The sequence below is a fragment of the Klebsiella grimontii genome, from assembly GCF_900200035.1.
Classification (GTDB): Bacteria; Pseudomonadota; Gammaproteobacteria; order Enterobacterales; family Enterobacteriaceae; genus Klebsiella; species Klebsiella grimontii.
On sequence record NZ_FZTC01000017.1, the window covers coordinates 1 to 417,285 of the forward strand.

Below are 417,285 nucleotides of genomic sequence, written 5' to 3' on the forward strand. Positions count from 1 at the left end.
GGATAGCGACAGCGATTCTGATTCGGATAGTGACTCGGATTCCGACAGTGACTCCGATTCCGACAGCGATTCCGATTCGGATAGTGACTCGGACTCCGACAGCGATTCCGATTCTGACAGCGATTCGGATTCAGACAGCGACTCCGATAGCGATATCGAGGCTGTACCGGATAGCAACAGCCCGGATGTGGTGACTCAGGACGGAAACCTGAATAACGTCAGCGGCACCAGCGGTCAACTGGTTGGCCTGACGCTACTCAGCACCGTCGATGTCTCGCTGCTGTCGGGCAATAATCTGCGCTTTAGCGTGGGTTCCGGAACCGTTGAGGATATGACGGTGTCGGTGAACGGCAACTCGCTGCTCACGGCGAGCGGATTGCTGACCACCATCGTCAACCTGCTGGGGGCTGGAAACACCCTGAGCGCCGATCTGTCGGTGGTGAATACGGTCACCGGCGAAGTCGTGGCGATTGCGGAAAACAGCGTCTCTATCTCGGCGAGCCTGCTTGGCGGGCTCACCTATAGCGGCACGGCGTCCTTTGCCAATCTGCCGGCGGGCGACTACACCATGATTATCTCTGCACCGGAAAGTAACGGCGCCCTGGTATCGCTGATCAACGCGCTGGCGGAGGCTCAGGTAGCAAGCTTCGTCAACGTGGACGTGACGGACTCCGTTGGCTATAGCGTCGGCGCCATTGAAGGAAACGTGCTGGACAACACCGCCAGCGGCGATATGCAGGACAGCGGCCAGGGCATCACGGTCACCAGCGCGGTATCGGACTCCGTTGACGGATCGACCGCAGTGACCGTGACCAGCGCTGGCGTCAACGTCACGGGGGCCTATGGCGTACTGACCATTCACTCTGACGGCAGCTATAGCTACCAGTTGACCAAAGGCGGAGCCGCTGTCGGTCAATCGGATGTCTTTAGCTACACCATTACCGATGCAGCGGGGAATACATCGACCACTTCTCTGACGATCAATATTGGAGGAAATATCGAACCGGCGCAGGCCAATCCGGATGCGCAGGAGACGGACCTGACCGCGACGTTCGATAATCTTAATGGCGAAAGCGGTACCGTCGGACAACTGGTCGGCGTCTCGTTACTCGGTAACGTCAATGTAGGTTTGCTTAACGGCAATAGTTTTGACTTTGACGTCGCCGCCGGCGCGAACGAAAAAGTGCTGCTCACTGTCTCGGGGAGCACTGGCCTGAGCCTGGGCGCGGCCTTGAGCACGTTGCTGAGCCTGCTGGGCGGGGCATCGTCCTTTACGGCGGATCTCTCAATCGTCGATAAGGCGACCGGCGAAGTGGTGCAGGTTCTGACCAACGCCGTCAATATTAATGTTGACGGACTCGGTCTCAGCCTGGGCTACAGCGGCGGCGGCTGGTCCTCAATGTTACCTTCAGGATCGTACACGGCGGTGGTCTCTTCACCGAATACCGGCGGCCTGTTGGGCGCGTTGCTGGACCTGAACCTGGGCACCTTTATCAACGTGTCGGTCACCGACTCTGAGGGCTATCACACCGACAGCCTGACGGGGAACGTCCTGCAAAGCGATGGCGACGGCGACGTGGCGGACTCCGGGGTAAATATTAAGGTGACCAGCGTCACCGCCACCTCGGTTATCGACGCCGATCCGGTGGCGGTCACCAGCAGCGGAACGACGATAGCCGGTGCCTGGGGATCGCTGACCATTCACAGCGACGGTAGCTATACCTATCAGCCTTATGGCGGAGTGAATAGCGTCGGCCAATCGGAGGTCTTTACCTACACCATAACCGACAGTCTGGGCCACACGGCGAGCACGACGCTGACGTTCGATATCGACAGCCCGGCTTCGCTGGCGGTGAATGACGTGGTTGCGCTGAACGTGGCAACGGCGCTGGCAACGGTGAATGTTCCGGCGATTGACACCACGGGGCTGAACACAAGCGGTAAGTCGAGCGGGAGCGGAGTATCAGCGAGTAAGTTGATTAACTTTAGCGTGGGGGCCGATCGCGAAATGGATACCCTCTCGGTGAATGTGAACTACACCGCGAGTGGCTCAGTGGTCAATACCGTCAGGATTGACAGCACGGTCAGCATTTATCACGTACTCAGCGATGGCAGTAAGGTCCTGGTATGGCAAGGGACGCCGACAGAAAGCTTGACCACGATTATCGGCGCCACAGCTAGCGCTACGGATACGCTAACGCTAACGGGTGTGGCATTGAGCGAAGGAAATTACGAGATGGTCCTGGCTTCTAAAGCTACTGCCACTCTGGATAATTTCGTCACCACACCACCGAACTATACGGTAGGCGCAACGATCGCCGGTACGACGATCGATACCGCAACGCATTATACGGTGGCAGGAACCAACGTCAGCGGGAATATCCAGAACGGAAACAACTCGGGCGGTACGGAAGATTTCCATGGCGTGCTGTATGCCTCATACACCGTCGCCGGACATACTTCCTCTGGCAGTGCCGAATCCTGGACCTTCCACAGCAACGGCAGTATCACCACCAGCGACGGTAGTAGCATAAGCACAACCAGCGTCACAATTTACGGTGACTATGGCAACCTGACGATGGCGAATAATGGTTCTTATACCTACAGTCTGAATGCAGGTCTGGATGTGTCGACAATCACCCATAAGGAGGTCTTTGCCTACACGGTGAACGACAGCAATGGCGGCTCTTCCGCGGCGACGCTGACCATCGATCTGCATCCGCAGATTACCGGCAGCGTGAACGGCGACGATATTCACAGCACCGCTTATGACGATACCTTCACCCTGGGTATCGGGGCCGACACGGTGGTTTACAACCTGCTGGCTGATGACAATAGCGGCGGCAACGGCGGCGATACCTGGAAGGATTTCTCGGTTGCGCAAGGGGATCATATCGATGTGTCGGCGCTGCTGGTTGACTGGGATGGTAACAGCAGCAGCCTGGGCAACTATGTGACCCTGAGCTACGTTGGCAATAACACGGTGGTATCCATCGACCGCGACGGCGGGGCCGGAGACCATCAATCAACAACCTTAATTACGCTGGAAGGGGTGCATATCAATTCGCTCAACGAGCTGATTGATACGAATAACTCCAACTAACAGGCGTTATAACGCTGATGGCGCAGGGACGCGCCGTCGAGGTTATTTAATAGGGGAGGAATGAATCGGTCAGTGAACCGGGAGATAGCCGACTATCATTTAATAAAAATAATGATGCGGAAATGATTATATCCGTTTTTTCAGTGCGTGTTTTCTGAAGGGTAAATTTGATGCGTCTATTTAAACAAAAAAGGAATGTCATAACCTGCGGCTATACAGCCCTCTTTATTTCTTTGAATCCGGCGTTTTTTGCTCATGCGGAAAATTCATATTTGATGCCGAATGATATTAGCAGCCAGCGCTTAACCGATAGCCAACAGGTGGCGGGGTATAACGAAGAGATTATTAATAGCCAAAGCCGAATATCCGGCCCGCTGGATATTAAAAAAGCGGTAAAAAATGCGGTGAACTGGCATCCATCTATAACCCAGGAGGTGAGTAAACTCCAGGAGATGGCGCAGAAAGTCGACGTAGCGAAAGCCAAATATTACCCGCAAGTTAGTGCGGGTATGAATAATGGTTATAGTAATACCTATTCTGATGCCGGATATACGCCATCGTTGGTCGTCTCGGTATCGCAAATGCTTTACGACTTCGGCAAAGTGTCCAGCTCGGTCAGAGCCGCCGACTCCGGCGTTGCCCAACAGCAGGCCACCGTCATGCTGAGCATCGATCAGGTCGCTCATGACACCGCGGCGGCGGTAGTCCAGGTTCAGGGCTATCAAAAGCTGGTGGACATCGCCAAAGCGCAGGTCGAGTCGCTCAAACAGATTGGCGATCTTATTCGCCAGCGCAACGATGCGGGGGCGTCGTCTTTATCGGACGTCGTGCAGACCGACACCCGCGTGGAAGGCGCGCAATCCACGCTCCTGCAATATCAGGCGGCCCTTGAGCGCTGGAAAGCCACGCTCGCGACCTACATTGGCATCGGCGGAATCGCCACGGTAACGGATGACGTCCCGCAGGGGATGGATGCCGCCTGCGCGGTAGCCAAAATCGATTACCGCTCAGTGCCTGCGGTATTAGCGGCGCTGGCCCAGGCCGGCCAGGCGCAGGCGCAGCTGGATAACGCCAACGCGCAAATGCTGCCGACGATTTCCCTTGAGCCGGAAGTTACCCACTACCTCAACGATAACTACGCCAACAGCGCGGTGCTCAATAAAACGCAATATTCCGCCTGGGTGAAAGTACAGATGCCTATCTATCAGGGCGGGGCGATGACCGCCTCCCGCGACGCCGCCCAGCAAAGCCTGGCGGCGGCGAATGCGGCGATCAAAACCGCCCAGTTGGACGCCAGCCAGAAGCTCAACGCCTCGCGCGATGAAGCGGTTAATCTGACTCAGTCGCTGGGTATTCAGAAGCGCCAGCAGGAGTTGGGCGAACAAACCCGGGCGCTGTATCAGGATCAGTACCTTCAGCTCGGTTCGCGGCCGCTGCTGGATCTGCTCAACGTCGATCAGGAAATTTACCAGGCCAGATTTAGCCAGGTCCTGACGGAATCGCAACTGCGCTCTCTGGAGCTGGACTGCCTGTTCAGCACCGGCAAGATGCGCACGGTGTTCGCGCTGGAAAAACAAAATATCCAGGGCGTGGAGATCCGCCCATGACCCCACAAGATGAACGCGCCGGGATACCGCATCTGATCGACTGGTCCAATGCGATAGCCTTTATTGCCAACCACTATCGACAAAGTTTTTCGCCCGGAACGCTGCATGCCGCCGCCGAGTGGGCGACGCAGAAAACCCTGCCGGAGGCGCTTCGGCACCTGGCGCGCCACGCCGGGCTAAACTGCCAGTTTTTATCCGCCGCCGATCAGAAAATGTCGGCCTGGCGGCTACCGCTGGTCATCCAGCTGCGCGACGGCCAAATCGCCGTGGTTGAAAGCGTTGACGTCAATAACGCCGTTGGGGTGCGGTTTGTGAAGGAGCTCGCGCTGCTCAGCTACTGCCCGCTGGAAACCCTGCTGCCGGAAATTGAAAAGACCATTGCTTTTCGCCCGGCGGCGCCGGAAAGGGATATTCGCACCGAGAGCTATCTGGCCCGCTTTCAGCCGGACTGGCTACGCAAAATTGTACTGAAAGATATTCGCCCCTATATGCACGTGATGCTGGCGTCTTTCGCCATCAACGTTCTCGCGCTGAGCGGAATTCTGTTTTCGATGCAGGTTTACGATCGGGTGATCCCGGCGCAGTCTTATCCCACGCTTTATGTTCTGTTCAGCGGCGTATTGCTGGCGGCGGTCTTTGCTTTTGTGCTGAAAATTATGCGCGGGCACGTCACGGATCTGCTCGGCAAACGCGGGGATATTCGCGTTTCTGACCGGGTCTTCGGCCACGCGCTGCGCCTGAAAAACAGCGCGGTGCCGCGCTCGACGGGGAGCTTTATTTCGCAAATCCGCGAGCTGGAGCAGGTGCGAGAAATGATGACCTCGACGATGATGACCATCGTGGCGGATTTACCGTTCTTTCTCCTGTTTCAGGTGGTGCTGTTTATTGTCTCGCCGTGGCTAAGCTGGATTGCGCCGGTGGCGACGGTCCTGATGATCCTCCCCGGCCTGCTATTGCAGCGCAAGCTGGCGGCGCTGGCCAATAAAAACCAGCACGAAAATACCTTACGTAACGCCATCCTGGTGGAAAGCATCCAGGGATTGCAGGACATCAAAATGATGCAGGCGGAAAGCCGTTTCTTGCATCAGTGGAATAGCTATATCGCGATTACCGCCGAGTCGGGGGTCAAAACGCGCAGGCTCACCCACGGCCTGGTCAGCTGGGGAATGTCGGTGCAAAACCTGCTGTACGCCACGGTGGTAGTGGTCGGCGCGCCGCTGGTGATTAATGGCGACATCACCACCGGGGCGATGGTGGCGGCATCGATGCTATCGACCCGCATGGTGGCGCCGATGACCGCGCTGTGCGGGGTACTTGCCCGCTGGCAGCAGGTGAAAACGGCGAAGGCCAGCCTCGATACGCTGATGGCGCTGCCGGTCGAAGGGGGGCAGGACGAACCCCGGGTTCACCGCGCCGTGCTGCACGGCAACTACGAGTTCCGCCAGGCGGAATTCCGCTACGGCCTTAACGACGCCGCCATCCCGCTGCGGATTAATCAACTGTCGATAAAAGCCGGGGAGAGAATCGCTGTTCTTGGACGAATCGGCGCCGGTAAATCGACCTTGCTGCAGGCGATGATGGGCAACATCGAGCTGGTCTCCGGCGAGCTGCGGCTGGATGATTTAAGCCTGCCGCAGATCGACCTCGCCGATATTCGCCGCAACGCCACCTTGCTGACCCAGGAGGCGCGGCTGTTCCACGGCACCCTGCGCGAGAACCTGATCCTCGGGCGTCCGGCGGCGACGGATGATGAAATCTTCTCGGTGCTTACCCTGTGCGGCGCGCTGGAGTTCGTGCGCAAACTGCCTCTTGGTCTTGAACACGTCGTTATGGAAGGCGGGTTGGGGCTGTCAGGCGGCCAGCGGCAGTCGCTGCTGCTGGCCAGAACGCTGCTGCGCGATCCGAACATTATCCTGCTCGATGAGCCGACCTCGTTTTTCGACGAGCGAACGGAAAAAGCTTTTGTGGAACAGCTGGCGCAGTGGGCCGGTGAAAGAACGATGATTATCGCCACGCACAAAGCGGCGGTGCTCAATATCGTTGACCGGATCCTGGTTATCCAGGACGGGCAGCTGGCGCTGGATAAACCCAAAGCGACGGTCTTTGAACAAGAGAAAGCCCGCGGTCAGGTGGTGAATATATGAGTAAATTTCCCTTACTGGCCGACAACGACCCGGTGGCGCTGCTTCCGGAGAGCGAACAAGACGAAGCGCAGATCGTAAAATCGCGGCGGCTGATTCTCCTGCTGGCCGTGATGCTGCTGGTGGGCGGCGTCTGGGCATGGTTCGCGGTGCTGGACGAAGTCTCAACGGGCACCGGGAAAGTGATCCCCAGCTCCCGGGAGCAGGTAATACAAACCCTCGACGGCGGTATTTTAACCGAGCTGAACGTTCGGGAAGGTAGCAAGGTACAAGCCGGACAGGTCGTGGCCCGCCTCGACCCCACCCGCAGCGAATCTAACGTCGGCGAAAGCCAGGCGAAATATCGCGCCTCGCTGGCGGCGAGCATTCGTTTAACTGCCGAGGTCAACAATCAGCCGCTGGCGTTTCCCGACTCCCTGAAAGCCTGGCCCGCGCTGCTGGCGGAAGAGACTCGCCTCTACCATAGCCGCAAGGAGCAGTTGAGCAAATCGACGCGCCAGCTGGACGAGTCGCTAAAACTGGTCAATAGCGAACTGGCCATCACCGAAAGGCTGGCGAAAACCGGGGCGGCGAGCAACGTTGAAGTGCTGCGTCTTCGCCAGCAGGTCGCGGATATCAGTTTTAAAAAGATCGATCTTAATACCCGCTATTTTGTTGACGCGCGTGAACAGCTGTCAAAAGCCAATGCCGACGTGGCCAGCCTGGCGGAAGTGATTAAAGGCCGCGCCGATTCGGTCACGCGCTTAACCGTTCGCTCGCCGGTGCAGGGGATCGTAAAAAATATCAAGGTCAACACCATTGGTGGGGTTATTGCGCCCAACGGTGAGCTGATGGAAATTGTTCCGGTAGATGGCCGGTTATTAATCGAAGCGCGGATTTCACCGCGCGATATCGCTTTTATTCATCCTGACCAGCAGGCGCTGGTGAAAATTACCGCCTATGATTATGCCATCTATGGCGCGCTTAACGGCGTGGTGGAAACCATATCGCCGGATACAACCCAGGACGAAGCTAAACCCGATATTTACTACTACCGGGTGTTTATTCGAACTGACTACGATTACCTGGAAAATAAAAGCGGCAAGCGCTTTTTAATCGGCCCGGGAATGATTGCCACCGTTGATATTAAGACCGGGGAAAAAACGGTCATGGATTATCTGGTCAAACCGTTTAATCGGGCAAAAGAAGCATTAAGAGAACGTTAATTCGATGGCTGACCTGTGCCGGGCTGATATATCGGCGCAGCGTCTTCCCCGGCTTGCGCTGCGCTGACCGGGCTACGTATTCACAGCCGTCTGCGGGCCGGTAGCCCGGACAAGGCGCGTTAAGCGCCGCCTCCGGGGAGTGTGCCGGGCAAAGACATAAGCGCAATTTCCAAAACGGGTTGAAATAATAATTTTTAAACATGCAACGCATTCTTGATTATACGGAGAGGGAAAGATGGCGCTAAGTGACTTACTGCAACAAGCCTGCTTTCAGGCGAAAAAATTAAAATCCACCGAATTGCCCTCTGACTATCCGGCATGGGTCATCTTCTTCAGCGTCAGCGATGGTAAGTCACGCGCGCATACTCATATCTCCAGCGGAACCAGCTTTGACCTCGCGTGGCTGGCGGGGGCCAGAGCGCTGCAGGAGTGGCGTAAAAAACAGGACAGCGAACCGCAGTGGCTGCGGATTGACATCGTGGACAGCGTGGAAAAGCTCAGCTGGCAATCCCTCAACGAAAAATTCATGGTCACCAAGCGTAACTATTTTCGCTTTGGCCTCGCGTTTGATCCGCAGTTTAGCTGCGCGATGCTTGAGCAAGAAATTACCGGTAACGCGCTGCTCTATGACGGGGATAACGGCGTCGTGGCGCCGAATAGCGTCAATCTGGAAAACTACGCCCAGCGGCGGTTTAAGCAGACGCTGAGCTGGCCGCAAGATCCGCAGCAGCCGCTCTGGCGCTTTAAAACTCAGGGCGTCTTCTGCGATCGTTTTGGGGCAAAAGTGATTGAACACACCGGACGGGGTTCCGGCTATCGCGTCATCGGGGAAGAGTGGCAGGACGAGTGCCTGGCCGAGGTGATTAAAAAAGGCACCGATTATCTGGCCCGCCAGGTAAAACAAGACGGCCTCTACCATTACGGCTGGTTTCCCTGTTTCGATCGCCCGGTCCGCTCCTATAACGCGCTGCGCCATGCCAGCTCGACCTATTCGCTGATCGAGGGCTGGGAGGCGACGCGTCAGCCGTCGGTTCGTCAGGCGATAGACCGGGCGATTGCGTACCTGGTTAACACGCTGATTGAAGTGCGGACGCTGGACGATGGCCGCGAGGCGGCGTTTCTTTGCGATGTGGGCGATGAGATCAAGCTCGGCGGCAACGCCGTCAGCATCCTGGCGCTGGTGAAATACACCGAAACGACCGGAGACCGGCAATATCTGCCGCTGATGGCGCAGCTGGCGACCGGTATCGCCTGTATGCAGGATCCGCTCAGCGGCCAGTTTGTTCATGTATTAAATAGCCGCGATCTGTCGCTGAAAGCCAAATTCCGCATCATTTATTACGATGGCGAAGCGGCTTTTGCCCTGATGCGCCTGTACGGCCTGACCAACGCGCCGCAGTGGCTGGAGATGGTGGAAAAAGCCTTCGCCTATTTCATTAAAAATAAACACTGGCAGCATCACGACCACTGGCTGAGCTACTGCGTGAATGAATTGACCCGCTTCCGTCCGCAAGAGAAGTACTTTCGCTTTGGCCTGAATAACGTGCGCGATCATCTTGATTTCGTGCTGCATCGCGTCACCACCTATCCCACGCTGCTGGAATTAATGATGGCGGCGTCTGAAATGGTGACCCGGCTGGACGCCTCGCCCGAGCATCGTCATCTGCTGGCGGATTTTGACCAGCAGAAGTTCTGGCAGGCGCTGGAGGCCCGCGCCCGCTATCTGCTGAACGGCTTTTTCTGGCCCGAGCTGGCGATGTTCTTTAAAAATCCCGCGCGGATCGTTAACAGCTTCTTTATCCGCCACCACAGCTACCGCGTGCGTATCGATGATGTTGAGCACTATCTTTCCGGCTTTATCGCCTACCAGAAATACCATTTAGCGGCAAAAAAGCCGCCGCTCCAACAGGACGACACGCAGCCGGCGAATAGCGCGACCCCCGTGTTTTTGCTGGAGACGCTGCGTGACGTCGGCAACGGTATTGAGGTGGCGGCCATGCGCCGGGCGAAACTGTTCACCGAACATCTGCGCACCGTACCCTGGCTGATTACCGCGACGTGGAATCCCGAACTCTCCACGGCGGTTAAGGCGCTGAAAGCCCGCGGCGCGCTGCCCGAAGAGGTGCCGGTTTATAACCTTTATGCCTGGCTAAGCGATTGTCTTGAGCTGAATGCGATCTCTGCGCTGGCGCCGCTGGTGGGCAATATTGAGCTCAGACATGCCGTGAATCCCACCGCGGATCTACCGGTGGGTAAACACAACTTCCTGCTGCGTCCGCAGGGGAGAATCATCGAAGACTATATTGATCGCGCCGGCAATATTCTGCTGCGCAAAAGCTTTGACGAAAAAAAGGGCAACGTGCAGCTAAGCCATCTTGAAATCGCTCTGCCGGGAAGGGACGTTAAACGCTTTGCTCAGGAAGAGGCGTTTTATGCGTGGATGCTGGAAACCCGGTTGGCGGAAAAAGGGCGCTGGCACTTTATCGTCGATAAAAATAAAATGTGGAAAAGCTTCGTTTGCTCACGGCCCGCCCAGCGTATGGCCTGCACGCTGAGCGCGATTATCCACTCCCATCATCAGTTGTCTAACGGGGCGCTGAAAAGCTCATACCGGCATATCCTGGAACAGCCGGAACTCGTAGACCAGCTGATTGTCCTGACCGATGAACAGTGGCAGGACCTGCAGCAGGAGGGATTTCCGGCCGCTCGGATGGCGGTGATCCCCAACCATCTCGATAACGGCGCTATACCGGCGAACCCGCAGAAGACGCCTTCGCAAACGGTCATTTACCTGGCGCGCTACTCGGAAGAGAAGCAGCACGCTTTACTGCTGAGCGCGTTTCGTCAGGTGGTGAAGGCGATCCCCGACGCGCAGCTGCACACTTACGGGGTAGGGCCGCTGCGGCGCAGCTTAAGCGCGCAGGTGGCGGAGTGGGGGCTGGAGCAGGCTATCCATATCAACGGCTTCACCTCCGACATCGCGCAGGCGCATAAAACGGCCTGCTGCACGGTGCTTTGTTCGACTCAGGAGGGGCAGTCCATTTCCGCCGTCGAGGCGATGGCATACGGTACGCCGCTGATTAGCTTTGCCATTAAATATGGCCCGCGCGACATCCTGCAGGACCGGCAGGCGGGGATTCTGGTGCCCTGCGGCGATGAGGGCGCGCTGGCGGCGGCGATGATCAAGGTTATCTCCGACAAGACGCTACAGCAAAGTATGCAGCAGGCTGCGCTGCGCAACGCGCAACGCTACTACGCCAGCGCGATCGCCGGACGATGGGCGGCATGGCGGCAGGCAAGCGAACGTCAGCTGGATACCGGGACGGAGCTGGAGAGCAGGCCGGAAAAAAAGCGTCATCAGGCGGCTAACGTTGGATAACCGTCAGCGCCTTTTCCCTTTGCCTGGCCCCCTGGCGCGGCGATGAGGGGAGTCATCGCGCTACTGCTGGCGTCCTGCTGCAGTTCGCCGCTGCTGGCGCGCGATGTCGTGCAGGTTTCGCGCTGCGTTCCCGGCTCCCTGCTTCATGAGCATCGTCTGGAAAAAACGCACGTGGTCGATGACTTTCATATTTACTACAGCCTGCAGGGCAAAGATGCCCTGCGATATCCGCAGGACAGTACCGGCGATGGCGTGCCGGACGTTATAAAAGATATTGGTCGTCAGCTACAGGCGGCGCAATATCTCTACACGTCGCGGCTGGGCCTGCGCTCGCCTCTGCGGCAGAAGATTTATGCCCAGGCCCGACAGATTAACCTCTATCTGCTGGCGCTTCCTAAAGGTCATGGCCTTGCCTTCGATCGCGTGGCGGCGGAAACGATGAGCGACGGAACGGCGCTGCCCTGCGGCTTAAAAATCGTGCTTAACGCCGGGCTGCAGCCCGCGCGCAACGTTACGCCAGCCCATGAATTATTCCATTTATACCAGTACGGTTACGCGGTTTTTAAACAGAGATGGTACCTGGAGGGAATGGCGCGTTGGATGGAAAATGCCTTCAGAGCCCCGGAGAAAAGAGTTTCGCCGCTGGCTGAGCCTTCCGGGTGTGAAAGTAATTTCTCGCGCGGCTATGGGGCGGCGAACTTCTGGGCCGGCTATGCGCAGCAGTATTTTGCGCCAACAAAACTGCCTGAAAAAGCGCTAACGTACCGTTACGCTGACGGGAGTCCGGTGTTTAAAACTCTGGTTTTGCCCGGCGGTGCGATGCTGGCGCCTTTTTTTCAGCAGCTTGCGCTTACCAGCGAGGGGATTTCCCGCGCAATGAAGCGGGCAAACGACCGCTGGAGTGAACAACAGCAGCGTGACGGACAATTCAATAGTCTGATTTGCCAGGCGCTGGCAAATGCCGCGCAGAGATAAAGGGCAATAAAAAACCCGCAACGCGGGTTTTTGAGATCAGTTACGCAATCTGGGTGCCTGCAGCTGCTGGCGAATGGTTCGCGCCAGTTCGTCCAGCGACGGTTGCTCCGGATGCTCATCGCTGGCTTCGCTGCTCAGCTGCGCTTCTGCAAGATAAGTGTGAATCGGCTGACCATCATCGTCCTCCATCACCACGTGGTACCAGGGCGCAAGACGCAGTTCGTCGTTAGCGGCGATTTCGTCCTCCTCCGGCTCCGTGAGCGAGTACTCTGGATCGACATCGACGATCACGCCCAGGTAGCCCAGAAGCGTGTGGCGAACTTGTTGGCCGATACCGAATTTGCTGGCTATCATAAGCACCTCCCGGGAGACATGATTACCTGCTATATGCGGGCCGATTCTCCATTTTTCAAGTTACATGATGCGGCAAGCAAACCCTTTCAGATACAGCCCCTCCGGGTAGGTTGCTATCACCGGATGATCGGCAGCCTGGCGGAACTGTTCTATAAATTGTACATCACGTCCGGCATCCAGGGCGGCATCGGCAACGATTTTCTGAAATAAATCGGTGGTCATCAGGCCGGAACAGGAGAAGGTCAGCAGGATGCCGCCGGGATTCAATAGCTGAATCGCCAGCATGTTGATGTCCTTATAGCCGCGGCAGGCGCCCATCAGCTGGCTTTTATTTTCCACAAACTTCGGCGGATCCATCACGATAACATCGAACTTTTCCCCGGCGTCACGATATTTACGCAGCAGCTTGAAGACGTCGTCGCGGATGAACTCCGCTTTTGACAGGTCCAGCTTGTTCAGCTCAACGTTCTGTCTGGCGACGTCCAGCGCCTCCTGGGAGGTATCAACGCTGACAACCTGGCGGCAGCCGCCCATTAGCGCGGAGATGGCAAAACCGCCGGTATAGGAGAAGCAGTTCAGCACGCGCTTATCGGCGACGTAGCGACGCGTCGCCAGACGGCTGTCGCGCTGGTCAAGGTAATAGCCGGTTTTATGGCCGCCCTGAATGTCTACCAGCAGCTGCATACCGTGCTCGGTAATCGGCAGCAGGGCAGGCGGCAGCTCGCCGACAACCGGACCCTGCGCCAGCTCCAGCCCCTCTTTTTTACGTACCGCGACGTCGCTACGATCGTAGATAGCGCAGTTCGGGAACAGCGTTTGCAGCGCGCTGACAATCGCCGCGCGCTGGTATTCGGCACCGGCGCTCAGCAGCTGCAGAACAAAAAAGTCGCCAAAACGGTCGATGGTCACGCCCGGCAGGCCGTCGGATTCACCGGCTATCAGGCGATAGCTATCAAGCCCGTCGCGGGCTGCCAGCCACTCGCGCCAGGTTTGCGCCTGCTGAAGACGACGCTCGAAAAAGGCGTTATCAATGGCTTCATCGCGATCGAAGCTCCAGACGCGGGCGCGGATCTGCGAAGACGGTGAATAGGCGCCGCGGGCCAGCCATTTTCCCTGCGAATCAACGATATCGATGGTCTCACCTGAACGGGCTTTACCTTCCATTCGGGCGACGGCGCCGGAGAAAATCCACGGATGGCGACGCAGCAGGGATTTCTCGCGTCCTTTGGTTAACACTAAGCGGGGGAAAATGGAGTCTGTCATGGGCTACCTTTAAGCAACGGGAATGTCGGCACCGAAAAAATGGCGCGTAGGTTAGCACAAGTGGCTGCGGCAAGCACCATTCCACCGGTATCGACAGGTGAGCGTTTCGGCACAAAACGCAGGCGCTTTGGCACAATAAAAATCACGCCGCGATCTTACAGTATTTCCTCACCTGACGGAGGAAAATACGATGAAAACAGGATTGAAAGTCGCTGCCGCGATAATGGTCATGATAAGTGGAACGGCGATTGCCGCGCCGTTTAGCGTCAGCAGCGCGGATATGCGCGAAGGAGACGCTCTGGCGCAGAGGCATTGGTTTGGCGGCTTTGGCTGCACCGGCGGCAATATCTCACCGCAGATCGCCTGGCAAAATGCCCCGGCGGGTACCCGCAGTTTCGCGGTGACCGCTTACGATCCTGATGCGCCAACCGGGAGCGGCTGGTGGCACTGGACGGTGGTGAATATTGCCCAACAGGCGACAAGCTTAGCCGCTGGCGCCGGAGACAAAAATAACGCTAAACTGCCCGCCGGGGCGGTACAGGGGCGCAATGACTTTGGCTATGCCGGCTTTGGCGGCGCGTGTCCGCCCGCCGGCGATAAACCGCATCGCTACCGCTTTACGGTATGGGCGCTGGATATCCCGACGCTGCCCATTGACGGCGAGTCCAGCGGGGCGTTAGTCGGATTTATGTTACATAGCCACGCCATCGCCAGCGCGCAGATAACGGCGATGGCCGGAAGATAAAATAAGGGCAGCCTGATGCGGAACATTAATTTTCACCATAACGCGTTAACGGCGGCGGAAATTACCACCCGACGATTATGCAAACTGCACCGCGTCACGCTGTTCGCGCCTGCGATCTGCCGGGTAAACCGCGGCAGCAAAGTGATTGTGCAGGGCGCCAGCGAGATGCTGGCAACGCCGCAGCAGCTGATCATTTTGCCCGCCGAGGTTGAGCTCGAGGTGATTAATCAGCCGGAAAACGGGCTGTTTTGCTCCGATCTGCTCTCATTAACCCCGGAGCTGCTGGCGGATTTTAAGAATCGCTATATGAGCGAACCACAGGCTGGCCGTCTGACGTCGCTTTGCGCGCCGCTGGGGGCGGAACTGTCGTTTATGTGGCAAAGCGTCCTGCAGGCGGTACGGGAGGGGCTCAGCGGCGAACTGCAGCATCATCAGGCGATGGGGCTGCTGCTGGCGCTGTATCAGGCCGGATACGCCGGGCCGCTGCTCAACGAACGGCGCGAGGATCTAACCGGCCAGGTCAGGCAAATTATTATGCTGTCGCCTGGCGATGCGTGGAGCGTAGCGAAAGTGGCTAAAATGCTATTTCTGGGAGAGTCGACGCTGCGCCGCCGTTTGCAGCAGGAGTCCCGCAGTTTCCGCCAGATCGTGGAAGAGGTCCGTATGGCCTACGCGCTGGGGCAATTACAGTCGACGTCGCGGCCCATTGGCGAAATTGCGCAAAACAGCGGCTACCAGTGCGGATCGCGCTTTACCGCCCGTTTTCGTCAGCACTACGGCGTACTGCCAAAGCATGTACGCTGAAAGAATTTGCTATCCTCTGTAGTGAGTCATTGTCCGGAAAGGAGAGAGAATATGGCAACGGTTTGCACGATGGCGTGGGTCTACGGTTCCGTTCAGGGCGTCGGGTTTCGCTATTCGACCCAGCGCGAGGCGCTGCAGCTTGGATTAACCGGATACGCGCGCAACCTCGACGACGGCGGCGTGGAAGTGCTGGCCTGTGGAGAGGCTGAACAGGTGGAGAAGCTCATCGCCTGGCTGAAAGCCGGCGGGCCGCGCAGCGCGCGAGTTGACAGGGTTCTGACCGAGCCCCATCAGCCCACCAGAGAGTGGCAGAAATTCGCCATTTTGTATTAGATGCACTTTACCGGCTTGGGCAGACCGGCGATTTTCGTCGCCTGCTTAGCCGGGCCTTTCGGAAACAGGCGGTAGAGATAGCGGCTGTTGCCTTTCTCTTCGCCGAACTTGTTCGCCATCGCCTTTACCAGCATACGAATCGCCGGTGAGGTGTTGAATTCCAGATAAAAGTCGCGCACAAAGCGCACCACTTCCCAGTGCTCAACGGAAAGGCTGATGCCCTCCTGCTCGGCGATAACGGCCGCCATCGCTTCGTTCCACTGGGTTGTGTCCTTCAGATAGCCTTCGCTATCGGTTTCTATTTCATTACCGTTAAAGATAAACATGATTCTTCACATACCGCTGAAAATGGCGGCAGTGTAGCAAAAAATAAGGCCCCGCATAAGCGGGGCCTCAGAACGACCGGGGGAGAGAATTAGTCTCTGCTGGCGAACCCAAGGATGCTCAGCAGGCTGACGAAGATGTTGTACAGCGAGACGTACAGGCTAACGGTCGCGCGGATGTAGTTGGTTTCACCGCCGCGGATGATATTGCTGGTCTCAAACAGAATCGCGCCTGAAGAGATCAGGATAAACACCGCACTGATAGCCAGATGCAGGGCCGGCAGCTGCAGGAAAATGTTGGCGACCATACCGATTAGCACGACCACCACGCCCGCCATCAGCATGCCGCCGAGGAAGGACATATCTTTACGGGTGGTCAGCACGTAGGCCGAGCAGCAGAAGAACACCAGCGCGGTACCGCCCAGCGCCAGGCCGATTAAGTCTCCCATGCCCGCAGACAGGTAGGCGTTAAGCATTGGCCCCAGGATGTAGCCCAGAAAACCGGTAAAGGCGAACGCGGAAATGATACCCGTTGGCTTATTCGCCGTTTTATAGGTCAGGAACATCAGGCCGTACATACCGACCAGCGTCAGAATCAGACCCGGAGAAGGCAGCATCAACACGGTGCTGGCCGTCGCCGTAATGGCCGAAAATGCCAGCGTCAGGCTAAGCAGGAAATAGGTGTTCCGCAGAACTTTGTGCGTGCTAAGCAGCGATGAACGGTCACGCGACGATGTAATGATACGATCCATGAGTCACTCTCTTATGACAGATGTAATTAATAACGAAGCATAAAAAAATCAAGGCCGAAGCCATAGTGCTTTTACCCATCTTTACTCAAGGCATGCGGGCTGAATGCAGCATTTTATTCCAGAAAAATGAAAATGCGCGGTATGTTTATTTGTTCGCCTTCTGAAGCCAGATCGAAATCTGATAACTCACTGAAAAATATTGCGTTAATGCCATTCTGCGACTAACTCTGGAGAGGGTACAAACGAAGCGTAACAAAGGCAAGGGATATGAAATCACAAAAATATAATCACATCACACGCGTACTACTGGCCGTCGGCCTTTTCTCCATGGCTATTCCGGCGCTGGCCGCTCAGGTGCCGCCGGGAACGGTGCTGGCGGAGAAGCAGGAGCTGGTCAGAAATAACGGCAGCGAGCCGTCGTCGTTGGATCCGCATAAAGTGGAAAGCGACGTTGAAAACAACATTATCAGCGATCTTTTCGAAGGGCTGGTCAGCGTTTCGCCAGCAGGAGAAATTCAGCCCAGGCTGGCGGAGAAGTGGGAGAATAAAGACAACACCGTCTGGACGTTCCATCTGCGCCCCGGAGTGACCTGGTCCGACGGTACGGCGATTACGGCGCAGGATATCGTCTGGAGCTGGCAGCGTCTGGTGTCGCCGCTTACGGCGTCCCCTTACGCGAGCTATCCCGGCAATATGCATATCGTCAACGGCGCGGAGATAGCGCAGGGTCAAAAAGCGCCCGAGACGCTGGGCGTCAAGGCGCTGGATGATACCACCCTTGAGGTGACCTTAACTCAGCCGAATGCGGCGTTTTTGGCGATGCTGGCGCACCCGTCTCTGGTTCCGCTCGATAAAGTGCTGATATCGCGCTACGGCGACAAGTGGACCAAACCGGAGCATATGGTGACCAGCGGGCCCTATAAGCTGTCGCAGTGGGTGGTGAATGAGCGCATTGTGGCCGAGCGCAATCCGCGCTACTGGGATAACGCGCATACGGTCATCAATAAGGTGACCTACCTGCCGATAAGTTCTGAAACCGCCGACGTCAACCGCTATAAGGCGGGGGAGATCGACATCGTCTATACGGTGCCGATTAATCAGTTTGCCCAGCTCAAAAAAACCATGGGCGATCAGCTGGATGTTTCGCCGCAGCTGGCCACCTACTATTACGAATTCAACACCACCCGGCCGCCGTTTAACGACCCCCGCGTGCGACGGGCGCTCAATATGGCCCTCGATAAAGACATTATCGCGGAGAAGGTGATGGGGCAGGGGCAGCGTCCGGCCTGGCTTATCAGCCAGCCTGACATCGGCGGGGTGAAGCTGCACAATCCCGAGTACGCCAGCTGGCCGCGCGATAAGCGTATCGCCGAAGCGAAAAAGCTGCTGAGCGAGGCCGGGTATAACGAGTCCCACCCGTTGGTCTTTAATTTGCTCTATAACACGTCGGAATCGCACCAGCGAATTGCCATCGCCGCCAGCTCGATGTGGAAAAAGAATCTTGGCGTGGAGGCGAAGCTGCAAAACCAGGAGTGGAAAACGATGCTCGACGCCATGCATACGCATAATTTTGACGCCGTGCGCTACGCGTGGATCGCTGACTATGACGATGCGGCGACGTTTCTCAACAACTTCCGCACCGGCGACAGTGAAAATACCAGCCAGTACAGCAACCCGGCCTATGATGAGGCGCTGCACAATGCGGCAAAAGCCGCTGATACGACGGCGCGGGGCAAGTTCTACCAGCAGGCGGAAGATCTGTTAGGGCAGGATGTCCCGGCCATTCCGGTCTATCACTATGTGCGCACCCATCTGGTCAAGCCATGGGTAGGCGGATTTACGCCGGATAAGCTGGGGTATTACTACAGCAAAGATATGTACATCAAAAAACATTAACCCGCAAAGGACAGTTTGCGCTGAAAATCTGCGCAAACTGCCTGAATTTCAGACGAATAATGCGTTTTTGTTTAATTTTAAGGCAGTTGAATAAATTGGTGCTTTACAGCCAGAACAGAGGTGTTTATAGTGCGCCTCATTGGAAGCGTGGCCGAGCGGTTGAAGGCACCGGTCTTGAAAACCGGCGACCCGAAAGGGTTCTAGAGTTCGAATCTCTACGCTTCCGCCAAATTCTAAATAAAATCAATAGCTTGAAGAATGGTTTTGATTTTATAGTGCATAAAGTAGTACAAAAAAGCCCGTTTATACGGGCTTTTTTTACATCTAAAGTCCGTCCTTTCTCACTAAAAATCCTTTCAGATACTCATCGTTCAGGTGAGGGCTAATGCATTTCGAAGTGGGCTCTGTAAAGACGTCAGTGAATAATCCTCCCGGCGTTGAGTCATTTAACACGCTCCGAGCAGATAAACAGGGGAGTATATAAATATACATCACTGCCAATAGAGTGTTACGTTACCCATAATATAGACAAATATTGAGAAAAGGATAGGTTCCATGCAAATAATTTACCCAAGTGATTACTTTAATCTGAATAGAGTTGATGAAAATTATGAGGATGAATTCAACTGTGCAAGTGATAACGGAGTAAAATGTGTTTTGCTATCATCACAGCATTTATTAGATAGCAAAATTAAACTTTCAGGGAACCTTGAGGCGCATGCGCCAGTTATTTGGCGAGGCTGGATGCTTAAACAGAAAGAATATAAAACATTATACAATACTGTTAAAAGCCATAGTGCGGAAATGTTAGTTTCTCCTGATGATTACGCTTCTTGCCACTATATTACGGGCTGGTACGGAACATGTAGTGATTATACACCTGAAACTATTTTACTTACTGAGAATGATGATTTCGAAAAAATTACATCCCGATTAAAATGGCCTTCATATTTTGTTAAAGACTATGTTAAATCACTTACGACATCGCGTGGTTCGATAGCGAAAAATGCCGAGGAAATACAGGGGATTTTAGCCCATATTAAACAATATCGCGGAGAAATTGAGGGTGGTGTCGTGCTTAGAAAGGTTGAGGACCTAAAACCCGAAACAGAACGTAGATATTTTTCATTCTATGGAAATGTCTACTCTGCTGATGATGTTATCCCTGCTATTGTTCATGAAATAGCGAAGCATATAAGCTCCCCTTTTTTCTCAATAGATATGGTTGAGACAGCTTCATCCAATCTTCGTTTGATCGAAATCGGCGATGGGCAAGTTTCAGATATTAAAGAATGGGACGTCCAAAAATTCGTTAAGATGATTGTAAAGGCCAGCGTGTCTGGATGAGTATGTTTTAATATCAGCCTGGTTTTAAGTCTTCAGGATATGAGGCTCAAGGTATGAATAAAGTTAACAATATATATGCTTGTTTTTTTAAATTGCTTGGTAAAAAAATTATCAAGTATGAAACGGCCGAGATTTATTTTGATGACTGGGAACCCTGGAATGATTTACCCATAAGAATCTACTTTGATGGTGGTGAGGTAATCTCTATTGCCTGGTCTAAATTTGATGAACTATGGTTAAGTAATGATCTAACACTTCCGTTTTCGATTGAGTATAATCAAGTTCGCTGGGTGACAAATAGTCCAAAAGAAATCAGTGGATGTCTAAATAATAGGATATCATCGGTAAAACTTGGTGTGGATTATTTGGTTATTGAAAATAATAAAATAGAAGTATTTACACATTTGTTGGTTTATACAACTAACGGAATTTTGGATGTGTTTAATAATCTGGATGAAAATGGTTATTCTTTGACCTCAGGTTTTGATGACAAAACAATGGATATTGTATAGAGTGCTTATGTCATAACTTGAATGTTGTTATTAAAGTTGCTGGATTTAATATGTTCATGCTTAAAAAGGAATGTTTGATTATACTGCGCAGTATTATGGTTTTTAATCCTTTAAAAGTATCAATGTAAGGCGTTATTATAAATAATGTACTATGACAAGGTCATGATCTTATATTTAAAGTAATTAATATCATTTCACTAGCAATGCCCCCGTTTCAAGTAAGAGGCATTGCTGTAAGTCGATACCTATGGTAAAGATACTTCGTTATTAGTGCCCATCAGTATGCTACTTTGTGATGATAAAAATTCCCCTTTATTTTCATCTCTTCCTTGTAATAATATTTTTGCATCATCTTTATTATAGTCACGAACGGCTTTAGCTGATAACTCACCGATAATAGTGTCAGATGCGCGTAGCCGATTGATAATAAGAACACACTTTGTGTCATTAAAGTCGGACATCATGTTTTGATCTCCTTCGCTATCGCCAGCAACTAATATTGGCCCGGTATTTTTGTAATGTTGTTGTATAAATTTTTTTATGGTTTCGGTTTTACCTTTACCTTGCGTCTGGGGATAGTATGGATCGAGGCTGTGAGTCAATCTACCTTCTTTATCATATAAGGGATGCATTGCATAGACATGAGACTCAGGAACAGAAAAACCATATTTTTCTGTAGTAACGATGCTTTTTATCACATCTAAAGCAGAAGCGGAAATGACATAAACATCAACTCCTGCCTGCTGTAGGTTTTTATATAATGTCTGCATTTCTGGGACCAGCCTAAATCCATTTTTCCATGTTACTGATACGATACCAGCTCGGCCAGCCATATCTGCTGGGCTTACCCATGTCACCTTTTCGATAGGCTGGTTATTTTGCCACTCAATAGTATCGTGCACTAAATCAGCTACTTCTTTTTTGGACATGCCAGAAAAAAGATACGTCACCCATGGATAAGATACCTCATGGTCGAATGACCCACCTATTGCATCATATAAATATCTCATTTTCACTATAAAATTCATATAATTAGAATCTTTCTTAATTTCATCAAGCGTTTTATTACCCGCAAATCCGCTGTAATTATTGTATAGCCATGTGTAGCTATCAATAATGTCTTGACCAATGAGGTTTATATTAACCGGTTGATGATTTTTATTATTATAATCCGAGTTAAAGTCTGAAGGCGGTATATCTTTATAAATTATCTCTTTCAATGTCTCAGGTTTCATCGAAAATTTAAGGTTTTCTAGTTGATATATAAGCGTTGCCTCTTCGATATCCAGAAAAGCTGTTGTGTTGTCAAAATCAAAAACAGCATATAAAGAATGCGCTGGCTTCTGCTTTGCTTCTTGAATGAGTCTGTCAATTTTTCTTGAGTTGAACTCGTCCCAATTGCCGATAACTATTTGCTTTTGTTGGGGAATTGCAGTTTCTAAATTTTGTGACACTTGATTTGTGTTACTGGCACTGGCCGTTGTTCCATATACTCCAAAAAATACGGATAGTAGTGCATATATTATTGTCATTTTCATGATTAATTCCTTTTTTAGGGTGCATTACCATCTGTAGCAAAAAGTAAAAGCCAGCTATATCAAAAATTGGCACCCTGATCATGAATGTGATGGTTATCATATTTTATGAATATATGAAAATGGTGAGGGAGTAAGCCAGAATTATCTACAGAGAAATGTTTAGTATGACAAGGTAGCAGGTCAAAAACAGTTCGAACTATCTCCGAATGTTATTTTAATGTCACTTATCTATCTACGGCTAGTCCTGATGGTTCTTTTGCTTTCTTCGGCATCGTGCAATCCTGTCATACAAACCCCGAGCTATTTAATCGCTCGGGGTTTTTTCTTATGTGCCGCTATTCAGTATGCCATTCGGTTGAGTAACCCGCTCTGGCCGTTTGAAGCTGACAGGTGCGGTTCCCTTCGCAAAGTCCCCCCTCATGCGCTGTTGAGGGGGCGCGGACTCAGAAGATATTGATGCTGTAGCCGACGATAAACTTCACGTCGTTACGATCGGTTTTATAGTTGCTGTCTGTCGCCCGGAAGAGCGCCGGGAGCAGGGTAAAGGAGAGGCCTTTCGCCATGCCGTCCGCCACCAGATAGCGAGCGGAAAGATCGAACGACACCATGCTCCCGTCGTACTTTCTCGCCGAACCGGTTTTACTGACATCGCTAACCACGTGCCAGCCGTAGGTTCCGGCACCGCCCAGGGTTAACTCCGGTAGATTCAGATCGGCAAAGTTATAACTCACGCCAAAACGAACCGCGCGGGCGCCGGAAACGTTAAAGTCTTCCAGCTGCGACAGCGTCGGCTGATAATCACGCTTATCGGAGTTCGCCCACGGGGTTAAGCGGAAGTTGTAATCTCCGGTGTTCGGGGCGTAGTTCTGGCTATAACCAAGGGACCACACGGTGTTGTCGTGGCTCAGGTTAAAACCAACCCCCACATAATATTCCGTTGCAGGATCTTTTATTTTCGACAGATCTTCAATGTAGCGCGCGCCCTGGTAGAAGAGCTTACTCTGCAGGGAGACATCCTTTGTCAACGTATCGTGACGCTCTACCTGTGCCTGCCAGTTGCGACGGTAGCCTTTACCTTCGCCATAGCCCACGTCAAGCACGGTACTGCCAAAGTTATAGACTGCGCCCACCGTGTGAATGTAATCGATGATTGCACCGGCTTTAATGGTTTTGCCGTTGTCATCGAGTCCGGCGGCGTTGTTCTGGTGCCAGGCCGTGGTCATCGGTTTAAAATCACGGCTCCAGTCGTTCTTGAAGCGGTCGGCCCAGGCGTAGGTCAGCCTCAGTTTGTCGAGGGTCAGGGCACTGTCAAACCCGCGAAAAGCGTGAGGGTTGAGGCCCCAACTGCTTTTTACGGTACCGGAGTTAATGGGGGTATAGCCCGCGGCCAGCTTGAAATTGGTGCCTGCATCGCCAAGGTTGAGCTTGAGTGCGGCAACCGACACGCTCATGTAGGACCTCTCGCACGGGCTGAACTTGCCCGGCTCGCCGCAATCGTAGTCGTAGTAAAGGATCTCCGACTGACCGACGGTATGCCCGAGTTTAATGTTGGCGTTGCCCCAGAAATCAAAGCCAATAACGTCCTGGTAATAGCCTGAAATATAGCTAATCGCCACGTTACCGGTCTGGTTCTGGATCCCGGCTGGACCCAGTCCGTATTTACCGGTCGTGGAGTCTTTTACAGCACGATGACGAATATATAGTGAGGTATTGAGATTTAATTTGCCTTCATCATAAAACGCTTTCTCAAACTGAGAAGGCGCTTCATAATCCGTTTCTTCTTCCGCAAAGGCATCTGCGGCAATAAAAAGAAACAGCGGTGTACACAGAGAAACTCTGAGTCTATGAGTTGTCATTATTATATACCTTATAAAACCATGTATTATAGGGCGAGGGATGTACTGTTTATTTAAAACTCGTGTTATTTATGAGCTCCGGGATTTGCGCACCGTATTTTTCGAGAAGATATTCATTATGTTTTGCGGAATTCGCAATGTTACCGCTCAAAAATACCGGCAGAGATTTATTTTCACTCCCCAGGTTCGCTATGATTTCCGCGAACAGGGTATGCATAATAAACAGTCCGGTCATTGAGGAAACCGGCGCGAACGGCGTTGCATGCTCTGTAAGGGAAAGCACCGCATCACCGATTGGCACCTGGTTATCAATGGCGACATCCACGCAGTCCCGCAGCTTAAGGCCAGCCTTGTGCTTCGACGGCTGGGTCTCGGCATACAGAAAGCTGGTCAGCGCCAGGGTAAATGCCCCGTGCTGTTTTGCCCAGAGTGCTGCATCGACCGGAGCGGGGTTAATCCCGGAAGTTGAGATAACAATCAGCGCATCTTTACTGGTGATCGAGAATCTCTCCAGATGCTCAGCAATATAGTCATTCTGTTTTTCATAATATGATGAAGCCGCCGCCCCCTGATGTAACATTAAAGGTTCGATAAATATTGGCCGAACCGGGGCGATACCTCCGGCACGATAAAATACATCTTCAGCGAAAATATGTGAGTGGCCGCAGCCGAAAATATAAATTACACCTCCCTGGTTAATGATTTTTGCCAGTTCCACGGCGGTGGAAGTGATTTTATGGCTTTGCTGTTGAGTAATGTCGTTAAGTTTTTTCTGGACGATATCTAAATAGCTCTGAATCATTGTCATAACCAGTATCCTGACCATTGTGGTTGGTAGACTCGGTATAACGCTTCCATATAGAAGTAATCTCCCCAGAGATTACATTCATCGATGCCTTTACCGAGGGCATAGGCGTAAACACCGTGTTTAAGTAAGCCTTCGCAGACATCATCCTCGCGGGCAGACGCGCCGCGCATTAATGCCAGCAGACATTGACGCGCCAGTGTCTGGTAACCGGCATCCGGAAAGTGCTTATGCGCTTCCAGCAGGCCGCAGACCGCAATCGCCAGCGCGGAGCTGTCTTTCGGGGCGTCGGGATCTGCAGCCAGCAGCAGATCCCAGGCGGGAACGCCGTCCTCCGGCAGGTAGCGGAAGAAATACTCGCAGGCCTGCTGCCACCGTTCGTAGTGGTCGGTTTCGCCGGTGGCCGACCAGTGAAGCGGGATGCCGAGAATGGCCCACGCCTGGCCGCGGGCCCAGCAGGAGTTATCGCTGTAGCCCTGAAAGGTTTTCCCGTGCGAAGGCGCACCGCTTGTCTGGTCAAAATAGAAGGTATGGAAAGTGGAGCCGTCTTCGCGAAAAATGTTGTTGATGACCGCCGCATAGTGGCGTTCAGCCACTTCCCGATAACGTGATTCACCGCTGATCTTTGCTGCCACGTGGAGCAGGGGAAGGTTAATCAATGAATCGATAATAAGCCGGTACTCCTGCGGGTCGTTAAGCATACCCCAGGCCTGGATAAAACCGGCGCTGTGGTGAAAACGGTTTACCAGCAGATCGGCCGCCGCCAGAATAAGCGGGGTTAGCGCTTCGCGCTCCGTCAGTTTCCAGTACGCGACTGCCGACAGGCTATAAAGGAAGCCGATATCGTGGTGATCGAGGACGTAGTGCGCCGCCAGGCGGGCTTTAAAACTCGCCACGTTGCGTTCAACGCCGTCCAGGTATGCGCGATCGCCGCTGAACTCCCAGGCCATTGCCTGCATCCCGGTCCAGAATCCGTTGGTCCAGTCGTTATTCTCTTTCAGAACGTAGCGATTATTGAGCGTGCAGGCTGAGGGGAATTTCTCGCCGTACAGACCCATGTTACGTGCGATCCGCCGCGCGCACGCCGTCAGCTCATCCCGACAGGCGTCGGGCGTGAGGGCAGGAAAGGGCAGCGGTGTGAGGCGATTCGACAGACTCTCTTTCATGATTTTTCCCTACAGCGTGAATACGCGCTCTTTGTACTGACTCATCAGCATGTCGTTGTATTCTTTACCGCCGGGCAGATTGATGCTGCGCATCACCGGCGGCGCGATACCTTGTTCCAGCAGCATCTCGATGCAGCGGATCACCACGTTATTGATGATGAAGGCCGCAGACAGCGAGGACACCGGACCGGTCATGATGTTGCCGTTATCCATACTTAGCGTGCAGTCACCGGACGGGCAGCCGTTATCGAGAATGACATCGGCATAGTCGCGGATGCTCTCGCTCGTTGGCGTCGACTCACCGGCGTAGCGGGTGATAACCACCAGCTTCAGCCCCCTCTCTTTGACCTTGCGTGCCAGCTCAACGTGCAGCGGTTTAGTGCCGGAGTTGGAGATAATCACAAAGCAGTCTGACTCGCGCAGATCGAGCAGCCCGGAGAAGATGTCGCCAATCCCTTTCAGCGAATCAAACCAGCCGGTTGGTCCATAGAACTGGTCAATGGCTTTGGTATTGACCAGGCCGCCTGCACGACCGGCCAGCTCAACCGCCGCGGCAAACGAGTGGCCGGAGCCAAAGCCGTGAATAATGCCGTTGGCTTTGACGCACTCGGCAAACAGCGCCGCCGCCTGCTCAACTTCAGCGCTCTGAGTAAGAAACACCTGATTCAGCGTTGCTAAAACATGCTGATAATACTGCTGCTGATGTGGTGACATCCCTTATCCCTTATCGGCTTTTAAAAACGTGGTGATACAGGCGTTCGGCTCTTCCGGCGTCATCTGCGCCGTCACCGCCACGCCTTTTTCCAGCAGCGCGTTGATGGCCGCGATCTCAGCATCGTTGACGCTGACCGAGCGTTTGATCTGGCGGCGATCGTCTTTGTTGGACATATTGCCGATATTGAGCTGGGGGAGGGCAATCCCGGCGTTCATCAGCTTCAGCGCCAGCTCCGGGGTCTTCAGCAGGATCAGTACGCGCTGACCGTCGTAGTTGCCGGCGAGGATATTGGCGCTGGCTTTCTCAAAAGAGAGAATAGAGGTGTTGCAGCCTTCCGGGGCTGCACTGCGCAGCAGCATTTTCTCTACATCGTTTGCAGCTACGGCGTCGTCAATCACCATAATACGGTTGGCGTTGAAGTGGCTTACCCAGCGGGTGGCCACCTGGCCGTGGATCAGCCGGTCATCGACACGAATATGCACAATACCTTTCATGATAAATTCCTTAAATCAATGTGTTACTTAACCGAGAATATTCAGGTTGTAGCCGATAATACCTAAAGCAATCAGGACAAAAATGACGCGAGTCGAGTTCATCTTTTTGAGCCCCAGCAGCCAGTAGGTGAACCCCACAACCAGCAGCGGAATAAGCCCGGGCATAATCTGGTCGGCAATGCTCTGCAGCTTGAGCGACACTTCGCCGTAGCTGAATTCGAAATTAAGATTCGCCTTCACCACCGAGGGGATAAGCGCCCCGATAACCGTCAGCCCGAGAATATTGGCTGCGCGGGTAATTTTGTTGAGGCTATTGGTCAAAGACCCCAGCAGGTTGACCCCTTCCTGATACCCCGTGCTGATGCTAAAGCGCATAAACAGCATGCGAACCAGGGCGAACAGTAGCCAGAGGACAAGCCCCACCGGGTTGCCCTGCAGCGCGAGGTACGAAGCGACAGAACCGATAATGGTGGTCGGAATAACAAAGAACAGCGTATCTCCGATGCCCGCCAGCGGTCCCATCAGACCGGTTTTGATTCCGGCAACCGCATCTTTGCCCGCAAGCCCGGTCTGCTCTTCCAGGGCGATGTTCACCCCGAGGATCCCCGGCGCCATGGTGTTGTTGGTGTTAAAGAACTGGCTGTGTACCTTCGCCGCATCCTTCAGCTCTTCGGGTTTTGCGTACTTTTTCTCAAGGAACGGATAGATGCTGTACAGATAGCCCAGACCCTGCATTTTTTCGTAGTTCCAGCCAGACTGACCGAACAGGAACCAGCGCCAGAACACGCGTTTTAGTACTTTATTCATCGCCCATTGCTCCATTTGCCGGGGATTCGGTAGTTTGCGTTACCTGTTTTTCTGAGTTGAAGACGTAAAGCGCAATTGCCAGGCCCAGCAGCGCGGCGCCCAGCACCGGCACTTTCAGATAGGCCGCCAGGAAAAAGCCCAGAATAAGAAACGAGATGTTCTTCTTAATCGGTAAATAGCGCAGCAGGATGGAGATACCCAGCGCAGGCAGTAGGCCACCGGCGACTTTAAGACCGTTCATGATGGACGCGGGGATCCAGGTCACGACGTCATTAACGAAGGTTGCCCCGAGGATCAGCGCCAACAGCACCGGCAGCATACGCGAGAGCGAAATAGGCACCTGGCCCAGCAGGTTCATCCTGGCCGCCGCCTTCACCTGACCCTCTTCAATCAGCCTGTCGGCCTTATGATGGATAAAGGTGTTGCTGAAGCGGGCGAGGATATCCAGCTGTACCATTAAGAGACCAATCGGCACCGCAATGGTTGCGCCAAACGCCGCGCCCTGGCCGCTGATAATCGCGAAAGTGGTACCCAGCACCGCACCGGTCATGTAATCCGGGATCGACGCGCCGCCGAAGTTGCCCACGCCCAGTACCAGCAGGTTCAGGGTGCCGCCGACGATAAGCCCGGTGGTCATATCGCCCATAATGAGACCGGCAAAGAAGCCCGCCATGCTCGGTTTCACTAACCCAAGCGTCGTGTTGTTGCCGTCGTATATCGCCAGCCCTGAATAAAGCGTCAGTAACGCTATCTGCCAGACCGCAATGTGCTCCATTTTTTACTCGTCTCCGTCATCTGTGTGGGCGGCAAGCGCTGCCTGCTGTAAATGGTAAATACCATCACGCGCCGTAGTTATTATTTCATTCAGCGAGGCTGGCGAGTGACTTTCATCAATTGCCATCGCCATTTCCAGAATTAAGTTTAAATTCATCCCAGAGAGCAGGGTGATATTATTCCATAGGTTGTTAGTGACAATAATCTCCATTGCGGAGTTATATGGCGAACCACTTTTTAAATCAGAGAGGATAATAATTTTGGATTCTGCTGCGCTAAGGATGGTGATTTTATCGAGAAGTTCCTGTTTAAATACTGCTATCCCTTTCTCACCATCCAGTTCAACTACATGAAGGTTTGGCTGCGCTCCGAGTATTAATTCTGTGGCCTGTCTGGCACCGCTGGCGAAACCCCCATGAGAGATTAATAATAATTGGTTCATCCTGCCCCCTTATCTGGCGTTCTTATTTCAATATAAAATGATTCTAACCGTTTCCAGGTCTCAATATATTCAATCACCTGACCTTGCTCGTCGTGGGTGTAGCGTTTCATCATGATAACGGGCTGGTGAGCCGTGAGCTCAAGGTGCTGCAGGACTTCTGGCGCAGCATCGGTCAGGGCACAGATGGTCTGCCGATAGGGCATGGTGTACATATCAAGACCATTGTTAACCTTAAAAGCCTCATAAATAGAGCTGAGTGCCGAATTCTTAATCGTCAATTGACTGGCGAAGTAGCGGGCCGGAATATGCGAAATCTGTAATGCATAAGGTTTGTTATTATCAAACTTTAAGCGCGCAATATGATAATATTTTTCATCATCATTTAACCCGAGTTTTTCTTTAATACACGGATCGTTTTCCAGTTCACAGGCGATAACTTTAACCGACTGCATGCCTTTTAAATCGTTATCTGATTCTGAGAAAACAATGTTCTCATTTCGTTTGGCTTTCGAAACAAAAGTGCCTTTACCCTGATAACGAATCAGGTAGCCTTCATTCACCATTTCGTGAATAGCGCGAATAACCGTGGCGGAACTGACGGAGTAACGCTCTTTTAATTCCGACTCACTGTAGAATTTTTCCCCGGGTTTAAAAGTACCGTTTCTTATTTCATCTAACAGTGCTGCCTTTATCACCTGGTATTTCGTTGACTGTGCCGTTGCTTTCATTGTTTCGCCAGTTTCTGTTTACATTTATTTTATTTCGTAGGCTTACGATACCCGTACCTGATTGTCCGATCAACCTCTCAACTCAACTTAACCGGTTAACCTGTTAAGTTATTTCCTGGACTGTGATGCATTTCGCAATTTCGCCCCGACGGAGGGGGCAGGGGCGAGGAATTTTTGCCGCACCGGCCGGGCGTGAACGCAAACTGATTGCCGCGCTATTGCGCTGGCGAGCTGAGAAAACGGAGCGCCCGCATTCAACAACCCCGGCCAGTACATCGCACGGGGTTTTCTTTTTATAGGGCGCCATCGTGGTGCTTGCGTGCCCTAACGCAGCTGCGCGCAGGCCCCGGCAATCCGCTGGCAGGCCTGCGCCAGCAGCCCATCTTCTACCGCGTAGGCAATACGTAAATATCCCGGCATTCCGAACGCGGAACCGTGTAACACGGCCACCTGAGTGTGTTCTAGCAGCCAGTTCGCCAGCCCGCTGTCGTCGCGGAGGGTTTCGCCGCCAGGGGTCACCCGCCCAATGAGCTGCTGGCAGTTGGCAAAGACATAGAATGCGCCCTGGGGGATGCCCGCGCTCAGGCCCTCGGTGGCGGCAATCATCCCCAGCACCTGCTGGCGACGTTTATCCAGCGTCTGCAGCCAGCCGTCGAAGAAATCCGCCGAATGGTTAAGGGCCGCGACCGCCGCCGCCTGCGAAATGCTGCTGGGATTGGAGGTGCTTTGTGATTGCAGGATCTGCATGGCGGCAATCAGCCACTGCGGCCCACCCGCATAGCCCAGACGCCAGCCGGTCATGGCGTGGCTTTTGGAGACCCCGTTCACCGTCAGGGTGCGCGAAACCAGCTGCGGCGCGGCCTGAGCAAAAGTGATAAACGGGACATTGTCGTAACGCAGCGGCTCGTAAATGTCGTCGGCCATCACCAGCACCTGCGGGTAATCCGCCAGGACCTCTGCCAGCGCGCGCAGTTCCCGTTCGCTGTATATCGCCCCGGTCGGGTTGCCCGGCGAGTTGAGAACCAACCAGCGCGTTGACGAGGTGAGGGCGGCGGCCAGTTGTTCCGGCGTCAGCTTCCAGCCGTGTTGTTCATCACAGGGCACAATCACCGGTTCACCGTCGGCCAGAGAGACCATATCCGGGTAGGAGACCCAGTAGGGGGCGGGAATAATCACCTGCTGCCCGGCGTCCAGGGTTGCCAGAAAGGCATTGAAAATGAGCTGCTTGGCGCCGCTCCCAGCGATGATCTCCTCCGCGCGGTAGTGCAGCTGGTTGTCGCGCGCGAACTTGGCGGCAATCGCCGACTTCAACGCTGCGGTGCCGGAAACGGCGGTATACTTAGTCTGGTGAAGCACGATAGCTTCAATGCCCGCATAGCTAATATGGGCCGGGGTAGCAAAATCCAGTTCCCCTTCGCCCAGGTTGATAACCTGCTTGCCTGCGGCTTCCAGCGCCCGTACCCGGTCAGAAATGGCCGCCGTCGGTGAAGGGCGTACGGAAAGCATACGACGGGCGATTTGACTGTTATTCATAAATCCTCTTTTGTATCTAATGAATCAATTAATACAATTGGGTACCCAACATCAGCAGGAAACTCGCCGTGTCACCGATCTTTATTCTCGATAACAGCTCCGTCCCCGCCCGCTACGGTATCACCGCCAGCCTGTGGGCTAATCGTCTTGGGTTGCCCCTCTGGAGCCTTCGCCCCGACTTCGCCGGGGACGTTCCCGATAGTCATCAGCACGTCATTCGCGCAGGGTACTGCGTGACCAGCGGTCTCTGGCGCAGCGATACGCTGCGTGAAGAGGTGCGCGATATCGCCAGCCTGCCGCCATCAGACGCCGTTATTGTGCTGTCGTCCTCGCAGGCGCCGCTCATCGCCGACCTGCCGGGCCAGCGGCTTTACAGCGATGACAGTAACCACCGCCTGACGCTCAGCGACGGGCAACACACGCTGTTAGCGCTCACCCCCGACCGCTATGGCCGCTGGGATGCCGGGAGACCGTCGTCCGCCAGGGCGTCCTTGCGCATCGCGCTGATTGGCCGCGAGGCGGACCACCGTCTGGTCTATCCCGCCACGCTCGGCTCACTGGGCGATGCCGCGGCGTCGCTGGGGCTGAACCTGGATGTCCATTTCTTCGCGCCAGTCAGTCTGTCCGCCGAGTTACACGAACTTCACCTCTTCCAGGGCGTGGTGCTGCCAGGCGGTTCCTCAATGGCGGCGGTCAATGGACAAATCCGCGTGGCGGAAGATACGCTTAACCGCGGGCAGCCAACGCTGGGGTTGTGCCTGGGAATGCAGAGCATGATGACTGCTGCCGTGCGCCGGAGTCCGGGTTTCGAATCGGCCATTCCCGCGGAAGTCGCTCCGCATGAGGCTCTGCACAGCTTTGTTCCCTTTGCCGATGGTCGTCATCGCTGCGGTGTATTCCCTTTTTCCTCGGGGCTGATCCCCGGCGATGTCCACGAAATGCACTACAACCATCGCTACTGCTTCAACACCGACTTATTGCCGGCGCTGTCCCCCGGCGGGGTCAGCGTGAGCGCGCAACGCGACGGTATCGTGGAGGCCGTTTCCCAGCCTGAGCTGCCGTTCTGGCACGGGGTTCAGGGGCATCCGGAACTGATGTCCCGCCCGGATGCGCCCCATCCGCTGTTCGTCGCGTTTCTAAAGGTGGCGCTTAACGCGCCAGCGTAACCCCGCTGCGCTGGTCGCTGGCGAGCGCCTGCATGACGCGGGTTAGCTCTGCCAGCGCCGCGTCGCCGATCGGTTTTAACGGTGCGCGTACGGTGCCGCCGTTAAAGCCGCGCAGCGCCATCGCCGCTTTCACCAGCTGCGGCTGCCCGTATTTGCGCGCCAGGGCTCGATACGCGTACCACAGCTGATGCAAATCGCGGGCAGTGGCGGCATCGCCCCGTTCCACGGCGCGGAACGTATTGACGATCAGCTCCGGCAGCGCGCCGCTGTTGGTCGTGCTGATGCCGTCAAACCCGGCCATCATCGGTCCGAGGAAAGCCAGATCGGAGGCGCAGAACAGGCGCAGACGCCCGCGCAGGCGGTTGGCAATCTGGTCGATGGCGGTGGGGTTGAGATCGCCCTGTTTGATGCCGACCACATTCGGGATCTCTGCCAGCCGTTCCAGCAGCGTCGGGGAGAGGGTAATGCCGATGCCCGGCGCGTTGTACACCAGAATGCCGGTTTTGGATAACGGTGCCATCTCATTGAAGTAGCTGATGATTTGTTCGTCAGTGATTTCGCTAACAAAGGGCGCGGTGACCATCGGCAGGCCGCCCAACTCGCTTGCCAGAACGGTCAGCTCGCGGGCGTCGCGCGTATCGGAACTGGCGCTGCACAGCATTACCGCCACGCGGTCATCCACGCAGGCCATCACTTCATGAAACAATTCGCGGCGCTCTTCGACGGTCATTACCGGGAACTCGCCGTAGGTGCCGCCAATCAGCAGGCCATCATAGCCCAGACCAATCACGCGTTCGATGTTTTCACGCAACGCCGGGTAGTCGATCGCGCCGCTGGCGTCGAACGGGGTGACGGTGATGTTGAAAATACCGCGCAGGCGTTCACGACACTCATTGATATCTTTCATCTTTCTTTCCTTACAGCAGTGTTAATGGGCGAGCCAGGGAACCCAGCTGGCGATATCCGGTTTCAGTCACCACCACGGTTTCGCTGACGCCGACGGTGAATTGACCGTAGATACGCAGGGCCGGTGGGATGTGGAAAGTCATTCCTGGCTGCAGCTCGGTGGTGACGCCGCTGTAAAGGCTAAGGATACCGCCTTCGCCCCAGTCCGGCGCAAAGGCGATGCCGATGGAGTAACCGGTGCGTTTTTTGAAATTTTCAGTGAAACCGGCGCGGTCGATCACCTTCTGGCAGGCCAGGTGCGGCGCTTCGCAGGTAGCGCCCGGACGAATGGCGTCGAGGGAGGCCTGCAGGGCTTCCTGACAAACTTTTTCCATTTCGATGGCGATAGCGGGCGGGCGGCCTAGCCAGGCGGAGCGCATCATCGCGGCGTGGTAGCGATCGTGGGCGGCAGACATCTCCAGAAAAACCGGGTCGTTATCCTGCATCACCCGACGTCGCCATGTGCCGTGCGGCACGCCGCTTCGCGGACCGGTTGAGACCAGCGGTTCCATACCGACATACTCGGAACCGGCGGCAATGGCGGCCCCCATCATCGCCGAGACCAGCGCGTTTTCGTCTGCGCCGCTGCGAATCGCCGCCATCCCGGCGCGCATACCCGCATCGACATAGCGGGCCGCGGCGGCGATTTTTTCCACCTCCGCGGCCGACTTCACCGCGCGCAGCGGTTCGATGACGCCAGCCGTATCGGCAATCGCGCCGAGCTTAGACTGCAGGGCTTCATACACGGCAATCGGCAGGAACCAGCCGCGTTTATCCAGTCCTATGCGCTTATTGAGCCAGCCGCGCTGTTGCAGCATAGCCACCAGAAAATCCACCGGGTTATCGCCATCCTGGTAAATAGCGGCATCTGAAATAAAGGTGTTGGCGATAAAGTTAAAGTATTCGAGCTGACGAATCACAAAGACCGGATCCCCTTCTACCGGCAGCAGCAGCGCCTGAAAGGTGTAATATCCCGGCGTTTGCTGACCGGTAAGCCAGAAAATGTTTTCTGGTCCGGTAACAATCATGACGTCCACGCCCGCGCTGCTTAAGCGTTCGCGGGTACGTCGAATGCGTTGCGCATATTCGTCAGCGCTAAAGGCGGACTCACTGCCCTGAATCACATTGTTAACATCTTGCATCGTTAAACTCCTGGAGTAAGTTGGCCTGCGCGGCATTGAACTGCACGCCCAGACCGGGAGAGTCGTTGACGGTGACCCGTCCATTGCGGTATTCCAGCCCGCTGACGGGATCATCCGTTAAGCCATCGGCGCCATACAGTTCGGCAAATGCCGGTTGCACCACCCGGCAAAGCTGGAGCGCGGCGGCGGTGGCGGCATGGCCTTCATTCATCTGACCAATCATGAACGGCACGTCGGCGCGCCGCAGACGGCGGGCGGCGGCAAGCGTCGGAGCGAGGCCGCCCAATTTCACCAGCTTGAGATGCCCCCACAGCGCGCCTTTGGCGGCGATCAGCCGGGTGATGGCTGCGTCGCTATTGAGACTTTCATCGAGCATGATCGGGATGCCGTAGCCGTACAGTTCGGCAAGCTGGCTGTCGTATACCGGGCTTAACGGCTGTTCGATATAGCTGAGATTCAGCGCTCGCAGAGAGGGGAACGCTGCGTGAGCCTGTGCCAGCGACCACTGGCCGTTCACGTCAATCGCCAGCGAAATCTGCTGGCCAAACCGCTGACGCAGCCTTTGCAGGCGGGCCAGGTCGGTGGCGAAATCCGCTACGCCCGTGCGTAACTTCAGCTCGGTGAAACCGCGATCGACATAGCGTTGCGCCTGCTCCAGCATCCGCGACTCGCTGCTCCAGAACAGGGTTTGATTGGTGCGCCAGGCGGGCAGGCCAGCTTGCGCCCCCAGCCAGGCGGCAACGCTTACCCCCTCCTGACGCGCCAGCAGATCGTGCAATGCCATATCCAGCACCATGCGTGACGGCGGCAGCAGCGTGGGGTCCTCATCATGCAGCGCGGCAAGTAGCGCCGCGGGCTGCCGGCGCCAGTCCCAACGGCTGAGGATTTGAAGCAGGTTGTTCAGCACCTGCTCTTCGCTATAGCCATGCAGGTAGCGAATATTGAGCCGCACTTCGCCAATCCCCGTCACGCCCTGGTCTTCCAGACGCAGCCAGAGGGTGTCGAGCGCCGTCACCGGGCCGGAGGCGGCGGTATGCAGCATCACACCGGCATAATGCAGTTCTCCGCGAAAGAGCTGCGCTTTCATAAACCGGGCTCCGGCGGCAGCATGGCGAGCGCAATATCGAGATAGATATATGCCGCGGCGATAAATTCATCGACGGGGACGAATTCATCGGGCTTGTGCGCCACGGCCAGCGAGCCGGGGCCAATGACCACGCCCTTTGCGCCCAGCGAACGGAAATGCACCAGGTCGCAGCCGCCCTGAAAACCAAACGGGCCGGGCTCGCTCTGTCCGTGACGGCGGCAGGCGGCAAGGCTTTGCTCGACAATGGCTTCGCTGCTGTCGGTTTGCGTCGCGCCACCGGTGGTGGGCTGCCAGGCGATAATTTCGGCTTCCACGCCCGCATGAGCGTGCGCGTGGTCGAGCAGCTGTTGCAGTTCGGCCTTGACGACCGCTTCGTCTTCACCCGGGACCATGCGGCGGTCAAGCAGCAGCTCACAGCTGTCGGGCACCACGTTGTCCGCATGGCCGCCGTGGATGCGGGTCACCGTCAGGCTGGCGTTACCGACCAGATCGTGGCAGCGGCAACGCACCTGCTGGTGGTGGGCCTCTTCAATCAGCCCTAAAAGGCGCGCGGACTGGTAAATCGCGTTAACCCCCAGCTCCGGCGTGCCGGAGTGCGCGGTGACGCCTTTTACCCGCACGCGAGGACGCAAGCTGCCTTTGTGAGCGGAGAAGGTCGCATTCGATGTCGGCTCGCCAATCACCGCGAAATCAATCGCCGGTGGGTTATCACGTACGTAGAATTTCGCCCCTTCGCTGGCGACCTCTTCATCGGCGGTGAACACGCCCATCAGCGTGCCGGACCAGCGCTGACGATTGGCGGCCAGCAAACGCAGGGCTTCAACCATCGCCACCAGTGGGCCTTTGGCATCGCAGGCGCCGCGCCCGTACAGGCGCCCGCCGCGCTCGGCGAGCGTGAAGGGATCGCTGGTCCAGCCGCTGCCCGCCGGAACAGTGTCGATATGGGTGTTAAAGGCGAAGCACGGCCCCGGTCCATTGTGCAGGACGGCGATAACGTTGGTCCGCCCCGGCGCGTATTCGCTAAAGGAGAGATCGAATCCGGCGGTCAGCAGCCAGCCTTCCAGACATTCGGCGGCTTCACGCTCATGGCCCGGCGGATTCTCCGTATTGATGGCAACCAGCGTCGCTAAGTCCTTTTTCATACGCGCGCTGTCAACCTGATAACTGAACATAGGAACTCCGTGATTAATGTAATATTTGCGTCAGGAAGCGCTGCGCGCGCTCGCTGACGTTGCCGGCGAAGAAATCGCTGGTGCTGGCGCGATCGATAATTTCGCCGTCTTCCATAAAAAGAATTTTGTTAGCGGCCCGGCGGGCGAAGCCCATTTCGTGGGTCACCACCATGCTGGTCATTCCTTCTGCGCTGAGCTCCGCCATCACTTCCAGCACCTCGCGGATCATCTCCGGGTCGAGGGCTGACGTGGGTTCGTCGTAGAGCATGAGCTCGGGCTTCATCGCCAGGGCTCGGGCAATCGCCACGCGCTGCTGCTGGCCGCCGGAGAGCTCGTCCGGAAAGTGGTCCGCGCGTTCGTTGATGCGCACCTTCGCCAACAGGTTGTCCGCCAGCGTACGGGCATCAGTGCGGTTCATCCCCAGCACCGTCATCGGGGCCAGCATGATGTTTTCCGCCGCCGTCAGGTGCGAGAACAGCTCGTAGTTCTGGAACACCATGCCAATACGCTGCCGCAGTTTGTGCACCGGCACTTCGCCCCGGCTGATGTGCTGGCTGGCGAAGAACACGTCGCCGCTGTCGGCAGGGGAGAGCATGTTGACGCAGCGCAGCAGGGTGGATTTCCCCGAGCCCGATGGCCCAATCAGGACCACGGTTTCCCCGCGCTGCACCTCAAGAGAGCAGTTCTTGAGCACGGTCTGGCGGCCAAAAGTCTTATCAATACCGATCATCTCCAGCAGCGGTTTCTCGCTCATGGTTCCTCCCGGGCGGGTTTTGGTAATTTAAACAGGCGGTTCAGCCGCTTCTGGCTTTTGCTGCGGCGCTGTTTGGGATCCAGCACGCTTTCCAGCCACGACTGGAAGACCATAAACAGGCTGGTGAGCAGCAGGTAATAGATGCCTGCGGCGCATAGCGCTTCGAAGTAGCGGAAGCTGGCGCTGGCGGTCTGGTTGGCGACCAGCAGTAGTTCCTGAACGGCGATAACCGAGACCAGCGCGCTCGATTTCAGCATGCTGATCATCTGGTTACCCATCGGCGGCAGAACGATGCGTGCGGCCTGAGGCAGCACGATTTTTCGCATGATCTGCCCGCTGGTCATACCGAGCGCCATGCCGGCGGTGCGCTGGCCGCTTTTTACGGCCTGCAGGCCAGAGCGCAGAATTTCCGCCATGTAGGCGCCTTCATTAAGCGAAAGCGCCAGCACTGCGCAGGTAAATGCGGAGAAGCGTAAGCCGAAGCCTGGCAGCACGTTGTAGACAAAGATTATCTGGAACAGCACCGGCGTCCCGCGAAACAGCCACAGGTAGAAAAAGGCCAGCCCTTTCCCGGCGCGAAACGGCGCTTCCTGCAACAGCGCCAACACCAGGCCCAGCACCACGCCACACAACAGTGAGCAGAGGGTAATCAGTAGCGTCATCCAGGCACCCTGAACAAACTCGGGTGAGAGGAAGTACTGCCACATAAGTTCGATCGACATAGCGTTCTCCGGTTAATGGCGAGACGGGTTAGAAAAGGGCAACGGAGTCAGGGAAGTTCCATTTCTTTATCAGTTGCTTGTAGGTGCCATTTTTGACGAGGCCCTGGAGACCTTTTTCCAGCAGAGCCTGGGTTTCGCTATCGCCTTTACGCACGGCAAACGCGATGTGGGTATCTGCTTCGAACTCATCGCCAACCGCTTCGAACATGCCCGCTTTTTCGGTTAGCAGGGCGACGGTTCCCGGCGTGGAGAGGAATTCGGCATCGGCGCGACCCTGGGAGACGGCAACGGCGGAGTCGGTAGCGGCGGGGAAGGTCATGACGTTAATGGCCGGTTTTTTGGCCTCCAGGCAGCGCTGGTTGTCTGCCCGGGCCTGGCTCTCTTCGATCCCGCCGAGCGTCACGGCGATATTTTTGCCGCAGAGGCTCAGGTCGCGTCCGGTGATTTTTGCCGGATTACCTTTGCTCACCACCACGCGGCTGCCGATCTTCAGGTAAGGCACGAAGTCGACCTGCGCGGCACGGGTCGGGTTGACGTACATGGCGGAGTTGATGATATCGAGACGTTTCCCCTGCAGCGCTGGGATAAGCCCTTTGAACTCCATCGGCATCGGCGCAGGCGTCAGCCGGATCTCTTTGCTTAGCGCGTTAATCAGGTCGATATCGAAGCCGGTGAGCTTGCCCTCTTTCACGAACTCAAAAGGCATAAACGTCGCCGCCGTGCCGTAGGTCAGCTTGCCCGGGGCGATGGTTTCCACCGCAGCATGGCCCACCAGCGGGAGTGCGGTCAGCGCGAACATCAAGGTACGCACGTGGCGAAACAATAAAGAATTGCTGGACATAGTCGTCTCCTGGTTAAGGTCTAAATTGAATTTAATGTGTCAATAAATACAATTATACGTGTGAAAAAAACGTCTCATTCTGGTGCGTATTGCACGTTAATCGTGCAGTCCTTGCTTTGTTTTGCTGCGTTTTGTTGTGCGTGATATTGTATATATCGACCACAACAATGCATTCCAGGGAAGCGTTCTCCATGCAGCCTGACTCCACTGCGAGCAGTCGCCGGATAGCCCGGCAAATACTCGACCTGATATCTGAAGCAAAATTCGATCCAGGTCATCATTTACGCGAGCAACATCTTGCCGATGCGCTGGGGGTTTCGCGTACGCCGGTGCGCGCCGGGTTAAAAGAGTTGACCCGAATGGGGGCGGTTGAAGCGCGTCCAAATCAGGGTTTTTTCCTGCTTAAACGCAGCAATGAGCTGGAGCTGCTGGAGATTGAGCAGTCCAAGAGCAATGACCAGAAGCTTTACGAACAGCTGGTCCATGACCGTATTGCGGGCGTGCTGCCGGAATCGTTTACCCAGACTGAAATCAGTCAGCGCTATGAGGTCGATCGCGGGGTGCTGACCCGTACGCTGGTGAAGCTATCGGAGGACGGCCTGATTGCGCGCAATGCGGGGCACGGCTGGCGCTTTCTGCAAACCCTCAACTCCGATGTCGCCCTGCGCAACAGCTACGGTTTTCGCCTGATGATTGAACCGACGGCGCTGCTGACACCCAACCTGCATGTGGACAGGCAGATGCTTAAACGCCTGCGCGCCCAGCATCTGCGCCTCATCACCCACCCGGACATTACGCAGGTTCCGGCAAAAGAGATTTTCGAAACCGACGCTTTATTTCATGAGTTGCTGGCGGAAGCCAGCGGCAATCTGTTTGTGGTACAGGCTATCCAGCAACAAAACCGGCTGCGCCGTCTGCTGGAATTTGGCAGCTATCACAATAAGCGCCGCGTAAAAGAGTGGTGCGAAGAGCACGTTGCTATCATCGATGCCCTGCGAGAGAACAAGCAGGAACAGGCGGCGGAATTGATGAGAAAACACCTGCAATACGCGTTTGACCAGGTCAATGTTAAAAACGGTCGCGCATAGCTGGCATCGCTCTTGCACATATTTCTTCTGAAAATACAATCAGGAGCATTTATGGATTTGCAGATACAACAACGAGTGGCGCTGGTGTGCGGTGCCGGAAGCGGCCTTGGGCAGGCTATTGCCCTTTCGCTGGCGCAGGAGGGCGTGAGGGTGGCGGTCACCGGCCGCAATGCTGATAAACTGGCGCAAACGGTGGAGCGTATCACCCGGACGGGCGGTACTGCCCTCGCCTGGCCGTTGGATCTGGCGGCCCCGGAACGGTTTGATTCGGTGATTGCCGATATTCGCCAGCAGTGGGGCGATATCGATATTCTGGTCAACAACTCCGGTGGCCCGCGGCCCGCATCGGCGCAGGGGACAGATGGCGCAGTCTGGCAACAGCAGTTTTCAGTGATGGTCGCCTCGTTGATTCAGCTCACCGATAAACTCCTGCCCGCCATGCGCAGCCGCGGCTGGGGACGCATTATTACCACCACGTCATCCGGCGTAATTACCCCCATTCCTGGCCTCGCCCTCTCGAATGCGCTGCGCATGAGCCTGCTCGGCTGGTCGAAAACCCTCGCCAGTGAAGTGGCCGGCGACGGCGTGACGGTGAATGTGATGGTGCCAGGGCGCATCGCCACCGACCGCGTGGGGCAGCTGGACGCACTCAGGGCGCAACGGGAAAACAGCAGTGCGGAAGCGGTCGCCGAAAAGAGTCGTCTGAGCATTCCGGCCGGGCGCTACGGTGAACCGCAGGAGTACGGCGCCGCCGCGGCGTTTCTGGCAAGCCAGCCTGCCAGCTACATTACCGGTGCGGTGATTCGGGTTGATGGCGGATTGATCGGCGCGATTTAGTCAGTGAGAATGCGTCATGTCGGTCGGCTTCGCAGCGGACCGGCATGACTGCCTAACAGCTGCTCCGAATGGTTTATTTTGCAGGCCACGAAGTCCATTTCTGCAAATTTAATCAGCAGGCTTTGGGATCGGGTCTGAAAGCGATAAATTTTCTGATTAAACTTTTATTCTTCCTGCGTTGTTAAAACGGAATGATTTACCATAAAAAATGCGCAAAGCGCGAGCAGTACGGCCCCAGCGGTAAGTATCCATCCGGCGTGGTGAAAGGCGGTTAAGCTCCCATTAGTCGGAGCGAATCTAATGTAGCTCGCGGTAATCAATGCCGTTCCCGCCATCGCGCCAATACGCTGGAGGATGTTAAGAATAGGCGCGGCATCAGCGACATGACGGCTGCCAGCCATCGCCATGCCCGCTGCCATAGCGGGTACCGTCGCCAGGGCTAAACCGAACCCTCTGACGGCGATTGCTCCACCCACAAGCGAATAGCGACTTTGCGCATCAATCATCCCCAGCGGCAGGGTGGCAAATGCCGCGAGTAAGCCGCCAACGATCAGCACCGCGCGTGGCCCCAGCTTATCAGAAAAGTAGCCTGCCACCGGAAATCCTATCGCCGAACCGATTAACTGAGGCGTAAGCAGCAAGCCCACTTCAGCCAGCGTTTTATGGCAAACGTCGCGAAAATATAAAGGAAGCAGGAACTGCCCGCCAAAATTCACCGCGCCGCCGATAGTCATCAATACGGCAGATAAAGTGAAGCCCCGATGTTTGAAAAGTCCGAGATGAAGTAAGGGGGATTCGATGCGCAAAGAGCGATAAATAAACAAGCAGGTGAACAGGGCGCCCACGCTCAGCATGATGACGTTCCAGCCATATTTGCCGTTATTCAGGCTGAGCGCTTTCATGCCTTCCATCAGCATCGGCAGGCTGCAAAAGACCAGCGCCAGTCCCAGCCAGTCCAGCGAGAGGGGCCTGTCATTTTTTATTGCCGGACGGGGAAGCAACTTCCACCCGGTAAGATATGCACACAGGCAGAAGGGCACGGTGATCCAAAATAACCCTCGCCATCCGCAGCTTTCAACCAGGAGTGCGCCAAGCGATGTCCCCAATAAGGGGGCAATGACGATGGCGACGCCAATCGTGCCAATGACTCGCCCCAGGCGTTCGCGTCCGACGACCAGGCCAAGAATAGTTTGCCCCGCCGGTACGAGTAATCCCCCTGCCAGACCTTGCAACATTCTTGCGGCAAGCAGCACCTCGAAACGTGGGGAAAGGGCGCAAACTGCCGAGAAGATCGCAAATAAAATCAGCCCATAGAGCCAAAGCTGCGTAGCGCCAAAGCGTCTGACGGCCGAGGCGCTCAGCGGAACGCCTGCTGCAAGGGCCATAAGATACGCTGTTGCTATCCATTGTATTGCCGAGTCCAGTACCCCCAGGCCGATGGCCATGGCGGGCAGCGCAGCGCTGAGCATCGTTGATGAAAGCATGGTGGAAAAAGCTCCCAGCGTGATAATAGCTGCCTGCATCCACAACACTGGCGGTATGGCATTTGTCGGTCGCGGATGGGTTGTTTCCTTGACCAGCTTGCCTTGATGGATATTCATAAAAAGCCCCCTAACAGACGATAAGTGAAGAAATCTATCATTGATCAATTTATCTATCATTGATAGAGTAATTTGCATTAAAGTTTCCGTCAGGCGCCGGGGTCAGACAAAATGTCTCTTCACAGGCCGCTGGCCCGGGTAAATGGATTAACAACAGGATCAATATCATGGCGAAAATTCAACGAGATCAGGTGATTGAGGCAGCATTAGCTCTCTTAGATGAAGTCGGTCTGGAAGCGTTGACGACCCGTAAACTGGCTCAAAAACTGGGCGTGGAATCCGCGACGTTGTACTGGCATTTCAAAAACAAGGCCAATTTGCTGGAAGAAATGGCTTCAGCTGTTTTAGCCAAACACCATGCGCTAGCTGTGCCCGAAGAAACTTCGGAATGGACAAGTTGGCTGGCGGATAACGCACGTAGTTTCCGCCGCGCTCTGCTCGCCCATCGGGACGGCGCTCTGTTACATGCAGGGACATCGCCGACCCGGGTGGGAGGAGAAACCTTTTATCCAAAACTGGTTTATCTTGTTCGAGCCGGTTTCACTGAGGCAGAAGCCGCAATGATATTACTCGCGATTAGCGAATACACTTTGGGGTGCGTATTAGAGGAACAGTCGCGAACGTACGGTAATGATAATAAAATGTTATCAAAAATACCGGCAGAAATTGCCCATATCGAATCGTTGGTCAATCCACATCCGGATACCGCTTTTGAGTATGGTCTGTCTTTGATAATTAAAGGATTATCAATGCCATCAGCTTAATATTGTGCTTATTACAACACGAATAGCATCAGAGGCTTTAGCAAAAATTACCACAGAACCACCTTGATAATACCGGGAGAATGCATAAGGAGGAGACCCCATGTTTATTTCTGAATCCGTGATCGCCGTTATCATTGATTGGATCGACGATAACTTACATAAACCACTGCGTATAGAACAGATAGCTCATTATTCAGGTTATTCAAAATGGTATCTGCAGCGTTTGTTCCTGCAATATAAAGGAGAGAGTCTGGGGCGCTACATTCGTCATAAAAAGCTGGATTCAGCTGCCCGCGATTTACGCGAAACCGATGAGAATATTTACAGTATTGGCTTGCGCTACGGCTATGACTCGCAGCAAACCTTCACTCGATTATTTACCCGGCATTTCCATTTACCCCCCGGTGAATATCGCAAGAAAAACAAAACAGCGTATTTGTCCTGAACGCGTCTCATCAATGAGCGTATGCCACCGGGGCGCTTGTGGTCTTCAAAAGCGCCGTAGTTGATTGATGAGAGTCGAGCCGAGATGACGCAGGCAAAAGCAGCCCTATAGCGGAAACGTCTTTCACCTATCCGGATAAGGCTGAATCGACTTCTTCTTTCCGTTAACACTATCAAGATATATTGCTGCCAACGTAGACCGTTAACGTTGCGCTTCCGATCCGAATTCGCCTTTTATATTCGATAACGATACGTCCTGCGCGGGTTGCCCGGTAGCTCGCCGTACCTTACCGCTCAGCGCGAAGGCTGAAATAATGGTAAACAGCAACGCGGTGCAGCCAAGGATCAGATAAGAGGTTTTGAAACCGTAAGTGACGTACATCATCCCTGCCGCGTAGGACATGCCGATGGCTGACAGCTGCTTAAAGAAGCAAAACCCCCACAGATAAATCGATGCGGAGAGATTAACGTTAAACTGGGTGGTGATGTATTTGAAAATGCCTACCAGCAGAAACGGAACTTCAAACATATGCAGGGTCTTCAGGATAATCACCTCCGTCACAGAGTCGGCAAGGGAAGAACCGATGATCCGCGCCGACATGATCATACCGGCAATCAGTAGCGCATTTTTGCCGCCAATGCGGTTAATGATCGGTGGGGCAAAAAACATAATAAAAGCGTTAAGAAATTCACCTAGCGTGGTGACATAGCCAAACGCCTGGGTACCGGTGTGTCGGTCGCGGAAAAAGGAGGTAAAGAAGTTAGCGAATTGCTGATCGAAGACGTCATACACGCACGCCACCCCGACGATATACATCACCAGACACCAGAATTTGCGCATTTTTAACAATCCCAATGCCGCTTTAAGCTTTATGGGTTTTTGATTCAGCGCCAGGCCATCCGCTACCGCCAGAGTCGCGTTTTCTTCCGGTTTAAACAGATACAGCAAACCGGCCAATACCAGCGAGAAACTCGACGCCAGCCAGAACGCGAACTGGTTATTAATAGTAAACATATAGCCGACAATGGAGGCGCAAATTGCCCAGCCAATACAGCCAAACAGGCGGGCGCGGCCATACTCAAACTGGCTGCGGCGGCTGACTTTCTCAATATAGGCCTCAATGGCTGGCGAGCCGCCGCTGCAGACCAGTCCAAGATAAATACCGCACAACAGAGCCCCCAGAAAAAAGTGGCTTTGCAGCAGCGGTGAGAACACGTAGATAAACAGAGGAGCCAGAAACAGCAGCAGGAAGATAATCATCCACAGCAGGTGTTTCTTCAGACCAAACTTGTCTGTAACAAAGCCAAAAACTGGCTGGAATACCAGGGCAAACAGCGCCATGCTGGCAAACACCAGTCCGGTTTGTCGCTGATCGAGCTGGTTGACATCATGCAACCATATCGGAAAAAACGGCAGTACCGCGCCCATGATAAAGAAATAGAAAAAGCAAAAGGCACCGAAAATCCAAAAATTCCTGTTTTTTAAGTAAAACATAGCTCACCTTCCTGTTGGTAACGGCGCGGAGAGCTCCGCGCCTTGTGAGTTATAAGGAGGTATCAGGTCAGTAGGCGATTAATGGTAGGCTGGAAGCCAGTTGCCATGCGCTTCAATCAGTTCATCGCACAGCTTGCGGATGTCATCGATCGACAGTTCGGCGGAAGTGTGCGGGTCGAGCAGCGCAGCATGGTAGATAGCTTCGCGCTTGCGCGTAACCGCCGCCTCGACGGTCAACAGCTGGGTATTGATGTTGGTACGGTTCAGCGCCGCCAGCTGCTCAGGCAAGTTGCCGACGTAGCATGGCGTAACGCCCTGTCCATCCACCAGACAAGGTACTTCGACGCAGGCCTCGGAAGGTAAGTTGGCGATCAAACCGGTGTTGAGCACATTACCGCCAATTTTATAGGGCCGATCGGTTTCCATCGCTTCGATGATATAAGACGCGTATTCATGGGTACGGCTGTGGGTCAGGCTGGTGTCATGGGTCAGCGCCACTTTCTGCTGCTGCCATTGTTCAATCTGCTCAATACACCGGCGCGGATATTCATCCAGCGGAATATTGAATCGCTCGATCAGCTCCGGGTAGTTGCGTTTGATCCAGTAAGGCATGTATTCGGCGTTGTGCTCTGACGATTCGGTAACGTAATAGCCGAAAATTTTCATGATTTCATGGCGCACCATATCATCATGCTTGCCCTGCAGGGCGCTGGCCCGGCGCTTAATTTCCGGGTACAGATCCTCGCCGTGGCGGCGAATGTCCAGCAGCCAGGCCATGTGATTAATACCCGCGATATGAAATTGCACGTCGTCGGTTGGCATATCCACGCTTTTCAACAGCGTTTCAGCGCAGACCTGAACGCTGTGGCAAAGTCCGACCGTTTTCACCTCCGTATGACGCAGCATAGCGCCGGTTATCGTGGCCATAGGATTGGTGTAGTTGAGTAACCAGGCATTCGGGCAGACGGCTTCGATATCCCGTGCGAAATCAAACATTACGGGTATGGTGCGCAGCGCGCGGAAGATACCGCCAATCCCCAGGGTATCGGCAATCGTCTGCCGGAGACCATATTTTCTCGCGATAGTGAAGTCGGTAATGGTGCAAGGGTCGTAGCCGCCGACCTGGATGGCGTTCACCACGTAATGGGCGTTTTTCAATGCCGCACGGCGGTTCTCAACGCCAAGGTAAGCGGCGATCTTCGCTCTGCCCGCATTGGTATTGCTGTTGATATTGTTCAACATGGCGAGAGATTCATTGAGACGCGCGCCGTCGATGTCGTACAGCGCAATCTCCACCTCTTTCAGCGTCGGGGTCGCCATAATGTCCCCGAGTACGTTTCTGGCGAAAATGGTGCTGCCCGCGCCCATAAATGTCACTTTAATCATGGTATTTCTCCGTTCCTGCTGTTTTGGTCAGGCAGAATGTACGCTGCGGCGTGACCCGGAAATATGGCTAAATGTGATATTGCTATGGCGAAAAATGATGTCGCAAAGAAAGTGTGAGCCAGCTCTGAATCTGACTGAACCGGGGGACTTTACTGGCGGTATCTCTGATAATGTGAGGGGAAAAAAGCGCGAGTTACTGATGCACAAGACTTTTACCCTCAATCATACCGACAATATCGAATTGAACTTGTACCAGTACGGCGAGGAGAGTTGTCATAAGGGGCACCGTTATGGCCCCGCTGTTCGCCAGCATTACCTATTTCATTATGTGATAAGTGGAACCGGCACCTTTTACAGTGAATCCGGCGCTTTTCCTGTCGTCGCGGGGGAGGGGTTTTTGATCCACCCCCATGATGTGACCACCTACTGCGCGGATAAAAAAGATCCGTGGCATTATATGTGGCTTGAGGTCGATGGGCTGATCGCCGCCAGAATTTTCGCGGAGTGCCATCTGAGCCGGCAATCACCGATTTACCGGCCCAACCTGAATAAAGACAACGTCAGCGCCCTCGGCTACCTGCGGCAAATTGTCGAACATGGCGATGAACACCGGCTGAAGGTGCAGGGGCTGTGCTATCTCTTCTTTTCGACCTTAATCAGCAATACGCATGATCAAAGGGCTCCTCTCCGTGATGACAAGACCAGGCACCTGCAAAAGGCGATCAAAAAAATTGAAAATCGCTACCACGAACCTCTGAGCGTTGAGAGCCTGGCCGCATACTGTAATATCAACCGCAGCTACCTTTGTCGGTTGTTCAAAAGCGCCTACGGTATAGGTCCCAAGGCGTATTTGCTCAATTTCCGGATGAGCATCGCCGTCAGCCTTCTCAAAAACAGCAATACGGCGATTAAAGTGGTGGGCATTTCCGTAGGCTATGAAAATCAGCTGCATTTTTCTAAGGCTTTTAAGAAAATGCACGGCGTGTCTCCGGCTAAATGGCGGCAAAAATACCTTTCTGAACAGCAGGCGGCGAGGTGATGTTTACCGCTTATTCAAATCTGTGGTGTGGTTGAAATAAAGTTGTATCGGGGGGAGCCGATGCTTTTGTTGGCAGAGGATTTTGTCTGATACAATTTTGCACGACCTTGCATCAAGCGAAATTGTGGCTGAATGATAAAATGGTCACTATTTGTCAATCAAAGACCATCACGTTAAGCTAACAGAATGACTAAGAATATGAACGTACCATCAGCACGTGGCCCACTCGATCACAGCGTCCGGGAGCAAATCGTCAACGCCGCATTTGAGCATTTCGGGCATTACGGCTACGAAAAAACCACCGTAGCGGAATTAGCTAAATCTATCGGTTTTTCAAAGGCCTACATCTATAAGTTTTTCGATTCCAAACAGGCTATCGGCGAAGTTATTTGCGCTAACCGCCTGGAGACGATCATGACGGCGGTACTTGCAGCGGTGGCGGATGCGCCATCAGCCAGCGAAAAATTACGCCGCCTCTTTCGCGCGCTCACCGAAGCGGGAAGCGAACTGTTTTTCCACGATCGTAAGCTCTACGACATTGCCGCCGTCGCCTCGCGGGATAAGTGGCCTTCAACGGAAAGGTATGCGGAACGCCTGTTAAAGCTGATTGAAAGCATCGTTGTCGAAGGCAGGCAGGCCGGCGAGTTTGAGAGGAAAACCCCTCTTGACGAGGCAACCTATGCGATATACATGGTGATGTGCCCCTTCATTAACCCTGTTCAGCTGCAGTTTAACCTCGAAACGGCGCCGACGGCGGCGGTCATTCTCTCCTCGTTGATTCTCAGAAGCCTGGCCCCCTGAATGATGACCGCTCTTTTTTTGGTCACGGGTCTGAGTATTCGGGAGCTGATTAAGGGTTTCCCATGCTCAGGCTTTTTGCCGTTTGTCGTCCGTACCGGGATTTGATGGCCCAGCTGAAGCATTTTTTACAGTCATGGCGATGCATATCTACTCAAGAAAAGCGTAAATCATCAGTAGCCAGAGTAGGGCGCCGACGATAATTATCATTTTCAGAAGGACATTGCTGGCCGGGAAAATATATACCGGCGGTAGGGCGGAACGCCTGGCATTAATGAGTAAATAAGGCGGCAATAATATACTCCATAGCACCAGTGAAATGCCGGCAAAGGCCAGAGCAGATAAAAATCCTTGCGGGGCGAAAATACAGGCCAGGGCGGGAGGGAAATAGGTCAGAAATATTGCCAGCGGACGCGATCCCCGGCGGCTGATTTTATTCAGTATATCCTCAAGATAATCACTCAAGCCGATTGAGGCCGACATCAGTGAGGCTAAAACGGCAATACACCCAAAGGAGACCAGCGTCATACGGGTCGCCGAGGTGGTCTGGTGGATATTAAGGGCGGTAATAAAGGCCCCGATGTTCCCGCCCTGGTCGCTGACATGCTGGATCGCCTGAGGCGTGAGTGCGCCCATGGTCAGCGTCAGCCAGAAGGCGTAGACGATCAGCGAAACCGCAAAGCCGTAATAGAGAGAGCGGGTAACCGCGCGATGATTATCCCGTCTGTACATTCTGCTCAGGGAGGGCACGCTGCCATGAAAGCCAAAAGCGATAATACAGACCGGCACGATCGGCAGGTAATACCCGAGCGGCGTGCTGGCGGAGATGTCGAACAATCTGAGCGGCTTTACGCCACCCGCGGCACCGGCGAACAGCAGAAAAAACAGGGTGAACTTGGCGGCGATAAGGCCTGAAAGGATATAGCCGGGTAATCTGCCGCCTGCCCACAGGATCGCCGAGGTCGTCAGCGACAGCAGAATTATCGGCAGCCAGCTGCGGTCCCTGGCAGCGGGCGGTAAGAGATCGCGTAATATTGACGCGGCGCCTGAGATGTACGCGTAGGTCAGTAGGTAGAGCACAAAGCAGAAGGCTATCCCGATGATAACGCTAGCGGCGGGGCCGAGCAGCGCGTTGGTGAAAGTATGAAAGCTGGCGCCGGGAGGAAATCGCATCGTGATGTCAACGAGGATTAGCCCCGTCATCAGCATCAATATGCCCGTCGCCGACAGGATCAGCAGGCCTTTTAAAAACCATACGTGGACGAACGCGATCGGCAACGCGAACATGCCGCCGCCGATAATGGTCGCCACCATGAGAGACGTTCCGCGCAGAGGGAACCCTGTTCCTTTCATATGAATGAGTGTCCGTAAGCGGCCTGACGAAGCAGGCCGGCAGCAGCTATTTATCTCGTGGCTTCAGCCAGTGACTCTCTGAAGTTTCGATAGAAGTCGTCGATTTGCCCGCTCTCGTGGAGAGCAGACAACGCGCAGCGCAAAATGGCGTGCCCTTCTTCAACGGTCGGATACATCGCCACGGTCGTCGCGAAGCCGCGATCGTGCAGCTTTTTGCACATCGTGATGGCGAGATCTTCGTTACCAATCAGGATCCCCCGAATCGGCATCGTGGTGCCCCGGTTAACGATTTCGGTCTTGCCGAAAACTTCGTCAAAATAGCGAATAACGTTCTGTAGCTTCTCCTGGCGGGCGGCGACGGTGCCGTCCAGGTGGAGGTCGGCGGCGGCTACGCAGGCGGCAATCCCTGGTAATGACGGCGGTCCGCCAAAGGCGTAGGTTGTGCCGTAGGTCTTAATAAAATTGATGGTCTCTGCGGCGTGACAGGCGATAAATCCGCCGTGCGAGCCAAATGCTTTAGACAGCGATCCGGCGATAATAATACGCTCGTCAAGCCGATGGCCTAGGCATGCCATCACATATCCCGAACCGTAGTCGCCGTAGATAGAGGTGCCATGCGCATCGTCTATATATGCGTAGCCGTCATACTGATGCGCCAGGCGGACAATCTGCGCGACCGGGGCGACTCCGCCCATGGAGCCTACGCTGTCTGATACCGAGATCGGCGTCAGTCCCTGGCTGGCGGCATAGCGAAAGGCCTCTTCGATCCGCGCCGTATCCTGGAAATCAATTCTGACGACGTCCCCGAACTGCTGTAAAAGACCACGGTTGATTTGCAGCGTCGCGTGGGCGGTCTTCTCCATAATAAAATAGGGTTTTTTACTGAACGTAAAATGCGGCAGCGTTCCGGACGCCAGCAGCGGTAATACCGCGATATGGCAGGGCGTCACCGCGTTAAACGTCAGGGTATGAGCTCCATGCATGATTTGGTTCAGTCGCGCTTCCAGCTGCGGGAACAGATCGACTTTTACCCGCGTTCTGGCGACGGAAACCTGCACGCCAAAACGCTCAATCGCGTCGATAACCGCTTTTTTCAGCGTCGGATGAGTCTCCAGCCCAAGATAGGAACATGAGACAAATTCCACCATTTTTCTGCCATCGTCGAGGGTAATGACCTTGCCATCCCTTTTGGCTACCACCAGTTCATTAATATGTTCAGAGAACACCCTGGTTTGATATTTTAGCGATCTATCTATTTTCCTTTTTTGCCAGTTTTCCATTGCGTTACCTTCATTGTCGTGACTACCAGAAGAGATAAAATTGCCAGCGTTAACGTGCTCGTGCCGAGGGTTCTGTCAAACCCCAGGCCGGTATCCGTGAGTTTTACAGCGAAATAGCTGATGGCGCCGGCGCAGACTGTTTGAATAAAACCGGTGACTGATGCCGCAATACCGGTTTTAGTACCTTTGATTTGCAGTGCGATAAAGTTGGCGGTCGGGTAATAGGCGCCAAGGCTGAAATTAAAAATCATCGATCCAGCGATGCATAATATGAGTGAGTGGCAACCGATAATAAATGGAGAGACCGCCAGCGCATTCATGATAAACAAAATCCAGGGATTATTTATGCGCTCAAATTTTGAGAACTGATTGCCAATAATAAAAAATAAAACGGAAGCGGAAAACAGCAGTGAGTAGTGCATTGTGCTCAGCCCAAGCTGCTGCATAAAAATGGCTGGCGACAGCGAGATATAGCAAAACAGCGAACTCAGGATCAGTGAAACCAGAAGTGTTCCCTGGATAAATGCCGGCGTGATAAACCCGGAAGAAGAGGGCGCCGCAGCGCTATCGCGATGCCCAAGGCGGCGCGGAGACAGCAGGAGGGTAACGACGCTAAACAGGGCCATAACGAGGAAGATATGGTTCCAGCTCAAATGGCCGAGGATCGCGGCGCCGGCCAGCGGTGCAATAAGCGGAACCACCGCGCTGGCGGAAGAAATATCGGAAAGGGCGCGCTTGAGCGTCAGAGGAGAAAAAGTCTCTTTGGCGATGGCTTTAGACAGAACCGGTCCTGCCCCGGCGCCCACGGCCTGTAATGCCCTACCGGCCAACAGCATTGATAAACTATCGGAAATAAAACAGAGGAGGCTCCCTGCCAGGAAAAGCAAAAAGCTGGCCGTCAGCACGCGTAATTTACCCAGTTTTTCGCCGATAAACCCTGATAATAATTGGCTACAGGCGTATATCACCAGAAAACCGCTAATGGTTAACTGAATAGATGAATAATCGCTGTGGAACGCTTTTTGTAACAGGGGCAGCGCCGGCACGATCATATCTGTTGCCAGCGCGGAAACCGATGCGGCGAGAATAAGGTATAAGTATATCCTGAGCATGTTAAACTCTTCGGTTAATATGGATTACAATGTGGCGTTATTATTAATTAATGCGCCGCTGTTTTTTTAGCGAGTGAACAAATCGCGATCCCGGTCAAAATTAGCAGCGTGCTCAGTAAGTGATAGAGGTGCGGCTGGGTGTGTAAAAACAGAATGCTTAATATGCCGCCAGACAGCGGAATAATATGGGTATAAATTTCCCCGCGAGTGGCGCCAATGGCCGCGATGCCTTTATTCCAGAATAAGTAGGCCAGCCACGAGGGGAAAATAACCAGGTACGCCAGTCCGGTCAGGAAAGAGATATCGTGGTACGAAGCGAATGAGGTAGCGGGGTGCCGCCACAGCCAGAAAATCACCACCGGAAGCAGAATAAGGGCGCCGAGAAGCGAACTGACGGCGACGAAAGCGTTGGCGGGGATACGACGATCTTTGTTACGTAACAGAGAGCAATATACCGCCCAGCTTAGTGCGGACCCCATTGCCCACAGATCTCCCTGGCTGAAGCCTTTTAGCCCCTCTGCGCTGGTCAGGTTGCCGTGCAGAAGCAGCAGCAGGACGCCTGCGGTGCTAAAGAGCACTCCCCACCAGTTACGCGCCGACACCCGGTCACGGAAAATCAGCCGATTAATAATAAGCACCATGCAGGGGGTCGCAGACATGTAAATCGCTGCGTTCAGCGCCGAAGTCGACTGCAGGCCAATATAGAGAGTTAAGGGAAAACTTACCTGCCCGCACAGCGTTAAGATCAGCAGCGTTGGCGCATTTTGGCGAAACAGCAGCCGACTGTCGCGGATTTGCCGCTGATAGAGCAATACCAACAGTATCGCGGTCAACGCCCATCTCGCTTCGGTCATCAGGATCGGGTCCGCGCCCTGAACGAGAATATGCCCTACGACATAATTCCCTCCCCAAAACAGGGCCGCCAGCGTGAGTAACAGGTAAGGCATGCTGATTCCTTGCATCGCTTCGAACTGTACTAAATGGTAACTTTATTTTTTTTAATATATCAATTAAATTTTATTGTTATTTTGGGTTTTTGCTATTTTTTATTTAAAAAACAAATAATTAAAACTTTGTTACGCATGTGCAAAAAATCTGATTGCAGCATATATATCTGTACGATAACGTATCTATACCATGCTTTATACAGGGATAAATCGATGCGTAAGACAGAAAATGGTTTCACCGGGAACGAACCGCATTCCGCAATGGCCAGGCTCTCTCTGGATGACATGATTGATCAGCTTCTCCACAGCAACGCGCTTTCACTAAAACTTACGGCTAATCCGCTACTGGCCGACAGAGTCTGGTACCTGACTGAAAACACCTGCATCAAGGCTTTTACCGCCAACGACCCGCAGGCTAAAAAGCGTGCCCACGGCGCGCTGTTTAAACTGTACCAGGCTTGGCTGGCGGAGCCGCTATCGGCGGCGGCAAAAAACCAGTTCCATCCCTTGCTCTGCGGGATCAGAAGCTACATCGAGACAGAATGGCTTCGGGTGGAAAAAAAACGGTTCGCTTTCCCGGCACCTGCGCTTAACGCCGGCAATATCGTTGAGGAACTTCGTGACCTCTGTCAGAAACACCCGGCCTCGCACCATCCTCTGTTTGATTTTCTCGCTTCTTCCGCTTCCGCTACGCAAATCGACTATTTCTTCAAAAGCGATAGCGCGCTGAATCTGCTGTTTTTCGATCTGGTGGCAATGGGGCTGGTCGGTTCTCTGCCGGAAACGCGCGCAGAGATTGCCCAGAATCTCTGGGATGAAATAGGCCAGGGCAGCCAGGAGATCACGCACGTTAATCTGTATAAGGATTTACTGAAGCGAAGGGATATTGCGTTGCCTGAAAATCATTTCGCCCATCTGTACGACTGGCAGGGACTCGCTGGCTACAATGCGTTTATGTTGGGCGGCGTTAACCGTCAGCATTACTACAAATCGCTTGGCGTCATGGCGATGACGGAACTGTTGGATCCGCCGCAGTACCAGAAGCTGGTGACAGGTTGCCGCCGTATTGGGCTATCGGATCGCGACGTCCATTATTACTCAGAGCATATCGAGGTTGATATCGGCCACGCGGATGGATGGCTGAATAACGTTATCGTGCCGATCGGCAATAAAAATCCGGCTGCGCTGGAAGAGGTCTACTCTGGCGCAGCGCTGCGTCTTCAGACTTGCTGCGATTATTACGATTGTCTGCTGGAGGCGTTACGCACGCTCGCTGACCGCGAATCAGAGAGTACCGCCCTCTGAATAAATAAGCGCTTTTGCCGCGCTCCAGGCCGTTATACCGGGAGGGATCTCCCGGCATTCCGATGACTCGGCCTGTTGGGCGGCAATCGCGCCATCAATCAGCATAAGCATCATCATCGCCACCCGTTCCGCAGGCTCTGGTTTTAATAGTCCGATGAGGATGTCGCGGAAAAACTTGTAGAGGCGCGATTTAAACTGTGAACATATCGTCCGGATAGCGGGAGACGAGGTCCCGTATTCAAACAGGGCGCGGGTGAACATGCAGCCGTGAAAATCCGCACAGGTGAACCAGTTATTGTAGTATTCAAAGACGGCAAACAGCTTTTCACGCCCCGTGGGTTTATCCGCGGTAATGTCCTGCAGCGCCTGCATAAAATCACACTCTTTCTGCTGTAAAATATCAAGAATGAGCGCCTCTTTATCCGGATAGTAGCGGTAGAACGTCATTTTGGAGATGCCCGCATTCTCCGAAATCCGGTCAATACTCGGCGACTGATACCCCTCTTTGTTAAACAGGGACATAGAATGGCGGATAATTTCCGCTTGTTTTGGCTTCATACTGTTTCCCGTTGAATGCAGTAATACAGGGGGGCTCTGGTAGATAGCAGTCATCATTTGATATGGCGGGCGGGTATCGCAACGATGCAGGCGCAATGTTATCCCGATAGCCAATATCCATGCCCCTGCGGTGGGCGGCATGAGTGAACGCGTTGACCCATCAAAAACGTTCGTCGATTCTTACATCCGGCCTCGAAAAAAGCAAAAATCCTCAGACCATCTCAGTTGAGCATGAAGCAGAAATGCGCAGGCGTCGCTATTTCATGCCCCTTATGCCCTTCACGTTGCGCTCGGGACGGATAAAGAGATACCGGGGAGAAGCTAGCATCCCCCCCGAACAGGGGGTGATGTTTTTGTGATGCAAGTCATAAAATAACGCTCGGTTATTGTGATGTTATTTGCAGTCAATGGATTTGCACTTGAATCGACCCGCGCTATCTCTGCGGGTTTTTTTTCGTCCAGCGATTGTCGGCGGGCGGCGACTCCTCCTGCTGTAAATAGTCCTGATACCAGCCGCTGATGCGTTGGGTCACGGGATTTTCGTTGAGGTCGAAGCGCCTGCCGTCGAGCCTGCTTACCGGGGTAATACCTGCCAGCGTTCCGGTGACAAAAGCTTCGTCCGCAGTGAATGCTTCGGCAAGGGTAAAGGATCTTTCCTGTACGCCGAGGCCCTGCTGGCGCGCCAGTGACAAGATCGTGCGGCGGGTAATACCGTTAAAGCAGTACAGGCCGTTTGAGGTCCACAGCTCGCCCTGGCGTATGATAAAAAAGTTGGTGGAATTGCAACTGGCGACAAAACCATGAGGGTCCAGCATCAGCGCTTCATCTGCGCCGGCATCCAGCGCCTGCAATAGCGCCTGAATCAAATTCAGGCGGCTGTGGGAATTAAGACGCAAATCGAAAACATCCGGCGCGCTGGTACGATAGGTCGAGGTGAACAGGGCAAGGCCGCGCCGTTTGGCTTGTTCATCAACAACCTTATATTCCGCCACGCAGACGATAGTGGCGCCGCCGAGGATAAAGCGCGGGTCCTGATTTGGCGTGCGCTTTTTGCCGCGGGTGATCATGAGCCGCAGATGGGCGCCGTCCGTCATACCGTTGATCTTCAGCGTGTTGTACATAATATCGGTTAGCTCCTCAGGACTATGGCCGATATTGAGCTGGATAGCGGCTGCCCCGGCAAACAGGCGATCGAGATGCGCCTGAAGGGCGATCAGCTTGCCGTTTACCAGCCGCAGCCCCTCCCAGACCCCGTCGCCGCAGACGTAGCCGGAATCGAAAACGGAAACCGTGGCGCGATCGCGATGAACGAATTCGCCGTTGACGTACACTTGCACATTGTCGTTGCGCGTATCCTGCAGGTACGCCTGACTGCTTTGACCGGAGAGAGCTAAACTCATCATGTTTCCTTGCGGTTAAAATGCCCGTTCAGCGAAACGGGAAAGGAAGGCCTGGGTGCGCGGTTGGCGCGGATGGCGCAGCACCTCTTCCGCGGTGCCCATTTCATGAATCACGCCGTTTTCGATAAAAATCACCCGATCGGCGAAATGCCAGGCAAAGCCCAGCTCATGAGTGACCAGCAGCAGCGTCCGTCCCTCATCTGCCAGTTCACGGATGGTATGCAGGACTTCCCCCACGAGTTCAGGGTCGAGGGACGAGGTGGGCTCATCGAACAATATTATCTCTGGCGTCATTGCCAGGGCGCGAGCAATCGCGACGCGCTGCTGTTGACCGCCGGACAGGCTGCCGGGCCAGGCCTGATGCTTATGGCCGAGCCCCACTTTTTCCAGCTGCGCGCGGGCAATGCGCATCGCCTCTTCGCGACGCATCTTTTTCACCGATATCAGGGCTTCGCTGACATTTTGCAGTACCGTCAGATGCGGGAAGAGATTAAATTGCTGAAACACCATCCCCACGCGCTGGCGAACATCGCTCAGCTGTTTTTCGCTATAGCGCCGCTGACCGCGGCTGTCGATTTTACCGAGGGTAACGCCGTCCAGTTCTACGGTGCCAGCGCTGGGTATTTCCATAAAGTTCAGACAGCGCAGCAGGGTGCTCTTACCCGAGCCGCTGCCGCCAATGATGGCGATTTTCTCACCGGCATAGATATCTAAATCGATGCCCTGTAACACGCTTTGCGCACCAAAGCGTTTGTACAGGGCGCGTATCCGCATGACGACTTTTTTCTCTGACATGGCCTTTCTCATCAAATTAAGGATGTGGACGGTAGCGGCGCTCCAGTCGTGCCGCCAGGTAACTTCCGGGCCAGATCAGCACAAAATAGAGCAGGGCGACGACGGTGAAAATCTCCACCGGGCGATACCAGGTACTGCTTAGCAGCCTGCCCTGATACATCAGTTCATTAACCGTGAGAATCGAGGCCAGGGAGGTCACCTTCGCCAGTTCAATCATGCGGTTTGTCAGGGCTGGCAGCATACGGCGAAATACCTGCGGCAGGATGATGCGCCGTAGCATCACGCCCGGCGGCATGCCTAAGGCTTTTGCCCCTTCCCACTGTCCGCGTTCGATGGACTGTAGCCCGGCGCGAAAAATTTCGGTGCTGTAGGCGGCGGTGTATAGGGTTAACGCCAGCGCGGCGGCGCCAAAAGTGGAAAACTGAATGCCCACCAGCACCGGAAAGGCATAGTAGAACCAGATGAGCTGGATAAGCACCGGCGTATTGCGGAACACCTCGACAAAGGCGCTGGTAAGGGGATAAAAAAAGCGCGGCCCGCGGGCACGGACGACGCCAACGGCAAGTCCGAGCAGCGTGCCGACAATTCCCGCCAGCAGCCATAGCTCCAGCGTAACGCCCAGTCCCTTCAGCAGTACCGGCAAGTTTTGCCAGACAAGGGAAAAGTCCCACTGATAATGCATGGTTGTTCTCTCGTTAACGTGTGTCGGAGACGGCAAGGCGTCGTTCAAGCAGCCGGCTGCCCTGGCTGATAATCAGCAGCAGGGTGAAGTACATCACCGCGATGAGCGAATACACTTCCAGGGGCCGGTAAGTCTGACTGTTGATTTGCATCGCCTGATACAGCAGCTCGCTGTATGCCAGAGACGAAGCAAGGGCGGTGGATTTGAGCAGTTCGAAAGAACGCTCAAGGAAAGGAGGAATCATGCTGCGCAGCGCCTGAGGGAAAATAACCCGTCGGAGCGCGGTGGCGCGCGACATGCCCAACGCCTTCGCCCCTTCCCATTGTCCGGCGCCGATCGACTGGATGCCGCCGCGGTAAACTTCGGCATAAAACGCGGCCGACTGGGCGGAGAGCGCCAGTACAGCGGCAGCGAACGGCGAGAGCGTCAGCGGGCTGACGATTGGCAGAGCGTAGTAGATCCAGAAGAAGTGGACAATCGCGGGAGTATTACGATAAAAGCCGATCAGTATCAGCGCCGGCATACGGAAGAGCGTTAGCGGCGAGGCCTTCATCAACGCCAGCGCAATGCCGGCCAGCATGCCGAATAAAATACTGGTGACGCCGATCTGAATGGTACCCCACAGCCCCTCCAGCAACAGCATGCGATATGGCCAGATGGCGGCAAAATCCCATTGATACGACATAGTTCTGGAACCCCTGAAAAACGCAAAACGATGGTGATGGTTTTAGAACGACATCATCTTAGCAGTAGCGAAATGTGATAATTAAATAATAAAAACCATTGCTATTATCTCTTTTGGTTATAAATATTTACGCGAGAAAGCAATGCCAAACTTTGATTCTTTAACCGCTACGCTGGCGCGTTTTGCCGGCGAACTCACTCCGGCTGCGATACCGGCGTCGGTGAAAGCCAGGATCGCTCTGCATTTTATCGATAGCCTGGGCTGCGGCATTGCCGGCGGCGAAGACAGCGTGCTGCGTAAAAGCGCGCGGGTTATTCGGAGCCAGTACGCGACGGGCAGAAGCGTGGCGCTTGACGGTGGAACTCCGCTCTCCGCCAGCGGCGCCGCGTTCCTTAACGCCGCTGCGATAAACGCGCTGGATTATGACGATGGTTTTGAAGTCGCCGGGCGGGGGATGGGGCATCCCGGCGCCACGCTGGTGGCCGGGGCGCTGGCCGCGGTGGGCCAGGGTGGGCCGGTCAGCGGCGGGGCGTTGCTGACCTCTCTGGTGGCGGCCTGGGAAATCAACAGCCGCGTGATTATCTCTCAGCAGCCGAGTCCTGAAAGGTTTCAACAAGTGTATGGCGTGTGCCAGCACGAATCGCTGGGGGCGGCGGTGGCGTATGGTTTACTGCGCGGCTGCGATGCCGCGGGGCTGGAAAATAGCCTGGGACTGGCCGCCTCGTTAACCCCTTTGCCCACGTTGCATAAGTACAACTGGCAGGCGCGTCCACTGGTTTCGTTTAAGGATTACAATGCGCCGGCGGCAGAGGCCGGCGTACGCGCGGTGGAGCTACACCTCGCGGGAATAGTGGGGCCGCGCGCGATACTCGATGGCGAACAGGGGTTCTGGCGGATGTCAGGCTCCGACCGCTTTCAGCCAGAACGGCTGACAGAGAATCTGGCGACGCACTGGCAGCTCAGGCACGCCAGTTTCAAAGACTATCCGGTATGCCGTTGGATGCATACGGCGCTGGCGTCGTTTGAGCATCTGCTGGAGCGTATTCCGTCGGCAGAGTCGATTGAGCGGATACGCGTCTATGGGAGTTTCACCCTGGCGCGTTTTTTCGCCGACGCGCGTCCCGTCAGCAATACCGATGCGCAGTTCAGTCTGCTGCTGGCGATAGCCTGCCTGGCTTTTAAAATCGCGCGTCATCAGTGGAGCAGCGATCGGACGCGCGGCGCGGCGCCACTCCTTGCCTTTGCTGACCGGGTTGAAATTATCGCCGATGAGACCTTTGAACAGCTGATGCTGCAGCATCGCCGTCCCGCCGCGCGCGTGGAAATTGTGCTAAAGGGAAGGACGATCGCCGGAGAGCGTATCGACTTCCCGCCGGGGTGCGCAGAAAATCCGCTGCCGGAACAGCGGATCGTTGATAAATGCGTGGCCAACCTGTCATCACGCCTCAGCGCTCCGCGGGCAGCGCGGCTGATTGACGCTCTGCTGGATATGGAACGCTGCGCGGACATTGGCGCGGCAATCGCGCCGCTTCTGCCCGCGCCAGGAGATTAATCGCTCATTTCCACTCTTCTTTAATCACCGAGGGCACTTTGCTGATATCCACACCGCGTAGCTTAAGGGCGTCTTCATAAAACTGTTTGCTCTGTCCCGACTGGTAAATTTTGGCAAACTCTTCATTCAGAAAGTTGCGGAAGCGGGGATCGCTCTCTTTGCGCAGCGCGCCGCCGGTGCTGATGGCAATAATCGGTTTTGGCAGAATCAGGTTGCCTTTGTGCACTTTTGCCTGCTGCAGCGCCAGCGCCGGGTGAACGTACGAGAGGGCGTCGACGCGTCCGGCGTAGAAGGCTGCGACGCCTTCATCCATATTGGTAAAGCGCACCAGCTGCACTTTGGGTAATTTTTTGGTCAGTATCAGGTCCGGGCTGCTGCCGAGCGTGACGCCAATCTTAATATCCGGGCGATTGAGATCTTCCCAGCTCTCGGCCTTCACGCCGTCGCGGATCAGGACCCCCTGCGCATACCAGAGGAAGGGCTGGTCGGAAAAGTCGGCGGCTTTGCGGCGTTCATCGGTGGGGTCCAGCACCAGCATGGTATCAATCTGTCCGGCCTGCAGCGCGGCGACCGCATTTCCCCAGGTGGTTTCCACCGGCACCAGTTTTACGCCTAAATCTTTTGCCAGTACTTTACCCACGTTATAGCCAATGCCGTTCCACTGACCGGTGGCTGGATCTTTAAAATACCACGGTTCCCCCTGCGCGACGCCGACGCGTAATTCGCCCGATTGCTTAATATGATCCCAGGTGGACTCTTCGGCATGGCTGAAAAAAGGCGCGGCGGCGATCGCCAGCGACAATAGCAATCTATGAATTTTTCTTGGCATATTTTTACCCTGATGAGAAAGTCATTTCTGAAAAACAACGTATTACGCGAACACGATAACGGAGTTTGTTATCAGTGCATTATTATTTTTTGGTTTAACTCATGCCTGAATGTTATTTACTGATACCTAAGCTGTTTACTTAAATCATGGCGTGTTGCACATATTATTCATAACTTAATGCGCTATTGTTATAAGGTGTTTTATTTCCGTCGCCGAATTTAAAAATTTCGACCTGGTGGGAGTCATAGTTTGCGGGGGCGTTAAAATGGGGCAAGCTCGTTAAACAAGGTGGGGAAGATGAATTTCGTTGATTCAAATAGTGAAATAAAGACGCATTGTGATTTGGTCAGGAATTTCATCAGCGGCAGCCAATACAATAACCATCGGTTTTAACCCGCGGGATCCGTTGCCTCGCGACACAACGAAAAAACCCCGACATGATGTCAGGGTTTTTGAACTGGCGTGAGTCCATCATCAGCAGCGAAGCTGAAATCTACCGCCAGTGAATAAAGCGCAGCTTAGATGGCGTAGACGTTACCCGCTGAAGGGCCTTTCTGGCCATCTTCAATGGTGAATTCGACTTTCTGGCCTTCGTTCAGGGTCTTAAAACCGCCGCTCTGGATAGCAGAAAAATGTACAAACACATCTTTGCTACCGTTGTCCGGGGTGATGAAACCAAAGCCTTTCGACTCATTAAACCATTTTACTAAACCAGTCATTTTATTAGACATTGATAATACCTCAACATATCTGAGCCTTACGGCGAAAAAAGGTTTCGCACAGAATCTAATTAATAACGATAAGGAGACTCAAAAGGAAGAATTATCAACGGATAACACTTGAGATGAGGACTGCTTTACTAAACCGCTTTATTATGTCTGTGTACTTAACCGACCAATCATTAGTCACATACTTCACCGCGGATAGCAAGACTTATTTCAATTGATATTGCCGGGACGGAGACTAATACGGAAAGAGGGGGGAGTGATTCGCCAGCGCCTTGTTGATGGTTTAATGATAATAAAATCCATTATTTCATTGGGTTAGCCAAGGTTTTGGCTATGGTGACGTGGATAAATCTGGAGGGATGTTCTTTTATTTTTCCGAACAGGCTCACGCGGCGGTGAAGCTATATCATGAGTCGCAGCGCAATAAATTTAAGGCCATTTCTCATTATTTTATCCCCAGCGGGGCATCTGGACGGCTAAAATTTCATTTGCTTATTAATGGTATTTATGCATTAATGAAATTATTAATCCGAAAAAACGCATGAGCTTAAAAATTTTACCGGCCCGTTCTCATTACCAGGCGCTATCGCTGATACCCCCTTTCTTTTGAGTCCATACGTTTAATCCGACACGTTTTCTGTCAATTACCTGATGTGCAACTGGAGTCAGTATGTCCTCAAGAATTAAAGGTCTGGTCAAGTGGTATAATGAGTCAAAGGGATTTGGTTTCATTTCACCTCTCGATGGCAGTAAAGATATCTCGGTCCATTGCTCGGCGCTTCGTGGTGATAATTTTAATACCCTGTTTGAAGGCCAGAAAGTTGAATATGCCATACTCCATAGAGATGACAAGGGCCCTGCTGCCACCCACGTCACCCTGTGCGATAAATAACGATTTATAGCGTTACGGCCGCGATAGCGAAAGCCGTGCTGGCGATATCGCGACGGCCTGCCCCTGGATTATTCCTGCCTTATTCCATGCCCTGTCCCTGAGCATAACGATCGTCGCGTCGCGTACGGTTTTTCTTATCCGGCGATGCGGCAGAAATGCGTTCAACGGATTCTGGAAGCGAGTACAATTCACCTGTTTTTAGTCTGTGTTTAAATCCGATGACAGGGGATGGTGATGGTCAGACGCTTTTTGGTGTGTTTCTTCATGCTGTGCGCATGCTCAGCCTATGCCGCTAACGGCGGTAATGGCGGCGACGGCGGGAATGGGGATAACTCGGATGGGGGCAATGGCTCTGATGGCAGCGCGACCGCGTCTGGGCGCGATGGTTGCCCCGGCGGAACGCAGCCTGACTCGTCCGGAAAATTTTATCTTCCGGATACAAAAGAGCCGTGCAATCCGGGCAGGCAGGATGCCATGAAAAGCGCGGGCCATTAGCCAGCCGCTGTTTAGCGACTGGCTAATGAATGACGACAAGACCGCCGAACGAGTGAGGCAAGTCAGTTTCTTGTAAAATAAGGATATCGGTATGAGTCAGATAGTACGAAAAAATTACCCTGAACTGGGCGAGGTCAAGGCTCCCTACGTTCATTCGGTTAAGCACGGAAACACGCTTTATATTTCTGGGCTCACCGCGTTCGGTACCCGAGCGCAGCACGACGGTATTGCCGCCCAGGCGGAGGAGATTTTTACCCAGATACGAACCGTTGCCCAGGCCGAAGGCATCGATTTTTCGTCTCTTATCAAAGTCACGATCTTTATCACTTCTTTTGATGAGCTCGACGAGCTGCGCAAAGTGCTTTACCGGAACTACGGCGATTGCTTACCCGCCAGCTCGCTCGTTGAAGTCAGCCGCCTGTTTTCTGCGGATCTCAAAATTGAAATTGAGGCGATATTCGGCCTGTGAGCCCGTGTTTATCGCCCGGGCCGCGGTCTGTGGCGTCGCGCAGACTCAATCAATTTATTTGAAGCATTCGGTTAAACAAACGATATTTATTCTCACCTGGTTATGCGTAGAGTAGAGGCATAACGCGGCAGACACGTTTCATTATGCGCCACCTGCCGACGACCTCCCCGCCAACCAGGATACCCACGTCATGAAAAAGATTGGCTTTTTGTCATTTGGTCACTGGACGCCGTCGCCGCAGTCCGGGACGCGCTCGGCCGCTGACGCGCTGCTGCAATCCATCGATCTGGCCGTTGCCGCCGAAGAACTGGGCGCGGATGGCGCCTATTTCAGGGTGCACCATTTCGCCCGCCAGCTCAGTTCGCCATTTCCTCTACTGGCTGCGGTCGGGGCGAAAACCAAACGTATTGAAATAGGCACCGGCGTTATTGATATGCGCTACGAAAATCCCCTTTATATGGCCGAGGATGCGGGCGCGGCAGATTTAATTTCCGGCGGCCGTTTACAGCTGGGTATCAGCCGCGGCTCGCCGGAGCAGGTGATCGACGGCTGGCGCTATTTTGGCTATGTTCCCGGAGAAGGCGAAAACGAGTCCGACATGGCGCGCCGCCATACCGAAGTGTTGCTGGACGCGCTGCGCGGAGAGGGGTTTGCGAAACCTAACCCGCAGCCCATGTTCCCCAATCCGCCGGGCCTGCTGCGGCTTGAGCCTTATTCTGCAGGGCTGCGCGAGCGAATCTGGTGGGGCGCCGGTTCGAATGCGACGGCAAGGTGGGCGGCAAAGCTGGGGATGAATCTGCAAAGTTCGACGCTGAAAGACGATGAAACCGGCGAACCGTTCCATATTCAGCAGGCGAAGCAGATCCGCGCCTATCGCGAGGCCTGGGCAGAAGCGGGCCATACGCGCACGCCTCGCGTTTCGGTCAGCCGCAGCATTTTCGCGCTGATGAACGATCGCGACCGGATGTATTTCGGTTCAGGCCGTGACGAGAGCGATTCGATAGGTTTCCTCGACGAGAAGACTCGCGCCATTTTTGGCCGCAGCTACGCCGCGGAGCCGGACAAGCTGGTCGAACAGCTGAAGCAGGACGAGGCGATTGCCGAAGCGGATACGCTGTTGCTGACGGTGCCGAACCAGCTGGGTGTGGAGTATAACGCCCACGTGATTGAGTCCATACTGAAGCACGTTGCGCCGGCAATGGGCTGGCGCGACGTCTAAACCTGGGCTGAGCGACGCCCCGCAGACGCGGGGCGAAAGGGGATTACGCTGCGACCTTCGGCTGTAGCTGATAGATCCAGGCGGTCACGCGCTGACCGTCTTCGGTGGTAACGTCCACGGCAACGCGATCGTAGCCCTCTTCAAACGCATCCAGCATCGGCCAGTGGGCGCTAAGATTCGCGGACAGGAACAGATAGCCGTCGACCCGAGGCCCGTTGTTGTCGAGCACGATCCCCGGAAAATCCGCCGCCGCTCCCCAGCCGCGTTCATAAAACAGCCCCTTCACATAGCCGGGCTGCCACTCACCGCCAATGTTGTCCATAATATGGGCATTCGAGTGGCCCGGACGCAGCGTGCCGTAGACAAATAAGCGTTCCATTATTCCTCATTCATTCAAGCGTTGAATGCCCGGACGGGCAGCGTAAGAGTAAAAATACGCAGTCAGTCCTGGGTTAGCAAGGCGCCCCGCGGGACGCCCGCTCTGCATCAGGGCTCAGGCCCGAACATCTCCACCAGCTGCTTCTTATCGGGCATGCCGATCACCTGCTGGAGCTCGTTCTGTTCATTCATGTAATAGATAGCCGGCGTCGCGCTGGCGCCCAAATCATCCATCAGCTTTTGGTTATGCTGAAGAAGATTAAAGGTTTCGCGCGGCGTCACGCCGTCAAAGCGCGGGAGTTTTTTGCCGCCGGAGAGTTCATACTCTTGCCAGGCGGCTACCGGATCTTTGGCATTCAGGATTGCCGTGGCGTATTGGCCGCTTTTCGGGTTGAGAAAGGCAACCAGCAGGGTATTCAGCTGGACCTTACCGGCTTTTACCCACGGCTGCGCCGCTGACCAGAACGACTTGCAGTAGGGGCAGAACGGATCGGCGAAGACAATCACTTTTCTGGCAGCGGAATCAGCGCCTTCCTTGAGCGGCCGGGCATCGTTCAGCTTCTTCCACATTTCGCGGCCTAACGGGGTATAGATCGCTTCTTTGAAGTACCCCTCGCTGAGGTTTTGCCCTTTATCATCGTAAAGATACCCGGAAATAACGTGCTTCCCGTCCGGCGTCAAAAACAGGGTAACGCCCATATCCTGATACTGACCGACCCAGCCTTTCACGCCGCCGGGGGAATCTATCTCCTTAATAATTTTGATCCCTTGCTGTTCACCAAAATTTTTAACTATCTGGGGGATAGCCCCCTCGGCAAGCGCCAGGCCCGGCATCATCCAGGCCGCCAGCAGTAAAAAGTATTTCATCATATCGCCTCGCAATGCAGGGGGATCGCTCCCCCTGACGTGGGTTACTGTTTTTTCAGCGCGTCGCCGATTGTGGCATCAAATTGCTCCCAGGGGATCCAGCCTGAGAGCATCTCATCGCCGATAAGCGTGGCTGGCGTTCCCTGAATGCCAAGCTTTTCGGCGACAGCAAAGCTGCGCTTAATCGTCTCCAGGCTTTGCGCATCCGGCTGAGCCACAATGACCCCCGCCTTCTTTTTCGCCTGCTCAATGCTGACACTGTCGTGATACCCCTTTTTCGCCATCAGGATAGGGTTAAATTTAACAAACTGTTCAGGGTGCGTGCGCCACAGGGTGAGCGCATCCCTGGCCGCGGTCATTGAGCTCTCGGAGCGCCAGGGCAGAAACTTAAAGATCACCGCAACGTCCGGGTATTTTTCCACAATTCTCTCCAGATAGGGGTCAAACTTTTTACAATACGGGCAGTTATGATCGGTAAAGACGACCAGCGTCAGCTTCGGATTTTGCGCGCCGATTCGCGGTGAGTTGGGGTCGTGAAAGATAAACTCGCCGTCCTGCGACAGTACCTGCTTTAGCGATTCCCGTCCGGCCTGGGCATTCTGCCGATCGAGTTTTTCGGCCGCGGCGATCAAAATTTCAGGATGGCCGATTAGCGTCTCCTGAACCAGTTCCTGCACGCGGGCCTCCTGCGCCGGCGTAAGCGGCGAAGACGCCGCAGCCGTCAAAGATGCCGGGAGGAGAGCGAGGGTGAGCAGCGTTTTTTTCATCGTTAATTTAACCTTTGGCACGATTGAGGGCCTTGAGGACGGTTTGTTTATCGAGCAGCGGCGGCAGCATTTCTCCCTGCGGCTGGCCCGGACCGTAGACCTGGTTGAAGGGAATGGCGTAGCGATTTCGGCTCTGCAGGAAACGGGCGATCGGCTCAGAAGGCTTGCTCCAGTCGCCGCGCAGCGCCACGACATCGGGCTGAGCCAGCGCGCGGATGATGGCGGGCTGATTTAACACCCGGAGTTCATTCACTTTGCACGTTACGCACCAGTCGGCGGAGATATCGATAAACACCCGTTTGCCTTCAGCCCGCGCGCTGCGGATGGCCTCCTCGCTAAGGGGCTGCCAGCGAATTTGCTGAGCGTTAGCCTGCGGCGACGAGACGGTGGAACCCTGCGCTAGCAGACCGCGAACCTGAAAGCCGCCATACGCCGCCAGGGCGATAACCACCAGCCAGAAGGCGGGAGCCGTTCGCTGATGGGCGACTAACAAGGCGATCAGGGCCGCCACGGTGAGAGTCAACGTCATCACGACGCTGGAGGTCTCGCCGAGGTGAACGCCGAGCAGCGTCGTCAGCCAGAAGCTGGAAGCCAGCATCATGACGCCAAGCGCCATTTTCAGGCTGTTCATCCAGCGGCCAGGGCGGGGGAGCAGGGCGGCGGTTTGCGGGAACAGGGCGACGAACAGCCACGGCGCAGCCATCCCCAGCCCGAGCACCATGACAATCAGCCACAGCTCTTGAAGTGGGGCGGCAAGCGCGAAAGCGACCGCCGTGCCCAGGAAGGGGGCCGAGCAGGGCGTTGCCAGCAGAGTGGCAAAAACGCCCTCGCAGAAACTCCCCGCTATCCCGGCGCCGCCGGCGGTCGCCATCCGGCTAACGGCTGCCGAGGGAAGCAGCATCTCGACTATCCCGAACAGATTCAGCGCGAAGAGAAAGGTGACGGCAACCATTACGCCGATAAACCAGGGATTCTGGAACTGGATCCCCCAGCCCAGCGAGGCGCCGGTGAGCTTGAGTATCATCACCATCAGCGCCAGCAGGGCAAACGAGGTCAGGATGCCCGCGCTGGTGGCCAGAAAGCGCAGCCGGACCCTGCCCCGATCGGCCCCGGCCTGCAGCACCGCGCTGAGCTTCATGCCCATCACCGGCAACACGCAGGGCATCAGGTTGAGGATGACGCCGCCGAGCAGCGCGAAAAGCACTATTTTCCCGAGACTAACCGTCGCCGTTGGCGCGAGATCGGCGCCAGTCGTAAGGTTTATCTGCTGCGCTTTTTCGCCATTTGTCAGCACCAACGACAGTGCTTTTCCCGCCAGCGTGGCGGGTATTTCTCCCCATTCATCGGTGACCGGCACCGTCACCTTGAGGCGGTCGCCCTCGGCGCGAATCTCCGGATCGCCGGCCACAATCCCCCCGTCCATAGGGTCAAAATAGACCCCGGGATTTTTCCATTCGCCGGTCGTGGTCGCGGTGATGACCAACTGGCTACCGACCAGATGCGCGGCGAGATCGTTCGTCACCCCGTTATCCGCCGGGACAGCGCGCATGGCCCGGGCAAAGGCGTTCCGGAACTCGCCGTCCGCGGGCTGATTGAAATCGAGATGCAGCCGGTAGTCGGTCAGCAGACAGACGTTGCTGCAGGTCGACAGCGTAAGCGTGCCTTCCAGCACGTCTCCGGGGGCGGCGGCGATCGTCATCGGGATCGCCACCCGGTCGTGGTAGCCCTGGGTCGTCAGGCCGGAAATCTTGAATCTTGACGGGGCAGGCCAGTACCACCGCGCCCGTTCGCCGTTGTTCCAGATTATTTGCGGGGCGACGCCGCCTTCACCCGGTGAGCGCCAGTAGGTTTTCCAGCCGGAAGCCAGCTCAATAGAGAGCAGTCCGTCGATCCGATCTTTGCCTTTTTCCGCCTGGAAGCGGATCCGGGCGTGGTCGTGTTGCGGGGATGTCAGCCATCCTGTGTCCGCCCCGTGGGCAACGCCCGCGCAGGTCAGTAACAGGAAGACGAAGCCCCTGAAGATATTCAGCATTTTTTTCTCCGTGAATTAAAAAACTAATCGTCTAAGAACGATTTTTTCACTCACGGAAAACGCAGTTTTTGAGATGTATTCGCAGCGTGGGCGGACGAACGGGATCGTCCCGCAAAACCACCGGACGGCCCGCGGCGAGCAGCTGAAGCAGGGTAAGGAATAAAAGAACGGCCGGCAATGCGCCATCGAAGAAAAGCGGCTGCGTGCAGAGCAAGGATTTGGCGCTCAGCTGGCAGGGCGAAGGCCCTTGCTCAGCCTCCTCTGAAGAGGGCTGCTGGGCCTGTGCGCTGAGAACGCTCTCCTGCGCCTGGGCGCTGGCGTCCGCCAAAAAATGGTGCAGATAGGCCGCCCGCTGAACAAGGCAGAATGCCATGACGAAGCAGGTCAGTATCAAAAACCATTTACCAGGGAGCCGACGGTTGCGCATAGGGTACCAGGACATTTCAGAACCCGAGGATCATAAACAATCCTTATCAATGTACAAGGGGCTGGCGTGTAAGGTTTTGTCTGCATCCTCAACCTTGACCCGTATCGGCCGGCGCTGAGAGGGACGATTCAGATATTTCGTACATTTATATTATTTACTCCGTCCAACCGACTGGCTAGTATTCGCGTCGCTAATTGGTATCGGCACGCCACTGCTGAACTTTACTGATTAGCGCCTGACCGCCATTAGCTCATCTGGAAGAGCGAACGACATACGTTGTAGGGAACGGGGTTCGAGGCCTCGATGGCGGCCCAATATCGACTTAGCGCGTTAACAGAGCGCTTCCCGCTTCCGCACAATTTTATTTCGCCCACCGCCTTCGCCTCCTTCCGGCTATTGCTGCATATACGTGACTATTTTCTGTGAAATAATTTCTATTCTTTAGCCCCTATGCGTCATGGAAAGTTATTACCCGGTTTTAGACTCCCTGTAGCGGCAAAGGAATATCGGCGTTCTGCCTGATTCGCGATTTAGCTAAGCCCAGGCGAAAAATTTTAATGAGAATTTACTTATTAGGATTAAGTCGCGTATTTTTCAGAAATTTCATCACTTTTTATATGGTATTCTCCGCTGTTCAAGGAGTGAACGAAGGAAAAATGAATGCTTTACCGCTATGCCGTTTTCTCCAGAAAACATAATACGTTTCATATTCTTCTGCTGTTTACCATTTTGATAATAAGTTTCATACATTTGAGCGTGCTGCTGGAAACCGATAACACATGGCTGCTGGGGCCGATGGTGATTTATCTGCCTATTTTTTTCCTTTGGCGAAAGGTCTCAGTGTTACGCAGCAGAATCGCTGATTAATGTGCTGGTGGAGTTCCCTACATGAGTGAAAATACAACATCTAAACCAACCTCTGAACCGAAAGTCCTGCAGCCGGTATTGCGCAAAGTCGACCTCAACCTGCTGACTATTTTTGATACCGTCATGCAGGAACAAAGCCTAACCAAAGCGGCGCAAACGCTGGGTATGTCTCAGCCTGCGGTCAGCAGCGCGGTCTCTCGCCTGAAGGTGCTGTTTAAAGATGAACTGTTTGTCCGTAACGGCCGCGGCATTAAACCGACAGAGCGCGCCTTTCAACTCTTTAGCTCGGTTCGACGCGCGCTGTCGCTGGTGCAAAATGAGCTGCCGGACACGCTTTTCGACCCGCTTGACTGCGAACGTCTCTACACCCTTTGCGTCTGTAGCCCGCTGGATAACTACCTGACGCCGCTTATTTTTAACAAAATCAGCGAGATTGCTCCCAGGGTCAGTCTGTCCTTTAAATCTTCGCTAAGTCAGCAGGTGACAAATCAGCTGCGCTATCAGGAGGTGGAATTTGTTCTCGACTACAACAAATTCAATCATCCGGAGTTTACCAGCATCCCGCTGTTCAACGACAAAATGGTACTGGTCGCCAGGTGCAACCATCCGCGTATCGCATCGCCGCTGAGTGAGGAGGATATTTATCGCGAGCAGCACGCTACCGTCGCGCTGGATCGCTACGCCTCCTTCAGCTCCCCCTGGTACAGTTCTGAAGAGCAGCAGGCGTGCGTCGCTTTTCATGGTAACGCGATGGTCAGCGTGTTGAGCGTTGTGTCGCAAACCAATATGGTGGCTATCGCGCCGGAGTGGCTGGCGCAAGAGTTTGAAGAGCAGTTTGGGCTGCAGCTGCTGCCGCTGCCTTTAGAAATGGACAGCCGCACCTGCTATCTCTCGTGGCATGAAACGGCGGGCCAGGAGAGAAGCCACCGCTGGATGGCGGAACTGTTGATAAAAATTTGTCAGCGCTAAATCCACCTCATAAATACCTGGTCAGACGCCAGGTATTTTATTATTAACGATCAACTCCTGTCCTGAAAATTAATTAAATACCCCATTTTATTCTTGTTCATCAGACAATGAAGACCGGAATAAATACGCTGTATTACTAAAATTAGCCCGCCAGAATTTCATTAAAATATCTCTTTGCAGAAAATCGCGCATTTCTCCGGCAGAGCCAATCGGCGGTTTCTATACTCTTATTATCCAGCCGGGCCGACGCCTGAACCAGGGGATGATGTTGATGCGCAGAAAAATGATCAAGCCTGCGGTGGCTGCCGCCGCGCTGTTGATGTCGTCGACGGCCCTACGGGCGGATGAAATCAACCTTTATTCGGTTAATACCGGCTCCTGGATATACCACCTGTCGAATAACCACGGGCAGTACACCGAAGGTTTTGACAACCAGTTTGCCTCCGTTGAACGCAAGTTCTCCGAAGATTCTCCGTACAGCCTGCTGGCCGGAACGATGAAAAACAGCTTTGACGATCGCTGCATCGCGCTCGGGGTACGCCGCGACTGGGCCTCGCTGGGCAACGGCTGGGTATTTAAGGGAATTTATGGCTACGTTGGCGAGTTTTTCTTCTCGGCCTTTGAGCACTGCGGCGACCATGGTTCTTACAAGGATTTTAAAGATGCGACCGGTATAGGCTTTTCTCCCTATATTTACCATGGATTTCAGTACAACTTTACCGATTATTTCGGCGTGGAAAGCGGAATTATTCTTCCCGCCGTCTTTGTGGTGAGCGTGCAGTGGAGTTTTCGCTAACGCAGTGGCCAAAGCCCGCCCGCAGTGGGATTTTGAAGGCAGTGTAAAATAAAATTAAGCTGTCTTAAGGTTATTTTAATGTTCATCGCGGCGGTTATTTTTTTATAGCATTTTCCCCGCCTGGTGCCGCCCGCGCGCAGTATATTTCTCTTTTTTCATTAGATGGTAATTGTTTGCATTATCATTCACATTCCTCTGTGATTTAATCCCTGCCGACCGGCTGCCAGTTACCCTTTGCCCACCTCTATTAAGGATTAGCGTATGCGTTTTCGTCTGGTGTCTTATTGCTCCGCTGCATTGATGGCTTCTTCCGCGTTTATTGCTCCGCAGGCGCTGGCGGCGGCCAGCAGCGACGGGATTGTGGTCTACAACGCGCAGCATGAAAACCTGGTTAAGTCATGGGTTGACGGTTTTACCAAAGAGACCGGCATTAAAGTGACGCTGCGTAACGGCGGCGATAGCGAGCTGGGGAATCAACTGGTGCAGGAGGGGACGGCGTCCCCGGCGGACGTCTTTCTGACGGAAAACTCCCCGGCGATGGTGCTGGTGGATAACGCGAAGCTGTTTGCGCCTCTGGCGGCCGAGACCCTTCAGCAGGTCGCCCCGCAGTACCGCCCTGAGCACGGCCGCTGGATAGGCATTGCCGCCCGCAGCACCGTATTCGTCTACAATCCGGCGAAAATCAGCGAAGCGCAGCTGCCGAAGTCGCTGATGGATCTGGCGCAACCGCAGTGGAAAGGGCGCTGGGCCGCTTCGCCATCCGGCGCGGATTTCCAGGCCATCGTCAGCGCGATGCTGGCGCTGAAAGGCGAGCAGGCCACCCTGGCATGGCTTAAAGCGATGAAAACCAATTTTGTGGCCTACAAGGGCAACAGCACGGTGATGAAAGCGGTGAATGCCGGTCAGATTGATGGCGGCGTTATCTATCATTACTACCGCTTTGTCGATCAGGCGAAAACCGGCGAGAACAGCAAAAATACCCGTCTCCACTACTTTAAAAACCAGGATCCTGGCGCTTTTGTCAGCATTTCCGGCGGCGGCGTTCTGGCCTCCAGCAAACATCAGGAACAGGCTCAGGCCTTTATCAAGTGGATCACCGGCAAGCAGGGGCAGGATGAGCTGCGCACCAATAACGCCTTTGAATACGCCGTTGGCGTCAACGCCGCGTCTAACCCGAAGCTGACGCCGCTGCAGGCGTTAGAGGCGCCGAAGGTTGAGCCGTCTTCGCTGAACAGCAAAAAAGTGGTCGATTTGATGACCCAGGCTGGCCTGCTGTAATCGTCCGTTAAAGTGAATACGCTATGTCTTCTCTGAGTTTCGCGCTCGGAAAAAAAGCCCAACGCCTGCCCGAGCGCAGGCGTCCTGCTTTTCCGATGATCGCGTTAGCCGTTCTGTTTTCTCTGCTGGCGCTCTTGCCGCCGGGTTTTGTTATTGCCGTGGGGGTCGATACCGGCTGGGAGACAATCCGGGCGCTGGTCTTTCGTCCGCGCGTCGCTGAGCTGTTGAGCAACACCCTGTGGCTTATCGCGCTGACGGTACCGCTGTGCATTGCGCTGGGCGTTGGCCTGGCCTGGCTGACGGAGCGCACGCTGCTGGCGGGGCGGCGGCTCTGGTCGGTGCTGGCGGTTGCGCCGCTGGCGATCCCGGCCTTTGTGCAAAGCTACGCCTGGGTCAGCGCGGTGCCGGCAATGCACGGCCTGTCTGCCGGGGTGTTTCTTTCGCTGCTGGCCTATTACCCGTTTATCTATATGCCGGTTGCCGCCGTTCTGCGGCGGCTGGACCCGACGCTGGAAGATGTTGCCGCCTCATTAGGTACGCCGCCGTGGCGGATCTTTTTCCGCGTGGTTTTGCCGCAGCTCAGGCTGGCGATATGCGGCGGCGCGCTGCTGGTGGCGCTGCATCTGCTGGCGGAGTTCGGCCTGTTCGCGATGGTCCGTTTCGATACCTTTACCACCGCCATCTATGACCAGTTCCAGTCAACCTTCAGCGGCCCGGCGGCGAACATGCTGGGCGGGGTGCTGGCGCTTTGCTGCCTGGCCATTTTGCTGCTGGAAGGGGCGTCGCGGGGGAAGGCGCGCTATGCCCGCATCGGTTCGGGCGCCGCGCGCGAACAGCAGCGGCAGCCGCTGGGCCGGCTGTCGGCGATCCCTCTTCAGCTCGCGCTGCTGACGCTGGTGATGCTGGCGTTGGGCGTTCCGCTGATGGTGCTTTGCCGTTGGCTCTGGCTGGGCGGCGTGGAAAACTGGATGAGCGCCGACCTGTGGCTCTCCCTGCGGCAAACGCTGCTGCTCGGCGCGGTGGGCGCGCTCCTCACCACCGCCTGCGCAATTCCCATCGCCTGGCTGGGCGTTCGCTATCCGCAGCGTCTTTTTCGTCTGCTGGAGGGGTGTAACTACATGACCAGCTCGCTGCCCGGCATCGTAACGGCGCTGGCGCTGGTGACGGTCACCATTCACTATGCGCGTCCCATCTATCAGACCGAGGTCACGCTGCTGCTCGCCTGGCTGCTGATGTTTATGCCCCGGGCGCTGGTCAACCTGCGGGCCGGGATCGCGCAGGCCCCCGTCGAGCTGGAAAACGTCGCCCGCAGTTTAGGCCGCAGCCCCGGCCGGGCGCTGTGGAGCGTCACCATGCGGCTGGCGGCGCCGGGCGCGGCGGCGGGGGCGGCGCTGGTGTTTCTCGGCATCACCAATGAATTGACCGCCACGCTGCTGCTCTCGCCACTCGGCACCCGCACGCTGTCGACCGGCTTCTGGGCGCTGACCAGCGAAATTGATTATGTCGCCGCCGCCCCTTACGCGATGCTGATGATTCTGCTTTCGCTGCCGCTGACCGGCATTCTCTATATTCAGTCGAAAAAAATCGCAGGCCTGTAAATGCTCGAACTCTCCTCAATCTCAAAATCTTTTGCCGGTACACGGGTGCTCGAAAACCTCAATCTGACGGTGGCCGCAGGCAGCCGTACGGCGATCGTTGGCCCCTCCGGCTCCGGTAAAACCACGCTGCTGCGGATCCTCGCGGGTTTCGAAACGCCGGATAGCGGGCGGATTGTCATGCAGGGGCGCACGCTGTTTGCGCAGGGGACATTTATTCCCGCCCACCTGCGCGGGGTGGGCTACGTGCCGCAGGAGGGCGCGCTGTTCCCCCATCTGAACGTCGCGGACAATATCGCCTGGGGGCTCGATGGCAGTCGCCAGGAGAAATCCCAGCAGGTAGCGGCGCTGATGGAGAGGGTCTCGCTGGACAGCCAGCTGGCGAACCACTGGCCGCACGAAATTTCCGGCGGTCAGCAGCAGCGCGTGGCCCTGGCGCGCGCGCTAGCGCAGCGGCCCGCGCTGATGCTGCTAGATGAGCCTTTTTCCGCCCTCGATACCGGACTGCGCGCGGCCACGCGTAAAGCCACCGCCGATTTGCTGGCGCAGGCCGGCGTCGCGTCGATTCTGGTCACCCACGATCAGAATGAAGCGCTCTCCTTTGCCAGCCAGGTCGCGGTGATGCGTCAGGGGCGTTTTGCCCAGGTTGGTACGCCGTATGAGGTCTACAGTCACCCGGTTGATGAAGAGACCGCGCTTTTTCTCGGCGATGCGCTGGTGCTGCCCGCCGAGCTGCGCGGCGGCCGCGCGCGCTGCGCGATAGGTGAACTCTTAACTGACAATCCGCAGGCCGTCGGACAGGGAAGGGTGATGCTGCGCCCCGAGCAGCTGGTTATTTCCCCCTGCCGGGCGGATGACCCGCAGCTTACCGTACGCGATGTGGACTTTAGCGGCCATCTCTCGACGTTAACCCTGACGATGCCCGGCCGGAGCGAGCCGCTGATCGTCAAAACCGTCAGCCAGCCGTTATGGCGGCCGGGGGCGGCGGTACGCATTGAGGTGGTGGGCGAGGCGCGGGTTTTCGCCCGCTAGCGGCGCCGGTCTATAAATCAATGCACAGATTCGCCGATCGGCTGCGCGAGCAGCACAGGGCGATCTGCTGCGCGCTGGCGGATTTCTCCGCCTCCGACTGTACGGTGTCGCGATGGTCGACAACCCCCTCGATAACCGGCGTCAGACAGGCGCCGCAAATCCCCATCTCGCAGGAGAGCGGGACGGCGACGCCGTTTTCCTGGAGCACCTGGGCGATAGTTTTATGCGGGGGCACCGGCCACCGCTCTCCCGAGGACGCCAGCGTCACGCTAAAGGTTTCTCCCTCCTCAGCGCCGGCTGGCGCGGCGATGGGCTGAAAGGCTTCGCTATGGATTAGCGTGTCCGCCCAGCCCCGTTCCATAGCGGCCCGACGCGCGGCGGCCATAAATCCCTCCGGCCCGCAGAGATAAATCGGATATCCGGTATGCGTATTGTTCAGCGCGGCGGCTAAATGTTGCCGGGCGCTGTCTCCTTCGCAAGAGCAGTGAATCACCACGCTTTCGGCGCTGAACCGCCGCTGCAGTTCGCGGACAAACGCCCCCTGCGCGCGGTTTTTCAGGTAATAGTGCAGGGTAAACGGCACGCCTTCCGCCTTAAGCCTGAGCGCCATCGCGTACAGCGGCGTAATGCCGATCCCAGCCGCCAGCAGCGTCACCCGCTCCGCTGTGCGTAAAGGAAACAGATTGCGCGGGGGAGAAATCAACAGCGTCTGGCCGGGGCGCAGCTGCTGATGGATATAGCGCGAGCCGCCGCGTGACGCTTTCTCCAGCGCCACGCAGATCAGGTAGCCGTCGTCAGGGCCGTCCGGGCCGGTCAGCGAATATTGGCGGATAATGCCGCACGGCAGATGCACATCAATATGCGCGCCGGGTTGCCAGGCGGGGAGCGGTCGGCCGTCCTGCGCCACCAGCCTGACGGCGAGGTTCTGGCTGCCCTGGCGCCAGATACCGTCAACGATAACCTCTATTACATCGCTCATAATGGCTCTCCGCTTAAACGAGGAAAAAGTCGCCGAAGCCCATTTTTTTCAGCCCGCGGCGATAGGCGATGGAGCTGCGATCGGCGGGGATATGCGCTTCGAGCGTTAAATCCAGCGGCAGTCTCTCCGGGCGCTGGGTCTCTACCATCAGGCGATCTTCCTCAAAGACGCGCAGGTTAAAGGCGTGAACATCCTCTACCGGCACGTGCAGATCGAAATTACGCGCGATGGGCGCGAACATGCGGGTGATCCGTGAGGAAACCGGCGAGGCGGCGTTCATAATCACCAGCCGGGCCTCGCCGGGAAAATGAATCGTCAGGGTGGCGGTAAACGGCAGATGCATCTCGAAATGGCGCAGCCACTGGAAGCCTTCCGGCGCGCGAAACTCGGAGCTGGCGGGATAGTTGCCGACTGAACTCCAGTAATCGGCGATAAAACCAAACGCCGTCTCCTGCGGGTTGTAGTTCGGCACCACCTGGTTATCCGGGTCGGCGAAGGTCTCGGTGTGGATCCAGGCGAAATGGGCGACGTCCAGAAAGCCCTCGACCTGGCGGCCCGCAAAGCCGTTGACCTCAAAGGCCGGGCAGTTGATTTGCTGAAAGCCGTCGTCGTGCCAGTGCGGCATCACCGGCAGCGGCATCGGATTCTCCGGGTCGAAGGCCAGGCAGGTCCAGATCAGGCCATAGCGTTCCTCAACCGCAAAGCTGGTGAGGTTGAGCTTCGCCGGTACCGGCTGGTCGGGGCTGGACGGGATACGGTTACAGCGGCCATCTTCGCCGAAGCGCAGGCCGTGGTACGGGCAGACGATCCCTTCTTCGTCGTGAAAACCGAGCGTCAGCGGCACGCCGCGGTGGGGACAGACGTCGCGAGCGACCACCACCTGGCCCTTGATACGATAGATAACCAGCTGTTCATCAAGCAGGGTGGCTTTTACCGGCGCGGGGCCGATATCGCAGGCGCGGGCGACCGGATGCCAGCATTTCGCCAGGCGCAGCCAGTCCTCGGGCTCAAAGGTGCAATGGGCGGGCGGGGTAGGTTGTGGTTTGTTCATGGCTTCTCTTCCTGCTCACAAAAACATTTGTTTAATTGTTGTGAGTTTATTGTTGCCATATTAGGGTGTTGACATCCATCAGCAAGAATTCACCCAGCCGTTGCAAAAAAGAGAACAGGTCGCCAATGAGCCCATTTTCACGTTTCGCTATCTATTTTGCCGAAGTGGCCCGCAGCGGCAGCCTGCGGCGGGCGGCGGAAAAGCTGCATATTTCCGCTTCGGCCATCAACCGGCAAATTTTGCAGGCGGAAGAGGCCTTTGGTACGCCGCTGTTTGAGCGCCTGCCGGAAGGGCTGCGTATGACTACCGCCGGGGAGCTGCTGTATGACAATCTGCTGCGCTGGCAAAAGGAGTTTCATCTGACGCGGCAAAAGTTTGATGAGCTGCAGGGGCTGAAGCGCGGCAGCGTCAGCCTTGGCATGGTGCAGGCGCTGGCGGAAGGGAGCTTTGCCGCCGCGCTGGCGGACATTATCGCCAGCTGGCAGTGGCTGGAGCTGAATCTGCAGGTGGCGGATAGCCATACCATCAGCCAGAAGGTGCGGCAGGCGGATCTCGATTTCGGCCTGATTCTGGATCCTGAAGGCCAGGCGGGGCTGAGCGTGCTGGCCTTTGCTGAGCTGGAGATGGGCGCGGTAATGCGCCCGGATCATCCTCAGGCGCAGGCCGTGATGCTGTCGCCAGGGGAGCTCAGCGAGGAGCGGCATATTGTTCCCGGCGCGCCGCTGATCGTCCATGATCGGGTCGCGATGCTTTATCGCCATTATGATTTTTCTCCGGCCAACAGTATTAGCTGTAACGATATCCGGCTGATCAAATCGCTGGTGCTGAAAGGCGGCGGCGTGACGATTCTCAGCCGTCTGGACGTGCTGGAAGAGGTGAAGCTCGGGCAGCTGGCGTTTGTCCCGCTACGCAACAAGCTGCTGCGTCCGCTCACCCTGGCCCTGTGCACCGCGCCGTCGCGCCAGCTCTCCCGCCCGGCGCAGATGGCGATCCAGAAGCTGACCGCCGTGATGGAGGAGATGCAGGCCGGGGCAGCGGGTTCACCCGCGTCTGCGATCCGGTAGCCGGAGAGGCGCATCTCGCCGCCTGCGTGAATGTCCCCGGCCTGAAATATTCTGCGGTTTGCTTCCCCGACGGCGCTGCGCTGACCGGGCTACAGGTTCACCCGCGTCTGCGGGTCGGTAGCCCGGCTAAGGCGTTTACGCCGCGAGCCGGGAAGGGCGCTGATGCCAATATTTTTACCCCAGCGGGCCGCCCTGAATGGTTTCGCACAGGCCGTTGATAATCCGCTCTCCGGTCTCGGTTTCCAGCTCCTGATACCAGGCTTGCGTCAGCGCCATATCTTTACCATGGGTCACGTCGCAACGTTTTCGCGCCTTCAGCACCAGGTCGCGGACCCGATCGCAGCGCTGCGCTTCGTACTGGCGCAACACCCCGGCGATATCGCGGCTCTCGCGGAACAGATCCCCCAGCACCACCGCATCCTCCAGCGCCGCGCAGCCGCCCTGGCCGATATCCGGCGTGGTGCTGTGCCCGGCATCGCCCAGCAGCGCCACCTTGCCGCGAACCAGCCGCTCAAACGGTTCAATATCATGGATTTCAATGCGGTTGGTGGTCTGGGGATCGAGGGCGGCGATCAGCTTCTGCACCTGCGGCGCCCAGCCGCTAAAGTAGCGGCTGAGATCCGCCCGTAGCGTGCTGCGATCCTCGGCCAGCCCCGCCGGCAGCGGAACATCAAAGAAAAAGTAAAACCGGCCATCGGAGACCGGCATCAGCGACACCCGTTTCCCCTCGCCGACGAAAGTGGTCCACTGGTTGCCCGGCGCAATCGCCTCATCAATCTCCACCAGACCGTTCCAGTTAACGTAACCCGCGTAGCGGCGCTCAGGGGTATAGCCGAGCACGTACGGGCGCAGCGCGGAATGGCTACCGTCGGCGGCAATCAGAAAATCTCCCTCCGCCATCGACCCGTCGGTAAACCAGACGCGAACGCCGTCGGCGTGTTCTTCGCAGCGGGTGACGCGTTTACCAAACTGCACGGCGTCGCGTCCCCAGAAGTCGAGCATCTCGCGCTGCAGTTCAGCGCGGGAAACCGGACAGGGGCGGCCGCCGGTACGCTCTACCAGCGGAGCGAGGCTGAACTGGGTCAGGTCCTCCCCGCGCAGATAATCCTTATAAGCGAGAAAATGCATCGGGCCGCCGTAGCTCTCGATAATATCGCCCATACCTAAATGCTTCATGCACTTCACGCCGTTAGGCCAGATGGAGATGGCCGCGCCCACCGGTTTGATTTCTTTCACCGCTTCAAAGACTTCGCAATGGATACCTGCATTTTTTAACCCCACCGCCGCGCTCAGGCCGCCGATGCCGCCGCCGATAACTAATGCTTTCATTTGCTTCTCCTTTACATACGTCGTGATTGGCTTGAGCAATTTGCGTACCACTTTGACGCAGGCGCGGATTTCGCCGATTCGGCCTCCCCGCCATCGTGCGGTTGCACAATCGTGGTGCGTGATGGGGGTTTTGTTGCCTTTTTATGAATCAATAATTTCTATATTAGGAATCGAGAATCTAAAGTTTCACCGCGGCGGCCCGCGCAGGCGCACAGGGGTTAACCAGGAAGATGATTTATCTCTTTGTAAAATTGAGGAAAAATTAAATGTTGCGCAAGTGTGAGCGAATTTGGCCTGTTTTGTGCACCCGTTCCCGCACGCTTATTCGCAACGGGATGAAACGACCATGTCAGATGAAAAAAACGGCGGCTTACTGTACGGCCTCGAGCAGCGGATCCCGCCGCTCCCGGCATTTTTTAGCGCTTTACAGCACGTACTCGCCGGGCTGGTGGGCATCATCACGCCGCCGCTGATTATCGGCGCGGCGCTGGGGCTGGGGGAGTGGCTGCCCTATTTAATCAGCATGTCCCTGCTGGCCTCCGGCATCGGTACCTTTTTGCAATCCAACCGCGTTTGGGGGATCGGCGCGGGCATGATCTGTATGCAGGGCACCAGCTTTGCGTTCCTCGGCGTCGCCATTGCCGGCGGTATGTGGGCAAAAGGGCAGGGCGGCACGCCGCAGGATATTATGGCCATGCTGTTTGGCGTCAACTTCGTCGCCGCGCTGGTGCCCTGTCTCGTCAGCCGCTTTATTGAACCGCTGAAGCGTATTTTTACCCCGGTGATTACCGGCAGCGTGATTGCGCTGATCGGCATTAGCCTGATTAAAGTCAGCGTCATTAACTGGTGCGGCGGCGAGCAGGCGAAAGCCTTTGCCAGCATGAGCAATATCGCCCTCGGCGCGGGCACGCTGGGGACCATCGTCCTGCTGAGCTGCGCGAAAAACCGCTGGCTGCGCCTCTCTTCGGTGGTGGTGGGGATTGCCGTCGGCTGCGCGGCGGCGGCGCTGAGCGGATCGTTCCAGCTTAAAGGCGTCGGCGATGTCTGGTTCCGCTTGCCGCAGCTGTTTCCGTTTGGTTTTCAGTTTAACAGCGCGATTTTTATGCCGATTGCGCTGGTGTCGCTGGTCTGCATTCTTGAGGCGGTGGGGGATCTGACGGCTAACTGCCTGATCTCTCGGCAGTCGATAGATGACGAGGCCTTCCGTTCCCGGCTAAAAGGCGGCATTCTTGCCGATGGCATAAGCTGCATGGTGGCGGCGATGCTGTGCGCGTTCCCCAATACCACCTTTGCGCAAAACAACGGCGTGATTCAGATGACCGGCGTCGCCAGCCGCTACGTTGGCCGCTACATTGGGGTGATTTTGATTCTGCTGGGCCTGTTTCCGCCGTTCGGCGAGATACTGCGCCAGATCCCGGCGCCGGTGCTGGGCGGCGCGACGATGGTGATGTTTGGCTGCGTCGTGGCGGCGGGGATCCGCATTATCACCCAGAAACCGCTGACCCGCCGCGATATGCTTATCGTTGGCCTGGCCTTTGGTTTTGGTCTCGGCATTGAAGCGGTCCCGGCGTTTCTGACCCACTTCCCGCCGATCGTGGGTAACCTGTTCGGCTCCGCGGCGACCAGCGGCGGGCTGGTGGCGATTGTCCTGAATCTGATTATCCCGGAAGAGAAACCGGCCGCGGCGGCGGCCACAAGGAGCACCGATGATCGCGCTGAATCACTTTAACCAGCTGAGCGGCGAAGAGGCCGTTTCCCTGCTGGCGCCCTGCGTTGCCGTTCCTGGTTGGGCAGCGGCGCTCGCCGCCGGCCGGCCCTGGCGCAGCCGCGCTGATTTGCTCAACGCCGCGCAGCGGCTGATGGCGGCGTGGGGCGAAGCGGAGCTGGCCGAGGCGCTAAGCGCCCATCCGCGTATTGGCGAAAAGCCCGCCGGGTCTCAGGCGCACGCGGCGCTCTCGCGTCAGGAGCAGGGAAGCGTTGATGAGCGCGATGCTGCGCTGGCGCAGGCGCTGAAAGCGGGCAACGCCCGCTACGAAGCGCGATTTGGCCGGGTTTTTTTGATTCGCGCGAAAGGGCGCAGCGGGGATGAAATCTTAGCGGCGCTGTCGCGTCGCCTGCAAAACAGCGAGCGCGCAGAAGTTCAGGACGCGTTGGCGCAGCTGCGCGAAATCACCTTATTAAGACTGGAAGGAGCAATTGGCGAATGAGTACCTTAAGCACCCATATTCTGGATATCTCTACCGGCCGACCGGCGCAGGGCGTGAAGGTTGTGCTGGAGCGCGAAGGCGCGCTGATTGCCCGCGGGGCCACCGATGAGAACGGCCGTATTGGCGAACTCGGCGCCGGGCCGCTGGCGCCGGGGCATTACCGGTTGAGCGCGGAAATCGGCGAGTGGTTTACCGCCAGCGGGCGCGAGACGCTCTACCTGAGCGCGCAGATTGATTTCGCCATCCGCGAAGCGGCTGGCGGGCACTATCATTTACCGTTTTTAATTGCCCCCGGCGGCTGGTCCACCTATCGCGGCAGCTAAATGTCCTCCGGAGGCGGCGCTGCGCGCCTCCGGGAAAGGGACTACTGCGCAGCCGCATCTCCCCATACGCGCTCGCCGTTTACCCACGTCTCGCTAATATTGCGTTCATCGCCCAGGGTCATCAGCACGAACAGCTGCTCATAGATATCTTTGCAGCGCCCGCTGCGTAAGCGCTGCAGCGGCGTGACCGCCGGGTCGATAACCACAAAATCGGCCTCTTTGCCGGGCTGGAAATTGCCAATCTTCTCATCAAGGCGCAGGGCGCGCGCGCCGCCGAGGGTCGCATGGTAGAAGGCTTCGCTGGCGCGCAGGCGATAGCTTTGCAGCTGGCTGACCTTATACGCCTCGCCGAGGGTGCGCAGCATACTGAACGTAGTGCCCGCGCCAACATCGCTACCGATGCCCATCCGCACCTTGTTCTGCCAGCAGACCGGTAAACGAAACAGCCCGCTGCCGAGGAACAGGTTCGACGTCGGGCAAAAGGCCAGCGCTGAACCGGTCTCGTGCAGGCACTGCCACTCGGCGTCCGCCAGGTGAATGCCGTGGGCAAACACGCTGCGCTCGCCGGTTAACCGATAATGATGGTAGACGTCGAGATAGTGCTCATGCTCCGGCCACAGGCTTTTTACCCACGCCACTTCGTTGAGGTTTTCGCTCAGGTGGGTATGCAGCCAGGTATCGGGAAACTCTTCCCGCAGCTGCCGCACCGCCGCCAGCAGCTCTGGCGTCGAGGTCGGCGCAAAGCGCGGCGTAATGGCGTAGCCGAGACGGCCGCGCTGGTGCCAGCGTTCAATCAGCTCGCGGGTTTGCCGGTAGCTCTGCTCCGCGCTTTCGCTCAGGTAGTCCGGCGCGTGGCGATCCATCATCACTTTCCCGGCGAGCAGGCGCATATTCAGGCGCAGCGCTTCGTTAAACAGGGCATCGACCGATTGCGGATGCAGCGTACAAAAAACCAGCGCGGTGGTGGTGCCGTGGCTTAGCAGCTGGTTGACAAAAAATTGCGCGATCTCGGCGGCGTAGTCGGCATCGGCAAACTGGCTCTCCACCGGAAAGGTATAGGTGGTGAGCCACTCCAGCAGCTGCTCGCCAAATGCGCCAATCATCTCGGTTTGCGGATAGTGGACGTGGGCATCGACAAACCCCGGCAGCAGCAGCTTACCGCGCAGGTCGCGATAGCCCTTCTGCGGGTGCAGGTACCGTTCGCCCTCCTGCCATGGCAGCAGCGTCTGAACGCGTCCGTCGCGAAGAAACAGCACGCCATCCTCCAGATAGCGCGCATGGCGGGCGATATCGTCAGCGCTATCGGCAACGGCGGCGATATCGAAAAATGCGCCGCGAACTGCGGCATGGTAGTCAAACATCATAGCTGCCCTGTGGGTTAGCGAAAGGATAGGTTGATTGAGCAAGATTAATGCCAGTTTGCGCAGGCGGAGAGCCGCCGCGACGTGACGCCGCGGCGGGGATGCGGGGTTACTCTTTCTGGGCGAGGGCGCTGAAACCGGCCGTCGCGCCGACGCGCTCGTCGCGGGCAATCCAGCGGTAGGCCGCGCCGCTCAGGAAGACGCCAATAAACCAGCTAAAGTTGGCCACTTCGTGCAGGGCCGGAATAAAGCTGATGACCAGGCCAATAGCGACGGAGGGTATCAGGGCGGCGATCGCTTTCGGGTTAAAGCCGTTGCGGTACCAGTACTGGCCTTTTGGCGTGTCGTCAAACAGGTCGTTGACGGAAACTTTACCGCGCTTAATGATGTAAAAATCCACAATCAGGATGCCGAACAGCGGGCCGATAAACGCCCCCAGCACATCAAGGGTGTAGTGGATAAGCTCCGGCGAGTTAAACAGGTTCCACGGCGTCAGCAGAATCGACCCCACGGCGGCAATCATCCCGCCGGTGCGGAAGCTGATTTTCTGCGGCGAGCAGTTAGAGAAATCGAACGCCGGGGAGACAAAGTTGGCCACGATATTAATCCCGATGGTGGCGGTGATCATGGTCAACAGGCCAATGGCGACCGCCAGGTCGTTGCCCACGCGGCTCACGGTCTCAATCGGGTCGGTGATCATGCGGCCAAACAGCGACTGCGTTCCGGAGACAATCACCACGGTCACGATGGAGAACAGCAGGAAGTTAAACGGCAGTCCCCAGCGGTTGCCGCGGCGGATTTCGCCCATGCTTTTGCCGTAGCGCGAGAAATCGCCAAAGTTGAGCAGCGGGCCGGAGAAGTAGGAGACCACTAGCGCGGTGGCGGTAATCATCTGCCAGGTTTGCTCCCCGGCGCTCAGAGACTTACTGGCGAGGGTAAAGGAGATCCCGTCAAAACCGGTCTTGTATACAATCCAGCCCGCCAGCGCCAGCATCACCACGTAGACCGCCGGGCCAGCGATATCAATAAAGCGCTTGATGGCGTTCATTCCGTGCCAGAACACCATCGCCTGCAGCAGCCACATGGTGGCGAAGCAGAGCCAGCCCAGATGCGACAGGCCAAGGAAGCTGGAGGCGGTGAGCGTTGATAGCGAGGGCCAGAACTTCAGCAGCACCAGCATCAGCGCGTTGGCGGCGAGATAGGTCTGAATGCCGTACCATGCGAAGGCGATAAGCCCGCGGATCACCGCCGGAATATTGGCCCCAAAGACGCCAAACGCCTGACGACAAATGACCGCGTAGGGCACCCCCGCCATCTGGCTGGGCTTCGCCACCAGGTTGGCGCACAGCTGAACGATGCAAATCCCCACCAGCAGGCACAGCAGCACCTGCCAGCTCGCCAGACCAAGGGTAAAGAAGCTCGCCGCCACCACGTAGCCCCCCATGCTGTGCACGTCCGACATCCAGAAAGAAAAGATGTTGTACCAGCTCCAGTTCTGGTCGCGCGTCGGCGCCAGATCCTCATTGCAAAGCCGCGGGCTGTATCCAGCGTGGGGATCAGCGGCCTTAACCTGATGTGTATTTTGTTGATTTGGCATGAAACCTGCTCCTGTAAATGAACACCCGTTTAAATGGATTGCGAGGCTGTTGCAGGATTTAGGCCAAAGTAGTTATTTTTGTATGCAATAATTAAATTTTATGTATACGATCCGATATCAAAAGGTAAAAACCGGAGTGGTGAATGAGCAACCAACATCGTCTGCAGGCCGCGCCAGAACTGCAGGATAAAGACGAATCCATCTATCAGGCGCTGATGACCGCGATCGTCGAGCATCAGCTGCCGCCGGGGAGCAAACTGCCGGAGGAGGCGCTGGCGGAGGTGTTCGGCGTAAGCCGCACCGGGATCAGAAAGGTGCTGCAACGACTCGCGACTGTGCAAATGGTCGCCCTGACGCCCAAACGTGGTGCACAGGTCGCCAGCCCGACGGTCGAAGAGGCGCAAGAGATCTTCCGCACCCGCGCGCTGCTGGAGGTCGCCAACCTGCCGGATGTGCTGGCCCGCTGTCAGCCGCCGCATCTGGCGGCGCTGGAGGCCATTATCCGTGAGGAGCAGCAGGCCCATGAACGCTATGACGGCCCGGCGGCGATCCGCTACTCCGCCGAGTTTCATATTCAGCTGCAGGCGATCTCCGGCAATCAGGTGCTCACCGAGATGGTGACCCGCCTGAGCCAGCGCTCTTCATTAGTTATCGCGGCGTGGGGATCGCCGTGGCGTCAGGGCTGCCGCTGCGACGATCACGAACGGCTTGTCCAGCTGCTGCGCGACAAGGCGCTGCAGCCGCTGAGCGATGCGTTAAGCCACCATTTTGAACATATTGTCGCCAGCCTTTGCTTTGAGCGTTCTGGCGTGACCCTGCCCGATTTTGCCCGGCTGTTTGCCGGTTATAAGGAGCCGTAATGGCCGCTGTTTGTATACAAGTGATCAACCCCAACACCAGCCTGGCAATGACGGAAACCATCGGCGCCGCCGCGCGGGCGGTCGCCGCGCCGGGAACCGAGATTCTGGCGGTCTGCCCCCGCGAAGGCGTCCCATCGATAGAGGGCCACTTTGATGAAGCCATCGCCGCCGTGGGCGTGCTGGAGCAGATCAAAGCCGGTCGCCAACAGGGGGTAGACGGGCACGTGATCGCCTGTTTTGGCGACCCCGGGCTGCTGGCGGCGCGCGAGCTGGCGCAGGGGCCGGTGGTGGGCATTGCCGAAGCGGCGATGCATATGGCGACGCTGGTGGCCACCCGTTTCTCCATCGTGACCACGCTGCCGCGCACCCTGATCATCGCCCGTCATCTGCTGCACCAGTATGGTTTTCATGACCACTGCGCAGCCCTGCACGCCATTGATTTACCGGTGCTGGCGCTGGAGGACGGCAGCGGTGTGGCGCAGGAGAAGGTGCGTGCGCGCTGTATTCAGGCGCTAAAAGAGGACGGCTGCGGGGCCATCGTACTGGGCTGCGGCGGGATGGCGACGCTGGCCCAGGAGCTGACCCGCGAGCTGCGCGTGCCGGTGATCGACGGCGTCAGCGCGGCGGTCAAAATGGTTGAGTCGCTGGTGGCGTTAGGCCTGTCGACCAGCAAGCACGGCGATTTAGCTTTTCCCGAAAACAAGGCGTTGAGCGGCAAATTTCAGGCATTAACCCCGTTTTGAATGAAAGAGGTGGCAGATGGCATTTTTGGCAGACGATTACCCGCGCGACCTGCGCGGCTACGGCGGACAGCCGCCGCATGCGCGGTGGCCGAACAACGCGCGCATCGCCGTGCAGTTTGTGCTGAACTACGAAGAGGGCTCGGAAAACCACGTGCTGCACGGCGATGCCGGTTCTGAACAGTTTCTGTCCGATATTATCGGCGCCGCCAGCTACCCTGACCGGCATATGTCGATGGACTCCTTGTATGAGTACGGCAGCCGCGCCGGTTTCTGGCGCATCCATAATGAGTTCAGCAAGCGGGGACTGCCGCTGACCGTGTTCGGCGTTGCCATGGCGCTGGCGCGGCATCCCGAGGTGGTCGAGGCGATTAAGACGGCGAACTATGACGTGGTCAGCCACGGCTGGCGCTGGATCCATTACCAGAATATGTCCATTGAGCAGGAGCGGGAGCATCTTCATAAAGCGGTGCAGGTGTTAACCGATCTGTTTGGCAAGCCGCCCACCGGCTGGTACACCGGGCGCGACAGCCCCAATACTCGCCAGCTGGTGGTGGAGCACGGCGGTTTTGATTACGACAGCGACTATTATGGCGACGACCTGCCGTTCTGGAGCGAGGTGGCCTGCGGCGACGGGACGCGTAGGCCGCACCTGATCGTGCCTTATACCCTCGATGCCAACGATATGCGCTTCGCCACCGCCCAGGGGTTTAATACCGCCGAGCAGTTTTACATCTATCTGAAAGACAGCTTTGATGTGCTGTATGAAGAGGGGGCCAGCGCGCCGAAGATGATGTCCATCGGTATGCACTGCCGCCTGCTGGGGCGTCCGGGCCGCTTTCGCGCGCTGCAGCGTTTCCTCGATTATGTGCAGCAGCACGACCGGGTCTGGGTCTGCACCCGTCAGCAGATCGCCGACCACTGGCGCGAGGTTCATCCGTTTGGTGGGTAAAGTCGTTCCCCGGGTCGCGCCGCAAGCGGCTTACCCGGGCTACTGGCCTGCAGGCGCGAGTTAACCCGTAGCCCGGTCAGGGAAGCGCCACCGGGGAAGCAAACCGCAGAGCATTTCAGATCTGGCACATTCCCGGAGGCGATGCTGCGCATCTGTCCGGGCTACCGGCCCGCAGACGGCGATGGACCCGTAGCCCGGGTAAGCGCAGCGCAACCCGGGGGATTCCCTTAACTCATTAAACTCACCTGGGCGGCGACGATGCGCCAGCCGAAGGGGAAGCGCACCCAGGTTTGCTGCTGTCGGCCAATGCGTTCGCTGCCTTCGCGGGTGAATTCGGTGCTGCACACCGCGTAATCCTCGCCGAAGGTGGTGATGGTGGTGTGCCGCAGCTCGCGCGCTAATCCGGCGGTGGGACGGGCGGCGCGAAAGGCGCGGATTTCGTCGATACCGTAGAGATTTTCCCCGGCCCCCAGCCGCACCGTGCGCTTATCGTGCCAGAACAGCTCATCCAGCACCGCGATATTATTGCTGACCAGCGCTTCCTCATAGCGGTAAAACGCCGCCGTCACCTCGGCGAGGATCCGCGGGCGATTAATATGCTCTTGCGTCATCATGCTGCTATCTCCACCGGGCGGGCGTCGGTCACGCCCGTCTCTTCCAGCGCCCGCGCGACCCGCAGACAGGCTTGTTCATTAAAAGGCGCGGCAATCAGCTGCAGGCCGATCGGCTGCCCGCTCGCCGTGCGCAGCGGCACGGTGACCACCGGCAGGCCAAGGAAGGAGATGGGCTGAGTCAGCATCCCCATACTGGCGCGGATCGGCAGCGGCTGGCCGTTGATCTCCATGTTCTGCGCGCCGATGAGCGTCGCGCTGCACGGCGTGGCCGGGGCGATAAGCACATCCGCATGGGCGAACAGGGCTTTAAACGCCTGCTGTGCGTGGCGGCGGAAGCGCTGGGCCTGAAGATACCAGGCCGACGGGATCATCGCGCCCGCCAGCAGGCGCTCGCGTGAGTTCGGCTCAAAACGTTCGGCCTGGCTACGCAGCGCGGGCAGGTACTGGTTGCCGCCCTCGGCGGCGCTGATAATAAACGCCGCCGAGCGGGCCAGCTCCGCCTCCGGGAAGATCAGCTCCTCATGCGCCGCCAGCGCCCCGGCGACGCGAGCGACGGCCGCGCGGGCGTCGTTATCGCACCATGTCGTAAAATAACCGCCGAGCGTGGCGCAGCGCAGGCCTTCGAGACCGCGCGACAGCAGATTCGCCGTGCGCTCGCTGGCCTTGTCGGCCTGAAAACCATCGCCCGGATCGCGGCCCTGCAGGGCATCGTAAACTGCGGAAAGGTCGCTGACGCAGCGGGCAAACGGACCGATATGGTCGAGGCTGGCGACGAAAGGATGGCTCCCGGAACGCGACAAGCGGCCAAAGGTCGGCTTGAGGCCGAAGATCCCGCACAGCGATGCCGGGACGCGAATGGAGCCGTTGGTGTCGCTCCCCAGCGAAAAATGCACCAGCCCGGCGGCCACCGCCGCCGCCGACCCGCCCGAGGAACCCCCGGCGATCCGCGAGAGATCGTGCGGGTTACGCGTCGCCCCGTAATGGCTGTTTTCGGTGGTAAACCCGTAGGCGTAGGCATCCATATTCAGCATCCCGGAGAGCAGCGCGCCCGCGCTGTGCAGCTGGCGCACCGCCCAGCTATCGGCAACGGCGGCGGGGCGATCGCCCAGCAGCTGCGCCCCGGCAAGGGTCGTGTGTCCGGCGACATCGAAAAGATTTTTCACCGCATAGGGAACGCCTGCCAGCGCGGGCAGAGGCTTTTTTTCCCGCCGCAGGGTATCGATATTTTCCGCCTCAGCGAGCATGCGTTTTTCGCTGACGTGGGTCCAGGCGTTGATCTGCGGGTTAACCCGCGCGATGTTCTCCAGGGTGTGGCGGGCGATCTCTTTGGCGCTGAGTTCGCCGCTGGCCAGCGCGCGCTGGATGTCGTGAATCGTCATTTCAGGCAGCTTCATGCTTTATAAACTCCAGCGATTTCGACGCGCTCGTCGAGGGGAAAGGCCAGCAGCGGCCCGGCCATGGCGGCAATGCGGCTAAACTGCACCCGGAGCTCTGCGCGCCGCGCATCGTCCAGCTCCAGCGCCAACAGCTGTTCCATTTGCGTGAGGTAAGCGTCCCATTCGTTGTGCGGTGTGTTCATCATCAGCTCCTAATATCCGGCGGCGGAGCCGTTGCTGCGCGGATCGCTGGCCCCCTCGAACAGACCGTTGGGGTGGCGAACGATCGCCCCGGCGTGGCCCATGGCTTCGCTGAAATCGGCTAGCACTTCAACGTCATGCCCTAGCTGACGCAGGCGGGCAACGCATTCGGCGCTGAAGCGGCCTTCCAGCTTGAGCGAGTCGGAGGTTTGCCCCCAGGTGCGTCCCAGCAGCCAGCGCGGCCGGGTGATGCTCTCCTGCAGCGGCGCGTTTTGCAGCACGTAGCGGGTGAAAATAGCGGCCTGGGTTTGCGGCTGACCGTCGCCGCCCATCGATCCGTACACCATCACCCGGCCATCGTTCAGCCTTGCTGCGGCGGGGTTGAGGGTGTGAAACGGCTGTTTGCCGGGCGCCAGCGCCAGCAGGTGGCTCGGGTCGAGGCTGAAAGAGGCCCCGCGGTTCTGCCAGACAATCCCGCTCTCCGGCAGCACCACGCCGCTGCCGAATTCGTGATAAAGGCTTTGAATAAAGGAGACCGCCAGTCCGCTTTTATCGATAACCCCCATCCATACGGTATCGCCAGGGCCTTTGCCCGCGCCCCACGGGGCAGCCTGCTGGTCGTCGATGTTATCCGCTAGCGGCTGTAGCGCCGCCGCCGCCAGCAGGCTCTGGATATCGACATCAAGGTGGCGCGGATCGGTGATATGCGCGTCGCGCAGGCCGAAAGCCAGCTTGGTCGCCTCAACGATGCGGTGGACGGTCATCGCATCGTCGGCGTCGGCCATCGCCAGCTGGTCGGTGATGCCGAGGATTGCCAGCGAAACCAGCCCCTGGGTCGGCGGCGCGAGGTTCCACAGTTCCCCGTGCTGATGCTCAAGCCTGAGCGGCAGCGGGCGGCGGGCGCGATGCTGCTGCAGATCGCTGAGGGTCACGGGCAGTCCATACTGTTCCATACCGCGGGCCAGATGCTCCGCCAGCGGCCCGCGATAGAAGCTGTCCAATCCTTCCTCGCTTAACCGGCGCAGAGTGTTCGCCAGCGCCGGCTGCAAAAAGCGGCTCCCGGCCTTCGGCGGCTGGCCGTCCACCAGAAAGGTTTCGGCGAAGCCGGGCTGGTCGCGCAGTTCGCTGAATTTCCCGGCGGTGGCGCTGGCCTGCGAGGCGGTAACCGGGATGCCGCTCGCGGCGTAGCCGATGGCATCTTCCAGCAGCCGCGACAGCGGCAGCGATCTTCCACTTAACTCGCGCGAAACCTTCAGCGCTTCGTCCCAGCCGCTGACGGTGCCCGCTACGGTGAGGGCCGCCTGCGGGCCCCGGTGGGGGATCTGCGCCAGGCCGGCGTAGGCCTGCGGCGTCGCCAGCGAGCCCGCCGCGCCGCTGGCGTCAATGGCGATGGGGTCGCCTTCGGGCGGCACGATAAGCCAGAAGCCATCGCCGCCGAGGCCGTTCATATGCGGGTAAACCACGGCGATGGTGGCGGCGGCGGCGGCCATCGCTTCTATCGCGCTTCCGCCTTCGCGCAGAACCGCCAGCGCGCTCTGGCTGGCCAGATGATGGGGCGCGACCGCCATCCCGTGGGCGGCAACATGACTTTGCATGGGGTGTCCTCAATTAACCGAATCGTCGCCAGAGGGTTGCAAAAGCTGTTCCATGTCTGAACGCAAAGTTTCAATCGCTGCTGGCGATGGGCGTTTTTTGCCGAACTGGCATGCATTATGAAAGGCGTTAGCGGTATAGTGCGGTGAAACGAAAGTTACAGAGGTCTTATGCAACAGCTTGATGAACGACTAAAAGAGCAGTACCCGTCTTTATCGCCGCAGGAACAGCGGGTGGCGGATTTTATTTTCGATCATTTTGATGACCTGATTAGCTACAACAGCGCAGAGCTGGCGCAGCTTAGCGGGGTATCGAAAGCCACGGTCAGCCGTCTGTTCAAGCGCCTGGGCTATGAGAAATATAAAGATATGCGCGATGAGCTGCGCACCCTGCGCCAGAGCGGAATGCCGCTGACCGATAATCGCGATGCGGTGCAGGGCAACACGCTGCTGGCGCGCCACTATAAACAGGAGATCGCCAACCTGACCCAGTGGGTTAACGCCCTTGATGTCCAGCAGTTCGCCGAGGCGATTCAGGCGCTGGTAAGCGCCCGGCGTATTGTGATTATCGGCATGCGCAATGCTTATCCGGCGGCGCTGCATCTGCGCCAGCAGCTTCTTCAGGCGCGCGGGCAGGTGCTGGTGCTGCCGCAGCCGGGACAAAGCTTAAGCGAGGAGCTGGTGGATTTAACCGCTGACGATCTGGTGGTGGTGATGGCGTTTCGCCGCCGCCCGCGCATTATTCGCCCGCTGCTGCAGCAGCTACAGAGCAGCGGTATTCCGGCGCTGCTGATGTGCGAGCCGCAGGCCCACGGCCTGTTTCCGCTGGCGCGCTGGCGGCTTTGCGCGCCGCTGGATAGCGTATCGGCCTACGATAGCTACGCGTCGGTCAATAGCCTGATCAATCTACTGTCGAACGCGTTTCTGCACGAAATTCTCGATAAAGGCCGCCCGCGTATTCACGATATTGCCACCCTCTATCAGCAGCTGGACGAGCTGGAACAACGATAATGGGGCGCCAGCGTGGTGCCTTGCATGATTTTGGTGCGACAAAATAATGGGGAAACGCGCGGTCGTTTCCTCTTAATTCCTCACTTTCCCTTGTTTTACCTTCGCTTAGCCAAACGGCGGACTCACCCGATGCGCGGCGATTTATCTGGCACATTAGTTGCAAAAGTGACTTTAAAGAATCTTTTGTTTCATGCTAACGTAACGGGTAAACACCATGAAGAAACTGTTGATCGCACTGGCCGGGGCCGCTTGTCTGTTAACCAACCTCTCGGCGGCGAAGGCTGACCAGCTCCAGGATATTGAAAAGCGCGGCACGATCCGCATTGCGGTGCCGCAGGATTTCCCGCCGTTTGGCTCGGTGGGGACCGACCTTCAGCCGCAGGGCTACGACATCGATATGGCGCGCTACCTCGCCAAACAGATGAAGCTCAAGCTGCAGCTGGTGCCGGTCACCAGCGCCAACCGCGTGCCTTATCTGCAAACCGATAAGGTGGACCTGGTGATTTCCAGCCTCGGTAAAAACGCCGAGCGCGAGAAGGTGATCGATTTCAGCCGCGCCTACGCGCCGTTCTTCCTCGGCGTATTTGGTCCGAAGGGCGCAGAGCTGAAAGACCCGGCGGCGCTGAGCGGTAAAAGCGTTGGCGTGACCCGCGGCGCGGTGGAGGATATGGTGCTGACCAGCGTGGCGCCGAAAGAGGCGCAGATTAAGCGCTACGAAGACAACAACACCACGCTGTCGGCGTATCTTTCCGGCCAGGTGCAGTACGTCGCTACCGGAAACCTGGTGGTGGCGGCCATCTCCCGGCAGAACGCTGACAAAGCCCCGGTGCCGAGCTTTATGCTGAAAGACTCGCCGTGCTTTATCGGCCTGAAGAAAAATGAACCGGCCCTGAAGGCGAAAGTGGATGCGCTGATTGAGCAGGGGGTGAAAGACGGCACCCTCAACGGGCTGTCTGAGAAGTGGTTGAAAGCGCCGCTGCCTGCCAGCCTCGGCGCCTAAGGTTCGGGCATGACGGAGCAACTTCATTTCTCTGAGCTCTGGCCGCACTGGCCGGAGCTGCTGGCGGGGCTGTGGGTGACTATTCAGCTGACCGTGCTGGCGACGATAGGCGGCCTGACGATTGGCATTTTCGGCGCCGCCGTTCGCAGCGGGCGTCCGACGTGGTTCAGCCGGATATGGGGCGGGTATGTCGAACTGATTCGCAACACGCCGTTTGTGGTACAGCTGTTTTTTATCGTCTTCGGCTTACCGAACCTGGGGCTGAAGATGACGGCGGGCGAGGCCGCGCTGCTGGCGATGGTGGTGAACCTCGGGGCCTACAGTACCGAGATCGTACGTGCCGGTATTCAGGTGACGCCGAAAGGGCAGTGGGAGGCGGGGCGCGTGCTCGGGCTGACCCGGACGCAGACCTTCATTCAGGTCATTCTGCCGCCCGCGCTACAGCGCATTTATCCGGCGCTGGTGAGCCAGTGCATCATCGTCATGCTCGGTTCGTCGGTGGTGTCGCAGGTCTCTTATGAAGAGCTGACCTTCGCCGCCAACCTGATTCAGTCGCGCACCTTCCTCAGCTTTGAGGTCTATCTGGTGACGACGGGGATTTATTTAGCGCTGTCGATAACGATGCGCCAGCTGCTGCTGGCGGCGGGACGTGAATGGCTGGGGGTACAGGCATGATGACCACCTTTACCGATTGGGACATTGTCCGCAATCTGCTGCTGGCCGGGCGCTGGACGGTGCTGCTGTCGCTGGTGGCGTTTCTCGGCGGCGCGCTGGTGACGCTGCCGCTCCTGCTGCTGCGCATGACCGGCGGGCGCCAGGTAAAACGCCTGATCCGCGGCTATATCGAACTGTTCCAGGGGACGCCGCTGCTGATGCAGCTGTTTCTCGCCTTTTTCGGCGTGGCGCTGTTCGGCATCGACGTTTCGGCGTGGACCGCGGCCTCGCTGGCGCTGACGCTGTACACCAGCGCCTTTTTGCTCGATATCTGGTTCGGCAGCATTCGCGCCCTGCCAAAAGGGCAGTGGGAAGCGTCGCGCTGTCTGGGGCTGAGCTTTGGCCAGACGCTGTATCGCGTCGTCGCGCCGCAGGCGCTGCGGATCGCCATCGCCCCGACGGTCGGCTTTGCCGTGCAGGTGATCAAGGGCACGGCGCTGGCGTCGATTATCGGCTTCGTCGAGCTGACCAAAGCGGGCACCATGCTGACCAACGTCACCTATCAGCCGTTTAAAGTCTTTGCGCTGGTGGCGCTGGGCTACTTCATTCTGTGTTATCCGCTGTCCCGCTACAGCCGTTATCTGGAGAACAAATTCAATGCCTCTCATCACCATTAATCAGATGCAGAAGTATTACGGCGATAACCACGTGCTCAAGGGCGTCGATCTGGATATCGATATGGGCGAAGTTATCTCGATTATCGGCCGCAGCGGGTCCGGCAAGAGCACGCTGCTGCGCTGTATCAACGGGCTGGAAGGCTATCAGGAAGGCAGCATTAAGCTCGGCGGGATGACCATTACCGACCGCGACTCGCAGGCGCGTGAGATCAGCCGCTCTATCGGCATGGTGTTCCAGAACTTTAACCTGTTCCCGCATATGACGGCGCTGGAAAACGTGATGCTGGCGCCGCGTCGGGTGCTGAAGAAGAGCGCCGCCGAGTGCCGTGAACTGGCCCAGCGGATGCTGGAAAAGGTCGGATTGGGCGACCGGCTCGATTACTACCCGTCGAGTCTCTCCGGCGGCCAGCAGCAGCGCGTGGCGATTGCCCGCGCGCTGGCGATGTCGCCAAAAGTTTTACTCTGTGACGAGATCACCTCGGCGCTGGATCCGGAGCTGGTGGGCGAAGTGCTCAAGGTGCTGGAGCAGCTGGCGGCGGAGGGCATGACGCTGATTCTCGTGACCCATGAAATGAATTTTGCCCGCGAAGTGGGCGACCGCGTCGTGTTTATGCATCAGGGACGCGTCTGGGAGCAGGGCGACAGCAAAACGCTGTTCGCCAACCCGCAGACCAGCGAACTGAAGCAGTTTATTTCATCCGTGCGCGGCCTCAATCAATAAGGACTTAAAGATGGATATCACCCAGTTTCCGCAACTCAACCCGCCGTCGCGCCTGCTGATGGGGCCCGGCCCGATTAACGCCGACCCGCGCGTGCTGCGCGCCATGTCGAGCCAGCTTATCGGCCAGTACGACCCGGCGATGACCCACTATATGAACGAAGTGATGGCGCTGTACCGCGGCGTATTTCGTACCGAAAACCGCTGGACGATGCTGGTGGACGGAACCTCAAGGGCCGGGATTGAGGCGATCCTGGTTTCGGCTATTCGGCCGGGCGACAAGGTGTTGGTACCGGTATTTGGCCGCTTCGGCCATCTGCTGTGCGAAATCGCCCGCCGCTGCCGGGCGGAAGTGCATACCATTGAAGTGCCGTGGGGCGAAGTGTTCACCCCGGACCAGGTGGAGGATGCCGTCAAACGTATTCGTCCGCGCCTGCTGCTGACGGTGCAGGGCGATACCTCGACCACCATGCTGCAGCCGCTGGCGGAGCTGGGGGAGATCTGCCGCCGCTACGACGCGCTGTTTTACACCGACGCCACCGCCTCGCTGGGCGGCAACCCGCTGGAAACCGACGCCTGGGGACTGGATGCGGTCTCGGCCGGGATGCAAAAATGCCTTGGCGGCCCGTCCGGCACCTCGCCGATTACCCTCAGCGCGCGCATGGAAGAGGCGATTCGCCGCCGCAAATGCGTGGAAGAGGGGATCCGCACCGATGCCCACCGCGACGGCGACGAGGAGATGATCTACTCCAACTACTTCGATCTCGGCATGGTGATGGACTACTGGGGGCCGGAGCGCCTTAACCACCATACCGAGGCCACTACCGCGCTGTTCGGCGCCCGCGAATGCGCCCGCCTGATCCTCCAGGAAGGCCTGGATTACGGCATTGCCCGGCATAAGCTGCACGGCGATGCGCTGGTTAAAGGCATCCAGGCGATGGGGCTGGAGACCTTCGGCGACCTGAAACACAAGATGAACAACGTGCTTGGCGTCGTCATCCCGCAGGGCATCAACGGCGACCAGGCGCGCAAGCTGATGCTGGAAGATTTCGGCATTGAAATCGGCACCTCGTTTGGCCCGCTGCACGGCAAGGTATGGCGGATCGGCACCATGGGCTATAACGCGCGGAAAGATTGCGTGATGACTACGCTCAGCGCCCTGGAGTCGGTGCTGAACTATCTCAAATTCCCGACCACCCAGGGCGCCGCGATGCAGGCCGCGTGGGACCACTATCGCAGCGAGCGCGCGCAATGAGTCAAACACAACGCCAGCAGGCGGATATGCAGCAGGCCGCGGCCCGGGTGATGGCCCGCGCCGACGAGCTGGCGGCGATCAGCGAAACGCCGGACGCCCTGACCCGGGTTTATCTCTCTCCTCAGCATCTTGCGGCCAACCAGCGGGCGGCGCTGTGGATGACCCAGGCCGGGATGACCGTCTGGCAGGACAGCGTCGGCAATATATGCGGGCGCTATGAGGGAGAGCAGGAGGGAGCGCCCGCCATCCTGCTGGGTTCGCACCTTGATACGGTGCGCAACGCCGGGCGCTATGACGGTATGCTCGGCGTCCTGACGGCGATCGAGGTGGTGGACAGCCTGCATCGACAGGGGCGTAGGCTGAAAAAGGCGATCGAGATTGTCGGCTTTTGCGATGAAGAAGGGACGCGTTTCGGTATTACGCTGCTCGGCAGCCGCGGGCTGACCGGCACCTGGCCCGAGAGCTGGCTGGCGCAGACCGATGCCGATGGCGTCAGCGTGGCGCAGGCGATGGTGCTGGCCGGGCTGGATCCGGCGCGCGTTCACCTGGCCGCCCGCAGCCAGGAGGAGATCGCCGCGTATCTGGAACTGCATATCGAGCAGGGGCCGTGCCTGGAGCAGGAAGGACTGGCCTTAGGCGTAGTGGAAGCGATTAACGGCGCGCGTCGTCTGAACTGCCGCTTTACCGGCGAGGCGGGACACGCCGGGACCGTGCCGATGAGCCATCGGAAAGATGCGCTGGCCGCCGCCGCCGAGTGGATGGTGCTGATAGAGACGCTGACCCGCGAACAGGGCGGAAACCTGGTCGCCACGGTGGGGACGCTGCGCTGCGCGCCCGGCGCGGTTAACGTCATTCCCGGCGAAGTCGCGCTGACCCTCGACATTCGCGGGCCGAAAGACCAGCCGCTGGATGCGCTGCTGGATACGCTGCTGACGGAGGCGCAGGCCATTGCCGCTCGTCGCCAGCTGCGGTTCAGCGCCGAAGAGTTTTACCGGATTGCCGCTACCGCCTGCGATAGCGGATTGCAGCAGGTATTGAGCGAGGCGGTGCAGGCGGTGCAGGGGCGTTCGCTAACGCTGCCGAGCGGCGCCGGGCATGACGCCATCGCCATTGCCGAACGCTGGCCGTCAGCGATGCTGTTTGTCCGCTGCAAAGGCGGCATCAGCCATCATCCCGCCGAGTCGGTCACCGCCGATGATGTGGCGCTGGCGATAGACGCCTATTCGCGCGCGGTGTCGGCGCTGGATGCCGGAAAGTAAGCGCCGGGCGGTCCGGCGCGGTACGGTCCCACACCGGTGGCGGTGGGGGACAGTTTTATTTTTTGCCGTTCGGTTTGAGCTGTTCGCCGGGTTTAAGGCGGAACAGCTCGTCATCGCGGGTGGAGTAGCGAACCGTCCCGTCAGCTATCCGATAAGCACCCTCCGTGAATCCCGCGCCGTTCAGGAACGGCGCCACCGCGTCCGGCGTATTGCGGAAGGCGGCTTCCAGGGCGAGAAGCGCATAGGGGGCGATACTATCGATACTGGCATATTCGGCCTCAGGGTTATCGACAAAAAAGCCGTTGATGCGCTGCTTGTTGATGATGTTAGCGCCGATACGATCCGCCAGCGTCAAATAGTCCTGCTGCCCGGTGGCCTGCCACAGGTCGATAAGCGCGAAAATCGCATACGGCTGATGATTCTCCGTTTGGTTATTCAGCCTGCGGTTCGCGCCGCCGGGTTCGCCAATATCGCCCAGTCCCTGGCCTTTGGCGATACCTCGCGCGACTTTCCAGATGGCACGATCCGGTTCAAGCGTCCAGGCGCGGGCATAGGAGAGAAGAAATTCATTTCCCGCCGGATAGGCTTTCAGCACCGTGCCTTTTTTCCCATAATAGCCATCGCGTTTTAACGCGTAGCCGGAGAGGTCCGTGCCGTTGGCCAGCAGAGGGCGGAAGGTATTGTTCTGCTCATCGTAAGCGTAGGTCGCGAAGGCCTTGAGGCCATCAAGGGTCCATTTTTTGAGATCGTCGCCGGCGGTGCCCAGCGATTTAGCCAGGGCAAGCTGCATCAGCGCATTTTCTGAGTAGAGGGTGCTGGTCCGGCCCTTCAGCAGCATATTGCCTTCCAGCGCATCGGGCCCCAGTTCGGGACCAAACTGACGCTGCGCGCGGTCGCCGTATTTCGAGTGCGTATCGCTATCATCGGTAGTGTCGGCGCGTTTTAGCGCTTGGGTAAACTGGTAGACGCCGAGCCCGGTCTTCTTATCGCGCGGCAGAACGTACTGTTCGGCCAGACGCTTCGCCCACGTCAGCGCGCCTGCGTCGCCATCGTATTTATAGAGCAGCGATGCGGAGTAGATAAGGTCGTTGCCGGCATTGAGAAAGCTCAGGCCTTTGGTGGCGAAAAACGGCGGCTGTTGGACAAAATCATTTTGCCAGAGCGCGCCCATCGCTTTGCCGTACTCCCCGTGACGGCTGGTTTCCAGCGTTTTCCAGTCGTAAACATGGGCATTCCAGAACGCTTTGATAAAGCGCGCGGTGGCCTTGTCATCGACGGCAAACATCATGTCGTAATAGGGGTACGCGTTCTTAAGTTCATGGACCATCTCCTTTTCGCTCGGGCCTTGAGGCTGCAGCGTTTTCAAATCAACAAAGCGATGGCCTCCCCACAGCAGCAGCCCGCTGGCGTCCTGATAGTGGTCAAAGTAGTAGCGAATATTCTCCGCGACCCGCTGCTTATATTTTGCTTCGCCGGTCAGGTTGCTTAACCCTACCAGCACCCGCATTAAATTTTGCTGGGCGGAGAAGTTCGACAGCACGGTAACTTTACCGTCCGGAAAAACCCATTCCATTTGCTTGCCGGTGCGAGGATCCACGCCGTTTGCCAGCAGAGGAGAGTGATGGCCGTACCGATCTCCCGCTTTATCCAGCACGACCTCGGCGAACTGCTTTACGCTGCTCAGACGCGCGTTCTCCTGGGCGCCAGCACTCAGGGAAAAGAGACTCAGAGCGCCCAATGCCAGGGTGATTTTTGCAATCTTCATTATTTTCCTCTTAATGAAAATAAGGGTTTAATGAAACCCTTATTTATTTTTATCTGGCTGACAGGAAGTTATCAGAAGGAGTATTTCACGCCAACGCGATAACGCGTCTGGCGTTCATCGGTGGCTTTACTGCCGGAAACATTCGCTATTGCCATATAAGGCGACCAGTTTTTATCAAATTTATAGGTCAGCTTAAAATCATGGGTCCAGTCGTAGCTTTCGTTATCCGCTAAAATAACCCCTGCGGAGTTGGCTTTTTTATAGTCCAGTTCATAATCCAGCTGATAATCTTTGAGGAATTTCCAGGAAATAACGCTGGTCAGGTTATAACCGTTCTCCGAGGTGTCTTTAGACGTGCCGATATTGCCTGAATTGCGCTTGTAGTAAGGGCGGTAACGCAGTGAGGCGCTGAGGTCATCTGTCAGGTTGGCTTTGCCGCGCAGATAAGGGCGGTAGCTATTTGAAGACGAGCTGGTATCCAGAGAGAAGCCAGGCTCAATCTGAAAGGTTTTATTTATTTTATGCACATAGCTCGCCACCACTTCGGTGCCGTTACTAACGGTTTCATCATAGGCTTTATTTTTATCCTGCGAACCTTTCCATTTCCCTTCCAGCGACAAGCCAAAACCATTAGCAAAACGGTGAGACATCAACAGTCTGTCTTTATGATTATTGCCGGCTTTGTCATTGGTTTCATGACGGTAATCAAAGGTCACCGCGTGGGCAGCAATACTGATAAAAGGAATCGTGACTAATAATAATGAGCGAAACATAGAGTGCCTCTACTTTTTATATTTTCCAAAGGTACAAGAAATTACCTGCCGTAAAGCAGGCAGAACGATACACATTAAATTATTAGAGGGTGGTGTGGTGCCGGGTGCCTCCCGGTGAATCAGGCGCTGACTTCCTGATTCGTCAATAAAAACGAAACGTAGATGAGGGTATTCCTCGATTCAGCTTGACCCCGCCGCTTAGGGGGATTCACCACACATTATTCTTTATTCCCTGTTGATGGCTAATTCGCACTGCTTGTAATTTTATTGAAAATAACTTTTACACAAAATGAAATGATGTTTTGAGATCGAGATCTGAATATTAAAAAGAGAGGGTAAATATTTTTTATGTTATTTATAAAGATAATCCTAATTCTATATTTTCCATATGTATCATAGTGTTATGTATTTGTTTCTGGTTTTTTGACGCCGTTTTATGCGTGAATTTAAGCTTTTCTTTGAATTGGCAGTAATCGTATTCCTATATTTTAAAGCGCTCAATTTGTTAAAACTTAAAAAATACTCCGTCGGTTTCAATGGTTAAACTGAAGCCCATGCTTCCGATTCCTTTAACCTAAACGAAAGCTAAACGGAAAAGATTGCGCTATTGATCTGCCAGACTGACGACATAACACTCTCAGAAAAGCATCCATATGGAAGGATAATAAAAGACAGTAACCTCGGGACTTCAAGATGACTATTCATGGAAAGGATCGTGTATTTATTTCTGGCGTAGAGACTCTATTGCAGGAGCTGAACGATGGCGCGGATGCAGGGTTAAGCAACTGCGTGTATGTCACCTGCGGGATGGATATCCAGGAGATATACGCTTTGTTCTTTCGCCATCCGCCGGAGCACTACGCCATCTTCATCACCTCTGAGCGCCATTTTGAGGCTATCAACCGGCTGTTTCCGGGCCTGCTAAAGCTCTGTTTGTCAGAGAGGTTGACGGTCGAAGAGCTGCGTCAGGCGTTAAAAGTGATGGGCCTGTTTTCGGCCCAGAACCAAAGCGTTGCTTATCTGCCCGATACGTTTAATTTTACCCACGCCGAGCAACAGATCATGAGGCTCAGTTTACGCGGCCATTCTCTGGATGATATTGCCCGTATCCGCGGGGTCAGTCCGTCCACGGTCAGCGTCCAGCGTACCCGGCTGATGAAGCGTATGGGGACCAACAGCCTGCAGGAGCTATGCTCGCTGTATGCGGCTATGCGTACCCAGCGACCACCGCTGTCCGGCTAAGCTTTATCACTAACAAATACGCGCGTCCGCGGATAAAAACGAAAGGTCGCATCTGCAGCTCGCCGCCGGCATCGGCTTTGAAAAAAAGCTGGTCAACGCTGCCTGAATAGACGCCAGGCGTGGAATCGGGCGAAATTTATTATATCATGCCGATCCTATGTACTAGTTTGGAGGTTCAAATAATGACGTTTTCCACCCTTGCCGATGTCAGAAGCCAGATCGATTCGATTGATAGCGAATTGGTTAGCCTGATTGCTCAGCGCGCTACGTGTGTTCAAGCCGCCGCCGCATTTAAAACAGACCACTCAGCCGTACGCGCGCCAGAACGCGTGCAGCAGGTTATTGATCGGGTTCGCGAAAAAGCGGCTGCGGCAGGGTTGCCCGAAGTGATTATTGAGAAAGTATATCGGTCCATGATAGATGCCTTTATTGAGTATGAGCTTGAGCAGCATAATCAGCTACAGCGGCAAAAAAGGTAACGGATTATCGCGACGCAGGCCGGATATACCCGGAGGTGGCGCACACCTGCCCGGGCTATCCGACCCCGTGCAATACCCAAAGCGTTGCTGTTACGGGATTCAGTACGCGGTAAGTTTTTTCCGGGTTGAATCAGACTGGCCGCAAAAAGAAAGTTGTGGGTGTTTTGCCATTTCCACTGGCTAGTCGTTGATGAGGGACTGGTTTTTGATTATCGGCAATGAGCATTATGTCGTTACCTTCGCATTCCAGCACCAGATAAATATGATCGTAACCGTGGTGCGCTACGGGACCGCAGGTGGAACCGACATCGCCGGGCTGTTGATCACCCACAGAAATGACTTTCCATTGTCGTTTATCACGAAGATAGTTACCCAAAGCTAATGCCTGCGTAATATCGGGAACGGCAATCCCTCCGGCCTGTAACAGGTTAGCCAGGTTCAGGGCGCAACCATCATGCGGCCACTGCTCATGGGCTAATTTGAAAAGCTCAATCGCAGCGATGGCCTGAACTTTTTCATAACGATCCGGCGTTGTGGCAATATTGACTACGTCGAGCATTTTTTCTTTGTCGCTCAGCGGCGTGATGCTATCGGCAAACATCACAGGAGGCGTATGTAGCGTAACAAATGTCTGGAATTCTTCCACGGCATCGCGTCGCACGTGAGAGATAACCATCGCGGGGTTTACGATGGTACCGCACCAGCTGGTGCTGAAACGCAACAGTCGGGCACAATACTCTATCGCCAGCGGGTGGTCTGTTTTCATTTTTGTAATGAATTTTTCAGCTGTATCAATGCCATGCTGTTTAGCAAAACTCAGGAGTTCCGCCTTTCCATTGCCGATGCTGTCAAATGACACCTGAAACGCCCCGGTTTCCTCGCTTTCCATGTGAGCCATTGAATGCGCGTTTTCGGAATCAACGCCGGCATCCCAGCGCCAGTCTGATTCAAACCCCGCCTGAACGCGAAGCACTTCACACATGACGGCTTTACGGTGTAAAAGGCTGGTGTAAGGCCCGAGAGCCCCTTTCATTACGGCATAGATATCATGAAGCTTATTTTCAGCAAAAACCTCATCAGGTAAAGCATTTAAAGTATCGACTAACTGTTCTAAAAACGCTATCGGTGGGCGACCATGCTGCGTGCTGACAGGATAGCGAGTCGCGATGAATATACGCTTGTTGATAGTATCCATAAAACTCTCCTTCATGACGGTGACGAATGTTGAGATAGTGTCTTAGGTCTATTTACTCGAGGTTAAGCCCTGAAAGAGAGAAGAGACTTTATTTACCAGGTAAGGCGCAAATAATGTCATTCCGGCTATCAGGAATTTAATGATTTCACTCAGGGCGTCAGGGTTGGATATTTTTCCATTGCGGCCAAAGTCAAGTAGCAATAACGAGCCGAAGCCAATATACATAAACAAAATAACCAGCATGCCGATTAGCGCAATGAGCCGGCTCGAACTGGCTTTCATTTCTTTGACCAGCCGCGGCCTGCCTGCATCGTCATAAAGAGGCTTCTTTGTCACGGTATCAGTGCCGTCCCTGGTGGCTTTAACCTCTTCGGTAGCGGATAATTCAACATCTTCAGAAAGCGCATCGGCTAAAGACCACGCTTTAGGAAGTGAATTGCGGATGACTAAAATAGAAAGCAAGGTACCAAAGATAACGATGAAAAACACAAGGTAAATTAAATATTTGTTGATATGTTCACCGCAGGACTGCTGAGCCTGACAGGAGGCTTCATTAGCGTGAGTGGCGGCGGAAATAAAAAATAAAACAATTACTGATGCGTGTGTTTTTAGTAAAAACATAAATGCGCTCCTCGCCAGGATAAAATTATTTTATTCCTGGCATGCGAAGATAAACTAATATACGCAGGTATTTCTATTTACAACAAGGGGTCATCTTATACCCACGGGGTTATACTGATACGCGTCCCCGCAGATAAGGTTCAGTATAGTGGTGGTCATGGCATCCACATTCATTCAAATGAATGAGTGGGTAAAATAAATTAGCTATGAATAGCCCTGATAATGAGCAGCAGCTCGGATTGATTACGGGTATGCGTTTTCCGGTACAGCGCACTAAGGTGGGTTCTGACGGTGGTGATGGAGACGCCGAGATGCAGGGCGCATTCATCCGGGGTCATCCCTCTGACCAGCAGTTCTGCTACCGCATTCTCGGCGGGTTTGACATTAAAGAGCTCCATGAATGCGCTGCCGGTGAGGAAAGGCTCGGGGATGATAATGCAAGCCGCACCGGGAATGCTGGGGGACGGGATGACCAGGATCGGCTTTGCTTGCCGCCCGGCGGTGTAGCATAATCCTGCTCGGGGGCGCGCCTCCGTCCGGGTGGCCTGTTCAATGGCATGCCGCAGTTTTTTGCTGTCTGTGTTCAGGCTTAGCGTGTCAGCGCCGACAGACCAGATCGCGCTATGGCTCGCGCGGTGGTAATTTTCGGCCCGGGTGTTGGCGTAAAGGATTTTACCGGCATGACCCACAAGCCAGACCGGGTAAATACCGTTGTCCATGACGGCACCCTGATATTTAATCGTGTCACGAAGGTGTTCAAATCTGGCATGAAGCTGGCTGGCGGTAATTAACGCGGGGATGAGGCGCCGGAACAGGTCAAATTGCGTGGGCTGTGGATAGGCCGCTTCATTAGCCGTCATCAGCGATAAATAAGTGGCATAACCGTTGACGGTACCTAGTTTGACGCTGGTAAGATAATTTAAATCATTAGGGTGATGAAATTCATTATAATAAATACTATTAGCAATAAATTTATCTCCTAAAAACTCCCTGTCTCTGTACATCTGCCCTACAGGCAACCCCGTCAATATTTTTTCGGCAGGATCGATTGCCAGAAAAACATCCCGGTAGGCCGTAAAGACTTTTTCATCAAAAAGTAATGAATCCGTCATAAGATGCGCATTACCTTTGTCATAATAAAGCAATGCCGCGTACTGATGTCCTGTCAGTAACGACAGTTTCTGCAGCGCGGGTTTCCAGAATTGAGAATCCAGCGTAGCCAACAGAATAGTCTCCAGAATTTCTATATATAATAGTTCCGGATCAATGGCCATAACGACACCTTATATTTATCGCTTAACCCGCAGGGCATGACTGATGAGGCTGGTGCTATTAGCATAGTCCTGGGAGATAAATGATGGCAATCCCCGCTCAGCCAGTTGGTAGGGAAATGCGCAAAGGGCGCTGAATTCCTTATTTTGCGGCGGACTTCCTGCGGTTTATGAAATTTCTCCCTGATCCTGGCGTGGTTTTGATGAATATTCTCCCACCGCCTGTTGATTTAAACCTGTACGTTTAGACTACCGCTTTTGCGCGAACCCGCTTCGATAACAATTTCATCTAATACGCAACGCGGGATAAGTGGAAATCCGCTCCCTGTCGCCCGCCCGCGCGCCTTTACAGTTCGCGCAAACGCTTTCCGCTGTTATGCTAACGCCCTGGCAAGCCGCGCTGTAAAGAGACCTGACCATGGCCGAACGCGAAAAAAACATCCATATTCAACCCTCGTCTTCTATTTCCCGAACCCATATCTTTCCGGCGCTGCTGGCGATCGCCGCCGTATCGGGTCTGTGCGCGTTCGTCTCGCCGCCGCTGGGACCGTGGCGCGTGATTTTGTCTAATCCCGGTATGTATATCGATCTTCTGGCGCTGCTTTTTCTGCTGTTTATGCTCTGGAGCTCAACCAAGGTGCGCATGAACCACGTGGCGGTCAACTGGGTACGCTACGGGCTGCTGCTATGGATTGCCGGAGGCACGTTCGATCTGATGGACGAAATCTTCCGCCAGCCGCGCTGGATGGGATACTACTGTGAAGATCTGCTGCGTCTGACCGGCATGCTGCTGAGCGCGGTCGGGGTCTACAAAATCATTGAGCGCATCAATCTCCTGTACGTCGACGCGCGTTCTCAATCGCTTAAGGATGAGCTGACCCAGTTGCCAAACCGCCGCTTCTTTATCGATACCGTCCGCGAAAAGGCGGGGAATACGCAGGCGCTGATGATTGTTGATATCGACTACTTTAAGAAAATTAATGACACCTACGGTCATCTGGTGGGGGACGAAGTGCTGTTTGCCCTCGGCAAACAGCTGGCGAAACTCACCAGCGATAAGGTACTGCCGTCGAGGATTGGCGGCGAAGAGTTTGCCATTATCGTTGATGGCCTGTCGGCGCAGGAAGTGGATGAACTGGCGCAGTCTATTCTGCAAAACGCCCGGGCAATCCTGATCAACCACGACAACCCGCTGTCGATTAGCATTGGCGTTGGCCTGCGGCATAAAGACGAGCCGCAGAATCAGTTTATTAAAAAGGTCGATGACGCGCTCTATAAGGCAAAAAATAACGGCCGCGGGCGAGTGGAATGGGCCGTGTGAACTATCCCTGCTGCGCGCTGCGGCAGTGGCGGCGATATTCGGACGGCGAGCGCTCGGTATAGCGTTTAAACACCCGGCAGAAATAGTTGCTGTCGACAAACCCGCAGTTGTGGGCGATCTCTTTGACCTTAAGGTCGTAGCCGCGGAGTAGTTTTTTCGCCTTTTCCAGGCGGACGCTGGTGAGAAACTCGTTAAAACCGACGGAGCCGGATTTCTGGAATATATGCGAAAGATAGTTGGGCGTAATGTGAAAGCGTTTCGCCACCGACTCGCGGGTCAGCGGCTGGCTGAGATGCTCTTCAAGATAATCCTGTACCGCCAGAAACAGATCGCGGCTGCGGCTGACGCGCATCTCCAGCCCGACCAGCTGCTCAAGGCAGTGGCTTAACAGCGCAGAGACGACCAGCCGGGCGGTCACCGGGTCCGGCTGCAGGCAGATTTCATTGAGCGACAGCAGCAGGTAGGAGCCCACGCGCGGCCCCAGGCGGGCGACGTTCTGCTTTTCCGTGCGCAGCTGCCTGCCGTCCCAGTGCTGAACGCAAAACCCCAGCTTCTGGCGGCCAAACAGAATGCTTAACGTCGATGCCGGCGCGGTCCATTCCGGCAGCGTCCATTTACCCGCCTGAACGTAGAGTACCTGCGAGGCGGAGAGCATCGTCTCCGACAGCGGCAGCCCGCTCTCCTTAAGCTCACCCTCGAGCACAATTTCCAGCCGTGGAAAGGGCACCTTAAACGCCAGCGCGGGCTCGGAGATATCCGGGTCGGGGAACCTGACGTGCAGATTATCTTTCTGATTTACTAAACGATTTAAAATATCCGCCAGATCGTCAATCATTCCGTACGCCTTAGAAGAGAGCAATTATCCTGTTGATTATAATCTATTTTATCTGCACAGGTTTGTTCTGTATCAGGCGACTTCGCGAATGATGGCCCTGCAGGAAGGGGGAAAAGCTGGATTTTGATGGCCATCACACTTTTTTCTGCCGCGTACGCTTGTCCAGTTTTTCGTAGTTTTGGCCTCATGTATTCCCGCCCGCCGCAGATTAGAGTTTGTTTTGTGTTATCGATAAGTTAAGGAATATAAATATGGAACAACAATCTGCGGTTTATCTGGATGCGCTGGGGGCGAACGTTGCGCTGAGCCCGACAATGAAACAGGAGCTGGATACCCTGGGCTACACCGTCGTGCATAACGTGGCGGACGCGGAGTGGCTGGCGGCGATGCGCGCGCTTATCGACGCCATCGTCGAGAGAGAGGGCGATAATCTGGCGATGGAGCACCACCAGGAAGCGACGGCAACCCGCATCGCCAACCTGATTAACAAAGGCGCGATTTGGGAAAAGGTCTGGTCCCACCCGCTGATTCTCTCCGCCTGTCGGCATGTTTTTCAGGGCGATTTTAAAGTCTCCAGCCTGAACGCGCGGGAAGCGTTGTTTAACGGCGGCCATCAGCCGCTGCATGCGGACTGGAAAAAGCCGCGTCCCGATTTTCCGAAAGTGCATCTGGTGAATACCATTTGGGCCATTGATGACCTGAGCGCGGAAAACGGCGCGCCGCGCATTATTCCCGGTACCCATCTTCGCCCGGAGCTGCCGGAAGAGGTGCTGGCCGATCCGGAGCTGGCGCATCCTGATGAGGTGGTGTTCGCCGCGCCGGCGGGCAGCGTGATGATTTATAACGCCCACGCCTGGCACGGCGGGACGCGCAACCGCGTCGGCAGCAGAAGGCGCGTGCTGCACGGTTTATATATCGACAGGGCGGATACCGCACAGCAGGATCAGCAGCGCTGGCTGACGCCGGAAACCGCCAGCCGCCTGACGCCCGCGCAGAAATGGCTGCTGGCCGTGGAGTAAGAATCGCGTGGAATTGTAGCCCCGGTAAGCGCAGCGTGACCGGGGAAAACCTGAAACTGCCGAAGTGTTATTTCCCCGGGCCGCGGCGCAAGCGCCTTGCCCGGGCTACAAAATCACAGGTGCGCTCACGGGATCTCAATATACACCACCGGTTTTTTCATAATGCATTTCACCGCCTCGACAATCTGCTGCGGCTGCAGCAGAAAGGTTTTAATGCTGGTCTTAATGGTGCGGATGCCGTGAAAACGTTGGGCATCGTCAATTTCAATATCCGTCACCAGCAGAACGACATCGACGTGGGCAATATCCTCAGCGGTGATTTTGTTCTCCACCCCCAACGCGCCCTGGGTTTCTATTTTGATATTCCATTTCTCCTGGTGGCCGACTTTTTCCAGCCGCTCGGCCGCCATATAGGTGTGAGCGACGCCGCTGACGCAGGCCGTGACGGCAACGATAGTGAAATCCATAGCATCCTCCAGGCGTTATCCGCCGACGGTCACGCTAAAACCGGCCCGTTCGGCCAGCGTCTTGAATGGTTGAATCTCAGATTCCGCGGGCGCTTTAATCATCGACATCGACCATGTTTTTCCCAGTAAGTGATATTTGGGTTCGCCGTACTGATGGAACGGCAGAAGATGAATTTCGGGCAGCTTAAAGGGGGCCAAAAACGCCAGAATCTGGCGGAAATTCTCTTCGTTAAGCGTGAACCCCGGAATCAGCGGCACCCGGGGGATCACGTGAATATGCGCGTCCACCAGACGGGCGAAGTTATCCAGCACCCGCGGCATATTCATCCGCAGCTGCTCGCGGGCCAGCGCTTCATCCATGATTTTCAGATCGAACAGCACTTCGTCGCACGCCTGCGCCAGCGGAAAAAAACGGCTGAAGGCGCTATCGCCCGCCGTTTCAATCGCCGTTCTCACTCCCCATTCGCGCAGGCGGCGCAGAAAACGCGCGGCAAACTCGGCCTGCATCAGCACCTCGCCGCCCGACAGGGTGACGCCGCCGCCGGAGGCGCGGAAGAAGACCTCATCCTTCAGCACCTCTTTAAGCAGATTATCCAGGGTGACGTCGCGGCCAATCTGCTCCCACGCGCCGGAGGGGCACTCGACCACGTCCTGCTGGCAGCGGGAACAGCGCAGGCACTTGCTCTCACGGCGTACGGTCTGAATTTTCGGCGAGATCGATTCCGGATTGGCGCACCACGGGCAGGTGTGCGGGCAGCCTTTAAAAAACACGACGGTGCGGATCCCCTGACCGTCATTCAAAGAGTAGCGCTGGATGTTAAAAATGCGCGCCTTATCGGCGCGCGTTTCCATCACCTCACAGCTGATGCGCGGTGCGGCGGATAATGTCATCCTGAATCTCCTGCGACAGCTCGACAAAAAAGGCACTATAGCCGGCGACGCGCACCACCAGACCGGCGAAGTCCTGCGGCCGCTGCTGGGCTTCGCGCAGGGTGTCGGCGTTGACCACGTTGAACTGAATATGCTGTAGCTTCAGCTTGGTGAAGGCCTGCAGAAAGTCGGCCAGCTTGTTGAGGCCGCTGTCGCCGGCAAGGGTCGCCGGGGTGAATTTGACGTTCAGCAGCGTACCGTTGGAGAGCAGAAAGTTATCCAGCTTGCTGACCGACTTGAGCACCGCGGTCGGCCCCTGCACGTCCTGGCCGAGCATCGGCGACAGCCCGCCGTCCGCCAGCTGCTCCCCGGCCAGGCGTCCGTCCGGCGTCGCGCCAACCACCGACCCCAGCGGCACGTGGGCGGAGACGGTATAGGAGCCCGGCGTGAAATGACCGCCGCGCGGGTTCTGATACCGCTCAACCTCTTTGCAGTAGAAGCGCAGCAGATCGGCGCTGATGTTGTCCACTTCGTCGATATCGTTGCCGTATTTCTCGAAGCGGTTGATCAGGCGCGCGCGGATCTTTTCCCCTTCCGGCGTCTGGAAGTTGGCTTTCAGCACCGCGATCAGCTCGGCGAAGCTCAGGCGTTTTTGCTCAAACACCATCCCTTTGAGCGCGTGCAGCGAGTCGCTGAGGTTGGCGATGCCGATACCCTGCACCCCAGAGAAGTTATAGCGCGCGCCGCCTTCGGTAATATCCTGGCCGTGCTGCACGCAGTCTTCAATAAAGGAAGAGAGCAGGGGAACCGGCGCCCAGTCGCGGTGGCCGATATCGCAAATATTGCTGCCTTCGACCATCAGCTTAATGTAATAGCGAATCTTGTCGCGGATTTGATTAATCAACCCATCCCAGGTGATATCAGGATTGCTTTCGTTTTCCAGTATCACGATTTCCATCACCTTCAGCAGGTTAAACATGGCGATATCGTGCAGGCCGTAGGTGCGCCCCGGGATCGACAGCTCAACGCAGCCGACCACCGAATAATCCCGCGCGTCTTCCAGCGAGACGCCGCGGTTGAGAAACGCCGGGATCACCACTTCATCATTAAAGATTTGCGGAATGCCGGTGCCGAGGCGAATGGTTTCGGCGGTTTTGCGCAGGAACGGACGGTCGATCAGCTCGTTGACCCGCACGCCGAGGTTCGGCTGCGGCAGGCGCACGTTCTGGTAGGCGTCGAGGGATAAAAACGACAGGATATTGACCGCGCTGCGTCCGGTCTCGGTCAGGCCGCCGAGCAGGGCGGTATAGCCGGTCGGGAAGCCCGCGAAGTAGCGCGCGCTGCTGGTGGAGCGCAGCAGGACGATATCGTTGCACTTCACCCACAGCGACTCCAGCAGCTCCTGAAGAAACTGCGGATCCTGGCCGCGATTCAACGACGCCTGATAGTACGGCAGCATGTACTGGTCAAAGCGCCCCAGCGAAATGGAGCTGGCGTTGGATTCATACTGCAAAATGATGTTCATATACCAGAAGAGCTGGCAGGCCTGCCAGAAGTCTTCCGGGCGGTGCAGCGCGTTATGGCGCGAAATTTCGCCGATGGTTTCCAGCTCTTTGCGCCGCTGCGGGTCAACGCAGCCGGCGGCCATCTCATCGGCCAGCGCCGCATAGCGCAGAATATGGCGCTGGGAGGCTTCCAGCAGGATCAGCACCGCCTGATAAAAACTGTTCTGCGGGTGCTGCTTATTCAACGCCTTAAGCTCCGCCACCAGCGCGGCGAGGCCGTTTTCCAGCAGGCGGGGGTAGTCGATAATGATATGCCCCTGGCCTTTATCGGTCTGGTTAACGCTAAAAATCTGCGTGCTGACGGCGGTCTTCACTTCATCGGTCATCTGGCTGTTGATGAAGTCCTTCATCGAGCGATTTTCCCAGTAGGGGAACAGCTCTTCGCGGTAGATGCGCTTATCTTCTTCGCTAATATTGAAGCGGTCCTGCGGGCGGGTCGGGAACTGGTCCAGCTCCTTAAGCAGCCAGTAGGGGTCCATCTCCGGCGACATAATCCCGGCGCGCGGCTTGATCGTGCGGTTACCGGCAATCAGTTCATCATCACGAATCGAAATCTGCACATGGTCGAGAACCCATGCGGTCGCTTTCGCCCGGCGGATCATCACCGGCTCGCCCTCCGTCTGCTTATGGCTGGCGGTGTAGAGCAGGGCCCGCTCGAGGGAGATTTCGCGCGGGTTGGCGAACAGACGGTCTTTTAAGCGTTGAGTGCGATTAGTCATGACAAACTCCATGTTATTTTGCGGGGCGCAGGTCGCGCCCCGTGCTTTCGGTCAGGCATTCTGTGAAAGGTGGCTGTCGATTTTGTTCATAATGGCTTCGGCGCGCTTCACGGCATCGCTGATATTGACGCGCACGATGGTTTTACCGGCAAAACGCTCTTCGAACTTAATGCCGATATCTTTAGTCAGGATCACCATATCGGCGCTGGCGACGTCTTCCGCCGTCAGTTCATTCTCAATACCGATGGAGCCCTGAGTCTCGACTTTGACCTGCCAGCCTTTGGCTTTAGCGGCGCTCTCCAGCGACTCGGCGGCCATATAGGTGTGGGCGACGCCAGACGGGCAAGCGGTAACGGCGATAATTTTGGTCATACAATATTCCTTCCACTGTTTCAGTTAATTTCGAAATCAAGATCCATCTCGTCATCGGCTTTGGCGTCTGACGTTTTCTTTTTCGCAAGGGCTTTGAGCAGGATGACGCAGGCGGCGCTGACGATGGCGCCCACCGCCAGACCGGCAATAAATCCGCCTTTACCTTCAACCACCGGCAGCACGATCAGCCCGCCCCAGCCGGCGTAGCACTGGGCACCGAGCAGCGCGGCGGTCACGCAACCGGCGGCTGCGCCGATCATGTTGGCCGGGATAACGCGCAGCGGGTCGGCGGCGGCGAAGGGAATCGCCCCTTCGGTGACGCCAACGCACCCCATCACCAGCGCGGCTTTACCGGTTTCTCGCTCTTCAGCGGAGAAGTATTTGCGCCCAATCAGCGTTGCCAGGCCCATGCCCAGCGGCGGCACGGCGATGCCGACGGCGGCGATAGCGACCACGCTGTAAACGCCCTGCGAGACGCAAATCAGCATGAAGGCGTAGGCGACTTTATTCACCGGACCGCCCATGTCGAAGGCCAGCATCAGACCCATAATGATGGCGAGAATCACGATGCTGCCTTCGCGCATGCCCTGCAGCCAGCCGGTCAGACTGGCGGTCAGCGCGCCAATCGGCTCGCCGAGACCCCACATCATGATCCCGGCGGTTATAAAGGTGCCGATAATCGGGATAACGAAGATGGGCATCACCGAGCGCAGCACTTTGTGCACCGGGATCTTCTTCAGGTAGTAGACCACCAGCCCGCCGATGATCCCGGCAATCAGCGCGCCGAAGAAGCCGGCGCCGAAGCTGTTGCCGACCCAGGCGCCGATGGCGCAGGGGGCCAGCGCCGCGCGGTCGGAGATGGAGTAGCCGATATAGGCTGCCAGAAACGGCACCATCAGCGTCAGCCCGGCCACGCCGATATCAAACAGTTTTTTCAGGTTAGGGTCGGTGGCGGCATCGGGCACCGCGCCCTTGCCGTACAACATGACGGAGACTGCCAGCAAGATCCCACCGGACACGACAAACGGGATCATATGTGACACCCCGGTCATGAGGTGCTGGCGTGTATTTTTTAATATTTGCACCAGTTCATTCATTGTTTTTCTCCTGAGCGCTGCGTGGCCCGTGACTGAGTTGATGTCTCAACCTTAGAAAAAGGGCGGCGCATAAAATAGTAGAGAAAAAGTGCATTTACTGGATATTTGTAAGACGAGAAGAAAATTGCGATCCACCTCAAATCTTAGTTCTGGCGGGTTTTTGACGCCGTTAATAGGGCGATTTGTGACCACGAGCATAAAAAAGAGTCTGGCATACAATTATCCAGTAATTACCACTTTTATCACGTAGTGGCGGGCGGCTTCTTTCTTTACCTTTTGGCTAATACGCATTATTCAGGAGGAAGGCGATGGCTCTGGTAATTGAATTCATATGTGATTTGCCCAACGGCGTACATGCGCGCCCGGCAAGCCTGGTCGAAACGCTGTGCAATACTTTTTCGTCTTCGGTCGAATGGTTAAATATCCGCACGGAAGGGCGCGGGAACGCGAAAAGCGCGCTGGCGATTATCGGCACCAATACCTTGAAGGGGGACCGCTGTGAGCTGATCGTCAGCGGAGAGGACGAAGAACAGGCGTTCGCCGCGCTATCGGCGTTTATCCGCGACGAATTTCCGCACTGCGATGCGCCGCTGCCGACGGCGGAGCAGATGGATGTTCAGCCGGTTCCTGAATCCCTCTCGCGCCTCAATCCCACGCTGTTTCACGCCTTACCGGTCTGCGCCGGCAGCGCGGGCGGCAGGCTCACCCATCTTAAGTCCCTCGATCTGCGCGATTTAGGCGCGCTACCGGCGGCGGGCGCCATCGAACAGGAGCAGGCGGCGCTGGATAAAGGGCTGACTCTGCTGGTGAAAAACATTGAGTTTCGCCTGCTGGATAACGACGGCACCGCCAGCGCGATCCTGGAAGCGCATCGCTCCCTGGCCACCGACGCCTCCCTGCGCCAGCACCTGCTGGACGGGCTGCTGAGCGGCCTGAGCTGCGCCGAAGCGGTGGTCGCTAGCGGTGAACATTTTTGCGCCCAGTTCAGCGCATCCGGCAACAGCTATTTGCAGGAGCGCGTGCTGGACGTCCGCGACGTCTGCTTCCAGCTGCTGCAGCATATCTACGGCGAAGCGCGCTTTCCGGCGCCGGGTAAGCTGACGGAAGAGGCCATCTGCCTCGCCGATGAACTCACTCCCAGCCAGTTCCTTGAGCTGGATAAAACCCTGCTTAAAGGCCTGCTGCTGCGCAGCGGCGGCACCACTTCACATACGGTGATCCTCGCGCGTTCGTTCAATATTCCCACTCTGGTAGGCGTCGATATGGAGGCGCTGCTGCCGTGGGTCGATCGGCGAGTGCAGATTGACGGTAACGCCGGGCTGGTGGTGGTCAATCCCGATCAAGCGGTGGCGCGCTACTATCAGCAGGAGGCCTGGGTGCAGGCGCAGATCCGTCGCCAGCAGCAGGCCTGGCTGGATAAAGAGGGGCGTACGGAAGACGGGATTCGTCTGGAAGTGGCGGCCAATATCGCCCATTCGGTAGAGGCGACGGCGGCCTTCAACAACGGCGCGCAGTCGGTAGGCCTGTTCCGCACCGAAATGCTCTATATGGACAGGCCCAGCGCGCCCTCGGAAAACGAGCTCTACAACATATTTTGCCAGGCGCTGGAGCCGGCCAACGGGCGCAGCATTATCATCCGCACTATGGATATCGGCGGCGACAAGCCGGTGGCCTACCTCAACATTCCGGCGGAGAACAACCCGTTTCTCGGCTACCGGGCGGTGCGTATTTACGCAGAGTATCAGGCGCTGTTCCGCACCCAGCTGCGGGCGATTTTGCGCGCCTCGGCGCACGGCGCGCTGAAAATCATGATCCCGATGATTTCCTCGATGGAGGAGATTCTGTGGGTGAAGGAGCAGTTGGCGGATGCCAAACAGTCGCTGCGCAGCGAACATATTCCGTTTGATGAGAAGATCCCGCTGGGCATTATGCTCGAAGTGCCGTCGGTGATGTTTATCATCGATCAGTGCTGCGAAGAGATTGATTTCTTTAGTATCGGCAGTAACGACCTGACCCAGTATCTGCTGGCGGTCGATCGCGATAATGCCAAGGTGACGCGCCACTACAACAGCCTTAACCCGGCCTTTTTGCGCGCGCTGGATTATGCGGTTCAGGCGGTGCATCGTCAGGGTAAATGGATCGGCCTGTGCGGCGAGCTGGGGGCCAAAGGCTCGGTGCTGCCGCTGCTGGTAGGGCTGGGGCTCGATGAGCTAAGCATGAGCGCGCCGTCGATCCCCGCGACCAAGGCGCGTCTGGCGCAGCTCGATAGCCGCGCCTGCCGTCAGTTGCTGAATCAGGCGATGCAGTGCCGTACTTCGCTGGAGGTCGAGCACCTGCTGGCCCAGTTCCGCATGACCCAGCAGGACGCGCCGCTGATTACCCCTCAGTGCATTACGCTGAACAGCGACTGGCGCAGTAAAGAGGAGGTGATTAAGGGCATGACCGACAATCTGCTGCTGGCCGGGCGCTGCCGCTATCCGCGTAAGCTGGAAGCCGATCTGTGGGCCCGCGAAGCGGTGTTCTCCACCGGGCTGGGCTTTAGCTTCGCCATTCCGCACAGTAAATCGGAGCATATCGAGCAGTCGACCATCAGCGTCGCCCGCCTGGCGCAGCCGGTAGCGTGGGGCGACGACGAGGCGCAGTTTGTGATTATGCTGACGCTGAACAAACATTCGGCGGGCGATCAGCATATGCGTATTTTCTCGCGGCTGGCGCGGCGCATTATGCATGCGGAGTTCCGGCAATCGCTGGTGACGGCGCAGAGCAGCGAGGCGATCGCGGCGCTGCTGCAGCGCGAGCTGGAGTTGTAATTCGAGCCGGAAAATCCCCCGGTGGCGCTGCGCTTACCGGGGCTACCGTCCGGCAATCGCCTGACAAATCGCTTCGCCCACCTGCTGGGTGGAGGCGGTGCCTTGCATATCCGGCGTCTTCGGTCCGCTGGCGATGGTTTGCTCAATCGCCGCCAGAATGCCGTCATGGGCGGCCTGATAGCGCGCGTCGCCGTTGCCGAGGAAGTCGAGCATCATCGCGCCGGCCCAGATGGTGGCAATCGGGTTGGCGATATTTTTGCCGTAGATATCCGGCGCGGAACCGTGCACCGCTTCAAACAGCGACGGGAAGGTGCGGTCCGGGTTGAGATTCGCCGACGGAGCAATGCCGATAGTGCCGGTACAGGCAGGACCGAGGTCGGAGAGAATATCGCCGAACAGGTTGGAGCCTACCACCACGTCAAAACGCTCCGGCTGCAGCACGAAGCGGGCGCACAGAATATCAATATGCTGTTTATCCCATTTCACCTCCGGGTATTCCTGCGCCATCGCTTCGACGCGCTGGTCCCAGAAGGGCATGCTGATGGCCAGACCGTTGGATTTGGTCGCCGACGTTAGCGTTCTGCGCGGGCGGCTTTGCGCTAATTCAAAAGCGTAGCGCAGAATGCGGTCAACGCCGCGGCGGGTAAATACCGACTCCTGAATCACCACTTCATGTTCGGTCCCCGGATTCACATGCCCGCCGAGGGCGGAGTATTCCCCTTCGGTATTCTCGCGCACCACGTAAAAATCGATATCGCCGGGCTGCTTACCCGCCAGCGGGCAGGGGACGCCGGGGAACAGGCGCACCGGACGCAGGTTGACGTACTGGTCAAATTCGCGGCGGAACTTCAGCAGCGAGCCCCACAGGGAGATGTGATCCGGCACGATATCCGGCCAGCCGACCGCGCCGAAGTAGATCGCATCGAACGTTTGCAGCTGTGCGCGCCAGTCGTCGGGCATCATGGCGCCGTGTTGCGCGTAATAGTCGCAGCTGGCCCACTCAAAGTGCTCGAAGCTTAACGCCAGCCCCCAGCGTTCGGCGGCGGCCTGCAGCACGCGGACGCCTTCCGGCAGCACTTCTTTACCGATGCCATCGCCGGGGATGGCGGCAATACGTAAGGTTTTATTCATCATTGTTCTCAGTTTCAGGTAAGGGAAATTGACTTCATCTCTATCCTATAATTGACTGATTCATAATTAATCCCGCCAACTGGTGAAACATAAAACACGAATCATGAATAATCTGCCGCTGCTGAACGATTTGCGCGTCTTTATGCTGGTTGCCCGCCGCGCCGGTTTTGCCGCCGCCGCTGAAGAGCTGGGGGTCTCTCCGGCTTTCGTCAGCAAGCGCGTGTCGCTGCTGGAGCAAACGCTCAACGTCCAGCTGCTGCACCGCACCACCCGACGCGTCGCTATCACCGAAGAGGGGGAGCGCATCTACGAATGGGGGCTGCGCATCCTGCAGGACGTCGATCAGATGATGGATGAGCTCTCCGATGCGCGGCAGGTGCCGCAGGGGACGCTGCGGATTATCAGCAGCTTTGGCTTTGGCCGGCGGGTAGTCGCGCCGGCGCTCTCCGAGCTGGCCCGTAGCTACCCGCAGCTGGAGATCCGTTTCGACGTCGCCGACCGGCTGGTGGATTTAGCCAATGAAGGCGTCGATCTGGATATTCGCGTCGGCGACGACATCGCTCCTAACCTGATTGCCCGCCAGCTTGCTACCAACCATCGAATTCTCTGTGCTTCGCCGGAATTTATCGCCCGTCACCCGGCGCCAAAGCAGCTTAGCGACCTTGCCGCCTTACCCTGCCTGGTGATCAAAGAGCGCGACCGGCCCTTTGGCGTCTGGCAGCTGCGCGATAAAGAGGGCGAGCACGCCATCAAGGTGACCGGGCCGCTGTCGTCAAACCACGGCGAAATCGTCCACCAGTGGTGCCTCGAGGGGCAGGGGATCGCGCTGCGCTCGTGGTGGGACGTCAGGGAAAATATCGCCAGCGGCAACCTGGTGCATCTGCTGCCGGAGTATTATCAGCCTGCCAATATCTGGGCGGTATACGTCTCGCGGCTGGCGACCTCGGCCAAAATTCGCACCACCGTGGAGTTTTTACGCCGCTACTTCCGCCAGCGCTTTCCGCAGCAGGACGACGAGGCAACATTGCCGACGGCAGGCGCCGTCGGCCGGGGGGATTAAACGCCGAGCCTGTCGCGCAGGCTGTAGTAGGCCGCGCCCATGGCGGTAAATGGAATGCGCAGGCTGCGCCCGCCGGGGAACGGATAGTGCGGTAGCTTCGCAAAGGCGTCGAAACGTTCGGCGTCGCCGCGCAGCAGCTCCGAAATCAGCCGTCCGGCGAGGTGGGTACAGGTGACGCCGTGGCCGCTGTAGCCTTGCATATAATAGATATTGTTATCGAGGCGGCCAAACTGCGGCATCCTTGAGAGGGTCAGCAGGAAGTTGCCGGTCCAGCGATAGTCGATTTTCACCCCCTGCAGCTGCGGGAAGGTTTTCAGCAGCTTCGGCATAATCAGCCGCTCAACGTCGTCCGGATCGCGCGCGCCGTACACCACGCCGCCGCCGTACAGCAGGCGGTTATCGGCGGTCAGACGGTAGTAATCCAGCAGGTAGTTACAATCCTCCACGCAGTAGTTTTTCGGGATCAGCGAGCGCGCCAGATCCTCAGCCAGTGGCGCGGTGGCGACCACCTGGGTGCCGCACGGCATGCTGCGTTTCGCCAGCTCCGGCTCGAGCTTATCGCCGAGATAGGCGTTACCGGCGACGATCACATAGCGGGCGGTAACCTGCCCGCGTTCGGTAGTCACCACCGCCGGGCTGCTGTGCTGAATGCGGGTGACCGGTGATTGTTCGTAAACCCGACCGCCGTTTAGCCGAATGGCGTCCGCCTCGCCAATCGCCAGGTTCAGCGGATGAATATGGCCGCCGCTGTGGTCCAGCAGGGCGCCGGCGTAGCGGTCGCTGTCCACTTCGCGGCGAATGGCGCTGGCATCCAGCAGCTCCAGCTGGGTATTGCCGTAGCGCTCCCAGTTCGCCTTCTGCTCTTCCAGCGTCTCCAGCTGTTTATGGTTCAGCGCGACAAATAGCCCGCCGGGGCGATAGTCGCACTGGATTTGATAGCGCTGGATGCGCTCGCGAATAATGTCGCCGCCTTCAAACATCATGCTGCCGAGCATTTTTGCCGCGTCCGGACCGTAGGTTTTTTCGATAACGTCGATATCGCGACTATAGGAGTTAACCAGCTGGCCGCCGTTACGCCCGCTGGCGCCGAAGCCGATGCGCGCGCCTTCCAGCAGCACCACATCGTAGCCCATTTCGGCCAGATGCAGCGCCGATGAGAGGCCGGTATAGCCGCCGCCGACGACGCAGACGTCGCAGCTGATTGATTCGTCCAGCGTCGGGAACGGCTCATAGCGGTTGGCGCTGGCGGCGTAATAGCTGGTGGTATGTTCGCTCATGATTAAGACTCCAGGGCAATCCAGATAGTTTTCAGTTCAGTGAATTTTTCCAGCGCGTGCAGTGACTTATCGCGTCCGTTGCCGCTCTGCTTGTAGCCGCCGAAGGGCACGGTCATATCGCCATCGTTGTAGTTGTTCACGAAGACGGAGCCGGCTTTCAGACGGCGGCTGACGCGGTGAGCGCGGGAGAGATCGCGGGTCCAGACCGCCGCGCCGAGGCCGTAGCGGCTATCGTTGGCCAGCGCCAGCGCCTGCTCCTCGTTTTTAAAGCGGGTCACCACCAGCACCGGGCCGAAGATCTCCTCCTGGCTGAGCGGGGAGGCGGGGTCGACGTCGACGAAGATGGTCGGGCCGACCGCCGCGGGCCACGGATTTTTGCGCCCGTCCAGCAGCAGCGTGCTGTGCGCTTCGCCGGCGCGAATAAAGCTGTGGACGCTATCGGCATGGGTGTTGTCGATCAGCATGCCCATAGTGGTATTCGGGTCGAGTGGATTGCCCGGCTGCCAGCCCTTTGCCAGCTCTTTCAGGAGATCGAGAAAGCGGTCGGCGATGCTCTCTTCCAGCAGCAGGCGGGTACCGGCGATACAGACCTGGCCCTGGTTGTAAAAAATACCGCCGGCGGTCGCGTTGACTGCTTTTTGTAGATCCGGGCAGTCGGCAAAGACGATATTGGCGCTTTTGCCGCCCGCCTCCAGCCAGACGCGTTTCATATTACTGTCGCCCGCGTCCTTCAGTAGTTGTTTAGCGGTGCGGGTGGAGCCGGTAAAGGTAATCACTTCGACGTCAGGATGCAGCGCTAGCGCCTGACCGGCTTCATGGCCGAAACCGCTCACCACGTTAAATACGCCGTCCGGCAGTCCGGCCTGTTTTGCTAAGCCCGCCAGACGTAGGGCGGTAAGCGGGGATTTTTCCGACGGCTTGAGCACCACGCTGTTGCCGGACGCCAGCGCCGGGCCAAGCTTCCAGCAGGCCAGCAGCAGCGGGAAATTCCACGGCACCACCGCCGCAATCACGCCAATCGGTTCGCGGACGATCATGGCCAGTTCGTTGCCGCCGGTGGGGGCGACTTCGCCGTAGACTTTATCGATAGCTTCGGCATACCAGCGGATCGCGCGGGCGGCGCCGGGGATATCGTCGCGCAGGCTGTGGCGAATCGGCTTGCCGGTGTCGAGGGTTTCCAGCAGCGCCAGCTCTTCGCGATGGGCGTCCATCAGGTCGGCGAATTTTGTCAGCACCGCTTTGCGCTGGGCAGGAGACGCCTGCGACCAGTCGCCGCGATCGAAAACGCCGCGGGCGGCCTGGACCGCGCGATCGACGTCGGCCTTTTTGCCGCGCGCGACCTCGGCAAGGGTCTGCTGCGCTGCCGGGTCGATGGTGGCAAACACGCTATTATCGGCGGCGGCGCTGTATTCGCCGTTAATAAATAAGCGTGTCTCAATCGTCAGTTCGCGTGCTTTTTGTTGCCAGTAAGCCAGGTTGTGAAAATCCATCATGACTCCTTAATAACGTAATCGGGAAAAGATAAAAATTGGCTATTTCTGACCCTCAGGGCGCAGGGCGTCCCCGGGGTTGATTACCGTGTAAATTGCCCGTTAACGGGCGTGAATTATCCGGGGCCAGCGGAATACCTTTTTCCGCATTGCGCAAGGTAAACTAGCGTTTTCTTCGCGCCGCCGGAATGAATCTCCGGCGGCGCAGGCCTGAAGAAAGCCTGAGAAAACCTCAGGCTAAAAAATCAGAATGTGGTGGGAGTATGGGCGCTAATGATTCGGCAGATACCCGCCGAGGTGTTGCTGAAGCTATGCGGTATGCCGGTGTTAATGGCATAGCTTTGCCCAGCCACCAGGTGATACGCCTGACCGTTAATGGTCAGCACGACTTCACCCTCCAGTATGGTGCCTATCTCCTCACCCTGATGCTTGATCCTCTCCCCGGTTGTGGTTCCAGGCTGGTACGTTTCAAAAATCATCGCCAGCGTGCGGTTCGGATTGCCATTATGAACCAGCTTCATCGACACCCCCTGACTGCCGATTTCAATCAGATCGTCCTGATTGATAACCACCTGGGGTTCAGCCGGTTTTTCTGGTTCAGAAAAGAATTCCGAGAGCGACAGCCCGTAGACTTTCAGCAGCTTTTGCAGCGTACTGATGGCAGGACTGACTTTGTCCTGTTCTATGGTGCTGATGGCACTATGTGTTAACCCAGACAGTTCGGCGGCACGACGCTGTGAAAGACCCAGCTGTTGGCGGATCTCTGACAGACGTTTCCCTGGCGCCAGTCCGTCATCGCTCATATTTGCATTTCCTTAACGGTAGTGGTCAGAGTCGCTGTTTTTCGGCGACATAGTTCTGACAGGCGGTGATAAAACCCTCAAACAACATTCGCGACAGGGCGTATTCGCTACTGTTCCATTCAGGATGCCACTGCACGCCGAGGGCGAAAGGATGGTCGTTAACGCTGACCGCTTCCGCCAGCCCGTCCGGAGAACGCGCCTCCACGCGCAGCCGTGGACCCGTGGTTTTCGCTCCCTGTCCGTGTAACGAGTTTACCCAAAACGTGTTGCAGCCCGGTATTAACTGAGAAAGTAATCCTCCTTCCTGAACCTGAACTTCATGCGAGGGCGCATATTGCTGCTCGACGGGAAGTTCGGGGTCCTCGCGGTGTTCAAGAAGCTCAGGCTGCTCGAACAGACGACGATACAGAGTCCCGCCGGTGGCGACAACCAGTTCCTGTAGTCCACGGCAGATGGCGAAAATGGGGATGCGCCTTTCGAGCGCGGCGTCGATCAGCGCCATGCTCAGAAGATCACGCCCGGGATCGGCGTCAGGCTCATCGCCGTTTTCACCATAGAGGTGCGGCTGTACGTTGCTCGGGCTGCCGGGCAGATAAATGCCATCCAGTTTTGGCAGTAGCGCGGAAAGCAGTTCCGGCTCCGCCAGCGCGTGCGGCAGGGCAATCGGCACGCCGCCGGCGTTAACAATCGCGTTCAGATACTTCTCTTGCAGAGTCTGGGTCTGGTGACCCTTAAGCCTGTTTCGACACATCACCACGCCAATAACTGGCTTGTACATTATATTTTCCATGATCGCCCTCACAAAGTGGACTAAATTATGACCGGATTAGCGGGTAAAACGGCCATTTCGTTCAATATTTTCTCAATCTAGCAGTGGATATAGCCCTTTGCAAACTTAATTTAACATTTGACAAACAATTTGTTTGCATACACATTCGAAGAGTGGACATTATATTTAACAGTGCCATTCAGGGTCCGAAACTAAAACAACGGCGGTGAATCATGGAAACCAATATCGTAGAAGTTGAGAATTTTGTTCAGCAGTCGGAAGAGAGACGGGTCAGCGCGTTCACCTGGGAAGTGAAGCGCTACCTCGAGCGTTACCCCAATACGCAATACGTAGATGTACTGTTAACCGACCTGAACGGCTGCTTCCGCGGTAAGCGGATCCCGGTGTCCGGCCTGAGCAAACTGGAGAAGGGCTGCTATTTCCCGGCTTCGGTGTTCGCGATGGACATTCTCGGCAACGTGGTGGAAGAGGCGGGACTCGGCCAGGAGATGGGCGAACCGGATCGCACCTGCGTACCGGTGCTGGGAACCTTAACGCCGTCAGCGGCGGACCCGGAATACATCGGTCAGGTTCTGCTGACCATGGTTGATGAAGATGGCGCTCCCTTTGACGTTGAGCCGCGGAACGTTCTGAACCGGCTCTGGCAGCAGCTGCGCCAGCGCGGGCTGTTCCCCGTGGTAGCGGTAGAGCTGGAGTTCTATTTACTTGACCGCAAGCGCGACGCGGAAGGCTACCTGCAGCCGCCGTGCGCGCCGGGAACCGGCGATCGCAATACCCAGAGTCAGGTTTACTCCGTCGACAACCTCAACCACTTTGCCGACGTGCTGAACGAAATCGATGAGATCGCCCAGCTCCAGCTGATCCCGGCGGACGGCGCGGTGGCGGAAGCCTCTCCCGGTCAGTTTGAAATCAACCTCCACCATACCGATAACGTGCTCGACGCCTGCGATGACGCGCTGGCGTTAAAACGTCTCGTGCGTTTGATGGCGGAGAAGCATAAGATGCACGCCACTTTTATGGCCAAACCCTATGAAGAGCACGCCGGTAGCGGGATGCATATCCATATCAGCATGCAGAACAACAAAGGCGAGAACGTGTTGGCGGACGCGGACGGCGAAGATTCCGCGATGTTAAAACGCGCGCTCGCCGGGATGATTGACCTGATGCCGGCGTCGATGGCGCTGCTGGCGCCGAACGTCAACTCGTATCGTCGTTTCCAGCCGGGAATGTACGTGCCGACCCAGGCGTCGTGGGGGCACAACAACCGGACGGTGGCGCTGCGCATTCCGTGCGGCGATCGGCACAACCACCGCGTCGAGTATCGCGTGGCCGGGGCGGACGCCAACCCGTACCTGGTGATGGCGGCGATTTTCGCCGGCATCCTCCACGGTCTGGATAATCCGCTGCCGCTACAGGAAGAGGTGGAAGGCAACGGCCTTGAGCAGGAGGGGCTGCCGTTCCCGATTCGCCAGAGCGATGCGCTGTGGGAGTTTATGCAAAACGATCACCTGCGCGAGCGGCTTGGCGAACGTTTCTGCCACGTTTATCACGCCTGTAAAAACGACGAATTACTGCAGTTTGAGCGGCTGATCACGGAAACCGAAATCGAGTGGATGTTGAAAAACGCCTGATTGCCGCCCCGCAGGGGGCAGCTTAGCGTTATCACGAGTAGCATCATACGGCCTGAGCGGAGCCTGGTCGGACGTTTTTGCTGGGAGCCCAGCCATTCCCGGATGCCGCGTTAAGGAGCGCAGGCGGCAACGGGGCTTCAGTTAACGACACAGTGTGTAACGAGGTAGGAAATGATGCAGATGTTTAAATATCCGCAGGGAGAAGGGGGCCGTCATGGCCGCATGGAGTGCGCCGCCACCGCTCGTCGGTTCTTTTTACCTTTTGATTTGCCATTAACCCCGTTGCGAAGCAGGTTGGTTTCCCGGTCTCTACGACCGCAAACCCGGATGTGCAGCGGGGGAAATGGCCATGGCTATTAACACCTCTCTCGATAACGCCTCTGAAGCGGGCAAACCGCGGCTGCGCAAGTCTCTCAAGCTGTGGCAGGTGGTGATGATGGGCCTCGCCTATCTGACCCCGATGACGGTTTTTGATACTTTCGGCATCGTTTCCGGCATCAGCAACGGCCACGTTCCGGCCTCCTATCTGCTGGCGCTGGCCGGCGTGCTGTTTACCGCCATTAGCTACGGTAAGCTGGTACGCCAGTTTCCGCAGGCGGGATCGGCGTATACCTATGCGCAGAAGTCGATCAGCCCGCACGTCGGGTTTATGGTGGGCTGGTCTTCGCTGCTGGATTATCTGTTCCTGCCGATGATCAACGTTCTGCTGGCCAAGATTTATCTTTCCGCGCTGTTTCCGGACGTGCCGCCCTGGGTATGGGTGGTGACGTTTGTGGCCATTCTGACCGCGGCGAACCTGAAAAGCGTCAATCTGGTGGCGAACTTCAATACCCTGTTCGTGCTGGTGCAGATCTCAATCATGGTGGTCTTTATCGTGCTGGTGGTGCAGGGGCTGCATAAAGGGGAGGGCGTCGGTACCGTCTGGTCGCTCCAGCCGTTTATTAGCCAGAACGCGCACCTGATCCCGATTATTACCGGGGCGACGATAGTCTGCTTTTCGTTCCTCGGCTTTGATGCGGTGACGACCCTCTCCGAAGAGACGCCGGACGCCGCGCGGGTGATCCCGAAAGCTATCTTCCTGACCGCGGTCTACGGCGGGGTGATTTTTATTGCCGCCTCGTTCTTTATGCAGCTCTTTTTCCCCGACATTAGCCGTTTTAAAGACCCGGATGCGGCGCTGCCGGAGATCGCCCTCTACGTCGGCGGCAAGCTGTTCCAGTCGATTTTCCTGTGCACCACCTTTGTGAATACCCTGGCGTCAGGCCTGGCCTCACACGCCAGCGTTTCGCGCCTGCTGTACGTCATGGGCCGCGATAACGTTTTCCCGGAGCGCATTTTCGGCTATGTCCATCCAAAATGGCGGACTCCGGCGCTGAACGTGATCATGGTGGGCATCGTCGCGCTGTCGGCGCTGTTCTTCGACCTGGTCACCGCCACGGCGTTGATTAACTTTGGCGCGCTGGTGGCGTTCACCTTCGTTAACCTGTCGGTGTTTAATCACTTCTGGCGGCGGAAGGGCTTTAACAAAACCTGGAAAGATCGCTTTCACTATCTGCTGCTGCCGATGGTCGGCGCGCTGACGGTGGGCGTTCTGTGGATTAACCTGGAGGCGACCTCGCTGACGCTCGGTCTGATATGGGCGGGCCTGGGTTTGCTGTATCTGACTTATCTGACCCGCCGCTTCCGTAAGCCGCCGCCGCAGTTTGACGGGGCTAAAGCGGAACAGGCCTGGGAATCGTAACGATTTTTTAGTTCAGACATAAAGGCAGGCCGGCGAGCCTGCCTTCTTTTTGTCATTCTCGTTTGAAATCAGGCGGTCGGGGAGAAATAGCAGGGGCAGAAGGTAAGAATAGTGAGGATGAATTATTTCTTTTTCTTATGAGTTGGCAGCTGTGCGGAGCGCCGATCCTTGACATAGGAGACCAGGCTGTAGATGGCTACTCCCAGCAAAACCACCGCGACGATAAAGAGCAGGATACCTGACATAGATTAACCTAATGTTATGTTTAACATGAAGAAAAAATACCGTGATATCGGGATAATAGCATCGGGATATTTCTTAAAGATGACCCGATGAATCAGACGAGAATAGACTGCCAGCAATGCACTGAAATTATTATTTACATGAATAAATGTGAAGAGTAAAGCGCGATGATGGTGAAAAAATGAACGAGTAACACTCGTTTAAGCGAATTTACAGACGAGAGCGCGACGGGCTGCTACCCTTGGCCCGCTAAATAAGGGGTGAGAGTCACAAATGTTTAATAAGCAAATCATCGCTGTTGTTGGGCCGCTGCTGGTTCTGACGTCGTTCAATAGCCTGGCCGATCCCGGGAACCCGTCAATTCGCGAACGTATTGTCGATCAGGTTTTAAAACCCTGCGAAGGTAAAAAAGCCGGCGATAAAGTGCTGATCGTCGACCATCGCGGCGGCAAGCATGAAGCTATCTGCACCCTCGCGGCGGTGCCGCTGCCGGAGTAACGCCATCCCTCTGATTTCACTCTTCCTGCGTCACGGCGGAAAGCGTATTTCTTTCCGCACTTTGCGAGCCATTGCCCGGAAAAATGTCATAAATTTGTCACAATTAAGGCGATGATAATCACTGACTGAGGGTTAAGGGATGAGAAAAAGTCTACTCGCCGCCGCCGTGGCCGGCGTTGTCTTACTGTCCGCTGGCGTCCAGGCGCAGGAACAGGCCGCACCGGAAGGGTATCAGCTTCAGCAGGTGCTGATCATGAGCCGCCATAACCTGCGCGCGCCGCTGGCGAACAACGGCAGCGTGCTGGAGCAATCCACGCCGAAGTCCTGGCCGGAGTGGGATGTTCCCGGCGGCCAGCTGACGACCAAGGGCGGGGTGCTGGAAGTCTATATGGGGCACTATATGCGTGAATGGCTGGCGCAGCAGGGGCTGGTGACCAGCGGCGAATGCCCGCCGGAGAACGCGGTCTACGCCTATGCCAATAGCCTGCAGCGCACCGTCGCGACCGCGCAGTTCTTTATTACCGGCGCGTTTCCCGGCTGCGGGGTGACGGTGCACCATCAGGAAAAAATGGGCACCATGGACCCAACGTTTAATCCGGTGATCGTCGACGATTCTGCCGCCTTCAGCGAAAAGGCGGTACAGGCGATGGAGAAAGAGCGGCAGGGGATGCAGCTGGGCGAAAGCTATAAGCTGCTGGAGGCGATAACCGACTACCGCAATTCTCCGTCCTGTAAAGAGAAGCAGCAGTGCTCGCTGAGCGAAGGGAAGGATACCTTTAGCGCCAAATATCAGCAGGAGCCGGGCGTTTCCGGGCCGCTTAAGGTCGGTAACTCGCTGGTTGACGCCTTTACGCTGCAGTATTACGAGGGGTTCCCGAAAGACCAGGTCGCCTGGGGCGAAATCAAAACCGATAAGCAGTGGCAGGTGCTGTCGAAGTTGAAAAACGGCTATCAGGATAGCCTGTTTACTTCCCCTGAAGTGGCGCGCAACGTGGCTAAGCCGCTGGTGAAATATATTGACAACGCGCTGGTGGGCGATGCGGCGAAGGCGGCGAAAGTGACGCTGCTGGTGGGACACGACTCCAACATCGCTTCGCTGCTGACGGCGCTGGATTTTAAACCCTATCAGCTGCATAACCAATATGAGCGCACGCCTATCGGCGGCAAGCTGGTGTTCCAGCGCTGGCATGATAACGGCGGCAATCGTGATTTGATGAAGATTGAGTACGTCTATCAAAGCACCGAGCAGTTGCGCAATGCCGATGCGTTAACCCTGCAGTCGCCGCCGCAGCGGGTGACGCTGGCGCTGAACGGCTGTCCGGTCGATGATAACGGCTTCTGCCCGATGGACACCTTCAAAAAAGTGATGGCCGAGGCGACAAAATAACAGAGCATAAAAAACCCGGAGCAATCCGGGTTTTCGGTTATGGCGGGCGCAGGCGCTCCGCTGATGTAGCCCGAGCAAGTCGCTCTGCGCCGCCCCCGGGAAGCTCATGCAAGAACTCCCGGAGGCGGTATTGCGTACCTGTCCGGGCTACACGTTTTTGCGTTCGATAGTTTGTTCGCCCCAGAACAGGGAGTCTTTATCCGTTTTGGCGAAGGCGAGGGGCAGGACTTCATCGCTGCCTTCCTCCCAGATTTTCTCCGCCAGCTTTTCATCGTAATGGGCTAATTCAAAAATCGCCTCGGCAATTTCAGGAGACGTATTGCGCAGACTTGCCCATTCACCAACGCGGTGGGCCTTTGCTTCTTGATTCGGCATGCTTTCCTCCTGCTGAAGATTAACCGTGTAGTTTTACTGCCAGGCCCGCAACGTGCTCTCCCTGATAGCGGGCAATCGCCAGCTCCTCTTCGCTCGGCTGACGCGAGCCGTCGCCGCCGGCAATGGTGGTGGCGCCGTAAGGCGTACCGCCGCGAACCTGCGAGACATCAAATAGCTCCTGGGCGCCGTAGCCGATCGGCACAATAATCATCCCGTGGTGGGCAAGGGTGGTCCAGGTTGAGGTAATGGTTTGTTCCTGGCCGCCGCCGGTGCCGGTCGAGCTAAACACGCTGGCCAGCTTGCCGTACAGCGCCCCGGATGCCCACAGACCGCCGGTCTGATCGAGGAAGGTGCGCATCTGTCCGGACATATTGCCGAAACGGGTAGGGGTACCAAAGATGATGGCGTCGTACTCCGCCAGCTCCTGCGGCGTGGCGACGGGCGCGTTTTGCGTTTTCCCGCCTGCTTTGGCAAAAACCTCTGCCTGCATGGTTTCCGGCACGCGCTTCACGACCACTTCAACGCCATCCACCTTGTTTGCCCCTTCGGCGACGGCATGCGCCATGGTCTCGATGTGTCCGTACATAGAATAATAAAGCACCAGAATCTTAGCCATTTGCATCACTCCTCGGTTGCGTTATGAGCCAGCCAGTCGACTGGCTATCTTTAAAGATAAGACCTGTGGCGAAGAGTGCAAATGCAACAATCATTTATTTGATTTATAACAAAATTGCAAAAAATGAGGGCTGTTGCAAAAAGATACATCTTTAGTGGCGCCATTTTAGGCTGTCATAAGAGCCGCTTAGCGCGCGTCCGGCGTAATAGCGGCAGTTCTTATACAAAATCTATTTCAGGATGTGACGATATCCATCCGGCACGGCTTTCCTTCGCTAACCTTAAAAGCACGTGATACGCAACCCGTATCGCGGAGGCTAAAGCCTCGTGTTTCACCTAATGCAGCATGATGTCTAACCTAAATGGAGGTCAGTAATGGCAAACCATCGTGGCGGCGCCGGCAACTTTGCCGAAGACCGTGAAAGAGCATCAGAAGCAGGTCGTAAAGGTGGCCAGCACAGCGGGGGGAACTTTAAAAACGATCCTCAACGCGCATCCGAAGCGGGTAAGAAAGGGGGTAAAAACAGTCATGGTAGCCGCGAAAGCTAGCGTCCCCTGATTGTTTGCTGATGGGGGTTAATCTCCCGGGCCCGACCCCATCGCCCTCGCCGCCGACGTTACGTCGGCGGTTTTTTTTGTCTCTTTGCCGCTGCCGCTGAGCGGGAGGAACTCCCGGCTCGCGGCGTAAACGCCTTAACCGGGCTACGGGTTTACCGTTGCCTGCGGACCGGTAGCCCGGACAAGGCGCGTAAAGCGCCGCCTCCGGGAAGCAACGCAGCTTCCGTAGCGGCGCACGCTTTCATACTGGGGTGACGTTAGTTTGCCCGGCTTCACGCGGATGGCGGTTAAGCAGAGCGTGCAGCAGAATTGCGCCGAAGGTGGCCGTACCGATCCCGCCGAGGGTGAAGCCGCCGAGAGAAAGCGCGAAATCGCCCGCCCCCAGCACCAGCGTCACCGCCACCATAATCAGATTCGCGTTCTGGCTCAAATCCACGCGGTTCTGCACCCAAATCCGCGCGCCCGCGACGGCAATCAGGCCGAACACCACAATCGATGCGCCGCCGATCACCGGTCCCGGAATGGTATGGATCAGCGCGCCGAATTTCGGTGAAAATCCAAGCAGCATCGCAATCAGCGCCGCCGCGACGAACACCAGCGTTGAGTACACTTTGGTGACCGCCATCACGCCGATATTCTCCGCGTAGGTGGTCACCCCGCTGCCGCCGACCGAGCCGGAGAGCATCGTGGCCAGCCCGTCGCCGACGAACGCCCGCCCCATGTACGGGTCCATATTGCGTCCGGTCATCCCGGCCACCGCCTTCAGGTGACCGAGATTTTCCGCCACCAGAATCACCGCCACGGGGGCGATCAGCATCATTGCCTGGCCGTTAAAGGTCGGGGCGGTTATCTGCGGCAAGCCAAACCACGCCGCCTGCGCAAGCAGGCTAAAATCCAGCGGTTTGCCCAGCCCGAGGCCGTTGGCCAGCAGCGCGTACAGCGCGCAGGCGATAATCAGCCCGACGAGGATCAGCAGGCGCTGCAGCATTCCGCGGGTAAACACCGCCACCAGACCGATGCACAGCACCGTCAGCACCGCCATCCAGCCGTCGAACGGCGTCGCTGATACGCTGCGCACCGCGATTGGCGCGAGGTTAAGGCCGATCGCCATGACCACCGCGCCGGTAACTACCGGCGGCATCAGCCGCTCGATCCAGCGGGTGCCGATTTTCATCACCACCAGGCCAATCAGGGTATAAACCAGCCCGCAGAGAATAATCCCGCCCAGCGCGACGCTGAGGTGCGGGTTAAGCCCCTGGCCGTTGAAGCCGGTGACGGCGATCACCACGCCGACGAAGGCGGCGCTGGAGCCCAGGTAGCTCGGCACGCGCCCGCCGGTAACCAAAAAGAACAGCAGGGTGCCGACGCCGGACATCAGGATCGACAGATTGGGATCCAGCCCCATCAGGATTGGCATCAGAACGGTCGCGCCAAACATCGCCACCGCGTGCTGAACGCCCATCACCACGGTTTGCCCGACCGACAGCCGTTCATCGGGGGCCACGACGTCGGAGGCGGCGGAGGGGGAGGTTAACTGCCAGCGAGGAAAATCGAAGAGAGCCATGATGAGATCCTGGGTTTAAGGTTAACAGGCTGGACGCATCAGCGTGTGGTAGCCGCGGTCGAACCACATCAGTCCGCGCGGTTCCGGATGGCGTACAATCGCCGCCACTTCGCAAAACAGAATATCGTGAGTCCCGACGCTGACGATCTGGCTGATACGGCAGTCGAAGCTGACCAGCGCCGCTTCCAGACGCGGGCAGCCGGTCGCGCCGGTTTGCCAGTCGGCGGCGGCGAAGCGCTCCGCCATCGGCGTTTTACCGCCGAAAACGTTCGAGAGTTCTTCCTGGCCGGCCGCCAGGGTGTTGACGCACAGCGCCTGGTGCTGGCTGAAGATCGGCCACACCGAGGCGGAGCGATTCAGGCAGACCAGCAGCGTGGGCGGCGCGTCGGTGACGCTGCAGACGGCGCTGGCGGTAAAGCCGGCGCGGCCTGCCGGACCATCGGTGGTGATAATGTTCACCGCCGCCCCGACGTGGGCCATGGCGTCGCGAAAGCTTTGTTTATCGGCAATAGACATACGGGCTCCTTATGCCAGCTGGCAGGCATCATCAAAAGGCAGACGCGGCAGGCGGCCGTACAGCTTGCCGGGATCGCCGTAGCCGATATTGATCAGCAGGTTGCTTTTCCAGCCGCCGTCGGCAAAAAACGCCGCATCGACCATTTCGCGGTCAAAGCCCGACATCGGGCCGGTGTCCAGGCCCAGCGCGCGGCAGGCGAAAATCAGGTATGCCGCCTGCAGTGAGCTATTGCGAAAAGCGGTCTCCTCCGCCATCTGCGGGCTGGAGGTAAACCAGCTGCGGGCGTCGCCGTGGGGGAACAGCTCCGGCAGCCGATCGTAAAATGCGCGGTCCCAGGCGACGATAGCGGTGGCCGGCGCCTGCATGGTTTTCTCGACATTGCCGCTCGACAGAGCCGGGCGCAGCTTCGTTTTGCCTTCCGCCGTGCGCACGAAGACGATGCGCGCCGGGGAGCAGTTGGCGGAGGTCGGCCCCATTTTCAGCAAGTCGTAGATTTCACGCAGCTGCTCGTCGCTGACCGGCTTATCCAGCCAGCCGTTGTGGGTTCGGGCCTCGGTAAACAGCGCGGCGCAGGCGGCCGGGCTAATGGCTTCGCTCATAGGTTCTCCTGGGGGACGGGCAGCATCGCGGCAAGCCCGTCGCATAAAATAGGGTTAAAGGCGGCGGTATCGGTGACGTTGCAGGCGTGGCCGCCCCAGGCCATTTCCGCCAGCTGGCTGCCGGGGATTGCCGCCTGCAGCACCCGGGAGCAGGAGGCCGGGACCAGCAGATCGTCAGCGGCGCTGATGATCAGCGTCGGACAGGTTATCGCTGCCGCCCGGCGTGAAAAGTCGGCCTGCTTGAGGGCGTTCAGCCTTTTCAATAGATTCTCTTTGCCCTGGAAATGACTGATGGCGAGCGCGTCTTCGGCCTCCAGCCGCGGCAGGCGCGAGGCCATCCACTCCGCCGGGTAGAGGAACAGCGGCTGCGCCTCCACCCATGCCTGCGCGCCGCCCGCGTGCAGCAGGCGTTCGCGCACCAGGAAGCAGCGGCGGGTATGCGGGGAGAGCGTCAGCCAGCCGTTTACCAGCACCAGGGCGCTTACCGCTGCGGGATAATCCAGCGCCAGCTGTAGGCCAATCAGCGCGCCCAGGGCGTGGCCGACCAGCGCAAAACGCTCAATCCCTGCCGCCTGCAGCGCCGCGTAAAGCTCCTGCGCCATGGCGGCCATGCTGTAGCCTGTCGGCAGCGGGCCGCCGTTTTCGCCGGTGCCGTTATGGTCATAGCTCACCAGCTGATAGTGCGGTTCGAGCGCCGCCCGCTGCGGTAGCCAGTAGCCGCCCGCGCCGCCGAGCCCGGCGCTCAGAACCACCGCCGGCGCGCCCGGATAAGGCGCCGGGGAGATGTTCAGCTTCATCATGCCGGTTTCCCGATATGGGCGACGGTGGCGATCTCCACCAGCGCATCGGGCTTCACCAGCCCGCACTGTATGCAGAAACGCGCCGGTTTGTCGCCGGGGAAGAACTCCGCGTAGACCTCATTAATCGCGGCGTAGTTTTTCCAGTCGGTGATAAAAATGCTGTTGAAGGTCACATCCTCCATACTGCCCCCCGCCGTCTCGATAACGCTCTTGATGGTTTCCAGCACGTGGCGGGTTTGCGCCTTTGGGTCGCCGATATACACCACGTTGTTTTGCTTATCGAACGGCAGGGTGCCGGAGACGTAAACCACGCCATCGGCCAGCGTACCGGGGACAAACGGCGCGATAGGCGTGGTGGTGCCTGGCGGAATAATCACCTGTTTAGGCATAACGTTTCTCCTCGGTAAAGGCGTGCGGCGCGGCGGGCTCAAGGGCGGTACAGAAGCTGGCGACATCGCTGACCCAGCCAAAGAAGGTTTCAATATTGAACAGCGCCGCCTGCTGGGCAAACGCCGGACCGGCCTGATGGGTGGCGTCCTCCAGTACGATGCCGAAATATTCGAGGAAGAAGCCGTCGCGCAGGGTTGATTCCACGCAGACGTTGGTGGCGATACCGGTAAACACCAGATGGCGGATGCCGCGGCTGCGCAGGATGCTGTCGAGCGCGGTGTTAAAGAAGCCGCTGTAACGCGGTTTTGGCAACACGATATCGCCGGGCAGCGGTTTCAGCTGATCGACCAGCTGGTAGTCCCAGCCGCCTTTCGCCAGCAGCTTGCCCTGCAGCTCCGGGTTCTTACGCATGGTTTTCAGCGCGTTGGATTTATGAAAATTCGGCGAGCCGGGGCCGCCTGCTTCTACGTACTGGTCGTCCCAGCCGTTCTGGAACCAGATAATCAGCATCCCGGCGGCGCGCGCGGCGGCCACGGCGAGGTTGATATTGTCGATAACCGGTCGGGTGGCGGAAACGTCAAATCCGGCGAGGTCGAGATAGCCGCCCTGGCTGGCGTAGGCGTTCTGCATATCGACGACGATCAGCGCGCTCTGCTGCGGCGCGAAGGTCAGGGATTCCGGGCGAGCGGGTAGGGTAATCATCAGGCAACCTCTTGAGTCATGGTGGCGATATGGTCGCGGCAGCGCATCAGCGGCTGAATACGCTGACCAAAGGCTTCGATTCCGATCAGGAAATCATCAAACGTCAGCAGCACGCCGTCGGTGCCGGGAACCGCCGCCACTTCGTCGAGCATGCGGGCGACGCTGGCGTAAGAGCCGACAAGGGTACCCATATTGATGTTGACAGCCGAGGTGGGGTCGGCCATCTGGCGCACGTTGGTATCGCTGCCGGAGCGGGTGTCTTTCTGGCTCTGTTCGGTAAGCCACGCCAGCGCCTCGTCATCGGCGCCGGCTTTGTAATGTTCCCATTTGGCGCGGGCCGCCTCGTCGGTCTCGTCGGCGATCACCATAAACAGGACGTAGGAGCCGACGTCGCGGCCGGTTTTTTCCGCCGCCTGCATCATGCGCGCGGCGGTGGGGGCGAAGGCGGCAGGGGTATTGACCCCTTTGCCGAAGCAGAAGTTGTAGTCCGCGTGCTGGGCGGAGAACGCCATACCGGCGTCGCTTTGCCCGGCGCAGATCACTTTCATCGGCTGCGACGGCTGCGGGCTGACGCGACAGTCGTTCATGGTGAAGTAGTCGCCTTTAAAGTCGCTGCGTCCGGTTCCCCACAGGTCGCGCAGCACCTGGACATATTCGGTGAGATAGTCGTAGCGGCTGGCGAAGTAGTCGTCGCCCGGCCACATGCCCATCTGCTCGTATTCCGGTTTTTGCCAACCGGTCACCAGATTGACGCCAAAGCGGCCGCCGGAAATGGAGTCGATGGTCGAGGCCATGCGGGCGACGATCGCCGGGGGCAGCGTCAGCGTAGCGGCGGTGGCGTAGATCTGAATGCGCGAAGTGACGGCCGCCAGTCCGGCCATCAGGGTGAAGGACTCCAGATTATGATCCCAGAATTCGGTCTTGCCGCCGAAGCCGCGCAGTTTAATCATCGACAGCGCGAAATCGAAGCCGTAGTGTTCGGCTTTTTGCACGATGGCCTTATTCAGCTCAAACGTTGGCATGTACTGGGGAGCATGGGTGGAAATCAGCCAGCCGTTATTACCAATCGGAACGAAGACACCAATTTTCATACCTACCTCTCTGCATGTCGTTGAACAAGAAGGCGCGCGGCGCTGCATCCTGCATCTCCCTCAATCACCTCGCCTGAAAGATAAAGCAAAGGCGATGCCAGTTTTACAAAGGTTAATGTTATTAGGGTGTTACTGGATGGTTGCCGAAAATAGCAGCAATAAATGTGGACTGAATGGTCAAAATCGGTGCACGAAAAAACCGCAGTCGTGCGCAATCAGGGTGCAGAGAGTCGTGTCGGCGCTGGGCTTTTGCTATGCTGATGGCGTGAAAAGAAGGAGATGATGAATGGCACAGGGCAGCGTGAAAAAGATCGGCAAACGTTCACTGGCGGTGAGCGCGAAAAAAGAGGCGATCCTGGCCGCCGCGCTGGACGCGTTCTCGCAGTTTGGTATCCACGGTACGCGGCTTGAGCAGGTCGCCGAGCTGGCCGGGGTATCAAAAACGAACCTGCTCTACTACTACCCGTCGAAAGAGGCGCTGTATATTGCCGTGCTGCAGCAGATTCTGGCTATCTGGCTGGCGCCGCTGAAGGCCTTTCGCGAAGATATCAGCCCGCTGGTGGCTATCGGCGAATATATTCGCCTCAAGCTGGAGGTGTCCCGCGATCACCCGCAGGCGTCAAGGCTGTTCTGCCTGGAGATGCTGCAGGGCGCACCGCTGCTGATGGGTGAACTGACCGGCGATCTGAAAGCGCTGGTGGATGAAAAGTCGGCGATTATTTCCGGCTGGGTCGAGAGCGGCAGGCTGGCGCCGGTTGACCCGCAGCATCTGATCTTTATGATCTGGGCGACCACACAGCATTACGCCGATTTCGCCACTCAGGTTGAGGCGGTAACCGGCGCGACGCTGCGCGATGAGGCGTTTTTTCAGCAAACCGTCGATAACGTCCAGCGGATGATTATTGAAGGGATCCGCGTGCGTTAATTGGCGGGCGGCAGCGGGCAGCTCTGATCGCCATCCTCGCACTGCAGCAGCGAGGCGAGGAACGACTCGCGCTCGACGGTTTTATCGGACATGCACTGGTTGATCAGCATCGGCTGTACGCTGCCGCCCTCAGCGCCGGAGGCGAGGAACTGACAGTCGGCGTCGCGCAGGGCAATCCACGACAGCTGCGCTTTTTTCAGCAATTCCTGCTGCTTGCCGGAGGCGCGCTTCAGCGCTTCCTGATACGTTTCATTTAATTTTTTGTCGTCAGCCTGGTACTGCTCGGCGGTGCACTGGTTCATTTCCGTTTGATTGCTGGCGTTGCTGCATTCGTCCGCCAGCGCATGGGTGCTTGCCAGCAGCGCGGCAAAAGCGAGTAAAGTGCGTTTCATTGGTCAACTCCCATAAAAAAAAGCTCCCGTCCGGGAGCCTTAATTAACCACAGCCTGCGCCTGGTGTCATTAGCTGACGTTGTGCCGTCCGTTTTCCCGGGGGCGGCGCAGAGCGCCTTGCCCGGGCTACGGGTACGCGCGGCCTGCGTTTGGGTAGCCCGGGTAAGGCGTTAGCCGCGACCCGGGGGGCGGTCTTAGCCAATCGTCATCAGGCTGGCGTTGCCGCCGGCCGCGGCGGTATTGACGCTGAGCGAACGTTCAATATAGAGGCGCTCCAGCAGCAGATTGCTCTCGCCGCGGGCGAAGCCCTGCACCGAAACGATCGCGCCATCGCGCGCCGCCACCTGTTCGCACAGCTCCCGCAGCTGATCGGAATCGCCGTGGTAGATAACCGCATCGAAAGGCTCGGTCGTCAGGGTTTCCGCTTTGGCGAAGTGGATCCGCTCGCTGACCTCGCGCGGCAGCTTTTTCGCCAGCTCGCGCTGCAGAGGGGCGTCCGGCCACAGCACTTCGCAGCCAACGGCGGTCACGCCCGCCAGCTGGGTGAGCGCGTCCTGCTCGTTATCGGCCACGCACAGCACCCGGTCGCGCGGCATAAAGGTCAGGGTGTTGCGCTCGCCGGTTGGCCCGGGCAGCAGACGCTGGGTTCCGGCCTGTGCCTGCTCGCAGAACTGCTGGCACAGGGCCTGCAGTTCCGGGCGATCCGCCGCCCACTGCTGTAAAGCGACCAGCGGTTTTTCCAGTAGCGTCTTCAGCTGCGCGTCCAGCGGGTACTCCGCGTCCTGACGGGCGAGGGTGATCCCGACGGCGTTCTGCGGGCGGCTGGAAAGCAGTCGGTACAGATACAACGGGCCGCCGGCTTTTGGACCGGTACCCGACAGGCCCTCGCCGCCGAACGGCTGCACGCCGACCACGGCGCCGACCATATTGCGGTTGACGTACAGGTTGCCGACGTTGGCGCTGCCGGTGACCTGAGCGATGGTTTCGTCAATACGGGTATGTACGCCGAGGGTCAGGCCGTAGCCGGAGGCGTTGATCTGTTCGACCAGCCCCTCCAGCTCGTTGCGGTTATAGCGCACCACGTGCAGCACCGGGCCGAAGACCTCTTTTTTCAGCTCGTCGAAGCTGTCGAGCTCAATGAGCGTTGGCGGAACGAAAGTACCGCTGGCCCACTCGCGGGAATCTTCGCCGTTTTCGCGCACCGCCTGGAAGACTTTGCGCCCTTTGGCGCGCAGCGTCTGGATGTGGCGCTCGATATTCTCTTTGGCTTCGGCGTCAATCACCGGCCCGATATCGGTGGTCAGACGCCCCGGGTTGCCCATCCGGCACTCGGCCATCGCGCCGCGCAACATGGTCAGCGTATGGTCGGCGATATCATCCTGCAGGCAGAGTACGCGCAGGGCGGAGCAACGCTGTCCGGCGCTGTCGAACGCCGAGGCGAGAACGTCGATCACCACCTGTTCGGTTAATGCTGAAGAGTCAACGATCATCGCGTTCATGCCGCCAGTTTCGGCGATCAGCGGCGTCGGGCGGCCCTGAGCGTCCAGGCGGCTGGCGATATTGCGCTGCAATAGGGTGGCGACTTCGGTTGAGCCGGTGAACATCACGCCGCGTACGCGCTCGTCGGAAGTCAGCGCGGCGCCGACGGTTTCCCCGCGGCCCGGCAGCAGTTGAATAACGCCCGGCGGCACGCCCGCTTCCAGCAGGATCGCCACGCCCTGAGCGGCGATCAGCGGCGTCTGCTCGGCCGGTTTTGCCAGCACGGTATTGCCTGCCGCCAGCGCGGCGGCAATTTGTCCGCTAAAGATCGCCAGCGGGAAGTTCCACGGGCTGATACAGACGACCGGGCCCAGCGGGCGATGGGTTTCGTTGTCAAAATCGTTGCGCACCTGGCCGGCATAATAGTGGAGGAAATCCACCGCTTCGCGCACTTCGGCAATCGCGTTGCTGAAGGTTTTCCCCGCTTCGCGTACCAGGATGCCCATCAGGGTCGGCATCTGGCCTTCCATCAGCACCGCGGCGCGTTCGAGGATCGCTGCGCGCTCCTGCGGCGGGGTGGCGAACCAGATTGGCGCGTTGTTAACCGCGCTGGTCAGCGCCTGCTGAACTTCGTCATCGCTGGCTTCGCGCACGTAGCCGACGATATCTTTTGGCTCCGCCGGGTTGATGACTGGCTGCATTTCGCCTTCGGCCACCGGGTGCTCCAGCATCGGCAGCGCCTGCCATTTGTGCAGCGCGCTGTTTAATAACGAGGAGGAGAGGGAGGCCAGACGATGCTCATTGGCCAGATCCAGGCCAGCTGAGTTACTGCGCCCCTTGCCGTAGAGATCGCGCGGCAGCGGGATTTTCGGGTGTGGCAGGCCCACCTGACCTTCCTGCTGGGCCAGTTTTTCCACCGCGGCGACCGGGTCGGCAACCAGCTCGTCCAGCGGCAGGGTGCTGTCGGCGATCCGGTTAACAAACGAGGTGTTGGCGCCATTCTCCAGCAGACGGCGCACCAGATACGCCAGCAGCGTTTCGTGGGTGCCAACCGGCGCGTAAATACGGCACGGGCGGTTCAGTTTGCCATCGGCGACCTTACCGGTGACCTGCTCGTACAGCGGCTCGCCCATGCCGTGCAGGCACTGGAATTCGTACTGTCCAGGGTAGTAGTTCTGCCCGGCCAGCTGATAAATCGCCGCCAGGGTGTGGGCGTTATGGGTCGCGAACTGCGGGTAGATCAGGTTCGGCACCGCCAGCAGCTTTTTCGCGCAGGCCAGATAGGAGACGTCGGTGTAGACCTTGCGGGTATAGACCGGATAGCCTTCGAGGCCATCCATCTGCGCGCGTTTGATTTCGCTGTCCCAGTAGGCGCCTTTTACCAGACGAATCATCAGGCGACGGCGGCTGCGGGTGGCGAGGTCGATCAGGTAGTCAATCACGAACGGGCAGCGTTTCTGGTAGGCCTGAATGACAAAGCCAATCCCGTTCCAGCCCGCCAGCTCCGGCTCAAAGCAGAGTTTTTCCAGCAGATCGAGAGAGATCTCCAGCCGATCGGCCTCTTCGGCGTCAATGTTGATGCCGATATCGTACTGGCGCGCCAGCAGGGTCAGCGACTTGAGGCGCGGGTAAAGCTCTTCCATCGCGCGGTCGTACTGGGCGCGGCTGTAGCGCGGGTGCAGCGCGGAGAGCTTAATCGAAATGCCCGGTCCTTCATAAATGCCCCGTCCGTTGGAGGCTTTGCCGATGGCGTGGATCGCCTGCTGGTAGGAGACCATATAGGCCTGGGCATCGTCGGCGGTCAGCGCCGCTTCGCCGAGCATATCGTAGGAGTAGCGGAAGCCTTTGTCTTCCAGCTTGCGGGCGTTGGCCAGCGCTTCGGCGATGGTTTCGCCGGTGACGAACTGCTCGCCCATCAGGCGCATCGCCATATCGACGCCTTTACGAATCAGCGGCTCGCCGCTCTTGCCGATAATGCGGTTCAGCGAACGCGACAGGCTGGTTTCGTTATGGGTCGAGACCAGCTTGCCGGTAAACAGCAGCCCCCAGGTGGCGGCGTTGACGAACAGCGACGGGCTGCGGCCGATATGCGACTGCCAGTTGCCGTTGCTGATTTTGTCGCGGATCAGGGCGTCGCGGGTGGCTTTGTCCGGAATGCGCAGCAGCGCTTCCGCCAGGCACATCAGCGCCACGCCCTCCTGTGAGGAGAGCGAGAACTCCTGCAGCAGGCTTTGCACCATTCCGGCGCGGCCGCTGGCGGTTTTCTGATTGCGCAGCTTTTCCGCCAGCTGATACGCGAGCTTGTGCGCCTGTTCGCCGAGAGTCTGCGGCAGGCGAGCCTGCTCCAGCAGCATCGGTACGGCGTCGGTTTCGGCCCAGCGCCAGGCGGCGGTGATCGACGCGCGGGAAACGGACTGCGGCAGGATCTGCTCGGCGAAATCGAGGAAGGGCTGATAAGGTTCGTCAGCCGGGTTACCGGCCTCATCGCTTTCGTTGGCCGCGCCGGACAGCAGCGCCGGCAGCTCCGGCAGCGTCTCGTCGTTTTCCAGCTTTTCCAGATAGTTGAAAATGGCCTGTTTAATCAGCCAGTGCGGCGTGCGGTCAATACGGCTCGCCGCGGATTTAATACGTTCACGCGTCGCGTCGTCAAGTTTTACACCCATGGTGGTGGTGCCCATGTCAGGAACTCCTGTAATAGAACGTCTTCGTGCCAAGATGAGGTTGCGTAGAAATATCTACCATGTTGCAACTTTGTGCAACCTTGTTAATTGAGAATTGTGTGGCAGGTAGTAAAACGCCGGGATTGTTAAAAATAATGACGAAAATAGCAGATATTTATCCCCTGTCTAATAAGGTATTTCTATGCGTCACTTAACACTTTTGCGTGGTGCAACCGCTAAAAACGTGAGAGAGTGCAACCTATAACAAAATGAAGTTTGGTCCCGGAAGCATTTCGTGTAAATGCTGTGTTAAATCGTTTGTGAAAAAACAAAGCTTCCGTCAGGATACGGTCGCCCAATACAACCAATAGGCCATTGCCCCGTTCCGGTAGTGGATAAAACGACAAATTTGGACGCTGTCGACAAAAATTCTGGAGATTTTTACATGGCTATTAGCACACCCATGTTGGTGACTTTTATTGTTTATATTTTTGGCATGGTACTCATCGGTTTTATTGCCTGGCGTTCGACGAAGAACTTTGATGATTATATTCTCGGCGGCCGCAGCCTTGGCCCATTCGTCACGGCGCTCTCCGCCGGGGCCTCCGATATGAGCGGCTGGCTGCTGATGGGGCTGCCAGGGGCGATATTTATTTCCGGTATTTCCGAAAGCTGGATTGCCATTGGCCTGACGTTAGGTGCATGGATTAACTGGAAGCTGGTGGCGGGGCGTTTGCGGGTGCATACCGAAGTCAATAATAACGCCCTGACGCTGCCGGATTATTTTACCGGCCGCTTTGAAGATCAAAGCCGCGTGCTGCGAATTATCTCGGCGCTGGTGATTTTGTTATTTTTCACCATCTATTGCGCTTCCGGGATTGTGGCCGGCGCACGTCTGTTTGAAAGCACCTTTGGCATGAGTTATGAAACCGCGCTGTGGGCCGGCGCGGCGGCAACCATTATTTATACCTTCGTCGGCGGCTTCCTCGCGGTGAGCTGGACCGATACCGTCCAGGCCAGCCTGATGATATTCGCCCTGATCCTGACGCCGGTGATGGTGGTCATTTCCGTCGGCGGTTTTGGCGATTCTCTGGAAGTGATTAAGCAAAAGAGCATTGAGAACGTCGATATGCTCAAGGGCCTGAACTTCGTGGCGATAATTTCGCTGATGGGCTGGGGGCTGGGTTATTTTGGTCAGCCGCATATTCTGGCGCGCTTTATGGCGGCGGACTCGCACCACAGCATCGTTCACGCTCGTCGTATCAGCATGACCTGGATGATCCTCTGCCTGGCGGGCGCCGTTGCCGTCGGTTTCTTTGGTATTGCCTACTTCAATAACAACCCGGGCGTTGCCGGGGCGGTCAACCAGAACGCCGAACGCGTGTTTATCGAGCTGGCGCAGATTCTGTTCAATCCGTGGATTGCCGGGATCCTGCTGTCGGCGATTCTGGCGGCGGTGATGTCGACCCTGAGCTGCCAGCTGCTGGTGTGCTCCAGCGCGATTACCGAAGATCTGTATAAAGCGTTTCTGCGTAAAAATGCCGGTCAGAAAGAGCTGGTATGGGTAGGACGCTTTATGGTGCTGGTTGTGGCGCTGGTGTCTATCGCCCTGGCAGCCAACCCGGAGAACCGCGTGCTGGGTCTGGTGAGCTACGCATGGGCAGGCTTTGGCGCGGCGTTTGGCCCGGTGGTGCTGTTCTCGGTGATGTGGTCACGAATGACCCGTAACGGCGCGCTGGCCGGGATGATCATCGGCGCGGTCACGGTCATCGTCTGGAAGCAGTTCGGCTGGCTGGGCCTGTATGAAATCATCCCTGGCTTTATCTTTGGTAGCCTGGGGATTGTGGTCTTCAGCCTGCTGGGTAAAGCGCCTTCCTCCGAGATGCAGCGACGCTTCGCCGAAGCGGACGCCCATTATCACTCCGCGCCGCCGGTACGCGCGACCGCCGAGTAAGCTCTGCAACCTCATCAAGCCCGCGCTCTGCGGGCTTTGTTATTTATGCCTCTTGCTAATCGTTTGAAAATACGCTGATATCTCAGCACAAATAACAATGAGGGTAGCGAAATGAGTTTCAGACAGGGTGCAGTGGCGCTGGTGCTGGCAGGATTATTGAGCGGCTGCGTAGCGCCTGCCGCGAAGACCACCCCGGCGGTCGATGCTAGCGCTTGCCCGGCGGATAACGCGATGGTACAAACCACGCTCTATTTCGGCTTAAGCCGTCCGGCCGGGAAGGATATCACCGCTCAGGAGTGGCAGCAGTTCGTTGACCGCGACGTGACGCCGCGCTTTCGCGATGGCCTGACGGTCTTTGACGCGCGCGGGCAGTGGCTGGGCAATGACGGTACCGTGGCGCGCGAGCAGAGCAAAGCGCTGATGCTGATTCACGGTAAAGATGCGAAGAGCGAAGAGGGGATTGAGGCGCTGCGCACTACCTATAAATCACGCTTTGCGCAGGAGTCGGTGATGCGCGTTGACCAGCCGGTGTGCGTACATTTTTAACTTGAATCCGATGACATTCCCGGGTTGCGGCTAACGCCTTACCCGGGATAACAGGCCAACGCGCTGTATTTACAGCACCAGCCCCGCGAAGCTGGCGGAGAGCAGGCTGACCAGCGTTGCGCCATACACCAGGCGCAGGCCGAAGCGGGAAACGATATTCCCCTGCTGCTCGTTCAGGCCTTTAATCGCCCCGGCGATAATGCCGATAGAGGCAAAGTTGGCGAAGGAAACCAGAAACACGGATAAAATTCCCAGCCCGCGCGGCGTCATGCTGGCGGCTATTTTTTGCAGCTCAATCATGGCGACAAACTCATTGGCCACCAGTTTCGTCGCCATAATACTCCCGGCGTTCAGCGCATCGCTAAGCGGAATGCCAATTAGCCACGCCAGCGGATAAAAGACGTAGCCGAGGATCTGCTGGAAGCTCAGGCCAAATATCGTGGCGAAGAGGGCATTAATCGCGCTAATTAAGGCGATAAAACCGATCAGCATCGCCAGAATAATCATCGCGACTTTAAAACCGGCCAGAATATATTCACCGAGCATTTCAAAGAAACTCTGGGACTCATGCAGCTTTTCAAGCTTGATCTCCTCCTCGCTGCCCGGACGCGTCGGGTTAATGATCGACAGCACAATAAAGGTGCTGAACATATTCAGGATCAGCGCGGCGACGACGTATTTCGCGTCGAGCATGCTCATATAAGCGCCGACGATGGAGAGCGAAACCGTCGACATCGCGGTGGCCGACATGGTGAACAGGCGGCGTGAAGAGAGGTCGCCGAGCACGCCTTTATAGGCAATAAAGTTCTCTGATTGTCCGAGGATCAGCGAACTGACCGCGTTGAAGGACTCCAGCTTGCCCATACCGTTAACCTTTGACAGCAGGGTGCCAATCAGGCGAATGAAAATCGGCAGAATACGCCAGTGCTGAAGAATACCGATGAGCGCGGAGATAAAGACGATGGGGCACAGCACGCCAAGGAAAATAAACGCCAGCCCTTTTTCACTCATGCCGCCAAATACAAAATTGGTGCCTTCGGCGGCAAAACCGAGCAGGGATTCAAAAAAGGAAGCAATATTTTTCACTAGCCACAGGCCGCTTTCGGCGTGGAGAAAAAAGAAAGCCAGGGCAACTTCAATAACAATTAGCTGGATAATATAGCGAATGCGGATTTTTTTACGGTCATAGCTGGCGAGCCAGGCAAGGGCGAGGATAACCACCAGCGCCAGCAGGAAGTGCAAGAATTGAGTCATGTCGTTTATTTCGCAGGTCAATAAGGCCGCCATTTAGCCACAGCTGCGCAGCCGGGTAAATATCCACCGCAAAAAATCCCCTCCTCCTGCCCCGTGGGGCCAGGGCTGCGAGATAATCGCGCAAGTCATTATTTGTTCGCGATTAATTTACAAATCGTCATCATTCACTCCACATTTCACTTGTGTTTCTGATTATTGTAATGATAATCACTATCAGAAATATTTACCTATCTTTGCATCAGTTGACTGCGGTTCACATTTAAGGGTGTTGGCATGTTTGTCCCATTTCTCATCATGTTACGTGAAGGCCTGGAAGCTGCGCTGATTGTCAGCCTGATTGCCAGCTATCTGAAACGCACCCAGCGCGGCAGCTGGATTGGCGTAATGTGGATTGGGGTGCTGCTTGCGGCGGCGCTGTGCCTGGGGCTGGGCATCTTCATCAACGAAACCACCGGTGAGTTTCCGCAGCGCGAGCAGGAGCTGTTTGAGGGCATCGTGGCAGTGGTGGCAGTGTGCATTCTGACGTGGATGGTGTTCTGGATGCGTAAAGTCTCGCGCAACGTCAAACAGCAGCTTGAGCAGGCGGTCGATAATGCCCTCCAGCGCGGGAACAATCACGGCTGGGCGCTGGTGATGATGGTCTTTTTCGCCGTCGCGCGTGAAGGCCTGGAATCGGTCTTTTTCCTGCTCGCCGCCTTCCAGCAGGATGTCGGGATCTGGCCGCCCATTGGGGCGATGCTCGGTCTGGCGACGGCCATCGTTTTAGGGTTCCTGATCTACTGGGGCGGTATCCGCATGAATCTCGGCGTCTTCTTCAAATGGACCAGCCTGTTTATTTTACTGGTGGCCGCAGGCCTCGCCGCAGGAGCTATCCGCGCCTTCCATGAGGCCGGATTGTGGAACCATTTTCAGGAGGTCGCCTTCGACCTGAGCAACGTCATTTCGACGCACACGCTATTCGGCACGCTGCTGGAGGGGATCTTTGGCTATCAGGAAACGCCGACCGTCAGCGAAGTGGCGGTCTACTTTATCTATTTGATCCCGGCGCTGGCGCTGTACGTCTCGCCGCCGGGAAAAAAAACCACCGCATCCCGGGCAGCGTAGTCGGGCATCGCGGATTGCAATAGTGACAACATACTTATCGAAAGGGATGGTCATGATGAATCATTTTCGTCGTAATGCGCTGCAGCTTACGCTCGCTGCGCTGTTCAGCTCGGCTTTTTACGCCCAGGCGGCCGATATTCCGCAGGTCAAAGTGACCGTCACCGACAAACAGTGCGAGCCGATGAACGTCACCGTGAAGGCGGGTAAAACCCAGTTCATCATTCAGAACCACAGCCAGAAAGCGCTGGAGTGGGAGATTCTGAAAGGGGTGATGGTGGTGGAAGAGCGGGAGAATATCGCTCCCGGCTTTACGCAAAAGCTGACGGCCAACCTGCAGCCGGGCGAATATGATATGACCTGCGGTCTGCTGACCAACCCGAAAGGCAAACTGACGGTGACCGGCGAGGCGACCAAAGATGCCGCCAAAGCCGATGCGCTGCTCAGCCTGGGTGAAGCCATTACCGCCTATAAAGCCTACGTTACCGCCGAGACCGCGGAGCTGGTTAGCGGTACCAAAGCCTTTACCGATGCGGTGAAAGCGGGCGATATCGAGAAGGCGAAAGCGCTGTACGCGCCGACGCGCCAGCACTACGAACGTATTGAACCGATCGCCGAGCTGTTCTCCGACCTCGATGGCAGCATTGACGCCCGCGAGGATGACTACGAGAAAAAAGCCGAAGATCCGAAATTCACCGGTTTCCACCGGCTGGAAAAAGCGCTGTTTGGCGATAACAGCGTCAAGGGAATGGATAACTATGCCGATCAATTGAACGCCGACGTTCTCGAGCTGCAAAAACGCATTAGCGAACTGGCGTTCCCGCCGTCAAAAGTAGTCGGCGGCGCTGCCGGGCTGATTGAAGAAGTGGCCGCCAGCAAAATCAGCGGCGAAGAAGATCGCTACAGCCATACCGACCTGTGGGATTTCCAGGCCAACATTGACGGCGCGCAGAAAATCGTCGACCTGCTGCGTCCGCAGCTGCAGAAAGAGAACAGCGCGCTGCTGGCGAAGGTGGACGCCAACTTCAAAAAAGTGGATACCATTCTCAGCAAATACCGCACCAAAGACGGCTTCGAGACCTATGACAAGCTGACGGATGCCGATCGCAACGCGCTGAAAGGCCCGATCACCACGCTGGCGGAAGATTTGGCCCAGCTGCGCGGGATCCTGGGTCTGGACTAAGTCGATGGCTGAGCAAAAATATGATGTTAATGAACCGTCCCGGCGGCGGTTGTTAAAAGGGATCGGCGCGCTTGGCGGCGCGCTGGCGATAACCGGCGGCTGTCCGGTGGCGCACGCGGCTAAAGACAACAGCTCTCCGGGCACGCTGTCGCCAAACGCGCGTATGGAAGCGCAGCCGTTTTATGGTCCACATCAGGCCGGCGTGCTGACGCCGCAGCAGGCGTCGATGATGCTTGTCGCTTTTGACGTGCTCGCCAGCGATAAAGCGGACCTTGAGCGCCTGTTTCGCCTGCTGACCGGGCGTATCGCCTTTCTGACCAAAGGCGGTCCCGCGGCGGAGACGCCGAACCCGCGCCTGCCACCGATGGACTCAGGCATTCTCGGACCGTGGATCGCGCCGGATAACCTGACGATCACCGTCTCGGTAGGGCATTCGCTGTTTGACGAGCGTTTCGGCCTGGCTAATCAGGCGCCGAAGACGCTGCAGAAGATGACGCGTTTTCCGAACGATTCGCTGGATGCAGCGCTGTGCCACGGCGATCTGCTGCTGCAAATTTGCGCCAACACCCAGGATACGGTGATTCACGCCCTGCGCGACGTGATTAAGCACACCCCGGATTTGCTTAGCGTGCGCTGGAAGCGGGAAGGGTTTATCTCCGACAGCGCCGCGCGCAGCAAGGGTAAAGAGACGCCGGTTAACCTGCTGGGCTTCAAAGACGGCACCGCGAATCCGGTCAGCACCGATAAGGCGCTAATGGATAAGGTGGTGTGGGTAACCGCCGACCAGGGAGAGCCCGCGTGGGCGACGGGTGGCAGCTATCAGGCGGCGCGGATTATTCAGTTCCACGTTGAGTTCTGGGATCGTACGCCGCTGAAAGAGCAGCAGACCATTTTTGGCCGCGATAAGCTGAGCGGCGCGCCGCTTGGAATGCAGCACGAGCACGACGTGCCGGATTACAGCAAAGACCCTGACGGCGATACCATTGCGCTCGATAGCCATATTCGTCTTGCCAACCCGCGTACCCCGGAAACGCAATCCAGCCTGATGATGCGCCGGGGCTACAGCTATTCGCTGGGGGTGACCAATTCCGGGCAACTGGATATGGGGCTGCTGTTTGTCTGCTACCAGCACGATCTGGAAAAAGGCTTTCTGACGGTGCAAAAGCGCCTGAACGGTGAAGCGCTGGAAGAGTACGTGAAGCCCATTGGCGGCGGCTATTTCTTTGTTCTGCCGGGGGTTATCGACGATCGGCATTATCTCGGGCAATCGCTGCTCGAAGCCTGACGTACCTGCCCGCGAGGGCAGGGCGTTTTCTGCTGTTTTTCCATTCATTTTTTGTATTTCCTGCCTTGTTTCATTTTTCTGTAATCTTATAGTCGGAAACTCTCCTCAGCTGTGATGAGAATTATTTGTTGTCTGTATGTGAAAAATAAGTTGCGCTTAGAATTATTTCTGATGTACTTATTACAGGCGCGGTAGTTCTCGGCAGTAGTCTCATTTCATTATGGAGATCGCGAATGCCCGATTGCTGTAACGGAAAACGTCAAACCCCAGACCGTACTCATCAGCACGGGAGCCCAACTTCCGGCCGCGATTTTCACACCGTAAAATCCTCCTCTTCTAGTAAAGAAAACCCGAACCCAGGCAAGGTTACCGGTGCGCGTAGCCGTGACCCTCTGCCAATTCGTCAGGCAAGCAATGGCTTACAAGGAAGCCAAACCTCAATCGTTAGTGCGCATAATCGCGTCGATCGTGACGCGTGTGATGTAAACCAACAACGCAAGGTGCTATCCATGGGAAGACAAAAAGCAGTGACCAGAGCTCGTCGTGAGGCCAAACGTGTGCTGAGACAGGATTCGCGAAGCCATAAGCAGCGCGAAGAAGAATCGGTCACATCGCTTGTGCAAATGAGTGGCGTAGAAGCCATTGGCATGGCGCGGGATAGCCGCGACGCCTCGCCAATCGAAGCGCGCAATGACGCTCAGGCGCATTATTTGAATGCCATCGACAATAAACAGCTGATCTTCGCGACGGGCGAGGCCGGGTGCGGTAAGACCTGGATTAGCGCGGCAAAAGCAGCTGAAGCGCTGATCCATAAGGATGTGGACAGAATTATTGTTACCCGTCCCGTTCTGCAGGCCGATGAAGATCTTGGCTTCTTACCGGGAGATATCGCCGAGAAGTTCGCTCCCTATTTCCGCCCGGTTTATGACGTGCTGGTGAGAAGACTAGGGGCTTCCTTTATGCAGTACTGCCTGCGCCCGGAAATCGGCAAGGTGGAAATCGCGCCGTTCGCCTATATGCGCGGACGTACATTTGAAAATGCGGTGGTGATTCTGGACGAGGCCCAGAACGTGACCGCTGCGCAAATGAAGATGTTTTTGACCCGCCTCGGGGAGAACGTGACGGTTATCGTCAACGGCGACATTACCCAGTGCGACCTGCCTTCTGGGGTCCGCTCGGGCCTGAGCGATGCGCTGGCGCGTTTTGAGGAAGATGAGATGGTCGGTATTGTGCGCTTTACGACCGACGATTGCGTGCGCTCAACGCTTTGCCAGCGCGCGCTGAAAGCCTACTACTGAGTCCTTTTGAGTCTGCAAAGCCCGGGTGACCGGGCTTTGTTTTTAGCGCACTACAGGAGAGCCTGCAGTGAGGGGCTGGCCATCGTTGCTTCAAAAGGAATGATATCGACTTTCGCTACGCCCGATTGCTGGAACGGATCCTGGCTCAGCCGGTTTTGCAGCGCATCCAGATCATCGCCTTTAGCCAGAATCACGCCGCCGGACCTGGGGATTTTACGCCCCGAAGCGAGAAATATTCCGTCAGCGTACCCTTGCTTCAGCCACTCCACGTGCGCAGCAAGCTGGGCGTCTACTTCCTCAAGCGGTTTAACGTAAGTCAGAACAACAACGGCAATGGTACTCATTTTCTTTCCTTAACATTTAAAGGTAACGCTGCAGAAGTTTATCATTAGCGTGGTCGGGGTTTCTGGTTTTTTTCATCACGCTATCCAGGCCGCTATAAACGAAAATAACGGTAGTTTACTGCTATATAAGGGAATCATTGTCGCTGACCTGTAGCTCAAAATGTCCAGGTGATTGCCGCCGTCACGGTACCTTCATTGCGCCGTGAGACGAGCGGGCTCTCAGCAGCGTGTTCCCCGAGCCAGCTATAGCCGGCGCTGAGTATGGAGCCCCAATGCTCGTTATATTGATGGCTCCAGGTCAGCGCGCTGTCGATGCCGTAAAATCCGCCGGCTGCGCGATAGGGTCGATAGCCGGAACGGATGCTCTGCCGGCGATCAACCCCGTAAAACGTATTGACGTACCGGCTGTCGCCAAACAGCGCGGCGGACTGTAAAGCAACGATATCCTGCGGGTTTTGAACCAGCAGGAGGGTGACGGAAGTTTGATAATGCGCGCCCTGGGCGTCGGTGAGCGGAAGCGTAGCCTTGCCTTCAACGGTGAGCCACGGCGTGACCGACCAGCCGACGGCGAAGGCGGTATTCATGGTGGCTTTAATATTACCCATCCCCTTCAGCGTATTAGCCCCATCGCGCCAGCTCGAGTTTTTTTCCGCTCGCCCGAGGTCGTAACCGAGCGTGTGCTCGAAGTAGAGGCCGCTGTCGCCTGACAGGTCGTAGCCTATGCCTTTTTGGCTATCAATAAAGAAAGCGCCTTTCCGCCCCTGTAGTACGGGAACCACCTGCCAAATCTGCTTGTCAGAACCGCTGTAACGAGGCGCATACTTTCCCCCCACCCCGATAGTCAGCCCATCGGAAGGCGCGGCGGCTTCATCGGCGCGCGCGCCGGGCGTTATCGCCATTAAAAACGGCACGACCATATACGGCGAAATTTTTCTGGCTATCATACTGTTCTCCATATGGAAACGGGCGCCGTCCGATCGGGGACGCCGCAGAATGCCGCTGCAGTATGGTTTTGCTAAATCAATAAACGGTCGGGATAGTGTTAAGAAACGGTCAAGGTGAACAGATGTTGTCCAGAAGAGTGCTGATAATTGAAGATGACGCCGACGCGGCCGGCGTGCTTGAGGCCTATTTACGCCGGGAAAACTATGACGTGGCGGTGACCATGGACGGACTCTCCGGGCTGGATATGGCGCAGCGCTGGAAGCCTGACCTGATCCTGCTGGATGTGATGCTGCCCGGGCTAAACGGAACCGAGGTGTTGGCCAGCCTGCGGCGGAAAAGCGATGTGCCGGTGATTATGGTGACCGCAATGGGAGACATGCCCGATCGTATTGGCGCGCTGCGCTACGGCGCCGACGATTATGTGGTCAAACCCTACCACCCTGGCGAAGTGGTGGCGCGCGTTCAGGCCGTGCTCCGGCGTTGTCGCAAAGACGACGCCCGGGAAGACATTCTGCGTTGGCAGGGGCTGGAGGTTGATGTCGCGGCCATTGTCGCGACCGTCAGTCACTCGGGGGAACCTGCGTCTATTCTCGACCTGACCCCGACCGAGTTTTCGCTTCTGGCCACGCTGATGCGCGCCCCCGTACGCCCCTTCTCGCGACAGTATCTGCTGGAGCGCTGCCTTCCCGAGAGCGAAGCGCTGGAGCGCGTGGTGGATACGCATATTTATAACCTGCGTAAAAAACTGGAGGCCGCGGGAGTATCCGGCGCGTTGGTCAACGTTCGCGGCGTGGGCTACCGGTTCAGACAACCATGATCAAGACCCGTCACTCTTCTCTCTGGCGCTGGATTTGCGGGCGCATTCTGGCGCTGGCTATCGGCAGCGTGATTGTTATCGCCACCTGTATGTGGCTGCGCTTCGCCGTGCAGAACTACTGGATCATGCATAAAATGCCGCCCGCCTTGCGCGAGGAATTTATCGCGCTCGGCCGCCATCCCGAGGCCAATCCGGCGCGTTTTCATCAGATTGTCGATAGCTGGTGGGGATTGAGCTATTCCACTCCCTCTATCGCCTCGGCGGACTGGGTGACCGTCGCGGTGCTGGTGCTGGTCATGATCCCCTTCATTGTTGTTATGGGGCTGCGCTACGCCCGTCCGCTCTCGCTGCAGTTCAGCCGTCTTCGTGATGCGGCGAAGGACGTGACCGGAGGGCAATTTGGCCGCCAGGCGGAGCTGATTGAGGACGCGCCGGCGGAAATGATCCGCTTTGCCGCCGACTTTAACAAAATGACCGGCCAGCTGGCCCGCTACGATAAAGAACTCCGCGCCTCGCATGTGGCGATGGCGCATGAGCTTCGCTCTCCGCTGACGGCGGCGATTGGCCGTCTGCAGGGCATGCTGGATGGCGTTTTTGATACCCAGCCGCAGCAACTGGAGATGGTGATGAAACAGCTCCAGCATCTGAATCGGCTGACGGATGAACTGCATCTCCTTTCCCTCGCGGATGCCGGCAATCTGGTCCTGGATGACCAGCCATTCGCTCTGGATGAGCTCCTGCAGGAGCGAGCCGCATGGTTAACGCCGCAGGCGGACGCTCAGCGCGTCACGATCGCCATTCAGCCTTCGCCGGCATGCCCCTTTCGCGGCGACGCCTTCCGCATGGGGCAGGTCTTTACCATCGTGATGGAAAATGCCGTTCGCTATGGGCGCAAGGGGGGCCATCTTTCTATTAAACTGCGCCGCGAAGAGGGGGCTTACCTCATCGATTTTGTTGATGACGGGCCCGGCGTGGCGCGGCATTTTTTACCGGAAATGTTCCAGCGTTTCACCCGCGAGGAGGCGTCCCGCGCCAGACACTCCGGCGGCAGCGGCCTGGGATTATCCATTGCGCGCGCTATCTGCGCGGCGCACGGGGGGCGTATTAGCGCGGCGCTACCGGCGAGCGGCGGTCTGCTGATTCGCGTTCATCTGCCGTACGACCCCGGCGCGGAAGAAAAGAGCGCATCTTGATAATCCCTTGACAGAACGTCGAGCCATTCTCGATTAATGTGTCATGTAATGGCGCCATTTCCCGAACGGAGTGGCGTTATGTTATATGAGTTAGTTCTTTCCCTTCGTCAGTGCGTGTACGCTTTGCTCGGCGCCGAGCGATCGCTACCCTGGTTTGCGCTGCTGCCGCCGATCGTACTGGCCCTGATGATCGTACCGCTGGTGGGCTGCGGCGATAAAAGCGGCGATAAGCCGGCGCCGGCCCGCCCGGTGCGCTACGTGGTCATCGGCTCCCCGGCAACGCTTCCCTCTCTGGAAAGAACCGGCGAGATCCATGCGCACGATGAGACGGCCCTGAGCTTTCGTACGGCGGGCAGGATGATGACGCGCGCGGTGGATATTGGCGATCGGGTCAATTATGGGCAGCTGCTGGCCACGCTTGACGATACCAGCGCACAAAACCAGCTGGATAGCGCGACGGCTGACGAAGAGAGCGCCAGAGCGACCGCCCGGGTGGCCGTGCTGAACGTTAGCCGGATGCAAAAGCTCATCGCGACAGGGGCAATCGCCCGCTCCCAGCTCGACAGCGCGCGGGCGGACTGGCTGGTCGCCAGCGCCCGGGTGAAGAGCAGCGAGGCCGCTTTGCGCAACGCCAGGGAAAGCCTTGGCTGGACTCGCCTGACCTCGCCGGGTGAGGGGATCATTACGGCGGTCAGCGCCTCTCCCGGTCAGGTCGTCAACGCCGGTGAGACGGTGGTGACGCTGGCGGCCGGGCAGGCGCGCGACGTGGTGTTTGATATCCCGGATCCCGCTAAGGTTGAGGCGCAAAGGGCGGAGGAATTTCAGGTTGCTTTGCTCAGCGATGCCGGGGTGAACGCTTTCGCCATTTTGCGTGATATTAGCCCGCAGGCCGATCCCCAGACCCGGACATGGCGCGTCAGGGCGACCCTCAAGAAACCGCCCGCCGCGATGGCGCTGGGTTCCAGCGTCACGGTAAGGCTGCCGTCATCCGGCTCGGCGGGTTACGCGGTACCGGCTTCGGCGCTGAGCCGTTGCGGAGAAAAACCGGCCGTCTTTGTGATTACCCCGCAGATGCAGGCGCAGCTGCGCGTTGTCGTTCCCGCCAGCTACACGGCTTCTTCCGTTATCATCGCCTCCGGACTTATGCCCGGCGACCGGGTTATTACCGCGGGCGTAAGTAAACTTCGGCCGGGGGAAAAAGTCGTCGCCGGAGAGAAGCAGCCGTGAAAAAAGCGCCGTCAAAAAATACCTTTAATCTCTCCGCCTGGGCGCTGGAAAACCCGCAAATGGTCAGCTTTTTTATGCTGCTGATGATGGTTATCGGTTCGCTCAGCTATACGCTGCTGCCGCGTAATGAAGATCCGGCGTTCACCATCAAAACGGCGGTAGTCTCTGCGCAGTGGCCGGGCGCATCGGTAACGGACACGACCCATCTGGTGACGGATGTCCTGGAAAAAAAATTGCAGGAAACGCCCTGGCTCGATTATATCGAAAGTGAAACCCGGGCCGGACAAACGGTTATCTATATTAATCTGCGTGATGACACGCCGGCGCAAAAAGTCCCGGCGATCTGGTATCAGATCCGCAAAAAAATGCAGGATATTGCGCCATCGCTGCCCGAAGGCGCGCAGGGGCCGAGCGTGAACGATGAGTTTGACGACACGTACGGCACGATTTATGCCTTTATTCCTGACGGATATACCCTCCGGGAGGTGCGCCAGCAGGTGGAGACGATCCGCCGTGAACTGATGTCCGTGCCGGATATCGGCAAAACGGTTCTGCTTGGCGAGCAGCAGGAGCAGATTGCGATCGCTTTTTCACCCGCCCGACTGGCCGGTATGGGGCTCAGCATTCAGCAGGTTACGGATGCTCTGCGGGCCCAGAATGCGGTAGTTCCGGCCGGCGTTCTGCGCACCGGGCAGGAGAAGATGACGATAAACGTCAGCGGGGCGCTCAGGAGCGAAGAGAGCTTACGCGCCGTCACCCTGCGCATTAACGATCGCTATCTTCCCCTGACCGACATTGCCACCATCGAGAGAAGAGCGGCTGAACCGCCTTCTGCGGCGTATCGCGTTAACGGGCGTCCTGCCATTGGTCTGGCGATTTCCATGGCGCCAACGGGAAATATGCTGCGCTTTGGCGCGACGTTGAACTACAGAATGAGCGCCATCGGTGCCGGGCTGCCGCACGGTATTGAGATGGTGAAAGTGGCTGACCAGTCGGCGGTGGTCAGCGGCGCGGTAAGCGGGTTTGTCCGGGTGCTGGTGGAAGCCGTGCTGATTGTGCTGGCGGTTTCTTTTGTCTCCCTGGGATTAAGGGCCGGGCTGGTGGTGGCCGCGGCGATCCCGCTGGTGCTGGCGATGACCTTTGCCGGAATGATGCTGGCAGGCATCGGCCTGCAGCGAATCTCTCTCGGGGCCCTGATTATTGCGCTTGGACTGCTGGTGGATGATGCCATGATCGCCGTGGAAACCATGGTATCCCGGCTGGAGGCCGGTGATACGCGACGGCGGGCGGCGACCTATGCTTTCAAAACCACGGCATTTCCGATGCTGACCGGTACGCTGGTTATGATTGCCGGGTTTATTCCCGTCGGTTTTGCCTCATCCAGCGCTGGCGAATACTGCTTTTCGCTGTTTGCCGTGGTGCTGATGGCGCTGCTGAGTTCATGGATCGTGGCGATTCTGTTCTCTCCTTTGACCGGAGCATGGCTGCTGCCGGAAAAGCTTAAACACCATGCCGCAGGCCCGGGCCGAATGGCGCGGGGATATGGACGACTTCTGCGAACGGCGCTGCGCCACCGGCTCGCCACCCTGGGAATTGCGCTGGCCGTGCTGGGGCTATCGGTGTATGGCACAACGTTTATGCAGGGGGAGTTTTTCCCCTCATCCGATCGTCCGGAGCTGCTGGTCAGCCTGACGCTGCTGGCCAATGCTTCGCAGTCTGCTACGGAGAAACAAACGGAAAGGCTGGAACGGGCGCTTGCCGGGAATCGCAATATTGACCATTACTCGACCTATGTGGGTTCGGGCGCTATCCGCTTTTACTTACCGATGGATGTTCTGCTGGATAATGAAAATACGGCGCAGCTGGTCGTGGTGGCGAAGGATCTGGCCGCCCGGGACCGCCTGCGGGAACAGTTAAATACGCTGCTGAGCGCGCAATTCAGCGATCTAACCTCGCGCGTTTCGCCGCTGGAGCTGGGGCCGCCGGTGGGCTGGCCGATCAAATACCGGGTCAGCGGGCCGGATTATCTCAAAGTCAGAGAGTATGCCGGGCGTCTGGCCGAGGCGATAGGGCGCTCGCCGTTAACCCGGGAGGTGAATCAGACCGCGGGCGAGCCGGAGAGAACCCTCGTTCTGCAGGTGAACCAGACCGCCGCGCGGGCGGCGGGGGTGTCGTCGCAGAGTCTGGCGCAGACGCTTAATACCGTCTGGTCCGGCACGACGGTGACGTCGATAAGGGATGACGATCGGCTGGTTGACGTGGTGCTGCGGGCGAATGACAGCGAGCGGTTGAATCTTGCCACCCTGTCATCGCTGACGGTGGAGGGACGCGATGGACAAAAAATTTCCCTTGGCGCGGTAGCCACGCCGGTCTGGGGAGTGGACGATCCGGTACTCTGGCGTCGGCAAAGGTTACCGTTTATCACCGTACAAACCGACCTCGCGCCGGGGATGCGGGCAGAAGGCGTATCGGACGGTTTGCGCCCGACGGTGGATAAACTGCGCGCGGGTCTACCCAGCGGTTACAGCATTGTTGAAGGCGGGGTGGTCGCGGAGTCCGAAAAAGGCAACAGCTCGGTATTTGATATTTTACCCGTCACCCTCGGGGTGATGCTGTTACTGCTGATGCTCCAGCTGCGGCGCTATTCTCGTATGCTGCTGGCTCTGTTCATGGCCCCGTTCGGCTTACCGGGGATCGTCATGGCCATGCTGCCGAGCGATACGCCAATGGGATTTGTGGCTCTGCTCGGCGCGATCGCGCTGGCGGGGATGATTATCCGCAATGCCGTGATACTGATCAGTGAGGTCGACAATAATCTCGCTCAGGGCATGGAAAGCGACGCCGCCATTATTGCCGCCGCGGAGCACCGGGCCAGGCCAATATTTCTGACCGCCTGCGCCGCGATCCTGGGCATGATCCCCATCTCTCACCAGGTCTTCTGGGGGCCAATGGCGTATGCCATCATTGGCGGGCTGATCGTCGCCACGCTCGTCACGTTAACCGTACTGCCGGCGTCTTTTAGCATGTTGCTGGGGATGGGGAGATACTGGAAAAGGCGTCACGCGGCTTGATAAAACAGGAGCGCCGGGGGTAACCCCGGTCGGGGCATCTCATCCCCCCGGGGGAGTGCAACAGGCGAAAAAAAAGCCCGTACTTGCGTACGAGCTCTTCTTCAAATATGGCGGTGAGGGGGGGATTGACTCGCTGCGCTCGCCCTCCGGGCAGATTCCTCGCAGGCTCGTCATCTGTCCAACTGGCTGGCGCCAGTTGTCGAACCCCGGTCGGGGCATCTCATCCCCCCGGGGGAGTGCAACAGGCGAAAAAAAGCCCGTACTTGCGTACGAGCTCTTCTTCAAATATGGCGGTGAGGGGGGGATTCGAACCCCCGATACGTTGCCGTATACACACTTTCCAGGCGTGCTCCTTCAGCCACTCGGACACCTCACCATATTGTTTTGCTGCTCACCTTGGGTGGGCAACGGGGCGCTACTATAGGGAGTTGCGCTAAAACGGTCAAGCAGTATTTATTCTTTTGCTATCGTTCGGTTAAGCAATGAACACTGCCCCGCCGTAGCGCGGCGGGGCAGGCATTTTAACGCTGTGAATCAAGCTGTTCGTTGTTCTTGACCACGTCCTGAGCTTTGGCATAGCTCTCGATCAGCAGCTGGTATGCCGGGAAGACCTTGGTATACACCTCAGCCCACTCCGCGGCATCCGGTCGATTCCAGGTGCGCTGCAGCTCGGAAGCGACCGCCGCGGTATCCATCGGTACGACGCCAGCCTGGACGACGCGGGCGAGGGTGATTTCCTGCGCCATCTTGCTATAGGTACCGGAAGCATCAATGACGGCAAAAACCTTATACCCATCGGCAACGGCGGCAATGGACGGGAACGCCATGCAGACGCTGGTAATCGTACCGGCGATAATCAGCGTTTTACGCCCGGTCGCTTTTACCGCGGCAACAAATTCCGGGTTATCCCACGCGTTAATCTCTCCTCTACGCGCAATATATTGCGCATGGGGCGCGTTCGCATGAATCTCAGGGATCAGCGGGCCGTTCGGTCCCTGCGGCACTGACGCCGTGGTGATTACCGGGATCCCGGCTAATGAAGCCATCTTCGCCAGCGCGGCGGCGCGCGCCCGCAGCTCCGGCATCGGCATATCACCCACGGTCTGGAACAGACCGCTCTGGTGGTCAATCAGCAGCATGGCGGCATCATTGACATCAATAACCGGACGAGAACCATTAAAGTTAGCTGGGGTAGACATATTCTTCACCTCATTCAATATCAGATTTGGCCGAAGCGGCCGCTATTAAAATCACGAACCGCTTCTGCGATTTGTGCTTTGGTATTCATCACAAACGGGCCGTAGCCCACGATCGGCTCCAGCAGCGGTTCACCGGCCATCAGCAGTACTTTTGCGTTGGTACCGGCCGCGAGGTGGAGCGCTTCTCCTTTCTGGCTGAGCACAACCAACTGACCCTCGCGGGCGTTGCCCTCGCCGTTCACCACAATCTCACCTTCCAGGACGACCAGCGCCGTACTCCAGCCAGCGGGCTGGTGCAGGGTGATCTCCTGACTCTGGTTGAGCTGCAGGTCCCAGACGTTCAGCGGAGAAAAGGTGTGCGCGGGGCCAACCGTATCCTCGTAGCGCCCGGCAATCACCCGCATGCGGCCGGCATTGTTCGGCAGGTCAACGTCAGGAATCACATCTGCCGTAATGCTCTGGTATCCCGGATGCGTCATTTTGTCTTTAGCCGGAAGGTTGACCCAGAGCTGGATCATCTTCAGCTCGCCGCCGGTACGGGTGAACTCCGCCGAGTGGAACTCTTCGTGCAGGATCCCGGCGCCCGCGGTCATCCACTGCACATCACCCGGCCCAATAACGCCGCCTCTACCGGTAGAGTCACGGTGTTCAACTTCGCCGGAGTAGACGACGGTAACGGTCTCAAATCCGCGATGCGGATGTTCGCCGACGCCGCGTTTCTCCGTTCCCGCCGGGAAGTGATGCGGGCCTGCATAGTCAAGCAGCAGGAAGGGGCTTAGCTGTTCGCCGTGCGTCTGATAAGAGAACATTGAGCGAACCGGGAAACCATCGCCGACCCAGTGCTGCGAAGGTGCGGTGTAGATACCAGTGATTTGTTTCATGGCAGTCTCCTGAATGTCTGTTTCTGATGTGAATAAGCATATATTCGCCACTAATAGTCCGCTAGATAGCAAAAACGACCTATACTGTTCTAAAAATGGAACGATGGAGGAAGGATGCAGGATCTCAATGATTTAGCCTGGTTTGTACAGGTGGTCGATCACGGTGGATTTGCTGCGGCGGGAAGGGCGCTCGATCAACCCAAATCAAAATTGAGCCGTCGAATCGCCCAGTTAGAAGAACGCCTCGGCGTACGTTTGATTCAACGTACAACCCGCCAGTTTGCGGTAACGGAAGTTGGGCTTACTTTTTATCAACACTGCAAGGCGATGCTGATCGAGGCGGAAGCGGCAGAACAGGCGGTGGAAACCCTGCGCTCCGAGCCGCGCGGCAGCGTGAAGCTGACCTGTCCGGTAACGTTATTGCATGCGCATGTCGGGCCGATGCTGGCACGGTTTATGGTGCGCTATCCGGGCGTCAATCTTCAGCTGGAAGCCACTAATCGTCGAGTGGATGTTGTTGGCGAGGGCGTCGACGTGGCGATTCGCGTGCGCCCAAGACCGATAGAAGACAGCGACCTGGTGATGCGTGTCCTGGCCGACCGCGGGCACCGTCTGGTCGCCAGCCCCGGGTTGGTTGAGCGGCAAGGGCAGCCCCGGGTTCCGTCAGAATTAAGCGATTGGCCGGGGTTGAGCCTGGGAGCAGGTAAACATCAGCATAAGTGGCAGTTGACCGGTCCCGAGGGTGCAAGGGCGGAGATCTACTTCACTCCCCGATTGGTGACCACGGATATGCTGGCGCTCCGTGAAGCGGCTATCGCCGGCGTTGGGGTGGTACAGCTTCCTTTATTAATGGTGCGCGATCAGTTGGCCGCCGGAGAGCTGGTGGTTGTCCTTGATGAGTGGCAACCGCGCCGGGAGGTGATCCATGCGGTGTTTGCCTCGCGCCGCGGGCTGCTGCCCTCGGTCAGGGCGCTGGTTGATTTCCTCAGCGAAGAGTATCAGCGGATGGAGGAGGATTAGCATTTGCCACAATCCCGGCGGCGCTGCGCTATCAAAGAAAGTCTGAAGCCGGGGGGATGGCGACGGTTCCCGGAGACGGCGCGATGCGCCTGTCCGGGCTACCCAAACGCAGGCCGCACGTACCCGTAGCCCGGGCAAGGCGCTCTGCGCCGCCCCCGGCAGCAGAGCGCAGGATGGCATCATTTCCCGGAGGCGGTGCTGCGCACCTGTCCGGGCTACCGGGGGGAGTGCAACAGGCGAAAAAAAAGCCCGTACTTGCGTACGAGCTCTTCTTTAAATATGGCGGTGAGGGGGGGATTCGAACCCCCGATACGTTGCCGTATACACACTTTCCAGGCGTGCTCCTTCAGCCACTCGGACACCTCACCATATTGTTTTTCCCGTTGCTGCCGGGAACGGGCGCTAATTTAGGGAAATACGTATCTCCCGTCAATCAACTTTTTAAAAAAATCGCCCGTTTAGCCAAACTTCAAGCAACTTGCTCTCTAAATGCGCGAGAATCGATTTTTTTGTCGCCATTCCCTTTTTCACACGCTCGCCTGACGAAATTTGCTATGCTGGCAAACCAATAGAAAACAACGAGTAAAACGCGACGCTAGCCTAACCTGCCGATAGCGTCAGCTGTCAGGAGCCCTTATGGATATCATCTTTTACCACCCGACGTTCGACACCCCTTTCTGGATTGCGGAGCTGGAAAAACAGCTCCCCGGCTCGCGAGTCCGCGAATGGAAATCCGGTGATAATCAACCCGCGGACTATGCGCTGGTCTGGCATCCGCCGGTTGAAATGCTGCAAGGCCGCGAACTTAAAGCCGTCTTTGCCCTTGGCGCCGGCGTTGATTCAATTCTAAGTAAACTGCGGGAAAACCCGGAAATGCTGCCGCTGTCTACGCTGCTGTTCCGTCTGGAAGACACCGGCATGGGTCTGCAGATGCAAGAGTATGCGGTGAGCCAGGTGCTGCACTGGTTCCGTCGTTTTGATGACTATCAGGCCTTAAAACAGGAGGCGCGGTGGCAGCCGCTGGAGGAGTATCAGCGCGAGGACTTCACCATCGGCATTATGGGGGCGGGAGTACTGGGCGCGAAAGTGGCAGAAAGCCTGCAAAGCTGGGGTTTTCCGCTACGCGTCTGGAGCCGTAGCCGCAAATCCTGGCCTCAGGTAACGAGCTTTGCGGGGAAAGCCGAGCTGGGGGATTTCCTGAACGGTACGCGAGTGCTGATTAATCTGCTACCCAACACGGCGGAAACCGTTGGCATTATTAATAGCGCGCGCCTGGCGCAGCTGCCGGATAATAGCTATGTACTGAATCTCGCTCGCGGGGTTCATGTGGTGGAAGACGATCTGCTGGTCGCGCTGGATAGCGGCAAGTTAAAAGGGGCGATGCTGGATGTGTTCAGCCGCGAACCGCTGCCGGAAGAGAGCCCGCTTTGGCGGCACCCGCGAGTGGCGATGACGCCGCATATTGCTGCCGTCACCCGGCCTCTGGAAGCCATCGCTTATATCGCTAAAACCATTGCTCAGTTAGAACGGGGCGAAACGGTCAGCGGGCAGGTCAATCGCCAGCTGGGATACTAAGCGATAGCCCCGCCTGAGCGGGGTTTTGCTGATCATGGGCGCAGATTCCTGCTATTCTTGCCACAAACAGAGAAGGAGATTGTGATGTATCCTGTTGACCTGCACATGCATACCGTCGCCAGTACCCACGCTTACAGCACCCTGCACGACTATATTGCGCAAGCAAAGCGCAAGGGGATCAAACTCTTTGCTATTACCGATCACGGGCCCGATATGGCCGATGCGCCGCATTACTGGCATTTTATTAATATGCGTATCTGGCCGCGGCTGGTGGATGGCGTTGGCATTCTGCGCGGTATCGAAGCCAATATCAAAAATACCCAGGGCGAAATCGACTGTACCGGCCCGATGCTCAACTCGCTGGACCTGATTATCGCCGGTTTTCACGAGCCGGTATTCCCTCCGCAGGACAAAGCGACGCATACAGAAGCGATGATCGCCACGATAGCGAGCGGCGCGGTGCATATCATTAGTCATCCGGGTAACCCTAAATTTCCCGTTGACATCCCGGCCATTGCCGCCGCCGCGGCGAAGCACCATGTGGCGTTGGAAATCAATAACTCCTCTTTTGTCTCGTCGCGTATCGGCAGCGAAGATAACTGCCGCGCCGTTGCGGCGGCCGTACGCGATGCCGGTGGCTGGGTGGCGCTGGGCTCGGATTCCCATACGGCATTTACGCTCGGTGAATTTAGCGAATGCCGAAAAATTCTTGATGCCGTCGGTTTTCCGGAAGAGCGAATTCTTAACGTAACGCCCCGGCGTCTGCTTAATTTTCTTGAATCGCGCGGCATGCCTGCGATTCCTGAGCTGGCTGAACTTTAATGTGAATAACTGGAATAAATGAATGAACGAGTTTTCAATCCTCTGCCGCGTGCTGGGCTCTCTCTATTATCGTCAGCCGCAGGACCCGCTGCTGGTTCCGCTCTTTACCCTTATCCGCGAAGGGAAGCTGGCGGCGAGCTGGCCGCTGGAGCAGGATGAACTGTTGGAGCGCCTGCAAAAAAGCTGTGATATGCAGTCGCTGGCCGCCGAATACAACGTGCTGTTTGTCGGTGAAGAGTGCCGCGTCGCGCCTTACCGTAGCGCATGGGTTGACGGCGCTACGGAAGCTGAAGTCCGTGGTTTCCTCACCGCACATGGCGTACCTACGGGGGAGGGGGCGGCGGATCATTTCGGCTCCTTGCTGCTGGCCGCTTCCTGGCTGGAAGATCACGCGGCGGAAGAGGAAAGCGAAGTTCTGGAAACCCTGTTCGCGGAATATATCCTGCCGTGGTGCGGTGAGTTCCTGGGCAAAGTTGAAGCGCATGCCACCACGCCGTTCTGGCGCACGATGGCCCCGCTGACTCGCGAAGCGGTCTCCGCTATGTGGGATGAACTGCAGGAAGAAAATGAACAATAATTTGTGATATAAATCACATTTTAAATGCAACGCAATATTTTTAATTTCATTTAGTGTGCTCTGTGTCGCATTTGACGGGCGCGTTTCTGTTATGATATGCGCCATGAACATACTCTTCGCAATCGCATTAACGACGGGCATTCTCTCCGGTATCTGGGGATGGGTGGCGGTCGCATTGGGTCTGCTGAGCTGGGCGGGGTTCCTCGGCTGTACGGCTTACTTTGCCTGTCCGCAAGGTGGGTTAAAAGGGCTGTTCATTTCAACCTGTACGGTCATGAGCGGCGTTGTGTGGGCGCTGGTGATTATTCACGGCAGCGCGCTGGCGCCGCAGCTGGAAATTGTCAGCTATATCATGACCGGCATCGTGGCGTTTTTGATGTGCATTCAGGCGCGTCAGCTGATGCTCTCTTTTGTGCCGGGAACTTTTATTGGCGCGTGTGCGACGTTTGCCGGCAGCGGCGACTGGCGTTTGGTTGTGCCTTCACTCGCGCTGGGTCTGGTATTTGGCTACGCTATGAAAAATAGCGGTCTGTGGCTGGCGACCCGGGCTGAGAAAAATAAACCTCTTGCTAACCAAAGCAGCTGATCGTTTTTTAATGTATCCCCGTTGACATCACAAAAGGGCCCTGCGGGCTCTTTTGCCGTTTTTGGCGCCAGGTTTACCCCGTCGTTAATCTCCACCTGTATTCTATTTTTCCTTATATATCAAATGTTTTAACTGCACCGAAAGTCAGTGAATCGATTTTGTTATCAGATTCTAACGGATGATGTATTTTGTTTTTAAATTGTTAATATAATTAACTTGAAGTAAAAAAATATAACCCGATGCACTCATGGATGGCTGGTGCTTTTCAGTCGCTATACCGATATGCAGAGGAGTTTTATAATGAAAAAAATCAAATATGCGCCACTTGCCGCTCTGTTTATTTTACCCTGTTTTGTTAGCCCCGTGCTCGCGGAAAAGACCGTGGCCGGCGTCATTCATTTTTACGGGCGGGTGGTGGAAGCGCCCTGTCAGCTTAGTACTATAAATAACCAGATTATTATGGATTGCCCGAGGGCGGAAGCGATTAAAATTTCTGCTCAACAGCTTGAGAAAGGGAATATACACAACGAAAATATCCGTTCTGCGCAATTAAGATATATTAACCCGCAACGGACCCTCGCTATTCTGGATGTTGAGTATCGGTAACCCTCTGCCCCCAGACTTTCGTCCCGGGGGCTATCGTGCCATATTATCCTCATGTATTCATTTGAAGACGTATGCCGACAGGAGGAGAAATGGCTGTTCAACCTGAGGTTGTTCTCGGCGATATTACAACGCTTGCGGTCGAGGTTATCGTCAATGCGGCAAACCCGTCGCTGCTTGGCGGTGGCGGCGTGGACGGCGCGATTCACCGCGCGGCAGGACCAGAACTGCTGGCTGCCTGTAAAGTGGTGCGGCAACAGCAGGGTGAGTGTCCGCCCGGTCATGCAGTGATTACGGCGGCAGGAAATTTGCCCGCCAGCGCGGTTATTCACGCCGTTGGACCCATCTGGCACGGCGGTGACAGACAAGAGGCTGAGTTGCTGGCTGACGCCTATAAAAATAGCCTGCTGCTGGCTTCGGCAAACAATTATCGTTCTATTGCATTTCCTGCTATCAGCACCGGCGTTTATGGCTACCCTAAAGAGGCCGCCGCGGAGATAGCCATACGGACGGTAAATGCCTTCCTCACGCGCTATAACCCGCTGGAACGCGTGTGTTTCGTTTGCTTTGATGCCGAAACCGCCGGCATCTATACGCGATTACTTGAGGCAAGTCGCGCGCAACTCGGCCATCAGAATAAGATATGATAGTTTCCTGAGAACGCTGGAAATTATCATAACGGGAGAGTTATCGGTGGCTGAAGGGAAGGTTCTACAAAAACAACGGCTTCGGCGGATGGAAATCGTTGCCGCGGCGCAGAAATGTTTTGCGGAAAAGGGCCTGCACGGCGCCTCCGTAGCGGATATTGCGCGTCAGGCTGGTCTTAGCGTAGGCCAGCTATATCGCATCTTCGCCAGCAAAGAAGAGATCGTTGAAGTCATCGTCAGTGAGATCGTGAATGCCAGAGTGGGCGAAATCGTTGCCGGGAATCATGATTTAGCCCGTATGGCGTCCGTATTAGCCGGCGCGATCCCCGTGACCGGCTCTACAAAAAGCGATAATTATCTGCTGATGGAAATTAACGCCGAGGCGTCCCGAAATCCGCGCCTGCGTGAAATTATGAACCAGGCCGATCGCCGCCTGAAAGAGGAGGGCGGGCGACTAACCCGGCACTATCACCCTGAGATGTCCGCAGAGAAAATTAGCCTCGCCTGCGAATTTATCGCTATATTAACCGAAGGATCGGCCTATCGTTGCGACTTTGCGACGACTCCGACGGTAGATAAAGCGGCGATGGAAAACCTGTACCGCGATGTTTTTCAGCTGCTGTTTACACAAAAATAGCGCTGCTATGTGCGTTCCACACAGCAGCTTGCTGTTTTAACTGGCGGATATTTGCGGCTTAGCCGTCTTTTGCTGGAATTTTCCGGAGAAAAGAAAGCGCAACAGCGGTATCCGCAGATGGATTTCATACAGCACCAGAGCAATCCCGACCACAAAAACCAGCCCGGTTATAAACCCAAGGGTATTCGATTTAATGACCGGTGCTATCCACGCTCCGTAGAGCAGGGTCAGCGGGTGGTGCACCAGGTAGATAAATAGCGATGCGTTGACGAAGTAGGTCACCCGCGCTGACTGGAAATTCAACAAACGGTGGCCAAGCGAAAAGACCACGTTGACCATCCATAGCCCCAACACCATGGTAATCACATACTCCGTCTCATACATCCAGCCGTCGCCAGAGCCGTACTGCTGATTCAACCGGTAGGCGATAAATCCGAGTAAAGCCGCCGCAAAGCACCATGGCGATGGGGTCGTAAACATCGTTTTCAGCCGCGCGTTAATAAACGTCTGGGCACCGAGGATAAAGAAAGGCAGATAGAACAGCGTCTGCATCACGATAAAGTTGAACAGGCCATTGCTCAGAATGGGTGGGTAGAGGATAAAAATGGTGCGGCGAATAACCGCATACAGCACGCCCAGCGCGAGAAAAATCATCGACAGCTGGCCTAATGTGACGGTGTCACCAAAGGTTGGCGCAGCGGCAGAACGCGGGCGCGTCAGCCATTTAAACATTACTACGCCCAGCGACGTCAGAACCACCAGCACTAATAAAAACCACAGATGGGAAATCAGCTCCCAGGCGAGGGTGTTGAATTTGTCATAGCCGGAAAGGGTGTGCCAGTTATCCGCCTTACCGTTGACGTACTGCAGCATAATAAACTGCGGTAGGGTCAGGAGGGGGATCGCGGTTAACATGGGAATACCGACACGCTCAACGCGGACTTTCCACCACTTCTTCAGCGGATAGCGCAGAAAAAGCATGTAGGAAAAATAGCCGGAAATCACAAAGAAGACCTGCATGCGAAAGGCATGGATGAAGTCGTTAAACAACGTCAGCCACCAGGAGGGCTCGGCGCTGTTCACATGCCAGCTATGGCTGGAGTAAATGAGCGAAATGTGAAAAGGGATACCCAATAGCATCAGCCAGGCGCGGATGCTATCGAAAAAATATTCACGCTGTACCGGAGTATTATTCATACAATATCACTACATTCTCAGACAATTCGTCTTATCACTCAACGTGATAACGTTTAAATTCTCTGCAACCCTACATGAACTCTGGTTAACTGTCTCCAGGATAAGCACGCAAAGTGCAATCGGGCCAGTGAACTGTGTATTCCCTGTGCCGCAATGCCGAACAATGCAGGGATTATGTTGTCGGAATGCCTGAGTTTCCATTAAAATAGATCGGATCGATTTAAGCACACAAAGGGGGAAGTGCTTACTTATATGAAACATAAACCACAGATGATGAAAATGCGTTGGTTAAGCGCAGCCGTAATGTTGTCCCTGTGTACTTCATCTGCATGGGCATTCAGCATTGATGACGTCGCAAAAGAGGCACAAACGTTAGCCGGCAAAGGCTTTGAAGCGCCTAAAAGTAACCTGCCCTCTGCCTTCCGCGACATGAAGTATGCGGACTATCAGCAAATTCAGTTTAATCACGACAAAGCTTATTGGAATAATCTGAAAAGCCCGTTCAAGCTCGAGTTTTATCACCAGGGGATGTATTTCGATACGCCGGTCACCATTAATGAAGTGACGGCAACCAGCGTACGTAAAATTAAATACAACCCGGACTATTTTAATTTTGGCAACGTGCAGCACGATAAAGACACGGTTAAAGACCTCGGCTTTGCGGGCTTCAAGGTCCTGTATCCGATCAATAGCAAAGATAAGAACGATGAGATTGTCAGCATGCTCGGAGCCAGCTACTTCCGCGTGCTCGGCCAGGGTCAGGTATACGGGCTTTCTGCCCGTGGGCTGGCGATTGATACCGCACTGCCGTCCGGAGAAGAGTTCCCGCGTTTTCGTGAATTCTGGATTGAGCGTCCTAAAGCTACCGATAAACGTCTGACGATTTATGCGCTGCTTGATTCCCCGCGCGCAACCGGCGCCTATCGTTTTGTGATCATGCCCGGCCGCGATACCGTGGTGGACGTGCAGTCTAAGGTCTATCTGCGTGACAAAGTCGGTAAGCTGGGCGTGGCTCCGTTGACCAGTATGTTCCTGTTTGGGCCGCATCAGCCGTCTCCGACCACCAACTATCGTCCAGCGCTGCACGATTCCAACGGGCTTTCGATCCTTGCCGGTAACGGCGAGTGGATCTGGCGTCCGCTGAATAACCCGAAACACCTCGCCGTCAGCAGCTACGCAATGGAAAACCCGCAGGGGTTTGGCCTGCTGCAGCGCGGCCGCCAGTTCTCGCGTTTTGAAGATCTCGACGACCGCTACGATCTGCGCCCAAGCGCGTGGATTACGCCGAAAGGGGATTGGGGTAAAGGGAAAATCGAACTGGTTGAAATCCCGACCAACGATGAAACCAACGATAACATCGTGACCTACTGGACGCCGGATCAGCTGCCGGAACCCGGCAAAGAGATGAACTTCAAATACACCATCACTTTCAGCCGTGACGAAGACAAGCTGCATGCGCCGGATAACGCCTACGTGATGCAGACCCGCCGCTCTACCGGCGATGTCAAACAATCGAACCTGATTCGCCAGCCTGATGGCACCATTGCCTTTATTGTTGATTTCACCGGCGCTGAGATGAAAAAGCTGCCCGCAGATACTCCGGTAACCGCGCAGGCAAGCATCGGTGATAACGCTGAAATCGTCGAAAATACCGTGCGCTACAACCCGGTAACTAAGGGCTGGCGTATGATCCTGCGCGTCAAAGTGAAAGATCCTAAGAAAACCACGGATATGCGCGCTGCGCTGGTCAACACCGACCAGACGCTGAGCGAAACCTGGAGCTATCAGCTGCCTGCCAATGAATAAGATAACGAAGTACATCGACGCATTGCCGCTGTCGGATGCAGAAAAAAGCGCGTTACCTGACGCAAGCCTGCAGGCCGTACATGAAGCACTGGACGCTGAACATCACGTTTTTAAACGCGAAGACGACGCCCCGCTGGGGTCGGTGAAATCGCGGCTGGAGCATAGCTGGCCTGATTCACTGGCCGGTAACCAACTGGTTAAGGATGACGAAGGGCGCACTCAGCTGAACGCCATGCCGAAAGCAAAACGCTCCTCTATGTTTCCTGACCCCTGGCGTACCAACCCTGTCGGTCGTTTCTGGGATCGGCTGCGCGGACGCGATGTGACTCCGCGCTATCTTTCTCGCCTGAGCAAAGAAGAGCAGGAGAGTGAGCAAAAATGGCGTACCGTCGGCTCTATCCGCCGCTATATTCTGCTGCTGCTGACGCTGGCGCAGACCGTTGTGGCGACCTGGTACATGAAAACCATTTTGCCCTACCAGGGCTGGGCGCTGATTAACCCTGCCGATATGGTGGGGCAGAATCTATGGGTATCCTTTATGCAACTGCTGCCGTATGTGCTGCAGTCGGGGATCCTGATTCTGTTCGCCGTACTTTTTTGCTGGGTTTCCGCGGGATTCTGGACCGCGCTGATGGGCTTCCTGCAGCTGCTGATCGGGCGCGACAAGTACAGTATTTCAGCCTCGACCGTCGGTGATGAGCCGTTGAATCCGGAGCATCGCACGGCGCTGATTATGCCGATCTGCAACGAAGACGTTGACCGCGTATTCGCGGGTCTGCGTGCGACCTGGGAATCGGTAAAGGCCAGCGGCAACGCCGAGCACTTTGATGTCTATATCCTGAGCGATAGCTACAACCCGGACATCTGCGTGGCGGAGCAAAAAGCGTGGATGGAGCTGATTGCCGAAGTTCAGGGCGAAGGGCAGATCTTCTATCGCCGGCGCCGCCGCCGCGTGAAGCGCAAAAGCGGCAACATTGATGACTTCTGCCGTCGTTGGGGTAGCCAGTATAGCTATATGGTGGTGCTGGATGCCGACTCCGTGATGAGCGGTGAGTGCCTGAGCGGCCTGGTGCGCCTGATGGAAGCGAACCCGAATGCCGGCATCATCCAGTCATCGCCGCGCGCATCGGGCATGGATACGCTTTATGCGCGCTGTCAGCAGTTTGCCACCCGCGTCTATGGTCCGCTGTTTACCGCCGGTCTGCATTTCTGGCAGCTGGGCGAGTCGCACTACTGGGGACACAACGCCATTATCCGGGTCAAACCGTTTATTGAGCACTGTGCTCTCGCGCCGCTGCCGGGTGAGGGTAACTTCGCAGGTTCCATCCTGTCGCATGACTTCGTGGAAGCGGCATTGATGCGCCGCGCCGGATGGGGGGTGTGGATTGCTTACGATCTCCCTGGTTCTTATGAAGAGCTGCCGCCGAACCTGCTTGACGAGCTGAAGCGCGATCGTCGCTGGTGTCAGGGGAACCTGATGAACTTCCGCCTGTTCCTGGTCAAAGGGATGCACCCAGTTCACCGCGCGGTATTCCTGACCGGCGTGATGTCATACCTGTCGGCGCCGCTGTGGTTCATGTTCCTGGCGCTCTCAACTGCCCTGCAGGTGGTGCATGCGTTGACCGAGCCGCAGTACTTTTTGCAGCCGCGTCAGCTGTTCCCGGTCTGGCCGCAGTGGCGCCCGGAGCTGGCTATCGCCCTGTTCGCTTCAACCATGGTGCTGCTGTTCCTGCCGAAGCTGCTGAGTATTATTCTGGTGTGGTGTAAAGGGCCAAAAGAGTACGGCGGCTTTATCCGTGTGACCCTTTCTCTGCTGCTGGAGGTGCTCTTTTCGGTGCTGCTGGCGCCGGTACGCATGCTGTTCCACACCGTATTTGTGGTCAGCGCGTTCCTCGGCTGGGAAGTGGTGTGGAACTCGCCGCAGCGTGATGACGACTCTACGCCGTGGGGCGAAGCGTTCATGCGTCACGGCTCGCAGATGCTGTTGGGGCTGGTTTGGGCGGTGGGCATGGCGTGGCTGGATCTGCGTTTCCTGTTCTGGCTGGCGCCGATCGTGGTCTCGCTGATTCTGTCTCCGTTCGTGTCGGCCATTTCCAGCCGCGCGACCATTGGCCTGCGCACCAAGCGCTGGAAGCTGTTCCTGATCCCGGAAGAGTATTCGCCGCCGCAGGTGCTTAAAGATACTGATGCTTACCTGACGCTCAACCGTCAGCGTTCTCTGGAAGACGGTTTTATGCATGCGGTATTTAATCCGTCGTTTAACGCGCTGGCAACGGCGATGGCTACCGCGCGTCACCGCCATGGGCATATTCTGGATATCGCACGCGAGCGCCACGTTGAACAGGCGCTGAACGAGACGCCGGATAAGCTCAACCGCGACCGTCGTCTGGTATTGCTGAGCGACCCGGTCACCATGTCACGGTTGCACTATCGCGTGTGGGCCGCGCCGGAGAAATACTCTTCGTGGGTAGGCGCCTATCAGCAGTTGACGCTGAATCCGCTGGCGTTAAAAACGAAGTAAGCCGTAGGTAAAGGAAAATACCGGCAATGGCGCCGGTATTTTTTTATCTGAGAATCGAGGTTGTTGATGAGAGTTTTACTGGTTATCGCAATGACGCTGCTTATCAGCGGCTGCGGTAGTATTATCAGTCGCACGGTGCCTGGGCAGGGGCATGGAAACCAGTACTATCCCGGCGTTCAGTGGGATGTCCGCGATTCCTCATGGCGCTATATCACCATTCTCGATCTACCCTTTTCACTGGTGTTTGATACGCTACTGCTGCCGCTTGACGCCAGTCATGGCCCTTATAACTAATTAGCGTTCATCCCATTCATCGGCTGCGGCCTGGCCCTCTTCGGTATCAAGAGAGGGTTCAAGCTGAAATTCGCCTTCATCCCATTCGTGCAGCGTATTTTCTTCCAGCCACTCCTGGCGAAGCTCAATCTCATCATAATCGCCATCAAAGACGCTTTGCGCTGCCTGACCGCTGAGGACAGGCAGGCATTCGCCCTGTTCATCCTCGTCGGCAAAAAATTCTGCCTGCCAGGCAATATCGCCGTCCTGGAGTACATACTTCTGAATATTTAATTGCTCGATGCTGGCGCTCTCTTCGTCGCTATCGGGATTATTAGCCAGAAACTCCTCGCGGGCGGCATCGATTGCTTCTTCAAGCGTGGCATAGAACATCGAATCCTTTGGCATGGCTAACCTCCTAAGATGAATAGAAATGAACACGATTCAATCTATAGAAGGCGGTTGGCGATGCGTCAAGGATGGGGCATTAATTTACCGAATGCGTGCCGGAACCCGCATTGTCGGTTGCTTGAGGGCGGCGAGAACGGCCAAGGGTCAAGGTCGAGTAGACCGCGTTGAACAGGACCACACCGGCGGTGACTAGAAAGACCGCCCGGAAGCCGTAATTGGCGGAAACCGACGCGCCGATAAGCGGTCCCGTAACGTTGCCGATATCGCGGAACGACTGGTTATAGCTGAAGATTCTGCCCGAGATTTGGCTGGTGGAGTTATACACCAACAGGGTTTGTACGGCGGGCAGCAGCGCGCCGTCGGCGGCGCCTAACAGGAAGCGCAGGATCCCCAGCTGCAGCGGCGTCTGGACGAACGACATCGGTATCAGAAGCAAGACGGAAATCACCAGCGCGACGATGAGGATTTTTTCCGGGCCGATGCGGTCGCCGAGTTTCCCGAGACGAGGCGCGCTAAGCAGAGCGGCAATACCAGGGACTGAAGCGATCATGCCGCTGATGAACGCAATATCACTCACGTTGCCTGCCAGATCGCGCACGTATAGCGTCAGAATTGGAGCAATCGAGCCGGTCGCAACCTGGATAATCAATGAAGTGACAAACAGGCTCAGCACCAGCTTCGGATTTTTAAGCGACGAGAAAACGTCTTTCGCGCTGAGCATCTCTTTTTTACTGACCGCGACAAAATTCTCGCGGATGAGAAAAAGGGTAAATAAGAAACAAATAAACAGGACGCTTGCGGTCATAAAGAAGACGGTACGCAATCCCCAGTGATCGGCCAGGAAGCCGCCGGCCAGCGGCCCCAGCAGCGCGCCGCTGACGGCCCCCGTAGACAGCGTCCCCAGCGCCCAGCCTCTCTTATGGCGGGGGATTTGCGTCGCTATCAGGGCATTGGCGTTGGGAATAAATCCGCCGAGTAGGCCTAACAGCGCGCGCAGGATCAGAAATTGCCAGATATTCTGCGCCAGGCCCATTAGCAGCATGACGATTGCCATACCAAGGGCCGAGCGCAATAGCATAATTTTACGCCCTTTACGATCGGCAAGGCCGCCCCAGAAGGGGGAGGCGACGGCTGAAAATAAAAAAGTGACGCTGAAAACCAGACCTGACCACATATTGAGGGCGCTATGGCCGGTTACGCCGAGTTGTTCGACGTAAAGCGGGAGAAACGGCATCACCAGGCTAAAGGCGGCGCCGGTTAAAAAACAGCCGAGCCAGGTGACGGTAAGATTGCGTTTCCAGTTAATGGGGGTATCAGCAGACGGCATAGGATTCCACTGGCCTGCAGCGCAGGTCAAATAATTGAAAATATGAGCACACTAATTATGCGCCTGAGAAATGATTGCCGCAATGCAGGGGAGCTTTTAAAGCTAAAGGAAGGGAATTGACCCCGCATCCGTATTCGAATGCGGGATCGCCGCGCGACTGAGCGCGGAGAGAGCGCTAGTAACGAGAAGGAATGCCTTCAGGACGCGTTTTAAAGCGGCGATGCATCCACATATACTGTTCCGGCGCCATTAATATGCACTTCTCGACCACTTTATTCATCCAGACGGCGGTCGTCTCCGCATCGTCCAGCGGCGGATCGCACTCCGGCGGCAGGATAATCAGCTCATAGCCTTTTCCGTCGGGTTTACGGCGGGGCACGAACGGCACAACGCAGGCTTTAGACATCTTTGCCAGCATCCAGGTGCCCGAAGTTGTCGCGGCCTGGTCAACGGCGAAAAACGGTACAAATACGCTGGCGGAGGGGCCATAGTCATGGTCCGGCGCGTACCAGATCACTTCGCCCTTTTTCAGCGCGCGGATCATGCCTTTGAGATCCTTACGATCGATCATGTCTTTGTTGGAGCGCAGGCGTCCCCAGGTCTGCAGCCAGTCGATAACCGGGTTATCGTTTGGGCGATAGACGCCAATGCCCGGTTCATTGATACCGAACATGCGCGCGCCCATCTCCAGCGTCAGGAAATGAATGCCAATCAGTAAAATACCGCGCTTTTGCGCCTGTACGTCCCGGATATGCTCGACGCCAATAGAGTCAGTCCAGCGTGCAATACGCTTTGTTGGCCAGAACCAGGCCATACCGGTTTCCAACAACCCCATGCCGACGGATTCAAAGTTTGCCACCACCATCCGGTGACGCTCTTGCTCGCTCTTATCAGGAAAACAGAGTTCCAGATTACGATAAGCTATTTTTGCCCGCCGCTTCATCAGCCGTCTTGCAAGGTGGCCAAGACCGGTTCCGAGCCGGTAAATCACCGGATAAGGAAGCTGTACAACTAACCAGAGCAGACCGATTCCGAACCAAAGCAACCAATAACGCGGGTGCAGCAACGCTGCGGAAAATTTAGGTAAATGGGTCATCTCATACCTGTTCAATTAAGCAACGTGTTCTATTATCGCATTTTTTTATGCTTCAGCCAAAATACCGGCTGTCGATGGCATTTAATGTTAATGCGAGCAAATTTGGGTGAGAAAAATGTAGCGTAAAATGTGGGGATGTAAATTAAGCCTGTTTGCTATATGATGCCCGCCGTTTATTTTACTCATTGACTATGCCGAGCAGGTACACCATGCCAGTGTTACATAACCGCATTTCAAATGAGACGTTAAAGGCGCAAATGTTGGCTGAGACCGAGCCGCGCACGACGATCTCGTTTTACAAATATTTCACTATTATCGACCCAAAAGCCACGCGCGATGCGCTGTGGATTGCGTTGACTAAGCTGAACGTCTTTGGCCGAATTTATCTGGCTCACGAAGGAATTAACGCGCAAATTAGCGTCCCGCAAAGCCGGGTCGATGCGCTACGCGAATTCTTATACGGTTTTGACCCCGCTCTGAATGGGTTGCGCCTGAATATCGCCCTGGATGATGACGGGAAATCCTTCTGGGTTCTGCGTCTCAAGGTGCGCGATCGTATCGTCGCGGATGGGATTGACGATCCGACGTTCGATGCGTCAGACGTGGGGGATTATCTGAAGGCCGCTGAAGTTAACGCGATGCTGGACGACCCGGACGCGGTCTTTATTGATATGCGCAACCATTACGAGTATGAGGTCGGCCATTTCGAGAACGCGCTGGAGATCCCGGCAGATACTTTTCGCGATCAGTTGCCGAAAGCCGTTGAGATGATGCAGGAACATAAAGATAAAAATATCGTCATGTACTGCACCGGCGGTATCCGCTGTGAAAAAGCCAGCGCCTGGATGAAGCATAATGGTTTCACTAAAGTCTCGCATATTGAGGGTGGGATTATCGAGTACGCGCGGCGCGCGCGCGAACAGGGACTGCCGGTTCGCTTTGTCGGAAAGAACTTTGTTTTCGATGAGCGTATGGGAGAGCGTATCTCTGATGATGTTATCGCCCATTGCCATCAGTGCGGCGCACCCTGTGACAGCCATACCAATTGCCTGAACGATGGTTGCCACCTGCTGTTTATTCAGTGCCCTTCCTGCGCGGAGAAATTCGCCGGCTGCTGTAGTGAAGCCTGCATGGAAGAGCATAAGCTGCCGGAAGAGGAGCAGAGAAAACTGCGCGCAGGACGCGAAAATGGCAATAAGATTTTCAATAAATCTCGCGGTCGTCTGAATACGAAGCTGGGGATCCCGGATCCTGAACCTTCAGAAAAACCATAACCAGATAAGATCGATGAACGCCAGCAGAAGCCACAGCGCCAGATAAATCATAAAATGTTCGCGGACGTTGTTGACCAGTAATTCGAACAGGCGACGCATAATCTCTCTCAATCAATAACGGCCTCAAGCGAGGCCGTTTTTTTAGCTCGGCTGTAAACCGTACGGCGGGCTATTATGGTTTAAACCGCGCCAGCGAAAAAGGCGACAGATCAAACTCAAACGGCTTTGCAAGCGCGAATCGTGTGGCCAGTTCGCCTAATACCGGAGCAAACTTAAAGCCGTGCCCACTCAGGCCGGTAATCAACAGCGTATCAGGGTGGCCGGGTAGCGTATCAATGATAAAGTCCTCGTCCGCGGTGTTGTCATAGGTGCAGGAAGCGCCATGCAGACAGCCGCCAATACCGGGCAACACGTTACGCAGGAAGCTGAAAGACTCGGCGCCGTCCGTTGCCACCGCACCGAACGGTTTGCGCTCCTCCGGGGTGGAAATGAGCTGCCCGCCGTTGTGCTTACCGATTTTCAATTCATTATCTTCTGCGGGAAAACCGTAAAACTGATCGCCATTCGGTAACTCGCCGGTAAACGCCGGGAAGTTATTTTTGCTGCTGTAGCGACCATCAGCCTGAAACCAGGCAAAAATCTTCCGTATCGGCTGGACCGGAAGTTCTGGCAACAGGCGTGTGACCCAGGTTCCGGCGCTGATCAGGAGTTTTTTACCGCTGTACTCGCCATCCAGGGTCTCGACGGTGACGCCGTCCGGCTGGTGGTGAATGGCTGACACCGGACAGTTGAACAGCTGGGCGGCGCCCGCTTCGCGCGCCAGACGGATCCAGGTTTCAACGGCCAGCTCGCTGCGCAGTATGCCGGATGCGGGTTCAAATATCGCCCGATAATCATCAGGTACACGAATTTCCGGCCAGCGAGTCATTACCGTCTGCGCGTCCATCTCTTCAATATTCAGCCGGAACTCGCGCGCGCTGCTGGCAACATTGCGCAGAAAGTCGGAATCGGCAGGCCCTAGGTTAATTACCCCGGTACGTTCAAAGACGGCTTCACCGCTGGCGGCGGCAAACTCATCCCACAGCTGTTGCGCGCGCAGTACCAGGGGAACATATCTTTCGCCTTCGCCGTAGGCGTGACGAATCAGGCGAGTGCTGCCGTGATGGCTGCCTTCCTGATGCGGCGGCTGATGAGCATCAATCATCAGCACGTTAAGCCCTGCCTGCCGCGCATAATAGCCTGCGGCAGCGCCGACCGAGCCGCTACCGATAATGATAAGATCGTATTGCATGGTGGGTTCCAGGTTATTGCTTTGTTAGCAGGGTAAATAACAACCTGCTGTTATACAAGCCCGAAAATAATTCAGGCACCCGGAGGTGCCTGTTAGGTGAATATTCAGACATTAGCGCTAAATATTAATGCCTTCGATACTCATTTGCCTGGTATTCGCCAGATTCAATCTTCGCAATACCTGCTTCCAGAATAGAAATAAACTGACGTGCGACGTCCGTCGTTAGCCATAGCGTCTGGCCAATTTCTGCGTCTTTACTGCTTTCTTGAGCGGGGTTTTGGTAGTGCAGGCGCAACATCAGCGCATCGTAACTATCAACGGTGCTGATGTCCCATCCGACGAGGGGATGGGTCTGGATGACTTCATTATTCTTTTCCATCATAACCCCTTATTCATATGTTAAAAGACAACAGTTCTCGAGGTTTAATGCATGTTTTTTGAAGCAAGTTAATTATATCAGTAGTCAAGAATAAACTCGAGAAATTAAATGAAATAGAGATACATACGCGCGCGTTTGCTGGTTTTTTAGGCAGGAGAGAGTGGGTTATTTGTTATTTATGAAGGTGCTAAGTAAAAGCAATAGGGGACAGTCTGAGTGTGAAAAAAATAAAAAAGCCGGGGCGACCCGGCAAAAAAAGCACAATGAGGGAGCAAATTTAATTGACTAGTCGCGGACAAACCAGTCGTCAGCGCTTTCCCAGGTTTCTTGCAGGATTTCGCTAATCCGGTCTTTGTCTTCTTTCAGGCCGCCGATAACCGACAGATTGTTATTAGCCGCGTATCGAACCGTTACCTGGCTTGATGTAGAGGGAAACTGCTGTTCAATACGACGAGAGAGTTCATTGTTCAGCGCATCTAAGGCGCCGTTGGGTAAGGCTGTTGATTTGGCGATAGAGACTTCAATACGCATAATTGCCCCCTGGATAATGTACTGTTTATTTATACAGTCTTTGGCGATCGTTTTCAACAGGGGGCGTGCGATTTATTTTTTCATCGTCCAGCGCACGGTTTCCCCGGCAAGGAACGGCACCAGCGCGTCGCCGGGCAGGGCGATACTCTCGACCACCTGGCTCTCTTCGCGCACCAGCTCAACGTAGCCCTCATTGACCGGCAGGCCATAGAAGCGCGGGCCGTTCAGCGAGCAGAAGGCTTCAAAGTGCTGTAGGGCATTCATCTCCTCAAACACCGTTGCGTAGCTGCCCAGCGCGGTCGGCGCGTTAAAACACCCTGCGCATCCGCAGCTGGCTTCCTTACGATGGCGGGCATGGGGAGCGGAATCCGTGCCGAGGAAAGCGCGCTCAAAACCGCTGGCCACCAGTTCGCGCAGCGCCTGCTGGTGAATATTGCGTTTCAGAATCGGCAGACAGTAAAGGTGGGGGCGCACGCCGCCAACCAGCATATGATTGCGGTTGAACATCAGGTGCTGCGGGGTGATGGTGGCCGCCAGCAGATCGTTACCGTCGCGCACGTATTCAGCGGCATCTTTAGTCGTGATGTGTTCGAAGACCACCTTCAGGCCAGGCAGGCGCTGGCGCAGCGGCTCCATGACCGTTTCGATAAATCGCGCTTCCCGGTCAAAAATATCGATATCAGGATGGGTGACTTCACCGTGAACCAGCAGGGGCATACCCAGCTTTTCCATGCGCGCAAGCACCGGCATGATGGCATCCGTGCTGGTGACGCCGTGGCTCGAGTTGGTTGTGGCATTGGCCGGGTAGAGTTTGGCGGCGGTGAATACGCCTTCGTTAAATCCGCGCTCCAGCTCCGCCGGGTCGAGCGTATCCGTCAGATAGCAGGTCATCAGCGGCGTAAAATCATGGCCCGCAGGGATTGCGTCAACGATACGCTGGCGATAGGCGAGGGCGGCGTCGACGGTGGTGACAGGGGGGACCAGGTTTGGCATCACGATCGCCCGGCCATAAAATTCACTGGTATAAGGCACGACGGTTTTTAACATATCATCATCGCGTAGATGGATATGCCAGTCGTCAGGGCGGCGGATTTTCAATACCTGGGATTGTGCAGTCATGGAAGGCTCCGGCTAATAGGTTCAGTCATCAGGGCTGTTTTTGCCGGGCACTAAGGATAAGCGTAAACGTTTTCCTTTGCATCAACTTCCGTAAAAAAACGGGCGCTTCAGCGCCCGAGATATTAGTTTGTGAACGGGATAATAATCTCTCCGGGCTTCACCTCAATACCTTTAGCATACTTTTTCGCCAGCGCTTCACCGGTGCTGGCATCTTCGCGCAGCACGTAGGCAGGCTGCTGATTGAAGTAGCTACGCAGGGATTGATTCAGATAAGGGATCAGCGTCTGTACCACAGACTGGAGTTTTTCCGGCTGAACTTTGGCATCGACGACCTCCATCTCCTGCAGGAAAATGGCTCCCTTTTCTTTATTAAACGCCGGCAGCGCTTTGAGCTTCAGATCGATGGTCGCTTTCTGGTTCCCGAAGAGTGAATTCAGATCTAAATTAGCCACGCCGCTTAACGTCACTTTGTTTGGTTCTTCACGGCCAATAGCGCTGGTAAGATTTTGCAGCTCAATATGGGCATCCGCTACGCCTGGCAGGCCAATATCCTTAGCGAAGTGATTACGTTTCTGCAGCGCCTGATTAATTTCCTGCTCGCTCACGGAATATTGCGTGAGCTGGTTACAGGCGCTGAGCAGGCCGCTAACAATAAGCACGGCCGCGATAAACATCTTTTTCATTGGATTCCTTAATGTCATGCCATGGGTTCATCCTGACACAAAGCAGCATGGCTCGCCAGCGCAGGAGGTGCTAGCGGAAAAGACTGAAAAAGAGGCGTATGGCAGCGAAGGGCCAACCCTTCCGCTGCCTTCAGGTTAAATAGCCATTGAGGAAAGCAGGTTGATCTGCGTCTGTTTGGCCATGTTGTCACGATAGGCGGCCACCCGGCTCGGCCAGTTCACTCCGGCAACCAGCGTCAGATTCCTCAGCAGAGGGAAGAGATGAATATCATCTTCAGAGAGCTCTCCGTTAACGGCGTTAGGCTGGACGATCGATTTATCCAGCGCCCGCAGATCGTCGCTGATGTTCTTAACCAGACCGGGGGAATGGGCGAGATGGTCGGCAAAGCTGCCGATAGCCGCCTCTTTCTTTTTTACGAAATAGGCGCGCGCCTCTGGCGTTGCGAATTCATCAAACGCGGATTTGGCAAAGCGAGGGATGAGCAAGCGGTTAGCGTAGCCGTTGACCTTCCTGAGCCAGGTTTCAATCGCCGGATTACGCTTGCCGGTAAGCAGCGGTTTGCCGTCCAGCTTATCGACGTAGTGCACGATATCCATGCTTTCCGGCATATAGCGGCTATCGTCTTTTTGCAGGATTGGCGCCATCTTCTGGCCGATCATTCGGGTTGGGGTTACTTCATCATCGTTCAGGAGCGCGATCAGTTCGACGGGGATATTTTTCAGGCCGAAAATCATGCGGGCTTTAAGGCAGAACGGGCAGTGATCGTAGATATATAACTTCACGTTTCTCCTCCATTGTTACTGAACATCCTCAATTCAGTATGGAGGAGAAACGAAGGACCGGCAAATCAGGTACGCGGCTCCAGCATTCCGGAGGCCGAACGTTTTGGACTGAACTGCCACCACAGTGCGATAAACGTCGCGAGGCCGATAACGCCCAGCATCAGCCATGGCAGCTCCGGCTGACCTGCGGCCTTACCGGCGTCGAACAGCCAGCCGCCGCCTGCGTAGCCGAAAGCGCCGCCGAAGGCTAATCCTAAACGGCTAAAGCCCATATAGCTGCCGCGCGCTCTGGCATCCGCCAGCGAAGCGCCCAGCGTCTCGCGTGCGGGTTCAGCGATAATTGAACCTATATAAAACACGCAGATCAGCGTAAACAGCTGCTGCAGATTGCTGCTCAGGCCAATCGGCATCATCGCGAAGGTCATGATCAGCAGGCCGGCCATCAGGCGATGCTCAAGGCGGAAGCGCTTTTCGCTCCAGCGGGCAATCGGGTACAGCAGCGTCAGCGAAATGGTCGCTTCAATGGCGTACATCCATTTTACCGCCGCCGGAGAACCCGCAATATCGTTAACCATGATCGGCAGCATTAGCATCACCTGCACCGCCAGCATGTAATATCCGGTTAGCGTCAATACGTAGGTGACAAAGCGTTTGTCGCGCAGCACGCGTCCCAGCCCTTCACGAACCGGCGTTTTGACCGTCGACAGCTTCCAGGCCGGGAGATACCAGGCGTTGAATGCCGCGCAGGCGATAAACAGGGCCGCCCCGGCGCTGCACACCAGACGAAAATCATATTGCAGCAGCCAGCTACCCAGCAGCGCGCCGATCACCGCCCCTGCGCTGTCCTGCATCATCAGGATAGAAAAGAAACGTCCGCGCTGGTGCGGGCGTACCAGCTTGACCACCAGCGCCGCCCGCGGCGGATCGAACAGCGTGCCGCCAAGACCTGAGAGAATGCAGGAGAGCCACAGCACCCATGGCTCATGGGCGACGGCCATCGCCGCGAAACCGGCCGCACGCATCAGCATACCGGTGACGATCATCGGTTTGGCGCCAAAACGGTCGGCAATGGCGCCGCCAAATATCCCTAAACCTTGCTGCACCAGCTGACGCAGTCCGAGCGCAATCCCGACCATCAGCGCAGCCCAGCCCATCTGGTCGACAAAGCGAATCGAGATAAGCGGGAATACGACGAAAAAGCCAAGTACGACCAACATGTTATCGACTAACAGGAAATATTTACCCAGGCTCCTTGCCTGCGATACGCGGGACATTTCCCCTCCCGGGAAAAATAAGGATAAGCGCTGATATTCTGCGGGGATAATGGCTATTTTCCCAGCTAACTTGCGACAATATTTTTTTATCAAAATGCAAGAACGATAGAGCCTATTCATCGAAAAGCAGAGGTGGTGCAGAAAATGGTATGTTGCTGTTTTCACTCAACCGCGCAGGACAGGTATAGTAAAGTCAGCAAGTATTGCGTCTGGGGAACAGGAGAGGGGAATGTTTGGCTATCGCAGTAACGTACCGAAGGTGCGTTTGACGACGGACCGGCTGGTGGTACGGCTGGTGCACGATCGTGACGCCTGGCGTCTGGCCGATTATTACGCGGAAAATAAAGGGTTCTTAAAACCCTGGGAGCCGGTGCGCGACGACAGCCACTGTTATCCTTCCGGCTGGCAGGCGCGTTTATCGATGATTTCTGAGTTCCATAAGCAGGGCTCGGCGTTCTATTTTGCCCTGCTTGACCCGGAGGAAAAAGAGATCATCGGCGTGGCGAATTTTTCGAACGTGGTGCGCGGTTCGTTTCATGCCTGCTATCTCGGCTACTCCATCGGTGAGAAATGGCAGGGGCAGGGGCTAATGTATGAAGCGCTGACCTCGGCGATTCGCTATATGCAGTGCACGCAGCATATCCATCGCATAATGGCAAACTATATGCCGCATAATCAGCGCAGCGGCGATTTGCTGGCGCGTCTGGGCTTTGAAAAAGAGGGTTACGCCAAAGATTACCTGCTTATTGATGGGCAGTGGCGCGATCACGTACTGACGGCGTTGACGACACCGGACTGGACTCCGGGTCGCTAAGGAGACATCATGAAATATCAGTTAACCGCGCATGAAGCGCGGGTCATTGGCTGCCTGCTGGAAAAGCAGGTCACCACGCCGGAGCAGTACCCTCTATCGGTTAACGCGGTGGTCACCGCCTGTAACCAGAAAACGAACCGTGAACCGGTGATGTCGCTCAGCGAAAGCGATGTCCAGGATCTGCTCGATACCTTAGTGAAGCGCCATTATTTGCGAACGGTCAGCGGTTTCGGCAATCGGGTGACCAAATATGAACAGCGCTTCTGCAACTCTGAATTTGGCGATCTGAAATTATCCCCGGCGGAAGTCGCTATTATTACCACCTTGCTGCTGCGCGGGGCGCAGACGCCCGGTGAACTGCGCGGTCGCGCGCAGCGGATGCATGAATTCAGCGATATGGCGGAGGTTGAAAGCGTCCTCGAAAACCTGGCGACGCGGGAAGATGGCCCCTATGTCGTGCGTCTGCCGCGGGAGCCTGGCAAGCGTGAAAGCCGCTATATGCATCTGTTCTGCGATGATATGGATTCACTGATAACCGTCGTTGAGGCCGTGTCGCCCGCTGGCGACGATCTGCAGATGCGCGTAGAGGCGCTGGAAGCGGAAGTCGCCGAGCTGAAAGCGCGCCTGGATTCACTGCTGGTTCACTTGGGAGATTAAGCATGTCGGCAAAACTACGTATAGGAGTGGTTGGCCTGGGCGGTATTGCGCAAAAGGCGTGGCTACCGGTGCTGGGGGCCGCCGATGGCTGGACGCTACAGGCGGCGTGGTCGCCGGGCAAAGAGAAAGCGCTGCGTATCTGCGAAACCTGGCGGATTCCCTATGCGGATTCTCTGGAGCAACTGGCGGCGCAGTGTGACGCCGTGTTCGTGCATACTTCCACGGCTTCACATTATGAAGTGGTTTGTCGGTTGCTCAATGCCGGCGTTCATGTCTGCGTTGATAAACCGCTGGCGGATAAGCTCAGCGATGCGGAGACGCTGGTTGAGCTGGCCGCCCGCCGTCATCTCACGCTCATGGTCGGGTTTAATCGCCGTTTTGCTCCGCTCTATCGCGAGTTGAAGACGCAGCTCGGAAACGCAGCCTCGCTGCGGATGGACAAACACCGCAGCGACAGCGTCGGCCACGATCTGCGCTTCACGCTGCTGGATGACTATCTGCACGTGGTGGATACGGCCTTATGGCTGGCGGGCGATAAGGCGCGTTTAAGCGGAGGAGCGCTGCACACCACGGCTCAAGGTGAGATGCTGTATGCCGAACATCATTTCACGTCCGGGATGATACAGATCACAACCAGTATGCACCGCCGCGCCGGAAGCCAGCGGGAGTGGGTTCAGGCGGTGACCGACGGCGGCTTATATGAAGTCCGCGATATGCGAGAGTGGCAGGAGGAGCGGGGACGCGGAGTGATACAGCGCCCAATTCCCGGCTGGCAGACCACCCTTGAGCAGCGAGGCTTCACCGGCTGCGCGCGGCATTTTATCGAATGCGTGCAAAATCAGACGGTTCCTGAAACGTCCGGGGAGCAGGCGCTGCTGGCTCAGCGGGTGGTGGATAAACTCTGGCGCGAAGCGATGAGCGAATAATCCGTTGTAACAACTGGCAGTAGTAATTCAGTATGAACCCGGTAGACTATCGCCACTTTCCCGCGCCCGCATTTGCGGGCGTTCTACTTCAGGGTTGTGGAATAACACGTTAATGAATCTATTAAAATCACTGGCGGCCGTCAGTTCGATGACCATGTTTTCGCGCGTGCTGGGCTTTGCGCGCGATGCGATTGTCGCACGTATTTTTGGCGCGGGGATGGCCACCGACGCCTTCTTCGTTGCTTTCAAACTCCCGAACCTTTTACGACGTATTTTTGCTGAGGGCGCATTTTCTCAGGCTTTTGTGCCGATTCTTGCTGAATATAAAAGCAAGCAGGGCGAGGACGCGACCCGCGTTTTCGTCGCTTATGTATCCGGATTGCTGACGCTGGTTCTGGCGCTGGTCACCGTTGCCGGTATGCTGGCGGCGCCGTGGGTGATTACCGTCACCGCGCCGGGGTTTGCCGATACGCCGGAAAAGTTCGCCCTGACCACTCAGCTCTTGCGCATCACTTTTCCCTATATTCTGCTGATCTCCCTGGCGTCGTTAGTTGGCGCTATCCTGAATACCTGGAACCGCTTTTCGGTTCCCGCTTTTGCCCCGACCTTCCTTAACGTCAGCATGATTGGCTTTGCGCTGTTTGCGGCCCCCTATTTTAATCCGCCGATGCTGGCAATGGCGTGGGCGGTAACGGTTGGTGGTATTTTGCAGCTTGCCTGGCAACTGCCGCATCTGAAAAAAATCGGCATGCTGGTGCTGCCGCGGGTCAACCTTAAAGATGCTGGCGCGGTGCGGGTGGTGAAACAGATGGGGCCGGCGATTCTCGGCGTCTCAGTCAGCCAGATATCACTGATCATTAACACTATCTTTGCCTCATTCCTCGTTTCCGGCTCCGTGTCGTGGATGTACTACGCCGATCGTCTGATGGAGTTTCCGTCCGGCGTGCTGGGCGTGGCGCTGGGGACCATTCTGCTGCCGTCGCTATCAAAAAGCTTCGCCAGCGGCAATCACGATGAATACTGCCGTTTGATGGACTGGGGATTGCGCCTGTGCTTCCTGCTTGCGCTACCGAGCGCGGTGGCGTTAGGGATCCTGGCCAAACCGCTGACGGTCGCGCTATTCCAGTACGGGAAATTTACCGCTTTTGATGCCGCGATGACCCAGCGTGCGCTGGTGGCGTATTCTGTCGGGCTGATGGGGCTTATTGTGGTGAAAGTGCTGGCACCCGGATTCTATTCGCGCCAGGACATTAAAACGCCGGTGAAAATTGCTATCGTCACGCTGATCATGACGCAGGTGATGAACCTCGCCTTTATTGGCCCACTGAAGCACGCTGGTCTGTCGTTGTCCATTGGTCTGGCGGCCTGCCTGAACGCCGCGCTGCTCTACTGGCAGCTGCGGAAACAGAAAATTTTTACGCCTCAGCCGGGCTGGTTCCTGTTCCTGCTGCGCCTGGTGATTGCGGTGATTATCATGTCAGCGGCGCTGTTGGGCGTGATGTACCTGATGCCGGAGTGGTCGCAGGGGACGATGCCGTTCCGCCTGCTGCGTTTAATGGTGGTCGTAGTCGCGGGTGTTGTCGCCTATTTCGCCACGCTGCTGCTGCTGGGATTTCGCGTGAAAGAGTTTGCTCGCCGTACGGCCTGAGCTGACTGAACGCAGTAAAAGCCGCTCTGCAGTTGCTGCAGAGCGGCTTTTTTTATCTGACGGTTCGCTGCGCGGATACGACCCTGGCGCTTTCCAGCAGGCGGATCCCGAGGGCAATCGCGCCGGTGATGACGGCCAGCGTCACCACACCGCTCCAGCCGGCCACAACATACAGTTTGCTTCCCAGCACTGAACCCAGCGACATGCCAATAAAGACGCCGGTGAACAGCAGCGCATTGAGACGACCGCGCGCCTGAGGTTCCAGGCCATACACCAGATTCTGGTGAGCCACGAGGCTGGATTGCAGTCCAAGATCAAAACCGACGGCCGAAATGGCAATCAGGATCAGTTGACCATGCGGCGGCAGTGCAGGCAGCAGAAACATCAGGGCAAACGAAACGGTAACCAGCGCGGCCCCCATTTGCGTGACTTTTTCCGCGCCGAACTTGTCGGCCAGGCCACCGGCCAGCGGCGCGGCGAGCGCCCCGGCGGCACCCGCTATACCAAAACCGCCGGCTACCGCGCTGCCCATCTGATAGTGCGCCAGCAACATGACCGCAAGCGTTGACCAGAAAGCGCTGAAGGCGATAGAGAGGAATCCCTGAGCGAATGCGGCGCGACGCAGGGCCGGATAGCGTTTCCACAGATGGGCCATCGATTTCATCAGCTGCGGATAGCTCAGGGTTGAGTGAATCTCAAAGCGCGGCAGGACGCGCCACATCACCAGCCCAATTAGCGCGATGCTGACCGCCGCCGCCTGATACATCACCCTCCAGCCGAATAGGGCGCCCACCAGTCCGCTGACGGTACGCGACAGCAGGATCCCCAGCAGCAGGCCGGTCATCACCGTCCCCACCATTTTCCCTTGCTTGCCCGCAGGAGCCAGAATCGCGGCTGCCGGTACGATATCCTGCGCCATGGTCGCGGCCATACCGATAAGCAGGCTGACAATCAGCAGGGAGGTCAGCTGACCGGTGAGGCTGCAAAGTAGCAGAAGGACGGCCAGCGCGGCGCTTTTCATCAGGATCAGTTTCCTGCGGTCGTGACGGTCGCCAAGCGGGAGAAGAAACAGTATGCCCAGCGCGTAGCCGGCCTGGGTCAGAGTCGGAACCAGACCCATGCCCTCAACGCTCAAATGCAGGTTAGCCCCCATCAGGGGTAACAGCGGTTGCGCGTAATAGATTGAGGCGACGCTGAAGCCCGCGCCCAGCGCAAGGATGAAAATAACCCACCCGGCGGCGCGGGTGGTGAGTGGAACTGGTGTCATGATGGATTCCTCTTAGAAGCGATGGCGCTATTTTTCCCCTAATCGCGCTGGCGCGGTAGATAGCCCGGTGGTAAAACGGTTATACGTTAAACGTATAGGCAAAATAAAAATGAAGAGGCAAGAGCGTATAGATCGTATCGAACTGATGCGTACCTTTATTCGTATTGTCGAGGCCGGTTCTCTCTCCGCCGCAGCGGCGCAGATGAATACAACCCAGGCGACGGTAAGCCGACGGCTTCAGTCACTGGAGGCGTTGCTTGGCGCAAAGCTGATTCTGCGTACCACCCACGCGATGAAGCTGACCGATGATGGTGAGCGCTGCTATCAGCACGCCCGCCAGGTCGTCGATGCCTGGCTGGCGCTCGAGGACGACCTGCGGATCACCGATGATCGGCCCGTGGGAATATTACGAGTGCGGGCGCCGCATGCGTTCGGTCAGCAGCAGCTGCTGGGGCCGCTGGTGGATTTTTTGCAGCGCTATCCCCAGCTGTCGGTGGAATGGATGCTGAACGATAAGACGGTTGATTTCCTGAGCGAGGGTATCGACTGCGCGATTCGCGTGGGAGCGGAGGTGGATCCGGCTACGGTATCGGTATTGCTGGCCGAGGTTCCACGCAGCGTAGTCGCGTCTCCGACGCTGCTGGCGAACTCGCCGCCGTTAAGCGCGCCGCAGGAGATGTCGATGCTGCCGTGGATAGCCATCAGCACGTTTTATCAGCACGAGGTGACGCTGCGGTCTCAGACGGATGAACAGATCGCCACCTTCGGTATCGCGCCGTGCCTGAGTACCGATAGCGTGCATGTCGCGCGTAATACCGCGCTGGCGGGGCTGGGCGCGGCGATCGTATCGAGCTGGGCGGTCGTGGAGGATATCGCCGCCGGGCGTTTGGTGGAGCTGTTCCCGCAGTGGCGAGCCTCGCCGCTGCCGGTCCACCTCGTCTATCCCTGGGCGCGCTACTATCCGACGCGGTTGCGTAAGTTTCTCGATCTGATGCGCGAGGTCATGCCTCAGGTAGCGGGGATGCAGCGGCCGGAAGGGGAATAAAAAAAGACCGGCCGCCAGGGCCGGTCTTGTAGAGGTTACTCTACGGACTGCGGACGGGTAGGTCCGGCAGTGGCTTTATGCGTGGCGCTATGGCCGCCAGCAGAGCCTTTACCGTCAAAATCAAAGTTCGGGCGAACCCAATCGCTTTGACGCGGCGCTTCGGGCACGTAGTCTGGTGCAGGCGCACGCGTCATCGGCGCCGTCGCGTGACGATTGGCGACCTTAACTACCGGCGCGGCTTCGACAGCTGGCTTAGCCTCAACCACCGGCTCCGCTACTGGCGCTGGCGCGGAAACGACAGGCGCTTCTTCAACAACCTCAGGCGCTTCTTCGGCTGCAGCAGGTTCGGCTACAACGGGTTCAGACACAGGGACCGTTGCTTCCGGCTCGACGGCGTCTTTCGCATCAACTTCGACGGCTTCTGCGACAACGTCTTCGACTACGGCTTCATCGGCTTTTGCAATCAGCTGCGGCTGTTCATCTACCGGGGTGGCGATAGCTTCCGGATGGGTAGTTTCAACGACCGGGACTTCCGGTTCGTTAATCACCGCCACAGGTTCGGAGATGGCTGCGCTATCTTCGGCTGCTGCCGGCGCAATGACTTCAGAAACAACCGGCTCGGCGGCAGCCGCTGGCGTAATGATCGGCTCAGCCGCAGCGACGGAGAACTCCTGAACCGGAGCGTCTTCCTGCTGCTGGTCCTGCGGACGAACCACCGGATAGCGGATCCACACTTTACCAGACGCCATTTCCGGCGATGCGCAGGCAACGGTCAGCGGCATCGGGGATTGCGTCGGGTAACGCTCATCACGGTAGCGACGACGGCGCTGGCCGCTTACGCGCAGGTGACGAGGCGAGCGACGCGAACGGCGCGGCATGCCGTTAGATTCGCGGGCTTCACCGTTGTCGTCATGTTCCGCAGCTGTCTCAACGACCGCCGGCAGATCGACTTTTGCCAGTTCAGTACGTGGAGCAACGGTTTCCGGCTGGACGACAGGCGCTTCGGTTACCTGCGCTGCGGCTACCGGCTCGACAACCTGCTCAGCGGCAGCCGATTCGAAACGAACCTTCTGCGGCAGCTGACGCGGTTTACGACGCGGCATAGTCTGGACGCGTTCTTCCTGCTCGCTATCCTGTACGATTGGCTCTTCACGGGTTTGCGTTTTGGCTTCCTGCGGAACCTGACGTTTATCATCGTTACGACGACGATTACGTTCGCGGCGCGGCTGCTGCTCGTCGCGAGCTTTGCCTTTTTCGCTATCTTCTACCGTGGTCTGGCGAATTTCGCGCGGCTCGGCGTTCTGCTGCTTCTCACGACGGTTACGGCGGTTTTCTTCGCGAGACTCCCGGCCTTCGCTATTCTCGGCACGACTATCACGACTATCGCGATTATCCCGGTTGTCACGACGGTCATTGCGATCGCGGCGGTTGTTAGAACGCGGTTTACGACGCTCCTGCTGACGTTCGGATTTCTCTTCCGCTTTTTTCTCAACCTGAACTTCTGCCGGTTTAGTCTCTTCCGCGCCGGAGAACATATTTTTCAGGGCGCTGAAGAAGCGGGCAATCAGACCAGGCTGGGCCGGCGCTGCGGCCTTCGGTGCGGATGCGGCAGGCGTAACGGTAGCTATTGCCCTCGTCGGCTCTTCCTGTGCCGGAGCCGGAGGGGCTTCAGGCATGACAAAAGCGGCCAGCGCCGGTTGTTCCGGAAGCTTACGCTCGGCCGGCTCTTCATCAGAAGGCATGGCCATCTCTTCTTCGTGCAGTTTCGGCAGCAGATAGCTCAGCGTGGAGGTTTCTTCGCCTTTACGCACGCGCAGAACGGAGTAGTGCGGCGTTTCCATCTGGTCGTTTGGCACGATAATGACGCGCACATCGGTCTGACGGGTTTCAATCGCGCTTACCGCAGCACGTTTTTCGTTCAGCAGGTAAGAGGCAATCGGCACCGGCACGATAGCGTGAACTTCTTTGGTGTTCTCTTTCAGCGCTTCTTCTTCAATCAAACGCAGAATGGAAAGCGACAGCGATTCGTTATCGCGCACGGTACCCGTTCCGCTACAGCGCGGGCAGACATGATGGCTGGACTCGCCGAGCGACGGGCTCAGGCGCTGGCGCGACATCTCCAGCAGTCCAAAGCGTGAAATATGGCTGATCTGGATCCGCGCTCGGTCCTGACGGACGGCTTCGCGCAGGCGGTTTTCCACCGCACGCTGATGGCGAACCGGGGTCATATCGATGAAGTCGATAACGATCAGGCCGCCAAGGTCGCGCAGACGCAGCTGACGAGCGATTTCATCTGCCGCTTCCAGGTTGGTGTTAAACGCCGTTTCTTCGATGTCGCCGCCGCGGGTGGCTCGTGCGGAGTTGATATCGATAGCGGTCAGCGCTTCGGTGCTGTCGATAACGATAGAACCGCCGGAAGGCAGACGCACTTCACGCTGGAAAGCGGATTCAATCTGCGATTCGATTTGATAGTGGCTGAACAGCGGGATTTCCCCGGTGTACAGCTTAATTTTGCTGCTAAAATCCGGACGACCCAGCGCCGCGATGTGCTGGCGAGCCAGCTCAAGCACTTTCGGGTTATCAATCAGAATTTCGCCGATATCCTGGCGCAGATAGTCGCGGAACGCGCGCACAATCACGTTGCTTTCCTGATGGATCAGGAACGGAGCAGGGCGATTTTCTGCGGCTTTCTGGATGGCTTCCCAATGCTTCAGGCGGAAGCTTAAGTCCCACTGCAGCGCTTCGGCGGACTTGCCGACGCCGGCGGTGCGAACGATAAGTCCCATGCCGTCCGGCAGCTCAAGGCTGGCCAGCGCTTCTTTAAGTTCGGTGCGATCGTCACCCTCGATGCGGCGTGAAATACCGCCAGCGCGTGGGTTATTCGGCATCAGCACCAGATAGCTGCCCGCCAGGCTAATAAAGGTCGTCAGCGCGGCGCCTTTATTGCCACGCTCTTCTTTATCAATCTGGACAATAACTTCCTGACCTTCACGCAGCACGTCCTTGATGTTCGGACGACCATGAGAATTGTAGTTGGCAGGGAAGTATTCGCGGGCGATTTCTTTAAGAGGGAGGAAACCATGACGCTCGGCACCATAATCAACAAACGCGGCTTCGAGGCTAGGTTCTATACGAGTGATTTTGCCTTTGTAGATGTTCGCTTTTTTCTGTTCGTGCCCGGGGCTTTCGATATCCAGGTCGTACAGGCGCTGCCCATCAACAAGGGCGACGCGCAACTCTTCCTGCTGAGTTGCGTTGATTAACATTCTTTTCATCGTAACTTACTCATTATTCTTACATTGACGACTAAGCTACGGGCAGAGTAACGCCTTACCGGGGGAAACCGATGGCCTCGTGTCTGTTTCACGTCGCCAACCTCACGGTTGTCGCGCGCTTAAGAGGCGCAGAGTGTCGGTCGCCTGTATTTCAAACGGAAACACAGCGCAATTATCAGGGGAACTGCCTGGGATGTATCACCAGAGAAGATTCCATTTATACCCATCGTTTTTCACGTAGCCGGCGTGGCGGCTTAACCTGCTCATCTTAATCATTTGATCCAGATGAGCGCCGGGATATCCCAGTGTGAACGCCTTCCTGCGCCGTGAAATCCATAGAGCCTGTACCGGTAAGGACTGCAACCCGCAGCCCGCTAACTGTCTGAAAGATCAATACGTCTTACGCCATTGCTGCGTTGATGATCGGTCAGACAAAATTGGTCATTCCGCTAATTTCTTGTTCTAACAAGTTTCAGTACGGAATACTGCATCATTATTCCATTGCTAAGCTTGTTATAGCAAGTTGACTTTCACCTTTTATCACCCGGTTACTCACAGTTTTTTCACCCGCGTATACAGATTGTTCTAATAACAAACAAAACGATGATGAAGCATACGGTGAAATCCGGATGATGATAAATATAAGCATATAAAAATGAGTGGCGCTAATGCGTCGGGCTATTTAAAATCGCGCACCATGAAAACTGAGATCCCAAGCGTAAAAATGGTTGCCATTGCTGATGATGAAGCCGGGCAACGTATCGACAACTTTTTGCGTACGCAGCTGAAGGGCGTACCGAAGAGCATGATTTATCGCATCTTGCGTAAAGGCGAGGTGCGGGTTAACAAAAAGCGCGTGAAGCCGGAATATAAGCTGGAAGCCGGCGACGAAGTGCGCATCCCGCCGGTCCGCGTATCTGAGAAAGAAGAAGAGGCGGTCTCTCCGCACCTGCAAAAAGTGGCCGCGCTGGCCGATGTGATTTTATATGAAGACGATCATATTCTGGTGCTTAACAAGCCTTCAGGCACTGCGGTCCACGGCGGCAGCGGGCTGAGCTTTGGCGTGATCGAAGGTTTGCGCGCGCTGCGCCCGGAAGCGCGTTTCCTGGAACTGGTGCATCGCCTTGACCGCGACACATCTGGCGTTCTGCTGGTCGCCAAAAAGCGCTCAGCGCTGCGTTCCCTGCATGAGCAGCTGCGCGACAAAGGCATGCAGAAGGATTACCTGGCGCTGGTACGCGGGCAGTGGCAATCGCATACTAAAGTGGTGCAGGCCCCGCTGCTGAAAAATATTCTGCAGAGCGGTGAGCGTATTGTGCGGGTTAACCAGGAGGGGAAACCTTCTGAGACGCGTTTTAAAGTCGAAGAGCGTTTTACCCATGCGACGCTGGTGCGCTGCAGCCCGGTAACCGGTCGTACGCATCAAATCCGCGTGCATACGCAATATGCCGGCCATCCCATCGCTTTCGACGACCGTTACGGCGACCGTGAATTTGATAAGCAGCTGGCAGGCACCGGCCTTAACCGACTGTTTCTCCATGCGGCGGCGCTGAAGTTTACCCATCCGGGGAGCGGCGAGATAATGCGCGTTGAAGCGCCTCTGGATAATCAGCTTAAGCGCTGCCTGCAGGTTTTGCGTAGCGCCAAATAACCGCCATCAGGCTCAGGGCTTGAGCCACCTGGCAAGCCAGGGGAAAACCTCATCCTGCTGTTCTTTATAAAAGACGTGGCCCAGTTCCGGCCACGTCTTCGTTTCCAGCTTATCCTGCGCGTTTTGCGACCCCCACACTGTATGCAATTTTGCGAAGGCATCGTTAACGGCTTCTGCCGGGAACAGCTTATCCTTGCCGCCGCTATAAATGAGCATCGGTTTTGGCGCGGCGATGCTGGCGATATCGGGAATGTCGAGACGGCCGGATAAGCCTGGATGAAGCATATAAAAGGCCGATTGCCCGCGCAGGACGTTGTTGCCCGGCTGCATCAGGCCGCGCCAGGTACCAAACCAGGAGATAACGGCAGTCGCGGCCACTTTGTCAGACAGGGCGGCCAGTTGCCAGGCGCGAAAGCCCCCCATTGAGAAACCCAATACCCCGATGCGTGTATTATCCACCGCTGTTAAAGTACTGACGAAATCAACGGTACGCAGATCTTCATAGGCGACTTCACCTGCCAGCGAACGTCCAAGGTTAAAGTAGTTACTGGCCAGGGCCTGCTGCTGCTCGTAGACCATAGGCCCTCGATCTCCCCAGCCTGGGCTATCGATGGCTATCACGACGTAACCACGCTGCGCCAGTTCATCGCCGATGAACCGGCCGCTGAAAAATTTATCCGCCCACGCCTGGGCGCTGGCTAGCCGCGCGGCGTCACTCCAGGGGCGGATCAGCTTCTCCTTACCAATGTCAAACTTTGAGCCATGATCGTGTAACAGGACAATAGCCGGGTGAGGGCCGGGTGATTTTGGCGTCAACATCAGCGCGGCAATCCTGTTATCGTCGGTTACGTTGAAGGCCAGCTTCTCGGCGATATAGGTTCCCCGGTCTTCTCTCATGAGCGTTTGCGGTGCGAAGGGGATTGTCGACGCCGGGGTCAGCAGAGACTGCCGAAGCAGCATACGAGCCTGCTGTCGCCATTGATTAAAATTATGAGAGTGGCCAGAGAGCCACGAGTCCGAGTAGGTCATCTGCGCTTTCAACTGCTGCCACGAGGCGGGTAGATTGCCCTCTACGATGCCCTGGCGTTGCCAGTCATTGGCGTTGGCGCTGGCGGCGGCCAGCAGGGCGAGGGACAAAACCGTAGCGCGGGTAGGCATAATAGCTCCATTTAAAAATAAAACATCGTTTCATTATTTAATTGGATTGTAGTGGCGCTGGAAAAATAAACTGTGACAGGCGATGCATTAATTAAGTTGGAGTAAAACAGGCTCCGCGCCGCCGGTCAGCGGCTAAAACGTTGCTTAAAGGCGGCTGACGGCCTCATAAAGAGACCACATGAAATCGCGTTCAGGTGAGCAGAGGGTTACACTCCTCCCGGCGCAGCATCTGGCAGAGGGCAATGAGCGGCAAACCGACCAGCGCGTTGGGATCGCGTCCCTCGAGGCGGTCGAACAGCGTGATGCCTAACCCTTCGCTTTTAAAGCTTCCGGCGCACTGCAGCGGGTTTTCCTTGCGGATATAGCTCTCAATTTCCTGGTCGCTTAAACGGCGGAAATGAACGTCGAAAGGTTCGCATTCGGTTTGCAGGTGACCGTTGGCGGAATTGTACAGCGCCAGGCCGGTATAGAACGTGACGATGGTGCCGCTGGCCTTTCTCAACTGGCGATGGGCGTTTTCTTCCGTGTGCGATTTGCCGGTAATTTCACCGTCCAGGACGCAAACCTGATCGGAGCCTATAATGAGGTGCTGAGGGTAGCGCGCGGCAAGGGCCTGCGCCTTCGCCTGCGCCAGACGCAGCACCAGCTGGCGGGCGGGTTCGCCGGGCAGCGGGGTCTCATCAACTTCCGGCGCCGCGCATTCAAAAGGCACCGACAGTTTTTCCAGCAGCATTCGCCGCCAGGGCGAGGTTGACGCGAGGATTAGTTCAGACATATTTTTTCATCCACATATAGCGCTTCGCAGAGCATCATTTTAAACTATGCGCCGCAATGTGTGCGAATAAATGGCAAAAGGCAACCTGAGGCTGCCTTTTTCTTTGACTCTATGACGTTACAAAGTTAATATGCGCGCCCTATGCAAAAGGTAAAATTACCCCTGACTCTCGATCCGGTTCGCACGGCTCAAAAACGCTTAGATTACCAAGGTATCTATACCCGTGATCAGGCTGTGCGTGTCGCTGATTCTGTTGTCAGCGTGGACAGCGATGTGGAATGCAGCATGTCGTTCGCTATCGATAACCAACGTCTTGCCGTGTTAAACGGCGATGCGACGGTGTCGGTAACCCTCGAATGTCAGCGTTGCGGGAAACCGTTCCCCCATCATGTCCACACAACGTATTGTTTCAGCCCCGTCAGAAATGACGAACAGGCCGAGGCACTGCCGGAAGCGTATGAGCCGATTGAGGTTAACGAATTCGGTGAAATCGATCTGCTGGCGCTGGTTGAAGATGAAATCATCCTCGCCTTGCCCGTAGTTCCGGTGCATGATTCTGAACACTGTGAAGTGTCCGACGCGGACATGGTCTTTGGTGAACTGCCTGAAGAGGCACAAAAACCAAATCCATTTGCCGTATTAGCCAGCTTAAAGCATAAGTAATTGAGGAGTAAGGTCCATGGCCGTACAACAGAATAAACCAACCCGTTCCAAACGTGGCATGCGTCGTTCCCATGACGCGCTGACCGCAGTCACCAGCCTGTCTGTAGACAAAGCTTCTGGTGAAAAACACCTGCGTCACCACATCACTGCCGACGGTTTCTACCGCGGTCGCAAGGTTATCGCTAAGTAATCACGCGAAAGCGTGATGAAGCTTAGTGAGGATTTCCCCGGGTAACTGGGGAATAACCGAACCGGGCAGCGACGATACCTTGACACGTCTAACCCTGGCGTTAGATGTCATGGGCGGGGATTTTGGCCCTTCCGTGACAGTGCCTGCAGCATTGCAGGCACTGAACTCTAATTCACAACTCACACTTCTTTTAGTCGGCGATCCCGACGCTATCGCGCCATTACTTGCCAAAGCTGATTTTGAACAACGTTCACGTCTGCAGGTTATCCCTGCGCAGTCGGTTATTGCCAGTGATGCTCGACCCGCGCAGGCCATTCGCGCCAGTCGCGGCAGCTCAATGCGCATCGCGCTGGAGTTAGTAAAAGAAGGGCGGGCGCAGGCCTGCGTCAGCGCGGGTAACACCGGCGCGCTGATGGGGTTGGCGAAGCTGCTGCTTAAGCCTATTGAGGGAATTGAGCGCCCCGCGCTGGTCACCATGCTACCGCATCAGTTGAAGGGCAAAACGGTGGTGCTGGATTTAGGCGCTAACGTCGATTGCGATAGCACGATGCTGGTGCAGTTTGCCGTTATGGGGGCGGTTCTTGCCGAAGAAGTTATCGGTATTAAGGATCCCCGGGTTGCGCTTCTGAATATCGGCGAAGAAGAGATGAAAGGTCTCAGCAGCATTCGTGACGCGGCGGCAGTTTTGAAAACCCTGCCAACCCTCAACTATATTGGGTATCTGGAAGCCAACGAATTGTTGACGGGCAAAACGGATGTTTTAGTTTGTGATGGATTCACGGGCAACGTCACATTAAAAACGATGGAAGGTGTTGTCAGAATGTTCCTTTCACTGTTGAAATCACAGGGAGAGGGGAAAAAAAGGTCGTGGTGGCTGCTTTTATTAAAGCGTTGGTTACAAAAAAGCCTGTCGAGGCGATTCAGTCACCTCAACCCCGACCAGTATAATGGTGCCTGTCTGTTAGGATTACGCGGTTCCGTGATTAAAAGTCATGGGGCTGCCAATCAGCGCGCTTTTTGCGTCGCGATAGAGCAGGCAGTGCAGGCTGTGCAGCGGCAGGTTCCTCAGCGAATTGCCGCTCGCCTGGAATCTTTATACCCTGCAGGTTTCGAATTGCCTGAAGGCGGCAGAAGCGGAAGTTCCAGGCCTCAAACCCGGATGACCGGAAACGACTGACGCCTCGCAGTTTGAGTTAACCCGGTATATTACCCAAGAGTGACTGAGCGTACATGTATACGAAGATTATTGGTACCGGCAGCTATCTGCCTGAGCACGTGCGTACGAACGCTGAACTGGAAAATATGGTTGATACGTCTGACGAGTGGATTGTTACTCGTACCGGTATCCGCGAGCGTCGTATTGCCGCACCGAATGAAACAGTTGCTACGATGGGCCTTGAAGCCGCTAAGAATGCGCTGGATATGGCGGGCGTCAAGCCGGAGCAAATTGGTCTGATTATTGTTGCGACTACCTCCGGTACCCATGCGTTTCCTAGCTCGGCTTGCCAGATTCAATCAATGCTGGGTATCAAAGGCTGCCCGGCGTTTGACGTTGCTGCGGCCTGCGCGGGTTTCACCTACGCGCTCAGCGTTGCCGATCAATACGTGAAAAACGGCGCGGTTGATTACGCTTTGGTGATTGGCGCTGACGTGCTGGCGCGCACCTGCGATCCTGCCGATCGCGGAACCATCATTATTTTTGGCGATGGCGCTGGCGCCGTTGTGCTGGGCGCTTCTGAAGAGCCGGGCATTATCTCTACGCATCTGCATGCGGATGGGAGCTACGGCGAACTGCTGACGCTGCCGAACGCCGATCGCGTCGAACCGGAAAACCCGATCTATCTGACGATGGCGGGTAATGAAGTCTTTAAGGTTGCGGTGACCGAACTGGCGCATATCGTGGACGAGACTTTAGCCGCGAATAATCTCGAGCGTTCGGCGCTGGACTGGCTGGTGCCGCATCAGGCCAACCTGCGCATTATCAGCGCCACGGCGAAGAAGCTGGGAATGTCGATGGATAATGTCGTCGTCACGCTCGACCGACACGGCAATACCTCGGCGGCTTCCGTTCCTTGTGCGCTGGATGAAGCCGTTCGCGATGGCCGCATTCAACGTGGTCAGCTTATTCTGCTGGAAGCCTTTGGTGGCGGGTTCACCTGGGGTTCCGCGCTGGTTCGTTTTTAGGATAAGGATTTAAACATGACGCAATTTGCTTTTGTGTTCCCGGGACAGGGCTCTCAGAGTGTCGGGATGCTGTCAGATATGGCGGCCGCTTACCCGGTAATTGAAGAGACGTTCCGTGAAGCCTCTGCGGCGTTGGGTTACGATCTGTGGGCGCTTGCGCAGCAAGGCCCGGCGGAAGAATTGAACAAAACCTGGCAGACTCAGCCGGCGCTGCTGACCGCTTCCGTTGCGCTGTATCGCGTCTGGCAGCAGCAAGGCGGTAAAACGCCTGTTCTGCTGGCGGGCCACAGCCTCGGCGAATATTCTGCGCTGGTATGCGCAGGCGTTATCGATTTTGCCGATGCCGTACGCCTGGTTGAGATGCGCGGCAAGTTTATGCAGGAAGCGGTACCGGAAGGTACCGGCGCGATGTCCGCGATCATCGGGCTTGACGACGCGGCGATTGCGAAAGCCTGCGAAGAGTCTGCCGAAGGGCAGGTCGTCTCTCCGGTGAACTTTAACTCGCCAGGGCAGGTTGTTATTGCCGGTAACAAAGAAGCCGTAGAGCGCGCTGGCGCAGCCTGTAAGGCTGCGGGCGCTAAACGTGCGCTGCCGCTGCCGGTCAGCGTACCGTCCCACTGCGCGCTGATGAAGCCTGCGGCGGAAAAACTGGCCGTTGAGCTGCAGAAAATCACCTTTAACGCGCCGACGATTCCGGTTGTGAATAACGTCGACGTGCAAAGTGAAACGGCGCCTGATGCTATTCGTGATGCCCTGATCCGTCAGCTGTATAGCCCAGTTCAGTGGACCAAAACCGTTGAGTTTATGGCTTCACAGGGCGTAGAGCATCTGTATGAAGTAGGCCCGGGTAAAGTCCTCACCGGCCTGACTAAACGTATTGTTGACACCCTGACTGCTTCCGCGCTTAACGAGCCGGCGGCGATGTCTGCGGCGCTTGAGCAATAAAAGAGGAAAACCATGAGTTTTGAAGGAAAAATCGCGCTGGTTACCGGTGCAAGTCGCGGGATTGGCCGCGCAATCGCTGAAACGCTCGTTGCCCGTGGCGCGAAAGTTATCGGGACTGCGACCAGCGAAAGCGGCGCGCAGGCGATCAGCGATTATTTAGGTGCTAACGGTAAAGGTCTGCTGCTGAATGTGACCGATCCTGCATCTATTGAATCTGTTCTGGGAAATATTCGCGCAGAATTTGGTGAAGTTGATATCCTGGTGAACAATGCCGGGATCACTCGTGATAACCTGTTAATGCGCATGAAAGATGATGAGTGGAACGATATTATCGAAACCAACCTGTCATCTGTTTTCCGTCTGTCAAAAGCGGTAATGCGCGCTATGATGAAAAAGCGTCATGGACGTATTATCACTATCGGTTCTGTGGTTGGTACCATGGGAAATGCGGGTCAGGCCAACTACGCTGCGGCGAAAGCGGGTCTGATTGGCTTCAGTAAATCACTGGCTCGCGAAGTTGCGTCCCGCGGTATTACTGTAAACGTTGTTGCTCCGGGCTTTATTGAAACGGACATGACGCGTGCGCTGACCGATGAGCAGCGTGCGGGTACGCTGGCGGCAGTTCCTGCGGGGCGCCTCGGCTCTCCAAATGAAATCGCCAGTGCGGTGGCATTTTTAGCCTCTGACGAAGCGAGTTACATCACCGGTGAAACTCTGCACGTCAACGGCGGAATGTATATGGTCTGACCGAGATTTGCGCAAAACGCTCAGGAACCGCGCAGTCTGTGCGGTTCACTGTAATGTTTTGTACAAAATGATTTGCGTTATGAGGGCAAACAGCCGCAAAATAGCGTAAAATCGTGGTAAGACCTGCCGGGATTTAGTTGCAAATTTTTCAACATTTTATACACTACGAAAACCATCGCGAAAGCGAGTTTTGATAGGAAATTTAAGAGTATGAGCACTATCGAAGAACGCGTTAAGAAAATTATCGGCGAACAGCTGGGCGTTAAGCAGGAAGAAGTTACCAACAATGCTTCCTTCGTTGAAGACCTGGGCGCTGATTCTCTTGACACCGTTGAGCTGGTAATGGCTCTGGAAGAAGAGTTTGATACTGAGATTCCGGACGAAGAAGCTGAGAAAATCACTACTGTTCAGGCTGCCATTGATTACATCAACGGCCACCAGGCGTAAGTGAACATCTCCAGGCGGTCATTCGACCGCCTGAGTTTTATCTACATTTTGTCCCACAAGAATCTATTTTCCCTCCCTGGAGGACAACCGTGTCTAAGCGTCGTGTAGTTGTGACCGGACTGGGCATGTTGTCTCCTGTCGGCAATACCGTAGAGTCTACCTGGAAAGCTCTCCTTGCCGGTCAGAGTGGCATCAGCCTGATCGACCATTTCGATACTAGCGCCTATGCAACGAAATTTGCTGGCTTAGTAAAGGATTTTAACTGTGATGACTTCATCTCGCGCAAAGAGCAGCGCAAGATGGATGCCTTCATTCAATATGGAATTGTCGCTGGCATTCAGGCCATGCAGGATTCTGGCCTTGAAGTGACGGAAGAGAATGCTACCCGCATCGGCGCCGCTATTGGTTCCGGTATTGGCGGGCTTGGCCTGATCGAAGAAAACCACAGTTCGCTGGTAAAAGGCGGACCGCGTAAGATCAGCCCATTCTTTGTTCCTTCCACAATCGTTAACATGGTGGCCGGGCATCTGACCATCATGTTTGGTCTGCGTGGACCAAGCATTTCCATCGCAACCGCATGTACTTCTGGCGTACACAACATTGGTCACGCCGCGCGCGTTATCGCCTATGGCGATGCTGACGCAATGGTCGCCGGTGGTGCGGAAAAAGCCAGTACCCCGCTGGGCGTAGGCGGCTTTGGTGCAGCGCGCGCGCTGTCCACTCGCAATGACAACCCGCAGGCGGCAAGCCGTCCGTGGGATAAAGAGCGTGATGGTTTCGTGCTGGGCGACGGCGCCGGCATGGTCGTGCTGGAAGAGTACGAGCACGCGAAGAAACGCGGTGCGAAAATCTATGCTGAAATCGTCGGTTTTGGTATGAGCAGCGATGCCTACCATATGACTTCACCGCCGGAAGATGGCGCTGGAGCAGCGCTGGCGATGGTGAACGCCATTCGCGACGCGGGTATTGACGCAAGCCAGATTGGCTACGTCAACGCCCACGGTACCTCTACGCCGGCGGGCGATAAAGCAGAAGCGCAGGCGGTGAAATCTGTCTTCGGCGACGCTGCCAGCCGCGTAATGGTGAGCTCGACTAAGTCAATGACCGGCCACCTGCTCGGTGCAGCGGGCGCAGTAGAGTCTATCTACTCCATCCTCGCGCTGCGCGATAGCGCCGTTCCGCCAACCATCAACCTGGATAACCCGGATGAAGGTTGCGATCTGGACTTCGTCCCGCACGAAGCGCGCCAGGTAAGCGGTCTGGAGTATACCCTGTGTAACTCCTTCGGCTTCGGCGGCACTAACGGCTCGTTAATCTTTAAAAAGGTGTGATGCGCGCCTGACGTAACATCTCGGTTGACGTCAATGCCCATCGAAAATTGGCCCGCTTGTCGGGCCTTTTTTATTCGGTTTTCTCCGCTTGTTCAATGTCTCTCCTCCTGCGAAACTAACCGGCCAGCGATAAGGAGTCTTTTATGTTTTTAATCAATGGCGCTGAAAGTGAAACGCTCGCGGTGAACGATCGCGGCGTGCAGTTCGGCGATGGCTGCTTTACCACTGCGCGCATCCTCAGAGGCCAGGTTCAGCTGCTGTCAGCCCATCTGGCCCGCCTGCAGACGACTTGTGAAAAGCTCTTTATCCCCTATGACGACTGGGCGCTATTAGCGCAGGAGATGGCGCGTCTGGCGCAGCCTCATCAGGATGGCGTGCTGAAGGTCATCATCACTCGCGGAGCGGGCGGCCGCGGCTATAGCGCCGCGGGCTGCGTCAATCCCACGAGAATTCTCAGCGTGTCGCCCAGGCCGGCCCACTATCTGCGCTGGCGCGAGGAGGGGATTTCCCTGTCGCTGAGCCCTGTCAGGCTGGGACGCAACCCTTCACTCGCCGGACTCAAGCACCTTAACCGGCTGGAGCAGGTGCTGATTCGTTCTCATCTTGAGCAGACGGACGCCGATGAGGCGCTGGTCCTTGACAGCGACGGGTGGCTTACGGAATGCTGTGCCGCGAACGTATTCTGGCGTAAAGGATCCGACGTCTTTACCCCGCGCCTCGATCAGGCGGGGGTCAACGGTATTATGCGCCAGTACATTCTCGCTAAGCTGGCACCATCGCCGTTTCGCGTTGTCGAAGCCACCATGCGTCCCGAGGCGTTACGCGAAGCCGATGAGGTCGTGGTCTGTAATGCCTTAATGCCGCTGGTGCCTGTTCGCCGCTGGAACGATAAATGTTGGTCCGCCCGCGAGCTTTACCATTTTTTAGCCCCTTTGTGTGAGCTGTCTGATTAGTCATGAAGAAAATGTTACGTTTCATCCTGCTGTTGGTGGTGGTGCTGGGCATTGCCGCGGGCATCGGTATGTGGAAAGTTCGCCAGCTTGCGGACAGCAAGTTGCTGATTAAAGAAGAGACTATCTTTACTCTTGCCACCGGAACGGGGCGCCTGGCGCTTGGGCAACAGCTGTATAGCGATAAAGTCATTAACCGACCGCGGGTTTTCCAGTGGCTGCTGCGCATCGAGCCTGAGCTCTCCCATTTTAAAGCCGGAACCTATCGCTTCACGCCTGATATGACGGTCCGCCAGATGCTGCAGCTGCTGGCCAGCGGAAAAGAGGCGCAGTTTCCGCTGCGCTTCGTTGAAGGGATGCGGGTGAGCGATTACCTGCGCCAGCTGCGCGATGCGCCTTACGTCAAGCATACGCTGGCGGATGATAGCTATGAAACCGTCGCGAAGGCCCTTGATCTCGAGCATCCTGACTGGGTCGAAGGCTGGTTCTGGCCGGATACCTGGATGTATACCGCCAATACCAGCGATGTGGCGATCCTTAAGCGGGCGCATCAGAAGATGGTTGCCGCGGTCGATAAAGTCTGGGAAGGGCGGATGGAGAATCTGCCGTATCACGATAAGAACCAGCTGCTGACAATGGCCTCGATTATCGAAAAAGAGACGGCGGTATCGGACGAGCGCGACCGCGTCGCATCGGTATTTATCAACCGTTTACGGATCGGTATGCGCCTGCAAACCGATCCGACCGTGATTTACGGGATGGGTGAGAGTTATAATGGCAAGTTGACGCGTAAAGACCTGGAAACCCCAACCGCTTACAATACCTACGTCATAAACGGCATGCCGCCGGGACCGATCGCCGCACCGGGCGAGGCCTCGCTAAACGCCGCCGCGCATCCGGCGAAAACGCCGTACCTTTATTTTGTCGCGGACGGGAAGGGCGGACATACGTTTAACACTAACCTGGCCAGCCATAACCGCTCGGTCCAGGACTATTTGAAAGTACTTAAGGAAAAAAATGCGCAGTAACTATATCGTCATCGAGGGCCTGGAAGGCGCAGGGAAAACCACCGCGCGTGATTGTGTGGTAGAGACGCTAAAACAGCTGGGCGTTAGCGATATGGTGTTTACCCGCGAACCGGGCGGCACCATTCTGGCCGAGAAGCTGCGCAGCCTGGTGCTGGATATTCAGTCCACCGGCGATGAAGTGATTAATGATAAAGCGGAAGTGCTGATGTTTTACGCGGCGCGCGTACAGCTGGTGGAGACGGTTATCAAACCCGCTCTGGCGCGCGGTCAGTGGGTCATCGGCGATCGTCACGATCTCTCAACCCAGGCTTATCAGGGCGGCGGTCGCGGAATTGATCAGACGATGCTGGCGACCCTGCGTGACGCGGTACTGGGAGACTTTCGTCCCCATCTGACGCTTTACCTTGACGTGACTCCGGAAGTCGGCCTGAAGCGCGCCCGCGCCCGCGGTGAACTTGACCGAATCGAGCAGGAGTCGCTGGATTTCTTTAATCGTACCCGCGCGCGCTACCTTGAACTGGCGGCGCAGGATCCCACTATACGCACCGTTGACGCTACCCAGCCGCTGGAGGCCGTGAAGCGCGACATTCGGGCGGTAGTGAATCAGTGGGTCGCGGAGCAAGGCGCATGAAATGGTATCCGTGGTTACGCCCGCCCTTTGAACAGCTGGTTGCCAGCTATCAGGCGGGGCGCGGCCACCATGCGCTAATGGTTCAGGCCCTGCCGGGCATGGGTAGCGATGCGCTGATTTATGCGCTTTGTCGCTTTCTGATGTGCCGCCAGCCGGAAGGGCATAAAAGCTGCGGTCATTGCCATAGCTGCCAGCTGATGCAGGCCGGCACCCATCCAGATTATTATGCGTTGACCCCGGAAAAGGGGAAGAGCTCGCTCGGCATCGATGCCGTGCGCGAAGTGAGCGAAAAGCTCTATGAACACGCCCGGCTGGGCGGCGCGAAGGTGGTGTGGATCGGCGATGCCGCCATGCTGACCGACGCGGCGGCAAACGCGCTGCTAAAAACGCTGGAGGAGCCGCCGGAGAATACCTGGTTCTTCCTGGCCTGTCAGGAACCCGCGCGCCTGCTGGCGACGCTGCGCAGCCGCTGTCGGTTATTTCACCTCGCTCCGCCTTCAGAACGCTACGCGCTGGCGTGGTTAGAGCGAGAAGTGACAATGTCACAAGACGCGCTGCTCGCGGCGCTGCGGCTGAGCGCCAACGCGCCAGCGGCGGCGCTGGATCTGCTTCAGGAAGCTCACTGGGCACCGCGGCAGCAGCTTTGCCAGATTCTCGGAAATATTTTAACCCACGGCGACTGGCTGACGCTGTTGCCGATGTTAAACCATGAACAGGCCGCGATTCGCCTGCACTGGCTGGCATCGCTGCTGGTCGACGCGCAAAAAAGGCAGCAGGGGATTACCCTTATCAGCAATCCTGATGTCTGGCCTCTGGTCAATCAGCTGGCCGCTGCGCTGCCGGCGGCGCGCCTGCAGGCGATCGCGCGCGACGTCAGCGCCTGCCGCGAGCAGCTGCTGAGCGTGGTCGGCATTAATCGCGAACTGCTGCTAACCGAGCGCCTTCTGCGCTGGGAACATTACCTGCAACCCGGGGCGGTCCTTCCCGTATCCCATCTCTGAGAGAGACATCATGTTTTTAGTCGACTCCCATTGCCATCTCGATGGCCTGGATTATCAAGCGCTGCATAAAGATGTGGACGATGTGCTGGCAAAGGCCGCCGCGCGCGATGTGAAATTTTGCCTGGCGGTTGCCACGACGCTGCCGGGATACCGCGGTATGCGCGAACTGGTGGGCCAGCGTCGCGACGTCGTTTTCTCCTGCGGCGTGCATCCGTTAAACCAGGATGAAGAGTATGACGTTGAAGAGCTGCGCCAGCTCGCCGCAGACGACGGCGTGGTCGCGATGGGCGAAACTGGGCTCGATTATTTCTACACGCCGGAAACGAAAGCGCGTCAGCAGGCGTCCTTTCGCGACCATATCCGTATAGGTCGGGAGCTGAATAAACCGGTTATCGTGCATACCCGCGATGCCCGCGCCGATACGCTGGAAATTTTACGCGAAGAAAAAGTGACGGATTGCGGTGGCGTACTACACTGTTTCACTGAGGATAGGGAGACCGCGGGTAAGCTGCTGGATATGGGGTTCTACATCTCGTTTTCCGGCATTGTGACGTTCCGAAATGCGGAGCAGCTTCGCGATGCTGCGCGCTATGTCCCTCTCGATCGCCTGCTGGTAGAGACCGATTCGCCGTATCTGGCGCCGGTACCGCATCGCGGTAAAGAGAACCAGCCGGCCATGGTCAGGGACGTCGCCGAGTATATGGCGGTGCTTAAGGGCGTATCGCTGGAGCAGCTGGCGCAACAGACCACGGAAAATTTCGCTACGCTTTTTCATATCGACCCCTCCCGGCTGCAACCTCTCTGATATTGCTTATTATTTTAAGGCTCGTAATTAATAGCCAAAGCGAGTAAAGTTCACCGCCACAAATGGGGCGGTGAAGGTTTTTTGGCAACATTCAGACACGAGTTATGTAAACCAATGTAAGTTTTTAATGGATGTCTGATTGAAACGTGATAGCCGTCAAACAATCATCCCGGTAATTATTTTACTCTGTGTAATAAATAAAGGGCGCTTAGATGTCCTGTCCACGGCGCGGTTCTCCCCCCGGGCCAATGCGTGAAAACGTAAAAAAGCACCAAATACTCAGGAGCACTCTCAATTATGTTTAAGAATGCATTTGCTAACCTGCAGAAGGTCGGTAAATCGCTGATGCTGCCGGTATCCGTACTGCCTATCGCAGGTATCCTGCTGGGCGTCGGTTCCGCAAACTTCAGCTGGCTGCCAGCCGTAGTTTCCCACGTCATGGCGGAAGCGGGCGGTTCGGTCTTCGCTAACATGCCGCTGATCTTTGCTATCGGTGTCGCACTTGGCTTCACCAACAACGACGGCGTATCCGCTCTGGCATCGGTCGTCGCTTACGGCATCATGGTAAAAACCATGTCCGTGGTTGCACCTCTGGTCCTGCATTTACCTGCTGAAGAGATTGCGGCTAAACACCTGGCGGATACCGGCGTACTCGGCGGTATTATCTCCGGTGCCATCGCAGCGTACATGTTCAACCGCTTCTACCGCATCAAGCTGCCTGAGTATCTGGGCTTCTTTGCGGGCAAGCGTTTTGTGCCAATCATCTCCGGCCTGGCAGCGATCTTCACTGGCGTGATCCTGTCCTTTATCTGGCCGCCGATCGGTACCGCAATCCAGACTTTCTCCCAGTGGGCTGCTTACCAGAACCCGGTTGTGGCGTTCGGTATCTATGGCTTCATTGAACGCTGCCTGGTGCCGTTTGGTCTGCACCACATCTGGAACGTTCCTTTCCAGATGCAGATTGGTGAATACACCAACGCAGCCGGTCAGGTCTTCCACGGCGATATTCCGCGCTACATGGCAGGCGACCCGACCGCGGGCAAACTGTCCGGCGGCTTCCTGTTCAAAATGTACGGTCTGCCGGCCGCTGCTATCGCTATCTGGCACTCTGCTAAACCAGAAAACCGCGCGAAAGTGGGCGGTATCATGATCTCCGCAGCGCTGACCTCGTTCCTGACCGGTATCACCGAGCCGATCGAGTTCTCCTTCATGTTCGTTGCGCCGATCCTGTACATTATCCATGCGATTCTGGCAGGCCTGGCCTTCCCGATCTGTATCCTGCTGGGTATGCGTGACGGTACTTCGTTCTCTCACGGTCTGATCGACTTTATCGTTCTGTCCGGCAACAGCAGCAAACTGTGGCTGTTCCCGATAGTCGGCATCTGCTATGCGATCGTTTACTACGTGGTGTTCCGCGTGCTGATCAAAGCGCTGGATCTGAAAACCCCGGGTCGTGAAGATGCAACCGAAGACAGCAAAGCTGGCGCCACCAGCGAAATGGCTCCGGCACTGATTGCCGCTTTCGGCGGTAAAGAGAACATTACTAACCTTGACGCATGTATCACCCGTCTGCGCGTCAGCGTGGCGGATGTGGCGAAAGTTGATCAGGCTGGCCTGAAAAAACTGGGTGCCGCAGGCGTGGTTGTTGCAGGTTCAGGCGTTCAGGCTATTTTCGGTACCAAATCCGATAACCTGAAAACTGAAATGGATGAATACATCCGCAGCAACTAAGTTGTGATATGGGGAGACTAAGGCAGCCAACTGGCTGCCTTTTTTAATGGGCATCCGGCATCAAAAAGGGAGCCCGGCGGCTCCCGTGACGTTGACTGCTTATCAGAATTGATAGCTGGCCGTTATGCTGAAGTTGCGCGGTTCGCCGTAGACAATTGAACCATCGATGTTGGTGTCGTAGGTTTTGTCGAACAGGTTATTGACGTTACCCTGCACAGCAAAATTTTTAGTGACCTGGTAGCGAGTGAACATATCCACCAGCGCATAGCTGCCCTGTTCCGCACGGAAGGTGCCGTACGGCGTAGCGGTATCTTTATATACCCGGTTCTGCCAGTTTACGCCGCCACCGATGGTCAGCTCAGGCATTACCGGCAGACGGTAGCGGGTAAACAGCTTGACGCTGGTACGCGGCAGGTTAGGGTTCACCGCATTGCCTTCATTGTCTTCAGCGACAAAACGCGTCGCCCCGAAGGTCATCTGCCAGTTATCGGTGAGCGCGCCGTTGATTTCAAACTCCACCCCTTTGCTCACGGTACCGTCGACGGTTTTATAGGCGGCTTCGCCGTTGCTGCCCGGGATTTGCCCGCCGGTCGCCTGGCCAAGATTATCCTGCTCAATGCGGAAGAGGGCGAGAGTCGTCGTTAAACGGCTGTCCATCCAGTCGGACTTCAGGCCCACTTCATAGTTGTTTCCGGTAATCGGGGTCAGGTATTTACCGGAACTATCGCGCTTGTTCTGCGGCTGGAACACGGAGGTATAGCTGGTGTAGGCCGACCAGTTGTCGTTGATGTCGTAAACCAGCCCGGCGTAGGGGGTGGTATGGTTTTTCTCCATGTTGTAGGTCAGCGTCTCGATACTCCAGTTGTTATAGCGGACGCCAACGATCAGATGCAGCGTGTCAAGCAGGGAAAAACGCGTCGCGGCATATACCGATTTCATTCGCGTGGTATCGTCCTGTGCCAGGCTCTGCGGGCCCCAACTGGTCTCCGGGAAACTACTGCTATTAAAGTTATTGAAGCTGCCAATCTCATCGGGGAACACGTTGGCCCAGGCGCTGAAATAGCGGTTATTTTGCTTGCTGTAGCTGGCGCCGATCATCAGGTTGTGCTGGCGACCAAACAGGTCGTAGCCGCCGTCGGCGAACAGGTCAACGGCGTCGACCTTACGCTTGCCGCTGTTCCAGCCGGTACCGCCGACGTAATCATAGCCCGGACCGTAGCTGCTATAAGGACCCACCAGCATTCCGGTCGCTTTATTGACGTACGCGTCCACGTACATCATTTTGCTGTCGAATTTGACCTCGGAATGGGTGGCATTCATCGTCGCCTGCCAGGTCTCGGCAAAGCGCTGTTTCAGCGTGACGAAGACTTTGTTGATCTCTTTATCGTTATAGGCCCAATCCGGGGCGGTGCTGCGGGCGCGGTCATAGCGGTTGCTGCTGCCATCGGTATTCCAGCGCGGCAGACCGCCCCATGTCGGGCTATTCACGTCGATACGCTGATACTCGTAGCCGGCGGATAAAGCGGTCGATGTACCGAGATCGGCATCAAGAATGCCGGAGAAGAACGTTTTTTCGCTGTTGTAGCGATCCAGCCACGAGTCATTGTTTTGATAACCCGCGATAATGCGCGCCCTTACGCTGCCATCGTCAGTCAGCGGGCTTTGCATATCCGCAACGTAGCGCTGCTTATCCCAGCTGCCATACTCCGCCGAGACCTCTCCCTTGAACTCCCGGCTGGTCGCGTGCTTGCGGATCATATTGATCGACGCAGCAGGATTGCCGGTACCGGTCAGCAGGCCGTTAGCGCCGCGCACGACCTCAACCCGTTCGAAGAGAGCCATATCGGAAAGCGCGTCGCCCAGATTCCAGCGGGATTCAAACCAGGTCGGAATGCCATCGACCATATAGTTGTCTATCTCAAAACCGCGGGAGTAGTAACTGGTGCGGTCGGAATCCGCCTGGCTGCCGCTGATCCCCATGGTATGCTCCATCACATCGCCCAGGGTTTGTAGCTGTTGATCCTGCATCCGCTGCCCGGTGATGATGCTGACCGACTGCGGAATATCGCGCTGGGCCATCTCCATTTTGGTCCCGGCTGAGGTGGTTCTGACGCTGTAGTCCTGTTCTTGTGTATCCGACGCGCTATCTGAGGAACCTTCTACAATGATAGTGTCTTCGGCGGCGCCGGCTGCCTGGCTAAGGTTTGGAAACAGCGCCAGCGCTATGCCTACAGCAAGCAGGGACGGCGCGGTTCGCCCATCCCGGGAATTGGTGGAGAGAGACATCATAAACCCTTGATCATTCAATAGTTGTTATTCGCTGCGGCGCTATGGCCCCGGTCGATTGTCAGCGCACTGCTTTTATTGTGAATACAAATGAGAAATATACGCATTAATATTTAATGTGTAAACAAGGGTAAAAATAGCGGTCCGCAGGCCGCTTTCGCGAGCGCGGCACCGCATGCCGCTGAGAAACGCTTAATCCGTCAGCAGCTAAGCGCTTAGTCGCGTAAGAAAAAACGCATTCAGGTTGAAAGAGGGGGAGTAACTCGCTCATACTCTTAGGGGAATCCTGTGCATCCGCGTTTACCTGCAGAGGCAGGCCAGAGCACGGTATAAAAATTATTAAGGAATCAGTCATGGCAGAAGAAACGATTTTCAGCAAAATCATTCGCCGGGAGATCCCGTCGGATGTGGTTTATCAGGATGAGCTCGTTACCGCTTTTCGCGACATCTCTCCGCAGGCGCCAACCCATATTCTAATCGTTCCCAATATCCTGATTCCCACCGTCAACGATGTGACCGCAGAGCATGAGCTTGCCCTGGGACGCATGATGACCGTTGCGGCGAAAATCGCCCGCGACGAGGGGCTTGCCGACGATGGCTATCGCCTGATCGTCAACTGCAATCGCCACGGGGGCCAGGAGGTCTACCATATCCATATGCACCTGCTGGGCGGTCGTCCATTAGGCCCGATGCTGGCTCATAAAGGTTAACATCCATGCGCGCAGCCCATTTCGGCGCACTTCTGGCCGTGACGTTACTGGCCGGGTGCGGTTCGCATCCGGAAATTCCGGTCAGCGATCGGCAAAGTCTGGTGATGGAATCAAACGTACTGGCGGCGGGAATTAGCGCTGAAGTACCGACGGTGACCGCATCCGAGATTCAAGCGACGGCGACCACCAGATTGTTTAATGAACGCCAGGTGCCGGTGACCGTGCATTATCGCTTTTTCTGGTATGACGCCAGGGGGCTGGAAATGCATCCGCTGGATCCGGCGCGCAGTATAACGGTTCCGGCGCACTCTTCCGTTACGCTGTATGGCAGCGCCAATATTCTGGGGGCGCACAAAGCCCGACTTTATCTTTATCTGTAAGAGGTAATCGTAATGATTAAACTATGTCGCTATGCATTAGTTACCGCACTGGCGATATTCCTTGCCGGATGCGTGGGGCAACGTCAGGAACCCGCTCCCGTTGAGGAAGCGCAGCCGAAGCCGCAGCAGCCGGTTCAGCCGCAGCCGACTGTGCCGACTATTCCCGCGATCCCTACGCAGCCGGGGCCGATTGAACACGGCGAGCAGCCAGCTCAGCCCGCGCCGCGCGTACGTCACTTTGACTGGAGTTCCGCGGTGCAGCCGATGATCGGGCAGATGCTGCAGGCCAGCGGCGTGAATGCGGGGAGTATTTTGCTGGTCGACAGCGTCAATAACCGCACCAACGGCACCCTGAATGCCGGTGAGGCCACCACGGCGCTGCGCAACGCGCTGGAAGGCAACGGAAAATTCACCCTGGTCTCTCAGCAGCAGCTGGGCGTAGCCAAACAGCAGCTCGGCCTGTCGCCGCAGGATAGCCTTGGCAGCCGCAGCAAAGCGATGGGCATTGCGCGTACCGTTGGCGCACAATATGTGCTCTATTCCAACGCGACCGGCAACGTCAATTCACCTGAGCTGAAAATGCAGCTGATGCTGGTACAGACCGGCGAAATTATCTGGTCAGGTAAAGGTGCAGTTCAGCAACAATAAGCTTACGCGCGACGAGGTTCTGTCGCGCTTTTTCCCGCGCTATAGGCCTGTCGCCGCGCTGTCCCAAAACGGGCTGAGTGGCGGCAGCTGCATTCTCAGCGATGGTCGGCAAAGGCGGGTGCTGCGCCAGCCGCACGATCCGCATGCGCCAGCCTGCGATTTTCGCCGTCAGTATCATGTCCTGTCACGCCTTCCCGATTCCTTAGCGCCCGCGCCGGTTTTTTATTCTCCCGCCTGGATGGTGGTGGAATACTGCACTGGCGACGTGGTCAACGCGTTACCGGAGTGTCCGGCGCTCGCAGGGTTACTGTATCATCTGCACCGGCAGCCGCGCTTTGGCTGGCGTATCGCGCTGCGGCCGCTGCTTGAGCTGTACTGGCAACAGTGCAGCCCCGCGCGGCGTACGCCAAGGTGGCTGCGCTGGCATAAACGCCTGCTGCGTCGCGGCGAGCCTCGGCCGCTGCGCCTCGCCCCGTTACATATGGATGTCCATGCGGGCAACATCGTTCACGGCGAGGCGGGGCTGCGGCTGATTGACTGGGAATATGCGGGCGATGGCGATATCGCGCTGGAGCTGGCGGCGGTGTGGATCGATCCCGCCGCGCATCGTCGGCTAGCCGCAGAATACGCGAGACAGGCGAGCATCGATGAGCATCAGCTCTGGCGGCAAATTCAGCGCTGGCGTCCGTGGGTGCGGCTGCTGATGGCGGGCTGGTACGAGCGGCGCTGGCAGCAAACCGGCGACCGGCAGTTTATTGCGCTGGCGGATGAGATATGGCGCCAGTTAGACAAAAAGTAAAAGGATAAGAGAGGTGGGTGTGGGTCCGGTAATGTTGGATGTCGAAGGTTTTGAACTGGATGCGGAAGAGCGTGAGATTCTGGCGCATCCTTTGGTTGGCGGGCTGATCTTGTTTACCCGCAACTATCACGATCCGGCGCAGCTGCGCGAGTTGGTTCGCCAGATCCGCGAGGCTTCGCGCAACCATCTGGTGGTGGCGGTAGACCAGGAAGGCGGGCGCGTGCAGCGTTTCCGTGAGGGTTTTACCCGTCTTCCCGCAGCGCAGTCCTTCGCTGCGCTGCTCGGCATGGAGGAGGGCGGTAAGCTGGCCGCAGAGGCCGGCTGGCTGATGGCCAGCGAAATGATCGCCATGGATATTGATATCAGCTTTGCGCCGGTGCTGGACGTTGGGCATATCAGCGCCGCTATTGGCGAGCGTTCTTATCACGACGATCCTGACAAAGCCCTGGCGATAGCTCGTCATTTTATTGACGGCATGCACGCTGCGGGCATGAAAACCACCGGTAAGCACTTTCCGGGACACGGAGCGGTGACGGCCGATTCCCATAAAGAGACGCCGCGCGATCCGCGCGCGGAAGCGGAAATTCGCGCCAGAGATATGTCCATCTTCCGTACGCTGATCGGCGAGCAGCGGCTGGACGCCATTATGCCCGCCCACGTTATCTACAGCGACGTCGACCCGCGCCCGGCCAGCGGCTCCGCGCATTGGCTAAAAACGGTCCTGCGCGGCGAGCTGGGCTTCGATGGGGTCATCTTCTCTGACGATCTCTCGATGGAAGGGGCGGCGATTATGGGCAGCTACGCCGAGCGCGGCCAGGCATCGCTGGATGCGGGTTGCGATATGATCCTCGTCTGCAATAATCGTAAGGGTGCGGTCAGCGTGCTGGATAACCTGTCGCCGATCAAAGCAGAGCGTGTTACGAAATTGTATCATAAAGGTTCCTTTAGCCGTCAGGCGTTAAGGGATTCCGCCCGCTGGAAGACGATCAGCGCGCAGCTTGAGCAGCTTCACGCGCGCTGGCAAGAGGCGAAATCCGCGTAATAAACCTGAAAGGCGTTGTTGTCTGGTGAGGATGCGATGATTATCTATTTACATGGTTTTGACTCAAACAGCCCCGGTAACCATGAGAAGGTGCTTCAGCTTCAGTTTATTGACCCCGATGTTCGGTTGATTAGCTACAGCACGCGGCATCCCAAACATGATATGCAGCACTTATTAAAAGAGGTCGATAAGATGCTGCAGCTGAGCGCCGACGATCGGCCGCTGATTTGCGGCGTGGGTCTCGGCGGTTTCTGGGCGGAGCGAATTGGCTTTCTTTGCGATATCCGCCAGGCCATTTTTAATCCAAACCTGTTTCCCAATGAAAACATGGAAGGGAGGATTGATCGGCCGGAAGAGTATGCGGATATCGCTACCAAGTGCGTTAACAATTTCCGCGAAAAAAACCGCGACCGTTGCCTGGTGGTGCTGTCACGCCAGGACGAAGCGCTGAATAGCCAGCGTTCGGCGGAGCTGCTGCACCATTACTATGAGATAATCTGGGATGAAGAGCAGACCCACAAATTTAAAAACATCTCCCCGCATCTGCAGCGAATAAAGGCCTTTAAAACCCTCGGCTGATCTCCTCCCGGCCCGCGATGTGCCAACATCGCGGGCTTTTTTTATCGATTTTGCGATTTCACGCTCAAAAAATATGCAGTAAAACTTGATGCATATCAATTTTGGTATGACCAATGCACCGTTCATGTTATTCTCGATCCCGCTGAATGGTTTCACTGCCGTAACCTGTTGTTAATTAAAGGTTATATGTATAACTTTTAATTAACAATTGGTTAATAATTTTAGGGGGTCGCGTGACTACACCATTGAAAAAAATAGTGATTGTGGGTGGTGGTGCCGGTGGGCTGGAGCTGGCTACCCAGTTGGGGAAAAAGCTGGGCCGTAATAAAAAGGCCAAAATTACGCTGGTCGATCGTAACCACAGCCACCTGTGGAAACCGCTGCTGCATGAAGTGGCGACCGGTTCACTTGATGAAGGTGTAGACGCGCTGAGCTACCTTGCTCACGCCCGTAACCACGACTTCCAGTTCCAGCTGGGGTCGGTGGTGGATATTAACCGCGAAACCAAAACGATCACCCTTGCCGAGCTGCATAACGAGAAGGGCGAGCTGCTGGTGCCCGAGCGTAAGCTGCCTTACGACACGCTGGTGATGGCGCTGGGAAGTACCTCGAACGACTTCAACACGCCAGGCGTGAAAGAGAACTGCATTTTCCTCGACAATCCGCATCAGGCGCGTCGTTTCCACCAGGAAATGCTGGACCTGTTCCTCAAGTATTCGGCGAATCTCGGGGCGAACGGCAAGGTGAATATCGCTATCGTTGGCGGTGGCGCGACCGGTGTCGAGCTGTCGGCCGAACTGCATAACGCGGTGAAGCAGCTGCACAGCTACGGCTATAAAGGGCTGACCAATGAAGCCCTGAACGTCACGTTGGTTGAAGCCGGTGAGCGCATTCTGCCCGCGCTGCCGCCGCGCATTTCCGGCGCCGCGCACAGCGAGCTGACCAAGCTTGGCGTTCGCGTACTGACCAAAACCATGGTCACCAGCGCCGATGCTAACGGCCTGCATACGAAAGAAGGCGAATTTATCCACGCTGACCTGATGGTCTGGGCGGCGGGGATTAAAGCGCCGGACTTTATGAAAGAGATTGGCGGTCTGGAAACCAACCGTATCAACCAGCTGGTGGTTGAGCCGACCCTGCAAACGACTCGCGACGCGGATATCTACGCTATCGGCGACTGCGCGTCCTGCGCCCGCCCGGAAGGCGGTTTTGTCCCGCCGCGCGCTCAGGCCGCGCACCAGATGGCGACCTGCGCTCTGTACAATATTGTGGCGCAGATGAAAGGTAAACCGCTGAAAGCTTATACCTATAAAGATCACGGCTCGCTGGTGTCGCTCTCTAACTATTCCACCGTTGGCAGCCTGATGGGCAACCTGATGCGCGGTTCAATGATGATCGAAGGGCGTATTGCGCGTTTCGTCTATATCTCTCTGTATCGCATGCACCAGATTGCGCTGCACGGTTACTTTAAAACCGGCCTGATGATGCTGGTTGGACGTATCAACCGCATTATTCGTCCGCGCCTGAAGCTGCATTAATGTCTATGGGCGGTAAAGCCAGAAGGTTTTGACCGCCCGTTTTCCTGTCGAATGATGAGAACAATTGACAGAATATCCTCCTGCCCTTCCCGGAAAACCCTCTCAGATTCCTCCGAATCCCATTGATTTGCCGTACGTTCACGCACTTTTCATCCGCTTTCTTATTTGCAAGCCTGATGGCTGGGTTGCAAAATTACAGGCAATAGCAACGAAGGAGGAAGTCCCGTGAATAAATCAATGTTGGCGGGTATAGGAATTGGCGTGGCTGCCGCGCTGGGCGTCGCAGCCGTTGCCGGTCTTAACGTGTTAGACCGCGGCCCGCAGTATGCCCAGGTAGTGTCCAGTACGCCGATAAAAGAGAGCGTCAAAACCCCGCGTCAGGAGTGTCGTAACGTCACCGTAACCCATCGTCGACCGGTGCAGGATGAAAACCGCATCGCCGGTTCCGTCTTAGGCGCGGTGGCCGGTGGGGTTATTGGTCATCAGTTCGGCGGCGGACGCGGCCGCGACGTTGCCACCGTCGTGGGCGCGCTGGGCGGCGGCTATGCCGGTAACCAGATTCAGGGCTCTATGCAGGAAGGGGATACCTACACCACGACGCAGCAGCGCTGTAAAACGGTGTACGACAAATCAGAGAAAATGCTCGGCTATGACGTCACTTACAAAATCGGCGATCAGCAGGGCAAAATCCGTATGGATCGCGACCCCGGTACGCAAATCCCGCTGGACAGCAATGGCCAGCTGATTCTGACTAACAAAGCCTAAAAAAGATGTTTATCTTTATTAGCCCCTCAGGCTCTCTGGCCGAGGGGCTTTTTTTATCAGAAGCTCAGAGCGTAGTTCAGGCCGAAGGTACGGCCGCGACCTTTGTACTCGTATAGAGAACTGCTGCCGTAGGTCGGGCTGTAAAGCAGCGGCGCGCGCTGGCCCCATACGGTGACGTAATCTTCATTGAGCAGGTTCTCGATGCTGAAGGTCAGCTTGCCGACAGGGAGCGCGTAGCTGCCGATAAAGTCGACGGTATTGTAGCCATCGAGCTTATTGCCGCTGGCATCGCTTATATCAAACACCTGCTGGCTCTGCACCCGCAGCGACCACGGTTCCGGCGCCCAGCCAACCCAGGCGGTGGCCTTTGACGGCGAGGCGAGAGTGACGTCCCACTTCTGCCAGCTGCCATCGCTCTTCACCTGTGATTTCAAAACGTTAAAGTTAGCCCCGGCGCTCCAGTCGCTGTTCGGGAAGTAGTAATCCACCGCGCCCTCTACGCCATAAATACGGCGCTTATCGGACTGCACATCGATGGTCATATCGGTACGGTTAACGACGATGGTTTTATCGGAGGTCGAGTAGTAAGCCGCCAGCTGGGTACGCAAATTATCGCCGGTGTAGCGCCAGCCCAGTTCGTAGGAGTTAACTTTAATCCCCTGCAGCGGCGAATCGCCAACGTTGACGCTTGAGAGAAGCGGAAGATGGCCGTTGACCGCCGCGCCGTATTTACCGATGCCGTAGTATTTGCCCGGATCCGGCAGCTCAACGCCCTGGGAGAAGTTAAACCAGGTCTGCTGACGGTCGGTGAGATGCGCCACAATCCCGGCATTAAACAGGAAGTTATCGTAATCGGTTTTTCCGCCCGGAATGGCATCCGCCGAGCTAACCTTGCCGCTGGCGACATCCTGCTGCTGGGCATAGCCGACAAAATCATCGACCCGGTTTTCCGTCCACTGATAACGCACGCCGCCGCTGATAGTGAAGATATCGTTCAGGTCATAGCTGGACTGCAGGAACGGCGCCAGGTTGGTGATGCTGTAGCCCGGGTAACGGCCGGTGGTGAAGATGGCCTGATTGTTCAGGCCGCCGGAAGACATCGACTGGCCCAAATCGAAGAACATCTGATTGGCGTTGAAGGTTTCATGGTCGGCGTCGATTCCCCAGGTCAGGTCCCAGCCGTCCAGCGGCTGGCTATTCAGGGTGATTTTCGCGCCGTACTGATCGGTATCCTGCTTTGAAGACGAGAAGCTGCTGACCTGGCCTTTGCTGAGCGTCGGGAAAGGATAAAAGGTCAGGGATTCATCGCGATAATAGACCTGACTGACCAGGTTCTGCCCGAGGAAATCGGCATCGGAGTACTGCAGGCTAATCAGGTGGCGTTCGGTGCCGGGGACGCGGTCGGAGTTCAGACCGTCGGTGGTAAAAGCTTTGCCGTCGCCGGTCACCGCCGACATATTTTTCCCCAGGTACAGGCCGTAATCGTCGCCCTGGCTTTTATAGTACTGCGTCACCAGCTGCAGCTGGCGGTTCTCGTCAATCTCAATGGTTCCCGTTCCCATCACATCCAGACGATCGGAATGCTGAAGCCCGGTTTGGGTATTATCCAGGAGCAGCGCATCGTGGTTACCGTCATACCAGCCGCCAAAACGCTGATAAGCGACCGATAAACGACCGGATGCGTGGTCTGTGCCGCCGCTTACCGCGGCCGCCACGCGTTCATCATGGTCGTTGCTGTTGGCAAAACCGGATTTACCCCCCAGCTCCAGATCGACCTGGCGCTCCTGTTGGCCCTTTTTGGTGACGATATTAATCAGGCCGCCGGTACTGCCGCCGCCGTACAGGGATGTTGCGCCGGAGATCACCTCGATGTGTTCAATGTTAAACGGATCGATAGAGTCTAACTGGCGGCTGTCGGTACGGGAGGAGTTAAGGCGAACGCCGTCGATCAGGACGACGATCGCGCGGCCGCGCATATTCATGCCGTAGTTGGTGCGTCCCTGGCTGCTGACGTCGATGCCGGGGATCAGCTGCGCCAGCACGTCTTTGAATTCTTTACCGCCCTGAACCTGCTGTTCAATTTCCTGGCCTTCAATAACCCAGGTGGTCTGGGCCATTTCTGCGACGGTACGGTGCGTTCGGTTAGCGCTGACGATCATGTTGTCATCAGCCGCCCAGGCGGGCAGGGCGGTTGCCAGCAGCAGTGGGTTTAGTACCCAGAGACGCTTGTTCATGCTCATTCCTTTTATGAGTTTATACCCGTCATTCTTCAAGTCGCAGGCGCGTTACTCGGCCCGCGGCCTCGCCCCTACGGGGCCAGCGCTAGCGCAGTTCAAGGCACACGTGCCTTGTCCTGCAACTCGAATTATTAAGGGCTTACGATATCGTTGTTTTAGTTTTCCGATACGGGCGTACCGGTTGTTACACGGTGAAATAAACAGAAATGTTTAAAGCTGAATTTTGCCCGTATTGATTATTGTTATCAATATCATTCTCGTGAAATGCACAAAATAAATCACTGAAAACATGACGTTATGTAGGGATTAAGGGGGAGGGAACCGGTGGGAGTCCACCGGTGAGCGAGGCCTTAGCGCTGAAGAACCTGGGGCCACAGGCGCAGCGTGGTCTCGGCGATTTGCATGATTTTAGTGAAATCGGCGCCTTCGCGCGCGCCGATCGACATGCCTTGTAATATGCAGTTAAGGAACTGGGCCAACTGACGCACATCGCCCTCTGCCGGGAGTTCGCCGCGCAGCTGACGCTGCTGCAGAAACTGCGTAAGGGTCTGTTCCTGCATCGCGTGCCGCGACTTAACGGTATTGGCGATGTCGGTTGACGCCGCCGCCAGCGCCGCGGAGGTATTGATCATAAAACAGCCTGCCGGCGTCTCTTTACTGGTGAAGCAGGTCGCGACGGCGGTGAAATAATCGCGTAACGCCCGATCGACGCTTTTTTCCTCGTCAAAAAGCAGCGCTTCGTGTTTGGCGGCAAAGCGGGAGATATAGCGATCCAGCACCGCGCGAAACAACCCCTCTTTATTCACAAATTCCGCGTAGAGCGTAGGCGCTTTGGCGCCCGTCGCTTCCACTAAATCGGCGAGTGAGGTGGCTTCATAGCCGTGCTGCCAGAAGAGTGTCATGGCCTTATCCAGCGCCGCTTCCCTGTCGAACACTTTAGGTCGGCCACGGCTTTTTTTCGTGCAACTTTGAACGTCAGTTGTCATGGTGCCGCTGTACCTATGTTGGTTTGTTGAAAGGCCATTATAAAAATAAACCTTACGTGCTGCCAGCGATGTCGGTCTAAAAATAAATAATTCATATATATATGAATTTTATGCTGTTTATAAATAGTTAAACGGTCGTTATAAAAATCGGTTGACGTGTGATGTGGATCACACTATCATTTCCCTATCGATCGTTAATTAAATGCGTTCGCCCCTACAATAACATTCATCTGCACAGGTATAACAATCATGAAAAACGTTAAAACGCTTGCCATCGCCGCGGTTCTTAGCTCACTCTCATTCGCCAGCTTTGCCGCTGTCGAAGTCCAGTCAACGCCGGCGGGTCAGCATAAAATCGGTACCGTTTCCGCCTCAGCCGGGACCAACCTCGGTTCGCTGGAAGATCAGCTGGCGCAAAAGGCGGAAGAGATGGGCGCAACCTCTTACCGTATTACGTCAGTCACAGGTCCTAACACCCTTCACGGGACTGCGGTTATTTACAAATAATTGTCACGCTACTCCTGTTATGCCACTGACCACGCGCGGATCTGACCCCCTTCAGCAGTCCGCGTGAAGTAAGAAAGCGTTGTCTCTGACGCGAAGCGGCGCCCACCCCTTATCTGGCGCCGCAACCCGCAAAAAAGCAGTACCCTGTTTGATTATTGCCATAAAAAAACCGCCCCAGTGAACTGTAGGCGGTTTTTTTTCGTCAACGATTCAGGAAACTATAGCGACTGCTCCGTGACGCGATGGTGGCGGGTGACATCAATTGGCATACCCGAACGCAGCGTCATTGCGCGTTCCATTACCTCGGTATCGGTCAGCTGCGCCTGTTTGAACGCTTGCATGATGTCATTGAGGACGATCGGTAGCGTCTGCGGATCGTCATCGATATGCTTCGACAGCGGCTGATGCACCTCCACCAGGCGGGCGCCGTTCGGCTCAACGGAAACCTTGATTGGCGTATTGATAATCGTCACCTTCGTTCCCGGGGTTATTTCGTTGTACAACGCTTTGATGTCGTCATCGCGCAGGCGAATACAGCCGGAGCTGACGCGCATGCCGATGCCGAAATCGGCATTAGTACCGTGCAGCAGGTACACGCCGCCGTACGCCGCCAGGCGAATGGCGTGGTGCCCCATCGGGTTATCCGGGCCGGCGGGCATCACGGCGGGCAGATCGATGCCCATGGCTTTATAGCGGGCGCGAATATTGGCCGTTGGCGTCCAGGTCGGGTTGGCGCGTTTGTCGGAGACGGTGGTGACCATTGTCGGCGTGATGGTATCACCGCCGAGCTGACCGATGCCGATAGGATACACGGTCACTTCACTTCTTCCTGGCGGATAGTAATAGAGGCGAAGTTCGGCGAGGTTAAGGACTAACCCTTCTCGCGGCGCGTCAGGCAGCAGAGTTTGCAGGGGAATCGTCAGCACGCTACCGGCTCGCGGAACATAAGGGTCCACGCCGGGGTTCGCCTGGAGCAGGGCCAGAAAACCGACGTTATACTTTTTAGCGATCGCTTCGAGCGAGCCGCCGTTATTCTCGACCACGTGGAACTGGTTTTGCCCGACCAGACGGCTGCCTGGCGGCGGCAGGGGCCAGGTATTGGCGCGAGCGGGCAGCGCCAGCGCGGTGGCGATAGCTATCATCCCCAGCCAGAGAGAAATTCGCGAAAAGCTTTTCATCACTCTAATTTCCATAATAAGTAAGTGGTTATTTTTATACGAAAAGTCCCTGAGATTATGGTGAAACGAGTGTCTGGAAGTTCAGAGGGATTGCAAAATGTTTGTAAATTTTGCCGCACAGGCGGGGAGGGGCGGGATACGGCGCGCGGACCGTATCCCGAATGCTATCAGGCGGTAGCGTTCTCTTCCAGCTGGCGCATAAACTGGCGCACCCACTCCATCCGCGTTTTACGCTCGGCGAGATCCTGCATAAACTTCAGACGCGTCGGGCCGTCCAGGCGATAGTGCTGGGGCTGCTTCTGCAACAGACTAATCAGCCACACCGGGTTAACGTTATTCTTCTCGTTAAACTCAATGGTGCCGCCTTTTTCGTTGCTCTCCAGCTTACGGATCCCCAGCTTCTGCGCCTGCTGGCGCAGTCGGGCGATGTCGAGCAGGTTTCTTGCCGGATCCGGCAGCAGGCCAAAGCGATCGATAAGCTCGACTTTGATCTCCTCCAGCTCATTCTCGTTCTTCGCGCTGGCAACGCGTTTGTAGAACGACAGGCGCGTATTGACGTCGGGGATGAAGTCGTCCGGCAGCAGCGACGGCATCCGTAGCTCAACTTCGGTCTGCTGGCTGGTGAGAGCCTCCAGCGAGGGCTCGCGTCCGGCTTTTAGCGCGTCAACGGCATTTTCCAGCAGCTCCATGTAGAGAGAGAAGCCGATGGTTTCCATGGAGCCGCTCTGATCTTCGCCCAGCAGTTCACCCGCGCCGCGAATTTCGAGGTCGTGGGTGGCCAGCGCGAATCCGGCGCCGAGATCTTCCAGCGACGCGATAGCCTCAAGGCGTTTTTGCGCATCGGTGGTCATCGCTTTTGGATGCGGCGTCAACAGCCATGCGTAGGCCTGATGATGCGAACGCCCGACGCGGCCGCGCAGCTGGTGCAGCTGAGCCAGCCCGAAGTGATCGGCGCGCTCGATAATAATGGTGTTCGCCGTCGGAATGTCGATCCCGGTCTCGATAATGGTGGTACATACCAGCACGTTAAAACGCTGGTGGTGGAAATCGTTCATCACCCGTTCGAGTTCGCGTTCGCGCATCTGCCCGTGGCCAATGGCGATACGCGCTTCCGGCACCAGCTCCGCGAGTCTTTCCGCCGCTTTTTGAATATTCTCGACGTCATTATAGAGATAGTAGACCTGGCCGCCGCGCAGCACCTCACGCAGGATCGCCTCGCGTACCACCAGCGCGTCATATTCGCGAACGAAGGTTTTGACCGCCAGACGCCGTGCGGGGGGCGTGGCGATGATCGAGAGGTCGCGCATACCGCTCATTGCCATATTCAGCGTTCGCGGAATCGGCGTCGCGGTCAGGGTCAGGATATCGACGTCGGCGCGCATTGCCTTAATGCGCTCTTTGTGGCGTACGCCAAAGCGGTGCTCTTCATCGACAATCAGCAGGCCGAGATCGCGCAGCTTAACGTCCGGCTGCAGCAGCTTATGGGTGCCGATAAGAATATCGATTTTCCCCTCCGCGACCTGCTCAAGGATCTGCGCCTGCTCTTTAGCGCTCCGAAAGCGCGAGAGCATCTCAATGCGCACCGGCCAGTTGGCGAAGCGATCGCGGAAGTTATCGAAGTGCTGCTGGGCGAGGAGGGTGGTAGGCACCAGCACCGCCACCTGCTTATGGTTTTCCACCGCCAGAAACGCGGCGCGCATCGCCACTTCCGTCTTGCCGAAGCCAACGTCGCCGCACACCAGGCGGTCCATCGCCAGCGGCTGGCACATATCGCTCAGTACGGCGTTGATGGCCTGCGCCTGATCGGGCGTGGTTTCGAACGGGAAGCCGTCGCAGAACAGCTGATACTGCTCTTTATCATGTTTAAATGCGTAGCCCGCTTTCGCCGCGCGCTGGGCGTAGATATCCAGCAGCTCGGCGGCCACGTCGCGCACCTTTTCGGCGGCTTTTTGCCGCGCTCGCGCCCACGCATCGCCGCCCAGCTTGTGCAGCGGCGCATTCTCTTCCGCGCCGCCGGCGTAGCGGCTAATCAGATGCAGCGACGATACCGGCACGTACAGTTTGGCGTCGTTCGCGTAGGTCAGCATCAGGTATTCGCCGTTAATCCCGCCCGCCTCAAGCGTGGTCATGCCGGCGTAGCGCCCAACCCCATGCTCAAGATGCACCACCGGTTGGCCGATATGCAGCTCCGCCAGGTTACGGATTAAGGTGTCCGGATTGATGGTGCGGCGTGAATCCTGACGACGGCGGGCGACGCGCTCCCCCAGCAGATCGCTTTCGCAAATCAGCGCCAGATTCCGCTGGCTATCGATAAAGCCATGCTCTGCCGCGCCAATCATCAGATAGCGGCCGTTAGCCGTCGCCTCTTCAAGACGCAGGATATGCTTTGGCGCGATTTTAATGCGCGCCAGCATTTCGCCGAGCGCCTCGCGACGCCCCTCGCTCTCGACCGAGAAAATCACCGGCCCGCTGAAGGACTCGAGGAAGCGACGCAGATTATCCAGCGGCGCTTTGTTCTGCGCCTGGATCGCCAGCTCGGGTAGTTTCTGGTAGCCGAGGTTGGTATTGGCGGCTTTTTCCGCCAGACGCTCGGTTTTGAGCTGCACGCGCGGCCATTTTTTCAGCTCGCTAAACAGTTCATCACTGCGTAGCCACAGCTGCTCCGGCGGCAAAAGCGGGCGCATCGGATCGACGCCGCGGTTTTCAAAGCGGGCGCGCGTTTCGTTCTGGAAACGTTCGGCGCTGGCTTCCAGATCGCCGGTGTTAACGATCAGCGTTTTCGCCGGGAAATAGCTGAACAGCGGCGGCAGCGGCTCGTTAAAGAACAGCGGCTGCCAGTATTCGATCCCCGCAGGCAGCGTGCCTTTACTGACCTGCTGATAAATATGCTCGGCGTCGCGTTTGACCTCAAAGCGGTCGCGCCACTGGCTGCGGAACAGCTCGATGGCGGCCTGATCCGTCGGGAATTCGTGCGCCGGAAGCAGGTTGATGCTGGCGACTTCCTCCAGCGTACGCTGGCTGTCGACGTCGAACAGACGCAGGCTATCTATCTCATCATCAAAAAAATCGAGACGATAGGGCTGCTCGCTGCCCATAGGGAACAGGTCAAGCAATGCGCCGCGGGTGGCGTACTCGCCGTGCTCCATCACCTGGTCGACGTGACGATAGCCGGCGCTATCCAGCTGGGCGCGCAGCGCATCCCGCGACAGCCGCTGGCCTTTTTTCATCACCAGCGCGTGGCCGTGGAGGAAATTATGCGGACAGACGCGCTGCATCAGGGTGCTGACCGGAATGATTAATACGCCGCGTTCCATCGTCGGGAGCTGGTATAAGGTAGCGAGACGCGAAGAGATAATGTCCTGGTGCGGGGAGAAGCTATCGTAGGGGAGCGTTTCCCAGTCCGCGAGGCCCGCCACCATGCTATCGGTAAACTGCCTGATTTCATCGTTCAGACGCAGGGCGTTTTGCATATCGGGGGCAATCAGTACCACCGGGCCGCCGTGGCGCTCGGCCATTTCCGCCACCAGAGTGGCGCAGGCCGCGCCGGTAAGTTCGCCAAGCTGGCGCTGATCGCCGGCTTTAACCGGCAGAGAGTATCGGTATTGTTCAGGCATAGACGGTATCATGATCTCTTGGGTATTCGCTCTGCCGATATGGAGGGCAACTCGCTGATATTCAATAGTGAGATTATCCGCGATTGACCCGGATTCGCCAACCCGTATCGCAAAGGTCATGTTTTGGCCAGAAATGTAACGAACTCCGATAAGCGTAAAGTTAAATAACGACTTGCTCATCTATCTTGTTGTTTATATTGAATTTTTGTTATTATTGCCAATAAAATCTACAGGTATCAGTCATTTACGCTGCTCATAATCGCTTATATACTCGGGCATCGGCTATCAGCAATCAGATGGATGACATGTATCAACCTGCCGCACTCTTTATCGGCCTTCGCTATATGCGTGGGCGCGCAGCCGACCGCTTCGGTCGTTTCGTCTCCTGGCTCTCGACCATTGGCATTACGCTTGGCGTCATGGCGCTGGTTACCGTTCTGTCGGTGATGAACGGCTTTGAGCGCGAGCTGCAAAATAACATCCTGGGGCTGATGCCGCAGGCCATCCTTAGCGCCAAGCAGGGGTCCATAAACCCGCAACAGCTGCCGGAAAGCGCGGCCAGATTACAGGGCGTCACCCGCGTGGCGCCGCTGACCACCGGCGATGTGGTGCTGCAAAGCGCCCGCAGCGTGGCGGTTGGCGTAATGCTCGGCATCGACCCGGCGCAAAAAGATCCCCTGACGCCTTACCTGGTTAACGTCAAGCAGAGCGATCTGCAGGCCGGAAAGTATAACGTCATCCTGGGCGAGCAGCTGGCAGGGCAGTTGGGCGTCAATCGCGGCGACCAGATCCGCGTGATGGTGCCCTCCGCCAGCCAGTTCACCCCGATGGGGCGGGTTCCCAGCCAGCGTCTGTTTAACGTGATCGGCACCTTTGCCGCCAACAGCGAAGTCGATGGCTATCAGATGTTGACCAACATCGACGACGCTTCGCGCCTGATGCGCTATCCGCAGGGGAATATTACCGGCTGGCGGCTGTGGCTGAATCAGCCTTTACAGGTGGATACCCTCAGCCAGCAGACGCTACCGGAAGGGACCAAATGGCAGGACTGGCGCGAACGTAAAGGCGAGCTGTTCCAGGCCGTGCGGATGGAAAAAAATATGATGGGCCTGCTGTTGAGCCTGATCGTCGCCGTCGCCGCTTTTAACATCATTACCTCGCTAGGCATGATGGTCATGGAAAAGCAGGGCGAGGTGGCGATCCTCCAGACTCTCGGCCTGACGCCGCGGCAGATCATGCTGGTCTTTATGGTCCAGGGCGCGAGCGCCGGGATCGTCGGCGCGCTGCTTGGCGCCGGACTGGGCGCGCTGCTTGCCAGCCAGCTGAATAATTTGATGCCGATTATCGGCGCGTTCCTCGACGGCGCCGCGCTGCCGGTAGCCATTGAGCCGCTACAGGTGATCGTGATTGCCCTGGTGGCAATGGCGCTGGCATTACTCTCTACGTTGTATCCTTCATGGCGCGCTGCCGCCACTCAACCCGCTGAGGCTTTACGTTATGAATAAGATCCTGCTGCAATGCGACAACCTGTGCAAACGCTATCAGGAAGGCAGCGTGCAAACCGACGTGTTGCATGATGTCAGCTTCAGCATTGAAGAGGGCGAGATGATGGCGATTGTCGGCACCTCCGGTTCCGGCAAAAGTACGCTGCTGCATCTGCTTGGCGGGCTGGATACGCCGACCTCCGGCGACGTTATCTTTTCCGGTCAGTCGATGAGCCGACTCTCAGCCGCCGCGCGCGCCGATCTGCGCAACCGCGAGCTGGGCTTTATTTATCAGTTTCACCACCTGCTGCCGGATTTCACCGCGCTGGAAAACGTGGCGATGCCGCTGTTAATCGGTAAACAGAAGGCGGCGGATATTGAGCGTCAGGCGAAAGCGATGCTGCGCGCCGTCGGGCTTGAACACCGCAGCGACCACCGCCCGTCGGAGCTCTCCGGCGGCGAGCGTCAGCGCGTAGCGATTGCCCGCGCGCTGGTCAATAAACCGCGGCTGGTGCTGGCGGATGAACCTACCGGTAACCTTGATGCCCGCAACGCCGACAGCATTTTTCAGCTGCTTGGCGAACTGAACGTGGCGCAGCGCACCGCCTTTCTGGTGGTGACCCACGACCTGCAGCTGGCAAAAAGGATGAGCCGCCAGCTGGAGATGCGCGACGGGCGCCTGACCGCCGAACTCTCCCTGATGGGGGCTGAGTAATGGCTTCTCCGTTATCATTATTGATTGCCCTGCGCTTTAGCCGCGGACGGCGGCGCGGAGGGATGGTTTCGCTGATTTCAGTTATCTCGACCATCGGCATTGCGCTAGGCGTGGCGGTGCTGATCGTTGGCCTGAGCGCCATGAACGGCTTCGAGCGCGAGCTCAACAACCGCATTCTGGCGGTGGTGCCGCACGGTGAAATTGAGCCGGTGAATCAGCCGTGGAACAACTGGAACGAAGCGCTGGCGAAGGTTGAAAAGGTCAAAGGCATCGTTGCCGCGGCGCCTTACATTAACTTCACCGGGCTGGTGGAGAGCGGCAGCAACATGCGCGCTATCCAGGTAAAGGGCGTCGATCCGCAGCAGGAGAGCCGCCTCAGTTCGCTACCCAACTTTGTGCAGAACAACGCGTGGGCCAGCTTTAAAGCCGGAGAGCAGCAGGTGATCCTCGGTAAAGGCGTCGCCGATGCGCTGCACGTTAAGCAGGGCGACTGGGTGTCAATCATGATCCCCAACTCGGATGCCGACCACCAGCTGCTGCAGCCAAAGCGCGTCAGGCTCCACGTTACCGGTATTTTGCAGCTCAGCGGCCAGCTCGATCATAGTTTTGCCATGATCCCCATGCAGGATGCGCAGCAGTACCTTGAAATGGGCAGCAGCGTGACCGGTATCGCCATTAAAGTCACCGATGTGTTCCACGCGAACACCCTGGTGCGCGATGCCGGCGAAGTGACCAACAGCTACGTATACATTAAGAGTTGGATAGGCACCTATGGCTATATGTACCGCGACATCCAGATGATCCGCGCCATTATGTACCTCGCGATGGTGCTGGTGATCGGCGTGGCCTGCTTTAACATCGTCTCGACCCTGGTGATGGCGGTGAAGGATAAAAGCGGCGATATTGCGGTGCTGCGCACGCTTGGCGCAAAAGACGGGCTGATCCGCGCGATTTTCGTATGGTATGGTTTACTTGCCGGTTCGGTAGGGAGCCTGATTGGGGTGGCGATTGGCGTTATCTGCGCCTTCAAGCTGACCGCAATCATTAACGGTATTGAGAACCTGATCGGGCATAAATTCCTCTCCGGCGACATCTATTTTATTGACTTCCTGCCGTCTGAACTGCACTGGCTGGACGTCGTTTACGTGCTGGTGACGGCACTGTTGCTGAGTTTGCTGGCCAGCTGGTATCCCGCCCGCCGCGCCAGCCGCATTGACCCGGCGAGGGTGCTGAGTGGCCAGTAATTTATCGTCATGGTCGGCTTTGCTGACCAGTAAAGAGGAATTGCTGAAATGTACTATGGATTTGATATTGGCGGCAGCAAGATAGCGCTGGGCATATTTGATAAAGCGCGGCGGCTGCAGTGGGAAAAACGCGTCGCCACGCCGAAAGAGAGCTACGAAGCATTTTTGCAGGCGGTAGAGGCGTTGGTGCAGGAAGCTGACCAGCGCTTCGGCTGCCAGGGCTCGGTGGGCATTGGTATTCCGGGAATGCCGGAAACTGAAGACGGCACGCTGTACGCCGCCAACGTTCCCGCCGCCAGCGGCAGACGGCTGCGGGCCGATCTGAGCGAGCGTCTGGGGCGCGACGTGCGCCTTGATAACGACGCCAACTGTTTTGCCCTCTCCGAAGCGTGGGACGATGAATTTACGCAATATCCGCTGGTGATGGGGCTGATCCTCGGCACCGGGGTTGGCGGCGGTCTGGTGCTTAACGGTAAATCGATTACCGGGCATCGCTATATTACCGGCGAATTCGGCCATATCCGCCTGCCGGTGGATGCGCTGGAAGTGGTAGGGCGTGATTTTCCTCTGACCCGCTGCGGCTGCGGTCAGCTGGGCTGTATTGAAAACTATCTTTCCGGGCGCGGTTTCGCCTGGTTATACCAACACTTTTATCAACAATCCTTAACCTCACCCGAGATCGTCGCGCTCTGGCAACAGGGAGACGCGAAGGCGCGCGAGCACGTTGAGCGCTATCTCGATCTGCTGGCGGTGTGTCTGGGCAATATTTTAACCATTGTCGACCCCGATCTGCTGGTGCTTGGCGGAGGATTGTCTAACTTTACTGCAATAACCGAAGGGCTGGCGCAGCGCCTGCCGCGACATCTGCTTCCCGTTGCCAGCGTGCCGCGTATTGAGCGCGCGCGTCATGGCGATGCCGGAGGTATGCGCGGTGCGGCCTTCCTTCATCTGACTCAATAACGACAGAGGTAGCTATGCAGTCGCGCCGCTTACACCGATTAAGCCGATTTCGCCGCAACAAGCGCCGGTTACGAGACCGTTTGCGCCAGCGGATTTTCTTCGGCGAAGATAAGGAGACACCTGAAACGATGGAAAAACCAAGAGTCGTGGTGCTAACCGGCGCGGGCATTTCGGCGGAGTCGGGAATTAAAACCTTCCGCGCCGCAGATGGTCTGTGGGAAGAGCATCGGGTGGAAGACGTGGCGACGCCGGAAGGTTTCGCCCGCGACCCGGCGCTGGTACAGGCGTTTTACAACGACCGCCGCCGCCAGCTGCAAAGCCCTGACATTGCGCCCAATGCGGCGCATCAGGCGCTGGCGCGGCTGGAAGAGGCGCTGGGCGACCATTTCCTGCTGGTGACCCAGAATATCGATAATCTACACGAACGCGCGGGTAACCGGCGGATAATACACATGCACGGCGAACTGCTGAAGGTGCGTTGCTCGTGGAGTGGGCAGGTGCTGGAGTGGACCGGCGATGTGACCACGGAGGATAAATGCCACTGCTGCCAGTTTCCCGCGCCGCTGCGCCCGCACGTGGTGTGGTTCGGCGAGATGCCGCTGGATATGGATGAAATCTACCTGGCGCTGGCCGAGTGCGATATCTTTATCGCCATCGGCACTTCCGGGCACGTTTATCCGGCGGCCGGCTTTGTCCACGAAGCGCGGCTGCAGGGCGCCCATACGGTTGAGCTAAACCTCGAACCAAGCCAGGTGGGCAGCGAATTTGCTGAAAAGCACTATGGCCTGGCAAGCGAAGAAGTACCGAGGTTTGTGGAAAAATTGCTGCATGAGGTCGCCAGGTCGACGCCACGTCTTTGATAAATCGCAATGGAAAACAGGAGCGGCTATGGATAGCCCGTTAGTGATATCTTTCATTATTTTTATTGCCGCAGTTGGGATTGGGCTGTGGAGTCAGTATTGCCTGCCCCGTCTTTCCGATAGCCGAAATATCCTGTTTATTATTTGTTTTTTTCTCGGTATCGGATCCGCCGCTTCATGTTTGTTTCATCTGCTCTATCTGCTGTTGGTCGGCCAGAGCGCACAGGGCGATATCGCCGCGTTCGGTACGCTTATTACGATAGCAGCGCTCTGGAAGCCGCTGAACTATGTCACCGACGCCGCAAATAAACGTAAGGGAAAGCGCAAAGAGTAGGCCTCTGGCGGGTCGTAAAAAAGCCGCCGCCGTAATTCACTCTCACCCAGGCTGGCGAAAGCCTGGTGACAGATTGAAAGACAGAACAACAGGATAACTAACCCTTGTAACACATCTTAGAGCCTATCCCATCAGGACTCTTTCACTGGCCATTTTGGACCTGGGCAGTGCTTGACACAATACGGAAGTACTTTGAACGCCCTTCAGGGCGGCCCGGAGGGCGAGCGTAGCGAGACAATCCTCACGTGCTGCGTGTACGTCCGGTTTCTGTGCGTTGTTCGTGCGCCAATAACGCCTACCGGGATAAGCGCATACTGCCGGGCCGAAGCCCGGCAGTATGGCGAAATTAACGACCCGCTTTCAGTTTCTGATAATACTCTTCATACAGGGTGCTGGCGCTGCCGACATCGTTCTGCCATTCGCCTTTCTGAATCGTTGCGGCGTCCGGGTAGAGCGATTTATCATTGGCGACTTCCGGGCTCAGCATCTTACGCGCGGCCAGGTTTGGCGTCGGGTAGCCGATGGTTTCCGCTACCTGTTTGGCGATTTCCGGGCGCAGCAGGAAGTTGATCAGCTTCAGCGCGCCGTCGACGTTTTTGGCGTTTGCCGGAATCGACAGGCTATCCATCCAGAAGATGCCGCCTTCTTTCGGCCACACCACTTCCAGCGGCGTACCGGCCTGACGCGCGACCCACGCGGAGCCGTTCCATACCATGCCGAGGTTTACTTCGCCTTCCATATACGGGTTCGCCGGGTTATCCGAGTTGAACGCCGCCACGTTCGGCATTAGCTTTTTCAGCTCGTTATAGGCCGCCTCGATCTCTTTGGGATCGGTGGTATTGCCGGAGTAACCCAGCTTACGCAGCGCTACCTGGAACACTTCGCGCGCGTCGTCGGTGAGCAGCAGGCTGCTCTTATACTCTGGCTTCCACAGATCCGCCCAGCTGGTGACGGTTTTGGGATCGATCTCGTCGCTGTTGATGCCAATGGCCGTCGCGCCCCAGATGTACGGAATCGAGTAGTCGTTGTTCGGGTCGAAGGGTTTGTTGAGCATTTCAGGATCGAGGTTGCCGAAGTTGCTCAGCTTGCTCTTATCGATCTTCTGCAGCATGCCCTCTTTGCGCATTTTGTCGACGAAGTAGGTGGACGGCACCACCAGGTCGTAGGCGCCGTCTTTATAGGTTTTGAGCTTGGCGTACATGGTTTCATTCGATTCGTAGGTCGAATAGATAACCTTGATGCCGGTCTCTTTGGTGAACTGCTCCAGCAGTCCCGGCGGGACATACTCGGTCCAGTTGTAGAAATAGAGCGTTTTGCTATCGTCCGCATGCGCGGCGCTCATCCCGACTGCCAGAGCGCCCGCAGCGAGCAGGTGGCGTGACCATTTTTTCATTTTAACGTCCCCTGAGTTTTATCACGTGCAATTAACTGGCTGGCAATAACCATCACCAGCGACAGAACCAACAGAATGGTCGCCAGCGCGTTAACCTCTGGCGATACCCCCACTTTAACCATCGAATAAATCTTCAGCGGCAGGATCTCATAACCCGGCCCGGTGACGAACGAAGAAACCACCACATCATCCATCGACAGGGTAAAGCTCAGCAGCCACCCCGCGGCCACGGCGGGCAGCGCCAGCGGCAAAATGATTTTTCGCAGAATGGTCAGTTCGCTGGCGCCGAGATCTTTTGCGGCTTCCAGCATGCGTACATCGAAGCCTTTCAGGCGCGAAAACACCGTGACCACCACGAAGGGGAGGCAGAAAGTGATATGCGAAAACAGCAGCGACCAGAATCCCAACTGAATGCCGATCAGCATAAACAGCACCAGCAGCGAAATCGCCATCACGATATCCGGCGACATCATCACCACGAACAGCATCCCGCTGACGAATGGCTTGCCGCGAAAGCGATAGCGGTAAAGCGCTACGGCGGTCAACGAGCCGATAAGGGTGGCGAAGGTGGCCGACAGCACCGCCATGGTCAGCGAGTGCTGCGCCGCCTGCAGCAGGCTGTCGTTATTCATCAGCAGGCTATACCAGTTGGTGGTGAAACCCTGCCAGTTGATGCCAAAGCGCGAACTGTTAAACGAATTCACGATCAGAATAATAATGGGGATGTAGAGATACGCGTAAATGGCGGTCATAAAGCCGCCGCGCAGCAGTCGACCAATCATTCCAGCTCCACCTTTTTATTCAGTAAGCGCGCCGCGCGCCAGTAAATCAGCAGCATCAGGCCCATCACCAGCGTCAGCGTGATGCTGGTCGCCGCGCCGAACGGCCAGTCGCGAATGTTGAGGAACTGGCTCTTTATCACGTTGCCGATCAGCAGGTTCTTCGCGCCGCCCATCAGGTCGGAAACGTAGAACAGCCCCATCGCCGGAAGCATCACCAGCAGGCAGCCGGCGATAATGCCCGGCATGGTCAGTGGAATGATGATGCGGATAAAGGTTTGCAGCTTACTGGCGCCAAGATCTCTCGCCGCTTCCAGCAGCGGGCGGTCGAGCTTCTCGATGCTGGAGTAGAGCGGCATCACCATAAACGGCAGCAGAATATAGACCAGGCCGATAATGACCGCCGAGGGGGTGTACATGATGCGCAGCGGCGTATCGATGACCCCCAGCCACAGCAAAAATTCGTTGAGGTAGCCCTTGGTGCTGAGGAAAATCTTCAGCCCGTAGATACGAATCAGCGAGTTGGTCCAGAACGGCACGATCAGCAGAAACAGCATCAGCGGGCGCACCTTTTCCGGCAGCCTTGCCAGGAACCAGGCGAAAGGGTAGCCGAGCGCCAGGCAGGCCAGCGTCGCCAGCAGCGCCATATTCAACGAATGCAACAGCACGTCGTAGTAGAGCGGGTCGAGCAGGCGCGCGTAGTTATCCAGCGTAAAGACCAGCTTAACGAAGTTGGTATCGTCGCGGGTCAGGAAGCTGGTAGCGATGATCATCAGGTTGGGCAAAAAGACGAACAGCACAAGCCAGCCCACGATGGTGGCGATCACCACATTCTGGAATTTACTTGTGTTCTTCATCGGCCAGCACAACCTCCCAGCTTTCTACCCAGTTAATGGCCATTTTCTGGTCGAGAGAGTGGTCAAAATCAGGATCGTCTTCATTAAAGAATTCGCTGACCATGACCATTTTGCCGTTTTCCAGTTCAACCACCGATTCCAGCGTCATGCCTTTATAGTTGCGTTCGCGGATATAGCCTATCAAGCCATCGGCATCGTTACTGTGGTGGATCTCATCCACGCGCAGATCTTCCGGACGCAGCAGAACGTTAAGCCGCTGGCCTTTTTCAACGGCGAAGCTGACGTAAATATTGCATTCGCGGCCTTCGACGCTGGCGCGCACCCGCTGCTCGTCGATCCGCTCGATGACTGTGGCATCGAAGATGTTGATTTCGCCGATAAAGCTGGCGACAAACAGGTTTTTTGGCTCTTCGTAGATCTCGCGCGGCGTGCCGTCCTGCTCAATTTTACCCTCGCGCATGACCACGATGCGGTCGGACATGGTCAGCGCCTCCTCCTGATCGTGGGTCACGAAGACGAAGGTGATGCCGAGCTTACGCTGAAGCGCCTTCAGCTCATTCTGCATCTGCTTGCGCAGTTTATAATCAAGTGCGGAGAGAGATTCATCAAGCAGCAGCAGGCGCGGTTTGTTGACTACCGCGCGGGCGATGGCGACGCGCTGCTGCTGGCCGCCGGAGAGCTGATGCGGTTTACGCTGGGCAAACGCGTCAAGCTGCACCATACGCAGGGCGTCGTGGACGCGGGGGGTAATTTCCGCGGCCGGGGTTTTCTGCATACGCAGGCCAAAGGCGACGTTTTCAAACACCGTCATGTGCGGAAACAGCGCATAGCTTTGAAAGACGGTGTTAACGTGGCGGTTTTCCGCCGGGATATGGGTGATATCGTGATCTTCGAGATGGATTCGGCCGCTATCGACGCTTTCCAGGCCGGCGATAAGACGAAGAACGGTTGTTTTACCGCAGCCGGAGGGGCCAAGCAGGGTGAGAAACTCACCGTTGTTGATGGTCAGATTGAGGTCGGATATTACCGTTTTACCATCAAAGCTTTTGCGAATTCCCGCCAGCTGAACCAGCGGAGAACGCGAACGCGGTTGTGTATTCAATTTTTGACTCTGTCCCATGTAGGCGCAGCGGAAAGCTTACCGATGCGGGGTTTGTGGTTAACCACCTTTGGTTTGACACATAAAATAATAAGGCCGAGCATTCTACGGCAAACGATTGTAATCGCCAATGATTGATGCGCCATGATGAGCTACCTTTACAACATTATCGTGCGAAATGGATTAAATTCTCATTTGCCGGGCTAAAAATGACCTGACGCAATATTTGTCTTTTCCGGCTTATCAATAATGTTGTCACAAAAGAAGAGGGTGGCTACATGGATAAATTGCTTGAGCGTTTTTTGCAGTACGTTTCTTTAGACACGCAGTCGAAGCCTGGCGTGCGTCAGGTACCGAGCACGGAAGGTCAGTGGAAGCTGTTACGTCTGCTTCAGGCGCAGCTGCAAGAAATGGGACTGGTGAACGTGACGCTGAGTGAGAAAGGGACGGTCATGGGCACCCTGCCGGCTAACGTTGAGGGTGATATTCCGGCCGTTGGTTTTATTTCCCATGTCGATACGTCGCCTGACTTCAGCGGTAAGAATGTTAATCCGCAGATCGTCGAAAACTACCGCGGCGGTGATATCGCTCTCGGTATTGGCGACGAGGTTCTCTCCCCGGTGATGTTCCCGGTACTGCACCAGCTGCTCGGGCAGACGCTGATTACCACCGATGGCAAAACGCTGCTCGGCGCGGATGACAAAGCGGGCATCGCGGAGATCATGACCGCGCTGGCGACGCTAAAAGCGAAGAATATTCCCCACGGCGATATCCGCGTCGCCTTTACGCCGGATGAAGAGGTGGGTAAAGGGGCGAAGCATTTTGATGTCGCGGCATTCGATGCGCGCTGGGCTTACACCGTCGACGGCGGCGGCGTGGGTGAACTGGAGTTCGAGAACTTTAACGCCGCCTCGGTGACGATTAAGATCGTGGGTAATAACGTTCATCCCGGCACGGCGAAAGGGGTGATGGTGAACGCCCTATCGCTGGCGGCGCGCATTCATGCCGAGGTGCCAGCGGACGAAGCGCCCGAGACCACCGAAGGCTACGAGGGTTTCTACCATCTGGCCAGCATCAAAGGCACCGTCGATCGGGCAGATATGCACTACATCATCCGCGATTTTGACCGGAAGCAGTTTGAGGCCCGCAAGCGCAAGATGATGGAGATCGCCAAAAAGGTCGGCAAGGGGCTTCATCCGGATTGCTATATCGAGCTGGTCATTGAGGACAGCTATTACAATATGCATGAGAAGGTGATGGCGCACCCGCACGTGGTCGATATCGCCCGCCAGGCGATGGTGGATTGCGATATTGAACCGCAGTTAAAGCCGATTCGCGGCGGTACCGACGGCGCGCAGCTCTCGTTTATGGGCCTGCCGTGCCCGAACCTGTTTACCGGCGGCTATAACTACCACGGGAAGCATGAGTTTGTGACGCTTGAAGGCATGGAGAAGGCGGTGCAGGTGATTGTACGCATTGCCGAGCTGACGGCGAAACGCGGCGCATAAAGGTTCTATAAGCTACGGCCCGGTGAGGTGGTGAAACTGACGGTGCGGTAGGCAAATGTAGAATGCCATCCCATAGGCCCGGTGAGGCGCCAGCCGCCACCGGGCAAACAGATGGCTCAGTCCTCAAAGAACCAGTAGCCGCTGTTGACTAGCGCGGCCAGCAGGGCGAGGAAGGAGGGATCTTCCAGCGCATCGCCGAGATGCTCTGCGTTTAGCGTCAGATGAGTCGCCAGGGCATCCAGCGCCGGGCGGTGCGGTGAGTTGATTTTCTCGCCGTTGACGAATACCTCGCCATCAATCCGCAGCACGCGCAGACCGCCGAGCCGCGACAGCTTATCCCCCTGCTGCAGCGCATCGTAAATTTCATCCGGCTGATACGGCGGCTCCGGCGGCGCGACATCCAGTTCGTGGCGGGACTGGGTGATAAACTCGCCAAACCACTGCTTAAAGTGCTCCGGCTGGTTAATCAGCCCCAGCATCATCTCGCGCAGACGATCCAGTTCAACCGGCAAAATGTCGGCAGGATGGTCGCGAGACGGTACGTCCGGATCGGCGTAGCGCTGGCTGCCCAGTTCGCGCTGCAAAACGTAATCGGCAAAGCCGCTGAACAGCTCACGGGCATTTGGCGCGCGATAGCCGACCGAATAGTTAAGCGAATTTTCCAGCGAGTAGCCTTCATGCGGGAATCCCGGCGGAATATACAGAATATCGCCCGGCTCCATCTCTTCATCAATAATGGCTTCAAACGGATCGACCTGCAGCAGGTCCGGATGCGGACAGTGCTGTTTCATCGGCACTTTTTCGCCCACGCGCCAGCGGCGGCGACCGGTCCCCTGAATGATGAACACATCGTACTGGTCGAGATGCGGACCGACGCCGCCGCCCGGGACGGAAAACGAGATCATCAGATCGTCGATGCGCCAGTCGGGCAGAGCGCGGAACGGATGCATCAGCGCCGCCGTTGGCTGGTGCCAGTTATTAACCGCCTGTACCAGCAGCGACCAGTTATTCTCGCTCAGGTGATCGTAGCTCTCGAAGGGGCCGTGGCTAACCTGCCATTTACCGTCCTGATGACTGACCAGGCGGCTATCGACTTCGCTCTCCATCGCCAGTCCGGCCAGCTCGTCCGGGCTTAACGGATCGACGAAATTAGCAAAGCCCCGTTTTAGCACTACAGGGCGTTTTTGCCAGTAGCGTTCGATAAAGTCGGGCCAGTTAAGCGTTAATTGATAATCCATATTTATATTCCACAGCAGGTGTCTGATAGGGATTATAACGGATGCGGCACCAGCATGATGCAGGCGCCGTTAAAAAACCGACTGTTTTAGCTCTCTTTATCTTCGAGGGTCTGACGGCCAAAAATCACTTCCATGCAGGCGCCGCCGAGAAGGCTGTCCTCGGCCAGGATACGGCCGTCGTACTGGGCAACGATATCGCGGGCAACCGAGAGGCCCACGCCCTGCCCGGGGCGCAGCGTATCGGCGCGCTGGCCGCGATCGAACACCGCGCTGCGCATCGTTGCCGGGATCCCCGGGCCATCATCTTCAACCAGAATATGCAGATGATTGTCGTTGGTCTGACGAACGGAGACTTCCACAAACTCCAGGCAATATTTGCAGGCGTTATCGAGAACGTTGCCCATGACTTCCATAAAATCGTTCTTTTCGCCGACAAAGCTAATTTCCGGCGAGATATCCAGGGTAATGTTCACGCCTTTGCGCTGATAGACTTTGTTCAGCGCCGAGGTCAGGCTGTCGAGCAGCGGAGCGATGGGGTGCAGTTCGCGGCTGAGCAGCGAACCGCCGCTGCGCATGCTGGCGCGATGCAGATAGTAGCCAATCTGCTGCGAGATGCGGCTAATCTGCTCCAGCATCACCGGTTCTGCTTCGTTGACGCTCAGCTTCTCGCCGCGCATGGAACGCAGCGTGCTCTGCATCACCGCGAGAGGGGTTTTCAGGCTGTGGGTGAGGTCGGTCAGCGTCGTGCGGTATTTATCATAGCGTTCGCGTTCGCTTTTCAGCAGGCGGTTGAGATTGCTGACCAGCCGCGTAAGCTCTCGGGTGGTGTTCGGGTTGAGCATCTCGCGGTGATGCTCCTCCAGTTCGCGCACCTCTTTGGCCAGCGATTCGATAGGGCGCAGGCTCCACCACGCCGCGACCCACAATAGCGGGATCACCAGCAGCAGGTTGGCTGCCAGGACGTAAATAAACCAGCTCCACACCATATAGGAGCGCTTCAGCTCCACCGGAATGGTGTCGACAACCACGATACTGAGCTGCGGCATGGTGCTGGTGGCCGGATAGATGTTGATCGCCACCGAGTGGGTCATCTCGGAGCCGTCGTCCTCTTCCCGGATGGCGTCCAGCTGTTGCTGAATCTCATGATTGTTGTGCTGCAGCATACTGCTGCTGTCTACGTCGGCCTCAATCTCATGAAAGCCGTTATTTTTGAGCCAGTCAGGTTGAATACGCTTGACGAGCCACGGAACATCGCGCTGCGCCCACAACAGCTGGCCGTGAGCGTCGTAAATCAGCGTTACCGTGGGGCTCTGCATATTGAGGTTATCGGGAATATCAACTTCGATGGTGTTGTTTTCCCACTTCGCCAGCATATAGAACAGGTTGCTCTCGCCGCGCAGCAGGCGGAAGGTGGTTTTATCGAAGCTAACGCTATATCCCACCAGCGCGACCATGCCATAGGAAAGCGATAGCACCAGCACCACGGCGGCCGTTGCCAGCAGAAAGCGGACGCGCAACGACAGCGGCAGAATATGCCGCAGTAGCCCTTTCATCCGCGCAGTTCGAACAGATAGCCCTGGCCGCGCACGGTGGTAATCACATCCTGCGGATACTCAGCCTGTATTTTTTTGCGCAGTCGTCCCATCAGCACATCGATAGTATGGCTTTCGCGCAGCTCGGCGTCGGGATAGAGCTGCAGCATCAGCGAATCTTTGCTGACCACTTTGCCCCGGTTGCGGATCAGGGTTTCCATAATGGTGTATTCAAATGCCGTCAGCTTGATGGGCTGGTCGTTGACCGACAGCTCGCGACGCGATAAATCCACCTGGAAAGGCGGTATGGAGATGACCTGTGACGCCAGGCCGCTGTTACGCCGCAGCAGCGCCTGCATGCGGGCCGCGACCTCTTCGATATGGAACGGCTTAGTGACGTAATCATCCGCGCCGGCGCTCAGCACCTCGACTTTATCCTGCCAGCCTTCGCGCGCGGTCAGCACCAGCACCGGCACCGACACGTCGTGGCTGCGCCAGCGACGAATCAGCGAAAGGCCGTCTTCATCCGGCAGGCCAAGGTCGACGATGGCGATGTCCGGAACATGTTCACCCAGATAGTAATCCGCTTCCTTTGCGTCTTCCGCCGCATCGACCTGATGTCCCAGCTCCTGCAGCTGAACTTTCAGGTGATGGCGCAGGAGAGCGTTATCCTCAACCACGAGTACGCGCATGCCCGTTCTCCATTTTATTTATGATTTGAATAGTTTAGCGCTTATTATACACCTTTAACATAAACAGCTGTTAAATAAAGAATTTTATTTGATTTTTTGTACCTCAGTCTCGTGAGGCGTCAGGACGAGTCCGTCTTCGGCCGCGGGCGACATCATGGGAACCGGGCGCAGCGTACGTTTATCGATCAGGACGGAATGGGGTTCGTCAGGGGCAAACAGATGCTGCTCTCCCCACTGGCGTAGCGCAACCACCACAGGGAACAAACGCTCCCCCTTTGCCGTCAGTACGTATTCCTGATAAGCCGTGCCGTCCGAGGCGGCTTGCGTCGTGAGGATACCTGAATTTACCAGTTTGTGCAGACGGTCAGAGAGAATATTACGCGCCATACCGAGGCTTCGCTGGAAATCGCTAAAGCGGCGCATACCATCGAAGGCGTCGCGCACAATCAACAAGGACCAGCGATCGCCGATAATATCCACGCTTCGGGCGACGGGGCAGGTTTCGTTTTTCATTTTTTCACGCGCAGGCATGGGCTCTCCAAACGGTCGGGTAAACTAGTTGCATTTTAAAACTCCCTGTTCTAGCCTACAACTGGTTTTATTTTGAAACTAGATTATTAAGGCTGGAATCATGAAAGCGTCAATGTTATCCCCATCGCTAATAGACCCGGAAACGGTTATGCCGCGTAGCCTGGTGTGGCTGTTTGCTCTCGCCAGCGGGTTGAGCGTGGCGAACGTTTATTACGCACAACCGCTGCTCGACGCGCTGGCGCGAGATTTCGCCATCAGCGACGCCGCGATTGGCGGGGTGATTGCGGCGACTCAGATTGGCTGCGCGATGGCGTTGCTCTTGCTGGTACCGCTGGGCGACAGAGTCAATCGCCGCCGCCTGATAGCGACGCAGGTTTTTCTGTTGATCGCTGCGCTGACGGCGGTGAGTCTGGCGTCGACCACCGTGATGCTGTTGGGCGGCATGCTTGCCGTTGGCCTGCTGGGTACCGCAATGACCCAGGGGTTGATCGCCTATGCCGCCAGCGCCGCTTCGCCCCATGAACAGGGACGCGTGGTGGGCGCCGCGCAGAGCGGAGTCTTTATCGGGCTGCTGCTGGCGCGGGTATTTTCAGGGGGCGTAAGCGATCTCTTCGGCTGGCGCGGGGTATACATCTTTGCCGCTTTACTGATGCTGGGCATTGCGCTGCCGCTGTGGCGTCGGCTGCCGGTGTTAGCGGTAGCGTCGACCCCCCTGAGCTACCCGCGCCTGTTGGCATCGATGCTGACTCTGCTGCGTCAGGAAAAAGTGCTTCAGGTGCGCGGCGTGCTGGCGTTACTGATGTTTGCCGCCTTCAATATCTTCTGGAGCGCGCTGGTTTTGCCCTTGAGCGCTCCGCCCTTCGGCTTTTCGCATACGGAGATCGGCGCCCTGGGCCTGGTGGGGGCTATCGGCGCCCTGGCGGCGGGGCGAGCCGGTAAATGGGCCGATCGCGGATACGGGCAGCGCACCAGCGCCGTGGCCCTGGTCATGTTGCTGGTGGCCTGGTGGCCATTATCGCTGATGGCATGGTCGCCAGCGGCGCTGTTGGCTGGCATTGTGCTGCTGGATCTCGGCGGTCAGGCGCTGCATGTCACTAATCAAAGCATGATTTTCCGTACCCGACCCGAAGCGCACAGCAGGCTGGTCGGTCTGTATATGCTGTTTTATGCGCTTGGCAGCGGTTTGGGGGCGGTTAGTACGACCGCGGTATATGCGCGCGCGGGATGGCAGGGCGTTTGCCTGCTGGGGGCATCGGTCAGTCTGCTGGCGCTGCTGTTCTGGTTGATGACTCGGGGCGTGATGACCAACCATAACGGTGGTGAAGGGTAGCGGAGAACGAGCGGCGATGTTAATTTTTTGTGTAATATAGCGGAATAGCGGATGTCGTTTTTAATGGCGCGCGGGAGCGTAAATCACATGCCACAACAGAAACGTGCGGATTGGGTCCGCCTGGCCCAGTCGCCCGCGCATATTGAGCGTATCGAAGCCTTTTTCGGCGGCCACGGTTATGAGCCTCACCGGCATGATACTTACGCCATTGGCCAGACGCTCTCCGGCGTGCAGCGCTTTCACTATCGCGGCGGCCTCCAGCACAGCCTCCCCGGTGGGACGATGGTTTTGCACCCCGATGAGGTCCATGACGGCGAGGCAGGGACCGAGGAGGGGTTTCGCTACCGGATGGTGTACATTGAGCCCGCGCTGATTCAAAAGATCCTTGGCGGTAGGCCGTTGCCCTTTATCCCCGGGGGAATATCCAGCGATCCGCGCTTGCTGCACGCCGCGCTGCCGTTGCTGAAAGACGTCAATGCCCACTTCGCGCCTCTGGAGGAGGAGGACGCGCTGTACGATCTGGCGCAGACCCTGGCCGCCGTCGGCGGCCAGCGCTTTCGACGCCGGGCCTTCGATTACCCCGCCGCGGAAAGGGCCCGGGAGTATATCCACGCCTGTTTTGCGCAGAACATCACCCTCGACACTCTGGCGAACGTCAGCGGCAGAGACCGCTGGAGCCTGAGCCGCGATTTCAGGGCGCTGTTTGGCGCCAGCCCCTGGCGTTATGTGATGATGAGGCGCCTCGAATTTTGCCGCCAGCGGATGCTGGCAGGGGATAATCTGGCGGATATCGCAGCCCACGCGGGCTTTGCCGATCAAAGCCATATGACGCGCCAGTTCATCAGCCGCTTTGGCCTCTCTCCCGGCCGCTGGCTGAAGTTTGTCCGCCCCTGACGCGCCGCGAGTTGCACAATCGTTCAATCTCTGCGGTGGGGAGTTATCTATGCTGACAGCCTTTATCACAAGGAGTCAGCTCATGTATCAATCGATTAATATTGCGCAGAAATTCACTCTCTTTACCGAGCAATGGCAGCCGAAGGTGGTGGCCGAAATGAATGATTATCAGTTCAAGGTGGTCAGGATCTTCGGCGACTTTATCTGGCATAGCCATCCGGAAACGGATGAAACCCTGATTGTGCTGGAGGGCGTGCTGCGTCTGGATTTTCGCGATAAGCATCTGTTGCTCCAGGCCGGCGAAATGATCGTGGTGCCTCGGGGCGTTGAGCATAAAACCTCGGCGGAAACCGAAACCAAACTTATGCTGATCGAACCGCGCGGCGTCCTGAATACCGGGCATGAGGGCGGAGATCGGACCGCGGTGAACGACGTCTGGATTTAACGATCGCGGGGGCAGGGAAACCCTCTTCCCAGAGCGGAAAGAGGGTGGAAAGGTTTACTTCAGTTCGTCAACCATGGTGGTCGCGCGGCCGATATAGTTGGCCGGCGTCATGGCCTTCAGGCGAACTTTTTCCGCTTCCGGCAGCGCCAGGCTGTCGATGAACTGCTGCATGCCTTCGGCGTCCACGCGCTTGCCGCGGGTCAGCTCTTTCAGCTTCTCGTAAGGCTTCTCGATGCCGTAGCGGCGCATAACGGTCTGGATCGGCTCGGCCAGTACTTCCCAGTTGTGGTCTAGTTCATCCAGCAGACGGTCCTGATTCAGCTCCAGCTTGCTCACGCCTTTCAGAGTGGATTGATACGCGATCAGCGCATAGCCGATGCCGACGCCGAGGTTACGCAGGACGGTGGAGTCGGTCAGGTCGCGCTGCCAGCGGGAAACCGGCAGTTTGCTCGCCAGATGCTGCATCACCGCGTTGGCCAGACCGAGGTTGCCTTCGGAGTTCTCGAAGTCGATCGGGTTCACTTTATGCGGCATGGTGGAAGAGCCGATTTCGCCGGCAATCGTCTTCTGCTTGAAATGGTTGAGCGCGATATAGCCCCAGACGTCACGATCGAAATCAATCAGGATAGTGTTAAAGCGCGCGACGCAGTCGAACAGTTCGGCGATATAGTCGTGCGGTTCAATCTGGGTGGTGTACGGGTTCCACTGGATACCCAGCGAGGTGACGAACTCTTCGCTGAACTGGTGCCAGTCGACTTCCGGGTAGGCGGCGATGTGGGCGTTATAGTTACCCACCGCGCCGTTGATTTTGCCAAGGATTTCAATCTGATTCAGCTGACGATACTGGCGCTCCATACGGTAAGCGACGTTCGCCATCTCTTTCCCCATGGTCGACGGCGTGGCCGGCTGGCCGTGAGTGCGGGAAAGCAGCGGGATATCGCGATATTGCACCGCCAGGTCTTTCACCGCGTCGATCAGCTTGCGCCAGTAGGGCAGGATCACTTCGTCGCGAGCGGTTTTCAGCATCAGCGCGTGGGACAGATTGTTGATGTCCTCGGAGGTGCAGGCAAAGTGGATAAACTCGGAGACCGCGTGCAGTTCAGCGACATCGGCGACTTTTTCCTTAAGGAAATACTCAACCGCTTTGACGTCGTGGTTGGTGGTGCGCTCGATGGTTTTGATGCGCTCTGCATCTTCCACGCTGAAATCAGCGACGATTTTATCAAGGTAACCGTTTGCGTCGGCAGCAAAAGCAGGAACTTCCTTGATCGCTGCGTGCGCGGCCAGTTTTTGCAACCAACGCACTTCTACCTGAACGCGGAATTTCAGCAAACCGAATTCGCTGAAGATACCGCGCAGCGCGCTGACTTTGTCGCCGTAGCGGCCGTCGACTGGGGAAACGGCGGTCAGTGAGGATAATTCCATAGATCACAACTCCGGGGTTAAATGAGCAAGAATTTGTTTTGCCTGGTTAACCAGACGATGACGAGAAAACATCAGCTGCAGGCGCCCGCCGCCGACCTGGTGCCAGAGCACCGCGGAGCGAATTCCGGCCAGCAGGGCAGAGCGAACCTTCGCCTGAACCTGAGGGCTTTGCAGCACGGCGGGAGAGCCGGTCACCTGAATCCGCGGGCCCAGCGGGCTAATGACATCAACATAGATGCCGGCCATCGCGCTGAGCAGCGTCTCGGATTGCAGATCGAAATGTTCAAGCTGACGGCGCAGGCCACCGATACGGTTGCCGAGGGTATCCATGGCTCCCTTGCTGGCGGCAAGCTTACGCTCCAGCACCATCAGGCTTAAAGTATAGCGGGTAAGTTCGGCGTTCAGCCCCTGGCGGCTGCTGGTATTCAGCACGCCAATAAGGGTCTCCAGCCCGAGGCGAAGATTGGCTTCGCTACCACCGAACACCGCCAGCGTTGAATCCGGATCGAGGTCGATGATGCTGTTCAGCGACACATGCAGAGCATCGCTATCGCAGTGCCCCTGGTGCGCCAGTTCCTGAACCAGACGCGCGGCCTGGCAAACGCCGGCCAGCGCCAGCGTAATGTCATAATAATTCTTCGCCACACATTCTCCTTATAAACCGCCAAATGCCCGAGCGGCGCATTCAGCGGCTGAAATGTCTGTCAAGCCGGCAGCGGCAAGCGCTGTTCGATAATCCCGCCGCCGAGGCAGACTTCGCCGCGGTAGAAGACCGCAGACTGGCCCGGCGTCACGGCGGCAACCGGCTCATCAAAGATGACTTCAATGCGGTCGTCATCCAGCGCTTTAACGCTGCAGGGGATATCGGTCTGACGGTAGCGGGTTTTCACCGTGCAGCGCAGCGTGCCCGTAACCGGCTCGCGGTCGACCCAGTGCAGCTGTTGGGCAATCAGCCCAACGGACATCAGACGCGGATGGTCGTGGCCCTGGGCGACAACCAGAATATTGTTTTCGACGTCTTTGTCGACCACGTACCACGGGTCTTCGCCGCCGTCTTTGATACCGCCGATGCCAAGGCCTTTACGCTGCCCAAGGGTGTGGTACATCAGGCCCTGATGCTCGCCAACTTCGTCGCCGTCAACGCTGATAATTTTTCCCGGCTGAGCGGGCAGGTAGCGGCCAAGGAACTCACGGAATTTGCGTTCGCCGATAAAACAGATACCGGTCGAGTCTTTTTTCTTCGCGGTAATGAGATCCAACTCTTCGGCGATTTTACGCACCTGCGGCTTTTCCAGCTCCCCCACCGGGAACAGGCTTTGCGCGATCTGTTCGTGGCTTAGGGTATAAAGGAAGTAGCTCTGGTCTTTGTTACCGTCGAGGCCGCGCAGCAGCTGGCTCTTGCCGTTAACGTCGGCGCGGCGCACGTAGTGTCCGGTAGCGATGTAGTCGGCGCCGAGGTCTTCTGCGGCAAATTCGAGGAAAGCTTTAAATTTAATTTCTTTGTTACACAGAATATCCGGGTTCGGCGTGCGTCCGGCTTTGTATTCTTCAAGGAACAGTTCGAATACGTTGTCCCAGTATTCTGCGGCAAAGTTAACGGTATGAAGTTCAATTCCCAGCTTATCGCAAACGGCCTGCGCGTCGGCAAGATCCGCCGCTGCGGTGCAGTATTCCTCGCCGTCGTCTTCTTCCCAGTTCTTCATGAACAGGCCTTCCACCTTATACCCTTGCTGGAGCAGCAGGTAGGCGGAAACTGAGGAATCAACCCCGCCGGACATGCCGACGATCACTTTTTTCTGGCTTTCTGACATTGGAATACTCATTACATTGAACTTCGAGGCGGCGTATTCTAGCACGCGTCCTCGGTTGAGGCACCCCCTGTAAACGGCCAGTTAAATTCACCGATGAGCGACAGCGGGTAGCGCGGATCCTGCTGATAGCTGCGAATGCTCTCAGCAACCAGTTGAGAACGCAGGTTTGTCGCGTTAAGAATTTCCTCAGCGCTAAGCCACAGGCAGCGATCGATATCACTATCATGGGGCTCGGTGGCGCACGTATCGTTAAGCTCGATAGTAAAGAGGAAGCGCAAAAATGGGGTGCGATCCGGGGCTATCCACTGATGCAGGCGAAGAAAGTGCTGCGGCGTGGCGCGAATGCCGGTCTCTTCCCAGAGCTCGCGCTCTGCGGCCTGAACCAGCGTTTCATCGGCTTCGAGGTGGCCCGCAGGCTGGTTCCACAGCGCTTTTCCGTTGATCGTCTCTTCAACAACGAGGAATTTGCCTTTCGCGTGAACCACGCAGGCGACGGTGACGTGCGGTTTAAACATTGATTTTCCTTAGGCTACTGTTAATCAATTTTGCGCCATTCGCCGTTGGCCAGGCCATCCAGCGTATAGCCGCCCATCGCGTAGCGAATCAGACGTAGCGTCGGAAAGCCGACGTGGGCGGTCATCCGCCGCACCTGGCGGTTGCGCCCTTCATAGAGGGTGATTTTAAGCCAGCTGGTAGGGATGGATTTGCGCTCGCGAATGGGCGGATTTCGCGGCCATAGCCACTCTGGCTCCGCCACCCGCTCGACTCCCGCAGGCAGGGTGGGGCCGTCATTCAGCGTGACGCCGTCGCGAAGGGCGGCCAGCGCGTCCGCCGTGGGTTCGCCTTCCACCTGGACATAATAAATCTTTCCGGTGCGCTTGCCCGGCTGGGTGAGGGCCGCCTGCAGCGCGCCGTCGTTAGTCAGCACCAGCAGGCCTTCGCTATCGCGGTCCAGCCGACCGGCAGCGTAGACGCCGGCAACCGGAATAAAATCTTTAAGCGTGCTGCGTCCGGCTTCATCGGTAAATTGCGGCAATACATCATATGGTTTATTGAACAAGATCACAGTTTTTGGCTGGCGTTCTTTGCGTTGTCTGGTGACTTGTTGCGTGCTGAATCGCTCAACGCGATGTTTTCTAAATGAAGTTTTTTGCATGGTATTTTCAGACTCAATCAATTGCCGCATTATAGCCTAATTACGAATGCCTTTCATGGACGCAAACATTCAGGTAGTATTGACATGCTCATTACAACTTATTAACAAAAAGGTTGCTCAAACCGATTCGCATTACAGGAAGGCGACACGGACGCGAAATCTCCGGTTAGCGGGATATTCCGATGACGGGAGTGGGCGAATAAAGCCAACGCCCGGCTAGCGTGAAGAGGGAAGAGCAGAACCAGAAGCGCTCGAAGGAGAGGTTAATGGAAAGCAAAGTAGTAGTTCCGGCGGAAGGTCAAAAAATCACCCTGCAAAACGGCAAGCTGAACGTCCCTAATAACCCGATTATCCCGTTCATCGAAGGCGATGGTATCGGTGTTGACGTCACTCCGGCGATGCTGAAAGTGGTTGATGCTGCCGTTGAGAAAGCCTATAAGGGCGAGCGTAAAATTTCCTGGATGGAAGTTTACACCGGTGAAAAATCGACCCAGGTTTATGGCCAGGATGTCTGGCTGCCTGCCGAAACTCTTGATCTGATTCGTGAATATCGTGTTGCTATCAAAGGCCCTCTGACTACGCCAGTCGGCGGCGGCATTCGTTCTCTGAACGTTGCCCTGCGTCAGGAACTGGACCTCTACGTTTGCCTGCGCCCGGTTCGTTATTATCAGGGTACTCCGAGCCCGGTTAAACATCCTGAACTGACCGATATGGTTATCTTCCGCGAAAACTCCGAAGACATCTACGCCGGTATCGAGTGGAAAGCCGATTCTGCCGAAGCGGATAAAGTGATCAAATTCCTGCGCGATGAAATGGGCGTGAAGAAAATTCGCTTCCCGGAACATTGCGGTATCGGCATCAAGCCGTGCTCTGAAGAAGGTACCAAACGCCTGGTTCGCGCCGCCATTGAATACGCCATCACCAACGATCGCGATTCACTGACTCTGGTGCACAAAGGCAACATCATGAAATTCACCGAAGGCGCGTTCAAAGACTGGGGCTACCAGCTGGCACGCGAAGAGTTCGGCGGTGAGCTGATTGACGGCGGCCCGTGGCTGAAGATCAAAAACCCGAACACCGGGAAAGAGATCGTCGTGAAAGACGTTATCGCCGACGCCTTCCTGCAGCAGATCCTGCTGCGTCCGGCGGAATACGATGTTATCGCCTGTATGAACCTGAACGGCGACTATATCTCTGACGCCCTGGCGGCGCAGGTTGGCGGTATCGGTATTGCCCCGGGTGCGAACATCGGCGACGAGTGCGCGCTGTTCGAAGCGACCCACGGTACTGCGCCGAAATATGCCGGCCAGGATAAAGTGAACCCAGGTTCTATTATTCTGTCCGCTGAGATGATGCTGCGCCACATGCAGTGGTTCGAAGCCGCAGACTTAATCGTTAAAGGCACTGAAGGCGCAATTGCTGCCAAGACCGTGACCTATGACTTTGAGCGTCTGATGGAAGGCGCTAAGCTGCTGAAATGTTCAGAGTTTGGCGACGCGATCATCGCGAACATGTAATCCCGTCTCTGGGTTAGACAAAAACGGGAGCCGATGGGCTCCCGTTTTTTTATTACACCTGAATGATAAGCCTGGCGCCGTTTTGCTCAATGCGTCGGTCAGTGAGAGTCCTGGGGAGTCGGCCCGGCCAGGTAAAACGATACGGCATCACCATCATCACACCTCCTCAGAGAGCAGCAGTCCGTAGCTGAAACTCCACTCATCGGCGGTATTGAACTGCATCATCACCATCACATCATCCGGACTAATATGCAGTTTCGTCTGCAGCCGCTGGCACAGGGTACGGCAGAAGTTCCTCTTCTGCTCCACTGAACGAGGCTTACCTGCCAGAAGATGGAACTGAATAAAACTGTCGCTGCGGCCAGCGCTTTTATAGCGGCGGTCGAACACATGCTGGTTCGCCGGCAGCCGTTCGAAAACCTGAAAGCGATCGTGGGGCGGGACGGCAAATTCTGTTTCAAGGCTCTGTTGCAGAATGTCGGAAATCTGCATGATTTGCGTATCGTTATAACTCTGATGGAGGCTAATGCGGGTAAAGGGCATCGGCGTTACTCCTCTTGCAGGCATTCGAGGGCGGAAACCGCCGCGGGCCAGCCGGCGTAGAATGCCAGATGGGTGAAAACCTCAACGATTTCTTCACGGGTCAGGCCATTTTGCTGGGCGAAGCGGATATGCCAGGGGAGCTGCTGAACGCGGCCCAGCGCCGTCAGCGCGCCGAGCGTCACCAGGCTGCGCTCGCGGGGAGAAAGCGGTTCACGCGTCCAGATATCATTAAAAAGTACATTCTGACTCAGCTCGGCTAGCTTCGGCGCGATGCGAGCCAGGGTTTCACGATCGAGGGGGTTGGCCATCGTTATCTCTCCGTATTGACAATAACGTCATTCTGGCGCGCTGTTTCAATCCTGAAAATTGAATTATATTAGACCGTTCATCCCGTTTATCAGGACAATCATGAATAAGCTCCCACTCACGTTCGATCTCGACGCGCTGCGCAGTTTTGTCACCGGTATTGAATGCGGTAGCTTTGCGCAGGCGGCAGGTCGCCTCTGCCGTTCAACCTCGGCGGTGAGCGCTCAGCTGAAAAAGCTGGAGCAGCAGTGCGGCACCGCTCTGGTGGAGAAGAGAGGCCGCCACCTGGCGCTGACGCAGAATGGCGAGATAATTATGGGCTATGCCCGGCGTCTGCTGGCGCTGAACGATGAAGCGCAGCGAGTCCTGCAGGGCGAACTTTTGCAGGGAGAAATACGCATTGGCATGCAGGAGGATTTTGGCGAGTCGCTTATGCCCGGCATTCTTGGCGAGTTCAAACGTCACCATCCAGGAATGCGAATTATTGCCCGTGTCGATCGCAATCGGGCGCTGCTCAACGCCCTCAATGACAATATGCTTGATATGGCGCTGCTGTGGCAGCCGGAGAGCGCGCAGCGTGAAGGCAAACCGATCGGCCAGAGCCGGCTGGAGTGGATAACCCATCCGCAGCTGGATATTGCCGCGCTGCTGGCGGAGGGCAAGCCGTTGCCGTTGGTGATGCTGGACAGCCCGTGCCTGATGCGTTCCCGCGCCATCGACTGTCTGGACCGGGCCAACATCGCCTGGCAGGTGGTGTTTATCAGCCATAGTCTGAGCGGCATCTGGGCGGCGGTGCAGGCCGGACTGGGCATTACCGTACGTACGCGCATCGGCATGCCCGGCAACCTGCGCGTGGCGGGAAGCCTGCTGCCATCGCCGGGGAATCTCGGTATTACGCTGACGCACGGCCAGGGGAACGACGGGGTTCACGGAGCGCGGGCGCTGTTGGGGCAACTGATGGAAGACGCGCTATTAAGCGTGATGTGAGCGTTATTCACCCGCGCGTCGGCTTTCATTAGCATGGGTGAATAGGGCATCTTCGCCTTCTGGAACGAGGCTCAATCCGCCTTTAACATCCCAAAACTCACAATTCTCGACCGCCCCAGCTCTTTGGCCCGGTAGAGCGCTGCATCGGCCGCGCGCAGCAGGCTGTCGCTTTGCGTATGCTGGGGGTAGCTGGCGATGCCGATGGAGACATCGATCTGGCCAATCTCAGCGAGGCCGTAGCGTAGGGTTAGCAGGTGCACGCTGTTATAGATATCGTTCGCGCAGACCATCGCGGTCTGTTCATCGGTTCCACCCAGCAGCACCAGGAACTCTTCGCCGCCATAGCGGAAGGCCATGCCGATATCGCGCACCGCGCGTTGAATAATCGCGGCGACGCTTTTGATCACCAGGTCGCCCGCCTCGTGACCGTAACTATCATTAATCGCCTTAAAGTGATCGATATCGATCATCAGGCAGCTCAGCGGCGTGCCGTTGCGAACCGCCAGATTCATTTGGGTATGCAGAGCGTCATCCAGGTGGTGGCGGTTACGCAGGCCGGTTAATGAATCAAACAGCGCCTTTTCCAGCAGCGCGTTGCGCAAACGCTGATTCGCCAGCGCCAGACCCAGCGCTTCAGCCATCAGTTCAAGATAGGCGCGGGAAGGGGCGGTCGCGGAAGTAACGTTGCTGAAGGAGAGCAGGCCAATCGCTTCTCCCTGCGCAATCAACGGCACGCATAGCGACTGATTAGCCTGCGATTCCGACAGGTGATAACAGGCGATATCCGGCTCACCGTTGACCGGCGGATGGCTCAGCCCGCGCCGCACGGCCCAGCAGTTATCCGGATGAAAGACGTCCGCTTCAAGCGGCGGAGAAAGCCACTGCGCCACGCAGCGCATCTGCCAGGGATCGGTATCAAGAATATACAGTCGCCCCGGGATCGCCGGGGCGATATTCGGCGCGAAAAGTTCGGCAACCTTGATCACGTCCTCGAAGGATTCGCAGCCCTGTAAACGCTGGGTCATCCGCGCCAGCAGCTCGCGGACCGCCCAATCGGCGTCGCGCTCTTGTTCCAGCCGCTGGCGCGCCAGCCCGTTCTCGCGAAAGATGCGAATGGCCTGGGCCATATCGCCAATTTCATCAATCTGGGTAAACTGCGGCGTTTCAACCGCGTAATCCTGCGAGGCCAGCCGCTGCACGACATCGCTCAGACGGACGACGGGATACAGCACCCGCCGCTTAAGAATAAAGCCCAGCACAAACAGGAACATCAGCGCCGTGAGCCCAACCATGACCTCAGAGAGCGTACGCCAGATCCGCGATTTCTCCGTCGCCTCGGCAATGGTTTTATTCACCCGGCCTTCGAGCATCAGGCGAAAGTGGTCAAGCTGCGTCTGGACCCGCTCGAGCTCCTGCTCATAGGCGGTGCCGTAAAGCAGGTTGACCGCCTCTTTTTCCTCGCCCCTGGCAACCTGCGCCAGCGCCGTCCGCTGCTCGTCCTGGAGTTCATCGGCCATCTGTAACCCCTCGCGCAGCAGCGCCAGCTCTTCAGCGGTTGCGCCATTGTCTTTCAGCTTTACTAGCCGGCGTTCAATGGCGGTGATGGCCTGAGTTTGCTGCCGGTACTCCTGCAGCACATCCTGATTTTTTTTGATGATGTAAAGTCGCGCGAGATCGGAAAGCTCCCAGGCGCCGCTTTCCACTTCTTCGCTTAGCTGGTCGAACACCTGGCGTTGTTCGACGGCGCGGCGTTCGGCATTATCCGCACTTGAAGCCATCAGCATTGCGATGCCTGAGGCGAGGGTCAGGGCGACGGTGATCCCGTAGGCCCAGTTGGTCATGGTGGCGATTCTCACCGAATATTCCTTGCGTGCAGATGAATTATTTTGTTTTTATCGTTGCGCACCGGCTTCACCAGAAAAAACCGGTGATTAAGGGGGCAGCGTGTGAGTAATAATAGCGTGCAGCGCTTCGGCATGCTGATGCAAAATGCGATACACATCTTTATCCAACGCGCCATTTATAACATCACTCTCTATCAGCTGTAACGCTTGCTGACGGCGCATTCCTGGGCGATAGGGGCGGTCTTCGGTCAGCGCGGTGAATATATCCGCGATGGCGATAATCCGATCCGGTAGTTGCAGGTAATCCTCATTGAGATGAAGCGGATAACCGCTGCCATCCAGTTTTTCATGATGGTTTGCGGCCCAGTTAATTATCTCGCCGAGTTCGCTGAAGGTGCTAAGAATTTCGCCGGTCATATAGCTATGCTCGCGAACCTGAAGCAACTCTTCGTCGTTCAGCTCACCCTGTTTCTCGAGGATTGCCAGCGGAATATACACTTTGCCGATATCGTGCAAATAACCGGCAATCTCAATCTTCCTGCACTCCAGATCCGGCAGACTCATATAAGCGGCGAGGGCGCGCGAAATTTGACCAACCTTCAGACTGTGGCTGGCGGTAAAGCTGCTGTAGGTATCGACAATTTTGGCAATAAGTAGACAGATATCTTTCAGACCGTCGATATCGATATACACATCGTTGATGGGGCCGATGATTTCCAGCATTCGCTGAATATGTCCGGGATTAAGATGCAGCCAAAAATGCTCTTTTTCTGCGAGCTGGCACAAGGTCTGACACAGCGGCGGGTCGATCGCCTGGTAAAGCGCGCGGAAGTTATCAATACTCATATCGGTTTGATAGGTGGTTGCGCTCTTATCACCAGGGAGCTGGCGTTCAAAAACGTCGGCAAAATAGACAATATGCTGTTCGAGGCTGCCTCTGTGGTTTGGGCTAAAATGGTGATCGCGGATAATCGGCAGGATGGGGGCCAGGGTGGCTAACCCGGCCAGCATTTCGGCTCCCCGGTGCTGATGTGGATCATTGAGGTTATCGATGGCGTTCAGCGACGAAAACGCCCTTTTATCGCCCAGCACGCCAATGTCGTGCAGCAGCGCGGCGCAAAAGATAGTTTGCTGCTGCCGGCGCGATAGGCCCGATGCCTGCGCAAGCTCCAGCGCAATCAGCGCCGTGCGTTGCATATGCAGGTGTAATTCGGGATTAATTACTTGTATGACGCGGGAGGTAAGCATCAATGCTGATTTTAAGGCGATACGCATCGTTTTCTCCATCGCATTACCCGCATCGTGTTGGTCTATTTCGTTGATAGCGATGCCGACACGACAAAATAGATTGAATAAGTTGATTCTGATTTCGCTTTTATGTCATGCCCGTTTTTAGCGCGTTCCTGCACCAAAGTAGCGCTCAGAACGAAGTAAAAATCCTTTTTTGTCTGATAGTTAATCACTTTTAACAGGTAAAATATATTAAATCCTGGCAAGCCGTTTGCATTCTCTCTGCGCGAATATATTTAATATCTATTTTGGGATGAGTCATGATGAATTTTAGAGCATTACTGGCAATTACGTTACTGACGATAAGCGCTTTTGCATTTAGTGATACGCGTCTGCCGCATATCGTTATCCTGGCGACCGGAGGAACGATTGCCGGTTCGGCAGCCAGCAATACCCAGACTACCGGGTACAAAGCCGGCGCGATTGGCGTCCAGACGCTGATTAATGCCGTGCCTGAGATGAGCAAAGTCGCCCGCGTTGACGGCGAACAGGTTGCCAATATCGGCAGCGAAAATATGACCAGCGACATTATTCTCAAGCTGTCAAAACGCGTCAATGAGCTGCTGGCCCGCGATGATGTCGACGGCGTGGTGATTACCCACGGCACCGATACTCTGGACGAGACGCCTTACTTCCTCAACCTGACGGTAAAAAGCAATAAACCGGTAGTCTTCACGGCGGCGATGCGTCCGGCCACGGCCATCAGCGCCGACGGCCCGATGAACCTGCTGGAAGCGGTGACCGTGGCGGCCGATCCGCAAGCGAAAGGCCGCGGCGTGATGGTGGTCCTCAATGATCGCATTGGCGCCGCGCGTTTCGTTACGAAGACCAATGCCACAACGCTGGATACCTTCAAGGCGCCGGAAGAGGGCTATCTGGGCGTTATCGTGAGCGGCAAACCGCAGTTCGAAACGCGCGTGGATAAAATTCATACCGTGCGCTCGGTTTTTGACGTCCGCCAGCTTAACGCGCTACCGAAGGTAGTCATTATTTATGGCTATCAGGATGACCCTGAATATATGTATGACGCGGCGATCGCGCACCATGTAGACGGCATTATCTATGCGGGCACCGGCGCGGGATCGGTCTCCGTACGCAGCGCGGCGGGGATCGAAAAAGCGGAAAAAGCCGGTATCGTGGTGGTTCGCGCCTCGCGCACCGGTAGCGGCGTCGTGCCGGTTGATGATGGCCAGCCGGGGCTGGTATCCGATTCGCTCAACCCGGCAAAAGCGCGCATCCTGCTGATGACGGCGCTGACGCAAACGAAAAATCCGCAGGTGATCCAGCAGTACTTCCACACCTACTGATTAACTTCGGGTAGGGCGCAGGGCGCCTTACCCGGGTTATTTCACCACGCACATCGGGCGCTGCGACACCGGCTCCGGGTGAATTTCCGCTTCCAGGTGAAAGATCTCCCGCAGCATCTCCGGCGTCAGCACCGTTTCCGCTGAACCTTGAGCCCGCACCTGCCCCCCTTCAAGCACCACCAGATGATCGCAGTAGCGGCTGGCCTGGTTGAGATCGTGCAGCACGGTAACCACGGTTTTTCCCATCCGCTGCAGCTCGCGCATCAGCGTCATCAGTTCCACCTGATGATTAATATCCAGCCAGGTCGTTGGCTCATCGAGCAGCACCAGCGGCGTATCCTGCGCCAGCAGCAGCGCCAGAAAAGCCCGCTGCCGCTGGCCGCCGGAAAGGGCGGTCAGCGGCTGTTCCGCCAGCGCAGCGATGCCGGTGCGCTGTAGCGCGCTGTCGACCAGCTGTCGATCGTGCTCTGTAAGCCGACCCCATAGCGGTAGCCACGGACTGCGGCCATAGCCGACCAGCTCGCGTACGCTGACGCCTTCCGGAACGTGATGCTGCTGCGGCAACAGCGCCAGTCGGCGCGCCAGCTGACGCACGGAGAGGCGCGTTAAGGCGACATCACCGAGCCAGATCTCGCCGGCGAGCGGCGTTAGCAGGCGGGAGAAACACTTCAGCAGCGTTGATTTACCGCAGCCGTTTGGCCCCAGCAGCGCGGTGATTTTGCCGCCGGGCAGCGTCAGGTCGAGATGATTGATAACGTGTTTGCCGCCATAGCCGGCGGTGAGCTTTTGGGTTCGCAGTTCCATTTAACGCATTCTCACAAGCAGCCAGATAAACCAGGGCGCGCCGATAATCGCCGTCAATACGCCTGCCGGCAGCTCAAGCGGCGGATGCAGCGTTCGCGCCAGCAGATCGGCGAGTAGCAGAACCAGCCCGCCCGTCAGCGCGGACAGGGGCAATAAATAGCGGTGGCGACCGCCGAACAGGCGACGCACAAGATGCGGCACCACGAGGCTGATAAAGGCGATGGGGCCGCAAACCGCCACGCCGATCGACGCGAGGGCGACCGCCAGCGTCAACGCGTAGCCGTTAAGCCGGCGCACGTTGACGCCGAGGGTTCCCGCGCGGTCGCGGCCTAACGCCAGTAGGTCAAGATCGCGGCTGAGGGCGAAGCTTAAGGGCAGCAAAATCGCCAGCAGGGGCAGGGCGATAACGACGAATGAACCGTCCCTGGCCCACAGGCTGCCGGTCAGCCACAGCAGCGCATTGTTGATCTCCTGCGGCCGGGAAAGTAAGAGGTAATCGGTCACGCTGGCCCAGCAGGCCGACAGCGCGATGCCGGTGAGTGCCAGGCGCATTGGACGGGAAAACCCGGCAAGCGCGATCGCGATCGTCATCGCTGCCATCCCGCCGATAAAGGCCAGCAGCGGCAACCACGGCAGGGGCAGGGACGGCAAAAACCACAATGCGGCCACCGAGGCCAGGCTCGCCCCGTGGTTAATTCCCAGAATGTCCGGCGAGGCCAGCGGATTATGCACCACACCCTGAACCAGCGCCCCGGAAACGGCCAGCGCGGCGCCAATAATCAGCGCCAGCACGACGCGCGGCAGGCGATATTGCATAAGGACATAGTGATACTCGCTGTCCGCATGCCATCCGCCGAGCAGCACTTGCCACGGCAGCGGGATCGCGCCCATCCGCAGCGAGAAGAGGGTTAACAGCGTCAGCGCGAGCAGTAAAAAAACGATGCGTCGTCTCATCCCCGCCTCCTGACCAGCCAGACAAAACAAGGCGCCCCGACCAGCGCCAGCACCGCGCCCGCCGGCAGTTCACCTGGCCAGGCCAGCGCTCTGGCGAGAATATCGGCCAGCAGCATAAGCAGGGCGCCCAACACCGCGCTCATGGGTAGAAGAAAACGATGATCGTGACCTGCGCAAAAGCGCGCCAGATGCGGAACCAGCAGGCCAATAAAGGCCACCGGCCCGGCGACGCTGACGCTGGCGCCGGTAAGCAGCAACACGGCCGCGTTGATAAGCAGGCGCAGGCGCGGCAAATTCACTCCCAGCGAATGGGCCGCGGTATCGCCGACGTTGAGCAGATTAAGCGCGTTGGCCAGCAGGAATACGCCGGGAGCAATGAGCGCGAAAAAAGGGAAAAGCTGCCAGAACTCGGCCCAGCGCACGTGAGAAACGCCGCCCGCAAGCCAGGTCAGAATGCCCCAGGCGCGATCTTCCGCCAGCAGCAGGGTCATTCTGCTCAGAGCCATGCATAGCGCCGAAAGAGCAATACCGGCGAGGATCAGCCGATGGCGATCCAGCTGCTGGCGCCAGCCGCCGCCGGCGGTCATCACCAGCAACCAGCTTAGTCCGCCGCCGCAGGCGGCTATCAACGCCAGCGAAAAGCCTGCCAGCGGCGCCGGACTGAAGGCGCTGGTCAGCGCTATCGCCAGCGCCGCGCCGCTATTAATGCCCAGCAGCGAAGGCGACGCCAGCGGGTTATGGGTGAGCGTTTGCAATAAGGCCCCGGACATTGCCAGCGAGGCGCCGAGCATTATCGCTACCAGGCTGCGGGGCAGGCGCAGGTTAAGCACCAGCGCCTCCGCAAGCGCAGGCGTATCTGGCGCCAGCAGGGCGTGAAGCGCGTTTAACGGCGAAATCGGGATCGGCGAATAGCAGAACAGGCTCAACCAGAACAGGCCGGTGAGCGCCAGCAGCGGCAATCCCCAGATAAAGCGCGCGCGATGGAAGAGTTTCATGGCGCGATATCGACGGCCTGGTGGTGGACGATTTTCACCATATCGCTGGCGATACGCTCGGCGGCAACGATCCCGCGCATCCGCGCCCAGCTGTCGCTATCGACGGCGGCGACCTGCTGTTTTTGCTCGGCCTGCAGAATTGGCCACAGCGCGTCCTGCTGCCATTTTGTGACGATGCTTTCAGCGCGGTAGTGGGCGACCAGCAGCCATTGCGGATTTAGCGCCAGCAGCTGTTCGAGATTTATCGCCGCCATCGGCGCGCCGCCGTTCGGCAGCGGAACCTTCAGGCCAAGGGCCGCCAGCACGCTGCCGGTATAGGTTTGCGATGAATGAAGATTAAACTGCTGTTCGCGCGAGGTGCCAAACAGCACGCTGGCGCCAGCCGGCAGCTGACGGGAAAACGCCGCCATTTTTTGCCGGTGCTGCGCCAGACGCCGCTGCATCTCCTCGTCCTGACCCACGACTTTGCCGATAATCGCCGCGGACTGCAGGTTCTCTTCCCAGGTTTCATTGCGCGATTTCAATAGCAGTACCGGGGCAATCTGCCGCAGGGCGGCGTAGATCCCGGCATGGCGGCTGCTATCGGCAACGATCAGGTCGGGATGCAGCGCGCTAATTGCTTCCAGCGAAGGCTGAGCGCGGGTGCCCACCGACTGCCAGGGCTTCAGGCGCGCGCGTACGTCCGACAGAATACGCGACGGATCGTTGTCATCGGCCACGCCAATCGGGCTGACGTTGACCGCCGCCAGCGCGTCGACGAAGGAGAGCTCAAGCACGACGATGCGCTGCGGCGTTTTATCAAGCGTAAAGCGACCGTGCTCATCCTGCACGGTGACGGCGAATACCGGGCCTGCCAGAAACAGCAGGCTGAAAATACACAGGCGAACAAGGCTAAACATAATCAACTCCCGTTTTCCGGACAGGGCGCTAATACCGCTGTCCGGCAATCCATTCTCATCAGAACTTCATCGACCCTTGCAGGTACAGCGTGCGCGGCTGGCCGGCGTAAAGCCCTTTGTTGTTATCGTCGTATGAGCGGGTGTAGTACTCATGATCGAAGATGTTTTTCACCCCCAGCGCGAGATTGAGATTGGCCATCTGCGGGCCAAAGTCGTAGGCCACCCGAGCGCCCCACAGCATATAGCCGGGAATACGGCCGGTGCTGCCATCGGCGCTTTCGGCAACGGTATTGGCGTTATCGGCAAACTGGCTGGACTGGAAGTCGCTGTTGAGGTTAAACGTCCAGCTGCCGGGCTTGTAATCGACGCCAAAGCTGCCTTTGTGTTTCGGCGAGAAGGGAACCTGATTGCCGTAGGTATCGCCCTTTTCGCGGATTTCAGCGTTGACGTACGCATAGCTGGCGTAGAGCGAGAGATTATCAAGGGCGGGTGAAAGCTCGCCGAGAGAGTAACGGGTTTGCGCTTCCAGGCCGCTATGACGCGTTTTACCCCGGGCGGTCACCGTGTCATTGGTCTGGTTGGAGTCGTACTGATTATTGAAGTTGATCAGGAACAGCCCCATTTCGGCGGTCAGCGCCCCGTCGTCGTAGCGGGTGCCGACTTCCCAGGTGCGCGCTTTTTCCGGTTCCACATTGCCGCTTTGCACAGCCTTGCCAATCTGGCTGTACTGTACGGTGCCGAATGAACCTTCTGTATTGGCATAAAGATTCCAGCTGTCGGTGAGGTGATAGAGAACGTTCAGCGCCGGGAGCGGGGCGTTATAGCTGACCCGTTCGCGGGTGCCCAGCAGAGCGTTGTCCTGATAAGACGCAATGTGCTCGAAGCGCATCCCTGGCGTAATCGTCCAGTTGCCGATATCCACACGATCGTCGATATACCAGGCGTGCGCTTCGGTGCCGGAGCGGGTATCGCGATCGTACGGGCTGGCGGAGCTGGGCAGCTCGCCGCTGGTGGTAGCGGTGTAGTAACGCATTTCGTGGGTCGATTCGTTGACGTAGCGATAGCCGACGCCGACTTCGTGGGCGGATGGGCCGATCATAAAGCTTTGGCTGTAGCGCGGTTCGATGCCGCGGACCCAGTATTCGCGCGGGGAGAGGGTAATGCGCTTGCCCTGTTCCAGGTAGCCGCTGCGCAGGGTGTGCGTATAGAACCCCTGAATATTAAACTTATGCTGCGCATCCGGCTGAAACTGGTAGCCGAGGCTGGCGAGCTGACGACGCCCCCAGAAGCGGTCGTAAGGTCGGGTCGACTGCCAGCGGTCGGCGTTATAGTCGGCGCGAGAGAGGCCGCCGGGCATATCGGCTTCGCCGTCGTAGTATTGCAGCAGGCTGTTAAAAGTATGCACTTCGTTGGGCGCGTATTTGCTTTTCAGCATCACATCATCAATCCGCGTCGCGCTGCGTTCGCGCCAGTCGCTGCCGCGGGTGCCAGAATAGAGCAGAGCGGAGCCGAAACCGTTTTCCGCCGTGCCGCCGATCGCGAAGTTATGCGTCTCTTTCGGGTTGTTTTGCGACGAGGTGGGGCTGAGCTGTCCTTCAACGCTGCCCTCAATGCCAAAATTCTCGGGGATTGCGCGGGTGACGAAGTTCACCACGCCGCCGACGCTCTGCGGCCCGTAGCGCACCGCGCCGCCGCCGCGCACGACATCGATGGCGTCCATATTGCCGAGCGAGACCGGCGCCAAAGAAAGCTGCGGCTGGCCGTAGGGGGCGAAGGGAACCGGAATACCGTCCATCAGCACCGTGGAACGGCTGGCAAGGCGCGGATTGAGGCCGCGAATACCAAAGTTCATCGCCAGATCGTGACTGCCGGTACCGGTATTTTCCGGCGCGTTAACGCCGGGGATCCGGTTCAGCACTTCGCGCATCGTGGCGGCGCCGGTTTTGCCGAAATCCCCCCGACGGATAACGTCGCGGGCGCCGGCGTGTTCAAAGACATCGTTTTCGCGCGCGTCGCCGAGCCAGTCCCCGACGACGGTGAGGGTGGATTCTGAACTAACGGGCGCGGGCTCCAGGGTCCAGACATTCTTGCCCAGCGGCTTTAGCCGTAATCCGCTGCCGTTCAGCAACGTATGCAGGCCCTCTTCGGTTTCAAAGCTGCCGTGCAGGCCCGGGCTATGCTTGCCGCGCGTCAGGCTGGCGTCGGCAGAGAGCGTGATACCGCTGCGGGCGGCGTACTGGTTTAGTACGGTATCTAAATCTCCGGCGGCAATATCAAACTGCGCGGCGGCAAATGCCGGCGCGGCAGCCAGCGCCGCGAACGGCAGCAGGCTTAAACGGATGGCCATCACCAGAGGCATCGGTTTGCGTAAAACGCGTACGGGCGTCATGTTTTCTCCACGATCGTTTTTGGTTGTATTCACCTAATAAGTCGAACGAGCAGGGGAAAAGGGACAAAGGAGAATGAGAATTTTTTCGTTTTTTTCTCAGGCCGCGGCGAGCGTGACCCAGTAGCGGGTGACAAACCGCAATTTAATCGGCAGCGTTTGCGCGATGACCTGCAGGATGGCGTCCGGATCGCGCAGCGGAAAGGTGCCGCTCAGGCGTAAATCAGCCACGGCGGGATCGCAGCGCAGCACTCCGGTGCGATAGCGGGCGAGGGTGGCGACTACCTCGCTCAGCGCGGTATCGCGAAAGGTCAGCACGCCTCGGGTCCAGCTATCCTCGCCGCCGTTGAGCTTCACCAGAGCGGCGAAACGATCGCGGGTAAACCACAGGCTTTCCCCGGCGTTAACGATTTGGGCGCCGCCGGACGGTAAAACGGCTTCTACGGCATGCTGCTGTACCGCCAGCCGGGTGCCGCCGGCAAACTGACGGACGGTGAATTCGGTGCCGAGCGCGGTGAGGGTGCCTTCGCGGGTTTGCACCCGGAATGGCCGCCGCCGGCTGTCTTGAGCGGTGGTGATGGCGATTTCGCCATAGCGTAAATGCACCATCCGCTGCCGGGCGTCAAAACGGACATCGGCGGCACTTTCGCTATTCAGGGTTAACAGCGTACCGTCGGCAAGCCGCTGCTGGCGCGGCATACCCTTCGCCGTTCGGTAGTCGGCGCGCAGCCCCTCCGCCAGCTCGGACTCCCAGAGCCGCCAGCCGCCGCCGGCGACCAGTAAAAGCAGCAGCCCTTTCAGCACGTGACGACGCGCCAGGCGGCTATCGTGAAGGGCGCGGCTGGCCAGCCCGCCCGGCAACTGCCCCATCTGCTGGCGCAGGTTTTCTACCTGCTGCCACGCCCACTGATTTTCGTTGTTTTGTTCATACCACTGCTGCCAGCGGGCCTCCTGCTGCGGGCTCACGCGCCCGTCGCTGAGGACCGCGTACCAGTGCGAAGCGGAACGCAGCGCCTGACGACGGGAGTCGCTTAGCATTGGTTTCACAGGCCATTCTCCAGACGAAACAGCAGGCAGTGCTCGGTGGCTTTCGCGATATATTTCTTAACCGAACTGACGGAAACCGCCAGGCGGCTGGCGATGTCGGCGTAGGTCAATCCTTCAAGCTGCGAGAGTAAAAAGGCCTCCCGGGCTTTGACGTTAAGCCCGTCCAGCATGGCGTCAATCTGCTGTAACAATTCAAGCTGGCTTTGTCGCTGTTCCGGGGAAGGGGAGAGTTCTTCCGGTAGCTGAGAGAGCATCTCGAGCCATGCGCGCTCCAGCGCATTTCGGCGGAACAGATCGATCATCACCCGATTGGCAATTGTGCAAAGAAAAGATTTTGGGTCGCGAATGGTCGACAGCGACCCGCCGGCCATAATTCGGACAAAGGTATCCTGCGCTACGTCGTCGGCGTCATAAACGGATTGCAGCTTATGGGTAAGCCATTTTTTCAGCCAGCCGTGATGGTCGCTATACAGCGAGGCAAGCGTCAGCGGAGAGGCGATGGCGGAAGAAGGGGACATAGCCAGGTTCAGAAAAGTTGATCAATACGGCATATATTAATATGAGAATGGTTATCATTTCAATTGAAGCGCGATCGTCACGGCGCGATACCGCACAATAGTAACGATAAGTTATTGTTAAATATTGAATAGATTTTTATGCCGATCGCGGAATTGGCTTCAAATCAGCTGAATGCACACAGGCGCTTAAAATTGTCTGCAACGGGCGGGGTGTTGAAGAGCGAGAAACGTCCGGGATTTGTAAGTATGATGCGCTTTTTTCCACGCCAGAAAAGGCACCTTAACTTTATTGCCTGCTGTTCTGTTAAAGTAACGGAGGTAAAAAGTCTGAAATAACCTGCGGCAATATCGATAATTGTCGATAAATATTAATTATTGTCAGGAAACTAAAATAAGCTGATTCTTATTTTAGGCTTTACTCCTGGATTCCTTTTAAATATTTCTCTTTTATGTCAGTGAGGCTTATAGAACATAAAGGAATAGCGTATCGGCAAACGTTGTTAAATGGATAACGGAGAGGAAAGCCTACCCCGATCTCGCCGGGTCCCAGGTGCCGCGCGGTACGGTTTCAGCGGCGCTTAGCGGGGCTGAAGCCGCCGCGTTCTGGTCTGCTGGCACGCCGCTTCATGTTGAATGATTAGCGTGTTAATCATTCTTGTGATGGATATTTGTTGACTATTCTTCATTTTTTATTTTACATTTTGTTACAAGTGTGCTGGTATTGTGTTTTTTGCTACTGGGCTCTTTTTTTACTTGCCGGAGTGAATTTACCAGGATTATTATTGTCTGAACTGCTACACGTACCGCCTAATGACAGATGAAGGGACTCGTTTTTTCCTTAAGCGTTACCTCGTGTTCTAATGTTTACAGGAAAAAACATGTCTTACGCTTTTAATAAAAAACTGCTTCATCCCCGTAATTGGGGGACCTGGTTTGGCCTGGGCGTGCTCTGGCTTATCGTCCAGCTCCCTTATCCCGTATTGCATCTTATCGGTACCAGCGCCGGTCGCGCATCCCGGCGCTTCCTTAAGCGTCGTGAGCATATCGCCAGACGTAATCTCGAACTTTGCTTCCCCACGATGTCGCCCGCGGCGCGCGAAAAGCTTATTGAGCAGAACTTCATGTCACTAGGGATGGGCCTGATCGAAACGGGCATGGCATGGTTCTGGAGCGATGAACGCGTCAAGAAATGGTTTGACGTCGAAGGCATGGTTAATCTCAACAATGCCCTGAGCGAACAAAAAGGCGTGATGGTTGTCGGCGTCCACTTTATGTCTCTTGAGCTGGGCGGCCGTACGATGGGGCTGTGTCGTCCGATGATGGCGACCTACCGTCCGCACAATAGCCCGTTAATGGAGTGGGTGCAGACGCGCGGTCGTTTGCGCTCGAACAAGGCGATGATCGACCGTCGTAATTTATCCGGTCTGGTGCATGCCCTAAAGTCGGGTGAAGCGGTGTGGTTTGCGCCGGATCAGGACTACGGTCCGAAGGGGAGCGTATTTGCCCCGTTCTTCTCGGTACAGCAGGCCGCAACGACCAACGGCACCTACGTGCTCTCTCGTTTATCGGGCGCGAAAATGCTCACCATCAGCATGGTGCGTAAAGCGGATCGCCGGGGTTATAGCCTGCACATCAGCGACGTAATGAGCGACTATCCTGGCGAAGATAAACAGGATGCGGCAAGCTATATTAATAAGGTTATTGAGAAAGAAATCCTGCGCGCGCCGGAGCAGTATCTATGGGTTCACCGCCGCTTTAAAACCCGTCCGCTGGGTGAAACTTCGCTCTATTAAGGCATCCGCACTCGCGGCGCTTTCAAAATGGTCCCGGTTGCGTTAACGTGCGCGGGATCATATTTTGTTGTAAGCGAAGGAGTGCGTTGTGTTCGCTGAGTTTGGTGTACTGAATTACCTGACCTACCTGGTTGGGGCTATCTTTATCATCCTGGTTCCCGGCCCGAATACCTTTTTTGTCCTCAAGACCGGCGTCGCCCACGGCGTCAGGAAAGGGTATCTGGCGGCCGCTGGCGTATTTATCGGTGATGCGGTGCTGATGTTCCTGGCTTTTGCCGGGGTTGCGACGCTTATCAAGACCACGCCGGTACTGTTCAATATCGTTCGATACCTGGGGGCGATTTATCTGCTGTGGATGGGCGGTAAGATGCTCTACGCGGTGTTAACCCAGCGTGACGGTCATTCGTCTGCTGATTCCGAGCCGGGGAGCGCGATTCTTAAACGTTCGCTGACCCTCAGCCTGACGAATCCAAAGGCCATTCTTTTTTATGTCTCATTCTTCGTGCAGTTTATTGACGTCAGCGCCAAAACGCCCGGGCTGGCGTTCTTTATCCTGGCGTTGACCCTGGAGATTATTAGCTTCATCTATATGAGCTTTCTGATCCTCTCCGGCTCGTTCGTTACGCGTTACGTGAAGACGAAAAAGAAACTGGCGAAAATCGGCAACAGTCTGATAGGCCTTGTATTTGTTGGTTTTGCCGCCCGTCTGGCGACGCTGCAGTCGTAATCGTTGCGGCCGGGACGTGCGACCGGCCCGATAGCGATTGGCTCTTTCTTGTAACAAAACTCCTTCAATTTTGATTGCATTGGTGTTACATATACAGCCGATTATCGTTCAGAAAAAAGGGAACCCGGATGATTCTGCAGAAACTCACCAGCAATAAAAATAGCAAGAAGTTCTTTTTGTCGATAGCGGCGATATTCGCCATCGCGCTTATCGTGGTTGGGCGTGCGACCTTCGGCGGCGTGGTGAGCGAATACAATATGCCTTACTCAGAGTGGACGACGTCAATGTTCTTCCTGCAGGGGGCGATGGTGACGGTTTATAGCATTGTGTTTACGCTGCTGTTCTCTATCCCGCTGGGTTTCCTCTTTTTAGGTTCCGACCGTCGGGACTGATCCCATGCAATAAGGCGAACCGAAGTTCGCCTTATGATGTTGTCCGCTTTATCGCCAGTCTCTGTCGTCATGATGATGATGGTGGCGATGGTGGTGATAGCCTGGGTCGACAATACATCCCGATAACAGCGTGCAAAGCGCGAGAATCAACGGCAACACGATCGGTTTTTTCATTTCTCACTTCTCCAGTTAAATCCGTCCGCAGAAACGGCCATGCGGTATCGGCTGATGATGTGAGTGTATTCTTTTAAGTTATTGAGTAGATGAGATAATTCTGCAATCTTTGCCGAAGAGCGGCGCGAATATTCCTGGATTTACCACCAACCCAATTGCGTCCCCGCCAGGGCGACGATGGCGACAATAAGCATAATAATGGTGCTTTTTTTCATTACGCTCCGCCTGGCGCCGCATAGCCGCCGACAAAAAACCAGCCCAGAAAAACAACGGCGACGATGAAAATAGCCACCGGAAATAGAATACCCAGCCTCATTATTGAGCCCCTGTAAGTGCAAGTCGTGGCGAATATCATACGGGATTTCACCGTAGATTAGTCAATATGAAAAAATCTTCCCTGACGACGAGACTGCTTATCCAGATACATCGCGTCGTCGGCGGCGCGTAGCGCCTGTTCTACGTCAATCTGCTGCGGGTCGGCCTCAATAACGCCAAAGCTGGCCCCCGGGTAGTTAATCCGGTGCTCGCCAAGGAAATAGATCCCCGTCAGCGCTTGACGTAACGCGGCGATATACTCCTGCTGGTCGGCTAATTCGGGGCCCGGTCCGACAATTAAAAATTCATCGCCGCCGAGACGGCCGACAATATCACCGCCGCGTACGTGAGCCGCCAGACGTTCGCCAACCTGAATCAGAAAGTTATCGCCGCACGGATGGCCGAATCGATCATTTATTGCTTTAAAATCGTCGAGATCGATAAAAATCAGCAGCATGCTGCGCCGCTGCTCGCGGGCCCGCGGAAACTGCGCGGCAAGATACTTAAACAGCGAGCGGCGATTCGGTAAACCGGTAAGCTCATCAGTGTATGAGTGCATTTCAAGCGCGACGTTGGCCGAGCGAAGCTGCTGCACTAGCGTCTCTTTTTCAACGTAGTGGGCGATGAGGTTCGCGAACAAATTCATGACCTGCTCACCCTCAAGGTTATAGGGTTGTCTTACCCGGCTGGTGGCGCACAGCGTGCCGAATAATGAGCCGTCGGTCAGGCGCACAGGAATGCTAAAAAAGGTGGCGATGCCCAAATCCTGCGCGGCGATACACGAACGCCAGCGTTCGGCGACATCGTTACTGAAAAGGCAACGCTCGTCGAGCGCACGTTTACATAGCGAGTCGTTCCATGGGACGGAGAACCCTTCTGGGATCTGCATTTCGCTGCTGTTATGCGCATACATAATCAGCTGTCGCTGCGCGTCGAAGTCAATACGCGTCAGGTAGGTGGATTCCATTCGGGTAACAAGCTCCAGCATCTCAAGCAGCTGTCGCACCAATGCTTCGAGGGAGTGTTCATTGGCTAGCGTTTGCGTCACGCGCGCGAGAATAAAATCGGACATGAGGAATACGGCTCCCGAACGCTAATCATAACTACCAGCAAGTTATGCTAAACAACAATCAGCGCAGAATTAACATAGATACATAAAATTTAACACATCTGTTAGGAGAATACCTGCATCCGCGGCGGGAAAAAAAGCCCCGTCGGGGGCGACGGGGAAAAACTCATTGATTATGGAATGATCTGTTCTCTGGTCAGTTCGAGAACAGGGGTACTCTACGACGCAAAAGTGCAGCTAAAATGGAGAAACCGTGGAGATTCGGGACCAAAGACCGTTTTCATCAATTAAGGAGCAGAAATGAAGGGGATGATACTGATGCTGCCACTGGCGCTTGCCGGATGCGCGCAGACTCAGCCGACACAGCAAGCACATCCGGTAGGGATGGCTAACCCGGCTTCGGTTTACTGTCAGCAGCTGGGCGGGAAACAGGTTCCCATTCAAAGCCCGCAGGGCGTGCGCACCGAGTGCAAGCTACCCGGTGGTGAAACGTTAGATGAATGGGAGCTCTGGCGCCGCGATCATCCGGCTAAGTCATAGCGCTTTCAGCCAGTCAGCCAGCACCTGGGCATGGTTATGCCGGGTGTTTTTCGCCGCGTAGAGCAGCGTCAGCGTCTGCCGGTGGGCCAGCGCGGCCAGGCGCTCGCCTTCATCACGATGGGCCTCAAGCTCCTGGCGATAGCGCTGGCTAAAGTGGGCAAAATCGAGCGTCTCGCCGTGAAAAGCCTTGCGTAAATCTGTCGATGGCGCCAGGGTTTTGCACCACTCAGCGTAATTGAGCGCCTCTTTTTTTATTCCTCGCGGCCACAGGCGGTCTACCAGTATACGGTAGCCGTCGCTCTCTTCCTGCGGGTCATAAACGCGTTTACATTGAATCATCGTCACTCTCCCTTTGTTTCATCCAGGCAAGCAGCTGCGGCAGTTGCTGTTCGGAAAATACCGTAATCCCGTTCTCGCGAAGCAGGGCGGCGGCAACGCCGGCTCCGGGTTTGCGCCGTCCGTTAAAGGTACCATCATAGATAAACTGACTGCCGCAGGTTGGGCTGCCGTCGGTGAGCAGCGCCGCGGTACAGCCTTCCTCCTGCGCGGCTTTTAGTGCCAGCCAGGCGGCCAGCTGATAGTGCGCGGTGACGTCCTGGCCGTCGCTTTCGACAATTTGAGCACGATTTCGCATAACGTCCGCTCCCTGTGCGTCCAGGATCTCCGCCGGTAGTCTGGGGATGGGCAACCCCGCAGCCAGCTCCGGGCAGTGGGTGACCAGCCGCCCCTCGCTCTGCCAGCGAGACAGCGCGTTAGCCAGTTGGGCTTTGTGACTGCCGTTATAGCGAACCTGAAAGCCCATCAGGCAGGCGCTAACCAGAATTTTGTCCTTCATCGTGCATCCATAGCCGTTTGTTTGCCCAATACCATAACGCCAGTTAGAGTAAATTACCCGCGTTCAAGGGCAGACAAAATAAGGATTGTGTTCTGCCGTGGAGATCGCTAACCTGAGGCTCCTTGTGTTGCCTGATAATCGCTATGACATAAGGATCCTGCTATGAACTCCCCCCTGCGTATTGCTCTGGTCGGTGATTACAACCCCGACGTCGTTGCCCATAAAGCGATTCCGCTGGCGATTGATGATGCCGCTGCCGTACTGGAACTGCCGCTGCGCTATGACTGGCTGTCCACCAGTGAGATAAAATCCGCTGATGACCTCGCCGATTACGATGCTATCTGGGTGGTTCCCGCCAGCCCCTATAAAAATGCCGAAGGCGCCTTTATCGCTATTCGCCACGCCCGGGAAAACGGTATTCCGTTCCTTGGCACCTGCGGCGGCTTCCAGCACGCGATTATTGAATACGCGCGCAACGTTATGGGCTGGCAGGATGCCGCGCATGCCGAAACCGATACCGAAGGGCGGATGGTGATTGCGCCGTTAAGCTGCTCGCTGGTGGAAAAGTCGGACAATATTGAACTGCGCGCCAATACGCTTATCTCCCGCGCCTATGGCCGCGACAGCATTGAAGAGGGGTATCACTGCAGCTACGGGATTGCCGACGATTTTGCCCGCGAACTGGAGCAGGGCGACCTGCGGGTCACGGGCTGGGATGATGACGGCGAGATTCGGGCGGTAGAACTGGTGACCCATCCGTTCTTTGTCGCCACGTTATTCCAGCACGAGCGCAACGCGCTGGAAGGCAGACCTGCGCCGCTGGTTCACGCGTTTTTACGCGCGGCAAGTCAGTGAGCGAACGCCCGGCGGCGGTCGCCGGGCATCGGTAGCGCTAGCCGTTAATCTCCCGATCGCGACCGGCCAGCGCGCCAAATACCGCCATCGCAATTGAGATCAACGCCACGGCGATCAGCGGGATATGCCAGTCGCCGTTGGCATCATGAATTTTCCCCATCACCGGCGGCCCGCAGGCGGCCAGCAGATAGCCCACCGTCTGCGCCATGCCGGACAGCGCGGCGGCCTGGTGCGCTGAGCTGGCCCGCAGACCGATAAAGGTCAAGCCGAGAATCATGGTCGCGCCGGACCCGAAGCCGAAGATAAGCGTCCATAGCACCGCCTGACCGGGTAAAAACCATAATCCGAGCGCGCTGACTGCGCACATCAGGGCGACCAGAACTGCGATACCGCGCTGATCTTTCAGCCGATGAAGTATTAACGGGATCGCCAGCCCCGGCGCGGCGGTTGCCAGCTGGAGCAACCCGTGCAGGGAGCCCGCCTGCGCTTCGCTGTAGCCAATGCTTTGCAGAATGGCGGGCAGCCAGCCGATAATGACGTAGTAGACCAGCGAGTTAATCCCGAGAAACAGCGTCACCTGCCAGGCCAGCGCCGATCGCCAGATCCCGCGGTTGTGGATGGCGCCGGAGCCGGTCAGCGGCGCGGCGGCTTGCCTGCGCGACTGCGGCAGCCAGACAAACAGCGCCAGCAGCGGAAATACCATCAGCATCAACAGCGCGCCGCGCCAGCCCAGCCCGGCGAAGGCCAAGGGAACGACCATTGCCGAACCCAGCGCCGCCGCGCCCCCCATGGTGAGAGAGTAAGCGCCGGTCATTTTGGCGACGTGCTGCGGGAAGTCACGCTTAATGAGTCCTGGTAGCAGAACGTTCCCCAGCGCGATGCCGCAGCCGATAATCGCGGTGCCGATAAACAGCAGCGTGACCACGGGCAGGGAGCGCAGAGCAATACCGAGGCAAATCAGGATCAGCGCCAGCAGCAGGCTTCGTTCAATGCCGAAGCGGCGGGCGACAGCCGCCGCCAGCGGCGAGATCAGGCCAAAGGCCAGCAGCGGCAGAGTGGTTAACAGACCGGTTTGCGCGGTGGTGAGGCCATATTCGCTGCGAATGGCATCAAGCAGCGGCGCGGCGCCGGTAAAAGCCACGCGTAAGGTGGTGGCGATAAGCAGAATACCGGCAATCAATACAAGATGACGGCGATCGGCAGAAGGTGAAGCAGAATTCATGGCTATCTCAAACTAGAATACGAGGCGGTTACAATAGCCTGTTTGTCCTCTGTTTAAATCAAGCTAAAATGACAGATTATCGCTAAAATCGGACATTTTTATGATCGGACTGGGCCTTGACGGCTACGACCCGGACAGCGGTCACGAAGCGGCGGCGGCTTTTCGTATTCAGGTTGTCGCGGACGAGCAGTACATTCCGCGCCATCAGCACCGCAAAGGGCAGCTTATTCTCGCGCTTCACGGGGCGCTGACCTGCGAAGTGGAGAACGCGATGTGGATGGTGCCGCCGCAGTACGCGGTGTGGGTGCCGGGACAGGTGCCGCACAGCAATCGGGCGACGCCGGAGGCGCAGGTCTGCTTTTTGTTTATTGAACCCGACGCGGCGGCGATGCCGGCTTTCTGCTGTACGTTAAAAATTTCACCGCTGGTGCGCGAGCTTATCCTCGTCATGGCCGAGCGCGGCAGGGCAGAACTCGCTAAACCGGCAATGAACCGCCTGGTGCAGGTGCTGTTCGATGAACTCCCGCAGCAGCCGCAGGAGCACCTGCAGCTGCCGGTCTCTGGGCATCCAAAAATTCGTCAGATGGTGGACACGATGGCCGTCGACCCGGCCCGCTGGCAAACGTTGGCGCAGTGGGCGGCGGAATTCGCCATGAGCGAACGCAATCTGGCGCGGCTGGTGGTGCGTGAGACGGGCTTAAGCTTTCGCCGCTGGCGACATCAGCTGCAGCTGATCCTCGCCCTGCAGATGCTGGTCCGCGGGCAGACGGTACAGCAGACGGCGCAGAGCCTGGGCTATGACTCTACCACCGCCTTTATTACCATGTTTAAAAAGGGCCTCGGGCAAACGCCGGGCCGCTATCTTGCCAGCCTGGCTACGACTTCCCAATAAACAGCGAAATGATCCCGGCGGCGATCAGCGGGCCAACCGGAACGCCGCGGAAGAGGGCGACGCCGAGGACGGTGCCGACCAGCAGTCCGGCCACCAGCTGCGGCTGCGAGCCCATCAGCGCCACGCCGCGTCCGCCAAGCCAGGAAACAAATACCCCCACGGCAATCGCCAGCAGCGACTTCCAGTTCACAAAGGAGTGCAGCAGCGTTGAGGGCGGCAGCGTACCGCTGGCAATGGGGGCCATCACGCCGATGGTGAGGATAATAATACCGATGGTCAGCCCCTGCTTTTCAATCCATGGAAAGAAAGCGTTGAGCGGGGTGACGCGGACGATAATTAAAACCAGGATTGAAATAGCAACGGTGGTGTTGTGGCTAATAAAGCCGAGCGCCGCCAGGCCCAGCAGTATTAACAGGGTGGTGTCGAGCATGTGCAGAGGTCCTTGCCAAAAAATAAAAAAAGAAAAACCCATTTACTCTACGCATAATCGCGTAAGTAAACAGGTTTTTTATCGCAGACTCGCGATTTGAGGCATCTGCACGATCGATTGCTACCCGCGGCCTTAGCGTAGCAGGGGGGCAATCAGGCCAGGCGATGAAACGCGGTCAGTTCCGGACGGGCAATGCGCAGATAGTCGGCGGTATCAAGGATGATGGACTTATCAAGCTGCCCGGCGTTGAAGGCGATTTCCGGGAAACGCGCAAACAGCAGCGGATCGGCGACCAGCCGCAGGTCCGGATGGAAAGTGAAGGGGGGAATGGCGCCAAACGCGCAGGCGGTCAGGGCGTCCACTTCCGCCGGGCTGGCCAGCGAGGCTTTACTGCCGCCGATGTATTCGGCCAGCCGGGCTAAATCCGCCTGAAGATCGGCGGCTAGGATAGCCAGAACGTGCTGATTAACGCCATGCCCTTTCACTTTACACACCAGCGCCTTGGCTCCCTGGCCCAGCGCGGTGCCGCGAATCTTCGACACGGCTTCACATTTCCCGACGGCCTCATGTTCAACGACCCGATAGCGGGCGTGGGAGCGGTTAAGCAGCGCTAGCAGCTGCTGATGAATACTGATTCTTACAGGCGCGTTCATGTCGATTTTTTCCTTCACAATAAAACCTCAAGATTCTTCTTCTCGCCCCGGGTAAGGATACTTTTTTTGCTTTTTATTTTCGTACAGCCGGGCATCGGCGATTTTCATTACATCGGCCAGGCTATCCCCCGGCGCCATGCTGCAGGCGCCCCATGAGAAATTAACGCGCCGGTTAATGTCAATTACCCTCAGGTGCTGGCGAATACGCTCGGGGATATTTTGCGCCTCTTGTTCCTCATAATCGATCAGGATCAGGAAGAACTCATCGCCGCCCAGACGGATGCCGTAATCGCTTTTACGGATGGCGGCGGAAATGGATTGCGCGAGCAGCACAATCGCGCGGTCGCCTTCGTCGTGCCCCCAGGTATCATTAAGGTATTTAAGCCGGTCGCAGTCCAGCGCCATAAACACGATATTCACCCCCTGCTCGGTAAGCTTTTGCATGCGGGATTCCAGCAGCGAGGAGAGAATTTTACGGTTGTAAAGACCGGTTAAAGAATCACTAATGTTCTCTTTGAAAACGTCGATATACAGACGAAAGTGCATGCGTACCAGATGCAGTAAAACGCCGGTAGATATCAGGTAAAACAGGAATAGCTTCCAGGAGCTAAGCAGAAAATAGGTCATATCCAGCGACAGCGCAATATGCAGGTTTTCCGCTACCTTTTGGCTATGGTGGGCATAGCTGAAAAAATGCGTGTTGCTGCGGTGTACGCGGATTTCAGATGTTGAGTCGGAGTCCGTTAACGTGATGTCGAGATAGCGCCAGACCAAAGGGCGGTCGGCGGTGTAAAGAAGTTTCTCAATATCATGGCGAGTGACATCCACCATCACGATGCCCTTCAGCCGATCCCGATGATAAACCGGGGTTAAAAATGACAAAATATTCTGCCCGGTTAACGCGTCAGCATAGATGCTGGAAATCAGCGTGCGGCCGCGGAGTAAACCGTTGAGGCTGTTCTGAGTGATACCCAGTTTGCTGTCGTGAAGAAAGTCCCAGTTGGCGACTGGATTGCTTTTTATCTCAATTGGTGAATAGAAATAGGCATACTTATTATCTAAATCAAGATAGTAGCGGAAACGTTTGTCTGATTTGAATGTTGCCGCATTCAGCGCTGAGTTCATATCGCTTTGGGCGATAGCGGCATCAAATGCCTGCAGCGCCGGGAGAGCGTTGATCCATGGCCCGCACGACGCCTGCGTGGTACTGAGCGTACCGTGAAGCCCGGGGAAGGTATGCCCGGCGATATTCAGGCCGAAGACTTTACCCTTGTTCTCGACGCTGGCGCAGGCCTGTTGGGCTTTTTCGGCAGTCGGATGCGTATCCAGCTTTCGCGCGACCTGGGAGATCACGAGCTGATTTTGATATTTATCGTACAGAAAGGCGGATTCGCCCTTTTCGATGATATATCGCATGTATTCTGACATATCCCGATGGCTGGCGACTAATTCATACACCAGAAACGAAGATGTCAGGACAACTACCCCCGCAGAAATGAAATAACGGAGTAATTTATTCTGTAATTTCATGATGATAATTTCGCCAGCACGATTAAGATGATTCTACCATGGGCGGCCCGGTGGCGCCACGACCGATGATAAGCATACTGGTCGTCTGTCCAGCATCATCATGCGTCATCACCGAACGGCAATGAAGATAAATAGCTGATTAAATATAAGGACGCTAAGTTATGTGGCTATCGTAAATATTCGACTAAATTCATTTTTCACTCATTTTGTTCTCAATAAAATATGCTGCAATAACCGCGCTGCGGCTATCCTGCCGCCGCTAAAAATGAAATAATGTTAATTATCAAGCGAACTTTTCTTATTTTCACCAGTCCTTAGCAGGGTAACAGGCGGTACTATTGATAGCGGTAATGAGGTTATGATGATGGAAAACGCAGCGGTGCAGGCATCCCCCCGAAAGTTTAAAAAAATAAGGGAGCTAAACAGGCGTCGTAATTATTTATTTAAGAAAATACGCAATGTCATTCGAGTCTATATCGCTAAAGCGTTCTGGGATAGTCGCGTGCGCCGCGAAGCTGATTTAACCTCTGTTAAAACGGTGTTGCTAATGCGTAATGAAGGGGCGATCGGCGACGTGGTAGTAGATTCAGCGCTGGTTAAATGCCTCCATAAGGCAGGTATGACCGTTGATTTTCTGTTAACGAAATCAAACAGTCAGGTCATGCGTGATAATCCACACATTCGCCATATTTATGAAGCTGAGAATGTCGACTCGGCGGCTTATCTGCGTAAGTTTACCCATAACGTTCCTCGCTCCGTTATTAATGAGCTTGCGAATAATAAGTACGATATTGTAATTGACCCGTCGCTGTTTGATATTCCGGTTCACCGCATGCTGCTTTTACGGCAGATAAAACCCAGGTCGGTACTGGGATTTAATAAATGGCCTTCCATCAATCACTATACCCGGTCTTTTGATTTTGACTGTGAAAACTGGCACGTCAGCAAGACATTTTCGATCATCGCTGATTATCTGCAGCTGGATAAGAAATATCTGCACTCTTATGACCTGCATATCCCGCAGGATGTTAATCATCAGGTTCGTGAATATCTGGCGGCGCTGAACGGGCGTAACGTGGTGATTAATATTTTTGCCGGGCATCAGGACCGTAGTATGTCGCAGACGCAGCTGGCTGCGCTTATCGCCAGGCTGTGTCAGGATTATCCCGACGTCAACATCATCCTGCTCGATCACCGCGATGAAATCCGCATTCCCCTGGCGGAAAAGGTCTGCGTGAATCCGTTTAAAACGCTGCATCACTGCATGGCGCTTATTGCCCAGGCCGATTTAGTTATCTCACCGGATACTTCGGTGGTCCATATGGCGGCGGCGTGGAAAAAACCGCTTATCGCGGTCTACAAAGATGTGCGGATGAATAATCGACTCTGGGCGCCGGGATACGACAAGGCGCGGCAGATCATCGTTAAGTGCGGCAAGGTGCACCAGCTGGAGAGCTTGCCCGACCTGATTATGTCGGAGATTGATCCCGGTACTTTGCAACAGGGGCGGGCCGGGTAAGGCGGGATAAAAAACAGCCAGCGTCTGTGCTGGCTGTCGGGAAAAGTTTAACCGTCCGCTTTTGAGGTCTGCTTGTGAAACAGTTCGCGAAATACCGGATAAATATCTTCCGGGTCGCGAATATGCTGCATAGCAAAGTTTTCGAAGGTCGACTGCAGGTGTTCATACTCCCGCCACAGCGTCTGGTGCGCCCGACGGGTTATCTCAATATAGCTATAGTAGCGCACCACGGGCAGGATCTTCTTCGCCAGCAGTTCATGACACAGCGGTGAGTCGTCCGCCCAGTTATCCCCATCCGAGGCCTGCGCGGCGTAGATATTCCACTGCGCCGGGTCGTAGCGCTCTTTGACCACTTCATCCATCAGCTTCAGGGCGCTGGAGACAATCGTGCCGCCGGTTTCCTGCGAATAAAAGAATTCGTGTTCGTCGACCTCTTTAGCCTGCGTATGGTGGCGGATATAAACGACATCGACGTTTTTATAGGTCCGGCTGAGGAACAGATACAGCAGGATGTAAAAGCGTTTTGCCATGTCCTTGGTCGCCTGGTCCATGGAGCCCGAGACGTCCATCAGGCAGAACATGACTGCCTGGCTTGACGGTTCTGGCCGTTTTTCGTAGTTCTTGTAACGTAGATCGAAAGTATCAATAAACGGGACGCGGTCGATTTTCGCCCGCAGTTCGGCTATCTCTTTGCGCAGCCGCTCCTCTTCCAGCAGCTGTGCCGGTTCGCTTTTGCTAATGGTATCAAGGTCTTCTTCCAGCGCGTGCAGTTCCCGGCGTTTACCGGCGGTCATCGCCGTGCGCCGCGCCAGCGAGTTTTGCAACGAGCGAACGACGCTGATATTGGCGGGAACGCCGTTAGCGGTATAGCCCGCGCGATGGGTTTTATACTCCGTCAGCTGGCGCTGCTGGTTTTTCTTCAAATTTGGCAGGGCGAGATCCTCGAACAATAGATCGAGATATTCGTCTTTCGAAATCTGAAAGACAAACTCGTCCTGGCCTTCGCCGTCGGCGCTGGCTTGCCCCTGACCGCTGCCTCCACCGCCACCGCCGCCCTGAGGGCGTTCGATACGGTCATTTTGTACAAAGTGATCGTTACCGGGGTGTACGCGATTGCGCAGGCCGCCGCGTCCCTGATGAAACATCGGTTCGTTAATATCGTCCGTTGGGATGGAGACGGACTCTCCGCTCTGAATATCGGTCACCGAGCGCTTGTTGATGGCCTCGGAGATCGACTGCTTTATCTGCGCTTTATAGCGGCGCAGAAAGCGCTGCCGGTTGACGGCGCTTTTATTTTTCCCGTTCAGGCGTCGGTCTATGAACCAGGTCATATGCCCTCCTGTACTGCATTTGCCAACTATGCCCCGGCCATTCAGGCGCGGAAAACAGCCCATCGCTGAATGTTATTGGGTCTTCGCAGTTATTATTAACCCGACAGCGGTGAGCTGCCGGGCCGGTCTATCAGGATGATTTACGTACCCGCAGATACCATTCGCACAGCAGACGAACCTGCTTACGGGTATAGCCTTTCTCCATCATGCGGTCGACAAAGTCATCGTGTTTTTTCTGCTCATCGGTTGACGTTTTGGTGTTGAAGGAAATCACCGGCAACAGCTCTTCGGTATTGGAGAACATTTTCTTCTCGATAACCGTGCGCAGTTTCTCGTAGCTGGTCCAGTTTGGATTACGCCCGCTGTTGTGCGCTCTGGCGCGCAGCACGAAGTTGACTATCTCGTTGCGGAAGTCTTTCGGGTTACTGATCCCGGCGGGCTTCTCGATTTTTTCCAGCTCAGCGTTCAGCGACTCGCGGTCAAACAGCTGGCCGGTATCCGGGTCGCGGTATTCCTGATCCTGAATCCAGAAGTCGGCGTAGGTGACATAACGGTCAAAAATGTTCTGCCCGTACTCAGAGTAGGATTCAAGGTAGGCGGTCTGGATCTCTTTGCCGATAAACTCGGCGTATTTCGGGATCAGATAGCCTTTGAGGAACTCAAGATAACGCTCTGACTGCTCCTGCGGGAACTGCTCGCGCTCGATCTGCTGCTCGAGGACGTAGAACAGATGCACCGGGTTGGCGGCGACTTCGGCATGGTCAAAGTTAAATACCCGCGACAGGATTTTGAACGCGAAGCGGGTAGACAGGCCGTTCATCCCTTCATCAACGCCGGCATAATCGCGATACTCCTGATAGGATTTCGCTTTCGGGTCGGTGTCTTTCAGGCTTTCGCCGTCATAGACGCGCATTTTTGAGTAAATGCTCGAGTTTTCCGGCTCTTTCAGCCGCGACAGAATCGAGAAGCGCGACAGCGTTTCCAGCGTGCCCGGCGCGCACGGCGCATGGGTCAGTTCGCTGTTATTAAGCAGTTTTTCATAGATGCGGATCTCTTCCGAGATACGCAGGCAATAAGGCACCTTGACGATATACACGCGGTCGAGGAAGGCCTCATTGTTTTTGTTATTCCGGAAGGTCACCCATTCCGATTCGTTGGAGTGGGCGAGGATGATCCCGTTGAACGGCAGGGCGGAGATCCCTTCGGTACCGTTATAGTTGCCTTCCTGCGTCGCGGTCAGCAGCGGGTGCAGCACCTTGATAGGCGCTTTAAACATCTCGACGAATTCCATCAGCCCCTGGTTGGCGCGGCACAGGGCGCCGGAGTAGCCGTAGGCATCCGGATCATTCTGCGCGTAGTGCTCCAGTTTACGAATATCCACTTTACCGACCAGCGCCGAGATGTCCTGGTTGTTCTCGTCGCCAGGCTCGGTTTTGGCGATGGCGATCTGCGCCAGAATTGATGGCCACACTTTCACCACGCGGAACTTAGTGATGTCGCCGCCGAATTCATGCAGACGCTTGGCCGCCCACGGCGACATAATCGTCCCCAGATAGCGGTTTGGAATGCCGTACTCTTTTTCGAGGATTTGCGCATCCTCCTGCGGGTTGAACAGACACAGCGGATGGTCGTTGACCGGGCTGCGCTCTCCGTTTGCGCTGAGCACATAGATAGGGACGCGCTGCATTAAGGACTTCAGGCGTTCGGCAAGCGATGATTTACCGCCGCCCACGGGCCCCAGCAGATACAGAATCTGTTTCTTCTCTTCCAGCCCTTGAGCGGCGTGCTTCAGGTAAGAAACAATTTGCTCAATGGCATCTTCCATCCCGTAAAACTCTTCAAAGGCCGGATAGCGTGCGACAACCCGGTTTGAAAAGAGACGGGATAGCCTGGGTTCGAGGGCCGTATCGACCATGACCGGCTCACCGATGGCCATCAGCAATCTTTCTGCTGCGTTAGCATAAGCACTGCGATCTTGCCGACAGATGGTAAGAAACTCCTGCAGTGTGAACTCTTCGTCCTTGGCAGCTTCATAGCGCTGGCGATAGTGATCGAATATATTCATGGCATGCCGTCCTTTCGTTTTTAGCACAGGTTGAGAGCCGTTCATATGAATAGTGGGAGCCCCCGGAAGAGGTAAGCTGCATAGCGCTCTCTGATACTCCAGCAACCCTTATGCCAGGTTGGCGAAGTATCGGGATAACGTGCCCCGCATTTACTTCTTCTAAATTTAAGCGTAGATGCATTTGGAAAACTTGCATGGCGTAGAAAATCAATTTCAATGACATATCAATAACTCATCCGGAAAACGGTCTCTTTTTTGCACCTCTTGTCCTGCGGCGTCATGGCGCTGTCATTCAGGTGTCAGCTTGTGGTCATCTGACGATGAGAAAATGATGAGTTCAGTGTAATGACTGGTAAAGAATTTGAGGCATGACGTATACAACGTTAAACTGCCTGCGCTGATTATTTGACAACAGGAATATGGATCGTGACTAAAATCAAACTTCTGGCACTTGGTGTGTTGATTGCGAGTTCAGCATCCGCCGTACACGCTGAAGGGAAGTTCACTTTAGGGGCGGGTGTGGGTGTGGTCGAACATCCCTACAAGCAATATGATGCTGATGTTTACCCGGTGCCCGTTATTAATTATGAGAGCGATAACTTCTGGTTTCGCGGCTTGGGTGGTGGTTACTACCTGTGGAATGATACCAACGATAAGCTCTCTGTGACCGCGTACTGGTCGCCGATGTACTTTAAGCCTGGCGACAGCGATAGCCAGCAGATGCGTCGCCTGGATAAGCGTAAGTCCACGGTGATGGCGGGGCTCTCCTACGAACATTATACGCAGTACGGCTTCCTGCGCACCGCGCTGTCAGGGGACACCCTGGATAACAGCAACGGTATCGTATGGGATCTGGCCTGGCTGTATCGCTATACCAACGGCAACCTGACGCTTACGCCGGGTATTGGCGTGGAGTGGAACAGCGACAACCAGAACGAGTACTACTATGGTGTTTCGAAACATGAGTCGAATCGCAGCGGCATGCGCAGCTACGATCCGGACAGCAGCTGGAACCCGTACCTCGAGCTGTCGGCAAACTATCGTTTCCTCGGCGACTGGAGCGTATACGGCGTGGCGCGCTATACCCGTCTGTCCGATGAAATCACCGATAGCCCGATGGTGGACAAATCCTGGAGCGGCCTGATTTCTACCGGGGTCACTTACTCCTTCTGATAGTGCTTTATTACAGGGCATTTTGTGCATCAAAACAGGGCGTCTCGCCCTGTTTTGCATTATGGTGGTGCAATCATTTGCAGGAGGTAGCGATGGTAGAAAGGACCATTCGTTTTGGCGAGCATCCGGCGGTTCCCGTTATCGGGCAGGGGACCTGGTATATGGGTGAAAACCCGGCGCTGCGCGCGCAGGAGGCGGCTGCACTGCGCGCGGGCATCGATCTTGGCCTGACGGTTATCGATACGGCGGAAATGTATGCTGACGGCGGCGCTGAAGAGGTCGTCGGCGAGGCGATTCGCGGGCAACGCGATCGGGTGGTGCTGGTGTCTAAAGTCTATCCATGGAATGCCGGTGGACGCAAAATAGCCCGCGCCTGCGAGGCCAGCCTGCGCCGCCTCAATACCGACTATCTGGATCTTTATCTGCTGCACTGGCGCGGAGATTATTCTCTACAGGAGACGGTTGCCGGCATGGAAGCGCTGGTTGCGCAGGGTAAAATTCGCCGCTGGGGCGTGTCGAATCTCGATGAGGATGATATGCAACAGCTCTGGCAGGTGGAGGGCGGCGAACGGTGCGCGACCAATCAGGTGCTCTATCATCTGGCTTCCCGCGGCATTGAGTATGACCTGCTGCCGTGGTGCCAGCAGCGGCGGCTGCCGGTAATGGCCTATTGTCCGCTGGCTCAGGCCGGTCGCCTGCGCAATGGACTTTTAAATCATACCGTTGTGAAAAATATTGCGCAGGAGCGGGGCGTGACCGCGGCGCAGATTCTGCTGGCGTGGGTGATTAGCCGCCGGGAGGTACTGGCGATCCCGAAAGCGTCGAGCATTGAGCATGTCGCGCAGAATGCCGCGGCGCTGGATATTGTGCTGAACGATGAGGAGCTTGCGCTTCTCGATAAAGCTTACCCGGCGCCGGCCAGAAAAACGCCGCTGGATATGGTGTAAAGCAAAGCCCAACTCTGCGATCGGCAAAATACGCGTACAATCAGTCGAGTAGGCCGGGCAAGGCGTAAGCCGCCGCCCGGCAGAACGATGTTAACCCGCGCGCCATCCTGCTTTGCGTTAGCGTTTCACCACGCGGAGGGTTTGCGCCAGGCGCGAAGGTTTCTCTTCGCTGGCCTTCTGGGTTTCGGTCACGCAGCAGGTTTCTACGCAGACGAAGGTTTTGTAGCCATCATCCGGCATGTCGCCCATGCTGACGGAAAGCGCCGGACCCGGGTTCCAGGCCACCACGTTGCTGTTGTGATGATGCGTAACGTCGATATTGCGGTTCAGCGCATCGTCGTGAATCACGCTGCAGGTTTCGGCATTCAGATACACGCGGTCGGTACGATCGGGAAAGGTCTCTGTGCCATTGCTCAAAACGCCTTCTTCCGCGTTTTTCACTTTATCAATATAACGCTCCCCCAGACCGCTGACCTTCACAGCCGCAATGTCGCCGACGTTGAAATAGGTGTGCAGGGCGGAAGTGGTTTCAAATTCGCCGTGCGCTTCCAGCTCAATTTCGCAGGTTTTGCCCAGCTTGAAACGCGCCAGCAGGGTGAACTCGTGCGGCCAGTACTGGCGGGTAGCCTCGCTGCTTTTCAGTTCAAAGGTCAGCACCGCGCCTTTGTCATCTTCATCGTGCCCTTTCAGAGCCCAGGGCAGATTGCGGGCGAAGCCGTGGGAGGGCAGACCCGGCTGCGCAGAAGGGCCGAACCACGGCCAGCAAATCGGCACGCCGCCGCGCAGGGCAACGCCGTTTTTAAACGGCGTATTGCCGCTGAGCCACAGGACTTCTTCTTCGCCCGCGGGCTTCCAGGAGAGCAGGTGAGCGCCCTGCAAAGCCACGGAGGCTTTCACCTGCGGATGGTCAACGACGATCAGCTCGAGGTCATCAAGCTGGCGGCGGGAAAGGACAGGGGTAAGTTGTTCGATAACCGGGAGGGCAAAAATTTTATTAATCATTACGCAATCCTTTATCTTCAGACAAAAAAAAGAGCGACCGAAGTCGCTCTTACAGATTACTGTCTCATCTCAACTTATTTGGAGATGTGAGCAATCAGGTCCAGAACCTTGTTGGAGTAACCAGTTTCGTTATCGTACCAGGAAACCAGTTTCACAAAGTTGTCGTTCAGAGCGATACCCGCTTTGGCGTCGAATACGGAAGTGCAGATTTCACCGTTGAAATCGGTGGATACAACGTCGTCTTCGGTGTAGCCCAGAACGCCTTTCATTGCGCCTTCAGAAGCAGCTTTGATTGCTTTCTTAATTTCTTCATAAGAAGCAGCTTTTTCCAGACGAACGGTCAGGTCAACAACGGATACGTTCGGAGTCGGAACGCGGAACGCCATACCGGTCAGTTTGCCATTCAGTTCTGGCAGGACTTTACCTACAGCTTTAGCAGCGCCGGTAGAAGACGGGATGATGTTCTGAGCTGCGCCGCGGCCGCCGCGCCAGTCTTTGTGAGACGGGCCATCAACGGTTTTCTGAGTTGCGGTGGTTGCGTGAACGGTAGTCATCAGACCTTCGATGATGCCGAAGTTGTCGTTGATAACTTTTGCCAGCGGAGCCAGGCAGTTGGTGGTGCAGGATGCGTTGGAAACGATGTCCTGGCCTTCGTATTTGTCAAAGTTAGCGCCTTTAACAAACATCGGGGTGTTGTCTTTGGACGGGCCAGTCAGTACGACTTTTTTCGCGCCAGCGGTGATGTGTTTACGAGCGGTTTCGTCGGTCAGGAAGATACCGGTTGCTTCAGCAACAACGTCAACACCCACTTCGTCCCACTTCAGGTTAGCCGGGTCACGCTCAGCGGTAACACGGATTTTTTTACCGTTAACGATCAGATGACCGTCTTTCACTTCAACGGTACCGTTGAAACGGCCGTGAGTGGAGTCATACTTCAGCATGTAAGCCATGTAGTCAGCGTCTAACAGGTCGTTGATTGCAACGATCTCGATGTCAGAACGTTCCTGAGCAGCACGGAAAACAATGCGACCGATACGGCCAAAACCGTTGATACCTACTTTGATAGTCATATATTCCACCAGCTATTTGTTAGTGAATAAAAGGTTGCCTGTAAAATTACAAAAACCTTACGCAGCGTCAAGCGGAATCGTGTCAATCATTGCGACAAATCAATCCAGAGCATGCCTTTGCGCGGTCGATTTATCCCACTTTCCCTTTGAGCCCAATTCCATATGGGGGCTGCGCCCGGAATTTTAAAGGTCATTGAAGATAAAAATGTGATATTCATCACAATTGTGTGGCTGCCTTTTGGCGTCGCCTAAGTTTAGAACAAAAGTGCACGCTTCATTGTTAATATTTTGTTAGAATTGACGTGAAAAGTTGTCCTTTCACAGCGAGAAGCAAGTCAATGTCGAATAAACCCTCTTCGGACGAGCTCAAAAAAAATTTGAGCGAGATGCAGTTTTACGTGACGCAGAATCACGGTACTGAGCCGCCGTTCACCGGGCGGTTGCTGCACAACAAACGCGATGGCGTCTACCACTGCCTGGTGTGCGATGCCGCGCTGTTTCACTCGCAAACCAAGTATGATTCCGGCTGCGGCTGGCCGAGCTTTTATGAGCCCGTCAGCGATGACGCAATTCGCTACCTTAATGATTACTCCCACGGTATGCAGCGCACGGAAATTCGCTGCGGAAACTGCGATGCTCACCTTGGGCACGTATTCCCGGATGGCCCTCAGCCCACCGGAGAACGTTTTTGCGTTAATTCGGCCTCGTTAAGCTTCACCAATGACGAAAACGGTGAGCAAATTAAGGGTTGAAAAAACGATTCAGCAAATTATTCCAAACGGGGATATCGGAAGATGGAAATCGATCGGATTATTGACGGTATGACGCCGGAAGTTTATCAGCGCCTGGCCACGGCGGTGGAATTGGGTAAATGGCCGGACGGCGTGGCGTTGACTGACGAACAGAAAGAGAACTGCCTGCAGCTGGTGATGCTTTGGCAGGCGCGCTACAACGTTGACGCGCAGCATATGACCATCGATACCAACGGGCAGATGGTGATGAAAAGTAAACAGCAGCTGAAAGTTGACTTCGGCATTACGCCGCAGCCTATCGCGACCTTTAAATCCTGAGCCTGAAAAGGCCTGCGTCAGCCCGGCCAGGTGTGCGCCGGGCTTTGATGCGTCACAGCGTTATTTCTTGTTCATCATCGCCTTAAGATCGGCGAAGGAGTTATATTTCGCTTCGCCGACGCTTTTCTGCGCATCTTCGCCGGCGACCACCGTCGAGCCGTACAGATCGGCTTCGGTGTATTTTGAGTGCTCATGATCGTGACAGTACAGGCACAGCATCTCCCAGTTGCTACCATCTTCCGGGTTATTGGAGTGGTCGTGATCGATATGGTGCACCGTCAGCTCACGCAGGTTTGAATAGACAAACTCACGCGAGCAGCGTCCGCAGACCCAGGGGAAGAGCTTCAGCGCTTTTTCGCGGTAACCGACTTCCAGACGGGCGTAGTTTTTCGGGATATAAGCCATAATACCCATGCCTTCTGTTGCAAATGAAAAGCTGCGCCTGAGCTGGCGCAGCGGAATGCAGTTATCATAACCTATTGTGCATGCGCTGACACCGCGCAGTTCAGCGTTTGATCCCTAATGACTCGGCCAGCTGTTTCGCCAACTGGTTCTGGTCATCCGCGCCGTACTCCCAGAACATCGCGCCTGCCAGACCCTTGCTCTTGATATAGTCAGCCTTGATGGCCACCGAGCGCGGGTTCTCATAGGAAAGCGCAAAGAGGGCTTGACCGTCGGCGGACTGCACCGATAGCCACGGCACCTTCGCTTCATCATCCCAATGCTGAGTAAAGCGCTTCTGCGGATCGTTGATTAACTTCGCCACGATATCGTTATATTTCACATAGGTGTCTTTGGTCAGATCGACGCCCAGCGATTCGAACAGCTCAATCTGTTGAGCCGCAAAGTAGGGACGGGTGGCCGGGTTTTTCTGCGCGTCCGGCTGGCTCCAGTCAATACCCGGTTCGACGGCGCGTTTTGGTATCCGGCCATAGAAACCAATCCCCAGGTTCATCTGGCTCGGCTTTAGACCGGCGGCAAGGTAGTTGTTCACCACAAAGTCCGCGCTGTACTTATCTGCTTCAGCGACCGTCGGCCAGCGGGTCGAATCATACAGGTTGGAATTGAAGTACTGGGTGCCGTAGGCCAGGTCATAGGTCATCAGGTTGATGTAGTCGAGCGATGGCGCTATCGCTTTGACGTCAACCCAGCTTTTTGGGCTCTCCGCGTTTGCGCCTACGGCGATGGTCACCAGTTTTTTGTTCCCTACCGCCGCGCGCAGCTCTTTCAGCAGGGCGGTAAAATTATCGCGATCGGCCGGTTGGCTGGCGACCAGCCCCCACGCGCCGTTGACCGGATACTCCCAGTCGAGGTCGATGCCATCGAGGCCATATTTTTCAATAATCGCCAGCGCCGACTGGATAAACACCGCCCGGGTCTCTTTCGTCGCCGCTGCGCCGGAGAATCCGCGCGCCCCCCAGCCGCCGACGGAAAGCAACACTTTCAGGCTTGGGTTCTGCTGGCGCAAGCTGGGGATTTTCTGCAAATCCGCCTGTACTTTCGGCGACAGCCAAATCTGATGCAGCTTGCTCGGGTCTTTCAGGGCCGCGTTGGTTTCGTCTTTCTCGTCGTTATAGACCAGACCAAACGAGTAGTTGAGATGGGTGATCTGGCGTACGTCCAGTTTATCAATATCGCCGCCGGGACCGGCAGTGACGTCGCCGCCGCCGTTAAAGTAGCCGACGGACATCAGCGTGTTAGCGGAAACAACGCTCGCGCAGAGCAGGGGTAAAGCTGCCAGCAAAGGCAAAATTTTCATAGCAAATCCTCTTTGACTTAAAAGTGACTCGAAAAGCAAACACGCCACGTAAATGGCGTGGCGAAAAAACAGCCCGTGCAGGCTAGCATCTTCCGTCGCGCAAAAATGCGAAGCGGTTCACGGCTGCATTAGCGAAGCGGTCGCGTGACCACGCCATGTCTTCACTTCAATCACCTCCCTCGACGAATGTTGCCGTATTTGTGATCTGAGTTGTGAAATACAGATCAATATCTGTGTTTTAAAGATTTGTTATTGACCTCAAAGATTTTGTGGTTAAGTATTGCCTCCACTGAAGCAAAACCATTAAACAAAGGAAGACGCAATGAAAGCACTGGCAAGATTTGGTAAGGCCTTTGGCGGCTATAAGATGATTGACGTACCGGAACCGGTGTGCGGTCCGGATGACGTGGTGATTGAAATCAAAGCCGCCGCCATCTGCGGCGCGGATATGAAACACTACAATGTCGACAGCGGTTCCGATCAATTTAACTCCATACGCGGCCATGAATTTGCCGGTGCCATTGTTCGGGTGGGTGACAAGGTCAAGGACTGGAAAGTCGGCCAGCGGGTAGTCTCGGATAATAGCGGGCACGTCTGCGGCGTTTGTCCGGCCTGCGAACAGGGCGATTTTCTGTGTTGTGCAGAAAAAGTGAATTTGGGTCTGGACAACAATACCTGGGGCGGCGGATTTTCAAAATACTGCCTGGTGCCGGGAGAGATCCTCAAAATCCATCGTCATGCGCTGTGGGAGATTCCGCCGGGCGTTGATTACGAAGACGCGGCGGTGCTGGATCCTATCTGTAATGCCTATAAGTCGCTCGCTCAACAATCCAAATTTCTTCCCGGTCAGGACGTCGTGGTTTTCGGTACCGGTCCACTTGGGCTCTTTTCCGTACAGATGGCGCGCATTATGGGGGCCGTGAATATCGTCATGGTCGGGCTGGAAGAGGATGTCGCGGTACGTTTCCCTATTGCCAAAGCGCTCGGCGCAACGGCGGTAGTCAACGCTTCTACTGAGGATGTGGTCGCCCGCTGCCAGGCGATTTGCGGCAAAGATAATCTGGGGCTGGTTATCGAATGTTCTGGCGCCAATATCGCCCTCAAACAATCCATCGAAATGCTGCGTCCCAACGGTGAAGTGGTGCGCGTGGGCATGGGATTCCAACCGCTGGACTTCTCCATCAACGATATCACCGCGTGGAACAAAAGCATCATCGGGCATATGGCCTATGACTCCACTTCCTGGCGTAACGCCATTCGCCTGCTTGCCAGCGGCGCGATCAAAGTCAAACCGATGATCACGCACCGCATTGGCCTGTCGCAATGGCGCGAAGGGTTTGACGCCATGGTCGATAAAACCGCGATCAAAGTCATCATGACTTACGACTTTGATGAATAACCCCTTTATGAAAGGAACGTTATCCGATGGAACAGATAGCAAAACCGCACTGCGGCGCCAGGCTGGATCGCCTGCCTGACTGCCGCTGGCACTCGGCAATGTTTGCCATGGTCGCTTTCGGGTTACTGGTCTGCTGGAGCAATGCCGTTGGCGGGTTAATTCTCGCGCAGTTGAAGGTGCTCGGCTGGACCGATAATTCGACCACCGCCACGTTCTCCGCCATTACCACGGCGGGTATGTTTCTTGGCGCGCTCGGCGGCGGCATCATCGGCGATAAAATTGGGCGTAAAAACGCCTTCATTCTGTATGAAGCGATTCATATCGTTGCCATGGTCGTCGGGGCATTTTCCCCGAACATGACCTTCCTTATCGCCAGTCGTTTTGTCATGGGGGTCGGATTAGGCGCGCTGCTGGTCACCTTATTCGCCGGTTTTACCGAATATATGCCCGGCAGAAATCGCGGCACCTGGTCCAGCCGGGTCTCGTTTATCGGCAACTGGTCCTATCCGCTCTGTTCGCTGATCGCGATGGTATTAACACCGTTAATTAGTGCGGAATGGAACTGGCGCGTTCAACTGCTGATCCCCGCCATGCTGTCGCTGATAGCCACCGTGATTGCCTGGCGCAGTTTCCCTGAATCGCCCCGCTGGCTGGAGTCTCGTGGACGCTATGAGGAAGCCGAAGAGGTGATGCGGGCCATTGAAGAGAGGGTCGTGCTGCAAACCGGTAAGCCATTGCCGCCAGTGGTAATAGAAGATGATGGTAAAGCGCCGCGCGCCGTGCCCTATTCAGCGTTATTAACGGGTGTATTACTGAAGCGGGTAATTTTAGGCTCCTTCGTGCTGATAGCCATGAATGTCGTCCAGTACACCTTAATTAACTGGCTGCCGACGATATTTATGACCCAGGGAATTAATCTGAAAGACTCGATTGTTTTAAATACCATGAGTATGTTCGGCGCGCCGTTCGGGATTTTTATCGCCATGCTGGTGATGGATAAAATTCCCAGAAAGACTATGGGCGTAGGCCTGTTAGTGTTAATTGCCGTACTGGGATATATCTATTCGCTGCAAACCAGCATGCTGCTGATTACTTTAATTGGCTTCTTCCTGATTACGTTTGTCTATATGTACGTGTGCTATGCCTCAGCGGTATATGTGCCGGAAATCTGGCCGACCGAAGCGAAGCTTCGCGGTTCAGGCCTGGCGAACGCGGTGGGGCGCATCAGCGGCATCGCCGCGCCTTATGCGGTGGCGGTACTGCTTAACGGTTACGGCGTGACTGGGGTATTTGTGCTGCTGGGGGCCGTCTCCATTATTGTTGCGGTCGCTATTGCCACAATCGGAATTGAAACTAAAGGCGTCTCTGTCGAAAGCCTCGGTATTGATGCCGTTACCAGCAAATAATATTGACGGGAAATAATATGAAGAATGTAAAAGCGATATTAAAAACGCCGGGCACGATGAAAATTATTGCCGCCGATATCCCGGTGCCGAAAGAGCATGAAGTGCTGATAAAAATTGAATACGTCGGTATTTGCGGCTCAGACGTCCACGGTTTTGAATCGGGCCCCTTTATTCCGCCGAAAGATCCCAATCAGGAAATTGGTCTGGGGCACGAATGCGCCGGTACGGTGGTGGCGGTGGGCAACCGCGTGAGCAAATTTAAACCCGGCGACCGGGTGAATATTGAGCCCGGCGTGCCGTGCGGCCACTGCCGCTACTGCCTGGAGGGAAAATACAATATCTGTCCTGACGTTGATTTCATGGCCACGCAGCCAAATTATCGCGGCGCGTTAACCCACTACCTGTGCCATCCGGAGAGCTTCACCTATAAGCTGCCCGACAATATGGACACGATGGAAGGCGCGCTGGTGGAGCCTGCGGCGGTCGGCATGCATGCCGCGATGCTGGCGGACGTCAAGCCGGGCAAGAAAATCGTCATTCTTGGCGCAGGCTGTATTGGTTTAATGACCCTGCAGGCATGCCTTTGCCTGGGGGCAACCAACATTGCTGTGGTGGATGTGCTGGAAAAACGCCTTGCCATGGCCGGGAAGCTTGGCGCCAACGTCGTTATCAACGGCGCGAAAGAGGACACCGTCGCGCGCTGCCAGCAGTTCTCCGGTGATATGGGGGCCGATATCGTATTCGAAACCGCCGGTTCGGCCGTCACCGTTAAGCAGGCTCCGTATCTGGTCATGCGCGGAGGGAAAATCATGATCGTCGGTACGGTTCCCGGGGATTCAGCGATCAATTTCCTCAAGATTAACCGTGAAGTGTCGATTCAGACCGTTTTCCGCTATGCCAACCGCTATCCGGTCACCATTGAAGCTATTTCCTCCGGGCGTTTCGATGTGAAGTCGATGGTGACGCATATTTACGATTTTGAGGATGTTCAGCGCGCGTTTGAAGAATCCGTTAATAACAAACGTGAAATCATTAAAGGCGTTATTAAAGTTAACCATTAATTTATTGCAAAGGGAGAAACAACCATGCTGGCAGATATTAAATATTGGGAAAATGATGCCCGGAATAAACATTATGCGATTGCCCACTTTAACGTGTGGAATGCGGAAATGTTAATGGGGGTGATTGATGCGGCGGAAGAGGCTAAGTCGCCGGTGATTATCTCTTTCGGTACCGGATTTGTGGGCAATACCTCGTTTGAAGATTTTTCGCATATGATGGTTTCGATGGCGAAAAAGGCATCGGTACCGGTGATTGCTCACTGGGATCATGGCCGCAGCATGGAGATTATCCATAACGCCTGGGTCCACGGCATGAATTCGCTGATGCGCGACGCCTCGGCCTTTGACTTCGAAGAGAATATTCGCCTGACCAAAGAGGCGGTGGATTTCTTCCATCCGCTGGGTATTCCGGTTGAGGCGGAGCTGGGGCACGTGGGGAACGAAACGGTCTACGAAGAAGCGCTGGCCGACTATCACTATACCGATCCGGATCAGGCGGCGGAATTCGTCGAACGTACCGGCTGTGATTCGCTGGCGGTGGCGATTGGCAACCAGCATGGTGTCTATACCTCAGAACCGAAACTGAATTTTGACGTGGTTAAGCGCGTGCGCGAGGCGGTGGCCGTTCCGCTGGTGCTGCACGGCGCGTCCGGCATTAGCGATGCGGATATCAAGAAGGCCATTTCATTAGGCATTGCGAAAATCAATATCCACACCGAACTGTGCCAGGCGGCGATGGCGGCGGTCCAGGAGAACCAGAATCAGCCGTTCCTGCACGTTGAGCGTGAAGTCCGCAATGCGGTAAAAGCCCGCGCGCTGGAGAAAATCAAACTGTTTGGCTCTGACGGGAAAGCGGAATGACACTATGGATAATATCGAGGTTATTTGTCTGGGGGCGGCCATCGTGGATATTCCCCTGCAGCCGGTGAGTAAAAATATCTTTGATGTCGACTCTTATCCATTAGAACGCATTGCGATGACCACTGGGGGGGATGCAATTAATGAGGCGACGATTATTTCTCGCCTTGGACATCGGACGGCATTAATCAGTCGGGTAGGGAATGACGCGGCGGGTCATTTTATTCTCGACCACTGTCGTCGAGAGAAGATTGATATTCTGAGCCTGAAGCAGGATGCCAATACAGATACCTCCATCAACGTAGGTTTAGTGACCGCTGATGGCGAACGTACTTTCGTCACTAATCGCAACGGCAGCCTGTGGCAGTTGAATATTAACGATGTCGATTTTAAGCGCTTCTCACAGGCAAGACTGCTGTCGCTGGCGAGTATTTTTAATAGTCCGCTGCTCGACGGCAAAGCGTTAGTGGAGATTTTCTCTCAGGCGCAAGCGTACGGGCTGATGATTTGCGCCGATATGATTAAGCCGCGGCTTAACGAAACCCTGGAGGATATTCGTGAGGCGCTGGGCTATGTCGATTATCTGTTTCCCAATTTTGCCGAGGCAAAACTGCTCACCGGGAAAGAGACGCTGGATGAAATTGCCGATAGTTTCCTGAACTGCGGCGTGAAAACGGTCGTCATTAAGACCGGCAAGAGGGGCTGTTTTATTAAGCGGGCCGATATGAAGATGGCGGTTCCGGCGGTTTCAGGGATTACCGCCATCGATACCATCGGCGCCGGGGATAATTTTGCCGCGGGATTTATCTCCGCGCTGCTTGAAGGCAAGCCGCTGCGCGAATGCGCGCTGTTTGCAAACGCCACGGCGGCGATATCGGTCCTCAGCGTGGGCGCCACGACGGGCGTAAAAAACAGAAAGCTGGTTGAACAACTTCTTGATGAATACGAAGGGTAATAGCGACAGATGAAAATGATTCCTTTAGGCAGTACGGATATTAGGCTTTCCCGCATGGGATTAGGAACATGGGCCATCGGCGGCGGCCCGGCATGGAGCGGTGATCTCGACCTGCGGATTTGCATCGACACCATTATTGAGGCGCATCGCTGCGGAATTAATCTGATTGATACCGCGCCGGGCTACAACTTCGGCAATAGCGAAGTGATTGTTGGTCAGGCGCTAAAGCAGCTGCCGCGCCGCGATATAGTGGTTGAGACCAAATGCGGCATCGTCTGGGAGCGGACGGGAAGCCTGTTTAATAAAGTGGGTGATCGCCAGCTGTATAAAAACCTGACGCCCGAGTCGATTCGCGAAGAGGTGGATGCCAGCCTGCAAAGGCTGGGTATCGACACCATTGATATCTATATGACCCACTGGCAGTCAGTCGAACCCTGCTTTACGCCAATTGCGGAGACCGTAGCGACGCTGAACGCGCTAAAGAAAGAGGGAAAGATCCGCGCTATCGGCGCAGCGAACGTCGATGCCGGACATATCAGGGAATATCTCAAACACGGCGAGCTGGATATCGTGCAGGCCAAATACAGCATCCTTGACCGGGCGCTGGAAGCCGAGCTGCTGCCGTTGTGCCAGCAGAACGGCATCGTGGTGCAGGTCTACTCGCCGCTCGAGCAGGGGCTGCTGTCCGGTACTATCACACGGGATTATGTTCCCGGCGGCGCGCGGGCCAACAAAGTCTGGTTCCAGCGGGAAAATATGCTGCGCGTGATTGATATGCTCGAGCAGTGGCAGCCGCTGTGCGAGAAATATCGCTGCGCTATCCCCGCCCTGGCGCTGGCGTGGATCCTAAAGCAAAGCGATTTAATCACCTTACTTAGCGGCGCTACGGCGCCCGAACAGGTGCGCGAGAATATCGACGCGCTGACCATCGCTCTGACGGATGATGATTCATTACTGATGAGACAAATGGCGCAAGCGCTGGAGACCCAATAAGCGCGGCGTGACTGACCTCTGTTTCTGTGTAAAAGAATATTGGAATCTGTGATTCGGACATGTTATTTTTAAAACAAACATGACCTGGCGGATACCAGGGGTTTATTATGACTTTGCAGGAAACAGAGGTGTTACCGTGGCGGCAAAAGACAGAATTCAGGCCATTAAGCAAATGGTGGCTAATGATAAGAAAGTAGCGGTTTCTAATTTAAGCGCAATTTTTCAGGTCACAGAGGAAACGATTCGCCGCGATCTGGAAAAGCTTGAAGATGAAGGTTTTTTGACTCGCACGTACGGCGGCGCAGTATTAAATACCAGCGCGTTGTCCGATAATGTTCATTTTTATAAACGCGCAAAGTCTCATTTTGAAGAGAAACAGGTCATTGCCCGTAACGCCTTGCCGTTTATTAAAAATAAGACCACTATGGCCGCTGATTCCAGCAGTACCGCGATGGAGTTATTAAAACTGCTGAAGGAAAGAAATGATCTCACGCTGCTGACCAATTCCGCGGAAGCCTTCCATGAACTGGCGCAGTCGGAAATAAACGTTGTTTCCACCGGCGGAGAGCTGAATAAAAATACGCTGTCGCTGCAGGGGCGGATCACCAAGGAAATTATCAGTCGTTATCATGTTGATATTATGGTGATGAGCTGCAAGGGTCTCGATATGCAAAGCGGGGCGCTGGACTCTAACGAAGCGGAAGCGGAAATCAAGAAAACCATGATCCGCCAGGCAACGGAAGTGGCGCTGCTGGTCGACCATTCAAAGTTCGATCGTAAAGCTTTCGTCCAGCTCGTGGATTTTAGTCATATTAATTACCTTATTACCAATAAGGCGCCGGGTGCACAGTGGATTGCATTCTGTAAAGAAAATAATATTCAACTCGTTTATTAACGTCACCGTTGGTCGTGTCGATATTGTTTTAGTTTGCACCTGGGCAATGCCATAAAAAATTAATGATGATGGATCGCGCGGCAAAATTAACTCTGCCGCGAACGCCATACTTAATAATTTTAGCTGAATTTGAGGCATCCAGATGGAACAATGTGACCCTATCGGCGCAAGATTAGATCGCTTACCCTTATCACGATTTCATTTTCGTATTTTCGGCATTATTAGTTTCAGCTTATTAATCACCGGTTTTCTCAGCTATTCCGGCAACATAGTATTGGCAAAATTAGTCAGTAACGGTTGGTCAAATAATTACCTGAATGCGGCATTCACCTCAGCGCTGATGTTTGGCTACTTCATCGGCTCGCTGACCGGCGGTTTTATGGGTGATTATCTTGGCCGTCGCAAAGCCTTTCGCGTGAATTTACTTATCGTTGGAATCTCTGCCTGTGCGGCGACGTTTGTACCCAACATGTACTGGCTTATCTTTTTCCGCTGTCTGATGGGCTGCGGAATGGGTGCACTGATCATGGTGGGCTATGCCTCATTTACCGAATTTATTCCGCCCGCGGTGCGCGGAAAATGGTCCGCCCGGCTGTCGTTTGTCGGCAACTGGTCGCCCATGCTGTCGGCCGCCATCGGCGTCGTGGTGATTGCCTTTTTAAGCTGGCGGATGATGTTTCTGCTCGGCGGCGCGGCAATGCTGCTGGCATGGTATCTGTCGGGGAAATATTTTATTGAGTCCCCCCGCTGGCTCGCAGGCAAGGGGCAACGAAACGCCGCTGAAAAACATCTCCTGCAGGTGGAGTTGCAAATCGAGAAAGAGAAAAGCATCACCTTACCGCCCTGGCAGGGGGCTGGCCCGGCGGAGCCGTGCGCGGAGAGCGGTTCGTTCTGGCTACTTTTTAAAGGCCAGATGCTGCGGCGGACGCTGGTGGCGATCACGGTCCTTATCGCCATGAACATTTCGCTCTATACCATCACGGTGTGGATCCCAACGATTTTCGTCAATTCGGGGATCGACGTGACGAAGTCTATCTTGATGACCGCCATTATTATGATTGGCGCGCCGGTGGGGATATTTATCGCCGCGCTGATTATCGATCGTTTTCCGCGCCGATTATTTGGCTCCTCACTGCTGATGATTATCGCACTGCTCGGCTACGTCTACTCTATTCAGACCGCGGAGTGGGCCATTCTAAGCTATGGTCTGGTGATGATCTTTTTCCTGTATATGTACGTCTGCTTTGCTTCCGCGGTGTATGTACCGGAGCTGTGGCCAACGCACCTCAGGCTACGCGGTTCGGGATTTGTTAACGCGATAGGAAGAATTGTCGCGGTATTTACCCCTTACGGCGTCGCGCTCCTGCTGACGCGCTACGGTTCGATTCGAGTTTTTATCGTCCTGGGCGTCATGCTGGTACTTTGCGCGCTGATTCTGTTTTGCTTTGGCATCGAAACGCGCAAAGTTTCGCTGGAAGAGATTTCAAGCCTTGGGTGATGCTTTTGCGGAGTCCCGGAGGCGATGCTGCGCGTCTGTCCAGGATACGAAACCGCGCGGACCTGTCGCCCGGGCAAGGCGTTTTATGCCGCCCAGGGAGGAAGACCGCACGGCGTCCTGTCGGCGGATTTTACACCTGGGTTTCTTCCCAGTCCGCCAACGTATACAGCGTTGCCCCCGCGGCGGCCATCTCCATAAACGCCAGATTGCTATCCTGCGGCTGAATATTCACCCCGCGGCAGCCGTCGGTAATCACGTTGACGGTATAGCCCAGATTGAGGGCGTCGAGCACGGTAAACTTGACGCAGTAGTCGGTGGCGAGCCCCAGCACCGTTAGCTCGTTAATGCCGCGCTCGCGCAGCCACGCATCGAGCCGCGTTTTCTGCCGGTGACCGTTATCGAAAAAGGCGCTGTAGCTGTCAATGGACGGATTTTCGCCTTTATGGAATACGGCGGCAATATCTTGCTGTTTGAGCAGCGGATGCAGCGCCGCGCCTTCGCTATTTTGCACGCAGTGATCCGGCCAGAACGTTTGCTTCAGGCCGTCAAGCTCGCCCTGGGTATAGGGCTCAACCTGATGCTGGCTGGCAAAGCTGCCGTGATTCGCCGGATGCCAGTCCTGGCTGGCAACCACCGTTTCGCCTCGTTGCAGGCTCCAGTCGATAAGCCGGTTGGCGACGTCCACCGTACTGTCGCCCTGCGGGACGGCAAGTGCGCCGCCGGCGCAAAAATCATTTTGTAAGTCGACCAGTAGCAGCGCGCGCTGGATCATGTGCTCCTCCTTACTCATCGGGTGTCAGTTCGCCGCGCAGATTCTCCTGCATGGCGTGACGGATAGCCGCCACGTCCAGATCCTGGCTCAGCAAATAGTGTAGCTTGGTCAGCGTGGCTTCGACGGTCATGTCAAAACCGCTAATCACGCCAGCCTGCGCCAGCGCGTTACCGGTGGCGTAGCCGCCCATATTGACCTTACCGGACATACACTGGGTCAAATTAACCACCACGATACCGCGCTGGTTGGCCTCGGTCAGGACCTGAATAAACTCGCCGTTCTGCGGCGCGTTGCCGACGCCATAGGATCGCAGGATCAGCGCTTTGACCGGCTGGCGCAGGAAGTTGCGCACCACGTCGGCGGAAATGCCGGGATAAATCGTCACCACGCCAATCGGCTGCGGCGTAATGGGATGAACCATCAGTTCGCCGCTACCGTGCGGAGCGGGAGGCGTGCCGAGCCGGCGAATATGGATACCGGCTTCCAGCAGCGGCGCCAGGTTGGGCGATGCGAAGGCGTTAAAGCCATCGGCATGGGCCTTCGTCGTGCGGTTACCGCGGTAGAGGCGGTTATTGAAGAACAGCGACACTTCGTTAATCGGGTAGTTGGCGGCGACGTACAGCGCGTTGAGCAGATTGATTTGGCCATCAGAGCGCAGTTCGGCGAGCGGAATTTGTGACCCTGTCACAATAACCGGTTTCCCCAGATTTTCCAGCATGAAGGAGAGCGCCGAGGCGGTAAACGCCATGGTATCCGTGCCGTGGAGGATCACGAAACCGTCGTACTGGTCATAATGGTCGCGAATATCGTCGGCGATATGCTGCCAGTCTTCCGGCGTCATATCGGAAGAGTCCATTAACGGGGCGTATTCATGAATGGTGAAGTCCGGCATCTCCGGGCGGTGAAACTCGGGCATCAACGCCAGCTGGCGCTGTAAATGGCCGGAAACGGGGATATAGCCGTGTTCAGAACGCTGCATACCAATGGTGCCGCCGGTATAGGCAACGTAAATAGATTTCTTCTGCATAGCATCGCTTAGGTTAAACGTAGACAGGCGCAGTATAGAGGGGCGGAAGAAAAAATAAAGTAAATGCCGCCCCACGGGATGGGGCGGCAGAGGATTAACGAATATTGGCGCAGGTTAAGCAGAACGCGTAGCGGTTCTGCGGATCGTTGAATGCCGCCAGCTTATCGCTCTCGGTTTTCACCGCATTGGCCGCCGCGGCGACCGGTGCGGGCAGATACGCCTGGACCGCTGCCGGCAGCGCCGCGCGAACGGAACCCGTCAGGCTATCGACGACCATCGAGAAGAAGGTCGGCTCTTCCTGATAGTAGTTGATATGCCACTGTTTCAGCTTCGCCAGCTCGGCGGCTTTTGCCACCGCGTCGTCAAAGTCGCCAAGGCTGTCGACCAGGCCGTTCGCTTTCGCATCTTCACCGGTCCAGACGTGGCCCTGAGCGATTTGGTCGACTTTCTCCGGCGTGCTCTTACGCGCGTTCGCCACCAGGGTGATAAAGCGCTTGTAGCCGTTTTCGATGCTGAGCTGCATCAGCTGCTGCACTTCCGGCGGTAGTGCTTTGGTGGTGGAGACATCGGCCAGCGGCGAGGTGGCCACGCCGTCGGTATGGACGCCAATCGAGCCGAGGGTATTTTCGACGGTATTGATCACCCCAAAGATACCGATAGAGCCGGTAAGGGTGCTGGGGTTCGCGACGATATAATTCGCCGGGGTGGAGATCCAGTAACCGCCGGAGGCCGCCATGCCGCCCATCGATACCACAACCGGTTTTCCGGCCGCTTTCGCTGCCGCCAGCTCTTCGCGAATCATTTCTGAGGCGCTGACGCTGCCGCCCGGGCTGTTTACCCGCAGCACGATCGCTTTCACTTTCGGATCGAGGCGCGCGTCGCGGATCTGCGCGGCGGTGGTGTCGCCGCCGACGTTACCCGGCGTTTCTTCGCCATCCATAATCGCGCCGTTAGCAAAGATAACCGCAATCGCGGAACCCTGGTCGGCAGGCGTTTTGACGCTGTAATCGTAATAGCTGATCGCGCTGTAGTTGTTATCCGCTTTACTCCAGCCAAACTGCTTAGTCAGCGCTTTCTCGACCTCGGTGGAGGTGCCCAGCTCGTCAACCAGCTTGTTATCCAGCGCGTATTTAGCCGTGTCGCCATCGACTTTACGCAGGCCGTCAATCACGCCCTGAGCGCCGGGGAACAGCTGCTGTGCGGTGATCTGGCGGTTGGCGGCAATGGTGTTGAGGTAGTTTTGCCACAGCTCGCCGATCCAGCGGCTATCCGCTTCGCGCGCCGCCGGGGACATATCGTCGCGGATAAACGGTTCTACCGCTGACTTATAGGTGCCGACGCGGAACACATGGGTCGATACCTTGAGCTTGTCGAGCAGCGATTTATAGTACAGGCCGTTGGTCGCGAAGCCATGCAGGTCTACTTCGCCCTGCGGCGAAAGCCAGATCTTATTGGCGAAGCTGGCGAGATAGTACTGACCCTGGCTGTAGCTGCTGCCGATGGCATATACCGGCTTGCCGCTATCGCGGAATTCGCGCAGCGCTTTACCGATATACTGCATCGATGGCTGATCGCCGCCGGCAAAGTTCTTCAGATCCAGCACGATACCGGTGATATTGCGGTCGTCTTTCGCCTGGCGAATGGTCTGCACAATATCGAACAGCGAGTTTTCCTGCAGGCGATCGGAGCTGGCGCCAAACAGCTGGCGGCCAATTACGCCAAGCTTGCTGCTGGCCGAGGGTTTATCGACCACCACGCCGGTGATATCCAGCAGCAGCGCGCCGCGGGTACTGTGCTCTGTCGTTGTGCTGCTGAACTGGGCCCAGATGCCGACGCAGGCCAGCACCAGCACCAGGAAAACCACGTTCAGTGCGAGCTGGCGAATGAAATTGAGCACGCGCCATGTCCATTTAAAAAATCCGGCGAGCAGTCGCCAAAGAGTTCGCATGTATTCTCCCTAACCATATTCAAAAATGGGCGAGCCGCAGGGGCCGCCGCGTCTGGCTATCCTAATGAGAGTGCCGTCGGTTGTCAGCAGGAATCACCCGTTGGGCTGTAACAAAATCCTTGCTCATGTTAATTTTGTGAAAAATCACATCACAGGAGTTATACAGATGGATGCTCTCGAACTACTGGTTAATCGCCGCAGCGCTTCACGTCTGACCGACCCGGCGCCGGCGGGCGAACAGCTGGAAAACATCCTGCGCGCCGGCCTGCGCGCGCCGGACCACGGGACGCTACAGCCGTGGCGCTTCTTCATTATCGCTGATGAAGGGCGCGAGCGCTTCAGCCAGCTGCTGGAAAAAGGCGCGGTGGCGGCAGGCGGAGATGAAAAAGCGATTGAAAAAGCCCGCAGCGCGCCGTTTCGCGCGCCGCTGATCATTGCGGTGGTGGCGCGCTGTGAAGAACATCCGAAAGTACCCAAATGGGAACAGGAGATGTCGGCAGGCTGCGCGGTGATGGCCATGCAGATGGCGGCCGTGGCGCAGGGGTATAACGGCATCTGGCGCAGCGGCGCGTTAACCGAAAGCCCGGTTGTACGCGAAGGGTTTGCCTGCCGCGAGCAGGATAAAATCGTGGGATTTCTCTATCTGGGGACCCCGCAGCTCAAAGCTTCAACAACGATCGCTTTGCCGGATACCGCGCCGTTCGTGACGCGCTTCTGAGTTCGTTCTTTATGCCGGACGGGCCCGGCTCATCGCCGCCTCGGGTTGTAGCCCGGCTAAGCGCAGCGCGAGCCGGCTGGAAGTAGTGCCAGCGTATCAGACTCGACGCCTTTCCCGGAGGCGGTGCTGGCGCGCCTGTCCGGGCTACCAAACCGCGGACGACGTTACTTCTGTCGTTTCGCGAATTCGTCTTTCGCTTTCTGCAGCTGCTGCTGGAAGGCCGGATTGGTATGCAGCGTGGCAACCACTGCCGAACCGACGATACGCGCCGCGTCGACGTCGCTCTGCCAGTGATAGCCGCAGATCACCCGGCTTTCGCCCAGCTCAAAGCCGCGCTTAAGGATTTCGTTTTGCCGCTGGGGATTAATCTCAGCCAGCACCAGCGCGGTGGCCCAGCCGATAGAGGTGTGGCCGGAGGGGTAGGAGCCGTTTTTCGATAGCGTATCCTGTTCCTTGGTGTTACAGGTGGCGACGCCATAAAACGCAAACGGGCGAATGCGCATGTATTTCTCCTTCGCCCCACGCGTCGCCAGGTCGCCGGCATCTTCAATCATGTTGGTGAGCAGCTTGTGCAGCTCCGGCGCATCTTTGGCGGTAATAGGCGAGCCGAAGGCACCGGAGAAGGCGTTGGCGACGCCGCCGCCGCTCAGGTTTGCGTCTTCCGCCGCCAGTTTGCCGCGCTCGGTGCCGCGCAGCAGGCGTCCTTTCTCATACATTGCCTGATCGTTTAAAAACGCGATACTGCCCACCTCCGGCGGCGGCGGTAGCAGCGCGAGGCTGTCGATAGCCTGCGCATTGGTCAGATAGTAGAGATCGGGCTTGGTGGTGACGTCGTTACCGGCGGGAACCAGGGCGAAAGCGTTGATGGAGAAGAAACTGGCCAGGCAAACGGCGAGAACACGCTTTTTCATTAAAATTTCCTTACGTTGTTATATGTCCAGAGAAAACAGAATTTATGCTTGTCATATTTCTGTCATTTTTTAGTAAAGGGTAAAATCACGTTGAAAAAGCGGGCCCGCATCGCAAAATCGGTTTTTTGTCTGCTTAATGAGCAACCATACGCGATTTCGGACTGTCGCACTTACCACTCCGCCGTTTGGGCGCTACCATAGCGGGATTGCAATGACAGGAGATGTCCATGAGCGAGCAAACCATTCGTTTAACGCAATACAGCCACGGAGCCGGTTGCGGGTGTAAAATTTCCCCTAAAGTGCTGGAAACTATCCTGCAAAGCGACCAGGCCAAATTTATCGACCCAAATCTGCTGGTGGGCAACGAAACCAGCGATGATGCCGCCGTCTACGATCTCGGCAACGGTACGTCGATCGTCAGCACCACCGACTTTTTTATGCCGATCGTCGACAATCCGTTCGACTTTGGGCGCATCGCGGCGACCAACGCCATCAGCGATATTTTCGCCATGGGCGGTAAGCCGATTATGGCGATCGCTATTCTCGGCTGGCCCATCAATACCCTGGCGCCGGAAATTGCCCGTCAGGTGGTTGAGGGCGGTCGTTTTGCCTGCCAGCAGGCGGGGATCGCGCTGGCCGGGGGCCACTCGATTGATGCGCCTGAACCCATCTTCGGTCTTGCGGTGACCGGCGTGGTTCCGACCGAGCGGGTGAAGAAAAACAGCACCGCGCAGGCCGGCTGCAAGCTGTATCTCACTAAACCGCTGGGTATTGGCGTGCTGACCACCGCGGAGAAAAAGTCGCTGCTGAAGCCAGAGCACCAGGGGCTGGCGACGGAAACCATGTGCCAGATGAACCTCGTTGGCTCGGCATTTGCCCATATCGACGGCGTGAAGGCGATGACTGATGTGACCGGCTTCGGGCTGCTGGGCCATCTCAGCGAAGTGTGCCGCGGCGCGGGCGTACAGGCGCAGCTTACCTATGCAGATATCCCGAAACTGCCCGGCGTGGAAGCCTACATCGCGGCGGGCGCGGTGCCGGGCGGTACCGGGCGTAATTTCGCCAGCTACGGTCATCTGATGGGCGATATGCCGCCAGAGTGGCGCGATCTGCTGTGCGATCCGCAAACTTCCGGCGGTCTGCTGCTGGCGGTAGCGCCGGAAGCCGAGGCTGAGGTGCAGGCAGCCGCCGCTGAGTTTGGTATCACGCTTAGCGCTATCGGCGAGCTGGTAACCGCCCGCGGCGGACGCCCCATGATTGAGATCCGTTGATTTCATGCGGCTGTTTATTGCAGAAAAACCGAGTCTCGGCCGCGCCATCGCCGAGGTTCTGCCAAAACCGCATCGCAAAGGCGACGGCTATATTGAGTGCGGTAACGGGCAGGTGGTCACCTGGTGCATCGGTCACCTGCTGGAGCAGGCCCAGCCCGATGTCTATGATGCGCGCTATGCGCGCTGGAACCTGCTCGACCTGCCGATCGTGCCGGAAAAGTGGCAGCTCCAGCCTAAGCCATCGGTGACCAAACAGCTTAACGTGATTAAGCGTCTGCTCGGCGATGCGCAGGAAGTCATTCATGCCGGTGACCCGGACAGAGAGGGTCAACTGCTGGTGGATGAGGTACTTGACTATCTGCAGCTGGCGCCGGAAAAGCGTCAGCAGGTGCAGCGCTGTCTGATCAACGATCTTAACCCGCAGGCGGTGGAGCGGGCGATTAACCGCCTACGCGCCAACAGCGAATTTGTACCCCTGTGCGTCTCGGCGCTGGCCCGCGCCCGCGCCGACTGGTTGTACGGGATCAATATGACCCGCGCGTATACCATCCTTGGCCGTAACGCCGGTTATCAAGGGGTGCTATCGGTCGGACGCGTGCAAACGCCGGTGCTGGGGCTGGTGGTACGCCGCGATGAAGAGATTGAAAACTTCGTCGCTAAAGATTTCTTCGACGTAAAGGCGCATATCGTTACCCCCAAGGATGAGCGTTTTGTCGCCACCTGGGTGCCCAGCGAGGCCTGTGAACCGTACCAGGATGAAGAGGGACGGCTGCTGCATCGCTCGCTTGCCGAGCACGTCGTCAAGCGCATTGAGGGCCAGCCGGCGACGGTCACCGCTTATAACGATAAGCGGGACTCTGAGCCAGCGCCGCTGCCGTTCTCCCTCTCGGCGCTGCAGATTGAAGCCGCGAAGCGCTTCGGCTTTAGCGCGCAGAACGTGCTGGATATCTGCCAGAAGCTGTATGAAACCCATAAACTGATTACCTATCCGCGTTCGGATAGCCGCTACCTGCCGGAAGAGCATTTTGCCGGGCGCCATGCGGTGCTGAACGCCATCAGCGTGCACGCTGCGGATCTGCTGCCGCAGCCGGTGGTGGATCCGGAGATCCGCAACCGCTGCTGGGACGATAAAAAGGTCGATGCCCACCACGCGATTATTCCGACCGCCCGCAGCTCGCAGGTGAAGCTCAGCGACAACGAAGAGAAGGTTTACGGCCTGATTGCCCGCCAGTATCTGATGCAGTTCTGCCCGGATGCGGTGTTCCGCAAATGTCAGATCGATCTCGACATCGCCAACGGCAAGTTCGTTGCCAAAGCGCGTTTTCTGGCGGAAGCGGGCTGGCGAACCCTGCTGGGCAATAAAGAGCGCGACGAAGAGAACGACGGCATGCCGCTGCCGGTGGTGGCAAAAGATGACGAGCTGCTGTGCGAAAAAGGCGAAGTGGTGGAGCGGCAGACCCAGCCGCCGCGTCACTTTACCGACGCCACGCTGCTGTCGGCGATGACCGGCATCGCCCGCTTTGTGCAGGATAAAGACCTGAAGAAGATCCTGCGCGCAACGGACGGCCTCGGTACGGAGGCGACCCGCGCCGGCATTATCGAACTGTTGTTCAAGCGCGGCTTCTTAACCAAGAAAGGGCGCTATATCCACTCAACCGACGCCGGGAAGGCGCTGTTCCATTCGCTGCCTGAAATGGCGACGCGCCCGGATATGACCGCCCACTGGGAGTCGATTCTGACGCAAATCAGCGAGAAGCAGTGCCGCTATCAGGACTTTATGCAGCCGCTGGTCGGTACCCTGTTCCAGCTTATCGACCAGGCCAGGAGCACGCCGGTACGCCGCTTCCGCGGAATTGTGGCGCCGGGCGACGGCAAGAAAAGCTTTAGTAAGGGGAAAGGCCGAGCCAAAGCGAAAGATAAAAAATCCGCCTCCGGCCCCGCGGCGGAAAGCCCGCAATAAAAAACCCCGGGAAACCGGGGTTTATCTCGATATCATCCGAACCTGCGCCGGGTTCGAAGAAATATCCGTCTTAAATCACGCCCTGCGCCAGCATCGCGTCGGCGACCTTCACGAAACCGGCGATGTTCGCGCCGCGTACGTAGTTGGTCTGCTTCGCTTCGCCGCCGTACTCAACGCAGGCGTGGTGGATATCCAGCATGATGTGGTGCAGACGAGCGTCCACTTTCTCCGCTTTCCAGCCCATGCGCGCGGCGTTCTGCGCCATTTCCAGGCCCGAGGTGGCTACGCCGCCGGCGTTCGCCGCTTTACCCGGCGCAAAAAGCACGCCCGCTTCGAGGAACAGATCGGTCGCTGCGATAGTGGTTGGCATATTGGCGCCTTCGGCGACGGCCTTCACGCCGTTGGCGATCAGCTGACGGGCAGCGTCGACGTCCAGCTCGTTTTGCGTGGCGCACGGCAGAGCGATATCCACCGGCACGGACCACGGCTGTTTGCCTTCAAGATAGGTCAGGCCGAACTCGCGCGCGTAATCCGCCACGCGGCCGTGGCTGCGCTCTTTAATGTCGATCAGGCGCGCCAGTTTTTCTTTGGTGAAGCCGGCTTCGTCAACCACGGTACCGTTTGAGTCGGAAGCCGTAATCACCCGCGCGCCGAGCTCCATAGCTTTTTCAATCGCGTACTGCGCCACGTTGCCCGATCCGGACACCGCGACGCGAGCCCCTTCAAAGCCTAAACCGTGGCGCTTAAGCATCGCTTCGGTGAAGTAAATCAGACCGTAACCGGTGGCTTCCGGACGAATCAGGCTGCCGCCGAAGGAGAGGCCTTTGCCGGTGAATACGCAGGCGCTGTTGTTGGAGAGCTTACGCATCATCCCGGCCATAAAGCCCACTTCACGCCCGCCTACGCCGATATCACCGGCCGGCACGTCGGTATCCGGGCCGAGGTGGCGATACAGTTCGGTCATCAGCGCCTGGCAGAAACGCATCACTTCGCCATCGCTTTTGCCTTTAGGATCGAAGTCGCTGCCGCCTTTACCGCCGCCCATTGGCAGGGTGGTCAGAGCGTTTTTGAAGGTTTGTTCAAAACCGAGGAATTTCAGAATCGACAGGTTTACGGAGGGGTGGAAACGCATACCGCCCTTATAAGGGCCGATGGCGGAGTTGAACTGCACGCGCCAGGCGCGGTTAACCTGAACCTGATTGCGGTCATCAACCCAAACGACGCGGAACTGGATAGCACGCTCCGGTTCAACCAGACGTTCCAGCAAATTCATCTGACGATAGCGCGGATTTTCCTCAAGAAATGGCCACAGGGTGGTCATCACCTCGCGGACCGCCTGAGCAAATTCAGTTTGATTTGGATCGCGCTGTTGAACGCGGGCGAGAAAACCTTCCAGAGTGCACGTCTGATCCATAGATATAAGTTCCCCTTATGGTTGTGGTTGCGTCTATTTATTATGATTCGGCCCTTGAAAAAGCCGATTTTCCGACTATACCATCGGAAATCGTTAGTTAAGCAAGGAAAAATTGTTCAGAAAGCAAAATTTATAATCAGGCGGTGCTCATAATCAAAAGCGATGACTGCCGCCAGACAAAATTAGCGGGAAGGGAGAGCGGCGCGCCGGGCGATAAAGGCTTCGAGCAGGGGAATATCGGCTGGCGCAAGGTTGAAGGTAAACGCCTCCTGGGGTGAACACCAGCGCAGCTGGCTGTGGTAGCGGGCGATGGGTTCGCCGTGAAAATGTGGAACCCACCAGGCGTGAAGATGAATCAGGCGGGCGGACACTTCGCGCAGGTGGCTGGCGATGTAGCATTCCGGCCGGGCGTCGATCGCCAGCTCCTCCTGCAGCTCACGCGCCAGCGCCTGGGCCTGGGTTTCGCCAGGTTCGACTTTTCCGCCGGCAAACTCCCACATTCCCGGCTGATCCGCGTGGGGCGGCCGCTGCGCCAGCAGAATGTGCCCATCGCGTTCGATAATGGCGGCAACAACATCAAGGGTTTTTGGCATGTGAATCATCGTTCTGTACGGGATAATGGCCTATTATCACCGTCCTTGTCCCCATCAAACAACCCTCAATCCGCTGGAGAGACTTTGTGCTTGACCGTCATTTGCATCCTCGTCTAAAACCTGTCCTCAACGCCGCCGCCGCCCTGCTGGATCGTCCGGCTATTTCCCCCGACGGCCTGACGCTATTTGGCTTTGCGATTGGCGTGCTGGCGCTGCCGTTTTTAGCCCTGGGCTGGTATCAGGCGGCCCTGGCGGCGATTGTGCTCAATCGCCTGCTGGACGGCTTAGACGGCGCGCTGGCCCGGCGACGCGGATTGACCGATGCGGGCGGTTTTCTCGATATTTCGCTCGATTTCCTGTTTTACGCCCTGGTGCCGTTTGGTTTTATTCTAGCCGATCCGGCCCACAACGCGCTGGCGGGCGGTTGGCTGCTGTTCGCTTTTATCGGCACCGGCAGCAGCTTTCTCGCCTTTGCCGCGCTGGCGGCAAAGCATCAGATCGATAACCCGGGCTACGCCCACAAATCGTTTTATTACCTTGGCGGGCTGACGGAAGGGACGGAAACTATCGCGCTGTTTGTGCTGAGCTGTCTGTTCCCGGCGTGGTTTGCGTGGCTGGCGTGGATGTTTGGCGCGCTGTGCTGGCTGACGACCTTTACACGGGTGTGGAGCGGATATCTGACACTGAAGCAGGTCAGAGATTGATGAGCCGGTTTTTCCCGGCTCGCGCTGCGCTTAGCCGGGCTACTGGGTCACAGCCGTCTGCGGAACGGTAGCCCGCGCGCCGCCTCCGGGAAACGCGCCGGGCCTGATGCTTCCACGTAGCGCATGTTGCCAATTAGCGAATTACTTGCTGCTCTCCGGGCCGCGTTCGCCACGAGAGACCGGGTTTTTCGGGTTGCTGCTCCACTCGTACCAGCCGCCGTCGTAGACCGAGACGTTGTTCCAGCCCATCGCCCGGGCGTACATAAAGGTTTCTGAAGCGCGCCAGCCGGTACCGCAGTAGAAAGCGACCTGCTGGCTCGGCAGAATATTCCATGATTTCCACATCGTGGCGATATCATCTGCGCTGCGCATGGTGCCGTCCGGATTATGGAAATCTTCCATATGGGTGGAGTCGCTTCCGGCATGGCCCCAGCGGGCGCCGGCAATTTCCCCCATCGGCTTGATATAGCTGTAGCCGCTGGTGGTGCCGATAAACTCCGGCCAGGAACGAATGCTCACCAGCGAGGCGTCCTGACGGTGCAGCAGGGCGCGAGCCTGCTCGGTATTGAGCATCAGCTGCGGCTGGCCCGGGATCGCCGCGCCGAACTCCGGCTCGGGTTTTTGCTTCGGCGGCGTTCCGCGCTCGACCGGCAGTCCGGCGTCGGACCAGGTTTTCCAGCCGCCGTCGAGCAGGCGCACATCCTTCACTCCGGCGTAAAGCATGATCTGCGCCACGCGGGCGGCGGCATACACGTCGCGACCGTACAAAATCACCGTGGTATCGTGGCGAATACCGTGTTTTGCCAGCATCGCTTTAAGCTGCGCGTCGGAGACTTTATTCCACAGCGGCTCGCTCTCCACCTCGTTGGTATCGATATACCCGGCGCCCGGAATATGGCTCAGCAGATACAGCTTCGGCGCGCCCCAGGCGGCTTCAAACACTTTCCATTTCCCGGCAGGGGCGGCGGCCACCGCTTTACCTTGCTGAAGATCGTGCAACCACTGCGGATACACCAGCTGCTCAAAATGCGGCAGCTTCTGCAGGCGCTCCGCCTGGCTCAGGGCATCGCCAAGCGAGCTGAGATGAGTGAAACCTGCGGCCTTAAGGCGCGCCGCGACTTTCGCGTTGTCGTCGGCGTCGCCGTACAGCGCAATCGGCGTTGAGGCCTGCAGATTGTGCAGCTTAGCCCAGGCGCCCAGCTGTTCGTCGGTCATCGCGCCAAGCCAGCCGGCGGCGAGGTTGAGCGCCTGCGGTTCATGGCCCTGAGGGCCGTTGGCGCCTTGCGGCCAACCGTTATAGAAAGCGCTAAGACGCGTATCAATGGCGACGCCGTTGTGCTGTTGCAGCGTGGAGAGCGTTAGCGTCGGCATGGCGTCAGCGGCGGAGGTGGAAGCGGCAGCAAGCCCCATCAGCAGGGCGAGTGCGGTCAGTTGAGAAACACGTTTCATCGAAATGCCCGGCAGTAGAAAATTGAGCGGCAATTCTCCGCGTTATTAGCGGATAATTCTTTGCGATAGCGCAGGCTTTCATTGCCAGAGCCTCATATGCAAGCAGCGCCCTCCGACGGGCGTATCCTGGTCATCATGCGTAACCAGCACCGCGGGGATCGCCTGCCGCGCCAGTTCGTTGAACACCCAGCGGCGAAAATCGGCGCGCAGCGCCACGTCGAGGCGATTAAACGGCTCATCCAGCAGCAGCGCCCGCGGCCGGGCCAGCAGGGCGCGCAGCAGGCTGACCCGCGCCTGCTGGCCGCCGGAAAGGGTTGCCGGATCGCGAGTATAGAATCCTGCCAGACCGGCACGCTCCAGCGCCTGTTCTACCCGGGGTTTACGCTGGGAACGCTGGACGTCAGCGGGCAGCGCCAGCAGCAGATTTTGCCCGACGCTGAAGTGGTCGAACAGCAGCGCGTCCTGCAACAGAATGCCGATGCGCCGCCGCTCGGTGGGTAAACTGTCGCAGCGCTGGTTATCCAGCCACAGCTCGCCGGCGGCGCAGAAGCTCTCTTCCAGCGCACCGACCATCCAGGAGAAGAGCGTTGATTTGCCGCTACCGGATGGCCCCATCAGGGTCAGGACCTCGCCGGGAGCAACGGAAAAATCGACGTTGCGCAGCAGCGGCTCTCCGTTGAGGCGCAGGGTGAGTTTTTTGACGATCAACATTAGCGTAATCCTTGTCGATAGTGGCCGATCAGCCAGGCCAGCAGCGCGGTGGCGGCAAAAAACAGCGCCGGTAACAGCAGCTGCCACAGCGCCTGCGCGGCGAGGGTGGAGGTATCGCCGCCGCTGCTCAGCGCCACCGCTTCGCTGGTCAGGGTCGCAACCCGTCCGCCTCCCAGCCATAACGTCGGCAGATATTGCGCGATGCTTACCGAAAAGCCCACCGCCAGCGCCGTCAGCAGCGGACGGGTCAGGGCAGGTAAGGTGACCAGCCAGAAGATGCGGCCTCGTTGCCAGCCGAGGGTGCGGGCGACCAGCTCCGCGCGCGGATCGCGAGCGCGCCACGCGGGACGCAGAATAAACAGCATCCACGGTACGACCCACAGCAGATGCCCCCATAAAACGGTGAGCCGCTCGCCGTCCAGCCACGTATACAGCGCCAGCTGATATTGGCCGTCCACCAGCGGCAGCGCCGGTAAAATCAGCGGCAGCCAGATCCATTCGCCGAAGCGGGAGGGGCCCAGCGCCAGCCATAGCAGACAGATGACCGCGCCGATCGCTGCTGAGCATAGCCCAAGCCACAGGCTGTTGCCGACGCTATCTTGGACCGGCTGGCTATTCTGCGCCGCCGCGGCAAGCAGCAGGGCGCAGGCCACCCCGCACAGCGGCAGAAGAAGGGCGAAGCTTTTCCCGGCGAGCGCCCGCGGCTGCGGACGACGGATCCCCTCAACCGGCGGGATCCGTCGTTGCCAGAGACGCCAGACTCCCCATGCCGCCAGCGCCATCATGGCGAGGGCCAGCAGCAGTATCAGACTGGCGAGGGCGCCTTTCGCCTGCTGGCGCTCATCGCCCTGGCTTAACCATTGCCAGGCCAGCACCGCCAGGGTCGGCGGGTTGCCGGGCCCGATCACCAGCGCGACGTCGACCGCCGAAAGGCTCCAGGCGGCAGTCGCCAGCAGCACTACCGACAGCGCCGGAAACAGGGTGGGTAACACCAACCACGTCAGGCACTGCCAGCGTCCGTAGCCGAGGCTTTTTAATACCGTTGCCTGTTCGGCCAGGCGTTTTTCACCCAGCAGACCGTAAACCACCCACAGCAGGAACGCGCTCTCTTTCATCGCCATAGTCAGGCCCAGGCCGATGCCGTAGCGGTCGATCGGCGGGGAAAAGAGTGGGAACAGGCGAGAGAGCCAGCCGCTTTCGGCAAACAGCAGCAGAGCGGCGGTAGCGAAGGCCACGTGGGGCACCGCCAGCAGCAGCGGAAGCCTGGCCGCCAGCCGTCGCCAGCCGCCCGACGGCCAGAGCGCGGCCACGACGGTGAGCGTGATGATCAGCGCGCCGCCCACCGACAGCAGGGTTGAGACGAGAGTCGCCGCCAGCGCCTGGCCAAACTGCGGGTCGGCAAATAGCGATTGCCAGAGGGAGAGGCGAAGAGCCGGAAGCGCCATCAGCGCCGCGGCCGGCAGCAGCGGCAGATAGATCAGCGCGACGGCGGCCCAGGTCAGCAGCCTTAGTGCGTGCCGTAGCGGCGCAGCCATTCCTGCTCCAGCGCGTCAACCCAGGCCGCGTGCGGTTCACCCAGCATCGGCGGTATATCCTGCGGCACAACGGCATTAAAGGCCTGCCGCTCCTTCTCCGTTAATTTCGCCGGATCCAGCACGCTGGGGTCGCCCCATACCGTCGGGTCGGCCTTGCGCAGCTGGGCCTGCGGCGAGAGCAGGAAATTAGCGACCACTTTCGCGCCTGCCGTCGCCCGGGCATTGGCCGGGATCGCCACAAAATGGACGTTGCCGAGCATCCCCTCGCTGAAGCCGAAGCCGTAGCTGTCTTTCGGCAGCTCGCCGCTGGCCGCTTTTTGCTGCGCGTGCAATGGATTAAAGGTGATGGAAAGCCTGAGGGTTCCACTCTTCAGCATGGCATCCATGCGGGCGGGCGAAGCCGGGAAGTCGCGGCCCTGTCGCCACAGCAGAGGGTGAAGCTGGTCAAGATAGCGCCACAGCGGCGCGGTCACGGCGGCGAAGGTGGCCTCCTCAGGCGGCTGGCGCAGGGCGTCGGGCTGCGGGGTCAGCGTCAGCAGCAGCTGTTCAAGAAACGCGGTACCGGTAAAATCCGGCGGACGCGGATAGGTGACGCTGCCGGGATGCGCGGCGGCGAAAGCCAGCAGCGCCTGCGGATTTTGCGGCGCGTCGGGCGTTTGTGAACGACGGGCGATAAAGGTGAGCTGCGCGCCGCCCCACGGAGACTCCGCGCCGTCGGTCGGAAGGGAGAAATCCTCGCGCACCGGCTTTTGCGTATCGACGAAGCGCCAGTTAGGCAGGGTTTCCGCCCAGCGGGTTTGCAGCAGCCTGGCGTTTTTCAGGGTGCGGAAGTTTTCGCCGTTCACCCACAGCAGGTCGATGGAACCACCTTGACTGCGTCCGGCGCGGGCTTCGCTCTGGATGCGCTTGACCGCATCGGCGGCATCGGCAATATGCACGATGCGCAGGTCGATAGCGTAGTCGCGCTTCACCTCGTCGCTGACCCAGTCGAGATAGCGGTTAACCGCCGGGTCGCCGCCCCAGGCGTTGAACCACACCGTCTGGTCGCGGGCTTCTTGTTGCGTGGATTGCCATCCCGCGCTGGCGGCCAGCGGGGAGAGCAGCAGTAAAGCGAAGACCAACATACTGCGCATAACCGCTCCTTATGGTTTTGAATCGGTTGGGATCCGGCACAATCCCTGGGCGGGGATCGCCATGGCTGAATTAAAGCGCGCCGACAGGTTTTGTAAACCGATCAGCGCCGTGAGTTCGGTGAGCGCGCGGGCGTCAAACTGACCTGCCAGCCTGTCGCGCAGCGCGTCGTCGACCACCGGCGGCGTCATGCTGGCCGCTTCGGCATACTCCAGCGCCAGCCGCTCGCGTTCGCTGAATAACGCGCTGTCCCGCCATTCGGCGACCGCCAGTAGCTTATCGCTGCCGCCGCTGCGTTCCGCCAGCTTCATATTGGTGATATCAATGCAAAACTCGCATAAGCACAGCTGCGCGACGCGGGCGCTGACCAGCGAGCGCAGCACCGGATCGAGGGGCGAACGCTTGCGTTCCAGATAGCCGACGAACATCGACACCAGGTAAAACACCAGCGGAATACGCCCCCACCAGCGGATAGGGCTGAGCACCTCGCCGTAGTGGCGGCGATGCAGCCAGGCCTGCGGGCGAAGAATCAGCGGAATGGACTTCAGAGGGGGTAAACTCATCGTGAACGCCTCTTTTGTTGTTCAAGATAGAGCGCTTTCGCGACCGCCACCACAATGGCCAGCGCAAACAGGATCGATAAACCGGTGACCAGCCAGAAGGTGCCGCCGGTCAGCAGGCTGCCGGTCCACGAATAGACTATCGTCGCCGGCAGCTGGCCGAGGCCGGTGGCCAGCATAAAGTGGCGAAAGCGCATTGACATCAGTCCGGCGGCGTAGCTCACCGGATCGAATGGCACGAAGGGCAGCAGGCGGCAGATTAATAGGGTGTGTTTGCCGTAGCGGGTAAAAAAGCCATCCATACTCTGCAATACGCTTTTGCCGGTGAGTTTTTCCACCGCGTCTCGGCCGAGCGCTCTGGCGATAAAAAAGCACAGCGCCGCCCCGGCCATGGCGCTTACCCACGACAGCGCGCCGCCCCAGAAAGCCCCGAACAGGGAGGCGTTGGCAAAGGTGATCAAAAAGGCGGGAAGCGGGGCGATAATCGCCTGCAGAATCATCAGCGCGAAGGAGACCAGCGCCGCCTGCGGGCCCCAGGAATCGATAAAACGCTCAACAGCCTGCTGATCGAGCGTAGCGAAGGCCGCGAGGCTGCGCTGCATAAACCCATGTACGCCGGGTATCAGCCACCATGCCAGCAAAAGCGCAAGCAGCGTAATGCCAATGGCTATCCGCGAGCGCGCGTGGCTATTTTTCATCGTTAGACAGTAACCGTGGCGTCGCGATCCGCCGATAGCGGGCATATCTTTTCGCCGCCTGAATCAGGGCAAATAAGGCCAGCCCCGCGAGCGTCAGCTTGAGCATAAACAGAGAGGTGATCCCGTCGCGAATAAGCTCACTGGCCAGCAGCGTGTAAATAAATATGCCGGGTAAGGTGGTGAGGGCGGAAATAAAGGTAAACGTCCAGAACGGAATCGCCGTCAGGCCATAGGCGTAATTCTGGATATTATAGGGAAACAGCGGGATGAGCCGGGTCAGAATTAAAAAATCGCTGCCGCTACGGGCGATACCGTGTTCAATAGTCTGAAATATCGCCGTCTGCCCGACGTATTTGATCAGCAGCTCGCGGCCCAGCCAGCGGGCGAACAGAAACGACAGGGAAGAGGCGAACGTCGCCGCCAGCAACGACAGCAAGGTCCCCGCGAGCGGACCAAAAATGACGCCGCCGGCAATCACCAAAATAGAGCCCGGTATTAAAAACAGGGTGGCGACAATAAACAGCAGAATATAGAGCGTATAGCCGAAGGTGCCGCTCTGGCGGATGGCCTCGCGCAGACGATCAAAATGGGTAACCAGCTCGGCAAAACCCGACTGCTGAATAATACAGGCGACAATGCTCAATACGACGACAACAAAAAGCAGCTTATACTCTGCTTTATGACGGCTTCTTTTGCATTGGGTTCTCCTGTATTGCGCGGCGGTCAAAAGTGCGCGCGACAGTATAATAGTTTGCCGCCGTTCACAATCTCTGACGGCGGCTTTTTTGATATGGCTCAGGCTCTGCGGGCCAGAGAGCCTGATGGCGGGGCGGTTTAGGCCTTAAAGCTCGCCCATACCGGCGCGTGGTCGGAGGGTTTTTCCATTCCACGAATTTCGTAGTCGATGCCGGTTTCGACGCAGCGCTGCGCCAGCGGGGTGCTTGCCAGCAGCAGGTCGATGCGCAGCCCGCGGTTATCGTCAAAGCCCTTAGAACGATAATCGAACCACGAGAAATGCTCGTTATCCTGCGGGTTCGCATGGCGGTAAGTATCCACCAGGCCCCAGCCCAGCAGGCGCTCCATCCATTCGCGCTCTTCCGGCAGGAATGAGCATTTGCCGGTACGCAGCCAGCGCTTGCGGTTCTCTTCGCCGATGCCGATATCAAGGTCGGTGGGGCTGATATTCATGTCGCCCATGATCAGCACCGGATTCTCTTTATTCAGTTCGGTCTCGAGGTAGTTTTGCAGGTTCTGGTAAAACGCCGCCTTCGCCGGGAATTTGGTTTCATGATCGCGGCTTTCGCCCTGCGGGAAATAGCCGTTAATCACCGTCAGGTTGCCAAACGGAGAAGGGATTTCCGCCATAATGATGCGGCGCTGGGCCTCTTCCCCATCGTTCGGGAAACCGCGACGCACGGCGATCGGCGTCTCTTTGGTCAGCAGCGCGACGCCGTAGTGGCCTTTCTGCCCGTGATAAAAGACGTTATAGCCCAGCTTCGCCACCTCTTCGAGGGGAAACATGTCGTCGTGGACTTTGGTTTCCTGTAGGCCGATGACGTCGGGCTGGTGTTTATCGATGATGGCGGCCAGCTGATGCGGGCGGGCACGCAGGCCGTTGATATTAAAAGAGACAAATTTCATAGTCGCTGCCACTGTGCAAGGTGAATAGTGCAGGGATGGTAGCAGAAATTCGCCGGGCTGGCTGCGGTAAGGCGGTTTATTCTGCCGATTGCAGCGGTTGGTAGCCTGTTTGCACAAACTGTGCACCATTATGCAACGCGCTGCGCCAAAAAAGGGCGCTTATTACCGATAAATTTCGTCAAGGATCACAATTACAGAATTATATCTTACCTCTGCATAACCTTTCTTTTTATTCGACTGCCAAAGCCGCTTTTAGCGTTTTTATTCACTTTCTATGCATTTTATGTGAATAGTGGGATTTCGTAACTTATTGATATTTCGTTATCGACCTCGATTTATGCATTTTTACCTCTGGCTGGCACGAACCGTGCAATCTACATTTACAGCGTAATAACCATATTCATTAACATTATTTAAACTTTTTATTTACCGGAAGAGGTCGATATGTCTCAGTCAATTACGCGTAGCAACTTTGATGAATGGATGATGCCTGTATACGCGCCAGCGGCTTTTATTCCGGTACGCGGCGAGGGTTCACGCCTGTGGGATCAGCAGGGAAAAGAGTATATCGACTTTGCGGGGGGCATAGCGGTGAACGCCCTCGGCCATGCGCACCCGCGGCTGGTTAAGGCGCTGACCGAACAGGCGGGGAAATTCTGGCATACCGGCAACGGCTACACCAACGAACCGGTACTGCGTCTGGCGAAGCAACTGATTGACGCCACTTTCGCTGACCGGGTCTTTTTCTGTAACTCGGGAGCGGAAGCCAACGAAGCGGCGCTAAAACTGGCGCGCAAATATGCCCACGATCGTTTCGGCAGTGAAAAAAGCGGCATCGTGGCGTTCAAGAATGCCTTCCACGGCCGCACGCTGTTTACCGTTTCCGCGGGCGGCCAACCGGCCTATTCGCAGGATTTTGCGCCGCTGCCGCCGCAGATTCAGCATGCTATCTATAACGATCTCGACTCGGCAAAAGCGCTGATCGACGACAATACCTGCGCGGTGATCGTGGAACCGATGCAGGGTGAAGGCGGCGTGGTGCCTGCGGATGCGGACTTCCTGCGCGGCCTGCGCGAACTGTGCGATGCGCACAACGCGCTGCTGATTTTCGACGAAGTCCAGACCGGCGTCGGCCGTACCGGCGAGCTGTACGCCTATATGCACTACGGCGTGACGCCAGACCTGCTTTCCACCGCCAAAGCGCTGGGCGGCGGTTTCCCGATCGGCGCGCTGCTGGCAAGCGAGCGCTGCGCCAGCGTGATGACCGTCGGCACTCACGGCACTACCTACGGCGGTAACCCGCTGGCCTGCGCAGTCGCAGGGGAAGTATTTTCCGTCGTCAATACCCACGAGGTTCTCAACGGCGTTAAGCAACGCCATCAGTGGTTCAGCGAACGACTCAACGCGATCAACGCCCGGTACGGCCTATTTAAAGAGATCCGCGGCCTGGGGCTGCTCATTGGCTGCGTGCTGAAGGATGAATATGCTGGCAAGGCTAAGGCTATCAGCAATCAGGCGGCGGAAGAGGGACTGATGATTTTGATTGCCGGCGCCAACGTGGTGCGCTTCGCTCCGGCGCTGATTATCAGCGAAGACGAGGTCAACAGCGGGCTGGATCGCTTCGAGCTGGCCTGCAAACGCTTTCTCGCGGGGGTCTCATCATGATGGTGATCCGTCCGGTAGAAAAAGGCGATCTGCCGGGGCTACTGACCCTAGCGGGCGAGACCGGCGGCGGCCTGACGTCGCTGCCGGCCGATGAAGCCACGCTGGCCGCGCGCATTGAACGTTCGCAGATGACCTGGCGCGGCGAGCTGCCGAAAAGCGAGCAGGGGTATGTGTTCGTGCTTGAAGACTGCGCCAGCGGCGCGGTGGCGGGAATTTGCGCCATTGAGGTGGCCGTGGGGCTTAACGACCCCTGGTACAACTATCGCGTCGGTACCCAGGTACACGCGTCGAAAGAGCTTAACGTCTACAACGCCCTGCCGACGCTGTTCCTGAGTAACGATCATACCGGCAGCAGCGAGCTATGCACGCTGTTCCTCGATCCGAAATGGCGTAAAGAGGGCAACGGCTATCTGCTGTCGAAGTCGCGCTTTCTGTTTATGGCCGCCTTTCGCGAACGTTTCAACGAAAAGGTGGTGGCGGAAATGCGCGGCGTCATTGACGAACACGGCTACTCGCCGTTCTGGGAGAGTCTCGGGAAACGCTTTTTCGCGATGGAGTTCTCCCGCGCCGACTATCTGTGCGGTACCGGGCAAAAAGCGTTTATCGCCGCCCTGATGCCGAAGCATCCGCTGTATATCGACTTTTTAAGCGACGAGGCGCGAGCGGTCATTGGCGAGGTCCATCCGCAAACCGCCCCGGCCCGCGCGGTGCTGGAGAAAGAGGGGTTCCGCTATCTCAACTACATCGATATTTTTGACGGCGGCCCGACGCTGGAGTGCGAAATTGACCGGGTGCGGGCTATTCGCAAAAGCCGGCTGGTCACCGTCGCCGAAGGCCAGCCCGTCCAGGGCGAGTGGCCGGCGTGCCTGGTTGCCAATGAGCAGTACCAGCAGTTTCGCGCCATGCTCGTTCACGCCGACCCGGAGAGCGACCGCCTGGTGCTAAGCGCGCGCGAGCTGGATGCCCTGAAATGCCACCCCGGCGACCAAATCCGCCTGGTGCGCCTGTGCCCCGAGGAGAAAAAATCATGAGTTTATGGATTAACGGCGACTGGCAAAGCGGTCGCGGACCGGCCCGTAGTAAACATAACCCGGTAAGCCAGACGCTGCTGTGGCAGGGCAACGATGCCGATGCCGATCAGGTTGCGCTGGCGGTCAGCGCGGCGCGCGCGGCGTTTCCCGCCTGGGCGCGTCAGCCGTTTGCCGCCCGGAAAGCGATCGCGGAAAAGTTTGCTTCTTTACTGGAAGCGAACAAAAGCGAATTAACCGCGGTTATCGCCCGGGAGACCGGCAAACCGCGCTGGGAAGCGGCAACGGAAATTACCGCGATGATCAATAAAATCGCCATTTCGGTGAACGCTTACCATAGCCGTACCGGAGAAGCGCAGACCGCGATGGCGGACGGTGAGGCGACGCTACGCCACCGGCCGCACGGCGTGCTGGCGGTATTTGGTCCCTACAATTTTCCCGGGCACCTGCCTAACGGTCATATCGTTCCGGCGCTGCTGGCGGGGAATACCGTGGTATTCAAACCCAGCGAGCTGACGCCGCAAAGCGGCGAGGCGGTAGTGAAGCTATGGGCCGAAGCCGGCCTGCCGCCGGGCGTGCTTAACCTGCTCCAGGGCGGGCGGGAAACCGGCGAGGCGCTGAGCGGCCAGGCGGATATCGACGGCCTGCTGTTTACCGGCAGCTCTGCCACCGGTTTTCAGCTACATCGTCAGCTTGCCGGGCAGCCGGAAAAAATTCTCGCCCTCGAGATGGGCGGCAACAACCCGCTGATCGTTGATGATCCTCAGGATATTGATGCCGCCGTGCATCTGACAATTCAGTCGGCCTTTATTACCGCCGGACAGCGCTGTACCTGCGCGCGCCGGCTGCTGGTAAAACGGGGCGAGGCGGGCGATGCCTTTCTTCAACGTCTTGTGACGGTGTCACAAACGCTGATTCCCGCGGCGTGGGACGCTGAGCCTCAGCCGTTCATCGGTGGGTTAATTTCAGCGCAGGCCGCGCAAAAGGTGCATCAGGCCTGGCTGGCCCACGTGGCCAGCGGCGGCAAAACGCTGCTGGAGCCGCGCCTGCTGCAGGCCGGAACCTCGCTGCTGACGCCGGGCATTATCGAGATGAGCGCGGTGGCGCAGGTGGCTGACGAAGAGGTCTTCGGCCCGCTGCTCTGCGTCTGGCGCTATGACCATTTCGATGAGGCGATTGCCCTCGCTAACGCGACCCGTTTCGGGCTGTCCTGCGGGCTGATCTCCGCCGAACGCGATAAGTTCGACCAGCTGCTGCTGGAGGCGCGGGCCGGTATCGTTAACTGGAATAAACCGTTGACCGGCGCCGCCAGCACCGCGCCGTTCGGCGGTACCGGCGCTTCCGGCAACCATCGCCCGGGGGCCTGGTACGCCGCGGACTATTGCGCCTGGCCGATGGCCAGCCTGGAATCGCCGGAGCTGTCGCTACCGGCTACCCTCAGCCCGGGGCTGAATTTTCGTCAGGAGACATCCCAATGAAAGCCTGGGAAGTGAACTTTGACGGGCTGCCGGGCCTGACCCACCACTATGCGGGATTATCCTTCGGCAACGAAGCCTCGACAAAACACCGCTATCGGGTGTCGAACCCGCAGCTGGCGGCAAAGCAGGGGCTGAAGAAAATGAAAGCCCTGGCGGATGCGGGCTATCCGCAGGCGCTGATCCCGCCGCAGGAGCGGCCAAACATTCCGCTGTTGCGCCAGATTGGTTTTGACGGCAGCGATGAGCAGGTACTGGAAAAGGCGGCGCGCCAGGCGCCGGAGCTCCTCTCGGCGGCCAGTTCAGCCTCATCAATGTGGGTGGCCAACGCCGCTACAGTCTCGCCATCGGCGGATTCGCTGGACGGCCGGGTGCATCTGACCGTCGCCAACCTGAACGATAAATTCCACCGCGCCAGCGAAGCGCCGACCACTGAAGCGCTGCTGAAGGCGATTTTCCCCGATGCGCAGCGGTTTGCCGTCCACGGCGCGCTGCCCCAGGTATCGCTGTTCGGCGACGAAGGGGCGGCAAACCATAACCGTCTCGGCGGCGACTACGGCGCCCCTGGCGTGCAGCTGTTTATTTACGGTCGCCAGCAGGGAGGCGAGGATAACCCGCAGCGCTACCCGGCGCGGCAGACGCTGGAGGCCAGCCAGGCGGTCGCCCGGCTAAATCAGGTCAATCCCCGGCAGGTGATTTTCGCCCGTCAAAACCCGGCGGTGATTGATAAAGGCGTGTTTCATAACGATGTCATTGCGGTAAGTAATCAGCAGGTGCTGTTTTGTCACGAGCAGGCGTTTGTTGACCAGCCGCAGCTCCTGCAGCAGCTGGCGCAGCAGGTTCCCGGATTTACGCCGCTCGTCGTACCGGCAAGCCAGGTTTCGGTAGAAGACGCGGTGGCGACCTATCTGTTCAACAGTCAGCTGTTGAGCAAACGGGAGGGCGGGATGCGGCTGATTCTGCCGCTGGAGGCGCAGGAGCATCCGGGCGTCTGGCGCTACCTGAACCGGCTGGTGGAAGGCGATAACCCGATCGATGAGCTGCAGGTTTACGATCTGCGCGAAAGCATGGCCAACGGCGGCGGACCGGCCTGCCTGCGTCTGCGGGTGGTGCTGACTGAGGACGAGCGACAGGCGGTGAATCCGGCGGGAATGATGAACGATGCGCTGTTCGCCACCCTGAATGACTGGGTGGGCCGCTACTACCGCGATCGCCTGACCCAGGCCGATCTCGCGGATCCGCAGCTGCTGCGCGAAGGCCGCGAAGCGCTCGACCGTTTAACGCAGATCTTGCGCCTGGGCTCAGTGTATCCGTTCCAGCAATAATAAGGAGGCGTCGTGGACGACTTTCTGGCACTCACTCTGGCGGGGCGTTTGCCCCACCATTTTCATGGCCAAACCGCGCAGTTCCGCTGGCACTGGATTGACTGCGGCATTCTGCAGCTCGTTCCCCATGAGCCCTGCGATCGGTCGCTGGTTTTGTCATCCGGGCTTCACGGCAATGAAACCGCGCCGGTCGAAATCACCGATCTCCTGCTGCGTCAGCTGTTTCGTGGGGAAACGCCGCTCCGCTGGCGGCTGCTGGTTATCTTCGGTAACCCTCAGGCGTTAAGGGCCAACAAGCGTTATCTGCATAGCGATATCAACCGGATGTTTGGCGAGCGCTGGCGGGCCTTTAGCGCCAGCGATGAAACCGTTCGCGCCCGGCAGATGGAGCATGCCCTGGCGCGGTTTTATGCCGCGACGGCTGGCGAGCGCTGGCACCTGGATTTACATACCGCCATACGCGGTTCGCTGCATACCCGCTTTGGTGTTCTTCCGGCGAGAGAAAAACCATGGGATGAAGGTTTTTTGCGTTGGCTGGGGGCGGCAGGGCTGGAAGCGCTGGTGTTTCATCAGCAGCCTGGCGGGACCTTTACCCATTTCAGCAGCGAACGTTTCGGCGCGCTCTCCTGCACGCTGGAGCTCGGCAAGGCGCTACCTTTTGGCGATAACGATCTGCGCCTGTTTGTGGCCACCCAACGCGCGCTGTTGCTGCTGCTGGCGGGGGAGTTGACGCTGGAGGATGAGCACACGCCGCTGCGCTACAGGGTGGTACAGCAAATCACCCGCAGCAGCGACAGGTTCCAGCTGCATATGTCGGCGCAGACGCTGAACTTTACGCCGTTTTCGTCCGGAACGTTGCTTGCCGAGGATGGCGACACCCGCTACGTGGTGGAAGGGGAGCAAGAGTACGTTTTGTTTCCCAATCCCAGCGTCGCTTTCGGCCAGCGCGCCGGGCTGATGCTGCAGCGCTTCCAGTGAATCCGTCGCCCGTCCGGGCGGCGGCGTTTATTTCGGCGTTTATTTTTCCGCTGCCATCTTATTTTTTCGTGCTCTGTTCTTTGATTGCAGATTATTCCTGGTTAAATGCTTTGTTTTTAATCTCTGCTGATTTATAATCTTCATAATTTCCCGCTAAAACAGTTGCTTATTTATTTTTCCTTGCATTTATCTTCTCATTTTCCTTATTTTCTCCATAATTGGCGAGAAATTGTTTTTTACACTTTCAATGTTTTACGCTTGCTCTGATTAATTGACGATAAACGTCGTAAAGTTAATCTCGTCAACACGGCAACGCGCCGTAAGAATAACGCAAAGTAAGGATTGAACGATGAAGAAGATTACAGCACTGTTTGTTGCCTCTACTCTGGCTCTGGGCGCGGCTAACCTGGCCCACGCGGCTGACGCTACGGCTACCCCAACCGATAACGCTCCGATGATGCATCATAAGCGCGGACCTGGCGGCCCACACGAAATGATGTTTAAAGGTCTGAACCTGACCGAGGCGCAGAAAACGCAAATCCGCGACATCATGAAGAGCCAGCGCGACAATATGAAACGTCCATCCCTGGATGAGCGCCGCGCGATGCATGAACTGGTAGCCAGCGATACCTTCGATAAGGCGAAAGCGGAAGCGCAGATTGATAAGATGGAGGCCCAGCATAAAGAGATGGCGCTGGCGCGTCTGGAAACCCAGAACAAGATTTACAACATCCTGACGCCGGAACAGAAAAAACAGTTCAATGCGAATTTTGAGAAGCATCTGACAGATCGTAAAGCGCCGGAAGGTAAAATGCCTGCACCAGCTGAATAACTCAGCGCGCTGACTTAAGACCGCCGGTCTTGCCCAATAACGCCAACAGGCTTTGGGCAGGGCCGGCGGTTTTTTCTTTGTCTGCTAAAAATCCATCGTGAAACCTGATTTACCCGGCAGGGGCGAATGTGCCAGTATGAATGCCTTAACGATCGCCACGGACTCAAGTGTCCTGGTGTAAAGCCTATTCTGCTCATGGATCTTGCATATGGAAATGTATATCGGCCTCGCCGTCCTCGTTGTCGTCCTCATCTGGGTCGTAATGACCTATAACCGCTTTATCTCCCTGCGACGTTTCAAAGACGAAGCCTGGAGCGGCATTGCCGTACAGCTTAAGCGTCGCCACGACCTGGCGCCGAATCTGCTGAGCCTGGTGAAACGCTACGCGCAGCATGAAAAAGAACTGCTGGAAGAGATTTCCCGCCAGCGTGGCGAACTGGTCGGCAGTACCCGACAGATCGCCGACAACGAGCGCCAGTACTCTGGCACGCTAGGGCGCGTTTTCGCGCTTGGCGAAGCGTACCCGGAACTTAAAGCCAGCGAAAACTACCTTGCCTTACAACAATCGCTCAATGAAATAGAAGAGCAGCTGCAGATGGCTCGCCGCTACTTCAACGGCACGGTGCGCGATTTCAATATTCTGGTCGAATCTTTCCCTAGCCTGCTGCTGGCGCGGTTATTTAATTTTAAAGCAGAAGCCTTCTTTGAACTGGACTCACCGGAAGAAGCTAAATCACCACGGATGGCGTGATTAAATGGCGAATTTACTTTTTCAGGGGGGGCGCACCCTCGTCCTGCTGCTGCTTTTGAACATCAGTGCGGCTTTTGCCGCCGACGACATGATCATCATCAAGGATGCCTCCCAGCTTCCCGCTGACGCTATTCCAGCGTATGAACATATCCTCTCTTTCGATGCCCGGGCGCGCTTTAACCCGGACGGTAGTATGGAGATGCGAGAAAATATCAAAGTACTTTCTCTGGGCAGGCAGATTCGGCGGGGGATTTTCCGTACGCTGCCGCTGACCTGGAACCGTCAGGACGGCAAGATCTTTCGCGTGTATTACGCGATCGAGTCGGTGTCGCGCGATGGCGTGCCTGAGCCTTTTAGCCTTGACGAAGCAGAAAAAAAACTGACGGTACGCATTGGCAGCGGCGAACGGGTCCTGAAACCCGGGATCTATAACTACGAAATTCGCTATCAAATCAGCAACCATTTCAGCCGCTTCCCCGAGTGGGATGAGCTTTACTGGAACGTGACGGGCAACGACTGGGCGTGGCCTATCAGCAAGGCCAGCTTTCATCTTGAACTCCCGGACGCCGTTGGAAATCTCAACGCTGACGCTAAGGACGCCAGACTGCGATCGCTTGATGTTTATACCGGTGTCGCAGGGGCGAAAGAACACAATGCGCAAGTTCTTCCTGACGGTAGCGTCCGCACCCTGCGGCCTCTGGCGCGGGGGGAGGGACTGACCGTGGTCTATACCTGGCCTCGGTCGATCCTTGCCGACGCTCCGGCGCCGGAGGCCGCTTTGCCGCTGGTGCATCTCCTTATCCCCACCTTAAAAACCGGAGTGGTCTGGCTACCCTTGCTGCTTATGGCCGCTTATTACCTGATGTGGTGGCGAAAAAACGTCACCAAAGCCGGGCTAAAAATGCCGCCGGTCGTTGCGCTTTATTCGCTGCCCCCCGGCATGTCTCCGGGATACCTGCGTTTTATCACCCGGCGTAAATATGATGATGTGGCTTTTAGTAGCGATTTATTAGCGCTGGTGGCTAAACGCGGAATGGCGGTCAGCGGGGACAGTCATCACACTCATAACCCGTGGCTTGCTGACTCCGGCGTAAAACAGCGGTTAACCCGTTTGCCCGTTGAGGGAAACAGGCGATTAAACAGTGATGACCTGAAGCTGTTAAGCACGCTTTTTAAAGATAAACAAAAGAATATCGATCTCAGCAAGGCCCATCAACGCCCCATGCAAAACGCGCGTGAACAGCTGGAGAAACGTTGTGTGGCGCAGCGGACTAAGGTGTTTCGCAAGTGGGGGCAGCCGCTGCGGCGCTGCATCTATATCGCACTGCTGGTGCCGGTGGTCTGCGGCATTTGGGTTAATACGCAGGCCGCGCTGCTGACGATACCGGCCGCGGTTTTTATGCTGATTGGCGGAGCGATGCTCACCTGTTTGCTGCGCTTTATATGCCGCCCGGGGGAAATGTGGCGTGCCTGGGGGCCGGTACCGCTCTTTTTATTGGCGTTCTTCGGCCCCTTCGCGACGCTGGGTGGCGGGATTTTTCTCTTTGGTATACTGCCCATCACCCAGCTTCCGTCAGGATACATTGGCGCGCTTATGGCTGCGTTCGCGCTGTGCGTTTTCGTTGCCTGGAAAACGCCTCGCTATACGCAGCACGGGCTTGATGAACTGGCTATCGCGAAAGGATTGATGCTCTATCTGGGCACCGCCGAAAAGCATCGTTATCAGATTATCTATCCGCCTGAGCAGATGATTTCCCATTTTGAAGCGCTGCTGCCGGTTGCCCTGGCGCTGGACGTAGGGAAAACATGGGCAAATACCTTTGCCCACTACCTGAGTAGTACAGGCGCCATGTCGCATGCGTTTGCCGCCGCCGACTGGGGAAGCGTCGAACACTTCAGCGAAGCCTGCCGAACCGCCTCTATGTCAACGCCGGATAGCGGTTCAGGGAGCGGTTCATCATCAGGTTCAGGTTATAGCGGATCCGGTTCCTCTGGAGGTGGTTCATCCGGAGGCGGCTCGGGCGGGGGCGGCGGGGGCGGCTGGTAATTGCCCCGATAGCGAATCGGGGCTTACATTCGCTTCACAGGGGATGGAGCTTATAGCGGCCGCTGAGCAGCGGCTTGCACAATATTTTATAACCGTCATGGTCAAATTTGGCCGACAGGCGCGTGAGCGATGATGCCTGTGACAGGGACGCTACCGCGCCGAGCCACAGCCAGTTTTGAATAATGTGGTATTGCGTCATATCATCGCTGCTCTCTTCCAGCGCGATCGCTCCGGCCCACGGCCAGCACACCAGCTGCATCTTTTGCATGTTCTCGCGCAGCCGCTGATGGTGCGTTTCAACGCTCTCTTTCCCGCAGCAGGCCCCCGCGCAGCGGCCCAGAGCGGAGCGAAAGCAGGCGCGCCCGCGGTTGAGCGGTTCAAGGCCCATTAATCCGTAACAAAGGCGATGCTCATCGGCGATTTTTTGCAGCGCCTGCAGCGCCGCGCGGCGATTTGCAAACAGGCCATAGAGATCGCTTTGCTGTGAGAAATCCAGCTCGCTGGCGTAAACCACCTGAGGACGGTCGTCAGCAAGGCGTAATGAGCACAGCTGCCTGTTTTGCCGCAGTCGTTTATTGAATAGCGGCTGCTGTTCTTTAATCAGCTGCGCTTCTAATAACAGCGCGCCGAGTTCGCCAGCCGTCCGCTGCCAGGTAATACGCCGCGCCTGGCGCAGCATGGCCGCTTCGTCGGGCGTGCGCAGATGCGACAGCACCCGGCTGCGGATGTTCACGCTTTTACCAATATACAGCGGCAGGGTGTCGCTTTCGCCGTGGAAGAGATAGACGCCCGGCTGTTTAGGCAGCGCCTCAAGCCACGGACGCAGATGTTCGGGATACGCATAAATTGCCGCCGCTTCAAATTCGAGACGCGGGGCGGATTGCCTTCTTGCCACTTTTGCTCCTGATGCTGTTTATTTATCCAGTATAGCAGCCGGAGGGAGAGGCGAAAAGGATAAAAAATCGCCCCGAGGCGTCGGGGCGAGGGGAGAGGGGGATTACTTTTTCCAGAAGTCGTCGAAGACGGTAATCGGCGGTCTGCGTTTATGTTCGGTTTTCAGATACCAGCCCTCAATCGTTTTCGCGATTTTCTCGTCCAGCGTTTTACCTTCCAGATAGTCATCGATATTTTCGTAGGTCACGCCCAGCGCCACTTCGTCGGGCAGTGAAGGGCGGTCGTCCTCCAGATCGGCGGTCGGCAGCTTTTTATACAGATGCTCCGGACAGCCTAAATGGGCCAGCAGCTGTTTGCCCTGGCGTTTGTTGAGGCGAAAGATGGGGTTAATATCGGTACCGCCGTCGCCGTATTTGGTGAAGAACCCGGTGATCGCTTCCGCCGCATGGTCGGTGCCTACCACTACGCCGTGGGTCATTCCGGCGATGCTGTACTGCGCCTTCATGCGTTCGCGGGCTTTTTCATTACCGCGAACAAAGTCGCTAAGTTCGATCCCGGCCTCGCGCAGCGCCTGCTCGCTGGCCAGCACGGCGCCCTTAATATTGACCGTTAATACGCGATCCGGCTGAATAAATGCGATAGCGTCCTGGCAGTCCTGTTCATCCGCCTGCACGCCGTACGGGAGGCGCACGGCAATAAACTGCAGGCTGCTGTCGCCGGTTTCGGCGCGCAGTTCGTTGATGGCCAACTGACACAATTTACCGGTGAGCGTAGAGTCCTGGCCGCCGCTGATGCCGAGGACCAGCGATTTAATAAAGGGGTATTTTTGCAGGTAGGACTTCAAAAAATCTACGCTGCGGCGTATCTCGGCTTCGACATCGATCTGGGGTTTTGCGCCCAGCGCCTGAATAATCTCTTGTTGTAGCGTCATTGCGCCCTCCGGGAAGTAAATCTGTTTGCCAATCAGCAGAGGTTTAACCTACCTCTTTGCCGGTAAAACGACAAGGATCACAATTTTGAGTGAAGCAAAAGCAGGCAACCGCAACAAGAGGGGATTTATTATTGGAAAGCTCTTAATTTCGTTTCATTTCCACCTTCGGCTTGAAAAATAACGATATTTATTCCAGGCTTATTAACACGCCAAAAAAAAGAGGACGGAACATGAACAAGCATTTTGCAGGATTTCTGGGCGCAGCAGCTGTATTGACCATGCTGGCAGGCTGTACGGCCTATGACCGTACCAAAGATCAGTTCACTCAGCCGGTGGTCAAAGACGTTAAAAAAGGCATGAGCCGCGCCCAGGTTGCGCAGATTGCCGGTAAGCCTTCATCAGAAGTTACCATGATCCACGCGCGCGGTACCTGCCAGACATACATCCTGGGTCAACGCGATGGTAAAATTGAAACCTACTTTGTCGCCCTGGACGATACTGGCCACGTGATAAATTCCGGTTATCAGACCTGCGCCGAGTACGATACCGACCCGCGCAACAGTAAGTAATACCCCAGCCGTAACGCTGATTTCTACGTAAGCCCGACCATTGGTCGGGCTTTTTTGTGAACTCTGATGCTTATTTAATTGCGCGAATTATTTGAGGGAAATGTGAAGGCAGTCAAAACGCGAGGTCAATGAGAGACAATTCTGTTCAAGGAGGAATTATCCTGGCGCTGAACGATGCCGTATACTCAATGCATAAACAATACTAATTCAAAGAAACATCTCTTACCGCCTCTCAGGCATCCATGATACCGGGAGGACCGGGTCACACAAATTGAGGAAGCGTTCATGGAAAAGAAACATATCTACCTGTTCTGTTCTGCTGGGATGTCGACATCACTGCTGGTATCGAAAATGCGCGCCCAGGCCGAGAAGTATGAAGTGCCGGTGATTATTGAAGCATTTCCGGAGACCCTGGCCGGTGAAAAAGGTCCTGATGCCGATGTCGTATTATTAGGCCCACAAATTTCCTATATGTTGCCGGATATTCAGCGTTTACTACCCAATAAACCCGTAGAAGTCATTGATTCTGTTTTGTACGGTAAGATCGATGGATTAGGTGTTCTGAAAGCGGCCGTTGCGGCCATTAAGAAAGCTGCTGCACAATAATTTTTATTTTAAAACTCGACATATTTCGGATAGCAGCGGTTAAAATTTCGTGAGGGTGTGTTTTAGCTGTTTGCTGTCCGAAATACCCAGAGTTTATTTTCCCGTCAAAGAGTAATTTCATCTATCATTGCCGCAATGATTATATTGCGGCCTTAAAGGGTATTTATTATGAGTAAAGTGATTGACTCGCTTGAAAAGGTACTCCTTCCTTTTGCCGTCAAAATAGGAAGGCAGCCCCACGTCAACGCAATTAAAAACGGCTTTATTAAGCTAATGCCATTGACGCTAGCCGGGGCAATGTTTGTTTTAATTAACAACGTATTTTTGAGTTTCGGCGACGGCTCCTTCTTTTATTCAATGGGTATCCGTCTGGATGCCTCCACCATAGAAACGCTTAACGGTTTTAAAGCTATTGGCGGTAACGTTTATAACGGTACGCTCGGCATTATGTCGCTAATGGCGCCTTTCTTCATCGGTTCCGCGTTAGCTGAAGAGCGTAAAGTGGACCCGATGGCCGCCGGTTTATTGGCCGTGGCGGCATTTATGACCGTCACGCCTTATAGCGTCGGTGAAGCCTACGCCGTTGGCGCTAACTGGTTAGGCGGCGCCAATATTATTTCCGGTATTGTGATCGGTCTGGTCGTTGCCGAGATGTTCACCTTTATCGTACATCGCAATTGGGTGATTACGCTGCCGTCCAGCGTGCCGGCTTCGGTTTCCCGTTCATTCTCGGCGGTTATCCCGGCATTCATTATCCTCTCGATAATGGGGATTATCTCCTGGGCGTTGACCCACTGGGGGACTAACTTCCACCAGATCATCATGGACACGATCTCCACGCCGCTGGCCTCAATGGGCGCCGTCGTAGGCTGGGCATACGTTATTTTCACCTCGCTGCTGTGGTTCTTCGGCGTACACGGGTCGCTGGCGCTGTCGGCGCTGGATAGCGGGATCATGACGCCGTGGGCGCTGGAAAACATCGCAACCTACCAGCAGTACGGTTCCGTCGAGGCCGCGCTGGCCGCGGGTAAGAGCTTCCATATGTGGGCCAAGCCGATGCTTGATTCCTACATCTTCCTTGGTGGTACCGGCGCGACTCTGGGCTTAATCATCGCCATCTTTATCGCTTCACGTCGTGAGGATCATCGTCAGGTGGCCAAACTGGCGCTGCCGTCAGGCATCTTCCAGATTAACGAACCCATCCTGTTCGGCCTGCCGATTATTATGAACCCGGTGATGTTTATCCCGTTCATTCTGATTCAGCCTCTGCTGGCGGCTATCACCATGACGGCTTACACCCTGGGCATCATCCCGCCGATTACCAATATCGCGCCGTGGACCATGCCGACCGGTTTAGGCGCCTTCTTTAACACCAACGGTAGCGTCGCGGCCCTGCTGCTGGCCCTGTTCAACCTTGCCGTATCCACCCTGGTCTACCTGCCGTTTGTGGTGATCTCTAACAAAGCGCAGGGCGTTATTGAGCAGGAAGAGAGCGAAGAAGATATCGCTAACGCACTGAAATTCTAATATTAAGCGGTACGGGAGGTTTCCCGTACCGTCCAGGAAATAAGGGAGTCATTATGTTTGATCTGGATAACATCGCAGCAGAAGAGAGCGCGGTAAACGACCTCGAAGAGGTGGTGATGGGGCTGATTATCAACTCCGGACAAGCGCGTAGCCTGGCTTATGCCGCGCTGAAGCAGGCAAAGCAGGGAGATTTCGCGGCGGCCAAAGCGATGATGGAACAGTCACGCATGGCGTTGAGCGAAGCGCACCTTGTGCAGACGCAGCTGATTGAGAGCGATGAGGGCGAGGGCAAAATGAAGGTGAGTTTGGTGCTGGTTCATGCGCAGGATCATCTGATGACCTCAATGCTGGCTCGTGAGCTGGTTGCCGAATTGATTGAGCTGCACGAGAAGGTACAATAGGTCATCGACACGATGAGGCAGCCAAAGATGATGACCACTGAAATCAGTACCGCCCGGGAGCAACAACTCTTTAACGGCAAGAACTTTCATGTGGTCATCTACAACAAAACGGAGAGCGTAAGCGGGCTTCACCAGCATGATTACTACGAATACACCATCGTTTTAACCGGGCGCTATTATCAGGTTATTAATGGCAAGCGGGTGCTGCTGGAGCGCGGGGATTTTGTCTTTATCCCAATGGGGTCGCATCACCAGAGTTTTTATGAATTTGGCGCGACGCGCATTCTTAACGTCGGTATCAGCAAAAGTTTCTTTGAGAAACACTATCTGCCGCTGCTGCCGTTTGGTCTCGTCGCCTCTCAGGTCTATGCCGTTAAAAGTACTTTTCTCAGTTATATTGAGTCGGTTATTGCATCACTGAATTTTCGCGAAACTGAATTTGACGAATTTATCGAACTGGTGTCTTTTTACACCCTGAATCGTTTGCGGCACTATCGTGAAGAGCCTACCGAAGATGTTATTCCGCAGTGGTTGAAAAATACCGTCGAGGGTATGCACGATAAGCTTAAATTTGGCGAGGGGGCGCTGGAAAATATGGTTGAGCTTTCCGGTAAAACGCAGGAGTACTTAACCCGCGCAACCCAGCGATATTATGGCAAAACGCCGATGCAGATGATTAACGATATTCGCATCAACTTCGCGAAGAAACAGTTAGAGATAACCAACTACTCGGTGACCGATATCGCCTATGAGTCGGGGTACAGTAGCCCAAGTCTGTTTATTAAAACATTCAAGAAGCTGACTTCCTTTACCCCCAGCAGCTATCGGAAACACCTCACCAGTATTAATTAACCGGGCGCGGAATAGTCCGCGCGGTCTAAATATTCAAATTAACTGTCCGTATTTACGCGGAGAGCGGGTGCCGCATATGCGCTATCCGCAAGGGAGAAAATAATGAGCCAGAAATTGAAAGTAGTGACAATCGGCGGCGGCAGCAGCTATACCCCGGAATTACTGGAAGGATTCCTGAAGCGTTATCATGAACTGCCAATTAGCGAACTGTGGCTGGTGGATGTCGCTGAAGGGCAGGAAAAGCTCGATATTATCCACGCGCTGTGCCAGCGCATGGTGGAAAAAGCCGGCGTTCCGATGAAAGTCTACAAGACCCTGGATCGCCGCGCGGCGCTGGAAGGCGCCGATTTCGTCACCACCCAGCTGCGCGTTGGCCAGCTTAAGGCGCGCGAGAAGGACGAGCGTATCCCGCTGAGCCACGGCTATTTAGGCCAGGAAACCAACGGCGCGGGCGGATTGTTTAAAGGTCTGCGCACCATTCCGGTCATTTTTGACATTGTGAAAGATGTTCAGGAAGTCTGTCCGAACGCCTGGGTGATTAACTTTACCAACCCGGCGGGCATGGTAACCGAAGCGGTTTATCGGCATACCGGCTTTAAGCGCTTTATCGGCGTGTGCAATATTCCTATCGGCATGAAGATGTTTATCACCGACGTGCTGAAGCTGGCTCCGAGCGATGAGCTCAATATCGATCTGTTTGGTCTCAACCATCTGGTGTTTGTTCGCGATGTGCTGGTCAACGGCGTTTCACGCTTTGACGAGCTGCTTGACGGCGTAGCGTCGGGTCGATTGAGCGCAAACTCGGTGAAAAATATCTTTGATTTGCCGTTTAGCGAAGGGCTGCTCCGGTCGCTGCGCCTGATCCCTTGCTCCTATCTGCTCTACTACTTTAAGCCAAAAGAGATGCTGGCGATTGAAATGGGCGAGTACTACAAAGGCGGCGCGCGCGCGCAGGTAGTGCAGAAAGTTGAGAAACAGCTTTTCGAGCTCTATAAGGATCCGGATCTGAACGTGAAACCGAAAGAGCTGGAGCAGCGCGGCGGGGCCTATTACTCCGACGCCGCCTGTGAAGTGATTAACGCCATTTACAATGATAAGCAGGCCGAGCATTACGTTAACGTGCCGCATCACGGCCACGTCGATAATATCCCGGCCGACTGGGCGGTAGAGATGACCTGTACGCTGGGTCGCGATGGCGCCAAACCGACGCCGCGCATTACGCACTTCGATGAGAAGGTGCTGGGTCTGATTTACACCATTAAAGGTTTTGAAGTCGCGGCAAGCGAAGCGGCTATCAGCGGTAAACTGGACGATGTGCTGCTGGCGCTTAATCTAAGCCCGCTGATCCACTCCGATCGCGATGCTGAAAAGCTGGCGCGGGAGATGATCCTCGCGCACGAGCAGTGGCTGCCAAACTTTGCGGCGACTATCGAAAAACTGAAACAGTAACGGGAGCGGCTCATGGAACGCGTGTTAATCGTCAATGCTGATGATTTTGGCCTCAGCAGGGGGCAAAACTACGGCATTATCGAAGCTTGCAAGAACGGTGTGGTCACCTCCACGACGGCGCTGGTCAACGGCGCGGCGATTAGCCACGCTGCCCAGCTTAGCCGCTGCGTCCCCGAACTGGCGGTGGGGATGCATTTTGTCCTGACGCTGGGCGAACCGCTATCGGCGATGCCGGGGCTAACCCGCGAAGGGCGTCTCGGTAAGTGGATTTGGCAGATGGCGGAAGAGGACAGCCTGCCGCTGGACGAAATCGCCCACGAACTGGAGCAGCAGTATCAGCGCTTTGTCGAGCTGTTTGGCCATGAACCGACGCATATCGACAGCCATCACCATGTGCATATGATCGCGCAGATCTACCCCATCGTCGCGGCGTTCGCCCGCGAGAAGGGCGTGGCGCTGCGGATCGACCGTCAGCTGGCGACGCTGTCAGGCCTGGCGCAGGATGCGGCGCGCAGCAGCGAAGGGTTCGCCAGCGAGTTTTACGGGGAAGGGGTTTCGGAAGCGCTGTTTCTGCAAACCCTGGATGCCTCTATCCGCCGCGGTGAGACGTCGCTGGAGGTAATGTGCCATCCGGCGTTCGTGGATAACACGATTATGGGCAGCGCCTATTGCTATCCGCGTCTGACCGAGCTGGATGTGCTGACGAGCGAGTCGCTAAAATCGGCGATTACCGAGCGCGGTTACCGGCTCGGAACCTATCGCGATGTATAAAGGCAAGTCAAAAGCCCGGCATTTCTGCCGGGCATCTTTTTTATGCCGGGATCGCGGCGATTTTGGCGCTTCTTGACCACACCCGATGCGCCGCCATCAGGGTAATCAGCTCATCCAGCGCCTGGCTATCAATGGCATCCGTCTCAACAACGCCTTCTTCACCCTGGCTGGCAATCTGCAGTGGCGCTTTACACTGCCGGGCATCGCCTGCCAGAAGAATCGGTTTCAGGTGTTTGTAGGCTTCCAGCAGGTAATAGTGGAAATCGCCGTTGTTGCTCAGGCTTTGCAGATCGCCGCCGGGAACGATAACCGCATCGACGGTTAACGAGGGCGACCCGGCAAAGGTTCCGGCCACCGGAAGCTCGCTACCGTCATCGGCCTTCACTTTACCCATTCGGGAATAGAGCAGTTTGGCATGTACTCCGTGCGCCTTCAGCGTCTTCAGCAGCGCCAGCAGCTCTTTCGCGACCGGCCGATCGTTAAGCAGTACCGCTACCACCCGGCCTTTAACGTCCCCGCTGGGAATGGCGTACAGGCTTAAGGTCGGATCTTTCTTCAGGCCGTTAACATCCGGCGGCGGGGTGATGCTGCGCTGCTCGTCGGTGAGCTCAATCCCCAGATTTTTGCCCACCGCCTGAGCCAGCTGCAGGTCGATATGCGCCAGCTGATCGACCACCCGCTCGCGGATCCACTCCCTGACGACCTTGCTCAGTTCGAAACTAAAGCCGTCGATAATATGCTGCTGCTCAATAGGCGTCTGGCTACGCCAGAACAGCAGGGGATGAGAGTAGTACTCGCCAAACGAGGGGCTGCGCTGGCGAATTTTTTCTCCGTCAACCCGCTCGGCATAGGATTCAAAGCCGCCGCGTTTGGCGGCCGGCGGCGTCTCCCGCGGCCAGTTATCGTTAATGGAGTTGGGCTCGTAGTTTGCCGGGTTGGTATCAATATCCATCCGGTGCATGCCGTCGCGCTGGAAGTTATGGTACGGGCAGGTGGGCTTATTGATCGGGATTTCATGGAAATTCGGCCCGCCGAGGCGGCTAATCTGCGTATCGGTATAGGAGAAGAGTCGGCCCTGAAGCAGCGGGTCGTTGCTGAAGTCTATCCCCGGAACGATATGCCCAGGATGGAACGCCGCCTGTTCGTTTTCGGCAAAAAAGTTATCCGGGTTGCGATTGAGGACCATCTTACCGACGCGCTGCACCGGGACCAGCGCTTCCGGAATCAGCTTGGTGGGATCCAGCAGATCGAAATCAAAAGCAAACTCGTCCTCTTCCGGGATCAGCTGTAAGCCCAGTTCGTACTCAGGATAATCGCCGGCTTCAATTGCTTCCCATAAATCACGGCGGTGGAAATCAGGATCGCGACCGGTCAGCTTTTGCGACTCGTCCCAAACCAGAGACGCTTTGCCTGCCACGGGCTTCCAGTGAAAACGTACGAAGGTGGCTTTGCCTTGCGCGTTAATCAGGCGGAAGGTGTGGATGCCGAAGCCCTCCATCGTGCGGTAGCTGCGGGGCAGTCCGCGGTCGGACATCGCCCACATCACGTTATGCAGCGTTTCCGGCTGTAGCGAGACATAATCCCAGAACGTGTCGTGCGCGCTTTGCCCCTGCGGGACGGCCCAGTGTGGCTCAGGTTTCACCGCATGAACAAAATCAGGGAATTTGAGCGCATCCTGGATAAAAAAGATCGGCGTATTGTTGCCGACCAGGTCGAAAATCCCTTCGTCGGTATAAAACTTGGTGGCAAAACCGCGGATGTCGCGGACCGTATCGGCGGAGCCTGCGCCGCCCTGAACGGTTGAAAAGCGGACGAAGACCGGCGTTTTTTTCTCGGGGCTGGAGAGGAAATCGGCTTTGGTGATGTCGCTTAAATCGCTGTACGCCTGGAAATAGCCGTGCGCAGCGGAGCCGCGGGCATGGACGATCCTTTCCGGAATGCGCTCGTGGTCGAAGTGGGTGATTTTTTCACGCAGGATAAAATCTTCCAGCAGCGTGGGGCCGCGTTTACCCGCGCGCAGCGAGTTTTGATCGTCAGCGATGCGAACGCCCTGGTTGGTGGTGAGGGCAAAATCCTCACCGCCTTTGCGATGTTTTTCGAGGGCATCAAGCTTTTCGCTGTGCGTATCCGGGGCTTTCATACTGCCCGGCGCGGTCGGCTCTTCGCCTGGAGCAGTGGGATGCGGCGTGGGCCGCCAGTTCTGGTCTTCGGGGGCCAGGGCATCCAGACCAGGTTTTGCTTCCCGGTCATCGTGAACCGGTGATTGATGGGGTTGTGGGTTAGGGTGTTTATCAGACATTGCGTGCTCCTGCTTTCATTACTGAAAATGGTCATTGCTAAACCAAAACCCTTCTAATTGTAGAACATCATTTCAAGAACATATTTTTATAAGAGTTTTGCTACTAAAGGGCCGCAAGCAGGGGGCGACGAAGGGGGGCGCTTTCGGCTATGATAAGGGTTTCCGTTTCCCGCTGTGTTTAGTGAATCTATTTGTGATGAAACCACTTCGCCAACAAAATCGTCAGGTCATTAGCTACGTGCCTCGAGTGGAGCCTGCGCCGCCGGAACACGCCGTCAAAATGGATGGTTTTCGCGACGTCTGGGCTCTGCGGGGTAAGTACGTTGCCTTTGTGCTGATCGATGAACACTTTCGCCGTTCCCCACCGTTTAACGTGCCGGAAGCGGCGCAGCGCTGGGCGACGCAAATGAGGCAGGAAGGCGAAATTGACGGCTGAGGCTGCAGGGGAAATAAAAAAACCGCTGATATTTCAGCGGTTTTTTGTTTTGATAACCTGAAGATGGCATCAGCTTAGCGGTGCGCCAGCTCGGCATCTTCTTCGCTATCGAGAATAGTTTTATCGGTTTGACGCAGCCACTGGCTGGTCAGGGTACCGGCGGTCATAGACCCGCTCACGTTCAGCGCGGTACGGCCCATATCGATGAGCGGCTCCACCGAGATCAGCAGCGCCACCAGCGTGACAGGCAAGCCCATCGCTGGCAGGACGATCAGGGCGGCAAAGGTCGCGCCGCCGCCTACGCCCGCGACGCCGGCGGAGCTGACGGTCACGATGCCTACCAGCGTTGCAATCCACAGCGGATCGAGCGGGTTGATACCGACGGTTGGCGCGACCATTACCGCCAGCATCGCCGGATAAAGACCCGCGCAGCCGTTCTGGCCGATGGTGGCGCCGAACGAGGCGGAGAAGCTGGCGATAGACTCCGGCACGCCCAGACGACGCGTTTGCGCTTCCACGTTCAGCGGAATCGACGCGGCGCTGGAGCGGCTGGTAAAGGCGAAGGTCAGCACCGGCCAGACTTTACGGAAGTACTTCAGCGGGCTCACGCCGTTCACCGCCAGCAGCAGACCGTGCACCACGAACATGATGCCCAGACCAATATAAGAGGCGATAACGAAGCTGCCGAGCTTGATGATGTCCTGCAGGTTAGAGCCCGCAACCACCTTGGTCATCAGCGCTAGTACGCCGTACGGCGTTAACTGCATCACCAGGCGTACCAGCTTCATCACCCAGCTCTGCAGCGTGTCGATGGCGGTGAGTACGCGCTGGCCTTTCGCTACGTCATCTTTCAGCAGCTTCAGCGCCGCGACGCCGAGGAACGCAGCGAAGATAACGACGCTGATAATCGATGTCGGGTTCGCGCCGGTCAGATCGGCAAACGGGTTTTTCGGCACAAAAGAGAGGATCAGCTGCGGGACGCTCAGGTCCGCGACTTTACCGGCGTAGTTGCTCTGAATGGCGTTGAGGCGGGCGGTTTCCGCGCTGCCCTGAACCAGACCTTCGGCGGTGAGGCCAAACATATTGGTCACCAGTACCCCGACCAGCGCCGCAATCAGCGTAGTGAACAGCAGGGTACCGATGCTGAGGAAGCTGATTTTACCCAGCTGCGAAGCATTGTGCAGACGGGCCACCGCGCTCAAAATCGAGGCGAAAACCAGCGGCATGACGATCATCTGTAGCAGCTGAACATAGCCGTTACCGACGATATTGAACCACTGGATAGAGTCCTTCAGCACCTGGCTGTCGGAACCATAGATAAGCTGTAGCGCCAGGCCGAAAACCACGCCGATAACCAGACCGACCAGCACTTTTTTAGCGAGGCTCCACTGTTTATGCCGGGTTTGGGCCAGCGCCAACAGTAAAACCGCGAACACGACAACGTTCGCTATTAATGGAAAGTTCATCCCCGTTCTCCTGATAACTTTTATAACCGGGTTGGTCAATAACCAACTCTTATGACGGCAAGGGTAGCAGAAGGCGTAATTCGTTACTTATATTCAAATGGAATTGATTATAACTAATTGATTAATTCGCTGGTTTATCGCCCAGACTGGTGGCTAATAAAGCGATTAAAGGTAGTTTGCAGCGAATTAATCATATCCGATGACCAGCGAACGGCGCTGTTTTCGGCAACGTTTTGCGGCATCCACACGGCATAGATGAACAGCGCCATGCACAGCGCGCGCTCCAGCTGGTTGCCCTTGCGCGGCGCGAGGAGGGGCAGACGAAAACGCCAGCGGCAGGGCCAGAGCAGCGGAACGCCCGCTGGGGTGAGCATGTCGGCGAGAATATGGCTGAGATAGCCCAGAACCAGACCCTGAACCGCATCTGCCGGAACTATCCAGCTTTCCGGCACCTTCAATGAGAAAATCGCGACCGCGCCAAAAACCACCAGCAGGCTATGGGTGAAGCCGCGATGGCCGAAGGCGCGCGCTATCGGTTTTGATATCCAGCTTAAGCGCTGGCCGAGAAATGACTTCGGGTGATCGATATCCGGCAGCAGACAGGTCAGGATGGCGGAAGGAACAATATGCCACCAGTCGCCCTGGGCCAGCACGGGCGTTAATTCCGCATTTTTCGCAAATACCGCGCAGGCGATAGAAAAGAGGAGGTGGCCTTCCGCCGTCATGATAAAAACCCTAAACTGTCAATTCATACAGTATAGGGTTTTTATACAGTGTGCGAAAGAGGTGACGGTGTAACTCTTTGTCACAAAATCATCAGCGCGCCAGCCAGCCGCCATCCACCGCCAGGGTATAGCCGCTGATGTAATCCGCCGCCCTGGAGGCGAGGAAGACGACCGGCCCCTGGAGATCATCCGCAACCCCCCAGCGCCCGGCCGGAATACGGTCGAGGATCGCTTTGCTACGCTCGGCGTCATCGCGCAGCTGTTGGGTATTATTGGTCGCCATATACCCCGGCGCAATCGCGTTAACGTTGATGCGATGCCCGGCCCATTCGTTGGCCATCAGGCGGGTAATGCCCAGTACGCCGCTTTTTGACGCGGTGTAGGATGGCACCCGAATACCGCCCTGAAACGAGAGCATTGAGGCAATGTTCACGATTTTCCCGCCGTCACCCTGCTGGATAAACTGCCGGGCGACCGCCTGCGAAAGGAAGAACACCGACTTCAGATTCAGATTCATCACGTCGTCCCAGTCCTTTTCGCTAAAGGAGAGCGCATCGGCGCGACGGATGGTTCCCGCATTGTTGACCAGAATATCGATCCGGCCCATGGCGGCCACGGCCTGAGTCACTATGTCTTCAATCTCATCCTGCCGGCTCAGATCGGCCTGGATAGCGGTAAAGCGGCGGCCCAGCGCCTGGACCTTTTCTGCGGTTTCATGGGGGATCCGGCGATTCACGCCGACGATATCGCACCCGGCCTGCGCAAGGCCTAACGTCATTCCCTGGCCCAGCCCGGTATCACAACCCGTCACGATGGCGACCTTGCCCGCAAGGTCAAAGGCGTTCAGTACCATATGCACCTCTGTATGCTGATTTCATGCGTCAAATAACGCCGTTGAGATAAGCATAGAGGGCGGAAGAGGAAAAAACAATTAAAAATGAAACGGTGTTTTATTTTTGTGATGATGGGATGATGCCGCTCTCCCATCATCACCGGCAGGATTAACCGAGCAGGTCGCCCGGCGTGAGGGACTCAAGCGTAGCAAGCTTCACGTCAGCCAGCACGAAGCGCGGGTCGCGGCTGTTTTCCGCTTCCGGTACCACGATAGACCGCATCCGCGCTGCTTTGCTGGCAATCATGCCGTTGACCGAGTCTTCCAGCGCCACGCAGTTCATTGGGCTGACGCCAAGACTGGCGGCGCAGTTCAGATACACCTGCGGATGCGGTTTGCTGAACGGCAGCATTTCGGCGGAAGCGAGGGCGTCAAACTGGTCGCGCAGTTCAAACATGGTGAGGACTTTTTCCAGCATCCGCAGCGGCGATGCCGACGCGAGGCCGATTTTTAGCCCCTGGGCTTTGCACAATGCCACCGCCTGGCGCGCGCCGGGGAGAAGCGGACGCGCTTCTTCCACCAGCTGGATGGCGCGATTGATGATCCGCGCGGTGACTTCCGCGCGATCCGGGCCTTTCCACGGCTGCTGGGCAAACCACAGGTCGACGACTAAATCGATGCGCAGCCCCAGAATATCCGGCATTTCATGGCGGCGGCTGATATCCACCCCCAGGCTTGCCATCACCTCCAGCTCTGCTTTATCCCACAGCGGCTCGGAATCAATCAGTAAACCATCCATATCAAAAATCGCGGCGTGAATCTGGCGCCTGGCTGACATAAGTCCCTCTCCTTGTAGCGTAAATAGATAACGAATCGGCACTCATGGTATATCATACCGCGCATTATTGGGCGAAATTCGCCGACGAAGGTAGACTTAGAGTGGATAGGCGTCTTAACAAGGGGAACCCATGACGTATCAACAAGCTGGACGCGTTGCAGTACTTAAACGTATTTTGGGGTGGGTGGTATTTATCCCGGCGGTTATCTCGACGCTGATTTCCGTGCTGAAGTTTATGTACGAGCACAGTGAGAAAAAACCGGGCATTGACGCGGTGATGATGGACTTCGCTCATGTGATGATTGAGATGATGCGTTTTAATACGCCGTTCCTCAATTTCTTCTGGTACAACTCGCCGCTGCCGGACTTTAAGCACGGTATGAACATTGGCTTCTGGATCATCTATATTCTGGTGTTTGTCGGCATGGCGCTGCAGGCGTCCGGGGCGCGGATGGGGCGCCAGGCGAAATTTCTGCGCGAAGGCGTGGAGGATCAGCTGATTCTGGAGCAGGCGAAAGGGGCCGAAGGGCTGACGCGTGAGCAAATCTCCGAACGCGTGGTGGTGCCGCGTCATACCATCCTGGTGCAGTATTTTCCGCTTTACGTTTTGCCGGTGGTCATTATTGTACTGGGCTACTTCTTCTTCTCTTTACTCGGTTTTCTGTAAACGATCGGCCCGGTTGTGCCGGGCCGGCTGCATTACAGGGCGGGCAGGGCGCGAGGCTTGCCCTGATTATCCACCGCGACGTAGATAAACAGCGCTTCGGTCGCTTTATAGCGCTGGCCGATAGGCTCAGACGATACTTTCTTGACCCACACTTCCATATTAATGGTTATCGACGTGTTGCCGCGTTTCACGCAGTTGGCGTAGCAGCATACGACATCGCCAACCGCCACCGGGCGTAAAAAGGTCATGCCGTCGACCCGGACGGTCACGACGCGGCCGTGGGCAATCTCTTTGGCCATAATGGCGCCGCCAATATCCATCTGCGACATCAGCCAGCCGCCGAAAATATCGCCGTTAGCGTTGGTGTCCGCCGGCATCGCCAGGGTGCGTAAAACCAATTCGCCCTTCGGCGCAAGATCTGTTGTTGTCATTCTATACTCTGTACTAGTCAAAGATGATCAGGCGCGATGCTACTATGAAAATGGCGTCGAGAGAATAGGGAATACGCCCGCGATAGCGGGCGTGAAGGGTCAGAAGGAGATCGTGACGCCAGCGTAGTAGGCGCGGCCCGGTTCGTTATAGGTCGAAGCGCCTTCGTTTTCACGATAAATTTGCTTATCAAACAGGTTGCTAATCCCGGCGTTCAGGCGCAGGTCTTTCATTAGCTGATAGTTGCCGCCGATACCCACCACGGAATAAGAACCGACTTCATTGGTGGCCAGCACCCCGTTTTCATTACGAATTTCCGCATATTCGCGCGGTTTCTGCCGACCGTACAGGGTCCAGTTGACGTTCGCCGAAAACTTACTGGTCACCTGCCAGTCAAGCAGGGTATTGATGGTGTATTTCGGAATTACGGACAGCGGGTTTCCGGTATCTTTGTTTTCCGATTTGATCATATAAGTGGCGTTGGTGCGCCAGCTGAGCGTATCGGCAATAACCGGAACCAGCAGCGTGCCTTCAAGGCCTTCGACGACCGCTTTCCCGCCATTCTCCCACTGCAGGATATTCGCTCCGCTGGCGGTATTACCCAGCACCTCGGTGCCGGAGACAATCTTGTTTTTGTAATCGTTGCGGAACCAGGTGACGCCAGCGTTGTAACCGTTGAGATTAAACTCAAGACCAATCTCTTTATTGATGCTGATTTCCGGGTCGAGATCCGGGTTACCCAAAAGATAGCAGTTGCCATCGGCAATACTTATCGGGCAGCCGTTTCCGCGCGTGGAAAGCAGGTAGCCTTCGCTCGACTGATACAGATTCGGCGCTTTAAACTCGCGGGCAATACCTGCTTTGACCTTAAACATATCCCCCAGATCCTGCGACAGGTTCAGACTCGGGCTCCAGTTGCTGCCGAAGTCGTTATGGTAGTCGAAGCGCAGACCCGGGATAATATTGGTGCCCGGCGTTGCCTCAATATTGTCTTCGAGATAAATACCGGTCAGCGTGGCGCTGTTCTTGGGGCTGCGTTGTGAAGGATCGCCGGACACCCCGGGGAGCGCATCCGTGGTGGTGGTGGCCTGCATGGACGCCGGATCGTTGAGCTCATCGCGATTCCACTCCATGCCCAGCGTCAGGGTCTGTTCAGCGAGCCAGTTGAAGGGGAGATTCACCTCGGCGGTTGAGCGCCACGACTCCAGGCGGCTGGTGTCATAAACATCGCTATTGATCATCCCTTCCACGCGACCGGTAGTACCCTCCTGCAGACGGGTATTGTTGGTTTTTTCGTAGTAGACGCCCGCCTTCGACTGGCCCCAGTCCCAGATCCCGTTATAGGTCAGCCCCCAGGTCTGTCGATACATCCGGTTTGTTTCCTGACCGTAGAGGGTATCCACCAGGCCATTGGGGCTCATATTACTGTTGCTATACTGGGTATCGCCGGCATAGATATTGCCCTGCCGGCTATAGGCGTAGCTAAAATCGATAATCTGCTGCGGCGTGACTTTCCACGACAGCAGGGCGTTAATATCTTTGTTGCGCACACCTTCGCGGCCCGCGGCATAAGATCCATTTTGCGCGCGGTTAATATCCCAGGCGTCGGGTTCGGTTTTGTTAATGTTGCCGTATAAACGCATGGTCAGGGCATCCCCGGCCAGCGGTCCGTTGAGGTTAAAATTAGCCCGGTTAGTGGAGCCTTCTTTGTTATTTTCCGGCTGATTGGTATAGAGCGAGAGCGAGCCGTGCCAGTCGTTGGTGGGGCGTTTGGTGATGATATTGACCACGCCGCCCGCGGCGCCTGAGCCGTAGCGCGCTGCGGCAGGGCCGCGCAGAACTTCAATGCGTTCCACCATTTCCGGCGGCACCCAGTTGCTGTCGCCGCGGGTATCGCGCTCGCCGCGCCAGCTATAGCGCACAGAATTGCGGGAAGTGACGGGCACGCCATCAATAAGGATCAGCGTGTTTTCCGGCCCCATACCGCGAATATCTATTTGACGATTGTTGCCGCGGCTGCCGCTGGCGCTGTTGCCGGTCAGGTTTACGCCGGGCATTTTACGAATAATTTCTGAGAGGTCGTTAACCGGCGGATCTTTGGCGATATCTTCCGCGGTGATGATCGAGACGCCCGGCTGCTGCTTCAGCGCCTCTTCGGCGGTTCCCCGTACCACCATGGTTTCGGTATCCTGCTCCACTTCTTCGGCAAAGCCAGCCGGACTGAACAAGCCTGCGATGGCCAGAGCGAGGGGAGTGGTTATGTGCTGTTTCTGCGGTCTCATGATAAATATCCCTATAAAAGCGGGTGAAATTGAGATCGAGAATATCAATGATAATAATTATCATTACAATAACACTGCGTTAATCTCCACAAAATCCTCACATTTGCCGCAACTTTCCGTGATCCGGCAGATATCATGAAGAAAACGGTTTTTTAATCCTGTTCAGAGAGCATAACAGTAGATCAAGGGGGAAGACGGCACGCAGAGCTGCGTGCCGGGAGAATGGCAGCTTAATGATTGTCGTCCTGCGGCATATGGCGATAGATATAAACGCCGCTCAGCAGGGTGAAGACCAGCGTCAGCGCGGTCAGGCCGAAGACCTTGAAGTTGACCCAGATATTCTGCGGCAGCCAGAAAGCGATGTAGATATTCGCCAGCCCGCAAAGAATAAAAAATACCGCCCAGGCCAGATTGAGCCGCGACCACACCTGCTGCGGCAGCGTCAGCTCTTTCCCCAGCATGCGCTGGATCAGCGGTTTTTTCATCACCCACTGGCTAAACAGCAGCGCGCTGGCGAACAGCACGTAGATAACCGTTACCTTCCATTTAATAAACTCGTCGTTATGGAAGAAGATAGTCAATCCGCCGAATACGGCGACCAGGACGAAGGTAATGAGCGCCATTTTTTCGACTTTGCGATAGCGTACCCAGCTGTAGATCAGCACGATGGCGGTGGCGATAATCAGCGCGGTTGTCGCGGCGTAAATATCATATAGCTTGTAGAATGCGAAGAAGACTACTAGCGGTAAAAAATCCAGAAACTGCTTCATACATCGATTCCGTCGTTCAGATCGGGGCAGAAATAGCCCGCCCCGGATTAAGTTAGTTGCGAATAAGCATATACAAGCGGAATAAATAGATCAGCAACAATGCAGAGATCAGATTACTGAGGGTATTTATTACCACCGCGCCAACGTTCGGCGTCAGGACCGCGAAGCTCGATGCAAACAGCAGCAGCAGCGTTTTCGCCAGCAGCCAGCCGATAATCGCCGGCGCCACCAGACGCACGTTGGCCCAGGCCAGACGCATACTGCCACGCATGGCGCTGAAAATGCCGATTTTATCCTGCACCAGCATAACCGGTGCGAAAGAGAGCACGATAGCCAGCAGGACGCCAGGCACCACCACCAGCATCATCCCCATCTGCACGATAAACGTCGTCAGCAGGATCAGCAGCAGCAGCTTTGGCAGCACCGGCGCGGAAGCGCCGATCGCGCGAAGGGCGCTGACCCGCTGACCGGCGGAGATCATTTGAATCATGAGCAGAACGCCGCCGGCAAGGATGGCGTTGCCTACAAGACCGGAGAAAGTGGAGGCCGCGGAGGCTCGCAGCAGGATTTGCTGCTGCTCAGGCGTCATGCTCTGAACCAGTTCAAACAGCCCGCCGCTACCCGCCAGGCTATCGCCCTGGCTTAATATCGACAGCTGTTCTTCACTGGGTGAAAAGGCATGGCCAAGTACTACCGTAATGAACGCGCATAGCAGCGCAATCAGTAGGATAGTAACGAACTGATTGCGGAAAAAGTTCCCGGTGTCACGGTAGACGGACTTTGCCGTGATAGACATGCATTCTCCTTGAGTATTGCAGGTGTTAACTAGCCGGCGATTGTACCGCAAATCGCGGCTGGGTAGCAGTCTCTGCTGCTGCGCGCTAAGTATATCTTTGTAAATAGAAGAGGAAATCAGCGAAGCGCTGTCTGGAGGACCATAATGGAAGAAACTTGATACCACACGCTTATCACTGATTGTATTGAGAAAGTGAAAATTAATCTGGATCAATAAATGTTAAATTTGCCGACTTAATGTGATCTATGTTGGATCAAACATACCTCTTTGTATGTATATTCTTGCGCTGAATAACCATAATGAGGAAGTGGGTATGAAAAAGTTAGCAGCGGCGGTTGTTATTCTGAGCAGTCTTTCCGGCAGCAGCGTCTGGGCGCATGAAGCCGGTGAATTTTTTATTCGCGCGGGTTCGGCCACGGTCAGGCCGACCGAAGGCGCGGGCGGTACGTTAGGCAGCCTGGGGGGCTTTAACGTCAGCAACAATACGCAACTGGGTCTGACATTCACCTATATGGCAACCGATAACATAGGCGTTGAACTGCTGGCCGCCACGCCGTTCCGGCATAAAGTCGGGACCGCGGCAACCGGCAATATTGCGACCGTTCACCATTTACCGCCGACGTTAATGGCGCAGTGGTACTTTGGCGATTCGAGCAGCAAACTGCGTCCTTACATTGGCGCGGGTATCAACTACACGACCTTCTTCGATGAGAGCGTGAACGATACGGGTAAAAAAACCGGTATCTCTGACCTGAGCCTGAAAGACTCCTGGGGAGCGGCAGGGCAGGTGGGGATGGACTATCTGATTAACCGCGACTGGCTGATTAACATGTCGGTGTGGTACATGGATATCGACACCACCGCCAACTATAAGCTGGCGGGCGCGCAGCAGCACGACAGTATTCGTCTGGATCCGTGGGTGTTTATGTTCTCCGCGGGATACCGGTTCTAAAGTCCCGGATAAAGCTGGTCGCAATGACCAGCTTTATTACGCTTTCTGACGCGTGGCGGATTTGCTTAAGCCTCCCCCGGAGCGGCTGCAGTAACGGCTACTCATTACCCCATTTATTCAGAAATACCGCGATATCATCAATGCGCTGGCGATCGATGCCCGCTTGTACGGCCATCTCTCCCTGCGCTTGCTCGCTGATTTCTTCGTTATTCATCAGGCGAGTAATCAACAGCTGGAAATAGCGCGCCAGAGGATCGCGTTCCGACTCGCTGACGGGCTCAGCGGACTCGGTCGAATACTCATCCGCAATGTCGTAATATTTCAGTGGTACTTCCTCGTGCATAAATCGCTCCCCGATTGACGTTGTGCCTGCATTTTCTGGCCTGAATAATATCACTCCTGCCTGGCTTTAGCTCAGGAACGACCAGAAAAACGCATGCCGAGCCCACACCATACGCAACGGGCGCGGAAACTCCCCGTCATCGGGGGTAATAGCGTAAAAAGCCAAAATTGACTGCCCTGAACCCGTCAGCACGCCATTAATACGCATAAAACTATTACCACGGTACCCGACATCCTCGATAATCCAGATACTCTAATCCGGGGCGGTTTTGTTTTTCCAGCAGGACGTTCACCAGCGAGGGGATGGTCTCGGCAATGGTGAGTGGGGCATTCTCGCCGCCGAGGGCCGTGCGGATCCAGCCCGGCGCCATGACCACCAGGGGATGCGATACGCAGGCAGGGCGGGCGGCAAAACTGCGCATAAACATATTCAGCGCGGCTTTACTCCCGCGATACAGCTCGCGCTGTCCGCCGGTATTATTGCTCAAACTGCCTTGTCCTGAAGACATAACGCCAATCAGCCCCTGCGGCAACACGACATCTTGCAGACTTTCTATTACCCGCATCGGCGCGAGCGCGTTGGTCAACATGACATGAATAAACTCTTCCGTCGCGATTTCGCCGATGGTTTGTGTCGGATCGCGGTTGGTGGTGCCCGCGTTGACGAACAGCATATCCAGTACGTTATCGCTAAGCGTTTCGCGCAGCGCCGCGATTCCGTCATTATCACAAATATCCAGCGCCTCAATACGAACCCGTCCAGGATACGCCCGGGCCAGATGATGCAGCGGCGTGGTTTGCGAGAGATCGCGCACGGTGCCGATGACCTGCCAGCCATGCAGCAGAAACTGTTCAGCCATGGCGTGCCCAAGCCCGCGTGAAGCGCCCGCGATCAATACTGTTTTAGTGGAAGCGGCCATTGGCATCACTCCGGCGTAAATAAATGATGGGATAAATATAGGCCGGTGCTGTAGCAGGCGGAAGGCGCAGCATTTGCAATAATAAAGTGCATCAGACGCCCTATCCCGGAGTGGAGAAAAGATGACCGATCCCGATTTTAATTTACTGACTGCGCTGGATGTACTGTTGAGCGAGAAGAGCGTTGCCGGGGCGGCAAAGCGGCTTGAGCTTAGCGCGTCGGCGATGAGCCGCACGCTGGCGCGCTTACGGCAGGTAACCGGCGACCCGCTACTGGTCAGGGCCGGGCGAAAAATGGTGCTGACTCCCCATGCGGAAAGTCTGCAGGCGCGGGCAAAAAACGTCGTCACTGAGATGCGCGCGGTGCTCAACGCTTCGCCTGCGCCGCTGAGTTTATCGACCCTTGAGAAGCGATTTACGTTACGTACCAATGAGGGATTTATAGACGTTTTTGGCCCGGCGCTGGTGAACGCTGTCGCACGAGAAGCGCCGGGCGTGACGCTCGAGTTTGTCGCGAAGCCGGAGAAAGATGCTCGATTTTTACGCGAGGGGCGGGTGGACCTGGAAATTGGCGTACTGGAAAATATGGGGCCTGAGATCCGCCTGCAGGCGCTGTTTCGCGATCGCTTTGTCGCCGCACTGGCAAAAAACCACCCGTTAGCCGCCTTTGCCGAACTGTCGCGAGAACAATTTGTTTCCGTAGGGCACGTCATAGCCTCCCGTCGCGGGGCGATCCGCGGGCCGGTTGATGAAGCGCTGGCGGCATATGGAATGAGCCGCAGAATTGCCGCGGTGGTGCCTGCGTTTTCCGCCGCGCTGGCCGTTGCCCGGGATGCTGAACTTATCGCCGTTGTCCCGGCCTCCTGCCTGCAGAGCGCGGCGGGAAAAGAGATGATCGGTTTTCCCCTCCCGGTGAGCACGCCGGAGATAACGGTGTCACAAATGTGGCATCCTCGCCAGGAGCATGAATTAGCGCATCGCTGGCTAAGGCAGCTGGTGCGCAGAGAGTGTCGGCAGCCATAAAAAAAGCCCGCACAAGTGCGGGCAAAAATACTGGAAGCAATGTGAGCAATGTCGTACCGAATACCTGAGTTGTTTACTCAACTACTCGGTAATGAGAAAGATAATATTTCTCATTTAAGATATCAACCCCAACTTTTGTGCGGAAGCGTTTTTTTTAATCGACGATAAAAACGGTGCGCTTCTGGCTGTTATCCTGCGGCCATGCCGCGGCGACCTCGCGAAGCGGCCGGGGAGTGGTGGCGATGGTAAACCCGCCAGTAACGGCAGCCTGCAGCATTTCCCCGGTAGCGGCCAGCAGCTGGGACACTGAAAGGCTGCCAATACCGCTGCCCATCAGCTGCAGCGGCGCGGAGCGCAGTACCGCGCCGCTGAGCGCGATATCGGCGGCGGAAAGGGAACCGACCTGAATAAAACGTACCGGCGTATTTCCCGGGCTGTGCTTTGCCAGCGCTGGCAGCAAAAGTTCGGCGCTACGTCCCCACAGATAATCGACGACGACATCAATCTGCTGCGCCGCCAGTTCGGCAAACTGCGCCCGCAGGCTCGCCTCATCCTGACTTAAGTTCACGATCGCATCGGCTTCGAGCGCGGCCAGTTTCTCCCCGTTTCGCCCGCAGGCTATCACTTTTCTGGCGCCCAGAAAGCGGGCGACTAGCAACGCCAGCTGACCGGCGCTGCCCGTGGCGCCGTTGATCAATACGGTTTCGCCCGCTTTCAACCCGCCGCGCTTGACCAGCGCCGCCCAGGCCGACATACCCGGATTAGCCATTGCGGCGGCAGTGATATCGTCCAGTTCATCCGGCAGCGGCAGACAGTGGTTTAGGGCGACGGGAGCCCACTGCGCCATACTGCCCCAGGGCGCGGCGGGGAAGGCGAAATAGACGCGCCGCCCGTCGGGTAGTACGCCGGCGCCATCAATACCCGGGACAAAAGGCAGACGACCATCGAAACTATAATGTTTGCCGGAGGCCCGGCCTTTCACCACATGACTGATGGCGGCGGCGCGAACCTTGACTAACGCCTCACTCTCACCGGCGCGCGGATCGCTAAAATCGGACCAAACCGGCCCCTGCTGCAGGTCAAAAACCACGGCTGCTTTCATTGTCTTCTCCCCCTCTGGGATAGTTATGTGTAAAATGCACATATCAGCTAACGGCACTATACTCGGTTAACTAATATATGCAAGATGCACCTAATAATTACGACATTAGCGACTTCCACGGCGCGCTGCTCGATATCATCAGCGTGATGAACCAACCGATGCGCGATGAGCAGATACTGCAGGCGGCCGAGGTCCAGCTCGATCGGACTCTCTTTCCGCTACTGGTGGCCGTCGGGCGCAGGGGACCCGTCGGGGTCGTTGAACTGGCGGACAGCCTTGGGCGCGACTACACCACCGTCAGCAGGCAGGTGAAGAAGCTGGAAGCCCAAGAGTTGGCGCGAAAGCAGCCCAATGCGAAAGACCGGCGGATTAGCGAAGTGACGCTCAGCGAAGCGGGCCAGGCGATGATTACACGCATTGCGCAAGCAAGAACGCGGCTGATGAATGAGGTGCTGGCAGGGTGGTCGCAAGATGATGTGCTGGCGCTGTTTCGTCTGACGCGCAAATATGCCGACAGCTTGCAGCAGAAATAGCCGCCCGGCGCGGGACCGGGCGGCGGACGCGCTTAGGCGACTTTGGTGGCGGCCTTCAGACTTTGCGCAAAGGCTTTCAGTTCGGCGAGCATAGCCTGCGGGTCGTTCACGTTACGCTCAATGATTTTGACGATGGCAGAGCCGGAAATCGCGCCGGCCGCGCCTGCGTCAATCGCCGCGGTCACCTGCTCCGGCGCCGAGATGCCAAAACCCTGCAGCGGCGGCGCGGCGTGGTACTCGGCCAGTTTTTCAATCAGATGATGCAGCGGCAGCGCGGCGCGGTTCTCCGCGCCGGTCACGCCCGCCCGCGACAGCAGGTAGGTATAACCGCGACCGTAAGAGGCGATCTGGCGCAGCAGATCGTCATCGGCATTCGGCGGACAGATGAAAATCGGCGCGATGTTATGGCGCAACGCGGCCTGGCGGAACGGCGCGGACTCTTCCACGGGGACATCGGCGACCAGCACTGAATCGACGCCCGCGCGTTCGCACGCGGCGTAGAATTCATCAATGCCCGGGCTGAAGACCAGGTTGGCGTACATCAGCAGGCCGATTGGGATGGTCGGATGCTTTTGACGAATCGCCGTCAGCATTTCAAAGCACTGGGCGGGCGTGACGCCTGCGGCAAAAGCGCGCAGGGTGGCGTCCTGAATCGTCGGGCCGTCAGCCAGCGGGTCGGAGAAGGGGATGCCCAGCTCCAGCGCGTCGGCGCCCGCTTCAATCAGGGTATCGATAATTTTCAGCGACTGTTCCGGATTCGGATCGCCGAGGGTGACGAAGGGAACAAACGCGCCTTCCCGGCGAGCTTTAAGTTGTGCAAACAGCGTCTCATAACGTTCCATCAGATTTCCCCTCGCGCTTTTAAAATATCGTGTACGGTGAAGATGTCTTTATCGCCGCGGCCGGAGAGGTTAACCACCAGCAGCTGCTCTTTTTCCGGGTTTTCACGCATCATTTTCAGCGCGTGCGCCAGGGCATGGGAGGACTCCAGCGCCGGGATAATCCCCTCATGGCGGGAGAGTTCTTTAAAGGCATCCAGCGCTTCGTCATCGGTAATCGACACATAATCGGCGCGGCCAATGCTGTTCAGATACGCATGCTGCGGCCCCACTGACGGGAAGTCCAGCCCGGCGGAGATGGAGTAGGACTCCTCAATCTGCCCCTCTTCCGTTTGCATCATCGGCGATTTCATACCGAAGTAGATACCCACCCGACCGTGCTTCAGCGGCGCGCCGTGCTCGCCGGACTCAATACCGTGACCCGCGGGCTCCACGCCAATCAGGCCAACGGTGGTTTCGTCGATAAAGTCGGCGAACATGCCGATGGCGTTCGATCCGCCGCCGACGCAGGCGATAACCGCATCCGGCAGACGACCTTCTTTCTCCAGAATCTGCGCTTTGGTCTCTTCGCCAATCATGCGCTGGAATTCACGCACGATGGTCGGGAACGGGTGCGGACCGGCAGCGGTGCCGAGCATATAATGGGCTGTTTCGTAGCTGCCGGACCAGTCGCGCAGGGCTTCATTGCAGGCGTCTTTCAGGGTAGAAGAACCGCTATGTACCGGGATCACTTCCGCACCCATCAGGCGCATGCGGAAAACGTTCGGCGACTGGCGTTCGATATCCTTAGCGCCCATATAGATACGGCACTTCAGGCCGAGCAGGGCGCTGGCGAGCGCAGAGGCCACGCCGTGCTGGCCGGCGCCGGTTTCGGCGATAATTTCCGTTTTGCCCATCCGTTTCGCCAGCAGCGCCTGGCCGAGCACCTGGTTGGTTTTATGCGCGCCGCCGTGCAGCAGGTCTTCACGCTTGAGATACAGCGTGGTACGGGTGCCTTCGGTAAGGTTACGGCATTTGGTCAGCGCCGTCGGGCGACCGGCGTAGTTTTTCAGCAGGTCGGTAAATTCAGCCTGGAATGCCGGGTCTTTCTGCGCGCTGACGAACGCTTCTTCCAGCTGGCGCAGGGCGGGCATCAGGATCTGCGGAACGTACATCCCGCCGAATTCGCCAAAGTAGGGGTTCAGTAAAGTACTCATTATTGCTCCTTAATATGCGCGCAGCGTTTGAAATACAGAGGACAGCTTGCTGGCATCTTTAATACCCGGCTGCGACTCTACGCCTGAATTAAAATCGAGTCCGGCACAGCCGCTTTTGGCGGCTTCCACACAGTTATCGGCGCCGAGGCCGCCTGCCAGCAGAACGTTACGCAGGTCCTGACCTTGCAGCAGCGACCAGTCGAAACGCTGGCCGGTGCCGCCTTGACCGTTGTCGAATACATATTTATCGACGTGATGCAGATTGCGCTGCGGTAGGGTTTCGCCGACGCTGAGGGCCTTCCAGATTTGCACCGTCGCCGGAAGTTCGGCGCGCAGGGTATCAATATAGGCCTGGTCTTCGCTGCCGTGCAGCTGCACCGCGGCTAAGCTCAGATTTTCCACGCGGGCGACCACTTCCGCCACCGGCGTATTGCGGAACACGCCGACGTAGCTCAGCGGCGCGCTATCGATGACGGCTTTCGCCTGAGCGTCATTCACCGCTCGCGGCGACGTCGGGACAAAAATCAGGCCGCCGTAGATCGCGCCGGATTCATACGCCACCTGGGCATCCTGGGGGCGGGTCAGGCCGCAGACCTTATTCTCGCCGAGCAGCACGCGCTTCACGGCGGCGTTCAGATCGGCGTGCTCCATCAGCGCCGAGCCAATCAGGAAACCGTTGGCGAAGTGGCTTAGTTCACGCACTTCTGCGTAGGTATGGATACCGGACTCGCTGATCACCGTGACCTCATGACCGAGCTTAGGCGCCAGGGTGCGGGTACGGTTGAGGTCAATCGACATATCGCGCAGATCGCGGTTGTTGATGCCGACCACTTTCGCCTTCAGCGCAATCGCGCGCTCCAGCTCCTCTTCATTGCTCACTTCGGTCAGCACGCCCATGTTCAGGCTATGCGCGACGGCGGAGAGCTGGCGATACTGTTCGTCATCCAGCACCGAAAGCATTAGCAGGCAGGCGTCGGCCTGGTAGTAGCGCGCCAGATAAATCTGGTAAGGATCGATGGTGAAGTCCTTACACAAAATCGGCTGCGGCGCGACCTTGCTGACGATCGGCAGAAAGTCGAAGCTGCCCTGGAAATATTTCTCATCGCACAGTACCGAGATCGCCGAGGCGTAGTGCTTGTAGACGCCGGCGATGGCCGCCGGGTCAAAATCATCGCGGATCAGCCCCTTTGATGGCGAGGCCTTTTTGCACTCGAGAATAAACGCGGTGCGGGTTCCGGCGAGGGCGTCGTAAAAATTGCGCTGCGTCGGTACCACTTCATTTTGAAAACTGGCTAACGGTTGTTGTTGTTTGCGGGCTTCTACCCAAATCGCTTTGTCGGCCACGATTTTTGCTAAAACGGTCTGCATTATTTACCCTCTTGCCGCTAATGCGGTCACTCTGTCATAGGCCGCTCCGCTGTGCAGCACATCGATGACCTGCTGCGCGTTGGCCTTCAGATCTTCGTATCCATGTAAACGCATCAGCATGGCGACGTTGGCGGCAACGGCGGCTTCGTGAGCGGCCTCGCCTTTACCTTGTAGTAAGCGCGTAAGAATGTCACGGTTTTCTTCCGGCGTGCCGCCTGCCAGCTGCTCCTGATGGTAAGGCGTCAGGCCAAAGTCGGCGGCGGTCAGCTGGTAGCTCTTGATTTCGCCATTGTTCAGCTCCGCGACCACCGTCGGCGCGTGCAGCGACACCTCGTCCATTCCGCCGCTATGCACCACCGCGGCGCGCTGGTAGCCCAGCACGCGCAGGGTTTCCGCAATCGGCAGCACCAGCTCCGGGCTATAAACGCCAATCAGCGCCAGAGGCGGGTGGGCCGGGTTGATCAGCGGCCCAAGCACGTTAAACAGGGTGCGAGTTTTCAACTGCTGACGGACCGGCATCGCGTGGCGGAAACCGGTGTGATACTTCGGGGCGAACAGGAAGCAAACGCCCAGTTCATCCAGCGCCTGGCGAGATTTATCGGCATTCATATCCAGATTGATACCGAACGCCGCCAGCAGGTCGGAAGATCCTGATTTACTCGATACGCTGCGGTTGCCGTGTTTCGCGACCTTCAGGCCGCAGGCGGCGGCCACAAACGCGCTGGCGGTCGAAATATTGATACTGTTGCTGCCGTCGCCGCCGGTACCGACGATATCGGCAAACAGATAATCAGGGCGCGGGAACGGCGCGGCGTTTTCCAGCAGCGCGGTGGCGGCGCCGGCGATTTCCTGCGGATGCTCACCGCGCACCTTCATGCTCACCAGCGCGGCGGCCAGCTGCTCGGGTTTCACTTCCCCGCGCACCACCGCTGAGAACAGCTGATGGCTCTCCTGCTGGCTCAGGGTTTCGGCCTGATACAGTTTTTCCAGAATTGGCTGGAGGGTGTTGGTCTGCTCCAGCTTCTGCAACGCCCAGGCCAGGGTTTGCTCTAGCAGGCGCGCGCCCTGGGTGGTCAGAATCGACTCCGGGTGGAACTGGAAGCCGCAGACGCGATCCGCATCGTGACGCACCGCCATGACCATGCCGTTGAAGTGGGCATTGATGGTCAGCCCCGCCGGAATGTTGCTACCCACCAGCGAGTGGTAGCGGGCCACCGGCAGCGGGTTGCTCAGACCGGCAAACATCGCCTGTCCGTCATGTTCAATACTCGAAGCCTTACCGTGGAGGATTTCGCCGGCCTGGCCGACGTAGCCGCCGTAGGCTTCGACAATCGCCTGGTGTCCGAGGCAGATACCGATAATCGGCAGTTTGCCGCGCATGCGGATCAGCAGCTCCGGCATGCAGCCCGCTTCGCTCGGCGTCCCCGGCCCTGGAGAGAGCATCAGTACCGGGTTTTTCATCGTGCCGATGCGCTCAATCAGCGCCTGCGCCGGGACGGAGTTGCGGTAAATCACCACGTTATGGCCGTTCGAACGCAGCTGGTCTGCCAGGTTATAGGTAAAAGAATCGATATTATCGAGCAGCAGAATGTCGGCCATTAGAAAATCTCCTTCGCGTGGTGGGCCTGGGCGATAGCGCGCAGCACCGCGCGAGCTTTATTACGGGTTTCATCCGCTTCTGACTGGGGAACGGAGTCGAGCACGATACCGGCGCCCGCCTGGACGGTGGCGACGCCATCCTGCACGTAGGCGGAACGGATAACGATGCAGGTATCGAGGTCGCCGTGGGCGGTAAAATAGCCCACCGCGCCGCCGTAGCTGCCGCGACGCTTGCCTTCAGCGGCGGCGATAAGCTGCATGGCGCGCACTTTCGGCGCCCCGCTGAGGGTGCCCATATTCATACAGGCGCGGTAGGCATGCAGCACGTCAAGATCGCGGCGCAGCTCGCCAACCACGCGGGAGACGAGGTGCATCACAAAGGAGTAGCGGTCGACTTTGGTCAGGTCGGCGACGTAGCGGCTGCCCGGCGTACAGATGCGCGCGAGGTCGTTACGCGCAAGGTCGACCAGCATCAGATGCTCGGAAAGCTCTTTATGGTCGGTGCGCATCTCCAGCTCAATGCGGCTGTCGAGATCGCGATCCAGCGAACCATCCGCGCGGCGGCCGCGCGGTCGGGTACCGGCGATCGGGTAGATTTCAATCTGGCGATTGGTGGCATCATACTTGAGAGAGCTCTCCGGCGACGCGCCGAACAGGGTGAAATCGTTGTCCTGCATAAAGAACATGTACGGGCTCGGGTTGCTCTTCTTCAGCACATCATAAGCGGCGAGCGGCGATGGGCAGGGCAGCGAGAAGCGGCGCGACGGCACGACCTGGAAAATCTCGCCCGCGCGAATGGCGCGCTGCATTTTACGCACCACGGCGCCATACTCTTCGTCGCTCTGGTCGCAGTCGCAGCGCATCTCGGCTACCGTGGTTACCGGCAGCGGCAGCGGCGGCTCGTTCAGCTGCTGGCGAAGCTGAGCGATGCGCTGCAGCAGACGCTGCTTTTCGCTTTCCAGCGGCGTAAACAGGCTCGCCTGGATACGGGTGTTTTTGGTCTGATGATCGATAACCAGCAGCGTTTCCGCCAGATAGAAGCAGTAATCCGGGCAGGCGGTGTCGCTTTCCAGCGATGGCAGGTCTTCAAAACCGGCGACCAGGTCATAGGCGAACAGGCCGCCGAAGAACATGGCTTCGCGCTCGTCCTGCGGAACGGTAACCAGTTCCTGCAGCAGGCGAAAAGCGTCGAATACCGAGAGTGAACACAGGCGGGCGTCTTCATCTAGCAGCGCGCTGACCGGGGGAAAGGTTAATACCCGGCTATTGGGCTGACGCTGATTATTGATGCCGGAGGGCAGGGCGCTATCCAACAGTTCCAGCAGCGCCGTACCGTTGGCGGACAATGCGTGAATAGTGACGGTGTCACCAAGTGCGGTAATGCGCAGGGCGCTATCCACCAGCAGCAGGCTCTTTAAATCATCCTTGCTGTCAATATCAGCGGATTCCAGCAGCAGGGTGGCTGGACGCGCGCCGCAGATCTGGTGGAACAATGCGGTGGGGTTTTCCCGATAGATGGCGTCGCTGGTGAGAAGCTCGAGTGCCGGTTTTGATGTTTGCATTATTGTTGTCGCCTGTTCGCTATAATAATTTGTCCAATAAAAAGCCCGCTCATTGGCGGGCCGGGTATCTGTATGCTGAGTGCAAAACGCGATCACGCCGCCCGATAACAGGAGGTGCGCCACCAGCCGTGCAGAGTGATAAATTGCGTTTTCATCGTTGATACCCCTTCATGTGAACTTGCGTACTAGTTAACTAGTCCGAGAGATTAATGTCAACCCCTGTTTGCAGATTTTCTCTCTCTGTCGGTATGATGATGCGCTTATTGATATCCTTAATCACTTAAGCTGCAGAATCACAGTCAATCTGCCTGTGACTTAAAGTATGACGGGTACAGGTTCATGTCCAGCAGGAGTCATCTTGAGCAACACCAATTACGCAGTGATTTACGACCTGCACAGCCATACCATTGCCTCTGACGGGCGACTGACTCCAGAAGAACTTGTCCATCGCGCGCACCAGATGCGCGTCGGCACCCTGGCGATTACCGATCACGATACCGTGGCGGCGATTCCCGCGGCTCAGGCTGAAATTGAACGCGCCGGTTTACCGCTGGCGCTGATTACCGGGGTGGAGATTTCCACGCTGTGGGAAAATCATGAAATTCACATTGTCGGACTGAATATCGATATCGGCCATCCGGCAATGATCGCGCTGCTCGATGAACAGAAAGCGCGTCGCCAGATGCGGGGCCAGCAGATTGCTGAACGGCTGGAAAAAGCGCGGATCCCGGGGGCCTGGGAAGGGGCGCTGAAGCTGGCGGACGGCGGTGCGGTGACGCGCGGCCATTTTGCCCGTTTTCTGGTGGAGGCCGGCTATGCCAACAATATGGCTGACGTCTTTAAGAAGTATCTGGCGCGCGGGAAAACCGGTTACGTTCCGCCTCAGTGGTGTACAATAAAACAAGCGATTGATGTCATTCATCATTCTGGCGGTAAGGCGGTCATTGCCCATCCCGGGCGCTATGACCTTTCCGCCAAGTGGTTAAAACGTCTGTTGGCCCACTTTAGCGAACAGGGCGGCGATGCGATGGAGGTGGCGCAGTGTCAACAGGCGCCGCACGAGCGCGCTCAGCTTGCCGCTTACGCCGTGCAGTATGGCCTGGATGCCTCGCAGGGGTCTGATTTTCATCAGCCCTGCCCATGGATCGAACTGGGCCGCAAACTTTGGCTGCCCGCGGGCGTTGAAGGGATCTGGCGCAGTTGGGAAGTGGCCGTAGAACAAAATTGAGAGGGAAGTATGAGCCAGTTTTTTTATATCCATCCGGAAAACCCCCAGGCGCGGTTAATTAACCAGGCGGTGGACATTGTGCGTAAAGGCGGAGTCATCGTCTATCCGACCGACTCCGGTTACGCCTTAGGCTGTAAAATTGAAGATAAAGGCGCGATGGAGCGGATTTGCCGGATCCGTAATTTGCCAAACGGCCACAACTTTACCCTGATGTGCCGCGATCTGTCCGAGCTGTCGACCTATTCATTCGTCGATAACGTGGCCTTTCGTCTGATTAAAAACAATACGCCGGGTAACTATACCTTTATCCTCAAGGGCACCAAAGAAGTCCCGCGCCGCCTGTTGCAGGAGAAGCGTAAGACTATCGGGATGCGCGTGCCGTCGAACCCGATTGCGCAAATGCTGCTGGAAACATTGGGTGAGCCGATGCTTTCCACTTCCTTGATGCTGCCGGGAAGCGACTTTACCGAATCCGATCCGGAAGAGATTAAGGATCGTCTGGAGAAGCAGGTGGACCTGATTATTCACGGCGGCTATCTGGGCCAGCAGCCGACCACGGTTATCGATCTTACCGAAGACGCGCCGATCGTAGTGCGTGAAGGCGTCGGGGACGTGACGCCGTTCCTGTAATTGTTTTTTATTCCAAGGAAGGAATCGTCGTGAAATGGACATTAATCTGTCGCTTTTTTCTTCTGCTGTGGCTGTTCAGCGTGCCGTTCAGCCCTGCGCATTCTGAGGTTTTATCCCCCTGGCAAGAAGCTATCGCTCTGTTTGACGTTCAGGCTACCATGCGCCAGGACGGCGTGCTGGACGTGCGAGAAAACCTTCACTTCCAGGTGCGCAACAGGCAGATCAAACACGGTTTCTTTCGCGATCTTCCGCGTATGTGGGTGCGGCCGGACGGCAACGCGGCCCTGCTGACGTACCATGTGATCGGCGTGACCCGCGATGGCAAACCCGAGCCCTGGCATCTGCTCTGGCACCGGGGGACGATGAGGATCGTAGTCGGCGATGAGCAAACTTTTCTGCCGGAAGGCGATTATCGCTACCAGGTGCACTATCAGGTCAGCAACGCGTTTATCCGCGATGACGAAGATGATGTGCTTATCTGGAATGTCACCGGCGCCAGCTGGTCGTTCGAAATATTCCAGGTTCGCTTCGCGCTGCAACTAGCGGATGCGCAAGGGGACCCGTTCAGGCAGATCGACTTTTTTACCGGCGATGATGGCGAAAGGTTAAAAAATGGCCACCTTCTGCCGGATGGGCGCATTGAGTCCCGCGAACCCTTCTACCAGCAGGATTTTACCGTACTCTATCGCTGGCCTCGTGCGCTGTTGCCTGATGCCGCAGAGCCGCAGGCGACTCATCTACTCCCGCATCTTTTTATCCCCACGTTATCGTCTTTAAGCGTGTGGATCCCCTGTGGATTAATGGCGGGTTATTTCTTGTTTTTATGGCTGCGCAGGCCGCGTTTTACTCCGGTTGACGTGCCGGTGCTGACGTCAATGTCTACGGAATTTTCTCCAGGCTATTTGCGTATGGCGGCGAAGCAAACGTACGACGATAAAGGTTTTTGCGCCGATGTGACCAACCTGATTGTGAAGGGGCGGGTGGCGCTGGAGAATGTGCCGGGCGATGAAATGCTATGCTCGTTGGTTCGGGTACGTTCTGGCGCAATTCACACAGGCGATATTCCGACCCAGGAAGAGCAGCTATTGATGGATCTGCTGTTTCATAAGAGCGATAAAGTGGAGCTCAAGGGGCGCTACAACAGAACGCTGCGCAAAGCGTTTAAGCGAATGGATAAATACTATCGTCAGCAGCATAAGGGCGCGGGCTATCGGCCTTTGAGCTTCCTGTTATGCGGTATTGTGGCGATGTTTGCGACTCAGATTCTCGCTAATGCGCAGAGTCTGGGCTGGACGGCCAGAACCTTAACTGCGGATTGGTTTGCGGGTCTTTTCTTCGTTATTCCGCTTCTCTTTAGCAGCGTGTTTTTACTGAGCGATAGCGATCCCGGCAAACCAATTCGCAAGCGTCTAATGGCGACGGTGTTGTGGCCGCTTATCGGCGGCGGCCTGATTTTTCTGTTTCTATGGGGGAAAATGGGTTTTTCGCTCTTTCAATGGTATATGCCCGCCGGATACTTCAGCGCCTGGTGCCTGTCCGGTTATATCACCGCGCTGGGCTTTTGCCTGCTCCCGCAGCTTACGCAATTGGGCCAGCAGCGCTTTGCCAGAGCTGAAGGGGTCATCCGTTATCTTGGACGGCTGGAGGCAGCAACGCACAGCGGCCCACGGCGCAAAGGCGAATCCCGTTACCTGGATATTTCATTGCTTAGCTGGGCGGTAGCCGCAGGGTTGGGTAAGGCGTGGGCCAATCGCCTGGCTCCATCCCTGGCGGCGGCGATTAAGGCGCCGGAGATAGCCCGATCCGGGGCGTTTTTGACCTTGCAGGCGCATCTGAATAGTGGATCCGCCAGCGCTTTTGGTCTCGGCGGCAGCGGCGGGGGATTTTCCGGCGGCGGAGCAGGAGGCGGCGGCGGAGGCGGATGGTAAGTTGTGCTATCCTCGTAATGCGAAGAAGCATTGATCTTAAAGTTCGTGTACCATGTTCGCCCACGCGAGAAGACGTGTCTCTACTGTGGTCGCTAAAATGGCGCAAAACATGATACGCCTTGATGCAAAATATATATACAGAACATGGTGTTAGAATATTATTTTGCTAACGCCCTGTTTTTCGAAGTATACCAGACGCCTGGGAAGGCGACACCTTAAGGAAGCTCAATGAGCGAGAAATTACAAAAAGTGCTGGCCCGCGCTGGCCACGGCTCCCGCCGTGAAATCGAAGCCAAAATCGAAGCTGGCCGCGTCAGCGTCGATGGCAAAATCGCCACCCTTGGCGATCGCGTTGAAATTGTCCCGGGTTTAAAAATTCGCATCGACGGCCACCTGATCTCTGTGAAAGAGTCTGCGGAACAGATTTGCCGCGTGCTGGCCTACTACAAGCCGGAAGGCGAACTCTGTACCCGCAACGACCCGGAAGGGCGTCCGACGGTGTTCGATCGTCTGCCAAAGCTGCGCGGCGCGCGCTGGATTGCCGTCGGTCGTCTGGACGTGAACACCTGCGGCCTGCTGCTGTTTACCACCGACGGTGAACTGGCGAACCGCCTGATGCACCCGAGCCGCGAAGTGGAACGTGAATACGCGGTGCGCGTGTTTGGCCAGATTGACGATGACAAGCTGCGCCAGCTTTCTCGCGGCGTACAGCTGGAAGACGGCCCGGCGGCGTTCAAAACCATCAAGTTTACCGGTGGTGAAGGGATTAACCAGTGGTACAACGTCACGCTGACCGAAGGGCGTAACCGCGAAGTCCGTCGCCTGTGGGAAGCCGTTGGCGTACAGGTCAGCCGCCTGATCCGCGTGCGCTACGGCGATATTCTGCTGCCGAAAGGCCTGCCGCGCGGCGGCTACACCGAGCTGGACCTGGCGCAAACCAACTACCTGCGTGAGCTGGTCGAGCTTACGCCGGAAACCACCTCTAAGGTCGCCGTCGAAAAAGATCGCCGTCGCATGAAGGCAAATCAGATTCGCCGCGCGGTTAAGCGCCACAGCCAGGTGAGTAATAATAATAACAACCGTCGTTCCAGCAGCCGTAATAACGGTAACGGTTAATTATTCCAGTTCCGGCGGTCGCCGCCGGAATTTTCTCTCTTGTGACTCCTTTCACACTTCTGCATAAAGACAAAAAACGGGAAATCCCCGGACAAATAACGCAAAGCGATGCGCCTGGCTACGCCATATACTGACGCCACTGATTACATTAACAGGTAGCCTAAAATGGAAACAGCAGGAAAACTATCGGCAAGCTATGTGGTTATCGGCGTTAAAGAAAAAATAGGCTATGGATTTGGCGATTTCGCCTCTAATTTATCCTTCGGCTTTGTTTCTCTATTCTTACTTTTTTTCTATACCAATATTTACGGGATTAGCGCCGTACAGGCGAGCCTGATCTTTGTTATTGCCCGCGTGGTTGATGCGGCCTTTAATATTGTGATTGGTTTTGCTATCGATAAAACCCACAGCCGTTACGGTAAACTTCGTCCATGGTTATTGTATGGTTCCATTCCGCTGGGCTTTCTGACGGTGCTCTGCTTTGTGCCTTTCGGCGGTGAGGCCAAATTCTACTTCGCACTGATTTCATATACTATTTATTGCCTGGCCTATACGGCGGTGAATACGCCTTACTCGGCGCTGACCAACCGTTTAACCCAGCATGAAGCCTCCCGTTCATCGCTGTCGGTATACCGGTTTGTACTGGCGATTGTTGGCTATCTGATTGTGTCCACCACCGCGGATAGGCTGATTTCCCCGTTTAGCGATAAACAGCTGGGCTATGTCTTCGCCGTCTCTTGCTTTGCGCTGCTGGCGACGTTTTTGTTCCTTGCCTGTTTCGGGATGACCAAAGAGCGCGTTGGCGAAGAAGAGGAACAGATTCCGGCGCCGACGCTGCGGGAAATGTTGAAGGCGGTGGCAGGTAACGCGCCGCTAATTAACCTCTCCATGTTCACCGTCTTTTTTTATATTGCCTATACCGTGTGGATGGCGATCGCTATTTACTTTATCAAATATATCATTGGTAGCGAAGGTTTTACCTCCACCTTCTTTATGATTCAGTCGGCGACTTATATTGTCGGTACCGTTATTTCGGAAAAAATTATTGCGTTGATAGGTAAAAAGAAAATGACGTTGGTGGCCCTGTTAATCGGCGTGGTGGGCGTACTGATGCAATATTTTATCGCCGGCGACAATATCTGGCTGATCATGACCGGCGTGTGTCTCTACAGTATTACGCTGGGGATGGGTTTCGTTTCAATGTGGTCAATGATTGCCGATACCGTGGAATATGCCGAGTGGCACCATGGGGTGCGTACCGAAGGCGCAATTTACGGCTTTTTTAATTTCATCACTAAAATAGCAATGGCCATCGGCGGCGGCTGCGCGGGATGGATGCTGGACTATTATCACTATGACGCGGGCAATATCACCGCCAGCGCGATTAACGGCATTAACGTACTGATGACGCTATTTCCCGGCGCGATGTTTGCCCTCAGCGCCCTGTTTGTCGCCTGCTATTCGCTGGATGAAAAAACCTATCGCGATATTGTGCAAAAGATCAGCCTGCGTAAACAGAACGCGCTTTAACCTCAGGGAGCCAGAGAGATGAGTAACGATTTTAACACCACCCTTGCCGCGATGAGCGCGGAAGAGAAAGTGGCGCTGTTGACCGGCAGCGGCCTTTGGCGCACCGCCTCGCTGCCGCAGCACGGTATCGAAGATATCATTATGACCGACGGCACTTATGGCGTGCGCTACAGCAGCGCGCAGATTGATGGCCGGGAAAAGTGGAGCATGGATGATTTTATCTCGGTCATCACCCAAACCGCAGACCAGGCCAGCGTGGAAGAGCCCGCCGCGAAAGGGGGCAGTGAAGCGCTGTTCAGCACTTCGCTACCGGCGACCTGCTTTCCAAACGGCTCCAGCCTGGCCTGCAGTTGGGATGTGGAACTGGTGCATCAGATGGGGCAAGCGCTGGGGCGAGAGTGTCAGCAAATGGGCGTCGGGATCCTGCTCGGGCCCGGCATTAATATTCGCCGCACGCCGCTGGCCGGGCGCGGCTATGAATATTACGCCGAAGACCCGGTGGTCAGCGGTGACATTGCCGCAGCGTTGATCAACGGTCTGCAGCAGGAGGGCGTCGGCGCCAGCCTGAAGCATTTTGCGGCCAATAACTCGGAATTTCGCCGCACGGAGATGGATTCGATCATTGAAGAGCGGGCGCTGCGGGAAATTTACCTGGCGGGTTTCCAGCGGGCGATTGCAAAATCCCGGCCGTGGACGGTGATGTCCTCCTACAATCGTCTTAACGGCGTACAAACTTCGCAGGATCCGTTTTTACTCACTCAGGTATTGCGCGATGAGTGGGGATATGACGGCCTGGTGATGTCCGACTGGTACGGCATTAAAGATCGTCCCGCTTCGTTGATGGCGGGCAACGACCTGGCGATGCCGGAAACCCGCCGCGATAAACAAACCCTGCTGGCGGCTATCGAAGCCGAAGAGGTGCCGATGGCGGTGGTGGATCGCGCCTGTCTACGCATGCTGGAACTGCTCGACAAGGTTCAGCGCCATCGCCGCCCGCAAACGCGAGCCGATTTTACGGCGCACCACGCGCTGGCGCAGCGGCTTGCCGGTGAATCTATCGTCCTGCTGAAAAATGAAGAGGCTCTGCTGCCGCTGCGTTCGGAGAAAACACCGCGCATCGCGGTGCTGGGTAAACCGGCGCAGGAGCCGGTGATTCAGGGATCCGGATGCGCGACCACGGTACCGTATCTTCTCGATCGCCCGCTGGATGAAATTTTCGACCTCGCCGGGGACGATTTTAGCGTTACCTGGGCCGTAGGCGCGCCGGACGATCTGCGCGATGATGAACAGGCGCTGGCGCAGGCCTGCAGCGTGGCACAAGAGGCTGACGTGGCGGTACTCTTCGTCAGTACCGCCGTAGGCGAAGATGGCGAAAACGGCGATCGTCAGGATCTGCATATTCTGCCGGTGCACGAGCGGTTGATTCGTGAAGTCGCCGCGGTCCAGCCAAATATCGTGGTGGTGCTGGCGAATAGCGATGCGGTGGTGATGCCGTGGCTTGGCGAATGCAAAGCGCTGCTGGAAACGTTTTTTGCCGGTCAGGGGATGGGGCGCGCGGTGGCGGAAATCCTCTTCGGCAAGCGTAACCCCTGCGGCAAGCTGACGGTAACGGTGCCTAATTCCCTGGAGGAAACCCCGGCCTGGCTACACTATCCGGGCGAAAACCTGCGCCACTACTACGGAGAAGGGCTTTTTGTCGGCTATCGCTATTATGACAAACGTCGCCTGATGCCTCAGTTTCCGTTTGGTTTTGGCTTAAGCTATACCCGGTTTGCCTACGATAATATCGCGCTGTCAGCCTCCCGATTAGGCGCAGACGAGACGCTTACGGTGTCGTTCGACCTGACCAACTGCGGGGAGTATGCGGGTAAAGAGATCGTCCAACTGTACGTCAGCGCGCCGAAGGGGGAGCTGATTCGCGAAGTACAGTCATTAAAAGCGTTCAGCAAAGTGGCGCTGGCCGCCGGAGAATCCCGGCGCGTAAGCCTGCAGCTGCCCATTGCCGAACTAGCCTGCTACCATCCGGGTCTTGGCGACTGGATGGTGACGCCGGGCATCTGGCAGATCCGCGTCGGCGCCTCATCCCGCGATCTGCCGTTAACGGCGGAAATGGAGGTAGATTGCCCGCAGCGGTACGTCCCGCTGCGCGATGATAACTCTCTGCAACAGCTGATCCAGCAGCCGGAGGCCTTTGCCCGCGTCGTGACGCTGATTGCCGATAAGAGTCAGATACCAGCGGAGCAGGTGCGTGAAAAATTGATTCGCCTGGCGCCGGATCTGTTCTGCGGGCTGCTGATTGCGCTGACCGAGTTCCTGGCGCTGGATATTGAGCGCGACGAGCTTAACGCGGTGCTGGCGGGCGCTCATCATTGCTAATGACAGGAGAGTGCGCATGTTCCCTTTTTCAGTGACTCATCCTCGTTCGGTCAGCCAGACCGGCCGACAGACGGTGAACAGCGGCTACGAGCTGATTGCCTTTGATGCGGAGAAGCTGAACGTGTTTGCCGCGGAGGTTCGCTACTGCGAGCCTCACTGGCATCCGGCTCCGGAGCTGATTACCGTGCTGGCGGGGCGATTTACGCTCTCTGTCGGCCAGCAGAGCCTGGAGCTTACGCAGGGGGATATGCTGTACATCAATGCCGAAGAGGTCCATTCGCTTAGCGCGGAGGAGGCGGGCAGCCAGCTGGTCACCGTCCAGTTTTCACCCGGCCTGTTTGATGAGCTTCATCCCTCGCCGCAGCTGGACTGGAATACCTGCGGACGATCTTACTCTACGGCAGACAGTGAGGTGCACCTCCGGCTGGCGAGGCTACTGGAACAGCTAATCGATAACCACGCGCCGTTTCAGCGCATCGCGGCGATTTATCTGCTGCTGGATGCGGTCGTCTGCGCCGGAAAGCCGACGCGGCGCGGCGAAAGCTCGCTGCGCGACGAGGCGATGATCAAAAAAGGCATTGATTTTATCAATCAACACTTTGATCAGCCGCTGACCCTGAGCGAGGTCGCCTGCCATAGCGGGATGAGCTACTCCTGGTTTTCGCGGTTGTTCAAAAAAGTGAGCCGCTATAATTTTAAAGAGTACCTGACGCTGGTGCGGCTAAACAAAGCCCGCACTCTGCTGCGCGATACGCGCACGCCAATCACTGAGATCAGCCACAGCTGCGGCTTTCAGGAGCACAAGTCTCTAATTGCCGCCTTTAATAAATACTGCGGCGTCACGCCAACCGAATACCGTAAGCGCTTCGTCTCGCGGCAAAATATTCCCGAAAGCGAGCTGGCGCTGGGGGAGGATTGCCTGTGCCTGCCGCTCAATCATGGGCTGCTCGAGCGGCTGGCGGCTAGTAGTCGATCCCTATCTGCGCCTTGATCCCGGCATCGAAGGCGTGCTTAACCGGACGCAGTTCGCTAACGGTATCGGCCAGTTCGGTAATTTCACGGTGGCAGCCGCGGCCGGTGATAATGACCGTCTGGTGCGCCGGGCGGTTGCGCAGCGCGGTAAGCACCTCTTCCAGAGGCAGGTAGTCGTAGGCCACCATATAGGTGAGCTCGTCCAGCAAAACGAGGTCGAGGCTTTCATCGGCCAGCATTCGGCGCCCGTGCTCCCAGACTGAAAGGCAGGCGGCGGTGTCGCTTTCGCGATCCTGCGTATTCCAGGTAAAACCGGTCCCCATCACCTGAAATTCGACGCCGTGCGGCTCGAGCAGGTTGCGCTCGCCGTTTGGCCAGGTGCCTTTTATAAACTGCACGACGCCGGCCTTTTTACCGTGCCCGACGGCGCGGGTAACGGTGCCAAAAGCGGCGGTGGTTTTGCCTTTACCGTTACCGGTAAACACGATCACGATGCCGCGTTCTTCCTGCGCGGCGGCGACGCGAGCGTCAACTTTCTCTTTTACCCGCTGCTGGCGTTCGCGGTGGCGTTCATCACTCATTGTGCGATTCCTGGTTTGCGGCCCGGCTGGGCGTCAAAAGTCATTCCCGTCTTACGGCGGCTGTCGTCGCCCATCAGCCACAGGTAAACCGGCATGATATCAGCGGGGGTTTTCAATTTTTGCGGATCTTCCGTTGGGAAGGCATTGGCGCGCATTTTGGTGCGCGTGCCGCCGGGGTTGATGCAGTTAACCCGCAGATGACGGCTCTGATACTCTTCGGCCAGCACCTGCATCATGCCTTCGGTGGCGAATTTAGATGCGGCATAAGCGCCCCAGTTGGCGCGCCCCTGACGGCCGACGCTGGAGGAGGTAAAGACCAGCGAACCCGATTCGGATTTAAGTAATAAAGGAAGCAGCGCCTGGGTGAGCATAAAGGTGCCGTTCACGTTTACCTGCATGACCTGCTGCCATACTTCCGGCTTTTGCCGATCCATTGGGCACACGTCGCCCAACAGACCCGCGTTGTGCAGCACCCCGTCGAGGCGCGGATAGTGGATGGCGATCTTCTGCGCCAGCTGTTGGCACTCCTGCGGCGTGCAGGTTAACAGGTCGAGAGTGAACCAGCGGGCGGGAATGCCGCCCGCTTGCTGAATCTCGTGCGCAACGCTGCGCAGCTTCTCTTCATTACGGCCGACCAGGATAACGCTGGCGCTATAGCGGGAATAGGTCAGGGCGGCTTCACGGCCTATGCCATCGCTGGCGCCGGTAACCAGGATGATGCGATCCTGTAACAGGTGACGTTGCGGTTGATAGTGCACGGCGACTCCTCGGGCGATCGGCAGGCGATCGCGCTTGCTATTCGGTATTTCACTTTTGCGCTTTATGCCTGAAAGCGCCCGCTATTGCAATCGGCGAAACGGAAACTCTTCGCGGAATTAATATCTTGCAACGATTTCATCGTCGCTGAAAAAAACAGGAAGGCGCCTCGCGCGCGACACAAAGCACAAAGACTTCTCGCCGACGGCTGATGTACACTGTGCGCCAACGTCAGCGGTTTACACAAGGTGAAAACGTGGAATTACTTGCTCAATATGGCCTGTTTTTGGCCAAAATCGCGACCATCGTTGTCGCAATTGCGGTTATCGTCGCCATTATTGTTAACCTGACTCAGCGCAAAAAACAGCGCGGCGAGCTGCGGGTAACCAATCTTAGCGAGCAATATAAGGAGATGAAGGAAGAGCTGGCGGCTTCGTTGCTCGATGGGCCGCAGCAGAAGCTGTGGCATAAAGCGCAAAAGAAAAAGCTCAAGCAGGAAGCAAAAGCGGCAAAGGCGCGGGCAAAGCTGGGAACTCCCGAGCAGGACGCTAAACCGCGCGCCTGGGTGCTGGATTTTAAAGGCAGTATGGATGCCCACGAAGTCAGCAGCCTGCGCGAAGAGATCACCGCCGTTCTGGCGGCGGCAAAAGCGCGCGACCAGGTGGTGATTCGCCTTGAAAGCCCCGGCGGCGTGGTCCACGGCTACGGCCTTGCCGCTTCACAGCTGCAGCGTCTGCGCGACAAACAAATCCCGTTAACGGTCGCGGTAGATAAAGTTGCGGCCAGCGGCGGCTATATGATGGCCTGCGTGGCGAACAGAATCGTCAGCGCGCCGTTCGCTATCCTTGGCTCTATTGGCGTTGTGGCGCAGATCCCCAACATCAATCGTTTTCTTAAGAACAAGGACATCGACATTGAGCTGCATACGGCCGGGCAGTACAAACGTACCCTGACGATGCTGGGCGAAAATACCGAAGAAGGGCGCCAGAAATTCCGCGAAGATCTCAACGATACCCATCGACTCTTCAAAGACTTTGTCCACCGGATGCGCCCTGAGCTGGATATCGAGCAGGTAGCGACGGGTGAACACTGGTATGGCGTTCAGGCGCTGGAAAAAGGCCTTGTTGACGCGGTGGAAACCAGCGATGAACTTCTGCTGGGCCTGATGGACAAGCATGAGGTTATCAGCGTGCGCTACCAGCAGCGTAAGAAAATGCTCGACCGGTTTACCGGCAGCGCGGCGGAAAGCGCCGATAAACTGCTGCTGCACTGGTGGCAGCGCGGGCAAAAGCCGCTGATGTAAAAAAACAACGCGAGGCACGGGCCTCGCGTTGTCGTATTGGCCCTGCGCGCGGCGGTTAATCCGCCAGGTGATACTTATCAGACAGCTCGTGCGCGAGATATTTAAACATATTGAATACCGCCGTACTCTTCGCCGTTGGCAGACCCTGCTCATCAAGATAAAACTCGCCGCTGAACACCAGCACGCCGTTACGCTGAACGACGTCGGTGGCCTCGATCCCGGCTAACGTATCTTCATGTTCGCGAATGAGTTTGTTGGCTTTTTCCAGAAGCGTCTGGCGATCGATGGGTTGGGTTGTACCTTGCATAAATGCCTCCTGTGATTCTTCGCGGCTAGTCTACGCCGCACGGCGACGAGGGGCAAATTTTCCATGGATCTTCTGGGGGTAATCGCAGGAGCTTAATAAACATCAGTTTAGTGGCGGGATTTGCTTTTGCATGCTAATAAAGTTGCGTAACGAATTTTATCAGGTACAGTGTGACGCTTTCAGCGATCTGGCAACAGATTTGCTTGACATTCGGCCAAAAATTATTCGTGCTATGTCGCCTGGCAAGAAAAAGCCAGCAAACTCAGCTATCTGGTTTTATGGACCTGAAACCGGTGCAAAGGGTTGATATCCATCGATAACGACGCAACATAGGTTGTGACGTGTCGCCAGTGGATGGTGAATCAATGTGCGATGTATTCCTGGATGAATCAAATTAGGTAAAGGTGAATATGGGTAAAGCTCTCGTTATCGTTGAGTCCCCGGCAAAAGCCAAAACGATCAATAAGTATCTGGGTAATGACTACGTGGTTAAGTCCAGCGTCGGTCATATCCGCGATTTGCCGACCAGTGGCTCAGCTTCCAAAAAGAGCGCCGACTCTACCTCCACCAAAGGGGCTAAAAAGCCTAAGAAGGATGAACGCGGCGCTCTGGTCAACCGTATGGGCGTGGACCCATGGCATGACTGGGATGCGCACTATGAAATACTCCCGGGTAAAGAAAAGGTTGTTTCCGAACTCAAACAGTTGGCGGAAAAAGCTGACCACATCTATCTCGCAACCGACCTTGACCGCGAAGGGGAGGCCATCGCATGGCACCTGCGGGAAGTTATCGGCGGTGATGAACAGCGCTATAGCCGCGTAGTGTTCAATGAGATCACCAAGAATGCTATCCGTCAGGCTTTCGAAAAGCCGGGCGAACTGAATATTGACCGTGTTAACGCTCAGCAGGCGCGCCGTTTTATGGACCGCGTGGTGGGTTACATGGTTTCTCCGCTGCTGTGGAAAAAAATTGCCCGTGGTCTGTCCGCAGGCCGCGTCCAGTCGGTTGCCGTACGTCTGGTGGTTGAACGCGAGCGTGAGATTAAGGCGTTTGTTCCGGAAGAGTACTGGGAAGTTGACGCCAGCACTACGACGCCAGGCGGCGATGCGTTACCGCTGCAGGTGACCCACAGCGGCGATAAGCCGTTCCGTCCGGTGAGCCGTGATGAAACCATGGCAGCGGTTGCGCTGCTTGAGAAAGCCAGCTACAGCGTGCTGGAGCGTGAAGACAAGCCGACCAGCAGCAAGCCGGGCGCGCCGTTTATCACCTCCACGCTCCAGCAGGCCGCCAGCACGCGTCTTGGCTTCGGCGTGAAGAAAACCATGATGATGGCGCAGCGCCTCTACGAAGCGGGGCATATTACCTATATGCGTACCGATTCCACGAACCTGAGCCAGGACGCGCTGAATATGGTGCGCGGCTATATTGGCGATAACTTCGGTAAGAAATATCTGCCGGAAAGCGCTAACCAGTACGCCAGCAAAGAAAACTCCCAGGAAGCGCACGAAGCGATTCGTCCTTCCGATGTCAACGTGCTGGCCGAAACGTTAAAAGATATGGAATCTGATGCGCAGAAACTGTATCAGCTGATCTGGCGCCAGTTTGTCGCCTGTCAGATGACGCCAGCGCAGTACGACTCCACCACCCTGACGGTGAAAGCCGGCGATTTCAAACTGAAAGCGCGCGGTCGTACGCTGCGCTTTGACGGCTGGACCAAAGTGATGCCAGCCCTGCGTAAAGGCGATGAAGATCGTACTTTACCGCTGGTCAACAAGGGCGAAAGCCTGAGCCTGGTCGAGCTGACGCCCGCGCAGCACTTTACCAAGCCGCCGGCGCGTTTTAGCGAAGCCTCGCTGGTTAAAGAGCTGGAAAAACGCGGCATCGGCCGCCCGTCCACCTATGCGTCGATCATTTCGACCATTCAGGATCGCGGCTATGTGCGGGTGGAAAACCGTCGTTTTTATGCGGAAAAAATGGGCGAGATCGTCACCGATCGTCTGGAAGAGAACTTCCGCGATCTGATGAACTACGATTTCACCGCGCAGATGGAAGACCGCCTCGACCAGGTGGCCAACCATCAGGCCGAATGGAAACAGGTTCTCGATAACTTCTTCGGAGACTTCACCTCGCAGCTGCAAACGGCGGAGAAAGATCCGGAAGAGGGCGGCATGCAGCCGAACCCAATGGTTCTGACCACCATCGACTGCCCAACCTGCGGGCGCAAGATGGGGATCCGCACCGCCAGCACCGGCGTCTTCCTCGGCTGTTCGGGCTATGCGCTGTCGCCAAAAGAGCGCTGCAAAACTACCATTAACCTGGTGCCGGAAAACGAAGTTCTCAACGTGCTTGAAGGCGAGGACGCTGAAACCAACGCGCTGCGCGCCAAACGCCGCTGTAAAAAATGCGGCACGGCGATGGACAGCTATCTCATCGATCCTAAGCGCAAGCTGCACGTCTGCGGTAATAACCCGACCTGCGATGGCTACGAGATTGAAGAGGGCGAGTTCCGCATTAAGGGCTATGATGGCCCGATCGTTGAGTGTGAGAAATGTGGCTCTGAAATGCACCTGAAGATGGGGCGTTTTGGTAAGTATATGGCCTGCACCAACGACGAGTGTAAAAACACCCGTAAGATCCTGCGTAACGGGGAAGTGGCGCCGCCGAAAGAAGATCCTGTGCCGCTGCCGGAGCTGCCGTGCGAGAAATCGGACGCCTACTTTGTTCTGCGCGATGGCGCGGCGGGCGTTTTCCTGGCCGCGAACACCTTCCCGAAATCGCGCGAAACCCGCGCGCCGCTCGTGGAAGAGCTGTACCGCTTCCGCGACCGCCTGGCCGAGAAGCTGCGCTATCTGGCCGATGCGCCGCAGCAGGATCCGGAAGGCAACAAAACGATGGTGCGTTTTAGTCGTAAAACTAAGCAGCAGTACGTTGCGTCAGAGAAAGAGGGTAAAGCCACCGGCTGGTCAGCTTTCTATATTGACGGCAAATGGACTGAAGCGAAGAAGTAACTGCTATCACCGGAAATAAGGGCCGCGTCGCGGCCCTTTTTTAACACTGCATGTTGCTGATATCCAAGATTTATTCTGTATCGTCTCTCGCCTTATAACCGACTTATTATTTTTTGTTAGTATCTATACACTGTAGATATAAATGATATAGTGGTTATAGCTAATCTCTTTTTTATTATCTTATCGTCTTATACATCATCGTCTTCAGGATACGTTGTGGCGCCGACACGGCGAGTCGCAGGCTTGGGGGGGCAATCCGCCCGCCGGCAAGTGACCTGAGCGTAAAATGTATTAAGCGGGTTTATTTTACGTGCTATCGGATATCAGCCATGAAACTACAGCAGCTCCGCTATATCGTTGAGGTTGTTAACCATAATCTGAACGTCTCCTCGACTGCCGAAGGTCTGTATACCTCACAGCCGGGCATCAGCAAGCAGGTTCGCATGCTGGAGGATGAGCTGGGCATTCAGATTTTCGCCCGCAGCGGCAAACATCTCACCCAGGTGACTCCCGCAGGCCAGGAGATCATACGCATCGCTCGCGAGGTCTTATCGAAGGTGGATGCGATCAAGTCGGTGGCGGGTGAGCATACCTGGCCAGACAAGGGCTCCCTGTACGTTGCGACTACCCACACTCAGGCCCGCTACGCGTTGCCGGGCGTGATTAAAGGCTTTATCGAACGCTACCCCCGCGTCTCCTTGCACATGCATCAGGGGTCGCCAACGCAAATCGCCGAGGCGGTGTCGAAAGGCAATGCCGACTTCGCTATCGCGACCGAAGCGCTCCATCTCTATGATGATTTGGTCATGCTGCCGTGCTATCACTGGAACCGCTCCGTGGTCGTCACGCCAGAGCACCCGCTGGCCTCGCGCGAGTCGGTATCGATTGAGGAGCTGGCGCAGTATCCGTTGGTGACTTACACCTTCGGCTTCACCGGTCGTTCCGAGCTGGATACCGCCTTTAATCGCGCCGGCTTAACGCCGCGCATCGTTTTCACCGCCACCGACGCCGATGTGATTAAAACCTACGTGCGTCTGGGCCTTGGGGTAGGGGTGATTGCCAGTATGGCGGTGGATCCGGTTTCCGACCCGGACCTGGTCAAGCTCGACGCCAACGGTATTTTCAGCCACAGCACCACGAAAATAGGTTTCCGGCGCAGCACCTTCTTGCGAAGCTATATGTATGATTTTATTCAACGATTTGCGCCGCATCTGACGCGGGATGTAGTCGATACCGCCGTCGCTTTGCGCTCAAATGAAGATATCGAAGCGATGTTCAAAGATATTAAATTACCGGAAAAATAACCGCAGAAAAAATAATGGCATCCTCTCGGGGATGCCAAAACCTATAATGACCTGAAAATGAATATCTAAACCTCGTCTGAATCACAATTTTCGTTAACTCCTCGTACCACATTTGCAAATATACCTGCCGCGATCAAATTAATGAGCAAAGATATCTTCCGGGAAGCGAATTCACTGGATTAATAGCCAATCCATAATTAAGATTTATCTGTGGTTAGAAATTCTTAGCGATTGGTGGTGAAAAAATGATTAGTGATATCGATTATATGAAGTTTGCGATGTCACAGGAACGTGACAAGACTGAGATAGATCCGGTTTTGAGAAGTAAGGCCTGGAGCGCCGTTATCCTTGGGCTTGCGATGTTCTGGAGCGTCATTGCTCTGGTTGTCTGCAACGTTTGGTTTCTAAGCTAGAGCACCTTCCAGTCAAAATGGTTGTGTCATTTTTATGACAAGTGAAATATTGAGTAATATTCCATCGGATAAAATAGCGGCAATAAGGAGGATATAATTTTTCCCTTTTTACACTCGCTCGATAAATTTACGCTATTGAACTAATCGCCAGAATAATGGCGATTAGTTCTTCTTTGTACTTGTGTACTAATACGCCACGGTCGCCGATACACACCTGTCTTCTTCAATCCTTCTCAATATATCCGCCCTCATTATTCAAATTTCCTGTCTTTATGCGTTAAGCCTATTTTAGCAATTTGGGTTGTTATCAAAATGTTACATCAAAGATGTGTTATCTTTAATAATGACCCTGAGGAGGATCAGGGGATGCTATCCCTAAGGTAAAGGAGGAGCTATGTCGTCAACCCTACGAGCAGCCAGCAAGGATACGCTACAGGTTAAAGATAAAACCTGGCATTACTACAGCTTACCGCTGGCCGCCAAACAACTGGGCGATCTCTCGCGCTTGCCCAAATCGCTCAAAGTGCTACTGGAAAACCTGCTGCGCTGGCAAGACGGTGATTCCGTGACCGCCGAAGATATTCATGCCCTGGCCGGATGGCTGAAGCATGCCCATGCTGACAGGGAGATCGCCTACCGTCCGGCGCGCGTTCTGATGCAGGACTTTACCGGGGTTCCCGCCGTGGTGGACCTGGCGGCGATGCGCGAAGCGGTCAAACGCCTGGGCGGCGATACCGCTAAAGTGAACCCGCTTTCGCCCGTCGACCTGGTGATTGACCACTCGGTCACCGTCGACCGCTTTGGCGACGATGATGCTTTTGAAGAGAACGTCCGACTGGAGATGGAGCGCAACCATGAGCGCTACGTCTTTTTGCGCTGGGGGCAGCAGGCATTTAGCCGCTTCAGCGTGGTACCGCCGGGTACCGGTATTTGCCACCAGGTAAACCTCGAATACCTTGGACGGGCGGTGTGGAGCGAACAGCAAAACGGCGAGTGGGTGGCTTTTCCCGACACCCTGGTCGGCACCGATTCCCATACCACGATGATTAACGGTTTAGGCGTCCTGGGCTGGGGCGTCGGCGGTATTGAAGCAGAAGCCGCGATGCTGGGGCAGCCGGTATCCATGCTAATACCGGACGTCGTCGGCTTTAAACTGAGCGGCAAGCTTCGTGAAGGCATTACCGCGACTGACCTGGTCCTGACGGTGACCCAGATGCTGCGCAAACACGGCGTCGTTGGTAAGTTTGTTGAATTCTACGGCGACGGCCTTGATTCGCTGCCGCTGGCGGACCGCGCGACGATCGCCAATATGTCGCCGGAGTATGGCGCGACCTGCGGCTTCTTTCCGATTGATGCGGTTACGCTTGACTATATGCGCCTTACCGGGCGCAGCGAAGAGCAGGTGGCGCTGGTGGAAGCCTATGCGAAAGCGCAGGGTATGTGGCGTCAGCCCGGAGATGAGCCGGTATTCACCAGCACCCTGGCGCTGGATATGGATACCGTCGAAGCGAGCCTGGCCGGACCGAAGCGCCCGCAGGACCGCGTAGCGCTCGGCGATGTTCCCCAGGCCTTTGCCGCCAGCACCGAGCTGGAAGTCAACCACGCGCAGAAAGATAAACGGCCAATCGACTATACGCTCAACGGACAGCAGTATTCGCTGCCTGACGGGGCGGTGGTGATTGCCGCTATCACCTCCTGTACTAACACGTCAAACCCCAGCGTCCTGATGGCCGCCGGCTTGCTGGCCAAAAAAGCCGTTGAGCGGGGTCTGAAACCGCAGCCGTGGGTGAAAGCGTCGCTGGCGCCCGGATCGAAGGTCGTTTCCGACTATCTGGCCCACGCAAAGCTGACGCCCTGGCTGGATGAGCTGGGCTTTAACCTGGTCGGTTATGGCTGTACCACCTGTATCGGTAACTCAGGCCCATTACCTGACCCGATTGAGCGTGCCATCAAGCAGGGCGATCTGACCGTCGGGGCGGTGCTCTCCGGGAACCGCAACTTTGAGGGACGCATTCATCCGCTGGTAAAAACCAACTGGCTGGCTTCGCCGCCGCTGGTGGTCGCCTACGCCCTGGCGGGGAATATGAATCTCGACCTGACCCGTGAGCCGTTAGGCACGGGGAAAGACGGCCAGCCGGTGTATCTGAAAGATATCTGGCCGAGCGGAATCGAAGTGGCGCAAGCGGTTGAGCAGGTATCAACGGAGATGTTCCGCAAAGAGTATGCCGAAGTGTTTGAAGGGACCGCCGAGTGGAAGGCGATAAAAGTGGATCGCTCTGATACCTACGACTGGCAGAATGATTCCACCTACATCCGCCTGTCGCCATTCTTTGATGAAATGGGCGTTGAGCCTAAACCGGTAGAGGATATTCACGGCGCGCGCATTCTCGCCATGTTGGGCGACTCGGTTACCACCGACCATATCTCCCCGGCGGGCAGCATTAAAGCCGATAGCCCTGCGGGCCGTTATCTGCAAAATCACGGCGTCGAACGTATTGATTTTAACTCCTACGGCTCCCGTCGCGGCAACCACGAAGTCATGATGCGCGGGACGTTTGCCAATATTCGTATTCGTAACGAAATGGTCCCCGGCGTGGAAGGGGGGATGACTCGTCATCTTCCGGATACTCAGCCGATCGCTATTTACGATGCCGCCATGCTCTACAAAGAAGAGGGGACGCCGCTGGCGGTGATCGCAGGCAAAGAGTACGGTTCCGGCTCCAGCCGCGACTGGGCGGCTAAAGGACCGCGTCTGCTCGGCGTCAGGGTGGTGATTGCCGAGTCCTTCGAGCGTATCCACCGCTCCAACCTGATTGGCATGGGGATCCTGCCGCTGGAGTTTCCGCAGGGGGTGACGCGCAAAACGCTGGGGCTAAACGGCGAGGAGCGGATAGATATCAGCAACCTGCAGGCTTTGCAGCCAGGTATGACGGTGCCGGTCACGCTGACCCGCGCGGATGGTCGGCAGGAAGTGATTGATTGCCGCTGCCGTATCGATACCGCGACGGAGCTGACCTACTATCAGAACGACGGTATTTTGCACTATGTGATCCGCAATATGCTGTAAAGTCGCGTCTGATATAAAAAGGGCCAGCACAGGCTGGCCCTTCATTTTCAACGGCATTACTGACTCAGCAGGTGCCCCATTTTGGCGGCCTTGGTGTCCAGATAGTGGGCATTTTTCGGGTTGCGCCCCACAATCAGCGGCACGCGCTCCACAATATTGATTCCCGCTTCAGTGAGGATCTCGACCTTCTTCGGGTTGTTGGTCAGCAGGCGTACCTGGTCGACGTTGAGCAGCTTAAACATATCTGCGCACAGCGTGAAATCGCGCTCATCGGCGGCAAAGCCCAGCTGATGGTTGGCTTCAACGGTGTCATAGCCTTGATCCTGTAAAGCGTAGGCGCGGATTTTGTTCAGCAGGCCGATATTGCGCCCTTCCTGACGGTGGTACAGCAGGATGCCGCGTCCCTCTTCGGCAATATGCGACAGCGCCGCTTCCAGTTGAAATCCGCAATCACAGCGCAGGCTAAAAAGGGCGTCGCCCGTTAAACACTCAGAGTGTACGCGAGCCAGAACCGGGGATTGCCCCGAAATATCGCCAAAGACCAGCGCGACGTGATCCTGCCCGGTTGCCAGTTCTTCAAAACCCACCATGAGAAAATCGCCCCATGGGGTTGGCAGTTTGGCTTCTGCCACACGTTTAAGCTGCATGTGATTCTCCAGATTCTATCAGCACCTGACTGTGCTTCTGTTTGCCGCTATTTTGCCACAATGGCGCGACGTTCTCCTAATTGCGTAGGGTTACCTGCGCGCAAAGCGCACAAACGAACTACTTTCCGTTATGATATTGAGGTCAATGAAAAGGAGACGAGATGCTGTTGATTGCCAGACGAACCGCCGTTGGCGCGGCCCTGTTATTAATCATGCCCGCTGTGATTTGGATTACCGGCTGGAAATGGCATCCGGGGCTGTCGGCAGGGGCGATGAAGCTGCTGTACTGGATAACTGAAACGGTGACGCAACCCTGGGGGATTATCACGCACGTTATCTTATGTGCCTGGTTTCTGTGGTGCCTGCGTTTTCGTCTGCGAGCGGCGATAGTGCTGTTTCTCATTTTGGCCGCAGCGATACTGGTTGGGCAGGGTATGAAGTCGTGGCTCAAAGACCGCGTACAGGAGCCTCGTCCCTTTGTTATCTGGCTGGAACAGACGCGGCAGGTGCCGGTCACGCAATTCTACGCGTTGAAACGCAAAGATCGCGCTAAACTGGTGCATGAACAGCTGGCGCAAGAGCAGCAGATTCCTAAATTTTTGCGTAAGCACTGGCAAAAAGAGACCGGCTTCGCTTTCCCTTCTGGCCATACGATGTTCGCCGCCAGCTGGGCGCTGCTCGGCGTGGGCTTACTGTGGCCGCGCCGTCGCTGGGTCACCATTGCGCTGCTGCTGACGTGGGCGACGGCGGTGATGGGAAGCCGCCTGGCGCTGGGCATGCACTGGCCGCAGGACCTGATCGTCGCGACGCTGATCTCCTGGCTGCTGGTGACCCTGGCGACCTGGCTTGCCCAGCGGTTCTGCGGGCCGCTATCGCCGCCGGGAGAAGAGGCGCAGGATATTAAAAAAAGGGCGGCAGCGCCGGAATAATGTTGATATTAGCCGTATCAGGCCGCATATCCTTTACGGGTGTCATGCATTTCCATTTCACCGCTGCGGCGAAAATGATACTTTATAGGGCTGAACGCGGGATTTTTTCGCGCAACCCACAGAACGGGAAGTCATGTGAAATATTTTCTTATTTTCTTACTGGTGTTAGCCATCTTCGTCATTTCGGTGACCCTGGGCGCGCAGAATGACCAGTTGGTCACGTTCAACTATCTCCTCGCGCAGGGTGAGTTCCGTATTTCGACGCTGCTGGCCGTGCTTTTTGCTGCCGGTTTTGCTATCGGCTGGCTGATATGCGGCCTTTTCTGGCTGCGCGTTCGCGTCTCTCTGGCGCGCGCCGAGCGTAAAATTAAACGTCTGGAGCACCAGATCGCGCCAGCCAGCGCAACGCCTGCCGAAGCCGGCGTTCCTGCGGTGAAGGAATAATCATTTATGCTGGAGTTGTTGTTTCTGCTTTTGCCCGTGGCCGCAGCCTATGGCTGGTATATGGGGCGCAGAAGTGCACAACAGTCCAAACAGGACGATGCGAGCCGTCTGTCGCGTGATTACGTAACAGGGGTTAACTTCCTGCTGAGCAATCAGCAGGATAAAGCCGTCGATCTGTTCCTCGATATGCTGAAAGAGGACACCGGCACCGTCGAAGCCCACCTTACGCTGGGCAATCTCTTCCGCTCGCGCGGTGAGGTTGACCGCGCTATTCGCATCCATCAGAGCTTAATGGAAAGCGCCTCGTTAACCTACGACCAGCGCCTGCTGGCCGTCCAGCAGCTGGGGCGAGATTATATGGCCGCCGGGCTCTATGACCGGGCTGAGGGGATGTTTAAACAGCTGGTAGACGAGACGGATTTTCGCCTGAGCGCGCTGCAGCAGCTGCTGCAAATTTATCAGGCGACCAGCGACTGGCAGTCGGCGATAGAAGTGGCCGAACGTCTGGTTAAGCTGGGCAAAGATAAGCATCGCGGTGAAATCGCCAATTTCTGGTGTGAACTGGCGCTGCAGCAAATGGCGGGTAACGATCTCGACAAAGCGATGGCGCTGCTGAGGAAGGGCGCCGCCGCGGACCGCAATAGCGCTCGCGTCTCGATCATGATGGGCCGGGTCTGGATGGAAAAGGGCGACTATGCGAAAGCCGTAGAGAGCCTTGAGCGGGTGATTGAGCAGGATAAAGAGCTGGTGGGTGAAACCCTGGAGATGCTGCAAACCTGCTACCAGCAGTTGGGTAAAATCGACGAGTGGGAAGCCTTTTTACGCCGCTGCGCAGAGGAAAATACCGGCGCGACAGCGGACTTGATGCTGGCGCAGATCCTTGAACAGCGGGAAGGTGCCGAGTCCGCGCAAAACTACGTGACTCGCCAGCTGGAGCGCCATCCGACGATGCGCGTGTTCCATAAGCTCATCGACTACCATATCAATGAAGCTGAAGAGGGGCGCGCGAAGGAGAGCCTGGGCGTTCTGCGCCATATGGTGGGCGAGCAGGTCCGCAGCAAACCGCGCTACCGCTGCCAGAAGTGTGGTTTTACCGCTCATACGCTGTACTGGCACTGTCCGTCCTGCCGGTCGTGGTCAACGATTAAGCCCATTCGCGGACTGGACGGGCAGTAAATTTAAAAAAAAACCGCACTTTAGTTACAACATACTTGGGGGTATTTGCGTCATCTCCTCCAGCTATGGCGCACACGTCGTCCGGCAGGAAGGGAAATGCAGCCTGTTATTTTCGGCTTATCGCAGGTAGAATGCTGCCCGTTTACCTTTTTTGCGCCGAACCGGCGCTCATCAACAATTAAGGTCCGGTCATGACGTCTACTGCTACATCTTCTTCCCGCGTTGTCACATCCTCTCCCATCGTCGTTGCTCTCGATTATGATAACCGTGATAAAGCGCTGGCGTTTGTCGACCGTATCGACCCGCGCGACTGCCGCCTGAAGGTGGGCAAAGAGATGTTTACCCTGCTGGGGCCGCAGTTTGTTCGCGACCTGCACCAGCGCGGTTTTGAGGTTTTCCTCGATCTGAAGTTCCACGATATCCCGAATACCACGGCGCGTGCGGTCGCCGCTGCGGCAGAGCTGGGCGTCTGGATGGTCAACGTTCATGCCTCCGGCGGCGCGCGTATGATGACCGCCGCGCGTGAAGCCCTGCAGCCATTCGGAAAAGAGGCGCCGCTGCTGATTGCGGTCACGGTATTAACCAGCATGGAAGCCAGCGATCTGCTGGATCTGGGCATTACGCTTTCTCCGGCTGACTACGCCGCGAAGCTGGCGGCGCTGACCCAGCGCTGCGGACTGGATGGCGTAGTCTGCTCGGCGCAGGAAGCGGTTCGCTTTAAGCAAGAGCTGGGCCAGGCGTTCAGGCTGGTGACGCCCGGCATTCGTCCACAAGGTAGCGATGCGGGTGACCAGCGGCGCATTATGACGCCGGAACAGGCGCAGGCGGCGGGGGTTGATTACATGGTGATTGGTCGTCCGGTAACGCAGTCTGCCGATCCTGCCGCCACCCTGCGCGGCATTAACGCATCGTTGAACACGGGGGCATGATGAACGATTCCAACAGCCGTCTGGTGTATTCAACGGACAGCGGCCGTATTGATGAACCCAAACCGGCGCAAGCGCGCCCGAAAGGGGACGGTATCGTACGTATTCAGCGGCAGACCAGCGGGCGTAAGGGTAAGGGCGTATGCCTGATTAGCGGTATTGATGAAAGTGACGACGCGCTGGCGAAGCTTGCTGCCGAGCTGAAAAAGAAATGCGGCTGCGGCGGAGCGGTTAAGGATGGCGTGATTGAGATTCAGGGCGATAAGCGTGACTTGCTCAAATCGCTTCTGGAAGCCAAAGGCATGAAAGTTAAGCTGGCAGGCGGTTAATTAATAATAAGGCCACGATAAATATCGTGGCCTTCATTTTTGTGCTGGTGTACTCGTCAGCTAATATAAACTTTCATATTATTGTTCGTGGTTAATATTATTTACCCACCTGGTGGCCGATAATACCGCCGACTGCCGCGCCGCCCAGGGTGCCCAGGGTGCTACCGTCAGTTAATACCGCGCCACCCAGCGCACCGGCGCCTGCGCCGATAGCGGTGTTGCGGTCGCGTTTAGACCAGTTAGAACAAGCGCTCAGAGACATTGCAACAGTGACGGCCAGAACTACCGCGGCCATTTTTTTGTTCATTGAAGTCATCATTTTTTTTCTCCTGAATAATCTATTCATGGATACAACTTCCCTTAAGCATAGCTTGTTACTCTTGCTCAGGGGTTATTCCATGAAGCTTTAGTTGCGCAGGTGTTACTCTAATCACGCAGGTGATAGTTACTCCCTGTTATATCGCTAACATTAATTCTACTTTCTATAAATTTTTCAGGCAGGTAAAAAGTCTGAATTCAGGTGTCAGAAAAGTCTCAGACGATAGCGATGCCGGGCAGCCCCGGCAAAGTGAGGGCAGGATCAGGGGTGGTTAACGATATCGACGGCTAAACCGCATTCGATTAGCTGGCTGCGCACGGCATCATTGAGATTATCGTCGGTGATAATACGGTTAAACCGTTCTATCGGCCCGAGCGGATAGGGATGAACCACGTTAAATTTAGAGCTATCGCTCAGCACAATCGCCTCACAGCCCTTTTCCAGCACCGCGTTAACCACGTCGGCGCGCATCATATCCCGTCCGGTAAATCCGGTTTCAGCCTGCCAGCCGTCAATGCCGATAAAGGCCTTGCTGAAGTGGACCTGCTGAATAAACTGGCGGGTCAGTGGGCCAACCATACTTTCGCTGCGCTTTTGATAAATCCCGCCCAGCAGGATCACTTCTCCGGGCGTCTCTTTCAGCAGATGCGCAATATAGCTGCTGACGGTGATGATGGTGATATCGCCGCGCTCGGCAAGCGTACGGGCGAGCAGGGCGTTGCAGCTCCCGTTCTCGATAAACACCGTTTCTCCGGACGAAACGCGCGTTGCGGCCCGCGCAGCCAGCTCTCGCTTAATGGCGAAGTTGGTCATCATGCGGGTTTCCACATCTTCGCTATCCAGCGGAACGGCGAAGCCGTGAGTACGGCGCAGATAGCTCTGCTTCTCGAGTGAATTCAAATCCTGGCGAATGGTGACTTCAGAGACACCGGTCATCTTCGCGAGATCGGCCACGCTCATACGGCCTTTGTCGATGACCATTTGCAAAATACTTTGTTGTCGGGCGTTCATAGCAACTTCGCAGTTAAGGGCTATTTGGGCGAGCGATCGGCCCTGGGTGGCCGATTGCGGCGATGGAGATTATCAAATTTCCCACGGGGCTTTAGGCTGACCGGGTTTATTTTCCTGTTCGTCGCTGGAAAGCGCCTGCAGCTCAGCTTTGAGGATTTCCAGATTATGGATCGCGGAGTGATAATCCCCGGCAACCAGAATATCCAGCACGGTATCGATTCGTTGGGCGAGCAGGCGGGCATTCAGATCTGACATGGCGTTATCCTGGTTACAAATATGAATAAAATCAATGATGCTAAAAACGGATGAAAAAGAGAAGCGAAAAAAACGCACAAACTAATCCATCTACGATGATTCGTAGGCAACGCGCAGAAAAACAGCTGGAAGGGATAAAAATGCGGCTCCGTTTAAGGGAGCCGCACAGGGCAGTTATCAGGCGGCAGGACGCGCAATCACGCTACGGGTTTCCATACGGACTTCGGCAATCGTCACATCGATCACATCCGTGACTTTGTAGACGACTTCGCCTTTAATCTGCACGGTGCCGTTTTCCTGGCTGCACACCAGCTCATCGCGCACGGCGTGAAGGAACGGCGCCGGGATAAAGGCAACCGCGCCGTTATCAACCAGGCGCACGCGCATGCCGCCGCGGCTGACATCGATAATCTCAGCCGCAAAGCGGGTAGTGGTACCGGCCTGCGGATTCAGATAGCGGGCGTACAGCCAGTCTCCGACATCGCGCTCCGCCATGCGGTTGAGGCGGCGGCGTTCAGCCATTTGTACCGCAACATCATCCTGCGGACGGGAGATCGCTTCCCCTTTAATAATCGCTTTCAGCAGACGATGGTTGATCATATCGCCGTACTTACGGATCGGGGAGGTCCAGGTCGCATAGGCCTCAAGACCGAGGCCGAAGTGCGGGCCCGGCTCGGTGCTAATTTCTGCAAACGACTGGAAGCGGCGAATACGGCTGTCGAGGAAACCGGACGGCTGCGCGTCCAGCTCGCGACGCAGCTTGCAGAAGCCTTCCAGCGTCAGCACTTCCACCGGGTCAACGTGCACGTCGTGCGTCTTCAGTAAGGCCGCGAGCTGTTCGGTGTTGGCCGGATCGAATCCGGTATGCACGTTATAAACGCCGAAACCGAGCTTATCGCGCAGCACGCGGGCGGCGCAGATGTTGGCGGCGATCATTGACTCTTCAACGATACGGTTAGCGATGCGGCGCGGTTCGGCAACGATATCCAGCACTTCGCCTTTTTCGCCCAACACAAAGCGATAATCCGGGCGGTCTTTGAACACCAGCGCGTGGTTTTTACGCCATTCGCTACGACGCAGGCAGACCTCCTGCAGCAGTTTAATTTGCCGGGCGATAGTCTCGCTGTCCGGCTGCCAGCTGCCGTTGTTTTCCAGCCAGTCGGAAACATCATCGTAGGCCAGCTTCGCTTTCGACTCGATGGTCGCCGCGAAGAACTGAATATCGTCTTCGATGGTTCCGTTATCAGCGAGGATCATGCGGCAGGCCAGCACCGGGCGAACCGCGTTGGGGCGCAGAGAGCAGAGGTCGTCCGAGAGCTCGCGCGGCAGCATCGGAATGTTGAAGCCAGGCAGATAGTTGGTAAAGGCGCGAATTTTCGCCGTGTTGTCCAGCTTGCTGCCTTCGGCAATCCAGGCGGTCGGATCGGCGATAGCGACGGTCAGGTGCAGTTTACCGTCAGCGTTCTGCTCGACGTACAGCGCATCGTCCATATCTTCGGTGCTGGCGCTATCGATGGTCACGAAAGCCAGTTCCGTTAAATCGCGGCGGTCCAGACCTTCATCAAGCATCTCGGTCGCCACGCCGTCCGGCGCTTCTTTTTCCAGATTGTGACGCGCCAGGGTGACCCACCATGGTACGAAATGATCGTCGCCGTAGGTAATGTACTGGGTGAGCTCAGCGTAGAAACCACGGTCGCCTTTCAGCGGATGACGGCGCATTTCGGCAACGGCCCAGTCACCCTCTTTAAAATCATGCTCTACGCCGCGCGCGGCGCGGCAGGGAATGGCATCTTTCAGCAGCGGATGGTCAGGAACGATAGAAAGACGATCGTCTTTTTTATGAACTTTGCCGACAAAACGCGTCAGGAACGGCTCAACCAGTTCTTCCGGTTCAGCGCTTTCGCGTTCTTTTTCAGTATTGACCACGGCGATAATACGATCGCCATGCATCACTTTTTTCATTTGCGGCGGCGGAATGAAATAGCTTTTCTGCGAGTCGACTTCGAGGAAGCCAAACCCTTTTTCCGTCCCCTTAACGACCCCTTCAACGCGCGGAGTCTGGGAATGCAGTTGCTGTTTAAGCTGCGCTAGCAGCGGGTTGTCCTGAAACATAATTTCGTATTTTCGTGGCTAAAAGAGCGGCTGACATTTTTACGCGAATATGCCTGCCGCAGCAAGCGCTGTTTCAGCAATTTACGTCTCCTGACCTACATTGCCGAGGGCGATTTTCAGCCGATTCATCCAACCGCACAGCCCGCACCAGGCGAGAAGATCGATAGCCGCGCTTCGGGAAAGCCCGTATTCAGTGAGGGGAGTTAGCTGGGCGGCGCTGAAGCGGTCGGGCGCGCGGGTCAAAAGCTGTACGGATTGTAAAAGCTGGCGCTCAATTGACGGGGTGTCTCCCCATGCCTGGACGCCGGATTCATTACCGCGCAAAGCGTCCGTGAGATCGGCCAAATCTGGACATCGCGAAGCCCAGGCGTTAAAGCAGCTGACGCTGCCATTAATCCGCGCGGCTATCAGCGCCACCTGCGCGGCGAACGGCTGTTGGCCGCTAAGATGGGTCAGAAGCTGTTCCTGTAGCGCCAGCGGAGGTTCCTGGGCCGCCAGCAGCGGAGCCAGTTCGAAAAGGCCCGGATGTTTTTGCCAGTTCGCTAAAAGAGACTGGCGATCATCGTCGGCATAGCGCAAGTCGGAATCGTCAAGCCCTGGCTGCCAATCACTCCCCCTCGTGTCGAAAAGCGCTTCTGGAGCATCTTCCTGCTGCGGCATGCCGGGGATCCAGCGCACCGGGTAGCCCAGCGCGGCATGGAATGCGGCGATAGCGCGAGCCTGGAAGCTGATAAAGCCAATGATCTGATTGATGAGGATAATATCGCGACTGGTCAGCCCAACTTCATCTAGCTGGCTGCGGGAGAGTGCGTTAATCAGCGAAGGAGAGCTCGCGAGCTGGCGTGCGTACTGGGTAATCTGCGCCAGGCGACGGTTGCTCTCGCGCGAGGAGTCCGGACCGGGAAGCGGCGCCAGCCGGGCGGCGTAGTGATTGCACAGGCGCTGTACGCCATAAACCTGGGCGACGGTCAGCGCCGTACTCAGCCGATCGTAGGCGCTAAACGTCTGCAGACGATTAACCGTCACTGACGTGGGGAAGAGGGCATCTGCCAGCCGCCGGGCGGGCGTAAGCCAGCGCGCATGCGCCTCGAGCAGCTCTTCGGGGAGCGTCAGATCGAGTAGAAAACGATCTTCGACGTGGGCGGCTTCTGGGACGAGCGGCAATACATCCACCGGGCAGATTGTTGACTGGGTCTCATGATACCAGTGGTTTTTGCCGTAAACGCGGCGTTGCTCCATGGGCGTTCCTTGTTCGGTATGTGGCAAACCGCCGTTTCGCGGTCATGCTATGCGGAACTATCCTGGCTTAACCCTGGAGCGGGAGAAAATATTGATACGTGCTAACAAATAGCGGATTGGAATAACAGCAGGAAAGCGCGGGGGAAAGAACCCTCCTCACGGATGCGAGGAGGGTGAAGAACTTATTTCAGTTCCAGCTCGTTCATCGCGGCGATGCTGAAGCCGCCGTCAACGTGAACGACTTCGCCGGAGATGCCGGCAGACAGGTCGGAGCACAGGAAGGCTGCGCTGTTGCCGACGTCTTCAGTGGTGACGGTGCGACGGATCGGGGTGACCGCTTCGCAGTGCGCCAGCATCTTACGGAAATCTTTAATACCGGATGCCGCCAGGGTACGGATCGGACCGGCGGAGATAGCGTTGACGCGAACGCCTTCCGGGCCCATGGCGTTCGCCATGTAGCGCACGTTAGCTTCAAGAGAGGCTTTCGCCAGGCCCATCACGTTGTAGTTCGGGATGGCGCGCTCTGCGCCCAGGTAGGAGAGCGTCAGCAGGGCGGAGCCCGGGTTCAGCATACCGCGGCAGGCTTTCGCCATCGCCACAAAGCTGTAGGCGCTGATATCGTGAGCGATTTTGAAACCTTCACGGGTCACCGCGTTAACGTAGTCGCCGTCCAGTTGGTCTGCCGGCGCAAAGCCGATGGAGTGAACGAAACCGTCGAACTTCGGCCATACTTTTGCCAGTTCGGTGAACAGAGACTCGATGCTCTCATCTTCCGCGACATCGCACGGCAGGACGATATTAGAGCCCAGCGCGGCGGCAAATTCTTCCACACGACCTTTCAGTTTGTCGTTCTGATAGGTGAACGCCAGTTCAGCCCCTTCACGGTGCATGGCTTGCGCGATGCCGTAGGCGATGGACAGTTTGCTGGCAAGGCCAGTCAACAGAATGCGCTTACCGGAAAGAAAACCCATAGCTTTTAATCCTTATCGTTATTGCGTATTTTTACTTTAACAATCATTAAGTTAGCGTTGTCATTTCAAAATAACTCAAATTTAGCCGGGAATTATATCCCACTGACGACCCCTTGTGTCACGATATTTTTCGGCCATTCGCCACGTCATATCGCGCTTTGGCTACCGTGTATACAAGAGTATACCATCTGAAATTGCGGCGACGCGGCGCTAGCGGCGAACGATTTCCGCCAGTAAAAGTCGGGCGTCCGCAGACTGCGGTAACAGCTCGCCTGGCGATTCGTCCTGCCACCAGATCCCGAAGCCGGCCTGATAAACCGCGTCAGCCAGCCGCCAGCTACCCTGGAGAATCCATGCGATGCCCTCCGCGGCGGGCCGCTGTCCTTCCGCGATGACGTTCACGCGCGCCGCGGCGCGCGTGCGCTGGGTCATAATATTGAAGTCCAGACCGCGTCCGCTGATGCCTTCGCTGGCAATAGGCCACTCGCCGGCAAACGCCCACGGTTGCCAGAGCTCAAGGCGCTGGGCGATATCATCGCCCCGTAGCCACAGCGGCTGTCCCTCAAGCAGGGTGATGACCCGGTCAACACCGGGAAAAGGGGAGAACGGACCGTCGTTTTCCAGCGTGGCGATACTGGCGCGCCAGAGAAACGGCGCGTCCGGCGAGGCAATGCTGACGATTTCGCGCGTTTCCCCGCGGCCATTTTTCCACGGCGTCACGGGCAGGGTAGAAAATTGAACCGGAAAAATCATCGAAGTTTACGCCTCAGATTATTTGCCGTCTTTACGCCAGGCATCGGCAGTGAGCGCCTCGCCGAAATGGCCGGCAATCAGGCGTTTCGTCAGGTCGTGCAGCGGAGAGGCCAGCACGTCCGCGGTACTGCCGCGTTCGACCACTTCCCCTTGATGCATCACCAGCACCTGATCGCTGATGTGCTTCATCATGCCCAGATGCTGAGTCACGTAAATATAGGAGATACCCTGTTTTTCCTGCAGCTCCAGCATCAGGTTAATCAGCTGCGAGCGCATTGACATATCCAGCGACGCCAGCGCTTCATCGCAGACGATGACCTTCGGGCGCAGGATCAGCGCGCGCGCCAGGCCTAGACGTTGTTTCTGTCCCGGCGCCAGCATATGCGGGTAGTAGCTGACGTGGTCCGGCAGCAGGCCGACCATGCGCAACGTTTCGATAATCTGCTTCTGCCGCGCTTCGGGTTCGAGGTCGGTATTCAGGCGCAGCGGAAAATCGAGGATTTGCGAAATACGCTGCCGGGGATTGAGCGAGGTCGACGGATCCTGAAAGATCATGCGAATCTTCTGGCTGCGAAAAGAGTAATCGCCAAACGCCAGCGGGCGATCGTCAATCAGCAGTTCGCCGGTGCTGGGTTCGACCATTCCGGCGAGCATTTTCGCCAGCGTTGACTTGCCGGAACCGTTCTCGCCGATAATCGCCAGGGTCTGGCGCTCGCGCAGGGTAAAGCTTAGTGGCTTGACCGCTTCCACCGTTTGCCGATGAAACCAGCCGGTGCGGTAGCGAAAGGTCTTACTCAGATTGCGCACTTCAAGCAATGTTTCGACCATTTCACTCTTTCTCCATGTTCAGCGGGAAATGACAGGCATAGAGGTGGTTACGTGCGCCTACCAGCCGGGGCGTTTCGATACATTCGCGCTGGGCATAAGGGCAACGCGGCCCGAGCCGGCAGCCGATGGGCAGCTGTTCGAGCAGTGGGATCGCCCCCGGCAGGGTATTGAGCCGACTCTTGTGCGGCATGGCGCTACCGAAATCGGGAATCGCCCGAATCAGCGCCTGGGTGTAGGGGTGATGAGGAATCGTCACCAGCTCTTCGCTCGGTGCGGTTTCCACCGTCTGCCCGCAGTACATCACGTTGATTTTGTCCGCCCATTTACTGAGCATCTGCATATCGTGACTGATCAGCAAAATGGTGGTGTTGTTGTTTTGGTTTAACCGCGTTAGCAGGCGGATAATTTGCGCCTGCGTTGTCGGCTCCATGGCGTTGGTCGGCTCGTCGGCGATCAGCAGCCGCGGCTGGTTAGCCAGCGCGATGGCGATCATGACCTTTTGGCACTCTCCGTCCGTCAGCTCATAGGGGAAGCTGCGCATCGCATCTTTATGGTCTTTAATCCCCACGCGGTGCAGAAGCTCGATGGCGCGCCGCTTGCGCCAGCCCAGGCGCTGCCACCAGCGTCCTTTAAAGGTCCAGCCGGGGATATTCTGCGTTAATTGCTGACCGATCCGTTCGGAAGGGTCGAGACAGGATTGCGGCTCCTGAAAAATCATTGAGACGTTGTGGCCCACCAGCTTACGCCGCTCGCGCACCGACAGACGCAGCAGATCGATATCATCGAAGCGCATGCGGTCGGCGGTCACCCGCCAGTTGTCCTTGGTGACGCCGCAAATCGCTTTAGCTATAAGGCTTTTACCCGAGCCGGACTCCCCGACGAGGCCGCGTATTTCCCCCTCGGCGAGAGTCAGGCTGACGCGATCGACGGCTTTTACCCAGCCTTCGCTGGTCTTGAACTCAATGGTTAAATTTCGGATATCGAGTAACGGCATTATTCCACCCCGGCGATGATGGCGCGGCGGATCCCGTCGCCCAGCAGATTAACCAGCAGGACGCTTATCATGATTGCCGCGCCCGGCAGCATCACCGTCCACGGCGCCACGTAAATCAGCTCCAGCGCGTCGCCGAGCATCGCTCCCCATTCGGGAGAAGGAAGCTGCGCGCCGAGGTCGAGGAAGCCCAGCGCGGCGATATCGAGGATCGCCATCGACAGCGCGCGGGTGATCTCAGTGACCAGGCCAGAGGTAATGTTCGGCAGCACCGCGAACCATAAAATATTTAGCGTCGAGGCTCCGTCAAGGCGGGCGGCGATAACGTACTCTTTTTCCAGTTCGTCATGCACCATGCTGTAAACCGAACGCACCATCCGCGGCAGAAGCGCCAGCCAGACGGCGAACATCGCGTGGCTGAGGTGCGGCCCGGCGAAGGCGACCACGATAATGGCCAGCAGCAGGGACGGGATCGACAGCAGCGTGTCAAGAATATGGTTCATCACCGCCGACCGCAGGCCGTGAGTGGACCCGGCAATCACGCCGAGCACCAGCCCCAGCAGGGCGGCGCCGAGCGTTACCACAAATGCGCCGCCGACCGTTGGCGCCGCGCCGCTCAGCAGGCGGCTCAGGACATCGCGACCGAGATCGTCAGTACCGAGAAAGAACGACACTTCGCCGTACCGCGACCATGACGGCGGCAGCAGCTGATAGCCGAGGAACTGCTGGTCGATGCCGTAAGGGGCGAACCAGCCGCCGAAAACGCACAGTAGCGCCAGCGCCGCGCAGCCGTACAGGCCGATCATCGCGGTCGTATCGCCGTAGAATTTTCGCCATACGGTGCGCAGCGCGCCAGGCGGGCGCTTCTCCAGATAGACGCTATCGTAGGGCATACCATTCCTTATGTTTCAGTGGGTTTGCCATCGCACCCAAAATATCGGATATCACGTTCACAATAATCACCAGCGCGCCGATGACCATCACGCCCGCCGAGATCGCGGCGTAGTCCTGTTGACGAATGGCGTTGATGAGCCAGCGGCCGAGCCCCGGCCAGCTAAAGACCATTTCGGTAATCATCGCCAGCGTTAGCATGGTGGAGAACTGCAGCCCCAGGCGTGGGATCACCGGCGGTAGGGCGTTGTGCAGGACGTGGCGGTGTAAAATTGTCCGCCGCGATACGCCGCGGGTGGCGGCGGCTTTGACATAGTTGGTGTCGTACACTTCGCTGGTGCTGATGCGCATCAGACGGATCACTTCCGTCGTCGGCGCCACCGCCAGGGTCAGTACCGGCAGCACCATGTGCCGCGCCGCGCTGACGATCATTTCATGACGCCACGGCGAATCAGAGAGCCATGCGTCGATCAGCGCAAAGCCGGTGACCGATTTCACTTCATAGAGCAGGTCGAAGCGCCCGGAAACCGGAAACCAGCCCAGGGTGAGGGAGAAGAACAGGGTCAGCAGCAGCGCCAGCCAGAAGACGGGAATCGAAAAGCCCAGCAGCGCCAGGGCGCTGATCAGGGTATCTGGCCACTTATTGCGCATGATCCCCGCCAGCATACCGACGGGGATCCCGATCACCAGCGCAAAACCGAAGGCGAGGATACAGAGCTCCATGGTAGCGGGAAAGACCTCTTTAAGCTGTTCGGAAATCAGCTGTCCGTTGATGCTGGAAACGCCGAAATCCCAGTGCAGCACCCCCTCAAACCAGAAGAGCCAGGCGTTCCACAGGGAGGCGCCCTGTAGCGGCGCGTGGGGCGTAAAGTAGCTCAGGCTAAAACCGACAAAGGTCAGCAAGAAGAGGGTAATCAGCAGCAGCAGCAGGCGACGCAGGGTAAAAATAATCATGGTTTTATCACCTCGTCTTCTTTTTCCCGCGAGACGCCTGCAAAAGAGGCGTTGCCAAACGGGCTCAGCACCAGGCCTTTCATATCGTAACGATAGGCCTGTAAACGCAGGGAGGAGGCCAGCGGCAGCACCGGTAGTTCATCGGCAAGAATGCGCTGCGCCTCTTTATAGGCTTCGATGCGCGAGGCCAACTGCTGCGAAGTGAGCGCCTTTTGCAGCACCTCGTCGAATTCGCGATGACACCAGTGAGCATAGTTGGTTTGCGAGGCAATCGCCGCGCAGCTCAAGAGCGGACGGAAAAAACTGTCCGGATCGTTACTGTCCGTTGCCCAGCCGGAAAGCGTCAGGTCGTGGTTCATATCCATTAATCTGGCCTCCTGAAAACGGCCTTCGACCGGCATAATAATCACCTTCACGCCAATTTGCGCCATATCCGCCTGGATAAGCTCGGCGGTTTTTAGCGGGCTGGGGTTCCAGGCCTGCGAGCTGGTGGGCACCCACAGCTTAAGCGTGAGCTTTTCCAGCCCCAGGGCTTTCAGCCGGGCGCGGGCTTCCGTGGGGTTATATTCGGTGATCCTGGCTTCGTTATCGTAGGCCCATGAAGCGCGAGGCAGCATGGACGCCGCGGTTTCCGCCGTGCCGTAGTAGATCGACTGCATAAGGCGCTGGTTGTTGATGGCCAGCGCCAGCGCGTGGCGTACCTCCGGGTTATCGAGCGGCGGCTTAGCGGTGTTAAACGCCAGCCAAGCGATATTCATTCCCGGACGCAGGGTCAGGCGCAGGCGCGGGTCATCGCGCAGAATAGAGAGCTGGCTTGCGGCGGGCCAGGCCAGCACGTCGCACTCGCCGGTCAGCAGTTTCGACAAGCGACCGGTGCCGCCGGAGCCGAGATCGACCACCACCTGCGGCATCAGCGGTTTACCGCGCCAGTAGGCCGGATGGCGCTGCAGGCGGATGTACTGACCGCTGCGGTACTCCGCCAGCTGGAACGGACCGGTGCCGACCGGTTGCCGATCGATCATTTCCTGACGATCGCTCTGCGCCAGCTTCGCGGCATACTCTGCCGACATCACCGAGGCGTAGTGGGTGGCCAGGTGCCAGAGGAACGAGGCGTCCGGGCGTTTGAGGCGAAACTCCACGCTATGACTATCCAGCTTCCGCACGCTTTCCACGCTGTCGGCAAACTGTAAGCTATCGAAATAGGGGAAGTTGCTGCCGTTAACGTTGTGCCACGGGTGGTCGCGATTAAAAATGCGGCCAAAGGTGAAAATCACGTCATCGGCATTAAAATTGCGGGTCGGTTTGAACCAGGCGGTGGTCTGGAAAGGCACGTTGTTGCGCAGATGGAAGCGGTAGGTTGCGCCGTTGTCCAGCACCTCCCAGCTTTCAGCCAGTTCGGGGACCAGACGATAGGTATAAGGATCGACATCAAGCAGGCGGTCGTAGAGCTGGGCGGCCAGGGTATCGACGATCAGGCCGCTGCTGACTTTTTGTGGGTTAAAGGTGTTGACCTGACCGCTGACGCAATACACAAAGCCGCTATCGCGAATGTCGGCGTGCGCAGGCAGCGCGGGCGCGGCAAAAGCTTGCCCGCACAGCATAGATACCGCTGCCAGGAGAGAAGACAATTTCAGGCGCATAGTTTCTTTTTGATTATAGAGCAAGGCTCTATCTTATTAATATTAAATAACATTTACCACCACCTTATTGCTTATGGAGATAATATAAGCGATGGTTGCGTCGGTTATTTGACCAACGGATTCAAGTTCATACCGCTTATTAACTTCGAGTATACCTCGTAAATCACCCGACGTTTGGCATCAGGCAAGCAAGGGGTTGAGCAACGCGTATTTTCGATTCATCTGCTGCACGGCTTGAGAATGCTATGGGTATTGAGCATGGCGCTTATTTGCGCCGCAGCCCCGATTTTCGCCACATGGTATCTTTTTATTTGCGGTTTCTCCAGCGAGCCGTATCCGCACGGCTCGCTGGATGTTGAGGCGCTACAGGGGAAGAAGTCGGTTATAGCGGGCGATATAATCTTTGGGATTTATTTCCAGCTTTCCACCATCGTGATGGATGGCGACATAGGTACGCAGGACCAGGCCGCTGTTCTGCGGCGTAATTGTCCAGCCCTGTTGACGATATGAATCTTCGGTTGAGCGGATAAGCAGGTCCGAAAAGATCATCATGACCGAAAGCGCCGGCGCGCGGTGGCTTTTCATGGTATGGACCAGGCTGACGTGCGCCGCATAGCGGCCAAGCGTAGAAGGATTAACCGGAATCATCTTTATTTTCAGTCCATTGAGTCATGATGCGCAGATGATAGTTCACATGAAGATATCTTGCTAGTTACAATTTTTTAACTACATGGGAACCGGCTCCCGCGTAGTCAAACGCCATTTTCCACGGCACAGGTCGCTTGCGGGAAGAAATCTCAATGTGACGCTGTCACTTTTAGTCCGTGAGCGGCGTGAATTCATAAAGCGCCAGCGCGTTGCTCTCCAGCGTGTCGACAAGCTGCCAGCGGTCGCTATCCGGCGTCTCTTCGCTGACGCGCAGCGCCGGGCGCGCCCGGTGCATCAGCCAGCGATAGTCCTCCTCGTCCGGCCCGCTTTGGCTGCGAAAGGCCTCGAATAGCGGGAAGAGCGCGCCATGGTGCTGATCGAACAGATGCTGTTTGATTCGCCAGCGCCCCTCAAGGCCGAGGAGCCGCACGCTCCAGGGCTGACTGAAGCGCTGGGTAAACGCCTCCTCGCTGGAGAGCCAGGGGTTGAACACCACCGTGTTGCGCAGCAGCAGCTGATAATGGCCGTGATGGCGCAACAGCAGCAAGTTCTTGTCGTTGATCAACACCTCGCCCCGCAGTCTGCGCCATAGCCACAATACCCAGTAGACCGGTCGCGGCAGACCGTGGAGATAGTGCAGCGCCAGACTGGAGGTATCCAGCTTGCCGTTAGCCCGGGCTTCTCCCTGCAATCCGGAATTCAGCCAGAACCCTGCCAGCCAAACCCGATCCGCCAGTCCCAGCAAATTATCCATCAGCAGCGCGCCGCGAAAGAAACGGCCGTTGGTATCGCGGGTATCGCCGGTGAGGGTATTCCACGAGAGCAGCCAAAGCGGCAGCAGGAGATGCCGCTGACGTAGGGCGCTATGGAGCTTGCGTAATTTGTGTACCGGATAGTTTTCGCTGGCGGCCAGCTTCTGGCTGTCAATCTGCGCCAGATCCAGCAGTTCGTTGGCATCGGCCTGGCAGGCAAGAAAATCCGCCTCGGCCAGCAGCGGTGAGCGCAGAAGGGGATCGTCCTCTACCTGTTGGGGAAAACGGTGCCAGATCCCCAGCGCCGACTGCGGCGATAGCCTCTGCAGGATCGCTTTTTGTTGCCGCCAGGCGTGCTGGCGCGCCTCGTCGCTGGCCTGGGGGGACCAGTGCCAGGCAAAGCGCCAGCTGGCCAGGGTTGTCGGTGGAAAATGGTTGGCGGAGAGCCGCAGAAAGCGTTGCAGCAGATCGCCGCGGGTGGTGAGCCCGGTATGCAGTATGACCGCCCAGCCCATTGTCGCCAGCCAGCTAAATATGCGCTGCAGATTATACCAGCAGGCGTAGCCGGCCATTTGCGGATCGTCCCAGCCGGTGCTGAACAGACGGCTGCTGAGAAACGGATCGTGAATATCGATGGCGAATATCGGCAGCGCGCCGTGCAGCTGTTCCAGCTCGCGGCGGACATCCTCGCGCAGCAGATCGTCCAGTTCACGAACGGTCACGACCATGCGGGTGTGACGCAGCGGCGTGGCACGCGCCGGCAGTTCACGCACATCAAGATGGCGGGTTTGCTGGGGATTGAGCCGCAGCGGCGGGCTATCCAGGCCGTTGGTTTGCGGCGCATTGAGCCGGGCGTACAGCCGATCGATTGACACCGGCTGCCATCGCTCGGTCTGCTGTAGGTGCGGGCGGGGAGATTCGACCGGCTTCTGCGGGTGCTGCTGGCGGAACTGGCGCGGCGTCAGGCCGTGCTCGCGTTTAAACAGGTCGCTCATCACCCGGCTGCTGGCGAAGCCATGCTGCTGGGCGATCTGCTGCACCGACCTGCGCGTGGCCGTCAGCTGCTCGGCGGCCTTGCGCAGGCGCAGCCCGGTAATGTACTGCATAAAGCTGACGCCTACCTCTTTGCGGAACAGACGCGACAGCCAGGCCTCGGAAACAAACTCCGCGGCGGCAATCTCCTGCAGCGACAGGCGCCGTTGATAGTTGGCGTCGATTCGCGCCACCACTCGGTTAATTCGCTGACTCCAGCGTTCGGCGCCGCGAGGCGCCTGGGCGGTCAGAGGACGGCTGAAGCGTGACGCCAGCAGAAGGGCGATTTCGCTAAGCCAGCGGTTGGCCTCCAGCCGATAGTGGGCCTGCGGATTGACCAGGCCGAGGACCAGCAGCTGGCGCATCAGATAACGTAGCGTGTCCTCGGCATCGCGCGTTTCGCTGCTGATCTGGTAGTCGGCCGCAAAAAAATCGCCATCAAGGCGCGTTAGCCACCCGGCGCTGAGCGACAGCGTCATCACTACATTCGCCGTCTTGCTGCTCAGGCGCCAGCGGTGGCTGCGGTTGACTATCGCCAGCTCATCCTGCTGAAGGTATCGACCCGTCTCTTCATTGTGGAGCTCGGCGCTGCCCTCCAGCAGCCATATCAACGTCAGCGCATCGGTTTCCTCTTCGCGACACTGACGGATATCACGAACCGCTACCTGAAAGTCGCCTGAATGATGGTCCACCGTCGCCTCCTGGAGACAAAAAACAGCACGTCATTTTTTGTCATAACCGTTTTGTATGAAAAACACTCATTAATAATCCGTCACTATAAAACAAAAAAGCGCATTTTAAAGCCGTCAGGGATGCATAAACTCGAAAGTGTCGTGCAAACACAACACAGGAATAATAAAAATGACACACCCGATTATTGAGGCATTACAGGTTAACGAGGCGCAGTTTGTCGCGCTTCGCCGCCGTTTCCATCAACAGCCGGAAATCGGTTTTGAAGAGCATAAAACCAGCGAAGAGGTTGCCCGCCTGCTCGGCGAATGGGGCTATCAGGTTCACCGTGGTCTGGCGGGCACCGGCGTGGTCGCTACCTTAAGCGCGGGCGACGGCAAAAAACGCCTGGGGCTAAGGGCGGATATGGACGCGCTGCCGATGCAGGAGATGAGCGGCAAGGCGTGGGCCAGCCGGGTCGATGGACGTTTTCACGGCTGCGGCCACGACGGCCATACCACCACGCTATTGTACGCCGCGGAATATCTGGCGCGCACCCGACAGTTTAACGGCACGCTACAGCTTATTTTTCAGCCCGCCGAAGAGCTGCTCTACGGCGGTCGGGTCATGCTCGAAGACGGCCTGTTTGACCAGTTTCCCTGCGATGCCATTTTTGGCCTGCATAATATGCCGGGGCAGCCGTTAGGTAGAGTTGGCCTGCGCGATGGAGCGATGATGGCCTCCTCGGACACTCTCCATATTGAAGTCAAAGGGGTGGGCGGCCACGGCGCGGTGCCGGAGCATACCGTCGACGCCACGCTGGTGGCCTGTCATATCACTCTGGCGCTGCAATCGATTGTTTCCCGCAACATCACGCCGTTTGAACCGGCGGTGGTGACCGTGGGCAGCATTCAGGCCGGGCACGCGCCGAACATTATCAACGACAAGGTGTTAATGAAGCTCACGGTTCGCACCTTGAACGAACAGGTTCGCGAGACCGTCCTGCAGCGCATCCACGATATCGCCGTCGCTCAGGCCGAGAGCTTTAACGCCAGCGCCGCCTTAACCCACGTAAACGGTAGCCCGGTTTTAAGGAACGATCCGGTAGCCAATGAGATGGTACGGACGGTGGCGACCGCGCTGTTTGGCGAGGCGCAGGTCGGCGAGGTGAAACCGTTTATGGGCAGCGAAGACTTTGCTTTTATGCTTGAGCGCAATCCGAACGGCTGCTATTTCACCCTCGGGGCCGGGGACGAAGCGGATCGCTGCATGGTGCATAACCCCGGATACGACTTCAACGATGCGCTGTTGCTGAAAGGCGCCGCGCTGTGGTGCGCCCTGACGGAACACTACTTGCGTTAATGTCCGCAACGAAGAGGACCCTGCTATGAGTTCTGTATCGCTAAGCGAAGCGCAGTTCGTCGGCACCGATCGTCTGCTGGCGGGTATTGTATTGAGCGTTCTGACCTTCTGGCTGTTTGCCCAGTCGGTGATTAACGTGGTTCCGGCGATGAAAAGCAGCCTCGATATTTCGCTGGAAACCCTGACCCTGGCGGTGAGCCTGAGCGCCTTATTCAGCGGCTGCTTCGTGGTCGCCAGCGGCGGTCTGGCGGATAAATTCGGCCGCATGCGTATGACCTCGTTCGGCCTGATCCTCAGCATTGTCGGCAGCGCGATGCTGGTGCTGTCGCAGGGGCCCGCGCTGTTCCTGGCCGGGCGCGTTTTACAGGGGCTGTCGGCCGCCTGCATCATGCCGGCGACGCTGGCGTTAATTAAAACCTGGTACGAGGGCAAAGCGCGCCAGCGGGCGGTCAGCTTCTGGGTCATCGGCTCCTGGGGCGGCAGCGGGCTGTGCTCGTTTGTCGGCGGGGCGATTGCTACCGGACTGGGCTGGCGCTGGATCTTTGTTTTCTCCATCGCGGTAGCGCTGGCGGCGCTGTTGCTGCTGCGTGGTACGCCGGAAAGCCGTAGCGCCAGCGCGCAGCAGCATAAGCTGGACATCAGCGGCCTGATTAGCCTGATCCTTGCGCTGGTGCTGTTAAATCTGTTTATCAGCAAAGGCCACGGCTGGGGCTGGACCAGCGCAACCTCGCTGGCGATGCTGGCCGGCGCGCTGGCCTCGGGGCTGTTTTTTATCCGCAACGGCCAGCGTAAGGGCGACGCGGCGCTGATTGATTTCGCGCTGTTTCGCAACCGGGCCTACAGCGCGGCGGTGCTGTCAAACTTTATGCTCAACGGCGCCATCGGTACCATGATGATTGCCAGTATCTGGCTCCAGCAGGGGCATCATCTGAGCCCGCTGGAGAGCGGCATGATGACGCTTGGCTACCTGGTCACCGTGCTGGCGATGATCCGCGTCGGCGAGAAGCTATTGCAACGCTACGGCGCGCGTCTGCCGATGATGATCGGCCCGGTCTTTACCGCCGTTGGCATTCTGCTTATCTCCTGTACCTTTCTCGATAAATCGACCTATATCGTCACGGTCTTTTTCAGCAACGTGCTGTTTGGCTTTGGGCTGGGCTGCTACGCCACCCCGTCAACGGATACCGCGGTGGTCAACGCTCCTGAGAATAAGGTCGGCGTGGCCTCGGGCATCTATAAGATGGGGAGTTCGCTCGGCGGGGCGATGGGGATAGCGGTGACAGCGTCACTTTTTGCGCTGTTCTTACCGTTGGGGATGGCCAGCGCGGCGCAGTACGCGCTGTGGTTTAACGCCGCGCTCTGTCTTGGGTCAATGGCGCTGAGCGCGCTGCTGCTTCCGCGTACAGGTCAAAGCTGATGCTTTTTCAGCAGCGCCCGCAGCTGGTGGTAGGTGAGGCCCAGTAGTTCGGCCGCCTGCTTTTGATTGTACTTCGCCTGTTCGAGGCTTCTCTCGAGCAGGCTTTTTTCTTGCTCCTGCTGGAAAGCGCGTAAATCGAGCGGCAGCGTGGGGCCAGGCGTCTTCTCCACTTCGACGGGCGTCGCCGTGTGCTGCTGGCGGAAGGGGTTAATAATAATATTATCCAGCTCGCGTTCGCTGCTGCCGTGGCGGTAGACCGAACGTTCAACCACGTTTTTTAATTCACGGATATTTCCCGGCCAGCGGTAGTTTTGCAGCGTCTCGGCGGCGCGTTCGCTAAAGCCGGGAAACAGTGGTAATCCGAGCTCGCGGCACATCTGGATGGCAAACTGGGTGGCGAGCAGCATGATATCGCTCTGGCGCTCGCGCAGCGGCGGCAGCTGCACCACATCAAAGGCCAGACGGTCGAGAAGGTCGGCGCGAAAAAGCCCGTCTTCCACCATTTGCGGCAGGTCGGCGTTGGTCGCGCACACCAGGCGGACGTTAACCTGCAGCGGCTGGCTGCCGCCGACGCGCTCGAGTTCGCCATACTCAATCACGCGCAACAGCTTTTCCTGTACCAGCATCGGTGCGGTGGCCAGCTCATCGAGAAACAGGGTACCGCCGTCGGCGCGCTCGAAGCGCCCCGGGTGACGTTTACTGGCCCCCGTAAAGGCGCCGGCCTCATGCCCGAACAGCTCCGAATCGAGCAGGTTTTCATTGAGCGCCGCGCAGTTGAGCGAGATAAATGGCCCCTGCCAGCGGGAAGAGAGGAAGTGCAGACGGCTGGCGATCAGCTCCTTGCCGGTTCCGCGCTCGCCAATCACCAGCACCGGTTTATCGAGCGGCGCCAGTCTTGAGACCTGCTCAAGCACCTCAAGAAAGCTATTGGCCTCGCCGAGCAGGTTGTCCTTGTAATCCGCCATGATGAATTTCGCCATTTAGTAGTGTGATTCACCAGGTCACTTTAGCAATGCGCTGGCCAGATAACAACCACTTCCATTAAAATCAATAAGATAAAAACTTGGCACGGCAATTGTATTAGTCATGGCACAGGCCGGTGCCTGACACCAGAACTATGAGGATTGAAATTATGGGTATTTTTTCTCGTTTTGCCGACATCGTGAACGCCAACATCAACTCCCTGCTGGAGAAAGCAGAAGATCCGCAGAAGCTGGTTCGACTGATGATTCAGGAGATGGAAGACACGCTGGTTGAAGTGCGTTCGACCTCCGCGCGAGCGTTGGCTGAAAAGAAACAGCTGAGCCGTCGTATTGAACAGGCCGTTGCCCAGCAGGCGGAATGGCAGGAAAAAGCCGAACTGGCGCTGCGCAAAGAGAAAGAGGATCTGGCCCGTGCGGCGCTGATTGAAAAGCAAAAGCTGACCGACCTGATCGCTAGCCTGGAAAACGAAGCGCAGCTAGTTGATGAAACGCTGGCGCGGATGAAAAAAGAGATTGGCGAGCTGGAAAACAAACTCAGCGAAACCCGCGCCCGCCAGCAGGCGCTGATGCTGCGTCATCAGGCCGCAAGCTCCTCCCGCGACGTTCGTCGTCAGCTGGACAGCGGCAAGATTGACGAGGCGATGGCGCGTTTTGAATCATTTGAACGTCGTATCGACCATATGGAAGCAGAAGCGGAAAGCCACCGCTTCGGCAAAGATAAGTCGTTGGATCAGCAGTTCGCCGATCTGAAAGCGGACGATGAAATCAGCGAGCAGCTGGCGGCGTTAAAAGCCAAAATGAATCAAAATAATCAGTAATCGTATTCGGGCGGCACCAAGACGTGCCGCCGCCATCTGCAAGGAGTTCATATGAGCATGCTTTTTCTCGCCATCCCATTGACGTTGTTTGTGCTGTTTGTGTTGCCGGTCTGGCTCTGGCTGCACTACAACAACCGTACCGCCAGCGGCAGCCTATCGCAGAATGAACAGCAGCGCCTGCTGCAGCTGACCGATGACGCGAAGCGCATGCGCGAGCGTATTCAGGCGCTGGAGGCGATTCTTGACGCTGAGCACCCGAACTGGAGAGAGAAATAATGGGCGGACTGGATCTGAGTAAAAAACTGTGGCGCATTCCGCAGCAGGGCATGGTGAAAGGGGTTTGCGCCGGTATCGCGCAGTATCTGGACGTGCCGGTAAAGCTGGTGCGCCTGATTACCGTACTGGCAATGATTTTTGGCCTGTTCCTGTTTGTGGTGGTGGCCTACATCATTCTCTCGTTTGCGCTGGATCCGATGCCGGAAAGCGAGCTGTATGGTGAAAAAACGCCGAGCAGCGGAGAGCTGTTGGCCGCCGCGGATAAAGAACTGGCAGCGGGGGAGCGTCGTCTGCGCGAAATGGAGCGCTACGTCACCTCTGATACCTTTTCGCTGCGCAGTCGTTTCCGCCAGCTATAACTGAAAGTTGAGGTTAATGATGAACATGAAATGGCAGCAGGCCGGACAAAAAGTCAAACCGGGTCTGAAAATCGCAGGCAAACTAGTGCTGCTCACCGCGCTGCGCTACGGCCCGGCGGGCGTCGCTGGCTGGGCGGTAAAATCCGTCGCGCGTCGGCCGCTGAAAATGCTGCTGATGCTTGTTCTGGAACCCATGCTCAGCCGGGCGGCGCAGCGGTTTTCTAAACGTCGCGGATGGCGTATGTTATGAGTGCCTAAACACTCACACTATCAGGATGATAAAATGCGAAAACTCCTTCTGGGTTTAGCGCTGGCGATGGCCTTACCCGCCTTCGCGGCAGAGCACTGGATCGATGTCCGCGTCCCGCAGCAGTATCAAAAAGAGCACGTCGTCGGGGCGGTGAATATCCCACTGGCGGATTTAAAAACGCGGATTGCGGCGGAAGTACCGGATAAAAACGATACCATTCACGTTTATTGCAACGTTGGCCGGCAATCGGGCCAGGCTCAGCAGCTGCTGAGCGAAATGGGCTACACGCAGGTGGTTAACGCCGGCGGCCTCAGTGAGATAGCCAGGCCGAAAAGCGCCAGCAAATAATCGTTGGCCCCGTCGCAGCGGGGCTAATGCAATCTATTGATAATTATCTCTTTAGCCCTCATGTCTATTTCCCTCGTTCTTCAGGCTCAACAGGATGGCGATGAAGCGACTCAAAACAGAATTTAACGCGCTGATCAATCGTGGGGTTGATCGGCATCTTCGTCTGGCTGTCACCGGCCTTAGCCGCAGCGGCAAGACCGCCTTTATCACCGCGCTGGTCAATCAACTGCTGAATATTCACGCCGGCGCGCGGCTACCGCTGCTTAGCGCGGCCAGAGAAGAGCGCCTGCTGGGCGTCAAGCGCGTACCGCAGCGGGATTTTGGTATTCCGCGCTTCACCTATGATGAAGGGCTGGCCCAGCTCTACGGTCAGCCGCCGGTCTGGCCGACGCCCACCCGCGGCGTCAGCGAAATCCGCCTTGCTCTGCGCTATCGCTCTAACGATTCGCTGCTGCGCCATTTTAAAGAGACCTCAACTCTGTATCTGGAGATTGTCGATTATCCCGGCGAGTGGCTGCTGGATCTGCCGATGCTGGCCCAGGACTATCTGACCTGGTCACGGCAGATGACCGGACTACTGCAGGGGCAGAGGGCGGAGTGGTCGGCGCGCTGGCGACAGCTATGCGAAGGTCTGGATCCGCTGGCGCCCGCCGATGAAACCCGTCTGGCGGAGATCGCCGCGGCGTGGACCGATTATCTGCACACCTGTAAGCGCGAAGGGATGCACTTTATTCAGCCAGGGCGCTTTGTGCTGCCCGGTGAAATGGCCGGCGCCCCGGCGCTGCAGTTCTTTCCCTGGCCGGATGTGGATGCCGCCGGTGAGGCTAAGCTGGCGCAGGCGGACAAACAGACCAATGCCGGAATGCTGCGCGAGCGTTTTAAATACTACTGCGAGAAAGTGGTAAAAGGCTTCTATAAAGATCATTTCCTGCGCTTCGATCGGCAAATCGTGCTGGTGGACTGCCTGCAGCCGTTGAACAGCGGGCCGCAGGCGTTTAATGATATGCGCCTGGCGCTGACGCAGCTGATGCAAAGTTTTCACTATGGCCAGCGCACGCTGTTTCGTCGCCTGTTCTCACCGGTTATTGATAAGCTGCTGTTCGCCGCGACTAAAGCCGATCACGTGACCGTCGATCAGCACAGCAATATGGTGTCGCTGCTGCAGCAACTGATACAGGACGCCTGGCAGAACGCGGCGTTTGAAGGCATCAGTATGGATTGCCTGGGGCTGGCGTCGATTCAGGCGACGCAGAGCGGGCTTATTGAGGTGAACGGCGAAAAGATCCCTGCGCTGCGAGGCCACAGGCTGAGCGACGGCCAGCCGCTGACCGTCTACCCCGGCGAGGTGCCCGCCCGTCTGCCGGGCCAGGCCTTCTGGGAACAGCAGGGCTTTCAGTTTGAAAACTTCCGCCCTCAGGTGATGGACGTTGATAAACCGCTGCCGCATATTCGGCTCGACGCGGCGCTGGAATTTTTGATCGGAGATAAATTGCGATGACCGAACCCTTAAAACCGCGTATCGATTTCGACGGCCCGCTGGAGGAGGAAAAGGCGCAAACTCTCAAGTCCGCGCGCGCGTTTGACGGCGCCGACGCGGCGAAATTCGCTCCCGCGCGGCTTGACGTTCTGCAAGAAGAAGAGGGGGCGGCGGAAGCGGTAGTGGAGTCAGCGCTGCGGCCTAAGCGCAGCCTGTGGCGAAAAATGGTTAGCGCCGGGCTGGCTATCTTTGGCGTCAGCGTGGTGGCGCAGGGCGTGCAGTGGACGATGACCGCCTGGCAAACGCAGGACTGGATCGCCCTCGGCGGCTGCGCTGCCGGCGCCTTGATCGTCGGCGCGGGCGTCGGTTCGGTGGCCACCGAGTGGCGCCGGCTGTGGCGGCTACGCCAGCGTGCCCACGAGCGCGATGAGGCGCGGGATCTGATGCACAGCCATGCGGTCGGCAAAGGGCGCGCCTTTTGCGAGAAGCTGGCCCTGCAGGCGGGGCTCGATCAATCCCACCCGGCCCTGCAGCGCTGGTATGCGGCAATCCACGAAACGCAGAACGATCGTGAAGTGGTGAGCCTGTACGCGCAGATCGTACAGCCAGTACTGGATGCGCAGGCGCGGCGTGAAATCAGCCGTTCGGCGGCGGAGTCGACGCTGATGATCGCCGTCAGTCCGCTGGCGCTGGTGGATATGGCGTTTATCGCCTGGCGCAATTTACGGCTGATCAACCGCATCGCCACCCTCTACGGTATTGAGCTGGGCTACTACAGCCGCCTGCGCCTGTTCCGTCTGGTGCTGCTGAATATCGCTTTTGCCGGCGCCAGCGAGCTGGTGCGGGAAGTCGGGATGGACTGGATGTCGCAGGATCTGGCGGCCAGGCTATCGGCGCGCGCGGCGCAGGGGATTGGCGCCGGGCTGCTGACCGCGCGGCTGGGTATTAAGGCGATGGAACTCTGCCGCCCGCTGCCGTGGATCGCCGACGATAAACCGCGGCTGGGGGATTTTCGTCGCGAGCTGATCGGTCAGCTAAAAGATACCCTGCAGAAGAGCAAAAACGCGCCGGAGAAATAGCGTTTTTGGGCATTCCCGGCTCGCGCTACGCTTAGCCGGGCTATGGCCGGTTGCCCTGATAAGTTGGTAGCCCGGCTAAGGCGTTCGCGCCGCAAGCCGGGAATTCTCCCTGTAGCGCATAACTTTACGGCAGAAAGGCCATTTTTCCGCCATACTGTCAATAATTGTTGACAGCTGGCTTCACGCCAGCACATAACTGTCCTATTATTCATCCGTCATTGGCCTCTTTAGGGTGAAAACTCCTATGCGTCTTGAAGTCTTTTGTGAAGACCGTCTTGGTCTGACTCGTGAATTACTTGATTTACTGGTGCTGCGCGGTATCGACCTGCGGGGTATCGACATTGACCCTATTGGCCGAATTTATCTCAATTTCGCCGAGCTGGAGTTCGCTAGCTTCAGCAGCCTGATGGCGGAAATTCGTCGTATCGCCGGCGTCACCGACGTGCGCACCGTGGCGTGGATGCCGTCAGAGCGGGAGCACCTGGCGCTCAGCGCGCTGCTGGTGGCGATGCCGGAACCGGTGCTGTCTCTGGATACCAAAGGAAAAGTCGAACTGGCTAACCCGGCCAGCTGCCAGCTGTTTGGCCAGAGTCAGGATAAGCTGCGCAGCCATCCGGTCGCGCAGCTGATTACCGATTTTAACGTCCAGCGCTGGCTGGAAAACGATCCTCAGGAGTCGCATGCGGAACACGTGGTGGTCAACGGGCAGAACTTTCTGCTGGAGATCACCCCGGTCTACCTGGAAGGCGAGCACGGCGAGAAGGTGCTAACCGGCGCGGTAGCGATGCTGCGTTCGACGGTCCGCATGGGGCGCCAGCTGCAAACCATGACCATTCAGGATACCAGCGCCTTTAGCCAGATCCTCGCCGTTGGTCCGAAAATGCGCCATGTCGTCGAGCAGGCCCGCAAGCTGGCCATGCTCAGCGCGCCGCTGCTAATCGTCGGGGATACCGGCACAGGGAAAGATTTGCTGGCCCACGCCTGCCACCTGGCGAGTCCGCGCGCAGGGAAACCTTATCTGGCGCTGAACTGCGGCTCCATCCCGGAAGACGCGGTGGAAAGCGAGCTGTTCGGCGACGCCATCCAGGGGAAAAAGGGCTTCTTCGAGCAAGCTAACGGCGGCTCGGTTTTGCTGGATGAAATTGGCGAAATGTCGCCGCGCATGCAGACCAAACTGCTGCGCTTCCTCAACGACGGCACCTTCCGCCGCGTCGGTGAAGATCATGAGGTCCACGTTGATGTGCGGGTGATCTGCGCGACCCAGAAAAACCTGGTGGAGCTGGTGCAAAAGGGGCTGTTCCGCGAAGACCTCTATTATCGCCTGAACGTGCTGACGCTGTATCTGCCGCCGCTGCGCGACTGCCCGCAGGACATCATGCCGCTGACCGAACTGTTCGTGGCGCGCTTTGCCGATGAGCAGGGCATTCCGCGGCCGAAACTCTCAGCCGATTTAAATAGCGTGCTGACGCGTTACAGCTGGCCGGGCAACGTGCGTCAGTTGAAAAACGCGATCTATCGCGCGCTGACTCAGCTGGACGGGTTTGAGCTGCGTCCTCAGGATATCCTGCTGCCGGATCATGACGTCTCGTCGCTGGCGGTTGGCGAAGAAGCGATGGAGGGGTCTCTGGATGATATTACCCGCCGTTTCGAACGCTCGGTGCTCACCCAGCTTTATCGCAGCTTCCCCAGCACGCGTAAACTGGCTAAGCGTCTTGGCGTCTCGCACACCGCGATCGCCAATAAGCTGCGCGAATATGGCCTGAGCCAGAAAAAAGGCGACGAGTAATGCTCACCAACCGTCTGCCCGGGCAGGCGGTTGGTATTTCCAGAAAAGGGCGGGGTCCAGGTGTAGAATGATTCTGTATATACTTCGTCTTTACCCTCTTTTTGGCAGGAATACGCATGCGGATCTGGCGTAGTGATTTTTTTCAATGGATGAAACTGCTGGTACTCTCCAGCGCGCTCTCTTTTGTATTGTTCTGGTTTCACCTTCCCGCCGCGCTGCTGCTGGGGCCGATGATTGCCGGAATCATCCTCAGCCTGCGCGGCGCGGAAATTCGCGTACCCCGTCCCTTTTTTATTGCCGCCCAGGCGATTATCGGCTGCATGATCGCCCGCAGCCTGACGCCATCCATTTTCGGCGTTCTGCTGGCGAACTGGGCGCTGGTGCTGTTGATTCTCTTTTCTACACTCGCTATCAGCGCGCTGGCGGGATGGCTGCTGGTGCGCTACAGCGACCTGCCCGGCGCCACCGGGGCGTGGGGGAGCTCGCCGGGCGGCGCCTCGGCGATGGTGATTATGGCCCAGGAGTACGGCGCCGATGTCCGGCTGGTGGCGCTGATGCAGTATCTGCGGGTGCTGTTTGTTGCGGGGGCGGCGGCGCTCGTCGTTCGCGTCGCGCTCGGCGGTGAAGCGCAGGAGATGACTCAGCAGGTCGCCTGGTTTCCTCCGGTGAGCTGGCAGTTACCGCTCACGCTGCTGCTGACGGCGGTAGCGGGGTGGTTGGGGCTACGGCTGCGCTTTCCATCCGGCGCGATGCTCTTTCCAATGCTGATCGGGGCGCTGGCGCAGGGGGAAGGTTGGCTGCAGCTTGAACTTCCCGAGTGGCTGCTGGCGCTGGCTTATGCCGCCGTTGGCTGGAGCGTTGGTCTAAAGTTTAATAAACAGATTTTCCTGCTGGCGCTCAAAACCCTGCCGCAGATCCTCGCATCGATTATTGGCCTGATCCTGCTGTGCGCGCTGATGGCTTTTGGGCTGACGCAGGTTTTGCCGCTGGACTTTATGACCGCCTACCTGGCGACCAGTCCGGGCGGGCTGGACACGGTGGCGATTATCGCCGCCGGTACGCGGGCGGATATGTCGTTTATTATGGCGATGCAGACGCTGCGCCTGTTCACCATCTTACTGACCGGGCCGGCGATTGCGCGCTTTATCTCCCGCTATGCGGCGCGGGAATAAAAAAGCCCCCGGTTAACGAGGGCTTACGTGGCCTGGCGGCGTTATTACGCTTTCAGCGCGGCCAGGGCGGCGTCGTAGTCCGGCTCTTCGGTGATTTCATTCACCAGTTGGCTGTAAACAACCTGGTCGTTTTCATCAATCACGACCACAGCGCGCGCCGCCAGGCCGGCCAGCGGGCCCGCGGAGATAGCGACGCCGTAGTCGGCCAGGAACTGCGCGCCGCGCAGGGTAGACAGAGTGACAACGTTGTTCAGGCCTTCCGCGCCGCAGAAGCGAGACTGCGCGAACGGCAGGTCAGCGGAAATGCACAGCACCACGGTGTTGTTCAGTTCAGACGCCAGCTGGTTAAATTTACGTACCGATGCCGCGCAAACGCCGGTATCGATGCTTGGGAAAATGTTCAGCACTTTACGGGAGCCTGCGAACTGGCTCAGCGCGACGTCAGAGAGATCTTTGGCCACCAGCGTAAACGGCTGCGCTTTAGCGCCTGCCTGCGGAATGGTGCCTTGAACAGAAACGGGGTTGCCCTGGAAATGCACGGTTTGTGACATGGTTATCTTCCTGTTTACATATAGTTAACGTCGCGGCTAGTGTATGACATCCGTCATCGGCACGGCAAATCCTTTTAATACTTACCTGCGAGGTTCAGGGAATGCGAAATGTGCGAGTCTATGAAGAAGCCTGGCCGCTACATACCCCGTTTGTGATCGCCCGCGGCAGCCGCAGCGAGGCAAAAGTCGTGGTGGTGGAAATTGAAGAGAATGGCGTCAAGGGCACAGGTGAGTGCACGCCCTATCCTCGTTACGGGGAGAGTATTGCTTCGGTGATGGCGCAGATTATGGCGATTGGCGAACAGATTGAGCGCGGCGTCTCCCGTGAGGAGATCCAGCGCCTGCTGCCGCCAGGAGCCGCGCGTAATGCCGTGGACTGCGCGCTCTGGGACTGGCAGGCGCGCAGCGAGGGTAAGAGCATCGCGCAGATTTTAGGCGTGGCCCTGCCGGTGCGGATGGTCACGGCGCAGACGGTGGTTATCGGCACGCCGGAGCAGATGGCGGCCAGCGCGGCGGCGCTGTGGGAGAAAGGGGCCACGTTGCTGAAAGTGAAGCTCGACGACCATCTGATCAGCGAGCGGTTGATTGCCATTCGCGAGGCGGTTCCGCAGGCCACGCTCATCGTGGATGCTAACGAAGCCTGGCGCGGCGATGGCCTGGCCGAGCGCTGCCAACTGCTGGCGGATATCGGCGTGGCGATGCTGGAACAGCCGCTCCCGGCTGGGGCCGATGAGGCGCTGGAGAATTTTATCCACCCGCTGCCCATTTGCGCCGATGAGAGTTGCCATACTCGCGACAGCCTGGCGGCGCTGCGCGGCCGCTATGAGATGGTCAATATCAAGCTTGATAAGACTGGCGGCCTGACCGAAGCGCTGCTGTTGGCGCAGGAGGCGGAGCGCCTGGGATTTGCGCGGATGCTGGGCTGCATGCTGTGTACCTCAAGAGCCATCAGCGCGGCGCTGCCGCTGGCGCCGCTTGCCCGCTTCGCCGACCTCGATGGCCCGACCTGGCTGGCGGTGGACGTCGAGCCGGCGCTGCATTTCAGCACCGGGGTGCTTCATCTTTGAGAGCGCCAGTGCAGCAGGTCCGTCATGGCCGCCAGGTATTTATCCGTCGCTTCGTCGGCGGATATCGGCGGGAATTCGGCGGTAATGCAGGGCAGGCCGATATCCGCGCACCAGCTGCCAAAGGAGCCGGGCGTTTCATAGCCGACGCTGCCCACCAGCGGCAGGCTAAACGCATCGGCTAGCCACTGGCCCAGTTCGCTGTGGCCGGGATCTTCAATACAGGCCAGCGGATCGTGAAACGAGACCACCCACGCGGGGTGGATCTGGTGGATCAGCTGGCACAGCGCCTGGGTTTCCGGTTCTGAACCGGGTTTTTCGCCGGTGAGCAGGACCACATCGCGCTGTTCCGCCGCGCTGTTCCAGCGATAAACCGTTTCGCCTTCTTTCCAGTTCGCCGCCGGAAAATTCCGGTTCAAGTCGATGCCGCGCGCATTGGCGCGCAGCCCCAACTGGCAGCCGTCCGGGTTGACCGCCAGCACCACGTGATGGCGGCGCAGCTCGGGTTTGAGCGTACGTAGCGCGCAGGAAAGCGTGACTATGGATGAACCTTCATCGCCGTGGGTTCCGGCAAGAATCAGGCCGCTGCGGCTATCGGCCAGCGGCGCCGGGAACCACAGCAGCGGCGCGCCAAGGTGAGACTGGCCGTAGCGTTGTGTTCCTGGCGGAAAATCACCGCGCTGGGGGCGAGGACGAGAAACGGGCATAGGGCATCCTGTTATCCGATTATTTTTCAGCAGTGTTGTGTAAAACCGTCCCGGAATCAAATAGTTTCCAGCGATGGTGAAATCAGCATAGACGTCAACTTTCTTTCACAAGCCGTTTGCAATTTCAGGTGATGAAACAAATAATTATCGCACTGCCAGCTCTGGTTTTTTATTTTAAAGGGGATCTTATGAAGTATCCTGTCACATTGACATGCGGCGCGCTGTGGTTAGCCAGCGTCTCTTCTCTTGCCTGGGCAGCCGATGTCCCGCCGGGCACCGTTTTAGCCGAAAACCAGGTGCTGGTGCGGCACATTAAAGACGAGCCCGCCTCCTTAGATCCCGCGAAAGCCGTCGGTCTGCCTGAAATTCAGGTTATCCGCGATCTTTTTGAAGGTTTAGTCAATCAGGACGAGAAAGGCAACCTGATCCCGGGCGTGGCGACTCGCTGGCAGAGCAATGATAATCGCGTCTGGACATTTACCCTGCGCGATAACGCCCGCTGGTCCGACGGCACGCCGGTAACGGCAGAGGATTTTGTTTATAGCTGGCGGCGGCTGGTTGATCCTAAAACCACGTCCCCGTTTGCCTGGTTTGCTGCGCTGGCCGGAATCGCCAATGCGCAAAATATTATTGATGGTAAAGCCGCGCCGGACACCCTCGGCGTCACCGCCGTGGACGCGCGTACCTTGCGCGTGCAGCTGGATAAACCGCTGCCGTGGTTCAGTAATCTGACGGCCAGCTTTGCTTTCTATCCGGTGCAGAAGGCTAACGTGGAGAGCGGCGACAACTGGACGCGTCCGGGAAGCCTGGTTGGCAACGGCGCGTATGTCTTAAAAGATCGCGTAGTGAATGAAAAGCTGGTGGTGGTCCCCAATACGCACTACTGGGATAACGGCAAAACGGTGATCCAGCAGGTCACATTTACGCCCATTAACCAGGAGTCAGCGGCCACCAAACGTTATCTGGCCGGCGATATCGATATCACCGAGTCGTTCCCGAAAAATCTGTATCAGAAGCTGCTGAAGGATATTCCGGGGCAGGTTTATACTCCGCCGCAGCTGGGAACTTATTATTACGCCTTTAACACTCAGAAAGGGCCAACCGCCGATGAGCGCGTCCGCCTGGCGCTCAGCATGACTATCGATCGTCGTCTGATGGCGGAGAAAATTCTGGGTACCGGCGAGAAACCGGCCTGGCGCTTTACTCCGGACGTGACCGCAGGCTTTACTCCGCAGCCGACGCAAATCGAAAGCATGAGCCAGGCCGAACTGAATGCCCAGGCGAAAGCGCTGCTGCAGGCGGCGGGCTACGGTCCAAACCGTCCGCTGAAGCTGACGCTGCTGTACAATACCTCGGAGAACCACCAGAAGATCGCGATCGCGGTGGCGTCAATGTGGAAGAAAAATCTGGGCGTCGACGTGAAGCTACAAAACCAGGAGTGGAAAACCTATATCGATAGCCGCAATACCGGCAATTTCGATGTGATCCGCGCCTCGTGGGTGGGGGATTACAACGAGCCGTCGACGTTTCTGTCGCTGCTGACCTCAACCCATAGCGGCAATATCTCCCGTTTCAACGATCCGGCCTACGACAAAATTCTGACCCAGGCGGCGCTGGAAACGTCGGAAAAAGCGCGCAATGACGATTACAACGCGGCGGAAAAAATCATTATGGCGAAAGCGCCCATCGCGCCGATATATCAGTACACCAACGGGCGTCTGATTAAACCGTGGCTGAAAGGGTATCCGATAGCCAATCCGGAGGACGTGGCCTATAGCCGCACAATGTATATCGTGAAGCACTGATGGGTCCTGGTATTTAGCCCGGAGCTGGCGCGATTTTAGCGCCAGCGCCTCCTTCAGACGGTCTTCATGGAGGCTGTTATCCGGTTGTTTTTCTACCGCAGCAATTCGGCAAATTTCGCCAACCATTGCGGATGGGCGGGCCAGGCGGGGGCGGTAACCAGATTGCCGTCAATATGCGCCTGATCGATACCAATGTCGGCAAAATGTCCGCCGCTGAGCCGCACTTCCGGTGCACAGGCCGGATAGGCGCTGCAGGTGCGGCCTTTTAATATGCCTGCCGCGGCCAATAGCTGAGGGCCATGGCAAACGGCGGCAATCGGTTTACGCGCCGCGTCAAACGCTTGCACCAGTTTAAGTACTTCCGCATTCAGGCGCAGATATTCTGGCGCCCGCCCGCCGGGGATCAACAGCGCGTCATAATCCGCCTCTTTCACGCTTGTAAAATCGGCGTTGAGAACAAAGCGATGGCCGGGTTTCTCGCTGTAGGTCTGGGCGCCGTCAAAGTCATGGATGGCGGTCATAATGTAGTCGCCTTTGGTTTTGTCAGGACAGACAGCAGCAACCTGATGTCCAATCATTTGTAGTGCCTGGAACGGCACCATGGTCTCGTAATCTTCGGCGTAATCGCCCACCAGCATCAGAATCTTTTTGCCCATCATATTCACTCCTGTATGAATTAAAGTGTCTAAGATATAGCCTGGCGGGAGAGGGAATGCGAACCGCAACTCGGCTCAGGACAACAAAACAATGAATCCGCAGCTGCAATCCTTTGCGACCTGGCTGGCGGGAAGCGGGCGCTGGCAACCCCTACGACTTGGGCGTTTAGTCGGTAAACTCGCGTTGCCCGGCGCCAGCAATTAGGCGCTGGGAAGAGATTAATGGGCAAAGATCATTATTGTCTATTAACGATCTGAGCCAGCTTTACCAGGCCGAAGCGCACCTGACGGCGCTGGATGATGTGCTGCAGCGCCTGGAACTCAAACATGTCAGCCAGCTCGATGCCTTGTATACCCTGATGCACAACGCGGCGGTGCGGCTGGAAGACAGCGAAAATAAAGAGGAGACCGCGTCGCAAACGAGCGCCGCTACGCCGCGTTGAAACAAAAAACGGCGGAATAACCCTGGGATCGCATCCACCGTGATATTCTTTTCCACAGATAATCGACGAAAAGGTATCCGGGATATCCATTCTGCGGCCAGAACCCCCCCGCAATACCCGGAACCGGCGCGGCCTGTCGCGCCAGTTCCTCATTTCACATCCCTGGTCAGGGCTATCTAATAACCACGTAACTCACTGGCTTCCCAGCTGTAAGCGTCACTGGCGATTAACGTATCGCCCAGCTCCTGGTAATCGAAATGATAAAACTCAGCGCTGGCGTCATAACCGGAGTAGTCGACTGCCGCAAGGCCAACAAACGCCCCGGTAAAGAACCCGCCGTAGCTTTGCAGAACATAATCATCCGAAAGGATCGCGGCATCTAACCTGACGGGGATTTCAGTGAATTCAACCCCATCGAAGCTATATTCATAGCTATACGTTTCTTTCCTGACCTTCGTGCGGAACCAGACTTCTTCAACATGGTCCGGGACCTTGATAGCGTCATCTTTTAAATATGATGTATATTTCCCGCGGTTATTCTCACCTAATTCAATGACCTTGCCGTTAATTTCATTCCAGGTAATGAACACAAAGCTCCAGTGACGATCGTTATAGTAGTTTGTTAATCCTGCCATTTGCTGGTAGTTAAATGGATTAAATTTGACTTTAACTTTCGCGTCAAAATAGAAGGCCTGCCAGCGGCGGGCAATCAGCGACAGGTCGTGGGTATTCGCTAAAGAGCCCTGGCCAATTAACGTTAGCTTGCCATCGCCTGTGGTCCCCATTTTTTCTGTGAACGGCACCCGCAGGGTATTCCAGTTGCGATCGAGCGTCGCCGTTGTAAAGTCGTCGTGCTGGCTATGGTTTTCCGGGCTTTCGGTATAAATGGCATCTTTTGGACCCTCAACAAACGTTTTCCCGCCATGGCCTCCTTCAATACGCGGCCAGCCATCTTCATCCCAATACACCTTTTGAATAGCCGTTTCTCTGCCCAGCGTTGACCAACCGCGAGGATCGTAGACCGACTCACCCGGGCGATTCCACGGACGCGCGCAGAGCGAGGCGTAGTACCACTCCCCACCTGGGGTAGAAACTAAGGCACCGTGTCCTTGCTTTTGGATATAGCTGTCTGGCGTATCGACGTTGGTTAAGAAGACCTCACCAGGCTCGGTTTCAAAGCTGTTGGCGTCTAAGGTTTTAGAACGCGCAACCACTTCCTGGTGCGTAAATACGGTGCCGCCCTGGGCGGCAAAAAGATAATAATAGCCGTTCAGTTTATACAGATGCGGGCCCTCAACGAGCGCAACGGCAGTGCCGCGGTAAATAGTACGCGCGGTTTCTGGTCTTAATTTTAGGGTCCTGGTATCCAGTTCGGTTAAGGTGATGCCGTCAAAGGGATGGCGATACTCACGATGATCCCAGGTTTGCTGCACGATATATTTACGCCCATCATCGTCATGGAAAAGTGAAGCATCAAAACCTACGCCGTTGAGCTTGATGGGATCCGTCCATGGGCCGCGAATATCGGTTGCGGTGGTCAGATAGTTGGTCATGTCTTTAAAGGCGCCTTCGGTGACTTTGACGTCGGTATACACCAACCAAAATTGACCATCCGCATAAGAGAGCGCCGGTGCCCAAATCCCGCCTGATGAAGGATTGCCTTTCATATTCAGCAGGGTGGTTGTTGACAATGGCGAAGGGAGAAGATTCCAGTGCTCCAGGTCTTTTGACTCATGTAAACGAACGCCCGGGAACCACTCGAACGTCGAGTTGGCGATATAGTAGGTATCCTTCACGCGGATAATACTGGGGTCGGCATTAAACCCACGTAAAATAGGGTTTTGAATAAGAGACATATCATTACACCTTTTTAAAATGAAAAGTGACTTAATGGCTGGATTTATAATTTTTAGCTACACGCGTATCTCATCAAGCTGACGGTTGATATCGTTAACGTTTTTGTCAGAGATGGGATAAACCTGAATGATGATCATCGATATAATGGCTAACGCGATAGGGATCCACACCGCGGTCATAATGATCCCGTCGATAGCGCTGGTGCTTTGCTGGGCGCCGGTTTCATTGAATCCATAGACGGCCAGCAGCCACAGCGGGATAGCGCCGCCGATAGTAAAACCAATCTTGAAAAACAGCCCCATAATCGCGTTAATGATCGCCGCATTCCGTTTGCCAGATTTTAATTCGCCGTACGCGATGACTTCGGGAACCAGCGCCCACATAAAGCCGGTCGCCGAGGTTAAGCCCCACTGTTTAATGAAGGTCGCGATGTAAGCAAGCCAAAGCGCATCGTGCATACCCTCCCGTGACCAGACGTAAGTCAGTAATTCACCGACAATAAACATGGCCAGAAAAATGTGGAAGAATCCTTTTTTACCAAAAATTTTCTTGAGTTTGGGCCAGAAAATAGGGAAGGCAATGCCCGGAATCGAGGCGACAAGGCCGACGGCCCCCATCCACTCTGAATGACCCACAACGTACTGATTGAAAAAGCCGTTAACCGTGTTCATGAAAAACATGAAGGTAAACGCCAGCATGAAAAACAGCCCGAGAATAACCAGCGGACGATTATGTTTAAGTTCAAGGAACAGATCGGTCGTTTTGACGTTGGCAGTCTGTTCTGCCGTCGCAACAACGCGTTCTTTGGTGAATTTATAGCAGATGAAAAGCGCCGCAGCGCCGATTAGCATATAAACGGAGTAAACGCCGAACCAGGCGTAGTTCGCTGATGGATCGGTATAGTTTCCCAGATTGAGCTCAATGCCAAAAAAACCGGTGTCCTTAAGGCTACGATCTTTTGGCGAGGCCATTTGTACAAACATCGGGAACAGGGTATAGACAAGAAGGTTCGCGCTATTGGCCAGCATCATGCGGGTACTGGTGAGTTTATCAATCGATTCCGGATCCCGGGTCAAGGACGCGTTAAGAGAACCATAAGGAATATTCACCACCGAATAAACTAAATCCAGAGCCAAATAGACGATAAAAGCAAAAGGGACTGAACCTCGGACGCCAGGAATGGGAGCAAAAAGTAACGCGGAAAGGATCACCAGCGGCACGCCGGCTCTTATCAGCCAGGGACGGTATTTACCTGCTTTTGACGTTCTTTTGTCAACATACGTGCCGACCATCGGATCCCAAAAGACATTGATGATTCGGACAAAAAGAAATATAAACCCAGCCGTTGCCGTGCTGATGGTATTTACCGTCAGCATGTGAAGAGCCAGAAAGCCGCCTATTGTGCCAAAAACCAGGTTTTGAGCGAAGTCGCCCATTCCATAACCAATACGTTCCCCGCGCGTTAATTTATGATATTCGTCATGGCGGCTTTGCATTATGTTTTTACTCATTCTGAGCAGACTCCGGTGTGTTGTGTGGATGTGTAACAATTTCTGACATAAATGATCTCGAAGAATCCATTACGTTTTTAAATTAATTTATTATGTTTTTTTACTTCTGTGATCATCGAAGCAAATACCCATCAAGACTATCTTGTCTCTCTTGTTGACTAACGATTTAGCAGCTATATCCCGATAGATTCAGGGCGCGAAAAAATCATTTTTTATTTTATTGTTTCTCTCTTCATCACCCGAAAAAATGTACTTTACATGGTTCTCCAGACGTTGAGTAAATGACGCTAATATTTGCGAGATGGCTCACATTTGAGCATTTTCTTAATCGCTGAGTGAAATAACGTAATTGAGCAACCGGCCGGGAGAATAGAGGATGTGTCACAGTTGTTAAATTTTGGCTTCATAAATTATGGGGTTCATCATGCAATCTTATGCTGAGCGGGGCGCAGCCAGCGGTTTTACTCATCCACTCGACGGTGCCGGGGTGGCGGCCAACGCCGCGCCGTTCCTGTTTTTCACGGCAATAGCGCAGGTCGCTGGCGCCATCAATGCTATCCGCCGCCTGGAGGCAAAAGGTGGTGCCGTGAGTACGGAGGGCGTCGCCAGTTGCTGAAACAACGACGCTAATTATGGCGCATGCCCGACGCAATCAATACCACCGCTGCTGGCCCGTAAATTATCCAAAATGATAATTTATCCGGGGGCGGCTCATTATTAAACAACGCGCGAGGAGGTCGGATAACCCTAATAGCGTAAAGCCTCTGTAGATGTATAAAATTAAAATAATGTTCTTATGATAGCGAGATATTCTGTCTACCCAGAATGGGATTGTTATTATCTGAATAAAATTAACCTATATTGAGATAATTTTGACAATGATAAAAAAACTTCCATTACCCGTGGCGGTTATCGCCGCCTTTTTCCCGTTTACCTCTGCAATAGCCCAAGAGTTCACGCAGGAACAGATCGACGCCATTGTGGCGAAGGCCGTCGATAAAGCCCTCGCCGAGCGCCAGGCGAAAATCGACGCTGCCGCCGATAAAAAAGTGGATGTCATTACCAACCCGCAGACCACCGCCGCC

Annotated in this window: 395 protein-coding genes, 3 tRNA genes, 3 pseudogenes and 1 other annotated feature; of the genes and pseudogenes, 197 read left to right on the forward strand and 204 right to left on the reverse strand. The window is 56.6% G+C overall.

Annotated elements, in window-relative coordinates; all coding sequences use genetic code 11:
• The 6 genes from KOSB73_RS12490 to KOSB73_RS12515 all read left to right on the forward strand — a co-directional run.
• Nucleotides 1–3,103: BapA/Bap/LapF family large adhesin (locus KOSB73_RS12490; RefSeq protein WP_133116570.1), on the forward strand; the 3,103-nt coding region annotated here is incomplete at its 5' end.
• A gap of 170 nt (nt 3,104–3,273) precedes the next feature.
• Nucleotides 3,274–4,710 (forward strand): TolC family outer membrane protein, encoded by a 1,437-nt coding sequence (locus KOSB73_RS12495; RefSeq protein ID WP_004871550.1) that lies wholly within the window; start codon nt 3,274–3,276, stop codon nt 4,708–4,710.
• Complete coding sequence (locus KOSB73_RS12500; protein WP_098140555.1) at nt 4,707–6,854, forward strand: type I secretion system permease/ATPase; 2,148 nt, start codon at nt 4,707–4,709, stop codon at nt 6,852–6,854. Before KOSB73_RS12495 ends, KOSB73_RS12500 begins: the two co-directional genes overlap by 4 nt.
• Nucleotides 6,851–8,056 (forward strand): beta-barrel domain-containing protein, encoded by a 1,206-nt coding sequence (locus KOSB73_RS12505; protein WP_004131043.1) that lies wholly within the window; start codon nt 6,851–6,853, stop codon nt 8,054–8,056. Before KOSB73_RS12500 ends, KOSB73_RS12505 begins: the two co-directional genes overlap by 4 nt.
• Nucleotides 8,057–8,291: 235 nt before the next feature.
• A complete protein-coding gene (locus KOSB73_RS12510; protein WP_098140556.1) occupies nt 8,292–11,435 on the forward strand; it encodes a glycosyltransferase in 3,144 nt (1,047 codons plus the stop codon).
• 42 nt (nt 11,436–11,477) lie between these two features.
• Nucleotides 11,478–12,410: a hypothetical protein gene (locus KOSB73_RS12515; RefSeq protein WP_004871543.1), complete on the forward strand. Its 933-nt coding sequence runs from the start codon at nt 11,478–11,480 to the stop codon at nt 12,408–12,410.
• Nucleotides 12,411–12,446: 36 nt separating this feature from the next.
• On the opposite strand, the gene hspQ is transcribed toward KOSB73_RS12515, so the two are convergent.
• Both hspQ and rlmI read right to left on the reverse strand, forming a co-directional pair.
• Nucleotides 12,447–12,764, reverse strand: coding sequence for a heat shock protein HspQ (hspQ, locus tag KOSB73_RS12520; protein ID WP_004871541.1), 318 nt, complete (start codon nt 12,762–12,764; stop codon nt 12,447–12,449).
• Between the two features lie 60 nt (nt 12,765–12,824).
• The gene (rlmI, locus tag KOSB73_RS12525) at nt 12,825–14,027 is read right to left on the reverse strand and encodes a 23S rRNA (cytosine(1962)-C(5))-methyltransferase RlmI (protein ID WP_004871539.1); all 1,203 of its coding nucleotides are present in this window, start codon (nt 14,025–14,027) and stop codon (nt 12,825–12,827) included.
• Nucleotides 14,028–14,217: 190 nt separating this feature from the next.
• Between rlmI and KOSB73_RS12530 the strand changes: the two genes are divergently transcribed.
• From KOSB73_RS12530 to yccX, 3 genes are read left to right on the forward strand one after another with little or no spacing between them, the layout of a single operon-like run.
• Nucleotides 14,218–14,772: a YbhB/YbcL family Raf kinase inhibitor-like protein gene (locus KOSB73_RS12530; protein WP_004871536.1), complete on the forward strand. Its 555-nt coding sequence runs from the start codon at nt 14,218–14,220 to the stop codon at nt 14,770–14,772.
• 15 nt (nt 14,773–14,787) lie between these two features.
• Nucleotides 14,788–15,576 (forward strand): helix-turn-helix transcriptional regulator, encoded by a 789-nt coding sequence (locus KOSB73_RS12535; RefSeq protein ID WP_004871534.1) that lies wholly within the window; start codon nt 14,788–14,790, stop codon nt 15,574–15,576.
• A gap of 51 nt (nt 15,577–15,627) precedes the next feature.
• Nucleotides 15,628–15,909, forward strand: a complete 282-nt coding sequence (yccX, locus tag KOSB73_RS12540; RefSeq protein ID WP_004131057.1) for an acylphosphatase — start codon at nt 15,628–15,630, stop codon at nt 15,907–15,909.
• Here yccX and tusE read toward each other — a convergent pair.
• Complete coding sequence (tusE, locus tag KOSB73_RS12545; protein WP_049131195.1) at nt 15,906–16,235, reverse strand: sulfurtransferase TusE; 330 nt, start codon at nt 16,233–16,235, stop codon at nt 15,906–15,908. The two genes, yccX and tusE, sit on opposite strands and share 4 nt — an antisense overlap.
• A gap of 89 nt (nt 16,236–16,324) precedes the next feature.
• Nucleotides 16,325–16,984: an FtsH protease modulator YccA gene (yccA, locus tag KOSB73_RS12550; RefSeq protein ID WP_004100829.1), complete on the reverse strand. Its 660-nt coding sequence runs from the start codon at nt 16,982–16,984 to the stop codon at nt 16,325–16,327.
• Nucleotides 16,985–17,251: 267 nt separating this feature from the next.
• On the opposite strand from yccA, the gene KOSB73_RS12555 reads away from it, so the two are divergent.
• The 4 genes from KOSB73_RS12555 to KOSB73_RS12570 all read left to right on the forward strand — a co-directional run bounded on the left by KOSB73_RS12555 (nt 17,252) and on the right by KOSB73_RS12570 (nt 20,739).
• Nucleotides 17,252–18,880, forward strand: coding sequence for an ABC transporter substrate-binding protein (locus tag KOSB73_RS12555; protein ID WP_064342420.1), 1,629 nt, complete (start codon nt 17,252–17,254; stop codon nt 18,878–18,880).
• A 141-nt stretch (nt 18,881–19,021) separates the two neighbouring features.
• Nucleotides 19,022–19,109, forward strand: a tRNA-Ser gene (locus tag KOSB73_RS12560).
• A 326-nt stretch (nt 19,110–19,435) separates the two neighbouring features.
• Nucleotides 19,436–20,227 carry an ATP-grasp domain-containing protein gene (locus tag KOSB73_RS12565; protein WP_024359668.1) on the forward strand — a complete coding sequence of 264 codons (792 nt, stop codon included), beginning with the start codon at nt 19,436–19,438 and terminating at the stop codon, nt 20,225–20,227.
• Between the two features lie 53 nt (nt 20,228–20,280).
• Entirely contained in the window at nt 20,281–20,739 is a 459-nt protein-coding gene (locus tag KOSB73_RS12570; RefSeq protein ID WP_098140557.1) for a hypothetical protein, read from the forward strand.
• 245 nt (nt 20,740–20,984) lie between these two features.
• Here KOSB73_RS12570 and KOSB73_RS12575 read toward each other — a convergent pair whose 3' ends face one another.
• The 11 genes from KOSB73_RS12575 to KOSB73_RS12625 all read right to left on the reverse strand — a co-directional run bounded on the left by KOSB73_RS12575 (nt 20,985) and on the right by KOSB73_RS12625 (nt 31,597).
• Entirely contained in the window at nt 20,985–22,277 is a 1,293-nt protein-coding gene (locus KOSB73_RS12575; protein WP_049086020.1) for an HAD family hydrolase, read from the reverse strand.
• Between the two features lie 443 nt (nt 22,278–22,720).
• On the reverse strand, nt 22,721–24,133 hold the full coding sequence (locus KOSB73_RS12580) for an OprD family outer membrane porin (RefSeq protein WP_024359665.1): 1,413 nt from the start codon (nt 24,131–24,133) through the stop codon (nt 22,721–22,723).
• Between the two features lie 49 nt (nt 24,134–24,182).
• Complete coding sequence (locus KOSB73_RS12585; RefSeq protein WP_224233260.1) at nt 24,183–24,959, reverse strand: SIS domain-containing protein; 777 nt, start codon at nt 24,957–24,959, stop codon at nt 24,183–24,185.
• Nucleotides 24,938–26,104, reverse strand: a complete 1,167-nt coding sequence (locus KOSB73_RS12590; protein WP_024359663.1) for a glycoside hydrolase family 88 protein — start codon at nt 26,102–26,104, stop codon at nt 24,938–24,940. The genes KOSB73_RS12585 and KOSB73_RS12590 overlap by 22 nt, the downstream gene beginning before the upstream one ends.
• 9 nt (nt 26,105–26,113) lie before the next feature.
• The gene (locus KOSB73_RS12595) at nt 26,114–26,818 is read right to left on the reverse strand and encodes a sugar isomerase domain-containing protein (protein WP_024359662.1); all 705 of its coding nucleotides are present in this window, start codon (nt 26,816–26,818) and stop codon (nt 26,114–26,116) included.
• Nucleotides 26,819–26,821: 3 nt separating this feature from the next.
• Nucleotides 26,822–27,313, reverse strand: coding sequence for a PTS sugar transporter subunit IIB (locus KOSB73_RS12600; protein WP_014837995.1), 492 nt, complete (start codon nt 27,311–27,313; stop codon nt 26,822–26,824).
• Between the two features lie 27 nt (nt 27,314–27,340).
• Nucleotides 27,341–28,120: a PTS system mannose/fructose/sorbose family transporter subunit IID gene (locus tag KOSB73_RS12605; RefSeq protein WP_024359661.1), complete on the reverse strand. Its 780-nt coding sequence runs from the start codon at nt 28,118–28,120 to the stop codon at nt 27,341–27,343.
• Nucleotides 28,113–28,895 carry a PTS mannose/fructose/sorbose/N-acetylgalactosamine transporter subunit IIC gene (locus KOSB73_RS12610; protein ID WP_014228687.1) on the reverse strand — a complete coding sequence of 261 codons (783 nt, stop codon included), beginning with the start codon at nt 28,893–28,895 and terminating at the stop codon, nt 28,113–28,115. The genes KOSB73_RS12605 and KOSB73_RS12610 overlap by 8 nt, the downstream gene beginning before the upstream one ends.
• 3 nt (nt 28,896–28,898) lie before the next feature.
• The gene (locus KOSB73_RS12615; protein WP_024359660.1) at nt 28,899–29,336 is read right to left on the reverse strand and encodes a PTS sugar transporter subunit IIA; all 438 of its coding nucleotides are present in this window, start codon (nt 29,334–29,336) and stop codon (nt 28,899–28,901) included.
• Nucleotides 29,333–30,064 carry a GntR family transcriptional regulator gene (locus KOSB73_RS12620; protein WP_024359659.1) on the reverse strand — a complete coding sequence of 244 codons (732 nt, stop codon included), beginning with the start codon at nt 30,062–30,064 and terminating at the stop codon, nt 29,333–29,335. The genes KOSB73_RS12615 and KOSB73_RS12620 overlap by 4 nt, the downstream gene beginning before the upstream one ends.
• Nucleotides 30,065–30,388: 324 nt before the next feature.
• The gene (locus KOSB73_RS12625) at nt 30,389–31,597 is read right to left on the reverse strand and encodes a pyridoxal phosphate-dependent aminotransferase (protein WP_064342422.1); all 1,209 of its coding nucleotides are present in this window, start codon (nt 31,595–31,597) and stop codon (nt 30,389–30,391) included.
• Nucleotides 31,598–31,665: 68 nt separating this feature from the next.
• On the opposite strand from KOSB73_RS12625, the gene KOSB73_RS12630 reads away from it, so the two are divergent.
• On the forward strand, nt 31,666–32,763 hold the full coding sequence (locus KOSB73_RS12630) for a glutamine amidotransferase-related protein (RefSeq protein ID WP_049086023.1): 1,098 nt from the start codon (nt 31,666–31,668) through the stop codon (nt 32,761–32,763).
• Here KOSB73_RS12630 and KOSB73_RS12635 read toward each other — a convergent pair.
• Genes KOSB73_RS12635 through KOSB73_RS12665 form a run of 7 tightly spaced genes read right to left on the reverse strand, consistent with a single transcriptional unit; the run spans nt 32,747 to nt 39,426 of the window.
• Nucleotides 32,747–33,670: a dihydrodipicolinate synthase family protein gene (locus KOSB73_RS12635; protein WP_098140558.1), complete on the reverse strand. Its 924-nt coding sequence runs from the start codon at nt 33,668–33,670 to the stop codon at nt 32,747–32,749. The two genes, KOSB73_RS12630 and KOSB73_RS12635, sit on opposite strands and share 17 nt — an antisense overlap.
• Before the next feature lie 10 nt (nt 33,671–33,680).
• Nucleotides 33,681–34,850, reverse strand: coding sequence for a M24 family metallopeptidase (locus KOSB73_RS12640; protein ID WP_004871527.1), 1,170 nt, complete (start codon nt 34,848–34,850; stop codon nt 33,681–33,683).
• Nucleotides 34,837–35,937 (reverse strand): mandelate racemase/muconate lactonizing enzyme family protein, encoded by a 1,101-nt coding sequence (locus KOSB73_RS12645; RefSeq protein ID WP_098140559.1) that lies wholly within the window; start codon nt 35,935–35,937, stop codon nt 34,837–34,839. Before KOSB73_RS12645 ends, KOSB73_RS12640 begins: the two co-directional genes overlap by 14 nt.
• Nucleotides 35,934–37,109 carry a M20 family metallopeptidase gene (locus KOSB73_RS12650; RefSeq protein WP_049090222.1) on the reverse strand — a complete coding sequence of 392 codons (1,176 nt, stop codon included), beginning with the start codon at nt 37,107–37,109 and terminating at the stop codon, nt 35,934–35,936. Before KOSB73_RS12650 ends, KOSB73_RS12645 begins: the two co-directional genes overlap by 4 nt.
• Nucleotides 37,110–37,122: 13 nt before the next feature.
• Complete coding sequence (locus tag KOSB73_RS12655) at nt 37,123–37,863, reverse strand: amino acid ABC transporter ATP-binding protein (protein ID WP_004871519.1); 741 nt, start codon at nt 37,861–37,863, stop codon at nt 37,123–37,125.
• Nucleotides 37,860–38,585, reverse strand: coding sequence for an amino acid ABC transporter permease (locus tag KOSB73_RS12660; protein ID WP_004871517.1), 726 nt, complete (start codon nt 38,583–38,585; stop codon nt 37,860–37,862). Before KOSB73_RS12660 ends, KOSB73_RS12655 begins: the two co-directional genes overlap by 4 nt.
• Before the next feature lie 28 nt (nt 38,586–38,613).
• A complete protein-coding gene (locus KOSB73_RS12665) occupies nt 38,614–39,426 on the reverse strand; it encodes an ABC transporter substrate-binding protein (RefSeq protein WP_004871515.1) in 813 nt (270 codons plus the stop codon).
• A 191-nt stretch (nt 39,427–39,617) separates the two neighbouring features.
• Between KOSB73_RS12665 and KOSB73_RS12670 the strand changes: the two genes are divergently transcribed.
• Both KOSB73_RS12670 and KOSB73_RS12675 read left to right on the forward strand, forming a co-directional pair.
• Nucleotides 39,618–40,514 carry a GntR family transcriptional regulator gene (locus KOSB73_RS12670; protein WP_049086026.1) on the forward strand — a complete coding sequence of 299 codons (897 nt, stop codon included), beginning with the start codon at nt 39,618–39,620 and terminating at the stop codon, nt 40,512–40,514.
• 51 nt (nt 40,515–40,565) lie between these two features.
• Nucleotides 40,566–41,351 (forward strand): SDR family oxidoreductase, encoded by a 786-nt coding sequence (locus KOSB73_RS12675; protein WP_049131188.1) that lies wholly within the window; start codon nt 40,566–40,568, stop codon nt 41,349–41,351.
• Between the two features lie 164 nt (nt 41,352–41,515).
• Here the strand turns inward: KOSB73_RS12675 and KOSB73_RS12680 are convergent, their stop codons facing one another.
• Nucleotides 41,516–42,952, reverse strand: coding sequence for a DHA2 family efflux MFS transporter permease subunit (locus tag KOSB73_RS12680; RefSeq protein WP_098140614.1), 1,437 nt, complete (start codon nt 42,950–42,952; stop codon nt 41,516–41,518).
• 167 nt (nt 42,953–43,119) lie between these two features.
• On the opposite strand from KOSB73_RS12680, the gene KOSB73_RS12685 reads away from it, so the two are divergent.
• Both KOSB73_RS12685 and KOSB73_RS12690 read left to right on the forward strand, forming a co-directional pair.
• A complete protein-coding gene (locus KOSB73_RS12685) occupies nt 43,120–43,716 on the forward strand; it encodes a TetR/AcrR family transcriptional regulator C-terminal domain-containing protein (protein ID WP_004871507.1) in 597 nt (198 codons plus the stop codon).
• A gap of 100 nt (nt 43,717–43,816) precedes the next feature.
• A complete protein-coding gene (locus KOSB73_RS12690; RefSeq protein WP_004871504.1) occupies nt 43,817–44,161 on the forward strand; it encodes a RamA family antibiotic efflux transcriptional regulator in 345 nt (114 codons plus the stop codon).
• A 201-nt stretch (nt 44,162–44,362) separates the two neighbouring features.
• Here KOSB73_RS12690 and KOSB73_RS12695 read toward each other — a convergent pair whose 3' ends face one another.
• Together KOSB73_RS12695 and melA are read right to left on the reverse strand one after the other, a co-directional pair.
• Nucleotides 44,363–45,655, reverse strand: coding sequence for an MFS transporter (locus KOSB73_RS12695; protein WP_049085428.1), 1,293 nt, complete (start codon nt 45,653–45,655; stop codon nt 44,363–44,365).
• Between the two features lie 78 nt (nt 45,656–45,733).
• Nucleotides 45,734–47,041 (reverse strand): alpha-glucosidase/alpha-galactosidase, encoded by a 1,308-nt coding sequence (gene melA / locus KOSB73_RS12700; RefSeq protein WP_082237355.1) that lies wholly within the window; start codon nt 47,039–47,041, stop codon nt 45,734–45,736.
• Nucleotides 47,042–47,240: 199 nt separating this feature from the next.
• On the opposite strand from melA, the gene KOSB73_RS12705 reads away from it, so the two are divergent.
• Nucleotides 47,241–48,080: an AraC family transcriptional regulator gene (locus KOSB73_RS12705; protein ID WP_049085439.1), complete on the forward strand. Its 840-nt coding sequence runs from the start codon at nt 47,241–47,243 to the stop codon at nt 48,078–48,080.
• A 186-nt stretch (nt 48,081–48,266) separates the two neighbouring features.
• Nucleotides 48,267–48,881 carry a TetR/AcrR family transcriptional regulator gene (locus KOSB73_RS12710; protein WP_004871494.1) on the forward strand — a complete coding sequence of 205 codons (615 nt, stop codon included), beginning with the start codon at nt 48,267–48,269 and terminating at the stop codon, nt 48,879–48,881.
• 147 nt (nt 48,882–49,028) lie between these two features.
• On the opposite strand, the gene KOSB73_RS12715 is transcribed toward KOSB73_RS12710, so the two are convergent.
• The 4 genes from KOSB73_RS12715 to KOSB73_RS12730 are packed head-to-tail and all read right to left on the reverse strand — an operon-like array spanning nt 49,029 to nt 53,570.
• Nucleotides 49,029–50,231: an aromatic amino acid transport family protein gene (locus tag KOSB73_RS12715; protein ID WP_074168733.1), complete on the reverse strand. Its 1,203-nt coding sequence runs from the start codon at nt 50,229–50,231 to the stop codon at nt 49,029–49,031.
• A 50-nt stretch (nt 50,232–50,281) separates the two neighbouring features.
• On the reverse strand, nt 50,282–51,511 hold the full coding sequence (locus KOSB73_RS12720) for an 8-amino-7-oxononanoate synthase family protein (RefSeq protein WP_004871491.1): 1,230 nt from the start codon (nt 51,509–51,511) through the stop codon (nt 50,282–50,284).
• Nucleotides 51,484–52,623, reverse strand: a complete 1,140-nt coding sequence (locus KOSB73_RS12725; protein WP_049085432.1) for an MFS transporter — start codon at nt 52,621–52,623, stop codon at nt 51,484–51,486. The genes KOSB73_RS12720 and KOSB73_RS12725 overlap by 28 nt, the downstream gene beginning before the upstream one ends.
• Nucleotides 52,624–52,670: 47 nt before the next feature.
• On the reverse strand, nt 52,671–53,570 hold the full coding sequence (locus tag KOSB73_RS12730) for a DMT family transporter (protein WP_004871486.1): 900 nt from the start codon (nt 53,568–53,570) through the stop codon (nt 52,671–52,673).
• 213 nt (nt 53,571–53,783) lie between these two features.
• Here KOSB73_RS12730 and KOSB73_RS12735 point away from each other — a divergent pair, with 213 nt between their 5' ends.
• Entirely contained in the window at nt 53,784–54,875 is a 1,092-nt protein-coding gene (locus KOSB73_RS12735; protein ID WP_004871485.1) for an iron-containing redox enzyme family protein, read from the forward strand.
• Here the strand turns inward: KOSB73_RS12735 and KOSB73_RS12740 are convergent.
• The 5 genes from KOSB73_RS12740 to KOSB73_RS12760 form a co-directional block, all read right to left on the reverse strand.
• Nucleotides 54,855–55,433 carry a TetR/AcrR family transcriptional regulator gene (locus tag KOSB73_RS12740; RefSeq protein ID WP_049085433.1) on the reverse strand — a complete coding sequence of 193 codons (579 nt, stop codon included), beginning with the start codon at nt 55,431–55,433 and terminating at the stop codon, nt 54,855–54,857. The genes KOSB73_RS12735 and KOSB73_RS12740 overlap by 21 nt on opposite strands.
• Nucleotides 55,434–55,867: 434 nt before the next feature.
• The gene (locus tag KOSB73_RS12745; RefSeq protein WP_004871480.1) at nt 55,868–56,833 is read right to left on the reverse strand and encodes an aminotransferase class IV; all 966 of its coding nucleotides are present in this window, start codon (nt 56,831–56,833) and stop codon (nt 55,868–55,870) included.
• Nucleotides 56,834–56,848: 15 nt separating this feature from the next.
• Nucleotides 56,849–57,628 carry an amino acid ABC transporter ATP-binding protein gene (locus KOSB73_RS12750; protein WP_024359631.1) on the reverse strand — a complete coding sequence of 260 codons (780 nt, stop codon included), beginning with the start codon at nt 57,626–57,628 and terminating at the stop codon, nt 56,849–56,851.
• 16 nt (nt 57,629–57,644) lie between these two features.
• Complete coding sequence (locus tag KOSB73_RS12755) at nt 57,645–58,310, reverse strand: amino acid ABC transporter permease (protein ID WP_004871476.1); 666 nt, start codon at nt 58,308–58,310, stop codon at nt 57,645–57,647.
• A gap of 13 nt (nt 58,311–58,323) precedes the next feature.
• Nucleotides 58,324–58,995, reverse strand: coding sequence for an amino acid ABC transporter permease (locus KOSB73_RS12760; protein WP_024359630.1), 672 nt, complete (start codon nt 58,993–58,995; stop codon nt 58,324–58,326).
• 142 nt (nt 58,996–59,137) lie between these two features.
• Here KOSB73_RS12760 and KOSB73_RS12765 point away from each other — a divergent pair, with 142 nt between their 5' ends.
• The gene (locus KOSB73_RS12765; protein ID WP_098140560.1) at nt 59,138–60,547 is read left to right on the forward strand and encodes an MmgE/PrpD family protein; all 1,410 of its coding nucleotides are present in this window, start codon (nt 59,138–59,140) and stop codon (nt 60,545–60,547) included.
• A gap of 4 nt (nt 60,548–60,551) precedes the next feature.
• Here KOSB73_RS12765 and KOSB73_RS12770 read toward each other — a convergent pair whose 3' ends face one another.
• The gene (locus KOSB73_RS12770; RefSeq protein WP_098140561.1) at nt 60,552–61,376 is read right to left on the reverse strand and encodes a transporter substrate-binding domain-containing protein; all 825 of its coding nucleotides are present in this window, start codon (nt 61,374–61,376) and stop codon (nt 60,552–60,554) included.
• A 518-nt stretch (nt 61,377–61,894) separates the two neighbouring features.
• Nucleotides 61,895–62,107 carry a transcription antiterminator/RNA stability regulator CspE gene (cspE, locus tag KOSB73_RS12775; RefSeq protein WP_004131139.1) on the reverse strand — a complete coding sequence of 71 codons (213 nt, stop codon included), beginning with the start codon at nt 62,105–62,107 and terminating at the stop codon, nt 61,895–61,897.
• 667 nt (nt 62,108–62,774) lie between these two features.
• On the opposite strand from cspE, the gene KOSB73_RS12785 reads away from it, so the two are divergent.
• The 3 genes from KOSB73_RS12785 (at nt 62,775) to KOSB73_RS12800 (ending at nt 65,179) form a co-directional block, all read left to right on the forward strand.
• Complete coding sequence (locus tag KOSB73_RS12785; RefSeq protein ID WP_004871463.1) at nt 62,775–62,996, forward strand: cold shock domain-containing protein; 222 nt, start codon at nt 62,775–62,777, stop codon at nt 62,994–62,996.
• Nucleotides 62,997–63,582: 586 nt separating this feature from the next.
• Nucleotides 63,583–63,960, forward strand: a complete 378-nt coding sequence (locus KOSB73_RS12795) for a RidA family protein (RefSeq protein ID WP_024359614.1) — start codon at nt 63,583–63,585, stop codon at nt 63,958–63,960.
• A 190-nt stretch (nt 63,961–64,150) separates the two neighbouring features.
• Nucleotides 64,151–65,179, forward strand: coding sequence for an LLM class flavin-dependent oxidoreductase (locus KOSB73_RS12800; protein WP_024359613.1), 1,029 nt, complete (start codon nt 64,151–64,153; stop codon nt 65,177–65,179).
• Nucleotides 65,180–65,222: 43 nt separating this feature from the next.
• On the opposite strand, the gene KOSB73_RS12805 is transcribed toward KOSB73_RS12800, so the two are convergent.
• The 5 genes from KOSB73_RS12805 to KOSB73_RS12825 all read right to left on the reverse strand — a co-directional run bounded on the left by KOSB73_RS12805 (nt 65,223) and on the right by KOSB73_RS12825 (nt 69,650).
• Nucleotides 65,223–65,558, reverse strand: a complete 336-nt coding sequence (locus tag KOSB73_RS12805) for a gamma-glutamylcyclotransferase family protein (protein WP_049130210.1) — start codon at nt 65,556–65,558, stop codon at nt 65,223–65,225.
• Nucleotides 65,559–65,665: 107 nt separating this feature from the next.
• Complete coding sequence (gene dsbG / locus KOSB73_RS12810) at nt 65,666–66,424, reverse strand: thiol:disulfide interchange protein DsbG (protein ID WP_024359612.1); 759 nt, start codon at nt 66,422–66,424, stop codon at nt 65,666–65,668.
• A 44-nt stretch (nt 66,425–66,468) separates the two neighbouring features.
• Nucleotides 66,469–67,191: a DsbA family protein gene (locus KOSB73_RS12815; protein WP_098140562.1), complete on the reverse strand. Its 723-nt coding sequence runs from the start codon at nt 67,189–67,191 to the stop codon at nt 66,469–66,471.
• A 7-nt stretch (nt 67,192–67,198) separates the two neighbouring features.
• Nucleotides 67,199–69,223 carry a protein-disulfide reductase DsbD family protein gene (locus KOSB73_RS12820; protein ID WP_098140563.1) on the reverse strand — a complete coding sequence of 675 codons (2,025 nt, stop codon included), beginning with the start codon at nt 69,221–69,223 and terminating at the stop codon, nt 67,199–67,201.
• Between the two features lie 46 nt (nt 69,224–69,269).
• Nucleotides 69,270–69,650 carry a hypothetical protein gene (locus tag KOSB73_RS12825; protein ID WP_004871458.1) on the reverse strand — a complete coding sequence of 127 codons (381 nt, stop codon included), beginning with the start codon at nt 69,648–69,650 and terminating at the stop codon, nt 69,270–69,272.
• An 888-nt stretch (nt 69,651–70,538) separates the two neighbouring features.
• Between KOSB73_RS12825 and leuO the strand changes: the two genes are divergently transcribed.
• The 5 genes from leuO (at nt 70,539) to KOSB73_RS12860 (ending at nt 76,187) form a co-directional block, all read left to right on the forward strand.
• A complete protein-coding gene (gene leuO, locus KOSB73_RS12840) occupies nt 70,539–71,486 on the forward strand; it encodes a transcriptional regulator LeuO (RefSeq protein ID WP_004871457.1) in 948 nt (315 codons plus the stop codon).
• Between the two features lie 283 nt (nt 71,487–71,769).
• Complete coding sequence (locus KOSB73_RS12845; protein WP_098066853.1) at nt 71,770–72,282, forward strand: hypothetical protein; 513 nt, start codon at nt 71,770–71,772, stop codon at nt 72,280–72,282.
• A gap of 261 nt (nt 72,283–72,543) precedes the next feature.
• Nucleotides 72,544–73,560, forward strand: a complete 1,017-nt coding sequence (locus KOSB73_RS12850) for an iron ABC transporter substrate-binding protein (protein WP_004871451.1) — start codon at nt 72,544–72,546, stop codon at nt 73,558–73,560.
• A 23-nt stretch (nt 73,561–73,583) separates the two neighbouring features.
• On the forward strand, nt 73,584–75,158 hold the full coding sequence (locus KOSB73_RS12855; protein ID WP_024359607.1) for an ABC transporter permease: 1,575 nt from the start codon (nt 73,584–73,586) through the stop codon (nt 75,156–75,158).
• Nucleotides 75,159–76,187, forward strand: coding sequence for an ABC transporter ATP-binding protein (locus KOSB73_RS12860; RefSeq protein ID WP_049099658.1), 1,029 nt, complete (start codon nt 75,159–75,161; stop codon nt 76,185–76,187).
• 10 nt (nt 76,188–76,197) lie between these two features.
• On the opposite strand, the gene KOSB73_RS12865 is transcribed toward KOSB73_RS12860, so the two are convergent.
• Nucleotides 76,198–77,166, reverse strand: a complete 969-nt coding sequence (locus KOSB73_RS12865; protein ID WP_004871448.1) for a PDR/VanB family oxidoreductase — start codon at nt 77,164–77,166, stop codon at nt 76,198–76,200.
• A gap of 13 nt (nt 77,167–77,179) precedes the next feature.
• Complete coding sequence (gene hpxD, locus KOSB73_RS12870) at nt 77,180–78,217, reverse strand: molybdenum cofactor-independent xanthine hydroxylase subunit HpxD (protein WP_004871446.1); 1,038 nt, start codon at nt 78,215–78,217, stop codon at nt 77,180–77,182.
• 125 nt (nt 78,218–78,342) lie between these two features.
• Between hpxD and hpxR the strand changes: the two genes are divergently transcribed.
• The gene (hpxR, locus tag KOSB73_RS12875) at nt 78,343–79,281 is read left to right on the forward strand and encodes a LysR family hpxDE operon transcriptional regulator HpxR (RefSeq protein ID WP_024359603.1); all 939 of its coding nucleotides are present in this window, start codon (nt 78,343–78,345) and stop codon (nt 79,279–79,281) included.
• A gap of 174 nt (nt 79,282–79,455) precedes the next feature.
• Here hpxR and hpxO read toward each other — a convergent pair whose 3' ends face one another.
• Entirely contained in the window at nt 79,456–80,610 is a 1,155-nt protein-coding gene (hpxO, locus tag KOSB73_RS12880) for an FAD-dependent urate hydroxylase HpxO (protein ID WP_004871444.1), read from the reverse strand.
• Between the two features lie 346 nt (nt 80,611–80,956).
• Between hpxO and KOSB73_RS12885 the strand changes: the two genes are divergently transcribed.
• The 3 genes from KOSB73_RS12885 to uraH are packed head-to-tail and all read left to right on the forward strand — an operon-like array spanning nt 80,957 to nt 83,140.
• Complete coding sequence (locus tag KOSB73_RS12885; RefSeq protein ID WP_004871443.1) at nt 80,957–82,339, forward strand: nucleobase:cation symporter-2 family protein; 1,383 nt, start codon at nt 80,957–80,959, stop codon at nt 82,337–82,339.
• On the forward strand, nt 82,317–82,817 hold the full coding sequence (uraD, locus tag KOSB73_RS12890; RefSeq protein ID WP_024359601.1) for a 2-oxo-4-hydroxy-4-carboxy-5-ureidoimidazoline decarboxylase: 501 nt from the start codon (nt 82,317–82,319) through the stop codon (nt 82,815–82,817). Before KOSB73_RS12885 ends, uraD begins: the two co-directional genes overlap by 23 nt.
• Complete coding sequence (gene uraH, locus KOSB73_RS12895; protein ID WP_004871437.1) at nt 82,814–83,140, forward strand: hydroxyisourate hydrolase; 327 nt, start codon at nt 82,814–82,816, stop codon at nt 83,138–83,140. Before uraD ends, uraH begins: the two co-directional genes overlap by 4 nt.
• Before the next feature lie 41 nt (nt 83,141–83,181).
• On the opposite strand, the gene guaD is transcribed toward uraH, so the two are convergent.
• Both guaD and KOSB73_RS12905 read right to left on the reverse strand, forming a co-directional pair.
• Complete coding sequence (guaD, locus tag KOSB73_RS12900) at nt 83,182–84,501, reverse strand: guanine deaminase (protein WP_098140565.1); 1,320 nt, start codon at nt 84,499–84,501, stop codon at nt 83,182–83,184.
• Nucleotides 84,502–84,610: 109 nt separating this feature from the next.
• Entirely contained in the window at nt 84,611–86,098 is a 1,488-nt protein-coding gene (locus KOSB73_RS12905; protein ID WP_004871435.1) for an NCS1 family nucleobase:cation symporter-1, read from the reverse strand.
• 143 nt (nt 86,099–86,241) lie between these two features.
• On the opposite strand from KOSB73_RS12905, the gene KOSB73_RS12910 reads away from it, so the two are divergent.
• From KOSB73_RS12910 to puuE, 3 genes and pseudogenes are all read left to right on the forward strand, one after another.
• Nucleotides 86,242–86,958 (forward strand): GntR family transcriptional regulator, encoded by a 717-nt coding sequence (locus tag KOSB73_RS12910; protein ID WP_024359599.1) that lies wholly within the window; start codon nt 86,242–86,244, stop codon nt 86,956–86,958.
• A pseudogene (gene hpxA, locus KOSB73_RS12915) lies at nt 86,958–87,677 on the forward strand (allantoin racemase); the annotation flags it as partial. The gene KOSB73_RS12910 and the pseudogene hpxA, both read left to right, overlap by 1 nt.
• Nucleotides 87,678–87,717: 40 nt before the next feature.
• A complete protein-coding gene (gene puuE / locus KOSB73_RS12920) occupies nt 87,718–88,650 on the forward strand; it encodes an allantoinase PuuE (protein ID WP_024359598.1) in 933 nt (310 codons plus the stop codon).
• A 227-nt stretch (nt 88,651–88,877) separates the two neighbouring features.
• Here the strand turns inward: puuE and hpxZ are convergent, their stop codons facing one another.
• The 4 genes from hpxZ to hpxW are packed head-to-tail and all read right to left on the reverse strand — an operon-like array spanning nt 88,878 to nt 92,436.
• Complete coding sequence (gene hpxZ / locus KOSB73_RS12925; protein WP_098140566.1) at nt 88,878–89,264, reverse strand: oxalurate catabolism protein HpxZ; 387 nt, start codon at nt 89,262–89,264, stop codon at nt 88,878–88,880.
• Nucleotides 89,261–90,658 carry an AtzE family amidohydrolase gene (locus KOSB73_RS12930; protein WP_098140567.1) on the reverse strand — a complete coding sequence of 466 codons (1,398 nt, stop codon included), beginning with the start codon at nt 90,656–90,658 and terminating at the stop codon, nt 89,261–89,263. The genes hpxZ and KOSB73_RS12930 overlap by 4 nt, the downstream gene beginning before the upstream one ends.
• The gene (gene hpxX / locus KOSB73_RS12935; RefSeq protein ID WP_004871419.1) at nt 90,655–90,843 is read right to left on the reverse strand and encodes an oxalurate catabolism protein HpxX; all 189 of its coding nucleotides are present in this window, start codon (nt 90,841–90,843) and stop codon (nt 90,655–90,657) included. The genes KOSB73_RS12930 and hpxX overlap by 4 nt, the downstream gene beginning before the upstream one ends.
• A 9-nt stretch (nt 90,844–90,852) precedes the next feature.
• Nucleotides 90,853–92,436: an oxamate amidohydrolase gene (hpxW, locus tag KOSB73_RS12940; protein ID WP_098140568.1), complete on the reverse strand. Its 1,584-nt coding sequence runs from the start codon at nt 92,434–92,436 to the stop codon at nt 90,853–90,855.
• 168 nt (nt 92,437–92,604) lie between these two features.
• Here hpxW and hpxU point away from each other — a divergent pair, with 168 nt between their 5' ends.
• The 7 genes from hpxU to hpxK all read left to right on the forward strand — a co-directional run bounded on the left by hpxU (nt 92,605) and on the right by hpxK (nt 99,007).
• Complete coding sequence (gene hpxU, locus KOSB73_RS12945) at nt 92,605–93,444, forward strand: MurR/RpiR family transcriptional regulator HpxU (protein WP_004871416.1); 840 nt, start codon at nt 92,605–92,607, stop codon at nt 93,442–93,444.
• 214 nt (nt 93,445–93,658) lie between these two features.
• Entirely contained in the window at nt 93,659–94,444 is a 786-nt protein-coding gene (locus tag KOSB73_RS12950; protein WP_004871415.1) for a transporter substrate-binding domain-containing protein, read from the forward strand.
• Between the two features lie 9 nt (nt 94,445–94,453).
• The gene (locus tag KOSB73_RS12955; protein WP_098140569.1) at nt 94,454–95,119 is read left to right on the forward strand and encodes an amino acid ABC transporter permease; all 666 of its coding nucleotides are present in this window, start codon (nt 94,454–94,456) and stop codon (nt 95,117–95,119) included.
• Nucleotides 95,119–95,775 carry an amino acid ABC transporter permease gene (locus KOSB73_RS12960; protein ID WP_004871411.1) on the forward strand — a complete coding sequence of 219 codons (657 nt, stop codon included), beginning with the start codon at nt 95,119–95,121 and terminating at the stop codon, nt 95,773–95,775. Before KOSB73_RS12955 ends, KOSB73_RS12960 begins: the two co-directional genes overlap by 1 nt.
• On the forward strand, nt 95,756–96,496 hold the full coding sequence (locus tag KOSB73_RS12965) for an amino acid ABC transporter ATP-binding protein (protein WP_004131222.1): 741 nt from the start codon (nt 95,756–95,758) through the stop codon (nt 96,494–96,496). Before KOSB73_RS12960 ends, KOSB73_RS12965 begins: the two co-directional genes overlap by 20 nt.
• Nucleotides 96,497–96,506: 10 nt before the next feature.
• Nucleotides 96,507–97,748, forward strand: coding sequence for a pyridoxal-phosphate-dependent aminotransferase family protein (locus KOSB73_RS12970; RefSeq protein ID WP_064342443.1), 1,242 nt, complete (start codon nt 96,507–96,509; stop codon nt 97,746–97,748).
• A complete protein-coding gene (gene hpxK / locus KOSB73_RS12975; protein WP_049130922.1) occupies nt 97,745–99,007 on the forward strand; it encodes an allantoate amidohydrolase in 1,263 nt (420 codons plus the stop codon). Before KOSB73_RS12970 ends, hpxK begins: the two co-directional genes overlap by 4 nt.
• A gap of 55 nt (nt 99,008–99,062) precedes the next feature.
• Here the strand turns inward: hpxK and KOSB73_RS12980 are convergent, their stop codons facing one another.
• Nucleotides 99,063–100,772, reverse strand: a complete 1,710-nt coding sequence (locus KOSB73_RS12980) for a pectate lyase (protein ID WP_064371672.1) — start codon at nt 100,770–100,772, stop codon at nt 99,063–99,065.
• Nucleotides 100,773–100,843: 71 nt separating this feature from the next.
• On the reverse strand, nt 100,844–101,545 hold the full coding sequence (locus KOSB73_RS12985; RefSeq protein WP_004871401.1) for an oligogalacturonate-specific porin KdgM family protein: 702 nt from the start codon (nt 101,543–101,545) through the stop codon (nt 100,844–100,846).
• 693 nt (nt 101,546–102,238) lie between these two features.
• On the opposite strand from KOSB73_RS12985, the gene KOSB73_RS12990 reads away from it, so the two are divergent.
• Both KOSB73_RS12990 and KOSB73_RS12995 read left to right on the forward strand, forming a co-directional pair.
• Nucleotides 102,239–102,787, forward strand: coding sequence for a helix-turn-helix transcriptional regulator (locus KOSB73_RS12990; RefSeq protein ID WP_024359593.1), 549 nt, complete (start codon nt 102,239–102,241; stop codon nt 102,785–102,787).
• A gap of 182 nt (nt 102,788–102,969) precedes the next feature.
• On the forward strand, nt 102,970–103,266 hold the full coding sequence (locus KOSB73_RS12995) for a chorismate mutase (protein WP_049084995.1): 297 nt from the start codon (nt 102,970–102,972) through the stop codon (nt 103,264–103,266).
• Nucleotides 103,267–103,396: 130 nt separating this feature from the next.
• Here KOSB73_RS12995 and KOSB73_RS13000 read toward each other — a convergent pair whose 3' ends face one another.
• The 3 genes from KOSB73_RS13000 to KOSB73_RS13010 all read right to left on the reverse strand — a co-directional run bounded on the left by KOSB73_RS13000 (nt 103,397) and on the right by KOSB73_RS13010 (nt 106,356).
• The gene (locus tag KOSB73_RS13000) at nt 103,397–104,461 is read right to left on the reverse strand and encodes a hypothetical protein (protein WP_004871377.1); all 1,065 of its coding nucleotides are present in this window, start codon (nt 104,459–104,461) and stop codon (nt 103,397–103,399) included.
• Nucleotides 104,462–104,509: 48 nt separating this feature from the next.
• Nucleotides 104,510–105,082 (reverse strand): hypothetical protein, encoded by a 573-nt coding sequence (locus tag KOSB73_RS13005; protein WP_082237325.1) that lies wholly within the window; start codon nt 105,080–105,082, stop codon nt 104,510–104,512.
• A 200-nt stretch (nt 105,083–105,282) separates the two neighbouring features.
• Nucleotides 105,283–106,356 (reverse strand): helix-turn-helix transcriptional regulator, encoded by a 1,074-nt coding sequence (locus tag KOSB73_RS13010; RefSeq protein WP_004871369.1) that lies wholly within the window; start codon nt 106,354–106,356, stop codon nt 105,283–105,285.
• Between the two features lie 415 nt (nt 106,357–106,771).
• On the opposite strand from KOSB73_RS13010, the gene KOSB73_RS13015 reads away from it, so the two are divergent.
• A complete protein-coding gene (locus tag KOSB73_RS13015; RefSeq protein WP_004871366.1) occupies nt 106,772–107,674 on the forward strand; it encodes a GGDEF domain-containing protein in 903 nt (300 codons plus the stop codon).
• A 1-nt stretch (nt 107,675) separates the two neighbouring features.
• On the opposite strand, the gene KOSB73_RS13020 is transcribed toward KOSB73_RS13015, so the two are convergent.
• Entirely contained in the window at nt 107,676–108,509 is an 834-nt protein-coding gene (locus KOSB73_RS13020; protein ID WP_004871363.1) for a helix-turn-helix transcriptional regulator, read from the reverse strand.
• A 251-nt stretch (nt 108,510–108,760) separates the two neighbouring features.
• Between KOSB73_RS13020 and KOSB73_RS13025 the strand changes: the two genes are divergently transcribed.
• Entirely contained in the window at nt 108,761–109,528 is a 768-nt protein-coding gene (locus tag KOSB73_RS13025; RefSeq protein ID WP_098140570.1) for a phytanoyl-CoA dioxygenase family protein, read from the forward strand.
• A gap of 125 nt (nt 109,529–109,653) precedes the next feature.
• Here KOSB73_RS13025 and KOSB73_RS13030 read toward each other — a convergent pair whose 3' ends face one another.
• The 5 genes from KOSB73_RS13030 to KOSB73_RS13050 are packed head-to-tail and all read right to left on the reverse strand — an operon-like array spanning nt 109,654 to nt 114,618.
• Nucleotides 109,654–109,995 (reverse strand): PTS fructose-like transporter subunit IIB, encoded by a 342-nt coding sequence (locus KOSB73_RS13030; protein ID WP_004871359.1) that lies wholly within the window; start codon nt 109,993–109,995, stop codon nt 109,654–109,656.
• A 15-nt stretch (nt 109,996–110,010) separates the two neighbouring features.
• A complete protein-coding gene (locus tag KOSB73_RS13035; RefSeq protein ID WP_024359590.1) occupies nt 110,011–110,886 on the reverse strand; it encodes a [formate-C-acetyltransferase]-activating enzyme in 876 nt (291 codons plus the stop codon).
• Nucleotides 110,852–113,149, reverse strand: a complete 2,298-nt coding sequence (locus KOSB73_RS13040; RefSeq protein WP_098140571.1) for a formate C-acetyltransferase — start codon at nt 113,147–113,149, stop codon at nt 110,852–110,854. Before KOSB73_RS13040 ends, KOSB73_RS13035 begins: the two co-directional genes overlap by 35 nt.
• Before the next feature lie 51 nt (nt 113,150–113,200).
• The gene (locus KOSB73_RS13045; RefSeq protein ID WP_004100938.1) at nt 113,201–113,521 is read right to left on the reverse strand and encodes a PTS fructose-like transporter subunit IIB; all 321 of its coding nucleotides are present in this window, start codon (nt 113,519–113,521) and stop codon (nt 113,201–113,203) included.
• A gap of 20 nt (nt 113,522–113,541) precedes the next feature.
• Nucleotides 113,542–114,618, reverse strand: a complete 1,077-nt coding sequence (locus tag KOSB73_RS13050; RefSeq protein ID WP_004131253.1) for a PTS fructose transporter subunit EIIC — start codon at nt 114,616–114,618, stop codon at nt 113,542–113,544.
• 308 nt (nt 114,619–114,926) lie between these two features.
• Here KOSB73_RS13050 and ptsP point away from each other — a divergent pair, with 308 nt between their 5' ends.
• Nucleotides 114,927–117,428 carry a phosphoenolpyruvate--protein phosphotransferase gene (ptsP, locus tag KOSB73_RS13055; protein ID WP_098140572.1) on the forward strand — a complete coding sequence of 834 codons (2,502 nt, stop codon included), beginning with the start codon at nt 114,927–114,929 and terminating at the stop codon, nt 117,426–117,428.
• 42 nt (nt 117,429–117,470) lie between these two features.
• On the opposite strand, the gene KOSB73_RS13060 is transcribed toward ptsP, so the two are convergent.
• The gene (locus tag KOSB73_RS13060; protein ID WP_049085168.1) at nt 117,471–118,559 is read right to left on the reverse strand and encodes a tartrate dehydrogenase; all 1,089 of its coding nucleotides are present in this window, start codon (nt 118,557–118,559) and stop codon (nt 117,471–117,473) included.
• A gap of 82 nt (nt 118,560–118,641) precedes the next feature.
• On the opposite strand from KOSB73_RS13060, the gene KOSB73_RS13065 reads away from it, so the two are divergent.
• A complete protein-coding gene (locus tag KOSB73_RS13065; protein WP_162685308.1) occupies nt 118,642–119,619 on the forward strand; it encodes a LysR substrate-binding domain-containing protein in 978 nt (325 codons plus the stop codon).
• On the opposite strand, the gene KOSB73_RS13070 is transcribed toward KOSB73_RS13065, so the two are convergent.
• From KOSB73_RS13070 to puuD, 4 genes are all read right to left on the reverse strand, one after another.
• Nucleotides 119,616–120,896: an NAD(P)/FAD-dependent oxidoreductase gene (locus tag KOSB73_RS13070; protein WP_024359585.1), complete on the reverse strand. Its 1,281-nt coding sequence runs from the start codon at nt 120,894–120,896 to the stop codon at nt 119,616–119,618. The two genes, KOSB73_RS13065 and KOSB73_RS13070, sit on opposite strands and share 4 nt — an antisense overlap.
• A 2-nt stretch (nt 120,897–120,898) precedes the next feature.
• Nucleotides 120,899–122,386 carry an aldehyde dehydrogenase PuuC gene (puuC, locus tag KOSB73_RS13075; protein WP_064411167.1) on the reverse strand — a complete coding sequence of 496 codons (1,488 nt, stop codon included), beginning with the start codon at nt 122,384–122,386 and terminating at the stop codon, nt 120,899–120,901.
• A 245-nt stretch (nt 122,387–122,631) separates the two neighbouring features.
• Nucleotides 122,632–123,189, reverse strand: a complete 558-nt coding sequence (puuR, locus tag KOSB73_RS13080) for an HTH-type transcriptional regulator PuuR (protein WP_004849766.1) — start codon at nt 123,187–123,189, stop codon at nt 122,632–122,634.
• 25 nt (nt 123,190–123,214) lie between these two features.
• Complete coding sequence (gene puuD, locus KOSB73_RS13085) at nt 123,215–123,967, reverse strand: gamma-glutamyl-gamma-aminobutyrate hydrolase (RefSeq protein WP_162685309.1); 753 nt, start codon at nt 123,965–123,967, stop codon at nt 123,215–123,217.
• Between the two features lie 224 nt (nt 123,968–124,191).
• Between puuD and puuA the strand changes: the two genes are divergently transcribed.
• The 3 genes from puuA to KOSB73_RS13100 all read left to right on the forward strand — a co-directional run bounded on the left by puuA (nt 124,192) and on the right by KOSB73_RS13100 (nt 127,351).
• Nucleotides 124,192–125,610: a glutamate-putrescine ligase gene (puuA, locus tag KOSB73_RS13090; RefSeq protein ID WP_004131267.1), complete on the forward strand. Its 1,419-nt coding sequence runs from the start codon at nt 124,192–124,194 to the stop codon at nt 125,608–125,610.
• Nucleotides 125,611–125,832: 222 nt separating this feature from the next.
• Nucleotides 125,833–125,970: a hypothetical protein gene (locus KOSB73_RS31495; protein ID WP_420799049.1), complete on the forward strand. Its 138-nt coding sequence runs from the start codon at nt 125,833–125,835 to the stop codon at nt 125,968–125,970.
• Nucleotides 125,960–127,351 carry an APC family permease gene (locus KOSB73_RS13100; protein ID WP_004131269.1) on the forward strand — a complete coding sequence of 464 codons (1,392 nt, stop codon included), beginning with the start codon at nt 125,960–125,962 and terminating at the stop codon, nt 127,349–127,351. The genes KOSB73_RS31495 and KOSB73_RS13100 overlap by 11 nt, the downstream gene beginning before the upstream one ends.
• A 122-nt stretch (nt 127,352–127,473) precedes the next feature.
• Here KOSB73_RS13100 and KOSB73_RS13105 read toward each other — a convergent pair whose 3' ends face one another.
• Nucleotides 127,474–127,596: a small membrane protein gene (locus KOSB73_RS13105; RefSeq protein WP_004131271.1), complete on the reverse strand. Its 123-nt coding sequence runs from the start codon at nt 127,594–127,596 to the stop codon at nt 127,474–127,476.
• A 271-nt stretch (nt 127,597–127,867) separates the two neighbouring features.
• On the opposite strand from KOSB73_RS13105, the gene KOSB73_RS13110 reads away from it, so the two are divergent.
• Entirely contained in the window at nt 127,868–128,092 is a 225-nt protein-coding gene (locus KOSB73_RS13110) for a hypothetical protein (RefSeq protein ID WP_004871321.1), read from the forward strand.
• Between the two features lie 139 nt (nt 128,093–128,231).
• Complete coding sequence (agp, locus tag KOSB73_RS13115) at nt 128,232–129,479, forward strand: bifunctional glucose-1-phosphatase/inositol phosphatase (RefSeq protein ID WP_004131275.1); 1,248 nt, start codon at nt 128,232–128,234, stop codon at nt 129,477–129,479.
• Nucleotides 129,480–129,626: 147 nt separating this feature from the next.
• On the opposite strand, the gene KOSB73_RS13120 is transcribed toward agp, so the two are convergent.
• Nucleotides 129,627–129,854, reverse strand: coding sequence for a YccJ family protein (locus KOSB73_RS13120; RefSeq protein WP_004131277.1), 228 nt, complete (start codon nt 129,852–129,854; stop codon nt 129,627–129,629).
• A gap of 19 nt (nt 129,855–129,873) precedes the next feature.
• The gene (wrbA, locus tag KOSB73_RS13125; RefSeq protein WP_004131278.1) at nt 129,874–130,470 is read right to left on the reverse strand and encodes an NAD(P)H:quinone oxidoreductase; all 597 of its coding nucleotides are present in this window, start codon (nt 130,468–130,470) and stop codon (nt 129,874–129,876) included.
• A gap of 374 nt (nt 130,471–130,844) precedes the next feature.
• Between wrbA and KOSB73_RS13130 the strand changes: the two genes are divergently transcribed.
• The gene (locus tag KOSB73_RS13130; protein ID WP_004131287.1) at nt 130,845–131,018 is read left to right on the forward strand and encodes a con-10 family general stress protein; all 174 of its coding nucleotides are present in this window, start codon (nt 130,845–130,847) and stop codon (nt 131,016–131,018) included.
• Nucleotides 131,019–131,268: 250 nt separating this feature from the next.
• Here the strand turns inward: KOSB73_RS13130 and rutG are convergent, their stop codons facing one another.
• The 7 genes from rutG to rutA are packed head-to-tail and all read right to left on the reverse strand — an operon-like array spanning nt 131,269 to nt 136,690.
• Nucleotides 131,269–132,591 (reverse strand): pyrimidine utilization transport protein G, encoded by a 1,323-nt coding sequence (gene rutG / locus KOSB73_RS13135; RefSeq protein WP_024359583.1) that lies wholly within the window; start codon nt 132,589–132,591, stop codon nt 131,269–131,271.
• 21 nt (nt 132,592–132,612) lie between these two features.
• The gene (gene rutF / locus KOSB73_RS13140) at nt 132,613–133,107 is read right to left on the reverse strand and encodes an NADH-dependent FMN reductase RutF (protein WP_024359582.1); all 495 of its coding nucleotides are present in this window, start codon (nt 133,105–133,107) and stop codon (nt 132,613–132,615) included.
• Nucleotides 133,108–133,116: 9 nt separating this feature from the next.
• A complete protein-coding gene (locus KOSB73_RS13145) occupies nt 133,117–133,707 on the reverse strand; it encodes a malonic semialdehyde reductase (RefSeq protein WP_024359581.1) in 591 nt (196 codons plus the stop codon).
• A complete protein-coding gene (rutD, locus tag KOSB73_RS13150) occupies nt 133,704–134,507 on the reverse strand; it encodes a pyrimidine utilization protein D (protein ID WP_024359580.1) in 804 nt (267 codons plus the stop codon). Before rutD ends, KOSB73_RS13145 begins: the two co-directional genes overlap by 4 nt.
• A complete protein-coding gene (gene rutC / locus KOSB73_RS13155; protein WP_004871301.1) occupies nt 134,504–134,896 on the reverse strand; it encodes a pyrimidine utilization protein C in 393 nt (130 codons plus the stop codon). The genes rutD and rutC overlap by 4 nt, the downstream gene beginning before the upstream one ends.
• Nucleotides 134,889–135,599 (reverse strand): pyrimidine utilization protein B, encoded by a 711-nt coding sequence (gene rutB, locus KOSB73_RS13160; RefSeq protein ID WP_082237308.1) that lies wholly within the window; start codon nt 135,597–135,599, stop codon nt 134,889–134,891. Before rutB ends, rutC begins: the two co-directional genes overlap by 8 nt.
• Nucleotides 135,599–136,690 carry a pyrimidine utilization protein A gene (rutA, locus tag KOSB73_RS13165; protein ID WP_004131300.1) on the reverse strand — a complete coding sequence of 364 codons (1,092 nt, stop codon included), beginning with the start codon at nt 136,688–136,690 and terminating at the stop codon, nt 135,599–135,601. The genes rutB and rutA overlap by 1 nt, the downstream gene beginning before the upstream one ends.
• Nucleotides 136,691–136,976: 286 nt before the next feature.
• Between rutA and rutR the strand changes: the two genes are divergently transcribed.
• Nucleotides 136,977–137,615, forward strand: a complete 639-nt coding sequence (rutR, locus tag KOSB73_RS13170; protein ID WP_004871292.1) for an HTH-type transcriptional regulator RutR — start codon at nt 136,977–136,979, stop codon at nt 137,613–137,615.
• Here the strand turns inward: rutR and KOSB73_RS13175 are convergent.
• Nucleotides 137,612–138,007: a lysozyme inhibitor LprI family protein gene (locus KOSB73_RS13175; RefSeq protein ID WP_004849815.1), complete on the reverse strand. Its 396-nt coding sequence runs from the start codon at nt 138,005–138,007 to the stop codon at nt 137,612–137,614. The two genes, rutR and KOSB73_RS13175, sit on opposite strands and share 4 nt — an antisense overlap.
• Nucleotides 138,008–138,201: 194 nt before the next feature.
• Complete coding sequence (gene putA / locus KOSB73_RS13180) at nt 138,202–142,164, reverse strand: trifunctional transcriptional regulator/proline dehydrogenase/L-glutamate gamma-semialdehyde dehydrogenase (protein WP_098140573.1); 3,963 nt, start codon at nt 142,162–142,164, stop codon at nt 138,202–138,204.
• A 427-nt stretch (nt 142,165–142,591) separates the two neighbouring features.
• On the opposite strand from putA, the gene putP reads away from it, so the two are divergent.
• Nucleotides 142,592–144,100, forward strand: coding sequence for a sodium/proline symporter PutP (gene putP / locus KOSB73_RS13185; protein ID WP_004871280.1), 1,509 nt, complete (start codon nt 142,592–142,594; stop codon nt 144,098–144,100).
• Nucleotides 144,101–144,211: 111 nt separating this feature from the next.
• Nucleotides 144,212–144,646 (forward strand): DUF3574 domain-containing protein, encoded by a 435-nt coding sequence (locus KOSB73_RS13190; RefSeq protein ID WP_024359576.1) that lies wholly within the window; start codon nt 144,212–144,214, stop codon nt 144,644–144,646.
• A gap of 69 nt (nt 144,647–144,715) precedes the next feature.
• Here KOSB73_RS13190 and KOSB73_RS13195 read toward each other — a convergent pair whose 3' ends face one another.
• Nucleotides 144,716–145,900: a NupC/NupG family nucleoside CNT transporter gene (locus KOSB73_RS13195; RefSeq protein ID WP_024359575.1), complete on the reverse strand. Its 1,185-nt coding sequence runs from the start codon at nt 145,898–145,900 to the stop codon at nt 144,716–144,718.
• 273 nt (nt 145,901–146,173) lie between these two features.
• Here KOSB73_RS13195 and efeU point away from each other — a divergent pair, with 273 nt between their 5' ends.
• The 4 genes from efeU to phoH all read left to right on the forward strand — a co-directional run bounded on the left by efeU (nt 146,174) and on the right by phoH (nt 150,767).
• A complete protein-coding gene (efeU, locus tag KOSB73_RS13200) occupies nt 146,174–147,004 on the forward strand; it encodes an iron uptake transporter permease EfeU (protein ID WP_004131307.1) in 831 nt (276 codons plus the stop codon).
• 52 nt (nt 147,005–147,056) lie between these two features.
• The gene (efeO, locus tag KOSB73_RS13205; protein ID WP_024359574.1) at nt 147,057–148,184 is read left to right on the forward strand and encodes an iron uptake system protein EfeO; all 1,128 of its coding nucleotides are present in this window, start codon (nt 147,057–147,059) and stop codon (nt 148,182–148,184) included.
• Nucleotides 148,185–148,188: 4 nt separating this feature from the next.
• Complete coding sequence (efeB, locus tag KOSB73_RS13210; protein ID WP_024359573.1) at nt 148,189–149,469, forward strand: iron uptake transporter deferrochelatase/peroxidase subunit; 1,281 nt, start codon at nt 148,189–148,191, stop codon at nt 149,467–149,469.
• Nucleotides 149,470–149,978: 509 nt separating this feature from the next.
• A complete protein-coding gene (gene phoH / locus KOSB73_RS13215; protein WP_004871266.1) occupies nt 149,979–150,767 on the forward strand; it encodes a phosphate starvation-inducible protein PhoH in 789 nt (262 codons plus the stop codon).
• A 50-nt stretch (nt 150,768–150,817) separates the two neighbouring features.
• On the opposite strand, the gene KOSB73_RS13220 is transcribed toward phoH, so the two are convergent.
• Nucleotides 150,818–151,111 carry a YciI family protein gene (locus KOSB73_RS13220; protein WP_004871263.1) on the reverse strand — a complete coding sequence of 98 codons (294 nt, stop codon included), beginning with the start codon at nt 151,109–151,111 and terminating at the stop codon, nt 150,818–150,820.
• A 155-nt stretch (nt 151,112–151,266) separates the two neighbouring features.
• A complete protein-coding gene (locus KOSB73_RS13225; protein ID WP_024359571.1) occupies nt 151,267–152,055 on the reverse strand; it encodes a MipA/OmpV family protein in 789 nt (262 codons plus the stop codon).
• 122 nt (nt 152,056–152,177) lie between these two features.
• Between KOSB73_RS13225 and KOSB73_RS13230 the strand changes: the two genes are divergently transcribed.
• The 4 genes from KOSB73_RS13230 to KOSB73_RS13245 all read left to right on the forward strand — a co-directional run bounded on the left by KOSB73_RS13230 (nt 152,178) and on the right by KOSB73_RS13245 (nt 158,364).
• Nucleotides 152,178–152,873, forward strand: coding sequence for a response regulator (locus tag KOSB73_RS13230; protein WP_049130613.1), 696 nt, complete (start codon nt 152,178–152,180; stop codon nt 152,871–152,873).
• On the forward strand, nt 152,870–154,066 hold the full coding sequence (locus tag KOSB73_RS13235; RefSeq protein ID WP_098140574.1) for a sensor histidine kinase: 1,197 nt from the start codon (nt 152,870–152,872) through the stop codon (nt 154,064–154,066). Before KOSB73_RS13230 ends, KOSB73_RS13235 begins: the two co-directional genes overlap by 4 nt.
• 78 nt (nt 154,067–154,144) lie before the next feature.
• Nucleotides 154,145–155,293 carry an efflux RND transporter periplasmic adaptor subunit gene (locus KOSB73_RS13240; RefSeq protein ID WP_098140575.1) on the forward strand — a complete coding sequence of 383 codons (1,149 nt, stop codon included), beginning with the start codon at nt 154,145–154,147 and terminating at the stop codon, nt 155,291–155,293.
• Entirely contained in the window at nt 155,290–158,364 is a 3,075-nt protein-coding gene (locus KOSB73_RS13245; protein ID WP_098140576.1) for an efflux RND transporter permease subunit, read from the forward strand. The genes KOSB73_RS13240 and KOSB73_RS13245 overlap by 4 nt, the downstream gene beginning before the upstream one ends.
• 288 nt (nt 158,365–158,652) lie before the next feature.
• On the opposite strand, the gene KOSB73_RS13250 is transcribed toward KOSB73_RS13245, so the two are convergent.
• From KOSB73_RS13250 to KOSB73_RS13260, 3 genes are all read right to left on the reverse strand, one after another.
• Nucleotides 158,653–158,740: transfer RNA gene (locus KOSB73_RS13250), tRNA-Ser, on the reverse strand.
• Nucleotides 158,741–158,885: 145 nt separating this feature from the next.
• Nucleotides 158,886–159,563: an isochorismatase family protein gene (locus KOSB73_RS13255; RefSeq protein WP_049131785.1), complete on the reverse strand. Its 678-nt coding sequence runs from the start codon at nt 159,561–159,563 to the stop codon at nt 158,886–158,888.
• A 20-nt stretch (nt 159,564–159,583) separates the two neighbouring features.
• Entirely contained in the window at nt 159,584–160,444 is an 861-nt protein-coding gene (locus tag KOSB73_RS13260; protein ID WP_082237298.1) for a pirin family protein, read from the reverse strand.
• Nucleotides 160,445–160,558: 114 nt separating this feature from the next.
• Here KOSB73_RS13260 and KOSB73_RS13265 point away from each other — a divergent pair, with 114 nt between their 5' ends.
• Nucleotides 160,559–161,464 (forward strand): LysR family transcriptional regulator, encoded by a 906-nt coding sequence (locus KOSB73_RS13265; protein WP_024359565.1) that lies wholly within the window; start codon nt 160,559–160,561, stop codon nt 161,462–161,464.
• Nucleotides 161,465–161,744: 280 nt separating this feature from the next.
• Here KOSB73_RS13265 and KOSB73_RS13270 read toward each other — a convergent pair.
• A tRNA-Ser gene (locus tag KOSB73_RS13270) sits at nt 161,745–161,832 on the reverse strand.
• Between the two features lie 268 nt (nt 161,833–162,100).
• Between KOSB73_RS13270 and ghrA the strand changes: the two genes are divergently transcribed.
• The 7 genes from ghrA to KOSB73_RS13305 all read left to right on the forward strand — a co-directional run bounded on the left by ghrA (nt 162,101) and on the right by KOSB73_RS13305 (nt 166,911).
• Nucleotides 162,101–163,039 (forward strand): glyoxylate/hydroxypyruvate reductase GhrA, encoded by a 939-nt coding sequence (gene ghrA, locus KOSB73_RS13275; RefSeq protein WP_098140577.1) that lies wholly within the window; start codon nt 162,101–162,103, stop codon nt 163,037–163,039.
• Between the two features lie 84 nt (nt 163,040–163,123).
• On the forward strand, nt 163,124–163,861 hold the full coding sequence (locus KOSB73_RS13280; protein WP_049085353.1) for a phosphatase: 738 nt from the start codon (nt 163,124–163,126) through the stop codon (nt 163,859–163,861).
• Between the two features lie 22 nt (nt 163,862–163,883).
• Complete coding sequence (locus KOSB73_RS13285; protein WP_004871244.1) at nt 163,884–164,438, forward strand: TorD/DmsD family molecular chaperone; 555 nt, start codon at nt 163,884–163,886, stop codon at nt 164,436–164,438.
• Nucleotides 164,439–164,541: 103 nt separating this feature from the next.
• Nucleotides 164,542–165,024 (forward strand): DUF1097 domain-containing protein, encoded by a 483-nt coding sequence (locus tag KOSB73_RS13290; protein WP_004871242.1) that lies wholly within the window; start codon nt 164,542–164,544, stop codon nt 165,022–165,024.
• Nucleotides 165,025–165,324: 300 nt separating this feature from the next.
• Nucleotides 165,325–165,630 carry a type 1 fimbrial protein gene (locus tag KOSB73_RS13295; RefSeq protein ID WP_004871239.1) on the forward strand — a complete coding sequence of 102 codons (306 nt, stop codon included), beginning with the start codon at nt 165,325–165,327 and terminating at the stop codon, nt 165,628–165,630.
• 89 nt (nt 165,631–165,719) lie between these two features.
• On the forward strand, nt 165,720–166,274 hold the full coding sequence (gene ymdB / locus KOSB73_RS13300) for an O-acetyl-ADP-ribose deacetylase (protein ID WP_098140578.1): 555 nt from the start codon (nt 165,720–165,722) through the stop codon (nt 166,272–166,274).
• Between the two features lie 46 nt (nt 166,275–166,320).
• Nucleotides 166,321–166,911, forward strand: coding sequence for a TetR/AcrR family transcriptional regulator (locus KOSB73_RS13305; RefSeq protein WP_024359559.1), 591 nt, complete (start codon nt 166,321–166,323; stop codon nt 166,909–166,911).
• A gap of 36 nt (nt 166,912–166,947) precedes the next feature.
• On the opposite strand, the gene mdoC is transcribed toward KOSB73_RS13305, so the two are convergent.
• Nucleotides 166,948–168,108: a glucans biosynthesis protein MdoC gene (mdoC, locus tag KOSB73_RS13310; protein WP_004137241.1), complete on the reverse strand. Its 1,161-nt coding sequence runs from the start codon at nt 168,106–168,108 to the stop codon at nt 166,948–166,950.
• A 252-nt stretch (nt 168,109–168,360) separates the two neighbouring features.
• Between mdoC and mdoG the strand changes: the two genes are divergently transcribed.
• The 3 genes from mdoG (at nt 168,361) to KOSB73_RS13325 (ending at nt 172,729) form a co-directional block, all read left to right on the forward strand.
• Nucleotides 168,361–169,914 carry a glucans biosynthesis protein MdoG gene (gene mdoG / locus KOSB73_RS13315; protein ID WP_024359558.1) on the forward strand — a complete coding sequence of 518 codons (1,554 nt, stop codon included), beginning with the start codon at nt 168,361–168,363 and terminating at the stop codon, nt 169,912–169,914.
• Nucleotides 169,907–172,435: a glucans biosynthesis glucosyltransferase MdoH gene (gene mdoH, locus KOSB73_RS13320; RefSeq protein WP_024359557.1), complete on the forward strand. Its 2,529-nt coding sequence runs from the start codon at nt 169,907–169,909 to the stop codon at nt 172,433–172,435. The genes mdoG and mdoH overlap by 8 nt, the downstream gene beginning before the upstream one ends.
• A 66-nt stretch (nt 172,436–172,501) precedes the next feature.
• A complete protein-coding gene (locus KOSB73_RS13325) occupies nt 172,502–172,729 on the forward strand; it encodes a YceK/YidQ family lipoprotein (RefSeq protein ID WP_004131344.1) in 228 nt (75 codons plus the stop codon).
• On the opposite strand, the gene KOSB73_RS13330 is transcribed toward KOSB73_RS13325, so the two are convergent.
• The 3 genes from KOSB73_RS13330 to KOSB73_RS13345 all read right to left on the reverse strand — a co-directional run bounded on the left by KOSB73_RS13330 (nt 172,730) and on the right by KOSB73_RS13345 (nt 175,542).
• Nucleotides 172,730–173,116, reverse strand: a complete 387-nt coding sequence (locus KOSB73_RS13330) for a MysB family protein (RefSeq protein WP_004137236.1) — start codon at nt 173,114–173,116, stop codon at nt 172,730–172,732.
• Nucleotides 173,117–173,195: 79 nt separating this feature from the next.
• The gene (gene mdtG, locus KOSB73_RS13335) at nt 173,196–174,446 is read right to left on the reverse strand and encodes a multidrug efflux MFS transporter MdtG (protein WP_098140579.1); all 1,251 of its coding nucleotides are present in this window, start codon (nt 174,444–174,446) and stop codon (nt 173,196–173,198) included.
• A 175-nt stretch (nt 174,447–174,621) separates the two neighbouring features.
• Entirely contained in the window at nt 174,622–175,542 is a 921-nt protein-coding gene (locus KOSB73_RS13345) for a Kdo(2)-lipid IV(A) acyltransferase (protein ID WP_004137234.1), read from the reverse strand.
• 209 nt (nt 175,543–175,751) lie between these two features.
• On the opposite strand from KOSB73_RS13345, the gene trhO reads away from it, so the two are divergent.
• A complete protein-coding gene (gene trhO, locus KOSB73_RS13350) occupies nt 175,752–176,816 on the forward strand; it encodes an oxygen-dependent tRNA uridine(34) hydroxylase TrhO (RefSeq protein ID WP_004137233.1) in 1,065 nt (354 codons plus the stop codon).
• On the opposite strand, the gene KOSB73_RS13355 is transcribed toward trhO, so the two are convergent.
• The 8 genes from KOSB73_RS13355 to mdtH all read right to left on the reverse strand — a co-directional run bounded on the left by KOSB73_RS13355 (nt 176,802) and on the right by mdtH (nt 182,876).
• Nucleotides 176,802–176,915, reverse strand: a complete 114-nt coding sequence (locus tag KOSB73_RS13355) for a YceO family protein (RefSeq protein WP_004101037.1) — start codon at nt 176,913–176,915, stop codon at nt 176,802–176,804. The genes trhO and KOSB73_RS13355 overlap by 15 nt on opposite strands.
• 73 nt (nt 176,916–176,988) lie before the next feature.
• Nucleotides 176,989–178,107 (reverse strand): N-methyl-L-tryptophan oxidase, encoded by a 1,119-nt coding sequence (gene solA / locus KOSB73_RS13360; protein ID WP_004137232.1) that lies wholly within the window; start codon nt 178,105–178,107, stop codon nt 176,989–176,991.
• A gap of 124 nt (nt 178,108–178,231) precedes the next feature.
• Nucleotides 178,232–178,486 (reverse strand): biofilm formation regulator BssS, encoded by a 255-nt coding sequence (bssS, locus tag KOSB73_RS13365; RefSeq protein WP_004137231.1) that lies wholly within the window; start codon nt 178,484–178,486, stop codon nt 178,232–178,234.
• 285 nt (nt 178,487–178,771) lie between these two features.
• Nucleotides 178,772–179,017 (reverse strand): DNA damage-inducible protein I, encoded by a 246-nt coding sequence (gene dinI, locus KOSB73_RS31020; RefSeq protein WP_004101040.1) that lies wholly within the window; start codon nt 179,015–179,017, stop codon nt 178,772–178,774.
• Nucleotides 179,018–179,089: 72 nt separating this feature from the next.
• On the reverse strand, nt 179,090–180,136 hold the full coding sequence (gene pyrC, locus KOSB73_RS13375) for a dihydroorotase (RefSeq protein WP_024359556.1): 1,047 nt from the start codon (nt 180,134–180,136) through the stop codon (nt 179,090–179,092).
• Between the two features lie 122 nt (nt 180,137–180,258).
• Nucleotides 180,259–180,819 carry a lipoprotein gene (locus KOSB73_RS13380; protein ID WP_004131365.1) on the reverse strand — a complete coding sequence of 187 codons (561 nt, stop codon included), beginning with the start codon at nt 180,817–180,819 and terminating at the stop codon, nt 180,259–180,261.
• 135 nt (nt 180,820–180,954) lie between these two features.
• Nucleotides 180,955–181,602, reverse strand: coding sequence for a glutaredoxin 2 (gene grxB / locus KOSB73_RS13385; protein WP_024359555.1), 648 nt, complete (start codon nt 181,600–181,602; stop codon nt 180,955–180,957).
• 65 nt (nt 181,603–181,667) lie between these two features.
• Nucleotides 181,668–182,876 carry a multidrug efflux MFS transporter MdtH gene (gene mdtH / locus KOSB73_RS13390; RefSeq protein WP_024359554.1) on the reverse strand — a complete coding sequence of 403 codons (1,209 nt, stop codon included), beginning with the start codon at nt 182,874–182,876 and terminating at the stop codon, nt 181,668–181,670.
• Between the two features lie 229 nt (nt 182,877–183,105).
• Here mdtH and rimJ point away from each other — a divergent pair, with 229 nt between their 5' ends.
• The 4 genes from rimJ (at nt 183,106) to murJ (ending at nt 186,921) form a co-directional block, all read left to right on the forward strand.
• Nucleotides 183,106–183,690, forward strand: coding sequence for a ribosomal protein S5-alanine N-acetyltransferase (gene rimJ / locus KOSB73_RS13395; protein ID WP_098140580.1), 585 nt, complete (start codon nt 183,106–183,108; stop codon nt 183,688–183,690).
• Nucleotides 183,691–183,699: 9 nt separating this feature from the next.
• Nucleotides 183,700–184,347, forward strand: coding sequence for a YceH family protein (locus KOSB73_RS13400; protein ID WP_098140581.1), 648 nt, complete (start codon nt 183,700–183,702; stop codon nt 184,345–184,347).
• A 2-nt stretch (nt 184,348–184,349) separates the two neighbouring features.
• Nucleotides 184,350–185,273: a Gfo/Idh/MocA family protein gene (locus KOSB73_RS13405; RefSeq protein WP_098140582.1), complete on the forward strand. Its 924-nt coding sequence runs from the start codon at nt 184,350–184,352 to the stop codon at nt 185,271–185,273.
• Nucleotides 185,274–185,385: 112 nt separating this feature from the next.
• Nucleotides 185,386–186,921, forward strand: a complete 1,536-nt coding sequence (gene murJ / locus KOSB73_RS13410) for a murein biosynthesis integral membrane protein MurJ (protein WP_004137225.1) — start codon at nt 185,386–185,388, stop codon at nt 186,919–186,921.
• A 52-nt stretch (nt 186,922–186,973) separates the two neighbouring features.
• Here the strand turns inward: murJ and KOSB73_RS13415 are convergent, their stop codons facing one another.
• Nucleotides 186,974–188,188 carry an MFS transporter gene (locus KOSB73_RS13415; RefSeq protein WP_024359551.1) on the reverse strand — a complete coding sequence of 405 codons (1,215 nt, stop codon included), beginning with the start codon at nt 188,186–188,188 and terminating at the stop codon, nt 186,974–186,976.
• A gap of 109 nt (nt 188,189–188,297) precedes the next feature.
• Here KOSB73_RS13415 and KOSB73_RS13420 point away from each other — a divergent pair, with 109 nt between their 5' ends.
• Nucleotides 188,298–189,233, forward strand: coding sequence for a LysR family transcriptional regulator (locus KOSB73_RS13420; RefSeq protein ID WP_024359550.1), 936 nt, complete (start codon nt 188,298–188,300; stop codon nt 189,231–189,233).
• A 35-nt stretch (nt 189,234–189,268) separates the two neighbouring features.
• Here the strand turns inward: KOSB73_RS13420 and rne are convergent, their stop codons facing one another.
• Nucleotides 189,269–192,508 carry a ribonuclease E gene (gene rne / locus KOSB73_RS13425; protein ID WP_098140583.1) on the reverse strand — a complete coding sequence of 1,080 codons (3,240 nt, stop codon included), beginning with the start codon at nt 192,506–192,508 and terminating at the stop codon, nt 189,269–189,271.
• A gap of 697 nt (nt 192,509–193,205) precedes the next feature.
• Between rne and rluC the strand changes: the two genes are divergently transcribed.
• Nucleotides 193,206–194,159: a 23S rRNA pseudouridine(955/2504/2580) synthase RluC gene (rluC, locus tag KOSB73_RS13435; protein WP_004132333.1), complete on the forward strand. Its 954-nt coding sequence runs from the start codon at nt 193,206–193,208 to the stop codon at nt 194,157–194,159.
• Nucleotides 194,160–194,171: 12 nt separating this feature from the next.
• Here the strand turns inward: rluC and KOSB73_RS13440 are convergent, their stop codons facing one another.
• Nucleotides 194,172–195,317 (reverse strand): dienelactone hydrolase family protein, encoded by a 1,146-nt coding sequence (locus tag KOSB73_RS13440; RefSeq protein ID WP_098140584.1) that lies wholly within the window; start codon nt 195,315–195,317, stop codon nt 194,172–194,174.
• A gap of 190 nt (nt 195,318–195,507) precedes the next feature.
• Nucleotides 195,508–196,092 carry a Maf family protein gene (locus KOSB73_RS13445; RefSeq protein WP_098140585.1) on the reverse strand — a complete coding sequence of 195 codons (585 nt, stop codon included), beginning with the start codon at nt 196,090–196,092 and terminating at the stop codon, nt 195,508–195,510.
• A 141-nt stretch (nt 196,093–196,233) separates the two neighbouring features.
• Between KOSB73_RS13445 and yceD the strand changes: the two genes are divergently transcribed.
• From yceD to ptsG, 14 genes are all read left to right on the forward strand, one after another.
• Nucleotides 196,234–196,755, forward strand: a complete 522-nt coding sequence (gene yceD / locus KOSB73_RS13450; RefSeq protein ID WP_004131393.1) for a 23S rRNA accumulation protein YceD — start codon at nt 196,234–196,236, stop codon at nt 196,753–196,755.
• 16 nt (nt 196,756–196,771) lie between these two features.
• Nucleotides 196,772–196,945 (forward strand): 50S ribosomal protein L32, encoded by a 174-nt coding sequence (gene rpmF / locus KOSB73_RS13455; RefSeq protein WP_004101077.1) that lies wholly within the window; start codon nt 196,772–196,774, stop codon nt 196,943–196,945.
• A 79-nt stretch (nt 196,946–197,024) separates the two neighbouring features.
• Nucleotides 197,025–198,122 carry a phosphate acyltransferase PlsX gene (gene plsX / locus KOSB73_RS13460; RefSeq protein ID WP_071830712.1) on the forward strand — a complete coding sequence of 366 codons (1,098 nt, stop codon included), beginning with the start codon at nt 197,025–197,027 and terminating at the stop codon, nt 198,120–198,122.
• 53 nt (nt 198,123–198,175) lie between these two features.
• A complete protein-coding gene (locus tag KOSB73_RS13465; RefSeq protein ID WP_004131395.1) occupies nt 198,176–199,129 on the forward strand; it encodes a beta-ketoacyl-ACP synthase III in 954 nt (317 codons plus the stop codon).
• A 15-nt stretch (nt 199,130–199,144) separates the two neighbouring features.
• Nucleotides 199,145–200,074 (forward strand): ACP S-malonyltransferase, encoded by a 930-nt coding sequence (fabD, locus tag KOSB73_RS13470; protein WP_004132345.1) that lies wholly within the window; start codon nt 199,145–199,147, stop codon nt 200,072–200,074.
• Between the two features lie 12 nt (nt 200,075–200,086).
• Nucleotides 200,087–200,821, forward strand: coding sequence for a 3-oxoacyl-ACP reductase FabG (gene fabG / locus KOSB73_RS13475; RefSeq protein WP_004131399.1), 735 nt, complete (start codon nt 200,087–200,089; stop codon nt 200,819–200,821).
• 210 nt (nt 200,822–201,031) lie between these two features.
• Nucleotides 201,032–201,268, forward strand: a complete 237-nt coding sequence (gene acpP, locus KOSB73_RS13480; protein WP_000103754.1) for an acyl carrier protein — start codon at nt 201,032–201,034, stop codon at nt 201,266–201,268.
• 89 nt (nt 201,269–201,357) lie between these two features.
• On the forward strand, nt 201,358–202,599 hold the full coding sequence (gene fabF, locus KOSB73_RS13485; RefSeq protein ID WP_004132347.1) for a beta-ketoacyl-ACP synthase II: 1,242 nt from the start codon (nt 201,358–201,360) through the stop codon (nt 202,597–202,599).
• A 143-nt stretch (nt 202,600–202,742) separates the two neighbouring features.
• On the forward strand, nt 202,743–203,552 hold the full coding sequence (gene pabC, locus KOSB73_RS13490; RefSeq protein WP_049086483.1) for an aminodeoxychorismate lyase: 810 nt from the start codon (nt 202,743–202,745) through the stop codon (nt 203,550–203,552).
• 2 nt (nt 203,553–203,554) lie between these two features.
• Nucleotides 203,555–204,577, forward strand: a complete 1,023-nt coding sequence (gene yceG / locus KOSB73_RS13495) for a cell division protein YceG (protein ID WP_064411149.1) — start codon at nt 203,555–203,557, stop codon at nt 204,575–204,577.
• Nucleotides 204,567–205,208, forward strand: coding sequence for a dTMP kinase (gene tmk, locus KOSB73_RS13500; RefSeq protein ID WP_004132353.1), 642 nt, complete (start codon nt 204,567–204,569; stop codon nt 205,206–205,208). The genes yceG and tmk overlap by 11 nt, the downstream gene beginning before the upstream one ends.
• Complete coding sequence (holB, locus tag KOSB73_RS13505; protein WP_064342464.1) at nt 205,205–206,209, forward strand: DNA polymerase III subunit delta'; 1,005 nt, start codon at nt 205,205–205,207, stop codon at nt 206,207–206,209. Before tmk ends, holB begins: the two co-directional genes overlap by 4 nt.
• A 10-nt stretch (nt 206,210–206,219) precedes the next feature.
• The gene (locus tag KOSB73_RS13510) at nt 206,220–207,014 is read left to right on the forward strand and encodes a metal-dependent hydrolase (RefSeq protein ID WP_024359544.1); all 795 of its coding nucleotides are present in this window, start codon (nt 206,220–206,222) and stop codon (nt 207,012–207,014) included.
• Nucleotides 207,015–207,311: 297 nt separating this feature from the next.
• Nucleotides 207,312–208,745: a PTS glucose transporter subunit IIBC gene (ptsG, locus tag KOSB73_RS13515; RefSeq protein WP_004132359.1), complete on the forward strand. Its 1,434-nt coding sequence runs from the start codon at nt 207,312–207,314 to the stop codon at nt 208,743–208,745.
• A gap of 102 nt (nt 208,746–208,847) precedes the next feature.
• Here the strand turns inward: ptsG and fhuE are convergent, their stop codons facing one another.
• A complete protein-coding gene (fhuE, locus tag KOSB73_RS13520; RefSeq protein ID WP_370513477.1) occupies nt 208,848–211,031 on the reverse strand; it encodes a ferric-rhodotorulic acid/ferric-coprogen receptor FhuE in 2,184 nt (727 codons plus the stop codon).
• A gap of 353 nt (nt 211,032–211,384) precedes the next feature.
• Between fhuE and hinT the strand changes: the two genes are divergently transcribed.
• The 8 genes from hinT to KOSB73_RS13565 all read left to right on the forward strand — a co-directional run bounded on the left by hinT (nt 211,385) and on the right by KOSB73_RS13565 (nt 217,492).
• Entirely contained in the window at nt 211,385–211,741 is a 357-nt protein-coding gene (gene hinT, locus KOSB73_RS13530; protein WP_004112181.1) for a purine nucleoside phosphoramidase, read from the forward strand.
• Between the two features lie 5 nt (nt 211,742–211,746).
• Nucleotides 211,747–212,121 (forward strand): YcfL family putative periplasmic lipoprotein, encoded by a 375-nt coding sequence (locus KOSB73_RS13535; RefSeq protein WP_004131416.1) that lies wholly within the window; start codon nt 211,747–211,749, stop codon nt 212,119–212,121.
• A gap of 12 nt (nt 212,122–212,133) precedes the next feature.
• Nucleotides 212,134–212,769 carry a penicillin-binding protein activator LpoB gene (gene lpoB, locus KOSB73_RS13540; RefSeq protein WP_004131417.1) on the forward strand — a complete coding sequence of 212 codons (636 nt, stop codon included), beginning with the start codon at nt 212,134–212,136 and terminating at the stop codon, nt 212,767–212,769.
• Nucleotides 212,750–213,568, forward strand: a complete 819-nt coding sequence (gene thiK / locus KOSB73_RS13545) for a thiamine kinase (protein ID WP_049130240.1) — start codon at nt 212,750–212,752, stop codon at nt 213,566–213,568. Before lpoB ends, thiK begins: the two co-directional genes overlap by 20 nt.
• Before the next feature lie 31 nt (nt 213,569–213,599).
• Entirely contained in the window at nt 213,600–214,610 is a 1,011-nt protein-coding gene (gene nagZ / locus KOSB73_RS13550; RefSeq protein WP_155552354.1) for a beta-N-acetylhexosaminidase, read from the forward strand.
• Between the two features lie 36 nt (nt 214,611–214,646).
• A complete protein-coding gene (gene ycfP / locus KOSB73_RS13555) occupies nt 214,647–215,189 on the forward strand; it encodes an alpha/beta hydrolase YcfP (protein ID WP_004132365.1) in 543 nt (180 codons plus the stop codon).
• 233 nt (nt 215,190–215,422) lie between these two features.
• Nucleotides 215,423–216,727 carry an NAD(P)/FAD-dependent oxidoreductase gene (locus tag KOSB73_RS13560; protein ID WP_024359539.1) on the forward strand — a complete coding sequence of 435 codons (1,305 nt, stop codon included), beginning with the start codon at nt 215,423–215,425 and terminating at the stop codon, nt 216,725–216,727.
• A 225-nt stretch (nt 216,728–216,952) separates the two neighbouring features.
• Nucleotides 216,953–217,492, forward strand: a complete 540-nt coding sequence (locus KOSB73_RS13565; RefSeq protein ID WP_004131424.1) for a glycine zipper 2TM domain-containing protein — start codon at nt 216,953–216,955, stop codon at nt 217,490–217,492.
• A gap of 56 nt (nt 217,493–217,548) precedes the next feature.
• On the opposite strand, the gene KOSB73_RS13570 is transcribed toward KOSB73_RS13565, so the two are convergent.
• The 3 genes from KOSB73_RS13570 to KOSB73_RS30845 form a co-directional block, all read right to left on the reverse strand.
• Nucleotides 217,549–219,726 carry a TonB-dependent siderophore receptor gene (locus KOSB73_RS13570; RefSeq protein WP_024359538.1) on the reverse strand — a complete coding sequence of 726 codons (2,178 nt, stop codon included), beginning with the start codon at nt 219,724–219,726 and terminating at the stop codon, nt 217,549–217,551.
• 353 nt (nt 219,727–220,079) lie between these two features.
• Complete coding sequence (locus tag KOSB73_RS13575; RefSeq protein WP_024359537.1) at nt 220,080–220,715, reverse strand: TetR/AcrR family transcriptional regulator; 636 nt, start codon at nt 220,713–220,715, stop codon at nt 220,080–220,082.
• On the reverse strand, nt 220,712–220,840 hold the full coding sequence (locus tag KOSB73_RS30845) for a hypothetical protein (RefSeq protein ID WP_165775007.1): 129 nt from the start codon (nt 220,838–220,840) through the stop codon (nt 220,712–220,714). Before KOSB73_RS30845 ends, KOSB73_RS13575 begins: the two co-directional genes overlap by 4 nt.
• 124 nt (nt 220,841–220,964) lie before the next feature.
• Between KOSB73_RS30845 and bhsA the strand changes: the two genes are divergently transcribed.
• The gene (gene bhsA / locus KOSB73_RS13580; protein WP_004131427.1) at nt 220,965–221,222 is read left to right on the forward strand and encodes a multiple stress resistance protein BhsA; all 258 of its coding nucleotides are present in this window, start codon (nt 220,965–220,967) and stop codon (nt 221,220–221,222) included.
• Between the two features lie 218 nt (nt 221,223–221,440).
• On the opposite strand, the gene ldtC is transcribed toward bhsA, so the two are convergent.
• Nucleotides 221,441–222,400 carry a L,D-transpeptidase LdtC gene (gene ldtC, locus KOSB73_RS13585; protein ID WP_004138369.1) on the reverse strand — a complete coding sequence of 320 codons (960 nt, stop codon included), beginning with the start codon at nt 222,398–222,400 and terminating at the stop codon, nt 221,441–221,443.
• 167 nt (nt 222,401–222,567) lie between these two features.
• Entirely contained in the window at nt 222,568–226,014 is a 3,447-nt protein-coding gene (mfd, locus tag KOSB73_RS13590) for a transcription-repair coupling factor (protein WP_098140586.1), read from the reverse strand.
• 305 nt (nt 226,015–226,319) lie between these two features.
• On the opposite strand from mfd, the gene lolC reads away from it, so the two are divergent.
• From lolC to KOSB73_RS13620, 6 genes are read left to right on the forward strand one after another with little or no spacing between them, the layout of a single operon-like run.
• Nucleotides 226,320–227,519 (forward strand): lipoprotein-releasing ABC transporter permease subunit LolC, encoded by a 1,200-nt coding sequence (gene lolC, locus KOSB73_RS13595; protein WP_004131430.1) that lies wholly within the window; start codon nt 226,320–226,322, stop codon nt 227,517–227,519.
• On the forward strand, nt 227,512–228,213 hold the full coding sequence (lolD, locus tag KOSB73_RS13600) for a lipoprotein-releasing ABC transporter ATP-binding protein LolD (protein ID WP_004138368.1): 702 nt from the start codon (nt 227,512–227,514) through the stop codon (nt 228,211–228,213). The genes lolC and lolD overlap by 8 nt, the downstream gene beginning before the upstream one ends.
• Nucleotides 228,213–229,457, forward strand: a complete 1,245-nt coding sequence (gene lolE, locus KOSB73_RS13605) for a lipoprotein-releasing ABC transporter permease subunit LolE (RefSeq protein ID WP_024359532.1) — start codon at nt 228,213–228,215, stop codon at nt 229,455–229,457. Before lolD ends, lolE begins: the two co-directional genes overlap by 1 nt.
• Nucleotides 229,458–229,505: 48 nt before the next feature.
• Entirely contained in the window at nt 229,506–230,417 is a 912-nt protein-coding gene (gene nagK, locus KOSB73_RS13610; protein ID WP_024359531.1) for an N-acetylglucosamine kinase, read from the forward strand.
• Nucleotides 230,418–230,431: 14 nt separating this feature from the next.
• A complete protein-coding gene (gene cobB / locus KOSB73_RS13615) occupies nt 230,432–231,277 on the forward strand; it encodes a Sir2 family NAD+-dependent deacetylase (RefSeq protein WP_024359530.1) in 846 nt (281 codons plus the stop codon).
• A gap of 28 nt (nt 231,278–231,305) precedes the next feature.
• A complete protein-coding gene (locus KOSB73_RS13620; protein WP_024359529.1) occupies nt 231,306–231,611 on the forward strand; it encodes a hypothetical protein in 306 nt (101 codons plus the stop codon).
• Between the two features lie 346 nt (nt 231,612–231,957).
• Here the strand turns inward: KOSB73_RS13620 and potD are convergent, their stop codons facing one another.
• The 4 genes from potD to potA are packed head-to-tail and all read right to left on the reverse strand — an operon-like array spanning nt 231,958 to nt 235,760.
• Nucleotides 231,958–233,004, reverse strand: a complete 1,047-nt coding sequence (potD, locus tag KOSB73_RS13625) for a spermidine/putrescine ABC transporter substrate-binding protein PotD (RefSeq protein WP_024359528.1) — start codon at nt 233,002–233,004, stop codon at nt 231,958–231,960.
• Entirely contained in the window at nt 233,001–233,786 is a 786-nt protein-coding gene (gene potC, locus KOSB73_RS13630; protein WP_004138360.1) for a spermidine/putrescine ABC transporter permease PotC, read from the reverse strand. The genes potD and potC overlap by 4 nt, the downstream gene beginning before the upstream one ends.
• Nucleotides 233,783–234,640, reverse strand: coding sequence for a spermidine/putrescine ABC transporter permease PotB (potB, locus tag KOSB73_RS13635; RefSeq protein ID WP_004131456.1), 858 nt, complete (start codon nt 234,638–234,640; stop codon nt 233,783–233,785). The genes potC and potB overlap by 4 nt, the downstream gene beginning before the upstream one ends.
• A complete protein-coding gene (gene potA, locus KOSB73_RS13640) occupies nt 234,624–235,760 on the reverse strand; it encodes a spermidine/putrescine ABC transporter ATP-binding protein PotA (RefSeq protein ID WP_004138358.1) in 1,137 nt (378 codons plus the stop codon). The genes potB and potA overlap by 17 nt, the downstream gene beginning before the upstream one ends.
• A 257-nt stretch (nt 235,761–236,017) precedes the next feature.
• On the opposite strand from potA, the gene pepT reads away from it, so the two are divergent.
• A complete protein-coding gene (gene pepT / locus KOSB73_RS13650) occupies nt 236,018–237,247 on the forward strand; it encodes a peptidase T (RefSeq protein ID WP_004138356.1) in 1,230 nt (409 codons plus the stop codon).
• Nucleotides 237,248–237,363: 116 nt separating this feature from the next.
• Here pepT and KOSB73_RS13655 read toward each other — a convergent pair whose 3' ends face one another.
• The 4 genes from KOSB73_RS13655 to KOSB73_RS13670 form a co-directional block, all read right to left on the reverse strand.
• Entirely contained in the window at nt 237,364–238,485 is a 1,122-nt protein-coding gene (locus tag KOSB73_RS13655) for a ribosomal protein uL16 3-hydroxylase (protein ID WP_004131462.1), read from the reverse strand.
• Between the two features lie 86 nt (nt 238,486–238,571).
• Complete coding sequence (gene phoQ / locus KOSB73_RS13660; protein WP_024359527.1) at nt 238,572–240,038, reverse strand: two-component system sensor histidine kinase PhoQ; 1,467 nt, start codon at nt 240,036–240,038, stop codon at nt 238,572–238,574.
• Nucleotides 240,035–240,709 (reverse strand): two-component system response regulator PhoP, encoded by a 675-nt coding sequence (phoP, locus tag KOSB73_RS13665; RefSeq protein ID WP_004101181.1) that lies wholly within the window; start codon nt 240,707–240,709, stop codon nt 240,035–240,037. Before phoP ends, phoQ begins: the two co-directional genes overlap by 4 nt.
• Nucleotides 240,710–240,793: 84 nt before the next feature.
• Nucleotides 240,794–241,240, reverse strand: coding sequence for a winged helix-turn-helix transcriptional regulator (locus KOSB73_RS13670; protein ID WP_004138352.1), 447 nt, complete (start codon nt 241,238–241,240; stop codon nt 240,794–240,796).
• Nucleotides 241,241–241,340: 100 nt separating this feature from the next.
• Here KOSB73_RS13670 and KOSB73_RS13675 point away from each other — a divergent pair, with 100 nt between their 5' ends.
• The 3 genes from KOSB73_RS13675 to KOSB73_RS13685 all read left to right on the forward strand — a co-directional run bounded on the left by KOSB73_RS13675 (nt 241,341) and on the right by KOSB73_RS13685 (nt 243,909).
• A complete protein-coding gene (locus tag KOSB73_RS13675; protein WP_049085947.1) occupies nt 241,341–242,570 on the forward strand; it encodes an MFS transporter in 1,230 nt (409 codons plus the stop codon).
• Nucleotides 242,571–242,657: 87 nt separating this feature from the next.
• The gene (locus tag KOSB73_RS13680; protein WP_049130909.1) at nt 242,658–243,464 is read left to right on the forward strand and encodes an AraC family transcriptional regulator; all 807 of its coding nucleotides are present in this window, start codon (nt 242,658–242,660) and stop codon (nt 243,462–243,464) included.
• Between the two features lie 82 nt (nt 243,465–243,546).
• On the forward strand, nt 243,547–243,909 hold the full coding sequence (locus KOSB73_RS13685; protein ID WP_004138345.1) for a cupin domain-containing protein: 363 nt from the start codon (nt 243,547–243,549) through the stop codon (nt 243,907–243,909).
• Between the two features lie 54 nt (nt 243,910–243,963).
• On the opposite strand, the gene purB is transcribed toward KOSB73_RS13685, so the two are convergent.
• Genes purB through rluE form a run of 5 tightly spaced genes read right to left on the reverse strand, consistent with a single transcriptional unit; the run spans nt 243,964 to nt 248,331 of the window.
• The gene (gene purB / locus KOSB73_RS13690; protein ID WP_004131470.1) at nt 243,964–245,334 is read right to left on the reverse strand and encodes an adenylosuccinate lyase; all 1,371 of its coding nucleotides are present in this window, start codon (nt 245,332–245,334) and stop codon (nt 243,964–243,966) included.
• Nucleotides 245,335–245,337: 3 nt separating this feature from the next.
• Nucleotides 245,338–245,979 carry a high frequency lysogenization protein HflD gene (hflD, locus tag KOSB73_RS13695; protein ID WP_004138343.1) on the reverse strand — a complete coding sequence of 214 codons (642 nt, stop codon included), beginning with the start codon at nt 245,977–245,979 and terminating at the stop codon, nt 245,338–245,340.
• A gap of 59 nt (nt 245,980–246,038) precedes the next feature.
• Nucleotides 246,039–247,145 (reverse strand): tRNA 2-thiouridine(34) synthase MnmA, encoded by a 1,107-nt coding sequence (gene mnmA, locus KOSB73_RS13700; protein WP_004138341.1) that lies wholly within the window; start codon nt 247,143–247,145, stop codon nt 246,039–246,041.
• A gap of 38 nt (nt 247,146–247,183) precedes the next feature.
• Nucleotides 247,184–247,660: an NUDIX hydrolase gene (locus tag KOSB73_RS13705; RefSeq protein ID WP_049085859.1), complete on the reverse strand. Its 477-nt coding sequence runs from the start codon at nt 247,658–247,660 to the stop codon at nt 247,184–247,186.
• Between the two features lie 20 nt (nt 247,661–247,680).
• Nucleotides 247,681–248,331, reverse strand: a complete 651-nt coding sequence (rluE, locus tag KOSB73_RS13710) for a 23S rRNA pseudouridine(2457) synthase RluE (protein WP_004138338.1) — start codon at nt 248,329–248,331, stop codon at nt 247,681–247,683.
• Between the two features lie 236 nt (nt 248,332–248,567).
• Between rluE and icd the strand changes: the two genes are divergently transcribed.
• Entirely contained in the window at nt 248,568–249,818 is a 1,251-nt protein-coding gene (icd, locus tag KOSB73_RS13715; RefSeq protein WP_004131480.1) for an NADP-dependent isocitrate dehydrogenase, read from the forward strand.
• A 156-nt stretch (nt 249,819–249,974) separates the two neighbouring features.
• Here the strand turns inward: icd and KOSB73_RS13720 are convergent, their stop codons facing one another.
• Nucleotides 249,975–250,361, reverse strand: a complete 387-nt coding sequence (locus tag KOSB73_RS13720; RefSeq protein ID WP_098140587.1) for a tautomerase family protein — start codon at nt 250,359–250,361, stop codon at nt 249,975–249,977.
• A gap of 5 nt (nt 250,362–250,366) precedes the next feature.
• A complete protein-coding gene (locus KOSB73_RS13725; RefSeq protein ID WP_024359522.1) occupies nt 250,367–250,669 on the reverse strand; it encodes a carboxymuconolactone decarboxylase family protein in 303 nt (100 codons plus the stop codon).
• A 100-nt stretch (nt 250,670–250,769) separates the two neighbouring features.
• Here KOSB73_RS13725 and KOSB73_RS13730 point away from each other — a divergent pair, with 100 nt between their 5' ends.
• Entirely contained in the window at nt 250,770–251,654 is an 885-nt protein-coding gene (locus KOSB73_RS13730) for a LysR substrate-binding domain-containing protein (RefSeq protein WP_024359521.1), read from the forward strand.
• A 71-nt stretch (nt 251,655–251,725) separates the two neighbouring features.
• Here the strand turns inward: KOSB73_RS13730 and KOSB73_RS13735 are convergent, their stop codons facing one another.
• Nucleotides 251,726–253,510: a sensor domain-containing diguanylate cyclase gene (locus KOSB73_RS13735; RefSeq protein ID WP_049130901.1), complete on the reverse strand. Its 1,785-nt coding sequence runs from the start codon at nt 253,508–253,510 to the stop codon at nt 251,726–251,728.
• A gap of 75 nt (nt 253,511–253,585) precedes the next feature.
• Nucleotides 253,586–254,773, reverse strand: a complete 1,188-nt coding sequence (locus tag KOSB73_RS13740) for an HD-GYP domain-containing protein (protein ID WP_024359519.1) — start codon at nt 254,771–254,773, stop codon at nt 253,586–253,588.
• Between the two features lie 278 nt (nt 254,774–255,051).
• Here KOSB73_RS13740 and fraE point away from each other — a divergent pair, with 278 nt between their 5' ends.
• Nucleotides 255,052–256,095: a fructose-asparagine asparaginase gene (fraE, locus tag KOSB73_RS13745; protein ID WP_004138332.1), complete on the forward strand. Its 1,044-nt coding sequence runs from the start codon at nt 255,052–255,054 to the stop codon at nt 256,093–256,095.
• Nucleotides 256,096–256,131: 36 nt separating this feature from the next.
• On the opposite strand, the gene fecE is transcribed toward fraE, so the two are convergent.
• From fecE to fecI, 7 genes are all read right to left on the reverse strand, one after another.
• Nucleotides 256,132–256,899, reverse strand: a complete 768-nt coding sequence (gene fecE / locus KOSB73_RS13750) for a Fe(3+) dicitrate ABC transporter ATP-binding protein FecE (RefSeq protein ID WP_049130898.1) — start codon at nt 256,897–256,899, stop codon at nt 256,132–256,134.
• The gene (fecD, locus tag KOSB73_RS13755; RefSeq protein WP_098140588.1) at nt 256,900–257,853 is read right to left on the reverse strand and encodes a Fe(3+) dicitrate ABC transporter permease subunit FecD; all 954 of its coding nucleotides are present in this window, start codon (nt 257,851–257,853) and stop codon (nt 256,900–256,902) included.
• Nucleotides 257,850–258,848 (reverse strand): iron-dicitrate ABC transporter permease FecC, encoded by a 999-nt coding sequence (gene fecC / locus KOSB73_RS13760; protein ID WP_024359515.1) that lies wholly within the window; start codon nt 258,846–258,848, stop codon nt 257,850–257,852. The genes fecD and fecC overlap by 4 nt, the downstream gene beginning before the upstream one ends.
• Nucleotides 258,845–259,747: a Fe(3+) dicitrate ABC transporter substrate-binding protein FecB gene (locus KOSB73_RS13765; RefSeq protein WP_098140589.1), complete on the reverse strand. Its 903-nt coding sequence runs from the start codon at nt 259,745–259,747 to the stop codon at nt 258,845–258,847. Before KOSB73_RS13765 ends, fecC begins: the two co-directional genes overlap by 4 nt.
• A gap of 58 nt (nt 259,748–259,805) precedes the next feature.
• Nucleotides 259,806–262,136, reverse strand: coding sequence for a TonB-dependent Fe(3+) dicitrate receptor FecA (fecA, locus tag KOSB73_RS13770; protein ID WP_098140590.1), 2,331 nt, complete (start codon nt 262,134–262,136; stop codon nt 259,806–259,808).
• A 96-nt stretch (nt 262,137–262,232) separates the two neighbouring features.
• Entirely contained in the window at nt 262,233–263,180 is a 948-nt protein-coding gene (gene fecR / locus KOSB73_RS13775; protein WP_064342473.1) for a ferric citrate uptake sigma factor regulator FecR, read from the reverse strand.
• A complete protein-coding gene (fecI, locus tag KOSB73_RS13780) occupies nt 263,177–263,698 on the reverse strand; it encodes a ferric citrate uptake sigma factor FecI (RefSeq protein ID WP_024359511.1) in 522 nt (173 codons plus the stop codon). The genes fecR and fecI overlap by 4 nt, the downstream gene beginning before the upstream one ends.
• Before the next feature lie 878 nt (nt 263,699–264,576).
• On the opposite strand from fecI, the gene lpxP reads away from it, so the two are divergent.
• From lpxP to KOSB73_RS13800, 3 genes are all read left to right on the forward strand, one after another.
• The gene (gene lpxP, locus KOSB73_RS13790) at nt 264,577–265,491 is read left to right on the forward strand and encodes a kdo(2)-lipid IV(A) palmitoleoyltransferase (RefSeq protein WP_004138325.1); all 915 of its coding nucleotides are present in this window, start codon (nt 264,577–264,579) and stop codon (nt 265,489–265,491) included.
• A gap of 88 nt (nt 265,492–265,579) precedes the next feature.
• A complete protein-coding gene (leuE, locus tag KOSB73_RS13795) occupies nt 265,580–266,218 on the forward strand; it encodes a leucine efflux protein LeuE (protein ID WP_049085394.1) in 639 nt (212 codons plus the stop codon).
• 128 nt (nt 266,219–266,346) lie between these two features.
• Nucleotides 266,347–266,610, forward strand: coding sequence for a DUF2534 family protein (locus KOSB73_RS13800; RefSeq protein ID WP_004131510.1), 264 nt, complete (start codon nt 266,347–266,349; stop codon nt 266,608–266,610).
• Between the two features lie 48 nt (nt 266,611–266,658).
• Here KOSB73_RS13800 and KOSB73_RS13805 read toward each other — a convergent pair whose 3' ends face one another.
• The 4 genes from KOSB73_RS13805 to KOSB73_RS13815 all read right to left on the reverse strand — a co-directional run bounded on the left by KOSB73_RS13805 (nt 266,659) and on the right by KOSB73_RS13815 (nt 268,171).
• A complete protein-coding gene (locus KOSB73_RS13805) occupies nt 266,659–266,784 on the reverse strand; it encodes a hypothetical protein (RefSeq protein ID WP_004138323.1) in 126 nt (41 codons plus the stop codon).
• A 140-nt stretch (nt 266,785–266,924) separates the two neighbouring features.
• Nucleotides 266,925–266,999: a protein YoaJ gene (yoaJ, locus tag KOSB73_RS31500; RefSeq protein ID WP_049250439.1), complete on the reverse strand. Its 75-nt coding sequence runs from the start codon at nt 266,997–266,999 to the stop codon at nt 266,925–266,927.
• Complete coding sequence (locus KOSB73_RS13810; protein WP_004101234.1) at nt 266,999–267,100, reverse strand: YoaK family small membrane protein; 102 nt, start codon at nt 267,098–267,100, stop codon at nt 266,999–267,001. Before KOSB73_RS13810 ends, yoaJ begins: the two co-directional genes overlap by 1 nt.
• A gap of 57 nt (nt 267,101–267,157) precedes the next feature.
• Complete coding sequence (locus KOSB73_RS13815; protein WP_098140591.1) at nt 267,158–268,171, reverse strand: GGDEF domain-containing protein; 1,014 nt, start codon at nt 268,169–268,171, stop codon at nt 267,158–267,160.
• A 297-nt stretch (nt 268,172–268,468) separates the two neighbouring features.
• Here KOSB73_RS13815 and KOSB73_RS13820 point away from each other — a divergent pair, with 297 nt between their 5' ends.
• Nucleotides 268,469–268,708, forward strand: coding sequence for a putative hemolysin (locus KOSB73_RS13820; RefSeq protein ID WP_004138321.1), 240 nt, complete (start codon nt 268,469–268,471; stop codon nt 268,706–268,708).
• Here the strand turns inward: KOSB73_RS13820 and KOSB73_RS13825 are convergent.
• Together KOSB73_RS13825 and KOSB73_RS13830 are read right to left on the reverse strand one after the other, a co-directional pair.
• Nucleotides 268,703–269,047, reverse strand: coding sequence for a DUF488 domain-containing protein (locus KOSB73_RS13825; protein ID WP_004138318.1), 345 nt, complete (start codon nt 269,045–269,047; stop codon nt 268,703–268,705). The two genes, KOSB73_RS13820 and KOSB73_RS13825, sit on opposite strands and share 6 nt — an antisense overlap.
• Nucleotides 269,034–269,543 carry a 2-thiouracil desulfurase family protein gene (locus KOSB73_RS13830; protein WP_004138316.1) on the reverse strand — a complete coding sequence of 170 codons (510 nt, stop codon included), beginning with the start codon at nt 269,541–269,543 and terminating at the stop codon, nt 269,034–269,036. Before KOSB73_RS13830 ends, KOSB73_RS13825 begins: the two co-directional genes overlap by 14 nt.
• A 162-nt stretch (nt 269,544–269,705) precedes the next feature.
• Between KOSB73_RS13830 and KOSB73_RS13835 the strand changes: the two genes are divergently transcribed.
• Complete coding sequence (locus tag KOSB73_RS13835) at nt 269,706–270,398, forward strand: CTP synthase C-terminal region-related (seleno)protein (protein WP_064342476.1); 693 nt, start codon at nt 269,706–269,708, stop codon at nt 270,396–270,398.
• A 37-nt stretch (nt 270,399–270,435) separates the two neighbouring features.
• Here KOSB73_RS13835 and KOSB73_RS13840 read toward each other — a convergent pair whose 3' ends face one another.
• Nucleotides 270,436–271,620, reverse strand: a complete 1,185-nt coding sequence (locus KOSB73_RS13840) for a CynX/NimT family MFS transporter (protein WP_098140592.1) — start codon at nt 271,618–271,620, stop codon at nt 270,436–270,438.
• Nucleotides 271,621–271,720: 100 nt separating this feature from the next.
• Between KOSB73_RS13840 and KOSB73_RS13845 the strand changes: the two genes are divergently transcribed.
• Nucleotides 271,721–272,512 (forward strand): AraC family transcriptional regulator, encoded by a 792-nt coding sequence (locus KOSB73_RS13845; protein WP_049089989.1) that lies wholly within the window; start codon nt 271,721–271,723, stop codon nt 272,510–272,512.
• Here the strand turns inward: KOSB73_RS13845 and KOSB73_RS13850 are convergent.
• From KOSB73_RS13850 to dgcJ, 3 genes are all read right to left on the reverse strand, one after another.
• A complete protein-coding gene (locus KOSB73_RS13850) occupies nt 272,496–272,942 on the reverse strand; it encodes a DUF441 domain-containing protein (protein ID WP_004138309.1) in 447 nt (148 codons plus the stop codon). The genes KOSB73_RS13845 and KOSB73_RS13850 overlap by 17 nt on opposite strands.
• Nucleotides 272,943–273,094: 152 nt before the next feature.
• Nucleotides 273,095–273,595: a YbaK/prolyl-tRNA synthetase associated domain-containing protein gene (locus KOSB73_RS13855; RefSeq protein ID WP_024359470.1), complete on the reverse strand. Its 501-nt coding sequence runs from the start codon at nt 273,593–273,595 to the stop codon at nt 273,095–273,097.
• 27 nt (nt 273,596–273,622) lie between these two features.
• Nucleotides 273,623–275,125: a diguanylate cyclase DgcJ gene (gene dgcJ, locus KOSB73_RS13860; protein ID WP_098140593.1), complete on the reverse strand. Its 1,503-nt coding sequence runs from the start codon at nt 275,123–275,125 to the stop codon at nt 273,623–273,625.
• Nucleotides 275,126–275,486: 361 nt separating this feature from the next.
• On the opposite strand from dgcJ, the gene KOSB73_RS13865 reads away from it, so the two are divergent.
• On the forward strand, nt 275,487–276,644 hold the full coding sequence (locus KOSB73_RS13865) for a glycosyltransferase family 9 protein (protein ID WP_064342480.1): 1,158 nt from the start codon (nt 275,487–275,489) through the stop codon (nt 276,642–276,644).
• A 47-nt stretch (nt 276,645–276,691) separates the two neighbouring features.
• On the opposite strand, the gene KOSB73_RS13870 is transcribed toward KOSB73_RS13865, so the two are convergent.
• Together KOSB73_RS13870 and yeaG are read right to left on the reverse strand one after the other, a co-directional pair.
• Nucleotides 276,692–277,975, reverse strand: coding sequence for a YeaH/YhbH family protein (locus KOSB73_RS13870; RefSeq protein ID WP_004138302.1), 1,284 nt, complete (start codon nt 277,973–277,975; stop codon nt 276,692–276,694).
• 130 nt (nt 277,976–278,105) lie between these two features.
• Nucleotides 278,106–280,040, reverse strand: coding sequence for a protein kinase YeaG (gene yeaG / locus KOSB73_RS13875; RefSeq protein WP_004121478.1), 1,935 nt, complete (start codon nt 280,038–280,040; stop codon nt 278,106–278,108).
• Between the two features lie 426 nt (nt 280,041–280,466).
• On the opposite strand from yeaG, the gene KOSB73_RS13880 reads away from it, so the two are divergent.
• Together KOSB73_RS13880 and KOSB73_RS13885 are read left to right on the forward strand one after the other, a co-directional pair.
• Entirely contained in the window at nt 280,467–281,213 is a 747-nt protein-coding gene (locus KOSB73_RS13880) for a MipA/OmpV family protein (RefSeq protein ID WP_004138300.1), read from the forward strand.
• Between the two features lie 92 nt (nt 281,214–281,305).
• Nucleotides 281,306–282,160 carry an aldo/keto reductase gene (locus KOSB73_RS13885; RefSeq protein ID WP_049089991.1) on the forward strand — a complete coding sequence of 285 codons (855 nt, stop codon included), beginning with the start codon at nt 281,306–281,308 and terminating at the stop codon, nt 282,158–282,160.
• Nucleotides 282,161–282,277: 117 nt separating this feature from the next.
• Here the strand turns inward: KOSB73_RS13885 and KOSB73_RS13890 are convergent, their stop codons facing one another.
• Nucleotides 282,278–283,162 carry a D-hexose-6-phosphate mutarotase gene (locus KOSB73_RS13890; protein ID WP_004138297.1) on the reverse strand — a complete coding sequence of 295 codons (885 nt, stop codon included), beginning with the start codon at nt 283,160–283,162 and terminating at the stop codon, nt 282,278–282,280.
• A 74-nt stretch (nt 283,163–283,236) separates the two neighbouring features.
• Nucleotides 283,237–284,232 carry a glyceraldehyde-3-phosphate dehydrogenase gene (gene gapA / locus KOSB73_RS13895; RefSeq protein ID WP_004138295.1) on the reverse strand — a complete coding sequence of 332 codons (996 nt, stop codon included), beginning with the start codon at nt 284,230–284,232 and terminating at the stop codon, nt 283,237–283,239.
• A 338-nt stretch (nt 284,233–284,570) separates the two neighbouring features.
• On the opposite strand from gapA, the gene msrB reads away from it, so the two are divergent.
• Both msrB and KOSB73_RS13910 read left to right on the forward strand, forming a co-directional pair.
• Nucleotides 284,571–284,984, forward strand: coding sequence for a peptide-methionine (R)-S-oxide reductase MsrB (gene msrB / locus KOSB73_RS13905; RefSeq protein WP_004121465.1), 414 nt, complete (start codon nt 284,571–284,573; stop codon nt 284,982–284,984).
• Nucleotides 284,985–285,026: 42 nt separating this feature from the next.
• Entirely contained in the window at nt 285,027–285,302 is a 276-nt protein-coding gene (locus KOSB73_RS13910) for a YeaC family protein (RefSeq protein ID WP_004138292.1), read from the forward strand.
• A 60-nt stretch (nt 285,303–285,362) separates the two neighbouring features.
• Here KOSB73_RS13910 and yajD read toward each other — a convergent pair whose 3' ends face one another.
• Complete coding sequence (yajD, locus tag KOSB73_RS13915; RefSeq protein ID WP_098140615.1) at nt 285,363–285,707, reverse strand: HNH nuclease YajD; 345 nt, start codon at nt 285,705–285,707, stop codon at nt 285,363–285,365.
• 100 nt (nt 285,708–285,807) lie between these two features.
• Nucleotides 285,808–287,061 (reverse strand): chitinase ChiD, encoded by a 1,254-nt coding sequence (gene chiD / locus KOSB73_RS13920; RefSeq protein ID WP_024359463.1) that lies wholly within the window; start codon nt 287,059–287,061, stop codon nt 285,808–285,810.
• 322 nt (nt 287,062–287,383) lie between these two features.
• On the opposite strand from chiD, the gene KOSB73_RS13925 reads away from it, so the two are divergent.
• The 8 genes from KOSB73_RS13925 to KOSB73_RS13960 all read left to right on the forward strand — a co-directional run bounded on the left by KOSB73_RS13925 (nt 287,384) and on the right by KOSB73_RS13960 (nt 296,126).
• A complete protein-coding gene (locus KOSB73_RS13925; RefSeq protein WP_024359462.1) occupies nt 287,384–288,460 on the forward strand; it encodes a zinc-binding dehydrogenase in 1,077 nt (358 codons plus the stop codon).
• A 26-nt stretch (nt 288,461–288,486) separates the two neighbouring features.
• Entirely contained in the window at nt 288,487–289,866 is a 1,380-nt protein-coding gene (locus tag KOSB73_RS13930; protein WP_098140594.1) for an MFS transporter, read from the forward strand.
• A gap of 17 nt (nt 289,867–289,883) precedes the next feature.
• Nucleotides 289,884–290,927 (forward strand): NAD(P)-dependent alcohol dehydrogenase, encoded by a 1,044-nt coding sequence (locus tag KOSB73_RS13935; protein ID WP_098067268.1) that lies wholly within the window; start codon nt 289,884–289,886, stop codon nt 290,925–290,927.
• 24 nt (nt 290,928–290,951) lie between these two features.
• On the forward strand, nt 290,952–291,788 hold the full coding sequence (locus tag KOSB73_RS13940; RefSeq protein WP_024359460.1) for a ketose-bisphosphate aldolase: 837 nt from the start codon (nt 290,952–290,954) through the stop codon (nt 291,786–291,788).
• 4 nt (nt 291,789–291,792) lie between these two features.
• Complete coding sequence (locus KOSB73_RS13945; protein ID WP_004138277.1) at nt 291,793–292,740, forward strand: carbohydrate kinase family protein; 948 nt, start codon at nt 291,793–291,795, stop codon at nt 292,738–292,740.
• A gap of 9 nt (nt 292,741–292,749) precedes the next feature.
• Nucleotides 292,750–293,733 carry an NADH-dependent methylglyoxal reductase gene (gene ydjG / locus KOSB73_RS13950; RefSeq protein ID WP_049089993.1) on the forward strand — a complete coding sequence of 328 codons (984 nt, stop codon included), beginning with the start codon at nt 292,750–292,752 and terminating at the stop codon, nt 293,731–293,733.
• A 136-nt stretch (nt 293,734–293,869) separates the two neighbouring features.
• A complete protein-coding gene (locus KOSB73_RS13955; RefSeq protein WP_004138274.1) occupies nt 293,870–294,628 on the forward strand; it encodes a DeoR/GlpR family DNA-binding transcription regulator in 759 nt (252 codons plus the stop codon).
• Between the two features lie 142 nt (nt 294,629–294,770).
• Entirely contained in the window at nt 294,771–296,126 is a 1,356-nt protein-coding gene (locus KOSB73_RS13960) for an MFS transporter (protein ID WP_098140595.1), read from the forward strand.
• A 130-nt stretch (nt 296,127–296,256) separates the two neighbouring features.
• Here KOSB73_RS13960 and pncA read toward each other — a convergent pair whose 3' ends face one another.
• From pncA to sppA, 3 genes are all read right to left on the reverse strand, one after another.
• Complete coding sequence (gene pncA / locus KOSB73_RS13965; protein WP_098140596.1) at nt 296,257–296,898, reverse strand: bifunctional nicotinamidase/pyrazinamidase; 642 nt, start codon at nt 296,896–296,898, stop codon at nt 296,257–296,259.
• A gap of 10 nt (nt 296,899–296,908) precedes the next feature.
• Nucleotides 296,909–297,925 carry an asparaginase gene (ansA, locus tag KOSB73_RS13970; RefSeq protein WP_098140597.1) on the reverse strand — a complete coding sequence of 339 codons (1,017 nt, stop codon included), beginning with the start codon at nt 297,923–297,925 and terminating at the stop codon, nt 296,909–296,911.
• Nucleotides 297,926–298,019: 94 nt separating this feature from the next.
• Nucleotides 298,020–299,873: a signal peptide peptidase SppA gene (sppA, locus tag KOSB73_RS13975; RefSeq protein WP_064371693.1), complete on the reverse strand. Its 1,854-nt coding sequence runs from the start codon at nt 299,871–299,873 to the stop codon at nt 298,020–298,022.
• A 166-nt stretch (nt 299,874–300,039) separates the two neighbouring features.
• Here sppA and KOSB73_RS13980 point away from each other — a divergent pair, with 166 nt between their 5' ends.
• Nucleotides 300,040–300,591, forward strand: a complete 552-nt coding sequence (locus KOSB73_RS13980) for an NAD(P)H nitroreductase (RefSeq protein WP_049087343.1) — start codon at nt 300,040–300,042, stop codon at nt 300,589–300,591.
• Between the two features lie 164 nt (nt 300,592–300,755).
• On the opposite strand, the gene phoC is transcribed toward KOSB73_RS13980, so the two are convergent.
• Nucleotides 300,756–301,502, reverse strand: a complete 747-nt coding sequence (gene phoC, locus KOSB73_RS13985) for an acid phosphatase PhoC (protein ID WP_004138262.1) — start codon at nt 301,500–301,502, stop codon at nt 300,756–300,758.
• Nucleotides 301,503–301,729: 227 nt separating this feature from the next.
• On the opposite strand from phoC, the gene selD reads away from it, so the two are divergent.
• Entirely contained in the window at nt 301,730–302,773 is a 1,044-nt protein-coding gene (gene selD, locus KOSB73_RS13990; protein ID WP_024359457.1) for a selenide, water dikinase SelD, read from the forward strand.
• Nucleotides 302,774–302,777: 4 nt separating this feature from the next.
• Entirely contained in the window at nt 302,778–304,733 is a 1,956-nt protein-coding gene (locus KOSB73_RS31025) for a DNA topoisomerase III (RefSeq protein ID WP_004121401.1), read from the forward strand.
• 70 nt (nt 304,734–304,803) lie between these two features.
• On the opposite strand, the gene gdhA is transcribed toward KOSB73_RS31025, so the two are convergent.
• Together gdhA and KOSB73_RS14010 are read right to left on the reverse strand one after the other, a co-directional pair.
• The gene (gene gdhA, locus KOSB73_RS14000) at nt 304,804–306,147 is read right to left on the reverse strand and encodes an NADP-specific glutamate dehydrogenase (RefSeq protein WP_004138255.1); all 1,344 of its coding nucleotides are present in this window, start codon (nt 306,145–306,147) and stop codon (nt 304,804–304,806) included.
• A 182-nt stretch (nt 306,148–306,329) separates the two neighbouring features.
• On the reverse strand, nt 306,330–306,740 hold the full coding sequence (locus tag KOSB73_RS14010) for a pyrimidine (deoxy)nucleoside triphosphate diphosphatase (RefSeq protein WP_024359456.1): 411 nt from the start codon (nt 306,738–306,740) through the stop codon (nt 306,330–306,332).
• Between the two features lie 86 nt (nt 306,741–306,826).
• Here KOSB73_RS14010 and KOSB73_RS14015 point away from each other — a divergent pair, with 86 nt between their 5' ends.
• Nucleotides 306,827–307,444, forward strand: a complete 618-nt coding sequence (locus KOSB73_RS14015; RefSeq protein WP_049089995.1) for a CDP-alcohol phosphatidyltransferase family protein — start codon at nt 306,827–306,829, stop codon at nt 307,442–307,444.
• Between the two features lie 141 nt (nt 307,445–307,585).
• Here the strand turns inward: KOSB73_RS14015 and KOSB73_RS14020 are convergent, their stop codons facing one another.
• From KOSB73_RS14020 to xthA, 8 genes are all read right to left on the reverse strand, one after another.
• Complete coding sequence (locus tag KOSB73_RS14020) at nt 307,586–308,893, reverse strand: sulfurtransferase (protein WP_049099760.1); 1,308 nt, start codon at nt 308,891–308,893, stop codon at nt 307,586–307,588.
• Nucleotides 308,894–308,971: 78 nt separating this feature from the next.
• On the reverse strand, nt 308,972–309,604 hold the full coding sequence (locus KOSB73_RS14025; protein WP_049089996.1) for an ATP-binding cassette domain-containing protein: 633 nt from the start codon (nt 309,602–309,604) through the stop codon (nt 308,972–308,974).
• A complete protein-coding gene (locus KOSB73_RS14030) occupies nt 309,604–311,139 on the reverse strand; it encodes an ABC transporter permease subunit (protein WP_049089997.1) in 1,536 nt (511 codons plus the stop codon). The genes KOSB73_RS14025 and KOSB73_RS14030 overlap by 1 nt, the downstream gene beginning before the upstream one ends.
• Nucleotides 311,112–312,272: an ABC transporter substrate-binding protein gene (locus KOSB73_RS14035; RefSeq protein ID WP_004138232.1), complete on the reverse strand. Its 1,161-nt coding sequence runs from the start codon at nt 312,270–312,272 to the stop codon at nt 311,112–311,114. The genes KOSB73_RS14030 and KOSB73_RS14035 overlap by 28 nt, the downstream gene beginning before the upstream one ends.
• Before the next feature lie 9 nt (nt 312,273–312,281).
• Nucleotides 312,282–312,833: a carboxymuconolactone decarboxylase family protein gene (locus KOSB73_RS14040; RefSeq protein WP_004138231.1), complete on the reverse strand. Its 552-nt coding sequence runs from the start codon at nt 312,831–312,833 to the stop codon at nt 312,282–312,284.
• Complete coding sequence (locus KOSB73_RS14045; protein ID WP_098140598.1) at nt 312,830–313,528, reverse strand: TVP38/TMEM64 family protein; 699 nt, start codon at nt 313,526–313,528, stop codon at nt 312,830–312,832. Before KOSB73_RS14045 ends, KOSB73_RS14040 begins: the two co-directional genes overlap by 4 nt.
• Nucleotides 313,518–314,171 carry a TVP38/TMEM64 family protein gene (locus KOSB73_RS14050; protein ID WP_024359450.1) on the reverse strand — a complete coding sequence of 218 codons (654 nt, stop codon included), beginning with the start codon at nt 314,169–314,171 and terminating at the stop codon, nt 313,518–313,520. The genes KOSB73_RS14045 and KOSB73_RS14050 overlap by 11 nt, the downstream gene beginning before the upstream one ends.
• A gap of 191 nt (nt 314,172–314,362) precedes the next feature.
• On the reverse strand, nt 314,363–315,169 hold the full coding sequence (gene xthA / locus KOSB73_RS14055) for an exodeoxyribonuclease III (RefSeq protein WP_024359449.1): 807 nt from the start codon (nt 315,167–315,169) through the stop codon (nt 314,363–314,365).
• 444 nt (nt 315,170–315,613) lie between these two features.
• Between xthA and astC the strand changes: the two genes are divergently transcribed.
• The 8 genes from astC to KOSB73_RS14100 all read left to right on the forward strand — a co-directional run bounded on the left by astC (nt 315,614) and on the right by KOSB73_RS14100 (nt 325,270).
• Entirely contained in the window at nt 315,614–316,834 is a 1,221-nt protein-coding gene (gene astC / locus KOSB73_RS14060) for a succinylornithine/acetylornithine transaminase (RefSeq protein WP_098140599.1), read from the forward strand.
• Nucleotides 316,831–317,865, forward strand: coding sequence for an arginine N-succinyltransferase (gene astA / locus KOSB73_RS14065; protein ID WP_098140600.1), 1,035 nt, complete (start codon nt 316,831–316,833; stop codon nt 317,863–317,865). Before astC ends, astA begins: the two co-directional genes overlap by 4 nt.
• On the forward strand, nt 317,862–319,340 hold the full coding sequence (gene astD, locus KOSB73_RS14070; RefSeq protein ID WP_049131825.1) for a succinylglutamate-semialdehyde dehydrogenase: 1,479 nt from the start codon (nt 317,862–317,864) through the stop codon (nt 319,338–319,340). Before astA ends, astD begins: the two co-directional genes overlap by 4 nt.
• Nucleotides 319,337–320,662, forward strand: coding sequence for an N-succinylarginine dihydrolase (astB, locus tag KOSB73_RS14075; protein WP_024359445.1), 1,326 nt, complete (start codon nt 319,337–319,339; stop codon nt 320,660–320,662). Before astD ends, astB begins: the two co-directional genes overlap by 4 nt.
• Nucleotides 320,663–320,674: 12 nt before the next feature.
• Nucleotides 320,675–321,640, forward strand: coding sequence for a succinylglutamate desuccinylase (gene astE / locus KOSB73_RS14080; RefSeq protein WP_024359444.1), 966 nt, complete (start codon nt 320,675–320,677; stop codon nt 321,638–321,640).
• A gap of 349 nt (nt 321,641–321,989) precedes the next feature.
• Nucleotides 321,990–322,472, forward strand: coding sequence for an ATP-independent periplasmic protein-refolding chaperone Spy (gene spy, locus KOSB73_RS14090; RefSeq protein ID WP_004138219.1), 483 nt, complete (start codon nt 321,990–321,992; stop codon nt 322,470–322,472).
• A gap of 208 nt (nt 322,473–322,680) precedes the next feature.
• The gene (locus KOSB73_RS14095) at nt 322,681–323,223 is read left to right on the forward strand and encodes a LemA family protein (protein WP_004138218.1); all 543 of its coding nucleotides are present in this window, start codon (nt 322,681–322,683) and stop codon (nt 323,221–323,223) included.
• A gap of 4 nt (nt 323,224–323,227) precedes the next feature.
• Nucleotides 323,228–325,270: a DUF2207 domain-containing protein gene (locus KOSB73_RS14100; protein ID WP_098140601.1), complete on the forward strand. Its 2,043-nt coding sequence runs from the start codon at nt 323,228–323,230 to the stop codon at nt 325,268–325,270.
• A gap of 34 nt (nt 325,271–325,304) precedes the next feature.
• Here KOSB73_RS14100 and cho read toward each other — a convergent pair whose 3' ends face one another.
• Both cho and nadE read right to left on the reverse strand, forming a co-directional pair.
• Nucleotides 325,305–326,165: an excinuclease Cho gene (gene cho, locus KOSB73_RS14105; protein WP_004138213.1), complete on the reverse strand. Its 861-nt coding sequence runs from the start codon at nt 326,163–326,165 to the stop codon at nt 325,305–325,307.
• 102 nt (nt 326,166–326,267) lie between these two features.
• Nucleotides 326,268–327,095 (reverse strand): ammonia-dependent NAD(+) synthetase, encoded by an 828-nt coding sequence (gene nadE, locus KOSB73_RS14110; protein WP_024359442.1) that lies wholly within the window; start codon nt 327,093–327,095, stop codon nt 326,268–326,270.
• Nucleotides 327,096–327,325: 230 nt separating this feature from the next.
• On the opposite strand from nadE, the gene osmE reads away from it, so the two are divergent.
• The 7 genes from osmE to chbG all read left to right on the forward strand — a co-directional run bounded on the left by osmE (nt 327,326) and on the right by chbG (nt 333,270).
• A complete protein-coding gene (gene osmE, locus KOSB73_RS14115) occupies nt 327,326–327,664 on the forward strand; it encodes an osmotically-inducible lipoprotein OsmE (protein ID WP_004121344.1) in 339 nt (112 codons plus the stop codon).
• 285 nt (nt 327,665–327,949) lie between these two features.
• Entirely contained in the window at nt 327,950–328,270 is a 321-nt protein-coding gene (gene chbB, locus KOSB73_RS14120) for a PTS N,N'-diacetylchitobiose transporter subunit IIB (RefSeq protein WP_004101340.1), read from the forward strand.
• Between the two features lie 168 nt (nt 328,271–328,438).
• Nucleotides 328,439–329,797, forward strand: coding sequence for a PTS N,N'-diacetylchitobiose transporter subunit IIC (gene chbC / locus KOSB73_RS14125; protein WP_004121341.1), 1,359 nt, complete (start codon nt 328,439–328,441; stop codon nt 329,795–329,797).
• Between the two features lie 53 nt (nt 329,798–329,850).
• Entirely contained in the window at nt 329,851–330,198 is a 348-nt protein-coding gene (chbA, locus tag KOSB73_RS14130; protein WP_004138207.1) for a PTS N,N'-diacetylchitobiose transporter subunit IIA, read from the forward strand.
• Between the two features lie 12 nt (nt 330,199–330,210).
• Nucleotides 330,211–331,050 (forward strand): transcriptional regulator ChbR, encoded by an 840-nt coding sequence (gene chbR, locus KOSB73_RS14135; RefSeq protein WP_029669837.1) that lies wholly within the window; start codon nt 330,211–330,213, stop codon nt 331,048–331,050.
• A gap of 102 nt (nt 331,051–331,152) precedes the next feature.
• Nucleotides 331,153–332,499: a 6-phospho-beta-glucosidase gene (locus KOSB73_RS14140; protein ID WP_004138202.1), complete on the forward strand. Its 1,347-nt coding sequence runs from the start codon at nt 331,153–331,155 to the stop codon at nt 332,497–332,499.
• Nucleotides 332,500–332,511: 12 nt separating this feature from the next.
• On the forward strand, nt 332,512–333,270 hold the full coding sequence (chbG, locus tag KOSB73_RS14145) for a chitin disaccharide deacetylase (protein WP_004138201.1): 759 nt from the start codon (nt 332,512–332,514) through the stop codon (nt 333,268–333,270).
• A gap of 40 nt (nt 333,271–333,310) precedes the next feature.
• On the opposite strand, the gene katE is transcribed toward chbG, so the two are convergent.
• On the reverse strand, nt 333,311–335,569 hold the full coding sequence (gene katE, locus KOSB73_RS14150) for a catalase HPII (RefSeq protein WP_024359441.1): 2,259 nt from the start codon (nt 335,567–335,569) through the stop codon (nt 333,311–333,313).
• Between the two features lie 196 nt (nt 335,570–335,765).
• On the opposite strand from katE, the gene cedA reads away from it, so the two are divergent.
• The gene (gene cedA, locus KOSB73_RS14155; RefSeq protein ID WP_024359440.1) at nt 335,766–336,005 is read left to right on the forward strand and encodes a cell division activator CedA; all 240 of its coding nucleotides are present in this window, start codon (nt 335,766–335,768) and stop codon (nt 336,003–336,005) included.
• Nucleotides 336,006–336,079: 74 nt separating this feature from the next.
• Here the strand turns inward: cedA and KOSB73_RS14160 are convergent, their stop codons facing one another.
• From KOSB73_RS14160 to hxpB, 4 genes are all read right to left on the reverse strand, one after another.
• Nucleotides 336,080–337,471 carry an L-cystine transporter gene (locus KOSB73_RS14160; protein ID WP_004138198.1) on the reverse strand — a complete coding sequence of 464 codons (1,392 nt, stop codon included), beginning with the start codon at nt 337,469–337,471 and terminating at the stop codon, nt 336,080–336,082.
• A 134-nt stretch (nt 337,472–337,605) separates the two neighbouring features.
• A complete protein-coding gene (locus KOSB73_RS14165) occupies nt 337,606–338,196 on the reverse strand; it encodes a metal-dependent hydrolase (RefSeq protein WP_004138197.1) in 591 nt (196 codons plus the stop codon).
• A 91-nt stretch (nt 338,197–338,287) separates the two neighbouring features.
• Nucleotides 338,288–339,049, reverse strand: a complete 762-nt coding sequence (gene kduD / locus KOSB73_RS14170) for a 2-dehydro-3-deoxy-D-gluconate 5-dehydrogenase KduD (protein ID WP_024359439.1) — start codon at nt 339,047–339,049, stop codon at nt 338,288–338,290.
• A gap of 148 nt (nt 339,050–339,197) precedes the next feature.
• On the reverse strand, nt 339,198–339,866 hold the full coding sequence (gene hxpB, locus KOSB73_RS14175; protein WP_024359438.1) for a hexitol phosphatase HxpB: 669 nt from the start codon (nt 339,864–339,866) through the stop codon (nt 339,198–339,200).
• Between the two features lie 130 nt (nt 339,867–339,996).
• On the opposite strand from hxpB, the gene KOSB73_RS14180 reads away from it, so the two are divergent.
• The gene (locus KOSB73_RS14180) at nt 339,997–340,533 is read left to right on the forward strand and encodes a YniB family protein (RefSeq protein ID WP_004138185.1); all 537 of its coding nucleotides are present in this window, start codon (nt 339,997–339,999) and stop codon (nt 340,531–340,533) included.
• Nucleotides 340,534–340,565: 32 nt separating this feature from the next.
• Here the strand turns inward: KOSB73_RS14180 and yciA are convergent, their stop codons facing one another.
• From yciA to KOSB73_RS14200, 4 genes are all read right to left on the reverse strand, one after another.
• Complete coding sequence (gene yciA, locus KOSB73_RS14185; RefSeq protein WP_004121302.1) at nt 340,566–340,964, reverse strand: acyl-CoA thioester hydrolase YciA; 399 nt, start codon at nt 340,962–340,964, stop codon at nt 340,566–340,568.
• 99 nt (nt 340,965–341,063) lie between these two features.
• On the reverse strand, nt 341,064–343,244 hold the full coding sequence (locus KOSB73_RS14190; protein WP_004138183.1) for a TonB-dependent siderophore receptor: 2,181 nt from the start codon (nt 343,242–343,244) through the stop codon (nt 341,064–341,066).
• Between the two features lie 230 nt (nt 343,245–343,474).
• Entirely contained in the window at nt 343,475–344,014 is a 540-nt protein-coding gene (locus KOSB73_RS14195) for a septation protein A (protein ID WP_004101360.1), read from the reverse strand.
• 52 nt (nt 344,015–344,066) lie between these two features.
• On the reverse strand, nt 344,067–344,810 hold the full coding sequence (locus KOSB73_RS14200) for a YciC family protein (protein WP_004121298.1): 744 nt from the start codon (nt 344,808–344,810) through the stop codon (nt 344,067–344,069).
• A gap of 313 nt (nt 344,811–345,123) precedes the next feature.
• Between KOSB73_RS14200 and ompW the strand changes: the two genes are divergently transcribed.
• The gene (gene ompW, locus KOSB73_RS14205; protein ID WP_004121296.1) at nt 345,124–345,762 is read left to right on the forward strand and encodes an outer membrane protein OmpW; all 639 of its coding nucleotides are present in this window, start codon (nt 345,124–345,126) and stop codon (nt 345,760–345,762) included.
• 97 nt (nt 345,763–345,859) lie between these two features.
• On the opposite strand, the gene KOSB73_RS14210 is transcribed toward ompW, so the two are convergent.
• Both KOSB73_RS14210 and KOSB73_RS14215 read right to left on the reverse strand, forming a co-directional pair.
• Complete coding sequence (locus KOSB73_RS14210; protein ID WP_004139568.1) at nt 345,860–346,105, reverse strand: YmjA family protein; 246 nt, start codon at nt 346,103–346,105, stop codon at nt 345,860–345,862.
• Between the two features lie 214 nt (nt 346,106–346,319).
• Nucleotides 346,320–347,024 carry an SDR family NAD(P)-dependent oxidoreductase gene (locus tag KOSB73_RS14215; RefSeq protein WP_004139565.1) on the reverse strand — a complete coding sequence of 235 codons (705 nt, stop codon included), beginning with the start codon at nt 347,022–347,024 and terminating at the stop codon, nt 346,320–346,322.
• Nucleotides 347,025–347,145: 121 nt separating this feature from the next.
• On the opposite strand from KOSB73_RS14215, the gene KOSB73_RS14220 reads away from it, so the two are divergent.
• Complete coding sequence (locus tag KOSB73_RS14220) at nt 347,146–348,045, forward strand: LysR family transcriptional regulator (RefSeq protein ID WP_049090004.1); 900 nt, start codon at nt 347,146–347,148, stop codon at nt 348,043–348,045.
• Nucleotides 348,046–348,199: 154 nt separating this feature from the next.
• Here the strand turns inward: KOSB73_RS14220 and KOSB73_RS14225 are convergent, their stop codons facing one another.
• Nucleotides 348,200–349,147 (reverse strand): quinone oxidoreductase family protein, encoded by a 948-nt coding sequence (locus KOSB73_RS14225; RefSeq protein WP_098140602.1) that lies wholly within the window; start codon nt 349,145–349,147, stop codon nt 348,200–348,202.
• Nucleotides 349,148–349,224: 77 nt separating this feature from the next.
• On the opposite strand from KOSB73_RS14225, the gene KOSB73_RS14230 reads away from it, so the two are divergent.
• Nucleotides 349,225–349,680 (forward strand): MarR family winged helix-turn-helix transcriptional regulator, encoded by a 456-nt coding sequence (locus tag KOSB73_RS14230; RefSeq protein WP_004139555.1) that lies wholly within the window; start codon nt 349,225–349,227, stop codon nt 349,678–349,680.
• Nucleotides 349,681–349,712: 32 nt separating this feature from the next.
• On the opposite strand, the gene trpA is transcribed toward KOSB73_RS14230, so the two are convergent.
• From trpA to KOSB73_RS14255, 5 genes are read right to left on the reverse strand one after another with little or no spacing between them, the layout of a single operon-like run.
• On the reverse strand, nt 349,713–350,522 hold the full coding sequence (gene trpA, locus KOSB73_RS14235) for a tryptophan synthase subunit alpha (RefSeq protein ID WP_049085463.1): 810 nt from the start codon (nt 350,520–350,522) through the stop codon (nt 349,713–349,715).
• Nucleotides 350,522–351,715: a tryptophan synthase subunit beta gene (trpB, locus tag KOSB73_RS14240; protein WP_004139553.1), complete on the reverse strand. Its 1,194-nt coding sequence runs from the start codon at nt 351,713–351,715 to the stop codon at nt 350,522–350,524. Before trpB ends, trpA begins: the two co-directional genes overlap by 1 nt.
• Before the next feature lie 9 nt (nt 351,716–351,724).
• The gene (trpCF, locus tag KOSB73_RS14245) at nt 351,725–353,083 is read right to left on the reverse strand and encodes a bifunctional indole-3-glycerol-phosphate synthase TrpC/phosphoribosylanthranilate isomerase TrpF (RefSeq protein ID WP_049085461.1); all 1,359 of its coding nucleotides are present in this window, start codon (nt 353,081–353,083) and stop codon (nt 351,725–351,727) included.
• Nucleotides 353,084–353,086: 3 nt separating this feature from the next.
• The gene (gene trpD, locus KOSB73_RS14250) at nt 353,087–354,682 is read right to left on the reverse strand and encodes a bifunctional anthranilate synthase glutamate amidotransferase component TrpG/anthranilate phosphoribosyltransferase TrpD (protein ID WP_024359433.1); all 1,596 of its coding nucleotides are present in this window, start codon (nt 354,680–354,682) and stop codon (nt 353,087–353,089) included.
• The gene (locus KOSB73_RS14255) at nt 354,682–356,244 is read right to left on the reverse strand and encodes an anthranilate synthase component 1 (protein ID WP_004139552.1); all 1,563 of its coding nucleotides are present in this window, start codon (nt 356,242–356,244) and stop codon (nt 354,682–354,684) included. Before KOSB73_RS14255 ends, trpD begins: the two co-directional genes overlap by 1 nt.
• Before the next feature lie 35 nt (nt 356,245–356,279).
• Nucleotides 356,280–356,375: a sequence feature (Trp leader region), on the reverse strand.
• Nucleotides 356,376–356,602: 227 nt separating this feature from the next.
• On the opposite strand from KOSB73_RS14255, the gene rnm reads away from it, so the two are divergent.
• The 7 genes from rnm to KOSB73_RS14290 all read left to right on the forward strand — a co-directional run bounded on the left by rnm (nt 356,603) and on the right by KOSB73_RS14290 (nt 366,043).
• Nucleotides 356,603–357,472, forward strand: a complete 870-nt coding sequence (gene rnm, locus KOSB73_RS14260) for an RNase RNM (protein WP_004139551.1) — start codon at nt 356,603–356,605, stop codon at nt 357,470–357,472.
• A 9-nt stretch (nt 357,473–357,481) separates the two neighbouring features.
• Nucleotides 357,482–358,102, forward strand: a complete 621-nt coding sequence (locus KOSB73_RS14265) for an L-threonylcarbamoyladenylate synthase (RefSeq protein ID WP_049090005.1) — start codon at nt 357,482–357,484, stop codon at nt 358,100–358,102.
• Between the two features lie 29 nt (nt 358,103–358,131).
• Nucleotides 358,132–360,030: a DUF2207 domain-containing protein gene (locus KOSB73_RS14270; RefSeq protein ID WP_098140603.1), complete on the forward strand. Its 1,899-nt coding sequence runs from the start codon at nt 358,132–358,134 to the stop codon at nt 360,028–360,030.
• A 228-nt stretch (nt 360,031–360,258) separates the two neighbouring features.
• Nucleotides 360,259–361,146: a 23S rRNA pseudouridine(2605) synthase RluB gene (gene rluB / locus KOSB73_RS14275; protein WP_004121268.1), complete on the forward strand. Its 888-nt coding sequence runs from the start codon at nt 360,259–360,261 to the stop codon at nt 361,144–361,146.
• A 165-nt stretch (nt 361,147–361,311) separates the two neighbouring features.
• On the forward strand, nt 361,312–362,676 hold the full coding sequence (locus KOSB73_RS14280; RefSeq protein WP_098140604.1) for an MFS transporter: 1,365 nt from the start codon (nt 361,312–361,314) through the stop codon (nt 362,674–362,676).
• Between the two features lie 18 nt (nt 362,677–362,694).
• The gene (locus tag KOSB73_RS14285; protein ID WP_064342505.1) at nt 362,695–365,052 is read left to right on the forward strand and encodes a beta-glucosidase; all 2,358 of its coding nucleotides are present in this window, start codon (nt 362,695–362,697) and stop codon (nt 365,050–365,052) included.
• Between the two features lie 16 nt (nt 365,053–365,068).
• The gene (locus tag KOSB73_RS14290; protein WP_024359429.1) at nt 365,069–366,043 is read left to right on the forward strand and encodes a helix-turn-helix transcriptional regulator; all 975 of its coding nucleotides are present in this window, start codon (nt 365,069–365,071) and stop codon (nt 366,041–366,043) included.
• Here the strand turns inward: KOSB73_RS14290 and cobO are convergent.
• Complete coding sequence (cobO, locus tag KOSB73_RS14295) at nt 366,015–366,605, reverse strand: cob(I)yrinic acid a,c-diamide adenosyltransferase (RefSeq protein WP_098140605.1); 591 nt, start codon at nt 366,603–366,605, stop codon at nt 366,015–366,017. The genes KOSB73_RS14290 and cobO overlap by 29 nt on opposite strands.
• A complete protein-coding gene (locus KOSB73_RS14300; protein WP_004121257.1) occupies nt 366,602–367,363 on the reverse strand; it encodes a YciK family oxidoreductase in 762 nt (253 codons plus the stop codon). Before KOSB73_RS14300 ends, cobO begins: the two co-directional genes overlap by 4 nt.
• Before the next feature lie 254 nt (nt 367,364–367,617).
• On the opposite strand from KOSB73_RS14300, the gene sohB reads away from it, so the two are divergent.
• A complete protein-coding gene (sohB, locus tag KOSB73_RS14310; protein ID WP_098140606.1) occupies nt 367,618–368,664 on the forward strand; it encodes a protease SohB in 1,047 nt (348 codons plus the stop codon).
• 55 nt (nt 368,665–368,719) lie between these two features.
• Here the strand turns inward: sohB and KOSB73_RS14315 are convergent, their stop codons facing one another.
• Nucleotides 368,720–368,971, reverse strand: coding sequence for a YciN family protein (locus KOSB73_RS14315; protein ID WP_004101388.1), 252 nt, complete (start codon nt 368,969–368,971; stop codon nt 368,720–368,722).
• Nucleotides 368,972–369,381: 410 nt separating this feature from the next.
• Here KOSB73_RS14315 and topA point away from each other — a divergent pair, with 410 nt between their 5' ends.
• From topA to acnA, 4 genes are all read left to right on the forward strand, one after another.
• Nucleotides 369,382–371,979: a type I DNA topoisomerase gene (gene topA / locus KOSB73_RS14320; protein WP_024359426.1), complete on the forward strand. Its 2,598-nt coding sequence runs from the start codon at nt 369,382–369,384 to the stop codon at nt 371,977–371,979.
• 329 nt (nt 371,980–372,308) lie between these two features.
• On the forward strand, nt 372,309–373,283 hold the full coding sequence (gene cysB, locus KOSB73_RS14325; RefSeq protein WP_004121248.1) for an HTH-type transcriptional regulator CysB: 975 nt from the start codon (nt 372,309–372,311) through the stop codon (nt 373,281–373,283).
• 245 nt (nt 373,284–373,528) lie between these two features.
• Nucleotides 373,529–373,696 carry a YmiA family putative membrane protein gene (locus KOSB73_RS14330; protein WP_004139526.1) on the forward strand — a complete coding sequence of 56 codons (168 nt, stop codon included), beginning with the start codon at nt 373,529–373,531 and terminating at the stop codon, nt 373,694–373,696.
• A 394-nt stretch (nt 373,697–374,090) separates the two neighbouring features.
• Nucleotides 374,091–376,763 carry an aconitate hydratase AcnA gene (gene acnA / locus KOSB73_RS14335; RefSeq protein WP_098140607.1) on the forward strand — a complete coding sequence of 891 codons (2,673 nt, stop codon included), beginning with the start codon at nt 374,091–374,093 and terminating at the stop codon, nt 376,761–376,763.
• A 56-nt stretch (nt 376,764–376,819) separates the two neighbouring features.
• On the opposite strand, the gene ribA is transcribed toward acnA, so the two are convergent.
• Entirely contained in the window at nt 376,820–377,410 is a 591-nt protein-coding gene (gene ribA / locus KOSB73_RS14340) for a GTP cyclohydrolase II (RefSeq protein WP_004139521.1), read from the reverse strand.
• Between the two features lie 161 nt (nt 377,411–377,571).
• Between ribA and pgpB the strand changes: the two genes are divergently transcribed.
• From pgpB to yciH, 5 genes are all read left to right on the forward strand, one after another.
• On the forward strand, nt 377,572–378,339 hold the full coding sequence (gene pgpB / locus KOSB73_RS14345; protein WP_049086276.1) for a phosphatidylglycerophosphatase B: 768 nt from the start codon (nt 377,572–377,574) through the stop codon (nt 378,337–378,339).
• 135 nt (nt 378,340–378,474) lie between these two features.
• Nucleotides 378,475–378,783 carry a LapA family protein gene (locus KOSB73_RS14350; RefSeq protein WP_004139517.1) on the forward strand — a complete coding sequence of 103 codons (309 nt, stop codon included), beginning with the start codon at nt 378,475–378,477 and terminating at the stop codon, nt 378,781–378,783.
• Between the two features lie 6 nt (nt 378,784–378,789).
• Entirely contained in the window at nt 378,790–379,959 is a 1,170-nt protein-coding gene (gene lapB / locus KOSB73_RS14355; RefSeq protein WP_004139516.1) for a lipopolysaccharide assembly protein LapB, read from the forward strand.
• A gap of 191 nt (nt 379,960–380,150) precedes the next feature.
• Nucleotides 380,151–380,888, forward strand: a complete 738-nt coding sequence (pyrF, locus tag KOSB73_RS14360) for an orotidine-5'-phosphate decarboxylase (RefSeq protein ID WP_049130011.1) — start codon at nt 380,151–380,153, stop codon at nt 380,886–380,888.
• Nucleotides 380,888–381,214, forward strand: coding sequence for a stress response translation initiation inhibitor YciH (gene yciH / locus KOSB73_RS14365; protein ID WP_004139508.1), 327 nt, complete (start codon nt 380,888–380,890; stop codon nt 381,212–381,214). The genes pyrF and yciH overlap by 1 nt, the downstream gene beginning before the upstream one ends.
• Nucleotides 381,215–381,311: 97 nt before the next feature.
• On the opposite strand, the gene osmB is transcribed toward yciH, so the two are convergent.
• The 14 genes from osmB to KOSB73_RS14435 all read right to left on the reverse strand — a co-directional run bounded on the left by osmB (nt 381,312) and on the right by KOSB73_RS14435 (nt 396,302).
• On the reverse strand, nt 381,312–381,530 hold the full coding sequence (osmB, locus tag KOSB73_RS14370) for an osmotically-inducible lipoprotein OsmB (RefSeq protein ID WP_004139496.1): 219 nt from the start codon (nt 381,528–381,530) through the stop codon (nt 381,312–381,314).
• A gap of 264 nt (nt 381,531–381,794) precedes the next feature.
• Entirely contained in the window at nt 381,795–382,544 is a 750-nt protein-coding gene (gene yciT, locus KOSB73_RS14375) for a DNA-binding transcriptional regulator YciT (RefSeq protein WP_024359422.1), read from the reverse strand.
• Nucleotides 382,545–382,616: 72 nt separating this feature from the next.
• Nucleotides 382,617–382,799 carry a YciZ family protein gene (locus KOSB73_RS14380; protein ID WP_004121231.1) on the reverse strand — a complete coding sequence of 61 codons (183 nt, stop codon included), beginning with the start codon at nt 382,797–382,799 and terminating at the stop codon, nt 382,617–382,619.
• 177 nt (nt 382,800–382,976) lie between these two features.
• Complete coding sequence (locus KOSB73_RS14385; protein WP_098140608.1) at nt 382,977–384,911, reverse strand: exoribonuclease II; 1,935 nt, start codon at nt 384,909–384,911, stop codon at nt 382,977–382,979.
• Nucleotides 384,912–384,992: 81 nt separating this feature from the next.
• Nucleotides 384,993–386,150, reverse strand: coding sequence for a carboxymuconolactone decarboxylase family protein (locus tag KOSB73_RS14390; RefSeq protein WP_064371699.1), 1,158 nt, complete (start codon nt 386,148–386,150; stop codon nt 384,993–384,995).
• Nucleotides 386,151–386,332: 182 nt separating this feature from the next.
• Nucleotides 386,333–387,121: an enoyl-ACP reductase FabI gene (gene fabI / locus KOSB73_RS14395; RefSeq protein WP_004139494.1), complete on the reverse strand. Its 789-nt coding sequence runs from the start codon at nt 387,119–387,121 to the stop codon at nt 386,333–386,335.
• 210 nt (nt 387,122–387,331) lie between these two features.
• Nucleotides 387,332–387,874 (reverse strand): HutD/Ves family protein, encoded by a 543-nt coding sequence (locus KOSB73_RS14400; RefSeq protein ID WP_004139493.1) that lies wholly within the window; start codon nt 387,872–387,874, stop codon nt 387,332–387,334.
• A gap of 18 nt (nt 387,875–387,892) precedes the next feature.
• Entirely contained in the window at nt 387,893–388,702 is an 810-nt protein-coding gene (gene sapF / locus KOSB73_RS14405) for a putrescine export ABC transporter ATP-binding protein SapF (protein ID WP_004139492.1), read from the reverse strand.
• Between the two features lies 1 nt (nt 388,703).
• On the reverse strand, nt 388,704–389,696 hold the full coding sequence (gene sapD, locus KOSB73_RS14410; RefSeq protein WP_004121219.1) for a putrescine export ABC transporter ATP-binding protein SapD: 993 nt from the start codon (nt 389,694–389,696) through the stop codon (nt 388,704–388,706).
• Entirely contained in the window at nt 389,696–390,586 is an 891-nt protein-coding gene (sapC, locus tag KOSB73_RS14415) for a putrescine export ABC transporter permease SapC (protein ID WP_004139490.1), read from the reverse strand. The genes sapD and sapC overlap by 1 nt, the downstream gene beginning before the upstream one ends.
• Nucleotides 390,573–391,538, reverse strand: coding sequence for a putrescine export ABC transporter permease SapB (sapB, locus tag KOSB73_RS14420; RefSeq protein ID WP_004121215.1), 966 nt, complete (start codon nt 391,536–391,538; stop codon nt 390,573–390,575). Before sapB ends, sapC begins: the two co-directional genes overlap by 14 nt.
• Nucleotides 391,535–393,178: an ABC transporter substrate-binding protein SapA gene (gene sapA / locus KOSB73_RS14425; RefSeq protein ID WP_098140609.1), complete on the reverse strand. Its 1,644-nt coding sequence runs from the start codon at nt 393,176–393,178 to the stop codon at nt 391,535–391,537. The genes sapB and sapA overlap by 4 nt, the downstream gene beginning before the upstream one ends.
• A 363-nt stretch (nt 393,179–393,541) precedes the next feature.
• Nucleotides 393,542–393,826, reverse strand: coding sequence for a hypothetical protein (locus KOSB73_RS14430; protein ID WP_004139305.1), 285 nt, complete (start codon nt 393,824–393,826; stop codon nt 393,542–393,544).
• A gap of 169 nt (nt 393,827–393,995) precedes the next feature.
• Nucleotides 393,996–396,302 carry a helix-turn-helix domain-containing protein gene (locus KOSB73_RS14435; protein WP_049130016.1) on the reverse strand — a complete coding sequence of 769 codons (2,307 nt, stop codon included), beginning with the start codon at nt 396,300–396,302 and terminating at the stop codon, nt 393,996–393,998.
• A 169-nt stretch (nt 396,303–396,471) separates the two neighbouring features.
• On the opposite strand from KOSB73_RS14435, the gene KOSB73_RS14440 reads away from it, so the two are divergent.
• Entirely contained in the window at nt 396,472–397,641 is a 1,170-nt protein-coding gene (locus tag KOSB73_RS14440) for a M20 aminoacylase family protein (protein ID WP_024360675.1), read from the forward strand.
• 25 nt (nt 397,642–397,666) lie between these two features.
• Nucleotides 397,667–399,058 (forward strand): MFS transporter, encoded by a 1,392-nt coding sequence (locus tag KOSB73_RS14445; protein WP_004139300.1) that lies wholly within the window; start codon nt 397,667–397,669, stop codon nt 399,056–399,058.
• On the opposite strand, the gene pspF is transcribed toward KOSB73_RS14445, so the two are convergent.
• On the reverse strand, nt 399,049–400,038 hold the full coding sequence (pspF, locus tag KOSB73_RS14450) for a phage shock protein operon transcriptional activator (RefSeq protein ID WP_024360673.1): 990 nt from the start codon (nt 400,036–400,038) through the stop codon (nt 399,049–399,051). The two genes, KOSB73_RS14445 and pspF, sit on opposite strands and share 10 nt — an antisense overlap.
• 152 nt (nt 400,039–400,190) lie before the next feature.
• On the opposite strand from pspF, the gene pspA reads away from it, so the two are divergent.
• The 9 genes from pspA to KOSB73_RS14495 all read left to right on the forward strand — a co-directional run bounded on the left by pspA (nt 400,191) and on the right by KOSB73_RS14495 (nt 407,606).
• Nucleotides 400,191–400,859 (forward strand): phage shock protein PspA, encoded by a 669-nt coding sequence (pspA, locus tag KOSB73_RS14455; protein WP_004139297.1) that lies wholly within the window; start codon nt 400,191–400,193, stop codon nt 400,857–400,859.
• A 51-nt stretch (nt 400,860–400,910) separates the two neighbouring features.
• A complete protein-coding gene (pspB, locus tag KOSB73_RS14460; protein WP_004101459.1) occupies nt 400,911–401,135 on the forward strand; it encodes an envelope stress response membrane protein PspB in 225 nt (74 codons plus the stop codon).
• Nucleotides 401,135–401,494, forward strand: coding sequence for an envelope stress response membrane protein PspC (gene pspC / locus KOSB73_RS14465; protein ID WP_004101461.1), 360 nt, complete (start codon nt 401,135–401,137; stop codon nt 401,492–401,494). The genes pspB and pspC overlap by 1 nt, the downstream gene beginning before the upstream one ends.
• Before the next feature lie 19 nt (nt 401,495–401,513).
• Nucleotides 401,514–401,744, forward strand: a complete 231-nt coding sequence (gene pspD, locus KOSB73_RS14470; protein ID WP_004101464.1) for a phage shock protein PspD — start codon at nt 401,514–401,516, stop codon at nt 401,742–401,744.
• 33 nt (nt 401,745–401,777) lie between these two features.
• Nucleotides 401,778–402,092: a thiosulfate sulfurtransferase PspE gene (pspE, locus tag KOSB73_RS14475; RefSeq protein ID WP_064342514.1), complete on the forward strand. Its 315-nt coding sequence runs from the start codon at nt 401,778–401,780 to the stop codon at nt 402,090–402,092.
• A gap of 100 nt (nt 402,093–402,192) precedes the next feature.
• The gene (locus tag KOSB73_RS14480; RefSeq protein ID WP_024360670.1) at nt 402,193–403,590 is read left to right on the forward strand and encodes a YcjX family GTP-binding protein; all 1,398 of its coding nucleotides are present in this window, start codon (nt 402,193–402,195) and stop codon (nt 403,588–403,590) included.
• Nucleotides 403,587–404,648, forward strand: a complete 1,062-nt coding sequence (locus tag KOSB73_RS14485) for a YcjF family protein (protein WP_098140610.1) — start codon at nt 403,587–403,589, stop codon at nt 404,646–404,648. The genes KOSB73_RS14480 and KOSB73_RS14485 overlap by 4 nt, the downstream gene beginning before the upstream one ends.
• Nucleotides 404,649–404,892: 244 nt before the next feature.
• Entirely contained in the window at nt 404,893–406,434 is a 1,542-nt protein-coding gene (gene tyrR / locus KOSB73_RS14490; protein ID WP_004121199.1) for a transcriptional regulator TyrR, read from the forward strand.
• 116 nt (nt 406,435–406,550) lie between these two features.
• Nucleotides 406,551–407,606 (forward strand): AbrB family transcriptional regulator, encoded by a 1,056-nt coding sequence (locus KOSB73_RS14495; RefSeq protein ID WP_049090013.1) that lies wholly within the window; start codon nt 406,551–406,553, stop codon nt 407,604–407,606.
• A gap of 44 nt (nt 407,607–407,650) precedes the next feature.
• Here KOSB73_RS14495 and tpx read toward each other — a convergent pair whose 3' ends face one another.
• Nucleotides 407,651–408,157, reverse strand: coding sequence for a thiol peroxidase (tpx, locus tag KOSB73_RS14500; protein WP_004101479.1), 507 nt, complete (start codon nt 408,155–408,157; stop codon nt 407,651–407,653).
• Between the two features lie 101 nt (nt 408,158–408,258).
• Between tpx and ycjG the strand changes: the two genes are divergently transcribed.
• A complete protein-coding gene (gene ycjG, locus KOSB73_RS14505; protein ID WP_098140611.1) occupies nt 408,259–409,224 on the forward strand; it encodes an L-Ala-D/L-Glu epimerase in 966 nt (321 codons plus the stop codon).
• On the opposite strand, the gene mpaA is transcribed toward ycjG, so the two are convergent.
• A complete protein-coding gene (mpaA, locus tag KOSB73_RS14510) occupies nt 409,215–409,928 on the reverse strand; it encodes a murein tripeptide amidase MpaA (protein ID WP_004139281.1) in 714 nt (237 codons plus the stop codon). The genes ycjG and mpaA overlap by 10 nt on opposite strands.
• Before the next feature lie 188 nt (nt 409,929–410,116).
• On the opposite strand from mpaA, the gene KOSB73_RS14515 reads away from it, so the two are divergent.
• On the forward strand, nt 410,117–411,733 hold the full coding sequence (locus KOSB73_RS14515; protein ID WP_049085751.1) for a peptide ABC transporter substrate-binding protein: 1,617 nt from the start codon (nt 410,117–410,119) through the stop codon (nt 411,731–411,733).
• A gap of 92 nt (nt 411,734–411,825) precedes the next feature.
• Here the strand turns inward: KOSB73_RS14515 and KOSB73_RS14520 are convergent, their stop codons facing one another.
• Nucleotides 411,826–412,389 carry a DJ-1/PfpI family protein gene (locus KOSB73_RS14520; RefSeq protein ID WP_074168755.1) on the reverse strand — a complete coding sequence of 188 codons (564 nt, stop codon included), beginning with the start codon at nt 412,387–412,389 and terminating at the stop codon, nt 411,826–411,828.
• Between the two features lie 251 nt (nt 412,390–412,640).
• On the opposite strand from KOSB73_RS14520, the pseudogene KOSB73_RS14525 reads away from it, so the two are divergent.
• A pseudogene (locus KOSB73_RS14525) lies at nt 412,641–412,826 on the forward strand (VasL domain-containing protein); the annotation flags it as partial.
• Between the two features lie 182 nt (nt 412,827–413,008).
• Here the strand turns inward: KOSB73_RS14525 and KOSB73_RS14530 are convergent.
• Nucleotides 413,009–414,688, reverse strand: a complete 1,680-nt coding sequence (locus tag KOSB73_RS14530; protein ID WP_024360665.1) for a glycoside hydrolase family 43 protein — start codon at nt 414,686–414,688, stop codon at nt 413,009–413,011.
• A gap of 57 nt (nt 414,689–414,745) precedes the next feature.
• On the reverse strand, nt 414,746–416,185 hold the full coding sequence (locus KOSB73_RS14535; RefSeq protein ID WP_165775008.1) for an MFS transporter: 1,440 nt from the start codon (nt 416,183–416,185) through the stop codon (nt 414,746–414,748).
• A 439-nt stretch (nt 416,186–416,624) separates the two neighbouring features.
• Between KOSB73_RS14535 and KOSB73_RS14540 the strand changes: the two genes are divergently transcribed.
• A complete protein-coding gene (locus KOSB73_RS14540) occupies nt 416,625–416,816 on the forward strand; it encodes a hypothetical protein (protein WP_133116571.1) in 192 nt (63 codons plus the stop codon).
• A gap of 256 nt (nt 416,817–417,072) precedes the next feature.
• Nucleotides 417,073–417,285 (forward strand): annotated as a pseudogene (locus KOSB73_RS14545) (carbohydrate porin); the annotation flags it as partial.

Coding starts and splice junctions, on each gene's coding strand:
- KOSB73_RS12725 (WP_049085432.1), bottom strand. CDS start 52,623: ATGCTCAGGATATACTTATACCTTATTCTCGCCGCATCGGTTTCCGCG.
- chiD (WP_024359463.1), bottom strand. CDS start 287,061: ATGAAAATTTTGCCTTTGCTGGCAGCTTTACCCCTGCTCTGCGCGAGC.
- lpxP (WP_004138325.1), top strand. CDS start 264,577: ATGTCTTACGCTTTTAATAAAAAACTGCTTCATCCCCGTAATTGGGGG.
- phoH (WP_004871266.1), top strand. CDS start 149,979: ATGGGAAGACAAAAAGCAGTGACCAGAGCTCGTCGTGAGGCCAAACGT.
- KOSB73_RS13060 (WP_049085168.1), bottom strand. CDS start 118,559: ATGAATAAAACCTTACGTATTGCCGCCATCCCCGGCGATGGCATCGGT.
- rlmI (WP_004871539.1), bottom strand. CDS start 14,027: ATGACAGACTCCATTTTCCCCCGCTTAGTGTTAACCAAAGGACGCGAG.
- pyrC (WP_024359556.1), bottom strand. CDS start 180,136: ATGACTGCACAATCCCAGGTATTGAAAATCCGCCGCCCTGACGACTGG.
- nagZ (WP_155552354.1), top strand. CDS start 213,600: ATGTTGGATGTCGAAGGTTTTGAACTGGATGCGGAAGAGCGTGAGATT.
- pspE (WP_064342514.1), top strand. CDS start 401,778: ATGCGAAAACTCCTTCTGGGTTTAGCGCTGGCGATGGCCTTACCCGCC.
- KOSB73_RS13885 (WP_049089991.1), top strand. CDS start 281,306: ATGGTAGAAAGGACCATTCGTTTTGGCGAGCATCCGGCGGTTCCCGTT.
- KOSB73_RS12615 (WP_024359660.1), bottom strand. CDS start 29,336: ATGAACCAATTATTATTAATCTCTCATGGGGGTTTCGCCAGCGGTGCC.
- KOSB73_RS12675 (WP_049131188.1), top strand. CDS start 40,566: ATGGATTTGCAGATACAACAACGAGTGGCGCTGGTGTGCGGTGCCGGA.
- KOSB73_RS14530 (WP_024360665.1), bottom strand. CDS start 414,688: ATGTCTCTTATTCAAAACCCTATTTTACGTGGGTTTAATGCCGACCCC.
- astB (WP_024359445.1), top strand. CDS start 319,337: ATGAAAGCCTGGGAAGTGAACTTTGACGGGCTGCCGGGCCTGACCCAC.
- efeO (WP_024359574.1), top strand. CDS start 147,057: ATGATGAATCATTTTCGTCGTAATGCGCTGCAGCTTACGCTCGCTGCG.
- KOSB73_RS12785 (WP_004871463.1), top strand. CDS start 62,775: ATGTCCTCAAGAATTAAAGGTCTGGTCAAGTGGTATAATGAGTCAAAG.
- osmB (WP_004139496.1), bottom strand. CDS start 381,530: ATGACTTCAATGAACAAAAAAATGGCCGCGGTAGTTCTGGCCGTCACT.
- KOSB73_RS12750 (WP_024359631.1), bottom strand. CDS start 57,628: ATGTCAGAGAAAAAAGTCGTCATGCGGATACGCGCCCTGTACAAACGC.
- putA (WP_098140573.1), bottom strand. CDS start 142,164: ATGGGCACCACCACCATGGGTGTAAAACTTGACGACGCGACGCGTGAA.
- puuD (WP_162685309.1), bottom strand. CDS start 123,967: ATGTACAAGCCAGTTATTGGCGTGGTGATGTGTCGAAACAGGCTTAAG.
- KOSB73_RS13405 (WP_098140582.1), top strand. CDS start 184,350: ATGTCGGCAAAACTACGTATAGGAGTGGTTGGCCTGGGCGGTATTGCG.
- cobB (WP_024359530.1), top strand. CDS start 230,432: ATGCAGTCGCGCCGCTTACACCGATTAAGCCGATTTCGCCGCAACAAG.
- KOSB73_RS12740 (WP_049085433.1), bottom strand. CDS start 55,433: ATGAAGCCAAAACAAGCGGAAATTATCCGCCATTCTATGTCCCTGTTT.
- KOSB73_RS13400 (WP_098140581.1), top strand. CDS start 183,700: ATGAAATATCAGTTAACCGCGCATGAAGCGCGGGTCATTGGCTGCCTG.
- phoQ (WP_024359527.1), bottom strand. CDS start 240,038: ATGAAAGGGCTACTGCGGCATATTCTGCCGCTGTCGTTGCGCGTCCGC.
- KOSB73_RS12575 (WP_049086020.1), bottom strand. CDS start 22,277: ATGAAAATGACAATAATATATGCACTACTATCCGTATTTTTTGGAGTA.
- KOSB73_RS13445 (WP_098140585.1), bottom strand. CDS start 196,092: ATGTCTGAACTAATCCTCGCGTCAACCTCGCCCTGGCGGCGAATGCTG.
- KOSB73_RS12910 (WP_024359599.1), top strand. CDS start 86,242: ATGAGCAACCAACATCGTCTGCAGGCCGCGCCAGAACTGCAGGATAAA.
- KOSB73_RS13440 (WP_098140584.1), bottom strand. CDS start 195,317: ATGCCTACCCGCGCTACGGTTTTGTCCCTCGCCCTGCTGGCCGCCGCC.
- KOSB73_RS14200 (WP_004121298.1), bottom strand. CDS start 344,810: ATGTCTATCACGGCAAAGTCCGTCTACCGTGACACCGGGAACTTTTTC.
- KOSB73_RS13005 (WP_082237325.1), bottom strand. CDS start 105,082: ATGTTTTTACTAAAAACACACGCATCAGTAATTGTTTTATTTTTTATT.
- agp (WP_004131275.1), top strand. CDS start 128,232: ATGAGAAAAAGTCTACTCGCCGCCGCCGTGGCCGGCGTTGTCTTACTG.
- KOSB73_RS14290 (WP_024359429.1), top strand. CDS start 365,069: ATGTTCCCTTTTTCAGTGACTCATCCTCGTTCGGTCAGCCAGACCGGC.
- KOSB73_RS12705 (WP_049085439.1), top strand. CDS start 47,241: ATGCACAAGACTTTTACCCTCAATCATACCGACAATATCGAATTGAAC.
- pspC (WP_004101461.1), top strand. CDS start 401,135: ATGGGCGGACTGGATCTGAGTAAAAAACTGTGGCGCATTCCGCAGCAG.
- pspB (WP_004101459.1), top strand. CDS start 400,911: ATGAGCATGCTTTTTCTCGCCATCCCATTGACGTTGTTTGTGCTGTTT.
- KOSB73_RS13935 (WP_098067268.1), top strand. CDS start 289,884: ATGAAGAATGTAAAAGCGATATTAAAAACGCCGGGCACGATGAAAATT.
- pabC (WP_049086483.1), top strand. CDS start 202,743: ATGTTTTTAATCAATGGCGCTGAAAGTGAAACGCTCGCGGTGAACGAT.
- KOSB73_RS12605 (WP_024359661.1), bottom strand. CDS start 28,120: ATGAATAAAGTACTAAAACGCGTGTTCTGGCGCTGGTTCCTGTTCGGT.
- KOSB73_RS13010 (WP_004871369.1), bottom strand. CDS start 106,356: ATGGCCATTGATCCGGAACTATTATATATAGAAATTCTGGAGACTATT.
- astA (WP_098140600.1), top strand. CDS start 316,831: ATGATGGTGATCCGTCCGGTAGAAAAAGGCGATCTGCCGGGGCTACTG.
- holB (WP_064342464.1), top strand. CDS start 205,205: ATGAAATGGTATCCGTGGTTACGCCCGCCCTTTGAACAGCTGGTTGCC.
- KOSB73_RS14190 (WP_004138183.1), bottom strand. CDS start 343,244: ATGAGACCGCAGAAACAGCACATAACCACTCCCCTCGCTCTGGCCATC.
- nagK (WP_024359531.1), top strand. CDS start 229,506: ATGTACTATGGATTTGATATTGGCGGCAGCAAGATAGCGCTGGGCATA.
- ansA (WP_098140597.1), bottom strand. CDS start 297,925: ATGCAGAAGAAATCTATTTACGTTGCCTATACCGGCGGCACCATTGGT.
- guaD (WP_098140565.1), bottom strand. CDS start 84,501: ATGTTTGACTACCATGCCGCAGTTCGCGGCGCATTTTTCGATATCGCC.
- KOSB73_RS13330 (WP_004137236.1), bottom strand. CDS start 173,116: ATGCCAAAGGATTCGATGTTCTATGCCACGCTTGAAGAAGCAATCGAT.
- KOSB73_RS13100 (WP_004131269.1), top strand. CDS start 125,960: ATGGCTATTAACACCTCTCTCGATAACGCCTCTGAAGCGGGCAAACCG.
- mfd (WP_098140586.1), bottom strand. CDS start 226,014: ATGCCTGAACAATACCGATACTCTCTGCCGGTTAAAGCCGGCGATCAG.
- KOSB73_RS12680 (WP_098140614.1), bottom strand. CDS start 42,952: ATGAATATCCATCAAGGCAAGCTGGTCAAGGAAACAACCCATCCGCGA.
- hpxO (WP_004871444.1), bottom strand. CDS start 80,610: ATGAAAGCATTAGTTATCGGCGGCGGCATCGGCGGCCTGAGCGCGGCG.
- fecC (WP_024359515.1), bottom strand. CDS start 258,848: ATGAAACTCTTCCATCGCGCGCGCTTTATCTGGGGATTGCCGCTGCTG.
- KOSB73_RS13255 (WP_049131785.1), bottom strand. CDS start 159,563: ATGTCTACCCCAGCTAACTTTAATGGTTCTCGTCCGGTTATTGATGTC.
- KOSB73_RS14440 (WP_024360675.1), top strand. CDS start 396,472: ATGACACACCCGATTATTGAGGCATTACAGGTTAACGAGGCGCAGTTT.
- KOSB73_RS12980 (WP_064371672.1), bottom strand. CDS start 100,772: ATGAAGATTGCAAAAATCACCCTGGCATTGGGCGCTCTGAGTCTCTTT.
- spy (WP_004138219.1), top strand. CDS start 321,990: ATGAAGAAGATTACAGCACTGTTTGTTGCCTCTACTCTGGCTCTGGGC.
- KOSB73_RS12755 (WP_004871476.1), bottom strand. CDS start 58,310: ATGCATTATCAGTGGGACTTTTCCCTTGTCTGGCAAAACTTGCCGGTA.
- KOSB73_RS12535 (WP_004871534.1), top strand. CDS start 14,788: ATGCGGAACATTAATTTTCACCATAACGCGTTAACGGCGGCGGAAATT.
- KOSB73_RS13980 (WP_049087343.1), top strand. CDS start 300,040: ATGGATGCTCTCGAACTACTGGTTAATCGCCGCAGCGCTTCACGTCTG.
- potB (WP_004131456.1), bottom strand. CDS start 234,640: ATGAAGAACACAAGTAAATTCCAGAATGTGGTGATCGCCACCATCGTG.
- KOSB73_RS12960 (WP_004871411.1), top strand. CDS start 95,119: ATGACCACCTTTACCGATTGGGACATTGTCCGCAATCTGCTGCTGGCC.
- hpxR (WP_024359603.1), top strand. CDS start 78,343: ATGAGCCCATTTTCACGTTTCGCTATCTATTTTGCCGAAGTGGCCCGC.
- KOSB73_RS13290 (WP_004871242.1), top strand. CDS start 164,542: ATGAACATACTCTTCGCAATCGCATTAACGACGGGCATTCTCTCCGGT.
- yeaG (WP_004121478.1), bottom strand. CDS start 280,040: ATGAATATATTCGATCACTATCGCCAGCGCTATGAAGCTGCCAAGGAC.
- rimJ (WP_098140580.1), top strand. CDS start 183,106: ATGTTTGGCTATCGCAGTAACGTACCGAAGGTGCGTTTGACGACGGAC.
- KOSB73_RS13030 (WP_004871359.1), bottom strand. CDS start 109,995: ATGGATTTCACTATCGTTGCCGTCACGGCCTGCGTCAGCGGCGTCGCT.
- wrbA (WP_004131278.1), bottom strand. CDS start 130,470: ATGGCTAAGATTCTGGTGCTTTATTATTCTATGTACGGACACATCGAG.
- hpxX (WP_004871419.1), bottom strand. CDS start 90,843: ATGAACACACCGCACAACGAATGGGACGCTTACCTCACGCAAATGGAA.
- KOSB73_RS13835 (WP_064342476.1), top strand. CDS start 269,706: ATGAACTCCCCCCTGCGTATTGCTCTGGTCGGTGATTACAACCCCGAC.
- KOSB73_RS13295 (WP_004871239.1), top strand. CDS start 165,325: ATGAAAAAAATCAAATATGCGCCACTTGCCGCTCTGTTTATTTTACCC.
- potD (WP_024359528.1), bottom strand. CDS start 233,004: ATGAAAAAATGGTCACGCCACCTGCTCGCTGCGGGCGCTCTGGCAGTC.
- KOSB73_RS14430 (WP_004139305.1), bottom strand. CDS start 393,826: ATGATTCCGGTTAATCCTTCTACGCTTGGCCGCTATGCGGCGCACGTC.
- solA (WP_004137232.1), bottom strand. CDS start 178,107: ATGCAATACGATCTTATCATTATCGGTAGCGGCTCGGTCGGCGCTGCC.
- KOSB73_RS12800 (WP_024359613.1), top strand. CDS start 64,151: ATGAAAAAGATTGGCTTTTTGTCATTTGGTCACTGGACGCCGTCGCCG.
- mdoH (WP_024359557.1), top strand. CDS start 169,907: ATGAATAAGATAACGAAGTACATCGACGCATTGCCGCTGTCGGATGCA.
- KOSB73_RS12720 (WP_004871491.1), bottom strand. CDS start 51,511: ATGGAAAACTGGCAAAAAAGGAAAATAGATAGATCGCTAAAATATCAA.
- KOSB73_RS12590 (WP_024359663.1), bottom strand. CDS start 26,104: ATGAAAGAGAGTCTGTCGAATCGCCTCACACCGCTGCCCTTTCCTGCC.
- KOSB73_RS13730 (WP_024359521.1), top strand. CDS start 250,770: ATGAATAAGCTCCCACTCACGTTCGATCTCGACGCGCTGCGCAGTTTT.
- KOSB73_RS14280 (WP_098140604.1), top strand. CDS start 361,312: ATGGAAACAGCAGGAAAACTATCGGCAAGCTATGTGGTTATCGGCGTT.
- KOSB73_RS13190 (WP_024359576.1), top strand. CDS start 144,212: ATGAGTTTCAGACAGGGTGCAGTGGCGCTGGTGCTGGCAGGATTATTG.
- KOSB73_RS12625 (WP_064342422.1), bottom strand. CDS start 31,597: ATGAATAACAGTCAAATCGCCCGTCGTATGCTTTCCGTACGCCCTTCA.
- KOSB73_RS12710 (WP_004871494.1), top strand. CDS start 48,267: ATGACTAAGAATATGAACGTACCATCAGCACGTGGCCCACTCGATCAC.
- KOSB73_RS13285 (WP_004871244.1), top strand. CDS start 163,884: ATGAACGAGTTTTCAATCCTCTGCCGCGTGCTGGGCTCTCTCTATTAT.
- KOSB73_RS12990 (WP_024359593.1), top strand. CDS start 102,239: ATGACTATTCATGGAAAGGATCGTGTATTTATTTCTGGCGTAGAGACT.
- lpoB (WP_004131417.1), top strand. CDS start 212,134: ATGATTAAACTATGTCGCTATGCATTAGTTACCGCACTGGCGATATTC.
- KOSB73_RS13845 (WP_049089989.1), top strand. CDS start 271,721: ATGATCGGACTGGGCCTTGACGGCTACGACCCGGACAGCGGTCACGAA.
- KOSB73_RS12495 (WP_004871550.1), top strand. CDS start 3,274: ATGCGTCTATTTAAACAAAAAAGGAATGTCATAACCTGCGGCTATACA.
- potC (WP_004138360.1), bottom strand. CDS start 233,786: ATGATTGGTCGACTGCTGCGCGGCGGCTTTATGACCGCCATTTACGCG.
- KOSB73_RS12510 (WP_098140556.1), top strand. CDS start 8,292: ATGGCGCTAAGTGACTTACTGCAACAAGCCTGCTTTCAGGCGAAAAAA.
- KOSB73_RS13465 (WP_004131395.1), top strand. CDS start 198,176: ATGTATACGAAGATTATTGGTACCGGCAGCTATCTGCCTGAGCACGTG.
- trpD (WP_024359433.1), bottom strand. CDS start 354,682: ATGGCCGACATTCTGCTGCTCGATAATATCGATTCTTTTACCTATAAC.
- KOSB73_RS14195 (WP_004101360.1), bottom strand. CDS start 344,014: ATGAAGCAGTTTCTGGATTTTTTACCGCTAGTAGTCTTCTTCGCATTC.
- hspQ (WP_004871541.1), bottom strand. CDS start 12,764: ATGATAGCCAGCAAATTCGGTATCGGCCAACAAGTTCGCCACACGCTT.
- KOSB73_RS12635 (WP_098140558.1), bottom strand. CDS start 33,670: ATGAAAGATATCAATGAGTGTCGTGAACGCCTGCGCGGTATTTTCAAC.
- pspF (WP_024360673.1), bottom strand. CDS start 400,038: ATGGCGAAATTCATCATGGCGGATTACAAGGACAACCTGCTCGGCGAG.
- KOSB73_RS12715 (WP_074168733.1), bottom strand. CDS start 50,231: ATGAAAGGAACAGGGTTCCCTCTGCGCGGAACGTCTCTCATGGTGGCG.
- KOSB73_RS14180 (WP_004138185.1), top strand. CDS start 339,997: ATGACGTATCAACAAGCTGGACGCGTTGCAGTACTTAAACGTATTTTG.
- pncA (WP_098140596.1), bottom strand. CDS start 296,898: ATGATCCAGCGCGCGCTGCTACTGGTCGACTTACAAAATGATTTTTGC.
- uraD (WP_024359601.1), top strand. CDS start 82,317: ATGATCGCGCTGAATCACTTTAACCAGCTGAGCGGCGAAGAGGCCGTT.
- yciH (WP_004139508.1), top strand. CDS start 380,888: ATGAACGATTCCAACAGCCGTCTGGTGTATTCAACGGACAGCGGCCGT.
- KOSB73_RS12995 (WP_049084995.1), top strand. CDS start 102,970: ATGACGTTTTCCACCCTTGCCGATGTCAGAAGCCAGATCGATTCGATT.
- cobO (WP_098140605.1), bottom strand. CDS start 366,605: ATGAGTGATGAACGCCACCGCGAACGCCAGCAGCGGGTAAAAGAGAAA.
- rutF (WP_024359582.1), bottom strand. CDS start 133,107: ATGTCTATTGCCGATAAACAAAGCTTTCGCGACGCCATGGCCCACGTC.
- bhsA (WP_004131427.1), top strand. CDS start 220,965: ATGAAAAACGTTAAAACGCTTGCCATCGCCGCGGTTCTTAGCTCACTC.
- KOSB73_RS13850 (WP_004138309.1), bottom strand. CDS start 272,942: ATGCTCGACACCACCCTGTTAATACTGCTGGGCCTGGCGGCGCTCGGC.
- KOSB73_RS14100 (WP_098140601.1), top strand. CDS start 323,228: ATGGCGAATTTACTTTTTCAGGGGGGGCGCACCCTCGTCCTGCTGCTG.
- KOSB73_RS12595 (WP_024359662.1), bottom strand. CDS start 26,818: ATGTCACCACATCAGCAGCAGTATTATCAGCATGTTTTAGCAACGCTG.
- puuR (WP_004849766.1), bottom strand. CDS start 123,189: ATGAGCGATGACGGACTGGCGCCAGGGAAACGTCTGTCAGAGATCCGC.
- KOSB73_RS12670 (WP_049086026.1), top strand. CDS start 39,618: ATGCAGCCTGACTCCACTGCGAGCAGTCGCCGGATAGCCCGGCAAATA.
- KOSB73_RS13840 (WP_098140592.1), bottom strand. CDS start 271,620: ATGAATTCTGCTTCACCTTCTGCCGATCGCCGTCATCTTGTATTGATT.
- kduD (WP_024359439.1), bottom strand. CDS start 339,049: ATGGTACTGAACGCCTTTGACCTTGCGGGCAAGGTCGCCATCGTGACG.
- KOSB73_RS13000 (WP_004871377.1), bottom strand. CDS start 104,461: ATGGATACTATCAACAAGCGTATATTCATCGCGACTCGCTATCCTGTC.
- KOSB73_RS13855 (WP_024359470.1), bottom strand. CDS start 273,595: ATGAACGCGCCTGTAAGAATCAGTATTCATCAGCAGCTGCTAGCGCTG.
- KOSB73_RS12500 (WP_098140555.1), top strand. CDS start 4,707: ATGACCCCACAAGATGAACGCGCCGGGATACCGCATCTGATCGACTGG.
- osmE (WP_004121344.1), top strand. CDS start 327,326: ATGAACAAGCATTTTGCAGGATTTCTGGGCGCAGCAGCTGTATTGACC.
- KOSB73_RS13705 (WP_049085859.1), bottom strand. CDS start 247,660: ATGTTTAAACCGCACGTCACCGTCGCCTGCGTGGTTCACGCGAAAGGC.
- msrB (WP_004121465.1), top strand. CDS start 284,571: ATGTCGAATAAACCCTCTTCGGACGAGCTCAAAAAAAATTTGAGCGAG.
- pspA (WP_004139297.1), top strand. CDS start 400,191: ATGGGTATTTTTTCTCGTTTTGCCGACATCGTGAACGCCAACATCAAC.
- KOSB73_RS13415 (WP_024359551.1), bottom strand. CDS start 188,188: ATGACACCAGTTCCACTCACCACCCGCGCCGCCGGGTGGGTTATTTTC.
- fhuE (WP_370513477.1), bottom strand. CDS start 211,031: ATGTCTCTCTCCACCAATTCCCGGGATGGGCGAACCGCGCCGTCCCTG.
- KOSB73_RS14165 (WP_004138197.1), bottom strand. CDS start 338,196: ATGACGGCGGAAGGCCACCTCCTCTTTTCTATCGCCTGCGCGGTATTT.
- dgcJ (WP_098140593.1), bottom strand. CDS start 275,125: ATGAAATTACAGAATAAATTACTCCGTTATTTCATTTCTGCGGGGGTA.
- KOSB73_RS12685 (WP_004871507.1), top strand. CDS start 43,120: ATGGCGAAAATTCAACGAGATCAGGTGATTGAGGCAGCATTAGCTCTC.
- trpA (WP_049085463.1), bottom strand. CDS start 350,522: ATGGAACGTTATGAGACGCTGTTTGCACAACTTAAAGCTCGCCGGGAA.
- KOSB73_RS13940 (WP_024359460.1), top strand. CDS start 290,952: ATGCTGGCAGATATTAAATATTGGGAAAATGATGCCCGGAATAAACAT.
- KOSB73_RS13925 (WP_024359462.1), top strand. CDS start 287,384: ATGAAAGCACTGGCAAGATTTGGTAAGGCCTTTGGCGGCTATAAGATG.
- KOSB73_RS12825 (WP_004871458.1), bottom strand. CDS start 69,650: ATGCGCAACCGTCGGCTCCCTGGTAAATGGTTTTTGATACTGACCTGC.
- KOSB73_RS14265 (WP_049090005.1), top strand. CDS start 357,482: ATGAGCCAGTTTTTTTATATCCATCCGGAAAACCCCCAGGCGCGGTTA.
- KOSB73_RS12655 (WP_004871519.1), bottom strand. CDS start 37,863: ATGAGCGAGAAACCGCTGCTGGAGATGATCGGTATTGATAAGACTTTT.
- efeB (WP_024359573.1), top strand. CDS start 148,189: ATGGCTGAGCAAAAATATGATGTTAATGAACCGTCCCGGCGGCGGTTG.
- KOSB73_RS13120 (WP_004131277.1), bottom strand. CDS start 129,854: ATGCCGAATCAAGAAGCAAAGGCCCACCGCGTTGGTGAATGGGCAAGT.
- sppA (WP_064371693.1), bottom strand. CDS start 299,873: ATGCGAACTCTTTGGCGACTGCTCGCCGGATTTTTTAAATGGACATGG.
- rutB (WP_082237308.1), bottom strand. CDS start 135,599: ATGATTACCCTACCCGCTCGCCCGGAATCCCTGACCTTCGCGCCGCAG.
- KOSB73_RS14390 (WP_064371699.1), bottom strand. CDS start 386,150: ATGGAGCAACGCCGCGTTTACGGCAAAAACCACTGGTATCATGAGACC.
- KOSB73_RS13380 (WP_004131365.1), bottom strand. CDS start 180,819: ATGAAAAAGATGTTTATCGCGGCCGTGCTTATTGTTAGCGGCCTGCTC.
- efeU (WP_004131307.1), top strand. CDS start 146,174: ATGTTTGTCCCATTTCTCATCATGTTACGTGAAGGCCTGGAAGCTGCG.
- rutR (WP_004871292.1), top strand. CDS start 136,977: ATGGCACAGGGCAGCGTGAAAAAGATCGGCAAACGTTCACTGGCGGTG.
- rpmF (WP_004101077.1), top strand. CDS start 196,772: ATGGCCGTACAACAGAATAAACCAACCCGTTCCAAACGTGGCATGCGT.
- KOSB73_RS14495 (WP_049090013.1), top strand. CDS start 406,551: ATGCGGATCTGGCGTAGTGATTTTTTTCAATGGATGAAACTGCTGGTA.
- sapD (WP_004121219.1), bottom strand. CDS start 389,696: ATGCCGTTACTCGATATCCGAAATTTAACCATTGAGTTCAAGACCAGC.
- astC (WP_098140599.1), top strand. CDS start 315,614: ATGTCTCAGTCAATTACGCGTAGCAACTTTGATGAATGGATGATGCCT.
- KOSB73_RS13105 (WP_004131271.1), bottom strand. CDS start 127,596: ATGTCAGGTATCCTGCTCTTTATCGTCGCGGTGGTTTTGCTGGGAGTA.
- KOSB73_RS13035 (WP_024359590.1), bottom strand. CDS start 110,886: ATGACATTATCCGCCGCACCGCGCATCAGCTGTGAGGTGATGGAAACG.
- KOSB73_RS14515 (WP_049085751.1), top strand. CDS start 410,117: ATGAAGTATCCTGTCACATTGACATGCGGCGCGCTGTGGTTAGCCAGC.
- KOSB73_RS13910 (WP_004138292.1), top strand. CDS start 285,027: ATGGAAATCGATCGGATTATTGACGGTATGACGCCGGAAGTTTATCAG.
- tyrR (WP_004121199.1), top strand. CDS start 404,893: ATGCGTCTTGAAGTCTTTTGTGAAGACCGTCTTGGTCTGACTCGTGAA.
- KOSB73_RS13325 (WP_004131344.1), top strand. CDS start 172,502: ATGAGAGTTTTACTGGTTATCGCAATGACGCTGCTTATCAGCGGCTGC.
- chbA (WP_004138207.1), top strand. CDS start 329,851: ATGTTTGATCTGGATAACATCGCAGCAGAAGAGAGCGCGGTAAACGAC.
- KOSB73_RS13175 (WP_004849815.1), bottom strand. CDS start 138,007: ATGAAACGCACTTTACTCGCTTTTGCCGCGCTGCTGGCAAGCACCCAT.
- astD (WP_049131825.1), top strand. CDS start 317,862: ATGAGTTTATGGATTAACGGCGACTGGCAAAGCGGTCGCGGACCGGCC.
- KOSB73_RS13260 (WP_082237298.1), bottom strand. CDS start 160,444: ATGAAACAAATCACTGGTATCTACACCGCACCTTCGCAGCACTGGGTC.
- puuA (WP_004131267.1), top strand. CDS start 124,192: ATGGAAACCAATATCGTAGAAGTTGAGAATTTTGTTCAGCAGTCGGAA.
- ptsG (WP_004132359.1), top strand. CDS start 207,312: ATGTTTAAGAATGCATTTGCTAACCTGCAGAAGGTCGGTAAATCGCTG.
- sapB (WP_004121215.1), bottom strand. CDS start 391,538: ATGATTATTTTTACCCTGCGTCGCCTGCTGCTGCTGCTGATTACCCTC.
- tusE (WP_049131195.1), bottom strand. CDS start 16,235: ATGTTTATCTTTAACGGTAATGAAATAGAAACCGATAGCGAAGGCTAT.
- fabG (WP_004131399.1), top strand. CDS start 200,087: ATGAGTTTTGAAGGAAAAATCGCGCTGGTTACCGGTGCAAGTCGCGGG.
- hxpB (WP_024359438.1), bottom strand. CDS start 339,866: ATGTCAGCCAGGCGCCAGATTCACGCCGCGATTTTTGATATGGATGGT.
- KOSB73_RS13050 (WP_004131253.1), bottom strand. CDS start 114,618: ATGAATGAACTGGTGCAAATATTAAAAAATACACGCCAGCACCTCATG.
- fecI (WP_024359511.1), bottom strand. CDS start 263,698: ATGTCCCCTTCTTCCGCCATCGCCTCTCCGCTGACGCTTGCCTCGCTG.
- ompW (WP_004121296.1), top strand. CDS start 345,124: ATGAAAAAGTTAGCAGCGGCGGTTGTTATTCTGAGCAGTCTTTCCGGC.
- KOSB73_RS14520 (WP_074168755.1), bottom strand. CDS start 412,389: ATGGGCAAAAAGATTCTGATGCTGGTGGGCGATTACGCCGAAGATTAC.
- KOSB73_RS13420 (WP_024359550.1), top strand. CDS start 188,298: ATGAAGAGGCAAGAGCGTATAGATCGTATCGAACTGATGCGTACCTTT.
- puuC (WP_064411167.1), bottom strand. CDS start 122,386: ATGGATTTTCACAACCTGGCTTACTGGCAACAAAAAGCACGCGAACTG.
- ghrA (WP_098140577.1), top strand. CDS start 162,101: ATGGATATCATCTTTTACCACCCGACGTTCGACACCCCTTTCTGGATT.
- KOSB73_RS13110 (WP_004871321.1), top strand. CDS start 127,868: ATGTTTAATAAGCAAATCATCGCTGTTGTTGGGCCGCTGCTGGTTCTG.
- chbG (WP_004138201.1), top strand. CDS start 332,512: ATGGAACGCGTGTTAATCGTCAATGCTGATGATTTTGGCCTCAGCAGG.
- lolC (WP_004131430.1), top strand. CDS start 226,320: ATGTATCAACCTGCCGCACTCTTTATCGGCCTTCGCTATATGCGTGGG.
- KOSB73_RS12555 (WP_064342420.1), top strand. CDS start 17,252: ATGAAATCACAAAAATATAATCACATCACACGCGTACTACTGGCCGTC.
- KOSB73_RS14020 (WP_049099760.1), bottom strand. CDS start 308,893: ATGAAACGTGTTTCTCAACTGACCGCACTCGCCCTGCTGATGGGGCTT.
- xthA (WP_024359449.1), bottom strand. CDS start 315,169: ATGAAATTTGTCTCTTTTAATATCAACGGCCTGCGTGCCCGCCCGCAT.
- acnA (WP_098140607.1), top strand. CDS start 374,091: ATGTCGTCAACCCTACGAGCAGCCAGCAAGGATACGCTACAGGTTAAA.
- lolD (WP_004138368.1), top strand. CDS start 227,512: ATGAATAAGATCCTGCTGCAATGCGACAACCTGTGCAAACGCTATCAG.
- KOSB73_RS12855 (WP_024359607.1), top strand. CDS start 73,584: ATGTCTTCTCTGAGTTTCGCGCTCGGAAAAAAAGCCCAACGCCTGCCC.
- puuE (WP_024359598.1), top strand. CDS start 87,718: ATGGCATTTTTGGCAGACGATTACCCGCGCGACCTGCGCGGCTACGGC.
- KOSB73_RS12735 (WP_004871485.1), top strand. CDS start 53,784: ATGCGTAAGACAGAAAATGGTTTCACCGGGAACGAACCGCATTCCGCA.
- KOSB73_RS14480 (WP_024360670.1), top strand. CDS start 402,193: ATGAAGCGACTCAAAACAGAATTTAACGCGCTGATCAATCGTGGGGTT.
- KOSB73_RS12745 (WP_004871480.1), bottom strand. CDS start 56,833: ATGAGTTTAGCTCTCTCCGGTCAAAGCAGTCAGGCGTACCTGCAGGAT.
- KOSB73_RS13865 (WP_064342480.1), top strand. CDS start 275,487: ATGATGGAAAACGCAGCGGTGCAGGCATCCCCCCGAAAGTTTAAAAAA.
- KOSB73_RS13355 (WP_004101037.1), bottom strand. CDS start 176,915: ATGCGTCGCCTGTTCGAATTACTGGTCAACAACGTCCGCGAACATTTT.
- cedA (WP_024359440.1), top strand. CDS start 335,766: ATGAAACCACTTCGCCAACAAAATCGTCAGGTCATTAGCTACGTGCCT.
- rutG (WP_024359583.1), bottom strand. CDS start 132,591: ATGGCTCTCTTCGATTTTCCTCGCTGGCAGTTAACCTCCCCCTCCGCC.
- KOSB73_RS13675 (WP_049085947.1), top strand. CDS start 241,341: ATGAAAGCGTCAATGTTATCCCCATCGCTAATAGACCCGGAAACGGTT.
- KOSB73_RS14330 (WP_004139526.1), top strand. CDS start 373,529: ATGATTAGTGATATCGATTATATGAAGTTTGCGATGTCACAGGAACGT.
- KOSB73_RS12730 (WP_004871486.1), bottom strand. CDS start 53,570: ATGCCTTACCTGTTACTCACGCTGGCGGCCCTGTTTTGGGGAGGGAAT.
- hpxD (WP_004871446.1), bottom strand. CDS start 78,217: ATGAACAAACCACAACCTACCCCGCCCGCCCATTGCACCTTTGAGCCC.
- KOSB73_RS12985 (WP_004871401.1), bottom strand. CDS start 101,545: ATGTTTCGCTCATTATTATTAGTCACGATTCCTTTTATCAGTATTGCT.
- gapA (WP_004138295.1), bottom strand. CDS start 284,232: ATGACTATCAAAGTAGGTATCAACGGTTTTGGCCGTATCGGTCGCATT.
- KOSB73_RS14025 (WP_049089996.1), bottom strand. CDS start 309,604: ATGTTGATCGTCAAAAAACTCACCCTGCGCCTCAACGGAGAGCCGCTG.
- KOSB73_RS31495 (WP_420799049.1), top strand. CDS start 125,833: ATGGAGTGCGCCGCCACCGCTCGTCGGTTCTTTTTACCTTTTGATTTG.
- KOSB73_RS12885 (WP_004871443.1), top strand. CDS start 80,957: ATGTCAGATGAAAAAAACGGCGGCTTACTGTACGGCCTCGAGCAGCGG.
- KOSB73_RS13830 (WP_004138316.1), bottom strand. CDS start 269,543: ATGAAGGACAAAATTCTGGTTAGCGCCTGCCTGATGGGCTTTCAGGTT.
- KOSB73_RS14010 (WP_024359456.1), bottom strand. CDS start 306,740: ATGCCAAAAACCCTTGATGTTGTTGCCGCCATTATCGAACGCGATGGG.
- KOSB73_RS12665 (WP_004871515.1), bottom strand. CDS start 39,426: ATGTCCAGCAATTCTTTATTGTTTCGCCACGTGCGTACCTTGATGTTC.
- KOSB73_RS14220 (WP_049090004.1), top strand. CDS start 347,146: ATGACCGATCCCGATTTTAATTTACTGACTGCGCTGGATGTACTGTTG.
- KOSB73_RS12930 (WP_098140567.1), bottom strand. CDS start 90,658: ATGAAGCTGCCTGAAATGACGATTCACGACATCCAGCGCGCGCTGGCC.
- KOSB73_RS13720 (WP_098140587.1), bottom strand. CDS start 250,361: ATGCCCTTTACCCGCATTAGCCTCCATCAGAGTTATAACGATACGCAA.
- KOSB73_RS13570 (WP_024359538.1), bottom strand. CDS start 219,726: ATGAACAAGCGTCTCTGGGTACTAAACCCACTGCTGCTGGCAACCGCC.
- mdtG (WP_098140579.1), bottom strand. CDS start 174,446: ATGCCGTCTGCTGATACCCCCATTAACTGGAAACGCAATCTTACCGTC.
- KOSB73_RS12530 (WP_004871536.1), top strand. CDS start 14,218: ATGAAAACAGGATTGAAAGTCGCTGCCGCGATAATGGTCATGATAAGT.
- ribA (WP_004139521.1), bottom strand. CDS start 377,410: ATGCAGCTTAAACGTGTGGCAGAAGCCAAACTGCCAACCCCATGGGGC.
- KOSB73_RS12865 (WP_004871448.1), bottom strand. CDS start 77,166: ATGAGCGATGTAATAGAGGTTATCGTTGACGGTATCTGGCGCCAGGGC.
- KOSB73_RS13535 (WP_004131416.1), top strand. CDS start 211,747: ATGCGCGCAGCCCATTTCGGCGCACTTCTGGCCGTGACGTTACTGGCC.
- mnmA (WP_004138341.1), bottom strand. CDS start 247,145: ATGTCAGAAAGCCAGAAAAAAGTGATCGTCGGCATGTCCGGCGGGGTT.
- KOSB73_RS14485 (WP_098140610.1), top strand. CDS start 403,587: ATGACCGAACCCTTAAAACCGCGTATCGATTTCGACGGCCCGCTGGAG.
- KOSB73_RS31025 (WP_004121401.1), top strand. CDS start 302,778: ATGCGGCTGTTTATTGCAGAAAAACCGAGTCTCGGCCGCGCCATCGCC.
- pspD (WP_004101464.1), top strand. CDS start 401,514: ATGAACATGAAATGGCAGCAGGCCGGACAAAAAGTCAAACCGGGTCTG.
- trpB (WP_004139553.1), bottom strand. CDS start 351,715: ATGAGTACTTTACTGAACCCCTACTTTGGCGAATTCGGCGGGATGTAC.
- katE (WP_024359441.1), bottom strand. CDS start 335,569: ATGTCTGATAAACACCCTAACCCACAACCCCATCAATCACCGGTTCAC.
- phoP (WP_004101181.1), bottom strand. CDS start 240,709: ATGCGCGTACTCGTGGTTGAGGATAACGCTCTCCTGCGCCATCACCTG.
- trhO (WP_004137233.1), top strand. CDS start 175,752: ATGCCAGTGTTACATAACCGCATTTCAAATGAGACGTTAAAGGCGCAA.
- fabD (WP_004132345.1), top strand. CDS start 199,145: ATGACGCAATTTGCTTTTGTGTTCCCGGGACAGGGCTCTCAGAGTGTC.
- KOSB73_RS12905 (WP_004871435.1), bottom strand. CDS start 86,098: ATGCCAAATCAACAAAATACACATCAGGTTAAGGCCGCTGATCCCCAC.
- KOSB73_RS13765 (WP_098140589.1), bottom strand. CDS start 259,747: ATGTTTAGCCTTGTTCGCCTGTGTATTTTCAGCCTGCTGTTTCTGGCA.
- phoC (WP_004138262.1), bottom strand. CDS start 301,502: ATGAAAAAGCGTGTTCTCGCCGTTTGCCTGGCCAGTTTCTTCTCCATC.
- KOSB73_RS13870 (WP_004138302.1), bottom strand. CDS start 277,975: ATGACCTGGTTCATAGACCGACGCCTGAACGGGAAAAATAAAAGCGCC.
- KOSB73_RS12695 (WP_049085428.1), bottom strand. CDS start 45,655: ATGTTTTACTTAAAAAACAGGAATTTTTGGATTTTCGGTGCCTTTTGC.
- KOSB73_RS14215 (WP_004139565.1), bottom strand. CDS start 347,024: ATGGCCGCTTCCACTAAAACAGTATTGATCGCGGGCGCTTCACGCGGG.
- KOSB73_RS13725 (WP_024359522.1), bottom strand. CDS start 250,669: ATGGCCAACCCCCTCGATCGTGAAACCCTGGCTCGCATCGCGCCGAAG.
- KOSB73_RS14210 (WP_004139568.1), bottom strand. CDS start 346,105: ATGCACGAGGAAGTACCACTGAAATATTACGACATTGCGGATGAGTAT.
- KOSB73_RS13025 (WP_098140570.1), top strand. CDS start 108,761: ATGGAACAACAATCTGCGGTTTATCTGGATGCGCTGGGGGCGAACGTT.
- KOSB73_RS13815 (WP_098140591.1), bottom strand. CDS start 268,171: ATGTCCGATTTTATTCTCGCGCGCGTGACGCAAACGCTAGCCAATGAA.
- KOSB73_RS13280 (WP_049085353.1), top strand. CDS start 163,124: ATGTATCCTGTTGACCTGCACATGCATACCGTCGCCAGTACCCACGCT.
- KOSB73_RS12620 (WP_024359659.1), bottom strand. CDS start 30,064: ATGAAAGCAACGGCACAGTCAACGAAATACCAGGTGATAAAGGCAGCA.
- chbC (WP_004121341.1), top strand. CDS start 328,439: ATGAGTAAAGTGATTGACTCGCTTGAAAAGGTACTCCTTCCTTTTGCC.
- KOSB73_RS12640 (WP_004871527.1), bottom strand. CDS start 34,850: ATGCAAGATGTTAACAATGTGATTCAGGGCAGTGAGTCCGCCTTTAGC.
- yajD (WP_098140615.1), bottom strand. CDS start 285,707: ATGGCTTATATCCCGAAAAACTACGCCCGTCTGGAAGTCGGTTACCGC.
- ycfP (WP_004132365.1), top strand. CDS start 214,647: ATGATTATCTATTTACATGGTTTTGACTCAAACAGCCCCGGTAACCAT.
- yceD (WP_004131393.1), top strand. CDS start 196,234: ATGCAAAAGGTAAAATTACCCCTGACTCTCGATCCGGTTCGCACGGCT.
- yccA (WP_004100829.1), bottom strand. CDS start 16,984: ATGGATCGTATCATTACATCGTCGCGTGACCGTTCATCGCTGCTTAGC.
- fecE (WP_049130898.1), bottom strand. CDS start 256,899: ATGGAACTGCGAACCCAAAAGCTCACCGCCGGCTATGGCGGCAAACAC.
- KOSB73_RS14315 (WP_004101388.1), bottom strand. CDS start 368,971: ATGCAAGGTACAACCCAACCCATCGATCGCCAGACGCTTCTGGAAAAA.
- KOSB73_RS12955 (WP_098140569.1), top strand. CDS start 94,454: ATGACGGAGCAACTTCATTTCTCTGAGCTCTGGCCGCACTGGCCGGAG.
- tmk (WP_004132353.1), top strand. CDS start 204,567: ATGCGCAGTAACTATATCGTCATCGAGGGCCTGGAAGGCGCAGGGAAA.
- KOSB73_RS14385 (WP_098140608.1), bottom strand. CDS start 384,911: ATGTTTCAGGACAACCCGCTGCTAGCGCAGCTTAAACAGCAACTGCAT.
- putP (WP_004871280.1), top strand. CDS start 142,592: ATGGCTATTAGCACACCCATGTTGGTGACTTTTATTGTTTATATTTTT.
- KOSB73_RS13345 (WP_004137234.1), bottom strand. CDS start 175,542: ATGACCCATTTACCTAAATTTTCCGCAGCGTTGCTGCACCCGCGTTAT.
- KOSB73_RS13015 (WP_004871366.1), top strand. CDS start 106,772: ATGGCCGAACGCGAAAAAAACATCCATATTCAACCCTCGTCTTCTATT.
- mpaA (WP_004139281.1), bottom strand. CDS start 409,928: ATGCCCGTTTCTCGTCCTCGCCCCCAGCGCGGTGATTTTCCGCCAGGA.
- KOSB73_RS13510 (WP_024359544.1), top strand. CDS start 206,220: ATGTTTTTAGTCGACTCCCATTGCCATCTCGATGGCCTGGATTATCAA.
- KOSB73_RS13810 (WP_004101234.1), bottom strand. CDS start 267,100: ATGAGGCTGGGTATTCTATTTCCGGTGGCTATTTTCATCGTCGCCGTT.
- KOSB73_RS12585 (WP_224233260.1), bottom strand. CDS start 24,959: ATGGTCAGGATACTGGTTATGACAATGATTCAGAGCTATTTAGATATC.
- KOSB73_RS12765 (WP_098140560.1), top strand. CDS start 59,138: ATGCCAAACTTTGATTCTTTAACCGCTACGCTGGCGCGTTTTGCCGGC.
- KOSB73_RS13805 (WP_004138323.1), bottom strand. CDS start 266,784: ATGAAAAAACCGATCGTGTTGCCGTTGATTCTCGCGCTTTGCACGCTG.
- potA (WP_004138358.1), bottom strand. CDS start 235,760: ATGGGACAGAGTCAAAAATTGAATACACAACCGCGTTCGCGTTCTCCG.
- KOSB73_RS12850 (WP_004871451.1), top strand. CDS start 72,544: ATGCGTTTTCGTCTGGTGTCTTATTGCTCCGCTGCATTGATGGCTTCT.
- KOSB73_RS13020 (WP_004871363.1), bottom strand. CDS start 108,509: ATGATTGACGATCTGGCGGATATTTTAAATCGTTTAGTAAATCAGAAA.
- topA (WP_024359426.1), top strand. CDS start 369,382: ATGGGTAAAGCTCTCGTTATCGTTGAGTCCCCGGCAAAAGCCAAAACG.
- KOSB73_RS14255 (WP_004139552.1), bottom strand. CDS start 356,244: ATGCAAACATCAAAACCGGCACTCGAGCTTCTCACCAGCGACGCCATC.
- KOSB73_RS13225 (WP_024359571.1), bottom strand. CDS start 152,055: ATGATAGCCAGAAAAATTTCGCCGTATATGGTCGTGCCGTTTTTAATG.
- fraE (WP_004138332.1), top strand. CDS start 255,052: ATGAATTTTAGAGCATTACTGGCAATTACGTTACTGACGATAAGCGCT.
- KOSB73_RS13620 (WP_024359529.1), top strand. CDS start 231,306: ATGGATAGCCCGTTAGTGATATCTTTCATTATTTTTATTGCCGCAGTT.
- fecA (WP_098140590.1), bottom strand. CDS start 262,136: ATGACGCCCGTACGCGTTTTACGCAAACCGATGCCTCTGGTGATGGCC.
- KOSB73_RS13575 (WP_024359537.1), bottom strand. CDS start 220,715: ATGACAACTGACGTTCAAAGTTGCACGAAAAAAAGCCGTGGCCGACCT.
- KOSB73_RS13235 (WP_098140574.1), top strand. CDS start 152,870: ATGATCAAGACCCGTCACTCTTCTCTCTGGCGCTGGATTTGCGGGCGC.
- yccX (WP_004131057.1), top strand. CDS start 15,628: ATGGCAACGGTTTGCACGATGGCGTGGGTCTACGGTTCCGTTCAGGGC.
- ptsP (WP_098140572.1), top strand. CDS start 114,927: ATGGCTCTGGTAATTGAATTCATATGTGATTTGCCCAACGGCGTACAT.
- KOSB73_RS14140 (WP_004138202.1), top strand. CDS start 331,153: ATGAGCCAGAAATTGAAAGTAGTGACAATCGGCGGCGGCAGCAGCTAT.
- KOSB73_RS12505 (WP_004131043.1), top strand. CDS start 6,851: ATGAGTAAATTTCCCTTACTGGCCGACAACGACCCGGTGGCGCTGCTT.
- KOSB73_RS12770 (WP_098140561.1), bottom strand. CDS start 61,376: ATGCCAAGAAAAATTCATAGATTGCTATTGTCGCTGGCGATCGCCGCC.
- sapC (WP_004139490.1), bottom strand. CDS start 390,586: ATGCCCTACGATAGCGTCTATCTGGAGAAGCGCCCGCCTGGCGCGCTG.
- KOSB73_RS12580 (WP_024359665.1), bottom strand. CDS start 24,133: ATGACAACTCATAGACTCAGAGTTTCTCTGTGTACACCGCTGTTTCTT.
- hpxZ (WP_098140566.1), bottom strand. CDS start 89,264: ATGATGACGCAAGAGCATATTAATCGCCCGCGGATCCTCGCCGAGGTG.
- trpCF (WP_049085461.1), bottom strand. CDS start 353,083: ATGCAGACCGTTTTAGCAAAAATCGTGGCCGACAAAGCGATTTGGGTA.
- KOSB73_RS14540 (WP_133116571.1), top strand. CDS start 416,625: ATGCAATCTTATGCTGAGCGGGGCGCAGCCAGCGGTTTTACTCATCCA.
- KOSB73_RS13945 (WP_004138277.1), top strand. CDS start 291,793: ATGGATAATATCGAGGTTATTTGTCTGGGGGCGGCCATCGTGGATATT.
- KOSB73_RS14045 (WP_098140598.1), bottom strand. CDS start 313,528: ATGAAAAATAGCCACGCGCGCTCGCGGATAGCCATTGGCATTACGCTG.
- hpxU (WP_004871416.1), top strand. CDS start 92,605: ATGCAACAGCTTGATGAACGACTAAAAGAGCAGTACCCGTCTTTATCG.
- KOSB73_RS14400 (WP_004139493.1), bottom strand. CDS start 387,874: ATGATTTTTCCGGTTCAATTTTCTACCCTGCCCGTGACGCCGTGGAAA.
- KOSB73_RS12690 (WP_004871504.1), top strand. CDS start 43,817: ATGTTTATTTCTGAATCCGTGATCGCCGTTATCATTGATTGGATCGAC.
- KOSB73_RS14230 (WP_004139555.1), top strand. CDS start 349,225: ATGCAAGATGCACCTAATAATTACGACATTAGCGACTTCCACGGCGCG.
- dsbG (WP_024359612.1), bottom strand. CDS start 66,424: ATGAAATACTTTTTACTGCTGGCGGCCTGGATGATGCCGGGCCTGGCG.
- mdtH (WP_024359554.1), bottom strand. CDS start 182,876: ATGTCCCGCGTATCGCAGGCAAGGAGCCTGGGTAAATATTTCCTGTTA.
- KOSB73_RS13145 (WP_024359581.1), bottom strand. CDS start 133,707: ATGAGCGAAGCCATTAGCCCGGCCGCCTGCGCCGCGCTGTTTACCGAG.
- KOSB73_RS14380 (WP_004121231.1), bottom strand. CDS start 382,799: ATGTCAGATCTGAATGCCCGCCTGCTCGCCCAACGAATCGATACCGTG.
- KOSB73_RS12515 (WP_004871543.1), top strand. CDS start 11,478: ATGAGGGGAGTCATCGCGCTACTGCTGGCGTCCTGCTGCAGTTCGCCG.
- KOSB73_RS12645 (WP_098140559.1), bottom strand. CDS start 35,937: ATGAAAGCGCAGCTCTTTCGCGGAGAACTGCATTATGCCGGTGTGATG.
- KOSB73_RS13040 (WP_098140571.1), bottom strand. CDS start 113,149: ATGACTAATCGCACTCAACGCTTAAAAGACCGTCTGTTCGCCAACCCG.
- KOSB73_RS12760 (WP_024359630.1), bottom strand. CDS start 58,995: ATGTCGTATCAATGGGATTTTGCCGCCATCTGGCCATATCGCATGCTG.
- KOSB73_RS13265 (WP_024359565.1), top strand. CDS start 160,559: ATGCAGGATCTCAATGATTTAGCCTGGTTTGTACAGGTGGTCGATCAC.
- fecD (WP_098140588.1), bottom strand. CDS start 257,853: ATGAGACGACGCATCGTTTTTTTACTGCTCGCGCTGACGCTGTTAACC.
- gdhA (WP_004138255.1), bottom strand. CDS start 306,147: ATGGATCAGACGTGCACTCTGGAAGGTTTTCTCGCCCGCGTTCAACAG.
- ycjG (WP_098140611.1), top strand. CDS start 408,259: ATGCGAAATGTGCGAGTCTATGAAGAAGCCTGGCCGCTACATACCCCG.
- dinI (WP_004101040.1), bottom strand. CDS start 179,017: ATGCGTATTGAAGTCTCTATCGCCAAATCAACAGCCTTACCCAACGGC.
- rluB (WP_004121268.1), top strand. CDS start 360,259: ATGAGCGAGAAATTACAAAAAGTGCTGGCCCGCGCTGGCCACGGCTCC.
- cysB (WP_004121248.1), top strand. CDS start 372,309: ATGAAACTACAGCAGCTCCGCTATATCGTTGAGGTTGTTAACCATAAT.
- KOSB73_RS13220 (WP_004871263.1), bottom strand. CDS start 151,111: ATGAGTACCATTGCCGTTGTTGTTCTGACTTACGTTAAACCGCTTGAG.
- KOSB73_RS12570 (WP_098140557.1), top strand. CDS start 20,281: ATGAATAAAGTTAACAATATATATGCTTGTTTTTTTAAATTGCTTGGT.
- ydjG (WP_049089993.1), top strand. CDS start 292,750: ATGAAAATGATTCCTTTAGGCAGTACGGATATTAGGCTTTCCCGCATG.
- sapF (WP_004139492.1), bottom strand. CDS start 388,702: ATGGTCGAAACATTGCTTGAAGTGCGCAATCTGAGTAAGACCTTTCGC.
- KOSB73_RS12815 (WP_098140562.1), bottom strand. CDS start 67,191: ATGAAAAAAACGCTGCTCACCCTCGCTCTCCTCCCGGCATCTTTGACG.
- uraH (WP_004871437.1), top strand. CDS start 82,814: ATGAGTACCTTAAGCACCCATATTCTGGATATCTCTACCGGCCGACCG.
- KOSB73_RS12795 (WP_024359614.1), top strand. CDS start 63,583: ATGAGTCAGATAGTACGAAAAAATTACCCTGAACTGGGCGAGGTCAAG.
- mdoC (WP_004137241.1), bottom strand. CDS start 168,108: ATGAATAATACTCCGGTACAGCGTGAATATTTTTTCGATAGCATCCGC.
- rluC (WP_004132333.1), top strand. CDS start 193,206: ATGAAAACTGAGATCCCAAGCGTAAAAATGGTTGCCATTGCTGATGAT.
- sapA (WP_098140609.1), bottom strand. CDS start 393,178: ATGCGCCTGAAATTGTCTTCTCTCCTGGCAGCGGTATCTATGCTGTGC.
- KOSB73_RS13960 (WP_098140595.1), top strand. CDS start 294,771: ATGGAACAATGTGACCCTATCGGCGCAAGATTAGATCGCTTACCCTTA.
- pepT (WP_004138356.1), top strand. CDS start 236,018: ATGGATAAATTGCTTGAGCGTTTTTTGCAGTACGTTTCTTTAGACACG.
- bssS (WP_004137231.1), bottom strand. CDS start 178,486: ATGGAAAAGAATAATGAAGTCATCCAGACCCATCCCCTCGTCGGATGG.
- nadE (WP_024359442.1), bottom strand. CDS start 327,095: ATGACGCTACAACAAGAGATTATTCAGGCGCTGGGCGCAAAACCCCAG.
- leuO (WP_004871457.1), top strand. CDS start 70,539: ATGAGTGAAAATACAACATCTAAACCAACCTCTGAACCGAAAGTCCTG.
- KOSB73_RS13740 (WP_024359519.1), bottom strand. CDS start 254,773: ATGCGTATCGCCTTAAAATCAGCATTGATGCTTACCTCCCGCGTCATA.
- lolE (WP_024359532.1), top strand. CDS start 228,213: ATGGCTTCTCCGTTATCATTATTGATTGCCCTGCGCTTTAGCCGCGGA.
- KOSB73_RS13680 (WP_049130909.1), top strand. CDS start 242,658: ATGCCACAACAGAAACGTGCGGATTGGGTCCGCCTGGCCCAGTCGCCC.
- KOSB73_RS13800 (WP_004131510.1), top strand. CDS start 266,347: ATGATTCTGCAGAAACTCACCAGCAATAAAAATAGCAAGAAGTTCTTT.
- rutA (WP_004131300.1), bottom strand. CDS start 136,690: ATGAAAATTGGTGTCTTCGTTCCGATTGGTAATAACGGCTGGCTGATT.
- KOSB73_RS12565 (WP_024359668.1), top strand. CDS start 19,436: ATGCAAATAATTTACCCAAGTGATTACTTTAATCTGAATAGAGTTGAT.
- KOSB73_RS13655 (WP_004131462.1), bottom strand. CDS start 238,485: ATGGATTATCAATTAACGCTTAACTGGCCCGACTTTATCGAACGCTAC.
- yciT (WP_024359422.1), bottom strand. CDS start 382,544: ATGAACGCCCGACAACAAAGTATTTTGCAAATGGTCATCGACAAAGGC.
- rluE (WP_004138338.1), bottom strand. CDS start 248,331: ATGCGGCAATTGATTGAGTCTGAAAATACCATGCAAAAAACTTCATTT.
- KOSB73_RS13670 (WP_004138352.1), bottom strand. CDS start 241,240: ATGCCTGCGCGTGAAAAAATGAAAAACGAAACCTGCCCCGTCGCCCGA.
- chbB (WP_004101340.1), top strand. CDS start 327,950: ATGGAAAAGAAACATATCTACCTGTTCTGTTCTGCTGGGATGTCGACA.
- KOSB73_RS14035 (WP_004138232.1), bottom strand. CDS start 312,272: ATGCGCAGTATGTTGGTCTTCGCTTTACTGCTGCTCTCCCCGCTGGCC.
- lapB (WP_004139516.1), top strand. CDS start 378,790: ATGCTGGAGTTGTTGTTTCTGCTTTTGCCCGTGGCCGCAGCCTATGGC.
- KOSB73_RS14095 (WP_004138218.1), top strand. CDS start 322,681: ATGGAAATGTATATCGGCCTCGCCGTCCTCGTTGTCGTCCTCATCTGG.
- icd (WP_004131480.1), top strand. CDS start 248,568: ATGGAAAGCAAAGTAGTAGTTCCGGCGGAAGGTCAAAAAATCACCCTG.
- KOSB73_RS12845 (WP_098066853.1), top strand. CDS start 71,770: ATGATCAAGCCTGCGGTGGCTGCCGCCGCGCTGTTGATGTCGTCGACG.
- rne (WP_098140583.1), bottom strand. CDS start 192,508: ATGAAAAGAATGTTAATCAACGCAACTCAGCAGGAAGAGTTGCGCGTC.
- KOSB73_RS12820 (WP_098140563.1), bottom strand. CDS start 69,223: ATGCTGAATATCTTCAGGGGCTTCGTCTTCCTGTTACTGACCTGCGCG.
- KOSB73_RS14030 (WP_049089997.1), bottom strand. CDS start 311,139: ATGGCTGCGCCGCTACGGCACGCACTAAGGCTGCTGACCTGGGCCGCC.
- KOSB73_RS12600 (WP_014837995.1), bottom strand. CDS start 27,313: ATGAAAGGTATTGTGCATATTCGTGTCGATGACCGGCTGATCCACGGC.
- KOSB73_RS13240 (WP_098140575.1), top strand. CDS start 154,145: ATGTTATATGAGTTAGTTCTTTCCCTTCGTCAGTGCGTGTACGCTTTG.
- KOSB73_RS12610 (WP_014228687.1), bottom strand. CDS start 28,895: ATGGAGCACATTGCGGTCTGGCAGATAGCGTTACTGACGCTTTATTCA.
- KOSB73_RS12660 (WP_004871517.1), bottom strand. CDS start 38,585: ATGTCGATCGAACTTATGTGGCAGTACTTCCTCTCACCCGAGTTTGTT.
- yciA (WP_004121302.1), bottom strand. CDS start 340,964: ATGACAACAACAGATCTTGCGCCGAAGGGCGAATTGGTTTTACGCACC.
- melA (WP_082237355.1), bottom strand. CDS start 47,041: ATGATTAAAGTGACATTTATGGGCGCGGGCAGCACCATTTTCGCCAGA.
- KOSB73_RS14285 (WP_064342505.1), top strand. CDS start 362,695: ATGAGTAACGATTTTAACACCACCCTTGCCGCGATGAGCGCGGAAGAG.
- KOSB73_RS13890 (WP_004138297.1), bottom strand. CDS start 283,162: ATGATTAATAAAATTTTTGCCCTCCCGGTTATCGAACAACTTACCCCT.
- tpx (WP_004101479.1), bottom strand. CDS start 408,157: ATGTCACAAACCGTGCATTTCCAGGGCAACCCCGTTTCTGTTCAAGGC.
- mdoG (WP_024359558.1), top strand. CDS start 168,361: ATGAAACATAAACCACAGATGATGAAAATGCGTTGGTTAAGCGCAGCC.
- KOSB73_RS13685 (WP_004138345.1), top strand. CDS start 243,547: ATGTATCAATCGATTAATATTGCGCAGAAATTCACTCTCTTTACCGAG.
- murJ (WP_004137225.1), top strand. CDS start 185,386: ATGAATCTATTAAAATCACTGGCGGCCGTCAGTTCGATGACCATGTTT.
- KOSB73_RS12965 (WP_004131222.1), top strand. CDS start 95,756: ATGCCTCTCATCACCATTAATCAGATGCAGAAGTATTACGGCGATAAC.
- chbR (WP_029669837.1), top strand. CDS start 330,211: ATGAGGCAGCCAAAGATGATGACCACTGAAATCAGTACCGCCCGGGAG.
- KOSB73_RS13045 (WP_004100938.1), bottom strand. CDS start 113,521: ATGACCAAAATTATCGCCGTTACCGCTTGCCCGTCTGGCGTCGCCCAC.
- KOSB73_RS13195 (WP_024359575.1), bottom strand. CDS start 145,900: ATGACTCAATTCTTGCACTTCCTGCTGGCGCTGGTGGTTATCCTCGCC.
- KOSB73_RS13825 (WP_004138318.1), bottom strand. CDS start 269,047: ATGATTCAATGTAAACGCGTTTATGACCCGCAGGAAGAGAGCGACGGC.
- hpxK (WP_049130922.1), top strand. CDS start 97,745: ATGAGTCAAACACAACGCCAGCAGGCGGATATGCAGCAGGCCGCGGCC.
- hpxW (WP_098140568.1), bottom strand. CDS start 92,436: ATGCAAAGTCATGTTGCCGCCCACGGGATGGCGGTCGCGCCCCATCAT.
- KOSB73_RS12970 (WP_064342443.1), top strand. CDS start 96,507: ATGGATATCACCCAGTTTCCGCAACTCAACCCGCCGTCGCGCCTGCTG.
- KOSB73_RS13070 (WP_024359585.1), bottom strand. CDS start 120,896: ATGAGCGAACATACCACCAGCTATTACGCCGCCAGCGCCAACCGCTAT.
- KOSB73_RS14535 (WP_165775008.1), bottom strand. CDS start 416,185: ATGCAAAGCCGCCATGACGAATATCATAAATTAACGCGCGGGGAACGT.
- KOSB73_RS14160 (WP_004138198.1), bottom strand. CDS start 337,471: ATGAACTTTCCATTAATAGCGAACGTTGTCGTGTTCGCGGTTTTACTG.
- pgpB (WP_049086276.1), top strand. CDS start 377,572: ATGCTGTTGATTGCCAGACGAACCGCCGTTGGCGCGGCCCTGTTATTA.
- KOSB73_RS13820 (WP_004138321.1), top strand. CDS start 268,469: ATGAAGGGGATGATACTGATGCTGCCACTGGCGCTTGCCGGATGCGCG.
- KOSB73_RS13930 (WP_098140594.1), top strand. CDS start 288,487: ATGGAACAGATAGCAAAACCGCACTGCGGCGCCAGGCTGGATCGCCTG.
- purB (WP_004131470.1), bottom strand. CDS start 245,334: ATGGAATTATCCTCACTGACCGCCGTTTCCCCAGTCGACGGCCGCTAC.
- KOSB73_RS14040 (WP_004138231.1), bottom strand. CDS start 312,833: ATGAGTTTACCCCCTCTGAAGTCCATTCCGCTGATTCTTCGCCCGCAG.
- KOSB73_RS12950 (WP_004871415.1), top strand. CDS start 93,659: ATGAAGAAACTGTTGATCGCACTGGCCGGGGCCGCTTGTCTGTTAACC.
- ldtC (WP_004138369.1), bottom strand. CDS start 222,400: ATGAAAAGCTTTTCGCGAATTTCTCTCTGGCTGGGGATGATAGCTATC.
- KOSB73_RS12650 (WP_049090222.1), bottom strand. CDS start 37,109: ATGTTCAGTTATCAGGTTGACAGCGCGCGTATGAAAAAGGACTTAGCG.
- KOSB73_RS12860 (WP_049099658.1), top strand. CDS start 75,159: ATGCTCGAACTCTCCTCAATCTCAAAATCTTTTGCCGGTACACGGGTG.
- acpP (WP_000103754.1), top strand. CDS start 201,032: ATGAGCACTATCGAAGAACGCGTTAAGAAAATTATCGGCGAACAGCTG.
- hinT (WP_004112181.1), top strand. CDS start 211,385: ATGGCAGAAGAAACGATTTTCAGCAAAATCATTCGCCGGGAGATCCCG.
- yceG (WP_064411149.1), top strand. CDS start 203,555: ATGAAGAAAATGTTACGTTTCATCCTGCTGTTGGTGGTGGTGCTGGGC.
- fabI (WP_004139494.1), bottom strand. CDS start 387,121: ATGGGTTTTCTTTCCGGTAAGCGCATTCTGTTGACTGGCCTTGCCAGC.
- KOSB73_RS12805 (WP_049130210.1), bottom strand. CDS start 65,558: ATGGAACGCTTATTTGTCTACGGCACGCTGCGTCCGGGCCACTCGAAT.
- pyrF (WP_049130011.1), top strand. CDS start 380,151: ATGACGTCTACTGCTACATCTTCTTCCCGCGTTGTCACATCCTCTCCC.
- selD (WP_024359457.1), top strand. CDS start 301,730: ATGAGCGAGCAAACCATTCGTTTAACGCAATACAGCCACGGAGCCGGT.
- KOSB73_RS14225 (WP_098140602.1), bottom strand. CDS start 349,147: ATGAAAGCAGCCGTGGTTTTTGACCTGCAGCAGGGGCCGGTTTGGTCC.
- KOSB73_RS14445 (WP_004139300.1), top strand. CDS start 397,667: ATGAGTTCTGTATCGCTAAGCGAAGCGCAGTTCGTCGGCACCGATCGT.
- KOSB73_RS13130 (WP_004131287.1), top strand. CDS start 130,845: ATGGCAAACCATCGTGGCGGCGCCGGCAACTTTGCCGAAGACCGTGAA.
- cspE (WP_004131139.1), bottom strand. CDS start 62,107: ATGTCTAATAAAATGACTGGTTTAGTAAAATGGTTTAATGAGTCGAAA.
- ymdB (WP_098140578.1), top strand. CDS start 165,720: ATGGCTGTTCAACCTGAGGTTGTTCTCGGCGATATTACAACGCTTGCG.
- rutC (WP_004871301.1), bottom strand. CDS start 134,896: ATGCCTAAACAGGTGATTATTCCGCCAGGCACCACCACGCCTATCGCG.
- rutD (WP_024359580.1), bottom strand. CDS start 134,507: ATGATGAAGCTGAACATCTCCCCGGCGCCTTATCCGGGCGCGCCGGCG.
- KOSB73_RS13230 (WP_049130613.1), top strand. CDS start 152,178: ATGTTGTCCAGAAGAGTGCTGATAATTGAAGATGACGCCGACGCGGCC.